Source organism: Clostridium saccharoperbutylacetonicum N1-4(HMT) (assembly GCF_000340885.1).
Lineage (GTDB): Bacteria > Bacillota > Clostridia > Clostridiales > Clostridiaceae > Clostridium > Clostridium saccharoperbutylacetonicum.
Genome location: NC_020291.1, coordinates 3919260 through 4380632 on the forward strand (window position 1 = coordinate 3919260; position 461373 = coordinate 4380632).

Consider the following 461373-nt stretch of genomic DNA (forward strand, 5'->3'; position numbering starts at 1 on the left):
TCAATAACCATAGCATCATTTTTTAGTCTTATTAATTGCCTATGGGTAGTTGTATGACGTCCTTTACTATCATCTTCTCGTATTCCATTAACTTTCATTATATCTTCTCCTGAAAGTGCATTAACTAATGAAGATTTACCAATTCCAGAAGAACCTAAAAATACAGCGGTTTTATAAGGCTTTATATAATCCCACAATTCATCTATACCTTCCCCAGTAACTGAACTTACTGCAATAACTGGAACAAATGGAGCAACTTTTTCAAGCTTTTCAACATAGGAACTATAATCATTGCACAAATCCCGTTTAGTAAGTATTATTACTGGCATTGCCCCGCTTTGCCATGCTGCAGTCAAATATCTTTCAGTCCTTTTTACATTAAAATCATTATTAAGTGAAACCATTATAAATACATAATCGAAATTAGCAGCTACAATTTGTTCAACTTTATTAAAAGAATCCAGTCTAGAAAATTTGCTTTTTCTATCAAGCACATGATAAATAATATCATCTCCAATAGGATTATGCTTAACCAAAACAAAATCTCCAACAGTTGGATAAACATTTAATATCTTATCATTATAAAATAATGACCCTTTCAATTTTCCTGAGCTTTCACCATATTCTGTTATTAATTTATATTGTTCTTTTTGAACCTCAATAACCCTTGCAGGAATTAATTCATCTAAGAATAAATTTAATTCACTAATTTTCCCTTCATAATAATCATCATATCCATATTTTCTTATTACATTGTTGTTCATCATGTTCCTCCATAATTAGGCATATGACATTAAATAATCTTCTCATTATTCTTTGAAACATGCCTTTATTAATTTTTTAATAAATCTTACTTTTAAATTTTTCATTATACATCTCTCCTTTTTTGATTACTGTTTTTTAGTCTTAGAAAGCAATACAGATATCCAAAGCAAGAATTAGACTTATGCAACAATTACCGAAATCAGATACATTTATCTTCCACAGGACTAGTGAAATTTTCGCTGGAAGGTTCTAAATAGCGGCTTGTCGTTATTTCAGCGTGTTCCAGATGTAAAATCTGGACAAGCTGTAAATAAAACAAGCCCCCATTAAGAACCATCATCAGCTCAATTTCACATGCCTGCTTCCAGAAAAATGCATCTAATTTCTAGTGTAGTGTTACGATTGTGAATGTATATTCCATTTATAAGTTTTATTCTTAAATTGGATATCTATAAACACTAAATATTTTTTATTACTAATTCTTAAAAATGGGCATAAAAATCCCGCAGACACAAACCTCAAAACTGGCTTCTATCTGCGGGAATAACAAAAGAACAGGCAAACCTGTTACACTATTCGTCCTTAATAGTAAGTATATTTTTGAAAGGTTATCTTAAACTGCGAAAATCTAACACAAATAAAAGGTATGTTACCTTTCAAAATGCACTTTCGCCCATATTAAGTTTTAAACAGTAATCACCTTTACACTCTTTGTCATATTACCATTTCTCCTTTCATAAGATTTATTTTTCAATAAATCCTTTATAAATCAAACAATATCACACAATGAAATATTTGTCAATTGCCCCTATATAAATAAAGATAAAAATGAGAATTCGACTCTTCAATCAAATTCTCATTTTTTAAATTCCATAATTCATCATTTAACTTGAATTATCTTATCCTATGAAGTTTGCAAGAAAAGCAGCTTCTTTTAAAAGTTCTTCATGATACCAGTCAGTTTTAATCAAGCTTAAATATGCATCTATTACTTTTTTAACCCTATTCTCCTTCGTTGTTTGTAGCATCATTGACAAAATAAAAAATATTATAATACTTAATATAAATATCTGTCTTGTTATATCATTAAAATTAAATATACATAAAGATATTGCTCCAACAACCCCCATTGTCATAGAAGAATATGTTATGTAGTCTGTATTATTTTTTGTTTTTACTATGTTATCCTTAAGTTTATAGATTGTATTTACATCTTTAAAGAACAAATCCAATTTATCTTTATATAATTCCATAAACTTTGTCAAAATATAATTATATGCCTCTGGATTCTTTAACTCTTGCACTCTCATGCACATTATCAATGGATATTTATATTCTGTGAGATCTTTATATACATATTCATTTCTCTTCTCTAAGCTTGGAATTTTGACATTTAATTCTCCATTCTCCCTAATGACTAATTCATAATTGTCATTTACCAAGTTAGTAAAATTATCCTTAATAATCTCTAATGCTTTTTCCATTGAATTATTCCCTGTATTCACTTTATTCAGCATGTCTAAAATGGTCATAATTTCTCCCCCTATCATTTTGATTCCCAATGTAATACTCTAAAAAATACTATATACGGTAATATTATACCACATCTTCATACTACTAGTACAATATAAGGCTTATAGCAGCCCAATAGCCAAAGTCATTCCTTCATGTTTTAATTTACTAACAACTACCTTCCCACCTGCCAAATCAACACATGGTTCACAAACACCAGTTATTCCAAGAGTTTTTAAAACAAATTCACTTTTTTCATATTTATCTTGAACTGTTCTAATTGCTTCTTTACTAAAGGTTTTAAAGGGACAATTAAGGTTTTTAGCCAATTTAATCATTCCTTCTTCGTTAGCTTTTACATCAACTGAAACTATGGTTGCTACTGCTTTAATATCAAAATTGTATTTTATCAAATAATTTTCTACAAACTCTTTTAATTTTTCATAGGATGTACCCCTTCTACATCCTATCCCCAAAACTATATCTTTTTTAATAAGGCGTAAAACTTTAGAATAATCTATTGCTTTATTGTCGTTTTCCTGCAGAGTATGATCCTTTAAATTATGAGTTATCCAAATACAGTTTTCAGTTAATTCTTTTATCTTCTCATAACCTTTGCTAATTTCAAGCATATCATAATCATCCTTTATTCCAATAATTTCATTATTGACCAATACTGCTGCTATATGCTTTGCCTTTTTTAAGTCTTCAATCACTAAATTATTTTGCTGTGCTAAAAGGTCTGGGGCAATTATCCCCAAATTATCACTAGCTGTAGTAATAATAGGCATAATATTTAATATCTTTGAAACATTACATGTAAGTTTGTTTCCACCACCGATATGTCCACTCAAAATATTGATTGCATATTTACAAGCTAAATCAACAACAACAACTCCTGGATCTTTATCTTTACCTTCAAGAAAAGGAGCTATTGCTCGAACTGCGATTCCTGTTGAAGAAATAAATATAATTGCTTTTGATTCTTTCATAACCTGCTTAGTAATCTCGTGTAATTTAAATTCTTCATTTTCTTTAATATAAAGCTGAGCCTTCAAAGCTTTCTGCAATTTTATAGCAATTTCTTTCCCTTTAGGCGATGGACATATTATACTTATTGATTCTTCCAAAATTATATTGTCTTTCTTTTCTTCACAATTTTGCATATCTTCATTATTCATTATGTTCTATCTCCAGCATTACCAATTTGAAGTTTAATGTTATTCGTTACTTGAAGCTTCAGCTTCTCTAAACATATGTGAAAAACTCTTATCATATAACAAGCTCTTTTCGAAATCACTATCTATAAAGTCTCCAACTAGAATTTGAGCACATTTAGTAATATTATTTTCCTTAACTTTATCTGCAATATCATCTAAATGACCAAGGATTATCCTTTCATCAGGCCAAGTTGCTCTTTCAACTACAGCCACTGGAACATTCTTCTTATATCCTTTTCTTAATTTATCGACTACTTTGTCAATCATAGAAATTGATAAAAATATAGCCATTGATGCTCCTATAGATGCTAGTACCTCAAGATCTTCATTTGTTGGAACTGGAGTCCTACCTTCAATTCTTGTCAAAATAACAGTTTGTGATACTCCTGGCAAGGTAAATTCTCTATTTATTGCTGCTGCTGCCCCAGTAAAAGAACTAACTCCTGGTACGACTTCATAAGGAATACTAACTCTATCTAATTCCACCATTTGCTCTCTTATTGCTCCATAAATAGATGGATCTCCTGTATGCAATCTTACAACTAGTTTTCCCATCTGCTCTTCCATTGTCATAATTTCCATTACATCTTCTAAAGTCATATTAGCAGAATTATAAATTTGGGCATCTGGTCTGCAATATTCTAAATGTTCTTTAGAAACTAAAGAACCAGCATATACTACAACATCTGCTCTTTCAAGTAAATCACGGCCTCTAACTGTTATTAAATCAACAGCTCCAGGACCTGCTCCTATAAAATATATCATTATTAACACCTCTTTTTTCAGTTTACAGTTTACAATTTACAGTTATCAGTTATGGTGGAAATTGCTGCGCAATTTCTTATATTTTTTATTATATATATGTTCCAATTATCAATGTTCAATTGTCATTAGTCGCTAAATCCCTTCAGTATTTTTTAATGCGAGATGTAATACCTTAATTAGAACTTATATATTCTTTATTATATTTTTCTGATTGTAAACCAGAGTTATTTCCCTTTAATTGTAAACCCATAATTATTTTACTTTCTATTTGCTATAATCAAGGACATGTAATCTCTTAATTTTAGTATTTCTTCTCTGTTGGTTAAGACTGTCTCGCCTTCTCTTCCAACTCTGCTTGCATAAATATATTCAAAACCTTTTTCTTCTAAAACATCTAGTACTTCTTCCTCATGCTTGTATACTTTCATTACAACTACAAATTTTTCATCTGTAATTTCTTTAACATTTGCTGCTGGCATTATTACTAATCTTTCATTTCCAACAACTAATGTTTCATTAACTAAGCTTGCAGCTGCACAAAAAGAAGTTATTCCTGGAATTGTTTGAACTTTAAAGCCACAATCTCTAACGTGCTTAAGCATGTGACTATATGTACTATACACATAAGGATCCCCAATAGTCAAAAATGCAACATCCTTACCTTCTCTAAGTCTAGCTTCTATAAATTCATAAGCCTGTAATGCTTTTATAACTCTATCTTTTTTTCCCATTGGGAAATGTTTAATTACGACTTCTGTACCTGGCTTTATATATTCTTTTGCTGTTTCAAGAGCAATACTTTCTCCATTTTCTGTTGCAGATGGCGCAACAATAACCTGACACTTTTCTATTGTTTTAACAGCTTTCATTGTTAATAGTTCTGAATCGCCAGGTCCTACTCCTATTCCATATAATGTTGCCATTTTCTAAATTTCCTTTCTTCTTAAGTAACTAATTTATTTATATATTTATTGCAATTATCAATATTTAATACTCACTGATCAATTTTAAGTGAAGATTGATTCCATTTTGAAATCTTGATGTGAGAATCAAAAAGTGAATTAGTTCTTGGTTGCAGGAAAGTTCCGTATTGTAGCAGTGCCACTCTTTTCACATGTGCATAGCTGCTTCTTTTATCGGTGTACATTTCGTTCCTCGAACCTTCTTTTTGACCTAAAACCACAATTACTCACAGATACCTATAAAGGACATAAACTGTAAATTGTAAACTGTAAACTGCAATATATAGTTACCAATATTATAATTAATTATTTTCTTATACATTGAATAATGTATATTGGATTATTTGCTATCATCATTAAAGTATTTTCACGATTTTTACTTATGTTAACTAAAGAAACTTCATATTTGTAATTTAAATTTTTAATCACTTCCAAAGCTCTGTATGCATTGTCTAAAGTAATGAAATTCATGACAATTGTTCCATTTTTCTTAATTACTGTATTTACTTTAAGTAATATTTTCTCTAAATCTCCACCACTACCTCCAATAAATACAGAATCAAACTTTAAACCTTGAAAAATCAAAACATCTAATACTGCTCCAGCTTCTTTATTTATAGTTTTGATATTTTCACATTCAAATTTATCAACATTAGCTCGTGTTATATTATAAGCATCCATATCTCTTTCTACAGAAAGTACTTTACCCCTTTTTGCAAGCTTAGCTGCTTGAACTGTAATTGTCCCTGTCCCACTTCCTATATCTAAAACTGTAGAGTCTTCTTCAATATTCATTTTTATAACAGATAGTATCCTGACATCTTCTTTAGTCATCGGACATTTTCCCCTAATAAATTCCTTATCTTTTATAAAAACCACCAATTTACCTCCTCTTTGGATAATGATCAATTTTCAATGATCAGAATTTCATTTTTAATACTCATTTATTAATTCTAAAACTTAACAGCTGCTGATTAAATATTAATAATCAATTTTCGTAATCAATGATTAAAATACTTAACGGTCTAAATATTTTATTTAAAAATTCTTTAGGTTTTCCTACTGTTATTATTTCATCAGTGTAAGATAAATTTTCGCCAACAATAACTTTACAATCAATTTCAGCTTCATGTAATAATTTACACAGGACTGCTGGATTATTATCCTTATCTGTAAGCCAAATACTTAATTTATTTTTAAGTATTATATCTAAAAAATCTTCCTTTCTTCCATGAAGACTGCCTAAGTAAGCATTGTTCCAAGACATATTTAATTTACAGGTTAAGTACTGAAAGGAACTTAATCCTGGTATTACTTGAATTTCTGAAGTTATTCTATTTTTCATATAGTTTGCTATACCATAGAAAGTCGGATCACCAGATGCTACTATGGAAATATCCATGTTTTTATTTTCACCAATTAATTTATCTACATCGCTTAATTTATTTATGTATATTTTTTTGTTATTTATAAAATCTAAAGAATCAATTGCTCTCTTAAAACCCAAAATAATATTAGACTTTTTTAGTGTTTCTATTGCTTTAGGCATAATATAGTCTTTATGTCCTGGACCTAAGCCAACTATATAAATCACTTACCTTACACCTCCAGACTTCCAAAGTAATATAGGTTTTACTGCACCATAATACATAAGTGCATCAACTTTTAACTCTCCATAAACGTGTTCTGAAGTTTTTTCAATGATTTTTTCACCTATATTCTCATAAAGTTTATCGTACCCACTTCCAAGCATCTTTACTGCGCCTTCACAAGTTTTCTCCTTTAAAACACTTTGTACCAAAGAAATATCATAACCAAGAAGAGCAAGTTCTAGCGCAATGACTTCAAGTCTTACACCATTAACTTTACTATGAGTATTAAAACATCCATAAGCAACTTTGCTCATTTTTCCTATATGTCCAGCTATGATAACAGCTTTCACTTTCGATGAAACACATGCTTCCAATGCATATCCTATAAAATTTGAGCAAATCACAATTTCTTCTTCTTTATAACCAAGTCCCTTACAATAATTATCGCCTAAATTTCCAAAAGTTAATACTAATTTTTCATTATTTATAGCTTTTTGATTAATTTCTAATTTGATTGATGCCATAAGTGATTCTTCTGACATAGGATGAACAATTCCTGTAGTCCCTAGTATTGAAATTCCACCTTCAATACCAAGCCTTTTATTGAAAGTTTTCTTTGCAATCTCGGCCCCCTGTGGTACTAAGATTGTCACTTCAACTTTTTCTCCTTCTGGTAAGACCTTCATCACTTCATCTATTATCATTTTCCTTGGAACTGGATTAATGGCCGGCTCGCCTTTAGGTACAAATAACCCATCCTTTGTAACAACTCCTACTCCAATTCCACCTTTAAGAACAACTCTTTCCTGCTCACTTACTCCAATAGACTCATCTATTTTTTTCACTCTAGCCTTTATTTCTATTCCATGAGTAGCATCTGGATCGTCTCCACCATCTTTTAAAATAGTGCATTCTATATAATCATCAATTTTCTCAATTGCTTCTATAGGCATTTCTATATTAATTCCTTTTGGAGATGCAATTTCTATTTCTATAATTTCGTCACACTTATTAAAGAGTATCATAGTTGCTGCTTTTGCTGCACCTGCACTACATGCTCCCGTTGTATATCCACATCTTAATTTCTGCCCATTAGCTTCAATATACATTTCAAACATCAAGTCACCTCTAGTTAGGCTCATCAAAATAAATAACAGCTCAAAAATAGGCATCTTAGAAAAGAGCAGCTCTGCTGCAATAAGGAACTTATATTAGCAAGAGGACTTGTTATTTATTTAATAGTGCCTTATTCTCTTTCAACTACCATATACATAAGAGCATTGATTATTGCTGCTGCAACTGTGCTTCCACCTTTTCTTCCTCTTACTCTTATATAAGGAATATTTAGCTCATCCATATTTTCCTTACTTTCAGCAGCACCTACGAAACCAACTGGTACTGCTATGATAAGCTTTGGATTAGCTTTACCTTCTTTTATTAATTCTTTAAGCCTGAAAAGTGCCGTAGGCGCATTTCCAAATACAAAAATATCTACATCATCACTACAAGCTTTTTCAACTGCTGCCATACTTCTAGTTATGTTTTTTTCTTTTGCTTCTTTATGGACAATCTCTTCATTTACATAGCAAATAACTTTACTATTTGTTTTAGCTAAGGCCATTTTATTAATTCCATTTAAAGCCATATTTGTGTCTGTATAAATTTTAGCACCTTTAGCAAAAATCTTTTTTGCAGTTTCAATGGCAGTTTCACTTATTTCCACTAATTCCTTATACTCAAAATCAGCAGTAGTATGTATTGTTCTCTTTATTATAAGAAGCTCTTCCTCTGTAAAAGAATGCGCTCCCATTTCTTTACCTATAATTTCAAAACTTTTTTCTTCAATTCCCATAGGATTTTTTAAATAATCCATTTAACTTTAAACCATCCTTTCAAATTATACTCTTAACCTAAATTTGTCTCAATATAAACTCTTCATTACCTAAAAAATTAATATGAGCATACCCAGCAAGAGTATTTTTCTTAAAATAACCACATTGCCATTTTACTATTTCACCATTATATTGAGTCTTTTCTATTTCATATACTTGATCTTCCATTAAATCAACCCGTGATTTATGAAATTCATGTGCATTTATTTCTAATTCTTTTCCAAAGCAATTTTCTATAATTCTTACTTTACAATAACCAAAATTCTGAAGCTTATTTGTCATAAAACTTTCACCTTTAAAAAAGCCAACCATTTCCATTCCATCTATAGAATCAGTTAAATACATAAGTCCACCACATTCTGCATAACATTTCAAACCATTCTCCAGTGCCTCCTTAATGCTTGACTTCATTGTATTATTGGCTGCTAATTCTTCTTTAAAAACTTCAGGATATCCCCCACCAATATATAAGAAATCTAACCCTTCAGGTAGTGCCTTATCCTTTATGGGACTAAAATAAATCACTTCACCTAAGGCTTCTAGATATTCTAAGTTATCTTTATAGTAAAAACTAAAAGCTTTATCTGATGCAACTCCAATTTTTAATGACTTAGATTGTTTTCTTTTAAAATCAGCAAAGGAGTCCTCTTTATGCTCAAGCTTTGGAATAAATTCTTTCATTTCATTAATGATACTATCAACATCCACATATTCTTCTATTAACTTTTCACATATAGTCAATTTTTCCTCTAGGTTAAGAACCTCCATGCTTTGAACAAGCCCCAAATGCCTGCTGCTTAACATTATTTCTGAAGTTTTAGGTAAATATCCAAAAACCTTAACCTTGCAATTTTTCTCTATTGAATATTTCAATAAATTATAATACTTTTTGCTTACTGAATTTAATACTACTCCAACAATATTAGCATTTCTATAATCTTTAAAGCCCTTGATTTCAGCGCATATACTAGCACTTTGCCCCTTAGGTGACAGCACTAATATAATTGGCATGTTCCCTAAAAGCTTCGAAACTTCATAGGTTGATGCTTCTTCACCTGCTCCAATTCCATCATATAACCCCATTACGCCTTCAATAATTCCAACGTCACCATTTCCTTTAAGATAGCTTTTAACCACGCCATCCTTACCCGTTAAAAAGGCATCTAAATTTCTCGACGCCTTCTTCGTTACTTCTTTATGAAAGGCTGGATCTATATAATCTGGTCCTACCTTGTAGCCTTGAACTTCTAATTCCCTATTTTTAAGTACCTTCATTAATCCAAGAGTGAAGGTTGTTTTTCCTCCACCACTACAATTCGATGATATGATTATGGATTTCATAATATTTTCCTTTCTAAGCGCGTTTAGTTTCAATTGTCAACGGTAAATTAATGTCGAAATCCCTTAGGGATTTCTTTAATCAAAATGTTTAATTGTAAATTGTAAATTGTGAACTGTAAACTGTTAATTAGAACTTATATAAGCTTAAGTTAAAATTACAAAACTTTATAAAATTTCAATAAAACATTTTCTGGTAGCCTAGTAGCATAGCATACAAAGATATTATCCATCATCCATTTATATTTTTTATCATATGTCTCAAAGGTTGGGATTGTACGAAAATAGTACACACTAGGGTCAACAAACTTTCCTGCTTTAACATCTTCAATATATTCAGTTGGAACTGTACGCATTCCATTGTTCTCAATATAAATTGCTGCACCATCTTCTAATTTAATTGCATATCTTGCTGAAAGTTCACACTTTCCATCTGGTCTAATAATTTGGCTATCGATGCCACCAGGTAGAACTTCTCCATTAAATCCCTCACCTTTTACTTCACCAGCTAATATTGGTATAAGCTGACGTCTTCCAACAATATCATCTTGCCCCACTAGAATTGGCTTATCTACTACTATTGATATGCTAAATACTTCTTTGCCTTCCATTTCCTTTATATTAGCATTATTCATTATAATCAACACTCCATTTCTTTCATATATATTTTTTTCAATTATCAATGAAGATTGACTTCCTTTGGAAATCTTTATATCTTGAATATTTATTTTTGCAGCATATATAATTTATAGTTTTTTTGTTCTTCCTGCATTTAAGTATCTATCTTCAATTAAATCATAAATTCTGCTAATATATAAATCAGCAAACTTGTCTAATTCACCAAGTCCATGCATATGTAATTTTACTTCTATCCCTTCACTTTCAAGTATACTCTTTAAGGAATCATCTTCATCAGAAGCCATATCATTCTTAACATGATCTCCTGCAACTAACAATAGCGGAATAAGCGTTGCTTTTTTTATATCTTTCTTTTTTAACTTTTTCAATACATTATGTATAGTTGGATATCCCTCTATAGTTGCTACAAATACATTTTCATAGCCTTCATCAATCAATACTGTTTGAAGCATACCATAAACAGCATTAGCAGGATGCTCAGTACCATGACCAAATAAAATTACACTTTCTTCTCCTTCAATTACATCCTTGATGCTATTTATAAACAAAGAATAATCTTCAGGTAGTCCATTCATTCCTTGATAATAGAATATTGGTCTTCCAAGTTTTAATGATTTAAATTCATTCTCCCATCTTGCTGAAATCCCTTTTATATAATCAAATTCTTCCCCTGGAATTAAGTGCAGTGGTTGAATGATTACTTCTTCAAACCCCTTGGTTTTTAAATTTTCCAAAGCCTCCTCAGGCGTTAAAATATTTAACCCATCTCTATTTTTTAATTTTTTTATAATGAAATGCGCTGTAAAAGCTCTAAAAACTTCATATTCCTTAAATTCACTTTTAATCTTATTTTCAACTTTCTCAATTGAATTTTTAAGTGCATCTAGATGACTTGTTCCAAAACTAACTACTAGAATTGCTTTTTTCATAATATCCTCCTTTTAATACATATGTTCTAATTATCAATTGCTATTAGTCAAGAAACCCCTTCAAGATTTCTTGATGAGAGATGAAAAACCTTAATTAGACCTTATATCCAAATAAAAAAATCCTCCTTATCACCGATAAAGAGGAAAAATGTAACAAATTAAGAATATATAATTTTACAAACACATTCTATCCTTTGTTATGTTCCTTCCCTCCGAAGCAGCATTACATAAACCTTTAGGCAGGTCTCCTGACTTTGGCCTCATCCTACATTCTCTTCCTTCCCAAGAAAACTCCCAGTGGATTTTTGCATATTTAAACTTCAATATGCTATAGAGATTAGTCTTCCATCACAGTAGCGGGGGCTGTAGTGGATTTTAACCACTTTCCCTTTTAATCATATAATAATTATATATGAACCTAAAAATCATTGCTTAAATTATATATTAGAACAGTACTTTATTCAATAAAAAATATAAAGGATACAGAAATATTATCTGTATCCCCTAAATTTTCTATCTATTAAAATCGAGTTATCCCTGTATTAATCACTTAACATTTATCGTCTTCTGGCACGTTTGTAACATCTTCAACTTGAGTTATAAAATAAAAATCATGTTTATGACCATCACTAACAGTTGTACTTCCAGATATTACATGAAAGTGTTTACCACTAGGAAGATAAATTGCTGGTCCTGTAGTTTCACAAATTCCATGAAAATGGTCATCAAAAGTATCTGTCAACTCATTTACCTTATGCACATGAGTTTTACCATATTTTATTGCAGGGCCTGTCACTCCAGCGATACGATGATTGTGTATTCTACCTTCATCATCTTTCTCAAAATCTGTACTTGCTTCAAACTCATGGTTATGACATTTTACTTTATAAGCTTTTTCTTCATGCTTATTTTCTTTACGATAGCAGCCGCAATTATTATAATTGTTTCCCATTGAAACTCCTCCTTTGTTAATTGGCTACTACATCTTATGGAATTCAATCCTTATACGTGACTAAAATTTAATTTCATTCTTTTTTACTAGTTTGTTTTATTAGTTGATTTGTATAAACTGTAACACCTGTTACTAATACACCTTGTATCACCGAATTAGCATTAACCCCCATTATTCCAATAGCTCCTAAAATTCCTATTATTAATAATATAACAGGTATATATTTATCATTTATTTGCTCTGTATTCTTTATAATCATTCCAATAATATATAAAACAGGAATCAAAATTAAAGCATTTTGAGCAATATATTGTGCAATATCCATATTATTTCCACCTCCCCTTATATAGTTTATCTTACTTATTATGTTATATGCTTTATGTTGAGTTTTGTTTCCAATTTTATTTGTTTTTAAAAATAATCTTTAAAATATTATTGTATACTTGAAATCATATTCCGTTAACTTCAAGAGTTAACAACAAAAAAAACAGCTTATAAAAAATAAAGCTGTTTTGAATATCTTATTAAATTTAATCTTTCATAATAAGTACGTTTTTATTATTGTTAAATAGCATTGTTTGCATTGACGCAAATAACACTGTTTTACTGTATTCCATAGCAACATCACTTATAAACTTGCTTTCCTCATTGGTTAATCTGTTTTTAAACACCATTATTATATCATATTTAGTTTCTCGAATCGCTAATATTATTTGAGTTAAGTATTCATTTGGCATCTCAAATCACTCCCAACATTATAAAATACAGTAATTGTCGAAATATATCAAAATATATTCTCTTTTCATAATTATATCATATTTTTCTTGCAAAACAAGCTATATTTTTAGTATTTCTGTCATTTTTTACATTATATAATCATATTAAAAAGCCTAGTAAATCTTATATACTTTTACTAAGTTCTTTGATATGCTTATTTACTGATTATTTTTAATCTGTACTCAACTAAATTTTTCATAAGTTGAATTATATTTGATTTCTTTTTTTCATCTGTAATTTCATCAAATTTATTTATTAAAATTTGTAAGTGTTCTAAATATTCTTCTTCTATAATCACATTATATTTTGGTGCTGGATATTCATAAAAAATTATACAAATTCCAACTCTTGCATCTATACTATGTTCATCATATTCTAATGCCTTTTATAATATTCATATCCACAATCATCATGAAGTTCTGGTTCTAAAAAAGAAATAATCTCCTTCTTCATCAACTCCTAAATCATGGTCAAGAGATAATATTCCAATATTAAAATTTTCAAGATAGTATTTTGCTTGCTCTACTGTTCTTGTTATTTGAAATTCATTTGGACAGTCTCGTAAATCATCAACATATAAGTTTATCTTTTGCTTCATAATCTCTTATCTCCCAAACATTAATTTATAATTATTCTATATAAAAATTGGAGTGATATATTTCAAATAATAACTACTCCTATTTTATCGGATTGTTTCATCCATTTCTCCTAGTATGTAGCAACATAAAAAGATACCTACATTTCTGCAAGTATCTTTTATAAACTTTATATTTAATTATCTTTTCAAACAATTATTTTATGCTATTACAGTTGAAGGTATTTTAATTGTTACTGTTCCTCCAGGTAGTATATCTCCAACGTTAACTATAATATTTTTAGTTGTTGAGCTTGAATCAACTGTTCCTTGAGTAGTTGTTACTCCACTAACATTAAAGTCAATATGGTTTGGTGCTGGATCATTTACAACTACTGCTTTAGCTGTCTTTGTCCCAGTATTAGTTATTACAAGAGTATATGTAAAATTATCACCTATCCATACATCTTTTACATCTGCTGTTTTTACTAAACTTAATGTAGTGTCAGCTGTTCCATGAAATATAATTGTAACCTCTCCACCAGGGTTATTGGTATTGGTACCTTTGGCATGAGCAATATTAACTATATTATATGAATCTTCTGGTTCTGGATTAGTTGGCTCAGTTTTATTAGCCACATTTACAGTACATGTTGCACTTATTCCACTTCCATCATTTATAATTGCAGTAATAGTACAAGTTCCTTCACCAACTGCTACTACTCTACCTGTTGTTGAATCATATTTTGCAATTGATTCATTTGATGATGACCATACTACTTGTGCTCCAGCAGGTGTTGTTGCAGTTAATTGTTGTGAATCACCTACTTTTAATGACATTGATGATTTATCTAATGATATAGATTCATTATATGGTATTAAATTACCATTATTATTAATATCTACCGCATCCACTTGCCAATATCCATTAGCAACAGATTTAATTTCCACAGTATGAATTGAATCAGTTAATCCACTAATCTCATATTCAAGTGATTGATATTGAACTCTTGACGAAGAATCAGAATATAAGTTTGAAACTCCATCTATAGTTATACTAACCTTCTCACTTTGTCCTAACCCTTTTGCTGCTATTATTCTTAGTTTTGTACCATAAAATTTAAATTTAAGTGCTTCATTTGTAGTCTTAGCGCATCTAACAGATCCGTTATAAGCATAACTACTTCCATCAGTATACCAATTTCCTGTTCTTATAAAATTTGAATTTGTATCATCATATCTTTTCCATCCACTTTCAGGTGCTGTTAAAGCTTCTCCAACCGTAGCAGCATTAGCTACAGTTCCATCTTGAATTGTTCCAAAACCTATCACAGCTAGTAACATTACAAACACTATACTAAATTTCTTAAAATAACTTTTCATTTATCATCTCTCCTCTTATCAATGGTAAATGAACGCGCGTCCCATATACTTATATTAATTCCATCTATGGTAAAATACAACAATTATTGTGATACAAATTCCTTTATATCTAAGAAATTAAGTAAATTTTTACAATTATAATTATCCATATTTATACTTTTTTGATAAAAATAGATAGCAAAAAAAAGACTTTTTATTAAAGCCTTAAATGTTATCTTTATTTATTTGTTTACGTCATGCATTCTACAAACTACCTGGCATATTAGCATTACCTATTCCTCATAATTGGTTCGTTTTTCCAACATCTTTTATTTACACATTCACTTTTCAACCATTTAGCTGCTCCCATTTCTTTAACTTCCTTTTGAAACTCTCTTACCTCCTGTCTTGGATGGTCTGGAAATTCAAGGAGTAAAGTCAGAGAATCTAATGTTCTTTCTTTTGTCCCAAAATAAACTTCATAATTAGTCATAAATTTAATTTCCTCCTTACTTTGCCTTATTTTCCAATTATGTAGCAACATAAAAAGATACCTACATTTCTGCAAGTATCTTTTATAAACTTTATATCTAATTATCTCTTAAAGCAGTCAATTTATGCTATTACAGTTGAAGGTATTTTAATTGTTACTGTTCCTCCAGGTAGTATATCTCCAACATTAACTATAATATTTTTAGACGTTGAACTTGAATCAACTGTTCCTTGAGTGGTTGTCACTCCACTAACATTAAAATCTATATGATTTGGTGCTGGATCATTAACCACTACTGCTTTAGCTGTCTTTGTACCAGTATTAGTTATTACAAGAGTATATGTGAAATTATCTCCTATCCATACATCTTTTACATCTGCTGTTTTTACTAAACTCAATGTAGTGTCAGATGATCCATGAAATATAATCGTAACATCACCACCAGGATTATTAGTATTGGTACCTTTGGCATGAGCAATATTAGTTATATACTCTGAACCTGCTGTTGGATCATTTTCTTTTGGTGCTACAGTTACTAAACATGACGCACTTAAGTTGCTTCCATCTAATGTTGTAGCTATTATTGTTGCTATTCCTGTTCCTATAGCTGTCACTTTTCCATTTGAATCTACTGTTGCAACAGAGGTATCAGATGAACTCCATTTAACATTTATACCAGCTGGAGTTGTTGTTGCTATTAAAGTTTCTGAATCATCTATTGTTAAATTTGTAGTTGATTTATTTAATGAAATCGACTTATTTTCTTTAGTCACAGTTACAGTACATGTTGCAGTTAAACCATCAGGAGTTGTAGCTGTTATTGTACAAGTTCCTTCTGCTACTCCTGTAACTTTACCAGTTGAATCTACTGTCCCTATTGATGAATCACTTGATGTCCAAGTTACTGTTGCACCTGATGGTGCTATTGTTGCAGTTAATTGTGATGAATCACCTATTGTCAAATCCATTGATGATTCATCTATTGCTATTGAACTACCATAAGATACCAAATAACCATCTTTATTAATATCCAGTGCATCTATTTGTATATGCTTAGTTCCAATATTAGTTATAATTACATTATGTACGCCAATATTTAAATTACATTTTTCAAAAATTAGCGCTTGCCATATATTAGATGTGGAAGTATTATCAGATACATAATTTGTGCCATCGATATTAATATTTATTATAGAACTATTTCCATCTCTCTTTCCAATTATCCTTAACTCATTACCATAAAATGAAAATTGTGCAGAACTATTTGCATTTTCAGATTTTAATGAATAATTCATTGTTCCACCATAATAATAATTCGTACCTAAACTAGTATGCCAAGTTCCTATATACTGTATTTTACTATCTGTATCATCATATCTTCTCCATCCACTTTCAGGCGCTGTTAATGATTGTCCAATAGTGGCTGCATTAGCAGTGCTTCCATTTTGAATCATTCCAATCCCAATAAACATTAATGACATTACAAACATAACACTAAACTTTTTAAAGTAATTTTTCATTTATCATTTCTCCCTTATCTTTCAATAATAAATGAACGCGCGTTCCATATATTTATTTTAGTTCTAATACCAGTTAAATCCAACAATAATCGTAATACAAATTCCTTTATATCTAAGAAATTTAGTAAATTTTTACATGTTTTATTATCCATATTTATACTATTATACTTAAAATGGATAACAAAAACAGACTTTTATTTAAGCCTTTGATGTTATCTACACTTATTTTAAGTTTATATCATATCTGACAATGACGCATTAATATCTTTAATTTCAATTCATAAACAAACTCGTTTAAAATACCTTTTAACAACAAAAAAACAGCACCCCCTTAATCTATAAAAATTAAAGAAAGTGCTGTTGATGGATGTCATCATAAACACATTTTTATATACACGCTTTTTACCTTCAACCGTAGTTATTTCAAAGCATTTAAAGCATTCTTCCCATCATAACGCCCATTGCTGAAGCCATCATTAATCCTCTTGTCCAGCCACTTGAGTCACCAAGACAATGTAAGCCTTTTATATTTGTTTCAAAACTCTTATCTAAAACTATTCTATTACTATAAAATTTAATTTCAGGCCCATATAATAGAGTTTCAGGACTTGCAAAACCTGGAACGACTACATCCATAGCTTGTATGAAATTCAATATGTTTGTCATTGTTCTATATGGAATTGCTGAAGTTAAATCTCCTGCTTCAGCATCTACAAGAGTATGCCTTAGATTTGATTGATAAAGTTCTTTTTCCCAAGTTCTTTTACCATCCAAAATATCACCATATCTTTGAACTAATATCTTGCCATTTCCAAGCATATTAACAAGTTCAGCTACCTTTTTACCATACTCAATTGGTTGATTAAAAGGTTTTGAAAAGCTGTGTGAGCTTAATATAGCTAAATTCGTATTTTCTGATTTCTTATTTTTATAAGAGTGACCATTTACTATAGCTAAATTATTATCATAATTTTCTTGACTAACAAATCCTCCTGGATTTTGACAGAAAGTTCTTACCTTATTCTTAAATGGCGCAGGATATCCAATAAGCTTAGATTCATAAAGAACATTATTCACACTTTCCATTACTTCATTTCTAAGCTCTACCCTAACACCAATATCTACTGGCCCTGCAGAATGATCTATGTTATGTTTTATACACATATCCTTAAGCCAATCTGCACCTTTTCTACCAGTAGCTGCAACAACTTTCTCTGCATAAACTTCTTCTTCATTTTCAATTTTAGAAGAATCAGCAATTAAAACTCCTGCTATTTTGCTGTCCTCAATCAATAAATTTTTAACCTTTGTATCAAATTTAATTTCAATTCCGTGTTCTAATAAATGATTTTGTATTTTAAGGTATATTTCTTGAGCCTTTTCAGTTCCTAAATGTCTGATTGGGCAATCCACTAGCTTTAAGCCTGCTTGTATTGCTTTTCTTCTTATTTCCTTAATAGCTTCATTATTCCCTAAACCTTCAACTTTAGTATCAGCTCCAAAGCTTAAATAAATTGAATCTGTATACTCTATGTATTCTTGAGCTAAGTCATTTCCAACTATGTTTGGTAAATCTCCACCAACTTCATGACTAAGTGACAATTTTCCATCTGAAAAGGCACCTGCCCCTGAAAAACCTGATGTTATATGACAATTTGGCTTACATGAAACACATTCTTTAGTTTTTTCTTTAGGACACTTTCTATTTTCAATTCTTTTTCCTTCTTCAATTAAAAGAATTTTAGCTTCTGGTTTTAACTTATTTAATTCAAATGCAGTAAAAATTCCTGCTGGACCTGCTCCTACTATTATTACATCATAATTCATCTTACTTGTTCCCTCCAATTTTAGCTAAAAATAAACTTCGATTATAATATTGTAATTTTAAGATCTTTCTTCTATATGTATATATGTTAAATTTAAAAGATATAAAAGCCCTTCAATATATATTGTATACCCATTCAATATATTATTCAAACTCTCATTCTACCTATTCTTTTCTACTATTATATTTACTTTTCTCATCATTACTGTATAATCTAATTGTACTAATATAAATTAGAAAGGATTGATTAATATGTCAGTATATATGATTACATATTTTATAAGCGATACTCACGGTCATGTTCATGATGAAAATTGTGGCTGCGGTGAAGACCACTCACATGAACATGAACACGAACATGTACATGGAGCTGCTAATATAGTAGGAAAAATAAAATCTCTAGGTGGATGGGCTCAATTCATGCCAGAAGGTTTCTTTGTAAAAACCACCTTGTCAGCTAATGAGATCTTCCAAGAAGTTAGTTCTGTAGCAAACAAAGGAGATATAATTTTTGTTACAAAGATAGATGCTAAAACTTCAGCATGTGCTAATCCAGCAGTTCTAGATTGGCTTGAAAATTAAAAATCCCTTTTAGGGATTTTTAATTTCATAAGCAGTTCTTTATTAATACGTATCTCCTCTATCTTCCAAAGTAAGTACTACTAATTATATTCTAGTTTCTTTCCACAAAATCCATATCAATAAATTCAAACAAAAACAATACCCATTAAAATTTAGCTGCTACCAGTTAAATTCCAATGGATATCCCACAAAATATTAAAAAGGAGTCGTAATTTCGTATGATTATTAGTCATACTAGAGGAGCGATGAGTATATCAAATAGTAATATACACCTCTATTTAAATTACTAACTAAATAATAGTTTAACAGATTTTTCTTAAAAAACAAGTGCATTTTTTAAATATTTTGAAAATTATGATTTGTTGATTAAATTTGACTGCAAAGACTCCTTCTTATTTTTTATTTATAATGTTTGTTTTGCTGATATAACTGTTATTTCTAATACTCTGCTTAAAAAAGGAAATTTATCTTTCATCATTTCAAATTCTGTTCCTGCTTCAACAAATTTTGCAGTTCCTTCAATTAAAAATCCTGTTCCCATATTTCTATGTCCCATGACTTCTTTACTTCCTAAAGTAATTTTAACTTTGTCGTTTATTTCAACATTTTTTTGTGTTCTTCTCATTCCTGCTGCTGGTATTAAAACTCTATCACTTCCTACCACCGTAAGATATGAATTCCATGTATTAACTACATGCGCTTCTTCATTATTCCAAGATACTATAGATACCACACCTTCATTTGACATTACCTCAAGTAATTTTTCATTTATCATTTATATTCCTCCTAAATTCTTTTTAATTTATCGTTTAACTGCTTTAACTAATTAAATTACGCAGATACACAATTAATTGACTTTTTACAATCTTGATTATACAATCTAACTGTAATGATTAAAAGTTCCAGTTTTTATTATTTTATAGGATACAGTTATAAGGAGATTTATATAGATGATTGTATTAGATATTGATTCAAAAACTCCATTGTACTTACAAATTTATAATCAATTAAAAGATCAGATAATTTCCGGTGAAATTATAGCTGGTAGTAAACTCCCTTCAACGCGAAAGTTGTCAATCCAATTGAATGTTAGCAGAAACACAGTAGAAAGTGCATATATGCAGCTTTCATCGGAAGGTTATATTGGAAGTAAAGCTGGCAGCGGATTTTTTTCTCTAAAATTAGATAATTCTTTTATATCTAATCTAAAAAATAAAAATATGTCATCTCAGAAAATAGAACCTAATACACAAAAAAACAGTAGCCTCTCTAATGACATTTATAATTCCTTTGATAATAGCTCAGATGACTATTATCAATATAATTTTGAATATGGCAAATTAAGTGCTTCTGATTTTCCTTTACGCATATGGAAAAGAATATCAAATAAATGCTTATCTAATTTAAATGCTGAAGATATGATATCATATGGTTCCCGTACCGGAGAAAATGAATTGCAAATAGAAATTATGAACTATTTAAAAAGATCCAGAGGAGTAACTTGTAAATCAGAACAGATAATTATTTCTTCTGGCATGGGCTATTGTTTAAGTCTGTTATGCCAATTATTTAGGGAAGATTTTAACCAAATTGCATTAGAAGATCCAGGTTATACTGGAGCAAAAGATATCTTCATTAATAATGGATATAAAGTAAACCCTATAAATTTAGAAGCAGATGGAATTGATATTAATGAATTAGAAAATAGTAAATCAAGAATTGTGTATGTAACACCATCACATCAATTTCCTACTGGCGTTGTTATACCAATTGCCAAAAGATTAAAATTGCTGGATTGGGCAATAAGAAATCAAGGAATTATAATAGAAGACGATTATGATAGCGAATTTAAATATAATTCAAAGCCTATTCCATCAATTCAAAGCATTGATTCTAATGGAACAGTTATATATATAGGAACCTTTTCAAAAGCATTATCGCCAAGCTTACGCATTAATTATATGGTCTTGCCAAATAATTTATTAGAAAAGTTTCATCAAAATTTTAAAATGTATCAATCCCCAGTCCCATTACTTGAACAGAAAATAATTCAACAATTTATAAAGCTAGGACATTATGAAAGACATTTACGTAAAATATATCTAATAAATAAGAGAAAGTATAATATCTTAATAAATGCTATTAAAGAGTTTCTTGGCCAAAATGTCACCATTCATGCTCAGAATGCTGGTTTACATATTCTACTAGAAGTTAATAACGGATTAACAGAGAAAGTTCTGATAGAAACAGCTAAAAATTGCTCAGTTCGAGTCTATCCAGTTTCATTATTTTGGATGCAAAAACATAAATATAAAGATAATATGGTTCTCCTTGGTTTTGGCTCAATGCTAGAACAAGATATTGTTGATGGAATAAAACTTCTAAAGAAAGCTTGGTTCGATAATATGTATTAGTATGTTTAAAGGCTTCAAATAACTCAGATAATATAAAATCTCTCTAACTATATAATATCAAAATTTGACAAAAATATTTTAAGATAAATTAAAAATATAAAAATTATTGACATATTAGTAAAATAGGTGTAAACTAATTTATGTTGCACGGCCCATTGGTCAAGCGGTCAAGACGTCACCCTCTCACGGTGAAATCATGGGTTCGATTCCCGTATGGGTCACCATTTTAGTAAACATCAGCATTTAGGAAACTAAATTGTTGGTGTTTTTTATTATTTTACACCATTTTTACACCATAGTTTTTTTATTGATATTTTCTAATTGTGTGGTATAAATTTTATTTTATAGTCTTTATATTTATTATTTAGGTTTTTATTATTTTAATAGATTCGACTCCGGCTAGCGGCACCATTAAGATTGATAGATTGCTGTATTATTTGGTTTAGATGCCTTATAGTGCAGCTTTTTTATTGTTTTGCAACAATATTTGCAACAACTGGATTTAATTTTGTTTTTTGGCATCAACAAATCATAATCGTTCATTTTCTTATATATTAATTTACTGAAATAGATTATACTTAATTTCACTAATCCACCTATAAATTAGAGCAATATCTCTAAAAATAACAAAACACACCTAGTATTGAACATAAATTCCAACGTTAGAGGTGTGTTCTGAATAGTTTTATTAAATTCTAGCTTATATTATTCTATTATATTTATTTGTAATTAAACATAATTAAAATCTTAGAATACAAAAAATAGCCTTACGTATTGTATATTAGAATAATATAACGCATCCAGGTTATTTTCGAAATATTAATACAAACATTATCTTAAATACGCAGTTTTAGTTACACATAGAGACATTAGTAAATAAAATCTTAATAATATTAAACCTCAGATGTCATTGGATTTCTTAGGATTTCTTACTAAAATTATTTTCCAAATAATTTGCTTAATCCTATAATTGCTGTTTTTAAAAAACCAGTTTTTTTCTTATCCTTATCATTACTCTCTTCAATAATAGGTTGCTTAATATTGTCTATTGATACCGATTCTAATTTATTGTTCTCATTTTGTTCATGTTTGATTGATGCTATTGTTTGGGGAACTATCATACTATTAATATTAATTTTTATTTCATCTTTTTCAATATTGTCTGTAATTTTATTTTTAGTACTATATTTATTAATATCTTTTTTTGTTATTTCTTTACTTTCAAATAACTTCTTCAATGCCTCATCATCTGTTTTTACAATATTCAAATCATTTAATATATTCAAATAATATTTATTTTTAGGCCTATAATAACTAACAGTTCCAAAAGCAATTACAATATCATCCTTTTTTATCCCCGTTTTATTTGTTTTCGAAGGATAAGCAAATGAAACAGCTAAATTTATCCACTCAGTTTCATATGAGTTAATGTAAATTTTGCCATCACGTATTTTGACACTCTCAACTTTATAAATTATGAATTTAACCTTATTATGTAATGAAGGATCTATCTCATCAATAAGTTTAACTACTTCATTTATTCTTAATTCCTCAGTTCCCATTTTGTAAACAAATTTGATTTTATTTAAGTTGTCAATGGAATTCTTCTCAATAAAATTTTTCATCTGTATCACAGTACGCACTACATCTCTAAGAACTTTTTTATAAGTAGTATATCTATTATAAATTTCAATTTCATCTTTTGAACAATCTTCATCAGGCTTTTGTGGTTTCTTCATCTTATGTAAGTCTTTGCCTATCTTCTCCAGACTATTTATATCAATAATAACTTTAACCTCTCCATTTTCACCTCCCAAAGTCTCAATTAACTTTCTACCTGCCCAATCAGCATCAAAATATTTAACCACACGTCTACCACAATTATGTCCTTCTCTACCTGGAAGAGCCCTAAAGAAATCATTTTCAACTCCAGTGACCTCTAGAGGTGGATTACAAAATGGGCAGAAAATTTCACCATTTTTATGAATATCTTTATTATAGTCAGAAATCCCAATATATCCTTCTTTATATCTTGCAATTGTTAATTTACTCATTTTTGCTCCTTCTAAAATTAGTTGGTTCAACTATATTATTAATGCAATTGTTGTTTATAGCCAACTATGTTGTTTATTATTAATTATTACTTTTTCTAAGTTAATAATACTATCCATTATTTCTTCAACACTACACTCTTTTTCGATATTTATGTAATATTCATGTTCTATCTCTTGGATAGTGTAATAACAAAATCCAATATCATCCAAATCCGATCTGTCATTGATTAATTTTTCTAATTTTGAATTTATCTCTACAAAATTATCCCAACTACTTGCTCCTATATTAACTAATGCTTTTTGGGCATTAGTTTGCACACCATCATAATTAAAATCCTTGAATTTCTTTTCATAAGTTAGCTCTATAATTTTTATTAATGTATCTACACATTCATTTGCTCTAATCATTGAAATAGCTTTATTAATATTGTTATGATATACTCCCTCATTAAATGGTGAATTATTATTTTTCATCCAATTATAATAAAATTTCAAGCCTTCAACTCTACTTAACCGAATTAGATATTTAGCATAATAAAGACAGTTTTTACCGTCCGCAGAGTTTCTCATACATAATATCAAATAATCTGAAATGGCATCAGTATACTTAATATAGGCTATATTAAGTACATCCCAGTATAAATCTCCATCTAAATGAATTAAATATTTTTTTATAAAATCACTTGATTTCAAATAAATGGTAAGATACTTTGCTGAAATTATCCTTTCAGTAGATAATTTTTCTTTATTCAATAAAACTTTACCTGCTTGATTAACTACTCCATCAATATTTTTGTTAATACAATATCTCATATGGTTTTCATAAATTATTCCCCTTATATCACGATTATGCAAATTATAAAGTATTCGATTTTTTACCTTTACTTCAGGTAATATATTAATAATATATTCAATTCCAAGTTGTTTCCCTTGCTTATAATAATCAAATTCGAGCATATCTAACATAGTATCATCAGGATATATCCAATCAAACAAATCCCTATAAAACCATAAATATATACACAAATTATTAGTGCTTTGACTAGTACCATAATATTTTATTGCATCTCTAAAGTTAGCTTTACCCATAAATTCATAACAAATAGTTTTTAGCATAAGTTCCTTAGATTTAATTATTTCTATTTCATTATTGTTTGATGTAATCAATAAATGTGCTTGGCTTAAAACTATATAATTCCAATTTTTTTCTATTATTTCAGGTTTAAAAACGTCTTTTTCTCCCAAATAGAATAACATAAATCGCTTTATATGTTGTAAATCATATCTTTCTCGTAATAAATTATTATCCATTTTTACAATTTCATCATGTGACATTAATTTTTTATGGAAAAATCCGCAAAATTCAAAAACTAAATTCTTGAATTTCTCTTTATCAAATAAACTGTCAAAATAAATTCTAGTTCCATCTTTTTTTATCTTGTCCCAATTCATCACAATTGGCTTAATTAACTTAGTTAAAGTTTTTTCCTCATACAGCTTTATTAATCTTTCATAATCAATTAAAGTTCCAGAAATAGAATTAATTAATTCTAAAGCAATACTATTATCGTAATCTCCATCTACATAACTTTCTATAAAACATTCTAAACAGTTATCATCAGTTATATAGTAATATCCATCATGCAGTCTATACTTTCTTTCTTTTAAGTAACGCAAAAAAATAGATTTTCTTATATTCACTTTATCAAAATTTTCTATTAGAATTATGAGATTATCTTTATAAAAATGCTTAACAAAGAATAAAAAAAGATTATATGCCAAATCAATTACTCTTTTATCTATGATAATAACATTACTCATTGATTTACATAGATTTTTAATAATTTCATCATATCTATAACATCTCTCAGTACCTAATAGAAATTCCTCAGTCCTTTTTAAAGTATTATATTGTCTTATAAGAGAAAATCCTCTATAAAACTCCGTTTGTTCATCAAATAGTGTTGTATCTTCATACTTATATTGGCTAGTTGTACGTAAACCTTTATTAACTTCTGAATATCTACATAAGAAAACTTCTATATTTTCATCTACAATGTTATGCTCGTTACATAAATTAAAATAGCCTGCCCGTAGATAAGAATTTTCATTTTCTTTATTATACTCAATTATTTTTTTTAACTCTAAACTATTTCCCAGCCTATATTTTCCCATTAACCTTAAAGCATAATATTTTTCATTATTTCTATATTTATTTGATAAACAAACAAATATCATAAGTTTTTCTATCCTATCATTTTGCCCACATAATGAATCAAGATTCATTAAAATAAGAAGTGCACTTCCTACTATAGTAAAATGTCCATTATTTTTTATATTTTCACAAAGATAATTTACTATTTCTTCCGATTCAACAAACTTTGCAAAATTTTTATTATCAGTAAACCAAATTTTTTTAGCTGCATATTCTTGAAATATATTTTTGAATAGATTTTCTCTATTTTTAATTGAAATACGTTTATTCTCAAGACTAGCTATTAATTCTTTATTCGATCTTACAATCCATTCAAAAAGACCATCCTTCTTATATAACGCTAATAAAAATGATATAGTATTTACCCAAGTATCTTTGATTCTATCAGGATTATTCTCATATGTAACCAATCGTTGAATCTCGTTAAGTGGACACTGCGATAAATATTCTGCTGCTAAAAACTCACCAAAATTATTATGTTCAAAACACCACTCATTTTTTTCAGTCTTATACCATAGGGAACAATATTGAACTAGTCCTCTTTCCTCATCCTTAGTTATTAGTTTTCGATACTCTCCATCAGTAAGAAAATTCTTTCCTATGCATCCTAAAGCTAGTCCAATAATTTTCAATAGTTTATATATTTTATCTTTTGCATCATTTACGAACCCTATATTTTTATATTTATTTTCATCAACTTGAAGACTTTTTTCTATTATTTCTTTTATTAAGCTATTTCTGGGTGGCAGCCTACCTTCTGCTTCAAATAATTTTATAATAATACTTAAATAAAAAGGAGATTTTACAATGTCATAAAACCTATTACGTTGTATTTCTTTCCAAAAAAAAGTAGTGTTCACCGCTATTAATTTCAAGTAATCATTAATACTTTCATCGTTAAGAGGACATAATGATGTTTCTGTAAATCGTTCTATCGTGCCCGAAAAACATTCTGATTTTCTATTATAAAAATTTGTTCGCGTAGTAATTAATACTTTACATTGAGGATTATTTCTTAAAAAAAACTCAATATTACATACAAATTTATTTATACTACCTTTTATAATTTCATCAAATCCATCAAAAATCATTACCATATTTTCATAAGGTACATCTTTATATGCGTTAGGTATTAAATCTTCTATCTTTTGACCAGTATAAGTATTTAATCTATAATAAAAAGCGAAAGATTCTTTAAAATGCGAGTTAATATAATTAGATACCATTTTTGCTGCTATACTTTTTCCGCTTCCAGCATCACTTAGTATAAGCATATGACTACTTATACTAAAGACATCATAAATATTTACCCCTTTCTCAAATCCCATTAACACCTGTTGATATTTATCTGATACAATAACATATCTAGAAATATATCTTTTATCAACATTTTCCATAATCTTATCAACATATTTCATTTGTTTTTTATACTCTATAGATTCAAATTGTTCTTTTATAAAAATATATACTTCTTTAAGTCTATCAAAATCTAAAAATCTTATTGTTTTAAGTATATCTTTTATTTCCAAGATATCATTTTTGATATCGAAAGATATTTTATTCTTTGTATCAAAACCTTTTGTAAATTTAGTTTTATTTACTAATAGTAAAACTATTAATCTATCATATTTTTTTTCAAATTCATTACATAGAAATTTATCTATAGTTTCTTGTACCTTATTTCTTTTATTATTTGAAGTTACTTGAATACAAATACGATTTTTTTCATCACCTAAATCTATAGCACTTACATTTTTTTGAATGCTATTTATATTGATCAAATTATATTTATATACAATATTTAGAAGCTCTCTAAAAAAATCCTCAGCAATAATATTAATATTATAAAGATTTATACTATTTTGTAATTCAACCTCATTTTTAAGTTGGCAAAGTTTATTAACTATAAAATTGATGTACTCTTCTCTTTTCAATGTATTCATTAAACTTCTCCTATAACCTACCATTAAAATTAACATTTTCTCTATATTAATCATAAATCCATTCTAACTGATTCATTGTATTCTTTAAATTTGTAAAGCTCATCTATAAGTTATAATTAGGCATTTTCACCACACAGTATTCAATATCATTTTCAGTTACATCTTCAAAATTCATAAATTTAATATTATTCATCTTAATTTTTAAGTGTGTTCCAAATTCAATATTTCCCATTGTGATTTCTTTATCCTCATTACTTACAACTGCAGGAACTATATAGAATTCCTTTTTCACCTCTAATTGCTTTTTAAATATAGCAAGATAATTAGTAAACATATTTATATCCATATATTGATATCTTGAAATCACTGCAAATAAAGTTTCATCCATCAAAAATCCTTGTTTTTCTGCTCTTTTTATGCATTTATCTATATTGCTAGTTATATGTACAAAGTATCCATCACAACTACCTATATTCTTTTTTTCAATTATAGAAATTTCTATATCATTAAATACATTATCTCCACAATTTCTTTTCCAGTCTTTAAATATCTTACTTGCACTTTCTTTATCTTTGTATAATAACCCCATTATAGGTGGTGCTTCATTTTTAGGATCAAACATATATGCAACACCTCTCCATTTCGCCTTATCCCAAGATTTTAAGTCAATCATTGAGGTAACAAACATATTTTTTCTTTCTTTTGGTTGTACTATATTTTCTTCTACCTCTCCAAGCGGTGGTTTTATAGTATTTTTTATGCCTTTTAGCCTATTGCATAACTTCTTAAAATCCTTTTCTCTATCTACATAATAATATGTTGAACTTTGTAGCGGCTTCAATATTTTTATTGTATTATAATCATTAAATATTATTGGTATAAATTTCGTATTATTGCAACATGATTCATATAAATGTTGGTATATAATATTTAACTCCCAATTTACACCTTTTCCTTCTCCAGAATTAAAATTCATTACCTTATCATAATATAACTGTGTACATACAATAAGCACATAATCTGAATTCTCAATTTGATTATCCATCCATCTTGGCCATCCTTCTGGTGGGCACTCTTCATATTGGTCAATATTTGCATCTATGTTATAACTCCTTAAAGTATTAGAAAACTCTAATACTTTATCAGCAAATTGTTCTGTATCATGTGCATATGATATAAATACTTTTGGTATATTCATTTGTTCTCTCCCCCCAATAATCTTAATAAATTTTCTAATCTAAAATTTAATTCATATCCAATTCAAGTCTGTAATTAACTTTTTCTATTGTACCTTTATTTAAATAATATCATAAATACTGTATATTTCTACAAAATAATGTAACTTTATTTTATCTATTAGGAAAATAACAAATATAAATTTTTTTCACTTAATTTACTGACTTTTTATTTCCCTAATTATTGTATAACAAGAATTTTGCTCTTAATAATTTAAGTATAATGTCAGTCCCAAAATACAATTATTTTAATCAAACTCCATTTTTCTCAAATACATATCCATCATTTGTAACACAACTGTCATACATCTTCCCATCATCTCCAAAATCATACCAATTGTCATCAATTAACTTCCACAAAGGTTTATCCTTATTCCATCTAACCATCTTACACTCATCATCTAAGTAATACCAACCCTTATACCCTTCATCATATACCAGGCACTTTTCAAAGCATATCCCCTACTATCAAATATATACCATTCTTCATTAATTTCTTTCCATCCATTATCAGCTGTATAGTAATATTTATTTTGAATATCTGTACAATACCACCAGCCTATATCATTTCGATTCCACCCAAGCTTCCATTCCTCATCACTTGATTCATCTGCTCCAACTAGTCCATTTACAATAGTTCTTGCAATCACTTCAGCATTATATTTATCTGCATCACCACTATCAGCAAATAAGCATTCAACTAATATTGCAGGCATAACAGTTCTATTGAACACAATAAGGCTTCTTGTTTTCACTCCTCTGTTTGGTAAGTTTAAAGAACTCGATAATGCATTAACAACTTTCACAGCATATTGATTAGCAATTTCTGATTTTCCTTCAACACATACTTCTGGACCTGTTCCTCCCCCTGCATTAATATGAATTTCCACATACAATTCTACATCTAAAGATTTTGCTATTTCATTTGCTTGATCTGATCTATTATAACAATCTTCACAGCTATAGCTATTACTCTTATCAATCCTAAGTAAATTAACTCCATGGCCTTTCTCCTTCAGATATTGCGAAACTAAAGGCCCAATCATTCTAGTGCAATTACTTTCATCAAGTCGATCAACAACTCCACACCCAACATTTCCACTTGCAGTATGACCTACTGCAATAATAAAATTACTCATTTTAAACATCTCCTCTTTAATCATTAATTTTCAAATGTATCTTTATAAAAATGTAATTTATTTTTTCTCTACCTAATTTATATGGTTATCCGCCATATATACTAGATATATAAATAAATTTAACCCAAAATATAATATTTGTATTTTAATAAATCTCATTAAAAATTGTTCCTAAACTCTTAAGTGAAATAAGGAGGTTTATATGGATTTTGATTATATTGAAACTTTAGTTACTAGATGCAGAAATAATGATGAAGAAGCAAAAGAAAAACTAGCTACAGAATTTAAACCTTTGATCTGCAATATTTCAAAAAGAACTTTTATTGATGGATACAACAATCTAGACCTTCAACAAGAATGTTATCAATCGCTTTTCAAATCCGTTTCAATGTACAATTTAGAAAAGCATAGATTCGTTGCCTATGCTACCAATGCCATAAAAAATAATATGAATGATTTAATAAAAAAAATTAAAAATAGAAATTCTACTGAAGGTAATAATGCCTTAAGCCTACATGATAATTTTGAAAAAGATATTCCATCAGAAGAAATATCTACTGAAGCTTCTCTATGCGACCTCTGCGATTATGAAGAATTAAGACTTGCACTTAAAAGTTTAAATCAAGATGAAATAGAATTCATTGACTTTATATTCTATAGAAACAATACAATTAAAGATTACGCTTATTATAAAAATCTGCGTTACTCCACTGCCCTTTTTAAAAAGAACTCAATTTTAAAAAAGATATTAAATAGCATATCAATGAATTATAAAAATTCAAAAGCATAAGAGCTCCAAGGTCATTTTAACCTTGGAGCTCTTGCATTTTATAATACTAATATTTATTCAAAATTAAAACTATTAATTACCTTGGTAGTTTTCTCCACATAATCATCAACAACTTTATCAATTCCATCACAAATATATTTTAAGCTGCACCCCTCACATTTATTAAGTATACCATCTTCAATAAGTGAGCAAGTCAATTCATCATCAACCGTTGAATTTCTGATAGCTAAAGCTATTTCCTTTTTATCATATACCTCGGCTTCTTCTGAATTAATTTTAATTTGATCCTTAATCATTTCCAACACACTCCAAAAATTATTTGCAGCTGTAAAAAATTTATGAGCTGCTATTATGGATATATGTTTTAAACTCCTCAATCACATAAAAATAACTATAAAATTTATGTCTCATTACCCTCAACCCGCATTTTATAAGAAAATTCTTAAGTTCTTATATTCCAAAGTTCTAAAATTCATAAATTCTAAAATTTTTAAGAATTTATATTCTCCACCCATATAACATATTTAAGAAGATAATATTTAAAATAATCTGATTAAGGGGGAAATCTTAATGTCCAGAAGAAAAAATAAAATTCCAAAAAGTGATTTTGAATATGATGAAGGTGAAGTATTTGGATTTACAAGTGATGTTCCGGTACCCGGCAACTGCATTTCATCCTTTTCTTTTGATGATAATTCGATAATAGAAAACACTAAATCACTTCCTGAAAATAAATCAACTGATAATACTTCTATTAAATCATATGAAGAGGCTAATATCCAAATTGATACTTCACCAACTAATATTCAAAGTACTTCCCAAGATCCTATAGAAGTAAAAAACATTTCTACAAATACAAATGATATTTTTGATAACAGAAGAACTCCTGTAGCTAATGGTGCTGCTCCTCCTATCGATGGTGAAGCTCCAACAATAAAAAGAAGTTATACCCTCAGAAGCTCTACCATACGAAAAATTAATGAATTAAAAAGCATACATCCAGATATTAATGTATGTGTTAGTAGCATTGTAGATATAGCAATTTCCCATTATCACAATCACATTTTAAATGAAGGAGGCACACAATATTAACTTTAAAAATTATTTATTCCAAATTACTAAACTAATATATTTTTTCTCATATATCCTTTGCAGGAGGTGATAAAATCATGGAAGTAAATGAATTAATGAATTTGATAGTAAATAATGGTTTTGCCATAGCAGTTGCAGCATATTTGCTAATTCGCTTGGAAAAACAAATTATTAATCTATCCAATTCAATCAACAAATTAAACACCATAATTTCAACCAAACTTGGAGTTGTTATTGAAAATGATGATTCTAATAAAGTGGCATGAGAAAAGGCTATAAACATTAATTTTCAATGTTTATAGCCTTAAAATTTGTTTATATTTTCATTCTATTGTAACTATATATAAGTTTTATTAATTCATTTGATGTTACTTCATCTAGTAGTATTTTAAAAATAAAAATACCGCAAATTCATTTTATGCAATTTATTATTTTTTAATAGAAAAATTTCCATACATATTTTTAAACTTTGGATTACTGCAAAAGCTCATGAAATATTCAATTATTAATGAAAGCCTTCTTTCAATTTGAATCGTTGCCAATTCTCTTATGAGTTTATCTTCAGATTCATACTGATTTATTAATACATTTTCTATTTCAATTACTAATATCTTTAACAAAATTCGAATATTTTGAAATGGAATATTTATATCAATTGAAATTAACTCACTAGGAATATTACTTAATTCAAAATTAACATCTTTCAGTTTTTTAATCTCTCTTGTCATTACATTGTGTAAGTTCGTTCTTTCACCTTCCATAACTTGAAGTAAAAGCAAGCTACCAATTGCTAAATGAACAAATTCTTCTATCATCTGTATTCCTTTTTCTCTATTTTTACTTATCACATAATTTTGCATAGTATTTTGTTTATTAAATGTCCATCTCGCGATAAAAACACTCACAATACCTGCTAGAAAAGTACCTAAAAATGCTCCAAATACACTTATCCATGAATTAACAGTATCTTTGTTAAACAATAAATCTTTAATACTCATTTTCTCCTCCACAATTTGTATTATAAGTTGATTATAGCATAATCTTTTTATCGCATTATTCAATTATCAAAGATTAATCTAATTCATCAAATTTTTATTACACAGCATTTTAAATCATTATAGTTTTATTAAAAATCTTGTGTCAACACTAGCCATAATAAAAAGAATAATAAATAAACTTGGTTATGTTAATATAGGATCTAGAACGATAATCCCTCCTATATATTGTAAAATATTTTTGTCAACTTTTGAAATAAACTTCTTATACGTTTTGTTATTTACTAGTACTACAATTGTCTTGCTTATATCAAATTCAAAATCACCTTTTATTCTCCATTCTCTTTCATGTGTCCAGTCAATTATTTGGTCGCGATTACTTAAATCAAAATTAACAATTCTCCACCACTCATCTTTATCAAGCAATTTTTTTGCATCCTCAGTTTTTTCATAAATCACTGGTCGTCCACCTTTTTCGTAAACATATGTTTTTTCAAAAGCTAATCCTATAGGCCTATATCTAACTTTAAGCTTCTTATCATTACTCCGTAATATTTGTTCATGATAAGTATTTTGACATAATCCATACGTAGTAGTATCTTGAAAGCATACAGCTTTATTGGATCCAACAATAAAACCTGAGTTTGTAGTACTGCCATTTAATTTTCTATCATTTAGAATTTTGATAATGACATCAATGGTTTCCAAACTATCATTTCCTCTAGTTAAATGATATACGTAACCGCTCATATCTGATCTATTTCGAATTCTTTTTGTCCAATCCTCTAATTTATAAGCCATCACACTTCCTCCTAAAATCAAGTTTATTTTTGTAATTATTATATCATTTTGCATATAAATTACAATTATCCTTCTTTTTTTAATTTGACTTTATTATTCTCCACGCCACATTATTCAATTTTAAAAGATTAATTTATAAAATGTTATAATTACATGCAAAAAAAAATCACACTATCCATTATTGATCCTTTGAATAATGTGATATTAAAAACATCTATCTATTTTTAGCCTAAAAAACTAAAAATTATAATTTTAGTTATTTAATACTAGGTTGTCATTTTAGTATAATCTTATTTGCTCTTCAATTTGTTCTTCAGCGTTTTCCTTTATTAATGCACTATCTGCTTGCTTTAAATTGTCAAAAGCTTTTTTTATTTTAACTCGTTGTGCTTTCTCTCCAAATAATTGTGAACTTTCTTCAAATGTTAATTTATGATTTTTATTTTCTTGCTCCATATCATTCAAAACAATTTGATATTTATACATTGCATGCAATACTTCCTTATAGCTCAAAACAAAACTTTCCAATAAAGTCGATGCATTGCCAGAAAATAAAAACTTAATTTTAGTAGCAACGTCCTTTAAATTTTCTAATTTAATTAATAATTCCTTATGGCTTGGCTCTTTTAGTGGATTATTAATTGCGTAAGCTATTTGCTCTAAATAAGTATTATTTGTTAGAAACATGAAATAAAAATCATTTGGAAACATTGATTCATATTTTTCATTCTTAATATGCTCACAGTTTTCCCTATATAACTGTATTAATCCTTTTGCAATGATGTAGTTCTCCATACGCTTATCAAACAAAATCTGTTTGTTACTTAAATTTATTTGTTTGCGAGTGTTCATCAATGCAACAAAAGCAACAGCAGCACTACACACAGCACCTAAAGCACTAACTACTGAAACAACAAAACTCCAGTCATTAGACATTATATCATCATCCTTTTCTTGTAAATTCTTGCTTGCCTTTTAATTAATCATAGCATATCTTTTAATAAAAATACCACATTATTCAATTATCAAAGATCAAATTTAAACTCAATTCGTCAAATCTACTAAGGAAGTAATAGACAAGCTTATAATATCTTTTTTAATATTTGAATAGAAGTATGTTAATATATTATAAAATAAACCTAAAGTTATGCCCTTAAAGCTTTTCTATTACCTTAATTGTAACTCGCTTACTCTCAGACAAAGGAAGAGAAATACAAGCTGTATACTCTTTTATCCATTGTTCATCATTGCATTTATTTATATGTGTATAAGCTAGTTATAGCAATACAGCTTGTACTTCTCCTTTGTCCGATGGCCTGCCGGCAGCAAGGAATAAATATATGAGGAGCACTGCGTGCTCCTTGTGGCTACGCCACTCCAAATATCACTCTTTGTACATTATTTCAATTTATCATTAGCTATAGCTATTAACTCTTATTACTAGATTGATTTATTATTCTTATACTGTATATAGACAGTATTCCTATATACGCATTTTCTAAAGGACAGGTTTCTTTATTTAATAATCATTTGGGTGCCTTATCCACCACCCAAAAATGGACAGGTCATTAGCTAGATCTTCTAAGTGCCTAAAAGTCTCCTCCAAAGTCGGAGCCTTTTATTCGCTAAGAATCTCTATGCATTAGACTAGTCCATTCTTTGGGTACCCGGTGGGGCACGTCGGGGCGGGTGTGTTAATTAAATTTCTAACTATATTAATAAACATTTAAACTAATATTTTATTTCATAATAACAAGGCCGCCCCTCCATCTGAAACCAGAGTTTATTCTGTATATTTTAGTTTTTAGCAATATGTTAGGTCTTGCAAATGCGAAACTAAATTGTATTGGCCAGACAAGCTGGCAAGGGAATGGGGGGCTTGGACTTGCCATCACCAGTATGGAAATAGGTTTAAGAAAGGTGATGGCAGGTCCATTTTGTACAGGCTTAGTTCCTGATGTTATTATTGTATATTATGTAACTACGCTTTAATGTCCAATAACTAAAAATAATAAAAGATATTTAATTGAAATTATTTTTAGTCATACGACATTAAAGCTTTTTTATTCTGTAATTATAGTCTTAAGTAAGAAAAAGCCAGTACAAAAACGCCCCCCTGTGGAACTTTAGATTATCTCTTGAACATGGTTTTTTCATATACTAGGGTACATTTATCTAAAATTTAAGTAAAGGCACGCTTCGCTCTACGGCCTTGACTTAAATTTTATATAAATGTGTGTAGTCGATATGAAAAATCTATGAGTTAGCATGTTGCTCAGTGGGACAGCCTTTCATAAACACTTTAGATATTTTCCGTCCTGGAGGTTGTCCTTTTTTGCGTCCTCTACTGATCATGGATATGTATGATTCATAGCTTGTTCGCTCTTTTAAACTGCAGATGCATGTCCTTATTTTAATATTATTTTTAGGGGATTTCTCCCCTATGTAAGTGCTTATATTAATATGGTAAATTATCTCCAGATACTCTTTCTAATATTTCATCATGCTCTAAACTTATCTGCCCATTTAATTCAGCCTTCAAAGTTTCTTCTAATTGATCATCACGTTCTTTTTCCCAATCCACAAAATAACTTTCATTATCATCTCTACCTCTTAGGGATTTCCAAAAGCTATACTCTTCATCATTTATAACATAAACACCTTTTCTTCCTATGTTCTTTTTATAGCTTAATTTTAATCCATAAAGACTAAAACTAGCACCATCAAACTCAATAATTATGGCTCCATCCTTAAGCCTATAAGCAGTTTCCAAAAACCTAAATTCCTCAAATTTACTCAAAAATTTGTATTCTGCAATTAGTGTTTTTGATTCATACTTTTTCTTATCCATTTTTAAACCTAACCTTTCTTTTTTATCTCACATCCCTTATTTATATTCTTCCCACTTTCAAAAATTTTATACATTTTTATGTACAAAAAAATGCCTATTTTAGATACTTTAAATTAAGCAATTTATTCTCCTATACACATTTTCATGAATGCCCTTATGGTTTTACTTATATCTTTTCCATTCCTATAACAATATTCCTCAAATTTATTGTATAATGCCAAATCACATTCCAAATGTACTTGCTTTGTTGGTGACTTTTTAACTTTTAATTTATTCTTTTCTTCCATTAATTTTCCACTCCTTCCTTATAAAATATTCTATCCATCAATTAATTTCTTATACGTTTTATGTACAAAATTTATTTCAAATTTGTACAAGCAACATAGAATATTAGTTCGCAAAATTGGGAATAATTATAATATCAAGTTAAGAAAGGATTACATATATGAGATACTTTTCATTTACAAGATGGCTTACAGTTAAAGAAGGTTTCGCTTCACTTTCCAATTACGAAGAATGGCTTAATATTATATCTGAAAAATCTAAAGAAGAGGCTAAAAAACAGACTTATTTTATCATGAGAAATATGAATATTGGCAAAAGTACTTACAAACCAAATGGGATTAGAGGCAATTACGCATCTTCCTCTTATAATAACTAATCATAAAATTAGTATGAAAGTACCAATACAATGACTTTTACAACCTGGTTAAAGAAAGAAGAAGGATTTTCTTCAAAAGATCAATATGATTCACTTTTAAATACATTGCCACCAAACGGACGCAGAAAAGTACATCACTACTATGAAGAAAAATATAAATATTATCTAAATTCAAAACCAAGACAGCTTGAATTTGAAATAAAATAATCCTAAAGAGGTCCACCTCTCCAGGATTATTTTATTAACTCAATTTTATGAATAAACAATAAACAACTATACTAATCTAAAATTCCAGACTACCCAAAGCCAAAACTTAAAGCCTTGAAAACCTACAGAATCAATTACCCAGATTACAGGACAAGCCAGCTGTTGTTTTTTGGGCAATAACTTAGGCTCCACAGAAAATAAATATTGTACAGGGGTGAGAGCTCGCAATCCCCTTTACAATATTTATTTTCTACTGGTATAATTACCCTCCCAAAAAAACATTATTTTAATATTTTTATAACCTTAAAGTTAGTATTTTCTATAAACAAAAAGAATGATCTACTAGGGTGAATAGATCATTCTGCATATTGGATATTTACATGTAATAATGGGTAAATAATGATTAACTATATTATAAATTTATAATACATAAAATTTATGTCAAGCATGTGTCAATTTCTATTTTATTAATTCAGCATTTATGAAGAGTACGAATTACCTCAACGATACGTTGGAATTCGTAAGTATGTAAAAGCATATACTAAATTTCCTCTACAATTTGTTTGTTATTTTCAATTCTCCACTTCTTGTATTCTTCAACATCGGAATGAATTAATTTTAATACCCAACTTAATAGAGCTAAATCATCTAAATAGCCAACCACAGGTATATAATCTGGAATTAAATCAACAGGTGATAATATATAAATCAATGTTGAAACTATACTGATTATCGTGCCTATAGGTATATCAGTATATTCCTTTTTTATGTAACTTCTAACTAAGGAAACCATGCAAGCTATATCACTTATATATTTTCCAATACCAGGTACTAACTTTAATTTGATTTCAAGTCTTTGAACAAGTCTCTCAAATTTATCCTCATCATTAATAGTTGATTGTGCTTCTTCACTATTAGAATCAAGTACTGTTTTTAATTTTTCTTCAGTAAATACTTTATTTTCTATTTTCATTTAAATTCTCCTCTTCTATTTTATTTCTTATAATACGCTATGTAATTTTTGCGTAGAATTACTATTTGTATGTCTCTTTTTGAATAATTTTTATTTCACACTTATTTACCATTATGAAATGATAATAACATATATTATAAACATAACGTTGTCTAAACCTCTTATTAACTTAAAATACTTTATATTACTATAATTATTTAAAATAATTATTCACTAATTCATAGCATCTCTTTTTGGTTGAGTCCGCTAAAGATAGAGAATAATTAACTGGTTCTAGAGTTCCGCCTTTTACTTGATCTGCTGCATTTTTTGCATCACTTTCCTTTTGGGAAATCCATTTTATTTCTTCTTCCTTTAACTTTTCCATTTGTGCAGAAGGTAAAGCTTTCCTCAATTCATTATAGATCTCATTTAATTCATCATCCCACATTCTATACTGAGCTCCACTTACATTTCTCATTTCATATGTGGTATTTGTATCTTTAAAATTATAATCCTTATCTATTTTTGCCTGAATATCGTTAAGTTTCTCTAAATAATAATCTTTTCTCCCAGTTTTATTAGCAATTACACCTTGATTTTTTGATTCTAAAGACTTATCGTTATTATTTTCTTTTTCAAATGTTTCTTGTGTAGATTCCAAATTATCTTCTTGTTTAGATACTAAGCTACTACTAGTTTCTTGATCCCTTTGTTTATTTATAGTACATCCAAATATAGAGAAGCCAATGGATATAACAATTGCTATAATAGATACTTTTTTCATTTCTTCATCCTTTCTTATCACAAATGTGATTGACCTTCTTTATACAAATTATAGCATATTTTGTATAAATATATTATACAAGTATAAAGACCGTTATTATCATTAATTACTTCACATTTTCTATTAAACAGGCACAAAAGATCTAAAAAAATGTGGGAAATCTGGGGGAGATCTTGTGCAAGTTTGCCTGTCACATCAAATATAAGTTGAATTAGAACGAACTTTGATGGGACTAAAAAATCTGTACAAGATGGACCTGCTATTTTAATAGTAATTCCAAGCCCCCCGCCCTCAAACCGTCCGCTGAAAGCCATATTAAAATAACCCCAAACTATGACGAATGATCCGAACAGGCCACTAAGACACGAATTATGTGCCCCACCTGGAGCCCAAATAATGGCCTGTCCATTTTTGGGTGGTGGATAAGGCGCCCAAATACATATTACCTATTAATGCTATTCCTATAATAGATACGTATATAGTAATAACTCCTTATATATAAAGAAATAATAAAACTGCTATAGCTACTATAAGTTAATGTATAAAAGAAAGATTTGGAGCGTCAGCTCCAAATCTGTTCGAGCGCAGCGAGTTATAAATTGTAATAGGCTGTGCCTATTACTTCCTTGCTGCCGGCAGGCTACAACAATCTCTATGCAGTAAAAATTACTATAGCCTAAATACCAAGGACCATATCCTTAGTTTAACTATAAACTATAATTCCTTATTGAATGAAGAAACATTAATCTTAGACTTTAAGGCGCAGCCTTTAAGACTTTTACCACACTTAGAGCAATTGCAAAGGAAAGTGTCAATGTAATAACCTGGAGCAAAGCGAAAGGCTATTACGTATTGACTCTTTCCGGACTTAGATTTAACATCTGAATTTAGAGATAGAAGGATGGATGAGGGAAACATTAACTTCTTTGAGGACTTAACATTCACTAAAAACGCTTATCTCCATATGCAGGACTATCTATAGTTTATGATGCAACAAATACCACAATAACAACTACACTTTCATATACAGAAATAAACCCTGATACCAGATAGAAGGCATGTACATTTAGCTAAATAACGTTTCCCGAAGTGTCCTAGCTGAAATTAAGGAATAAACCTTAATTTATAAAAATCTTTACTAACACAAAAGACCTTAAAAACTTATGGCCATTTAAAATTTCAGCCTGGACATTTACGGGATAACGGGTTGTTTAGCGAAGTGTGCTTGCCTTCTGCACCCCACCGGGAACCCAAAAAAGGACTAGTCTAATGCATAGAGATTCTTAGTGAATAAAAGGCTCCGACTTTGGAGGAGACTTTTAGGCACTTAGAAGCTCTAGCTAATGACCTGTCCTTTTTAGGGTGGTGGATTAAGGCGCCCAAATAATTATCTAATACAATATCTTGTCCTTTAAGAAATACGTATATAGTAGTAACTAATTCATATATATGAATAGGTATATATAATTAATTTGCTATACATGAATACAATAATAATTGCTTACACATAAAAATAACTAGAAACTATAGAGTTGCGCAGCCACAAAGGAGCACGCAGTGCTCCTTAATAAATTTATTCCTTGCTGCCGGCAGCCATAAAAACAATAAGAAGTACAAGCTATAAAGACAAGACCTTCAGGTAACAGACATAATAATAATAATCTGGATTACACAAAAAGAATTTTAGATCTTAATATAGCTTGTACTTCTTTTCCTTTGTCTAAGCGTAAGCGAGTTAAAATCAAGGTAATAGGCAAGCTTTAATGAAATAACCTTGAGTTAGACTTATACAATATAAAAATACTTTTATATAAATATTACAGGAATGATAATAAGCTGGTCTATTACTTCCTTATTGAATATAGAAACATTAATCTTATGCTTTAAGGCTGAGCCTTTAAGCCATTTTAACACACCTAAATCAATTAGGAAAGTATCAAGGTAGTGCCTTGGAGCAAAGCGAAAGGGTATTACGTATTGGCTCTTTCCGAACCCAAGCTTAATCTCTGAACTTAAATTTAATCTGCACATGTAGGATTATTCACATTTCACAATACACCAAATTCCATAGTGGCACCATCTTTACAATCTATGCTTGTCTCCATCTAAACCAGCAGAGACGCGTATAGAATTTTCTGCTGCTTCACAAATTAAAGTTGCTTTACTTATCCCAACTCTATCTTTAGTAGCACTTTTCAATAATTCTGTAATTTTATCAATTCTCATAGCTTTCATATCCTTCGGGAACGGATACTTTTTTAGTATTTCCAATGATGTTTTACCTAAAATATCTGAAAATAACTTTCCTAACTCAGGAAAACATTCATCTAATAGAGGGATTACAATTAGTTTTCTACAGGTATATTAATTATTTTAGAAATCACGTAGCGATTTCGCCCTAAGTTGGGCATTGTAAATTTTTAATTGCAATATATATATTAATAAATAAGTTCTTCTACATTTAGTTTCTTAAGAATCTCTTGATTATTTATTTTATTCCCATCTATCCATAATACTTGCAATTTAGATAAATTTTCAATGCTACTTATATCAGTAATTTTATTATAGTCTAAATATAATTTTTCCAAATTCACTAGATACTTCAATGCTGAAATATCTTTTATTCCACATTCCATTAATCTTAACTCTTTTAAATTTTTAAGATTTTCTAAAGCACTAATATCGTGAATTAAATTTGAATCTAATGATAACTTTTCAAGTTTTTCCAAGTGGCTAATAAACGAAATATCACTAATTTTATTTATACTTAAATCAAGTTCAACTAAATTTGTTAAATATTTTAGTCCTGTAATATCCGCAATACTATTTGCAGATAAATCCAATGTTTTTAAATTTATAAAACCTTCCAAAGAATTTAAAGTTCTTATTTTACTATTATACAAATATAATTTCTCTATTGCATCAACGTATTTAATATATTTTTTAATAGTATTGAAATCATCTATCCACTTTGGAGCGAAAATCTCTTTAACATTATCATACTTAGTAAGAAATTCTAAATCCATACAATTATTAAGAATTCCTATAGATAATATTTCTGTAGGATTCATTATTTTAGGAACTTTTGCTTGTGTCTCAAATAAATTTAAATGCTTCAAATTTGGTAACTTTTCAATTACATCTACATTTTCAATTGGGTTATACGATAAATTTAGGTATTCTATTAGATTCAGATCTCGAATCTCATTAATATCTTTTATATAGTTATTGCTTAAGTCAAGATACTCTAACTTTTTTAAATTTTTCAATAATGAAATATCTCTTATACCAATTTCTATTAACTCTAACTTTTTAAGATTTTCACAATATTGTATTCCTTCTATACTCGTAATATATTGTTCATCACTATAGTGCCCAATACTTAATTCAGTAAGATTAATTAAATCATCTTCAGTGATATCTCCTTCCAACTTATTAATATTTTTTCTTATATCATTCTCAAATTGTGTATCTTCAAATGCTACTTTCATTTTTATTACTCCACGCATATTAATCTATTCCATAAAACCATAAACAATTTTACTTATCATCATTAACAAGGTACTGTGATTCAATTTGTGTTGATTGATAACAATTTTTTAAGATATATAATATAATAAATTAAATTTCTTCAACAATTATTGCTTCATTTTCATATTTATCTAAATCACTTTCTAGCCATCTATCTTCATCTTCCCTAATTTTATGAAACCTAATAGTACAATATCCCTTATTGAAACTTAATATTATAGAAAACTGATATTTAGGATACTTTTCTTTCAATTTCTCCTTCCATGAGTCCATTATAATTTTACCAGTTTGTATGATTATATTATCATCTAAATCATCAATGTAATAATTTATTATTATTTCATTACAACTTGCTTCATACCCTGTCCTATCTCCAAACATGGATAATATTCTTTGAAAATCTACATTCTCTTCCTTTATAGTATCTTCCAAATCTATTATTATGCACTTCCTTAAAATTCAGAAACATAATTGCAAATAATCCATCACTCTTAATTCCTGCAGTTTTTTCTGATTCTTCTATTTCTTTTAATAATTTTTTCATCTTTTCATTAATCTTTACCAGAACAATCACCATCTATTACTTTAATTTATATTCCCAAACATAATAATCAACCTTTCTTTTATTCTTAACTTTTATTTTGTATACCATGGAATTCCTGTTGGTTGTATAACAAATATAATATTAAAATTATTCTAAATATGCTCTAAGACCACTAATAAATTTTATGAATATTTCTTGCAACTTCTAAATTCTTAACTTCTATTTTTTTAATAACTACATTTTTAAAGTCATCCTCATTCTTCTCAAATATCATTAGATCATAATCTTCTGCTGTCTCATAATAAGCTAAAGCATATGAATATTCTTCAAAATTTATATCTTTTTTTAGAACTATTACTCCATAGAACACTTCAAGTTTCATTGCATGTAAATACTCTTCTTTGCTTTGTGGTTTATACCAACTAGTTACTCCATCACTTCTCTGCACTCCATCTTCCCATATCCATATATTATTTGAGAATTTTTCTCTTTTACATACGAATTCTTCTTCTACCTTGTCATAATTATTGTTATAACTTTCTATATATATTGTATTTTTAATTTTTTCTAAAACTTTATCATCTATATCTAAATCATCATCTTTTAATTCTTTAAAAAGTTTTTCTTCAATTTTGTTTCGCTTCTCCAAATCACGAATATCATCTTTACCATATATACTTTCAAACAATATTTTTTTAACCTTTTCTTCTATATTATCTTTTACCGTTTTATCATAATAAAATAGTAAATCTTTGCAATATTCATCGAAAAAATCATCTATTTCCTCTATCGCTTCTTCAGATGTTATATCATCTTCTTTTATTTTATTTCTTATATAATGCTGAAATAATAAATCTTCATCATCCTTTATAAAACATTCTAAAATTTCTAATTGACTTTCATTATCTAATAATCCGAAGTGACTAATGTTATACATGATAGGTACCTCTTTCTATTTTTTATTTTTGTTATTTTTATTTTTGTTATTTTTCTTTGGCTTATCATTAAACCAATGATGAACATTTCCTACATCTGTATTTAAATGAACATGATCCACAACAACATTACCATTAACTCTATATCCTCTATCTACTCTACCTATTACATTTCCATTTTTATCCTTTAAAGGAAAACTCTTTTTATGTTCACCTTCTTTTTTATTAAGTGTATTAGGACCCAATGTATATCCATGATCTGTTTTCCATTCTTCTTCTGTTTTACCAACTGGTATCCAAGTTCCAGTCTTAGGTACTACTTTTGCCCGAAGTATCATGTCCTCTAATTCCTTATGTGCCGGTGGAATTAATGGTGGTGTACTTGGTCCATCATCCGGTGCTGGTGGTATTAATGGCGGCGTGCTTGGTCCATTATCTATTACTGGAGGCGTTAATGGCGGTGTACTTGATCCATCATCTATTGCTGGTGGTATTAATGGAGGTGTACTTGGTCCATCATCTACTGCCGGTGGTATTAATGGTGGTGTGCTTGGACCATCATCTATTACTCTTGGACTATATGAATCTATTCCTGTACTTGCATTTCCTCCTCTTACAGCTTGAATTGCATCTTGTGCAGCATTTATTGCTATTGCTGTACTTTTAGCTGAAACTGAAGCCCCTAAACTTGCTACATTATTTAGTTTTTCTTCATTTTCAGAATAAATCACTGCTAATATCTCGACTATTCCCAAAAAGAATTTAGCTTTAGCCTTTTTTTCAAGCTTATCTTTTATTTTCCCAATTTCACTTAATGCACTTAATCCTGGAACAGATGAACTTTTTGATTGTGCAGCACTATTATGCATTGCTAATGCAGATATCCCTGTTACAAGTGCTGCTATTCCTATTATGACTATCTCTAGCACTATATCTCAACTCCCTTACATGTTACCATATTTACCCCCATAAATCTTCTTCCCTTAAAATATTTTTAAATTTCTTGCCATCACTCAAATATACATTTTTAAACTTTGCATCTTTAAAGCAATTATTTCTTAAAATGCAATTTTCAAAAACAACATCTTCCAAATGACTTTCTGTAAAATCACTTGCTCCTAAATCACATTTTCTAAAGTAGCAGTTTCTTAAAAATGCTTTTTTTAAGTTTAATCCCACTGACATTGAAGATAAGAAAAAAATATTTTTCAATTCACTTTCTTTCAAGTTCATACAACTTATATCAATACTTTCAATTTTCAGTTTATCTAACTTTAAGCTTGTCCAACTTGAAAAAACTGTTTCTTCTTGCTTTCCTTTTTGAATTAATTCTCTGAATCGCTCTTCTTTTTTAGGCCTACTATCATGGTAAAATATTTTTTGAGAGTAATTTTTATACTCTCCCCAAGTCATCTGAAGAGTTTCTCCCTTTGGCATTTTCCCAAATGCTTTTTCTTCATCCCATTGTTTTAACCATTTTATTAAGAAATATGAGAAATACATATTATAAGTTGGTAACTGCTTCAAAATATATTGTTCAATATAAAAAGCTCTTATTTTCCCAACATACTTTTTAATATCTTGAAATAACTTTGCTTTAATATCCTTTAAATCTTCAAAAATATAATCTATAGTAAATACTTCCCATATGCTTTCTCCTACATACCAATTATCATCATAAGCTATAGCTGTCACTTCATATTTTTCATTTAAAAATCCAATTTGAAGCAAAGAAAATTCTATATATTTAACTTTATAATTCTCTTTCCCTTGTGCCACTTCTGATATATTTTCTAACGCCTTAGATACTTGATTTTTTAAATTTTCTTCATTATCCAAAATCTTTAATAAAACTTCGTTTTTATACTTTTCTAAAATCGGCTCAACTGTTTCTTTTAAAAACTTATCCTCAGATTCATTCATTACTCTTCTATTTCTCCCTCATTTATCTCAATAAGTTCTCCAATTCCTATCATAATTTTTTCCCACTGTTTTATATCTTCTTCTAAACAAGTTAAAGTTACACTAAACATCTCATCTTTTAATTTTAAATAAATTATGTATTGATATATATAATCTAAAGCTGTTGGTGTTCGTGAAGTAATAATATACTTGTGATAATTTTCATTTACTTCTTCCCTTGACTCTAGTAATTCAGTGTAAATTTCATTTTCCTTGAAAAAAACTCTAATTTTTTCTTTTAAATCCTCAGCAGTATTAATTAATTCATCAGCTCCTAATTTTGCAGCAATAATACTTAGTTTTTGTTTCTTAGTCCAACAGTATAAAATCTCATTTTCTTGGAATTCATCAAAAAAATCTTTTAATATTGGAATTACAACTTTCCCTTCAAAACATGTCTTTCTTTCAAAAAGTAATTCTTCTTCATTTATCTTTAAGAAACCATTACTAATTGCTTTTGATACTTCTTCCTGTGATATTTCGTTTATATTTTCTTCTTCTATTTTCTCATTCTCCACACTATTAATTTCACTATGCTTTTTTTCCCTATAAGCTTCCTTTTGAAGTTCTGCAATCTTTTCATCTAAAAAATCCATACTTAATCCTCCACAGACAATTCTTCAAAGACCATTCCCCACAAATCTCGTCGTAATACACTTTCTACAATATCTAAATCCACAAAAATATGTGGCCTTGAAAACTGTGTAAGATGTAGTTCTTTTAATCCAAAAACCTTATAATCTTTTACCTTTGTAAAGCTTAATACTTTTTTATTTACAGAATTGTCTTTGTTATATGTACTACTTCCTCCTAACCCTTCAATCACCAATGGTTCTACACAATAATATTCTTTTTGAACCTGAGCTTTTATATTATTAAACATTACTAATTTGAAACTCACTTCATCTGTATACATTTCTATAATTTTTTTAAACTCAGCTGAAATTAAATACTGCTTTTTGTAAACAATAAAGTCAGGCACCATGTCCTCTTCACCTTGAAAATTTACAATTCCTATACTTTCTTCTTCTATTTGTGTCCACTCTAAGCTTTCAATTTTATATCTATATTGAACTCTCAAATCCTCTAATATTTCAAAATACTTCATAGTAATTTAACAATTCCCCTCAAATGATTTTCTTCTGCTAGCTGAATGCTTTCAGCTGAATTAACACCTTTACATGATCTTGTGACTGTCACTTTGTTTTTAGCTGATATCTTAATACTCTTAGGCTTAAATACTTTACTATTAAAACTCGATGATAAGCTTGTTCCAATTTCAATATTTTTTGATGCATCTAGACTTATATTTTTCCCTGTTAAATTAATACTTCCATTTTTATTTAAAGTAATTTGAATACTTTTCCCATCATCCTCTGCTATTTGAAGCTTATCTGGTGTCATTAAAAGTTCCTGTCCATTTTCTGTGGAATATGATTTATTACTAGGTGTCGATATTTTACTATAATATTTTGCATCTGCTCCTGCAATTCTAACTGAATTTGTTATTATTGTATCTTTTTCATCTCCTGTTAAAAAAGATATTCGCACCTTATCCTCAATTAGTGGCATACAATAAGAATTTGAGACTTCTCTACCAAAGAAGAACCATTTATTACTTTCTACATTCTCATAAGAATCATTAATACAAAAATGTACTTGGACTTCATTATCCCTTCGATTCTTAACAATACCCTCTAAACTAATTCCCTTAAGCTTAGAGTTAATTATATAGGTCGTTTTGATACCTTTTAAAAATTTCAATACATATGTATAATTTATCTCACCATTACTAATTTCCATGTCAACCTTTGTTACACAAACTCTTTGACCTTCATAAATAATTTCACTGCATAAAGGTATATATTCATTTCCTATTGTCTTCCAACCAATAAAGTTTTGTTGTCCGATTTCTTCATTTATTGAATTTCTAATTTTATTGAATTCATTAAAACTAGTTTTAACTTCACTAAAGTATGGTTCCAGTTTAGCTTCTTTATAACTCGTTTCCACTCCAAAATGAATTCTATGTGCACTAGAAGTTGAATTTACAACTAATACTGTTTCAAAATGGCTGGCTAAACGCTTCAAAAATTCAAAATCAGTTTCCTCATATTGTACAAGTAAATTTTTTATAATTTTCCCATTTGAAATATCATCTTTAAAATCTACATTTGTATATTTGCTTAAAACCTTTTTAATTACATCTTCATATGTACTATTTAAATTAATAAAAGCTTGTTTATGTTTTTTTATATCTAAATCATAAGAATAAGATATAGTTTTCAATTTTAAATATGCAACTTGTCCTTTATAACAAATTTCAAGCTTGATAATTTTGCCAACATAAATAGGAGTTTTATTGACTAATAATTTTACTTCCTTCCAATCAACACTTTCTTCTAAATATTTTTCTGCATTTTCTTCACTTATAAGAGCTTCTAATTTTAACGTATGATGTTCATTTACTTCAGCTGTAAAATTCAATTTTTTTATATGTAATATTTCAAAAGGCAGTTCAACTTGCACATTCTCATAATTAATAATCATTTTTAACTACCCCCACTATTATTTTCTTTGTCCATCATCTACTATTTCTATTATTCCTCCATACATGCAAGACAATAAACATTCACTAGTTAATGCCATTTCACCTTTTAAAATAAAATCTGTCTTCCCTTTAATCCATTTCTTACATATAACTGGATTACAAGGAACAGGTTTCATCCCACCTGCTTTAACTGCTGGATTATTAGGACTTTTGCATAGTGGAAAAGGCTGCACATTCTTATTTACCACATTATCTCCTACCGTTAGTATTTTTTGATCATGAAGTTCCAAATTCCACTCACAGCCTTTTCCCAAGGTACTTTCTCCAATACCTTGGGAACATTCTATTATTGCTCCATCTACTACATAAGTTATTGCCATAATACCCTCCTGTATTGTAAAAAACTTTTTTATATCAATGTAAATCTACTTTTCACTATTAATTGATTTTCACTTTAGTCCCATTTAATACAATATTTCCTCCGGAATCCAAAGTAACTTTACCACCTTTATCACAGCTTATGTCTACATTATCTTTTCCCGATATAACAATGCTATTTTCCGCTCTAAGATTAATAGCCTCACTTGCATTTACACTTATACTACCTCCACTAATGCTTATTCCACCTCCTTTTCCAAGGACAATGGTAGCATTATCATTAGCTGTAATGGTAACACTATCTTTAGAAAAGATAACTTTTTTCCCATAAATAGTTGATATATATTTTACTTCAGGATCTCCTTTAATCTGCTGTATACAGCTTATGGCAAAGGCATCTTTTTCATCATTTGCTGGAAAATAAACACGCACTCTATCATTTATTTCTGGCATAAAGTACCATCCACTACCATCTGATGATGCTGCTAAAGTCGAATACTTAAACCAATATGCTGTGCTGGAATCCTGTTCTTGATCTATGTCTAATTTAACTTTGATTTTATCTCCAGTGACTGCTAAAACAGAACCTTCTAATGAAACACCTGCTAGATTTTCTCCATACAATCTTTTTTGTTTCAGTCCACCTTTAAGTCTAATAACATAAGTATTTTCTAATATACTTTCATTGTCTTTAATTTCATAAACAAACTCTGACACATAGAATTGTAAATTTTTAAAACTAATATTATCACCTAATTCCAAAAGCTCATAACTTTTTACTTTATATGTAATATAATTTACCTCACTTGCATTTGGTAAGTCATTTTCTCTTATAGAATCATAATCCTCAATTAGTTTCGTAGCTATATATTCATTTATTTCTAAATTTTTTCTTTGCAATTCTGGTGTATCTACAAAAAAATGAACCCCTTCTAAGGTATTATTAGCATAAATTCCTGCATTATAATATGAAGCTATTCGCTTAATAAATTCCCAGTCTGTCTCGTTATACTGCACCCATAGCCTATTTAATGGCTCATCATCTACATAACAGTTATAAGCTTTCTTATAATAAGGTTTTATAATCAAACCTATTAAGTTATTTATATCAAAATTTATATTCTGAAAAGAACGTTGCTTCTTTCTGATATCCATTAAGTAAGTATAGCTTTTAGCTTTAATATGTAATTCATAATATTCCGCAAATTTTTTAACCTTAATTTCAGTTATTATTCCAATAAAAATTGTTTTTTTCCCTTCTTCTGTTGTAGCATATACCTCAATTGGAGTATTATTACTTGTATGAATGTCATCATCTTTTTTATCTACAGGTAATATTCCCACTAAATCTAAACTACTATGATTATTAATACTTGCTTCTACTTTAAAACTTTTTATATATTCCAATTCAAATGTAGATATGCCTATCTGCCTATAGTCAATAGGTTCAATTTTTTTCTCATTTATATTTGTCTCCATTCTCTCATCCCCTAACAATCATTATCTAAAATTATATATTCTTTTATATTATCTTATAATCTACATAAATATAGTTATATTACAAGCATTCCTTTAATTGTAAACATACTTTACAAAATAATCCATTATACTTTAGTATAATTTTTTGAAAATTATCTTATTAATATTTAATTCTTCTTTCAAATTACAATAATTATTTCTTCTCCTGGTATAATAGCTGCATCTTTAGCAAGCTCAAACTCATTTATTCCAGTTGAATTAAAATATAATGTTTTATCATCCAATTCTACTAGCAATGCACCACTGAGAGTTTTTACTATTCTGCTGCAGCTTTCAGAATATAATTTAACAATAGAATCAAGCTTATCTGATTCTATATTTTCCTCTTTTTTAATACTAATTTCTTTTGTTTTTATAACTTCTATTACTAGTAAATCAAATATACTTATTTGACCATCAATAGGACATTCATTTTTCATATTTAACCTTTCATTATTATTAATCTATTTTAGTTCTTTGGTAACTCAAAAAATTTTTTATTATTTATGTTTTGACTAAAATTTGTCCATATATCATTTACGAAATAAAGATGAAGGAGGTAAAAACAAATGGCTGTAACTAAAACTATCGACTCTGCTTCACTTAGTATTGAAGTTCAAAAAGGGACTGATAAGGCCGGCGATCCAATTTACACAAAGAAGGCTTTCTCAGGCATTAAAACAAATGCTGCACCTGAAAATGTATATGCTGTTGCAGAAGCAATTAAAGGTGTTATGCAGGCTAAAACTAGAGACTATTTTATAAATGAAGCTTCTATTTTAGCAAATGCTTAGGATCATTCCCAAAAATAATTTTTAAGATTGGAGGTAAAATAAATGGAATATACTTTGTCTATGACTTTTCTAACATCATCTGGTGAAAAAAGCACTTTAAATGTTCCTGGTGTTAAAACAGATATTACTAAAGAAGCGATTAATTCGCTTATGGATACTATAATTGCCAAAGATGTTTTTGTAACTAATTCTGGCAATTTAGTTAAGAAATCAGGCGCTCAGGTTACTCAAAGACAAGTTACTAAATTTGATGTAGCTTAGTTTAAAGACTAAAAATAGAAGCTTATCTTTTTATATGAGATGAGCTTCTATTTTTTTATTAATATTCATAATACTTTATTACTCAGTAACATTTTCAAATTATATTATTTGAAATATCTTATATTTAATTATCACTTAATCACTTTTAAATTTGGTTTACTTTCTTGTTTTTCAAATTCTTCGCTAAATTCATTTATGAAATATTCTAAATTACATTTCACATATAATAAACCTTTCCTATCATTCCAGCTTAAGGCATATATCTTCTTAATCTTTATCATTGTCCGTTGATTGCATATGGTCCATCCATCTTGCCACATACCAATTGGTGGAATATCACTATATAAATTAAAAGGTATCTTTTGATCTGTATTTCTAATACATCCCTTTTCATCCATATCAAAGTATAAGCAACCTTCATCTCTGCTTCTAACGATACTTTTCCCCTTACATTCACCACCATGTTCTTCAGATCTTTTGCAGTACGGACATTCTAAACGGTTATGAAAATCTTTTGGCCTGTCCATTTTACTCTTGTCCAAAATCCTTTCTGCATCCTTCACAAACAATTAAATCTTTAAATGCTAAAATACCTTTTTCACATCCACAAAAAATACAGCCTCTATGATATTTCTTAACAACTATTTCATTATTAACCTTCACTATTTCTAATGGATCTCCTTCACTAATACCAAGAACATTTCTAATTTCACTTGGTATTACAAACCTTCCTAACGCATCAACTTTTCTTACCATTCCTGATTCTTTCATATTTAAAAACACCCTTTCAATATATTTCAATTACAATTTACCACTGAACTTTAACAATTGATAATTGCTCATTTAAGCCTATAATTATTTCCTATATCCTTTTCTATTTCAACTACATAATCTTTTGACATTTCATATATACGTGACCCTACCCCTTCATCAAAAGCTAGTAATCTATTAATAGAAAATTCACTACTAACTATGATTGGCAGAAAGTTTAAATATCTATAATTAATTATTTCAAACATTATGTTAAGATCACTTTCATTAATTTTTCCCTTGAAGAGGTCATCAATAAGAAGTACCTCGCATAATTTATACTTTGATATCATTTTTCCATAGTATTCTTGATCAATCATATTTTGTTTTATCTTTGTGATCACATCTCTATAAGGCATATACACAACTTTAATTCTTTGTTTTAAAAAATATAATGCTATAGCAACACTAACATGCGTTTTGCCGCTACCAACTTGTCCACATAATAAAATACTATTTCTTCTCTTATCTTTAATTTCATCAAAGTTAGTACAATAAGCTGCAGCCGTATCCTTTAATCTTTCAGATGCTTTATTCCATACCTCAAAGTTAAAAAAAGTATGTTTACTCTGCTCCACATTAATTCCAGAATACCTCCACTCACTTTTTAGCTTTTCTATATTTCTACATTCACAGCTAACAGCTAGTGGCTGACTATTCTCCTGTGGTACCAAAACCCAACCAGTATCACAACATTTATCGCATTTATATAAGGTTTTCCTCTGCCCACTTTCGTTGAGCTTCTGTAAGCTTTCGTGGTTCTTTTGGTTTGAATCCTGCAAATTTATTTGTATCTGTTGTGTTACTCGTTCCAGTGCTTCTAACCCCATTCTTCTTCACCTCCATATTTTCTTCTGGGTACCCTTCTCTTCTCCAGTTTTTTAATATGCCAATGGCATACTTTATATCAGGACAATTCTTCTCAAAGCCAACATCCATAGCCATCTTAACCCACTTCACACCATGAATATCAATAGCAGCTCTAAGTGATACATAGTCACATCCACCAACTTTGCCTGTGATTTTCTCATGATATTGTATAAGTTCTAAAGCTTTGAGATTAATATCATTCTCTGAAGATTCATTTTTGGTATTATTATTTTCTAAGAGACTAGACTTACTTACCTCCTCAATGAAAGTTGAACTTTTATTATTTATATCACCCACACTATTTTCATTCTCTATCTCTATCTCTTTCTTCTTATTCTTTTTCTTAATCTCTTTCTTATTCTGTTCCATTACTGTAACGTTACAATTAGAATTTTCAGCATTACAGGTAACATTACAATTTTCATCAGAGGAATCTTTGTTATTATTTTCTGTAGTATCGTTATTTTGACTTTCCTTGATATCTTGATTAATATCATTAGATGTATTTTCACCCACTTGAATATCAGCTTCATTTCCAGCTGCTTTAACAACATCACTTGCAGATGAAGCTAGTTCAATTTCTCCTTCACCATTATCATTAGCTGCTTTCTTTTTTGCTCTACATTTTGCAACTCTATTAATATTTAATTGCTTAGCCCTTTCCATTCCCTCAACATTTTGATGCTTTTCCCAATTCTTAATTTTAAAAACTTTATCTTCAGTAAGTTCAATCATTTCTAATTTTCTAAGTATTTTAAATGCATCTTTTACTTCTTCAACACTTCTGTTAAATTCTATAGCCAACGTTTTAATTGTGTGTGGCATTTTTTCATTAATGTACAAATATCCACCAAGATTTACTTTCCCAGCTAAAACAATAGATCTCGACCAAATATAATGATATAAGTCTCTTTTGTCCTCACTATCTATTATTTTAAGTTTAGTGTCTTCATACATATTCACTTTAAATTTAACCCACATAACAACATCAGCCATAATTATCCTTCTCCCACACATAAAATATTTCAAATCGTAAAAGACCTTCAAAAGATGGAGTAACTCCTATTAATTTGCATGTTAATACATAATATCTGAAGACTTTAAAATTCACTCTTCATCCCTCATTAATTTCAATTTTTTATTTTATTAATATTCCTTTGTGTTCATTAATTTTCTTTCCATCTTTCCAATCATAATAAGTACATTCTTCAACTTGCTTAAATGGAAAATTCTCTCCAAGTATTTGGTTACATACTTTTAAATTCCTTGGATAATTACTTAGTATTTCTATTAAATCATTAGCTGTAAAACCTTCAAATTTTCTGATCATTGTAAATCCTCCTCTTTTTTCAACAATTAACCATACTAGTATCATATTTTTATTTGCCTTAATAAATTTATTCATGCTAATTATTAGTAAATTTAAGCAAATACATTTTTAGCAAGATATTTATTTTCAAATTTGAACATAATTTCTTCAACTCTATCTTCATTCTTAAATTCATGCGAAAATTTAAAATTCCGTCTATATCTGTCTATGTTCTAATGATATTTTTTGAAGCCATTCTTGTAATAAATCTCTATTTATCAATACTTTTGCTCCAACTTTAAAATAAGGAAAATCAGTATTAGGCTTATTTATTAACTCTCTTATTTTTTCTTTACTTACATTTATAAACTCTGCACATTCCAATACTGTAAGTGTCTTTCTATTTAAGCAAGAATTTTTAATAACATCATAAAGTTTACTAAATATTATCTCTTCTTCGTTCATAATAAGTCCCCTCGCATGCTGCTTTGATCTCATCAATACTCTTTTCATAAATTTTGCTTAACTTTTCCATTTTGAGCATGTCCACTTTGCATTTACCTTTTTCAATATTGCTAAACTGCATTCTGCTAATATGAAGTCTTTCTGCAATCTTATATGCCTTTATTCCACTTTCTTTTCTCAATTGTTTTAAATTCATTCTCTCCACTCCTTTCCTTAATTGTAAATTCATTCCATAATTTTGTAAAGTTGTTTTTTAAAAAATTACAGTTTAATAATATATTTTTGATTTTTGTAAAGTTAATTTTCATTTTCGCAATAATTAATTAATTTATTGTTATTCTAATACAAGAAATATACTTAATCATATCTTTACTAATTTTATTTTCCATTTTTTACAAACAAATATTTTGCAATTCTGCAAAGTTGTTTTATAATAAATTTAAGGAGGGACGCATATGTTTAATGAACACTTAGAAAAATACAGAAATGATCTTCAACTAAGAAAAAAAGAAATAGCTGACAAATTAAAAGTTAGTGAAAGTTACTATAGCTTAATAGAAAGTGGAACTTTACTCCATCTAAAAGTCTTATTGAAAAGTTGGTATTAATTAGTGAATTGCCAGAGGAATTTTAAATATATGGTATAAAGAAGAGTACTATGTAAATACTAGAGATGATTTTAAAAGTTTAAAAAAAGCTTTAGATACTGTTTTAGAACTTGGTTCATTTAAAAGTGGTAACGAAATTTTCAATCAACATAATAATTAAAAATATTCTCTTGGTTAATTATTAATTACTGCTCTTAAAGCAGATATCAATTATATAATAGAAAAAAATCATAAGTAACAAGCTACAATTTTATTCTTGTTACATCCTATTTTTTCTTTTATAACAACATCAGAATTAATAGTTTTCTACTATTTTGTATATGCATATTATTTCTTAATATTTATATACAAATTAGTACTTAATTTTTAATACATTCATATATTAGTTTTCTAACATAATTTAATGATTGTTATTTTTAAATTAACCTTAAGTTCATTTAATTAAATTACTTAAAAGAGAGGTTTTACTTATGGCTGTAAAGACTAACTTTACTTCTAATGGAAAAGAATATTATAGACTGACATGTGATATTGGAATAGATGCCAATGGTAAAAGAATCCGAAAACAGTTCGTTGGCAAAAATAAAAAAGAAGCTGAGCAAAAGAAACAAGATTACTTGAATAAATCCCGCATGGGTATTCAAGATAAGACTCTTTGGTTTTCTCAATCAATGAGGAGCTGGTTATTTGAAGTAGTGAAAATGTCTGGAAATATTAAAGCTTCATCTTTTTCCAGGTATGCAGGGATTTATAGTAAATATTTTAAAAACTGCTCTATATCCCATATAAGCTTAGATAAATTAGAATCTATTGATATTCAACGATATTATAATGATCTTCATAAACAAGGGAAAAGCAGTAATATTATAAAAAATAATATTAAACTATTAAAACAATTCCTCAATTATGCTGTAGATTGTGGCTATATATTAAGAAATCCTTGTAGTGGTAAGAGAGTAGTTATTCCTAAAGATAAAACTAAAAATATAACTGATAAAATTACTGATGTTCCAATATTCTCTAAAGAAAGTATGCAAAAAATCCTCTCTCTAAAAGAAGATACAAAAATACGTTATTTGTCCTTAATCTCCTACGCTACTGGTATGAGGCGTGGTGAAATATTAGGTTTAAAAGAATCTGATATAGATTATGATAATATGGAAATTCATATTAGAAGAAACTTAGTTACAACTTTAGTTTATGATGATGATGGAACTAAGCACAAAGAAACTTTTATAGATAAAACCAAAACTAATACTTCTGTTAGAGATATCCCCTTACCTAATAACTTAATTCCAATTATAAAATCTGCTATAGCTCTAAAGAAAAAGGATATGCTAAAATGTGGTAATAGCTATAACAGAACAAATAAAGATTTTATATTTCTAACTGAAGCTGGAGAATATATAGACGCAGGTAATATTGATAAGAGCTGGATATATTTTTTGAAAAGATGTAAAGTAGATCATTTAAAATTTCATGCATTAAGACACACCTATGCTACTTTGCAATTCGAAAACAACATCAGAATTGAAACTGTATCTAAATTACTTGGGCATGCTAGTATTGAAATAACTTCTAATATATATACTCATGTAATGAAGAAGGAGAAACAGAAGGCTATTGATACGTTGGCGTTGCTAAATTAGAAATATAAACTCATATTGAAGAAAATTACACGTATTTCAAAATAATAATTGGACTAGGGTAACCTAGTCCAATTATTACTTTTTCCTACTTTTTCCGAACAATATATGTTTCTTAAATACTTTGTCTAGATATAATCTCTTAAAGTCATTTTCATAAATTACTTGCACAAAAAACAATAGAAAAATTGAATATGTATATGCATTACAGAAATATGATAAAACATCTGTAACATTCTTAGCATTATCTGTTAATCCTTTATTACTTGTATTCATTACTGCCCATTTACTATAGCATGCTAAAATTATTATATGCGCAAACATTATAAAAAAGAAGTTTATCTTATTAATCCCTTTCTTTTTTTGATTCTTAGATACTTTATCTGATTTTTCTTTTTTATCTTCCTCAAACATAATTTTATAAATCTCTATTTTTTGCTTGTCCTCAAGCACAAAATTATTTTCGCTTATATTTTCAGGTTTATACTCGTAATATTTATCAATGAATATATCTTTCTTTAATTTTGTTTGAAAAATACTTTGTAATTCGCAGAAATGAGTGATTAATGTAATTAAACTGAATAGGACTGGTATAAACATTCCATCTCCTATACTAGGAAACCAAAGAGAAATTAAGTACCATACTCCAAAAAAAGAATACGCCACTAAGAAAATGTGCATATAATAAGTATTTATAAATTCTACAATATTTTTTTTAGTTAATCCTTTAATATTCAAAATATATACCTCCATTATTATTTATTGCATTTCTCTTAATTAATCTAAAATGTATACTGAATATTATTACTTGTGTTTCTACCTAATAAAATTTATTTAACACTATCTCTAAATTTTTTTATTATATTACTCTAAAAGACCTATAGCTTTTCCGTAATTATATAATTTCGTTAGTGTATAGTTAGCAATTTCAGCTTGAGATGTCTTTTTTCTCCACATAAACTCTAATCTAATCTCACCTAATATTGTTTTACAAACTAAATCTGTCCTTCTAGTTAATCCAGCCCCAAAATTTCCTTCTGAAGCAAATTCATCAATCAAACTCGCTTCAATCAAAGCTTTTCCAAATGTTTTATTTAATATTTTATCATTTTTACTAGCAATATCAGTTAATTTTTCAAAAGCATCTATACTATTAGGACCTGTTTTTCCCTTTTTCGCTTGTGCTTTGTAATCAGAATTTATCATTTTTGCCAATTCACTATTTAGTAATCTCTCTACTCCACTTCCATCTTTCTTATCACTCATTTTATATTTCCTTAGAATTTCTTCCAGTTTATCATCTGCAAAATCACGTATTACTGAAAGTGTTGTTACTATAGGCATATATATTATTCTACAATCAAAATAATTCGACAATATTCCTATTTTATCTTGGTAACGCTTTAAATCCTCAACAATATTAGCATTTGTAGATATTAACATTCTATTTATATCCGCTGACAAAAATTCTCCCTTTGTTAAAGCAGCAACATCCTTATCTGGCTCATTCCCTGCAAGCACTATTATCCACATTTTACATGGTTCTCTTTTTACCAGTCCTTCTACAAATTTTTTATTTTTTCTTATAACCTTATTTATTATTTTCAGATATTCTCCTATAGTTTCAACTTTATCAATTAATGAGTTAGCTGCTTCATCTGTTAGTCCAAAATCAAGCAATGTTTTTCCATTATTCAATAACTCTATTGTCTGCTTCGCAATTGTTAAATAAAATTCTTCACTTGGACCTTGAAACTCAAAATATGTTTCATCTAAATCAAGAAGTGCAGTTCCCCCAATATTTTCTGCTGTATCAACTAAAACATCAATTATCTCCTTATCATTACATGGCCAAACAACTAAAGTATTTTTACCATTTTTACCCCTTAAAAATCTATTTATTGAATGTATAGAATCATTTATTTCTCTTGAACTTGATTCTAATAATGACTCTCTCCCCTCAATAATCACCACCCTTAGCCTTTTTTTTGTATCTTGCATTGAATTTATTGATTCCACTAAATCAATATCGTTAAATATTGTCTTTATTTCTATGTTTTCTATAAAAACATCTAATGTTCTAAGAAATGTAGTTTTACCACATCCTGATTTACCCTTTAATATTAAGAAAGCTCCTCTATTACTACTTTCTATTTCTTCATATAATTCTAGTATCTTATCGATTCCTTCTTTGACTGGTAAAATTATTTTAGTAATATCATACTTTTCACGATTATCTTCTAATCCTTCATACCTGTCTGGTAACATAAGCTTTTCCAATTTTATCACTTCCTCATGACACTTAATATTATTTCTTATTTCATATGTATCAGTATTTTTGGGAATTCTATAACTTTCCATAGGTAATATATCTTTATTCAAACTATTTTCTTTATCTAAAACGTTCTTAAGTTGATTTGCTATTTCAAAAGCCAGTTTTGGTGCAAATGCATTTATAATTTGCCTAAACTTAATTGCTTTATTGCCACTAAAGTTAAACTCTATTGGAAAAGATTGAATTATAGCAGCTTCTTGATACGATATTGTAAATAGTTTATCTTCTTTCATTGGTATATCAGAATTAATTGGTAGTCTTCCCAAAGCTATGCTCGGTGATATCATATTCTTATCTAAAATTGTAACTTTTTTACGTTCTTTATCTTTTAATGATATGCTCAATCTATCATCTAAATTTAATTCTTTATTATCTAAGCCTTTAAATGCCTCTTGAATAGTTATATTTTTATTTTGTATAGAAGGAAATTCATAAATATGGTTTATATCTTTTCTTATACCTATAATCACAAGCTTTCGCTTATTCTGAGGTATTCCATAATCTTTATAATTTAAAATTTGATAATAAATTCTATATCCTATTTTCTCAAAATTATTTAGAAATTCCTTCAGTATTTCTTGTTTATTGCTCAGTATAAGTCCAGCTGGTCCTTCATAAATACAACCTTTAGGCATTTTTTTTGATATAATATCTAAGGTTGTACCATTTAAGTTAATATCTTTAACCTCTCCAGTAATTCTACTTAAGAAAAATGGTGGAATTAATGAACTTACAATTATATCAGAATTTGGTATATCGTCTATATCTATATTATTTATATCATCATTTATTATTTCTGCATTTGACCATTTTTTATGAGTTTCACAACTACTTTTATCACGGTCTACTCCCCAAATTATATCAAATCCAGCCATTTTTAATCCCAAATCAATTCCACCAGGACCACAAAATAATGAAACTACTTTAAACGCCATAACATCTCTCCATCTATTCTTCTATTTATATATATTTTTTTAACAATATTAGTTATAGTTGTTAAATAATATGTATTTTTACGTTCTTAATTCTTTTTACAAAAACGCACCTTATATATCAGCTGCTTTAAAACACTCAACATTTCATACATGTTCGACTTTACATCTAATTTTAAAATCTTTATTTTCAGCTAAGAATTTACTATTATTGCTGAATGATTCATCTATTGAATAATTACACAATCCTTTAATTCTTTTAATAGTTATATTGCTATCTTCATATGCTATATTTTCTACTATTATTATTTCGTAATCTTCTTTTTTCTCTTCTGCACATTTTAACTCGTTTTTTGTAATTTCAAATTCAATAAAATCTTTTTTTCCTGAAAATGATTTAACTTCTACATATTTTGTAATACCTTCTTTATTTATATATTTTATATCATATCCCAAACTATCATTACCATTCTCATTATAGTCATTTTTTTTAGCGTTCTCTGAACACCAAAATACATTATTATAGCCATTTCTTTGCAATATTTTAGGATCTCCTTGTAACTTCTTTAAAACAAGTATTTCACCAATAAGACCAATATCTTCACGTTTATCTCTAATCATCCCACTATTTGTATAATATGGTTTTTTCATTGCCCCATCAATATGTTTTTTCCCATTAATTCCAGTTCTAGTTATATCAACATCTTCTAGCTCAACCTCTTCTGTATTAAATTTACCAATTTCAAATGACTCTACACTATTTTTATGTAATATACTACTTGCATTGTTAGAATTTATACTCTCTACTAACATAGTGAATAATACATCTATTTCATTAAAATATAGTAAACTTTTATTTTCGCTTTTTTCTAAAAAATCTATTATAACATTTTGATTTGATATAATATTATTTTGATTTAATTTATTCATAAATCTTTGCTTATTATTTCTATATATTTCTGTTAAATCCACTTCTTCTTGAGCATAAAAATCTTCTTTACAAGCAATTCCAAAAATTTCAAAATAAATATTTTGAACATCGAAATATATACTATTCCTTATACAACTTAAGTTTAGCTCGGTATTCTTATATTGCTCCATTTTTTTTAAGAAAGTTTTTTTATCTTCTAAAATATTATTTTCTAGCAATTCTTTATGTATATAATTTCTATATCTTGCTTCATTTGATTCAATAATATTAACAAAATCTTTTTTATAAATATATGTAAAGTCAATATCCCTATCAGATTGAATGTTAAACTGCTTTAAATCTATACCTATCTTTTGAAACAAATTTGAAATATATATTTTAGCTTCTATTTTCAAATTTTTTTTATTATAAATATCATATTGATCTAAATCAATGGATATATCATCAATTTCAAGATTTAATTCTTTAGAAATAGTTTCTATTAACTCAGCTTCATTTTCAACATTACTTATATTAAAATTCTTATCAAAAATTTTATAAATACTATACCAAAATACTAATACTCTATTACTTATATTTTCATGTTTTAACTCAACAAATTCATTATACGCTTCATTATATCTAATTAAATCCTCATCTATATCATTTATTAAAATTAATTTTCTATTCTTATCATCTTTTGGATATAGTTCTCGAAAGTTGCTTTTATATTCATCAATTTTTAATAAATTAGAAAAAATATCTGAAATTATATTACAAAAGATTAAATCCTCTTTTATTTCTTCTATTGTATTAAATTTTTCAGCTGGTAACTTTAAATATATTTCTTCATCAATTAATACATACTCATAATCATTAATATTGAAAGTCTCATAATTATCCATGACTTCTGTTTTATATATCGGAAATAACTCTGCACATAAGTTAATCTTTATTTTCTTTATAATATTTAGCTCACTTTTATTTTTGTCTTTATCTATTCTATAAGAATAAATGTAAGGAAATAACGTTTTTAAGTCTGCCTTAAATTCCTTATCAAGTTCATGAAGAATTATATCTCCATTTAATTTTATTGAAATCTTCTTGAATGGCTTTACTCCAAGTATCTTTTCAACCTTATCATTCCCTAATCTTCTTTCTGCCTGTAAAATACCAAATTTATCTACAATTTCTTTACAAACATTTTTATTTTCTAAATAGTAAGCTTCTTTTATGTCTATAAATTTTTTTTCATTTTCTTTTTCTACAAGTACTTTCCCATAATTAATAAACTTTTTATAATTTTCAATATTACAGCTTATATCATCTTTATCCAAAGCTTTTACTATTTCAGAATAAATTCTTTTACTATTATTTTTTTTATAATCAATTGCAGGTAGATAAAATAATAATTCGTATATTATATTCTTATTCAAATCAGCCAAATCTCTAGCTACTCCAAGTTTATTCATAATGTAATCTATATCACTTTTGTTTAACATATGCTTCTTGAATACAGGATGAGTATAATCTAATTTAACAACATTAATATATTTTTCCATTCCATCAAAAAAACTTCTTCTTGTTAATATACATTTACTGATTAAACTTTTTTTCCCTAATCCAATATTTATCCAAGGTGTATTCTTAATAATAAAGTCAATAGGAGATTTAATATTTTTTCTTATATACCTATATTTTTGACAATTTGGATGGTGTATATAATAAAAATCAGCAGAAAGTTCATATCCATTGTTATAAATTATATTTCTTATATTTGAATCTTTGTAAAGCCAAACTAAGATATATTCAAACTGAGTTTTCATCAATATTTCTTCTAATAAATCACACTGTGTTACATCACTACATTTTAAATCTGATCCGTATAAAACTGTGTTTTCTAAACCTTTTTTATTTTTAAAAATGTGTTCATTGCTTTCTATAGGATAATAGAAATTATCAATTACATAATTCACATAATTAGAATTCTTCAAATAGTTAATATTACCCTTGTGTAGTTTCGGATATATTGAAACGTTAAGCCACTTAAAGAACTCTTTACACTTATTAATATTATATTCATTTGAATCTACACTAAAAAACTCACTTGGAGTTGCTAAAAATAAATTTTCATCTATATTAACAAGTAAATTTTCGCAAATATCTTCATTATACTCAATCCCCATATACAATTCATTAGAATTTTTTAAACTCCCTTTCCTGGTTATCAATGGGAATTTAACTTCTTCTGGAATAGATATTTTCCTTACTACTTCATTTTCTATGTATGCATCATATAGCCACTTTATCGTGAGTTTAATATTATCTTTAATTGAATATTGATTTATATTTTTATTTAAAAGCCCAGACAACTCTCTTACTATTCTTATAAAATTATATTCTTCTAAATTTAATTTTTTTAATTTATTTGATAAATCTCTAAATGAACCTATGCAAAATTCTAATTTTAATTGATTACTCATTTCGATACTTAAAAATCTTAAAGTTAAAAATTCTGGTAAATTCTTAAAAAATATATCATCTGGTGGAAGATAAGTTGTCATATTATCATCAATACTGTTTCCATTACTATCTATAAATAGCTTAGGCTTTTCGCTTAAATTATCTAAATTATTAATTTGATATTCATATTCATCAAAAAAATACTTTAGCAATTTAACTCTTCTTAGCATATCAAATTTGTTTATTAAACTATTAATTTTTTCAACCATGTATTTATAGCTATACCTAGAAGAAACCCCCAATTTGCTCTTCATAAAATAACTCAACTGAGAATCATCAGTATACTTTAATGTATTTTTAAACTCACTCAAACCTTCCAATATATCTAAATCTAAATTTTCAATAAATATAGGAGCCTCCTCTACATTTAAGTAAATCTCATTAATACTAGGCAATATTTTAGCCTTCTTTATTTCTTCTAATATTATAGTATTAAATCCCAATTCCTCTATGCATATATCAAACTCTTCATTAAAGGACACTAACTTTAAAGCTTTGTAACTTACAGATTCTTTAGCTATCTCCTTTGCAGTTTCAATTAATAACTCAGCCAAAAATTGTAATAACTTTTTATTTTCTTCATTATCTTTTACTAATTGATTTCTATTTCCAGTCAAATTGAAAGTTCCGTGAATAATCGCCGGAAAAGGAAACTTTACATCCGTCTTGAAATAACTATATAAAATATTTTTGTTATCATCCAAGTTATCTGTATATGCAATACTAATCTCGAAATTTTTTCCATCAACTTGTCCTTCTCTTTTTTTTACATTCCATGTTTTATTATTAAAAGTTCCATTTAATAAATCTGATTCAACTATTTTCACAATTTTGCTAGTGATAATCTTTTTTGTAAATTCAATACTTATATTTTCACTTTCAATTTTTAAAGTTTCTAAATTATTTAAAAACAAGATTGATTCTTTATCTAATTCAGATATTTGTTTCTCTATTTCTTCTTTAACATTTTCTATTAATTCTAATTCTATATATGTATCATATTCATCATATCCTTCTCTAAAATCAACCATTTCAGGTACTATAAGTGTTGCAATAGGATATTTAAAATCTGAGTATTCCTCAATAAACTCACTTATATTCTGATTTTTATCCATTAAGTCTATTAAAAACTTTTCTGCACTTTCTTTTGAAAAATTCAAATATAAATCTCCACTTTTTATAAATATGGATTTAGTCCAACTTAATATAGATCTAAATCCTGTACCCTTATTTCCAATTTTATTTTTCTTCTTTGCTTTCGGACTTAAATTAGAGTACATTAAAGACTTAATACCTTCTCTTGAAAAAGGCTCACCATTATTTGCTACAATAAGCTTGTTATCCTTTAATCTTATGTGAATAATTCGCTTTTTTTCGGTTTGCTCTTTTTTTATTACACATGCATCATCTGCATTTTGAATAAGCTCTAATAATTGACGACCTCTATAATCTTCTATTTTTTCTTGTTCCCTATTATAATCACTTATTATTCTTTCAGGTACTTCTAAATATGTACGTCTTACTTTTTCTATTTCTTCTTCTATAAATTTCATTTCCATAACATTCTACCCCATCTGTAATCTCATATTTTTCTATAATTAATACTACTTGTTCGGACTAATTATTAGCCTTTACAATCAACAAAGCAATATTCACGAAATACTAGCACTTTATATTTAACTAAGATATCAATTTGTCTTTTAACTTTGCTATAAATATCATTTAAGTAAACATTATTAAAATATATACTCATAAAATCCATATGATAAATTTATATAAATTTTAACTGTACACCGCTAGTAAATAATTCAATTAAAATTTTTTAATATAAATTATATTAAGAGCTACTATAATCAAGGATTTTTTATTCATTAATTATATCAAACGTAAGTTTAGTTAATGGTTTTTCATAGAATTCTTTATCTATAAATGAGTAACCATACAAAAATAGGTTTATTTCATCTTCATTTAAGTTCAATAAGCCCTTCATCAAATCATCTAGCATTTCTTTATAACTATCATTATATGCGTTTCTTTTATAACATAATTCACGAACATATTGCTTATGCACTTGATATACTTCATTTATTTTAAACATCTCTATATTATTTCTTATTTCTATTTTCTTTGAACCATTATAATCTATATACAAATCAAATAGATCATTATTTCCGGTTAAACTATTAAAATCTGATTTATCAGTTATTTTAGTTTTGAACTTAGCTTCATCATAAAATCCATTATCATATGGATAAATAATTTTATCCCTTTTTCTATTTTTAAATCTAGAATTACATATTTGACAAGATGGTATAAAATTAAATAAAGATAATGACAGTAATGTAAAAATAAATTTGGGTAAAAAGTGATCTAAATCGGCTGTTGTTCGCTTTTTCCCTTCATTTACATAACTAGTTATATACTGTCTATTGCAATATGGGCATACTTGTACATTCATTTCATAAAGAATTTTATGTCTTATTTCATCTTCTAAGTATTTATAATCAATTATATTACTATATTTCTCATTTAATTTTACTAGATCTTCTTCAATATCTTTTGTAAATTCATCGAAATTGTCATTATCTTTGTAGTACTCTGGATATTTAGATATATGTGATTCTATCCAATCATTCTTATATAAATCAACGTATTTTTTTCTTTCAAGTTGTCTTTCATTCTGATTTCTTTTAAGATTCTTGAATTCTAAAATTTTATCTACTTTAAAAGTTCTATGGAAAACAAGTTTTGATGTTAATGTATAATTTTTTAATTCAATGCTTCTACTGCTGTTTGAAATAACCTCTTCACATAATAGTTCTTTAATTAAATTTTCATTAAACTCACCTTTATCATCTTCAAATATGTTAAGATAATCTTTTTTAGTAAATGGATTAATCCAAACTATTTTTGATTTCTGTTCTATGTATCTATTTTTAATCCCTTGGTAAACTTCCTTAAAATAATCATCTTTTATTCTATACACATTATCTTTACTTAACTTAATCATATTTATTATCTTCCTCTTTTAATCTCCTTATCTCTTCCTCTAATTCCTTAATACGTTTTTCTTTAACATCTTGTGTCATTAATTTCACTTTCTTCTTATCTAAATAATCTAACAACTTTTTCTTTATAAATTGGTCATCAATTCCGCTTATTATCCCAATTAATTCTTCAATATTGTTCTTATTATATTCTTCCATGATATCTATTTTATTAATTATTTGTTTAAATATTTTATTTGCAAATTCGCCTATTGGTGATGAGATAAAAAAATCATCCCTTATTATGTCATAAAAATTACTCATTAATCCAAAATTAGCTTTTACTGTTTTTCTTTCAATTTCTCCATTTTCATTCTGTTCAACTTTCAAGCATATAATAAATTCTTTTGGTACATCTGAAATCATAAATGGTGAGTGTGTTGAAATTATTATTTGATATTTTAAATTTTTAATTTTGCTAGCTTTATTTAAAAATTCAATTAAATAATAAATATATTTTCTCGACCATTCAGGATGAAAAGATTCATCTGGTTCATCTAAAATAATCAATGCTGATTTAAATCTTTTATTGTATTTTTCGATATCCAATGCTGTATAAAGATTAGAGAACCCATTTATAAAATCAATTTCACCGTTGCTTAAATTTGAAAAGAAAATATCAACATAATTATATAAATCATTTTGTTTATTTATATCATGCATTGTATAAGTACAATATGTCTCTAAAAGTTCATAAATATTTTCATCAAATCCATCATTTAATTTTATATTAATATTTTCATGCGTCTGAAAATACTTTATGTTTAAATTTTGTAGTGATTTCCCAAACTTAATTATTGCTTCCTCATAATAGTTTTCATCTTTATCTATTTGATAAATTTCACTTATTTCTTTGAATAAAATTCCTATAACTTTTTGCAAATAATCTACTCGGCTAAAAAAATCATCACTAACTAATTCTAAATTACTAATTTCTTTTTTTAAGCTATCAATATTCATCTTTTGTCCATTGTCTTTTAATCCATCCATCCATAGACCTACAATATAACATTCATAAAATATAATTATATATTCTTGTTGTATGTTCCATTTGGCTTTATTCACCTTTGGTTCCATATACCTTATAGACGTATTCTTTGCCTTAAAATATAATATTTCTTCCTTATTATTGTATAAGTTTAAATCAAATTCTTTTTCTATTTCTTTTTTAGATCCTTTATCTGAATTATAAAGTTTAAAATTTATTTTACATTCAATTTCCTTAGCAGTAAATGACTCTTCTAACAATTTATATTCTTTGCTCATAAACTTATATATATTAGTTATCTTAGGAATATCTAAATATATGCGTTTAAATCCTACATAGTAGTCAGCTCTTCTAATTACTCTCTCTTTTTTTAACCATTGTTTTTCCTTTAAATTTTGTCCATATAAAATAATCATTTCTTGATCAAGGGAAATATTTTCTTTTTCCTTTCGATAGTACATTTGAGTATAGGCTATAAACTTTATTTTTTTTGTTTCGCACTCATATTTTATAACTATAGAATATTCTGGATTAATATCTTCAGGTACACCATATAAATTTTTAAATAAACCTAAATCTATTCCCTCAATAACAAAAATATTTTTTTCTATATGATAAATTGAGAACCAAGAAGCACATTTTGTTCTTCCTACTCTAGGCCTATCATTAAACAGATTTGCTCTTCTATCTCGTTGCGATCCTAATAAATCAAATAATGTTGTTTTTCCAGCACCATTTTGACCTATCAATAAATTTACATTACTTATCCTCTTGCCCCATAAAGATTTATAATAATTTTCTTGTTTTTCGATAATTAGTTGTCTTGTTTCTTCATTATAATTAATCTTAAAATTATTTGTAAAACAAAATTCCTGTTTATATAAACATCTATTAATATCGTTTATGTATGTATATAACAGCTGCATACTCATCTCATTGCCCCTTTTCTAAGTTATAATATTATATCCTTATATATTAAATAATACATAAAACTAGCTAATAATCCAATCTTTTCATAAAATATAATTACATAAATAAATTACTTCTACTTTCTTCTAAATAAAAAATAATCATCGAATCAACTCAATATGTTTTCAATTTATGTAAAAAAAATATATCAGATAGTTGAATCTTATAAATTACTCACTACCTGATACATTTCTTAATACTCTTATAAACATCATAGCTTTTCAACCAGCTCTTTTACAATATCATTGTTCTATAATTTATATTTAATATAATATCATATATATCCTTTCCCTTCGAAATACAAGATTAAAGTGCTCTAAATTTTACACCATTTTTACACCATAGTTATATTTAGATACGTCCACTTATATTTTCTTAAAAATATGGACATTAGTATTTTCAAGGCTTACAGCCACTTATAGATATTTAAAATATCCTTTTCATTGAATCATGGGTTCGATTCCCGTATGGGTCACCATTTTAGTAAACATCAGCATTTAGGAAACTAAATTGTTGGTGTTTTTTATTATTTTCCCGACTGAGTTCTTTATTAATAAATTCACATTTTTAATTTGTTCTTTAAATCCTATTGCATAATTTTTTTTTAGCTTAAATTAAAAATGATCTAAGAGTATATACCTTAGATCATTTATTTTTATGTTTGTTTTTTTCATCCCTGTCTTTACCGTTTCCATTACCATTATTGTTTCCTTTTGACTGAGGAGATATTTGTGTGATTTTTTGTCCTTGACTTATAATCAAATCTATTTTTTCATTTTTTTCAGAAGAAGTATTTGGCGGAGGTGATTGGCTAATAATTGTACCTTTAGGGACAGTATCGCTGTATTGCATTGTAACGTTGCCCAGTGTAAAGCCATTATTGTTTATAATACTATTAGCAATGTCTTGAGTTTTTCCAATAAGTGAAGGTACAAGCTTATATAAATCTTCCTTTGGTATGCTTTCAACTGTACTTGCGGTGGAAGAACTCGGAGTATCAGTATCTGTTACTGATGATTCGTTTTTAACATCTTGAGAAGTCCCTTTATATAGAAAGCTTCCTAAAACGTAAGAAGTAATTGCTAAAATAAGAAAACCAAAAACTATAATAATTTTACTATTTTTGCTTTTATTTTTTTTATTAATATCTAATGTTTTTGTAATTAATTTTGTTTGTTGAATTTCATCTTGTTTCATTATCACAGTAGGATTAATTTTTGTATCAGAGAAGGTTAAAGTTGACGAATCCATAATAACAGTTTTAGTATCATGACAATTTTCAAAGTTTACTTCTACTTCAGGATTTTCCTTGATTAAATTTATTATTTCAGAAAATTCAGTGGTACTTTTAAATCTTTTAGAAGGTTCTTTTTCTAAAGCTTTTAAAATCACCGAGTTTACATTATCTGGTATTTCACAATCTATTTCCTTAGGCGGGGTAACAATTTCTTTAATATGCATAATTGCCACTGAAATTGAATTATCACCTGTAAAAGGTATTTTTCCTGTGAACATCTCATACATCACAATGCCTAAAGCATAAATATCAGTTCTAAAATCAACTAACTTTCCTTGGGCTTGCTCTGGTGAAAAATAATGCACTGAACCCATAATATTATTGGAATTGGTTAAGGTTTTAGAATCAGATACTTTAGCAATTCCAAAGTCAGTTAACTTAATTACATTCTCTTCATTTATTAAAATGTTATCCGGTTTTATATCCCTATGAATTATATTATTTTTATGTGCGTATAACAGCGCTTTTGAAATCTGTAATGAGATATCTAAAGCGGCTGAATAAGAAAGTTTGTTATTTTCTTTTATTAATTTCTTTAATGTTTTTCCATTAATATATTCCATAACTATAAAATTAATTTTTCCTTCTGAGCCAACATCATAAACATTTACTATGTTTTGGTGTGACAAACTTGCAGCTGAATTAGCTTCTCTTCTAAATCGTGCAATGAAATCTTCATTTTCACTTAATTCAGCTTTTAATATTTTGATTGCCACAAATCTATTTAATAAGGTGCATTTTGCTTTATAAACAATTCCCATGCCACCTTCACCAATTTTTTCTAATATTTTATATCTGTTTAAAAGTAATGTCCCTATCATAATATGTCCTCCTATTAAAAAACAGCAATACAGGTATTATAACATATATAAATACATATACTATGTAAAAAGTAATTTTTATATTGATAAGTTTCTAAATAATATATTTTTGATATGTGGCAAATATAACGCTTAATTTAAGAAATTTCATTTTGTGTTGATTACTCTAAATTTAACAAATGTAAATTTGTGATATAAATATAAGAACTGGTGATACATAGAAAGAGTGATAATAATGAAAGACACAATAAATAGAATAATAAAGTTTAGGAATGATAGAGATTGGAATCAGTTTCATACGCCTGCTAATTTATCAAAAGCAATATCAATTGAAGCAGGGGAGCTCTTAGAAGAATTTTTATGGGATGAAGAGAACTATAATAAAGAGCATGTTTTAGAAGAACTTGCAGATGTTATAGTTTATTGTATTCATATGGCTGATGCTTTAAATGTTGACTTAGAAGAAATTATAAATATTAAAATGGATAAAAATGAACTAAAGTATCCTATTGAAAAAGCAAGAGGTAATAGTAAAAAATACACTGAATTATAGGGTGGGTTTACATCTATGATTGGTAATACTGCAGGGCCTGTATTTACAATGTATTTGTTAGCTATGGGCTTTAAGAAAAATGACTTTTTAGGCACAAATTCATGGTTTTTTCTTATAATTAACTTAATAAAAGTCCCTCTACAAATTCTAATCTGGCATAATATCTCATTAAAAACTAGTGTTGTTGCTTTTTCTATGATACCTGCAATCACGTTAGGCGCTGTTTTAGGAATAGTAACAATTAAAAAGCTTAATGAAAAGTTTTTTAGAAAATTAAGCGTTGTAATGACCGCTTTAGCAGGGATAAAATTGTTTTTCTAGTTTATTTGTAATTTTGTATAAAGTTTATGACTTTGTTTCAAAAATTTATATAAAAAACAGCCATATATAAAGTTTCAACTAGATTCATGACTTCCTACAAAGTCATGAATTTAAAGCTTTCATATGACTGTTTTTTTGTTTAGAATTTATCATTATTTATGTAATTTTCAAAATATCATTTTTGTAAATTACAATTACAAAGCTCCCATATCCCTAGCAGCATAAATAGAAGGATATTTTGGCTTAAAATTTGGTTCCTCTTTAATGCGAGCTGGATCTGCAGTTAATTCCCATAGGTTAGACATAAGCCATCCATCTTCAGTAGGTGTTTGCTCTGGTGCTTCATACAATTTATATAATTCGCCTATAGCAATAGGATTATCATCTGCAACGTTATATATGCGGCCACCAATACCAGATGTGCTAGCAGCAAGTAATAGTGCTTGGTTGACATCTTCATGATGAATCATAGATTGCTTTTTTAACGGATTCCAGTTAATCATGTAAGGTAAGATTTCTTCAATGTGCGGATCACCATCACCATAAACAGGTGCATGGATCATTCTTCAATTTAGATATTTATATTAAATAACGGATAAATACTATTGTAACTATATTTATTAATTTATGATTTAAAAAAACTGTGAACTTTTTATTCAGAAATTTTTAAAAAAATGACTTCAAATTTTCCTTCACAGATTAAGTAATTTATAACTTCCTCTATTCTCTTCCTACTAATCTCATCTATAAGAACCATATCACTTGACCAATAATACTTTCCGCCCAAGCATTCTCCTGTGACTCTGTTTTTTTCTACAAGTCTGCTTATATTGCTGTATGTAAAGAATGAAGCGCCCCATCTTGCACCATTTTTAAATTCTACTATTACATCTGTATTGTCATTGTGTACATCCAATACATCTTCCCACTGTTCTGCTTCTATCCAAATATCATAATCGTTATTTAACATACACTCCTCCTAATGGGCACTTTTTACATCATAATCTAATATAAAGTCTCTAAAGAATATTGCGAATTATAATTATTAATTTTTGTTTTATAGCATATCTCCTGGTTTACTCCAATACCTAATCTCATCCATTTCTCTTTCTAGATCGTCCATATAATCTTCACCTAATGTACGGTCGAATCTATCACTTAAAATACTTCTTACCTTTGCTAATTTCTCACAAACACGCCATTCATCTATAAAACGTGTTGTCTCTTTCTCGTATTCTCCACGATACATTTCTTCACCATATGTATGAAATTTTTCACCATAATAAGAGCCCATTTTATGTAATGATATTAGAATCATTTCAAGTTCTTCTAAAACTTCCTTCAATTCATCAAATGTATAAGTTATATTTTTATTTACTTCCTGCAAAATAAATTCTCCTTTTAGTTTGTCTTAAAAAATTACGAATTAATTATAACATAAATTGTAAATTTACTACAATTGAATTTATAATGTCCACGAATTATAAATTAAATTAATTATTTTTTATATATTCTTTCTAAATAGATTTTAGTTAAGAATAAATTTACTTATAGCATCAACTATTTTCATTATAAAATTCGTAATAGTTTTTTGTAGATATATTCCAACCAGATTAATTAAATTTACATTTTCCCATTCAACCACTCCTTTAAAATCAGATTTCACTTCAGCAAATTCAATACCTAATTTTTCCAAAGTATACACCCACTTCATTTAATTTATTTTTTATATTTTGTAAAGTATCCATTTACACTTTTATCAATATCATATTTGATTTCAAATATTTTTTCTGTCCTAAAACGAAAAGTTAAATTCCATATGTAAGAGTAAATTAAAATAAAATATTTAACCTTGATGTATATTATTTTTTATAGTGTCAATAATTCAAATATACTAAAACTCTATTTACAATTTTTTAGAGATACTACTTAACTCATGCCATAACACGCCCATTACTATCTCTTTTTTGCACTAAAAAATGCAGCCAAATTAATGACTGCATTTATATGATTATTTAGTTAACGTTAATAAATTCGCTTATACAATATTCTAATATTTTATCTTCTTCACCTTTAAATATTTCAGCTAAGTATAATATTACTTCTTGTTCACCTTCTGGAAGATCTCTTATTGTATCTTTGATTGTATCTATAGTCACATTCTTCATAAAATAAAATCACCACCTTAATGTTATTGTGGAATATTATATTATATAAGGCTAAAATAATCCATAGTATAAATATTGGCAATTTACTAATACTACAATTGCTAATCTTTTATAGCTTGGCAGGTTGCCAAAAGACAGCGAATTAATTAACGATTTACTGTCTTTTGTTCTTTTTTTCTAAAATACCAAATTATAATACTAGTGGTTGGGCATTCTCGGTTCATACTTAAAGAGCTCATATTTATGTATGATATTATTCCATAGAAGTAATATCATATCTTATTTCTACTACTTTATTTTCTACATTCCAAAATTCAATTGTTACCTTTCTTTCATGATCTACGTATCCAATTACTAGCGAAGAAGGCATTTGTTCCTCAGTTCTCTTGTAATAGTTAGTGCCATAAGCATTAATTACATCGTCAACTGAACTCCCTAAACCAATACCTTTGCTTGTCTTAATATCACTGTTGGTTCCACTATTAATAATAACTCTAATAATCTGTCTCTGTTTATTTGTCGCAATTTCTAAACCATCACTTAGTTTATAGTAGTCAAATAGAGCATTGTCAATTCTTTCAATCTTTGTCCCATACTTTTGCACAAATTCCTCGCTATCGATATTTTCATACATTTGAACGCCATCTATGTTCTCTTGGCTAAGAGTTGTTGTTTTTGTAAACATAAAACTACTTGACCTTTGGAAATACTTATAAGCACCAAATATAATGCAACTAATTAAAAGTAAGATGATAATTATAATTTCAAATACCTTCTTTATTGTGAACTTTTTCTTTATGAATTCCACAATAAGAACTGTGACTACTAACAAAAATATACTTACCATAATTCCAATGGTACTCAAAGCTATCCCCTCCTTATTGATACACAATATTTTAATATTGTGTGCTAAATTTATCTTTATTTAAAGAATATAAATATTTATTCACCTTCATAATAATCTACATCGATATTCTTTCTATAAAATGTACTTAACTCTCCATTTAAAATTATTCCTACTTTATCAGACTTAGGGTAATATGCTATATCTGGATAATTAACTGTGTCACAATCTAAATATATGAGCATTTCATCATGTGAAGAATTAATTATTCTATGGGTTCCATTTTCTAATGGAGGGCAAACTATAATATCTCCTGCTGAAATTCTTTTATTGCCATCAGGTGTTTCTAAAATACCACTACCGCTAATGATATAAAAAATTTCCTCATTTTTAAGATGGTAGTGATATGGGTAATTTGCTTTCTGAGGTGGAATTTCATATATAGCAACGTAACATTGACTATTTTTGTTTCGTTTTGTTACTTCATACTTATAATATTCATAAGGTTCATGCTCATTTTTATGCTTTGGTTCAATTAAGTTTTTGTTGGTAATTTGAATTTCACGATTATCCATTCGATGACCTCCTCTATGTTACATAATAATTTACCATTCTGTATTAATTATAGCATATTTTGTAAAAATCGTACTATTCAATTTTCAAAGAACATTTCTATAATTTACTTCGTCATATCTACATATTGTCTCCTAAATATAATAATAGAGATAGTATCGCTCACCTCAATGATGCCATATCCTATCTCTATAATAATTTATTGTCGTTTTTTTCATTATGCATATATTGTTATATAACAGTTGTATATGTGTGCACATATACAACTAATTAAATTAAAGGAGTTTTTTTATTATGTTTAATGAAGTTGAAAAAATAGATAACTGTAATTGCATAGCAATCCGCCATGAAATAGTTGATGAAGTAAGAAAAGATATGCTTGAAGAAAGCTAAATTAGTTAAATATCGAAGAGAAGGTACAATAGTATATTATTCTTTATCTAATGATCATGTCAAACAAGTGTTTAATCGAGGATTAATCCATATCTTATTGAAGATTAATAATTTATTATTTAGAGGTGGCTTTATGACCATTTCCTGTATAACTGCCTCTATTTTTATGTAAATAAAAAAGCAGTAGTGGATTGTTCCTACGGCTCTTCATTTTATCTTTTATGAATATGTGGACATTTAACTATTTCTTTTGCATTAATATACTATCTAGTATTATATCTACCATATGAATGGGATTAAATGATATTGAACCTTTTCACAATATTCATCATACCCTGATAAATTCTTAGATAAAAACTTTTCTTCATTAAGAAGCCTAGCGATAATAGTAAAAGTTAGAGCCGCTACACTAAGCAATGCCCAATATGACCCTAATGCAACTGATGAAAACACCAGCATCAGTATTGCTCCAGAATACATGGGATGACGAACAATTGCATACAGTCCAGTTGATATTACTTTCTGGTTTCTATCAACTTCAATTATAGCTGAAGTATAACTGTTTTCTTTGAATACAAGAAATACTATGAAAAACCCTAATATAACAAAAATATTTGCTAATATGCTAATGTATATTGGAATACTTGACCAATGAAAACGATGGTCAAACCCTGCAATAATATATATGAAACAGAAAAACACATTTGCAATTGCTTGTATAGTTTTTTGACTCTTTTCCTTTTCAGCTGTTGAACCAGCATTAAGCCGTCTCTTCAAAAGCTTCGGGTCGTTTTTAAATAAATATATGGTAATCAATATTGTTGAAATAGCAAAAGTAAGCAGATAAAGCCATGCCTGTAGGTAATTAGCTGTCCATGCAGGTAAAAAAATTAATACTCCCATAATAGCTAGAAGCATTATAAATCCAGATATAGTTTTTTCAATTATATTATCCATATAATCACCTCAATTATCAGTATTGTTTATAATTATATCCTATTATTGACAAGAAAATGCGTATAATTGTCAATAAGGTAAAAATCGTTCTTACTTTCACAATAAGTTCACAAAAATTTACAATAATGTAGTAAATACAAAATCTTTATTTCTACACATCTTAAGAAAATCCGAATTAACTTTTCTATAATCTATATTACTCTAGTATATTGTTTAGCTCACTTATACCTCTAGAATAACAATCCTTAACCTCTTTTAACATACTTGTATAAAACTCAATGGCAGAGCGTTGTCTTTCTTTAGCTATTTGAGTTCCTCTGTTAGTATAGAACTTATCATATAGTTTTTCTAACTTATATTTATACTCATGAAAAAAAGATGGATTTTTATCACTTGTACCATCTAATATAGTTCCATTCTTCTCAATGGAATACAATGGTTCTGATACCTGTGCTATATAAAATAGTGTTCGCGCAATTCCAAGTGTTCCAGTCACATCTAATTTATCCGCATCAAATAATATCTTTGCTTCTATACTGCTCGGAGGGTTATCACTTCTAAATCTATGTGTTAATATACATGATTTTATATGAGCAGCTTTTTCTTCAGAAAAGCCATTATTTATAACATAGTTAAATGCCTTTTCACTACCAACTTGAGCATGGCATAATTTCGAATTACTGAATTGTTCTTCTCTACCAATATCGTGAAGCAAACAAGAAATAATCAGAACATCCATATCAACTTTATTTTCATATTTAGCAATATCTAATGCCATATATAAAACCCTATAAATATGTTCCTTATCATGGGCACTATCGTTCATACATTCTAGCATATAGTTTTCAATATTTTTATATAACTCTATATTCATTAATTATATTTCCTCCATTTCTATTTGAAAATACAAGTTATTTATTATTGGTTTTATCTGACTATTAAGCATTCACTTTATTGTATACTATTAGAAATCTTTGTCAATAATCTAATTGGGGTACGGCAACGATTCGTGTAAAAAACAGCCACAAGACAGTATTTACCATTTATAATGCACTATAAATCAAAAATGGTACTACTATTTTGTGGCTGTTATGACGTAAAATAGTTATTATGAGTTTATCCCTTGCATTTTGCAAAAATCACAAATAGTTTTGAGGCGTTTAGTATCAAATATAAGCTTTACTTTTTGGCCGCCTTTACAATCCTGCGGAGTGAACCGTCATAAGAAGTACGAAAAAACTCCACTGTTAACCCTTCCATTGCGAAAATTTCACCATATTCTTTTGTGTGTGATTTATCGGTAATAATCACTATTCCATTCGGTTTCAATACTCTCGCTATTTCCTGGCAGGCTTTCTTTCGTCCATCTTTGGTAGGGATGTTGTGAATACAAAGATTGGAAAGAACCACGTCAAATGTATCATTGGGAAAGGACATACTTCGCACATCCTCATTTCTTACTTCAACTTTTTCAAGGACCCCCTCAAGTTCGGCATTTCGCATGGTATTTTGATAAGTATTGTTGTGCATATCTTCCGGATTCCAAATATCAATGCCTATACTCTTTCCCAGAGTCAATTTTTTGGCAGCACCAATCATTAGAAGTCTCCGTCCAGTACCTATATCAAGGACTTTTTCATTTCCTTTCCAATCAATCATGGAAATCATCTTGTCCCTACGGTGTAGTTTGCCGAGTTTAATGTAATAAAGATTTGAACCGCAAACAAGAACCATTAACAAACCACAAAGCATAAGAACAAAGGCCACAATTTTCAGGCTGAGGCCGGGAAAAGTGATTAAAGCAACTCCCCCACCAAAACAAACTACTCCCACAAAATAAACAATGGTGATGACGAAAGGCGAACCATCAAAACCATAATTCGGTTTGGATTTCAGTATGCATAAAAAACTTCTATTTCTTGAATAATGCAGTTTTACAATTTGCTATTTATTTTTAGTGATTTATAATAAAAGAATATTGTCTCCTAAATATAATAATATAGATAGTATCGCTCACCTCAATGATGCCATATACTATCTCTATAATAATTTATTGTCGTTTTTTTTCATTATGCATATATTGTTATATAACAGTTGTATATGTGCACACATATACAACTAATTAAATTAAAGGAGTTTTTTTATTATGTTTAATGAAGTTGAAAAAATAGATAACTGTAATTGCATAGCAATCCACCATGAAATAGTTGATGAAGTAAGAAAAGATATGCTTGAAGAAAATATATTATCTGATTTAGCCGATTTGTTTAATATATTTGGTGATACAACAAGGATAAAAATACTGCATGTACTTTCAAAATCTGAAATGTGTGTATGTGATATTTCTTCACTAATAAATATGAATCGTTCTTCAGTATCTCATCAATTAAAAACACTAAGACAAGCTAAATTAGTTAAATATCGAAAAGAAGGTACAATAGTATATTATTCTTTATCTAATGATCATGTCAAACAAGTGTTTAATCAGGGATTAATCCATCTTATTGAAGATTAATAATTTATTATTTAGAGGTGGCTTTATGACCATTTCCTGTATAACTGCCTCTATTTTTATGTAAATAAAAAAGCAGTAGTGGATTGTTCCTACTGCTCTTCATTTTATCTTTTATGAATATTGAGAATAAACTAATATGTTATTTATCTTCCCTGAGTGTTATAAACCTTATATATTCTTGTTCAACATTATCAAAACATGGTAATCTTTCAAATTCAAAATACCTATAAAAGTCCTCGAATTCTCTTGCGGTCGCCTCAAATTCTACCCAATAAATATTGTTACTCTCAAACAACCCGATATGTCCAAAACCATCATTTGAATGTAAATTAATATGGATTTGGTGAGCATGAGTAGATTCAATAATTTCATCCATAATCAAACCCTGTTCTTTCCATAATTCTTTTTTACTATTAATCCAATTTTTGAAATTACCAAATATTATATCCATAACAAATACCCCATCTAAAAATAAATTTACATTCGTAATAATTTACTGTTGCGAATCAAATAATAACAGATATAGCTATTGACAAATTTGAATTTGCTATATGCTAATCTATTAATAAATCTTTCTCACTTTCAAATAACTCCATTGTTTTTTAATAAATATACCTATCCCCATTAGGTAAATATTCTTCAAAATCATTAACAAATTCTAATACTGCAGATGTAGTCGCTTTCTTTTTCCCAATATCAATAAGTATTTTTAATATAGTTGGCATATGTACAAACACAGCACACATATTCGAATATTCAAAATCATCTGATCAATCAATTTTTACATGTTGTAATATTTCTTCAACATTGATTTCTATCCAATCATTCGGAATCTGCCATAATAATCCTCGGCATGAAATCACCCAAATATCATTAGTTGTAACAAAACAGCTTTCCCATAAATACGCAGTCAGTAGAATCGCTTTCTCGTATGGGATACTTTTTATATTATTCAATTTCTTGATACTTCCAGGATAAATATCTTCCAAATCTTTTTTTATTTTATCATGAATCCACATAAACCCCACCCTAACATTAAATACATAAACTTTTGTTTTTCTCCCTACAAATTTCTATTTTTATACCTTTTAAGAAAATTATGTCATATCATGATTTAATTTTTATGCATATAAAAGTTAACTAAATCATATCTAAGCTTATCAAATAAAGCGTCGCCTAAAGAAATTGGATACCAATCCCCATCCCAAAACACATTTTTCACTGCTTCATCATAATTACTCGCATATTCAATTACATAAGAACTATATCGCTCTATGTAAGTTATTTTATAGTAACATTCAGCATATGAATAAAGCCCAATTCCGTTTATAAATGTCTTTTCAAAGCCCATTTCTCCCAATAAGGCATATATTTTTTCTCTAATAATTTCTTTATCCATCTCATTAACCTTTCTATATATAGAAGTTTTATTATGTTCAATAGTTAAACCTTCTTCAAAAATCTAAGGTTTATTACTTTAAAAACTAATTTGCAATAATTTACAATAATGTAGCAAATACAAAATCTTTATTTCTATACATCTTAAGAAAAATGTGAATCATATGCCTTTGGTAAAAATTATCTCTAAAGGTTCGTCATCTAATAGTAAACTGCCAGAATCCTTATATCCCAACTTTCTATAAAAATGCTGAGCTTGCTCATTTGACAATGTCGATGTCATAACCAATTCATATCCTATACTCTTCATTTCATTTTCCCAAAATCCAACTAATTTTTTCCCCATTCCTTTATTTCTATAGTTTTCATTTAAATATAGCATGTTCATAAAAGGAGTGTTGTCCCAAAAATAATTATATCTTAACCAACCAATAACCTTGTTATCCTGATCTTTTGCTATAATAATTTCTTTTTCTTTGAGTTTATTTTTTATTAATTGTTTTGGTAAATGTCTATCATTATCAAGTATAAATTGAAAGTCTAATTCACTTGCATATTCAAATTTCATTAATAACACTCTCATTTCTTATATTTTTTTAACTCATCAATAATTCATCATATATTACTTTAGTGAAAAACTTTTAATTTGGCTATGGTTGATAATATATATTTTTAAGACTTCACTACAAACTGGAATTTATTAGGATGACATTTCTTCAAAAATATTATTTGTTTTTGATTTGTTTGTGATCTATATAATATGTTTCTTTATAAACTCATCAACGATACTCAAGGATTCGTCGCAGTTAAACCCGAAAAATCCGTGGTTTGAGTTAATTAACTTTACAAACTCTACCTCTTTATTAAGCTCCTTTAACTTTGCATACAAGCGGCAGGACTGATTAAAATGTACATATGCATCACTTCCCCCATGCATTATAAGAATAGGTGGTGTTGACTTTTCCTTACTAAGGTATCTCCCAGGATTTGTTTTTTCAGCTATCTCCCTGTTCTCAGAAATTCTAAGTCCACCAATCAACATTCCCTCAGGAGAGTCTGGGGCATCATGCTCACCGATACTAGGGTAACAAGCCATTTCATAAATTTCTGTAGGTCCATACCAGTCTACAATACATTTTGGATTTACTTCTTGCTCCTTATAATCCTCTGTTATGGGGTAGTCGTTGCATGTAATTCCACACATCAAGGCGGTATGTCCACCACTAGAATCTCCCCAGAAAATCATGTTCTCAGTATCTACAAAATATTTTTCACTGTTCATTTTCATGAATTTATATGCAGTTTTAGCATCCTCTATTTGTGCTGGAAAAATAGCCTCGTCACTTGGGCGGTACTCTACAATTGCCACAACATAGCCCTTCTCAGCCATTCTAATTAGCTTATTAAGACTTGCGTATAGTGATTGTTTATGCCATGCAGATCCTTGAATATAAATAATCGTAGGACATTTCTCTCTTTCACCCTCCTTGCCCTTTTTCGGAATTAGTATTTGTAAGCTTAAGTCCTTGCCCTTTCTGTTAATGTATGTAACATTGGGCAAAAAGTCTATACCATAGCCATAAGTGTCCTTTAACTTTACTATTTTTACTCCTTGCGGCAACTCATCTGTTTCAGGAAATTCATGTATTGGAATATCTAATTTTGGTATCATCGTATGCTCGCTCATTTTTACACCTCGCTTAAATAATTTTTAGTTTAAACTGTCCAACAAATTCCAATTTAAATTTAGTATACAAATAACGGATAATCATGTATACACCAAATTTATCCTCTCTTTTGATTTCGCTAAATTATATCATCACGCATTAATTATAACATATTCTGTAAACATGCTATTTAAAATTTTGCACAAAAATAAGCAGTAGTTAATTGCTCCTGGCTACTGCTCTACAAACTCTCACAATAATTATAAATTGTTTGTTTTTTTGCAGAAATTATAGGTAATTAAAAAGGGCGGCATGGAGATTAATTCCTCTTTGCTGCCCTAAAAATATAAATATTTAATTCTAATGTAACCATGCCCCATTTTCATCAACTTTATAGCCATCTGGTGTAACTGTACTAACATATAATGCTCCACTAGCAAATATGGCACTTGTTAAACAAGCTAAGCTAATTGAAAAAACATCTGATTTTAGCGTATATATATCCAGTTCAAAAATAACACATTTTCTCAAATTAACATTTTTTCTCAAATTTATTACTTGAAGTGGCATTATATTATTCCAAATGCTCATTTACAATTTATAGTTTAAATATTATATTATACAAAACAAGTTAATCAACATATTATTTCAAATACTTATTTACATTTTATGGTTTTAGTGTTATATTATATAAAACAATCCAATTAACATAATTTTAACAAGGATAACTAAAATTTGTTAAATATTAATTGAATACATCCGACTGGAAAACCAGAGGGTATGCACTATTATTAGGTGTATGTCCTTTTTTTAATAAATGTATTTAGCTAAAACCTCAATTACATTTATATACAATTAAATAAATTTTCAAAATCAATGCATAGCATTAAAATCCATTACTTACTTTATAAATCGCGGTAATAATTGCATCTTGCAATCATTATATAAAAAATATTTTATTAGGAGGTATTCTCATGAGTAAAAAAATTATTTCTCTATTACTAAGTTTTGGTTTAATCCTAACCTTCCCATCTGTTTCAGCTTCAGCCGCTGACGTTGCAAATTCTCCGCAAAATTCCGAAGCTCAAATCTTACAAAAGTTTAAGGGCTTAACTGGAAATAATCTTAAGTACAATATCGACTCATCTGAAGGAAAGTTCTTTATTTCAGGAACTTTATCTTCAGAAAAAATTACAAGTACTGAAGCTGCACTCAATTTTATTGATGAAAACAAAGCACTCTTTAAATTAGACAATGTAAAAGATAAACTGAAAGTTGAGAAATCCGAAAAGGATTCATTAGGATTTACACATGTTAAAATTGGACAATATATTGCTGGTATACCTGTAAAAGACAAATTTGTTACTATCCATTATAATAAAAATGGACAAGTAACTAACATTACTGGACAAGTAGAAAGCAAAATCGAAAATATTTCACAGCTAGGAACTAAATCTCTTAATGCAGCAGATGCTGTAGAAATAGCCAAAAAAGAATTTTCATATAAAGAATTAGCTTATGAACCTACAGTTGAAACCATAGCTTACATTAAAGATGGACAAGCTTATAAAACCTATAAAGTTAATATTAAATTTTACGAACCTTCTATAACAAACTATGATGTATATGTTGAGGCTTCTTCAGGAACAATCTTAAAGAAAGAAGATAGAATTAGATATGATGGTGCTACAACAGGTACAGGCACTGCTGTTGACGGAACAACTAAAAATATCAACATTTACTTATCTTCAGGCAAATATCAATTGAAAGATACTTCAAAAGCTTCTTCTAAAAGTCAAATATTAACTTATACTGCAAATAATAAACAAACAGAGCCTGGAACCTTAATCACTAATACTACTAGTACTTTTAATACTGAAACTTTAAAAGCTGCTGTTAGTGCTCATTACTACGGTGGAGTTGTATATGATTTTTACAAGAATTTATTTGGAAGAACTAGTCTTGATAACAAAGGCATGAATTTAACATCCACAGTTCACTATGCTAATAAGTATAATAATGCATTCTGGGATGGCTCTCAAATGGTCTATGGAGATGGTGATGGAACTACCTTTACTTATTTAAGTGGAGACCTTGATGTTGTTGGGCATGAAATGACTCATGGAGTTACAGAACGAACTGCTGACTTAAATTATGAAGATCAATCTGGTGCACTTAATGAATCTATCTCAGATGTGTTTGGAGTTCTTATTGAAACTTATGATAAATATAATGTTAAAAATGGTGGCACATGGAAATTTGATCCTTCTGACTGGGTTGTTGGCGATAAAGTGTATACACCTAAAATAGCAGGAGATGCTCTTAGAAGTTTAGCTAATCCAACACTATATGACCAACCAGATAATATGAGTAACTATGTAAATACTTCCTCAGATGATGGCGGAGTTCACACCAATTCAGGTATTCCTAACAAAGCTGCTTATTTAGTAGCTAAATCCATAGGAAATGAGAAGACTGCCAAAATATATTATAGAGCATTAACCGAGTATATGTATCCAACTACTGATTTTTCTGGAGCTAAAGATGCTTTAGCTCAAGCTGCTACTGATTTGTATGGTTCAAATAGTAGTGAAGTTAACTCAATAGATAGTGCATTTGCAGTTGTAGGAATTGATAGTTAAAAAGTAACAGAAATTTCATTTATATAGTACTTCTGCTGCTTTTAATATTGGAGGTAGAGACAATTTAAAAATTCTGTAAATTTGATTCTTAATCTATATAAAAAAGTGCTCCATTTTATATGTTAAGTATTATTTATATAAACTATAAAATATATAAAATGGGACACTAATTTTTATTTATTGATATTTAAATATAAAATTAAATTAAGTATTTACATAAATTATACTAGTCTTGCAAAATGGACTGGTGGGGTAGCTACGGATACTGACTTTTTATTTTAGATAAAAAAATATAGCTTATAATTTTATATTAAAGTAACAATAATCATTGCTAAGAACTTATTTTAACATATATACTATGAATTATTTTTATTTAAGTACATTTACAAATACAACTTTTCAGACAAAAAATAAAGGTAGACTAAGCATTTCTACTCAATCTACCTTGTATTAGCTAATTTTTGTGCAATTCAGCCACATGCATTATATCATATTATATATTTACTGTGTAATCTGCATTTAAAAATAATGCTGCTTCACTATTTCTTCTTTTTAATAATCCAGTACTAGTCACTCCATTTGCTTTTGACCACGTCTGTAAATTAGCTACAATTGTAGCTGTATCTCTTACACCAGAGATAACGTTCTTCCAGAATGTAGAGGCTAATAATGCACCAGTTCCGCAGTTATATGCAAAACTTATACAAGCATCTAATTCGTTTTGTGTTAATGTAACATTTGCATTAACTAAAGCAGACTTAATTCTTTCAGCACAATTTTCAGCTTCATCCTTAAGCCATTCTATAGCTTGTTCTTTTGTACAAGTTGAAGCTAAACCATTTGGAAAAGCTTCTGGAGTTACTGCGTATGTAGTTCCATAACCAATTGTCCACCATAATTATTTACAATAATGTAGTAAATACAAAATCTTTATTTCTACACATCTTATGAAGATTACAAATTACCTGAACGATAAATAGGAATTTGTAAAAACAACTTTGGTAACATGCTATAAATTAGTTTTTGAATTTCTTATAAATGCCTAATCTATTAGAATCTCTTTATAAATATTTGCTCTATACTTCCATTATGATATTTTTCATCAATTTTAACAAATCCATATTTTTCATAAAGCCCTATTTCTCCACTTACAATATATATTTCATTAAAACCAATTTCTTTAGCATAATTAATTGAAAATCTAATTAATTCTTCACTTAATCGTTCTCCTCTATGAAATTCATCAACAAACACATATCCAATGTATGGAGCATATTGGATATCTTGAATACTATCTTTTTTAGTAAAAGTGCAAAATCCAACTATATTTTGATTTTCAGCAACAACAATAACTCTTTCCCAATCAACGAATTTATTTTTTATCATTTTTTGTGCAAGAGATTTTCCAGCTCTCCACGAACATTTTTTAGCAAAATCAATTACTTTATTCCAAAGCTCTTCCTCATTAGTAATAATTTTAAATTCGTATGTTGTTATTTCTTTCAATGGCATTATCACCTCACAGCATTACTTTTAATATAAATTCTATACATAAATATATTTAAGTTAATACACAAATTATAATTTATCTATGTCTTTTTTTATAATCTTTAATTTGCCATAATTTACTATTATACATTAATTAAGAATTGTGAATTACATAAACAATAAACCTGCTAATAAAAATCAAGTATTTCTTTTATTATAAAAGAAATAAGTGTAGATAGTTAAGTGATATTTCACTTAATGTCTACACTTATATAGTACGAAATTGGAATTTGTCTGTAACTTTTCGAATGTTTATTTTGATTTTTTTATAAGACTACTTTTCATAAGTTCCTTTCAATGTATATTGTCCTAAAGTATGTCCTTCTATTTCATGATATAGATCATTTAATAAAAAACCTTTTTCTAGATTCAATATTTTATCTAAAGCAAAAACATGAATCTCATAAACATGTGCTTTATCTGGTGGCATCATACCACCATAATAGCAAGAAAGTTCTCTTGATTGTTGATTTCCTTGTAAGCTAGTCCAACTATTTGTACCCTGTATAAAATCATCTGCTGTCTGACTCTCATTTTCTTTCAATTCATTACGTCTAATATTTGCAGCAAGCCAATGTATCCATGCAAAACCTCCTGTTACTGGATAAGCATCTTTATCTTCTAATACTATTGCAAATGAAACAGTATTGGCAGGAGCATTTTCTATTTTTAATGGAAGGGAAAAAGTAGGAATTCCATTTTCATTAAAATATTCTCCACGACTGCCATATTGATCTTGAATCATTCCTTTTATAATACCTGTACTTGTTATTACCATTGTAATTACCTCCAACACTCTTATTTATAGGCAAATTATAGCAAAGAGCATCTATAACGTAAATTACCAACTTTTTTGTGGGTATTACTCTGAAATAACTTCCTTTTCAATTAATACTTTTTCCATACCATGTTCTTTTAAATAGCCAATTCCAATGCATTGCATAATTTTTAGAGCATTGACTATTTGCATTCCCATCCCTATTGTTAATGAATATTCTACACGAAGAGGATATCCATCAAATGATTTCTTTTCTACAAATCCATATTCAATCAATTCTTTCAATTGCTCTAGTAGCATTTTTTGATTAATTCCATCAATATCTCTTTCTAATCTAGCCAATGATGTAGCGCCTAGGCGCAATCGCCATAATATAATAGATTTCCATTTTCCCTTAATCATATCGTGTACTAATTCTAATGGACAAGTATATTCTTCTCTTATTTTCATTATATCTCCTAAAAACAAATTATAATTTATCTATTAGTATTATAGCATATTTTGTCAAAACCTCCTTATTAAACTTTCAAAGAACTCTTAATACATGTATCTTTACTCTTGTCCCAAAGCCTTTCTCCATCATTCACAAACAATTAAATCTTTGAATACTAAAATACCTTTTTCACACCCACAAAGTATATTTTATTCTCAATCATAGATTAAATATAAAAATAAAAGTTACACAATATATAATAAATTACGTTATATATTATGTAACTTTATTAATGTAATAATTTTTATTAGAGATTGTACAAATTAGTTATACATAGAATAAGCAAAATGATATAATGAATTTACATTTGTAGAAATCTCGCCATTACCAGCTACCATAAAAAATGGTATTATATCATAATAATGTGTACTTATTCTATTATCGAATGAGTATTCTCCAACAGCTGGCCCTAGGTGTATTGAAATCGAAAAATTTCCATTAGCATCAGTCATGCCAGTTTGGTTACATGGTTTATTATTTAAACGTACTACTGTTCCTGCTGCAATTGGTTGATTTGCAACTGGAATACCAGCTTTATTATAAGCAGTTCCTTGGACAGTCATCTCATAATATACTCTCCATTTCTTTCCATATCCATAATCCATATAACCACCATTTGCATTAGTAGAAATATTAGTTATTGTTGCTCGAGTTATATTGGAATCTATTGGAACCTTTTTTTCAAACTTAAGCTTATAAGTGGCATCTGGATCCGCACCTGATAAACTTAACACCCTTGTATAATAAATTCCTTTAGGAAATGTTTTGGCTAGTGAATTATTATTTTTTAAAGTAGCTATTAAAGAACGGTTTTCATCATATAATTTAACCTCATAATCTCCTTTACTTGATGAATTTTGGAATGATAAAATACCATTCGTATCTTCATTTAATTGAAGTTTACTCCAATCTTCATCAAACTCATTATCTATCGTATCCTCTATAGATAATGAATTAGCATATTCTTTTGCTTGAAATATGTTATCATCAGGTTCATTTGAACCATATTTATCCGAAGACATTACTGCAAGTTGAAATTGATTTTTATCATCAAAACCTTTTACTGAATTTATTCCAATAAAGTAGATCCCTTTTTGGCCAATTGTACTTAAATGTTCGTTTGCACTACCTGAATATAATGAGTCTGCAACCAAATCTAAATCGTTAGTCTGCTCATTGTATTTAAATAAATACAAGTCATAGTCAATGTTAGTACTGTTTGGTGCCTGCATAATTACTGTAAGCTTTTGAATAAATGAATTATTAAAAGCATACCATCTTTCTGCCCCTTCACTTGTTATGGAATCACCATAAATAGATCCAATGTCTATGGTGTAAGCATTATTTGGACTATCATTAATAGTAACAGCTGAACCAGTTGTAGTCTGATTGTCTGCTGCAAGGAAATTTGATTTTGATTTTACATTTTCTTTTACATTTTTTAAAGAATTTTCATTAAATTTAATTTCTGGCTTACCTAATTTCAATTTTGTCTTAAACATATCTGAGTTTGAAGCTTTAGATGATAGTTCAGTAGACTTGTCCTCTAATTTGACATTATTTACGTGTTTAACAATAGTATTGTCCCTTGCAAAGACAGGACTACAAGTTAACATCATGCTCATCCCGATAATTGTAGCAATAATTCTGTTTTTCACAAAAACCACCCCTTTTATATTTTTTTACAACAATTCTAAAAAAGTATTTTTTTAATATACTTTTTTCCTAATTGCTTACATTTTTTATTTTACCATATTTGTATTTTTTTTCAATATGTTACTTTTTATATATTTTTGTATATTTTGATATAATGATATTTTTATTGTGTACTTTATGAAATTAATTTTATCGATTACTCTTTGTATTTAATTTGTTATGATATTCTAAAACTACTGGAACTCAACACAAGATATATTCCTATTGTAATATTGTTTAGCTCTAAGCTATCTCTAAATTCCAGGATTCTTCCATCATTTTCTACAATTATGTAGCAACATTAAAAGATACCTACATTTCTGCAAGTACCTTTTATAAACTTTATATTTAATTATCTTTTCAAAAAATCAATTTATGCTATTACAGTTGCAGGTATTTTAATTGTTACTGTTCCTCCAGAAGGAAGAGAAGTACAAGCTGTATACTCTTTTATCCATTTTTCATCATTACATTTATTTATATATATACAAGCTTAGTTATAGCAATACAGCTTGTACTTCTCCTTGATCACATGGCCTACCGGCAGCAAGGAATAAATATATGAGGAGCACTGCGTGCTCCTTGTGGCTGCACCACTCCAAATATACTCATTTGTACATTATTCCAATTTATAATTACCTATAGCTATATACTCTTATTACTATATTCATTTATTATTCTTACACTATATATAGTTAGTATTTCTATATACGCATTTTCTAAAGGACAACTTTCTTTAAATAACAAGGCAATAGCTTGAAGCAGCGCTTTAAGGTGTTGCGTATTGTTTCTTTCTAGTGATTGAGTTTAAGAGTAAAGTTTTAGCAGAAAACATTAACTAATTTATGTGAAACTTCTTCTATTTTCTTTTCATTTATATATTCATCAATATTAAAAGCATATGTTTTAACCATTTAATACCTCTTTAAGTAATTAAATATTGAATTAAAATTTCATCTTATTTTACCAAATCATTTTAATCCCTTTACTAGTTGGTAATAATATTGAATCATATCTATATATCCTTTCTTACTAATTCTCTCATTCACCCCATGCAATCTATTTAAATCCTCTTTTTCGAGAACTACTGGAGTAAATCTAAAAATCTCATCACAAATATTTTGATAATATCTAGAATCAGTACACCCAACAACCAAATAAGGTGAAACCAAGGTATCTGGGAAAATAGTATTAACTACCTGTTCAACTTCCTTATATTCATCTGAATTACTATTAGATGCCTTTGAAGGATTCCAAGATGAACCTACTATATCGACCTTAACATTTTCATTTTTTAAATATTCTTCAACTTTTTCTCTTACACTATCGACAGTTTCCCCTGGGAATATTCTAAAATTAATGATTGCCTCACATGTTTGCGGAATTACGTTATCCTTTACTCCTCCTGAAATAATTGTTGGTGCAATTGTAGTTCTTATAATTGCATTTGAAGATGGTGAATTAGACAACATATTTAATATTATAGGTTTAAATAACCATTGATTACTAATTGCTAATCTAGATATAAAAGGCATCTTAGGTTCTACATTATTTAAAAACTCTTTTGTAGGCCCATCAATTTTAGCATCAAAAGGGGAATCCTTTAATTTATCTAATGCAGATGCTATATCATTAATAGCCATCTCCTTATCAGGCATTGAAGAATGCCCACCCTTTCCTTGTGCTGTTAGTTTCAAACTTACATATCCTTTTTCTTCAATGCCAACTAAAGCCACTGGTAAATCTACTTTAGGAACTACCCCTTTTACAATATATCCACCTTCATCTAATACCATATCAACTTTAACGCCTTGTTCTTTTAATTTTTCTGCAATAACTTTATTACCTTCATTTCCTCCTAATTCTTCATCATGTCCAATTGCAATATAAATTGTTTTTTTAGGAACATAGCCTTCTTTTACAAGTTGATCAATAGACTCCAATATTCCTATAAGTTGACCTTTTATATCTAACGTTCCTCTACCATATATATAATCATCAGTAACTTGTCCTGAAAACATAGGATAATCCCAGTCTGATTCTGAACCTGTTTCTCCTCCAACTACATCCATATGTGCCATAAGAACTATAGCATCATCATCCTCTTGTCCTTGCCATTTATAAAGCAAACTATACTTATTAATAACTTGCTTTTCTAGACTTCTTGTTAAGTTTGGAAAGGATTTATCAATAAAACTATGCATTTGTAAAAAGGCATTTGTATCTACTTTAGAATTATCATAATCGTAGACTGTCTTATATTTTATAGCCTCAGACAAATCAGAAATTGCCTTATCCTCATCAATTTGTGCATTTTGCCTTTCCAGAGATGTTGCTTTTGTTTCGTATTTTGGAACAAACATAAATGTTCTTACTAATAATATTGCTACTAGTAGTAATATTCCACTAAATGCTATACACAAACCTTTCCTACACTTTTTCATAATTTTTTTCCTTTCATTTTAAATTAATTATATTTGATAATATGCTATTTACATGTATCTCCATAGTATCATAAACATTTAGTGACAACTCTACGTCTTTAAGTAACAAGGGCAATTCTGTGCATCCTAATATTATCCCTTCTACTTTTTCTCTTTCCTTTAATTCTTTAATTATTTGAATAAATTTTTGTTTTGTGTCATCTTTAATTATTCCATATTCTAACTCTTTAGTTATTTTATCATTTATAAAATTACGAATTGTTTCTTCTGGAATTACTATTTTGATTCCATTATCTCTAAAAGGTTTTTTTAAGAAATCAGCATCCATAGTAAACGAAGTTCCTAATAATCCAACAACCTTTAACTTATCTTCCTCTACTTTTTTATAAGTTTCTTCCACAATACTAATAAGTGGAATAGGTGATTTTTCTTTTAATTCTTCAAAAACTATATGTGGTGTATTTGCTGCAAGAACTGCAAAATCTGCACCACTAGCAGCAACATTTTTAATTGCATTTAATAAGAGCTCAGTTAAAGCTTCAAAATCTTTTGTTTTACATAATTCTAGCATCTCAAATATATTAATGCTTTCAATTACCATATTAGGGAAATAGTCTTTAGGATGCTTTTTTTGATAGCCATAAACTATTTTATTGTAATATTCTATTGTAGATTCAGGCCCCATGCCTCCTACAATTCCAACTTTTTTCATTACCTCACCTCATTATTTATATTCTTTATATGTTTGTATATCAGAAATGCCCAAATTGGAAACAGAATAACTAAACATGAACTACCTGTTGTTAAAATTCTTGTTCTAATAAAATAACCCAATAAAGCAACTGCATATCCTAGCGATATAATAACACTTAATGTAGTAATAGCTTTATTAAATAATTTATATCTAATACTATAGATAGCTAAAGTAATAAACCATAATGAAGAAAATCCATAAGACATAATAAATTTATCAAATTCCATTGTGCCTAAAGCCACAATCGTTTCTTTAGTCCCAGCAGAACTATTCAAATAAGCATTGGTTACATTAGGCATATAGTATAATCTAGATATATATGTTAACCCCATTAACATATATCCAATAATCGCTAAAGTTGAAATCCAAGTAAATATTGGACTTTCTTCTAATTTATGGTTAACTTTTTTAAAAAATAATAATACTCCTATCATAAACATTGCTTGAATAAACATGAATATCCAAAAACCAAAGTAAGGTACTAAATTCTGATTAAAAGATTCAAAATAACTTTCACTAAAAATAATTAGTTTTTGTGCATAAGGAACATTAACATATGAAATTCCAGCTAGAACTAAAAATAATGCACTTAGTAAACTAAACTTCCCCACTGTTAATTGTTCTTTTTTAATATTACTCATTATAAATCGCCCCTTTATTATTTAAATAAATTTAATTTATTTCACTTATTAGAATATTAGATAACTCATCAACACGATTTTTAACAAAATAATGTGTTGCGCCCTTCATAATTAAATATCTTGTATTTTCTGCAAACTCAGACCACCTCCATACTTCATTAGTAAAATACTTTGTTATAGGATCATTAGTTCCAGTAATAACACTCATATTTTTAATTTTATAGTCAATATTTTTATTTTGAATTTCCTCAAAATATCTCATTGCTTCATTTCCATCATGCCTAAACCATGTTAAAACTTTACTAACTGTTTCTGGATTTATGTCTTCTTCTAATCCACCAATTTTCTTTATGAATTTCAAAGTCCTATTATCTTTTAAATAATAATATTTAATAAGTTTTCTGCTTAACTTCCCTCTTATGTTTTTTGAGAAAAATGGAAAACTAGCCGCCATAAATACTCGTTCTATATTTTTTTCTCTCTTATTCAATTGCCTTGCCACTTCATAAGTCAATGCACATCCAACACAATGTCCATAAAGTATAATTCTACCTTGAACATATTTAATTATATCTTCAGTAATGATTTTTGCCATTTCTTCTATACTCTTTAAATCATCTTTTGATGCTGTATAATCATGTCCAGACAAACTAATTGAATAAACCGAAAAATCATCTGGCATTTTATCCGCTAAATCTTTATAAATTATAGGTACTCCGCCTCCATAAGGTATGCAAACTATACTTCTACTACTATTTTTATTTTCTTTTAATGGAACAATACATCCACTATCAACTTGCTTTCTAGTATGAACATATTTCATAATCTCTTCTATTGTAGGATAATTATATAAGTCCTGAATTGTTATAGCTTTATACTTACTTACTAATTGTATGCCTTTTAAAGAAGTCCCCCCCAGTTCAAAAAAATCATCTTTAATTCCAATTTGCTTTATGCCTAAAATTTCTTTAAATAACTCTACTAATAACTTTTCTTCTTCTGTTATAGCTTCTACATATTCTCTTTCTTCAAGAACATCTGAAATTTCAGGAAGTGCTTTTCTATCTAATTTTCCATTAGGTGTAAGAGGCAATTGTTCCATATAAATAAATGCTGATGGCACCATATAGGCTGGCATCTTTTCTTTTAAAAGTTTCTTCAATTGTTTTATTTCATAAATAAATTCACTTTCTTTTGTGCAATAAGCTATCAGACATTTATTTCCTCTCTTATCTATACAGTCAATTACTTTTGCTTCTTTAATTTCTGGTAAAATACTCAATTGGTATTCTATTTCACCAAGTTCAATTCTTAATCCATTAATTTTAACTTGAAAATCTACTCTTCCCAAGTACTCAATATTTCCATCTGGTAACCATCTAGCTAAATCTCCAGTCTTATACATTCTTTTATAACCCTGTTTACTATATGGATTATTAATAAATCTTTCTTTTGTTAATTCTTCTTTGTTATAATAACCTACTGACAAACCAACCCCAGATATATAAAGCTCACCTGCTACACCTACTGGTAACATTTTTAAGTCCTTATTTAGTATATACAATTCAATATTATCTATAGGTCGTCCAATAGGAACTATTTTTAAATCAGAATCTTCATCACATTTCCAATATGAAACATCAATTGCAGCTTCAGTTGGACCATATAAATTATATATACTAGCATCAAAATTTTTTAAACACTTGTCTTTTAAATCCACTTTTAGCTCTTCTCCACTGCAAATAATACGTTTTAAGCTTGTACACTCTTCGCTCTTAGGTTCATCTACAAAGATTCTTAACATTGATGGAACAAAATGAATTGTAGTAACTTCTTCTTTTTTTATTATCTCTGCTAAATATTCTGGATTACGATGTCCTCCAGGTTCTGCCATTACTATAGTAGCTCCCATCATAAGCGACCATACAAATTCCCAAACTGACACATCAAAACTGAATGGAGTTTTTTGTAGGATTACATCATGTTCACCAATTTGCAAATTATTTTGCATCCAAACAATACGATTTACTAATGCCTTATGGATATTAATAACACCTTTTGGGCGACCTGTGCTACCGGATGTATAAATCATATATGCCCAATTATCCGATTTTACCTTTCTAATTAGTTCTTCTCTTTTTTCTTGTTCAATAATTTTTAATTTATTATCTAACTCTATAATTTCTATATCTTTATAATCTAATACATTGATAAATTTACTTTGTGTCAGCATAATAGATATTTTTGAATCAGCAATCATGTATTTCAACCGTTCTTCTGGATATTCAGGATCTATTGGAACATATGCTCCTCCTGCTTTATAAATACCCATAATAGCAATAACCATTTCTATAGATCGTTCCATGCATATTCCTACAAGATTATTTGTTCCGATTCCATTTTTTTGTAGATACACTGCTAATTTGTCTGCTATACAATCTAACTCCTTATATGTTAAACTTTTATCTTTAAACTTCACTGCTACATTATCTGGCATTTCCTCAGCCTTTTCTTCGAAAAAATCATGTATGCATTTCTCATTTGGAAATTCCACTTTAGTATTATTAAATACGTCTAATATTTTATTTTGTTCCTCGTCTGTAACTGTCACATAATCAGAAAGTAGTTTATCTGGATACTTATATAATTCTTTTAACAAATTAGCAAACCTATTTAAAATTTCGCTAATTATATCCTCCCTAAATAAATTCCTTTTATAATCAAAGTAAATAATGACATCATCATCCGGTTTGTCCAAATTTTCAACCAAATGTATAACTAAATCCTCTTGTTGATCTCCCTGATTTGTGTAAGTAGTTGTTGTTTTTATATCTCCCATCTTATCCGGATATTTTGTTCGCTGATAAGAAAAAGAAATATTGTATAGTAAGCCATTTTGTTTTATTTTTTCACTTAAATCAAACATTGAATATTTCATATGTCTATAGCAATTAACTAAATTTTTCTTAACTGCTTTTATAATCTCAATAATATTTTTATACTCCCTATCATTTAGAAAAAAAGGCATCATGGTTATATATGCTCCCATTATTTTCTTCGCCTCGCTTACATTTCTTCCGAGTACTGGAAGACCCAATATGAATGAGTCGTTATTATACATTCGATTGGTAATATAAATAGCAGCGATTAAATAATCAAAAACTGAAGTATTATTTTTTTTATTAAATTGAACTATTTCTTCAAATATTTCTTTATTAAGTTTTACACTTAATCTGTTTATACCTTCATTTTTATTATTGCCATTATTTCTACAACTTTCAAAAGCTAAATGTCTTTCTACATTTAACTTTTCCATCCAAAACTTCTCATCTTTTTTACATCTTTCAGATAATTTATATTCCATTTCATCTTTAATCAAATCAAAATACGAATGTTCTAACTTAAATTCTGATTCGCTCTTATTTTGTAAAGTCACATATAAATCTATAAGTCTATTAACTAATATACTAATACTGTAACCATCACTTATGATATGATGTACCTTGAAAAAAGCATAATATTTATTATCAGATACTTTAAAAATAATAGTCTTGAATAATTGCTCATCCAAAGAAATGGGTTCTTCCATATCTCTACTTATATATTTCATAACTTCTTCATCGTTATTTAATTGCTCACAGTAAAAGATTTTATATTCTTTTCTCTCACTAACCTTTTGGTATACTTCCCCATTTTCTTCGAAGAATTTCAGGCAAAATATATCTTGTTCATTTATAATTTTTTCAAATGCTTTTGTAAAAATGCCTATGTCTATCCTTCCATAGTAAGTATTATATCCACCTACATTGAATAATGAACTTTTAGGATTAAGCTTTTGTGTAACCCAAATAGACTTTTGAGTTGAATATAATACACTTTTCTCCTCTGAATTATTTTCTTTTTGTCTCTTAATTAATAATTCTTTCATCTGAATTTCATCATACATATTCTACATCTCCTTAATCAACTCGTTTTTATGCATAAAACCTTAAAATTTATTATAAATATTACTAGTGTTATTTATTGCATACATTCTTCCTCTATGAATCAAATCTAAGTTCAGTTATCTTTATGTTCGTGATATACTTTTTTTGTTTCTTTATAACTATACACGCCTTAACTGATGTAAACTTACTTTTATGTTGCTATAACTAAAAATCTCAATCCAATTGCAACAAACTAATCTATTTTTGTGTTATTCATAATTTTTAGCAGATATAATTGCCTAAATAATAATAAAATAACATTAATATTTTTCAATTAATATATTTCCAACCTTTATTTTAAAAATAATACAATATATTGAAATAAAAGTCAATTTTGAAATATAAATGAAATCGAGTACATAATATGTAAATTAGTATTAATTTAGGACTCCTTTTAGCATATTGTGCTTATAATCTTCAAAAACTCAATATTATTTCACATATTTTCTGATTTTTTCAAATAAATATTTAAAAATTTAGCATGAATCTTAAATATTAATAACTCCAAAATACAAGATTTTATATCTTATAAAAAATCTTTCCATATGTATTAGATAAAACATATCTTTAAAACAATTTATGAATTATTAATTAAGGTCTATATAAGTATCTGATCAAATATACATCTATCAACATCAATATTGTAAGGAAGTACTAATAAATAGAAAAATATATATGCAATTAGTTTTATGTTTTCCTTTATTTGTGCAGCCAAGAGCACATGCTATAAATACTCAAACAAACTTAAATAATGGGAATCAAAAAAATTAGAAATCAAAACACCCCACGAAAAATTCAGATTTTCGTGGGGTTCATTATGTAGGCGAAGCTGTCCCTTTCTCTCAACTATTTCATTATCTAATTTCAGTAAATTTATCACTCACTTATGATATGATTCACTATTCATTATTGTAAAACTCTTTAAATTCCATTTATAAAATCAGATTGACTTCCATTATCGACATTATAAGAATATAATCTTATAATTTATATCATTTTTAGAATAAATAGATTCCGTATTAATTCGTAATTCATTCTCATTAAAATTGCCTTCTTCATATCTTTTTAAGATTTTAAAATATCCTTTTCATTGAATCATAACTTCTATTTCATCACATTTAACTACTTTAAGCCTACTATATAAATATAATTACTTAAATGTAAATATTCATTACTTAATCTACATATACGTCCAAATTTACTTCTTTTATGTTCACATAATGTTTTGTCTCTCTTAATTATTGTAATATAATCATATAAAGCTTTATTTTTCTTATATAGGGTTATATTTATTTGCAATACAATAAATATATAAATATGAAATTAAAACAATAATACTTTTCCTTAAGGAATATTATGTCAAAAGGTCATGAAATATCATGATGCTTAAATTTTTGTGAAATAGGAGGAATATTGGATGAAGTTTCATAAAATAATTTCATTAGTAGCAGCTATGCAGTTATTATTTTCAAGCAATGTTTTCGCAGCAGAAAATAATGACAAATCTGATTTAGCATTTAAAAATGATTCCCTTAAAACTACAATAGAGGATAATATCAAAAAACAGGTAGATGTTTTAAATATGGATGATTTTAGCACTAATGTGCAGTCAAAATTGAAAGATAAATTAAATAAATTTTCTAATTTAAAGACTTTAGCTTCAGCTACTGATCCATACACACCTGATAAGTATGAGCCAAACAATAATTCTGGCGTGGCAACATCAGGTATTAAAAATCAGGTGATTCAAGCAAATCTTAATTCTGCTACCGATGAGGATTGGTATAAAATAGATATAACTCAATCTGATTTAGATGCAAATGGTGGAGTAGCAGCCGCATTATTGACTAATATACCTAATAATTGCGATTATGATTTGTATATATTGCAAATTCTTCCGAATGGACAAATTGCAGGACTACAATCTGTACAAACTGGAAATGCACCTGAAGCAATTTATTTTAACTGTAAACCAGGAACTTATTATGCAGTTGTAGACGCAAAAACTGGGGTAGAAAATAACTTTAGTCAACAAAATTACTCTTTCTATTTTGGAGGCGCATATAAAAGTGGTACAACCGGTTATATGAATTTGGGCATGAAATTTAATTTTGGAAATAAAAACTATGGTAGCAATGGTCCATGGTTGTCTCCATATCAAGAAATAGATTTAAGTAACGCTTCCTTTATCCCTAACCAAGCTCTTATTTCAAAACTGTATATTTCTGATGATAGCAATGGAGCATATTGGATTGGATTTTATAAACTTGTCAATGGAATAGAACAAATGGGAGGATTCCAATCACCATTACCTTTACCAGCAAATCAATATGCTGCAAAAGAATTATATCAAGTTCAAGGTAAAATTACTCGAAGCGATGGTTTTATTTGGCAACCACAAATGAAAATTGATTATCTATATCCTGTAACACTTGATAATCTTCACTTTTTACTTGGTCAATAATAAGTATTACAATTCTGATATATAACCTTATATTAACCATGTAAATAAGTGTGTAATTTATGTTTATATAAAATTTAATGATAATGAATTAGATTTAAAATTATAAGAAATGTATACTATTTTATATTGCGCCACTAATTAAGTTGTACGCATTTTATCCCACAAATACAATAATAGAGATAGTATCTTGGCTCATTTCAATTCTGCCATGTATACTATCTCTATTTTTTCTCTTGATTTTAATGAATAGGCCAAAATATTATATAAATCGCGAGATGGACTGTTATCAATTTCAATAATAGCACCTGGTCTATTGCTTAGGCCTGCTATAGTCCCACCGTCCGGAAACCGTCAGCTGAAAGTCATCTTAAAATAACCACCAAACTATGACGAGCGAACCGAACGAGATACTACGACGCGTAGTATGCGCCACTAGGTACTCAAACAATGTATTAGTCACTAACTCTTACAAAACATTCATTGATTAAAAAGTAAAAAAATCTCCTCTATTTGTAAATTATGATCTGCTTTATCTAATACTTAATAAAGTTTTAAACTTCTTATCTTTCCTCCCATAAAATGTATATCGCTAAATATTATAGCACAAAAAATATGTCGCTTTGCATAACATATAAATATAAAAATTTTAAAATTATACATAAAATTGGGTGAATCTAAAAAGATTCACCCAATTTATTAATATCAATATTCCTCTTAAGTTTCTTATTCAGCTTTATCAAAAACATTTATGAACATTTGCTTGATTTCGCTTATCAATGGATATCTTGGATTTGCCCCAGTACATTGATCATCAAAGGCTTGTTCTGACATTTCATCAAGAGTTGCATAGAATTTCTTTTCTGAAACCCCTGCTTCTTTAATTGTCTTTGGTAAGTTTAGCCTTTCTTTTAATTCATCTATAGCTTTGATTAATAATTCTACTTTTTCTTCTTCTGAATTTCCTCCTAAGTTCAAGTAATCTGCAATTCTAGCATATCTGCTCTTTACATTTGGATATTTATATTGCGGATATGCTGTTTGTTTTAATGGGTTGTCCACCGCATTAAATCTTATAGCTTCATCTATTAATAATGCATTAGCAATTCCATGAGGTATATGATGTTCTGCCCCTAGTTTATGTGCCATAGAGTGACATACACCTAAGAATGCATTAGCAAAAGCCATACCTGCTGTTGTTGATGCATGAGCCATTTTTTCTCTTGCCTTTACGTTAGTCGCTCCATCCTCATATGCTTCAGGTAAATATTTAAATATTAATCTTATGGCTTCTAGTGCTAGTCCATTAGTATATTCTGACGCAAGTACTGATGTATATGCTTCTATACCATGAATCAACGCATCTATTCCAGAAGAAGCTGTTAAACTTTTTGGCATATTCATCATTAACTCTGCATCAACGATTGCCATATCCGGTGTTAATTCATAATCAGCAAGCGGATATTTGATTCCTGATTTCTCATTTGTTATAACTGCAAATGGAGTAACTTCTGAACCTGTACCTGCTGATGTTGGTATTGATACCATCATTGCCTTTTCTCCTAGTTTCGGGAATGGATACAATCTCTTTCTTATATCCATAAATCTCATAGCAAGGTCTTCGAACTTTTCTTCTGGATGTTCATACAATACCCACATGATTTTGGCAGCATCCATTGGTGATCCACCACCAATGGATATAATTGTGTCTGGATTGAAGCTCAACATTTCAGCTACACCTTTTTTAGCTGTGGATAAAGTCGGATCAGGTTCTACTTCTGAAAACACTCTAAAGCTAATTCCTATTTCTTCTAAAACTTTTGTAACATTATCAACATATCCTAGTTCCTCTAATATTTTATCAGTAACTATAAAAGCTTTTTTTCTATTCATTTCTTTTAATTCTCTTAGTGCAAATCCAAGACATCCAAATTTGAAGTAAATTTTTTTAGGAACTTTAAACCAAAGCATATTTTCTCTCCTCTCAGCTACACTTTTAATATTTAAAAGATGTTTAGGTCCAACATTTTCTGAAACAGAATTTCCGCCCCATGAACCGCAACCTAATGTAAATGAAGGAGCTATTTTAAAATTATATAAATCTCCATTTGCCCCATGTGATGCAGGTATGTTTATAAATGTTCTTACAGTCTTCATGGCTCCACCAAACTTAGCTATTTTATCCCTACCTGTTATTGAATTTACATACAATACAGATGTATGTCCAAGTCCGCCCAATTCTAGTAGTACTTTTGCTTTTTCTATGGCATTATCAAAATTCTTTGCCCTATACATTGCAAGTACTGGAGATAATTTTTCATGTGCAAATGGTTCTTCCTCTCCTAAAGATTCAACTTCTCCGATTAAAACTTTTACTGTCTCCGGAACTTTAATTCCTGCCATTTCAGCTATTTTATAAGCTGATTGACCTACAATTTTTCCATTTATGCTTCCGTCTATAAATATTGCTTTTCTAACTTTATCTGCTTCCTCAGGATTAAGTATATATGCTCCTCTTTCTTTAAATTCTCTTCTAACTTCGTTATATATTGAATCTAATGCTATTATTGATTGTTCTGATGCACATATAACTCCGTTATCAAATGTTTTTGAAAGAAGTATTGAATTTACAGCCATTTTAATGTGAGCAGATTCATCAATTATAACCGGAGTATTACCTGGTCCAACACCTAGTGCTGGTTTCCCTGATGAATAGGCCGCTTTAACCATTGATGGTCCGCCAGTTGCTAAAGTTATATCTGCCTCTCTCATTAACTCTTGTGAAAGTTCAACTGAAGGTTCATCTATCCATCCAATAATTCCTTTCGGAGCTCCTGCTTTCACTGCCGCATTAAGAACTATTTTAGCTGCTGCTATAGTACAGTTCTTTGCTCTTGGATGTGGTGATAAAATTATACCGTTTCTAGTTTTTAATGATATCAATGATTTGAATATTGCTGTTGAGGTTGGATTAGTTGTAGGTATAACAGCTGCAACAACTCCTATTGGTTCTGCAACCTTAGTCATACCAAAGGCTTCATCGCTTTCTATAACTCCACAAGTCTTCTCATCCTTGTACTTATTGTATATATACTCTGATGCAAAATGATTTTTAATAACCTTGTCCTCTATAATTCCCATACCAGTCTCTTCTACAGCCATTTTAGCTAAGCTGATTCTATGATGAGCAACTTCGATAGCGGCTTCTCTAAAAATCTCATCTACTTGCTCCTGAGTGAAAGTAGAAAACTCCTTTTGAGCATTTCTTACTTCTTCTAATTTTTTCATTAATTCTTCGATATTTGTCACCTTCATCAGTATTCTCCCCTTTTTAATAATTTGTGTTTATTTTTGGTTTCTAATGGTTAATAATTAGGTTTACGCTCTTATAACACAATTTTATGCATAAAACATTGTTTGTTAAATATCAATCAATATCAACGTTTTAAAAAGAAAAACATAGTTTTTCTCTTCAAAACATATTTATTTATTTCATTCTTCATATAAATCTCATATTGATTGTTAAAGTTTTAACTATTTTACTTATTATGGCGCCTAAACCAATTATAATAAACTGTTCTTTATTTTGCAACAATTTATTAAATATTCTGAAAAATAATTTTATTTCTTCACACAAATTTAGCTCTACTTATAAATTTGCAATATAGCCCTCTACTTCTATCCAAGTAGTTCCAATTATAACAGTTCTATCTTAAAATCAAAGAAATATTAACATTAAGAACTTTTTATTGATGTATATAACAATCTAGACATTCAGCAAAAATGTTATCAATCACTTTTCAAATCTGTTTCTATGTACAATTTAGAAAAGCATAGATTTGTTGCCTATGCTACCAATTCCCTAAAAAATAATATGAATAATTTAATAAAAAAATTTGACGTAACTCAGTTTAGAGACTAAAAATAGAAGCTTATCTGCTGATAAGCTTCTATTTTTTATATTTATTTCTTTAAGTTTATAATTCTTTTAATATTGTACTCGCCCATTTTGGTATAATCTTGTCACGCCAAACCAACTTTCCATTTTTAATATTTATGAGCTGTATAAATTCATTTGTATTATCAAAAATGTTAACTTCATCACAAATATTAATAGCCTCTTTAAGATTTAATAGTGATTCAACGTATCTCTTCTCTATTACTTCATCTGGAATTCCATGACCGCCTTTTGATACCCTAAACCTAACTCTTTCTTTTGCTATATCAGAATTCTCAAGACCTATATAATTCATAACTACAAAAAAGCCATATTCTTGAGCCTTCTTCATATTTTTAATTATACTCTTACCAGATAGAGTAGTTTCTTGGTGAAATGAAATATCATTTTTTATATAATAATCAATCATTTTAACGGCTTCTCTACCAACTCTAATTTGAAGATTATTATCTTTCCAGGAACCAATTCTTTCAACCATTTCATCAGTATTAATTCGCTTTCCTATATAATTTTCATTGAAGAAAACAGATTTATATATTGAGGTTTTTCCTGCACCATTCACACCTGCAAATAAAGTATATCTTTTCATTATACATGCATTTCCTTTATAACTCTTCTTTGTTCTCTTTGAAGTACCAAATTAGCCATATTCATATAAAAATCCTGTTCTTCTTTTGTCTTTGCATTATCAAATAATTCCTTCAACTCTGAATACGAATATTTTAAGAATTGATCATATAAGTTATTATTATCTTTTTTTAATTCCATATAAATTCACCTCATTTATATAACTATCTATAATTTCATCTTTATTAAAATTATAACCCAAAACTATTGTATTTTAAACTCAACTATTAAATTTTAATAACCAGAATCCTCTATTATTAATCTATTTTAATTCTCTAGTGCTTCAAAAAAATTTATATTATCTATGTTTTGATTATAATATGCTTTTCTAACATCATCTGGTAAAAAAATCACTTTAAATATTCCTGGTATTAAAACAGATATTACTAAAGAAGAGATAAATTCACTTATAGACACTATAATTTCCAAGGATGTTTTGTTAACTAATTCTGGCAACTTAATTAAAAAATCAGCCGTTCAAGTTACTCAAGGACAAGTTGTTAAATTTGATGTAACTTAGTTTGGGTATCAAAAACAGAAGCTTATCGGCTGATGAGCTTCTATTATTTATTCATATTCTATTGCCAATTAATCTTTTTCAATTAGTTAATACTTATGTTTTCAATATTACAAATTGAAATTTACCATTCCAGTTAAGAATTTAGATATATTCGTATAAGGAAAGTTCCGTATTGCAGCATAGCTGCTCTTTTTATAAGCGTACAAATTGAAATTTGTTGTATTACTTATCAATTCATCAAACAAGGATTTAACAATAAAGATTCATTTATATCACTCTTTTTTATAGTTTTCAGTCCAAAATTTTTCTTCATTTGTTCCTACACCTTCAGGTACTTGAAATTGGCATTGGCCCATTTCTTGATATTTTACTATTTCTTGAAGCTCAACTAATGCAAGTCGATGAGCAGCTTTTGAAAAAGAATTATCAGAATAATCAACTTCAATGATTTTTACTTTGATATCATAGCCATCGTCACGATATTCTTTGATTTTTAAAGGAACTGTTTTTGAAAAATTATTATTTATATACATATAAATATGACCACTACTAGATCCTAATAGTCTATATACTATATCGGTAGATTTACCGATATAAAAGCAGAATTCTTCATTTCCTTTAATCTTAAAAAATTCATATATACCAACAATATTTTTATTTAATATACCTTCTGGAATAGTAATTCCGCTTTCTTTTGCTATCTTAATTTTTTCCTCATATCTCATTTCTATAATTACTCCTTCAAATTATAATTTGTTATTTACATAGCTTGTACTCTTCAATTCATCCATCATGCCACATATTATACTGTCTATTATAATTAATATTTTCGATGTATTCCCCACGTTTTGACGGAGATGAATAATATTTGAAATGAAGTTCATAAACTTCATCACAGATCTCTGAAAGTAAGGTCTTTGTAGTACAGCGGATAATAATGTCCTTATATGTAAAGTACGATATAATTTCTTCTTTCTTCGAATTCTGAAGAACCCACACCACGTCGTTTCCTGATACAGAAGCGAGAAAATGATTATCTTTAATAACAGGCATAATGTCTTCCCATGTTGCCTGATTATCAAACTCATAGTCTCTGCTGTTATCAAAGCAATCATCACCCATGCATACGCTATTTCTAGTAAAATGTATCATCATAACTAAATCTCCTCTAAATTTGAATTTGTATTCGCCCAAAATCTGTTAATCCCATATTCCATAATTAACTACAAATACTTTTTTGTCTCCTATAATATAACATTCATGATCACCAGCATAACAACCGCCTATTTCAATAATAACTCCATCTTTAAATTCATCTAAAAAATAATTTTGCATCTCTTTACTCATTCCATTAGACGATGTAAACCAAATAAATTCTTTCGAAAACTTATCGTATTTTACAAATCTCATTATTTTTTGCTTATAAGTAAATATATTCTTATAAAATTGCAAATCCATTAACTTTTCTCGTTCTGTTTCTAATATATTAAAAAAATCTAAACTCCATTCTTCCGAGCAGGCACAATCAAATATTTTTGCTTTAATAAAACATTCCTGAATATTATTTTTAATATACTCATAATCGAAATTTAATTCACTTATAATAATTCCAATAGGATATTTATTAAACCAATCCTGATAATTTATTTCTATATTCTTAGTATCCATTTTAATTGCAATATGTTTCAATAATTCATAATCATCAAGTAATTCTTCAATTTTATTCTTTATATATTCTTTATCCATATATTCTACTCATTCCTTTAATCATGACTCATCAATAAATTACAATTTATCTATTAGTATTATAGCATATTTTGTAAATATTCCCCTATTGAATTTTCAAAGAACATTCCTATACATGCATCTTTGCTCTTGCCACAAAGCTTCTTTGCAGCAATCACAAACACTTAAATCTTTAAAGGCTGAAATAGCTTTTCTATTTTTCTGCATTCACAGCTAACAGCTATTGGCTCTGCATATTCTCCTGTGGTACCAAAACCAAACCGATATCACAACACTTGTCGCATTTATATAAGGTTTTCCTCTGCCCACTTTCGTTGAGCTTCTGTAAGCTTTCGTGGTTCTTTTGGTTTGAATCCTGCAAATATATTTTTATCTGTTGTGTTACTAGTTCCAGTGCTTCTAACCCCATTCTTCTTCACCTCCATATTTTCTTCTGGGTACCCTTCTCTTCTCCAGTTTTTTAATATCCCAATAGCGTACTTTATATCAGGACAATTCTTTTCAAAGCCAACATCCATAGCCATCTTAACCCACTTCACACCATGAATATCAATAGCTGCTCTAAGTGCTACATAGTCACATCCACCAACTTTACCTGTGATTTTCTCATGATATTGTATAAGTTCTAAATCTTTGAGATTAATATTGTCCTCTGAAGATTCACTTTTGGTATTATTATTTTCTAAGAGACTAGACTTACTTACCTCCTCATTGCAAGTTAAACTTTTATTATTTATATCACCCACACTATTTTCATTCTCTATCTCTTTCTTATTCTGTTCCATTACTGTAACGTTACAATTTGAATTTTCAGCATTACATGTAACATTACACTTTTTATCTGAGGAGTCTTTGTTATTATTTTCTATAGTATAATTATTTTTACTTTCCTTGATATCTCCATTAATATCATTAGAAGTGTTTTCACCATTATCATTAGCTGCTTTCTTTTTTGCTCTACATTTTGCAACTCTATTAATATTTAATTGCTTAGCCCTTTCCATTCCCTCAACATTTTGATGCTTTTCCCAATTCTTAATTTTAAAAACTTTATCTTCAGTAAGTTCAATCATTTCTAATTTTCTAAGTATTTTAAATGCATCGTTTACCTCTCCAACACTTCTATTAAATTCTATGGCCAACGTTTTAATTGTGTGTGGCATGTTTTCAGTAATGTACAAATATCCACCAAGATTTATTTTTCCAGCTAAAACAATAGACCTTGCCCAAATATAATAATATAAATCTCTTTTTTCCTCACTATCTATTATCTTAAGTTTAGTATCTTCATACATATCCACTTTAAATTTAACCCACATAACAACATCAGACATAATTATTCCTCTCCCTCACATAAAATATTTCAAATTGCACAAGACCTTCAAAAGATGGAGTAACTCCAATTAATTTGCATGTTAAAACATAATAGTATACATACATTACTAGCAAGACACTTCTTTTTAAATTTAGCTATTATTTTTCATTTATGAAAATTTAAAATTCATTTTCCTTCTTAAATTAATGCAATAATTTTAATTTCCATATATATCTGTTTATGTTCTAATGATATTTTTTAAGCTATTCTATTTTCAATATTGCTAAACTGTACTCTGCTTATGTCAAGTTTTTCAGCAAACTTATATGCTTTAATTCCACGTTCCTCTCTTAACTGTTTCAAATTCACAATCACTTTCTATTTACCTAATTGTAAATTTATTCCATCAAGTTGTAAAGTACTTTTTTAATTTTTTCATTTTAATAATTTTATTTATAATTTTGAAATTTTCATATTCTCTAGTCTACGTATTATAAAAGCCGATCTAACTAATAGCAGTTTTACAAATACATAAAATAATATTTACATAAATGTTTTCTAATACTTATTAATCTATTAATTAATAGACATAATAAACAAGGGGGGATTATCTCATGGCCGTAAAAACTAACTTCAGTTCTAATGGAAAAGAATATTACAGAATAACTTGCGATGTAGGAATAGATGTCAATGGAAAAAGATTTAGAAAGCAACTCGTTGGCAAAAATAAAAAGGAAGCTGATAAAAAGAAGCAAGATTATTTAAATAGATCCAGCATGGGACTACAAGATAAAACACTTTGGTTTTCTCAATCTATATATTAACTCCATGTCTATTGATCCTTTCACTTATATGAACAAAATAGTTATTTAATAAACAACTTTTAAGCTTATTATATTTTATAAATATATGTATCAAATCATTTTGATTCATAATATTTTCTTAACATAATTTAATCATTTGACAAAATTTGTTCTTCCATTTTATAAATTAAAGTCACTAAATCCTACTTCAAATTGTTCTTTAAGTCTACTATGATACTACAAAATATGTATCAACGTATGATACCATTTGGTCTCCTAAAGTAAGATAATAATATACAGGTATTAAGTAATTTGAATAAAATAGTTTTTTCGATTCAGCCTTACTATTTTCCAAAGCTGTTATCAAGCTCTGTTGATTCCTTATGCTTATAATATAACTTTCAGCTACAAATGAAATCTCTTCTGAAAAATATATATCTGGAAAAGAATCGTTATATGTATTTTTATGATTTTCTAAGTTTGTTCTAATAATATTTAATTGTTGAATGTAATTTTCTAAATTTTTATATGTATTTTTTAGTTGTTCTTCTGTTGAACTCTCAGCTATTTCTATAACAGTTAAATTTGCTCTTATTTTTTTCATTTGTTGTAAGTTTTGAATAATATCTTCTTTACCTTTTAAATCCTCAACTTTTGGACCATATGGTGCATTTTGCCTTGTTGCTGGCTGTGCATAGGTTATATTAGTTAGAGTTAATGATATAAGTATCACGAACATTATTACACGTTTTATTTTTCTCTTCATTACTATTCAACTCCTTTTCCGTTGATTATTGTCAATTAAATCTGAAAAGATATACATATACTCTATATATCTTTTGTTATTTGCACAAATTATTCTCTATAAAAATTAACGTAAAACTTCCTAAATTTTAATTTATGAGAAAAAATTAAGACTAATATAAGAAAACAAATAAATTTCCTATATTAGTCTTTAATAAATTATTATTAAAATTACAAGGCAAACTAAGTTAAATATTTAGTTAAATGTATTTTTTATCTTTGAAATTATTGATTTTATCATCTTTTAATTCCTCAACTATTTATAATTATCATTTGTTTTTAATTCTAACCTTTAGCTTATTTAAATACTTTTATACGTTCTTCTACTGGTTGGAATTTCTTTTCATCCGGCTCTGCTGTAGGCTTTCCAAATGGCATTTGCCCAATTAGCTTCCAGTTGTCAGGTATACTCCATTCTTTCTTCACATCATTTTCAATAAGCTCATTATAATGTTGCAAGGATGCTCCAAATCCTTCAATTTCAAGTGCTGTCCAAATAACAAATTGATGCATTCCACTTGCTTGCTGAGACCAGATTGGAAAATTATCTTTATACAAAGCAAAGTTTTGTTGAAGTGACTCTATTACACTACTGTCTTCAAAGAATAAAACTGTACCATACCCATTTTTAAATGAATCTATTTTTTCTTCAGTAGAACTGAATTGATCAGCTGGTACAATTTTTCTTAAAGATTCTTTTGTAATATTCCACAAATTATCATGCTGATCTCCAAGCAAGAGAACCGCTCTTGCACTTTGTGAATTGAATGCTGATGGAGTATGCTTAACCGCATGCTCTATAATCTCTTTTATTCTCTCATCTGAAACTACTGTTTCCTTACTAATTCCATAATATGAACGTCTATCTGCTACTGCAGTTAAAAAATCTTTTGACATTAATCATTCCTCCTAGTTATCTAAAATATTTTTTTATTATTTCTCTTATAAATAAAATCTACTAATTTAATATTAGTTTTCTTTACTCATTTCTAAAATTAAAATGTGGGAGTTTTCTTTAGAATGGATTAGAATATCTTCCTCAACTATTTCCATTCCATCACGATCCTCTAACTCAATACTGTTTATTAAAGCCTTTCCCTCTATTTGAACTAAATATGCCTGTCTTCTTTCATCAACTTGAAAATTTATCTCTTTTCCTTCCTCAAGTTCTAAAGAATAAACATTTATATCCTGATTTATTTTTATTGGTGCATCTCCATCTTTGCTTGAAACCATATGAAGCCATTTGTTTTCTCTTTTATTCCAATCAAATCTATAATCTCCATAGTTAGGTTTATAACCTTGTTTATCAGGGAAAATCCATATCTGTAAAAATCTCAATCTATCTTTTCCTAAATTGTGTTCACTATGATATACCCCAGTTCCAGCACTCATATATTGAACATGACCACGTGTTATTGTATTTTTATTCCCCATACTATCTCCATGTGTTAATTCGCCATCAACTACATATGAGATTATTTCCATGTCTCTATGAGGATGAGTATCAAATCCAGTATTAACTTCAACTAAATCATCATTTATAACTCTTAAAACTCCAAAGTTTATATTATTGGGATTATAATATTCTGCAAAGGAAAAATGAAATTTACTTCTTAACCATCCAAGATCACTCATCCCCATATTTTTATTATCAATCTTTTTTAACATTTTGCACTCCTCCTATTTATTATTAATAACTTAATCAAAATTGTTGAATTGATATATTAAAATCTCAAAACTTACTATTTTCAACAAAAGCACTTAACTATACTTTATTACTTTTAGTAAGTTACTATAAATAAATTATTACATATTTATTTTGATTCGTCAATCATATTTTGAAGTTAAATTTATAAACAGAGGATTTTAACATTAGTTTTGTGCACATCAGATGACTTAAGACTTTATTTTATATATAGATATCCAAATTAATAATTCAACTTATAAATGTAATATACATGCATCATTGAGAAATTATAATCTCAACACTACACTATAAATTAGATACATTTTTCTGGAAGCAGGCATATGAAATTGAGCTGATGATGGTTATTAGTGGAAGGTTGTTCCATTTTCTGCTTGTCATAAATTTACTTTAGGAACATGCAGAAATGGGGGCAACCTTCCACTTAGAACCCATCCAGCGAAAATTTCACTAGTCCTGTGGAAGATAAATGTATCTGATTTCGGTAATTGTTGCATAAGTATAATTCTTGCATTGTACTTTCAAGTTACATTTTGATATTGACATTTACAGCACCATTTTTGCATGTAAAAAAATAAAGAACCTTCTATGTCTAATAAACAGAAGATTCTTTATACGTTACGTATTATCATAAATGTTCTTTATTTTATTCAGTTGTAAGATTATTTAAATATTTTTCACAGTTATAGTTATTATATTAATTATCAATATGAAATTATCCTCTCACGATATATTTCAGAACAATTCATTGCCTTTAACATATTTATTACTGAATTATCATTCCAAAAATGCATTGGATAAACTTTATCTGTATTAGTATTTTTCATAAAATAATCAAAACCTAAGTTAAACCATTCTCCTTGTCTAGGATCTAAAACTAGGAAAGCAGCGTCAAAATGTCTATTTTTTATTTTTGCTATTTCTCTCTCAAAATCTTGCAGCATATTATCATTAAAATCTTCATCCTTGTAATTCCATACCCATAAATTTAGATCACCAGCATGATAAATTGTCTTACCATCTACTGTAACAATAAATGCTACTCCTTCATCTGTTGAATTTAAAGTTTCGATTTTTAAATCTATGGTTTCAAGAACATCATTACTTCTCATGAATTCAATCTTTTCATAAATATCATCAGTAACCCCATGCATATTAAATAAACTCCGTCCAAAAGCAATCTTAATATCACTTGAAAAAACATACTTAATATTTGGATATTCTTTTAATAGTTCAAAAATTGACATATTAAAATGATCATGATGCATATGACTTGAAAACACATAAATTATTTTGTCTTTTTCAAACTCAGGAAGCTGTCCTTTATAATAATCAAACAATAGAACCACATTTTCAAATTCGACTGAAAAACAACTATGCTCAATATAAGTAATCTTCATCAATATCATCCTTTCTATTTTGCTTAATAGCTTGCAAATACTAATTTTTTTGTATTGCTATTTTCTAACAAGTAGTTTTTTCTATATAATTTCTCTCTTATAAGAGTTAATTCTTACATTTATTTAAATCCACATTTCCATCATTACTGTATATTTATAATATCACATCACTATATGCTCGCACAAGATTTTTAAAATTATTTTTGCAATTTTTCAAACAATTTCATTCATTTATTCTTAATTTATTCATTTTTATAAATACTTATCTGAAAATACTGCAGTTTATAGTGTATTCTCTTGCACTATTGGTTGTGTTTTTATTTTTCATTTACACTAACTCCATTTATTTTTTAGATATTTATACACGCAATTACATAATTATTATTATTTTCTTTTTTAATTATAAAATAATTTAAAATCATCTCACTTTTAAGAAATAATAAAAGAAGTAAAAATCAATTAAAATTGATTCTTACTTCTTTTATTACAGATTATTCATGAATAATTAAATATAGCACCACGCAAAGTACTGCTGAAGCACTACCTTTAGCAAATGTAAACAATTCACTTAGAGAAACTAAGCAAAAAATTAAACAATACCTTAACTCTATTAATTTTTAGGCTTAAAAGACTATTAGAAAATGATAGTCCAATACAGACAGTTTATTAGAAAAATCATTAAATTTTTATAATGAAAATTCAACTTCAAATATTAGAATTATTTTGTATAGATATTGATATATTAAATATAAAATCATCAATCATTACTTTAAAACTTTCCTTTAAATCCACTGGCGTTTGGAAATATCCATGAGAACTCAAGGACACAAACCCATGTAAAAGACTCCTCAAGGCTCTGCTTTTATGAGTTATAAATGCATTATCCTCATTATAAAATTCTAAAATTCTATGTATCATGGTATTAATTTCTTTTGATAAACGCTTTACTTCTTCATTTTCAGTACTTGGAATGTTCATATAAAGTCTATACCCACTCTTATTTTTAATAGCAAATTCTCTATATACATCTGAAAACTCTCTAATAGCGTTATCACCACTTTTTCCTATTAATCTTTTCATTAACTCTGAATTTAAATTATCTAAAAAGTATATTGTCATTTTTATTTTAAGGTCCTCTATATTTTCGTAATGATTATATAATGATGGATATTTTATATTAAGTTTTTCTGCAATTTTTGGAAAACTAATCTGGTTAAGCCCAATTTCATCAGCTAACAAAAAAGTAGTTTGAATAATTTTTTCCTTTGTTAAATTTCGCTTTTGAATCATTTTAACCTCCATTTCGCCGCAACTTTCACGCCGACACACCACATAATCTTAGTTTATCATGACAAATTATATTTATCAAACAACAAAAAATAGTAATAAACTATAATATATAGTTTACATTTTATACTTTATAGTTTATTATTATATTACAGAATATTCACAATCTGGTTAATAAAGCGCAATTAACCTAATAATATAAAAATTTAGTTTAAACTATTGAATATTGGAAAATAAAAATTAACATAAAAATCAAGGGGGAATTTATATTATGAGCTATAAAAATAATGAAAATGACTATAGTACACGCAACGCAAAATGTGCAGGTTTTGGATTTTGTGCATGTTGCAATGAATCTGTATGCATAACAAATAACGAACTCAATAATTCTGTAGAAACTTTTGATTGTATTATAAATGAAAAAGTTAAAACTATTCAAAGTAAAAAAGATAAAACCACTTACACTAAAGATGAGGTAATTCAAATATTAAAATCCTAACAAATTACTGTACTTCTTTACTTGATATAGTATAGTTATTTATTTAAGAGTCAAAAGAGCATAGAAATCCTACTCCAAAAGATAGATTTTTTTGCTCTTTTACAAATAGCATTTCTGATTATTTATATATATGTTATTTATAGCAAGTACCCTCAATATTTCAAATGCAAGAAACTAGCTACTGCAGACGTATTGAATCTGCAACAGCTTTTCTGGATTAACTTTTTCACTAATATATAAAGCTTTTTTTATAGCAACAATTCAGCCTTATCTTAATACAGATTATTTCCAATCTATAGCTGTACCTAACTTTCTTGCTGTTTCAGTAACAGCATTGCAAACTGCATCACATACTTCTTCATTAAATACTGTAGGCACTATATATTCTTCATGTAATTCATCATCATTTATTAAATTAGCAATTCCTTTTGCAGCTGCAATTTTCATTTCATCACATATGTCTTTAGCTCTAGACTTTAGAGCTCCTTTGAAAATTCCTGGGAATACCAAAACATTATTAATTTGATTTGGGAAATCAGATCTTCCTGTAGCTATAACCCTAGCTCCTGCTTTTTTTGCCTCATCAGGCATGATTTCTGGAGTTGGATTAGCTAAAGCAAAAACTATGCTATCTTTATTCATGCTCTCTACCATTTCTTTAGTTAATGTATTAGCATCTGAAACACCTATAAAGACATCAGCATTTTTGATAACATCTTCTAATTTCCCTTTTTCTAAACCGCTATTAGTAACCCTTGCAATTTTTTGTTGTGGTTCATTTAATGTTGCATCACCTTCTACAACAACACCATTTATATCACATAATATTATATTTTCTACTCCAGCTGAAATTAAAAGTTTAGCTGTTGCTATACCTGAAGCACCTGCACCATTTATAACAACTTTTATTTTAGCTAAATCTTTGTCTACTATTTTCAATGCATTATATAATCCTGCTAAAACTGCAATAGCTGTTCCATGTTGATCATCATGATACACTGGTATATCAAGTATTTCTTTTAGTCTTTCTTCAATATAAAAACACTCTGGAGCTTTTATGTCTTCAAGATGTATTCCGCCAAAACCTATTGAAATATTTTTTATTGTATTTATTATATCATCTGAATCAGTAGAATCTATACAAATTGGCATTGCATCCACATTTCCAAATCTTTTAAGTAATAATGCCTTACCTTCAACTACTGGAAGTCCTGCAAGTGATCCAATATTTCCAAGACCTAGTACTGCTGTTCCATTTGTTATTACAGCAACACTTCTTCCTTTTATAGTATACTCATATGCATTTTCTTTATCTTTAGCGATTTCTAAACATGGTCCTGCTATACCTGGAGTATAGGCTAATGCTAAATCCTCACCATTTCTTAATGGCATAGTTCCTACTACTTCAAGTTTACCTTTTTTCTCTTTATGTAATCTTAACGATTCTTCTTTTACATTTATACCCATATGCCAATTGAACTATTACTTTGTAATAGTTCAATTTCACCTCCCCTTCACAATTAATTTAAATTATTGCAAACCGTATTTTATATCTACTCTTCTAGTGAACAAACATACTCATCAATAGCCTGTGCTACCATTTTAGATACTCTTACAGCTTCAACTACTGTTTTTGCACCAGTTACTACATCTCCTGATGCAAATACTCCTATTCTACTAGTTCTTCCAAATTGATCAACCTCTACTAACCCAACTCCATTAACATTTATTCCTATAGTGTTGGAAACAATGTTTGAACGGGGTCCTTGTCCAATTGCCAAAATTACTGAATCCGCTTTAAAAATAGCCTCTGTAGATTCACAGTATTCAATTTTTTTACTTCCATCAGTGCATTCTATAATTTTAGTTTGCACATATTTAATACCTTCATCAACTATTTCAATTGGGGCTTTATAAAATTCAAACTTAACACCGTCAATTTTAGCGTATTCCACTTCAATTGGTTCTGCTTCAATGCTTTCAGGCCCTTCTCTATACATTATATTAACATCTGTGCAGCCATTTCTCAGAGCTGTTCTTGCAACATCCATTGCTACATTGCCTGCACCTACTATACATAATCTTTTACCTAAGTTATAGACTGATGGATTTTTTAAATAATCTATAGCATAATGAACATGTCCAAAAGTTTCACCTTTTATACCTAAATTTCTAGGTTTCCACACCCCTGTGCCAATAAATATAGCTTCATATCCATCCCTAAATATATCGTCAACAGTTATAGCCGACCCAATTAAAGTATTTGGTCTTATTTTTATTCCCATGCTTAATAATTTATCTTTTAATTTTAATAGAACAGTTTTAGGTAATCTAAATTCTGGAATTCCATACCATAAAACTCCACCAATATTATCAAGTGCTTCAAAAATAGTTATGTCATAACCTTTAGTCGCAAGCATAATAGCTATAGTAATTCCTGCCGGACCTGAGCCTATTATTGCAACTTTCTTGTTAACTTTTTTTATTGTTTTATTAGTATCGAAATTTAAATAATAGTCTGATATATAGTTTTCTATTAAGCTTATTTGAACTGGACTGCCTTTTCTTCCTAAAACACAATGTCCCTCGCACTGATTTTCATGCGGACATACTAGTGAACATATTACTGACAATGGATTATTTTCGAAAAGTTTTTCTCCACAGTCCATAATGTTTCCATTTAAAAGCATTTCTATAATTTCATTAATAGGAGTATTAACTGGGCAGCCTTCTTTACACATTGGCTTCTTACAATTTAAACATCTCTTAGCTTCTTCTATAATAAACCTTCCCATAAATTCTGTTCCTCCAATACCATTGTAAGTATTCCTTATAATTACTATTTTCAACTTTTAGTACAAGGGACTATATAGAATCATCAAGTTACATGCAGATATTTATAGACTTGGTCCTGCATTTGCAATATCATCTGATACATCATTAAATTTCGCAAAATTTTTATTAAATTTTTGTGCTAATTCTTCAGCTTTTTTATCGTACTCTTCTTTATTTTCCCATAAACCTCTCGCATCAAGAAGCTCACCAGGAACATTTGGACACACTTCTGGCACAAGTACCTTAAATACTGGATGTTCATTGAATTTGACATCTTTAAACTTGTCTCCAATTACTGCATTAACCATTTCTCTTGTGTAAGAAAGATTAACTCTATTGCCTTTTCCATATGCTCCACCTACCCAGCCGGTGTTTATAAGGTAAACTTCTGCATTATTTTTATCAACTTTTTCACCTAATAATTTTGCATAAACTGCTGGATTTAAAAGCATAAATGGTTCTCCAAAACAAGCTGAGAATGTAGCTTTAGGTTCTGTTATTCCTCTTTCTGTTCCAGCTACCTTACTTGTATAACCAGACATAAAATGATACATAGCAGCCTCTTTAGTTAATTTACTTATTGGAGGCATTACTCCAAATGCATCTGCTGTTAAGAATATAATTTTATCAGGAGTGTTTCCAACACCACTAACTTCAATATTTTCTATATGATGTAATGGATACGCTGCTCTAGTATTTTCAGTAAGTGTACCATCATTGTAATCTGGAACTCCATTTTCATTTACCACTACATTTTCAAGTAAAGCTCCTGATTTTATTGCACCATATATTTCTTTTTCCTTTTCTTTATTAAGGCCTATTGCCTTAGCATAACAGCCGCCTTCAAAATTGAATACGCCTTTATCGCACCAGCCATGCTCATCATCTCCTATAAGTTTTCTATTAGGATCTGTAGATAGTGTTGTTTTTCCTGTACCTGATAATCCAAAGAAAATGACAGTTTGTCCGTCTTCTCCTTTATTTGCTGAACAGTGCATTGGTAATACACCTTTTTGAGGAAGTAAGAAATTCATTACTGAAAACATAGATTTTTTTATTTCTCCTGAATAAGCTGTTCCACCTATAAGAATTATCTTCTTTGAAAAATTCATTAATACAAATGCTTCCGAATTCAACCCATCTTCAATTCCCTTAGCCTTAAAACCTGGAGCTGAAATCACGTTAAACTCTGGAATATGCTTAGAAAGTTCCTCATCAGTTGGTCTAACAAACATTTGATTTGAAAACATAGCTTGGTAAGCACATTCACATACAACTCTTATTGGAAGGGTATATTCCTTTAAAGCACCCACAAAACCATCAAATACGAATAGATCTTTTTCCTTTAAATAATCCGTAACATCAGCATAAATTTTATCAAATACTTTTTCATCTATAGGTAAGTTTATTTCTCCCCAATTTATTGTGTCTTTTGTAACATCATCTTCTACAATAAATCTGTCTTTTGGAGATCTTCCTGTGTATTTTCCTGTATTTACAACTAAGGCTCCTTTATCCGATAAGGTACCTTCTCTCCTTTCAGTTGCAAACTTTGTTAGTTCTTCTACACTAATATTTCTATATAAGTTATTATATTGTTTTATATTTAGATAATTTAAATTTATACTCATCTTTGAATCTTCTCCTTAATATTTTAATATATTTTAATTCCTATGAAATTTTCTTCTCTTAATTTTCTATTAAAGTCCTTTTCATATGATTATAATTTTCTAATTCAATGTTCCTATTATTTTTATAAATTTTCTTTATTTAATCTTTTTTAAATACTCTTCCAAATCACATACTTTGTTACACCTTTAGCAATGATAATTAAGAGAGATTTAGTACATTTTATATTGAATTTACATTATAAAATTATTTTATGGTAATAAATCTCTCTTATTTTTACTTGTTTATTCTACTAATTAATCACTATCACATTAATCATCCTTGGTAAAATACATCGATTTTATTCTTATGTTAAATTATAAATAGTTTGTGTAATATCATTAATAACACTACTTTGTATATTAATGCGAAAGGATACGTTGCTCCATAACCTATTGCTGGGTAATCACTTCCTACCGCATCAGTAGCTGCTCCAAGTCCTGGTGTTGATGTCATACCACCACAAATTGCTCCTGCTAACACCATCCAGTTTAATTTGAATACATATCTTCCTACAATGAATCCCATTAAGATTGATACTACAACAACTACTAATCCCATCATAGCTACTGCTGCACCTGAACCTCCAAATACACTAACTGCATCGTAACCATACATTAAACCAACTGTAGATAAGAAGAATCCTAATCCTATTTGTCTTACTACACCTAATGTTTTGCTATCCATTCTAAAGTTAAGTGGTCCAATTTTTCCAAAGTGGCTGCAAGTAAGTGCTGCTACTAATACACCACCAGATGTTCCTAAACTAAATTCACCTGCTCCTAGGCTAAACTTGAAACTTCCTAAGAAATATCCAAGGAAACATACAAAGGCAAAAGCTATAAGATTAAATTTACCTTCTTTAATATTTTCTGATTTTTCACTAGTTACAGCTGCTTCTTTCATTCCTTCTGCTTCTTTTTGCATTCCTGCAGCAAATTCTTCTCTTTCCTTATCTACATCAATTCTGAAAAGTTTAGGTAAGAAAACTACTGAAAGAATAATTGTTAATAATCCAAATGGAAACGCTAATGTGTGTCCTAAACTTACATCACTTTGTGCTGTCTTAATAAACTTATCTATTTGTTCCTTACTTAATTCAGGTGTATTTTCTGGCGTTAATGCACCTGATTTATCAACCATTTTTAATACTTTAGTCTTATCTTCATTAGATAATTGTTGGTATCTTGCTTCTACACTATCAGCTTGATTTTTTACTGTTTCAAGAGAAGCAGCTAATCCTGGTGAACTTGTAAGCGCACCTGTATATATACCTGATACTTGGTAAGCACTATATTTATCACTTGATACAATAAATCCATATGTTGCTGCTACTCCAGTAAATGTAATAACAAAACCTATTATAAGGAATTTCAATCCATATTTTTTCAAGGCTCTTGCTATGTCTTTTCCCGTCAAAAGTCCAACTGCTGTGATAAATAGAATTAAGAAGAAATCAAAGAAATCTTTAGAAATAATTCCACCAGTCACAACTTTCTGTGCTGTCTTATATAACGCATCTCCTTCTCCTATACCTCTTGCAAAAGCAACTGCTGCCCAACCTAGTAAAAGTCCTGAAAATAAAGTTCCTGAAAGTCCAAACGAGAATTTTCCAATTTTTATTTTTCCAAACGCTAATCCTAAAAATGCTGCTGCAAATAATAATACAAATTGATTTAACGTAAAAGCTCCAATATTAAAATGCATAATAATGTTCCCCTTTCAAATTTAGAAATTTATCATATTTTTTCTTTTGTAATAAACTTTTAATAATTTCCTCTTGTATAGACATGACCATCCATTATTCTACGTGCAGTTCTAAGAATTTTTACAGATTCAATTTTTTCCCCATTAGATTGAGCAATTGTATCTGTAACACCGCCTGGATGACCAATTGTAATTTTATCACTACTGTTTTGCACTAACTTATTAACTAGAGTTCCTTCAATACTAGCAGCTGCTGTTATACATACCGCACCTGTTATTGCAAGCGCCTTATGTGGTTTTTGCATTGACATCATTCTAACAACTAAATCCATATCTTCTTCTTTTCTTTCATTTCCACTTAAGTCTACATAATCAGCTGATGCTGATACAATTGTTGACTTTGGCACAGCTGGCGATTTTTTTGTTGCTTCTTCTTTACTGGCAAATCCACACATTTCAGCTGCTATAGAGCGTATTTCTTCTATTAGCTTTAACTTTTCATCTGTAAAGTCTTCTGGTAATTCAGTACCTTTTAATCCAATATCTCCAGCATTAATAAAAACTAGAGGATTAGCTGCATCAACAATTGAAATGCTTATTTTACCTATTGAAGTTTCAATGAAATCAATTACATTGCCTGTAGGTAAAAGCTTCCCTGTAACAGATCCCTCAGGATTGCAAAATCCTAGATATATTGGTGAACCTGGATTAGGTACCCCTGGAATATAGGCTTCACCTTCAGTTTTTGCACACCCGTTTTCTACTTCTACTTCTGCAACTATTAATTTATTTGTGTTTGTATTTAATATTCTTACCGCTACCTTTTCGCCTGTAACTTCCACTAATCCTTCATCTATTGCAAATGGACCTACTACTGACGAAATATTCCCACAATTTCCTTTAAAATCAACTACTCTATCAGTTAAACTAACTTGAGCAAAAGTATATTCCACATCATACTCTTTGCTTTCTGCTTTTTTTATTATAGCAACTTTACTTGTTAATGAGTTAGCTCCACCTAGACCATCGATTTGTCTTGCATCAGGACTTCCCATTACATCTAAAAGGAAATCTGACCATTTAGTCTTATCCTTTGGCATATCATCATAATGAAATACTGCCGCTTTACTTGTACCTCCGCGCATTATAGCACATTTTACTTTATTCATTTTCAACTCTCCCTTAAAATATCGCTTCCTGTTAATATCTTGCGTAAATTTTCAATAAATAGTAAAATCATATTTAGATAATTTTTTATCACTTATTCTTTGAGATGTCATTGAATCACACCACATAATTCTAATGGCATCCCAAAGAATTTTTATAATTATTGAGTTTTTTGTAATTATTGAGTTTTTATAATAGTACTTTTTAAAATTTATTGTATTGATTATTACAATAATTTCTTAATAAAGTTTAATTGTCCACCAGCTAACAACACTTCTTTTTGTCTATCTGAAAGCGTTGCATAAGCCTTAATTTCAGATCCTTGTGTTTCATTTGTTATAACAAATTCACCTTTACTTACTAATTCTTTAACATTTTTAATAACTAACTTATCGTCTTGATTTATTCTGTCGTAATCAGCTGCATCAGTAAATCTTAATGGTAAAATACCATAATTAATTAAGTTATCATGGTGAATTCTTGCAAAAGATTTTGCGAGTACTACTTGAACTCCTAAATACATAGGTGCAAGAGCAGCATGTTCTCTACTTGATCCTTGTCCATAGTTTTCTCCAGCTACTATGAATCCACCATTTTCACTTTCTTTAGCTCTCTTAGCAAATGTAGGATCTATTCCATTAAATACATATTGAGAGATAGCTGGAACATTTGATCTAAGTGGAAGAATTTTAGCACCAGCAGGCATAATATCATCAGTTGTAATATTATCTTCTGCTTTAATAAGACATGGTGCATTTATTTCTGAATCTAATTCTCCCCTTAATGGTAATGGTTGAATATTTGGTCCTCTTCTTACAACAACATCATCTGTATTTTCAACAGGTGCTTCTAACATTCTGTCATCTACAATACGATCCATTGATTCTTTTATTGTTTCTAGAATACTTACATCTACTACATCCTTAGGATCTATTATTACTCCTGCTATAGCACTAGCTGCTGCAACTTCTGGACTTGATAAATAAACTTGTGCGTCTTTTGTTCCACTTCTACCTCTAAAGTTTCTATTAGAAGTTCTTAGAGAAACTCCAGCTGATGGAGGTGCTTGACCTATACCAACACATGGTCCACATGCACTTTCAAGTACTCTAGCTCCAGAAGCAATTAATTTTTGAAGTATTCCATCTCTTGCTATCATTTCAAAAACTTGCTTTGATCCTGCTGCTACAGAAAGACTTACATCTGGATGAACGCATTTTCCATCTAAAATAGCTGCTGCTTTAGCTAAATCGCTGTAAGATGCATTAGTACAGCTTCCTATAAATACTTGATGTAATTTAGTTTTTTCAAGATCTTTTATCTTAACTACTTTGTCTGGCATACTAGGCTGAGCTACCATTGGTTCAATTTCATCAAGGTTTATTTCCATTACTCCATCATATTCAGCATCTTCATCTGGTAATAATTCTACCCAGTCTTTTTCTCTTCCTTGCGCTTTCATGAATTCATAAGCTACTTTATCACTTGGGAAAAGAGAAGTTGTTACACCAAGTTCTGCTCCCATATTAGTTATTGTTTGTCTTTCAGTTACGCTTAATGTTTCTACTCCTGATCCAGTATATTCTAATACTTTTCCAACTCCGCCTTTAACTGTCATAATTCTTAAAATTTCTAAAATAACATCTTTAGCAGCAACTCCTGGTTTTAATTTTCCTGCTAACTTAACATTAATTACTTGTGGCATTACTAATGGAAATGGTTGTCCTGCCATAGCCATTGCTACGCTCATTCCTCCTGCACCTATAGCTATCATACCTAAAGCACCTGAAGTAGGAGTATGACTATCTGAGCCTAATAATGTTTTTCCTGGTGCTGCAAATCTTTCTGTATGAAGTTGATGACATATTCCATTACCTGGTCTTGAACAATATATACCATGTTTTTTAGCTATCGATTGTAAAAATAAGTGATCATCTGCATTTTCAAAACCTGCTTGTAATGTATTATGGTCAATATAGCTTACTGAAACTTCAGTTCTAACTTTTGGTATCCCTAATGCTTCAAAAGCTAAGTATGACATTGTACCTGTAGCATCTTGAGTTAATGTTTGGTCAATTTTAATTAATATCTCTTCGCCTGCAATCATTTGTCCTTCAACTAAATGTGATTGCAGAATTTTTCTTGTTATATTTTGTTTCACTTTTTTATACCTACCCTTCCATTAAGTAAAATATTTATTTTCAAATTGTATACTTGTATACAATTAATTGGATTGCATGATTTTCAAGTATTAGTAGTTGCCTGTGTATATTATTTTTCATAATCAATTAATTCATATATCTTATCTAATAATTCACTAACTGAATGGCTTCTACTTCTTCCACATGCTTTTGCACTATTATTACACAACAAACACTTTCTCAAATGTAAGCCTATTCCACTTCTGCTAACTTGTTCTGCATTTTTATTAATTACATCAAAGTCAAATACTCTTCCTAATTTATGACTTTCTTCAATAGCTGTAGTAATTCTTTTTATGACCCATTGACCTGCATCAACTACTAAGAATGCTTCATCACCATCAGCAGTAGTTTGAACTATTTTACAAAGTAATTTTATATTTTGTTTACTCAATTCTTCTTCTAATAATTCAATACCTTTTTTATGAATATTTGTGAATGTTGGATTTTGCTTTTCTACTCCTGGAATATTTAATGTAAAAGAAATCAAAGTATTTTGATAAATATTAATTAATTCTCTCTGCTTTTCAGCTCTTTTCTCTCTTGCATCAAGTATTTGTTCAAGTACTTGTTTTTCTTTAATCATATCAATTCCCCATTTAATTTATTTTACTTGTCTGATAACATCAATAATTGTTCCATCTCTGTATTCTACTATACCAACAATTTTATCTCCATATTCAATTGGTTTTGCTTTTCCTGTAACGCTTTCTGCTTTCTCTTTTAATTCTTCTATAGTAAATACAGGAAGTTTTGCTTTTTTAAATCTTTCAATTAAATCCTGTCTTAATGGATTTACTGCTATTCCTCTATCAGTAACTACAACATCAATTGTTTCTCCTGGAGTTATTACTGTGTTAACCTTATCTACAATTGTAGGTATTCTTCCTCTAATCAATGGACAAACAATCATTGCAAGTTTTGCACCTGCTGCAGTATCACAATGTCCACCTGAAGCACCTCTTATTACTCCATCTGAACCTGTAATAACATTAACATTAAAATCAGTATCTACTTCTAATGCGCTTAACATAACTATATCCAGCTTATTAACTGCACACCCTTTGTTATGAGGATTAGCATAGAAGGATGCACTTATTTCATAATGATTTGGGTTTTCTCCTATTGATTTTGCTGCTGTTAAGTCAAAACTTTGAGTATCAAATAGTTTTGAAATTAACCCTTCTTCTAGCATTTCTACAAATTGCCCTGTAATTCCACCTAAGGCAAAACTAGCTTTAATGTCTTTTTCAATCATCTTTTCTCTTATAAATCTTGCAACTGCTAGTGATGCGCCACCTGTACCACATTGCATAGAGAAACCTGGCACAAAATAACCAGAAGCTTCAATTGCTGCTGCTGCATATTTAGCAATCAATAATTCTCTTGGATTCTTAGTATATCTTGTAGCACCTGATACTATACCTTTAGGATCACCAATAGCCTCAACTTTTATTACATAATCTACATCAGTTTGAACAATACTTGCAGGTACATTAGGATATTCAACTATATTGTCTGTAATAAGAACTACTTTATCTGCTAATTCTGCATCTACCTTAGCATATCCTAATGATCCGCAGAATGATTCTCCACTATATCCATTTGCATTACCATATTCATCACAACAAGGTACACCTAAAAATGCAACATCAATTTGTGAATCCCCTGCTTCTATAGCTCTAGCTCTACCACCATGAGAACGAATTATAATTGGCGTATCTAAAATTCCATTTGAGATAGCTTCAGCTAAAGGTCCTCTAACACCACTAGTGATTATTTTAGCAACCACTCCATTTTTGATGTGTTCAATTACTGGTTCATGTACTCCATTTAATGAACTTGGAGCTAATGTTAAGTTTTTAATTCCTAGTTTAGCAATAACATCTAGAACCATATTTAAAATAAAGTCACCTTCCCTAAAGTGATGGTGGAAAGATATTGTCATGCCATCCTTAAGTCCAGATTTCACAACCGCATCTTCAATGCTATTCAATAATTTACTTTCTCCAGGCAATACTTGAGATATTTTACGTCCAAATTTACGCTTTTCAGGTTGGAAATCAAATGGTCCATTGTAAGCCTTTAGTTCTCCAAGTCCTTCTATATGTTCTGGTACTTCTCTACCAATTTTATTCTTAAGCAATTTCGTCTCCTCCTTCATTAACATATACACCTGCTGCTTCTGCTAACATAAGTGCTCTTTGAGCTCTTTCTATTATTGGCTTATCTACCATTTTCCCATCTAAAGATACTACTCCTGAGCCCCTCTTTTTAGCGTCTTCAGCTGCTTTTATTACTCTAATAGATTTATCTATTTCTTTTTGCGATGGTGTATATATTTCATGAACAGGTCCTATTTGTCTAGGATTAATTACCGATTTACCATCGAAGCCTAATTGTTTTATTAATTTAACTTCATTAGCAAAGCCTTCTTCATTATTTACATCTGAGTATACTGTATCAAAGGCATATATTCCTGCTGCTCTTGCTGCAAGTATTATTTGGCTTCTTCCAAATAATAATTCTATTCCTTCTGGTGAACGTGTTGTCTTTAAATCAGTTACATAATCTTCTGCTCCAATTGCTATACCCATAAGTCTTTTGCTAGCTGTTGCTATTTCTCTTGCATTCATTACTCCTAATGCACCTTCAACTGCTGCCATCATCTTTGTCTTTCCTACTGGTATTCCTGCTTCTTTTTCTATTCTTGCTATTTCATTTTCTACATCTATAATATCCTGTGCACTTTCTGTCTTTGGTAGTCTTATAACATCAGGCTGTGCTCTAACTATAGCTTCTAAATCTTCCATTCCACATGTATCTAATCCATTTATTCTTACTACTGTTTCAATACCTTCGTAATCTATAGATTTTAATGCATTATGTACTAAAAATCTAGCAGCATCTTTTTCGTTTAATGACACAGAATCTTCTAAGTCAAACATTATTGAGTCTGCTCCATAAATGTGTCCATCTTTAATCATGCCAGGGTTATTTCCTGGTATATACATCATGGTTCTTCTTAGTTTGTACATTAATTTTCGCCTCCCCATTTAAAGTTAGTTTGCTCTGCTGCTCTTAAGGCTGCTGTCTGTACTCTTGCTTTTATAACGCAGTCCAATGCGCCCTTATCATTAGCAGTTACAATTGCACTCTCTATATTCAGCTCTTTTAGTGTACCCTCTATTACTTTTTTAATTTGTTCACCAAATTGCTTTTCTACTGAGCTTTTTAGATTTATTGATATCACTTTATCTGAATTTGGTTCAATTACTATTGTAATATCACTTGATTCCAGAGTTCCTGCCATAGCAGTATTTTTTATTTCCATAACTCTTCCTCCTACCTTGAATTCTAGTTATTTTAAAATTATTAAATTTTAAATCTTATTAATTATTGCCTTAGCTTCTGCTGATATTAAATAATTATAAGTTGACTCAGGAATTAAATTTTTCAATTCCAAGAAATTATTTTCCTTAATTAATTTCCGTACTCTTGATGCACTTGTTATATTATTTCCAAAGCCTATTCTTGGAACTTCAATAACCTCAACTTCATAACTTGGTAATATTTCTTTCATTGTTTCATTATATGTTTTAGTAACTTCACATGTCGGTTCTTCACCTATATATCTTTTGTTAATTCCTAGAGTTGGCACTATATATTCTGCAAAAATTTTAATATCTAATAAAGTATGAATTTTAACAACTTCATCTAATTTTTTTATAAAGTAAGATGGAAAAGTTGCACTTGAAATTATATACTCTTCACCCTTATGCAGCACTACATTTTTTAGATGCCTTAATCCTTCTTCAACTAATTTATATCTAACGTTAGCTGAGAAAACTGATCTGTCTTCTGAAACTAAAAAAACATGAACTACATCACTTTCCTTAGCTGCTTTTTCAATCAAATATTTATGTCCTAATGTGAAAGGATTACAATTTACAACTACAGATGAAATTATTTTCCCTTCAACCTTTTTACTATGAATTCTTTCAAGAAAATTGCTTATTCCATTTGGATCGTTTTCTAATAATAGAACTTTTTTTGGCACTTCTTCAATTTTATAAAAGCCAAAATCTTTAAACATTTTATAATTATCTGGCTTTGTATATACAAATAAATGATTATTACCTCTTCTATATTGTTCACTAATTAAATCAGATACTATTTTATTTGATATCCCCATCCCTTTATAATCTTCATCTACAGCTATACATTTTAAAACTTTACTTTCGAATGAACCAGTAGCAATTAACTTACCATTATCATACAATGCAACTGTGTATTCTATATTGTTATCAAATCTCAAGCCTTGTCTGGTAAGAAACTCTTTTACCTCATTCAATTTTTTATAATCATTACCTTCAATAATTACCACTTCCAAATTAAGGTATTCCATACCATCACTTCCTTCATATTTATAGTAATATTTTATACACATTACATTATTTATAGCTTCATACCTGCTTTGAGCATCACTTCTCAATAATACAAAGCAAAGATTTTTATGACATATACCTGATTAAAATCATATTCGGAGTTGTGATTAATAAAGGTTATACTTTTGTATACCTGTATACAATTTGAAATAGAGATAGAATGTTTTTGTATACCTGTATACAATCTGTTTTGTAAAAATATATATCAAAATACTTTTTGTATATATCGCAATAGCTATTGTATACCTGTATACAATTCACTAAAATAAAAAACTTTGCTTTCTACAATTGATATTATAATATATATTTTAATACATTGCAATCGTTTTTACAAAAAAAATCAGGAATATTTACGCTTTATGTCACATTGTATACAGATATTCATTTTCATACTATGTAAAGTATACCTGTATACAACTAAAATTAAAACAAGTGAATTTCTTTTGATAAAAACCTCTTAGCATTTAATGTATGCTCTCTACCTATCTGTTCAGCTAATATTTCATCTTTATTCTCAAAAGCTTTAATTAATGCTTTATGTTCTTCCATGGCAATAATTCTTCTTTTATTCATAACCAATGTGAAATTTCTTAGCTTTGATAAATATTCATAAATCTGTTTCATTTGATCTATAAGTCTTTGATTATTACTAAAATCCATTATAGTATTATGAAATTCACCATGTAGTCTCCAGTATTCCTTAATATCATTATTATCAATACTTTGTTCCATTTTCAAAAGCATTTCTTTTAACCCTAATATTCGTGCTTCAGAAATATTAGCACACGCTAATCTAAATGCTAATCCTTCAAGAACTTCTCTAATTTCATATATTTCTAAGATATCTCTCTTTGATATGCCTTTAACGATAGTACCTTTTCTAGGAACATTCTCTGCTAAACCTTCAATTTCTAATTGTCTAAACGCTTCTCTAACAGGTGTTCTACTTACTCCCATCCCCTCAGCAATAGACGTTTCTACTAATCTATCTCCAGGCTCAAAACTTCCATCCATGATTGCCTTCCTAAGCCTCTCAAGTACTATTTCCCTAATAGGTCTTAAATCAGTGCTCTCAATCTTTTCAAATATTTGGTCCATTCATTCACTTCCTTACATCATGTCTATATTCTTTTATTTATCTTATATAAATATTACAACTATTATATTGTTATTGCTACAATATTTACAAAAAAATGTTGTTTTCTATATAATATTATACTTATATTCTAATATCTTTTATATATTCTTCTACAAGACTCAAAAACACTGTTATTCCTAATAGATCTGCACTTCCCCCAGGACTAATGTTTCTTTTTATAAACTCTGTACATAAATTATTTATTTTCTCTCTTCCTTTTGCCGTTTTCATCCCTCCTATTGCTATTATTTCTCGTGCTGATTCTTTAACTTCTTCTAACACTTCTACTGAATGTCTATAGATAATAGTAGAATCATTGCAAATTTGCATTATTCCAATAAGAGTGTGAACTAACCTATCATTAATACTTAATTCAAAATTCTCTTTATAAAAATTTAAAGAAAATTCAAAAACTGTTGGAATACCCCTTTCTACTTCTCCTCTTACTCCATCTGTTTTATATTTTAAAAATAATTTTTCACCATGGCTATTTGCATCAGATTTTTTTAAGGTTTCAAGTTCTTTCTTTACTATTCCTGCTGTCATCTCTTTTATGATACCTTGTATGTGTTCAAAACTCTTTTTCTCATAAATAACTTTTCCTATCGCAGCACATGTAATTCCCATTTGAAACAACATTCCTTTATGAGTATTTATGCCTTTAGTTTTTAGAAACATATCTTTTTCAGCTTTTATACCTATCTTCCTTATAGAATTAAATATTTCCTTACAGGACTTATCTGAAAATCCTTCTTGAACAAATAGTGTAAAATATTGATTTAATGCTGATGCACTATCAATAAATGTGAAAAAGTTCATATCTTTATGAGCACCACAAGATACTGGTGATACTAATCCTGGCGATGGATAGCAAGAGACTTCATATATCATAGCTTGAATTGCTAAGCCACTAATCCTCATTGCCACTTCGTTTATTTCAAACATCTTATTTCTATCCATTTATTTTCTCCACGCATCTTTTTTATATTTTTTGCATTATATGCAAAATTATTTAGCTAATTCACGTGATATTTTATCACAATTAATATCGAAATACTATCTTAATTCCAACCATAGTAATATTTCTTGGTCTTTACTATTATAGATTTAAGCACTTGAGTCTATATATCACGTTATTTCTAAAGCTAACAAAATTCAACTTTCATTTTTATAGATATCCAAATTAATAATCAAACTTATTAATGGAATATAAATGCATCAGTGAGAAATTATAATCGTAACGCTACACTAGAAATCAGATACATTTTTCTGGAAGCAGGCATGTGAAATTGAGCTGATGATGGTTCTTAAGCAGATAAGTGAAAGTCCAAATCTATGATTTGGTTTCTTGAACTTAGTTAACTCATTCATAAGTTAACCTCCTTTAAAAAACTGATTTGGTGTGAATCGCTTACTCAGCGAACGAACGTGAGTCGAGTTTCCCCTACGGCTTGTTTTATTTACAGTTTGTCCAGGTTTTACATCTGGAACACGCTGAAATGACGATAAGCCCACATTTAGATCCTTCCAGCGAAAATTTCACTAGTCCTGTGGAAGATAAATGTATCATATCTCGGTAATTGTTGCATAAGACTAATTCTTGCTTTGGACATCTATAATTAAAATCCAATAATTTTCTTTATTTGCACAATAAAAAATGCAGATTATATTGTTTTTTCTCCAATACGATCTGCTGTTTAATTGCTTCTATAATAGTATTATATACTAAATTTTTCTGCTAAACCAATTAATACTTGAGCAGTTTCAGCTTGACTTTGTGCTGATTTTGCAACTTCTGAAACTGCATGGGTCGTTTCATTTATACTGACTAATATATCCTCAGAATTATTAGCTGATTCTACAGATGTAGATGCTAATTCCTCTAATGCATGATTTATTTGATTTATGACTTCATTCATCTGCTCAGACGAATTTGCTATATCACGTGCTACGTCATTAACAAATTCAGCATCCTTTTCATATTGAACTCCTGTTTCTTTAAGTAATTCATAACTTGGTCTAACGTTATTTTCAAGATATTCTAATACTTCTTGTCCACTTTGTGAAATATTATCAAATGCTTCTTGTACTTTATAAACCATTCTTTGAATACTTACAACAGCATTTGAAGATTGTTCTGCAAGGGTTCTTACTTCTTCCGCTACTACAGCAAAACCTTTACCCATTTCTCCTGCTCTTGCTGCTTCAATTGCCGCATTTAGTGCAAGCAGATTTGTTTGCTCAGCTATCTCGCCAATTGAATCTGCCATAAGTTTAACACTTTGCACAACTTTTCCATCTTCTATCGCTTTCAAAATATTTTTCCTATTTTCTTCATATATTATATTTCCTTGTTCTATATTATCATTTGCCTTTTCTTTTATCTTAATAGCTCTTTCTTTAATTTCAATTGCAGACTTAAAACTAATATTTGATTTCTTTGTTAATTCATTTGTTGCATTTCCTATTTCTTCTGCTGAAGCACTAACTTCTTGAGTTGTAGCGCTTAAATCTTGAATTCCCCTAGCTATTCTCTCAGTAGATTCATTAACCAATACCATCTTCGAAGATACTTCTTCTGATGTAGCTGATAATTGTTCACTAGCAGCACTAATATCACTTGCATTGTTAACTATCTCCGTTATAAGCGCCTTCATGTTGTCTTTCGCTTTATTTAAAGAATTAGCAACTTCACCAAACTCATCTTTAGAATTAATATCTACATTTTTAGTCAAATCCCCTTCACCCAATGCAATAGAAAATTTAACAATTTTCTTTAATGACTTTGAAGTAACTAATGATATTAAAACGCCAAGCATTATAGCTATAATTAATCCTAATGCTGTAATTCCTAGAACCATAATTTTAGAACCATTATATGCTATTAAGTTATTCTCAGCTGCGGTGTCTGCCTCACTCATATTAGTATTTATTATTTCATCAAGTGCTTTAAAAAGACCCGTTCTAGTAGCAGTCATTCCAGAAAGCTGTTTTTGAGCAGTTGGATAATCTCCATCCAGAACTGCATTAGATACCTTCTCTCCTATGCCTAAATATTCTTTTGATAGATTTTCTATTTTATTTAAAGATGCATTTTCCTTATCTGTAGAAAAATTATCCTTATAATTTACTAAAAGGTCGTTAGCTTTCTTGGTTGAATCCTTAAAATCATTTACTAGTCCGTCTAATTCACTTTTCTCTATTTTTTCCTTGTAAGTCATTTTTAATAATGTGGCTCTAATATTAAGATAATTTTGTTCTATGTTATTTAGTTGTTCTACTGATTTGAGATTGACATCGTGCATTAACATTGAATTTGACTTTATCTTATCCATATTATATATTCCTATTCCCCCTACAATTCCTATAAACATGGATAAAAATATAAATATAGAAATCAATTTAGTCATCATTTTAAGGTTATTAAACCTTCGCATCATATGCATTTCCTCCAATTCGATAAATTATTCACTCTATTTGTCGTATATTATCGAAGATGCTTTAGTTGTTATTTATTTTTTACATTAATAAAACTCTAATTAAATTTTATATGCAAAATGTATACAATTAATACAACCACTTCAATTTAATAGCATATAAATCTTTAACCTTTGCCTTTCTTATGCATTTAAAATTAAGTAATAGCATTATATTTCTTTTTAGCTATATTAATAAATTCCTTTGCTGCTTGTGATATATATCGATTTTTTTGATAACCTATAGCAAGTGTGCCGTGTGTCTTATTGTATTGTAACTGATAAATATTAACACCAAGCAAGGTATTCTCATCGAATACCAACTTTTTATTATTCATTAATGTTTTAGGATAGAAGGTAATCCCCATTCCCTTTACTGAAAGTGCTAACACTGTTTCAATACTTTCTGTCTCTAAAATAATATTAGGTTTTATCTGCTTTTCCTTAAACATTTCATCTGCAACAATTCTAACGCTATTTTTTGCATTAACCATTAAGAATGGACAATTTTTTAGTAATGAAATATCAACCTCTTTTTCAAGTTTTCTTTTTACTATACCATAACTATCCGGAAAGTACTTAGCTAATATATTATCTGGAACAATCATTAGAATTTCTTCATTACAAAGCGGTACACATTCAACATTCTCAACATTAAATGGTAACATTCCAACAATTAAATCTACATTGCCGCGAAATAATGCTGAATCTAATTCCTTTGAATTTCCTTCAAACAAATGCAGATTAATGCTCGGAAATTTTTCATTATATAACGGTAATATCTCAGGTAAAAAAGCTCTTCCTCTTGTATGAGATATACCTATATATAAATCTCCTCGCTTAAAGTCTTTGATATCTACCAGTTCTTTTACAGATTGTTTCTTTAAATCTAACATTTTTGTAGCATTTTTCACCAAACTCTTTCCTGCCGGCGTTAAGGTTAATGGAACTGTTCGATTAAATAGTTCTACTTCTAAATCATTTTCAAGCTTTGAAATATGACAACTCAACGATTGCTGGGAAATAAATAATTTTTTTGCTGCTTTAGTAAAATTCAGTTCTTCTGCTACCACTAAAAAGTACTCTAAATTAAGAAAATTCACCATATTCTAACCCTACTTCTACCTTATTTAAATTTGAAGTATTAAATCAATATAAAATAATTTTCATTGCTTTATATTAAATATTTTTATAAACTTCACTTAAATGATTTGTTAATTTTACATTCTCATTATAATCAACTTGACAATCAATAACTACTGGCACCACTTGTTTAAATGCCTCTTCCAAGGTTGGAATTAAATCTTCTGCCTTTTCTACACGATAACCTTTTGCATACATACTTTCAGCAAATTTTACAAAATCAGGATTCGTAAAATCTACATAGCAGCTCTTGCCATATTGATCTTCTTGTTTCCATTTTATCAAACCATAATTACTATCATTGAATATTAAAACCACAATTGGTGTTCCAATACGTAATGCTGTTTCTAATTCCTGATTATTCATCATGAATCCGCCATCACCAACTATAGCTAGTACTTTCTTATCTGGATTTATTAATTTTGCCGCAACTGCACCTGGAAGACCAATTCCCATAGTGGCAAAACCATTTGAAATAATACATGTATTTGGTTCATAACAATTATAGTGCCTTGCTATCCACATTTTATGAGCACCAACATCCGAAATAACAATATCACTTGGCCCCATAACCTTTCTGACATCATTTAAAATTCTTTGAGGTTTCATTGGAAAAGCACTATCATCTGCATAGCTCTCATGCTCAGCTACCATTTTTTCTTTTATCTCTAATGCTTTTATTGGTTCTACTTTTCTTGATGTTCTTCTCATTATATTATAAAGTGAATCTGAAATATCCCCAACGACTTCTACAACTGGTTGATAAAGCTTGTTAATATGAGCTTGACTTGTGTCTATATGTACAATTTGAATATTTCCATTTATATTCCACTTTGCCGGAGCATATTCTACAATATCATATCCTATTGCAATCACTAAATCAGCCTCTTCAATAATTTTGTTAACATAGTCTTTTTGTGGAATACCTATTGTCCACATTGAATATTTATTATCAAAAGGAATAATTCCTTTTGCCATCATTGTATTAATTACAGGAATCTTTAATTTTGATGCAAATTCTGTAACTGCTTTTCCAGAATTATTTCTAATAGCACTACTTCCTGCTAAAATAATAGGATTCTTAGCTTTAAATATTTCGCCTGCTGCTTCTTCGATAGTTGTTAAATCTGCATGCTCTTTGGGTTGAACCTTTCTTTGTAAAGGCTTTTCACCAATGCTTACAGGCATTTTTGCAATATTTACTGGTAAATCAATGTGACATGCTCCTGGCTTTTCGCTTTCAGCATATTTAAACGCAAGTCTTACAATTTCGTTTACAGTATCAGGACGCACAATTTGCTTGGTTTTCCTTGTTATTGGTTCAAACATCTTGCAAAGGTCTAAAAACTGATGCGATGTAATATGCATTCTCTCAGTACCAACTTGTCCTGTAATTGCAACAAGTGGAGCACCATCACTATCAGCATCAGCAACACCCGTTACTAAGTTAGTTGCTCCAGGTCCCAATGTTGATAAACAAACACCTGCTTTTCCTGTTAAACGGCCATAAACATCTGCCATGAAAGCTGCGCCTTGTTCATGGCGAGTTGTAATAAATTTAATATTTGAGTTCAAAATTGCATTCATTACTTCTAAATTTTCTTCACCTGGAATACCAAAAATGTATTCTACTCCTTCAGCTTCAAGGCACTTTACCAACATTTCCGCAGTATTCAATTGATTTACTTTCTTTTCTTCAGTATTCATCTTGAAATCTCCCATCTCATTATATTTAATAATTTATATATATTATTGTATCATTCAAGAGCTAGTATTTATAACTTATATCTTTAGATCCCTTTTTAACAAATAATTTCTTAATTTATAACTTTTTCTAAAATATCATACTATAATAAATAATGTTTTTCCAACACCTTTTACCTCGACTTATTACAACCAAATGATTGTAATAAAGCCAAAATATACTACATAAGAACGCAATATGAATTTTAGGAAATATAAGAAACACCCTATATTTCTCCAGTTAATTCAGTAAAAGGCTATAACCTTCAACAAAGTTTCCTTAATATTTAACTACTCCTCTTATTCCTAAATGCTTAAATTAAAACTCAAAATAACCTCTTAACTTTTTCATTCAAATTATTATAATACATAGATTTTTAAATATAGAATAAATTTTTCATTGAGAGACAATCTAGTATTAAATATAGTAATTTAACAAATATGAATCTATTAAGCTGTTATGAAAAAATAGCTTGATTATTCATAGAATTACTCCATGGAGGTTTTATATGAAAATATTTAAAAAGATACTATCTCTTACTTTTATCTCTATATTTTTATTACAAAGTATTAACAAAACTACATATGCTATCCCAAATAGTAGTTCTCAAACTCCACTTAAAGTAGCTGTATTCTTAGATAGCTTTAATGACATATTTATTTCCAATGTGAAAAAAGACTTAGAAGATATTCAAAGTGAAAATGAAAACAAAGTTCAATTTACTTTTTTTAATGCAAATGGAAATCAAGTCATTCAAAATGAAGATATTGATAAAGCACTCAAGGAAAATTTTGACCTTTTGGTATTAAATCCAGTTAGTACTAATATTGATCAGCTTCAAGATACGCTTAATAAAATAGCACAAAAAAATATTCCATTGATTTTATATTATGCAAAAACTAATCCGATAATAAACTTTGTAAAAAATTACCATAATTCTATTATTATTGATACAGATGTAAATCAGTCTGGAATTCTTCAAGGCAAGATCCTAGTAGATACATGGAATGCTAATAAAAAAGATTTAGATAGAAATAAAGATAATATAATTCAGTATGTCATGCTAAAAGGTCCAACTAATAGTCCAGAAACAATTGCAAGAACTAAATATGCTATTTCAGCAATTAATGAAGCAGGAATAAAAACTCAGGAACTTTTAACAATACCTTGTAATTGGGAAGAAGAATGCGCCAGAATTTCAATAGAATCAAGCTTATTAACGCTTGATGGTAAAATTGAAGCAATAATTTCTAATAATGATGCTATGGCAATAGGTGCAATTGAATCATTACAAAAATATGGATATAATACAGGAGATAAATTTAAGTATATACCAGTGGTTGGTATTGACGGATTGTCAAAAGCTAAAGAATTAATTGATCAAGGCATTATGACAGGTACTGTTGTACAAGATTCACGTGCCCACGCCAACGCAATTTATACCATAGGACTGAATCTGATTTCTGGCAATACTCCTCTCAATGGCACAAATTATAAATTTGATGAAACTGGAGTAACAATTAATATGCCTTATACCGAATATAAACCTCATAAACAATAGTCTAATGCTATATCAATAATAAAGTTATGACTGACACAGTTATTCATAATATTTTCCTATAATAAATTAATTCGAATATCTTATTCCTAATCAATTATAAAATTTATTTATATTTAAAAGCTATTATATCTAGATATTAGTTTCACTAATTTATATGATAGTACTTTATGTAGTAGTATTGTGCAGTACTACAATACTGTTAATCTGTCACTTAATGCATTCCATGGCATACTAACGCCAGGTCTTTGAATGTTTACTTCTAAATTACAATCATGTCCTACATAGATATAAGCGACTTGATAAAGAGTATTTTTATCTTTATCTATAATTACAGTTGCTTCTGGAATTATTCCTTTAGTAACTGCTTGTTTCATTTGCTTTTTTATTTTTTCTTTTCGTGTTTCTTCTAACATTGAAAGCTGCTCTGCCATAAATCTGACCTCCTTGCTAATCTGTCGGGTAGGTCGGAAACCTCTCGGTTTCTTTCCCCCCTAAGAACCGTACTTGTGACTTTCACCACATACGGCTCAAGCCATCATTTCTCCTAACAGTTATATTTAAAACGCTTAAATTGTTCTTTCATTAGTTTCATACCTTCTTTACTCGATGGTTCTATCTGTCTGTCATCAAAAAACTTTTTAATTTTACTAAGTTGGCTATTTCCACCATACTTTATCAGTAATTTTTGATGTTGGTCATAGCAATTTTCATGTAATATCTCAAAGTTTCTATAAACATTCTTTCCGCCAAGTACCTTGGGTACGACTTGGTTTATTTTCAGATTTTCTTCACTGAATAATGATTGGTTGCAAATTCTACATTGATGTTTACATTTTTTAGCTAATTTTTGTCTACTCAAAATATTGTTTCTTTTAAATTCTTTTTCATCTCTTTTCATGAAGTATTCTTCTAATGTTTTATCATCTGGACTATTCTTGTATTTAATCAATTGATATCTGATTATAGGTATCCAGATCATTTTAATCAGTTGACAATTCTTAATGCTTTTATCCGTTAATAACCACTTTGAAGTACTTATGCCATGTATATCTTTGCTAAAGTATTTCTTGATAATCCATTTCCATGGTTTATTTGGGTGCAGAACTTTAAGATATCGCTTAACCTTAGTCCATATGTAATAATCTATGGCTTTGAATGTTTCTTTAGATACAGAGCTTGACCAATAGTTTCCTATTCCTCTTATGATTGGATTCAATTTATTTATTATAATTCCAATTTGTTCACCTCTGTATTTTATAAATACTTCTCTAATTTTCTGTTTAGCCTTTTTAACACTATCTTTGGATGGTTTGATTAATAACACCATTCCTCGTATTGTTTTGTATTGCCTTACATTGAAACTAAGGAAGTCAAAGCCATCACTTATATGAGTAACCTTGGTTTTCTCGTCGGCTAAAGCCAGTCCTCTTTTTTCGAGATATGGCTTTAATCTATCATACATAGATTTAGCTTCTTCTTTAGTTTTGCATAATATTACAAAGTCATCTGCATATTTAACGATTCCTATGGAATTAGAGTCTAGGTAATATCCTTGTGTACTCTTTTTATATCTAACACCTAATTCTTCTTCCATTCCATGCAATGCTATATTTGCAAGTAATGGCGAAATTATTCCACCTTGCGGTGTTCCGGTAATGGTTTCATTAAATACTTCATTGTCGATATATCCAGCTTTAAGCCATTCCACAATAGTTTTCTTGTATGGAAAGTTATCTAAACATGATATCATATAGTCATGATTTAGATTATCAAAACATCCTTTGAAATCTCCTTCGAAAATCCATTGTCTTTTTGTACCTCTACGTAATTTTAGAAAAAGTTGTTCTCTTGCATCTTGTGCACTTCGTTTTGGTCTGAAACCATATGATATAGATTCAAACCTACTTTCCCATTGTGGTTCCAGTGCATTTTTAACAATATTTTGATATATTCTATCTTTGATTATTGGTATCCCTAGTGGTCTTAATTTCCCATTCTTTTTAGGTATATAAGTTCTTTTTGCTGGTTTGACTTTTATTGATTTAACATTATAATTTTTAATTAGATTGTATAGTTTAATTCTCTCATTATCATCGATTATTATCATTTTATCAATTCCAGCAGTTCGTTTACCTTTATTTATTTGGGTAACCCTTTTAATCGAAAGCAATAGATTTGCTTTACTTCTAATCATTAATCTTTGAAGTTTTCTGACTTTCCTTGTTTGTCCTAACTGCTCGGCATGAAAAATTCGTTGTCGCAATTTCTTCACATATTTGTAGATTTTCCTCCAGTTAATAGAGTTCCAATCATAAACCTGTGGAGCAGTAGCCGACTTATTAATTTTTATATAAGTTTCCATAACTAAACTCCTCATTTCAAGTTAATTACTTTTCGTTTTTTCTCATGTTGACGACCATGTGGAAGTCTGCACACTTTCGTGTTAGAGCAAATTCTGAACTCCTATCCGACAAGTTATTTATTCCTTTGGACTTTCGTCCTATCGGCGTTCGCTTTCTCCACATTCCCATACCCTTTGCACATTGTAACGTTCTTACGATTGTCCTACCTATTAAGGAGCACATAGGGTTTACCAAGTTCCACTAATAACAGATACAAATGAGTTAAGTGTCCTCCTATATTCCGGTGGATATATGGGTCATTCCATGGTCTACCTACTATACAACCTTTCCTATCCACAATATAAGCTTATCAGTCACTTTAGCTTATTTACGCCTTACGAAAATTACAAAGGTTCAACATTTGTTTACACATTCTCATTCTTTCCCTAGCCTTGTAGTTCAATGTGACTATGTCCTACATTAGACCTTTAACTCTCCTGCAACCCACATTTCAATTACTCAAAATGCAGTTTTGAGCGGGAATATGCTTAATGACTAGCATAGTTTCCTATTGGAAACGCTGTTATTTAGCGACTTCTTGTCGCACAATAGTATGGCGTATTACCTATCCCTTTTAATTGGTTCGTTTTTCCACCATCTTTTGTTAGTACATTCACTCTCTAGCCATTTAATCGCCCCTGTCTCTTTAATTTAACTTCCTTCTGAAACTCTCTTACTTCTTTCCTTGGATGGTTAGGGAATTCAAGAAGCAAAGCTAAAGAATCCACTGCTCTTTCTTTTGTTCCAAAATAAACTTCATAGTTTGTCATTGTTGCTCTACCTCACTTTCTTACTAAATTTGCGTAAAAAAATACCGCAAATTCATTTTTATGATATGCTCCCTTTAAGGTAGACAGATTAAAAAATAAAAATCTGTTATTTTAAAGGGGGTATTTTTTTGTCTAAAAGATCCAAATATACAGTAGAAGAAAAGTATAATATTTTAATGGATTATGATAACGGAGTTGGTTCAATACAAGAGATCTGCATTAGCTATAAAATTAGTACATCTACTTTTCATGAATGGAGATATAAATATGAAAAGCATGGACTGGACGGATTAAAAGAATCAAGAAAATCTCAGAAATATTCAAAGGAAATAAAGGAACGAGCCCTGAAAGACTATTTTTCAGGGAAATACTCACAGATGGAAATTTCAAAGAAATACGGAATATCGAATAGATCAGTATTTAAACTTTGGATAAACAAGTATAATAGTCATAGAAAGATAATTGCAACACCGGAAGGAATGAGGCACTCTATGACAAAGGGAAGAACTACATCTTTAAATGAAAGAATTGAAATTGTACAATACTGTATTGCTCACAACAATGATTATAATAAGGCCGCTGAGACTTATAAAGTCTCATATAATCAAGTATACCAATGGGTTAGAAAATACGAATCTGGCGGAGAAAATGCACTCCAAGATGCGCGTGGCAGAAAAAAGCCTGATTCAGACCTAACACCTGAAGATAGAATTAAGCTTGAAATGAAAAGACTTGAAGCTGAAAATGAAAGACTAAGAGCGGAGAATGCATTCCTAAAAAAATTGGAGGAACTAGAAAGGAGGCGGTATTAAGCCGAATAAGACAAGAAAACAAATATATTGCTATAGAGGAACTTCATAACACTGAAAAATTCTCTATTTTATTATTGTGTGAAATAGCAATGATTTCACGTTCATCATTTTACAAATGGGCAAATCATGAAAAATCTACTTTGGAAAATGAGAATAAAATGTTAGTTGATGAAATTATTAAAATCTATGAGGACGTAGATGGCATTTATGGATATCGAAGAATGACAATGAATTTAAATCGAAAACTAGGTGAAAATTTCAACCACAAGCGTATTTACCGACTTATGAAAGTTGCAGGGCTACAATCTGTTATTAGAAGAAAGAAGAAACGTTACATAAAATCAATTCCTCAGCAAGTAGCAGAGAATATTCTGAACCGTAAATTTACAGCCGATAAACCTAATCAAAAATGGCTTACAGATGTTACTGAATTTAAGTATGGGAACTCTAAGAAGGCATACTTAAGTGCTATATTAGATTTAAATGATAACTCTATTGTTTCATATGTACTTGGACATTCTAACAACAATGAACTTGTATTTAAGACTTTAGATTTGGCGCTTACAGCTTCGCCCGGCGCAAAGCCTATTCTTCATAGTGATCGAGGATTTCAGTATACTTCATATGGATTTAAACGTAAATTAACATTAGCAGAGATGACACAAAGTATGTCTAGAGTAGGTAAATGCATAGATAACGGTCCTATGGAAGCATTTTGGGGAATCCTTAAGTGCGAAAAGTATTATCTATATAAATATGATACATATGACGAACTTTCCAATGCAATTGACGACTATATAAGTTTCTATAATAACAAAAGATTACAAAAAAGATTAAACGGCCTAAGTCCTTTGGAATTCAGGGCTTTAGCCGCTTAAACTATTTTTGTTATTTTCACTGTCTACTTGACAGGGTGCAGTTCATTATGAATAGTGCGATATTTGTATACTTCAAAGTCTACATTTCAATTATTTCACTATACTGGATGTTATCCCTATAATTATCAAGAACTACTTTTCTAATATCCATAATGTCATTTGGAATATCATTTATTTTAAACCATTTTAATTCCGAGCATTTATCTGGTTCCATGATTTTAGGTATACCATCATACTCATTAACGATAAAGTAAATATCATAATATGTTCTTCCTCCAACATCGTTAACACGATGAGATAAATGAGCAAAAGATACATCTGCTATTTTTACGTCAATTCCTAATTCCTCTGCACATTCCCTCACAACAGCCATTTTAGCTGTTTCATTTTCATCGACATGTCCACTACCTGCCATATCCCACATTCCATCTTTATAGCCAGTATTTTTCCTGCGATGCAATAAAATTAGCGCATCACCATCTTTTCTCTGTAAAATAATTGGAATTATAGCTGATAATGACCTAAAATGTTCTCCCATTTTTTCACCTCTACAAATTACTATTTATTTCATAATAATTATAACATATATATCACACTATTCAATTTTCAAAGAACACTATTTTCATGAATTACTACGCACTCTCTACAAACAACGCAATATCATACTTCTATAGTTACAATAAAGGTAAAAGATACAGAAACTATTTGCCTTGAAAATTTCAACCCTAATTATACCAAGACAGATGTTAGAATTGTTGACAGAAATTCTAATTGGGTTTTATTGACTTTAAACTTAAACATATATTATGATACTATATATATTTATTTACCAAATGGGTAAATATAAATACAATTTAACTCTGTTGTCTATAATTTATTACTCATATTGTGAATGCAATAAATTCCATTTTAATATAGTGAAAGGAGCTTATGCAGTGAAAAAACTAAAATTTATTGGGTTAATAATATTATTGTTATTACCAATTGTAGCCATTAGCTGTACATCACAAGATAACTCTAAAACTACAGCTAATAATACTATCGAAAAAAATAAAAATAATACTGAAAATGACACTTCTAAGAAATATCAGAATACCCCTGAAGCACAAAAAATTCTTGAAGCAAATCAAAGAGAAGATAATGAAAAAGATAATACTAACATCGATAAGAAATATAAAGATTTAGATAAATCTACATTAAATTATAATAACGGATATTCATCTAATACTTACTATGAAACTAAAGAAAGTTTTGTTGGAAGTGAAGCGGCAATCCCTAAAATTAATAACAAAAAATATATGGAAATACTGAAAGATTATACCTATGCAAGTGAGGTGAATCCTACAAAAATACCTTATAGTGAAGCAGTAAAACTTGCAAAAAGCATATTACCTGATGATATAAAGGAAGTGCAGAAAAAATATGATAAGGATACCTCCACAACTTATGTAAGTTATTCCTCTAGCAAAGGGAATTTTGTAGTTGGATTTTCTTATGATTATGATACTTCCCAAGCTTCAGGTTTTAATCCAAATTCTGATAATGAAATTATTGTTGGTATACATTATCTTAAACAAATATCTGAATAAATATAATCAATTACTTAAACAACAATTCAGTTATATTTTTCTCATAATATTTGCTATAATATTTTAACAAATCATTTTAAATAAAAAAGGCTATAAGCATTAATTTTCAGTGTCTATAGCCTTAAACCTTTTTAAGAAAGTAATGCAAATATTAAAGTTATATTTAAATAAAATTCTCATTTTATTATAGCAATCTAGAATATCTATTTCTGATATTAAATAAATATCCTTTCACTTAATTCCATAATGTATAGATGAAATACCAAAAGTCAAGGATTTATACCCTGCATCCTTAAAACCAATCTCACTAAACTTTTCTTTAAGTAGTTTTTTACTCATAAACATATTAACTGAATCTCTAAGATAATAATATGCTTCTTTATCTCCTGTACCTATTGATCCGACTGTTGGTAATACATAATTAAAATATAAATCATATATATTTTTTAAAATTGGTATATTAGGTTTAGAAAGTTCTAAACATATTACTTTCCCTCCTGGTTTTAAAACTCTATACATTTCTGATAAGGCTTTGTTTTTATCAGCAATATTTCTTAACCCAAAAGCTATTGTAATACAATCAAAGGTGTTTTCTTCAAATGGTAATTTTGTAATACTGCCTTTAATTAATTTATAGCTATAATCCTTTAAAGATTCACTTAATCTTTTAGCTCCAACGTTAAGCATTTCTTGGCTAAAATCTATTCCAATAACTGTAGTATTTTTTCCAACAGACTTGCATTCATAATTAATCATTTGTCCTGTGCCACAACATAAATCTAACACCTTTTGTCCTTCTTTAATATCACATATTTTTATTGCTTTTCTTCTCCATAGTCTATCAATATTTAATGTTAAAATTGAATTTAATATATCATATCTTTTTGCAATAACAGAAAAAATCTTTTCCACCTCTGACACATTAATTTCTACCACTATAATCACCACACCTTTTTTTATTCTTCTATTATAAAAAATTGTTAATCTATTTATTAATTTTATTTCCTACATATATCTCTTATACAATTTTATTATTTTAACGTATTGTGCTAATAAATTTAATAAGATTAAAATAGTGAAAAATGAATGGTGAATAATTCATCATTCATTATTTAAGATATCAGTATAAAGAACTAGCACAACGAGTTGCTTTAAATATCCTCTTATATTAGTGGAAACAAAACAAATACTGTAAAATCCCAAATTGCATGAGATATTATTATTGGTACAAGGCTCTTCTCTTTCTTATAAATCCATCCCCAATATATTCCACATACTAACGCAGCTATCACAAGCATAAAATTAAATGTAATTATATGAACGCCAGAATATAATAAAGTTGCTAATATATATCCTTTATTTTCACCAAATTTTTTCGTAAGATTTTTTTGTATAAAACCTCTCCAATATATTTCTTCTCCAGGTCCTATTATAAACATTAATAGGATTCCTATGAGTAATGAACTCCCCTGTACCCTATTACTATAAACTGATGATATTTGAGCATCCTTAAAGGGAAATAAATATCCCGAAATTATATTTCCAGCATAAAAAACAAAGTATAATATTATAGCTGAAATAATTCCAATTAATATGTACCTTAATTTTATATTGCTAAATGAAATTAAGTTTTTATCGGAGAACAAAGCTATAGTTACTAACGCTAATATAGACGCACTCATTTCAATCCAAAAATTAAATGGCTTTACTACAAATATTACAAACCACAATATTGTAGCTATGATTAATGATGAAATAATTACTTTGTTTTTACTTTCATTTTTATCCAAAGCTTTACCACCTTTCTATAAAATATAAGATAAAAGTAACGATAAAATTAAAAGAATTCCAAATTGACCTTGAAGCTTACCACTTTCTTTATCAAGCTCTGCAATATAATCGCTTGAATCTTTAGCAATTCTTAATTTGTTAATATTTTTAGTAGCAGCTGATACTGTTATTAAACAAATTAAACTTATATAGGGAATATATTTTAAAATGATTATTATGATGAGAAAAATATACGAAAGTACAATCAGGCTTAAATATACTTTTTGCGCTTTCTTGTGGCCTATACTTATTGACAGTGTTTTTATACCAGCTTTCTTATCATGTTTTATATCCCTAATATCATTAGCATGTAATATTGCTGTAGTTAAAAGTGCAGTTGGAATTGATATTAAAAATGACTGCATCGTAAACTTCTGCATCTGCAAATAATACCCTCCAAGTGTCATTAATGGTCCAAAAATTATAAATACCAAAGGTGTACCCAATCCTCTATATTTAAGCTTTAATGGTCTTCCTGTATAAAAATATCCACACAAAGCACCAGCAATCCCTAGAATTAAAATCACAATTCCTACATTGTAAGCCAAGTATAAACCAATTAAACAACCTACAATCAGTAATAATATTCCGCTTTTATATACTTCTTTTAAAGTCAGCAGTCCTTCAACAACTACTCCGCTGGAACTATGAGAATCCTTTGTATCAACCTTATTTATAAAGTCATCATGATCATTTAATAAATTTACTGAAGATTGCAGAAAAATAATTGCTATGACTGAAAGTATAAAATATCCAAGATTAAAATTAGGCTCTTTTAATGCTAATATTCCTCCAAGTATAACTGGAATTACTGAAGCTGTTAAAGAAAAAGGCCTTGAAGCCCTAATAAATAACTTAAATTTTTCAATTGTCATTTTATTTTTAATCACCTCTATCAAGTAATCTTTCTTGATTAGTATTAATTTATTCCTTTTATAAGATTCAAAAAATAATATTATAGCTTATCTAAAATTTTTTTAGATAAGCTATAATATATTATTACATACGCATTGCCATAGGTAATGAAAATAACATTATGTTCACTACAGCAAGTAATATTAAAAGAACAGTATATACAATTGTTATGCTAACTTTTTTAGTTTCATAATTATTCTTAGATATTTTATATACAGTATATATTGAACCTAAAGTTCCAATTCCTATTAGTAAGAACTGAAATACTTGTATTGTTGGATCATCTAAAATAGCTGAAGACGTATGCTCAACGCTCACTCCAAATAATTCTATAAATGTATAAAATATTGATTTTCCCTCTGCTAGTAAATGGAATAAGTTATGAGCTATATGTGCAGCCATATCTAATGGTATAAGGGCATATCCATACCTCATGAAATTTTCTTTTAATGAAGCTTTATTGAATATTTTTGCAACTAGTCCTGTTACCGATAATAATGCTACAGGTATAGCCATTGCTATAATAAATGTTATTGTAAAAGTAATAGCATAATTTTGTGTTCCTGTTACATTTTCAAGCCATGTTAACATTCCATCCCATATTTCTAACATTGTAATATTTTGTACAAATACTATACCCATTATTACGACAGCTAAAAATGCTGCATCTAATCTTGGCTTTCTAATAAACCATAATTCCTTTGTAGGTACACGCAATGATATGTTAATTGAATTATTTGGACAATTCTTTACACAGTTACCACAGAAATTACATTCTGAATTATCTTCCATAGTTTTTGGGAACTCAAACATTGGACATCCATCTGCCCTCTCAGTTCCTTTATAACAATGTGCAGCAGTACATTTTGCACATATTTCTTTTGTTCCACGTAATTGTAACATCCCTGCTCTAGAATAGTTTCCTGATAATCCTCCTAAGAAACAAAGATATCTACACCAAGTTCTTCGTTCCCAAAATGCACCAGAAAATATTACTCCAATAGTAATTAATAAAAGTAAAGTTCCTGAACCTCTTGGCGATTCAACTACTCCAAAGACATGATCACTCCAAGTAATAGCTAAAAACATTGCATCTATAAGCCATACACCATATTTTTTTAAAAACCTAGGTACTGGTTTCTTATTTCCTACAAATTTTTGAATTACATCGCTTAATGCTCCAAATGGACATATGGAACACCAGAATCTACCTGTTATAAATAACATTATAGGAAGAATAGGCCACCATAATACCCAAGTTCCAGCTGTACCAAAGTTATCGTGAGCTTCATCAGGACCAGTTAATAATTGAAATACGATAAACGCAAAAACTAATCCTACAAATAATTGAAATATTCCTGGATACCATTTACTTTTAATAAAGCTCTTAAGCATTTTATTATCTAATAAATTATTTCCTTTTTGCTCTTGCGATGTTTTTGTTTCACCACTAAGTTTATTGTCCAATTTTGACATTAAACAGTCACCTCTATTCTTTTGCTTTACTTTTTGCTTTTTTTCTTTACAGCAGCTACTATAATTATTACTGCTACAATTCCTACAAAGCCTCCTATAACAACCCAGTTTGGACCTGCACTTACTACATCAACATCAAATTTTATATCCTTCTTCTCTCCATTTACAGTAACATTAGCTGTAACAACCCATTTACCTTTATCCGTAAACTCAATATTACCCATGTATTGACCACTTCCACTACTTTCTAATGCAGCTTCAATTGGCTTTGACTTATCCATATTCATGCCACCCATGTCAGAATTCTTGTCCATTTCTGCACTTAACTTAACTTCAGCATTTTCAACCTCTTTATTATTATCATCATGCAGTGTAACCATCACATCATTCTTACCAGTTTTAACTTTATTATCTTTATTGAAAGTTAACTCTGCTTTAATACCACTTGCACTTTTTTCAGTGCCTTTTCCCATGTCCATATTCCCCATCCCATCAGCAAAAGCTGCTGTTGATAAACCTAACGTAAATATTAAACCTGCTATTGCACCTCTAATTGTTTTCTTTTTCATTGTTTTTTGACTCCCTTCATGTCATGCCTAAAGACTTAATTTCCTCTTATTTGTTATAATTAAATATTTTTATCGTTTACCATATTTCTTTTTCCAAAAAGAGATGATCAATTGATCAATACCTATTTTATATGCATTAGCTCCAGCTGCCATTAAAATTATAGCGGCAGTATATAAAATTGGATTAGTACTAGTAGTTCCTGCTAATAGATAATTTAAATTCATAAATGCTCCACCAATCAAACCTGCAATAGTAAAAGCGCCAAGTATTAAACTAACACCAACAAGAACTTCTCCAACCGGAACTACATATGTGAATACTCCTGCATTTGGCAAAGCAACACTTTCAACAAATCTTGCATACCACCACTGCACTCCTGGATGATCTCCAGTTGACTTTGCTAAAGATCCCTTTAAAAATCCTGTTATTGCTACACCTGCTTGACTACCTACCCATGTTGGATCTTGTAATTTTTCGATACCTGGAACTATCCATTGATAACCCAACCATATACGCAAAATAGTCCATACAGGTACTAAGTATTTATTCTTTAAAAATTTCATTTTATTCCATCTCCTTTGTATTATTTATTATAATTTCAATATTAATCATTTTTTATTTTCCTATTAGACGATTCAATCACATAATTTAAAAGACCATTTAAGCAATCCTTATAAATTGAAGGTTCTAAATCTTCAATTTCTTCTTTAGCTTTTAAAGCAAATTCTTTAGCATTAAGAGCTGTGATATTATTACTTGCGCTAGGATCACCGTCTATGCAATCATCAATTATTTGATATACCATTCCTAAATTTAATCCGTAATTTTCTAAAGCTGTAATTTCTTCTTCTTTTCCTTTAACTGTTTTGGCTCCAAGTTTACAGCAAGCAGCCATAAATGATGCTGTTTTTCCTTCTATTATATTGAGATAATCCTGCTTTGAAATTTCATAATTTTGTGCTTGTTCGATTTCTGCAATGCACATTTTTTCAATAACTTCTGTAATAACCTCTTCTGCATCTTTTGTTTGCAATTTTAATAATATTGAAAATGCCTTAGCATAAAAAGCATCTCCTGCCAGAACTGCTACCTTTCTACCAAATATATTATTTAAAGTTTTTTGACCACGGCGAAATAAATCATTGTCAATTATATCGTCGTGTACTAAACTTGCACTATGTATTAGTTCAATTGCTACACATAAATTAATTAATTGTATTCTTTCCTCTGCAGTCATTTCAGGTTTTATAGCTTTAGCTGAAAGTATTACCAAACTCGGCCGAAGATACTTTCCTGGAACTTTAAAAAAATATTTAAATACCTCTTCTGTTGAATCTGAACTAATATCTTTTCCAATGTTTTTTAAAATCACCTCAACTTCATTGAGCTCTTTACTTATTGCCTTTTTTGCTTCTATAAAACTTGACATAACCTCACCAACTCTCAATAATTTAATGTTAAAATTTTAAGCTTTCATTTATGACATAGTATACATAGAACATGTGTAGATATTATGAAGATAATTTATAAAGTTTTGAGATATTCTTATCCTCGTCTTTGCAATCTTCCCAAAACATTGTATAAATACGCACAAAAAAAAACTGCTGACACTTTGTCAACAGTTTTAGAAGATAGTATAAAAAACTTTATACTACTTTCGCTATTTTTACTACAAAATTAGCCCCTTTTCCAATCATGCTATCTACTGTTATATTTCCGCCATGTGCTTCAACTATAGACTTAGAAATCGTAAGTCCTATCCCTGCTCCACCTGTTAATTTATGTCTCGACTCATCTGCTCTATAAAATCTCTCAAATACATAAGGTAAATCATCTTGTGATATTCCTATCCCTGTATCCTTAACACTTAGTTCAAGAAAATTATTATCTTCAGTTATATTAACCTCCACTTTGCCATCTTTCTGAGTATATTTTAAGGCATTAGATATTAGATTAACTACAACTTGACTTATTTTATCTTTATCTAAATATGCAAGAATATCTTTCTCATGAAAAATTAAAGATACACCTTTATTTAAAAATTCTTTTTCGAAATTTAGAACTATATTTTTAACAGCCTCACCAATATTAAACTCAGTCTTATTTAAAACGAGATTTTCACTTTCATATTGTGCTAACTTTTCCAAATCTCCTACAAGACGATTAAGTCTTAGTATCTCTTCATGGCAGCTTATAAGCCTTTCTGGGGTTGGCTCCCATATTCCATCTATCAGTGCTTCCATATGACTTTGAAGAGTAGAAAGTGGGGTTCTAAGTTCATGGGAAACGTCTCTTGCTAGTCTTTGCCTTAATTTTTCCTGTTCATTAAGAGAATATCCAAGACTATTAATGGTGGAAGTTAGTTTGTCTATCTCCTCAACATTTGATTTCTTCTCAATCTTTTGACTATAATCCCCTTTTGAAATCATCTCTGCTATATTTATAACCTTTAAAATTGGTCTGCTTAATCCTTCTGCCATTATTAAACCTAATATTAATGCAAATAATAAAGAAGCTGCTCCAACACCTATAAGTATTTTATTAAGTGTTTTTGAATACATTATATCATTTTCGTCATAATAAAAAGGACCATAATGACCTATACTTATAGTTCCTACTTTACTAGAATCATTTATTATTGGATATTCATCTTTAGAATACTCGCTTTCCCAGGTTGGAAAAATCTTTTGCATTGTACTAATTAAACGATTTTTAACTTCTTCACATTTAATATTATTATAAGTTTCAGCATCCCATATTACTTTATTTGACGCATCTTTTACAGTGATAAATAATCCATTTTCAATTGCGCCAGCACCAATACTTTGAATTGCCTCAATATTGAAATTTGCACTATACTCACGACTTATAGCTGCAACAATAATTTTATTATCTCTTTCACGTTCTTGAATAACATAATTTTTAAATTGATTTACAAGAAAGAAGTGTGAAAGGATACTAATGAGTGCCACGCAAATCATTGTTATAAATATGTATGAAAGCGAAAGTCTGGTTCTAAGATTTTTCTTCATTAAATTTTCCTCCAAACCTATAGCCTGTTCCATGGACAGTAATTATATACTGTGGATCCTTAGGATTGGTTTCAATCTTTTGTCTTATATTTTTAACATGAGTATCTACATTACGATCATATCCATCATAGTCATCTCCAAGTGCATTACTTATAAGCTCTTCCCTTGTAAAAGTCTTGTTAGGATACTTAAGTAAGGTCATCAATATTTTATATTGCCTTGAGGTAAGCGCTATATTCTCTCCATTTTTCCGTATTTCTTTCTTTAACATATCAAATACCAAATCATTATCATTAAACGAAATTTCATTAGATAAAGGTACAACTTCTTCATTAAGTCTTCTAAATATAGCATATATTCTTGCTATAAGTTCTCTTGGACTAAAAGGTTTAGTTATGTAATCATCAGCTCCCATATGTAATCCAGAAATTATACTCTTTTCATCAATTTTTGCTGTAAGCATTATAATTGGTACTCTAGATTTTTTTCTAACTATGTTGCAGATTTCTTCACCTGTCATATCTGGCAACATTAGATCTAGAACTATTAAATCTGGATTAATCCTTTCAAACACCTCTAATGCTTGATTACCATCATATGCTTCAAATACAATTGCACCTTCCTTCTCTAGATATGATTTTATAACTTCAACTATCTTATTCTCATCATCTACTATAATAACCTTTTTTTCTTCCAACATATTTTACTCCTACCTGACTTATAAATTATAAGTTAAATGCCCAATATATTTTTGCTTTACACTACTTTTAATTGGAATAATATAGAGCTATAATTCCTTATTTCCAAGTTTTACTCTCATCAAACCATCTTAATTGTATATTAAATTAAGATTATATCCAAACATATTTCATATTGCTAAGATATAATCTTAATTCATAATCTTCCTCTTATTAATAAGTAAGAATTTCTATATTTTTTCTTTTATTATCTTTTCTACTTCTCTTAAGTACTCCTTGCGAGTTTCATCAGGGACAGAGGGAACTGCACCAAAGAATGTATGACTAATCACTTCTATTCCACTGAAATTGAATATACCATCATCAGTAGTTTGTTTCATTGAATTATGCATTCCATTTTGAGCATAATATTCATTAGGACTACCTGTAGTACAAAATAATAATGCTTTTTTCCCATTTAATAGACCTCTTGGAGCTCCATCTACACTTTCATAAGCAAATCCATAAGAAAAGACTCTATCAACGTATCCTTTTAATATTGCTGGAACGCTAACCCACCAGACAGGATATACAAATGTAATAACATCTGCCCATTTGATGTGTTCTTGTTCTGTTTTTATATCTTCAGACAGTTTTCCACTTTGCAAAGCCTCAAAATCAGTCGGTTTAAGAATAGGGTCAAATCCTATTTCATAAAGATTTCTAACAGCAATATTATCTCCTTTTTCTTTTGATGCTTTCTCTATACTGTCAACTATTCCTTTACAAAAACTCTTTGGGTTTGGATGAGCAAATACAACTAAATGATTCATAATTAATTCCTCCTTAATTTTTGATATACTCTATTTTCCCTTGAAAAAATAAATATATTCTATTCCATTTGGATTCTTAAAAACGTCCCATAAAAATCATCATTATTAACTGTATTAAGACATCTGGAAAATATTAATTATTCTTTATAGCTTGACTTAACGCATCATTTACTGCCATCATAATTCCTTTACTTGTCATTGTAGCTCCTGAAACTACATCTACACTTATAGTTTGTGTTTCTACAATTTTATTAGGAATAGTATTTAATGCTTCTTTTCCTTTTGTTTCATTATTAGATACTATTTCTACATTTGTAATTTTGTCATCTTTTACTGTAACTGCAACCTTTAAATCTGGGCTTTTACCTTGTCCAATTCCATTATAAGTTCCATCCTTATATTTCCCTTGATTATCAGCTGTTGATGAAGCATTGATTTCTGCTTGGCTTAATGCCTTATTTACTGCTTCCATGATTCCCTTACTTGTCATTGTAGCTCCTGAAACCACATCAACATCTGTAGATTGTATATCTACAATTTTGCTCGGGATAGTGCTTAAAGCTTCTTTTCCTTTTGTTTCATTGTTAGATACTATTTCTACATTCGTGATTTTGTCATCTTTTATAGTAACTGCAACTTTTAAATCTGGATTCTTACCTTTTCCTACTCCTGTATATATTCCATCTTTATACTTCTTTTGCTCAGATTTATTAACATTAGAGCTACTTGCAGCAGTATTATTTGATGAATGATTAGCCATTCCATCATTCATAACTCCACCTAAAGCATTTACACCAGTAAAAGCAGCAATTGCTATTGCACCAGGAAGTAAAGGACTTACATCTTCACCTAAAATATTTACCTTAGTATTTTTTCTTGGACAAACCTCTATACACTTAAAGCAATTTATACATTCACCACTGCTTACCTTATCCGTTTGATAAAGCTTTATTCCCATTGAACAATTATTTGTACATATTCTGCAAGGTCCACACTTATCTCTAAGTTTATTTATCTTTAAAATTCTAGCCTTAGATAAGATTGTAAAAACAGCTCCAAGTGGACAAAGATATCTACAGAAAAATCTTTCTATAAAAACAGCCCCAATTGCTATTAGTGCAAGTAATATAAATCCACCTGTATATTCTGCTATAGCACCAGAAGCATTATCAACCATAGCAAAAGCATCCCACGGACTGTAGCTGTCAAATGATGTACTTCCACTTGTCCAAATAACTACTATTATAAATAGTAAAATAACATATTTTAAATACTTTAATACTGAATCTAATTTTTCATCTACTTTAAATTTTGTTTTAAATACTTCTTTTGAAATTATATAAATAAAATCATTAATAGCCCCAAAGGTACAAAGCCATCCACAGAAGAATCGCCCAAGTATTATGGTTATAATAAAAATTGTAACCATTGCTAATAATTGAGGCCATACTAATACTACATCAAAATTTCCTTTAAGGATCATTGAGTATAGCTTTTTTAATTGATTAAAAATTAATGTAAATAATTCCGGCATTAAAATTAAAAATGCAATTTGCGAAATTAATCTTAATCCTTGTAGTTTTGATATTGTTTTTTGCATCGTCTCTCTCCCATTCTACTATTGATGTTAATAAATTTTGCTTTTCTCCTACAGATTATCTTTGTAAATAAATTCTGTATTGGTTATATTAAAACTATTTTTTATCCCTGAGGTTACATATATTTCTTTATTTTTAGTAATAAAAATAGCATCAATTCCCTTCAAGGATTCTATTAGTTTAATACTCTTTTCGAGTCCCATAATATATACTCCTGTAGATAATCCATCCCCATCAATGGAGTGATCTGAAATTATTGTTGAGCTTATGACCTCACTTTCAGATGGATATCCTGTTTTAGGATCAATTATGTGGTGATATATTTTTCCTTCCCTAGTAAAATATCTTTCATAATTTCCTGAAGTAACTATAGATTTATTTTCTACACCAATGATCCCAATATGTTCTCCACGAGTATCAAAAGGATTTTGAATACCAACATTCCATAAGTTTTTATCAGGCTTTGTACCTAAGGCATAAATATTTCCTCCAAGATCAATTAAAGCGCTTTTAATCTTATACCCTTCAAAAACTTTCTTTACTTCATCTGCAGCATATCCTTTAGCTATTCCGCCAACATCAATTGCTTGATTTACATGTTTTAAGCTTATTGAATGGTTCTTTTCATCAAGAACTATATCTTCGTAATTAACGAGTTTAAGATTACTCTCAATTTCACTTTTACTTGGTATTCTAGGATTATCACTTCCTATTCGCCATAGGCTTACTATAGACCTTATAGTTGGGTCAAAAGTTCCTTCTGATAATATGCTGTATTCTACTGCTTTTTTTACTACAAAGTAAGTATCCGTGCTTACCTCTTGACTTGATATTCCAGCATTTTTATTTATCATGGAAACCTCACTAAATTCTTTAAATACAGACATTTTATTTTCTATAATATTAAGCCTGTCTATAGCTTCTTGAATTGCTTCTTCTCCATTTTTTCCATCCACTCTTAATCTTATTATTGTGCCAAGTGCATAAAATTCTCTCACAGCAGTTTCTTCACTTTTTTTCTTATCTGTATTAACTACATAAGTTGCAATAACTATTATAAGAACTACAATAATAATCACTAAGAATATATTTTGCTGAATTAATCTAATCAATTTTTAATAACCTCCAGAATATAAGATTTTAATTTTTTAGAACTACCTGAAACTTTGTGTTTCCTCCCATCTATATTTACAACTTCTGAACGTATTCTAACATTTATTTGTGTGAATTTTATGGGGATAAAAAAATTCATAATAAAATATTAACAAAATACCTAGATAAGTATTATTTGATTACAATTCATTATCATAAACAAAAAACCACCACATAGAGATGCATTTACATCTCTATGTAAGTGGTATTATAGTTGGTATAGTATCTATTATTTCTAATTTATTATATTTGTTATATTTGTTTTGATTTTAATTATGTTAAAATTATTTCTTTTAACATTCTTTAGTTTCACCATTTATATTATTACTATGTATGCTCTTTAAACTATTATCTTGCTAGTAGTTGTTTTACTAATTCTTTATTGCTTTCTACACAATTTCCACAACCAGTACCAACTTTTGTAATTGCTTGTACTTCTTCGAATGATTTTGCACCATTTTTAATTGCATTATTTATATCTTGTACTGTAACTTTTAAACATCCACACACTACTTGATTTTCATCAATTTTCTTATCTAATAATAATCTATTAACTAAATTTTTGTTACCATTTACACACTTACCACAGCCAGTACCTACTTTTGTGATAATTTGAACTTCTTCAAATGATTTTGCACCATTTTTAACTGCATTTTTTAAATCTTGTTCTGTTAATTTAAAACATCCACAAATAATTTTATTGTCCACAGGTTTAACTTCTTCCTTAACTCCAAATAATTTTGATAATATTGATTTAATCATCTTTTTTCTCTCCTCATTAGTTTTTATTTATATAAAAGGTGTTTAATAATATAGTCACCTTTATACTCATTCTTTAAAAAGTAATCCATTTTATATATGATTTTTCAATCTCAAATCATCTTTAATAGACTAAAATTCAATCATTACTAATTAGTTAATTACTAATTAGTAGTATTTACCCAAAAATAAAGGTGTAAGTCTATACACCTGATAATTTCTTTAGAATATTTATTAAAATCTTTTTTTCTTCAACTTCTAATACGCTAAAAATTTCACCTAAATTATCTACATGCTTAGGGAAAATTTCACTCATAAGCTTTATTCCTTTTTCAGAAATGCTTATTAAGCTCGCACGTCTATCCTTAGGATCAGGACGTCGCTCAATCAAATCATCTTTAGCCAAGTTATCTATAACAACAGTCATATTACCGCCAGTTGATAGGGTTTTCTCTAATATTTCACTGACTCTTAAATCACCTTTATGATATAGCACTTCAAGTACTCCAAATTGTGAAAAAGTTAGCCCTCCTTCTTTAATAATTTTGTATTCTCTTTTGTTTACGCTTTGAATACATCGACTTAATGCTATTATTGACTTTAAATTTAAATCATTTAATTCTCCATAAGTAATTTTATTCTTATCCATGGGTACAATAATATTACTAATTAGTAATATTGTCAAGGGCATCACATTAAAATAATTTCAAAAATATTAACAAACGCATAAAAACCGCATTGTTTTTACCCAAAAGCTATACATATATTTCTATTAGCTCCTGCAATTAACCTCCAAGCTAAAATATTTTTATAGTTTACAATAAAAATCAGGTTACCAATAATTTCCACCAGCAACCTGATTGAAATTTACTTTAAGTTTTGCATTTAAATTTATTTAATCTTATTACATATTAGTCATTTGCTACATTCATCAGCACATTTATGACATTCTGCAGCACATTGTTTGCAATGGTCATAGTTTAATTATTCTTGATTATTATTTTCAGGTAGACAATTATTATACTATTCCTCTATTTTATTTTGACTATCATTCACTTCTTTATTTTCACTACAGCAATTTCCATGCTTACTATCCTTAAGCATCATTCCCATCATAAGCACCATCATTATAGGACATATGAACGGAGCTATTCCTCCAATTGCTACTCTATATCCTGTTCCTACATTTATAAAAGAAAGTGCTCCAACAATTATAAAAGGTAATCCGCAGCAAAGTACCATCATTAGCATATGCTTCATTGGATTGTGTTTTTTATTGTCTCCATTTTTATTATTTCTATGACAATTCATAATAAATTCCTCCTCATATTTTCATTATAGTGAATGTTCAAGCTTACCAACTTTCCCACTTAAAATTGATCTATTTACAATATCTTTAATCTCATCTTTTGATATATTTTCATCTTTATAAGTTATTTTTATTTTTTTTGATTCTAAATCTACATGGATTTCTTCTAATCCTTCAACTGAACTTAGAGTTTTCACTACAGTCATTAAGCATCTGTGACAAAGCATATTTTTCTGTTTAAAGTTTAAATTATAACTTTTCAAAATTACTCCCTCCTTATGAATAAATTTTAAATAAAAAATATGAAGATTTGATGAAGATAATCTCAGAATAAAAAATAATTTTTAAGTTATAATATTGAAAATACAATTTTATATTTATTAGTCTAACTTTCTTCATATTTCCTTCATAACTAAATTGTATAATAAATTAGTATTAAATAATAATTATTATCACTTTAAAATATCGGAGGTATATATATGATTAATAGAAAGTTAAAATTGATTTATACATTTGCTGCTCTTGTAGCGGTTAGCTTAGCTGCATATATGCTCGCTGTAAAAAACACTAAAAACAATTCAAATATGAGCGGTTCTATGATGGGAATTAATACACATGCAGTAGATCCTATGCAATCAAATAATAATTCAAATAAACAAAACGTCGAAAATAATCTTCCTATTCCTAAGCTTTTAGAGAATGAAAGTCCCAATTCTAAAGTAGAAGATTTTACTTTAAATGTTGATCAAGGAACTACTGCTTTTATGGATGAAAAAGCTTCGGAAACTTATGGTTATAATGGTAATTTTCTTGGACCTGTAATTCGAGTAAACAAGGACGATAATGTGAATATTCACTTAAACAATAATTTGAAAGAAGAGACAACAATTCATTGGCATGGATTAAATATTGATGGAAATGTTGATGGCGGACCTCATCAACCTATAGCCTCTGGAAGTAAAGCAGATATAAATTTTAAGGTTAACCAACCCGCTTCAACCTTATGGTTTCATCCACACACAAATGGCAAAACCAGTGAGCAAGTATATAAGGGGTTAGCAGGCTTACTTTATGTAGAAGATGAAGTTTCAAAAAGTTTAAATATTCCCAAAGATTATGGAGTAAATGATATTCCTTTAATTGTTCAAGATCGTTATTTTGATAACAGTGGTACTCTTTCTTATAATAATTCACAAATGATGGATGGTGCTTTAGGAAATACAATATTAGTTAACGGAGCAATTAATCCATACTTAGATGTTAAAAAAGTGAAGATGAGATTTAGGCTTGTTAATGGCTCTAATGCACGAATATATTCATTTGAACTAAGTACTGGTGATGAGTTTGAACAAATCTCATCAGATGGAGGTTTTTTAGAAAAGCCTGTGAAGATGAATAAATTAGAATTAGGACCTGGTGAAAGAGCTGAAATAATAATAGATTTTTCAAAATATGATACAGGAACAACTTTATTTCTAACAGGTGGGGATTTTAACGTATTAAAGTTTAATGTAAAAGATGATGGAATAGACACTACAGAAATACCTAATTACTTAACTCAGATAACGCAACTATCACAATCTTCTGCGAAAACAGTAAGAAGATTTAATCTTCAGGGTATGGGAAATATGGTCTCTATTAATGGAAAGCAGATGGATATGAATCGAATAGATTTAAAAGTTAAACTTAATGATACTGAAATATGGGAAATTACAAATCCAAAAGATATGATGGGAGGAATGAGTCACCCATTCCATGTCCATGGAGTTCAGTTCCAAGTATTATCAAGAAACGGCATAGAACCACTTGAAAGTGAAAGAGGCTGGAAGGATACTGTATTAGTTAATCCTGATGAAGATGTAAAAATACTTATAAAATTTACTCAAAAGGGTTTATTTATGTATCACTGCCACATTTTAGAGCATGAAGATGCTGGAATGATGGGACAATTTGAAGTAGAATAATAGAAAGTTGCGGTTTTAGTGTTAATCAATTCTAAAACCGCAACTTTTTTCTAAATAAGTTATTTGTCAATGACCCAAAACATAAAGATTTCAGAAGGAAATCAACATTAATTTATCATTGAGCATTGAACATTTTTAATTGCAACATATATAGATGCTTTATCCATTAATAAGTTTCTTACGGACTTCTTCTAAATTAACTGTTTTTAATGAATCAGTAACTTCTATTGCTATGGCTGCTACATTATCTTTAATAATAAGATATGTTCCACTTTTGTCTATCTTAAATCCAACATTAGTAATGCCTTTTTTCCCAGAAAAAGAACTTATTTGATCACCAGTATCAGCATTTACTATTGTAAAATTCCCATCAGCCTTATCAAATGAATTAAGATCAATTACTAGGTTAGTTTGTATTCCTTTCTCTAATACTACAACAAGAGGTTCAAACTCATAGCCAGTTCCCTTTATATTTAGACTTTGTATATTTCCTGAAATATTTGCCTTTTTAACTAATCTATCAGTTGGAACTTTACTTAAATCATTACCATATATGCTTTGGGATTGTTGTACAGCAGTTGCTGCTCCAGTTCCACCTGTACAACAGCTCATTCCACTACTTGGAGTTGGAATTGACGAATCCGCTTTTGATGTATCTACAGAATCAAGATTGTCAGTTACTTTAATTACACCTCGTATCATTCCCATCCAGCAGCTGAAATTTATATCTCCATCCTTTGGTGTAAATTCTATTATATTTTCTCCAGAATTTAAAGTTTTTTGTATATTAAGTGATGGGACTACTACTGCATTATTACAAGAATTTATTTGATTTCCTGTAATAATCCATTTAACAGGTATACCTTTTTGAACATAAAAGGCATTAGGAGTATAACCGTTATTATCAGCAGTCATTCTTATTACTTGAACTCCATTTTCAACAGTTGCTTTTCCTATTTTGGCTTGTGCTGCTTGTGCACCATTTCCTGAAATACTTTGTGTTAATTCATTAACACCTGGAACTCCAACTCCTGCAAGGGCAAGACCTCTATTACCCATTATTATTCCAAGTATTATTACTAAAATTCCACTAAACTTTAGAAGTTGTTTTGTATAACCTTTACTTAGCAAACCCGATATTACTCCAAAAACAAGCATCAAAGGAACGGTTCCTAATGAAAATAAAAACATTGATATAGCTCCTGCTGCTGCACTACCAGTACCTAATGCATAAAGTTGCATTGTTTGTAATGGACCACAAGGCATTAATCCATTTAATATTCCAACCAAGAAAGGAGATTTCGGTTGACTTTTTATTTTACATGCTGACCATGGCAATTTAATATTAAACTTTCTAAATAAAGAGAATCCAGTCATATTTAACCCCATTATCACCATAAATACTCCGGCAAATATTTGAAGACCAGCTTTTACATTAAGTGATAATGATAGCACTGACCCCAAAGCCCCTACAACTCCACCTATTATTGTGTAGGAAGTAACTCTTCCAGAATTATATAAAATTGCAGGTATTAAGGCCTTAAATTTGTTCTGATTTTCATTTACAATACTATTTTTTGATAAACTTTGTGTAAGCACTATGCCACCACACATACCAACACAATGTATTGATGTAAGCATACCAACAACAAACAATACCACATAAGATGCATTATTTAACTTAGCACTCATATCAAAACCTGATGTTGAGTTACCAAGAAGAAATATAGCAGCAGCTATAACTAAAAATCCTGCAAATTTAATACTACTCGAATTTTTTGTACTATACCCTGCTTTATTGATAACCTCCATTAATTGTTCCTTAGAGCAAATGGTACTATCATATTCAACAATCACCTGCTGAGCATTATAGCTAGCCATTGTATTTACAACTCCATTAACCTTCTTTAAGGCTTTTTCCACTCTGTTTTCACAAGATGTACATGTCATATCATATACTTTAATTATCTCTCTTTTAATACTCATATTATCCTCCACTAAATTAATGTAATTTATTTTAATAATAAATTTAAACATAACTAATCTTTACATATTACAATGCTCAATTAATATTGATTTCCTTCAGAAATCTTTATGTTTTGAATAATTATTTTTGCAACATATATATTGCAATAGCAATTCCCCATTATTAATCCAAGAAATCTCAAAAGGATTTCTTGATTAATAGCAATTTACAATTAAACATTAACAATTGAATATATATATATTATAAGAAAAAGTTATGAAGATTTTATGAGGATACAATGAAAAATAAACAGGAAACTATTCTAAATAAAATTAAACCCAAAAATCAAGACATCTCTTACCTTGATTTTTAGGTTTAATATATTTTAATATCTAACATTTAATTTTTTAAGCACATGAAAATAAAAAGTTATTTTGAAGCTCTCTTTAACAATTGTTCATTGCAACGGCCTATAAATAGTGGAACACTTTCAATATCAACCTCACTATTCTCAAGTCCAAACCATTTTGTTGGAGAAACAGTAATTCTTTTTATAAATAGCTTAGCTCTATATATGATTTCTTCCCTAAAACTTAATCCTGATTCATATGAAAGCTGTTCTACAATTATACTAAAACGAAAATCGCCAACTTTTCTATCAGGCATTATAGTGTAATTTCTAGATTGAATATCTATTTCTCCACTTTTAACTAACTCAGTTGAAATCTGACGTAAATATACATTTAATCTTTGATCTACTCTGAAGCCAAGTTTTAATTTAACTTTTACAATATATGATGTTCCAAAAGTTTCTACTTCATATTCTGCATCATAAGGATTGTCAGTTACAACAATATTAACAAACCAATACACATCTGCTCTCTTAGGTCTTTTATCTAAAATAGAGTACATTACATTTCTTTCAATTTTCTGAGCATATTCTGAATTAGTTAAATATACAAGATTTGTTGCATATTTAGGTCTATCAGAATCTTGACGTAAAAGATTCAATTGTTCTTTAAAATCTTGAATTTTAACATATCTTAACAAACGAATCTTAATATAATGACCTTGAATCCATATATACATAAGAGATAAAATTGATAAAGCAATTAAAACAGCTACATATCCACCATGCATAAACTTAGCAGCATTTGCAATAAAGAAAGAAACTTCAAATAACCCGAAGAAAACTAGTATACTAATAGCAATAGCAGGTGAAATCTTTTGTTTTAATAAGTAATTAAACAACAAGATAGTTGTCATTAACATAGTAACTGTAATTGATAATCCATAGGCTCCTTCCATATGTTCAGAACTTCTAAAATATAGAATAAGTCCAATACATATAATCCATAGAGATTTATTAACTGAAGGAATATATAATTGTCCTTTAGATCTAGATGGATACATTATATGTAATCTAGGGAATAAATTTAATTTAATTGCTTCTGAAACAAGAGTAAAAGATCCTGAAATCAATGCTTGAGAAGCAATAATTGTAGCCAAGGTTGAAATTATTATACTACAAATCAAAAAGCTATGTGGAACCATTTGAAAAAACGGATTTAAATCATCTAAATTTGTATACATTGGATTTTTTCTAGCAGATAACACCCATGCTCCTTGACCAAAATAATTTAATAATAAACATACTTTAACATAAGGCCAAGAGGCATAGATATTCTTCTTACCTGCATGTCCAAGGTCAGAATAAAGAGCTTCTGCACCTGTTGTTGCTAAAAATACGCTGCCGAGAATAAAAAATCCTGCTTTATTCTCACTACTAAAAAGAATATTGATTGCATAGTATGGAGACAATGCACGTAATAAAGTCCAATCATGAAAAATATTCATAATCCCTAATATTGCCAACATTGAAAACCAAATAAACATTACTGGCCCAAACATTTTTCCAATTAAATCAGTTCCAAAATGTTGAATAAAAAATAGTATACTTAGTATTACTATTACAATTATAATAATAATATCTTGATCGTTACCAAAAATAGCATTGAAACTTGGAATAAGCTTTAAACCTTCAATTGCTGAAGTTACAGATACAACAGGGGTTAACATCCCATCAGCAAGTAAGGCTGCACCACCAAGCATTGCTGGAATAATAAGCCACTTTGCACGATTACGAACTAGAGTAAAAAGAGAGAAAATCCCACCTTCACCTTTGTTGTCTGCCCTTAAAGTAATTAAAACATATTTTATTGTTGTTAAAATAGTTATTGTCCAAAAAATTAGTGATAAAGATCCAAGGATAAAGTTTTCAGATATATTTTCCAAACCACCGTTACCTTGAATAATTGATTTCATTACATAAAGAGGCGAAGTTCCAATATCTCCATAAACTACACCTAGTGCAATTAATATTCCTCCTAGGCTTAGTTTAGTGACATCATTATGTTTTTTAGCTGCTTTCATATTAATCTTCCTTTGCAATAAATATAAATACACATATATTATGTCTTATGTTTTAACCATAAGACTTGTAGTGCCATTGTCGAAACATATTAGGAACATGAAAAAAATAATATACCAAAGATGTAATGTATACTTTTGAACCTTGTATGAGATTAAATATATCCAATCACTCTAATACAAGCCATTTTTCCATTATATCCTCCTCATTTCTAATAAGTAAAGCGATCAAAAATGTCAAAATACTTGTTTATTTGCGTTTCTCTTCAATTGTAAAGGATTTAATACAAAAACTCTCTAATAACCGAAATTTTAAAAAACGTTGTTGCCCTAATTATTTTTACTTAAATATACACCTTTAAAAAGAGTAGCTATGCACTTATAAAAAGAGCAGCTATGCTGCAATTAAGAACTTCCCTGCAACATCGGAACTTATATTGGTAATTTTTTTACTTATTTTTTTATTATCACGAAACCTAATTATTTTTACTTAAACATACAGTAAAAGTAGTTTCTTTATTTTCTCTGCTCTCTACATCTATTGTTGCAGTATGTAACGACAATATTTTCTTTACGAGAGTAAGCCCAATTCCACTTCCTTCAATTTTATGCCTGCTTTTATCTCCACGATACATTCTTTCAAAAACATAAGGCAAATCTTCTTTTTTAATTCCAATTCCATTATCCTTAATTTCAATAATCACGTAATCTGCATCGCTGCTGATATTAATCCATACTGTCCCATCTACCTTGTTAAACTTAATTCCATTTGAAATAAGATTTATAAATACTTGTTTTAATTTATCATAATCACCTAAAACCACAAAATCTCTATCTTCATCTTCATTAATAAACAATTTTACATTTTTTTCAGCAGCAGCAATAGAGAAATCTTCTATTACTGATGAAAGTAGTTCGTTTATATTGACTAGTCCTAATTTAAGTATTATTTCATCAGATTCTACTTGTTTTAGTGAATTTAAATTATTTAAAAGTTTTCCGAATCTTATTACTTCATCATTAAGATTATTAAGCTTATCAGTAGTTATAGGTACAATTCCATCTATCATTGCTTCTAAATTATTCTGCAATACATTTAATGGAGTTCTAATTTCATGGGATATATCAGATACTAGTCTTTTTCTAAGTAAATCCTGATTATTTAGTTTCTCTCCTAGAGAATTTATACTCTCAGTTAAATTCCGAATTTCTTCAATGCTGCTTTTTACATTTGATCTAGAATTATAATTTCCTTTGGATAAACTCACAGAAGTTTTTGAAACTGCTTTTATAGGTTCAGTAAATTGCTTTGATAATATTAAACTTATTACTCCTACTATTATTAATGTTAATATACCACTAAATACTATCCCCTTATTAATTTGTCCTTTGAAACTTATATCTTCTTGAGATAGTAAAACAGGTGAGTATTGGCCAACTATAATATATCCTACAATTTTGTCATTTACATTTATATCAAAAATATTGGAAGTATACACTCCTGTTTCTTCTTTACCGTTTACCATCATATGATTTTTATTTTGTATATCTTCATGGTTCATTTCCCATACAACTTTTCTATTTTCATCTAAAAGACTTAAACAGTAATTACTCATATACGCTTCATGCATCATTTCTTCACCAGAGGTTAAACTCCAGCTTCCATCATTTTTATAGACCTGTTGAAAATATTCTACTAACCTTGCATTTCTTTTAGTTTGAATATCCTCCATATATTTATTGAAGGTATTTGTTATTGTTGTATTTATAATTAAAACAGATAAAAGTACTGAAACTACTGAACAAAAAATAAGTATAAAACTTAATCGTCCCCTAATACTCTGCTTCATATTTCATCACCAAATTTATATCCGATTTTTGTAACAGTAGCTATATATCTTGGTGCTTTGGTATCTTCCTCAATTTTCTTACGTAAATTTTTGATATGAACATCTATCCCCCTATCTGAGCCATCAAAATCAATACCAAAAGCTCTTTCTATTATTGCTTCTCTTGTAAATACTTTTCCTTTATTTGAAGCTAAAACATATAATATATCAAATTCATTTGGAGTTAAATTAATTTCTTCGCCATTTAATTTAACAGATCTTTTATCAATATCAATTATTAATTTATTATTATCAAAGGAAAGAATATTCTCTTTGTTATCCCCTAACCTTCTAAATAATGCATTAACACGGGCAGTAAGCTCTCTTGGACTTAAAGGTTTAGTTAAATACTCATCAGCTCCAATATTTAATCCTTCTATTTTATCACTTAACGTACTTTTTGCAGTTAGCATAAAAATATACACATCTGATATTTTTCTTAGTATTTTGCAAACTTCCTCCCCATCAATATCTGGCAACATTAAATCTAAAATTACAAGATCAATTCTCTCTTTTCTAAAAATTTCAATTCCATCTAACCCATTTTCAGTAGTGAAAACTCCATATTCTTCTTTTTCTAAATATGCCTTTAAAACATCCGATACACTTTTTTCATCTTCAATTATTAGAATATTACTCATAGTACTAACCTCTCGAATTTTTCATATTTTATTACCAACTCATATATATTTCAATTATCAATGTTCAATAAATGTTGATTTCCTTTGGAAATCCTTATGTATTGAATAATTCTTTTTGCAACATATATATTTAACATTTTAGCATAAACTTATGAATTTTATATGTAGATGATAAACAAAAAGTCATGTAAAAGAAGATTCATTTATCATCCTTAGTACTATTATTTTATAAAAATATATAATTTTTAACAAAATATAACATCATTCTTAATTTTTTCTTGATTGAAAATTTTATTATTGATATAATAAGACTACTTTCTTAAAAATAGAATAACTTTACAGCAAATGAATATATATCTAAAAGTAAAATCATGAACATTTAGATAAAATTACAGAAATATTAATATGTATATTAAACTATTTTTAACGTTACGGAGGTCATAAAATGATATATATAGCTATTTTTCTAGTTGTATTAAAAGCTCATCCAGTGCTTAGTATTTTGGGGTGTATTCTTTTTGGTATCATTAGCCAAATTGTATTTCCAAACAAAGTTAAATTCAAGTTATTAAAATTTTCTACAGTTTTATTTGTAATTATTATTGCTAATATTTTTGTAGGACATTTTTTAACAAATGTGATTATCGATAATTTTGGCGAAAAAGGTGAAGCTATGGTTGTAGATAATTTACCAACATCAGATCAATACAATAACGAAACGGTTTATCGCTATAATGTTATGATTAAACCTACTAATGATAACAATGTTATTTCAACTTATTTTTTATCATCAGATTTTAATATAGTTCATAACGATTCATTAAATAAATACAGCTATCCTTCAACTGGAGTCAAATTTAATGTGAAATATATACAAGCTTATCCAAAAGCTTTTGTTATTATAGCCAATGATGATAGTGATTACGCCAAACAACTTCAACTTAGTAAGTATTCCTCAGAAAAAGCTAAAATAGAAAATCAATTAAAAATGGACCCTGATAACGCCGGTCTTAAAGAAAAGCTTGAGGAATTGAATGAGAAACTTCAAGCTATTACTATTAATAATGATGGCAATGCTAGTGAAGTTACAAAGAAACTTCAACTTAACGAGTATTCAATGGAAATATCTAATATAGAAGAACAATTAAAAATGGATCCTGAAAACTCTTCTCTTAAAAGGAAGCTTGAAGAATTAAAATTAAAAATTCTTTCTATTAACAACAGTAACTTCTCTGGGGAATTAGTAACAATTTTCGGTGGAAAAGGTACAGATTCTGGAAAATTAAATGATGCAAGATATATTACAATAGACTCTGATAATAATGTTTGGATTGCTGATTATATTGATGGACGAATTCAACAATTTAGTAATTCTGGTGAATTCCTTAAGATGATTCAAATAAAAGCAGATAAACATGATTCTAAACTAATTAAGGGACTAGCTGCAGATATGAATGGAAATTTATACGTCTCTACTGGTAGCACAATTCAGAAATATAAAACAGCTGATGGTAGTTTATCAGCAACTTTTAATGAAAAAGATTATTATGGCTCCTTAGCGGTTGATAAAAATAATAACCTATATTTACTAACTTCCTCTGCAATGGAAAACACTTTGTATAAACTAAACTCTGATGGAACTATATTGGCTATTTTTAATAATATTATAAAAAAAGCTAACAAAGAAGATCCGGGGATGAATGCTAATTTTGCATTAGATAGTTCTTGTAATATTTACATTTTTAGTGAATATACTAAAAAAATATATGTATATAATTCCAATGGGGAATTCATTAAATATTTAGATTTAAAGTTAAATAGTAAAGATATAGATATTGAAACAATTTCTATAGACAATAATGATAATTTGTATATAAAAAGCTTTACTGGTAATTATAAATTTGACCTCAATGGTAATTTACTTAATGTTTTGCCTAATAAAAATTATTATAGTACTGCTGTAGATTCAAACGATAATATTTATATGCCAGAAAATGACCATGTTTTTGAATATAATCTAAATAATTCTACACAAAAATAGATCTATATAGCTGAAATATATTTTAGTTTTCCAAAGCTTTTGCCAATGAATTAAGTTTACTTAATGTTTTCCAATTACGCACAGTTGTTGCTACATCAAGTTTATAAAGATTATTGGCAAGCTTTGAATTTCGAATGCTATGCTTAAATAAAAGATACACATTTCTCCCTACAATATAATATTTATCACTTTCACTTTTATAGCTGTCTATGTACTCAAGTTTTTCTTTCAAAGGATTATGTTTCAATAATGCAACATATAAACTTTCTACCTCAGATAATCTCTCTGCTTCTGCTATTTCCTCATTTGAGAATGGACAATCCGATAGAAGCTGTTCTAATTCATTAGATGTCCTTAAAATAACTTCTAAAGAAATTCCAAAGACGGTTTCAATCTCTTGTTCAATTTTATTGCAGAGTGCCTCCTCTGATTCATTTGATTTGAACAGAACATTTCCACTTTGAATATATGTTTTTACATCGCTAACTCCAATGGATTCAAAGGTTCGTTTCAAATCTGCCATCTTTATTACATTTTTTCCTCCTACATTAATACCTCTTAACAATGCTATATAAACAGTCATATTGTAAACTCTCCTTTATATATCTATAATTCTTTACTTAAATATTTTATTGGAACATAATCAGTTAACCACACTTTATTTTCAGATAAATAGAATTTGTACCCGTCCTTATACATTTCATCACTATCAATTTTAAAAATAACTAATTCGCCATGTCTCTTACCTACCTTTGTTGCTGTTTCAACATCTGATGATAAATGAACATATTGTCTATTTTGCTTCTTGATGCCTTCTTTACAGATCCTTTCGCTAAACCTTGTTGCTGTTCCATGATACAATACCTTTGGTGGCTCTATAGGTTGTAATTCAAGATTCACTGTAATTGAATGCCCTTGATTTGCTTTAATTTTGCTTTTATCCTCATTAAAGGAGTACCTTTGTTTATTATCTTCAGCTACAATTCTTTCAATATCTGAAATTGTTACTTTATATCCTTTTAAATTCAATCCTTTAATTAAATCTGATGTCTTAATATATCCATATTCATCTAATTTCAATCCAATTTCTTCTGGTTTATGTCTTAATATAAGACTTATAAATTTACTAATACTCATATCTTCTTTTCTTATCATTATTTTAATCCCCTTTTATCTATCTAGTCTTGCCGTACAAAATAATATTCTACCTGTAAATAAATATTTCTTCATATTATTGATTATACTCTCTTTAATTATAACTATATTTTACCATAATTAATGCAATTTTTAATTCCAGCTATAAAAAAATTAACTCTCTGAATAATAAAAAACATAGATGGTTTTACTTTAATATAATCCACCTATGTTTTCACTGTTTATTTTAATACTTATGAAAAATTAATATTTGAATTTTCTACTAATCTCGGAAACAACTTCAAAGCATTTTTATAATAAATATCTTGACGTAATTCATCAGTAAGTATATAAGTTTTATCTAATTCTTCAGCAAGCATAATACATCCAACTTCTAGAGTATATGGATAATCACTTCCATAGAACAAATGACTATGATCTGCAATTTCTAAGATAGTTTCTAATTGCCTTGGAATACACATTCCTGCAATATCATAATACAATTTTTTTAATTCTCCATATACATCTATCTTTTCTTTACCCTCTAATAAGTAAGCCTTTTTAAAAAAGGCATCAAGTCTATCACAAAGTATTGGTAAAAATGCACCTGCATGGGGAATAACAAACTTAATATTGTTAAAACGTCTTATAGTTCCCTTTGATATCATATTTGTTACAGTACGCGTTGTATCAAATAAAAATTCCATTGCTGGTATAGGCAATTCTTCATTTACATTCTGAGGGACAGAGCTAGGTTTATTGGGATGAAGAATAACTACTGCCTTACGATTATTTAGTTCCTCTAATATAGGATCTAAACATGGATCTCCTAAATATACACCTTGCGTATTTGTTGGAAATGCAATACCATCTGCCTTTAGTACATCAAATGCATAGTTGATTTCTTCTATACTATCTTTCACATTAGGTAGAGGAAGAGATGCTATAAGTCCAAATTTATTAGGATATTTTTCTACAGCTTCGGCTCCTTCCTCATTAGCTTGTCTTGCAACTCTTTTAGCAACTTCTGGATCTCCAAAATTTAAATGGGGAGAAGATAAGCTTAACACTGTTGTAGTAATACCTAAATATTCCATCATTTTCAAATGACTTTCAACATCCCATTCTGGTGTTGGGAAGCCATCTGGCTCCCCTTCTACTTCAAATTCTAGTAGTCTCCTATATGCTCTAGGAATATAATGAACATGCATATCTATTTTTTGAAGTTTATTTCCTTTATAATTTTTCATCATATTATCAATTTTATATCCTAATATCATGTCTTTAATTATATTCGCCATAATTCTTTTCCTTTCACATTGTTAAATTAAAATATTAAATACTACTTTTTCCAGAACATCAATGCTTTAAAATTTATTTTATTAAACTTTGATTTAATATCTATTGGTTTTTCTTCTAACTTTGTGTTAACAAGTGAATATACCACTGGAACAACTACAAATGTAAGGAAAGTTGCTGATCCAAGTCCAAATATTATGGTTACAGACATAGGCCCAAATAATGCACTGTGAGAAAATGCAAGAGGTATAAGCCCTGTAATTGTTGCTGTTGAACTTAATATTATAGGTCTAAATCTTTGACTTACAGCATGCAAACATGCTTCATCTATTGAAAGTCCTTCATTTCTTCCTTCAATTATATATTCCACAAGCAAAATACCGTTTCTTATAACTACTCCAATTAAACTTATTATCCCCATTACAGCAGTCAAGGATAGTTGCATATTAAATATTCGAAGCCCTACTGTCACTCCTATTAATGATAGTGGAAGTGCACACATTATTATAAGTGGCTGCAAGAAAGATTTAAATTGAACAAATAAAATAACATAAATTATCAGTATACACATAGCTGCAGCTATACCAAGACTTGTGAAGTTTTTGTCTATTTGATATTTCTCACCATCATAAATAACATTTATACCATCTATATCCATCTTATTTACTTCCGGGCTTAATGCATTTTCTACGTCAACAGCATTATATCCAGTTTTTATATCGCTATATACTGTTACAGTTTTATCTTTCTTATAATGTTTTATTTGGTCTATTTGTGAATCGAGACTTATAGTTGCTACTTCTGATAACAATACCTTATTTTTTGCAAGGCTAGATTTCACTTGTAAATTTTTCAAATCTTCAACTGATGCTGCATTACTTTTAACTAGTATATCGTAATCACTTCCATTTTTTCTGTATACAGAAGCTCCATATCCTCTTATAGCAATGCTTATCTGCTTTTCTATATCAGATTTTAATAAACCATGCTGTACTGCCTTAGTACTATCTATATTTACTTTATATTGATAAGTCTTTTTTGCTGCATCATCTCTAACATTTGTAGTTCCTGGAATACCCTTTAATTTTTCTTGTATTTGATCTGAAGTTGCGTAAAGCTTATCTAAATCATCTCCTGTAAGTCTTATACGAACAGGTGCACCCGTTGGCATTGCTTGTTCTAATAGTTTTACTGTTGCAGTGCCTCCAGATATTTTACTATCTATTTCACTTTGTAAATACTCAGCCAATTCTTGTCTTGTCTTAAACTTTTTAGTTTTATTTAAGTCTATATTCATCATAATTTGAGCTTTATCTTTTGCTGGTGCAAGAGGAGGTATAGTAATATAAAATTTAGGCACAGCACCACCTATGGCTGAAGTATAACTTGTAATATCTTCATCTGATTTTACTATATCCTCAACTTGTTTTACTAACTCACTTGTGCTGTCGATATTATCTACTTTTTCATTAGCAATGTCTATATAAAGAATGTCTTTATCTGCATAAGGAAAGAACTTCGTTCCTATTGAATTTAGCAAACCTATGGATACGGCAAACAAACATAAACATATTGTAATAATCTTTATTTTATTCTTAAGTCCGTAAGTTAAAAGTTTATGGAAAAACCTTTTGATTTTACTTTCCTTCTCAACTGCTTTACTTTTCTTAAAAAATATAGATGCCATAGCGGGAGTTACAAACAGTGCTGATAAGTAAGAACATGCAATACATATCATTACTACCTGAGGCAAAGTTCTTAAGAATTCTCCTGCTCCTCCAGGTATATTTAAAAGCGGTGCAAAAGCACCAATAATAATCAATGTAGATGTAAATACAGGCACAAATAATTTTTTAATACCATGAAAAGCGGCTTCATCTCCAGACATGCCTTCATCAATACCCACCTGCACAACATCGCCTATTACAATCGCATCATCTACTAATATTCCAAGAGCTATAATAAGTGCTGTGGTAGACATTTCCTGGACTTTAATACCAAGGAGATTCATAGCAATAAATGACATTGCTATAGATATAGGAATTACTGCTGATACTACCATCGCATTTCTAAATCCCATTCCTATTAAAACAGTTATAACTACAAGAATTACACCATCCCTGAGGTTCTCCATAAAGAAAGAAACTGATTCATCTACAGCCTTAGGCTGAAAAGTAACTTGCTCTATTTTCAAATCTGGTGGTAATTGTTTTTTTATCTCATCTATTTTTTTTGTAATGTCCTTACCTATTAAAACTATATTTTTATTATCTTGAAAGTAACCGGCAATTAATACGGAATTTTCTCCATTAGAAGTAAATTTATAATTTGAATCATCATCGTATCCCATATAAACCTTGGCTATATCTTTAATTCTAATAGTTTGTCCAGTGTCAGTCGAAACATTTACCACTGTATCTTCTATCTCCTTAAGAGATGTAAAGCTTCCAGGTGTCTGAACCTTTATTTTTCCAGTTTTTAAATCTAAATTTCCAGAAGGAATATCTATATTTTGAGCTTTTAATGCTCCACATATGTCTTCAAAAGAAATTGGATATTTATTTATCTTATTTAAATCCACTTCCACTTTTACCTGATTATCTTGTTTACCCTTTATATCAAATCTTGAAATACCACTAACATTGCTTAGCTGTTTCTTTATATCATCTGCATAATTTCCCAATTGTTCATAGGAATAATTATCGCCAGATACACTTAGAATCATACCAGCAGTTTCTGTAAGATTCGTATTTATATCACTATCTTGACAGCCATCTGGGAGATCTGCTTTTAAATCTTTTACCTTATCTCTCATATCACGCCAGGCTTTTTCTTTATCACAATCATTAGTTAAAAAAACAACAACTATTGAAGCATTATTTACAGAGTAAGACTCACAATAATCATAACCATCTATCTCTTCAACTTTTTCTTCAACTTTTTTTGAAACTAAACTTTCTATATCACTAGGAGAACCTCCTGGATAAACTGTTGTAATCATTGCTGCTGGAGATGAAACATCTGGCATTTCCTGCTTAGGAACAATATAATAGCAATAACATCCACTTAAAATAGCTATAGTTATTAAAAATAATACTATTTTTTTATTTTTTATAGCCGCTTTAATCAATCCCATAATTCATCCCCCTTTACTCTGCTGAAACCTGATATCCAGCTTTTATATTTTTCATCCCCTCAGTTACGAGATTGTCTGCAACCTTTAATCCATCTACACATACTTCATTTTCATTTGTATCTCCTAAAGTTACATTTTTTCTAACAGCACGTCCATCTTCCACAACATATACATAATCTTGTCCATCATTCAAAATACTGGTAATTGGAATCCATATCCCACTCTTTTCTCCATTTTCAATATATACCTTCACTGATTGACCTATATAATATTTATTATTATCAATTGGATTTGAAATTTTAATTTCTGCACTGTAAGTTCCACTTTGTCTATCAGGTGCTTGAACCATATTTATAACTTCTCCATCAGCAGTAGCATCATCTATTTTAACTTCTGCTTTTGTTCCAACCTGTATTTTCTTAACATCATCATCTGATAAACCTGCAGTAACAACTTGATCTTCACTTCTAATTAATACAACTGGATATCCAGCTTGTTGGAGTTCTCCTTCCTTACAAAGAACATCTACTACATATCCATCTTCATCTGCTGTAAGTGATGCATCTTGAACCAAATTAACCTTTGAATCATAATTAGCCTTTGCCGCATTAACCCCTGCCAATGCTGCTTGTTTATCCTCTTCTCTTGCTCCATTTTTAACTTGATTTAATGTTTCCTTAGCTGCATTTAGCTGACTTTCACTACCGTCTAATTTTATCTTAATATCATTAACCTGCTGCTGTGTAGCTGCTTTTATTTGATATAAGTTAACAGTTTTATCATATAAGTCCTTACAGTAATTATATTCATCCTGAGCATTTTTCACTGCTATTTCAGCTTTATTTATATCTTCAGATTGAGCTCCATTTAAAGCTTTATCGTATTGAGCCTGTGCTGCATCCATTTGGGCCTTTGCTGCATTTTCTGCTAAATTCAAATCACTCTTATCTAAATCAACAAGACTGTCTCCTTTTTTTACATGTTGTCCTTTTATAACATATATTTTTGAAATTTTAGCTGGACTTTTAAAAGAAAGCTTTCTTACTTCACTCCCACCAGTTATACCTTGATATTCCAAATTGACTGGGTGACTTTGATTTTGAAGCTCTGCAGTTTTTACTGGATATGTTTTTGCATCAGTTTTTGCATCAGTTTTACCACTACATCCACTTAGTATTGTAAAATTAAAAAATACCAAACAAATAGCTATTATCTTTTTATTCATATATCCTCCTTATATTAACCACATCATATGTACAAAATAATATTATTAAGTTTATTTCCACACATAATTTTGCTTATTCAAAAAAATTTATTAGTTACCTAGTATCCATGGTGTTTGAATACTATCTCTTAAGTTATTATGAGCATAAACAAGTTTTCTTAAGGCAGTATCTAATTCTTCACTAGCTACAACTTGTTTATCATAATCATTTTGAAGCATTAATCCCATATCTACTTGTGCTTTTGCAAATCCAAGCTTTGTATTTGTTGAATTAACTTGTTCTTTTAAATTATCTATTTTATTTTCTATATCAAGTAATGTTGAATAATTTTGTTTTAATATACTTTTTAGATTCTTTTTCGTATCGTCTAACTTAACTTTTGCTTCATCATATTGATATTTTCCATCTAAATAACCTTCATAAGACTTGAGAGCATTATAGTATTTTAATTGATCTTTAGCATAAAGTAAGGAATCACACGCAAATTGTCCATAATTAAAATTAATATTCCCAGCCGCATCTCGTGAAAGATACTTTGTATCAGTCTGATTAGGTGCTGCTGCTGTTACTGCATCTTTATCAACATTTTCCTTTATTCCATCATCCTTTAAATTTTTAATATAGTCTTTAGTTAAATCTAATATTTTATTATCATATTCAAAATAAGCGCTGAGTTTAGAATCCACATAATCATCAACTGAATCATATATTTTGAATTTTGTATAATCAAGATCGTAATCAAGAGTATAATCATTCTTTAAATCTAAATCAGTTAGTACTTTAAAATAATCTTTTGCATCACTTAAGGAATTTTCCTTTGCAGTTATATCATCTTGTAATGATTTTAATTCAACTTCAGCATCAGTAACTTGATTTTCAGTTGCCATTCCTAAAGAAAGTTTTTCTTTTAAATAAACTAACTCATTCTTCTTCAGTTCCAAGTTTCTCTTAGCTTTATCTATGTCAATTTGCTTCAACAGCATATCATTATATTTATTTGTAATATCACTGGATATTTGATCCATCATGAAATCCCTTGATTGTTTTGTCTGCTTTTCTTGCAATTCAAGTTTATCGTAAGGATAATCATATACATCACTAGAGTAATTATCTCCTGCTATTGATTTATTAAAATCAGTGCTTTTCTCTTGAAGATCTTCTTTATTTCGATAATATGTTATTTGTGTTGCCTTTAATGCAAATTTATCATTATTACTTATTGCCGCATTTATTGCATCAGGTAGTTTTAGAACTTTCTTATTTACATCACCATGTATCCCTTGACTAATACTTATGTTTTCTCCACTACTAGTATAATTTTGCATTTGTTTTGAGATATTTTTACTTTCGGTAGATGTAGATTCAGCTGCAAATACTGGTATAATACTACTATTCATAATATTTACTGCAATTCCAACAGCAATCAGATTTTTTATATGTTTTCTCATTAATATCCACCTCTTCATTATTGAAATACTTAAAAATGTTTTAATCTACATATGTATAAAAACTTTACAATTGTATGATAAATACTATATACTGTTATATGAAGGTTATCAAGAAACAATAACTTTAATCTATATAGTTAGACTACAGTCTTTATCGATGTGTAGATTATTTCATAGGAGGGACTTTATGAATGATAATAAAACTCTTGATTTAAGAATACGAAGGACACATAAACTATTATCTGAAGCCTTAATATCTTTACTTTCCGAACAAAGTTTTGATAATATTAACATTTCTGATATCTGCGATAAGGCTATGATTCATCGAACCACCTTTTATAAGCATTTTGAAGATAAATATCATCTACTTGACTCTTTGATTAGTGAATTGGTTGAAAACTTAGAAAAGAATAGTACGGAGCAAACTCCAATTAACAATCCAAGGCAATACTATGTAAATTTATTTAAACTTCTTTTAGAACATATGCAAGAGAATGTAAAGATGTATTCTGTTGGATTACCAAATAATGGTTTTGCAATGAAATCACTTCAAAAATCAGTAGGTGAACGCACAAAAGCAAAATTGGTAAGTAATGAAGCTAATGGCGTAATATTTTCAATTCCCATACCAATTCTTTCAGAATTTTATTCCTCCGCAATGGTTAATTTAGCTATTTGGTGGCTTGAAAATAATATGCCTCTCAGTATTGAAGAAATAGTAAAATATAGCGATATGATGATTAATAGACTAGACATAAATGAAGAATAGATTGAATTATTTACATATAAAACATAAAAAGATATTAATAACCTTAAGTCTAATACGTTCTATGCTTGATATAAAACATCTTTATGCTGTTCTATATCTCACATATTACATATTACTTTAAGTATATTAATATCTTTACCTATTATCTTCATCAACAATTTTTAAATTTTTAAATTACTATATTATAAATTTTCATGTTTCTTTTTAAAGAAACTTAGATATATTATTTCTAAAATTCCAAGGGTATTAACAATTAATAAGACAATATACCATATTAATTGTTTATTGCGGGCAGAGCGCCAAAGAGCTACTCCCTTCCAAATAATTGACCAACATATTAATAATAAAAGCATTAGTTTATTTGAAGTCATAAATTGAATTATATTGCTCATTTTCATTTCTCCAATCATAATTACTTATTTATTAATATGTCATTTATACAATTAATTATTCATTTATAGTTAATTACCTAAATTAAGTTCGTTAGGAATTACAACCCACCCTATAGAATTGAAATTTGCATCCATTTCATGATTGTTACTTTTAGTAAAAATAAAGCCTGTTTTTATTCCAACTTCTTTTAACTTTGACAAAGAACGATCCAACATCCTTTTTTCAATTTCATTAACTCTATATTCATTATATATTGCAATATGATATATATATCCTCTAACGCCATCGCTTCCACATAATAGTGCCCCTATTACTTTTCCATCATCTGTACAAGCTACAGAACTAGCATCTGGATTTTTCTTCAAATATATTATTAAATCACTTTTTGTAACAGAACTCTCTAAAAATGTTGTTCCAAAAATATCATTCCATAATTTGAGTACTTGATCTATATCTGACTCTTTCATAGCTTTAACTACTATTGTATTATCCAATTACACCACCTACCCTGATTTAATTCTTTTGTAATTTATATTATATATATTACCACTGTATTGTTTTATTAGATACATAATTTGATATATATTTTAGTTAATTTCTATTTAAAATTGTTCAACAAAAAAGAGTTACAAGAAAATCTCATAACTCTAAAAATAACATGAACTATCTTCTATTATTTTGTTGTTTTCTAGCTCTTCTACAATCTGGACATCTTACAGGTTCGTTATCGAATCCTTTTTCTTTGTAGAATTCTTGTTCTCCAGTTGTGAAAACAAATTCATTTCCACAATCTTTACATACTAAAGTTTTATCTTCCATGTTAAATTCCTCCTTTTAAATTAAAGATTAATATCGACTCATATAATTCTCTAAAAGGAGAAATGCATAATATCTATAAAAAACCTTTTTTCTTACAAAACTAATTATAACAGCGTTTCTTTTAAAAAGCAACTATTTATTTTTATTTATTTTTATTTATATAATCACCAACATTCATAATGAATCATATCTTCAAGCTTTTTTCTTGGACGAGCTTTAGGATTTTCATTTGGGTAACCAACTGTTATAACACCAACTACATACTTATCAGTAGGGATATTTAAGACTGGTCTAATTTCTTCTTGTGTAAATTCCGCAACCCAACAAACCCCTAATCCCAAATTATTAGCTTCTAACAACATATATCCTACTGAAATCGAGGTATCTCTAATTATTCTTTTTAGTTCATCTTCTGGACTATTATCATCTAAATAAACGTCTTCTTCTTTTATCCTACAGCGTATATCTGCAACACATACAATGAATACTGGAGCTGTTAACATCCACTTTTGATTATGAGAAGCCTCTACTACTTTTTGTCTCATTTCTTCAGATTTTACTATTATATAATTCCACGGCTGAGTATTATTACCTGATGGAGCAAGCCTTGCACTTTCAAGTAATTCTTTTATTTGATTATCCTCCACTGGTTTATCACTATACTTTCTAATACTCCTACGCATTTCAATTTCTTTAATCATCTATTGCATACCTCACTTCATGATATTTATTATTTACATAGTTTATTTTTAAGCTAAATTCACTACATTGTTTCCCATACGAATCACCTATTGCTATATTTAATTTCGAGTATTTATATAATTAAAGCTAATATTTCTAATCAATTATAACATAAATTGTAAGCATTTCATTATTCAGTTCTTGAATAATGCAACATTCATAAAATATGTTATAATTAAGAAGTAAATTACAGTTAGAAGAAAGGGTGAACTTGATGAGTGGATTCGACTCTAATTTTTAGTAATTAAAAAAATTGAGGAGAATAGTATGATTAAAAATTTTAATTTAAGTAAATTAGACTCAGTAATGAAAATTTGGCTTGACACTAATATAGATGCCCATAATTTTATAAAGAATAAATACTGGATTAATAATTATAATTTAGTTAAAGAAATGCTGCCTTTAGCTGATATTTATATATTTGAAGAAAATAATATTATAAAAGGCTTTATAGGAGTTATGGAAGAAAATTATATAGCTGGCCTTTTTGTAAAAAAGGAATATCAAAGAGAAGGCATAGGTAAAAAGTTACTAGATTATTGTAAATCCAAATATTTAGTTCTTAAATTAGATGTGTTTATTAAAAACAAAAATGCAGTGAATTTTTATTATAAAAATGGTTTTAAAGTTTTAGATGAACATTTTAGTGAAGAAACAAATGAGATTGAATACACTATGATATTTAACAAGAACTAACTGAATCCATATAGATATCCAAAGCAAGAATTAGACTTATGTGAAACTTACCGAAATCCAATACATTTGTCTTCTACAGGACTAGTGAAATTTTCGCTGGAAGGTTCTAAATATGGGCTTGTCGTCATTCCAGCGTGTTCTAGATGTAAAATCTAGACAAGCTGAAATGAAACAAGCCCCCATTAAGAACCTTCATCAGCTCAATTTCACATGCCTGCTCCAGAAAAATGTATCGTATTTCTAGTGTAGGGTTACGATTATAATTTCTCAAGAGTGTATGCATATTCCATTTATAAGTTTGATTATTCATTTGGATATCTATAACAAAATAGACGCTTAAAAAGACACCGAATTTTACAAAAGAAATTCGGTGCTTTTTTGCACACTAATTACTAAACTGTATCAACATTTATTTAATAATTCTTGTCATATCTGAAGTATCTCACAGATAGTTCCATCTAATGTTTTATCTTACTTAAGTCATCAATAAATATGAAACAACAACCTATATCTAAATATTTCTAAATTATTAAGAAATACTCTTAATTTTACATATATATTAAATTAAAATTAAGATTTATTGTTAATAATTGTTTATTCTCATAAACTAATACATAATTAATCTAGATATTAGTTATTTCATTTTTTTAACAAGGAGATTCAAATGAATAAGTTTTTAATTAACAAAAAACTTTTAAAACAATTAGATGTAACCATGCTTGTAACAGCTATTCTCATTACTATTTTTGGAATTATAAATATTTATAGTGTAACATATTCAGTTTCTGGTGCACATTATGGTGAACTGCAAATATTTTGGTTAATTCTTGGACTAGCAGTAGTATATTTCATTCTAATATTTGACTATAATACTCTAGGAAAATATTCAAGCATAATTTATTGGTCTGGGATAGCTCTACTATTATATAACGATGTTACTAGCAAAGCAGTAAAAGGTGCTTCATCATGGATAAGAATTGGAAATAGAGCAATAGAACCAGGTGAATTTGTAAAATTCGGACTAATTTTAATATTAGCAAAAAAATTAGATGACATGGAAGGAAATATAAATAAACCTAAAAACTTTGTTATTTTATCTTTCTATGCTTTTATTCCGATGTTTTTAATACTTATTCAACCAAATTTAGGGATGACTCTTATTTGCTTTTTTATTACACTAGGAATATATTTTATTTCTGATTTAGATTTAAAAATTCTTGCTATTGGTTTTGCAGCTGTAATTCCACTAAGTCTTATAATATGGTTTAGTAATATCTTAAAAGCATATCAAAAGCAAAGAATACTTGTATTTTTAAATCCAGAATCCTATCAACAAGATTCAGGTTTTCAATTGATGCAATCCATAATTGGCATAGGTTCTGGTGGATTATTGGGTGCTGGCTTTCTAAAAGGAGTTCGTGCTTCTAGTGGCTTTATCCCCGAGGTTCATACTGACTTTATATTTGCAGTAGTTGGAGAAGAATGGGGGCTAATAGGTGCTATTTTTCTAATAGCCTTATACAGTATATTAATTTATAAAATGATTAAATTAGCAAAAGAAGCTAAAGATATTCTTGGTCGTCTTATTTGTGTTGGTACAGCTTCTGGTTTCCTATTTTCAATATTTCAAAATATCGGTATGACTATTGGAATTATGCCAGTTGCAGGCATTACACTTCCATTTATGAGTTATGGTGGAAGTTCAATCCTTGTAAATTTTATGTCTCTAGGTCTAGTATTGAATGTTAGTATGAGAAAAAACAAACTCAGTTTTTATTGAATAAAATATAAATATATGCACAGATAAGTTGCGCAATCTTCAACCAACAAGTATCAATATTTATTTAGTCATTCTTGCGATATGTGAAGTATATCATAAATAGTTCCATCTAGTGCTCTTATCTTACTTAAATCATCAATAAAGAAAAATACATGATATTTCCATTTATCAGGATTATAAATAACCAGAAATTCTGTTTCCTCAATGTTTGGTATATGCTCCATTATTTTATCTTTAAAATTATTAAGACTTTCTTGTGGCTTTATTTCTCTAATTATTTCAAATAAATATTTACAATCTTTAATTCTAAATGTTGTAGTATCAATTAATGGTATTCCTATATTTACGTTCTGCCATCCAAATGAAGATATTATGTTATCATAAAAACCACTAAACAAAAACTTATTTAATCCATTGCTATCTTTCCATATATATAAAGGACAGTAGCTATTTTGCAAATTATTATTTTTTCCCTTTTCTGTTGTTAAATAGAGTTTAAATTTTAAATCCTCAAAACTATCTGTTTTATACCCATTATTTTTCACTCTATCCCTTATTATTCTCATATTATAATCACTAGGTAGTCCAATATTATATTGCATTGCTATCATTGGCTTTCAGCCTCCTTTTCAGTTCTATTTTATTCTCAATTCATTTATTATTTTTAACAATTACAGTTTAACTCCCCATATAAAAATTGTATAATACTTATAACTAATCTTTAATATCACTAATAATGATATCAAAGATAAATTAATTATAACGAAAGGTTCTTATATTATGGAAATTAACGATTTAAGAATATTTCAGACAGTTGCTTATGAGAAATCCATATCAAAAGCCGCTTTAAAACTTGGTTATGCTCAATCAAATATTACAATGAGAATTAAATTGCTTGAAAATAACTTGAACACTACTTTGTTCATTAGAAATAATAAAGGTACTATAATTACATCGAATGGAGAAAAACTGCTTAAATATGCAGATAAAATTTTAGAATTAATAGATGAAGTTAATGAAGAATTTATTCCTACTAAAATTATTTCTAATATAAAAATAGGCGCTACTCAGACTATTTCTGCATCTATTTTACCTAAAATATTTTCTCTATTTTATGAGAAAAATCCAGAAGTGCCTTTAACTTTAAAAACAGAAACTCAAAAAGTTTTAGTTAACTTTATCCAAAAAGCTGAATTAGATGGGGCTTTTATATCTGGTGAAATTTCCTCTTCAAAAATAAAAAAAATTTTTACTTTCAAAGAAAAGCTTGCACTAGTATCTTCTGTACCAATTACTGATGTAAATCATTTAACTTCTCCTATAATAATAAATTCAGATAAAATTTGCCCTTATCGCAAGCTTCTACAAAAATGGTTACTTTATAATAATTCTAAACCAGCCCATATTATTGAATTTGATTCATTAGAATCTATTCTTAGAGGTATAGCTGACGGACTTGGCATATCTCTTTTACCTAAAAGTATTTTGCCTAACAACAATAAATTCTTTATTTATGATTTGAAAAATGAGTTTTCTGAATTGGAAGTTAAGTTTATAGCCAATAAAAATTTACAAATAAATCCTTTACTTAAGGACTTTATAAATCTGGTAAATAGTTATATCTCTAATTCTTATTGATTATTTTAATATAAATCATTAAAGTTCAAAGCTTTTTCAAATCACAAAACCAAAAGGAGAACCTCCTCTACCTAGACCTGGTTCTCCTCAATATACCCATAATTAAAGTTTTAAATATTCAGTAACAAAATCTGTAAAAAGAATACCATCTAAATGATCTATTTCATGGCAAAAACATTTTGCTAAATCTCCTGCACCAGTTGATATTATTTCTTCACCTTTTTCATTAAGCGCCTGTACTTTTACTGTTTTTGGTCTTAATAATTTTCCAAATACATTAGGATTACTCAAACATCCCTCAATAACTTCTTGACTGCCTTCCTTACTAATTATCTTGGGATTAACTAATTTTATTAATCCTTCTCCCATATCTATAACAACTAATCTTTTTAGTATACCTATTTGTGGTGCTGCTAATCCCCCACCATTTTCTTCATTATACATAGTTTCAGCCATATCATTTAGAAGCTGTCTTATCTTTTCGTCTACCACCTCAACTTCTCTGCTTTTCTTTCTTAATACTTCATCACCAAAAAGTCTAATTTGCCTTAATGCCATTTATATTGCCCTCCTGCTTAACTCTGCTCTTGATTTTCTTTCACTTTGTTCAAAAAGAAACACCTCTTCTATTGAGCAGTGAAATACTCGTGAAATGTCATAAGCTAACCATATAGATGGTTCATATTTTTCTGTTTCAATAGAATTTATTGCTTGTCTCGATACTCCTACAAGTTCTCCCAACTGTTCTTGTGTTAATCCAACAGCTTCACGATATTCTTTTAATTTATTTTTCATTAACAATCACTCCTGTAATGTTTACCTTACATAAATTATATTCAACTTAGATTTTCATGTCAAGTTAACATTACATTTAACATGTTTTTATCTTACATCAATTTAACAATTTATACTCATCCATTGCTGTGTGTAAACGTAAAATTATGATAAAATAGTATATATACATTTTAAAAATAGGGAGGGGAAAATAATATGTTATTTAGAAAAGCACCATGTCATGAAGCAGAATGTATTATTAAAAATGTTGAAGATAGATTAAGTGGTAAGGATAGTGATAAACCAATAATAGATTATCCAATTCATAAGACTATTTTTTCTCATTTTGATAGACTTTTAGAGGGAGAGAAGAAAATGTCAGTTAGTGCTAAGAAAATGTTAGAACATACTTCTTCACTAAGCGACTTTGACGTCAAAACAAGCTACTCTTCTAATAAGTTAATTGACTTTGCAAAAGATATGTCTATTGTGAGTGAATCTAATCTTGCAGTAGTTGAAGAAATCACAGCAAATATGAATCAAGTCAATAATTCTATCAATATTACATCAGACACAATGAATCAGTTATCAGAATCTTCAAAGGCTTTAGTCGAAAAAAATGATGAAGGTATGCATGAACTAAAGGAAATTAAACTCTTAAAAGAAAATGTTGTTGAAGATATGAATAATTTAAGTGAACAGATTAAAAATTTAGTTCAAATGGTAGCAAAAGTTAATGAAATAGTTGATGGTGTAGAAGAAATAGCAGAACAAACAAACCTCCTAGCTCTAAATGCATCAATTGAAGCTGCACGTGCTGGAGAAGCTGGAAAGGGTTTTGCTGTTGTTGCTGAGGAAATTGGAAAACTTGCAGATAATACAAAAATAAATTTAAACGATATGAGAATTTTTGTTAACAATATACATGTTGCAGCTACAAATGGTCGAGATAGTATGGAGCATACAATTACTTCTACTATGAACATGAATTCAAAATTAGATGGAATTAATGATACCATTATTGAAAATGTATCATTATTAAAAGAAACTATTAATGATGTTAATCAGTTGTCAGAATCGATGAAAGAAATAAGAGAGGCAACTAAACAAATTAATGTTGCAATGGACTCTTCAGCTAAAGATGCAGAAAGATTAAATTATATGACACAAGAAATTCATACTGATGCCGTTGAAAGTGCTGAAAATGCTAAACAAATATCAATGATTGATACTGAATTAAGCGAAATAGTTAAAGAAATGATATCCTCCTTAAACGGTGGAATAAATGCGCTCTCAAACAATGAACTTGTAAATGCTTTAGTAAAAGCAAAAGAAGCTCATAACAAATGGATGGGTAATTTAGGAAAAATCTTAACTGAGATGAAAATTTATCCAATACAAACAAATTCAAAAAAATGTGCTTTTGGCCATTTCTATAATTCTATTAATATTTCTCACCCAGATATTGCACCATATTGGACGGCTATTGATAAAATACATCATGAATTACATAACACTGGGACTAAAGTTATTGAGGCTATAAAAAGACATGACAAAGAACATGCTAATGACTTATATTCTCAGGCTGAAAAATTATCAAAAGAAATTTTTACGTACATAGATACTATTATCGAAGAAATCCAAAAGAAATCTAAATTAGGAATAGAAATATTAAAAGAAGCAAAATAATAAAATATAATTTCACGTAAGCGTCATATTTACGACCTATATGTTTTCAGCAGAAATTATAGTCTAAAAATTTCATAATAAAATGGCTTCCTCATCAAATCATTTTCTATACTATATTAATGGAAGTCATTCTATTCTATTTACTAATTCATTGACGCTTACTAACTTTTTTATTATTCTTTGTATATAAAATATAATAAGGCACACATTCTGCGTGTTATTTTAATTTACCTAAATAATACAAATCGTACTACTAAAATTATATAAAATCCTGTTATTATTGATTTAATAATTATATTCCAATGCCTATTTTTCCACATCTGATATAATCCTACTGGTCAAAAAAATAATAAACAACCAACAAGAATAAGCTGTTCTCTCCAATTTATTTCATATAATTTACGTAATGTACTATCATTTATTTTTAAATACTTTTTCATAAAACCCTCTCATTTTCAAAAAATTTATAACATAGTAATTATTTTAACCGTCATAAGTAATAATATGTTTTATCTCATTTTTAAATTAATTATAATTCTATCATTTTATATTCTTTTTCATATAATATCGTTTATGATTATGAGGACATTCATTTAATACTCCGAAAACTTCATATCCTTGCTTTATATAGAAATCTTTAGCTTGAAAATCAAATGTGTCCAAATGAATTAACTTGCATCCTTGACCTATTGCTATTTGCTCGACTTCATTTAAAAGTTTAGTACCAATTCCCTCTTTCCTAAAAGTTTCCTCAACCCACAAAGAATCTATATAGAGGCAATTCCAGCAATACATTTTGCTATTTATTCCTGCAATAATTTCACTATCATTATTCTTGATAATTCTATTTATACATACAAAAGCTTGCTGCTGAGTTTGAGGAACTTTAGATAAATTATAATTCACCAAATTTTCTACAACTAATTCTGCTTCATTTTCATTACTTTCTTCTATAATATAATTATTCATAATTGTGACTCCTTTATTTTACTATTATACTTTTCTATAAAAATAGTAAAAAGAGCCACTCTTATCAAATATTAACTGTTTAGTGGTATTATCTTACTTTTTATTTAACATTATGATAATACCCTGAAAATGAAATTAAAAATTTTAATTGTTCAGATTTATCTCTAACAATGATTCAAAAAACAACTTAGGTTGATCTACCATAGTCATATGTCCTGCATTAGGTATTAAATACATTTTTTTATGTGGTGAATTAATGATTTTAAAATACTTTTCTGCAAGAACATATGGAGTTTGCCAATCATTTTCTCCTAAAATATAATAAATTGGTACTTTGTACTCTGCCGATTCAGATCTTATATTAAATTTTCTCCAATATTCTATTATTTCTTTATTGACCTTATCTATTTTTAGTAATGAAAAAATATCTGTTAACTTAAATATTGGACTTCTAATTAATTCAATGACTGCAGATAAATTGAAGTTAACTGCTAGATTATATTTTCCCTGAATTTCACGTAATTTTTCAGATTTCTTCTTAAATTCAATACCAGATAATCCAACTGGATAATCACCTAAGCCTTCAAGTATTTTTAATGATCTTTTATCATTAGCCTGGAACGCCAATTCTCTAACCTTTTCATAACCCAAACGCTCATTATCAAACATATTTATAACCTGACCAACCCCAATATAGTAAGCAACTTCTTCTGGATATTTTTTAATAAATACACTTCCTAGAATAGTTCCCCATGAATGACCCATTAATATAATTTTTTCTTTATTATATTTTTTCTTTAAATATTGAATTATTTCAAATAAATCCTTTAACAATAAATCCATCGTTGGATATTTATCTGGATTCTTAATTAAAGTTTTTCCAGCGCCACATTGATCCCAATGTACCACTGTAAAGATTTCTTCCCACTTTTCTTGAAACATATGTGAAAGTGAAGATTCTGCAAAACCTGGTCCTCCGTGTAAAAATAACATCACTTGATTATCAGCTTTTTTACCAGCATGAAATAAATATTGGTTCATGCCATTAATGTGTATATATTCCTCAAAATAAATTACTCTGCAATTTTTATTTTTCATAACTCAAATTCTCCTTCTTTATTGCAAGAGCATTAGTCTTTTTTACACGCGAACTTATCTAGAAAATCTTTTTATAATCAAGAAATTTTCAAAATAATTATCTTGAATTTCTCATTTCAGAAAAGTTAGCTAATATTAATTTTAAATCGTCTTCCAAATCAACATTAGGAATTTGAACATTTTCTTCAAATCCATCCATTTCAACACCATCAAAACTATATAATTTAATTAATAACTTCCAAAGAGTTTCTATTTCTTCCCTAGTAAAATCTTTAAAAATTTCTACCATGAAATTAACTCCAGCATCTTTTCCACATTTAATCATAGCCTCAATGCCTTGTTCAGTTAAACAAATGTTAACCGCTCTTTTATCTTTTTTGCTTGGCATAATAGATATAAAGTTTTTCTTTTCAAGACTTTTAATTAATTGAGTTACATTTTGTTTAGTAGTTCCGAGCTTTTTAGCCACGTTTATAAGAGTAGTTTCATCTTTAGGCAAATGAAGTACTGCAAGCATTGTCATATACTGCCTTGATGTTAATGGAGCACAATATTGATCCCCTAAAACTTGAAGTTTATTTGAAACTGAAAAAAGACTTGAAAATGCTTGTTGCATTATGTGTAATAAATAAAATTCTTTTTCATAATCCATTCTGTGAATCTCCTTTGTAAAGCATAAATTATAATCTATAGACAATGGTTTTAGTCAATACATTGTCTATAAATTATATAACTTTACTCTGGAAATATCAATAATACAAAATCTTTACAGTATACTCATGGTTCCATAAAAAATCCAATTGTTCTTTGCCAGGATTTATACTGCCCGTCTGCATTACCTTCTATGGTTCCTCCTGAAGAAAACACTCCTCCCATCATATTCATAGCTAGTGTATCACTTATTGGAATAATATATGGTACTGGCATTGGATGTCCCATTCCATCACATGTTAATAGCTCCACTTTATGCTTATAGTTATTCTTTTTTAGATTATCTTGTATTATCAAACAACCATCATAGCTATTCCAAATATTATCTTCCTTTCCCGTGATCAAAAGGAGATCAGCTTCTGAATTCTCTATTTTTATTCTTGCTTCCTCTTTATTTGTTGCTTTTTCAATACTTTTTTTATAGGAACTAGCAAATCCAAAGGTCACTCCATTTTCTATAGCCGTCTTTTGATCTTCCAAAAATATATTATTATCAATTTCTATAAATGGAATTGATTTATTCTTAAATGACCATGAGGAAACCATCTTTTCACAATTCATTCCATTTAGTGCTTGAAAGCAATATGCATGAGGTTCTACTGCAACCACTTTTTTTATTTGCTTGTATCTTGATGCAAGCAATAATGCTAATTCTCCACCTTTAGAGGTTCCATGTAGAAATATCTCTTTCGAACTTACAATTGTATTACTTTCAATCCATTTAAATATTTTTTCAAAATATTCCAATGGCACTTCTTCTAATTTCTCTGGTAATCCTCCAGCTGCAAAATACGGAACCATAAGAACATTAATTCCTCTCGCTGCAAGTGGTGCTGCCATAAGTTTTATTGCACTCATATTTCCATCTGATCCACCTAGCATCAAGATTAATTTATTATTAGAATTTTCTTTATAAAATAATTCTCCATTAAACTCTTCTTCACATATATTCTTAACAATAACATCATCTGTTTTAAAAATCCTCTTTAATTCAAGTTCCTTTTTTTCATCAGAAGTTTCAAATATCATATGCATTATCATTGGTTTATCAATAGAGATATTTTCAGCAATATTTTTTCCTACAGTTCTTGTTTTTTTCAATGAATAAATCAATCCCATACTATCTTTAGCTTTATAAGTGCCTTCTATAGGTTCAATTAAATCTAAATCCACTTCTCCTTTTTCATTGGATATAAATACACCATAAGAGGAATATTCCTCTCCTGAGCACCATGGCAATTCTGCCTTCAAAGTAATTTTCACTTTACTATTAGGCATTAGCTCTAATACCTTTATGTCTATTTTTTCAGTTATAAGTGCTTCTATATTTGATATTTCTATTTTCATAATATATTCTCCTCGCAAAATTATTTTTTAAGTAAAAGACTTTATTTCACAGGATGACTTACCACGTTCGTAAGCTTTTGACAATATATTGACTATTTAATTATAATATCAAACTCTCATATAGTCAATATATTGACTATATGTATATTCCTTATTTTCTCACAAAAATCATTCTATAAAAAAAAGCACCAACTCTCTTAGTTGGCACTTTTAGAATTATATTAAACTGCTTTATTTTAAACTATAGATACAATGTTTTTTAAGGCAATTATTATATTTCAGATTTACATGTAATTAAATTACTATAATTAATTGCCCATTCACACAAATCTGCTAAAACAGGTAGAAGGCTCAAACCGTAATCCGTAAGTGAATATTCCACCTTAGGAGGAACTTGATTATAAATAACTCTATTTATTAACTTACTTTCTTCTAAAGCTCTAAGCTGTTGAGTTAGCATTTTTTGTGTAATATTAGGTAACCTTCTTTTTAGTTCATTAAAACGCATAGTTTTTTTCCCTAATTCCCAAATAATTATTGGTTTCCATTTACCTCCAATGATATCTAATGTTAATTCCATAGAACAATTATATTGAGTACCTTTAAATTCCATCATTTATATTCCCCCGTATATGTTTAACCACTCCCTATAGTATACAAATGGTAACCACGTTCCTAAAAAGTGCGTACTTGTTAATATTGATATAATCATATAAATTGTATTATATCACAAGATCTTGAATATGATAAAAATATTGTTAAATAATTAGGAGTGAAATTCAATGAATTTAATTAATGTAAACCAATCTAAATGTATTAAATGTGGACTTTGTACAAATGTATGCCCATCAAGTGTTTTATCAATGGACAAATCTGGACCTATAGTCATAAATGATAATAATTGCATAGCATGTGGACAATGTGTTGCTGTATGTCCAAATGAGGCACTTGATAATATAAAATCACCAGTCTCAAAGCAAACTGCTATTGAGACCTTTCCAGTAATAAATTCAAAAACTGCTGAATATTTTCTTAGATCAAGGCGTTCAATAAGAGGTTATAAAAACACCTCTGTACCTAAGGAAAAATTATTAGAATTAGTTAATATTGCACATTATGCACCTACTGCAAGTAACAGTCAATGTATTTCTTATATTATCGTTGAAAATAAGAATATATTAGAAAAAGCTTCTAAAATTATAGTTGAATGGATGGAAGAACAATTAAAAACACCTTCTCCTCATTGGAGTTTCTCAAGGCATGTAAGAAATTATACAGTAGATGGAATAGACTCAATCTTAAGAAATGCCCCTCATCTAATAATTGCAACAGCTCCAAAGAATTTTAAGAATGGGCGAGAAAACACTATTTCAGAACTCACCTATGCTGAACTCTATGCAACTACTATGGGACTAGGTTCTTGCTGGGCTGGCTTGTTTGAATTTTGTGCATTTTCTAGCTATCCTCCACTAATTTCTCTATTTAATATCCCTGAAGACAAAGTTATTACTGGCGCTATTATGGTTGGATATCCAAAATATAAATATAAACGACTTGTTAAAAGAAATTCTTTGGATGTTGAATTTATTGATTAATAATCTCGTTATAAATGCATAAAAATATCCAGTAATAATCCTAATGGAAATAGGGCTATTACTGGATATTTTAAAAAGATATTTATCTATATATACTTCTCATTTTATGTGTTGCAATATCTGCATATCTCGTAGGTATTGGTATATGGCTATCTTTCCTTACTAATTTATTTATAATGCTAGTTGTTGTTTCTAAATCTATGTAATTACCAATTGATATAAAAATTGGCTTTACATCCTTGCAGGTTCTTAATGCACGTCCATAAACTTCACCATCAATGACGATATCTGTAAATGCACCTTGTTCATTTTCTGGCATAACAAAATCAACATCTTCAATCTTATAATAATTTTTTGCAACACCAATCGTTGGCTTATTTAAATAAAAAGACGCATGTGTTGCTATCCCCATATGTCTTGGATGCAAATATCCATTTCCATCAAAAACGTATAAGTCAGGTTTAACACTTAATTTTTCATTGCATTTCATAACAAGTGGTAATTCTCTGAAGGCTAAATAACCAGAAATATATGGGAAGTTAATTTCGCCTACACAATTAACTTCTTCTACTATCTCTCCTGTTGCATAATCCAGTATAACTATGCAGCAAACTGCTTTTTCTACAGCATCTTTCCAATATGCCAAATCTACTCCTGCAATATAATGAATATCCTCTAACTCAAAGGTATTATCTTTAACAATTTTAGTTTTTAAATTAGCTTGAATTTCTCTACATTTTTCTTCTGAAACAAATTTAAAATCAGTATTCTCCATTTCTCCCACTCCCATTAATGCTCAAAACATTGTCCCTATCTATTAAAGCACATCTTTTAACATATTTTCTGTTCTATTTATTAAACATTTAAACCAATAAGTATATAGTTCTGGTTTATTAAAAATATCATTTTTAATTTCACTAATATCTGCCCATTTAAAAGCATCAACTTCATCCTCATTTGCAATTATTTCCCCATCGTATTTTCCAATAAATACATGGTCGAATTCATTTTCAAAAAGATCTTTTTCAAGTTCTACCTTATAAATAAAACTAAAAATTTCTTTAAGCTCACATGTAAAACCCATTTCCTCTTTAAGCCTTCTATAAATTGCCTCTTCTAATTTCTCACCATATCTAGGATGACTACAGCACGTATTAGTCCATAGTCCAGGTGAATGATACTTTTTTATGTTTCTTTTTTGTAACAATAATTGCTTTTTAGAATTAAATACTAATATAGAAAATGCTCTATGTAATACGCCTTTATGGTGAGCCTCCATTTTTTCAATCTTACCAATTTCATTATCAAGTTCATCAACAGCTATTATATATTCCTTCATTCTATTCTTCCCCTCAAATGATTTTATATCTTAAACTATGCAGTAACACTACAAAATATTTAAATATATTTTTTATCCAGTAATTCCACTCAATTTAATTCCAAAATTCTCTTCATATTTAGGGCATCCAAATTTTTTTGCAAACCATTGTACTATAAAAGGACACAATATTGCTGACAAAACAGCAGCACATGAGATTTGTATAGTAGCTAATTTTACATAAGGAGCAAAATCAGGAGCTATTTGTGCTATCATTGCAGGTACTGCAATTGTATTACCTGCTACAGATACAGTTGCTATTCCACCATACCCTGGTCTTTTAAGCAGAAATCTATCTACAATAAATGCTACTGGTCCAGTAACAAGCATCACAATAACAAAAAGGAAAATCCCACCAAAGCCTCCTTCTATAATTTTAGCTAAGTCAATATTTGCACCTAAGATAAAGCCCATTATTGGAAGCACTAATGCATTTCCACTCTTTGTAGCTCTTCTAATTTCATCGTCAAGGTTAGCTAAAGTTATCCCAATACATAATGGCAGTAAAATTGTTATATATTCTTGATAACTTACTCCTCCTCCAGAAACCCCAATAGTTAGCAAAGATAACATCGGACCTGAATTCAAGTTAAACATCGGTCTTGCAACAAGATCAGCATGATCACCATAGCTTTCCATTAATCCCATATATAAGCTACCATTGTTATTTGTTAATGCACATAAAATTGCCAAACTGCATACACCAAAAATTCCTCCATAGCCGAAGAAATGAAATATACAAATGTAAATACCAGCTCCTGCCAAATATTTAAATAACACATGACTTCCACCACGTTTTAAAGCCTCTGGTATATCACTCATTTTTATTTGTGTTCCTGTAAATAATAAAGTCAAAAACATAGCTACTCTTAAGCCATCATCAGAAAGCAATGCTTGACTATAACTTCCTATTCTCAAAATCCAAGGACAAAATGTATTTAATATAGCAGAAACGAATAGAGGTACAATCATTGTTCCTGCTGGAATCTTTTTAATATGACTTAATAATTTCACAATATCTCCTACCTTCTCACAAGTATACAGGGTTAGTATATCATACTAATAAATTTTAAGCTAATCTGAGAAGCTTTTTTAATACAACTATTTAATAAATAACCAAGAATAGAGTATAGATAAATTTTGCTCAAAAATCTATCTATACTCTATTCTTTCCACTTTTGTTTATTTACTTAACTGTTAAGAAGACTATTTCCATTAGTAGCAATGACTTCCTTATACCAATCAAAAGACTTTTTCTTATATCTGTTTAATGTGCCACTTCCATCATCATTACGATCTACATATATGTAACCATAACGCTTTTTAAGTTCTGAAGTCGATGCACTTACAACATCAATACATCCCCATGAAGTATAGCCCATCAATTCGACTCCATCTTCAATTGCTTCTGCTACTTCAAGTAAATGACTTCTTAAATAATCAATGCGGTAATCATCAATTACGGCTTTGCTTCCTTTTCCATCATCAACTAATTCATCTACAGCTCCAAGTCCATTTTCTACAATAAATAATGGTAAATCATATCTATCATAGAATTTATTTAATGTAAATCTTAAACCCTTAGGATCTATTGGCCATCCCCATTCTGAAGCCTTAATATAAGGATTTTTATATCCCCTGCTTAAGTTACCTCCAGTTTTTTCAGCTAAATCTGGATTTACAGTTTCACAATTACTAGAATAATAACTAAAAGATATAAAATCCACAGTATTTTTAAGTATTTCTTCATCTTCTGGTTCCATATTAATATGTATATCATGTTGTTTAAAATATCTATTCATATATCTTGGATATTTTCCTCTAGCATGTACATCTGCAAAAAATAAAGTATCTCTATCCTTAATCATTGTTGCAATAACATCATCTGGATTTGGAGTTAAAGGATAAGTTGTTATTCCTAAAATCATACATCCAATTTTAGCCTTTGGCATAAGCTCATGTCCAATTTTAACTGCCAATGCACTTGCCACTAATTCATGATGAGCTGCTTGATATAGATCACTTAACGTTAATTTCTCTTTTGGAGTTAAGATTCCACCACTGGCAAATGGTGCATGAATAACTGAATTAATTTCATTAAAAGTTAACCAATACTTTACTTTATCTTTGTATCTTTCAAAAATTACCCTTACATAATTCTCAAAATAGCCAATTAATTTACGGCTTCTCCACCCATCATACCTTTTAGCTAATTCAAGTGGTGTTTCATAATGAGATATTGTTACAAGTGGTTCAATTCCATATTTATGACACTCATCGAATAAATCATCATAAAATTTCAAACCTTTTTCGTTAGGTTCGTTTTCATCACCATTTGGGAAAATTCTTGACCATGCAATGGAAGTTCTAAACACTTTAAAACCCATTTCTGCAAAAAGCTTTATATCTTCTTTATATCTATGATAAAAATCTATACCCACTAATTTCATATTATCCTCAGTAGGTTCTTCAGTTCTTACCCCATGTATTCCCTTAGGAAGCACATCTTGAACACTAAGTCCCTTTCCATCCTCTAAATATGCTCCTTCACATTGATTGGCCGCAACTGCACCGCCCCATAAAAATCCTTCTGGAAAATTTATATTCATATTATTTTCTCCTCTCGTGTAAAAACTATTTTATTTACTGTATAGATATCCAAAGCAAGAATTAGACATATATGGAACTTACCGAAATTAAACACATATATATTACATTTATAAGTTTGATTATTAATTTGGATTATCTATACATGTTTTTCCAAGTATTGTTATATTTAAAAGCTCGATTAATAAAAGATAAAGGATGAAATAATTGTTATACATCAATATTTCTCATCCTTCACCCCATATTTTCTATTACTATACCTTTTATAGTATTATTTGATTAAATCCATTAAATGATCTTTTTCTTTTATAGATACTTTACTAGCTTCAATTGAAATTTCAGCATATGCTGCTGTATTAGTTATTATTACTGGGGTTATAACATCATATCCAGCCTTCTTTATTTCTTCTATATCAAATTCAACTAATAAATCGCCTACGTTTATAGAATCTCCAACCTTTATCTTTGCATCAAAGAATTTTCCACCTAATTTTACTGTATCTAATCCTATATGAATTAGAATTTCTGCTCCTTCATTTGAAACAATTCCTATAGCATGTTTTGTATCAAAAACGGCATTTACTGTTCCATTGACAGGTGAAACAACTCGGCCTTCCTTTGGAATTATAGCTACTCCATTTCCCATCATTTTTTCTGAAAACATAGGATCATTTACTTCATTTAAAGGAACTACTTTACCTTCAATTGGTGAATAAATAATGCTATCTTTTACTACATTTTCTTCAGTTACAGCTACTTCATTTTCAATTATTTCATCTGCTTTTGAATCAGCAATTTGTGCTTCTGGAATATCTTCAAAACCTAAGATAAGAGTGGCAACAAACGAAACAACAAAAGCTATTGCTGCACCAATGCAAGCAAACATAATATTTCTAAATCCATCGGTCCCAATATATCCCGGAAGTGCTAAAAGTCCTGGTGACCCAGAAGTATATCTTCCAACTCCAGAAAGTCCTAAAAATAATCCTGAAGCTCCTCCACCAATCATAACCGCAATTAAAGGACGCTTTAATTTTAATGTAACACCATACATAGCTGGTTCTGTAATACCACAAACTGCAGTAATTCCTGCTGATGATGCTAATTGTTTTAATTCACTATTCTTAGTTCTTAATGCTACTGCAAGTGCCGCTCCACCTTGTGCAATATTAGATCCAAGCATACCAGGTCCAACAACAGTATCAAAACCTGCTGTAGCTAGGTTGTTTATTCCTATTGGAATTAATCCATAATGCATACCAGTCATTACAAGAAGTGGTGAAAAAGTACCAACTATAAGTGGAACTAACCATCTAGCATATGTATTTAGGAATGCTATTGCAGCTGAAATACCATTACCACAGACTATTCCAAGAGGTCCAAGGACAATCAAAGTTGCTAGTCCAGTAATTAATAAGGTTAATAGTGGTTTTGTGAAAAACTTAATTGGTTTAGGTGAAACTTTATCTGCAATTGGTTCTACAAAGGACATAAACCAAACACCTAAGATAATTGGAATAACAGAAGATGAATAACTTGCTAAAGTTATTGGTAATCCAAAGAAGTAAATTCCTGTTCCACCCTTTTTAGCTACATCAACCATAGCAGCAAAGTTAGGATGTAAAATAACAGCTGCTATAGACATTGCCATATAAGCATTACATTTAAATTTCTTAGCAGCCGAATTTGCTATTAAAAACGGTAAAAAGTAAAAAGCTGCATCTGCCATAAAATTTAAAACAGCATACACTTGTGAATTAGCAGCAATAACTTTAAAAGTAACTAATAATGCCAAAACAGCCTTTAACATACCAGCACCAGTGATAGCTGGTATAATTGGCGTAAAAATACCTGCTATTGTATCAAGTACTCTAACTACAGGCCCTTTATCATTTTTATCATCACTTTGTGAATCATTATCAAAACTAGCAACTTTATTTATCTCTGCATATACATTTGCAACATCACTACCAATAATTACTTGGTATTGACCTCCTTTATTTACTACTCCCATAATACCTTTTGTACTTTTCAGTACTTCAGTATTAGCTTTGCTATCATCTTTTAGATTAAATCTTAATCTGGTAGCACAATGAGTTAAAGTTAAAACATTTTCTTTACCACCAACATTTTTTATAATATCTGTGGATAATCGTTTGTAATCCATAGTATTTTCCTCCTTGAGTTACTTTTCTATCTTGATATCATTTACAAATTTATTATATTGTTTTATTATTTATCTATCAATACTATATTTAATATGATGATCATAGTTTATAACTATATATAAGGAGATGCTATTATGTTGGAGATAAGATTATTAAACTACTTCTTGGTTCTTGCTGAAGAACTTCATTATACTAAAGCTGCTGAACGCCTTAATATTTCTCAGCCTACCTTAAGCACCCAAATTAAAATTTTGGAAAACATGCTAAATGTTAAGCTTTTTGATTATGTTCAAAAAAGAACAGTCTTAACAGAACCAGGAAAAATATTAAAAGCACATGCTTATAAGATTTTTTTCGATCTTGAGCAGGCTGAAAGTGATATAAAAAATTACACAGGAAAATTAAGAGAACAAATTCGTGTAGGTGCTTCTGGATCTCATCTACTATTAGTTCCCTGCTCAAGATTTAATAATATTCATAGCAATGTTTTAATAACAATGGAAGAACATAGAGGTTCTACAATCGTTGAAAATGTTAAAAATGGCAAACTTGACTTAGGCTTAATCCACTATTCTGCTGATGACTCTGCTATTCATTCTGAACTTTTAAACATTGAATCTTATCTTGCTGTTGTACCATTAAATTCAAGACTCATAGAATATTCTTCTGTTTCCTTAAAAGATTTAACACAAGAAAACATAGTTCTATTAACCCAAACTTCAAATTCAAGAATAAATATCGATAAAGCCTTTAGTATGATTAACCATATTTGTAAACCTAGAATCCAAACAATAAACTTAGATTCTTGTATTAGACTAATAGAAAACACAGATAATATAACCATATTGCCTGATTCCTATATACGCTCTGTGAAACAAATTGGTTTTAAGGCAATTCCAATTTCTGATTATCCACCTAAGCAAACAGTTAACTTAATATACAGAAAGGATTTGTTTATAGATAATATTTTGAAATCATTTTTAGATATTATTAGAGAGTTTCATCAAAGTCATTAAATTTATTTAATAATTTAACTCTTACAGATAATTCCTATCCAAATAATAAAACAGGTGATGCATTCACCTGTTTTATTTCTCACTTATTTCAACCAATTCTGCTCTACTGGTTTCCATTTTATAGAATCTATGTACAAACCATTTTCCCCATATTCCTCTGCTCCACTATTTAATAACTTTTCATACCATTTATGTGTAACAATATTAGTAATATAGAAACTATAATCAAATTCTTTATCAACTTCTAAAAATGCAGATATAATTCTATCTCCTATTCCTTTAGGTTTAACTTTAAGAGGAATAATAATACAATTGAGTTCTACTTTCTTTTCTTCATGTAAAATTTTAAATCCAACTACTAATCTATCGTCTTCATATAGTTGTACTATTCTAATACTTTCATAAAATAACTCAACTGTAACATTAGGAATCATAGGTTCTAGTACCTGGAGTAAAGTATCAATAATTTTTTCTTCTCTTTTATCAAAATACCTTCTGTCATATTCAATCATACATACCAGGCCCCTCTTTAATTTTAGGTTTATTATGAGTTATGCTAAAATATCCTTTGCTAAATATAAATATAAATTTAGCCTATTTGTATTCTTTCTGGTATTATCAACAATTTTTGGTATTATTTTTATTTCCTTTTTTTCTTCCATCTAATATGCTTTTTATTATATATATCATAAATATCTTCTTCTTTTTTTGTTCTAATAATACCAATTATAGTCGAAATTAATATGAGAATTCCTCCAATAAAAAATAATGTATCAAAACCATAAATTTTTATTATGGCTGCCCAAAGAATTATATATGCAATAAGTACCAAATACATTTTAGCGCCTCCTAAAAGCTCTAGTTATAGAATCATTTATTGCAGTTATCAATGTTCAATGCTCAATTGTCAATGAAGGTTGATTTCCTTTGGAAATCTTTAAGCTTTGAATAATTCTTTTGCAATATAATTGTCATCTGCACAGACCACCCCTAATTGTAACCTGTACACTGTAAACTGTTAACTACACTAAATTTCTCCATCATACGCTGCTTTAGCTAAAGGAAACGGCTCAAGTGCTCTTTCTAAAATACCTTGAACATATCCAATAAGGACACCATAATTAACAATTGGTATATTATTATTAACTGCATCATCAATTCTTGAAAGCATTGTTGCTCTATTTAACATGCAGCCTCCACAATGAATAACAAGCTTATATTTTTCAATATTCTCTGTAAAGGAAGTTCCTGAAGAATGTTCAAAATTTATTTGTTTTCCAGTCATTTGTCTAACCCATCTAGGGATTTTTACCGTTCCAATGTCATCACACTGTCTATGATGAGTACACCCTTCTGCAATTAACACATTATCTCCATCTTCTAAAGCTTCTATCGCTTTTGCACCTTTAACAAGTTCCAAAAGATTTCCTTTATATCTAGCCTGTAATATTGAAAAAGATGTTAACATTATGTCTTTTGGCGTATCTGCAGATGCCTTTAAAAATACTTGAGAATCAGTTATAACAAGCTTAGGTTTTTTCTTTAAATTTTCAAGAGTTTCTCTTAATTCATGCTCTTTAGTTACTACAGCTATAGCATCACTTTCTATAATATCTCTTATAGTCTGTTGCTGTGGAAGTATTAATCTTCCTTTTGGAGCAGCCTTATCTATTGGTGTAACTAAAACTATAATATCTCCAGGACTAATAAGGTCACCAACTAACTTAAATTTATCTTCATCATCTGGTATTATACTTATTATCTTATCCTTAAGCTCATCAATGCCAGTTTTGTTTAAGGCTGAAACAGCTACAACTGGAGCTCCAATTTCTTTTTCTATTTTACTAAGTTCTTCAACTGTAATATTCTTCTGGTCAGCTTTATTTAAAATACAAACCATTGGTATTTTCTTTTCTGTCAATTTGTCTATTATGTCTAAATCCTTATCACTAATTCCAATAGTAATATCTATAACTACTAATGCTACATTGGTTTTTGTTAATACTTCAAGGGTTTTCTTTTTTCTTGAATCTCCTAATTCACTATAGTCATCAAGTCCTGCTGTATCAACAATCATACAAGGTCCTATAGGAAGAATTTCAATGGCTTTATAAACAGGATCTGTGGTTGTTCCTTTAACTTCAGAAACAATTGAAATCTCTTGATTGGTTAAGGCATTTATAATACTAGATTTTCCTGCATTTGTCATTCCAAACAATGAAATATGCACTCTTTCTCCAGATGGTGTCGAATTTAAACTCATAATATTACTCTCCTTTAAATTAGTTATCATTGGGCAATTAGGCAATTGTCAATGCTCAATTGATGAGGAAATCCCTTCGGTATTTCTTTAATTGATATATATAATAATCCCAATTGGAACTTATATACATATATTTTATATAAGTTCCGTTGTTGCAGCATAGCTGCTCTTTTTATATGTGCGTATTGTGGCATAGCCACTCTTTTTATATAAGTTCCGTATTGTGGCATAGCCACTCTTTTTATAGGTGTATACTTTTATTATAATATAAAATGTCAAATTTATAAAATTATAATGCTAAATATGATATTATATTGTTGAGCTGCACTAAATTTTAAATATGCAGCCTACTTATTTAAAAAGGATGTGTTCGTTTTGAATTATAGATTGGAGCAAGATTTATTAGGAGAAAAAAATATAGATGACCAAACTTACAGTGGTATAAATACAGTTAGAGCACTTGAAAACTTTGATTTAAACAGTAAAACTGTGAATCTAAAACTAGTAAAGGAAATTGCTTTAATAAAAAAAGCAGCAGCTATGACCAATAAGTCCTTAAAATTGCTTGAAGCTGACAAAGCTGATGCAATAATAAAAGCCAGTGAAGAGGTCATAGATGGAAAACTTGATGACGAATTTAAAATAAGTGCCTTTCAAGGTGGAGCTGGTACTTCAACTAATATGAATGTTAATGAAGTCATTGCAAACAGAGCAATTGAACTATTAGGAGGTATTAAAGGCGATTATGATTTAGTACATCCACTAAATCATGTTAATATGTCTCAATCAACTAATGATGTTTATCCTTCTGCTCTAAGAATTGCAGCCATTAAATTAATTAGAAAGTTAAGTAACTCCTTATCTAATTTACAAGAAGCCTTGCAAATAAAAGAAAATGAATTTTCAAACATAATAAAACTTGGAAGAACTCAATTAATGGATGCACTGCCAATGACTGCAGGTCAAAGTTTTGGTGCATATTCAAAGGCAATTGAAAGAGATAGATGGAGAATTTATAAAGTAGAGGAACGATTAAGACAAATCAACCTTGGAGGCACTGCCATTGGCACAGGGCTAAATGCTACTAATAAATATGTGTTTATGATGACAGATCTTATTCAAAGTCTTACTGGCCTTGGCATTGCTAGATCTGACTATCCCATGGATATTACCCAAAACTGTGATATATTTGTAGAAACTTCTGGATTATTAAAATCATGCAGCGTGAATCTGCTCAAAATTTCAAATGACTTAAGATTGCTAAATTCTGGTCCTCGTGGAGGAATAGGTGAGATTATATTACCTAAAATGCAGGCTGGTTCTACAATCATGCCAGGTAAAGTAAATCCAGTTATCCCTGAAATGGTTGCACAAGTTAGCTTAAGAGTAATTTCTAATGATACTGCCATTACTATGGCGAGTTCTATGGGGCAATTAGAATTAAATGCATTCACTCCACTTATAGCTGAATGTTTATTAGAATCTCTTGAACTTCTTGATAAAAGTATTATAATCTTTAAAGAAAAATGTATAGAGGATTTAGAAATGAATAAAGACAGATGTTCAGAAAATCTTGAAAATTCTTTAGTTTCTGCCACAGCTTTAGTTCCACATTTAGGCTATGATAAAGCTAGTTCTATATCAAAGAAAGCTTTAGAAACAGGAAAAACTATTCGAGAAATTTTACTTGAAGAACAAATACTCCCTGAAGAAACTATAGATAAAATTTTATCTCCAGCTGAATTAATAAGAACTCATATAGTTGGAAAATAATTTTATTGTATATTATTTTGAATTATGTAAATACTTATTAGTGATATTTATTCTAATCTATAACTTGAGATAGTATTTTAGGATTTCCTAGTACTATCTCTTTTTATTTTGCCATTGCTTATGTATTTTTCAATAAAATGTTACTATAAATTTCATTAATATAACTGCTTAAAGTCATCCTACATATTCCTTATATGGTAAACGTATAGCTACTCCAGTATCATCAAATTTATAAGAAGTTCCTTCAAGGGGATTTTGATCATTAAACAAATTAATACCTATAACATAGCTAGCTTCTGCCACTGCATTAGCATCTTGAACAACAGAACCTGTCATTTCTCCTTTTTTAATTAATTCTTGAGCAGTCGGTATTGCATCAACTCCGACTACAGCTATATTTTTTGTACCATCTTCAGTATTATATCCATATTTATTCAATACTTCTATTGCTCCAATAGCCATATCATCATTATTAGAAATTATAGCTTCAATTCCAGTGTTATATCTAATAAATATTGGTTCAAAATCTGTTTTAGCTTGCTCTCTATTCCAATCAGAAACTGTAGATGCAATTTCCTGTGTTTGTATCCCTCCATTATTAATTGTTAAAATAGAATATTCTGTTCTTTCATTTGCATCTTTATTATTATTTTCCCCAATTAGCATTACATATTGTAAGATTCCATCATTATTAGCATCCATAGTATCTTTGTTTTTATTCCATGCATTAATTATAATTTCACCTTGAAATGCGCCTGCTTGTGCAGAATCAGTTCCAACAAAAAATGCCTTATTATAAGATTTTACTGAATTCATATCAAGAGGTTCTCGATTAAATAAAACGACTGGTATATTAAATTCTTTAATTCTTCCAATAACTTCATAAGCCCTTTTTACATCTACTATATTTAAAAGTAATATATCTTCACTTTTGTTTTCTAAAATGGCTTCAATAGTTTGATTTTGAATCATTTGATCATCTTTAGCATCATAAAAGGTAAATTGAACTTTATCTGGATTATTTTTTTGGATTTCTTCAAACCCTTGACGAACTAAAGAAATATATGCATCATCAAACCTATATAATAATACTCCTACTTTAACAGGCTTTTGATCTACTGTTTGAGCAAAAATGTCTATGTAACTATAAGAGAATTTTATTGCTGATATAATAACTACAAGCCCAATAACTGCCAATGCCTTTTTAATTAATTTCATTATAAATCGCTCCTTTGTTACGTATTAATATTATCTATAGATATCCAAATACTTATTCAAGTAAATAACACCAATTTTTATATTATCCTGTAACAAAAGAGAAAATCACAGATATTATACTATATATATTCAAATGGTCAATTGACAATTTTCAATATTCAATTTTAGTAACTATTTCAAGTTGTTCAAATCAATGTAGTCATATATCAAAATAAAAGATTTTAAAAAAGAGTACCAATATATGATATATGTGATATTTTGTAAATTATGTTATAATACTATTAAAAATAATAATTTAATAAACAATAGTAATATATTGTTCATCAACTTAAAAAGGCAGCAATGCCTAAATATATATGTGCATATCTTATATAATACCAAAATTTGTTATGAAAATTGCTCATTTATAGAATTAAAATAAAAAATGTAAAGAATTAGGAGGAAAATATGAAAAAATTATTAATTGCTGTACTAATACTTGGAACTATTAATTTTACAGGATGTGACCCCAAAAGTGCAGACGATAAGGCAGTAAAAGAAACAACTAGATCTACAACTACTACAGATACTAAAACAAACAATGATAAAACTAATGCAGCTAAATCTGATACAACAGCCACTACAGCTAAAACTGATACAGCTAGAGCAACAACTAGTGATGGCAAACAATTAGGTTATGTAAAAAAGTTGTATGAAGAAAGTGGAAGTAAGTATATTTCAATACAATATATACAATGGTTGTCAGGAGAAGAAGCTATTAAGGCTATAATGGAAGATGATAAATGTACAAGAGAAGAAGCACAGTCTAGATATACTAATGATTATTATATAAGAGATAAAAACAAAGAAGTAAAAAAAGTAAAAGTTTCAAATAATGCTACTTATAGTATAATTAAAACTGGTGCTGAAGCAACTAAATCAAACTTTGATGAAGTAAAGAAAGAGCTTGGAGAAACAACACAAGGAATTTTATGTGATGTAACTATAAAAGACAATGAAGTTACAGATTTGAAACAAAAATATCACCCATAATAGATTATAAAGTTAATTTGTTGGATAATATAGTAACAATCAAACTTCAAATTCTCGAGTTTGATTGTTACTGTTTTTTTAGATTTCAAAGAGTTATATAGTGATTTAAAAAGAAGTATACATCCAAACTTATTAGAAGTAATGAAAAACGCTGGTTACTAAAAATTATGAGTGTAATAGTAAGACTAATCAACAATTTTCTTTCTCTGTGATCTTCTCCATTAATTGATTATTGATAATTAGAATATCTATACTTTATTATTTGAAAGCTTTTTTGTAAATTGCTAATATTTCTTCTACACTTGTATCTCTTGGATTACCTGGTGTACATGCATCTGCAAATGCTGATTCAGAAAGCGCTTGTAAATCTTCTTCTTTAACACCAATTTCATTTAACACTTTTGGAATTCCAACATCTTCTGAAAGTTTTTTAACTGCGTCAATAGCTGCTTTTCTATATTCATCTTGAGACATGCTATCTACGCCTTGAACTCCCATTGCTCTTGCAATTTCTCTATATTTATAACCAGTTGCTTCTGCATTATATTCCATAACATATGGTAATAATACCGCATTAGCAATTCCATGCGGAGTATCATAGAAAGCTCCAAGTGGATGTGCCATTCCATGAACAATACCTAATCCTACATTACTAAAGCCCATACCTGCAACATATTGTCCAAGAGCCATATCTTCTCTTCCCTTAGGCTCATTGTTTACTGCACTTCTAAGGGAACGTCCTATAATTTCAATAGCTTTTAAATGTAAGGCATCAGTTAATTCCCAAGCTCCCTTTGTAATATATCCTTCAATAGCATGAGTTAAAGCATCCATACCTGTAGCTGCTGTTAATCCTTTTGGCATTGATGACATCATTTCTGAATCAACTACTGCAATTACTGGAATATCATGTGGGTCAACACATACAAATTTACGTTTCTTTTCTTCATCTGTAATTACATAGTTAATTGTTACTTCAGCTGCAGTTCCTGCTGTTGTTGGTACTGCTATTATATCAACGCACTTATTTTTTGTGTCAGCTACACCTTCAAGACTTCTTACATCTGAAAATTCAGGATTTTTAACTATTATACCAATAGCTTTTGCAGTATCTATTGATGATCCCCCACCAATTGCTAATAAATAATCAGCACCAGCTGCCTTGAACTTTTCTATACCTGCTAGAACTACATTTATAGTAGGATTTGCTTTTACTTCATCAAAAATTTCAAAAGCTAAATTATTTGCTTTTAATAAATCTGTTACTTTTGTAGCTACATTAAATTTAATTAAATCTCTATCAGTTACAGCTAAAGCTTTTTTGTAACCTCTAACTTTAGCTTCAGCAACAATATTTTCAATTGCTCCTGCACCTATATAGCTTGTTTCATTTAATATCATTCTATTTGCCATTTTAATCAATCTCCTTTAAATTTTTTATATTTTAATATGATATTTAACGCTTACTATGTTAAATTATTAACTTTTATAATTATGCTAAACTGTTGTCAAATATTGACCATAAATAATTGATCATTGACAACTGATAATTATCAATGTTTAATTACCCTCGAGGGGTCCCAAGGGTAATTTTAATTTTCCATATTATAATTATATTAATAAGTTATTTGAAACTATTATGGTTAAGGAGTTATAGTTTATACTTTTGGTTAATATGTTTCTAAATAACTATATTAGCTTAAATAGTCTTCTGAAATACTTACATTAAAATCTCTTGCTAAATCTCTAAAGTTTTGAGAAGTTATTGTTTGTTTCTTTCCACCCATTGCTAGAACTTTTACTAAGATTTCAGCAGATTTTTCTACTGTGTCCATAAGTCCAAAAGTTAAATCTAAAGTTTCTCCTGAACAGAACATTCCATGGTGTGCCCAAATTACAACATCATGACTCTTCATTAATTCACCAGTTGCATCTGCAATTGCTGATCCTCCTGGAACCATCCAAGGAACTATTCCAATTCCACTTGGGAACACTACAGGACATTCAGTTGCCATTTCCCATAATTCTCTAGTAAATACTGCTCCATCTAAAGGTAATACAAAAGTTAAAGCAATTACATTAGTAGTATGAGAATGCATTATAACTCTATGAGCTCCATTTGTTTTTTCCACCTTAATTGAGTGACTCATTAAATGTGAAGGTAATTCACTTGTTGGCTTAGCACCATTTGTTAAGCCCCAAACTATTTTATAATTTTCACCCTTTTCATCTATTTTAACTATCCCTGCATTTTCTTCTAAACAAACTGTCATGTTTCTTATAAATTTTCCACTTCCAGTTACTAAGAAGTATTCATTAGCTAAATTTTTAACTGTTACACCTATTGGAGTGTAAGCTGAATCTTCATTAATAAATACCTTTACTCCAGCAACTTCTTCTTCAGTAAGTCTATATGTAATATTTCCACCATTTCTTTCATGCCAACCCTTAAGCCATGCATCTTCTGTTATCTTTTTAAAGTTTTGTATAAATTTCATATCTTCTAAAGCCATTTTTATTCCTACTTTCTTTTATTAATTAATTGTTCTCTAGTTTCTCTTTGATAATTCAGTTTTTTCATATTCTTTAACTTCACTAATCCACTTTTCACCTACAGGAACATTATTCTTTTCACAGTAGTAATTCCAAATGTCACCTATTGGATAAGTTTTAAATTCTTCCATTAAAGCTAATCTTTCTGTGAAGTTACCTTCATCTTGTAATTCTTTTAATTTAGCATTTGGAGTTAACATTGCATTTAATAATGCTTTTATCATATTTCTTGAACCAATTGTCCATGCTACAATTCTGTTAATACTTGCGTCAAAGAAATCAAGTCCAATGATAACTCTATCTAATGCATCATTTCTTACTATTTCTTTAGCTATTTCTTTAAGTTCATCATCATAAACTACAACGTGATCAGAATCCCATCTTACTGGTCTACTTACATGAAGTGCAACTTTTTCATTAAATAATAACATTGCTGAAAGTTTATCTGAAACAACTTCTGTTGGATGATAATGTCCAGTATCCATTAGGGACATTATGTTATTTTTAGCTGCATAGCTTAAATAGAATTCGTTAGAACCTACTGTATAACTTTCAGCCCCTATACCAAATACTTTTGACTCAACACAATCAAGATTGTATTTTTTATCTATTTCAACTTTAAAGATTTCATCTAAAGATTCTTTAAGTCTTCTTCTTGGTCCTAATCTATCACTTGGTATATCTTTATAACCATCTGGTATCCAAATATTGGTTAAACAAGTTTGTCCTAATTCTTTACCAAAATATTCACCTATTTTTCTTGATGCAATTGCATGTTTTATCCAGAAATCTCTTATTTCTTTGTTTGGATGAGATAATGTTAAACCATCTGCTGACTTTGGATGAGAGAATATTGTTGGATTAAAGTCTAATCCTAATCCATTTTCTTTTGCCCATTTTACCCAATTTGCAAAATGTTCTGGTTTGATTTCATCTCTATCTACAACTTCACCATTAGTTTCTAAATAAATTGCATGAAGGTTTACTTTATGCTTTCCTGGAATTAAGCTTAAAGCTTTATCTAAATCTTGTCTTAATTCATCAGCATTTCTAGCTGCTCCTGGATAATTTCCATTACATTGAATTCCACCAGATAATTCATTTTTAGAAACTTCGAAACCTTTAACGTCATCCCCTTGCCAGCAATGAATTGATATTTTAACTTTATTAAGTTCTTCTAAAGCTTTATCTACGTCTATTCCCCATTTTTCATATTCTTTTTTTGCTAATTCATATTTTTCTTTAATATTCATTTCTCTTCCTCCTATTTATGTTGGAATTTTACTTGTTTGAGTTATTTATTTTAATAAGACTTTTTACAAATTTAATATTAATTAAATACTTTAATATCAAAAGATTCTTTTATAGCTTTTCTTGCTTCACTTAAATCTTTAAAGACATTTTTACTGATCATTTGAGCCACAATATTTCCTATAGCTGTTGCTTCAACTGGTCCTGCTAGTACTTCTTTTCCAGTAACACTTGCAACCAATTCATTTAGTAAATTGTTTTGACATCCACCACCAAAAATATTTATTCTCTTAAATTCTTTTTCAAATATATCTTCAAGATTAGTTACTGCTCTTTTATAACAATGTGCTAAGCTATTAAATACGCACATTGCAATTTCTCCAACTTCTTCTGGAATTTCTTGATTTGTCTCTTTACAATGAATTTTAATTTCTTCAATCATATTATCTGGTTTTAAAAATCTATCATCATCTACATCAACTATTGACGCAAATTTTGAATTTTCTCTTGCCAAATCAACTAATTCAGCAAAGGAATATTTATTATCAAGATTTCTTCTTACTTCTTGAATAACCCATAATCCCATAATATTTTTTAAGAATCTATATCTATAATCTATTCCACCTTCATTTGTAAAGTTATATTCCATAGCTTGTGGTACACAAATTGGGAATCTATTTTCCACTCCAATCAATGACCAAGTTCCTGAACTTAAATATATGCTATCATTGTCATTACATACAGATGAAATAAATGCAGATCCTGTATCATGAGTTGCAGGAAGTATAACTTCCATGTCAAACCCAAACTCTTCAATTAATTCATTTCTTAAATTTCCAAGACTAGTTTTAGGTAATTTTATTTCTTGAAAAATATCCTTTTTGATTCCAAGGTCTTCTAAGATTTTTTCATCCCAAGTTCTCTCAAAAGAGTTTACCAATTGAGTTGAAGTAGCATTTGTATATTCATTAGCTTTCTTTCCTGTAAGCAAGAAATTCAAATAATCTGGAACCATTAAGAAAGTCTTTGCTTTCTCTAAAATTTCCGGATTATTATTCTTAATAGAAAGTAATTGATATACAGTGTTAAATCTTTGAAATTGTATTCCAGTATATAAATACATCATATCTTTCGGAATGCTCTTAAAAACTTCTTCCATCATTCTTTCGGTTCTATCATCTCTATAAGCAACTGCATTTCCAAGCATATTATCGTTTTCATCTAACAGAACAAAATCTACAGCCCAAGTATCTATGCCAATGCTCTTTGGAATTTTTCCTATTTCTTTGCATTTTTTAATTCCATTTTTGATATCTTTAAATAATTGTTCTATATTCCAACAATATTCATTCCCAACTTTACTAATTCCATTTTCAAACCTATAAATTTCTTCTAATGTTATCTTTCCATTTTCTATTGAGCCAAGTATATGCCTGCCACTAGAGGCACCGATATCAATGGCTAAATAATACTCCATAGCTTTCCTCCTGTTCATTTTTTCATCACACTATGGTTAAATTATATTGCATTTAGAAACCGTTTTTAATATCGTAGTTTGTTTTAATTATTATCCTTATTTGCAAATCTACATTTGAAACTGATAATTTGAATTCTGATAAAAAAATAAAAAAGCAGCCTTATTTTACTCTAATTGTCATAAATTTTTTCAAATACATTTATGACAATCAGGAATAAATAAGCACTACTTTTTATTCTAATTTAATTATAGATATCCAAATTAATACTCAAACTTATAAATGGAATATGTATACACTATTGAGAAATTAAAATTACAAAACTGTACTAGAAATATGATACATTTTTTCTGGAGCAGGCATGTGAAATTGAACTGATGAAAGTTCTTAATTGGGGCTTGTTTCATTTAAGCTTGTCCAGATTTTACATATGGAACACGCTGAAATGACGACAAGCCCACATTTAGAACCTTCCAGCGAAAATTTCACTAGTCCTGCGGAAGATAAATGTGTCATATTTCGGTAATTGAAGCATAAGTCTAATTCTCGCTTTGGATATCTATATTATCGCATAATTTCAATTTGTATTCTCTAGGAGTCATTCCAAATTTCTCTTTAAATATCTTATAAAAATATGTAGGATTTTCGTATCCTATTATCCCAATTAAATCTACGATTGAATAATTAGTTGATTTAATTAATTCAACAGCTTTACTTAGTTTTCTTTCCTGCAATAATTCTTTAAAGGTCATCCCAGTGTGTTTTTTTATTAATTTACTAAGTTTATAATCAGGTTGTTTTAAATTTTCAGCTATTTCAGAAAGTGTTGCAGTATCATAATATTCATCAATATATTTAAGACTTTGAATTATAAGCATTTTTTCATAGTTATCTACAGAATAAATTTCAATATCTTGTGAATTTTTAATTAATTCTACAATTAAAAGCCCTACAAGTAATTTTATTGTTGCCTTGCTCATTATTGAAGGCTCATATAATTCTATGATTATTTTCTCAATCAAATCTTGAATATTTTCTCTTTCTGAAACCTTAAAATACAGATATTCCCCTTCTTCATAGTCAGTATACAATGTTGTAAGTAAAAACTTACTTATAATATTTTCATTATCTAAAAGAGTTATTATATAATCAAAGAATTCAGGTCTAATTATAAAATTTATAATTATATCATCTTCATTTGAAGCTTTTATTTCATGAGTTATATATTGGTTTAGAAAAATCAATTCACCTTTTTGCAATATTATTTCTTTGTTATCAATAATTTGAATTAATTTTCCTTGATAAACATAATTAAATTCAATGTAATTATGTTTATGACTAGGAAAATTTACAAATCTCGTATGCTTTCTAATATCAATTAATTCACCTGCTGGTAATAACTTATTACTATCAATAACAAAATTCCACTCATCAGTATAAAGACTTTTATTTACAGAAGCTTCTCCATTTAATATTTGTGATTCTTCCTCTGTTAAGGCTATTAATTTATCATGAATCTCTTTCAACATTACTTATTCCTCCATAAATAATCTGCGTATCCTTTAATCAATAATATCTAAATTATATACATATTATATCTAACAAATTCAAATAAGCCTAGTTAGAAAAAATAGCAGCTCATTTTACTGACCTACTATCTTTTATCTATATTTAATAAAAAAACTTTGGTATAGTCCTCCTATCATCCAATCCAGATATAATTGGTGGAATAAATTCATTTAATTCCAAGCCTCTACTTGATTCAGTTGTAGTAAGTTCTGCAAGCTTAGTCACTCCAACATAAACATCAGATATTTTATACCAAGTTGCATAATCAACTATTCCGGTTTGTGGCAAAGTAAAAATCTGTTGAAAAACTTTTACTGAATTCGCAGTCTTTGGACCATATTTACCATCTTCAGCAAGCTTAGGAATAAGTGGATAGTTTCTAGCTATTCTATTTAATTGCCCTTGAATCGCTCTTACTTCAGGACCTGAAGCTCCAATAGCAAGAGGAGTTCCAGGATATGACATTGGGCTTCCAGATACTTTTTCGGCTGTAACTAATTCAATATCATCACCATAATAATACTTTAATATATCATAAGGAACCATTCCACGCCTTCCTAATTCTTGACTTCCCCATTGGCTTAACCATTGAGGACAAGTAACGCTCTTTCCATCACAATATTGAGTGAATAGCGGTTGTTTTTTCCCAATTCTCCTTACATAGGTTGAAAAAATCTCATCAACTATTTGACTTATATTATCATAAATGTTTCTACCATAAGAAAAGGCTTGATCATATGCTGTAGAATTTGTAATATCAAAGTTTTTTCCTTTACCTCTATACCATTCAGTAAAAATTCTATTTAAGGTAAAAGAAACCATGCAAAAAATATTTGCTCTTAAGGTTGACTCTGTCCAAGTTGAATATATTTCGCAGGAAGCTACATTTTTAATATAATCCTTAAATGGAACTTTATAATTAGTGGCTGAAGGATCATTTGGACTTCCTTGATGAACTATAATATATTCTGGAACTATAGGCTGTGGCAACACTACTCCTGAAGTTGGAGGAGGCACTGGTTTATCAACCTCTTCTGGAATCTTAGGTGGATAATTTCCATTTAGTGTATTTGGGGGTATATCTATAATTTGCTGCCTCATACTTCCCCTGCCTAAATTAATCTCTAAATTACATATTTGAAATGCAACTTGTGTTGGAAATACCTGGCACCCTCTTATAACTATTGGATTAAATCCACTTCTTTCAACCGTTATATCATAAAGACTATATGGCATTTGGTTATTATTTTCATTTAAAGAATATTCTAACGGAGGTGCTGGTAATTCTATAACTTGAGTTAAACCTACTGAATTTGTAATGAGTTCAATATTTTTTGTGCTTCCCGCGTTAGTAATCCCTGTTACTGTTATTTTTGCACCATCAATTGGAATATAATTACCGCCTCTAAAGCATTGGATTTTTAGACCTCCAGTATTTGATAAAGCATTTCCATTACTTGTTGTAACATTTCCGCTGTTTATATTTTCCATAACATTCCTCTTAATATTTTTTCAGAATATTATACTTATTAAAAGTAATATTTATTACTAATATATTTATTTTCTAGAAAGTCTAATTTGTGGTATCAATATTCCAATTAGTATAAGAATGCAGCCTAAGTATGCTCTAATGCTCATGGTTTCCCCTAAAATAAGCATTCCTCCTATAGCACCAAATACTGATTCCATGCTCATTATAATAGCAGCATGAGAGGGTTTAGCATTTTTTTGCGCAACTACTTGTAAGGTATAAGCTACCCCTGTAGAGAAAAGCCCCCCATATAGAATAGGAACTAAAGCATTAGATATACTTGTAAGAGTAATACTTTCAAATAAAAAAGCTGATATTAGACTTAAACCAGAACTTGTTGCAAATTGCAGACAAGATAATTTTAAAGAATCTACCTTATTACAAAAATAATCTATTGTTAAAATATGTAGTGCAAAGAAAAAGGCACATATAAGTTCAAACATATCTCCAAAACCAATTCTAAAGTTTTCATTTATACTTAATAAATATAAACCAGCTACCGCAAGAATTACTCCAATCCATAGTTTCTTACCAATTTTATGACCTAGAATAATGCCTATTATAGGAACTATAACCATGTAAAGTGCAGTAATAAAGCTAGCATTTCCAGCAGTTGTATAAATAAGACCAAACTGTTGAAGGGATGATCCCATAAATAATATAGTTCCAACTAGGACACCAGACAAAATTGTTTTTTTAGTGCTCGCTTCGTTTTTATTTTTTACATTGCTTTGATTTCTTTTATTAAAGAAAATGATTAACGGCAGAAGAGATAAACTTCCAAGAGCAAACCTCAGTCCATTAAAGGTAAACACCCCTATATATTGAGAACCTACTCTTTGTGCAACAAATGCAAATCCCCAAATAGCTGCTGTAAGTAATAACAGCAGATTAGCTTGTACTCTTTTATTATTCATTATATATATTTCCCCCTTAAATTTTGTCATATTATCATTTGTTAATATTATTTTACAATATAAATAAAATCACATAATATATTAACATAATTATGAGTCCAAGTGGTACCCCAAGTTTAATCCATTCTCTGCTTTGAATCTTAAGTTTGCCTGCAGTAATAATGTTAGGAATATTCCCTGGAATCATCATCCCTCCACTTATTAATAATCCCATTAATACAGCCTTAATTTGTAACTGAGACATTTTATTACTAACCTCGGCTGCTGCCAGGGTTGCATTATCTAATACTGCAGAAGACATATTAAACCAATATAAATATCCTGTATGAAGATTAATTACATAAGTATCTATTATCGGTTTAAACCCTTCCCCAAGCAGCTCTAAAGCAATAATAAATATTAAAATTTTAAATGCTCTTATTATTATTGCAGCATTTGTCTCTTCTATAATTATTTCTTCCTCCTTGTCCTCATGTGCCTTTTCTTGAATACCAAATGACGCTCCAATAAGTCCAAGAATCAATATTCCAGGAATAATGTAAACACCAAACTGCTCTAAAAGATACCAAAAACTTTCATCAAGTTTAGAAATTACTGTTGTTGATAGTGGTTCTCCTATTGGAGTCAATACTGCTCCCATTCCAATAGAAAAACAAGCTACTATATCAACATTTATCTTATTTTTTCTACTAATTGGAAGTATACTTACTATTTCTATTAAAAGTAAGGCTGCAATTATTGCTGTTATTACACTTGATATAAGCCCAATAATCATTATTAACAAAAATATAAAAAGCTTTAATGGAATGTACTTTAAAATATAATTTAATGCTGCTTCTACATGGGTAGATATTGCTTTAAACATGAATCCACCTATTAATACTACACAAGTTATTACATACATAAATTTATTTTGAAATATATTAATAAAAAGTTCCTTACTTAAGGAACCTGATGTAATAGCTGCTAACATTCCCACAGTAAACAAAAAAAATTCAAGATTACTTTCAACTTGCTTCGATAAAATCGGTAATGTAAAAGTTATTACTAAAAGTAAGATCAATATATACATCACCTTTACCACACCCTTTCTATTATTAAAGTTAATTTAAATCTAAAAGCTTTTACACTTAATTTTCAACTATAATTAACCATGTTATTGTATCATATAACCTTTAAATTAAAAAATGAGAAACTCGAAAAATGAGTTTCCCACGTCAGAAACAAATTATATATAGGTAATTAATAATCCTATTTTATATAGTATCACAGTTCCAACATTTGTCAAATACTATACGCTTTACCTTTAATCAAATATGAATACAGTCTCATTCCCTTTATATGTAATTAATTGAATATTTTCTTGACTTTATACATTAACTTACATATAATGAAAATAAATATAATACCCACGGCAAAGTCGCCTAATATTTATTAATATTAGGTGACTTTTCGTTTTTATGGAATTCCCCCCCAATGACAATGGAGTCAAAGTTTAATTACTTTGACTCTGTTTTTTAGCTCAGATTTCATTTAAATTTTAAATGAAGCTTTACTTAGAAATCCATTCTAGAAAGGAGGTTTTAAAAATGAAAAAGAATAGTTTGATTTCTTCACCAGAAAAATCGAAAGTTATAACCATTAATATTCTTTTTATTACTACTCTAATGATTATTTTTTTAGGAATATTTTTTAGCATTTTTAGTCTGATTAATAATATTCATTTTAAAGTTCTAAGTTCTTCAATATCAGGTGCGATTTTTGGAATTTTAGTTTTATATTTGGGAATAAGATACTATTTATCAGTTACTAAATTAAGAGAAGAATTATATGAATCTTCAGCTAAATTTTCATGGAGAAATTTTAAACGAAAATAAATTTTTTAATTTAGGTAAATATAAAAATTGTTTTAATTTGGAGGTTAGGTTATGAAAAAATCAATAAAATTAGGTGCTATTATATTGTTTCTTGGCGTATTAGCCTTTGTGTTAGCTCTTGCCCTTTCAGTATCTGGAGGTTCTGACCCAACTGGTGCTTCTTACGTTGCTGCAACAGGAAGTGAAACCTTGGCTGATGTAGCAACTACAGCTAATAAAGGTTATTATGGAGCAAATTTCACTTGGGTTATGATTACAGGCTTTATGGTTTTCTTCTTTCAGTGCGGATTTGCTATGGTTGAAACAGGCTTTTGCCGTGGTAAAAATGCTGCCCATACTATGACAATGAACTTTATGGTATTTTTAGTTGGTGCGATTGGATATTTTCTAACAGGCTTTGCTATTCAATTTGGAGGTTCTGGCGGTGCAGCAGGTCTTGGCTCTGGTGGTGCTGCATTAGGCTCAATGCTTTCAATACCTGGCCTTGGCGGTATCATGGGGTATAATGGTTTCATGTTATCTGGTACTGGTGTTTATGATCCAGGAATATATGCATTATTTTTCTTCCAAATGGTTTTCATGGATACCACAGTGACAATTCCTACAGGTGCTGTAGCCGAAAGAGTTAAATATTCTGCAATTGTTATTTTATCTTTCTTTATCTCTATGTTCTTATATCCTTTCTTTGGAAACTGGGTATGGGGTGGCGGTTGGCTATCAACCCTTGGTAAAAATTTTGGTCTTGGTCATGGTGTCGTTGATTTTGCCGGATCTGCTGTAGTTCACTCTATGGGGGGTATGCTTGCTTTAGCTGGTGCAATTGTCATAGGTCCTCGTATTGGTAAATTCAAAAAAGATGGAACTGCACGACCTTTTCCTGGGCATGACATTCCAATGGCAATTATAGGCACAATTGTTTTATTCTTCTGCTGGTTCTCATTTAACGCTGGTTCGACCCTAAATGCATCTGATTTTAGACTTGCTGTTGTTGCAACAAACACAATGATAGCTGGTGCAATAGGTGGACTTATTGCGATGTTTTATATGTGGATTAAGTATGGAAAACCAGATCCTTCAATGACAGCAAATGGCGCTCTTGCTGGACTTGTTGCAATCACAGCTCCTTGTGCTTTTGTAAATGCACCTTCTGCTTTCTTTATTGGCGCAATTGCTGGATTGCTTGTATGTGTTTCTGTTGCCTTTGTAGAAAATAAATTAAAGCTTGATGATCCAGTTGGTGCAATTTCTGTTCACTGCACAAATGGACTTTGGGGTGTTATTTCTTTAGGTCTCTTTGCTGATGGGTCTTATGGTGATGGATTAAATGGAGTTACCGGAGGCGTTACTGGTTTATTCTTTGGTGATCCTTCTCAGCTTATAGCTCAATTAATTGCTGTTGTTGTTTTATTTGTTTGGGGCTTTGGAGTTTCTTATGTTTTCTTAAAAATTCTAGATAAAGTGTGGGGCATAAGAGTTTCACCTGAGGTTGAATTAAATGGTTTAGATATTCCTGAAATGGGTGTTTCAGCATATCCAGATTTAGAATTATTAAAATCGCCTGAGCTTGATTACGAATCTCCTGAAAATATTGAAATTAAACAATTAGCAAAATTTAAGGAAACTACTCAGCCAATATAGCTAATTAAGAAGGATGTGATAATATGAAAAAATTAGAGATTGTAATTAAAAGCGAAAAATTAGAAGAATTGAAAAAAATACTAACTGAATGCAATGCTACTGGAGTTATGATTTCAAATATTATGGGATACGGTAATCAAAAAGGTTACAAGAAAATTTATAGAGGAACAGAATATAGTGTTAACCTACTTCCAAAAGTTAAAGTTGAAACAGTTGTAGCTCCTGAAATAGCTGAATTGATAATAGATAAAGTTTTAAAGGAAATCAGCACTGGTAATTATGGAGATGGAAAGATTTTTATTTACGATGCCGAAGATGTTGTAAGGATACGAACTGGTGAACGTGGAAAAGATGCATTATAAAACCAATTGATTTTATCAATTAATTTGGTATAATTTAAGTATAATGAGTTACTGCATAAGAGGAGGAATTTATGGCACAAAACCATATTTGTGAATTATGTAATAGAAATGTTCCTATTATTACTAAACATCACTTAATTCCCTTAGCAAAAGGTGGAAGAAAATTTGAAACACTTTCTTTATGTACAGCTTGTCATCAACAAATTCATGCACTTTTTACAAATCGTGAATTAGCAACCCATTATTATTCTCTTGAGTCTTTAAAAAAAGATTACAAGATAATTAAATACCTTAGGTTTATAGAAAACATCCCAGGGGATTACGAATTAACAATAAAAAAATCAAGGCGCGTTAGAAAAAGTAGTTAAAAATATTTAAAATATATTAAAACAAAAGTGTCTGCGACAGCTTAATTAATATTGAATGATTAATGAAGATATTCCGTCGGAATATCTTCATTTTAATATGCTTCAGATTGAAAATAGTTTCCCCACTCTTTATAAATAAGATCCGTTGTTGCAGCATAGCTGCTCTTTTTATAGGTAAAATGATCCCAATTGTGGCATAGCCACTCTTTTTATTGGTAAAATGATCCCAATTGTGGCATAGCCACTCTTTTTATTGGTAAAATGATCCCAATTGTGGCATAGCCACTCTTTTTATTGGTAAAATGATCCCAATTGTGGCATAGCCACTCTTTTTATTGGTGTATATTTTTTTGTTTATCTTGATATAGCTTTAGTTTTTCTCCATTAAATCTCTTTGGCTCTTTAAATTGATTTAAGATTAATGCTCTATAATAAACTTCTGCTGTCTTTTCCACGAATCTTCCCTTTGATACTATATTTTCTATATCCTTACTTATTACAATTGTTCCATTACCCTCTAACAAACATGCGTCAGTTGTTTTCAATTTTTCAATTAAATCCTTTGCTAGTTCAACATTGCTTGTACTATCGTTACTCACAGAATAAATGTAGCCACCATAATTTGCAGAATCATACGTAATTGGTGGAATAACTTTGTTAATAACTGAAAAAGCAGTTGCAAAAATTGGATTAATATGCATAATAGCTCTTATTTCTTTCTTTGCTTTATATAGTTCTAGGTGTAAAAATGAATCACTATCAGGTTCTATTCCATCTAATGCATTAATTATATTTCCGTCTATATCCAAAATACAAATATGATCTATTGCTAAATCATCTATTTTCATTTTTGAAGGGGTGATTATAATATATCCTGAATTCTCATCCCTAATACTAAAGCTTCCTGCACCTTCCAAACATAAATTATATTCTTCTGCTTTTTTAACAATTTTCACAAGCTTGATTTTTAAATTTTCTAACATCCTCATTTTCCTCTCCGAAATATTATAAATTAACTTTATCATTACGGTAACAAAAGTGCCTGCGACACATTTATTTAATGATGAATATTGAATAATAAATGATTAATGAGAATATTCCTTCGGAATATCTTCATCTTAATATGTTTCAAGTAGCAGAAATGTTCCCCACTCTTTTTATAGTAAAAATGATCCGTATTGTGGCATAGCCACTCTTTTTATAGGTGTATATCTTCTATTCCTTTATTCCCATTAATTCATCATAAAATATTCTCTTGTCCATAAGCTTAAGATTCTCATCTATTATTGGATTAAAGTCCATTAAATCTAATACATCTTTCTTAATATCAATTCCTGGTGCTATTTCTATTAGATGCAATCCATCTTCTTTTAATTCAAATACAGCTCTTTCAGTTATATACATAACTGGCTGATTAGTCCTCAATGAATATTGCCCACTAAAAGTAATTTGCTCAACAGAATTTACAAATTTTTTTTCTTTACCCTCTTTTATAATTTCCAGTATTCCATTTACAACATTAACAACTAAGCCCTTAGCAGTTAATGTTCCACAAAAGACTACCTTCCTGGCATTTTGAGTTATATTAATAAATCCACCACAACCAGCAACCCTTGTTCCAAACTTGCTGACATTTATATTCCCGTGTTTATCCACTTGAGCAAGTCCTAAAAATGCTATGTCTAAACCTCCTCCATCGTAAAAATCAAATTGAGTTGGCTGGTCAAAAATACATTCAGGATTTACCGCTGCTCCAAATTTTTTCCCTCCTTGAGGTATTCCACCTATTGGACCTGGCTCAACAGTTAATATAAAATTCTCTCCTATCCCCTCTTCGTTTGCAACACTAGAAATTGCTTCAGGTACTCCAATACCAATATTTACAATACTATTTTTAACAAGTTCCATTGCTGCTCTTCTTCCAATAATCTTTCTTTCATCCAATTTTAATGACTTCAACTTATCGGCCACGATCTTAACCTCACCTGATAAGGCTGGATCATATGCATTTCCTAATACTTGGGCTTGCTCCTCCTCACAATTTGCTTCCACTACATAGTCCACATAAATTCTAGGTATTTTAACATTTCTAGGGTCTAATGTTCCTTCCTTAACAACCTTTTCAACTTGTACTATTACGGTTCCTCCACAATTTTTAACAGCTTGTGCTATACATGTTGCCTCTGAAAAAGTTGCTTCATGATTCATAGAGATATTTCCCTTTTCATCAGCATATGTTCCTCTTATAAATGCCACATTAATGTTTGGTACTTTAAATAGTAAATTTTCTTCTCCAAGGATATTAATAATTTGAACTATATCTTCTTTTGTAATTGAATTCATTTTCCCACCTTCTACCCTTGGATCAACAAAAGTATTCAATCCAATTTTACTTACAGTTGCAGTCTTTCTACTTGCCATATCTCTAAATAAATTGCACATTACTCCTTGTGGCAAATTATATGCAAATATTTTATTATTTCTAATCATATCTCCAATCTTTGGTGCTAAATTAAAATGCCCTCCTATAACTTTTTCTAATAATCCTTCATGTGCCAAGTGATTTAAACCTTTACTTTCTCCATCGCCTTGTCCAGCAGCAAACATTAACGTTAAATTTCTTGGATGTTTTTCTTCAAAATATCTTTCTTCCAAGCCTTTTAATAAGGTTTCTGAGACACCTAATGCTGCAAAACCAGAGGTTGCTATAACATCATTGTCACACAATAAACGTACTGCTTCTTTAGAACTAATTACTTTCATTTCAACATGCATCTCCTATAATTTAAAATGTTCAAGCTAAGTTATCTTTTCTTAATTTTGTTAAAGCTGTTTCAAAACTTTGTCTATTTTTTATCAAATATATCACTTATGATTCTCAAATCTTATAATAAGTTTATTAGCGAAATATTATTTTATGCCTAATATTTTCCTACAATTTAATCTTCGCGCCTTACAATTCAGTTCAAAGCTCAACTTTCTTACACTCTAAATATTATTTCATTTTATGAAATCCGCTCCAAATTTGTTATCATAATATGATATTTTTTTAACCATTTTGATCAAAGATTATAATTCAAAATAATGTATAATTTTTACCGTTATAACAAAAAACTATTATAGTTAATGTTGTTATTTACTATGGGGAGGATTTTATGGAAAAGGAACTACTTTCACAATACTATCTAATTTTGATTTTAATACCTATACTATGTGGAACTCTTGCAAGATACCTTACGCTTATTGTTGACTACAGACAATATCCAAGTTATCCAAATGGATATCTGATTCACTTAGTTACTGGATTTATTTCTTCTGGAATAGGTGCTATTGCAATTCCTGCATTACTTGAAAAAAACTTTGAGGCTGTTACCTTTCTTCTTCTAGCTACGGAACAATTTCGCGAAGTGAGAAGAATCGAAAAAGAAAGTCTACAGGATATTGATAATGTAGAGCATGTTTTTAGAGGTGAAGCCTATATTGATGGCATCGCAAAAACCTTTGAAGCCCGAAATTATTTTTCATTGCTCGTATCTTTTGGAACCAGTTTGATCATGCATATAATACCTTTAAATAATATTTTCATTACTATATTATTAGGAATTATTTTTGCTGCTATATTACTTTATGTCCTTAAAGCATTTACAAAAGGGAAATCAGTTAGTGATATAGCTGATATAAAACTTGCTAAAATAACTGTAAAAAATTCAGAATTATATGTAGATGATATTTTTGTTACCAATCATTTAGGAATAGACTTAGCTAGAAATCTAGTTCAAAGCAGCGGTATAGCTGCAGTAATTCATCCTAAAGAAAGATATTATAGCAGAATACTGAATCACAATGGTCAAAGGCAGGCAATAATATTTGAAGCATGCAGAATTTTAGGCCTTAAGAGATATCATTATACGAAATGTGATTACGAAACTGGAAGAATCGCAATTGTGCTAGTGCCAATTATTTATGACGAAGGTGCCTTTATTGAAACTATAAAAAAAGTTCCCCTTTTAGAAAGCATAAAGAAGAACTATAAAATAATGAAATCAAATTCTAATCAAATGAAAGGTTGATATTATGGGTGCAGATTTATATAATACAGGTTATGAAATATTAGCATATATTACCTTAGCTAAGGATAGGCCACAAAATGGAAACCCATTAATCTTAGTTGCAAGTGATGTTAATGAGCAAAAGCAATTAACTGAAGAAATTGCAAAAGCACTTAAAGCTGAAGTAGTTCAACTAAGCTGTGGAGACTATATGGTCATCAGTAAGCACTGATCAATGAGCAATTATCAATTACTACTGATCATTAAAAATTGACAATTGAAAAAAAAGCCTCCCAAAAATAATTTTTTAGGAGGCACTAATTTAGTTCTTGCTTTTAACAAGAATATCATTTACTTGTAATTCTTCAGAACATTTTACTGTAAAAATCATTTGTGGACGATTAGCTGTTTCTATTTCTACTCCGTTTTCTTTTCTCATATCTTCTAGTTTTATAATTTTGTTATCACCTTTTATAGCTAAAACTTCAACCAAATCACCATTAAAAACTTTATTTCTCTGCTGAATTGTTGCAATATGAGTTTCTTTATTATAATCCCTAACAACACCAATCATATCATAATTATGTATATATGCTGAAGTTTCATAATTTTGTCTTATTTCTTCATCAAAATAAAAACCTGTTGTATATGGTCTATGGCTAGGTTTTTCTAGTTCTTTCAGCCATTTAGGATCATACTTATAATTTTTAGGATCTTCAAAATATTTATCAATTGCCTGCCTATAAGCTTTTACAACCGAGGCAACATAATATGAACTTTTAATTCTTCCTTCTATTTTAAAAGAGTTTATGCCTGCTTCAATAAGTTCTGGAATATGTTCTATCATGCATAGATCCTTTGAATTCATAAAATACATTCCATTTCCATCTTCATCAATTTTTTCATAATTACCTGGTTCTTTTTCTTCATACAAATGATATTTGAATCTGCAAGGTTGTGTACAAGTTCCCCTATTTGAATCTCTTCCAGTTATATAGTTAGATAATAAGCACTTTCCAGAATAGCCCATACACATGGCTCCATGAACAAAGGCTTCTATATCACAACTTTCTGGTAATTCTTTTCTTAAAGTTATTAAATCATTAAGACTCATTTCTCTTGCAGCAACAATTCTTTTGATTCCAATTTTATGCCAAAATTCTGCTGACTTATAATTTAAATTACTAGCTTGTGTACTTAAATGAATTTCAAGCTTTGGTGCAACTTCATGAACTATACTCATAATTCCAGGATCTGCAATTAATACTGCATCAACTCCAACCTCATATAATTCCGTAATATAATCTTCAATACCATTTAAATCATCATTATGTGGTATTACATTTAAAGTAACATGTACTTTTTTACCTCTTAAATGAGCATATTCAAGTCCCTCTTTTAATTCTTCAATTGTGAAATTATCCGCAGATGCTCTTAAGTTTAATTTGCTTCCTCCAAGATAAACTGCGTCTGCACCGAAATTTATTGCTGTTTTAAGTTTCTCTAAATTTCCTGCTGGTGCTAAAAGTTCTGGCTTAATCATTTACTAACTTCTCCTTTAAATAAAATTCCAATATAGATATCCAATGCGAGAATTAGACTTATGCAACAATTACCGAAATCAAATCCATTTATCTTCCACAAGCCTAGTGAAATTTTCGCTGGAAGGTTCTAAGTGGAAGGTTGCACCCATTTCTGCATGTTCCTAAAGTAAATTTATGACAAGCAGAAAATGAAACAACCTTCCACTAATAACCATCATCAGCTCAATTTCACATGCCTGCTTCCAGAAAAATGTATCTGATTTCTAGTGTAGTGTTACGATTATAATTTCTCAATGATGCATGTATATTACATTTGTAAGTTTAAGTATTAATTTGTATATCTATATATAAGTTCCAATTAAGATTATACATATCAGTTCGAGAAATCCCAAATGGAAAAGTGAATGTCCAAATTTTATATTTGGAAACATGAACTTTCTCCTTGGAGCTTTTATATTTGGAAACATGAACTTTCTCTGTGAGCTTCCCCCTCAATTGATCATTGATAATTGACAATTAAAATCCTAAACTCTTTTAGCATAAATTCCACTAAAAATAACTCCAATAATAAACCCAACAAGTGCCGGTATTATCCATCCAAAGCCATAATCAAAGCCTGGTAAATATAAATGTGCAAAATTTATAATTTGCGAAATTAGCGCATTTTCTTGAAAAGCTTGTGGTAGTGCTTTACAAAAATCAAAGAGTGCTGCTATTATTGTTAATCCAGTTGTCCACTTATAAATCATACCTTGCTTCTTAATAATAGGCGCCAATAAAGATAATAAAATTAATGTTATTACAAGTGGATATAAAAACATAAGTACAGGTATAGATAACTGTATTAAATTACTTAACCCAAAATTAGCAATTACAAAAGAAAATACTGTAAATATAATAGCGTATTTCTTATACGAAATTGATTTTGGAAACATCTCACTAAACATTTCTGAACATGCAGTAATTAATCCAATCGCTGTTTTTACACATGCAACGCCAACGATAGCCGCTAATAGCACCTTCCCAACAATACCAAGATAGTGATTACTTACTAACGATAAAATAATCCCTCCATTTTCTGCACTGCTAACGCTTCCTAAACTAGTTGCTCCCATATATGCTAATGATGCATATATAACTGTCATACCAACTACACTAACAAAACCAGACTTACAAGTTTCGATAGCAATTAAACGCGGCTCTTTAATTCCAAGTTTTTGTATATTAGAAATAATTATTATAGCAAAAGCTACAGAAGCTAAAGCATCCATAGTATTATATCCATCCAACAAACCTGTAAATAAAGGTTGAGTTGCATAATTTCCTTGAGCTGGATATTGACTAGCTTGCCCCATTGGGCTCACAAATGTAGCAATTAATAAAATAGATAATAATACCAAAAAAATAGGTGTTAGATATTTTCCTACCCAATCTAAAATTTGTCCTGGTTTCAATGAAAAATAAATAGTAATAATAAAAAATATTAATGAGAAAATAAATAGTCCTAGCTTTAAATATTCATCAGCTATAAATGGATGAATCCCAACTTCAAATGCAACCGTAGCTGTACGTGGTATTGCAAATAATGGTCCAATAGTTAAGTACAATAAGCAAGTGAAGATTTTTGAATACTTTGAACTAATTGGCTTTGCCATATCAAATAAACTTTCACTTCTTGAAAGAGCTGATGCAATAATACCTAACATTGGTAATCCTACCCCTGTAATTAAAAATCCGATTGTAGCCATAAAAGCATTGCTTCCAGCTTGTTGTCCCATTTGTACTGGAAAGATTAAGTTTCCTGCACCAAAAAATAGTCCAAATAGTAATGAACCAATCAATAGATTTTGGTGAAAACCTAGTTTTTCTTTCATATAATAGTCCTCCTAAAAATGTTTGTAATATTATCAAAACTTTATATAACACTAAATAATACCATTTAAATTTGATTCTTTTGATAATATCCTAATTGTCTTTATTATTATATTATAATTATATAAAATAGTAAAATTAATCCTAAAAACTGCGCAATTGTTATCATAAGTACCCATCAATTAATGAATAAATAATATTAAAAAATGAACGATTGATTTTTCAACCCTTATATCCTAAATTATAAAGTTCAAAGTTTTTTATACTAATCTAAACGTTAAAAAAGGCTGGATTTTTTAATTCCAACCTCTATTTAATAATACTATTTAGTAGTACTTTTCTTTTAGTATGCCTTTCCCCAGTAAACCATTTTTTCAGCCTTCTTACCGCAGCACACACATTGAGTATCTATATTTTCTTGCTCAAAAGGAATACATCTAGAAGTTAAACCAGCTACTTCTTTAATCTTTTCTTCACATTCTAGATCACCACACCACATAGCTTTAGTGAAGCCTGATTTATTATCAGCAATTTCTTTTAGTTCCTCCATTGTTTTTGCAACAAAAGTTCTTTCTTCTCTATTTTTTAATGCTTTTTCATATAAACTATTTTGAATTTCATCTAATAAAACTAATACTCTATCCTTTAAATTGTCTAAACTTACTACTTCTTTTTCTCTAGTATCCCTTCTAACTAAAACTGCTACATTATTTTCAATATCCTTTGGTCCAATTTCAATTCTAACTGGAATTCCTTTCATTTCATATTCATTAAACTTCCAACCTGGCATCTTATCAGAGCTATCTAGCTTTACTCTAACTTCACTTGAAATCATATCTTTTAATTCATTTGCCTTTTCAAGAACGCCTTCTTTATGTTGAGCAATTGGAATAATAACAGCTTGAACTGGTGCAACCTTTGGTGGTAAAACTAATCCACTATCATCTCCATGAACCATTATAATAGCACCTATCAATCTAGTAGTAACCCCCCATGAAGTTTGATGTACATATTGCAATTCTGAATTTTTATTTGAATATTTTATATTAAAGGCTCTTGCAAACCCATCACCAAAATTATGTGATGTCCCACTTTGAAGTGCCTTTCCATCATGCATTAAACTTTCAACTGTATATGTTGCCTTTGCTCCTGCAAATTTTTCTTTTTCTGTCTTTTGTCCTTTTAAAACTGGAATTGCTAAATATTCTTCCAACATAGTTGCATATACATTTAGCATATCTATTGTCTCTTTTTCAGCTTCTTCTGCTGTTGAATGCGCAGTATGGCCTTCTTGCCATAAAAATTCTGAGGTTCTTAAAAATGGTCTAGTTGTTTTTTCCCATCTAACAACAGAGCACCATTGATTATATTTTTTAGGTAAATCATTATGACTTTGAATTATTTTTGCATAATGTTCACAAAATAAAGTTTCAGAAGTTGGTCTTACTATTAATCTTTCAGCAAGGTCTTCTCCGCCAGCTCTAGTTACATAAGCAACTTCTGGTGAAAAACCTTCTACATGGTCCTTTTCTCTTTGTAATAAAGATTCTGGTATAAACATTGGCATATATACATTTTCATGTCCTGTTTCTTTAATCTTAGCATCTAAATACTTTTGAATATTCTCCCATATTGCATATCCATAAGGTCTTATAATCATACAACCTTTAACCGTTGAATAATCAATTAGCTCTGCTTTCTTTACAATGTCTGTATACCATTGTGCAAAATCTTCGTCTATAGCTGTAATTGCTTCTACAAATTTTTTATTATTATTCTTACCCATGATTTTCTTCCTTTCATCATTGAAAAATTTAAAGTTTGAAAACAAAAAACGCCAGAAAAAGCCCATAAAGGGACCATTTCTGGCGTTACCACCCTAGTTATTATAAAATTACACGTAATAATTTTATAATCTCTCTTATCTATAACAGGAATACCTGCTGTAGCCTACTATCATTTCGGTACAGAACTCCAAGGCTGGTTCAGCACACAATTTCTAGGAATTTTCATCACCCATTCCCTTTCTAAAAGAAATTAAATATACTTACTATTCCTCTTCACAGTAATAATATTTTTTTCTAAATATTACTCCATAGTTTCTTTTCTGTCAAGTATTGTATATAATTAAAACTACATTTATTGTATATAATTAAACTTATTTATACGATTTCTTCAATAGCTAATAATCTTGGTTTGCTTCCTTCTGTGACTTTAATGTAAATTCTGGCCATTTGCATTTGTAAGTTCTCTACAATCGTTTTTACTCTGCAAATAAAATAATAGTCTTCCATATCATTGGTAATTACTGCAATAGGATTAAAATTCCATCCTTTTATTCCAGCTAATGCTTTTATTAATATTTTCCTATCTTTCTTTGTAACTTTATTCCTTATTTCTAATTTGTCATTTTCTTTTACCATGATACTACACTCCCTTTCTAATATTTATATTAATAGAAGTTTGTGTCAGTTCTTTGTCAAAATTATTAATCTTTTATTAAAATATAGCTAAGTTCTTTTATCTTGCTTGTTACAATGCTTTACAATATTTTTATAAATATTGTAAGGAATAAATAAATTATTATTTTTTCCTGAACCAATTTTTATATCAAGTCTGTTTACTCCATGATAATCTGTTCCCCCAGAGCAAACTAAATTATATTTATCGACTATATAATCTATAAATTTATAATCATCACAAGTGAAGGATGGATAATATTTTTCAATGCCGTCTAAGCCTAAATCAATTAAGCCCTTAATTTGCTTTTCAATTTCTTCATTATTTAAACCTTCAAATCCTATTGCTTTATTATAATGAGCTAAAAAAGACAAACCTCCAGCTTTCTTTATCATATCAATAGATTCTTCAGCGTCAATGAGTTCACCTTTCCCGTAGGGAATCGGATCCAAATATTTATCCCAAATTTCTTGTGCTGAACTGCAAATTTTATTTTTCATAAAATATCTATAGACATCATATCTATCCAAATATTCACTTAATGAATTTTTCCTTAACTCTTCAAAGGTTATATGAATCCCCTTATTAGCAATCCCATCTAATACATTTTTTAATCCACTTTCTCTAGCTTTTTTCATTTTGTAAAAAGAAGTTAAAAAATATTCATTAGTAATATCAATTCCAATTCCTAAGATATGTACAATTCTGCCATCTTTATAAAGGGAACTTATTTCTATTCCAGGCAAAAAATCTATGTTATTAGCCTGTGCATATTTCTTAGTTTCCAATATACCTGCTATATTGTCATGATCAGTTAATGCTATTGCTTTTACCTTTTCTTTTCTTGCATCACATATTAATTCCTTAGGTGTACTAGCTCCATCAGAAATATAAGTATGCGTATGCAAGTCAACTTTATAATTCATGAATTCTCCCTTTAGACTACTTCTGCTACATTAAAGCCTTCAGCTGTAGCTTTTTCTATGAAATTTTCACCATCTATATGAATACAATAAACTTGTTTTCTATATTTGTAAGGGATTTTGTCGCACAAAACCCTAAGCGATGTATGTACATTATCTTTATTATCATTTAGACAAGTATCATGATATATTAAATTTCCAGTTTCTAAAAATGGAATAATATCAATATTAGTTTCATAAGTGTCTCCACTATAAAAAATATCATTTCCATAATCAAAGTTTAATAAATATGAATATGTATTAATAGTTTTAGAATGCTTAGTTAATCTTGAATTAAAAGTTATACCTAATGAATCAATTCTTTGATTCTCAGTACCATGCACTAAAAAACTTTGCCCCTCTACTGCTCCAGTAAGTTTTAAAAATTCGCCTATTTTTTGTTTTTCATGAAAATAAACATTTGCAGTAATATTTGATTTCCAATAACAATACCCCACAAAACTTCCTAAAGATCCAACATGGTCTGAATGCATATGTGTGATTAATATATAAACATTTTTAATTCTATTAATTAAATCTCTTTTTATAATTTTTTCAAATACAGCTTCACCACAATCAATTAATAACAAAGTATCATCATTTTTTATATAAGCGCAGGTATTTCCCTCATTAACATTGTAACCTGAACCTCTTCCTAAAAAATTAAGTTCATTCATATTGAATCTCCTTACTGTAAGTATATTGGCTAACATTAACATTATTATAATATTATGTAGATACGAAGACAAGTTATATCATATTATACTGCCTTTAATTTATAGAATTCATGTCAATATCATACTTAAGTTTTACTAATATTGTTACATGTTTGCAAACTTGGATTATGTGATTATATTTTCAAATAATACTGGGTAAACTAAAAAACATGTTATCAAAAACTAGGATAATATATAAAATACATAAAACAATATTTTGTTAAAGTGAGGTTAAAATACTAGTAGAAAGAAAATAGATCAAAAGTTAACCAAAAAGGTTTTCAATACTACTTTTTCTAATAATTTTATAGAGTATTATTATAAAGGCTGGTTAATATAATAGTGCAAAGCAAATTTATAATAAATTGCAAAGCAAAAATAATTTTATTGAGGAGGTAGGTAGATATGGCTTCAAACAATAGTGGAAGAAACAGAACTTTAGTACCAGAAGCAAAGGCAGGGTTAAACAGATTAAAAACTGAGGTTGCTTCAGAAATAGGATTAAGCAACTATGAAAGCGCAGATAAAGGAAACCTTTCTTCAAGACAAAATGGAAGTGTTGGTGGAGAAATGGTAAAAAGAATGATTGAAAGCTACGAACAAGGTCTATAATGAAGTTAGACTAAAAATTGATATCTTCTAACGTAAAAAAATCATGCATATAGTAGGGAAATTTTTTCCTTAATATATGCATGGTTTTATTTTATTTTGTTTTTTCAACAAATTCATCTATTATTTTTCTGGCAAGTGTAAATTTTTGAGGTATAGTTGGGAAATTATCTTTCGTAAACCAATCAGCATGAACTATTTCTTCTCCATCAACCTTTATCTCACCAGACTCATATTCTGCAAAAAATCCAAGCATTAATGAATTAGGAAATGACCAATGTGAACTCCTATTAAATTTAATATTCTTTACCTTTATTCCAACCTCTTCTAGAACTTCCCTTTTTACTGTATTAGTCAAATCTTCACCTGCTTCAACAAAGCCTGCAATTAAACTATACATATTATTTTTAAATCCTTTATTATGAGCAAGAAGTATTTCCTCTCCTCTTGTAACTGCAACTATTATTGCAGGACAAATTACAGGATACATTACATGCTTACATTTTGGACAAATTTTTGCAAGTTCATTATTTTTGTTCTCTGTCTTTGTTCCACATTTGCCACAAAATTTATGAGTCTTGTCCCAATTTAATATTTGATTTGCTCTACCTATAGCTGTAAATAATTCTTCCTCTATTAAAGTTCCTATTTCATATAAAGGGACCAACTTATAGTTCTCTAATAAAATAAACTCTTCGTATGTTTCAGCAACAAAACAATCTTGATTATTAAATTCTCCAAAAAAGAATTTATCTCCATACTTAATTTTAAGTTTTTCAATTTCATTAAAAACAGGAATAACTATATTATCATTATCTTGTTTTACAAGTAAATTTCCATTAAAAAACATAAAGAATAAGGCATTATCCTTAATTTCTTTATTCATATCTGATAGTACTATAAATTTATTGTTCATATATCTAAAACTCCTTGATCTAATTTATATCTTAATTCTAAAATTGTATACTCGATAATCAATTGTAATTTTAGCATAATGTCCTTCTTAATTCTATAAATTTAACCAAGATTTTAACTTGATAGACTAATATTAAGACTTAATTAATTATCTATGCTATAATTAGACTGTTGTTTTTAATTGTAGATATCCAATTTAAGAATCAAACTTATAAATGGAATATACATGCATCATTGAGAAATTATAATCGTAACACTACACTAGAAATCAGATACATTTTTCTGGAAGCAGGCTTTGAATCAGTTATGAGTTATGCACATATAAAAAGATTAGCTATGCACTTGCAAAAAGAGTGGCTATGCCACAATAAGGAACTTTACTGCAATACGGAACTTAAAGTAAGTATGAGTTACGTATAGAATCTCTTTAGATATTTCTTTAATTTAAGAAAAGCTATTAGCTTTTCTTCCTCAACTGATAACTGTTAATTGTTAACTGTAAACTGATTTAAGTCCTGTGGAAGATAAATGTATCTGATTTAGGTAATTGTTGCATAAGTCTAATTTTAAATATTAAGCAAATATTATGAACTAAATTTTACAAAGGAGATTTCAATGGAAATTAAAAATGTAATTGATATTGCCCTTACTGCCGGGGAAATATTATTAGCTAACGGTGCTGAAAATTATAGAATAGAAGAAACAGTATCCATAATATGTGAAGCGTACAACTTTAATGGAGAATGTATTGCAATATCTAACGGAATCTTTCTATTAATTGAAGATTCCAATGGTGAAAAAATTACTTCCATGAAAAAAGTTAAGGAGAAGCATGTAGACTTGTACAGAATTGAACTTATCAATTCTTTTTCAAGAAATATTCAAAAAAATCAGCTATCTTATACTGAAGCTAAAAATAACTTAAATGAAATAGAAAAAGCTCCAAATTTCACTATGCGAATTAGAACTATGGCTGCCTGTATGACAGGCTTTATATATACTCTATTCTTTAATGGAACTGTTCAAGATGGAATTGCAGCTGTTATAATTTGTTTAATTACATATATGCTGTTCGAAAAGGTATCTCAACTAGGATTTTTTCAATTTTTAGAATTCTTTTTAGCAGGGGTTTTAATTGGTGGCGCTAGCATTTTTGCCCATTTTCTAATCCCTGCAATAAGCTATCATAATGTAATTACCGGCGCAATAATGATTTTACTTCCAGGTGTTGTACTAACAAATGGTATCAAAGATGTACTTTGTGGTGATTTTTCTGCTGGAATTGCTAAATTTTCTGAAGCAATGATAGTGATTATAGCTGTAGGAGTTGGAATAGGAACCTCATTATTTATTGGATTGAAAGGAATATAATTGATATGCTAATTAAAATGACTTTATTATCTTTTTTAGGAAGTGTATTTCCTGTTATATTATTTAACATTGATAGAAAGAAGATTATATGGTGTGGACTAGCTGGTGCTCTTGGCTGGATTGTATACAGCTTGATTTTTTCCATAACAGGAAGCGAAGCTCTAGGATCATTTTTTGGTGCCTTTGCAGTTAATTTATATAGTGAATTTATGGCTAGAATAATAAAAACGCCTGCTTCTATGTTTTACGTTCCTGGAATTTTCCCACTAGTACCTGGAATCACTGCTTATAGTACTATTATTTCCATTGTTCAATCAAATTTTACAGTCGCTTTAAATAAAGGTATTTTAACTTTGACAATTGGTGGAGCAATTGCTTTTGGAATAATGCTCTCCTCAACAATTGTAAGACTTATTTCAAATATATTAAAAAGACAAATTAACCAGCTATCATAACCCATTACGCAACTAAGCAATATTTTACAATTTCTTTTTTATTATAGATGCTATCATATAAATATTCATTATATTATGTAAATTTGAAAGGGGACTTTTAAAATGAAAGTTAATGCAGCATTTATATTTGTAGCACCAGAAGTCGATTATAAATCACATAGAACTGTAGTTGACACCCCAGTTGTAAACTTAACTGTTGTAGGGGTAAAAAATTATAGTGAAGCAGTTGAAATTGCAAAAGAATTAGTTTCTAATGGTGTTAAAGCAATAGAACTTTGCGCTGGTTTTGGAAATGAAGGGATTGCACTTGTTAGTAAAGCAGTTAAAGGAAAAGCCTCTGTTGGTGCAGTTAAATTTGACCATCATCCAGGTTTTGATTTCAAAAGTGGTGACGAATTATTTAACATTTAATAATTTATATCATTGACAAGAGATAAAATCACAAAAATCCCCCTATAGTAAATACTATAAGGGATTTTTGTTTTCCATAAAATAAATAACTAAAACTATTTATAGATATCCAATTTAATAATCAAACTTATAATTGGAATATACATACACTCTTGAGAAATTATAATCGTAACACTACACTAGAAATTAGATACATATTTGTGCAAGCGGCATATGAAATTAAGCTGTGATGGTTGTTAAGCAGAGAACCCAAATCTGTGATTTGGTGTGAATCGCTTACTCAGCGAACGAACGTGAGTCGAGTTTCATCTACGGCTTGTTCCACTTTCTGCTTGTCATAAATTTACTTTAGGAACATGCAGAAATGGGTGCAACCTTACACTTAGAACCCATCCAGCGAAAATTTCATAAGTCCGCTGGAATAAATATGTGTTTAATTTCGATAAGTTCCGCATAAGTCTAATTCTCGCTTTGGATATCTTTAACTAAAAATTAAAATATCTATTTCTTAAATCTTTAATAACTTCAATATTACTACTATAAGTTGCTCCTTCATCTCTAATATCTTTTGAATTTTCATCATATTCCCCAGAGAAAGATAACAAATTAAAGCTTGTCTCCATATAATATTTTTCATCACATATTAAAAGTTTATTATGAGAATTTACTTTTTTAATCTTAAAGGAAGCACCGTAATCACTGAATGTTTCCATTAATTTTTCTGCAATTTTATCGCTGTTTCTATTTTTATAATTATCTTTTTTCGTATTAACTATTGAGCTATTTTCTGCTATACCATAAATTATTTTTATTATCCCGCCTCTTTTTAACAAAGCTTCCATCATAGCAATTAAATCGTCATTAACAACATAATTATTCATCCATGGACTTCCAATATTCAGTTCATATTTTGCATCTGAAAAAGCTTTAAGAAATCTCTCTCTTATTTCTTTATTTTGCAAATGATATTCTTCATAATTATTTGTAATTTGATTTAAAGTGCCTAATATCTCTTTATTGTAAGGAGTAATATTTTTAATTTGATACTTACCCTCTTCAAAGCTGATCTCTAATTCACATAGATTTTTAACTGTAAAATTACTTACTTTATATGTTTTTTCTATATTCAGTTCATTTTTATCTAATTTATTTATAACATCTTCTAGTTTAATAATGCTTTCCTTGTCAAAAAACATCAAAACCTTTAAGGCTTTACTATCTATGTTCACACTATCATATTTTATAAATCTTTTACCTAAAGTATCTTGTTTACAATTGATCATTGAATTTAAATCATTAGCTGTTACTACACAATAATCCATATCCATTATTTCATCATCGTATTTTAGTAATTCATCTTCATAGCTTTCTAATTTTTCCTTCCTTGCTTTAATCTCATTAAATTCCTTTTTGGCCTCTTCCAAAGACAAAGCTTCTTTTTTTGAAAACTTTTTACTTTTCTTATTAAAATTAATTAATCTTTTAAACTTATTTATATATTTATCTATAAAATTTTTATTAACTTCGTCATTTTCAACATATACTGAATCATTTTTCATTAAAATCCTCCAACCATTTTCCACTTAAAATATATATATTTAATTAATATCATCCCTTCAATTTAATAAATTCACAATAATATCATCATTAATTGCAAAGTTACATTAAAAAACTGACCATTGTAAATTTATAATTTCCACTTTGAATATATATATAATTATACCATTAAAATGGTCTCTTATTAATATAAATTTCTATATAAAAGTAAAAAGAGAAAAGGTCAATACAGCTTTCTGTATAACCTTTTCTTTGCTTATTATATAAATTCATCTTAACTTCAATAAAAATTATAGTATATGTGTTGCAAACAGAATTGTTCAAAACTTAAAAGTTTCTGAAGTAAAGCAATCTTCATTTATTATTGACTATTGATAATATTGAGTATTGAACCTTGCCAAAAAATTATTTTAACTGTGTAAATGGATATTTAATTGCAGCTACTAACTCCTTCATGAAATTTTTAAAACTATAATTTTTCATTCCGCAAATAAAGTAATGCATAAATATTCCTTTACGCCCTCTAACTTCAACGCCCATTGCAACCCCCACGCTAGTTATATACATTGGAATTATCCAGCCTAAATCAATAGGTTTAAATTTTCTCTTTTCTAAACCATTTATTACAGCTACTAAATTTTTACCTGCATGCTTTCCTGACATTTCAGAAAAAGTTACAGCTCTTCTCAATATACTTCCATTATCGCCTTTTATAGCTGCTGCATCTCCTGCTGCAAAAACTTCTTCATATTTATCAATGTTTAAAAATTGATTAACTATAATTCTTCCATCTGGCAATGCTTCATAGTCACCAACTGCCTTTAAAGGTGCCTTTACACCACTGCACCAGCAAAAGAAAACATCCTTTATTTCTTCTCCATTTTTTAAGGTTATATTTTTACCATCAAAGGTTGCAACAAGATTTTCTGTATATATTTTAAATTTCATTTTATTTAATCTATCAACTACATGGTTTGCAGATTTTTCTGAAAGCATTGGTAAAACCTTTTTGGTTAAATCAACTAAGGAAACATTTATTTTTTTATTGTTCTTTATAGCTAAATCATATAAGTTGCAAGCAAGTTCTATCCCTGTAAAGCCTGCTCCAGAAACAACTAAATTTATTTCTTCTCTTCCTTCCATATGTTTTATAAAATTCTCTCTTACTTTTTTTGCTGCCTCAAAAGAATCCAATAGATTTACTTTATCTAAGTTTTGATTAAAGCCACATAAATTAGTCGTTGAACCTAATCCAAAAATCAAATAATCATAGTTGTATATATTGCCTTTAGTAGTTATTTTTCTTTCATCAAAATTAACATCCGTTACTTCTTCTTTTAAGAAATTAACCTCTCTAGGAACTAAATTTAAAATATTCTCTGTGATATCTTCCTTTACTAATCTACCACTTACAATTTCCGGCAAGTTAGGCAGCATTGTTGTATAATCATTTTTATCAATCAAATAAACTTCATGTTCATTTGATAATCCTTTTACTAATTCCTTTGCTGCTTTAATACCTGCAAAACCTCCACCAATAACAAAAATCTTCATAAACCATCATTCCCTTCCTCTTGTTATAAATGTAAAATACCCTATATATGTTTCAAAATAAAAGATTTCAAAAGTAAATCAACTTTCATTGTTCATTGACCATTGCAATATATATGTTCCAAAAAAGAATCATTCAGTACAAAGTGCCTAAGACACGCAATTGACTTTGTTAATTAATGAATAAGTAATGATGAATGATTTCTTAAAATGATTTCATATGCAGCATAGCTGCTCTTTTTATATGTGCACTCTTTTTATAGGTGTAAATAATCATTTTGCAAATTCCAAAGTTTATAATACATACCTTTATTATCAATTAGTTCTTTATGTGTTCCCCTTTCCATTACTTGACCTTTATCAAGTACTATAATTTCATGGAACTTGTCCATTTGAACTAAACGATGAGTTACCCATATACAGCTTTTATTGTGAATTTCTTCATGAATGGCTTTCACTATTTTTTCTTCAAGTTCTATATCTAAATTTGAAGTTGGCTCATCTAGCAATAATATTTCACTTGGCTTAAGCAAAGCTCTAACAAGCATAAGTCTCTGCTTTTCTCCTCCAGATATATTGTAGCCAAATTGTCCAAGCAAAGTATCTAATCCCTTTTCATTATTCTTTATTAAATCCAATATTTCAAACTTATCTAATAAACTTAAAATTTCACTTTCCGAAGCTTCTTTTTTAGCTATCAGTAAATTTTCTTTAATGGTCGTATTAAATACATAAGGATTTTGTTCAATAGCTGTAAAAGCCTCTCTTATATCATCTATGGACATATTTTTATAATACTCTCCACCTATTAAAATTTCACCTTCCCTATACTTGATAAAACCTAATAATGCTTTAAGTATTGTACTTTTTCCTGAACCGCTAACTCCAACTATAGCAACTTTCTTTTTGTAAGGTAGTTCAAATGATAAATTATTAATTATGAAAGCATCTGTATCATTATCATAAATGCTTAAATTTTTAACTGAAAGATCATAGTTTTGTATTTTTTCAAACTCATTGCTGTTGTTAATATGGCTACTTTCTATTACAGCAAAAATATTTTCTCCGCTTTCATAAGTTTCTTTAAATTTATACATTACCATATTCATTGGTATTAATGCTTCTAAAGAAGCTATAACTGTCAGTGGAAGCATTGCATAATATATTCCTTCCAACTCACCATTAATTACAAGTGGAGCTGCGATAATAAGAGCTAACCCCATTAAGATTGTTCCCATTAAAGAATTAAGATTTGTACCAAAAATATTTATCAGGTTTTTTTTCTTTTGTATATGAGTTAACCTTTTACTTAAATAATTGAATTCCTCAGCAAATTCATTTTTTAATGGATAAATATTTATTTCTATAATTCCTTTTAAACTATCAAGTAACATTAAATTTATGCTTTTATTTAATTTGCGTTCTTCTTCTAAAAAATTATTATTTAGCTTATATATTAAAATTGGTAATATAAAACCTGTTAATATATAACCTATACCATAAGTCCATGCAAGATTAATTGAAAAAGAAGCTATAAATAAACCTGTAGCTACTCCAGTTAAAATAGCTATAATTAAAGGATATAGACCTCTTAAATAGAACTCTCTTAGTTTATCTACATCTGTAACAATTTTTGTATATATATCTCCTGTTTTAAACTTTCTCTTTTCTGAATAATTTTCATTAAAATTTTTATAAAACCATTGTCTAATACTACTTAAAATTCTAAAGGTAGCATCATGAGATAAAATTCTTTCAAAATATCTAAACACCCCTCTAAATATTCCAAAAAAACGAACTCCAACAATTAAAACCATTAGATCTAACACATCTGGATGAAGAGCTGCTCTTGAAATCAAAACAGCTGAGGTTGATAATAAGCCAACATTACACAAAATAGTAAACCCGCCCATAATCAATGAGCAAATAACAAAGAAAAACTGTCTTTTCATTAATGAATTCATTACTTTCAAAATTCTCATTGCTCTACCTCTGGTGACATCATTAACTTATAATATTCTCCTTGTTTTTCTATAAGTTCCTTATGTGTTCCCATTTCAATTATTCTACCTTCATTAAGCATTATTATCTTATCAACCATCTTAATTGTATTTAATCTATGAGCTGCTATTAATACTGTATTAGCTTTAAAGTATTTTTGTATAGCCTCTAAAATAAGTTCCTCTTTCTCTGAATCCAAGGCTGAGCTTGGCTCATCAAATATTATAAAATTAGAGTTTTTTACCATTGCTCTAGCTATAGCTATTCTTTGAGCCTCTCCACCACTTATTGTTAAATTCTCCCCTTCACCAATTACAGTTTCATCTCCACCTTCTGCAGCTTCGCAAAACTCATTAATTTTTGAATATTTATATATGTTTAAAAGCTTATGCTCATCAAAATCTTTATAGCCTACACATATATTTTCTTTTATACTTTTATTAAAGATATGTGGGAACTGCGGTACCAAAGCTATATTATCAAAATAGTTTTCTATTTGGTTTATATCTTTTCCGTTAATAAAAACCATATTATCTTGTACCTTAAGAAAGCCACTCAATATATTTATTAAAGTACTCTTACCACTTCCACTTTCCCCTATTAATGCAACTTTCTCGCCAGCTGTAATTTTAAAATTCACATTATTTAAGACTTTTTTATCATCATAGAAAAACTCTAGATCCTTAACTTCAATTTCAAACTTATTTTCTTTGATTTCAATATTGCTAAGAGAACTATCATTAGCGAATTTTTTTTCAAACTCTTCTATCTTTTCTATAGCAACAACCCCATTTAATGAAGCATGAAATTTCAAGCCCAGCTGTCTTACTGGAAGATAAAAATCTGGTGTTATTACAAGAATAAAGAAAGCACTAAAAAAACTTATCTGATCATAAACTAATCGCAGACCTAAATTGACTGCTACTAAAGCTGTACTTATAGTCGAAAAAAGTTCTAGCACAAGGGCTGAAAGAAAAGAAACTCTTAAAACTTCCATTGTGGCTTTTCTATGATTTTCACTAATTTCATATATCTTGTCTTCTTGTCTTTTACTTATTCCAAATAATTTTAAAGTGCTTAAGCCTTGAAGCATATCTATGAAATGAGAGCTTAATAAATTAAGCTTTTTCCATTGTTTTTCATTTGCTGCTTTTGACTTAAACCCTATTAAAATCATAAATAATGGAATTAAGGGATATGTAATTACCATTATCAATGCTGAGATTTTATCTACATATGCTACCCCTAAGCATATTAGCAGAGGAATTATAAATGCTGCAAAAAATTGTGGAATATATTCTGAGTAATATTGTCCTATCGCTTCAGTTGCTTCTGTAATAAGGTTTATAACTTCACCTAATTTTTCATTTTTAACTTTGTATGGATTAGCTGAAACAACCAAATGAAACAATTTTTCTCTAAAATTCCCCTTTATATCCTCTGCTGAATTTTTTATATAAATCTCATTTACAAAATTCAAAGTAAATTTTAGCAATGCATTTGCTATAAACAAAATAAAGTAAATTTTCATATCTTTAAAAGTTTTAGCCTTTAAAAATATTCCTGATATCATAGCTGATAATAAATATGCTGAAATGACTACAAATAAAGCATTGAATATAGATGATACTGCTGATACTACTATATAAAACCTTTTAAAGTTGCTTTCCTTTAATAATCTTTTGTTTATCATATATCTTAAATAAGCCTCTAATACTCTAAATCTTTAGCCGTAACTCTTTTTCTAAAGATCCAGTAAGTCCAAATTTGATATGCTAATACTATAGGAACAAATATTATTGCAACTTTAGTCATTAATGTAAGTGTATTCATGCTTGAAGATGCATTAGCAATTGTAAGATTATATTCAGGCTTTATGCTTGAAACCATAACTCTTGGGAATAATCCTGCAAATAGTGCAGCGACTCCAAGTCCAATAGAAAGTCCATTAGTAATCATTGCAATTTTAGCTTTTCCTACTCCCAATAGATACCAGCTCACTATTAAAGAAATAAATGCAATCACTGCTGCTACTAAAGATAACTTACTATTAAATAAATCTGTTTGTAAAAAGCTTAATAGAATTAGTAATGCTGATACTATTATTGCTCCAATTCCAATTGGTTTTGCTATTTTCTCAGCTTTTTTAGCTATAGGCTTATCTGCTTTTAATGCTAAAAAGACTGCTCCGTGGAAAGTAAAAACTAATAATGTTGTTATGCCAGCAACTAAAGTGTATATTGATATCAAATCAAAAAATCCACCTACATAATTCATTGTTTGATCAATTGGAACACCTTTTATAAAATTTGAAAGCGCAACTCCAAAAAGTATTGCTAAAAGCAAACTTGTAGTGAATATTACTTTATCCCAACCATCCCTCCATTGCTGACTTTCATTTTTACTTCTAAACTCAAAGGAAACACCTCTTAAAATAAGAGCAACCAGTACTACAAGCAATGCTAAATAGAAACCACTAAACATTGTTGCATACCAATTAGGAAATGCTGCAAATATTGCACCACCTGCAGTTATAAGCCATACTTCATTTCCATCCCAAACAGGACCAATTGTATTAATTATAATTCTTCGCTCTGTATCATCCTTACCAATTAACAAAAGCAATATTCCAACTCCAAAATCAAAACCTTCAAGAAAGAAAAATCCTGTAAAAAGTACTCCAATAAGTATAAACCAAATAATTCCTAAATCCATACTGACTCCTCCTTCTTATTATTAATGTTCTTTTTCTCTTCTTCTGGCATTACTTTTGCAAACTTAACCATTAATGTAACATCTATTATTGCTAACACTGTATATACCAAAGCAAAAGAAACCAAAGAAGTTACTACATAACTTAAAGATACTGTTGGTGATACTGCATTTTCAATTTTTAATAATCCAAATACAATCCAAGGTGCACGACTTACTTCTGTTAAAATCCAACCACTCGAATTAGCTAAATAAGGTAACGCAATTGATAAAAGCATTAGTTTTAATAAAGTCTTCTGATTATAAATTGTTCCTTTTTTATAAAAATATAAACCAAGTAAGCCTATTAAAATCATTAACATACCAGCTCCAACCATTAATCTAAAGCTGTAAAAAGATAAATTAACTTGTGGTATATAATTTCCTGGTCCATATTTTTTTTCATATTCTGCTTGAATATCATTTATTCCTTTTACTTCTCCGGTAAAACTATTATAGCTCATGAAACTTAATAATTTAGGAACACTAATTTCAAATGAATTCTTTTTATTTTCTTCATCTGCTATTGCTACTACTGCTAATGGTGCTGGATCTTTAGTTTCCCATAACGCTTCTGCTGCTGCCATTTTCATTGGTAAATTTTTAACTAAATATTTACCTTGTAAATCTCCCATTAAGGCAACTAAAAAACTTGAAACCAAAGCCATGATTATTCCCATTTTCAAAGATGATTTTACCCATTCAGTGTTATTTTTCTTGATTAAATGATATGCACTTATTCCCAATATAAAAAATGCACCTGTACATAAAGCTGCAAAAATTGTATGAGGAAATTGCACCCACAAATGTGGATTAGTAATCAAATCTGTAAAGCTTGTCATTTCAGCTCGTCCATTATTTAATGTATATCCAACAGGTTCATGCATAAAAGAATTTGCTGTTAAAATCCAAAAAGCTGAAATCATTGTTGCTATACTTACAATCCATATAGATAATAGATGTATTTTTTTTGATACTTTTTCCCAGCCAAAAACCCAAATTCCAAGAAAAGTTGACTCTAAAAAGAATGCTAATAAAGCTTCAATTGCTAGTGGTACTCCAAAAATATCACCAACATATCTAGAATAATTTGACCAATTCATTCCAAATTGAAATTCTTGTACTAATCCTGTTACAACTCCCATAGCAAAGTTAATAAGAAATAGTTTTCCCCAATATTTAACCATTTTCTTATATTTTTCATTCCCTGTTTTTACATAAAAAGTCTCCATAATTGCTAAATAAAAACCCAAACCAATTGTCAATGGAACAAAAAAGAAATGATAGACCGTTGTTATTGCAAACTGCCATCGTGCAAAATTAATAACGTTATCCATAATAATTCTCCTCTCATAAAAAATATTAATAAATAATCTATATGTATAATTATATAATAAGTATGTCTAAATTGGAACATTTTTGTGCAACCATATATTATTTTGAAGAAGAAATTAATTATAGAATACGCTTTTCTTTTTATTTCTCTTAAATAAATACATATTTTCATCAGCTACCTTTAAATAACTATCAATACTAAAGTCATTATCAATTTGACCAGAAACAATTTCAATTATTCCATATGATAATTCAGATATCTCCGTATACTTTTTAAATTTTTCATCTATTTCTTTTATACTTTCTAAAACTATTTCGCTATTTATAACTTCTTTTATACACTGAAAGTTTACAAGGATTTCTTCCATAGGAATTTTTATTTTTTTAACTAATTTAGTGAGCCATCTTATATAGCTAAAATATAATTCCTTACTTCCAACTCTTATAGATACTGACAAAAAGTTCAAGGTACTTTTAATATCTTCTAAAAATTTATCCTTTTGTAGTTTGTTATATTTTATTATCAATTCTGGCTGAAGCGAATATTGCAATTCAATAATCTTCTCTGAGTAATTATTCAAATTATTACTAATTTGCTTCGAAATATTCTCATTTAAATCTTTCACCATAAACATCACCCCTCATAACATGTGATTTCCTCAAAATAACTAACTGATTATTTTATTTAAAACTAATTTCATTATTTTTCTACAAGCGCTATCTTATTTTTTTACTTTTTTTAATTCTTCTAATTTTTTATATCTATAATTAAATATATTTCTACATTTATATCTTTTTCCCTTTTAAATTTTTCCTCTTTTTCCTTTTAATTGTCTCATTTTTCAACAGTATATGTCTTATTTTGTCGTTTCATTTTATAATCGACCACAAATTTCAAGTTGTCGAAATTATCCAGTTAATATTGTACTCTACTATTTATTGCTACTTATTAACTAAAAATATATTAATATGTTATAATTAGAAATATAAACGTTTAAACTTATTAACAATTATTTTATATATCATAACTAGGGTGTAGAGGGGATATGACATGATAACAAGTGCTAATCTATATGATTATTTTGAAAATGATTTATCTGAAATTAAAAATATTATTACATTAAATTTAAAAAATAGAGATTCTAGTACTAGTACCTTGCTAAATTCATTAGCAGCAACAGAAGGAAAAATGATAAGAGCTATTTTTACATTAATTGGTGGTTCTTTTGGTGAAATTGATAAATCTAAACTTTATAATATTGCTGCTGGAATAGAAATTCTTCATCTAGCAACACTTGTACACGATGATATAATAGATGATTCTGGTCTACGTCGCGGAAAAGAAACTATTAATATTACTCATGGAGCAAAAACGGCTTTGTTTACCGGAGATTACCTTTTTGCACAAGCCTTTATCTTATTTTCCGAATCTGCTTCGCGAGAAAGTTTTTATAATATTTCTAAGACAATAAAATTCATATGTCAAAGTGAAATAAATCAATTTTTATCAAAGTATTCTTTAAACTCCACTATTCTTGATTATTTTAGAAGAATAAACGGTAAATGTGCTTCACTTTTTTCATTAAGTTTGTCTTTAGGAGCCTTAGATGGACATGCTGATGATAAAATAATAAATACTTTAAAAAGAATTGGATATTATGTTGGTACTGCCTTTCAATTAATTGATGACATATTAGATATAACCACTCCAAATACTGTTTTAGGTAAGCCATCAGGAAATGATTTATTCGAAGGCATATACACCTTTCCACTTCTATTTGAAATAAAAAATAAAAATGTGAAGTTATTATCAGCATTAGAGTCAAATGACCTTTCAACTGTTTCAGATATTTTAAAAACATCTGATGGTATAAAAACTGCTAGAAAGCTTGCAGAAAAATACACACTTAAAGCTTTAAGTTTAATAGATACGCTTCCAAATAGTCATGAAAAAACTATTCTTAAAAGCATAATAGATAAGTTACTCAAAAGAGAGTATTAAGAATTACATATTTTTCACATCTCATATTTCATAATAAAAGAGCATTTATATCACAATGTGAACTGCTCCCTTCTAAGTAAAACAGTTTTATTATTTCAACTGTCTACCTAGAAGGAAGCATATCATGATAAATGCTCTTTTAAATATTATTCTTCTCTAAGCATCTTTATTTGATTCAAATAATTAAATACATTAATATAATAATCTGCTTTTTTCTGAATACTATAAAGTATATTTTCTAGTTCTTTATTTTCAAGCCTTGATCTATCTACCAAATTATTTAAGTTCATAGATATTTCTTTTATTCCTTGTAAATTTTCCTTTTGAGATTCCTGAACTTGTTGAACATTTTCATTTACTTCTGATTCAGATTCAATTATATTTTCTAGAATAGTAGATGATTTTTCAATAATACCAGTAGTAGATCCAATAAGCGAAGTTCCTTCATTTGATTTATCAGATAATTCTCCCATAGAATGTGTTAAATTTTTTAAAGAATCAATAATATCTTTTGCGTTCTTTTGAGTATCAACTGATAATTTTTTTATTTCATTTGCCACTACAGAAAATCCTCTTCCTGCTTCACCTGCTCTTGCTGCTTCTATTGATGCATTTAATGATAATAAATTTGTCTGCTGAGCAATTCCTGTTATTATTCTTGCAAAATCTTGAATACTATTATATTGTACTTGGATATTAGAAATCAATTTGATAAATTCATCAAATACAGTTGAAACTATTTTAACTTGTTTTATCAATTCATCAAAGTCTAGTTTAGCAGTTTCAATTTGATTCTGAGACTTATTCAAGCTTGTAATTACATCTATTAATAAATTTTCTGTCTTATCACTGTTTTTAGATAGCATCTGTAAATAGTCATTAACCTTCTCAGTTTGCTCTGTTGTGTATTCTACTCCCTTGAGTAAATTTCCTAGTCCATAAGTAATATTTCCTTCTTCACTAACAACTAAACTAGCATTATTTTTAATCTGCTCAACTAATTCTATAACTTCCTCCATATATATAAAACATTCTTCACCATCTTTTGAATACCTAACAATATTATCTTCGGAAATCCTTACATCATCAATTTTTGTATCTTTCGCTTTCTTCAACATAAACTTTCCCTCCTATTCAACAGCCAATAAAACCATAGTTTGATTAACATGTTTTCTATAAAACTGTTCTCCATAACTTACAAATCCAGTTATATTTGGACATAACCCTGTTAATTCATTATCAATTGACTTCCAAATTCCATCTTCTTGAAATTTTAAACTTCTTAATATACAATTTATAGCCAAAACGAAACTAGGTTTGAAATCTATTTCTTTCACAGTTTTTCTTAGTTGTTGAACAGGATCAACTGGCTTAAGAGTCTCTACAAATGTATCTGAGAGCATTTGACAATAGAAAGTAATCGACTTGTCTGGATTAACTTTCATAGGGGATGCTATGTAGATTTCATCTTCATAAATCCTTCCCAAAGGATTATTCATAAAATAGTTTGGCAATTCTTGCTCTCTTACATTTAAAACTTTAGCATATTCAGTACTTGCAGGAATTTTATTAAAAGTTTTTACAGTTCTACTTATTAAATCTGAATCCGTAATTAGCAGCCTATTTCCAGTAGATTCGTAAATATTTTCCTTAATAATCTTCGTTCTTTTTTTCATATTAAAGAAAATAGCAACACTCTTCACCCTTCTTGTCCCAATAAAAATAAGCGTTTCTTCAAATTTAAGGTTATCTCCAGCACTTCCACCAATTATCTTAAAATCATTATCTGTAAAATAAAAAGTTGTAATAATACTTTCTTCTGTGCCATTTAAACCATCACATAATAAAAGTGCAAAAGCATTTTTATTACTTTGAACTCTCTTATAGGCTTCCTTTAATTTTTTAACATTCTTTATTGGAGGATTTGTTATTTCAACAACTTCTCCTTGTTCCAAATCATATTCAAATCCAGTAATCACACCATTTTTATAACCACTTTTGCAGTATTCTCCAGCTGTTGAACAAAGTATAACATTTGATGATACCTGCTTAGATAATTCTGTAATTAATTCAGTGTTAGAAAAAACAACAAATCCTTTATCTAAATTATTTCTGGTATAATTCAACGCTTCTGCAACATTTGAAAATAAAAATTCTCTCATAACTCCATCTCCCATCAATACCATTTAGTTATTTTTTATTAAAGTATAATTTAAACCCTATAATTCTTTCACAAGATTATATAATTAATTTTTTAGTGCTGATAATCCTTAAATACTTGCATACATCTGTTCGGTTGAAGCGCTTGCTCTTCAGTTGCATTCAATATACAAAAAATTATTCAAGTTAAAATAGTATTGGCTTCTAATTGTGCTATAATTCTCAAAACTTCTGAATGTTTGATGTTAACCATAATCCCCCTCCTAAATTATTTTTATCCTGCTGGTAACTATTGTAAATTTTTCACTATAATAACATAAATTTAGTTAACAAAATTCTACCCAAATTAACTAAATTTTATTTTATATCATAGTTATATTCATATTATATATATTTCTATTTATCTTTCTTATTTCCTCTCACTTTTCGATTTGTTGCTCTTTTTTTATTCCCTCATAATTCTGCATAATATATAGTTTTTCAGTTTTATTTGTCAGAATGTTCTATGATTTTTTTAATATCTTATCTTTTACAAAGATATTATGTATTAATTTGTAATACTATTTATTTTGCCTGAAATTACTTTTTATCTTATACTTTATATATAAACAATTCAATTATATTAAACCCTTTATTATTGGAATGACTTGTCCCTTAGAGTCATTCTTTGTTTTATTACTAAACAAAATCTTTTAAGTATAAAATATAAATATTTCAATGTTTATTCTTATAAAAGAATAAATAGGTGTTTCAAATAATATTTTTATCTGAAACACCTATTTATTTTACAATTAATTCGTACAAAATGTTTTAGCGCTTACATGGTATAGGTTTTTGTGGACATCTAGGCTTAATTGCTCCAGCCTTAACTATTGCATCTTCTTCACAAGCATCCACACATTTACCGCATTGAGTACATTCATCTTGATCAATTACATGTATAAACTTCTTCTTACCAAGAATTGCATCATCATCACATTCATCTACACAATCTGTGCATCCTATACATTTATCTGCAAGGATATGATAAGTAACAAATTTACTACACGCCCCAGCTTTACAAGATTTTTTAGTAATATGCTCTTCTATCTCTTCTTTGAAGTTATTCATAGCACTTAGTACAGTTGAAGCAAGTGTTCCATCAACTTCACAAAGCACTTGATTCTTCATTTCACTACAAAGATCTAATAATAAAGCTATATCACTTGTCTTTCCCTTTTTTTGCGTAAGATCTGAAAGAATCATGTTAATTTGAGTAACCCCCTCAAATCCAAAAACACATCTTCCACAAGATTCTTTAGTATAGCCTTCCGCTATAGTTTTTAATTTATCTAAAATACAATCAGTTTCATCAAATATAGTAATATAGTCTGTTGTTAGTTCAAGTTCAGTATTAAGATCAGCTTCTCCTATGAAAATTGCCATTGGATAACCTAAATACATTCCTTTAAAGGTACCTTTAACACTAACAGCTTCTATAATTTCCTTTGAAGAAACCTTTTTATTAAAGGTGTAACTTCCACTTTTCTTTACACTTCCATTTATATATACGTTCTTTGACTCACTACCTAGAAGCATTTCAACTGTAAATACAGCTTTATCTTCCTCTTTAGAAGCAGGTATTGCCTTTTCTCCTTCTATAACTTTTAAAATTGCACTTGAGTTTCTATAAACAAATCCAAAACTCCCATCAACTAATATAATTTTTAAGTTCATATTAGGATAATTTTTAGCTTCTACTTCTAATTTATTTTGAAGCTCTTTTTCCTTTTGATCTAATACGATATAATTCTCTTCTGCTTTTTTTAAGTTTATTGCTTCTAAAACTTGAGATGTATTATTCTTTAAAATATCAATTGAAACTGGTGCTTCTTTATATGCAGTTACTCCATTACATATTAAATAATTATTCATATTCTTTCACCTCTCTAATATTCATTCCACATTTTAGGAGCTTTTAAATTTAATCTCAGATCACATTGTAAACAACGACTTGCTTCACACATAGCCTTTTCCTTTGATAAAGTTTTTTCTACAATATCAAAATTACATTTTCTCTTATCTGCCTCTACAAGTTCTATTGAGGTTCTTTCTATTTTAGAGAACCCAGAACAACTTCCAATGTATGGATCTGGTGTTTCTTTTTCTAAAAGATTTTCTGATATATCACCATTTCCACCTAAATACTTATCAATTTCTTCAGCACTTTTACGTCCTGCTGCAATTGCTGAAATTACTGATTTAGTTCCTGTAACTACATCTCCAGCTGCAAAAATTCCCCTTACGCTTGTTTCTGAAGATTCATTAGTCTTAATATATGGTCCATGAGTTAATTCAATTTCCATTGCTTCTGTTCCAGCTGGTTTTTGACCAACTGCAAAAATAACATTATCAACTGGAATTATTTCATTAGAACCTTCTACTAATTCAATAACAGCTTTTCTATCACTATCAAAATAGAATTTATCAACTTTTTGTAATTCTACACCTTCAACTTTTTCACTTCCAGCAATTCTTAAGAATGAATGTGCTACATGTAAAATAATGCCTTCTTCTCTACCTTCTTCAATTTCTTCTTTAGTTGCAGTTATTTGATCAATATTTTCAAGACATGCTATATGAACTTCTTTCGCACCTAATCTTAGTGCTGTTCTAGCACAATCATAAGCAACATTACCACCACCTAGAATCATAATCTTTTCTTTCACCTCAAGAGGTTGCCCTTGTCGTGCTTTCTTAAGGAATTCAGCATTTACATATACCCCTTGTAAGTCATTTCCTTCTAATGGAAGCAGTGTACCTTTATGAGTACCAACAGATACAAGCACAGAATCATAACCTTTATTTAATAATTCCTTTGGATTTTCTACTTTATTATTAGTTAAAAGTTCTATTCCTTCTGCTAATATATCTCCAATTTCCCTATCAAGTACATCATCAGGTAAACGATAAGCTGGAATTCCATAACGGCATTGTCCTCCTGCTTTTTCATTTTCTTCAAAGATTGTAACTGAATGACCTTTCTTTGCTAAGAAGTATGCTGCTGTTAATCCTGCTGGTCCTGCTCCTATTACTGCAACCTTCTTTCCTGTTGCTGCTTCTCTTCTAACTTTGCTCTTCCAAGAACCATCATCACCTTCAGCTGCTGCCTTTTTTAATTTACAAACTGAAATTGGATTTTCAAATTCATTTCTCTTACAATTATCTTCACATACATGATTACAAATGTTTCCTAAAGTTTCTGGGAAAGGTACCTTTTCACGTATTACTGCTGTTGCTTTTACAAAGTCTCCTTCTTTAATGTAACGAATATATCTAGGCACATCTGTATGTGCTGGACATGCAGCTCTGCAAGGTACTACAGAATCACTATAAGACATATCTTCTTTCTTCATGCCAAGAGAATCCATAATAGATCCTGTTGGACATACTTCTATACAAGCACCACAGAATTTACATCCTGCTTCTTCAAGAGATAGTCCTCCGTCAACTCCAACACGGATACCGTCCTTTGTTCTTTGATAATCTAGTACTCTAACTCCTCTTAGTTCTCTACATGCTCTAATACATCTTCCACATCTGATACATCTTGTAAATAAATGATCAATTAATGGATTACTAGAATCGTTAGGAACTGGTCTTGATTTTTTTCTCCACCTTTCCGCACTTACTCCCATATATTGATATAAAGATTGTAATTCACACTTTCCATACTTTGGACATCCTGTGCATTCTGCTGGATGAGTTGCTAGAATTAATTCCATAGCCATTTTTCTTGTTTTATCTGATTTTTCTGTACTTATTTTTATTGACATACCATCTTGTACTGTTGTCTTACAAGCAGGTACTGGATTTTCCACTCCATCTACTTCAACTGAACAAAGACGACAGCCTCCTACAGCTTCCAAGTCAGGATGCTTACATAAATGTGGTATGTAAATTCCAGCTTCAAGAGAAGCCTCTAGTACCGATGCTCCTTCTTTCGCTTCTATTTCTTTTCCCTCTATTATGATCTTCATATCATATTCCTCCTAATGAAATAAAACAACAAGTCTTGCAAAAATCACATAGACTTGTCATTTTTATGTAGCTTGTCAAGTAATTTAAATTACTTGGCAAGCTCTAATATCTGCTAACTAAATGACAAAATCTAAAATCTGTTAATTAAAAATCACTTAATTTAGCTGCTGCATTTTCTCCTGCAATACGTCCACTGTTTAAGCAGAAGCCCATTGTGTTCCCTGATAATATAAATGGATAACTATCTCCAAAAATGTTACATGCATCTGTACCTACTGCATATAATCCAGGAATCACTTTATAATCTCCTGTCATAACCTCTGTCTTATGATTAATAAGAACTCCACCTATTGATCCATAAGCTCCAACGTTTTGACGACAGATATAGAAAGGTCCTTTTTCAATTGGTTGCATATATTGTCTGTCTTTTTCAAATAATTCATCGAAACCTTCAGCACACATGTCATTGTACTCTTCAACCTGAGCTACTAAACCTGCTACATCAACACCTGCTTTTTCAGCTAATTCTTCAATAGTATCAGCTTGAGCTATTGGTTCATATCCAGCTTCAAGATCCTTTTCCCATTGTTCATCAAAATGATCAAATAAATCATGTGGATGTACGTGAGATACTATATCTGGTCCTCTTTTCTTATATTTCTTAAGAAGTTTACTATCAAATATTGCATATGCTACGCTTCCAGGTTGTGCAGTAATTGCATTTCCAGTAAAGGTTGTATTTGCAATTTGATCTTCTGGCATAAATCTTTGTCCTAGTCTATTTACCCAAAGACAAGGTTGACGAAATGCCCCATCAAGGATGAAGTGATTCATATTATCTGGTAATTGATACATTAATTCCATTGAACATGGTGTATGTCCTGCACCTACTTCCCAAGCCATTTTGATACCATCACCCTTCATTCCTGGGATAGCAAAATTGAAAATAGTTTTTCCAAATTCATAGCATGTCTCTTCTTTAATCATTTGAGGATTGTCTCCAAATCCACCAGTAGCTAAGATAACTGATTTAGCTCTTGCTTCAATTTCTTCCCCATCTTTATTTTTAGCTATTACTCCAACAGCTTGACCATCTTTCATTATGATTTTACTAACAGGTGTTTCAAATAGTATTTCTACTCCTAATTCTACAGCTTTTTCTGTCATTCTCTTTGTCATTGTTGTAGCTGCACGAGGACCTGGTGCTCCACCGCCTTCTGGCTTTACAACGTGCCATGTAAACTCTCCATCTGAATATGCTCTTGTATTTTCTGGAGCTCCAAAAGCTCTTGATACGCCTACAAATTCAACTCCCATATCTATAAGCCAATCAATAGTGTCTCCTGATTTAAAATAATAATCACGAACCATACGAGCATCTACACGGTAATGAGTAAAATACATATGCTTTCTAAAAGCTTCTCCTGGAGTAAGCGCTACCATTTGATTTCTTTGAACTGATGACCCTACGCCGAGTGGTCCCATTCCCATGTTAGCAGCTCCACCTGTTGTATTTGATTTTTCAAAGATTGTCACCTTTGCTCCATTTTCTGCTGCTGAAATAGCTGCTGCTAACCCTGAAAGTCCTCCAGCAACTACAATTATATCTGTTTCAATATTTTTCATTACTAATTCCTCCATTTATAATTTTGATAAAACTTTAACATTTTTACATATATTTTTTTGAATATAACGTATATATCTGCATAAGAATATATTTTTTCTTAACTATAATTTAGTATGTTTTATAAATAAATTATACCTATAAAACGTATACATAGTCCAATATTAAATTAGAATAATCGATTATAACTTTTAGTTATAACAGATTATCTATTGTTAATAATTCTACTTTTAGATATAATCTAAAAGTAGAATTAAAGTTATATTTATTACAATTAACATTTTATAGTATACAATTGATAATTGAGCATTGGAATATATATATTAAACTAATTTTACTATAGATATCCAAATGAATAATCAAACTTATAAATGGAATATGTATACACTCTTGAGAAATTAAAATTACTAGACTACACTAGAAATATGATACATTTTTTTCTGGAGCAGGCATGTGAAATTGAGCTGTTGAAGGGTATTAATGTGGGCTTGTTTCATTTCAGCTTGTCCAGATTTTACATCTGGAACACGCTGAAATGACGACAAGCCCACATTTAGAACCTTCCAGCGAAAATTTCACTAGTCCTGCGGAAGATAAATGTATCATATTTCGGTAATTGTTGCATAAATTTAATTCTTACATTGTGTATCTATAACTGATTAATAACTATTGAGGTGAATCAATGTATAGAATATCTTTTCAACAAATTCATTATTTCCTTGTAATGGCTGAAGTATTAAACTTCACTGAAGCTTCTAAATTACTATACATATCCCAACCAGCTCTCAGCAAACAAATACAAATATTAGAAAAAGAACTAGGAGTCTCCCTTTTTATACGTAATAATCAATCTGTGGCACTAACACCAAGTGGGAAATTTCTTTTCGAAGAATGGAGTTGTTTAGAAGACAAACTGAATTCATCTATTTCAAATGCAAAATCATTAAGCCATTCTTGTTCAGGTTCACTAAATATTGGTAGTACTGAGACCTTTGAATGTGAGGAGTCTATACTTGAAATAGTAGATTCATTTCGAATAAACTATCCTAATATAAACGTTAATTTAGAACTTTACGGCTTTAGAAGTTTACGCGAAAAGTTAAATTCGAAGGAATTAGATATAATATTCGTTCCATATTTTGAACTGGCTTCTTACAAAGATATTGAGTTTGTTCACTTTCAAGAAGTTAATATAGCAATTGCTGTTCCAACTTCTAATCCATTATCTAAATTGGATAACGTTACAATAAAAGATTTAACCGATCAGCCTTTTGTAGTAATTTCCTCTGATGAATCTGCAAATGGCGTTGAAACGATAAAAAACACTTGCCGACTAAATGGTTTTAGTCCAAATATAGTAAAGTATACCAAAAATATGAACTCATTAATTCTTGCCGTGAAAAATGGTGAAGGAGTTACTTTTTGCAACAATAAAATACCTGTTGATAAAAAAATACGCTTATATGAATATCAAAATCCTTTAAATGATTCAGATATTTATGCTGTTTGGAAAAAAAACAATTCCAAACTCGAATTAAATTTTTTAAAAAACGAATTATTAAAGCTTAATGAGAATTAAATCCTCAAGTAAATATCTTCATTTCTAATTTCATTTAAATATAATAAAAAACAAGAAGAGGCCTTCAAAACTTCTTCTTGTAAGATTTTTCAATTGCTTAACTTTACTCCATTTGCTCCCGCTTTAAACCTTTTTATAAACAAATCAAAGGTGTCTTTAACTACTTGTGCATTTTTAAACTCATTGTTTAATTTAAGGATTTCAATTGCTGTTTCGATTGTGCACAATTCACCTTCTGATGCTCCTCTTCTCAACTCATATTCTGACTTGTGAGTTGGATTTAATGAAATCCTTGGTAACTTATATAAATAATCACTTTTTCTTAATATCTTAGCAGCTTCTTTCCATGTACCATCCAAAATTATAAAAACTGGAATCTTTTTAGAAATTTCATCTTTAAATTCTCTTTTTTGTAAAGCGTTGTTCTCTGTAGGAAACAATATATATGTTTCATATTTTTTACTATTAATATATTCAATTAATTTTTTAGGAGGCTTTGTTCTCTCCCATAATATTAATTCCGTTGATTCTTGATTAATTAATTTCAGTAATCTTGCTGTATTAGAAGGTCTATAAAATTCGCTTTCCGTTGATAAAATCAATATTTTTGCTTTAGACTTTATCTTTGGCGCAATACTACAGATGCAATTTATCATTGGTATTCCACATTTATTACAACTCTGATACAGTTTTGTAACTTGCTTGACTTTAAATTCAGACTCCATTTTGCCTCCTACTTTGTAAGTTGTATTTTGATATCGCTTATTGATTATAACATATTCGTGACTTCTATTAATCATAAAGAATATAAAAACTAACTTTCCAAATATAATGCGAATAATTCTAACAGCTAATCTTCTTCATGACAGAATATAAAAAAAACACCACATATTCATTTTGCAAATGTGGCATTTTACTATTTTCAACCTTTGATTTTTATAAACCTATAACTTCAAGTCCTCAAGTCCAAATATAGCTGCTCCTAGTGCTCCAACTATTTCTGGTTCATCTGAAATGAATAATTTTTCTCCAACTTTTTCTTCTATTGCTTTTACTACCCCTATGTTTTGTGCCACTCCACCAGTCATCATAAATCCACTTTCTTTTCCAACTCTTCCAAGAAGAGCATTAGTTCTACTTGATATTGATTGATTTAATGCATGAATAATATCTGCTTTTTCTTTATTTTGAGCAATAAGTGAAATTACTTCAGATTCAGCAAAAACTGAACACATGCTACTTATTTTTATATCCTCTTTCCATTTTAAAGATTCTGGCCCCATATCCTTTATATCAATTTCCAGAGTTCTAGCCATCATTTCCAAAAATCTTCCTGTTCCAGCAGCACATTTATCATTCATTACAAAATCAATAACTTCACCCTTATCATTTAACTTAATAACTTTACTATCTTGTCCACCAATATCTATAATTGTTCTAATATTGGAATTCAAATAATGTGCTCCTTTTCCATGACAACTTATTTCTGTTACTTCTTTGTCAGCAAAGGTTATACTTACCCTTCCGTAACCAGTAGATACAATTAATGAAAGATCTTCTCTGGTTAATCTAGCCTTTTCCAATACTTCTTCCAGGGCCCTTTTAGCACTTTCACTGCTTTTTGCTCCTGTTCTAACAATCGTATATGCAACAATTTCTCTATTGTTCTTAAGAATAACAGCATTAGTAGAAGTTGAACCACTATCAATTCCCATCACGTATTTTGTTACTGCAGAACTTTCTTCAAATGCTTTATTTAACAAGCTATCGTTATTATCCATATTGTTATCACCTTTTTCTTTATTAGCATTTAATGATTCAACAAAAGCTTCTACTCTTGTTTTTATTTGTCCTTCACATTGTTTGGTATAATCTGTTTCCACCTTTAATACTGGAATATCATAATTCCCTTTAATGTCAGCATATTCATATGAGTAAATGTCACAAAACTTAACAGTATGATAAATTATTCCATCTAAATTTTTTATTTGCTTTTTAAGAAAATCATTTCTCTCACTAATATCTGCCATATGTAAACATGGCAATTTACTTAATAAATCCCTTATATAATCACTATATATGTTATCATTTCTTAAATTGTACTTCCTATCATCTCCAGTACATGAAATATTAAACAAAATATTAGCATTATACTTTTCAATCATCTCAACAATTCCATCATTGCATCTTGCACCCATTAATCCAATATTTAATCCCTTGGATGGTTTAATATTATCACTCTTTATAGAATCGCAGACTTCTTTAAGTTTTTTCTCATCAAAGCTCTTATGGCTAAATTCTTCATAAGCTCTTATCATTTCAGTAACAACTGATTCGTATATTTTTATAGAATCTTCATTAACCTTTCTTGGTAAGTCTAATATATATATGAATTTATCTGGAAAATTTTCCTTTAAAGTATCATAAAGTCTTCTTGTACTATCACAACAGCTTGTTAATATTATACCTTCATAGTCATTTAAAATAGCATCCTCTAATACACCTTTAACATATGAACATAAATTTGTGTGCATCATAGTTTCAGCTTTATCATAGCTTGTCACATTTGGCTCAATTCTCTTAATTTCCACACCTAAGCTAGTAAATATTTCTATAGGTGTATATTTACAGGTATATCCAATCATTTCTGTACCTCCGTATTTTTTAAGATTTCTAAGAATGCTTCTAACCTAGTTTTTAATTGACCATCATGACAATTACGCCTATCCATACAATCTCCATCTAAAATAAGCATAGGAATATTTTTTTCTTTCATTGCTTGTTTAAGCTGCATTACTCCACCGGCAGACTGTTTGCAACCCCAATGACAGAAATTAATAACTGCCTGCGAATCAAGTTCATCAACTGCATTTTTTATTGCTTCAATCTTTCTTTCAAAAGACCCATTATATATATTTAAAATTAATTTCTTTGCTAATGCTTCCAACGGATGTTCTATATCTAATTCTTCCATATAATCAAAATTTGTATCATAAGATTGAATTTGATATTTAGGATTAAAGTTAAAGTATTCTTTCATAGTTTCTTGATAATATGGCAAAAGATGAACCCAAAATACCTTTAAGCCTTCACTATCTGGATAGCTTTGTATATCTTGAGCTAATAATTTATAAAAATCATATATTTCCTTAGTTCCTATACCTACATGTGATGCAAAAAGCATATACATATGCAATGTTAAAGAGCTAGGATAATACTTTGTTTTTTGGTATTTTAAAAATTCTTTAAAGGATTCTTTTGATTCATTTTCTCTTTGTAATATTTCCGATAATTTTTCTATATCAAATTTCTTATTGCACTTTTCTTCAAGCATAGCAATCATATGTTTCAATTGAGTAACTACATATTCTTCATTTTCTATAGAATATTCATATGGAATATCTAAAACGTATGAATCTATACTATGTTTCTCTCCAAGATAACGTATTGTGTTTACATTTCCATCACAACAAGTTGAAGTTGTAAATGCAAATTTAGGTTCTGGCAAAATCCCACTTTCAACAGTTCCTATAAACCCTTTATGATAAGAACACAATGTCTCTGCCACTCCTATATTTTCAGCATATTCATTGACAAAATCTTCACATTCAAAGCCTGACATAAAGCAAGACATACACTCTAAAGATATTGGATTGATATTAAAACATTGTAATATTTCTACAGGAGTAAAAATATTAACCCATGCAGAATTCTCTGGCTCTCTCAAGCCTTTTAAGATTGAGTTGATTGCAATTAAATTCAATTCTTTATAAGCTTTTGGGACTTCTTGAGATGAAAACTTTACTATTTGTTTTTCTAAAAAAAGTCCTAGCTTTATCATTTTATATGCATTTTTAGGATTTACTTCTGCTTGTTTCTTAGTTAATTCTTCATATTTTTTTACTAAGTCCATACTTCACCTCATTCTTACGACTAAAACTATATTTATGCACAATTTTTATTCTTAGTTTTTTCAACCACTCATATTCTATTCCTATTTATTCCAACATTCAAACATTTATACCTTTTCATTTTTTAACTTTTTGTGAACATTTGATTAATTTTCATAATTTTTACTAATAAAAAATTAATTCCCTATTATAAACTATTAGTTAGTTATAATAGGGAATTAATTAGCCTCTTCAATTTATGTAAGTCTCAATTAACAATATTTAATTATCCTGAAATCTCGATTAGATAAAGTTCGAAGAACCATATATGAAAATTTAATATTTTGAAAAAATAAATTTTTCTATAGCCTTAGCTACTCCATCGTTATCATTTGTATCAGTTATAAAATTTGATATTTCTTTTACAGCATCACTTGCATTGCCCATTGCAATTCCCATACCTGCAAATTCAATAGCCGACAGATCATTTTCGCTATCACCTATTGCTATTATCTCTTCTTTTTTTATTTTATAATGATCAGCAAGTATTTTAATGGCATTTCCTTTTGAGGTTCCTTTGGTGGTAATTTCAATGTTATGATTAGATGAGCTTGTAATTTCAATGCTATTCATATTTAATAATTCTTTTCTAAGGCTATTTATTTTATTCCTACTTCTACTTATAATCTCACATTTTACTATATTATTTTTCTCACTATGAAAGACTTCATCCCATCTTTCGCTATTTTTTACAAACTCTATTTTAACTGATCTGTTCACATAACCTTTGAATTTTAGATATCTCATTATAGTAGCTACTATTAAGTTGCCACAATATGTTTTACTTAATGAATTAAAAATTGGCTTTGCATTATACTTCTTTAATATTATTAATAATTTTCTACTTAACTCTTCCTCTATAGTACTCTTATATATAACATCAGGTTCATGTTTTTCTTTAACAATAGCTCCAGTACAAGCAATAATAGGTGAATTTAATCCTATTAAATTTGAATAGTCCTTAGCGTCAAGAAAAGTTCTCCCCGTGGTTATTACAATATATATTCCGAGCTCCTCAGCTTTTTTGAGTATTTTTTTTGAAGCTTCACTAATTCTACGTTTACTATTTAAAAGAGTTCCATCTAAATCAATACAAACTAGTTTATACTTCATAATAATTTTCTCCAATATTTTCAAACTTCATCTGTAGCCTCCGAAGCTAAAATTTTACCTTAAGTAATCTTGTCCAGCAGTAATTTCCTGATTTAAATTGAGTTCTTAACGAATTATAATTATGATACCAACAACCAGAAATAGCTTTCTTATTTCTTACTTTAACAATTTTCTTCAATTCATTTAATATACAAGTGCCAATTCCTCGTCTTCTGTACTCTTCTCTAACATACATTCCAATGCTCTGCAAATCATTTCTTATTATACCAGGTTCAATTATGCCAAATCCCACTAATTCATTATCCTTTTCTGCTATGTAAATAAATTTGTTATTAATATATTTATTTATATCATCAAAAAAATCTTCACTATATTTTTCTATACTTTGTGCATCTAAAGGTATTGCTAACCTCAAATTTATAGCACAATTATTTTCATTATTTAAATCTAAATCTCTAGTAAAATATGCTTGTTTGTGCAAACTATCAAAATCATCTAAACATAGACTCAACAAAAATTCATCTCCAGTAGGTACCAATGCTTCAGATACTTGTTCTAAGTATTTTGCTTTTGTAAATATATCTTGAGCCAAATAATTATACTTATTATCTAAACCAAATGATGTTAGCAATTTTTTATTATAAATACCACAATATCCTATTTTTTCTTCATCCAATACTATATGAAAAAAATCAGAGGAAATAACATGTTCCTCAAAAAAGGATTCTATTAATATGTCATTTTCCCTATAATACCCGCATAACTTATCTTTTATTTCATCAAATTCACATTTTTCAAATACAACCATCCTTTAATCTTTCCCCACTCTCTGTCACATTATCATCTAAACAGCATTATCTATTATAATATAAGATTTTCTCTTCGCTGCCAATGAAAAATTTTACATATATAAAATTTTAAAGAGAATAATCACTTTAAATATTCAATGCTTTTATTTGTCATTAGTTTACTATCGCAAGTAAATTATATCACAAATTGTAATTATTATTGAATAATAAAAAATACCGCTGATTATATATCGCGGTGTTTAATAAAATATTTTTTAACTGTCATTTTTCATCTTTGTTTATCTTATATGACAGACTACGTCTATTCACTTACTAGATTTATATATAGATGTCCAAATAATAATCAAACTTATAAATGGAATATACATGCATCATTGAGAAATTATAATCGTAACACTAGAAATTAGATACATATTTGTGCAAGCGGCATATGAAATTAAGCTGCGATGGTTATTAGTGGAGGGTTGTTCCACTTTCTGCTTGTCATAAATTTACTTTAGGAACATGCAGAAATGGGTGCAACCTTCCACTTAGAACCCATCCAGCGAAAATTTCATAAGTCCGCTGTAATAAATATGTGTTTAATTTCGGTAAGTTCCGCATATCTCTAATTCTTGCTTTGGATATCTATAGCTATTATTAAATTAAGAATTATACTTTAAATTTTTGAATAATATCTTTCAAATCTTCAGACATTTGTGCCAAAATTTTACTAGAGGTTGCTATCTCTTCAACTGAAGCTAATTGTTCTTCCGCTGCAGCTGATATAGTTTGTGATTCATCTGCTATTTTCATGCTTATACTTTGAATATTGTTTACTGAATTAACTGAAGCTTTAGTTCCATTATTTATATCGGCTATAGATTCTGAGATTTCACGAATCTGCTCTGCTATTTTTCTTATCATTTTAAGTATTTCATTAAAGCTTGTACCAGCAAAATTAACAACTTTTGCACCATTATCAACTTCTTTTGAATTTTCATTCATTACTGTAACAGCATTACTTGTTTTATTTTGAACTTCATTAATAATTTCAGCTATTTCTTTTGTGGCCAACTGTGATTGTTCAGCAAGTTTTCGAATTTCCTCTGCAACCACACTAAAACCTTTTCCAGCTTCTCCAGCTCTTGCAGATTCTATAGCAGCATTTAACGCAAGTAAGTTTGTTTGTTCAGAAATACTATTAATTGTATCTACAATCTGTCCAATCATAGCTGATTTTTCTTCAAGTTCGCTAATAATCTCTGCTGTTTCATCTGTCTTTTTCTCTATTAATTCCATTTGTTTAATTGCTTTTTCTACAGCTTCTCCACCAGCATTAGCTGAAGTTTTAGCATCTTCCGTTAATTTTGAGACTGATTTTGTATTCTCAGATACATTGTGTATTTTCTCAGATATATTTCCAACTACTTGAGTAGTATCGTTTGCTAAGGAAACTTGCTTATCAGCTCCATCAGCCATATTTGTCACTGCTGAAGCTACAAGACTTGATGCATCAGCTGATTGTTCAGCACTAGAATTTAACTCTTCTGCTGAAACAACTAGCTGCTCTGATGAATCTTCTATCTGTTTAATTAAATCATGTATAGTGCTTCTCATTTTTTCAATTGCATTAGACACAATTCCAAATTCACTCTTATCCTCTAAACTTTCTTTGTTTACAAAAATTGCAAAATCACCTTTAGCTAATTCATCCACAAATGCAACGATTTCATTTAACCTCTTAGTAATTCGCTTTGTTATTAATATTCCTAATAAAATTATCAATATTGCTACCATAACAGTTATACAAATGAATATTATCGCTGCTTTGCTAAAACTTATTTTATTACTATTATAAATTTGCTCTGCTGTTTGCCTATTATGACCACCAAGTTCTGATAAATTAGTTAATACTGCTTGAGCATATTTATCAACATTTTTAACAAATTCACTATATGCTTCTTCATTTTTGTTATCCATGGCTAATTTAAGGACATTTGTTCTACCTTCCCTAAACTTTGCTATATTTCCTTCTAATTCTTTAATTTTATCTATTTCAAAAGAATCTAACTTCATTTTTTTATAATTATCCAAATTTTTATTAAACTCACTAATTCTATCATTTATATCTTTAGACAAAGTTTCATTTTCTTTATTATCACTTGTTGCCATAAGTCGATAAATATCTGCTATAATAGCCTCTTCTTGTATTCTTCCTTCATTCAAAGCTTCACTAGACAATAATCTTTCATTATACATAGAATCAAGATTTTTACTAGAATCCAGTAAGTAATAATACCCAGCTATACCTACTGAAATCAGACCAATTAGGGAACATACCACCAGCAATGTTAACTTTTTACCAACTTTTAAATTGTTAATCCATTTCATTTTTCTCTTCCCTCCCATTTTATACCCACATCAATTTGACATTTTTAGTCCATTTTCTATATTATAACATAATTTTATTTTATCAGCAGCAATTACACGCACTATTTATCAAAACTTTTGATATTTTATTCAATCAATTCCATAAAACGACAATATTTTTATAAATGCTGCTAAACATTTATTAAACAATTAAATAATAATCATTTTTATATATTAATTTTTCACTAACTATTTTTATATAGAACTTAAAGTTAAAAAAAATTATATTCTATATATTGAATAAAATTATATTCAAAGTAAAACAATAAATTTTGATAATTAAATTTCTATTGTAAGCTATTAAGGAAAAAATAGTAATGATTTATATTTTTTAATTTTATCTTCTTTCATTAAATAGATATTTATATTAATAACATTAAAATTACGGAAGAGGGATGCTATAATGAAAAAATTCTCAATTCTATTATTTATTTTTATATTTTTCACATTTACTTTTAATATCAATATTGCTTTTTCTGACACAAAATCATTCACACAAGGACTTTATAATTTTACCGACACAGGTTTAGTTACTGGTTCTTCTTATAATATCAAAAACTCTTCTTCTACTGGCAGAGCCGTTGTTATTATTTTTGATTCTAATCAAATGATGCAAGAATTTATACGTCTTGAACCTAATTCTCCTAATTATATTTTAAAACCTCTTGATTATGGTTACATAATTATAATAATTGGTGGAGGTTCTGTGGAATTTTATTAAAATATCTACTTTAGGCCATAAATTGCCACTTATTAAAATGGCAATTTATGATTTAAAACTTTTTAATTTTTCTTAGGATTTCCGGGGATATCTGCTATTTTATCTACTGGTTTTGTATTAAATGTTATTTCATTGCCATCACTTGTAGCAATTATAGTTCCTTCTAAATCAGTTCTAAATACATTAATGTTTTTAGCATTAAGTTTATCTATAGTAACCTTATGGGGATGACCATAATCATTTCCTTTTTCACAGCTAATAACTGCATATTTAGGATTTACTTTTTCAAGAAAAGCTTTTGTTGATGATGAACGACTTCCATGATGTCCCACTTTAATTACATCAGCTTTTATATCTAACTGCTTTTGCAATATCTCACCTTCACTTACTTCTTCAGCATCTCCCATAAAAATGAAACTTGTATTCCCATATTTCAATTTACATACAATAGAATAGTTATTTAAATTTTCATATTGATTATTATTAGGAGCTAAAAATGTTAGAGTAGCATTTCCTATAGTCAATTCATCACTAACTTTTGGTACAGTTAATTTTAGATTTTTTTCTTTTAATGCATTTATCAAGTTTTCAAATGTTTTTGTAGTTGTAGTAACTTTTGGTGAATAAAATTTTCCGATATCAAAGGCTTTAATTACATCATCCATGCTTCCAATGTGATCCTCATGAGGATGTGTTGCAACTACATAATCTAATTTTTTAACGCCAAGTGACTTTAAATAATCTAACGCTTTTCTATCACTAGTTCCTGCATCAATTAATATATTTTTATCTTCAACTTGAATAAATTCACTATCCCCTTGGCCTACATCAATATAATGAATTTTCACCATATTCCCAATTGTTTTTGTTTCAATCATTGTATTTATATCAGTTTTTTCTGTTTGCATGTTCTCATTTTTACTACACGAAATCATAAATATAAATAATACACAAGTTAGTAATATGCTTATAATCCTTTTACTTTTCTGCAATTTTATCCCCCACTTTTTTATAAATCATTTTCATTCTGTCATTAGTAATTATTTCTACATATTTCTACTAATTCCTTTTATACTATATCTATATAAAATAATCATGTAGTATTTTAAGTTATTCTGCTAAATGAAAAACTCTACAAATATTCATATTTAGAAGATTCTATTGATAATAGAATCTTCTAATGCTACAATTTAATAGAAACAAACGTAAAGATAGAATTACTAAATAAAGTAATATAGTTTATTATTTATTAGATACTGAGGAGTGATATTAATGGAAAAGATAGCAAGTTTCACAATTAATCATTTGGATTTACTTCCAGGTGTATATGTTTCAAGACAAGATAAGTTTGGAGATACAGTTCTTACAACTTTTGATATAAGAATGACAAGACCAAATTTCGAACCAGTTATGAATACTGCAGAAATGCACGCTATTGAGCATCTAGCTGCCACATTTTTAAGAAATCATAACGAATATGCTGACAAAACGGTTTATTTTGGTCCAATGGGATGCAGAACTGGTTTTTATCTAATTTTGCATGGTGATTACAAATCAAAAGATATAGTTCCATTACTTACTGAGCTTTATAAATTTATAGCGGAGTTTGAAGGTGATATTCCTGGGGCTTCTGCAAGAGACTGTGGTAATTACTTAGACATGAATCTTCCAATGGCTAAATATTTAGCAAATAAATTTCTTAAGGAAATTTTATTAAATATAAAAGAAGAAAATTTAAATTATCCAGCTTAATATTTTCTTCAAAATCGTATTAGCATACACTTTATGTTAAATACGATTTTTTAATCCATATTTTTAATCATGGACACCTATAACCTTTGGTATTATAAATACAAAAAAGCATTTTCTTGAAGCAAGAAAATGCTTTTTTAAATTTATTAAATATTACATTACTTTTTAATGATATTTATTTACTAATTACTTTTAAATTAGTAACTCTTGCTAAAGTTGGAACATCATCTTCTTCACCGTCTACTACAACAACAGCGCTGTGATCTCCCATTAGCTTAATTACTGTTCCTTGTTTCCCTTTATTATCATTTTCTAAAAATTCAACTCTATCGTTTATTTCCATGATTAATTCCTCCATATTTTCTGCATAATAATTTTGTAACAACTTAATTATACCATACTTTATTAATTTTTTTCATAAATAACATTTGACTTTTAGTAATATTAAGTTATATAACTATATTTCAATTTTATGTTTATTATAAAAATCTTTGAGTTCTGCTTTACGTTCCTTTGATAATTCTGTCTTCTTGATTCCTTGAATTGCTCCTTCAAGTGCTAACAATCTATGAATGCACGCAGATATATCAATTTCTTGTATTCTTAACCATGCATTTTCTGTACCAATATTTTTTAATTCCTCACAAGTAAATATACCAACTTCATTTAACTGTCTTTCAACTTCTTTTCCTATATTAGATAACTTTGATAACTCACCCAAAACGAAACCTCCTCTTAAATTCCTCTCAACTTTTTATTTCACCATATCTTTTAAGTTTGATATAAATATTGCAAAATCTTCTTTTTCTGACTTTGCTGAAAGACCTTGAAAAATAACTTTTTTACAACATCATCAATTTGCCTGGCACATTAACATCCTTTATGTTGACCTTAAACTTTGAACTAATCTTGTGAATGATAAATGCAAAAAACAATATCCCTACTATAAACAATATAACTGGTTGTGCTTGTTCCATATTTTCTCCCCATTTAATTTGTAAACATTATTAATAGTACCATGATCATTTAATTTATACAATATTTTGCTATGGATTAAATTCTACTTATATTAATAAAATGATACTTCAAATTTCATTTAAGGTAAATTTTATCAAAAAAGTAGTGCAAGACTAAAGTCATTAATCACGAATTTAATATTGCAAACAAGAAATTAACTTTTCATTTTAGGGTCTAATTATTAAAAAACTATTGACTTTGAGTTAACTCTAAGTTCTATAATAAAAATGAAACTAAAATTTTAGCAGATATTTTTTCTAAAATATAAGGCTTTAGGCTTTTTTCACTTGGATAATTATTTCTTATTGTTATAATAACTTAAATTATCCTAACATTTAAGTCAGGTTTCGTGATAAATTAAATTAATAACTTTTATACAAGGAGCGATTAAATATGGAAAAATCAAAAGTTTATTTTACTGACTTTCGTACCAAATTAGGAGAGGGACTTCCTACAAAACTAAAGAGATTAATTAAAGATGCAGGTATAAACCAAATTGACATGGATAATAAGTTAGTTGCCATCAAAATGCATTTTGGTGAGCTTGGAAACTTAAGTTATCTTCGCCCAAATTATGCAAGAGCGGTTGCTGATATTGTAAAAGAACTTGGTGGTAAACCATTCCTTACAGATTGTAACACTCTATATCCTGGCAGCCGTAAAAATGCCCTTGAGCATCTTGAATGTGCGTGGGAGAACGGCTTCACTCCTCTTTCAGTAGGATGTCCTGTTATAATAGGTGATGGATTAAAAGGTACTGATGATATTGCAGTTCCTGTAATAGGTGGTGAATATATAAAAGAAGCTAAAATAGGACATGCAATTATGGATGCTGATGTATTTATCAGCCTTACCCACTTCAAAGGACATGAAATGACTGGTTTTGGCGGAACAATCAAAAATATTGGTATGGGATGTGGTTCTCGTGCTGGAAAAAAGGATCAACATATTAACGGTAAGCCACACATTATAGAGGAACAATGTCGAGGCTGTCTAAGATGCCAACGTGAATGTGCTAATAATGGCTTGTTTTTCGATATTGAGAAAAAGAAAATGACAATAAATAAAGAAAACTGTGTTGGTTGTGGTCGTTGTCTTGGTGCATGTAATTTTAATGCAATCGAGTTTGCAAGCTATGCAGCTAATGGAGAGTTAAATTGCCGTATGGCAGAATATACAAAGGCTGTAGTAGATGGTCGTTCTTGCTTTCATATATCTCTTGTCATTGATGTTTCACCAAATTGCGATTGTCACAGCGAAAATGATGCTCCAATCCTTCCGAACCTAGGTATGTTTGCTTCCTTTGATCCATTGGCACTTGATCAAGCATGTGTAGATGCTTGTCTGTCAGCTAAACCTTTACCAAACAGCCAGTTAGCAGATAACATATCTAAGCATGATTTTAAAGATCATCATGATCATTTTACAAATTCTACACCTGAATCTGAATGGCGTACATGTCTTGAACATGCTGATAAAATAGGTCTTGGAACTCGAGAATACGAACTTATCGTTATAAAATAAATCAAGATTAATAAATTCATTCTTTTAAATTTTATAACATAAACAAATTCTTTCATTCTAAAATTCTTCTGAATTATAGGATGAAAGAATTCCACTATAATATATTTCATTAATGCTATAGGATTAAATTTTCATATCTCACTATTTTATTATTTTATATCTAGTTTTACTTCAAAAAAGTTTCCTTATCTTATATATAATTCTTCAATCTTTTTCCAATCAATTATATTCCAAATATTTTTAACATAATCAGGTCTCAAATTTTTATATTTTAAGTAATATGCGTGCTCCCAAACATCTATAGTTAAAATTGGTATTAACCCTTCAATTAAAGGAGAATTTTGATTTAAAGTCTTTTTTACTGATAGTTTTCCGTCTTCATCTTTTACTAACCAACCATACCCAGAACCAAATTGGCTTACTGCAGCATTACTCACCTCTGACTTTAATTTTTCCAAATCTCCAAAAGCGCTATTTATAGCATCTAATAATATACCTTCTGGTTCTTTTTTGGCAGTTGGTGATAAAATAGAAAAATATAAGTTATGATTTGCTACTCCACCACCTTGATCAATTACCCCCTGTCTTATCCTCACCGGTAATTCATTAACATTGGCAAGTAATTGTTCTATAGATTTGCCTTCTGTATATTTCTCATATCCTTTTAAAAGTTCATTTAAATTATCCACATATTTTTGAAGATGCTTGGTATAATGTATTTCCACAGTTTCAGCGTCAATATATGGTTCTAATGAATTATAGGCATATGGTAATTGGATTTTTTCGTACATGCTTCATCTCTCCTATCTAATAAAATTTCATTTTTCCTATTTTATTATAGACTTGAAAAATTTATTTATGCATTATATTTCCAATGCTTTATAATATTTTGAATTTAATAAAAAAATTATAACTCTAATTTACAAAAATCATTAAAAATATTATCTATATATAATTATTAAATGAAGGTTTTTTTTATAATTTGTAGAATATATAACTTAGTTTTAATTATTTTATGGAGGTAAATTTTATGAATTTAACTTGGAATTGCAGTCTATCAATAGGAGTCGATATTATCGATGATCAACATAAGGAGTTAATAAATTTCGTTAACCAATTCTTTTCATCTATAGAGAATGAAAAAAGTAGTGCAGATATAATTAATGCACTAAACTTTCTTGAAGAATATGTAATTAAACATTTTACTGAGGAAGAAGAAATTCAAAAAAAGACAAATTATCCTTTACTTGATATACAACAAATGCAGCACGAAAATTTTAAGAAGGATCTTAAAGAATTCAGAAAGATTTTTGAAGCACATGGAGTATCAACCGTATTGGCTTTAAATATCCATCAAAATTTGGTTGATTGGATTAAAAATCATATAATGAATTTAGATAAAGATTTGGGAGATTTCTTAATTGAGATTGGATATAATAAATAAAGTCTTGTAATAGCTACTGCTATTTCCTTTTGTGTATCCTAACTTGTCCTTTACCATATATTTATTAATTTGAGCTATAGATTTATCTTTTTTCAACAAAATTCAAATATGCGCGTTTGAAAATGATAAAATTATATTAATTATTGTAATAATGCTTATAAATAATAACCTTGAAAGCCTTTTATGTCATATAAATATATTTAATACAATTTGCAATAAAATAAAGATAGAAAACATGAATATAGATTTGAATTTTTTATACATGTTTTCTATTCTTTTAAACAGAACAAAAGTGGCTGCTCCATGCTCTCTTTTAATCACATTTTTACAAGCCATATCATTCTTAAGCGTTAATATAACTGGATTAAAAAAATCGAAATTTTTATACTTTCCTAGACAATAAAAAATAGTTATACAAAAACCTCTCAATTACTTTTGTATTAAAAATAATATTTTTGACTAACCTCTTTTGTAAAACCATAATCTATAATCACAGGATGTCCCTTAATTACTCCCCAACTACTTTTTCTCTCAAGATCACCTAATTCTAAATTATATTCATGTTTAATCTTCTGGAATTCCATTAATTCAAAAAGTTCTATTTCATTTTTCACATTAAAATATTCCCATATATACGAAAGATTATATAGCTTATCTGCTTTTTCCATTATAAGCATACTTGAGTCATTTGATATTTGAATAATTTTTGCAAATAATTTTGATTTATCGCTTTTAGAAATTTTATATTCCGATTTATTTTGAGCAATTCCTGCCATATTCTTAGCAATTTTTACTACATACCCATTTCCTAAATCAAAGACATTCCTGCAAGATCCAGAACCTAAAAATGAATAATATCCTTGTCTTATATTCATCATAATATTATAAAAAACAATCGCCCAATTCATTTTAAACACCTGCTTCACAATAATCTCTTTATATTCATTGGTAAAAAACTATTTTTATTATTTTATTCATTTTGAAGCACATTGGTTCTTTCTCTAATTACAAGTATAAACTCTCCATTAATTTCATTTCTATTTGACTTATGATAAAATTAGACGAAAGGTGGTTTTTAAAATGATATCTTTTATACAAGCAAATTTAAATATATTGATATTTATTTTTCTTTTATTATTGACAATTGATAGTTTTCTTTTACTTAATAAATATAGAAAATACATAGAATCTCTTCCCAACTTAATAATTTCATATGATATTTTCAAAAGTTATTTTATTAATGCTCCGAATTATTATGAAAATAATCTTATAATTGTATACTTGACGTTGAAAAATCTTTCAACTACTTCCCTCGATATTGTAGAAATAAAATTAATTGATGAATCTAATTCATATTCTGCAATTATTCCTGAAGTTAGAGACAAATGTTACAAAAACGAAATTTTACTAATAAATGATGACGAAGCTGACCCTAAAACCATTAACATAAATATTTTATCAGAGAATATTCTTATGAATAAAAATATATCTTCACATAATGATCAAAAAGGTTATGTTGTTTTTGAAAATCTTCCGGAAATAGTTAGTGCAAAAAATTACAAACTTGTTATTGAAGTTTCTGGGAAAACAAAAAAAGCTTTTGAAAAAGATATTACTATAAATCCAATTGATACTGAATTTCATGCAATAAATGAAAAATAAGGTTGGAAAGTTATATTTTCACTATCCAACCTTATTATATGTATGTTTATTTATTTCAACAATATCACACTGATCTTAATTCTTCAAATTAAACCTCTTCAGTGTTCTTTTTTTCAATCGATTCACTAACAATTCCATCTATACTAAATTCATCATCATTTAATGGTAATACGTTCAATAGTTCTTTAGCATTAAATGGTTTTATTAAGTATCCTTTAGCTCCTAAAGCCATGCACCTTTCTTTAACATCCTCATATCCTATTGCAGTAACAACAACTACATGAACTTCTGGATTCATTTTTATCATCTCACTTAGCAAATTCATACCATCCATTCTAAACTCTGACATATTCAAATCAAGAGTCACAATATCTGGCTTTTCATTCTTAAATATTTCTAATGCTTTCCCTGCTGATGCTGCTTCAAAAGATATACATAACCCACCTTTTTCAACAACCTTCCTTACCATCATTCTCATGTAAGACGAATCATCAACTATTAACACCTTTTTCATACTAAAACTCCCTCTTATATATTATATATTATTTTATTTGCTTTATAATTTAATTAAACAATTTTTTCATTTCAGTAAATATACTAACACACTCTTCTATTTCATGCTTTCGAGATTTCTCTTCTAGCTTTATTGCTAATTTATGAATGGAATCTATTCTCAGAGTTCCTGAGGATCCTTTTAATTCATGGGTAAGCCTTGCCATTTTTTCAAAATCTTCATTTTCAATAGCTTCGTCAATACCGGTAAATAAATCAGGTAAACATCTTACATAATCCTCTAAGATTTCTTTTGCATCTTCTTTATCTAGCCCTGAAATTTCAGCAAAATTATCAATATAATCATCTATTATACTATTAAAGTTTATAGTGATTTCTCTAGTTTTAGTATTTGACTCTATCATACTAAACATAAGCTCAAAATTAATAGGTTTACTTATATAATAATCCATACCTGCCTGAATACATTTCTCACTATCGCCTTCCATAGCATTAGCTGTCATTGCAATTATTGTTGTATGCTTTTTTTCTCCTTCAAGTTCCCTTATTCTAGCGGTACTCTCATAACCATCCATAACTGGCATTTGGCAATCCATGAAAACCACATCATAATCTCTTTCTAATACTGCTTTCACTGCTTCACTACCATTTACTGCTATATCACAAGTCATTTCTCTAGATTTTAGTATACCAATAACTATTTTACGATTAATTTCATTATCTTCAACTAATAAAATCTTTGGTTTTAATGAATGCTTAATCTCTTTAACAGTATGCTTTATAACGACTTCTTGTTCTTCTTCATGATCTTCTTCAAGTCCCAATAATATGGCAATACAACTAATTAAGTCGTCCTTTCTAATAGGTTTTGATAGATACGATGAAAAACCATATTCTTTAGCTGCTTTACTATCTACAATTTTAGCTGATGAAGTTAAAAGAATTAATTTTATATCCTTTGCAATTGGTATACTCTTTAATGTGGTTGCTAATTCATATGCTGTCATATCAGACATTCTGTAGTCTACAATAGCAACATCAATTTTATTTTTTGAATTCGAATTTTTAATAACTGTAGTAATTGCATCCCCTGCATCTTTAGCTTCAAATAAGTTAATATCTGCTCCATGAAAATATGATTTTATAGATTCTCTATTATTATCATTACCATCTACAACAAGGATGTTTACTCCCTTAAGTTTTTCAAGATCAAATTTTGGTTCTGAAGATCTTTTGGCTATCTTTAAGTTCACATTAAATTTAAAAGTTGAACCTTTTCCAAATTCGCTTTCAACGTTCATTTCACCATCCATCATTTTTACCAATTCACTCGATATAGCAAGTCCTAATCCAGTTCCACCATACTTTCTTGTAGTAGACGCATCCGCTTGGTTGAATGATTGAAATAACTTATGAATATCTTCCTTACGTATTCCTATTCCTGTGTCTTTTACTTCAAAATAAAGATTAGCCATATCATTTTCTTTCTCTTCATAATCAACAGAAACAGAAATATCACCGCTTTCTGTAAATTTAACCGCATTGCTTATAAGGTTATTTAATATCTGTCTAATCCTTGATGGATCTCCTATAACTTCTTCTGGTACACCATCTTTAATCATTACATAGATTTCAAGTCCTTTTTCAACTGCTTTATGAGAAAGAAGTGAAACTGCATCTTCAATAGTTGTTCTTAAGTTAAATTTAATACTTTCCATTACAAGTTTTTTAGCTTCGATTTTAGAAAAGTCTAATATATCATTTATAATATATAGTAAAATTTCAGATGCTGATTTTGCTTCACGTATGAATTCCTCCTGCTCTAAAGATAGTTCAGTAGTTTGGAGTAATTCAAGGAAACCAAATATTCCATTCATCGGCGTTCTAATTTCATGGGACATGTTAGCTAAAAATTGACTCTTAGCAACATTAGCTGCCTCTGCCTGCTCCTTTGCCTTTAATAATTCTTTTTCAGCCTTACGTTGCTCAGTGATATCCTCAGCTGTACATACAAGGTATTTTGTATTCCCAGCTTCATCCCTATAAGGATTACTATTAATTTGAAGCAGCCTCTTTTCTCCTTTACCATTTTCAAGTTCAATTTCAGTTTTTGAAGGTTCATTCTTTCTAAACAAATCCCAATTGAGCTCAGATAATTTATTGGCAATATCAATGCTAAATATATCGTATAAATCCTGATATTCTAAATCACTTTTGTTTAATCCAAAAAACTCAGCATGAGCTTCATTTACTGTTGCATATGAAGTAATATTCTTTAATGCCCAAATCTGTGATTCGCAATTATTAAGTAAAATAGCTTGCCCATCAAGTATTGATTCATATTCCTTTTCCTTTGTTAATCTCGCTCTTGTATTAGAAAACGCGCGTGAAATATCAGTTAATATTTTGATTTGTTCTTCTTCCCATTGTACACTCTCTGACAGACTTTCATACCCAATAAAACCTATTAATTTATTTTCACTTTTTAATGGAATTATAAGTGCAGCCTTTATGCCTTCATTATTAAAAACTTCAGTTTCAAATACAGCATCCTTTGGAAGTTCCTCAGTACTATTTATTGCAACAAAATCGCTGCTCTTAATTTCACGCATAAGCCATGGAAGGGCATATACCACTTCTTCCTCTTCAACCGTTCTCTTTGGGCGTATACCTTCATTATTCCATTGACATTCTATTTTCATAAAAGTGGGATCTTTAGAAAAATAGTAAATATAAATTCTATCTAAATTAAAAAATGTTCCTACTTCCTCCAAAGAATTTTTCAATCTATTTTGATAATTAATCCAATCTACATCCAAAAATTTATGAAACGTATTATAAATCTGCTTTAGATAGTCATTGGAATAACTAATATTTGTAGTTTTACTCCCATCACCCATACATCTCTCCCCCAATCTAAATATCACAAGTCTTTGCGATAAAAAGAGTTAATTCCTTTAGCAAATCCATTTCATAAGGTTCTAATAATATATTTCCACTTTTATCATATATAATTTTCACCACTGGACGCGTTGGCATTGAGTTATTTTGCCTTACTACAAGCCCTTTTTCATTGGAACTCAATACAACTCCACTTCCAGTTGGAAATGCTGCTATATTCATTGTGAATTTATTTACAATTTCAGCATCAAAATAGACGTTGCTCATTCCAACAAGATATTCTATCGTTTCTGATACTGGTTTTGGTTCATTATTATTCCTACCAGTTATTAAATTATCAAAAACATCACATATAGTTACTAGCTTTGCTATTTGATTTATTTCATCACCTTTTAATTTTAAAGGATAACCACTCCCATCAATTCGTTCATGATGCATTAGTGCTGCCACCTTAACAGTTGCATTCCAGACTTGCTGTTCCCCTAAAAAATCATATCCAACCTTTGGATGCATAACTTCAACATACTTATCTAGCTCATCCTTATCTGTATATTCAGCCAATATCTTCTTATCATTTAATAGTTTTATTTTACCTATATCATGCATTATTGCAGCTGAAGCAATATCTTTAAGCTTTAACATACTATATCCCATATGAGTACCTATTATTGTTGCCAATACACATACATTTACTGAATGAGAATACAAGTTGTTGTCACTTGAACTTATTTCTGACACATTTATCAATACGTTCTTATTTGAAATAATATCTTCAATTACTGAAGTTACAGAATCCATAACACTACTGCTATCAGTTTTACCTTCACGACAATACTTTCCAATCATTTCTTTAACTGCATGTTTGCCCATTTGTCTAGTTTTTTCAGAAATACTTTCTTCAATAACAACATTTTTTGACAAATCATCATCAATATATACTGATTGTATGCCTAATTCTTTGATTCTCTCAATATAATAAGGTCTCAGCTTTACTCCAACACTAAGTAAAACTCTACCACTTTCATCAAAAATTTGTTTTCCTAATATTTCATCACCCTTTAGGCTTGTAACACTTACAACTCTCATCTTATATCCACCTCCAAATGTACTGATTATTTTCCAATTCAACATTTAAAAGTTATTGTAAAAATAAACACATATTATGCTAAAAATGTCATATCCTCTTATTACAATTCCTTAAAGGAGATTACAATTATTAGCTGTCCTCTTTAATAATATTAGCATAATCTTACACTTTTGGCTACTTAAAAAGGCTGTCGAATTTCCCCAAATTATATTCACACGCAATAAAGGATGTGGTTTCAAAATACCCACATCCTTCTTAAAACAATCTTTAGTTTTTTATTGTACTTTTCCACCTTCAACTACAAGACTATCTTCAAATTCTGCCCCATAAACTGATTTTAAAGTTTCATCATAAGCCTTATGAATAAAATTTTCCTTACCTAAAGTTTCAAGTTCTGTATTTACCCAGTCTCTAAGTTCAGTATTTCCCTTAGTTACAGCTGGTGCTATCGTATCTGCACTTCCAAGCGATGCTATGCCAACAGTAAATCCAGGATTTTCTTTAGCCCATGCAATAACTTCTGTATTATCACTTAATATTGCATCCCCACGTTTATCTTTTAATGCTTGGAATATTTCTGAATATTGCTCATATTTCACTAAATCAACATCTGGATGATTTTTTGTCATATAAGTTTCTGCAGTTGTTCCTTTTGCTACGATAATTTTTTTACCTTTTAGCTGATCTTCTGAAGTAATTTTAGCCCCATCCGGTGAAACTACTCCAAGAGATACTTTCATATAAGGATTAGTAAAATCTACTTTTTGTTTTCTCTCATCAGTAACTGTAAAGTTTGCCATTATTATATCTACTTTCTTAGATTCTAAATATGACACTCTGCTAGCAGCATCAACTAAAACAAATTCAACCTTCGATTCATCTCCAAGAAGATCTTTTGCAAATCTCTTAGCAATATAAACATCAAACCCTTGATTTTTTCCATTCGAATCAACATATCCAAATGGGGCTTTATCGCTAAATACTCCTATTTTTATAGTCCCACGTTTTTTTATTTCATCAATTGAACTTGATGATGTAGTGCTTGAATTAGAGTCACCTTTATTTGCACTTGTAGCTGCTGAATTACCGCAACCTGTTAGCCCTCCAATTACTATAGTACTTAAAAGCAATGTTGCCATAATTTTTTTAATTCTTTTCATAATTATTCATCCCCCATTAATAATATTTAATATTGAAATATATTTAGAAAGTGCTTTGCACGTTCAGTCTTTGGATTTGTAAAAAATTCATCTGGTTTTGATTCTTCGCATATTCTACCATTATCCATAAAAATGATTCTATCTGCTACAGCTTCTGCAAACGCCATTTCATGAGTTACTATTACCATAGTCATTCCTTGCATAGCGAGCCCTAAAATAACATCTAAAACTTCTCTAACCATTTCAGGATCTAGAGAGGCAGTTACTTCATCAAATAAAATAATTTCTGGATTCATACACAAGGCTCTAACAATAGCAATTCTCTGCTTTTGACCTCCTGAAAGCTGACGAGGAAACGAGTCCTTTCTGTCTAATAACCCAACTTTATCTAATAGCTGTTCAGCTTGAGCAAGAGCTTCAGTTTTATCTCTTTTCTGAACCTTTAATGGCCCAAGTAGTATGTTTTCTATAACAGTCATATGAGGAAATAATTCGTAGTTTTGAAATACCATTCCTATTTTTTCGTGAATCTTCTGCCATTCTATATTTTTTGCTGTGAAGCTTGTATCCCCAAATTTTATGTCCCCTCCTTGAATTTTCTCAAGGCCATTTAGACAACGTAAAAGTGTACTTTTTCCACACCCTGAAGGTCCTAGAACAACTAAAACTTCACCCTTATGCAGAGTCAAATTAATCCCATTTAATATTTCTTTTTCATCATATTTTTTATGAATATCCTGAATTTCAAGCAAAACAGGACTATTATTCTTATTCATGCAATTCCTCCTAATCATTCCACTTTGCTTCTAATCTCTTTGATATTTTAGATAATGGAAAACATATTATAAAGTATAAGAAAAATATTAAACCATATATCCAAAATGAAGCAGTAGGAAATTGAAATCTAGAGCTTTCAATAATCTGTTGTCCAATTTTAACTACATCTATAACACCTATTAGAACAACAAGTGAAGTAGTTTTGATCATTCTAGTAGCTAGGTTTATAGTTCCTGGTATCATTCTCCTTATAGCTTGAGGTATCAATATATACCTATATAATTGATAGTTATTCATTCCTAGTGCTTTACCTGATTCAATTTGGTGCTTAGGTAGAGATTCTAATGCACCTCTGACTATGTCACCCATCTCTGCTGCTCCCCAAAGCGTAAACACTATAATAGAAACTATCTCACCACTAATATTAATATTTAATGCAGTAGTAACCCCAAAATAAAAGATAAATAACCATACCAGTGTTGGTATTATTCTAAAAGCTTCAAGATAAACTCTATTTACAAAAAGCACTAGCTTAGATTTAGTAGTTCTACTAAGACCAATTAATATTCCTAAAAGCGAACCTAAGATAATAGATATAAAAGCAATTTCTGCTGTGATAAATAAACCTTCAAATAATCGCCCAATATTATTTCCTTGAAAAATAACATTAAATCCCGAATTCTGCATATCGCACCTTCCTTTCAAGCCAAGACAAAATAAATGACAAAGGCAGAATCAAAATGAGATAAACTATCACAAGCATTGCAAGAGCTTCAAAAGTTCTATAATACATTCCGATCAAATCTTTTGTTAAATTGGTAAGATCCATTATAGATATTGCTCCTAATATCGAAGTCTCCTTTAACAAGAATATACAGTTAGCACTTATTGAAGGCATACTAATTGAAAAGGCTTGTGGAATTATTACATATCTTATAAGTTGAAGTTTTGAAAGACCAATACTTGTTCCAGCTTCAATTTGTGTTTTACTTACTGCCTCCAATCCACTTCTAAAAGCTTCCGCCATGTAACTTCCTCCAAGAAAGGCTAGTCCAATTATTGCGCAAGTGCTTTCACTTAATTTCAATCCAAATTTAGGCAATCCAAAATACAAAAAAAATATTTGTACAAGCAATGGAGTATTTCTTGAAAGTTCTATATACGCTTGTACAATCAAATCTATTACCTTAACTTTAAAAAACAATATTATGCTACACATTAATCCTATTATTAACGACAATACTATCCCTAATATAGCTAATTTTAGTGTAAGCCATGCAGCTTTTTCATATAACGGTAAACTAGTAATTACAAAATTCCAGTCAATATTCATTATCTATCACCCTTTAATTTTCAAATCATATAATTCCTGTAGGAATAAATTAATATTATCAACATTATCCTAGTTTGTCAATCGTATTAGTACAAAATGTTTCTGTACTTATTTTTTTATATGATATAAATAGCTAATTGTTACCAATTACATATGAATTCAAAAAATATTTTCCAAAATAAAAAGCTGCTGCTTACACAGTCTTTTTGTCATGCACATGAACAAAAAAGTGGAAGAACTCCTTCATTAAAGAGTTCTCCCACTTTTGATTTAGACCTAAGTCTATTGCCTCAATACCAACTTAATAACATTGTGCTTACACAACATCTTTTTATTTTATAACCAATAAGAACTAATTCACTTTTCCTTTAAGAATTTCTTAAATTGAGATATGCAGTATTAATTAGAACTTTTATAAAATAAATAAGCTTTTTAAGTACCACAAAAAGTTCTATAATTACAGGCAGATTTTTTTGGCAATGTAGTATACTCAATCTGATCTATAGAGTAATCATAAGGTTTGGATATAACACTAAGAAGTTTTTCCATTACACTGTAATCTTCTTGTTTTTCAGCTGCTTCTAGTGCTTCTTCTACTCTATGATTACGCGGAATTACTGCTGGATTAGAATTTTTCATAAGTTTTTGAACGTAATCCTTTGATTCCATCTGTCTACTAAGTCTTTCCTGCCATTTCTTATACCACTTATCAAAATCCTCACTTTTGAACATTTCCGTATTTGAAAATTCATGAAGTGTTAATTCCCTAAAAGTATTTGTATAATCTGCACCATACTTATACATAATACTAAGTAGTTCTTTAATAAGCTGATTATCCTTCGGCTCCTCATTAAATATTCCTAGCTTTTGTCTCATTCCTAATTCATAATTATTTTGATACAATTCTGTAAAATTTGAAAGTGCATTTTCTGCTAATTGAATAGCTTTTTCCTTATCATTATTAAGTAATGGTAATAAAGTTTCAGCAAATCGCGCAAGATTCCATGCAGCAATATATGGCTGATTACCATAAGCATATCTACCCTCACTATCAATTGAACTAAAAACAGTTGCAGGATCATAGTTATCCATGAAGGCACAAGGACCATAGTCAATAGTTTCTCCACTTATAGACACATTATCTGTATTCATAACACCGTGAACAAAGCCCACTAGCTGCCATTTAGCTATTAATAAAGCTTGACGTTTGATAACTTCTTGAAGTAAAAAAAGATATTTATTTTCATGATTTACCTCATTATAAAAATGTCTCTTTAATGTATAATCAGCTAATGCTTTTAGCTCTTCAACTTTACACCATTCTCTAGCATATTGAAAAGTTCCTACTCTAATATGACTGGCTGCAATGCGAGTCAAAACTGCACCTTTTAAAATATTTTCACGAAACACTGACTCTCCTGTAGTTACAACTGCTAAACTTCTAGTTGTTGGAATTCCTAGGCCATGCATTGCTTCACTGATTATATATTCGCGTAGCATTGGTCCAAGGGCTGCTTTGCCGTCACCTCGCCTAGAATAACTAGTTCTTCCTGAACCCTTAAGCTGTATATCAAAACGTTCACCCAACGGAGTAATTTGCTCTCCAAGTAATACAGCGCGCCCATCTCCCAACATATTAAAATACCCATATTGATGGCCCCCATAAGCTTGCGCGATAGGATGTGCACCTTCAGGTAAAGTGTTTCCAGCAAACACTTCAATATTTTCTGTAGTTTTTTCGTTCAAACCTAATGATAAAGCAAGAGAATGATTAAAAATTATTAATTTAGGTGATGGAACATTATCAGGACTTTGCTTTGTAAAAAACACATCCGGTAATCTAGCATAACTATTATCAAAGTTCCAACCTATATTTATTTTAGTTTTTGTCATATCCATAATCTCTTCCCCCTTCTATCTTTTGATTAAATATTGAGTTTAATATAGCTTAATAATAACCTTTTATTCTCATTAAATAAACATATATTATTATTTAAATATATTTATATTTTTAAAGGTTTATATTAATATATTTGAATATTTTTATAGATTAATATATTTATAGATTAATATATTTATAGGAAACTTGAGGGTTTAGAAGAATTCACTTCAGAATACAGAATCATATTATAACTAGTAATATATTGAATGTTCTATCATAAATCACATAGCCTTAAAATAATATATTGTTTTATATTCTAGGAAGTCCTTTAACTGGTTTATGTCTCTTTCTATTTGCTCCTGGATTTTGTGTATTTGATGCATTTGATGCTTGATTTTCATCTTCCTTTGTAATAAATTTGTAATTTGTCATTTTTATCACCTCAATTTTAGTTTTGACTTTTTCCTAGTTTTTATACACTTTAGATCAAAAGTGTATACGACACGTTTATTTTCTTTTTTCACAACATTTTTTATTCTTTTCATTATTATCTTCAGCCAATTCACTAGAAAACTCTGTTGATAACATTGATTTATGTAGCTTTCTATTTACAAAATTATTTCTTCTATTTCCTTTTTCTAAATTTCCGAAAGCTTTCATACCTGCATAAATCATTGAAAATAGTACTACCAATATAATTCCAGTTATAAGACCAGATGCTTGGTCAGCAATAAGCGGCATACTAAAAATAATAATAATCATACTTATTAAACCGATCCAAGACATATAGGGAAATCCAGGCATTTGACACTTTCCATTTGGAGGACATCCATTTCTTTTGCGAAAGCGTATATGAGTGGCCATAATCACTGCATATGTAAAAAGTAAAGAAAATCCACTAGCACTAATTAAGAATAAGTAGATCCTGGGAAATAATAAGCCAAACCATAGTCCTAAAAGCATTGAAATCCCTGAAAATATTATTGCCTTATAAGGAACATCCTTTTTATCCTTTAGGAGCCTTGGAGCATAGCCTTCATCAGCAAGAGATCTAAGCATTCTAGCAATTCCAAACATTGATGCAAGTGATGCAGAAAGTATAGCTGTGATTAATACAAGATTTATAATATTACCAGCCCAGGTTATTCCCCATCTGTTAAGTGCAGCTACCATAGGACTTATACTTTCATTAAGTTCTGTTGTAGGAATTAATGGGAGTAGCATTATAATAGAAAGTATATAGAAGCCTACAAGACTTATAACAGTATAATTAATTGCTTTAGGAATAGTTACAGTTGGGTCTTTTGCTTCTGAAGCTGCCAGTCCTATTATCTCAAAACCTGCATAAGCAAATACCACTATAAGCATACTTCCAGCAATCCCACTTATACCTGCTGGCATTAAAGGTTCTCTTACTAATTCTCCAACTCCAATTGCTGTTCTTCCAGGAATCAACCCTGTAATTAATAAAAATGCCATGATTATAAAAGAAATTATAGCTATTAATTTTATCGCCGAAAGACCACTTGCTATCTTACTTAGCTTATCAGCTCCCAAAAGATTTATTAATGTTACACCAGTTATAATTAGGCTTCCATTTACAGGTATTGATATATTTGCAAACCATTCATTTAATAAAATCGAAACTGCTGTAGCTTCACTTGACATTGAAAGAATCATTCCAATCCAGTAAATCCAACCAACGACAAATCCTGTTCCCTTACCAAAAGTCTGAGATGCAAAAGTCATAAATGATCCTGAGTCAGGATTCGCTACAGTCATTTCCGATAAAGCATAAAGTATAAAATACACCAAGAAACCTCCTAGTATATAGGATATTAAAATTGCTGGTCCAGCAGCATTAATGGCTACTGATGAACCTAGAAAAAATGAACCTCCTATTACGCTTCCTAATGCCATCATTGAAAGCTGCCAAGCAGATAATCCTTCTTTTTTATTCTTCATAATATTCTCCTCCGTTTTATATATCCATTAAAATATTAATTAATAAGATATAATTTGAATAACTCCTAGAATATTATTCCTCAAAATTTAAAATGCATTCATTAAACTAATACAAAATTCAATTCTTTATTATTGCAATTCTAATAATCAAAACCATCAAAAGCAGGATAAGCCTCTTCACCATGTTCAGCTAAATCAAGTCCATCAGCTTCAACCGAACTCTCAACTCTTATATCCATAAATAGTTTCATAACTTTTATAATAAAAAACGTCATTACTCCAGAAAAAAATACTGTTATTATAATTCCAAATAATTGAGCTATAAAGAGCTTATTATCTCCAAAGAAAAGTCCATTCCATTTAATTGACGGATTAATAGTTTTCTGTGCAAATAAACCAGTTGCAATTCCCCCGAAAATCCCTCCTATTCCATTACAACCAAAAGCATCAAGTACATCATCATATCCTAATTTAAATTTAACTATTCCAATAAATAAATACGAAATTGGAGCTATTATTGTTCCTATTAGAATAGCTGAATTAATTGAAACATAGCCAGCTCCTGGTGTGATCGCGACTAATCCAACAATTGCGCCTGTTACAGCTCCAAGGATTGTTGGCTTTCCTTGCTTAATTTTTTCAATTAACATCCATGAAAGCATTGCTGAAGCAGCTGAAATATTTGTTACGACAAAAGCATGCACTGCAAGATCTCCTGCACTCAATGCACTGCCAGCATTAAATCCAAACCATCCAAACCAAATCAACCCTGTTCCAACAACTACCATTGGCATATTGCACGGTCTATATGCTACTTTGCCATAATCCTTCCTCTTACCTAGCATAATGCATGCGATAAGTCCAGATATACCTGCACTAATATGAACCACATTTCCTCCTGCAAAATCAAGGCTTCCAAAAGAGTTAATTAATCCACCGTTACTCCACACCATATGAACCATTGGATAGTACACCAAAAGTAACCATGCTAAAATAAATATAAATAATGCTGAAAATCTCATTCTTTCAACTAACGCACCAGTCATAAGTGCAGGAGCACTTATTGCAAACATCATTTGAAATGATGAAAAAAGCAGTGCTGGAATAGTTGGCGCATATGTTGAAGTGGTATTTTCCACTCCTATCATTCCCCAAAAGGTCATTCCACCAATAACTCCATGTATATCTTCTCCAAAAGATAATGAATATCCAATAATAACCCACATAACTGATGATAAACCGCAAATGAATAGTGAAGACATTATTGTATTTAAAATATTTTTTCGTCTAACCATACCACCATAAAACAAAGCAAGTCCTGGTGTCATCAAGAATACAAGTGCTGAACAAATTATTACAAAGGCAGTGTCTCCAATATTAATTTTCATAAGTTCCCTCACTCCTTTTATAGAAATTTATCGTTATATAAATTCTAATTAATATGACCAATCCCAATTTAAGAAACCATCAAATAGATCCTCAATTAATTGAACCTTGTCAATTGATAACTTGGATATGTATTACTTCAATAAGAACAAAAGTGGCTGCTCCACGCAATTTACTTTGTCAATTAATGAATGAGTAATGATGAATAATTTCTTAAAATGATTTCTATGCAGCATAGCTGCTTTTTTATAGGTGTATATTTTCTGAAAAGATGTAGGCTTTTCTTCCTTAATCATTCACCATTAATCTTTGATAACCCTTAATTTCATCATCTTTTCCACTTTCTAAAATTCTATACTTTCATAATTATTAAAAAAGTGCTTGAAAAACATACCTTAAGATATATCTTTCAAACACCTTTGTTTTTTTAAGTATATTTTCTTATATTCTTTTTGTCAATTAATGAATTAATAAATATGAATGATGAATGATTTCATATGCAGCATAGCTGCTTTTTTATAGGTGTATACGTCCTTAGATTATTGCTAATAACACTTCGCATTTTATAGAAATCGCTTTCTATTTTTTATTCCTTATATATTGACACATAATTCACATTGTAATAACATATTCATAGAAAGCGTTTTCTATTTTTTATAAGGATGGTGTATATTATGTTTGGATTTCTATCAATATTACTTGCTTCATTTACTCAAGGTATCACAGGTTTTGGTTTTGCATTAATAGCTGTTCCTCTTCTCTCATTTTTTATACCAGAACTTAAAGACATCACACCAATAATAGTCATTTATAGCCTATTAACAAATATTATTCTTCTATACAAATTAAGACACTCTATAGCTTTTAAAAAGATTATTCTTATGATTATATTTGCAATGATTTCTACGCCTTTAGGAACTTTCCTACTACTATATATAAATGTTAAAATACTAAAGATTATGGTTGGTATAGTAATTTTCATTAACGCTCTCGCAATGTTTAATGATTTCAAAATCAAAATACAAAATGAAAAAATATCTTATGGCTTAGTTGGTATTTTAAGCGGAATCTTAAATGGTAGCGCAGGTCTTAGTGGTCCGCCTATCGTTTTATTTTTGACTAATCAAAATGTATCTAAAGACGTATTTAGAGCAAATCTCTCCTTTTTTGGCTTTATAACTAATATATTTACAATTATACTTTTTGCCTTTGAAGGAATTATTAATCAATCAATACTAAATTTTACAATTATTTATTTTCCTGCCCTTATAATTGGAGTGTTATTTGGTATAAAAGCCTCTTCTAAAATCAATGAACTTAAATTTAGAAAACTCACAATTTATTTGATTTTAGCATTAGGCTTATATACTGTTGCAGTATCAATAATAAAATAGTATTAGTTATTGATCTTGTATTATTTTCTATAATGACAGCTTGGTATAATTTTTTAGTGTGAAAATTATGCCAAGCTGTCATTATTATATTGTAACAAAACTGTAATATAAAAAAGTTATTATGTTTTTATACTTAAACATGACTAAGGAGTTTTTATATGCTAGATTTAACTAAAAAAACAATATATATGATACTTATTTCCTTTATTGGTCTTTTTATAGGTTCATCATTTTTTATTAGAGCAAAGTATAATTCTTTTGTTTATGGTGATAAACCTATACTTCAAAATCAAGAAATCGGTATTTTTCTCTTAATAGCCGTAATTTTGATTATTTTAAGTATAGCTTTATATAAATTGTCTTTAAAACTTAATAGATTTAGTAAAAAAATCATAATTCCAGTAGTACTTATCTTTAGTTTTTCTATCCAAATTGTAATTATATTTTTATTTACAAAATTACCCGAGGCTGATTCTAAAACCGTATTATCAATAGCATTAAACATGCTTTATAAATATAATTATTCAGCCTTTCAGGCAAAAGGATATCTTTATATGTTTCCTTTTAACTTTTCTACAGTTTTATACTTAGAAACGTTATTATCCATCTTTCCTAATAACTATTTAATAATAAAAATTTTTAATATATTATTTACTCTTATTACATCTTTAATGATTTATTTAATATATAGAGAATTAAATTATAAATCAAAAAGTAATGATTATGGTGTGCTAATATTTGCAGCAACGTATATACCTTCATTACTTATGTGCAATTATATATACAATGATATTATAGCAACAACACTTCTTACCTCGGCAGTGTATTGCATCATAAAGTTTATAAAAGAAAAATCAATTAAATATATTATAATTTCCTCGATTCTTTTATCAATAGGAAACTATTTTAGAGGAATAGGTGCAATTTTTCTAATTGCTGGCTTAATATACATACTTATAAATATAAAAGAAATTGGAATTAATAAAGTATTAACAGCTTTTTGTATACTCCTTGCTTTATTTAATCTTCCAGCTTGGACTGAAGATGCTATTTTAAAGTCAAATGGTATTGTCAGTGAATCCATTAATAAAAATTCAGCTCCAATATATATGTGGCTAAATATGGGCCTTAATCAAGATACTTTAGGCTATTGGGATAATATGAAAAGCTATAATATTTATCAAAGAAACGCTAATTATAATAAAGAAAAAAGTTCAGAATTGTTTAAGAACGAGATAGAAAAAAAGTTGTCCAATACATCTCTTCCTAACTTAGCAAAGTTTTACTACGAAAAAGTTTTATGGACCTGGACTGAAGGAACATATCAAATTGAAACCTTTGGTATAGGTAATTCTGCAGCAACCAATTCTAGACAAAAAATGAATAGATATAATCAACAATATAGCTATCCCACTTTTGCAACAGAATTATTTAAAGGCGATTCAATATATAGAAGTGGTTTAAATTGGATTTTATATGTAATGAATTTTCTAATGTATTGTTTAATCCTTATAAAATTAGTATTAGGAATGAAATCTAAAAAATTCAATGAAGTTTTTTTAAGCTTAATAATCTTAGGGTTCATAGGTTTTTATATTTTATGGGAAATTAAATCTAGATATATTTATCCAGTATATCCTTTATTAATAGTGTTATCTTATATGGGCTTCAAAGATACATATGACTTAATTTCAATTAGAAATTTTAAACAATCAATCTCGCAATTACTTAGAAAGGAACTTTAAATATATGCGTAAAATAATACTTTACCTCATTCTAATCACATTATTGATTATTAGTTCTACATTTTTAGTTTCTTGTAATGCAATTACAGCTCAAAATATAAATTTTGATTCTTCTAATATAAAAGATGATTTTGGCATAGATGAAATTCCTGAAATCCACGATAATCCAGAAACTGATAATAAACCTGACATAAAAAATAAATCTTCCATAGCTTTTTATTCAAATGAATTTGATGCAGTTTCTCCAAACATTGACGAAGATTTTAGTATTCATGGTGAACCTCATCAAAATAATATATCATCTTCTGCAAAAAAATAGATGGATAAGCTCCATCTATTCTTTATCTAAAAATTATAATATCATTTATATTTCTATAGTTGCTTGTCAATGCAACCACAATCCTCTATATTGTTATCACCTTCATAATGGGTTTTTTTCAATTTTTCATGATCAATTTTCCTCATCGTAATATAATATGCACCAGCAAGTGGAATACAAGCACCAATCCATGCTAAGGGACTTGCTAAAGATACTCCTAAAAAACCAAATGGCTTAGCTAACATAATTGCAGCAAAGGTTCTCATAAGTAACTCCATGATTCCTGCAACTGTTGGGATAAAGCTTTGACCAAGCCCTTGAAGAGTGTACCTATATATAAAAAGTAGTGAAAGTATAAAGTAAAAAATTCCATTTGCTGTCAAGTAAACTTGAGATAACGATATTACCTCTGTTTGGTCAGACCCAACAAAAATTGAAGTTAGTATATGTCCTGCAAATATATTTATAAGTCCTACAATAATACTAAATGACACTGAAATAAAAATGCATTTTCTTACCCCTTGTTTTATTCTTTCAAATTTTTCTGCCCCATAATTTTGTGCAGTATATGTAGCCATTGTGATTCCAAAGGACATCATTGGTTGAATTGCAATAGTGTCAATTTTTTGAGCTGCAGTATATGCTGCAACAGATACAGCTCCAAGACTATTTAGTGCAAATTGGACTGCAATTGCACCAATTGCTATTATAGAAGCTTGAAATCCCATTGGCAAAGACATTCTTACATGCTCTAAAAAAACATCCCTTGATAACTTTATATCACTTTTTTTCAATCTAAGTATTGGTAAATTTCTTTTTATATACCATATGCATAATAAAGCTGAAACTCCTTGAGCAATAACTGTTGCAAGTGCAGCTCCACTTACCCCCATTTTAAATATTAAAATAAAACCAAATTCTAAAACAATATTTAAAATACAAGCTATTATCAGGTAAATTAAAGGTGTTTTACTATCCCCTAAAGCTCTGATAATATTTGAGAAAAAATTAAAAAACATCGATGCAATAATCCCAAGAAATATGATAAACACAAAATTATAAGCATCATCAATAATTTCTGTAGGTGTATTCATTGCTACTAATATAGGCCTAGCTAAAATAGTACTAATCGTAGTAAGAATTATTGTCACTATCATACTTATTACTATACCTGTAAAATAACTTTCTTTTATCGCCTTTTTATCGCCAGCACCAAATTTCTGAGCTGTAATAATTGAAAGTCCTGAGGTTAATCCTTGAGCAAATCCTAATATTAAAAACATTATGCTTCCTGTACATCCAACAGCTGCTAAAGCATTAATACCTATAGTACGACCAACAATAAACGTATCAGCTATATTATAAAATTGTTGAAAGATATTACCTATTAATAATGGCACTGTAAATAACAATATTAACTTGGCAGGATTACCTTTTGTCAAATTTCTAGTCCCAGCCACTTAACTTCCCCCTTAAATCATTTTTTAACTTTGTAACGGAAATAATTTTTCGTATCTTATACATTCTATATCTTTCGTCCCCATTTTGTCCACTTCAAAACTTGATTTTTTTGTATTTATCGACTTAATTCTTTTGCTGCCTTCCTTGCATACATATCACAAAGGGAATTTTCAAAATGATCTGAATGCCCCTTTACCCATTGAAATTCAATATATTTATCATTGCAGGCTTCGTCAAAACTAAGCCATTTTTCTATATTTTTTGGTGGCTCGCCATTGACGGTTTTAAAGCCATTAAATTTCCAAATAGGCAACCATTCTGTTAACCCCTTTCTTACATATTGACTATCTGTAATTATTCTCAATCTTTTGATATCTTTTAATATTTTCAGAGCTTTTATTGCTGCTTCAAGTTCAGCTTGACAGCTGCCAATTTTATCTACTTTTTCAGTATATAAATTATATTTTCCTTCTAAATCTTCTATTATAAAAGCATAACCACCATATTCTTTTTTTTCAAGATAACTAGCATCTGTGAATATCTTATAAATTTTTTTATCAACCTTATGTTCCTCTATTGCATAACTTTTGTAATTATTATTCCTTTTATCTAAAACTAGAATTTTACTTCTATCATTAAAAGCTGCTACATCTTTGCCATCACTTAAAACAAATTTAACAGCAAATCCCACAAAATATGTATCCCTTCGTTTGTTGTGAAGCATCTTTCTAAGTTGATATTCATTAATTTTTAGATAATCTGTTAGAATATTATCACTTAAAAACTGCAATTCCTTTTTAATTGTATTAAATTCTATAACAGAAGATTCTAAATCCCTACTTATTTTAATTTTATAATTATCATCTTTAGCATCAATTATTTCCATTGTAAAAAGTATCATTTTCATAAAACTACCCTCTTGTTTCTTTTAATTTGTCTATCCATTATTAACTCCTTATGATTTATTTTATAATTTTAAAAACTACAATAAATTCATAAAGTAAAAATATCGTAATAATAAGTATTGTTCCATAAATTAGTATACCTTTCCACCAAAGCTTCCATTGTTCTTTAATAAATAAAATCCGATTAGTATGATTCACAAATTTATGTATCCAAACTCGCTTCCACCATGCAAGAATTGAAAATATAGCTAATACTGCAAATAGAAATATAGAAAAATTTAAATCTTCAACTAGTCCATTGCCTGTTATGCTCAAAACTATATATCCAGGCAGTCTTCCTAATATTGAGATGATAACCAACGTAGAAATTTTAATTGTAGTTAAGCCTGCAATAAAAGAAATAATATCATCTGGAAATGCTGGTAATAGAAATATTAAGAAAAATATTAATGGTCCTTGTTCCTTTGTTAAATGATCAAACTTATTTAAGAATTTTTCACTAACAAATCTATTTACAAATGGTCTGCCTAATCTTCTCGTTATGATAAAAATAATTGTAAATCCAATAGTTGAGCCTATTATTGTATAAATAACTCCTAAAACTGGTCCAAATAAAATTCCTCCTATTAAACCAATTACTTGGCCTGGTATAGGTGCTATAATAACCTGAATAATCTGCATTAGTATATAAATTAATGGTGCAAAAGCACCTGCACCACTTATTATTTTTCTAGCTTTATCTGGACTACTAAAAGCTGTAAGAAACGGCCATGAGAAATATATAACACTTCCAAAGAAAATAATTAAAATAGTAATCAACAGAATAATCTTTTGAAATTTATATTTTGAAGATTTCATTAATATTAACACCTCCAAACTTTATTTAATGTTTTTAAAATTATACTAATCCCCTTTCAATCATCTTAATCTAAAAAAAGAACCTAGTAAAGCTTTGAATGCTTTCTAGGTTCTTCAAACTTATATTATTTTATACTTTGATTTAATTAATAACAACAAACTATCTTAGAATATCCTGTGTAAATACATCTAAGTCTACATTACCATTAATTCCATCAATATATCCTTGATCTGTATATTGATGTCCTGCTCTATTACTCCAAATATTATTTGCTGGTAAATTAAATATTCCTTTAGAATAATTTGCTTCCCATAAAGTATATTTAGATAACCTGTTGTCTAAATTATTAATAAAATTAGAATATGTATATATACACACATCCATATTACTTAATCTCTTAAATTCATTTATAAATCTAATTGTATAATCCATAACATCAAACCCACTACTTTCAACGTCTAATACAGGTTTCAAGTCATTTTGCTTATCTTTAATTTTATTATAAAAATTTTGTGCTTGAGTTTCAGGAGAGCTTGTCCCAACTAAAAAATGATAAAAGCCAGTTTTTAAGCCTGCACTTTTAGCTCCATTATAGTAAGTTCCTAAATAATTATCTACATAAGTTGTTCCTTCAGTAGCTTTTATGTATACAAATTGAATACCAGCCGACTTGACTTTTGCAAAATCTATATCTCCATTGTAGTGGCTAATATCAATTCCTTTATACTTACTTCCTGGAATCGTTCCCGGATTTCCTGGTCCAATTTTTTTCCCATCTGGTCCAAGTTTGAATCCATCGCTTGTAGTAGTATTTGTAAGCATTTTTCCTGTTCGAGTATCTAAATAATAGTAATCAGTTCCAACATTAACCCAACCTGTTGCCATTGCACCACTATCTTTTAAATAATACCATGTATCACCAAGATTTATCCAGCCTTTAGCCATAGCACCTGTATCATATAAATAGTACCAATCCCCATTATCAAAAATCCATCCGCTGCTCATACTTCCGCTACTACTAAAATAATACCAATGATTACTTAACTGTACCCAACCTTTGGCCATTGAACCATTACCATAAAACATATAAATCTTATTATCTATTTTATTAAGTCCAGTTATCATAGCTCCAGAATCATTTAAATAGTACCAAATATTATTTAATTGCTTCCACCCTGAAACCATACTTCCTGATGCATTTAAATAATACCATGTTCCATTATAGTTCAACCAGCCTGTTGCCATTTTACCATCACCATTTAAATAATACCAATTATTATCTGGATTAATCCATCCAGTTGCTCTTGTATTATTAGATTTATAGTAGTACCAATATCCATTTTCCCTTTTCCAACCAATAGTTGATGTAACATTAATAACATTAGTCTTATTAGCACTATTAGTAACATATTGCGAAATGACACTTAAGGCTTCTGGCTTAGTTTCTGGTACTCCTGGATTAGGAATAGCACTAGATGCTTGAGTAGCAGTTGTCATAGAATCACTAGTTGCAGCTTGTACCCCTATCATTTGTCCTAAACTTAACATAATTGCAAAAGCTAAAACAAATATAGTTATTTTCTTTTTCATTTTCACAGGAATCCTTCTCCTTTTTTCTTTAGTAATTTCATAATAAATTGTATTTATCGAACCCTCCTTATTGTGTATATCCCATTTATATTATATAAGCGTCAACCTTTGTAAACAATAAATTAACCATGGGAATTATGGATTTTTTTGTATGTAATAATAATTATTTATTGATAATTGTTGAAATTTTCTAAATATTCTAGTATAATTAGTATTAACATACAAGTAAGGAGTGATGTTAAATGAATAAATTATTAATTAAAACTTATGCTAAGAAAATTTTCGAATTTCTAATCTTTGGACGAGAATATAGAACTCCTGAATATGCTTATGTTCGTGTAAATCAAAATCCTAAGAGAAACATATATGATGATAGATTTCAAAGATAAATTCATATATTAAATTTAAATAGTGATGTTTTTTAGCTAAATATATAATTTTTGTAAAAAAGAAGCATACCATATTTTATGTATGCTTCTTTTTTACATTTATTTAATAATCTGCTTTATTCCACAACTTATAAATAATTTAAATAGTCGTTTCATTTACTTTTTAAAGAGTTGGATACTATTATATTCTGAAACCATCCTATCAATATAAAAATAAAGACGTGCTTGAATATCTTCATCATCATCTGGACCAACCAGGCCTGGCTTAGCATCTAATTCTCCTGAATCAAATGTTTTATTATTTACCATGTTGACTATGTTATTAACAAAACTATGATATGCCTGTACAAATTCTTTAAATCCAGAAGTATGGGTTGTTCCACCTTTTATATCTTGCTTTTGGAAATCTAAATAGGCCTTATTATAATCATCCAAAAGCTTTTTATATTCATCTAAATTCATGCTAAATAAATTTTTATTGGTAATATTATTATCAATAAAATATCTATAAAGTTCTTCAGATTTAATAAGCATATTTAAAGTATGGTATGAATCCATATCTTCACTATCCTCATATTTTTTTAATTCACTCTGCATATGTTCAATGGATACCTTATCAAACTTTTTATTAAAATTGCTATAGATCTCATCATATTCCTTTACGTAGTTGTAAAACTCTTTATGTAATTGCTCTTTTGTTTTATCATTTTTCTTTCCATACTCTTCGTTACCACCATAAGCATAATAAATTTCGCTAATTAAATCATAAACTTTTTGTGTTGCATCAGCCAATTTAATTACATATTCATCAATTTCAATTTTAGGATTTGAATTTGCAGCTTTTTTTACTTTTTCTATATTATCGTATTTTTGCTTCAAAATTGGTCCCATATCAACTTTATTTGGATTATACTTATGTTTTAGGATTTCACTATTACCTTTACTCTTAAAATATAAATCAATAGATTGATTATAACAATCAACGATATCATTATTGAATTCTACATAACATTGGTATTTCTTATCATATTCAGCATCAGAATTTTTGCCATTATTACTGCTAACATTTTTAGCTTCAGAGCTTTTATAATTACTTTCACTTTTATTGACCTTTCTGCCATTATCATTTTGAAATAAAGCAATAGCTATAGCTACTAATAAAAATGAACAAAAATAGAATATCAAAAGTCTTTTTTTCTTTTTTGCGAATTCTATTTTTTTATCATCAACTTCCGTATTAATATCATCAACATTTTTATATCCTATATCACTTCTATGTAATAATCTATAATCAGGATGATTATCTAAAAACCATTTCTTAAGTTCAGGTTTCTTATAAATTAAATCATCAATTTCTTCACAGTTTAGCTGTGATCTTTTCTCACGTTCCTTTAATGCTATTTTTTTAGCTATAATATTAAATATAAAACCAATAATAAACATAACAATACTTAGAATAACACTAAAAATAATAATTGATAATAAATTAGATTCTCCTGTTTTGTTGTTCTCACCTATTGCCTTGATTAATTGGACAATAAAAGTCACAGGTATTATCTTCCCAAATATATTAAATACTCCTCCTGTTATTGAAAATGTAGTAGCTATTTTACTTTCTTCATATGTTTTATAGTTAAAACTAACATGCATTATTTCCCACTCCTCAACTTTCCCCACAATATTTGTATTATACTATTTTTTAACTAAATAGGTAAAGTCTAATAATACTTTTATATTTGCTTTCTGTATTAATTTTGTATATATTAGAGAAAATAGAAACAATTAATACAAACTTTGTCTGAAGGGAGCTGTAAATTATGTCCACCAGAAAACATTTATTTAAATTTTTACTAATTACGTTAATAGCAATGATATTTAATTTAGCTATATGGTATTACATGGGCCGTGATAGCGCCTTAGAATTTCTTGGAGGATATATTATTGAGCTTAGTCTTAGCGTTGATAACTTATTTCTCTTTTTACTGATATTCTCAAGCTTTGGAATCAGTTCAAAATATCAAAAAAGAGTATTAAGTTATGGTATATTTGGAGCTATTATATTAAGATTTATATTTGTTATATTAGGGATTGCTATTATAAATACCTTCAAATGGGTCTTATATGTGTTTGGAGTCCTGCTCATTATTAGTGGTATAAAAATAATGATTAATAAAGAAGAAGATGTATCCTTTGAAAATAGTAAATTAATAAAACTTTTAAAGAAAATGGTTCCAGTTACTAAGGAACTTCACGACGAAAAATTCTTTGTTAAAATTAATAATGTTCTTCATGTAACTCCTTTATTTGCTTTGCTATTTTTAATTGAAGGTTCTGATTTACTTTTTGCCATAGATTCAATACCTGCTATCTTTGCAATAACAACAAATGCTTTCATAGTATATACCTCAAATATTTTTGCTATATTAGGGCTTAGAAATTTATATTTTATTCTTGAAAAGCTTCACAGTACTTTTGAATATGTAAAGTATGGAGTTGGATTAATACTTATATTCACAGGTATAAAACTTGGAATATCATTTAAATATCATATATCAGTTGGAATTTCACTTGCTGTGATTATTTCGATACTTATACTTAGTGTATTAGTTAGTGTATTAGTATCTATAATAATTAATAAGAAAAAGCAGAAGTAAATATTGTATATTGAAAAAAGAGCCAAAAGTTGTTTGATTAATGCTATCATTAATCAAACAACTTTTCTTTCTTGCTTACAAAGTTAACGCCACTCCTTAAGACTATTCTAAATAATATATTATATTCCCCTTATCAAAACGAGATTAAATGGATTTTTCACTGATAATGAATTTCATTTACATTTTCAAAATCATCTGCTATATTATTGTTAAGAATAATTTTATTGTGATAAGTCTTTATTAAAAAAATAATTCTCACAAATAATTTAGGAAGCAATATTAATACATGCCAGAAAGGATAAAAAATAATGTTGAACCAAGAAATGTATCATGACATAATTGAAGCATTGGCTGCAGCATTAGATGCAAAGGATGTTTATACAGCAGGCCACTCTACAAGAGTTGGTAATATGGCCTATGAATTAGGTAAGAAATTAAAACTAGATGATTACACTTTACAAATGATCCATATAGCTGGTCACTTACATGATATTGGGAAAATAGGTGTTCCTGATAATGTACTTAATAAAAAAGGTAAACTTGACGAACATGAATGGATGCAAATGAAAATGCATTCTGAAATAGGATATAATATATTAAAAAATACGAATAGTTTAAAAGAAATTGCTAGAATAGTTTTATATCATCATGAAAAATGGAATGGAACTGGATATCCATCTAAACTTTCTAAAAATGAAATTCCATTAGGTTCTAGAATAATAACCCTTTGTGATTCAATTGATGCTATGAGAAGCAAAAGACCTTATAAGCAAGTAATAAGTAATATTGATTGTTATAATGAAATATTAAAAAATAAAGAAATAATGTATGATCCTAAAATAACTGATTGCTTAATTGAAAATTGGAATGTTATTGTAACACCCCAATACTCATAAAATATATATTAATTATTTATAAATATTTCTTGACAAAAGTTCTCAATTAGTATATTCTCTAATTGAGAATGATTTTCATTTTATTTTATACAATTCTAAAAGTTTTCCTCTACTTTAATTAATAAAAAAAATTAAAATGGAAACAATAAGAATATGTAGAAAATTTTTCAGCATAAAAATAACTTGGCGGTGATATAAAAATGGGATATTTAGATTTTCACAACAAATTAAATTCATTAGAAGATAAAGAATATATTGAAACTTTTTTGGTCTACAATGTGTCTTTGATAATTGCAGGAGTTAAACCAGCTGTTACAATAACATTGAAAAAGAATAAGCACAAATTATATAATAGTTGGAAAAGTTTTGGGCATTCATTTATAAAAGATATTAACTTAAACTATATTGAATTAAGAAATGATTCCACTGCACTTATTATTATGATTTATGAAGAATCCTTACTAGAAAAATATTTAAATTATGAGCAAAATCAAGATTTTTTAATTAATCTAGGCTATTCTAAAAATTCTTCTATTGATACTTATGTTAATACACTAAAATCAAGATATGCTCAATATCATTGTCCTCACGAACTTGGGTTATTCCTCGGAATACCTATTAAAGACGTCAAAGATTTTATGGAATGTGAACCCAAAAAATGTTTATTATGCGGTTACTGGAAAGTATATAACGACAGTAATAGAGCAAAAATAATTTTTAACAACTATGATAAAATAAAAGAATATACAATAAAAACTATGCTTAAAGGAAACTCATCGCACGACCTAGCTTTAAGCATAAAGAGCTCCTTTAATAAAAAAGTACAGTATATATAATCCTCCAAATTATATATTTACTAGCCATAATTAGGATTTTCAGTCCACATACCTGAAAATTCACAAAATGAATACAAACAAACTATTTTAAATTTCCTTAATAATATACATTCCATAAAATTTATATAAAACCTTCCAAGAAGATATAAGTTATCATGATTCTTGCTTCTTGGAAGGTATTTTTTTATTCTATTACACTAATTCTCTCTTTATTTTTCCATTTAACAAATATTAATTCCGATGTAAAAAAAGCAGTAATAGGTATAATTAAAATAATTCCTATACCACAACACATTGACTGAAATACTTCTGAACAAAATACCTTTGCATTTATTATTGTTGCAAAAGAATAATTAAGTTGATTGAAATATATCATTAAAGTCATAAAACCACTTATATATGCAAAAAATAATGTATTTGTCATTGTTCCTAAAATATCTTTTCCTATATTCATGCCTGATTTAAATAATTCATGTTTTGATATAAGTGAATTATTCTTATAAATTTCATTCATAGCTGAAGATATTGATATAGATACATCAATAATCGCCCCTAACAATCCAATCAATATTTCACAGACAACTATTTTAGAAAAATCAATTTGAACATACAAAGAATAGAACGAAACCAGATCTATTTGTTCGTTACTAAAGCCTTGTATTTGTGCATTTATTCCCATTTTATATGTTGCAAGCATTACTATTAGTATTACTACTATAACAGATAGCAGCGACGCAAATGTTTTTTTATTAAACCCATTAATGAAAAATAAACTAAAAAAGCTAATAATCATTGCTCCTATAAAAGTAACTTTAATCGGATCAATTTTAGCACCGATTAGTATGAGCATAAAAAATAATGTACCAAAATTTAAAATTAATGTAAAGAAGGATTGTATTCCTCTTCCCCCACCAACAGCTGCCATAAGAATTAATAGTATTACTAGTAATATTAATATAATATTCATAACTTAAATTTCTCCCATATTATGATTTTTAAGAATTAAAATCGAAATATATATTGTGATAGGAATACTTAATACAATTCCAATACTTCCAACAATTGCTCTCATATATTCTAGCGATAGATCAATGCTGACTATATAGGTAATAGGTACACCATTTCTTAAAAATAACAATATAGTTGGTATACTGCCACTTAAATATGCAAAAACTAAGGTGTTAGACATAGTTCCCATAATGTCTTGTCCAATTTCTCTAGCAGATCTAACTATGACTCTTCTACTAGTATTAGGATTCTTATCATATAATTCCTTTACAGCCGAAGAAATTGAAATTGCAATATCCATTATTGCACCCAAGGTTCCTATAATTAACTCTATGAAAAATATTGTTTCTGGAGGCTGAGTAAGAAAATCCATTTCTTCAAAGTGGACCCCACTCCAATTATTTATTTTAATAACAACTCCTGCTATTATCATTGATATTAATGTTCCAGTTAAAGTTCCAACTATTGCTGCAAAACTTTTCTTGTTTCTACCACTAACTATAACAATAGAAAAAATTATAAAAAGTATGCTAGCTATTATTGAACATATCATTAAATAGTAACCCTTAGTGAACAATTCAGTTATAATAAGCAAAATAATAATATTCACAATTAAACTTGCTAAGGATCGAAGCCCTTTCTTTTGTCCAATTAATAGTATTAGAATAATAAATATGATCATTATTAACACAATATATTTATCTCGTTTAAATTCAGTTATTTTTACAGATGATATATTATGGTTATCATTATCAGTAATTGATAAAAAGACCTGATCATTTACCTTTAAATTAAGATCATTAACTTGTGAAAATGAAGCTATATTATCGGCTTCAACTACTTCCCCTTTATGATTTCCATTCATTATGATTGCTCTAATTTTTTGATTTTTCATTAATTCTATTTTTCCATCATCTGTCTTTTTATCAAATTCTTTTTCTTCTATTGAAATTACTTTACCTATTGGTTTATCATAGAAATTTTCATTATTAGATATAAAGAACAAACTTATTAAAGATATTATTATCAATATTGCACCAAGCACTAATTTCTTTTTACTAAATTTATTTATTTCAGTAGCCCTAAAATTGAATATATTCTTGATTAAATCTTTAGACATTTTCCACCTCGCTAATTTAATAATGCGTTCGCAAATTAACAATAAAATTTACATTTTAAAATTATACTCTTCTGATTTTATTTAATCAAATATAACTTCGTATTACTCTTTATAATCAAACAATAATTACTTTCAATTTTTAATAAAAAAAGTTAACCTTGCATTTTATACAAAATTAACTTTCCAATTACTTTATACTATTTTATTATTTTTTAGGAAACCTAAATCTTCCAAGAAGCTGCTTCTAATTGAATTTCAGCCATATGCTTATATATTGTTCCTTCTTTTACTAATTTATCTGGACTTCCTTGTTCCGCTACAATACCATCCTTTAAGACTACAATTTTATCCGCACCTGTTACTGTTCTCATTCTATGTGCAATAATAAGTACTGTTTTATTTTTAATGAGCCTTGATAATGCTTCTTGTATCATAGTTTCATTTTCAACATCTAGTGAAGCTGTTGCTTCATCTAATAATATAATAGGTGCATTCTTTAAAAAGGCTCTTGCAATTGATATTCTTTGACGTTCTCCACCTGAAAGTTCAGACCCATTTTCACCAATCATTGAATTCCATCCTTTTGGCAATTTTTCTACAAATTCATCACAATGAGCAAGTTTTGCTGCTTGTACTACTTCTTCATCTGTAGCATTTTTTCTTCCAATACGGATATTTTCCATAATAGTATTATTAAATAAAGTAACCTCTTGAAATACAATTGAATATAATCCCATTAATATTTCAGGATCAATTTTTGAAATATTCATACCTCCAACAGTAATTTTTCCTTTTTTAATATCCCAAAATCGCTCTGCTAATCTTGATACCGTAGTTTTTCCACCACCAGATGGTCCGATTAATGCAGTCACCTCTCCTTGTTTAGCTGTAAAGGATACATTTTTTAATACAGTTTCCTTATTATCATATGCAAATTCAACTTGGTCAAATACAATGTCATAGCCTTTATTTATGAGTGCTTCAACACCAGTCTGTACATCATGTTCAAGTATCTCATTCATACGTTCACACTGGATATTAGCTGCAATAATAGCTGCTAAATTCTGCAATGACATTTGCATAGGATCATATAATCTTGATACCAAAAGCAAAAACATAAAGAAAGTCAAAACATCCAAACTTCCATCAACAAGAAGCATTCCACCAGTAAGTGCAACAGTAGCTATTCCAAGCTTTAAAATCATTTGGGCTGATGCAACAAAAATAGCAGTTCCAAGTTCTGTAATTATTGAACGTTTTTCAACATTTTTAATTTTTATATCCAATTGACCCATATATGCTGCTTCTGCATTGTTTGCTTTCAAATCTCTAACAGATTCTAAACACTCTTGAATTCCATCTGCACAAGCCATTTTTACACCCATTTGTTTTTTTCCTAGTGTATATTGTACTTTTGATGAAAGTAAGACAATTATAAATGAAACAGGAAGCACCCATAAAGCTGCTATTGCCATACGCCAATCAAAAAAGAATAAGCTCACTGCAACTAAAAAGGTTGAAATAATAGAGCCTATAAGCTCTGGAATCCAATGAGAAGATGCAGTTTCCAGCGTAGAACAGTCAGCCATAATCGTACTTGTTAAATTCGCCAAATCCTTTTTTCCAAAGAAAGAAAGAGGAAGTTTTCTTAGTTTTTCAGCTAAGGATATTCTCCTAATCCCACTTTCTATGTATGTTGCTAAAAATGTTGCATTATACTGAAAATATGTTGTAATGAATATTAACACTAAACATACTGCAATACCAATTATATAGTAGGAGAGATTAATTCCTTCAATATTATTATGCATCAAATCTCCCACCAGATAATAAAGAAGTCCTACAGGCATCATTAACACAATATATGATAAAGTACAAGCGATGAATGCTTTTATCATGTCTTTTGCACCTTTTTCAGAAAGTGCATACTTATGTTGCAGTTTTTCAATTAATTTCACTTTTAACACCAACCTTCCATTTTACAGCACCATTATATTGGTTCCACATATGTGAATATAATCCCTCTTGTTGTATTAATTCTGAATGAGTTCCAAATTCACAGATACCTCCATCTTTTAAAACATAGATACAATCTGTTTCTATAACAGTAGAAAGTCTATGTGCTATCATAAATACTGTTTTTTCTTTTGATAAAATTGAGAACGCCTCTTGCACCTTTGCTTCATTATCTGGATCAGCAAAAGCTGTAGCTTCGTCCAGTATTAAAATAGGAGCATTTTTTAACATAGCTCTTGCAATAGAAATACGTTGCATCTCACCTCCTGAAAGGTAATTTCCTTTTGTTCCAATTATAGTATCAATTCCATCTGTCATTTTTTCTATAATATCCTCACACTGAGCATCTTTTAGTGCTTTTAATACTTCTTCCCTTGTGGCGTTTGGTTTGGCAAGTCTAACATTTTCCAAAATGGAAGTTTTCAAAAGTCTACTGTCTTGAAATACAAAGGATACTATATTCATCAATTCTTCTTTTGGAATATCCTTAACATTTACGTTTCCAATTAAAACTTCCCCACTATCTACATCCCAAAAACGAGCTATTACACTAGCTAAAGTTGTTTTCCCACCTCCGGAGGGACCAACAAAAGCTACATGCTCACCTGGATTAATTTTCAATGAAATTCGGTTTAAGGCATTTTCTTTTGCATCTTTATAGTGAAAGGACACATCCTTAAGTACCACTGAGTTATCTTTTGGATTTTTAGGTGCTTTGGTTTCTACTAATGGCTTTATATCCATTATGCTGTCAATACGCTCTAATGCATCCTCAACTATCATCATATTTTCACTAGAAAACATAATTTTATTTAATGTAACTGTTATAATAGGAGTAATTATAATATAGAACAAAAGATTTAATAAAAACTCATTTGTAACTCCATTCTGGGTAAAAACTAAAGCAACTCCTATTAATACAGCAAAAACTGAATTAATCGCTGTAGTATAAAATACCATTAGCATACGTAAATCCTTAGTATAAGAAATAACCCACTTTTCATAACTGTCTATGGAACTTTTAAATCGCTTAAAAGAAAATACAGACTGTCCAAAGGTTTTTACAACTGGTATACCACGAACATATTCAACTGCTTCATTTGACATCTGTTCTAAAGAATTTTGATATTCTTTCATTTTTTGCTTCATCTTGGTTCCAGTCATTGCTGACATAATAATAAAAGCAATCACAACAGGTATTAAACTTAGCATTCCAAGACGCCAATCAAATACCAAAAGCATAGCAAGCAGACCAATTGGAGTTGCTAAAGCACCTGCTCTATCAGGCAATTGGTGAGCTAAGTAAGTCTCAGTCGCTGCACTAGACTCATTTACAATTTTTCTAATCTTTCCACTTCCAACATCATCCATAAATCCTAAAGGTAAGGTGAGAATATGATGCATAGCTCTTGATCGCATATTAGCCTGAACACGAAAAGCCGCTATATGAGAGCACATTAAAGCTCCTATATAAATAACCATAGAACAAGCCGAAAAAACTACTGCCATCCAACCATAATATGATAGATTTTCAGCTGCACTGTAATTGGGTGAAACCTCCAATACATCTTTAATAATTTTCCATATATACACAAATGGTATTAATGCCAAAAGTGCACTTGCCCCAGACAATATCCACGAAGCTATTGTTAGATATTTAAATTTTCCGGCATATCCAAATAACTTTGACATACTAGATTCTTTTTTCATTTCAAAACCTCTCCTTTTATTTAAAACTGACCTATTTAAACTCTTTACAAGCAAGTTAGTTTCAACTAACCCGCACATATTTTTATCATATTTATCAAACCTTTATTAATTAGATTTAATATATTTAAATTTTATAGGTTGCCATATCTCCTTTCCTATATTCAGTTGGCTTCACTCCAAAAACCTCTTTAAAAGCCGCTGCAAATTTACTTTGATTTTCATATCCAACACTTGCTGATATATTCATAACAGTTTCATCAGTCTTCCTAAGCATCACTGCAGCATATTCCATTCGATAAGCCTTTATATATTTTGCAATACTTTTACCATACATAGCTTTAAAACAGTTCTTTAGTCCAATTTGACTCATGCTATATCTATCTGACAATTCTTTTAGAGTAAAATTCTTAGATAAATCGTTAATAATCTCATCATGAATATTTTTCACAAGTTCTGTTTGAGATTTTAAGTAATATTTGTTTTTAGCTTTATTTTCATTGGCGCAAGTCTCACTTAATAGCAAAAGAAGTTCTACGACTTTAATTTTCATATAATTATCTTTTGCCTTTTCCTCTAGGTCGGGTAAATTATTTAAATCTAAGAAAATTCTTTCGATCTTTCCTCCAACCCAGTTGATACAATTTCCAACTTTCCAAAAATACTTTTCTGTAGGAAATAACTTTTCTTTGAATTCATTTATATCCCCTAAAGCATAATTTAAAATTCCTGGCATAGAATAAGACAATTTATTAACATACAAATATATAGATATTCCTTTATATTTTGCAGCTGGTAATGTACTAACTACTGGAGGATATTTATCTACTAATCCTGCATGTAAATCACCGCTCCCCATATATACACATCCTCCACCTTCAAAGACACATTCTATATTTCCCTCATGACAATAACTAATTTCTATCATTTCATCTTGTATATCTTTTATATTTACCTTATTGGCGACTTCTACCAAATCCTTATTCTCAAAATCTTCATAACGAATAACTATTCCTGGTAAAACTTCAAATAAACAAATATCAATATTTTCTTCAATATAAATTTTTTTCAAACAAATTCACCTCTGATCTAGCTACATATTTTCTTAATAGAAATATCACAACGAGTTAGTTATAACTAACCTAATTAAATTATACTCTGATGAACATTTTACTACTAACCCCAAACAACATATTTAGCTCCAAAATAAAAACAAGTTAATTTTAAGTAGTTATGAATATTCTTTTAATGTTCATATCTAATAAGATATTCTCTGAGGATACTTATATTTGGTGTTGACATATTTGATTTTTTAATCAATCCTAAAAGTGCTCTATCTAAATATTCCATTTCATAATATGCTGATTTACAATGATCACTTATTGCAAGCCTGCCAACAGGTGTTAGTGCACATATCTTTAATCCATAATAAACTATTTTTCTGTGATTTTTTAGCAGTTTCAAAGTATTTTCAGGATCAATTTTATATCCTAACTTAACTAATACATCACAGCCTTCTAATATTGCATCAATAACAGTATTTAAAGCCTTTTTATTCCATGCTATTTTTTTCAAATCACAATTTGACATATATGCTAAATATGCAAGCGGCATAATCAATGCTATATGTGTCTTAAAAAAATCATCCATATTTTTGTGATAATGCACTTTAAACCTTGTTTCCATAAATATTTTTTCTATAATAGTTCTATAATCATTCTTCCCATCTAAATCCCCAATATCAAAATCCGGATATTTTGTATGTACACTAATCACTTTACTCTCTTCACGTCTTCCACCGATACTAAAAAAACCAAAAAGTATCCTAGGATTACTTGTCGATGTTTTTCTAATTTCCTCACTTATTTCTTTTGCTTTATCTTCATTGCCAACAAACACAAATAAAGGACATCTAACATTGGCGCTGATTGCTGGCAATACCTCTTTTACTTGCAAGTTCTGCATGACTACAAAAGTCACATCATATTGCTCATCTATCAGTAACTCTTTTACTATATTAATTTTATCTACTGTTGTTTTTCTTTGTAGCCAATGCCTAATTCCTAAGCCTTTTTCTTTTAGTTCTTCATATCTTTTGCCTCTTGCAAGAATTGTAACCTCATGACCTACCCTTTTTAATTCATGAGCCGCATAAGACCCTACGACACCTGCTCCATATATTAATATTTTCATTAACCTTCATCCCCTTAATAAATTTTCACTAAATACACACCTAATCGACAGCTTCAATATACAATTTTATAATATGCAATGTTTAACAATCTCAATCCATTTATTTGGCTCACATAAAAGAAGTTCTTCATGTAATAAACCATGTTGGATAATATGAGGTCTAATAAAATGCTGCTCATATCTATTTTTATATTGTTCTCCCATTTTAGCAGCATACAAGCAATGAATTGTTGTATTTGGTACTTCAATATTGTCCTCTAGTTTTGTTATAAGATCAGTATAAAATTGATTTTTCATACTCTTTTTAGTAACAAAGGACATATCAACACCACCTAAACCCATCATATAAAGTACATTTTTTGTATACTCTTCTCCACACTTTTTTAGCATATATTTTCTAAGGAATCTAGGAATTCTTCCACAATGCAATATCCCATAAAATAATAAAACAATAAGATTTGTTTGAACTACAGCAATTAGTCTTGTAGCTTGATCCAAATCTGAGCTGCCTAAAATTCCATGTTCCATATGAATTTTTTTTCGTTGCACCATCAAACCTACGAAAGAACCTCCTAAAGAGCACCCATATACAGCATGTATTTTCCCATTAAATCTTTGCTTAATATAATCTTCAATTTTTGCTACTTCAGTGAGCATATCACGAAACTCTGTTTTTTCTGTTTCGTCAAAACCATCATAGGATACACATACAACAAAAAAATCTTCTGCTAACAAATCTATTACCCGAGAAAAATTATTTTTCCAATGACAGCAGGTTCCAGGCAATAACATAATAGCCAAGTTTTCATCATTTCCAAATTCATATACTTTCAAAAGTATCACCTTCTCTATTATTTAAAATTTAGGCATGCTCCTATCTATATTATTAAATCAACTAACAAAGAATATAAAATTAAAATCAGCTAGTCATTTTTAACCCCATACAATTATACTTCTGTTATTTTTTATTACAAACTCTAAGATATATATTTAGCTACCAAATTAAAACTTTTCTAATACTAATTTTTTAGCAAAAATTCTTACCCTAGAAGACTATAATATTTGATGTTGACTATATATTATGATATACTTACGTCGATAATCATTGAACTTAACTGCTTAAAGTTTATAGAAGGAAGGTTTGTAATATGAATGTAAATGAATCAGCCGAAAATTATTTAGAAACTATTTTAATATTAAGCAAAAACTTGCCTGCTGTTCGTTCTGTTGATGTTGCTAATGAACTCAATTTTAAGAAATCTAGTGTGAGTGTTGCTATGAAGAATCTCCGCGAAAAGGAATACATAATTATAACAGATGAAGGTCACATTTCTCTAACTAAAGAGGGGAAAAAAATAGCAAGTATGGTCTATGAAAGACACACTTTACTATCTAGTTTGTTAGAATCTCTTGGAGTAAATGCCCAGATTGCTACTGAAGATGCCTGTAGAATTGAACATGTTATAAGTGCCGAAAGTTTTGAAGCAATAAAAAAGTATGTAGAAAAAAATATATTCAAAAATTAACCCACAATTATTTTTTTATAATTGTGGTTATCCCTTATAATGAGTTATATTTTATATACATGCTCTGCTTTATTGACATAAAACTATCTAAAATTCTATATTTCAAAAGTTCCTTCCTAACATCTTTTATACTATTTACTATTACTAAATTTACAATCTAATATTTTTTTCAATGCAGTACCACTACTCTGATGACATCGAATAAGTTCTGCTTTATTTGAATCTAAATTAGCTAAAGCACATTGTATCATTTTATGAGATACAGTATTTGTAAACAGGACTAGTAAATCGGGTTTTCCTATTTGTTTACCTAAATTGTTAGGCATTTGCGTAAATATTTTTGCTTTACAATTATAATTTTTACATATTCTTTTGTACTCACATACCATTCGATCATGTCCACCAATTATAACAATACTCATTTATCATCTCTCCTTTTTTATAATAAAAATTTTCTAAACTAAATTCATTATGTGTATTCTTTTAATGTTAACGATTATCTAGTTAATATGTTTTGCCATAACAACTAAAATATTTTAACTCTTCCTCTATTGTTCCTACTTTATATTTTCATTAAGTTAGTTTTAACTAACCCAATAATATAATACTCTAATTTCTTTCTATAATTCCTATAACTATATTTATTACTGTTAGAATTTTTACAATTATATCAGAACTAATTAATCTTTGAAAATATTCAAATTAAACTGATATTGGTTAGTTTGAACTAACCAATATCAGTTTAATACATTTTACACAAATTGTCTAGTGTTATAAAAAGAACTTTAAACACTTGAAATTGAATAATATCTATTAATTTATATAACAGCATTATTGATAACGATTTTCATTTACATTTTATTTGTTTTATGCTATATTATTTTCAGGCTTAATTTTATCGCGGCAAATTTCTGTATGGAGATGATAATTATTATGGCAAAAATGAGAACACCGAGATTTAAATTATGTAGAAGATTAGGATTAAACGTTATAGGACATCCTAATGCAATGAAGAGATCAAACAATGGCAGTGCAAGAAATGCTAAAAAACTTTCTTCTTACGGTATACAATTATTAGAAAAACAACGTTTAAGAGCATATTACGGAGTAATGGAAAGACAATTCTCAACTTATGTGAAAAAATCTCTTAAAGATAAGGAGCAAACTGGCTATTCTCTAATTAAAAGATTAGAATGTAGACTTGATAATATAGTGTACAGACTTGGATTTGCCAATTCATTAGCTGGAGCACGCCAAATGGTTGTGCATGGACATTTTTTAGTAAATGACAGCAAAGTAAATATACCTTCCTTTAATGTAAGTATTGGAGATGTAATTACTTTAAGAGAAAAATCACAAAAAAATGAATTATTTAAAAATAATTTTTTATCTAATTACTTAAATAAATATCCATATTTAGACAAAAGTGAAAATGATTTTTCAGGCACTCTTCTAAGATATCCTCTTAGAAATGAAGTACCTATTGAAATAAATGATTCCTTGGTTGTAGAATACTATTCAAGATTAAGTTAATAATTAAATTACTCTTAAAAGATAACTAAATATTTGATTTTCAAATATTTAGTTATCTTTATGATTAATCAATATTAAAAGGAGGTATTACGAATTTGAAATTCAATATAAAAAGTGAAAAAAATATTTGTAAGAATCCATATAAGCATCATTATTTCTGGGAACATAAAATTCTTAGAAATGATAATTTATGGGAAGGTTATTTTGAAAATGAATGCATAACTAAAAAGTCAAAAATAATTTATACTGGAATCCTAGATAATGAAAAAAACATAGTACACTTTGGTTTTGCTGTTTATCCATCTGTTTATAAACTATTAGGCTTTTTAGAGCATGTTTTCCTTCCTACAGCCTTTTTTACTTGGTTTGATCGCAAATCCCTTGATTTTTATATACCACTATCACCATATCCAACAGTTGTTAGTGAAGTCCTTGAATATACTAAAGATATTGATTTAAATATGATTAATTCTATAAATAATTCTTACGACTTCTTAAACAATTTATGGCTATTTGATGAAAAGCTGCTAAATATAGCTTTGAAGTCATTTTGTGAAAAATTTAATAATGAATGGGATAAAGATTTTGATCAAAAAATATTTTTAAAAGTATTTGATTCACCTTCTGATGTCTTCGACTTTGTAAAGAATTCAATTGGTTGGTCTGAGTATGATGAGTTCATAACCGAAGAGCTTTCTATGAGCTTAGATACTCTTAAATTTACTTGTAACAATGTTCTGACGGAACCTTTACTAAATAAAAAGTTCATTGATATATTAAATACTCATATGCCAATTTTATTTTAAAATATTTTCAAGAACTAATACTTGACAAAATTGTATATTAGTTGTAGTATCTTATTGAGAATGATTTTCATAATTATTTAATTAACCAAAGGAGTGATACTTTAATGAAAATAATATATTGGTCAGGAACAGGTAATACTGAAAAAATGGCTGAACTAATAAAAAACGGAATTGTAGAAGCTGGCAAAAACGCTGAAGTCACATCTGTTTCAGATGTAAATGTTGATGAACTTTTAAAAGATGAAATACTTGTTTTAGGTTGTTCAGCTATGGGTGATGAGGTACTTGAGGAATCTGAATTTGATCCTTTTATAGATGAAATTTCATCTAAAGTGTCAGGTAAAAAAGTTGCACTTTTTGGTTCTTATGGCTGGGGTGATGGTCAATGGATGAGAGATTTTGAAGAAAGAATGATTGGATATGGTTGTTCTATAATAGATACCCCATTAATAATTCAAAATGAGCCTGATGGCAATGAACAAGAGTGTTTAGATTTTGGAAAAAAAATAGCACTTGCATAAAGTTAACTACAAAATAATCTTAACATGTTAACTTATTAAACCTAGTTTACTATAACTTAATTGGTTAAATATTTTATGGCTATATTAACAATGAATACACATAGCTCCCTATATCATATAATTTGTTAATATGAATTGTATATTTTATACCTATTTGCGTGATTAACCAAATTGTATTTTCAGTTTGCACACCCTGAAAAACTTAACGCATGAATACAGACAGGCTCCTAATAACTAAAAATAAAATATATATTATCCATAAAATTATAATATATCAGGACTTTCTAAAAATAAAATTTAATACAATGGGATGAATTTATATAAATTTCATCAACATTCGTTGTATTATATTTATTTTAAGAAAGTCTTTTTATCTAGAGTTTAAAAAGCAAAATGCTCTATTTGTTTTATTTCCATTTATTATCTCCTACTCTTAAACGACAATGACTTTCTTTTACATCGATTATAGTATATGATATATTATTTTTAAGCTTCTATATATTCTTATTTGATTAATTAAAATCTAATAAAAATTTAATTATATTTTAGGCACACTTTAAAATTTTAAGGAGATTAAAATGAATTTTAGTAAATTAGACAATAAAACAAAAGGAATAATTTTTATAATATTATCCGCATTTGGCTTTGCTATGATGTCAGCATTTATTAAGCTATCTGGGGACCTTCCTTCTTTTCAAAAAACCTTTTTTAGGAATGCTGTTTCATTAATCGTTGCTTTTGGACTTATATTAAAAAATTCAACTAGCTTTTTTGGCAAAAAAGAAAATCAAAAACTTTTAATTATCAGATCCACTTTAGGAACCGTTGGAATTATTTTCAATTTTTATTCAATTGATAGGTTAGTTTTATCTGATGCAAATATGTTAAATAAGCTTAGTCCTTTCTTTGTTATAATATTTTCATGGTTATTTCTAAATGAAAAAATTAATTCAAAACAAATTATATCAATAATAATTGCCTTCATAGGAGCACTATTTATAATTAAACCTGCTTTTAATTTAGAGATAATACCTTCTCTAATCGGCGCATTAGGAGGTATAGCAGCTGCTGGTGCCTATACTTGTGTGAGAGCATTAAGTGGTAAAGAAGCCCCTAATACCATAGTGTTCTATTTTTCATTTTTTTCAAGCATAATAACATTCCCTTTAATGCTGTTATCATACGAACCAATGACCTTACTTCAATTTTTCTTCCTTATTGGTGCTGGCATCTCTGCCAGTCTTGGTCAATTTGGTATAACTTTTGCCTATAAATACGCTCCAGCCAGAGAAATTTCTATTTTTGATTATACAAATATAATTTTTTCGGCCTTAATTAGCTTATGCTTATTTGGAATCCTTCCAGACATTCTAAGCTTCATTGGATATATTGTGATATTTTTTGCTTCTTTATATATGTTTATATTCAACAAAAAATAAAATTTAAATCTTTATACAACATTTCCTGTTACAGAAATACTATCCTAAGCATAGTATGATATTGGATTATTTTCGAAACAGGCGATAAGCATCAAGCTGAATATAAAAGGTTTAGAACTTATAGGCAAGGGTACTCAAGGTAAGGTATATAAAATAAACTCTCAAAAGTGTATAAAAATCTTTAAAAAAAAGAAAGATTGCAATAATGAAGTAAACTCACTAATAATGGCTCAAAAAGATGAACATTTCCCTAGGCTCTATGAATTTGGAGAAAAGTACATCATCAGAGAATACATTAATGGAGTTGAATTAAATGAATATTTGCTGACAAAAAAGCTTACTGGTCAAATCTCAAGCAAAATTATTAAGCTATATGATTCTATGGTTAAGGTAGGATATTTAAGACAAGATGCTGCAATTTTTCATATTATAGTATTACCTTCTGTTGAACTAAAGCTCATAGATACAGCCAAAGCAATGAAAAAAAGATCAACAATACCAAATTTACTTATTAGTGGTTTAGAGGATATTGGATACAAAGAAGAATTTTTTAATTTTTTAAAAGATAACAGACCGGAATTATATATTCAATGGATAAATTATTCTAAGAAAAAATATAAAAAGAAAGGTTGAACACTTAATAAATAATTTTGGCTTTTGGTGGTGATATAAAAATGAGATTTTTAGTTTTAAATGATTCAAAAGGTAAAGACAATGGTATTAATAGAAAAGTATTATCAAAACTTCTAATTGAATCTTGTAAATTAATTCCTAATGTTGATTATATTATATTAGGTGGCGATAACATTGCTGGCAGCAAAAAAGAAAAGGAAGTAACTAACCAACTTCAAAACTTAAGAAGTTTAATAGAAAAATATTATCCAAGAACTCCTTTAATACCGGTGCTTGGAAATCATGAGGTCAATAATGAACCTGAAGACGATAGCTTCGAAAAAATTTTCAGCATATTTTACAAGGATATGTTGCCTGATTCTGAACTTAGAGATTATAACAAGACAGTATACCATGTTGATTTTGAGGACACCAGACTTATAATATTAAACTCTTTTCACTTTAATGAGATACACAAAATTTCAAAGAAACAACTTTTATGGTTTAGAGAAGCTGCTTCAGCGGATATAAAAAATAAGATTGTATTTGTTCATTCTCCTGCTTTTCCTACCGGTGCACATTATGGCAATTGTCTCGACAGTTTTCCAGAACATAGAGATGCTTTTTGGAAGTTAGTTAATGACAATAATATAGATATTGTATTTTCAGGCCATGAACATAATTATTCGAGGCGTGAAATAAACTATGGGAAGAGCATTTATCAAGTTATAACAGGTGGCTGTGGAGAAAAACTTAAAGATAAGTTTAAAGATAAAAATGGAATTGTAATAGCCCCTATTGCCAAATTCCATTTTGTTGTCATTGATATTACTATTAGAGGTATTGAAGTATATGCAATAAGTTCAAAAGGAGAACTTATTGATAAATTTAAAGTGGATAAATAAAGCCATTAAAATATACTTAATATTATTTTACATTTTATAAAAAAATGAAGGAACTTTAGGGCAATTAACCTGTATTCCTTCATTTTTTCTATACAACTTTATTTATGACATTTCTTCTTAGAATCACAGCTATCACAGCCACAATTACAAAACTTTCCTTTTTTTATATCTTTGTATTTTTTATATAAAACATATCCAACATATGCACCTATAAGTGCCAAAATTATGTAAGTTGTCATCTCTATCACTCTCCTAAAATCTTATTTAAAATAATTATTATTTTCCTAAAATAAAGATCCAATTTGGAATACTAGTGTTGACATTCCCCATGCTACAGCCAATTGGAATAAGATCATAAATATTGTAAATTTCCATGAATTTGTTTCTTTCTTAACCGTTGCAATTGTGGCCATACAAGGCGTATATAGTAGACAAAATATCATAAGTGAGTATGCATTAAGTGGTCCAAATCCATATTCTCCAAGACTTCCAGCCATAGCTGCCATTCCAGCTACTGATGTTATATTAGAAACACTGAATAATACTGTAAAGCTTGATACAACAACTTCTTTAGCAGCTATTCCAGATATAAGTGCTACAACTATTTGCCACATTCCAAGACCTGCTGGCTTTAATACCGGCACCAATCCTCTTCCTATGCTTGCACCAAAACTTTGAGAGATATCTTCTACCATTCCAGTAAAATTGAAATTTAAAATAAACCACATAAAAATTGAAGCTACAAAAATTGTTGTTCCTGCTTTTGATAAATAATCTTTAACCTTTTCCCAAACATATATTGCTATTGTTCTTGCATTAGGAGCTTTATATTCTGGAAGTTCTATTAACAAGGTATTAACTTCTTTCTTATATCCTATTTTCCCTGCAATAATAGCCACTAAAATTGCAACAACTAGTCCAATTACATACATTGAAAAAGCAACTGCCATTGCATAATTTGGAAAGAACACTTCTGAAAATAAAACGTATATAGGTAACCTAGCACTACACGACATAAATGGTGTTATAAGAATAGTCTTTAATCTATCTTTTTCATCTTCAAGGGTACGTGCTGCCATCACTGCTGGAACTGTACATCCATATCCTAATATCATCGGTATAAATGCCCTTCCTGATAACCCCATCTTACCCATAAGTCCATCCATAACATAAGCAACTCTTGCCATATATCCACTGTCCTCTAAAAACCCTAAAGCTAAGAAAAGAATAAAAATATTAGGTAAAAAAGTTAATATTCCTCCAACTCCAGCAATAATACCATCTACTATTAATGATGTTAAAGTAGCACCAACATTTAAACTTTCCAGTAAAGTTTTTGTTGTTTCTGAAAACGCATCTAATCCTACTTCAAAACCACCTTTTAAGAAGTCACCTATAGTAAAAGTGAAGAAAAATACTAAGGCCATTATAATTAAAAATACAGGTATGCCGAAATATCTGTTAGTTAATACACTATCAATCTTATCAGTTGCTTCAGCTTTTTCATCTTTATTAACTAAAACTTCTTCAATAATTTCTTCAATAAAATCATATTTTTGATTAGTAATGTCTGCTTCATAATTTCTATCAATAATATCTGATAAATCAACTGGATATTTTTCTTGTATTTCAATATCCATTTCTAATAATTTAATTGCATGCCATCTAACATTATTTATTACTCCATATGTGTTTTCTAATCGTTCAGATACAAGATCAATTTTTTCTTCAATTTCATCACTATAAACAACTACACATTCTTGATGATGATCATGTTTATGTTTACTCATCTTATTATTTTTATGCTCATGCTCTAGATTGTCCAGCTTTTTATCTTTATGATGAACTACTGCATGCATTAATATGTCTAGTCCTTTTTTCTTCCTTGCAGATACAGGCACCACAGGAATTCCTAGCATTTCTGGAAGTCTGTGAAGGTCAATCTCCATGCCTCTTTGCTCTACTATGTCCATCATATTTAAAGCTAGCACGACAGGCTTTCCAAGTTCTATTAATTGAAGTGTTAAATATAAATTACGTTCTAAACTTGATGCATCTGCTATGTCAACAACAACATCTACTTCATCATCTAAGATATATTGTCTAGATACCTTTTCTTCCATTGAATAAGAGGTCAAACTATATATTCCAGGCAAATCTACTAATTTAAAATCATTCCCCTGATATTTATAACTGCCTTCTTTTTTTTCAACACTAACACCTGGCCAGTTTGCGACTTTAAGCTTTGCTCCTGTATAAGCATTAAACAAAGTTGTTTTTCCACAATTGGGATTTCCCACAAAGGCAACATTTAATGATTTCTCCACGTCTATTCCTCCTCGCTGACTAAAATGCCTTCTGCTATTTTCTTTCCTATAGCTAATCTTGTTCCTCTAACTTTAAATATAATTGAACCACTTTTCTTATTATTTAGTATTTTTACTCTTGTTCCATTTGTTAATCCAAGAGCTTGAAGCCTCCTGCCTATATTTTCATCAACATTTATATTTAAAACTATATATTCATTTCCTATAACTCCATTAAGTAAATTCATAAAATCACCTTCTCTAAGCTTGTAAAGTCTCTCACATATATATTTAGTTCTCAATATATATATTACACTAAATGAGTTTTCACTTCAATAGTGAGTGATAATCGTTATCTATTGTAAAATATTAACTATAATAATGAATCTATTACACATTAAAGTTCTTCATTAAAACCACATCAAAAAACGCTGAAAGTTTGATTATACTTTCAGTCTTTATTTATAGATGTCCAAATTAAAAATTAAACTTATAAATGGAATATACATGCATCATTGAGAAATTATAATCGTAACACTACACTAGAAATCAGATACATTTTTCTGGAAGCAGTCATGTGAAATTGAGCTGTGATGGTTATTAGTGGAAGGTTGTTCCACTTTCTGCTTGTCATAAATTCACTTTAGGAACATGCAGAAATGGGCGCAACCTTACACTTAGAACCCATCCAGCGAAAATTTCACTAGTCCTGTGGAAGATAAATGTGTCTGATTTCGGTAAGTTTTGCATAAGTATAATTCTTGCATTGTGTATCTATAGTATAGTTCTTAATTTTTAATTTAATTTTATATGATTAAATTTTTTAATTTTTCTTTTATATTCATACATTTTCTTATCAGCAATTTTTAACAATTCTTTAAATCCCTTTCCTTGCTGTGGGAAATTAACCATACCATAGCTATAACTACAAACAATTTTATTATCTTCATATATTATTGGAGTATTTCTGAATTCTTTACATAACCACTCTAATTTTTCAGTTAATGTTTGAATTGTTTCATTAGTAAATACTCCTACAAATTCATCTCCACCAAATCTCCCTAATATATCAAAATCTCCAAGTAATTTTATTAATTCCCTTGAAAAAGTTCTGATTAATTCATCACCAACATGATGTCCATAATTATCATTTGTAAATTTTAATTCATTTAAATCAAATACCACTAGCACACATTCTTTGTTTTCTTCACTCTCAATGAAATTGCGAATTAATTGGTCAAAATAACTTCTATTATATACATTAGTTAACTTATCATATCTAGATAAATATATAGTCTGTTCGTAAAGTTTATGCTTAGCTATTGCTATAGATACCTGAGCTCGCATATATTCCATTAATTCTAATTCTGTTTCCTTAAAGAAGTTTCTACATATGCTATCTATATTTAAAAAACCATAAAGTTCACCCTCTATGATGATTGGAGCACTTATAGCAGATTTTATCATTGCTCCATCCTCAGTATCCAGTATCTCCCTACCTTCTATTTTGTGTATATCATTAATAATAACTGTTTTGTCTATATCCTCTCCTCCACTAAAATGACCGAAATGATCTTCAAGCTTAACTGAAAATCCTTCAGCTTCTTCTAAATTATACCCTTTTGAAACAGCTATTCTTAAGTTATTATTTTCATCTAAAAGTAAAATAGATCCACAACTTTTTTCATCAATACAATTTATAACTCCATTTAAGATTAATTGAAGTAAATCATTAATATTAGAAGTTTCATTAATTGAATATCCTATGTTCAACATAGTTTCCTTTAACTTTGATAATTTATTTATTAAATCGAGATTATCAGATAATTCTTTTCTTTGAAGTTCAATTTCAGTAACATCATTTAAAATTAAAATTCGTCCAATTATTTCATTAGCATTTCCATATATATTATTAATGTTAAGCTTATAATACTTTAAGTCTTCATCATTTTCTATACGTACTAAACAATCTTCGCTAGATCCATTATTTAATGCATTCAATATTTCTCTATAATTCATTAATATTTCATAAACCTTTTTATCTCCAGGTTCTATATCCATTAATTCTAAAATAATTTCTTTGGATGAATTATTGAAATTAATTATGTTATCTTCATAATCTAATATTATAACTCCATCTGACATATTATAAAATACTTTCTCTAACGCTATTGGTGTTAACTTTAATAATTTAAATTTGAATATAGCAAAACTTGAAATCATACCTGAAACTGAAAATGCAAGTGGACATAAATCTATATTAAATTGCAACAGATGTAATAAATAAAAGATATCAGAAATCCAAGGGATTATCCAAGCTAATATTAAAAAAAGTATCTGCTTTCTTATAATTGAAACAACTTTAAAATAAGTTACTATAAAAATTACCAAACCAATTGACATTGACATATATGTATAAACAATATTCACCCAATACCAAGGCCCTTTTACCAGCTCCACAATAGGAAAAAGGCCATCATTATTCATATATACTTCTTTGTAAAATAGATGATGAAAATCATTTGTATAAACCATTATTAATATTATAATTGGTATAACATATAATAATCTTAAAATATATTTATTAATTTTATCCTTATATCCTAGAAATTGAAGCACAAACAATAACCAAACTGCAGGCAAAAACGCTATACCAAGATATTCAATTTTAACAAAAAACATTACCCATTCTAAGCTTGTACAAAGGATTTCAATTCCATATCCAAATGAATATATAATGATAGGTACCAAAGATAAAGTTACATATCTTTTATCTCTCTTCCATGCATAGTTTCCTATATAAATCAGCACACATGCCGATATTAATAACAATAAACATAAAAAGAAGTTCAAGTTCAACAATCTCACCTCATGTAGCTATTATAACACATGATTGTAAATATGAAACAATAAGTGTATAAGCATCCACTTAAAAAAATTCCTTCCAAAACATAACTAAAGCAAAATGAGTATCTTAAGATAATTAAAAATCATTTTAAGATACTCATTTTCATAAATACTATCAAGCCCTATTCCATTTTCCCAAAAGAAATATAATATTATACATTCCTTAATATAATTTTATCAAAGTATTCTAACAAAATTCTAACAAATCACGCCAAAATAATAATAATCCAAAATACTTCTTAATTTTTATGATATCTTACAAACTTTTAATAGAATTCTTTTTAAATATTTATTTAGTCTCTCTAGATTTCTTTCTATTAATCAATCTTAACAGTGTCAAAAAAGCTCCAATTAAACTTATTACTCCTGCTGCTATATATACTGCGCGCATTCCATATACAAAGGCATCATTTCTCCCTGGTACATAATCTGTAACGCGATATCCAATTACATAGCTCATCATACTATATAAAAGTGTTGTAGCCAAAGCTATCCCGCATACCATTCCTATATTTCTCACAAGTGCATTTATACTACCCGCAATACCAAGCTTGTCTTTTGGCACTGTTGACATTATTAAAGAATTATTAGGTGGTTGGAATAATCCCATCCCCATTGACATAACTGCAATAAATATTATCATAGTTAGAAAGGATGAATCCACATTAAAAGTAGACATTAGGAATAATCCCAAACTAACAAGCATTAATCCTATGAATGTTAAAACTTCTGACCCAATTTTATCTGATAAAGCTCCACTTGCAGGTGATGCTACAATTAAAATTAAAGGATTAACCATAAGTATTAAACCAGCATTCTGTGGCGAATAATTCATTACATCTTGAAGATAAAAAGGCAAAATAATGTTATTACAAAATATTGCTATAAAAGTTATGAAGGCACAAAATATACTTAAGGAGAATAATTTATTACTGAAAATTTCTAATTGTAGCAATGGATTTTCTTTTTTCTTTTCTACAATAATAAATAAGATAAATGAAATAATTGCAACAGTAAAACCTAATAAAATTATTGAATTTGTGAAACCAAGGGATAAACCCTCTTCTAATGATAAGAAAAGTGGAACTACTGTAAGCATAAATAATGCTGCCCCAACTCCATCAAGCTTTCCTTGAATTCTTTTCTTATCTTTTGGTAATAATTTTCGAGCAAAAAACAATGCTATTATTCCAATTGGTACATTTATTAAAAATATAAATTCCCAACTAAATGCTCCAACTATAAAACCTCCAATCCCTGGTCCAACTAAAGAACCTAAAGCTACAGAAGTCCCTAAAAACCCTAAGGCTTTACCTCTTTCATTTTGAGGAAAAGTTTCAGTAATAATTCCTTGATTATTAGCCATAGTACCAGCAGCTCCTATAGCTTGTACAACTCTTGCTATAATCAAAATAGGAAAGGAATTTGTTATTCCACAAAATAAAGACCCTAAAGTAAATAATCCAACTCCAAATTTAAACATTTTTGATTTTCCAAACATATCACCTAGTTTTCCAAAAATTAATACCGTACCAGCAATGATTATTAAATAACTTGTTACCACCAATTGAATACTTGCAGTTGTGACCTTTAAAGCAGTTGCCATTTTAGGCAATGCAACATTTACAATACTCCCATCTAAAGTTGACATAAAGGTTGACATTAAAACTATAAACAAGATTGTCCATCTACTTGTACTTTTTCCTTCTATTAATTCATTTTCTGCAAATTTTTTTTCATTTATATTTATATTCATTATTATTCCTCCACTTAAAATAGTAGTAAACTTCATATAAAATGCGCTACACTTCTTCCCTTAACTTCTGTGTTCTATCTAAAATCTTCTTTAAGGATTCTGTAGTTGTAAACTTCTCTTCTTCTGTTAAATCTTCTGTTACTATATCAACTACTGCTCTAATATCTTTGCGAATTTTTGGTATAAGCTCCTTAGCTTTTTCTGTCAAATATAAGTTATATGCTCTTCCATCTTTTTCATCTTGTTTCTTATATACAAATTCTAACTCAATAAGTTTTGTAATGGTTCTAGCTGACATTGCCTTATCATTTCCTATTTCTTTACTTAATTTATTTTGAGTAATCCCCTCATTTTTTTCTAAATTAAATATATATGGAAGTGATCCACTACTTAAATTGTAATTTTTCAAGACTTTATCTAAAAAGATTTGTGTATTTCTAAAAATCTTACTATTTAGCGCTATAAAATGAATAGATTCTTTTTCCACCTTTTCTCCTCCTATTAGTTGACTAATCAACTATATTATATTCATTTAAGGTTGACTAGTCAACCTTTTCTTGATAACTTTAAAACTTCTTTATTTCTTAAATTACCCAGTTTTCTTAAGTTAAATAATTGTCTGTAAAATAGAAAGAGGCTATCTATAAAATCTAGATAACCTCAAATTTAATTACTTAATAATTTTAAATTCATATCCTTGTTTCTTTAAATATTCAATTATCCCTGGCAAAGCTTTTGCCGTTTCTTCTTTTCCATAAGTGTCATGCATTAAAATTACAGCTTTTTCTCTATTTCCTATAGTTTTTATAGCTTCCTCTGTTAATGCAGCTGCATTTTTGTGCCCAGCTTCTGCATCACCAGATAATGCATTCCAATCTATTTGATGCCAATCTTTTTCATGTAATGCTTTGTCAACAGCATCTGCTCCTTGAGGATCTTTTTTAGCCCAAGTTATTTGTCCACCAGGAAATCGAATGGCTCTCGTTGAAAAATCCTGACCTAAAACATTTTTTAAGGTTTTATCTGTCTTTTCAAAATCAGACATACAATTTTCTAAGTTTATTTTTCCATTTGGAAATAAATAATTATAATCGTGTGAATAAGAGTGTATTCCAATTGAATTTCCTTCTGCTATTTCTCTCTTCACTAAATTTTTACTTTCATCATTTTTATCTACATATTTTCCTATAAGAAAAAATGTTGCATTTACATTTTCAGATTTAAGTATGTCTAATATTTGAGGCGTAACTGTTTCTGATGGGCCGTCATCAAATGTTAAATATGCAACTTTTTTACCATCAGCTCCAGTGGGTTTTTGCCCTTTAACTTGCTGCTCTATATACTTTTCTAAGTATGCAGCATTTTCAACATTAGTATCACTTTCTTTATCTACAGAGCTATTAGTTTCCTCTTTATCTTGAGTATTTTCTTTAGAATCTTTATTTTGTGCCGAATCAATAGCTTGGACTGTTTTCACATTTAAAGAGAATTTATGCGCTGCAAATCCACTCACTAAAATCAAAACTAATATAACTGAAACAAACAATATAACTCTTTTCATTTTCTTTGCATCTTTCCTTTTATCTTTATTGTTACTATGGTTTAATCTCATTTCTCTACCTCGTATTTATTTCAATTTACTAAAAGAAAACTTTGGTTGTATTTCCTATTACATTTGATGCTTAAACTGACTATTATATAGATCTGTATAAATTCCACCTTTGTTTACAAGCTCATCATGATTTCCTCTTTCAACGATTTTACCATTTTTCATAACGAGAATTACATCAGCATCACGTATAGTTGAAAGTCTATGTGCTATAACAAAACTTGTACGACCCTTCATCATTGAAAGAAAAGCATTTTGTATTTTCAGTTCAGTTCTTGTATCTACATTACTTGTTGCTTCATCCAATATAAGCATTGGTGGGTCTATAAGCATTACTCTAGCTATAGTTAAAAGCTGCTTTTGTCCTTCTGAAAGATTTCCTCCAGATTCTGTTATCATAGTATCATAACCATCTGGAAGTCTTTTTATAAAACTATGTATAAAGGCTGCTTTAGCTGCATTTTCTACTTCTTCTAAAGATGCATTTGGTTTACCATAAGCTATATTATCTCTTATAGTCCCTTCAAATAACCAAGTATCCTGAAGCACCATACCAAACTGACTTCTAAGATTATTTCTTGTTAAGTCATTAACACTATTACCATCTACAGTAATTCTACCTTTGTCCAAATCATAAAATCTCATAAGCAAGTTTACCATTGTGGTTTTCCCCGCTCCAGTTGGGCCTACGATTGCTATTGTACTTCCTTTTTTTATATCTACACTAAAATCCTCTATAAGTGATACTTTTTTATCATAAGAAAATGACACATTTTCAAATTTTACATTTCCTTCACAGCTTTCTATTTTTTCAGCATTATCAGAATCTGCTTTTTCAGGCACTTCATCTATAATAGAAAATATTCTTTCACAAGATGCAATAGCTGCTTGAAGCTGAGTAGCTACACTTGTAATATTGTTTATTGGTTGTGAAAATTGAGTTGAATAAGTTAAAAAACTTGAAATAACACCAACACTTAATCCACTTAAAACTGAAAGTATTCCTCCAATAAGACCAACTAAAATATATGTAACATTATTTACAAATCTTGTTGCTGGATTTGTAAGGGATGAATAAAATTGCGCAAGTTGACCACACTTATAAAGTCTTGCATTGATTCCAGAAAAATTTTCTTCTGCTCTTTCTTCATAACCAAATAGTCTTACTACCTTTTGATTTCCTACTATTTCTTCTATATAGCCATTTAATTCTCCCAAAGTTTTTTGCTGTTCTTTAAACATTTTGTTTGATCTCTTAGTAATAAAAGAAGCTATAAGAAAACATAATGGTGTCATTAATACTATGACTATAGTTAATTTAAAACTTAAGCTTAACATTAAAACAAGTGAACTTATTATTGTTATAATACCTGGATAAAATTGCGTAATTCCTTGAAATAAACCATCTGAAACATTATCCATGTCATTTGTTAGCCTACTTATAATATCCCCATGTGGATTTTTATCAAAATACTTTAATGGAAGAATACTTATCTTACCTAATGCCTCATTTCTAAGATCCTTTACTGTGTTATACGCTACAATGTTAGCAACTATAGTAAATAACCATGTAAATAGTGCACTTATAACATAAATCACACCAAGGGTTATAATTGTTCTTATTAATCCATCAAAATCTACTTCACCTTTAGTTACTATATAATCAATAGCTTTTCCAACTATCAATGGCATAAATGCAATAAGTACATTACTTATTAAAGCAAATATCAATGATGCAAACATGTATCCTTTATATTTTGAAACATAACCAATCAATCTAGAAAATGTACTTTTCTTCATTTACATAGCCTCCTTTGTAATTTGAGAACTACATATCTCTTTATATACGTCTGACTCTTTAAGCAATTCTTCATGAGTTCCAACACCTGCTAAATTTCCATCGTCTAGAACTATTATTAAATCAGCATCTTTTATTGTACTGATTCTTTGAGTAACCATAATTACAGTCATGTCTTCTGTATTTTCTCTAAGTGCTTTTCTAAGTGCCGCATCAGTTGCATAATCTAATGCACTTAAACTGTCATCCATTATTAATATTTCAGGCTTCTTTACTAAAGCTCTTGCTATAGTAAGTCTTTGTTTTTGTCCACCAGAAAAATTAACTCCTCCTTGGGAAATATGTGTTTCATACTTCTCAGGCATTTTCTCCACAAAATCTGCAGCCATCCCAATTTCAGCAGCTTTTTTAACTTCACTCATATCCGCTGTTTCATTTCCCCATCTTATATTTTCTGTTACTGTTCCTGAAAATAAAATTGCTTTTTGTGGAACTAGGCCTACATTTTCATCTAGTTCTTTTTTGTAGTAATCTCTTACGTTAACTCCATTAATTAAAATACTACCTTTAGTTGTATCATATAACCTTGGAATCAAATTAACTAAAGTAGTTTTTCCAGATCCTGTACCACCTATTATTCCAACCGTTTGACCTCTTTTTATTTCAAAAGAAATATTACTTATAGCATCTTCTTTAGATCCTTTATAGGCAAAAGATACATTGTCAAATTTAAGTACTGGAATAGCTTCATCAGTAACTTTATTAAATTCACTGCTTCCTTCATATTTAATACTTGAATCAGTATTAAATATTTCATTTACACGTGCTGCACTAGCTGCTGCTTTAGTAAAGGTAACTATAAGATTTGCCAATACTATAAGTGCAGATAAAACCATGTTTATGTAATTTATATAAGCTATAACTTTTCCTGTTGTCATTCCACCTATGTTTACCCTTATTCCTCCAAACCAAATTACAGCCATAAGTGCAAAATTCATTATTATACTTGTAACTGGATTCATAAGGGCAGATATTTTCCCTACTTTAATTGCAGTACTTGCAAGCTCTTCATTTGATTCTTTAAATCTAACTTTTTCACCTTCAACTCTAGAGAAAGCTCTTATAACCCTTACTCCAGATAAATTTTCTCTTAATATAAGAGCTAGCTTATCTAGTTTCTTTTGAACTACTTTATATAGTGGAAGAGACTTATTCATAATAAGATATATTGCAAAAGCAAAGAATGGTATTGATAAATACATTATTAATGATAATTTAATATCAAGATACATTGCCATTACTATTCCACCAATACAAAGAAAAGGAACTCTTATAGCAAGTCTTATAACCATAGCTAGTCCAAGTTGAAGTTGATTAACATCATTTGTAACACGATTAATAAGTGATGGTGTTCCAAAAGCATCAATTTCATTGTAGGAAAAAGTTCCTATCTTTTTAAACATCTCATTTCTAAGAATTGTTCCAAAGCCTTGTGATGCAAAGGAAGAGAAATATTGACATGTAAAAGATGATAATACTCCTAAGATTGCCATCAAAAGCATTATTAATCCTATCTCAAATATGTAGTTAATATTTTTTGTTCCTATACCTTTATCAGTTATAAGAATCATTATTGTAGGTATAGATATTTCAAAAACTGCCTCAAGCAGTTTAAATATTGGTCCTAAAATAACTTGCTTTTTATAAGGTTTTACGAATTTCAATAAATTATTCAAGGGTTTTCCTCCATTCTTTAATATATTCTTGAATATTTTTCAACTTTCCTTTATCATTATATCAAAAAGATATCCATATAAAAAATACATAATATATATGTGTATCATACAATTTTTATATATATCGCAAAAAGAATCATTCAAGATATAAAGATTTCCAAAGGAAATCAACCTTCATTGATCATTGATAATTGCAATATATTAGGAGGTTAAGGAATGGATATTAAACAATTAAAATATTTCTACACAATTGCTGAAGAAGGTCAGATAACAGGTGCTGCTAAAAAACTACATATAGCACAACCTCCTTTAAGCTATCAATTGAAATCTCTCGAGGATGAATTAGGAGTAAAACTCGTTGAAAGAGGGAGCCGAAATATTAAATTAACTGATGCAGGCCATTTACTATACAAACGAGCTAAACAAATACTATCTTTAACAAAATCAGCTGAAGATGAATTAAGAGATTTTGTCCAAGGGACTCAAGGTACTTTGTCTATTGGTACTGTATCCTCCTCTGGTGCATCACTTTTAGATAATCGACTTAGTACTTTTCATGATAAATATCCATTTATAAATTTTGAAATTCATGAAGGAAATACTTTTGAGTTATTGGAATTATTGACTAATGGAGTAATCGAAATTGCAATCGTAAGAACTCCTTTTAATAATTTTGGTTTAAACTCAATTTTATTACAAAAGGAACCTATGGTTGCAGCCATGTCAAGAGATTTGTGCTGGACTGATAAAAATACTATCGAAATTGTCGAATTAAAAGATAAACCACTAATTTTTTATAGAAGATTTGAAAATCTAATATCAAAGGCATGTGAAAACTATAATTTTCAGCCAACGGTATATTGTAAAAATGATGATGCAAGAACTTCATTGCTTTGGGCAAATTCTGGACTTGGAGTGGCTATTGTCCCTAAATCTGCGATAAAATTAATAGGATCATCTGATATAATTGTTAAGGAAATTATATCAAAAGAATTATCAACTCAAATAGCTATTATATGGCCTAAGACTGGGTATTTATCAACAGCAGGAAAGAATTTTCTAAACTTATTTTTAGATACATAACTTCTAATCACTATTGTATATCTCAAAATAAAAAAATCACAGGTGAATTTGATTTGTTTTTTATTCTTTTCTTATACACATGCCTTTTCATATATTATCCACAGATTTTACTGCATTATAAATTCCTCGAGAATAAAAAATCTCTAAAGGATTTCCTATTTTGATAATTGATAATGGACAATTGAGCATTGATAAGTATGGATATAAAAAGCAGAAACTCTAATTTTAATTTAAGTTAGAGTTTCTGCTTTTTAATAAATTATATAACTAAATTTTAAACTTATTTATTTCTTCATTTAAATTTTTTGCAACATGTTCTAAGTCTCTTGCATACTTTGACACTTCTTCTGAACTAGCTAATACTTCTTCCGAAGAGGCAGCTATTTCTTCAGAAGATGCAGAGGTTTCTTCAGAAACTGCGGTGATATTGTCTATAGTCGCAACAATTGAATTTTTTGAATTCATTGTAACTTGTAAAGATTTATCTACCACATCAACAGTAGGTCCTATATTTGCTACTGCTCCCATCATTTCTCTTAGGGCTACCAAAGTACTATTTACATTTTCTAACTGTCTTTCAACTAAATCAGTAACATTCCCAGAATTATCAATAACATCTTTAGTTTCATTACTAATTGATCCTATTAATTGTTTAATTTCTTCTGTAGATGTCTTTGATTCCTCTGCTAATTTTCTTATTTCCTCAGATACAACTGCAAAACCTCTTCCAGCTTCCCCAGCTCTTGCAGCTTCAATTGCAGCATTTAGAGCTAATAAATTGGTTTGTTCTGAAATACCATTTATAATATCAGTAATGCTGCCTATCTTGGATACACTTAAATTAAGACTATTAATCTTCTTTGTAACTTCTCCAAACGAAACTTTTACTTCTTCTATTGTTTTCAATAAAATCTTCATTTGATCACTGCCTGTGTATGCTTTTTCTTGTGTTAACGAAGCACTATCTCTTACATCGCTGATTTTATTGCGAATATTATCCAATTCATCTGATAATTCTAAAACATTGTTAGAAATATTTACCAAATCAGACGCTTGTTGTGTGGCTCCTTGAGATACATCTTGAATTGCATTTGTGACATCACTTGTAGCAGAAGCCATTTGTTCTGCATTTGAATTTAAACTTGATGCCATTTCACTAACATCTAAGGATTCTTGATTTATTGTACTTAATGTATTCTTTAAATAATTTGACATAACATTAAAGCTATCAGCTAATACACCAATCTCATCATTACTATGAATTTCAATTGTATCCCTCAAATCACCCTGCGCAATTTCTTCTGAAGCTTGAACTAATTTGTTTAATGGATTTATTATTCCCCTTGATATTTTTAATAATACAACAATGGATATTAAAAATATTACAACTGCAATACCAACTATAATAACAAGCATATTAATAAAAGCCTTCTCCGCTATTTCCATAGAAAGTCCTAAATTAATAGCACCTATTAAATCATTTCCATTGTGAACTGGAACTAATACATCATATACTTTTATTCCATTGTAGTTAAATATTGATGAATATTCCTTACCTTCTACTGCTGCAGTTTTACTTCCAATATCATCAACTTTTTCACCTATTTCATTAGTTTTGCTACTTGCAGTTTGAGTTAAGTTTTTATCAATAAATACAGCATATTCTATACTTTTATCTTCAGCTAATTTTTCAACCAAAGCTTGAACATCAACAGCTTGGCTTAATTTCTGAACCTTGTTAGCAATTACTCCAATTTGAACCATTCCCAAACCACTTTTTGAAACATAACCATATTTATAATAATCGTTGGTTTCTTTACTTTTTCTAATATTCTCTACAAGAAAATCTTTATCTCCTTTTAATACAGGATAACTTATGTGCTTGCTATCAAAAGATGCCCCTATACTTGTTGGTAGATTAGAATAAATTATTTTACCAGTTGGATCACAATAATTTATTTCATCTATTTCAAATTGTTTTGCTAAATTAGTTAAATATTCATTATTAACTTTATCAGAATTATTTAAGATAAAAGAACCTGTAGTTCTAATCTTATCTGAAATAGATTGATTTATGGAATCCATAGCTTCATTGTCTATCTCTACTTGAGATTTAATCTGTTTAGCTAAATTCAAACCATCTGTTTGCATCTGCTGCATTAAACTTTTTTGACTAATTGTTATAGCAACAGCTGTTATAGCTACTATAACAACAAATACTACAATCAGTGGAATTGTTAATACCTTAAATTTTATTGAACCTTTTTTTTTCATATTTCCCCCATTTTATTAACATTAATTTATATATAAACAAATTATAATTAAATGAATTTGTTATAATATCATTTTATTTCTAGTTACCGATCTCACTTATATTAACCTTTGCATAGTAAACATATTCGGATTTTGGATAATCTTCCTTAACTTTATTTAAATATGCACGTGCATTAGCATAATCATTCATGCTTTTATAACACATTCCAATTTCATACGTAATCCATGGTAGTAATTTTTTATCTGGAACAAATTCATATGAAATTAGCAATTTAGGAAGTGCTTCCGTATATTTATTTTGTTTGTATAAACTGTTTCCATCATTATATATTTTCCACATAGGATTTGGACTTAAGTTTTGCTTTAACTGACTAAACTTAGATTTTGTATCATCATCAAGATTTCTACTTTTCATATCAACTAAAATTCCTGCAGCTTTCTCATAATTTTCAGAGTTTAAAGCTTTTTCAGCATCATTTAGCATATTTAAAGTTTCATTTTTATAAGCATCATCTTGCAAGTTCGCATTGGCTGCATTCTTTGGACTAATTTCAGTCTTTACATTATCATCAGCTTTTTTTTCTACAGAAACTCTATCATTAATTAAATTTGTACTTGTTTGCTCCTTAGATACAACAGTATCATTCTTTTTAGTTTCAGAATTATTCTGTTCACTTTGACTTACGTCCTTAAATTTTGTTAACATTCCTTGCATAATTTCAGGATGTAAATAACTTATCCCTGTTCCCGCGGCAATAACCATAATAACTGCTAAACTTATAGCCATTTTTTTACCTGAACCATTACCTTTATCACCTCTGACATTATACATATCTTCAACAGTTTCTGTAACAGTTGAAGTTTTATATATTGATTTTTTAGATGACAAACTTTGTAAATATTCCTTAACCAAATCATTATAAACTGCATATTTATTAAGGCTTTTAAAAAGTTTTTCTGCTTTTTTATATTCATTCATACACACATAACATAAGCCCATAAGTTTAATAGCCTCTGTAAATTCTTTATTATAAGATATAGCTTTTTCTAAATCACTTATAACCTGATCAAAATTACCTTTCTTCATTTCACCTAAAGCTACATTATATAGAATAATAGATTTCTTAATATTCTCATCGATTTTATACTTGCTTAATTCAATCTCCTTAACATTAAATGGATATAACTTTTCTATTTCCAAATTAAAATCTACCAAATAAATCCCTCCCATAAAAAGTTTAATGTAGCAATAAATTTCTCATATTTTAGCTTAATAATCCTCTAGTAAAAACGCTAATTCTCACGCTTAAACTATATATACCCACTACATATTTTAGCAAATTATTACATTAAACTCAATAAGCAATACAATTGGTATCTTTTAATTCAACAAATATTTCTTTATTATACAATATTTTTAGTTTTTTTCAGCAAATATGATAATCTCTTTATCAAATTCCCTTTGTGCAATATCAACAAGTTGAACTATTTGTTTGTAAGTTGCATTATCAATATGAATACCTACAATGACAGTAACATTAACTTGAAGTTTTGAAGCTGCTTTCTCAGCCATCTGAGTAGCCAGTTCCCCTTCTTTATGATGTGGTAACTGTTTGCAAGATACAGTAACCCCCTGTTCATCAAAATAAGCTGTTGCTACAGCTCCTATATGAGCCAACCCACCAGTTACTATAAAAATAACATCTTTTCCTACAAAATGACTTTCTACAGAAATGTTAGGAAGTATTTCATTTTTATTCATTTATGTAACCACCCTCTTAATTAAATATAGCTTTACTTCTACGACTTTACTTATTTTAAATCACTCTAAAAATCCTGCTTTTATTAATTTATCTAGTGCATTTTCTTGAACTTCTTTTGGAAATGCACCTTTATATGAACTTGTAATGTGATAATCAGCATATTCTAAATCTTCAGGCCATAAGCAATTAAAAATACATGCTGTTGTTTTAAATACTTTCTTTTCTTCTGAATCTAAATATGGAATTAAACCTATTACTCTACTATCTGGTCTAAAATATATCTCTTTTGATTGATGATTACGAGTTCCAAAGGCCCATATTACTTGATTTGTATCAGTTGGATCAATATCATCATTTACAACAATAATTTTAGGCGAAAGAAAACTTCCTTTACAGGCATATACGGCATCTCCAATTTTCTTCATAAACTCCTTAGTGTTGCACTTCAATATTTCTCTCCATTTTTTAGGTATCGTAATAACAAGCCAAGTACAAGCAACTTCAAAAGGCATCCATACCATTGTTACTGGAATTTTATGCTTTCTTAAGCTATTTAATATTTCAGCACATGCTCCAATTCCCATTACTGGATGATCATCATCAATTGGTGCTCCAGCTACAACTATAGGATAAATTGGTTTATTTCTATATGTCATAGCTGTCACATTATATATGGGTTTTTCTGACTTTGAGTTTTTTATTAGATAACCAGAATACTCTCCCATTGGTCCTTCCATCTCAGTTTCACTTGATGATAATGTTCCTTCTAAAATTATTTCTGAATTAGCTGGTACAAGAATATCATTAGTTTCTGCCTTAATAAGTTCAATAGGTTCTCCATAATACCCACTTATATAATCTGCTTCATTATTTCCCTCTGAAACCAATGTTGATCCTGCAACAAGTGGTATCATTGGTTCAGTTCCAAATGCAATTGCAAATGGTGTATTCTTACCGATGTCTGCCCACATCTTTCTAACCTTTCCTATATGTTGTCCACCAGCAACCATACCTACCATTGTTCTTTTATCTTTAATCATAATACGAGCAATTGACCAGTTAATCCACTTCTTATCTGGAGATTGAACCATAATTGTTCCCCACGTATTAATATATCTTCCCCCATCACCATCATGAGCATATGGCACTGGAAGTTTAAATAAGTCAACATCTTCACCTAATAAAATATTTTCCTTACAAGATGCGTTAGAAACTATTGTAGGAGGAACTGGATTTTTGCTATACCCTTCAACTAACGCTTCTAAGATTTCTTTACCTGTTGAATTTGGTTTCATTCCTATGGAAATTGCATACCGTGATAAATATAAATCTTTTTGTCTACTTACTCCAGCTGGAGCCCCTATGGCACGAAAACCTTCTTCAACATCTTTAATTTTATTAAAAAGTGGTGAAGGAGCCCCGTTTTCATTACACCAACGAATAATTGCTCCCATTTCTAAATTCCAATCTACTTCTTGATTAATTTCTTTTACTTCTCCAATTTCATTTAATTTTTCTATATAACCTCTAAAACTTTTAATCCTATTCATGTAAACACCTCCTAATTTTTTAATTTAATAAATATTAATTACAAAAAATAAAAAGTTAAATTTTCATATTGCTTGTCAAGACAAGTAAATATTGATAATCACTTACAGACAATTAATAAATACTAAAAGCTTTAATTTTCTAAAAGTATCAATATTCTATAATCCTTTTTAACATTTTCTTCATCGTCAAAATTTCTTCTTCAGAAAGATTTTTTAACATTCGTTTCCTATAATCAATTATTAATGGCTGTAAGAGATTAAGCAAATTCTGTCCTTCCTCTGTAAGAAAAACAAAATTATTTCTCTTATCTTTACTATCTACAATTTTTTGAACGTAACCTTTTAATTCTAATTTTTTTAATATCCTAGTTATATTTGCTTCATCTTTATAAGATTCATGTGCCAATTGTCTTTGGGTTTTCCCTTTTGATGGATCTATATCAAGTTTTGTAAGCAAAGTAAATTGCTCTGGAGTAATATCGTATGGCGCTAGCACAGAATATAATTCGTTCTTATTTATTGCTGCAGCAATCCCTAGCAAATATCCTAATGAATTATCAAATTTATTCATATTTACATTTCCTCCAATAAAATACTTGTCTTAACAAATATTTTATCTTTTTCAATTATCCTTGTCAAATTTAAAAAAGCCATTCTCATATGAATAGCTTTTAATTCTAATTTTTTATTCATATCATCAATAAATCTTAGGTAAAAAAACATTTACTATTTTTACTTATTACTAGTATAATTATCTCTAATTTGCAATTGGTTCGACTAATAGCAATTCTCCTAATTGTTTAATATCCTTTGTAATACCTTGCAAATCATTATTTAAGTTTCTAGAATACTCAATAACCAAGTCCGTATCTGGAGTTGATCTTTTATATATTTTTATGAATTTTTCAAAATCTATATTTCCATCATAAATCCTATTGTGTTCGTCTATCCACCCATAATTATTATGAACATGATAAGCTACTATTTTAAATTTAAGCTTTTTAATTACTTTTTCTAAATTCCAACCATTACAATTAGCATGACCTATATCTAGTACTACTTTATTGGGAATAAATCTACATAACTCAATAAATTCATTCTCATTAAGCAACATATTATCATTGCTAAGCACACCACAATTCTCTACTACTATTTCTTGATTGTACTTCTTAGCTATATTGTTTATCTCCATTAAATTTTCATTTGAATTTTTTATCATCTCTAATTTTTCTTTAAATGATACTTTTCTATTATTATGATGATAAATAATATAGTTACTATTTAACATTTGCGCATATTCTAAGGTTTTTTTCATATAATCCATAGTGCGGTCATAGGCCGAAGTTCCTTTTTTTGCTGAATGTTCAGAATTATAATATGGACCATGGAAGGATATATTTCTGCTTTTAATCTTATTAATATTTTCTTTTAACTTATTTTCAAACTCTGCATCATTCCAAATTGGAAAGATTTCAATTCCAACATTTGTATCCTCTGTTATCTCTAGCAATTCAAACAATTTTTCAAATTCTTTCGTATTATATAGATTAGTACTAATTAAAATTCCCATTAATTTGCCTCCTTATTTTTTGGTTATTTTCTATGTACTTTTCTATTTAAGATGCTTTAATATTATACTTTTTAACTACAACATCTTCTGATAGAACTTTTTAAGAAATCGGAATAGCCTTTGATTATTTTCTCCTTCTAATTATATCTTTCATTTGTTAAAGATTAATTATAGAACTGTAAAATCCAATTATCATTCTTGTTAATTTAATTCAAAAAAACCGATAGTTATAATAACTATCGGTTTATCTTACCTCGCAACGTCCTATTCTGCCACACAGTCTCCCATGCAGTACCATTGGCGCTATAGACCTTAACTTTCCTGTTCGGAATGGGAAGGAGTGTTACCTCTATGCCATCACCACGAGATATTAGCTTTTCCCAAATCTACGATTTGGTTGAAAAACTTATGCAAATCAGATTAGTGATTTGTATTCCTTATGAACTGTACTCAGCGAACGAATGTGAGTCGAGTTTCCTTTAAAAAAGAACTCTAATTCATCGCTTATACAATTTTTCAGTAATTTTGTAATTACTTTACTTGAAAGATTTGTTCTTTCAAAATTGCACATAAGTGAGAGTCCAAAAAGTGATGCTCCAAATTTTACATTTGGTTAGCAGAACTTTCTCTGCGAGCTTTTACATTTGGTTTCTCGAACTTACTCAGCGAACGCCAGTGAGTCGAGTTTCCTCTCTTTTTAATGTATTTTTTACAACTTAACTTATTGGTCAAGCCCTCGACCTATTAGTATCAGTCAGCTAAATATGTTACCACACTTACACCTCTGACCTATCAACCTTGTAGTCTTCAAGGGGTCTTACTAGCTTATGCTATGGGAAATCTCATCTTGAGGGGGGCTTCACACTTAGATGCTTTCAGCGTTTATCCCTTCCCGACTTAGCTACCCAGCTATGCTTCTGGCGAAACAACTGGTACACCATAGGTCAGTCCATCCCGGTCCTCTCGTACTAAGGACAGCTCCTCTCAAATTTCCTACGCCCGCGACGGATAGGGACCGAACTGTCTCACGACGTTCTGAACCCAGCTCGCGTGCCGCTTTAATGGGCGAACAGCCCAACCCTTGGGACCTACTTCAGCCCCAGGATGCGACGAGCCGACATCGAGGTGCCAAACCTCCCCGTCGATGTGAACTCTTGGGGGAGATCAGCCTGTTATCCCCGAGGTAGCTTTTATCCGTTGAGCGATGGCCCTCCCACGAGGTACCACCGGATCACTAAGCCCGACTTTCGTCCCTGCTCCACTTGTAGGTGTCGCAGTCAGGCTCCCTTCTGCCTTTGCACTCTTCGAACGATTTCCGACCGTTCTGAGGGAACCTTTGGGCGCCTCCGTTACATTTTAGGAGGCGACCGCCCCAGTCAAACTGCCCACCTAACAATGTCCTGTCACCAGTTTCATGGCATCCAGTTAGAACTTCAATACTATCAGGGTGGTATCCCAACAACGACTCCACTAAAGCTGACGCCCTAGTTTCCCAGTCTCCCACCTATCCTGTACAGACAATACCGAAATTCAATGCTAAGCTACAGTAAAGCTCTACGGGGTCTTTCCGTCCAATCGCGGGTAGCGAGCATCTTCACTCGCACTACAACTTCGCCGGATTTGCAGTTGAGACAGTGCACAAGTCATTACGCCATTCGTGCGGGTCAGAACTTACCTGACAAGGAATTTCGCTACCTTAGGACCGTTATAGTTACGGCCGCCGTTTACTGGGGCTTAAGTTCATACCTTCGCATTACTGCTAAGTATTCCCCTTAACCTTCCAGCACCGGGCAGGCGTCAGCCCCTATACATCAGCTTTCGCTTTAGCAGAGACCTGTGTTTTTGTTAAACAGTTGCTTGTGCCTATTCTCTGCGACCTGCTTTCGCAGGCACCCCTTCTCCCGAAGTTACGGGGTCAATTTGCCTAGTTCCTTAACTGCAATTCTTCCGTCGGCCTTAGGATTCTCTCCTCATCTACCTGTGTCGGTTTGCGGTACGGGCACTACTTCTCTCTCTAGATGCTTTTCTTGGAAGCATGGAATCAGATACTTCGGTTCCGTAGAACCTTCCCCATCACGCCTCAGAATTGTTGGAACGGATTTGCCAATCCCAACTCCCTAAACGCTTAGACTAGCATCCAATAGCTAGCACATCCTATCCTTCTCCGTCACACCCTCGATATTAACGATGATAGTGGTATTGGAATATCAACCAATTGTCCATCGACTACGCCTTTCGGCCTCGCCTTAGGTCCCGACTAACCCTGAGAAGACAAACTTTACTCAGGAAACCTTAGATATTCGGCCTGTAGGATTCTCACCTACATCTCGCTACTAATGCCAACATTCTCACTCGTAATCAGTCCACCGCTCCTTTCGGTACGACTTCAGCCCGATTACGACGCTCCTCTACCGCTCACGCATAAGCGTGAACCCGTAGCTTCGGTGGTAAGTTTGAGCCCCGGACATTTTCGGCGCAGGATCTCTTGACTAGTGAGCTATTACGCACTCTTTTAATGAGTGGCTGCTTCTAAGCCAACATCCTAGTTGTCTTAGAAATCCCACATCCTTTTCCACTTAACTTACACTTTGGGACCTTAGCTGACGATCTGGGCTGTTTCCCTTTTGACCATGGAACTTATCTTTCACAGTCTGACTGCCGGACTGATAGTATATGGCATTCGGAGTTTGATAAGGTTCGGTAAGCGCTATGCCCCCTAGCCTATTCAGTGCTCTACCTCCACTACTCACATTTTCCGACGCTAGCCCTAAAGCTATTTCGAGGAGAACCAGCTATATCCGAGTTCGATTGGAATTTCTCCGCTATCCACAGCTCATCCCATGCTTTTTCAACAGCAACGTGGTTCGGTCCTCCACGAGGTTTTACCCTCGCTTCAACCTGGCCATGGATAGGTCACCCGGTTTCGGGTCTACAGCATGCAACTAATCGCCCTATTAAGACTCGGTTTCCCTTCGGCTCCGTACCTTAAGTACTTAACCTCGCTACATACCGTAACTCGTTGGCTCGTTCTACAAAAAGCACATCATCACACACGTAAGGTGCTCTGATCGGTTGTAGGCATATGGTTTCAGGTTCTATTTCACTCCCCTCCCGGGGTTCTTTTCACCTTTCCCTCACGGTACTGCTTCACTATCGGTCATCAGGTAGTATTTAGCCTTGGGAGGTGGTCCTCCCTGCTTCCCACAAGGTTTCACGTGTCTCGTGGTACTCTGGTGCAGAACTGTTCATTATTATTTTCACCTACAGGACTATTACCCCCTATGGTCCAACTTTCCAGTTGTGTTCGGTTAACAATAATTTCACGTTATGTTCTGTCCGCAACCCCAGAGATAAATCTCTGGTTTGGGCTCTTTCCTTTTCGCTCGCCGCTACTAAGAAAATCGATTTTTCTTTCTCTTCCTCCAGGTACTTAGATGTTTCAGTTCCCTGGGTTTACCTTCATAAAGCTATGTATTCACTTTATGATACATGGGGTTTCCCATGTGAGTTTCCTCATTCGGAAATCTTCGGATCTCTGACTATGTGCGTCTACCCGAAGCTTATCGCAGCTTATCGCGTCCTTCATCGGCTCCTGATGCCAAGGCATTCACCATACGCCCTTTGTAGCTTGACCTTTGGTTCGCTTGCTTATTAGCACCAATAACTTCGTCAGCTGCAAATTTTACTCACTCACGTACATGAAGTACGCTCGTTTCCTAAAATTTTTGCTTCCTCGTTCTTGTCCCTACTAAGCTTCGCTTTTGGCAAATTAATTATTTTATTCAAACACTTAATTTACCTAGTCATATCACAAAGAATATATATTCTTGGCTTTGTTGTATTTTATATATACATCAAATCTATGTGCAATTTTCAAAGAACAACTTGCTTGCTTATTACCACCAATTGCTTCGTCAGCTGCAAATTTTATTCATTCACTTACGTGAAGTACGCTTCATTTCATAAAATTTTTGCTTCCTCGCACTTGTTGCTACTAAGCTACGCAACAATTTTGCTGTTTTTTAGCAAAATTTTTTTGAAAGACTTAGTCTTTCAAAATTGAACAGAACAAATACTTTAAGCAACCTGTCGAGTAAGTATTTTAATTTTGATACATAAATGTATCTGTACTAGCCAAACATCATGTTGGTCTAGATTTCTCCATAGAAAGGAGGTGATCCAGCCGCAGGTTCTCCTACGGCTACCTTGTTACGACTTCACCCCAATCGCTGACCCTACCTTAGGTCGCTGCCTCGCTTGCGCGTTAGCTCACGAACTTTGGGTATTGCCAACTCTCATGGTGTGACGGGCGGTGTGTACAAGGCCCGGGAACGTATTCACCGCGACATTCTGATTCGCGATTACTAGCAACTCCAGCTTCATGTAGGCGAGTTTCAGCCTACAATCCGAACTGAGACTGGTTTTAAAGTTTGGCTCCACCTCGCGGTTTAGCATCTCTCTGTACCAGCCATTGTAGCACGTGTGTAGCCCTAGACATAAGGGGCATGATGATTTGACGTCATCCCCACCTTCCTCCCGGTTAACCCGGGCAGTCTCGCTAGAGTGCTCAACTAAATGGTAGCAACTAACAATAAGGGTTGCGCTCGTTGCGGGACTTAACCCAACATCTCACGACACGAGCTGACGACAACCATGCACCACCTGTCTTCCTGCCCCGAAGGGCTTCCTCCATTACAGAGTAATTCAGGAGATGTCAAGTCTAGGTAAGGTTCTTCGCGTTGCTTCGAATTAAACCACATGCTCCGCTGCTTGTGCGGGCCCCCGTCAATTCCTTTGAGTTTTAATCTTGCGACCGTACTCCCCAGGCGGAATACTTAATGCGTTAGCGGCGGCACGGAGGTCATGACAACCCCCACACCTAGTATTCATCGTTTACGGCGTGGACTACCAGGGTATCTAATCCTGTTTGCTCCCCACGCTTTCGAGCCTCAGTGTCAGTTACAGTCCAGAAAGTCGCCTTCGCCACTGGTATTCTTCCTAATCTCTACGCATTTCACCGCTACACTAGGAATTCTACTTTCCTCTCCTGCACTCTAGATATCCAGTTTGGAATGCAGCACCCAGGTTAAGCCCGAGTATTTCACATCCCACTTAAATATCCACCTACGCTCCCTTTACGCCCAGTAAATCCGGACAACGCTTGCCACCTACGTATTACCGCGGCTGCTGGCACGTAGTTAGCCGTGGCTTCCTCCTCAGGTACCGTCATTATCGTCCCTGAAGACAGAGCTTTACAATCCGAAGACCGTCATCACTCACGCGGCGTTGCTGCATCAGGGTTTCCCCCATTGTGCAATATTCCCCACTGCTGCCTCCCGTAGGAGTCTGGGCCGTGTCTCAGTCCCAATGTGGCCGATCACCCTCTCAGGTCGGCTACGCATCGTCGCCTTGGTGAGCCGTTACCTCACCAACTAGCTAATGCGACGCGGGTCCATCTCATAGCGGATTACTCCTTTAATTGCTGCACCATGCGGTACTACAATCTTATGCGGTATTAATCTTCCTTTCGAAAGGCTATTCCCCTCTATGAGGTAGGTTACCCACGTGTTACTCACCCGTCCGCCGCTAATCCATTCCCGAAAGAATTTCATCGCTCGACTTGCATGTGTTAAGCACGCCGCCAGCGTTCGTCCTGAGCCAGGATCAAACTCTCAATAAAAAGTTTAATCTTAGCTTACTCAAATAAAAATTGCTGGTTTACTTAAATGTATTTATCTTATTCTGTTCAATTTTCAAAGACCATTTTCTTTCTTACAGCTTTCGCTATAATCTTTAATCGTTTGCTGTCGTTTCTGATAACCTATTAATTATATCATCACCTAGATGCTCTGTCAATAACTTTTTTCAGAATCTTTTAAGCTGTCTTTATAACTTTTATCAATCAATTCATTTAAAATTGTTGATGCATCTCAGCGACGTTTTTCATCTTAACATTTTCATTTATGTCTGTCAATAACTTTTTTATTCTTTATTTTAAGTTCTAAATTAATACTTTATACCTAAATTTAAGAAATTCTGAAAAAAGTGAGAATCTAAAATCAATTATATTTATTCAGTAATTGCATTTTCCCTAAACTCTCAAACAAAAACCTAATTGTGATATAATAAAAACAAGCGAACATCAAATTAGTTCAAATAAAAAGTAGTATTTGCAATATAAATAAAAATGCACTTAACCTATCTATAACAATATGGAGGAAATATCAGTTGAAGATAATTATATCACCAGCAAAAAAGATGCAGTTAGACACAGAAATCGAAAAATATAATATGCCCTGTTTTTTAGACAAAACAGAATTATTAATGAAGTATATTCAAAATTTAAGCTATGACGAAGCTAAGATTTTATGGAAATGTAGTGATAAAATTGCTAAGACAAGCTTTGAATACTTCACTAATATGAATCTTACGGAAAAACTTACTCCTGCTATATTAGCATACGAAGGAATACAATATCAGTATATTTCTCCAAATGTATTTGATCTTGATCAATTAGATTATGTTGAAAATCATTTATATATTCTATCTGGTTTTTATGGAATTCTTAAACCATTTGATGGCGTCGTGCCATATCGTCTTGAAATGCAAGCTCCAATAAAGCTTTCAGGTTATAAAGACTTATATGATTACTGGGGGGACAGCTTATTTAATAAACTATATAAAAATACAAATATTGTCTTAAACCTTGCATCTAAAGAATATAGCAAATGTATTGAAAATTATTTAAATAAAAAAGTTCAATTGATATCATGCACTTTTGGTGAGTATAAAGAAGGTAAAATTTTAACCAAAGGAACCTTAGCTAAAATGGCCAGAGGTGAAATGGTTAGATTTATGGCTGAGGAAAAAATTGAAACAATATCAGAAATAAAGAACTTTAATAGACTCGGTTATAAATTTAATAAGGAAAAATCAAATAATAAAAATATTGTCTTTATAAAAGAATAGGAGGATGAAAAAATTATGTTAGAATTCGGAACAAAGGCCCCTGATTTTAAGCTATTAAACCAAGATGGAAAGGAAACATCACTATCAGATTTTAGAGGTAGGAAAATTGTATTGTATTTTTATTCAAAAGATAATACTGCAGGATGTACAAAGCAAGCTTGCGGTTTTGCAGAAAGATATCCTGATTTTCAAGAAAAGGGTGCAGAAGTTATTGGTATAAGTAAAGATTCTGTAGAATCTCACAGAAAATTTGCTGATAAGTACAATCTAAACTTCACTTTACTTTCAGATACAGAGAAAAAAATTATTGAAGCTTATGACGTGTGGAAAGAAAAAAATATGTATGGGAAGAAGACAATGGGTGTTGTAAGAACTACATATTTAATTGATGAAAATGGAATAATTATAAAAGCCTTTTCGAAGGTAAATGCTGCAAAAAATCCAACCGATATGTTAGAAACCATCTAAATTGATTAGATTAAAAGTAGCTTTCACAGTTTATGTTTAACTGTGAAAGCTACTTTTTATACAACAAACCTCCTCAAGATTACACAAAACGAAACAAACAAAAGTTTAACCTTAATGCAATTAATTTTTTCATAAAGCAAATCCCCTTCGCAATAAAAACATTATTCACTGCAATATCATATATTATTAAACTTCGTTACTATATTTAAAAATTTACTTTTACAACAAACGGAATCATTATTAATAAATATGACTATTTTTAGCAAAATAGTGCTAAAAATGTAGTTGTTAATTTACTTAATTGGATGTTATAATATATTTTGTCATTTATTGATAGAGAAAATAATATTAGGGGTGTAAATAATGATGAAAAAAAGAATACTTAGTTTTACAGTATTAGTAGTACTGCTATTTAGTTTTCTATTTAGTGGGTGCGATACTAATGCCGCAAAAAATTCAGCGGACATTTACTGTTCATTGATTTTTAAATCTGATGCTCAAAACATTCAAAAAATAGGTTTATCAGATGCCGATAAAGATAAGCTAATAAAAGACTATCAAGATAAGATAAAGAGTGAATTGAAAAAAAACCTTCTTTTGATGGGATATGCTGCTTCAGATGAACAATTAAATTCAATCTCTGATGCTTATAAAGAAGCACTTTCAAAAATCACTTATGAGACCAAACAAATTTCTAAGTCAGTAGATCAAGCTGAAGTAGAAATCTCAGCTACTAATTTTGATATAAAAAAAATAGATGAAAAAGCTTCTGTCGCTGCTTTAGACGAAACTGACAAAATGAATTTTGCAAACAATGATGAAGAAAATAAAAAATTTAGCGAAATTTATTTAGTCAAACTTGCTGAAGAATTGAAGAGTGCTGAAATAAGCTCTGATAAAGCTTCAAATACCTTTAAATTTAAAAAAGTTAACAAATATTGGGTTGCAGATGATGAAACTAATTTTGGATATAAATTAGTTAGATTAGCAACCTCTAAAGACAATCATGATTTAAGTATTAACGAAGAAAGTATTTCTCCAAAAGAAAGTGCTGAAGTTTTCTGGAATCTAGTAATCAAAGAAGATAGCAGCGGTATGGAGAAACTTGGTTATAGCAAAGCATTTGGAGATAGAATTATTAAGGGTATGAATAAAACTGATTTTAATGATTTCAAAAAACAATTTTCTAAATTAGGTGTTTCATTATCTGATAGCCAAATTCAAAGCATACTAGATGCATTAAGAAACGGAATGAGTAAGACTTCTGCAACTTTTGAAGAAGTATCTAAAGCAAATAATACAGCGCAAGTTAAAGTTACTTCAACCTCTTTAAACTTAAACTCAATTGTAAATCAGGTTGGAACCACAACTAAAAATCAAGTAATATCTGGAAGAATTACTGATAAGCAAAAAATTATGGATGCTTTTGCTACAAACCTTATTAATGCAATTAATAACGCACAGATAACTTCTGGTAGCAAATCAAACTCTTTTAGCTTTACTAAAATTGGAGATTTATGGATACCATCAAATACTAAAAAGTACATTGAAACTATTGGAGAAATGAGTATGAATTAATTTATAAAGCAGATGAAATATTTTCATCTGCTTTATATTTTCATATCCATCAACTCCTAATCCATTATTTTTAAAGCAGTATTCATAATAATTACAAATTTCTCTGGAACTACAGTAACTTTACCTCCAAATATTTTTCCCAAAGCATCTAAAAAGTTTAATATCAACATAGCTTCTTTATCATTAATGATGTCATTAAAGGCATCCTTATTTTTTACAAAAAGATTAAGCTTTAGTGTATCAATATTTTTAATATTTAAGAGTAATTCTTCTTTTTTTGCTTTCCACGCAATAACTTCCAAAACCTTATTAAATATTAATTCTAGGACTTTTCTATTTCCCAAATAATTAATATTAACAACATTTTGATCATCAAAAATAACAGCCACATTATTTTTTTTCAACTCATCAAACCCATCTCTAAAAGCATTTAAATTAAATACTTCAATAACACTAGGTACTGTTTCTAAATATTGAAAAAACACCTTATCAATTTGTTCACTGAAAGGTTTTTGTCTTAGACATTCGTCTCTTAAAAGCTCATACATATTGTTTTTTATATCAAAAATAATTTTACTCACAGCTTTAATATAAGCTATGTCCTTTTGACTATTCTTTATTAAGTCATTATTCATATTTAACATTTTTTGATATAACTTGTTCTTTTCTAATAGTTGAATCTTAAAAGCTTCATTTTCATCCTCTAATTTATAATATTTTATAGCTTCATGAATTGCTGGAAGAAATTCTTCTTCATTATTCCAAGGTTTTGTAATATATTTAAAAACGCCAACTTTATTAACCGTTGCTATTACCTGGGACATTTGAGCATATCCCGAAAGCACCATTCTAACAGTATTAGGAGATATTTCTTTAACTTTTTCCAAAAGATCTAATCCATTCATCTTTGGCATTCTCATATCTGTAACAATAACAGCAATCTCATTATTTTCAAATTCTTCTAAAGCTTTTTCTCCACTCATAGAAAAAAGAGATTCGAAATCTTCAAGTAATGTTATTCTTTTTATTGCATTTAATACATTAAGTTCATCATCTACAAAAAGTACTTTAATTTTTTTCATCTTGTCTCCCCCTTTAAAATATGCCCTTAAATTAACAAAGCATCTCAATTTTTCTGAGATGCTTACCATTTGATAGATACCTCAAGACTATTTTAAATACATCTCTTATTTCTATCTTTTTTGTTTCTTTTTTTGTTATCATTGTTTAAATAGTCATATTCAAAATCCCCTTTAAATTTACTTTTCTTATGAATATAACTATCAGACTCAAACCCATCATCTTTTTTGCTCGATTTTGCAAATACTTCAATTATATCTTTGTACTTTTCTTCCAAATTCATTCTTTGTTTCTCCCCTCATACATTGACCATGTAATAATTCTCAATATTTTGTTAAACCTAATATTTCAACTACTTATATTAGGTTTAATACACATAACTCTGGTATTCATCTAATTAACCCCTTTCATAACCAAACAATATTTCATTTTTCTTATAAATAGCTGCTAATATAGGCATTATAGAGAAATAAATACATTTTATTCACTTCTTTTTTAATTAAATATTTAAAAACAGTATTTATATATAAATTTTATCACAGGCATTTGTATTTTTATGTCATTTTTTGTATTCAAAAAAGTTTTTTATTTTTTCTTTATAAGAAGGAATTTGTTTAATAAAATAGAATTAATAGTATGTACTGTATTTTATAAAATAATAATGATTATTAAAGGGAGGAAAAGACATGAAAAAATTATTCAAATGTAGTGTATGTGGTTTTGTATGTGAAGGTTTAGAAGCTCCAGAAAAATGTCCAAAATGCGGAGTTCCAAAGGATAAGTTTGTTGAGCTGTCGAGTGAAGAAGCTGATAAAATTTATCAATCTGACAGAACTAACGATATCCATATGGAGATAATTGAATTGGCTGATAAAATCGCAAAACTCTCTATAGAAGGAATAGACTTAAAATTAGATCCTAATTGTGTTGCTGCTTTTGAAAAAGCAAAAAAAGATGCTTGGACTATTAAGCAAATATCAAAAGCTGAATTAGCAGGACACATGTCTAAAGGAAAATGGTAAAGTAAATACGTTTATAATGTAGTTAGCTATAATTATCAAAAAGCTGGGAATGCATAATGTATTCCCAGCTTTTTAATTATCATTAATCAGTTAATATTTCAATAATCATGTTCTTTAAATTTAGTCCTTCTTCAAAATCAGGATCTATATTTAAAGCTTTCTCTGCATATTCAAGTGCTTTATCCACTTGTTGTAAATTATAATAGCAAAGTGCAATTTCATAATTTGTTTCTGGACATTCACCATAAAACTCTAAAGAAGACTCAAAAAATCTAAGAGCATCTTCATCTTGACCAAGATAACCTAATATTGAGCCAAAGTAATATCCCAAATCTCCTTCTTCGCCAATAGGGAAATAATATTCCCAAGCTTTATTGATCGCAGTAATTAACTCATCTTTAGGAAAATCTTCTTCACTTGGTATTCTTTCAAGTAATATATTATACAATTCAAGTAAGGTTCTTGAATCCCATATTGTAAATCTTAAAAAAGTTAAAAGTTCTTTAGTTGTTAGCGATGAACTTAAAGGCATAATTGCTTTTTTCATATTATAAAAATCATCAGGTCCTATAGTTTCAATAACTTCATTATAAGCCATTGAAGTTTCTATAAGATCATGATTACTTTGACTAAGCATAAATAAAGATACATTGATACTTTCATGATCATATATGCTATGAATTGCTTTTCCACCAAGACCTTTAAAATATAATTCCAAGGCATGAAAGTTTACTGTCATAGAAACACATCCATGCTTTGATAAATATGGATGATAGTTTTTATTCATAACCTCTTCATTTTTGTACCCTTTATCAGCTGATATCAAAATCACATCATCGTTAAATAGCTTTCTTAATCTAGTAATACATCTTAACCCAATTATAGGCATGTAAAATGCTGTATCTTCTAAAGATTTCTTATAATGCTTCAATACATCATTTAAAATCTTATCTTCATAATAATTCATATCTTCTATTTTTTTATCTGTATAATAATAATCTAATCCTGCAAGTATTGATTTATCATTAGGATCATTATTTTCACCTTGAGACGTAATAGAAATTAACCCTTCAAAAATCTCCCCTTCATTTACATAAAAAGTATCTTGAGGTAAACTGTCAAAAGTATAATTAGCAAATAAAATCAAAGGATTTTTCATTTTTCCACTTGATAAAACTTCCCCGCTATATCTAAGTTTAATCTCTTCATCCTTAGATATATCAAAGGTTGCACAATCAAGTATCCCTGATTCAAAATAAGGTTTTAAGAAACTATGATTTTGCCAATATTCAATATTTCTTTCTGCAAAATCTGTTACTAAATATTTAAATTTTATATTTTTCAATGAAGAGTTTTCAATTAGCTGCAAAAATCTTTTTAAAAAAGTATAGGTAAATCTACCTACTCCAGCTGCAAGTTCCATTATATATATAACAGCATTTTTATCCATATCCTCTCTCGCAGCATAATCTCTTAAATATCCAAAAACAGTTTTAGCATATTGGTTTGCAATATAAGGATTTGTTGTTATATATTGAGGCACAATACCTTTAATCCACGCTTCTGGTCCCTGATTTGCAAAAAAATCCGACTGTAATTTCCAAATCATTGATTCTGATAAGCGCTTTTCTGCTTCAAGTATTGTTCCAGAACTTTCATTGACTTTTGCATTAGAAATCTTAGTAATATGATATTTTTTATTTTTCTCTGACAAAATAATTCCTCCTATGATTTAAGTTCACTTTTTTTACTGTATTCAAATAATATATTGCCAATGTCTTTATTTTTGCAAAGAAATAAAGGTGTATGTCCAACATTATTTTCTGAGTTTATATCTATTCCAAGTGATAAAATAAATTTTAAATACTCTTCAAAATCATATTTATCTCCACACAATACATAATCCTCATGTAATATAGTATTGTTATATTTATCAGTATGTTTTATATCTGCTCCATAATCAAGGAGAAGCTTCAAAAGTTCAACTGAAAAACTAAAATTACAGTGAAAAATAGGAGTCTTACCTGATATATTTTCAATATTTACATCTGATCCTCTTTCTAATAATAATTTAACAACATCCATTCTAGGTCTAATTCTGGCACACACTCTGTGTAAAGGCGTCTCTTTAGTATGGCTTTGAGTACTGTTTATATCCGCGCCACTATTTATTAAAAGTTCAATTACTTCGTAATAGTTATCTTCACAATTATCTATAGCGAAATGAAGAAGACTCCTTTCATCATTTACTTCATTAACATTGCCACCATTTTGTATAAAAGAATTAATTTCTTCTATGTTCCCTTTTTTTATACTTCTTAAAATAGATTTTGTTTTTGGCCCAAACAAAATTTCACTAATATTCATAATTTCCTCCAACTAGAGTGTTATAACCTCTTAAATAATTTTATAGCTGTTTTGGCTATCTTATATACTGGTGTTTCTAATTCTTTACTAGCTTTTTTTAACTCTTTTCTAATTTCTATGTGCTGAGGACAATGCTGTTCGCATTTACCACATTCAACACACTGTGAAGCACTGCTCGGATTCTTACGTATTGCAGTGCACATAAGATAGTTATGTCTTCCAGATTTCTTATTTTCAGAATACATAAGATTATAAGAATGAAAAGTTCCTGGAATATCCACTCCCTTTGGACATGGCATGCAATAACCACAGCCTGTACATCCTACTTTAATATTGCTGTTAATCTCTTTCTTAACCTGCTCTATTAATTCAAAGTCTTCCTTTGTGAATTCATCTATATCAACATTTTTAGCAACTTCTATATTTTCTCGAAGCATTTCAAGAGAATTCATTCCTGATAATACACAAGTAACTTCAGGTTGATTCCAAAGCCACCTAAAAGACCATTCTGCTGGAGTACGTTTCCTTGAATTTTCTTTTATTATATTCTTAGCTTTTTCAGGCAACAAATTAACAAGCCTTCCTCCACGTAATGGCTCCATTATAATCACCGGAATGCCTTTTTTACTTGCAGCTTGCAATCCTCTTTTTCCAGCCTGGCTGTGTTCATCTAAATAGTTATATTGGATTTGACAGAAATCCCAATCATAGACCTCAAGAAGCTGAAGAAAAGTTTCTGTATTTCCATGATAAGAAAAACCAATATTACGAATTTGTCCCTTATCAACTTTCTCCTTCAGCCACTCCATAAGTCCAAAACCTACTAATCGGTTCCAAGTCTGTACATCTGTAAGCATATGTATAAGATAATAATCAACATAATCTGTTTGTAGTCTTTTTAATTGTTCATTAAAATACTTTTCCAAGTCCTTTTTAGCTTTAACCATGAAATGTGGGAGCTTTGTTGCAATAAATATTTTATCTCTACAATTATTCCTCTTTATAATTTCACCAAGAGCTGTTTCACTACCTGGATAAACATAAGCCGTATCATAATAGTTTATGCCACTATCAATTGCTGCCATAATTTCCTTTTCTGCTTTATCTAAATCAATGCTGCTTCCCTTTCTTGTAAAACGCATACATCCATAACCCAATATAGATATATTATTACCTTTTCTATCGTTCCTATACTTCATTTGTGAAGATTTTCCTTCAGACTCCATTATTGAAACCACCTCATTAATTTATATAATATATGTATATTACAACAAATCTAGTGGTTTGCCAACATCACCTAAAAATTACAACCTCACTTTCAAGGGTTACTGATATAAGTTATTTAATATTGCTTGTTGATAAACTGATAAATCAGGAGAATTTTTAATAGAATTAATACTAGCTAAAAAATCTCCCGTATCCTTCAATACCTTAGCAAAGCCTCCTGGATTATTTTCAGTTCCTATATATTGTGGATTAGTTTGATCTTTCGCATCAAGTACAGTTACTCCATACATAAGCTTTATAGTTTCATCTTTTGGTAAACTAAATTCTTTAGAAAGTGCTATTGCTGATTCTTCAGGTTTATCTCTGTATTGGTGTACAGAATCATTTAACACTGAAATATACTCCTTAAGAAAATTTGGATATTTACTAGCAAAATCATTTTGAACAATTCCAACTTCGCCAGTAACCACTCCTTTTTTTGCCAAATCTTCAGATGTAATTAGAATTTTTCCACCTTCTGATACTAATCTCGATTTAACTGGTTCCCATGCATATGCTCCATCTATATCATATCTTTGCCATGCTGAATATATTTCAGGCATTTTCATATCAATTAATTCTACATCTGCTGGATTAATTTTGTTTAATTTTAATGCATTTATCAAACTATAATGTGATGATGAATTAAAAGTAGTTGCTATTCTTTTACCTTTCAAATCACTAAATAAGCTTATTCCTGAATCTTTTTTTACAACAAGAGCCTCACTATCCCCTATGATATCATCAATATAATATATTTTATAAGGAACATTATTAGCTATACCTAAAACTGCTGGAGGTGTTCCAAGACTGCCCATATCTATCAATCCTTTAGCTAAAGCTTCAACTACCTCCCTCCCACTATCATATTTTTCCCAATATATTTTAGTGTTTGGGAATTTTTTTTCAACAGCTCCATTTGCTTTTGCTAGTAATTCTCCACTAGGTGAAACCTGATATCCTATTCTAACTTCACTAGGCAAACTCTTATTACTATTTTGCCAAACTTCTAAGCTTCTATAGTTGCAAAGCTTAGATATTATTATAAACATAAATACTCCAAATATAATAAGTCCTACAATAAAATTTTTTCGTCTCATTTATCTTCCGTCACACAAATCTTAAATATAGAAATTTGTAACGTCTCACCTTCCTTTCTTAAAAATTATTTTCTATTTTATTATCTTTCTAATTTTTAAGTTTTGTTATACAGAAATTTGAACATTATATTTTTTATGTTTTCATTAACTTGTCTCAATTATCAATGTTCAATAATCTATTTTCAGCGAATTGCCCCATATAATATATCTTAAATTTAGATTCAGACTATCAATTAGAACTTAGTTATGAAAATTTTCTGAAATTAGTATTGACAAAAATTGTGAAAGTTTTATAATAATATTAATCAATAATAATTATCAATTAATATCAATAATTATTATAATTAATTAAAATTTTAGGAGGTTGATTATTATGTCATTAATAGGAACAGAAGTAAAACCATTCAAAGCATCTGCTTATAAAAATGGTGAATTTTTAAATATATCAGAAGAGAATTTTAAAGGTAAATGGAGTGTTGTTTGTTTTTATCCAGCAGATTTCACTTTCGTATGCCCTACTGAATTAGAGGATTTACAAGATAATTATGACACATTAAAAAAACTTGGTGCTGAAGTATACTCAGTTTCAACTGATACTCACTACACTCACAAAGCTTGGCACGATAGTTCAGAAGCTATTAAAAAGCTTACTTATACTATGATTGGTGATCCTTCACATATACTTTCTCGAAATTTTGATGTTCTAATAGAAGCTGATGGTCTTGCTGACCGAGGTACTTTTATAATAGATCCAGATGGCATTATTCAAGCAGTTGAAATAAATGCAGGAAATATAGGTCGAGATGCCAGTGTTATTGTCAATAAAATTAAAGCCGCACAATATGTTAGAAATAATCCGGGCGAAGTTTGCCCAGCGAAATGGAAAGAAGGAGCTTCTACTCTTAAGCCAAGCCTTGACTTAGTAGGGAAGATTTGAGGTATAAAATTATGATACTTGATGATGAATTAAAAGAACAATTAGCAGAATATATTGATCTTTTGGAGAATGATATTTTAATTAAAGCAAGTGTTGGTTCTGATGAATTATCAGAAGATACTACTGCATTAGTTGAAGAATTAGCTGCTATGTCTCCAAAAATAAAAGTTGAGAATGCAACTTTATTAAGAACACCTAGTTTTAGCATTAATAGAATTGGAGAAGATACAGGAGTTATTTTTTCAGGACTTCCATTAGGTCACGAATTTAATTCATTAATTTTAGCTATGCTACAAGTTAGCGGAAGGCCTCCAAAGATTGACGATAAAACAATAGAAGCTATTAAAAATTTAAAAGGAACATACAATTTTGAAACTTATATGAGCTTAACTTGCCACAACTGTCCTGATGTCGTTCAAGCCCTAAACATAATTAGTATTCTAAATCCTAATGTTACTAACGTAACAATTGATGGTGAATCTTTCTATGATGAGCTTGATGAAAAAAATATAATGGCAGTACCAGCTGTTTATTTAAATGGAGAATTTTTTGGTCTTGGTCGTATGACTCTTGAAGAAATTCTAGCAAAATTAAGCAGTGCCCCTACTGGAGCAGATTTAAATGATAAAGAGCCTTATGATGTACTTGTCGTAGGAGGTGGTCCTGCTGGAGCAAGTGCAGCAATTTATTCAGCTAGAAAAGGCATAAGAACTGGAATAATTGTTGAACGCTTTGGTGGACAGGTATTAGACACTTTAGGAATTGAAAATTTAATTGGTGTGAAATATACTGAAGGTCCAAAACTTGGTGCTAATCTTGAAGAGCATGTTAAGGATTATGATGTTGATATTATAAATTTACAAAGATCTAAAAACATTATCAAAAAAGACTTATTTGAAGTTGAATTAGAAAATGGTGCTATTTTAAAAAGTAAAACTGTAATAATTTCAACAGGGGCTAAATGGCGAAACGTCGGTGTTCCTGGAGAACAAGAATTTAAAAACAAAGGTGTAACTTACTGTCCTCACTGTGATGGTCCTTTATTTAAAGGAAAAGAAGTTGCAGTAATAGGCGGAGGTAATTCAGGAATTGAAGCCGCTATTGATTTAGCTGGAATTGCTAATCACGTAACAGTTTTTGAATTTATGCCAGAACTAAAGGCTGATTCAGTATTACTAAACCGCCTTAACAGTTTAACTAATGTTACTGTTCTTAAAAATGTTCAAACAAAAGAGTTTACAGGTACTAGCAAGATAGATGGAATCACATATGTTGTGCGTGATACTAATGAAGTTAAGCATATTGATGTTGATGGTATATTTGTTCAAATAGGACTTGTACCAAATACTGAATGGCTTAATGACACAGTTGAAAAAAATAAATTAGGTGAAATTGTAATTGATAACCATGGCGCTACAAATATACCAGGTATTTTTGCAGCAGGAGATTGTACAGATAGCCCATATAAGCAAATTATTATTTCTATGGGCACAGGTGCAACTGCAGCCTTGAGTGCATTTGATTATTTAATAAGAAATTAATAAGAACCCCTCTGTAATAGAAATTCAGAGGGGTTTCTCATTTAAATTTTTTATTTAAATCTTTCAATAAACTCACCTTTTTTAACTCATATTAATTATTGCACTTATCACTTCAATTTCTGCCATTATTCTTATCTTTCTGATATTAATTTTTGTTAAAATAAAAAAACTGCAACAGAATACCTATATTAACTCTGCCACAGTTGTTTTTGTTGTATGGAACCCCTAATATTCCTTACAACTACTACACTTACTTCTTTTAGAAGAATATACACCATAATATATGGGCAAACTTCGTAATAACAAACATAAATGCAGTAAAGAATGTCATATAATGAAAACCCCTTTTCCCAATACATATACCATAGATAATTTATTATTTATATCTTCTGTACAAATAAAATATTATCACATTATTTTCAAAAAATATTGTAAAATATTGCTCACTTTCTTGTCAGATTTTTTTTATAATTTTTAATAGATACACCCATTAACTTTTTAAATTGTTTGCATAAATGACTTTGATCAGCTAAATTAAGATTTTGAGCTAGACTTGTTTGAGATTCTATATCATCTAAATTCGCCTTAAGAATTCTCATTTTTGCTTGTATATGATATTGATTTGGAGTAACACCCATCTCCTTTTTAAAAAGCCTAATCAAATGATACTTTGATAAATGAAACGTCTTTGCTAGTTCATCTAAATCAAATTTCTTATCTGCATTTTTCTTTATATACTCAGCAATTAATAAAGCAGTTTCATTTTTATGATCACTTACAGACATAGAATTTGATTCCATAGCTGGACTTATTAATTTAAGAATAGAATTAAGAAATTCTTCCTCATTATTGCTAATTTTAAAAGCCTCACATAAATCCCACATTTCTTCAGTGTATTTCATTTCAAGGAAATATTTATTGAATTTTATATTTTCAACTTTCTTTCTTAATTCATTTTTAAAACAAATTGTAATGTATTCATATTTAGAATCAGTTGTCATACATATTCCAGTGTTTGATGGATTGATAAAAATCATAGCTTCCGTCAACAGGCAACTGCTATTATTTATTGTGACCATTGCACTGCCTTTAGTAACAGCTCCAACACAAAAACTTTCATGACTATGAAGCGGAAAACAATGGCTACTTTCCCCATGTAAAATCTCAACAGAACCCTTTTCGTAAAATTTGATAATATTTTTCATATTACATCTCTCCGAATCAAAGAATTATTCGTTAATATTGTATAATAATATAAGAATAAAATAAACAAAAAAATATTTTGATGAAATACGTTATAATTTATATTTAAATTTTAAAATTATATATAAATATTTAAATTTATATATCAATAAAACAACATCAAATCAAAATGCTAATAAAATTTGTCTATTAAAGATTATATTTTACCAATCGAAATATACTATATAGTAATCATCTTAAAATACCAATATAAATTTAATATATCATATATAGATAATTAGGGGAGGAACAACTTAAGTGAAAATTACTTTACAAGCACTTTTATCGCATATTATTTATATTTTTGTCCTATTAGGAGCTTATTTTTTAATTAAAGAAACTCCTACCTTTACCACTCCTGTTATACTTCTTCTTAACTATTCTTCCTACATTATTTTTATTTTAGGTCTTATCCTATGCATTAGGTTTAATCAAGGCAGGGTTTTCCTAATAATTTTGTTGCTTGCACTATTTGAATTAATCTTAAATTGCAGTCAAGAGTTATCTAAATACATAGAGCTTTATTCAGAAATTCTCTATCCAACAATGTGTATTCTTATGCCTCTTAATCTTATTACTTTTTCACAATTAAAAGAAAGAGGTATATTCTCACTATGGGGAAAACTGCGTATACTTTTTATCCTAGTTGAATTAGTTATTATATATTACTTTTCAAGTTCCAATGATTTAAAAATTGAAAATTTGCTGAATTATAACTTTATAAATTTACCTTTTCAAGAAATTGCAATGCCACAAATCGGATTAATATTATTTAATTTAACTTTAATATTTTTCATAATAAAGATCTTTCTTAGAGACAATGTCCTTGAAACAAGATTAATTGGAGTTACTATTTCTTTGTTCTTAGCCCTTATTTTAATTAATGATAGTTTATCATTTTCAATATATTTAAGTGCTGCAGGTTTATTATTAGTTATAGGTATAATTGAGGATTCCTATTCAATGGCATACCTTGATGAACTTACTGGGATACCTTCACGTAGAGCTCTTAGGGAAGATTTAATGAAGTTGGGGAGTAAATACACAATTGCCATGACAGATATTGATTTTTTCAAAAAATTCAATGATAAATATGGACATGATGTTGGAGATGATGTTTTAAAGTTAGTGGCTTCTAATTTAACTCAAGTAACTGGTGGTGGTAAAGCCTTTCGTTATGGTGGAGAAGAATTCACAATAGTTTTTCCTGGTAAATCCATAGAAGACGTACTGCCTCATTTAGAAAGTATACGTGAGCAAATATCTAAATGCGGATATACTAGAAAACCATCAACAACTAAAACTTCAAAATCAAAACGAGGAAATTCAAGTCAATTATTTGTAACTATAAGCATAGGTGTATGTGAAAAAAGTAATAAATTCAAAAATCCTAATGAAGTAATGAAAGGTGCAGACAAGGCCTTATACAAAGCTAAGAAAAAAGGTAGAAACTGTGTAAGTAAATAAATATGTATATAAATTTAAGCTGAGACTTTTACAAATTTAAAATCTCAGCTTTATTTTTAATGTAAGCTAATTACTCCTCGTCTAATCAATTAATTTTATATCAAAAGCAAATGGAAATTCAACAGCATTTTTATTTTGAAAATCAACTTTATATCCAGTTCCATCTTTATAAAAAAATCCTTGTTTTAAATCAATCTTTACAAAGCACATATTTTCATCCTTTTCGTTATTATGAGCAAAGTACCATGGTTCAAATGCCTTTATCAACTTTTCTCTTATGGCATAATTTTTTTCACATAATGGATGTCCAATATTATATGCAGTTCCGCTAAAACGATACAATTTATTACATATGGAAACCTCAGAATTTTTTTCAATTTCCTTCATTTTCTGTGACTTTGCATAAGTAACAATATAAAAAGCATTATCATCATAAAAAGTATCTATAAATCTAACAGAAGGTATATTATCATTTGCTGTTGCTAGTGCAAATTGATAATCCCTTGCAAATAGATCTTTTATAACCTCTAAACTTTTTTCATATACAGTCATTTTTGCATCTCCTTTTGAAATAATTAAATGAATATGATTTTACTAATTTAAATTATTTTTGTTTTCTACAAACTATAACAAATCTATGTTCAATACTCTCTACATAACCATTAACTTTTATTCCTTCATACAATTTACATAATTCCTCAAAACAGCTATCTACAGAAAAACTCGGAAATTCCCACTCTATAATTTTAGCAAAATAAACTAAGGCTCCAATATCCTTAAAACGTAGGTGAGGAAAAAACTCTTTAGCATATAAAATCTCAAAAGAATTTTCTTTAAATTTTTTCAAGTTATTCTCCAAAGTATTCCCAGAAAATAAAGGTTTAAAATTCTTAATTAATACTTTTGATAATACTTCGTTATTTTTTCCACCGACTTGTTGAGTAATAAATATCCCATTTGGCTTTAATATCCTTTTTACTTCTTTAATATCAAAAGAAGCTTGTCTATTAATAATCATATCAAAGGACTCATCTTTAAAAGGCAACTCTGAATCATTAAACACTTGCTTAACTTCGATACCAAGCGGCTTCAATCTTTTCTTGCACAATTCTACATTGGGTTCCCACATTTCTGTAACTGATGTATTATTATAAGGATGTTTCAATGATAATAAAAATTCTCCTCCGCCAGTTCCCATATCAAGTAATTTATAACCTGGATTTAAAAATTCACTTAATATTTCTTTATAATCCCAAGGTAGTTCTTCAGATTCCCATCTATTTTCTATATATGAAAACTCCCATCCTTCAAAGGCTTTTTTCTCTTCTTTTTCCCATAATTCTTTTAATTTACTATAATTCATAACTGTCCCTCTTTTCTTTTATTCTGTTTATTAGAAAATTGGTGCAGTTTTCTGATAGTATATAATAATTTAATCTTGGCACAATCTACTATCAGTTATCATAACTGCACCAAGTAATTAATTCGCTTTTTTCCCATTTTGAGATTTCACCTACTTTCATTTTTTATCACAATACTTATGGTCACTACACTTTTATTATTTCTTCTGGTACTTTTATATATCCTGTTAATAATTCAATATCAATATCGTCATAAAAATCTTTATCTACTGGTTTAATCATACATACCCTGCTTTTAAGTCCATTCTTTCCTATTTTCTTATGAGCTTTAAAGAATAGCGCAATTGCCGCAGCCTTATTTTCACTTCTTTCATTTAAGTATTCCTTAGTATAAACATTAAGTTGAAAATCTTCTTCACTTTCATATTCAAGCATTGCCAAATCCATTCCTCTAGGACAAATTTTCTCCAAAGCAGCTACATATTCTTCTTTAGCTTCTTCAAGCTGTTCTTTAGGCACAACTTGTCCTAGTTCCATCTCTAAATTATTATTTACTTCATTCCAAACATCATAATGATACATGTTATTAATATAATAATTATATTTTCTCTTTTGAATATGGTCATAAAACTCAAACTTATTTCCTATTTCCATTTCACCAAATTTCATATGTATTGATTGGTTTATAATTATACTCTTAGAATAACTTCTAAGCTTTAAAATAATATCTAACTTCTTTGTGGTATCAATTTTAGGTAATTTATCACAATCTTTTAACTTATATTCTGTTATTATTATATTTTCTAAATCTGAATAATGTAAGTTTGCAGAAATCAGTCCATTATCTATAAAATTTTGTAGCTTACTAGAATTATCAATTTTCCATAAATACAAAGGAATTGAAGTAGAAGAAGAACTCAATATTTTTTGCCCTTGAATAATTATTTCCGATATATTAATATTTATAAAACTACTTTCTTTATTTACACTATTAATTATTTCTTCACGATTTGAAAGATATTTTGTCACATTTTCCTCAATGTGCTTTCTATACGGCAATTTATATATGGCCCATAATACACTACCCTCTTCCTCTGACGTTATAGCTATTAAATTAACATCAATTCCTTTAATATTAACTGTTTTATTTATGATAATTTCTTTTTTTAAATTCATATGGATTCTCCTTAAGCGTAATTATCATTTATGTAATGCATTATAGATATCCAATTAATCAAACTTATAAATGGAATATACATTGCATCATTGAGAAATTATAATCGTAACACTACACTAGAAATTAGATACATATTTGTGCAAGCGGCATATGAAATTAAGCTGTGATGGTTATTAGTGGAAGGTTGTTCCACTTTCTGCTTGTCATAAATTTACTTTAGGAACATGCAGAAATGGCTGCAACCTTCCACTTAGAACCCATCCAGCGATAATTTCATTAGTCCGCTGGAATAAATATGTGTTTAATTTCGGTAAATTACGCATATGTCTAATTCTTGCTTTGGATATCTTTATTCCCATATCAATTGTTATTTAAACTTTGTTTTTCATACAAATCATTTTCTTTTCTGAAACACCAAGTTTGTCCTAATTTGATATCTTGAATTGTATCCTTCTCCAATCTAATTACTTAAGCTGTCCTTATATTATTCTAATTCTTACAAAATAAGCCTTGTATTATATTACCTTAATAGTATCATTTTTGGTATTATATATCAAACTTATAAATGGAATATACATTGAGAAATTATAATCGTAACACTACACTAGAAATTAGATACATTTTTCTGGAAGCAGGCATGTGAAATTAAGCTTATGATGGTTCTTAATGGGGGCTTGTTTCATTTAAAGCTTGTCCAGATTTTACATCTGGAACACGCTGAAATGACTACAAGCTGCCATTTAGAACCTTCCAGCGAAAATTTCACTAGTCCTGTGGAAGATAAATGTATTTGATTTCGGTAATTGTTGCATAAGTCTAATTCTCACTTTCGATATCTATACCTTTAATGATATCTAACTAGAACTAAATAAATAAAATAATGACTTTGTGAAGTCAGTTCATTCACAAAGTCATTATTTCTATTATATAGCACTTTTTATTAAATTAATTATCTCATCCTGTTTCATGCCATTAGTTATTGAAATAGAATATGACATATTATTTGCACTCCAGACAGCAACTTTTATAAGATCATTATCTCCCTTTAATTTTACATTGCTTCCATTTATATTAATAGTATTATAGGTCTTATAGTTATTATAGTCACCACTTATATCTTCAATTCCTTGTCCCATTCTAAATATAATATCATTTTCTTTATTCATATAGCATATTTGAAATACGTTACGCGATATTGTATTTATATACTTTATATTATATTTGCCTAATAATTCCTTTGGCACTGTAATTTTAAATTTCAAAGCTTTTTGAGCATCATCTATAGTATCAAAATTTTCAATAGGATTTATTATATCAATCCCATCTTCTGTATTAGTTTTTACAATAGCTGCTGGCCTACCATCCCATTTACCGTTTTGATCTACTTTATAACCATCTGGAGTTACTGTATTTTCAGCCATTTCTCCATTATTTAATAAGTAGTACCAATTGTCATTAGTTTTGACCCAGCCCCTTTGCATTATGCCATTGTTGTCCATATAGTACCATTTATTATTTATTAGCTTCCAACCTATCAATAGCTCACCATTAATCGAATAAATCCATTGTCCATCTTTATTCCTCACGAAAAAACTTCCTACTGCTTTCTCATCATTGAATAGAAAATTATACATATTAATTGGTACATATACAATATTATTGTCTACTATTGGTTCAGCACCTAATTCATGCATCATGGTCAATCCTATTGCATTACTGCTTGAATAATAATAGCCATCCATTCCAATATAAACATTTGTTTTAATTTTACCATTATCTAGGCTGATAATTTTATTATCCTTATCCGCCTCTACTTTAAAGCCAAGACTTTCTGCTGTAATTTTAAGTGGAACCATAACCTTGCCTTTATATATTAAAACTCCATTTCTTCCAATTTCAATATTCTTCCCACCGATTATCACCTTGTTAATATCTAAATCCTTTGGTGCATAGTTTGATATTGGCAAAGCGTCATTAGTAATTTCTGTGTTAGAGTTTTGAGTATTTAAATCTGCTGCAAATGCTGAAACAGTCATTCCCATAATTGTTACGGCTGTTAATAAACCTATCATTAATTTTTTCATAATATACATTCTCCTTCTAAGTTACACATTAATTTACCTTTTCAAATAGTAATACAATTCAACCTAGAAAAATGTTGCAAATAATTCAAAATTTTTATTTATTACATTAATTAGCCCAACATACATTACTTAGTTCATATTTATTAAAACAATGCTTTTTCAAAACATTTTAAATTTTCCCATATTACATTTTGAAAATGAAATTTTGTCGTACCTACATAAAGATATCCAATTTTAGGATATAGAGTTGCCGCTGGAATATTCCCTTCATAGGTATCAAGACGAATAACTTTATATTTTTGTTCTTTGGCATATTTCTCAATAAAGTTCATCATTATTCTTGCTTTACCTTTCCCACTTTCAGAAGGTCTAATGCATAAGGTATGTATGACCATCACTTCACTTGGCTCAGCCTTTGTAATCCACTGAATGTTTCCATATTCTTTTGGTTGAATACTATTAAGTACCACACTGCCATATATTCCTTTTTCATCTTCTCCAACAAACATTGAATTCTTCTCAATAGCACCTTTAGCGTAATCAACTGTTGGATAAAGCCCTTTTTGCCAATTTGTATAAGACACTGTTTGTGCTTCATAATCTAAAATCTCATTATATATATTTTCTATTTCTAAAGTATCATCTATCGTAGCAATTCTAATCATCATTTTTCTCCCCACATATTTTTATTTTTAATCTGCCCCTTATAATAATATCAAAATATTTCTCTTGGAATCAATACCTTCATCTTCACTACAATTTTCACTACGTTATTAATTTTATTTTTAGCAACAATCCCAATTATATAAGACCTTAGTAAAGTCAAGTTTCTTTAAATCTTCTTCGTTTATAAAAAAGTTGGCTATTCCACCATCTCCAAACATTAAGTCACACTCATATTCACAATCAAGTTGAAGTAGCAAAGTATCAAAAGTTCTGAGTTCTTCATTTTCCCTTGGACCATATTGAACAAAGATAGGATATCCTCCTATCCTACATCCATCACCACTTAATTCATCTAAATACGTATTTCTTTCTTCTTCCAAAAATAAATATATAAGAAAAATTACTAATTATATTTTTTATATAATGAAACAAAATCAATCATATTACTATTTTTACATACTCTTTTTATTTCATTTCTAACTTCCATAAGAGCAAATCCAAGTAAGTTTTCTCCACGCCATAATTCTGGATTTTTAATCTCCTCATCATTCTCAGACATCTGTATTCCCCATATATTATCATAAGGACTTGCCTCAACTAATATTTTGTCTTCTGTTGAAAGAAGATATGCTTTCAATTTTTCATTCTGCATAAACTTATTATAATTTCCATTTACAACAATTGAATACTTAATGTTATTCCAAATATTTTCATCAAAGCCTCTTACTTTACGTCCTAGTCCCTTTATTTCATTAGGATTATTACAACTCATAATTTTACCTTCTATTTCTTTATCTCCAAACAATCTAGCTTTTTCTGCCATCATATATTGTTCCATAAATAAATATTTAGCATGTCCTACATCAAAGCTACTCTTCCACCACTGGCTAAAGCAAGATTTGGTAATCCCCCCATCTTTTTTAGGATGATGCCCCCAAAAATAAATATATTCCAAATTCTTTCCACTTTTATAATCTGAAATAAGGTTATTTAAATCATATTCTGGCTTACCGTCTTTTTGCCAAGTGTATGTCCAATAATCATTATGTTGATAGATACTATCATCTATTTCCCATCTTTTAGGCTTCGGAAACATCTCCATATAATTTTTCTTCTCATCTTCTTTTAAATTATCAAACCACAAATAAAAATCCATAGCATATCCTTCACCATATCCCATTCTCCAGCCTATACTGCCATTTGAAATGTTCGGATACATTAGCCATAGTGGAGCCATTAATTGGTTATCATTTTTATTTCTCATAATATTCTTTCTCCTTATATCTCTTAAATATTCTTACAAAATTTAAAAGGTTATTTCGTTTCCTTTAGTTGGTTTAAAAAATCAAATTCCAATTTAATTATCTCACTCATAGAAACTTCTTGACGATGTCTGCCTTCCAATGAATCGGCTTTCGCCCATAGGAATGGATAAAAACTTATTCCATTATCATTACTTATTCTTTTTATATCGTCTTTCCATGTATTCCACCTATAATCCATGTAATATGTGTCAGTATCTCCATGAAATGCCCAATATAAGAATTCTGAATAAGAAATCTCCATCGGCTCCCATTCTAAACAGTCAGGTGCAAAATAACTAATATTACTATCATCTTGCATTGCAAATAAGCCACCTAAAACATCTTCTGCAACAATAATATCAGACTCTGGAAATAAATCATTTCTTTTATTGAAGTCTAATTCTCCAGATCCATACAATCTAAGCCAGTTGTCAATTATAATTCCACCAGTTTTAAAAAGAATTGTTCCAAATAAACTTTTTTCATTTATTTCATATCTTTTTTTAATGCAATTCAATACTTCAATATCAACCTGAAGAATTTTTATCTCTTTTTTAGAATTTTTAACACTTTCTAAAATACTTTTATATCTGTCCATTTATCTATCTCCTACAAATTACTATTTATGTAACTTTTCAAATTACTAATTAAATATACTTTCACGTCTTCTTAAATATTAAACTATAGGCTCACTCTCTGCCAAAAAATATACTTCACTCCAACACCAATCTACCAACAGCAGCGCTGAAGTTTCAGACAACTTCTGTAATAACTTTTCAGCATTTGTAATATCATTTTTTTCATATATAGCAAGCATTAACCAGATATTCTGTACCATATCATTTTCATCATAATCGAAGAATGCAGTAACATTTTCATTAACTCTATATGCAGAAGTATTTTTATGTTTCATCTTTTTTCCCTAATTTACATTTTTAAAATCCAATCTGCGAATTCTTTAATGATTTCCTTAGGATTAGCTCGCTTGTTTTGTTCTGCAATTAAATCATAATATTCAAGTTCATGAATTATTAAAGGTAGAGCTTTTCCAAATTTTTTTTCAATTACGCCTTCTTCATGGAGCTTTTTAACCACTTCAACACATAGTTCCACAAATCTGCTAGTTATTTCATCTCCTAACTTTAATGCTTTATCAAAATCTTCGTCCTCTTCCTCATCTGAATAATATAAATTATTTTCCTTAATCCACTGGCTTATCCTTTCGCCATCTTCTAAATTTTCTCCCCAATCGTCACCAATAATTAATTCTTCATTTTGCAACCAAAATGCAAAATTCCATTTTGCTTCTGCATTATCAGATGCATCTTCTAATGCACTTTCATATTGCTCCATATTGTTGTATCCAAGTGTAATCATTGGCCTTCTCGGATCATCTTCTGAATTTGAAATATATAATGATATAACGTAAATATCCTTAATCACGTCACTATTCCATGATAAAATTTCTGATTTTATACTCTCAAATACATATTTTTTTAAGCTATTCATGTAAATTTCCTCCTAGCATATAGAATTACTATTTATATTAATAATATTTAAACTAGAATTGGTGTGTCACTCGTCGAAATCTTCTGAAGCTTCAAAATTAGAGTAATAGCTTACGAAATCGTCAATTAATAAATGTCTGTTGCGTACATATTCGGATTCTACACCACCATTTTTAAGACTTTCTATCCATTCAGCATCTACCATGCAACCAACATCCATATTTATACCATACTTTGCCTTATTAATAATTTCTATGTCCTTTACTTCACCTATACAAAACAAATAACCGCATAAGAAACGTAAATATTCACTGCTACCATTTTGATAATTAATAATCTCTTTTTCGAGAAGTTGTCTGATTTCAACATGGTATTTCTCACTAAAATCAAAGTCATATCTCTTTATCAATACTTCCACACGTTCTTCATTATTCAAGCTCTTTTATCCTCCTAAATTATAATCTTTTAATTGTTTTTCTCTTCCAATATATTCCTTAACGAGTTTCCAAAAACCTTCAAAATCATTATTAAGATATGTTTCATTTTCTAATTCAATATATTCATCGTAGTTTTCAATATCAATCTTCTTGCATTTTTCTAATATTTCAGCCTCTTTTGTTGCTCCACAATTTTTTAATGCAACAACTGTTTCATTGACATAATCTTTTGTTGAATCATTAAAAAAGCCTTCTAACCCTTCCATTTGCAATTCAGTATCATAATCAACAATAAAAATAACATCTTGTACAAATTGTGGATACCTTTTAATCTCATTTCTTTCTATTGGTTCACTATAGATATCTGCCATTGATTGCAAAAAATCATCAGCACTCATTTCATTTATTCGTTCCAAAGCTCTATCGATAAAATTCATCATAAAATCTCCTTATCACCCTTCTTTAAATAAGGTTCTTTATTAATACTATTGCTCTGTTTCTATGCTTACTATCAATTATTCCATCAAAATATAAGCAATAACTTCTACCACAAGCCCTAAATTTACGAAGTATTACATTATCCATATTAAGTATAATATTTCTTCCTGTAACTTGATCAATATAACTCTTTTTATCTTTATGCTGTAACCAACATTCCATAAGCTCTCCAGATTTAACTACAAGCCAGCCATTACCACCTTTTATTGGTTCATCATCGCTACCATATGTAAATGTTAATGCATATGTATAGTTATCTAACTTCACACTTTCCATACAATATATAGAACATAATTCAGTAAGTTCAAATAACTTCTTTTCTTCTATCTTCTTACCATCAATACCATAAACTGAATAGAATATTTCGCTGGGTTTTTCTACGTGAAATATGCTTCCACCATTTGCTGTTACCTCAACTGTCTCATGATTCTCCCAATTGATAACAGGACTATTCTTTTCAAAAAATGCATCCAAAAACATACCTTCTACATAAACTTTGCGTTCCTTAATAGATACTCCTTTATCATCAAGCAAGCGATGCAATATCATATTTTCATCAATTGTTGAAAAGGCGTGTATTCCTTCTTCATTATACAAGCATCTACTTACCAATGGCTCTTCTATTTTCATACGCTTTACTGACTGAAATTGTTTAGCTTTAGAAAATTTATATTCTCCTAGCTTCGTAGGCTTTTTATTAAAAGTTCCATCAGTATAAGATAATATCTTATCTCCATCTCTAAAAATATGTTCAGCTACTGATGCCATTGGTTTACAATCCTTAATATCCTTCCTATCCCCTATTGGCAAGCATACCTCCCTATTTAAAGATGTTTTTGAGTATCCAATTACACACCAAATTTCATCATTTGGCCCTTCGAACAGATCATATGGGACTCCTTCAGATTCGCAGTAACATGTGGTTTGTAAATTTTCCATATCCATTTTAATATAGCAAAAATTATCTTTATATTTCTCTAGTTCATCTAAATGTGATGCAATATCAGATGCATCTTTATAGTCATTTATACTAAAGAGTATTTGATTCTTTGATGGTAAATAACACATATCCCCTGTGCTCAAGCGGAAATCAGCATCGATATGTATACCATAAAATTCATTGATATTATAATTGCTGATTTTAAAAATGCTGTTATCTATAATTAAATCATCCAAAGTTTTCCCTCCTAATATATAAAATATAAGAAATATTCCTCATAAAATTAAAATTTTGAGCTCAATAAATTAAGACATTCTTTAGGTATTACCTTTGCTAAAACTTGATCAAGCTTATAATTTTTACAACAAAATATAAGTTAATCAATTTTGAATAAGTGAGGAAATGTTTTTTCATTCTCTATGTATATTTCGATTGGACTGTCTATCAATGCACTATCAAAGTCTTCACATGAAGATAGATGTTTAAAGCTTGTTCCATCAAAAGAATACGTAGACAGACATTTTACTAATTCTGAATTATCTTCTGTCCTTAACACAAAATGACGTTTAATCCGAGTCGTTTCATCAGCTAAGACATGGTCATAATCTAACCCCCATTTTGAATCAGTATATATGCTTTTATGTCTAATATATCTAATCTCCTATTCCTTTCTTGTTTTAAAATGTATTCAACTGACATTAATATCTTCATAATCTTCTACCCTAATGTTTTAATAATTTCCTCGATTGATATAGGCATATAATTATTAGCATCAACTCCTACATCGTATGCCTTTACTTTATTTTTTAGCATTTCAAGATTATATGTAATATCTGAATGTATATGTCCATGCAAATGAATAGAACCATGCCCTTTTTTGTTCCATTCCAGTATAGGATAATGAAACAGTACAAATTTATAATTTCTATATTCAAATTCGTGATAATCTTTAATCCATTGAAATAAGTCTTTATTAAAAGCATTGTCCTCAATAAAATTATCATGATTCCCTTTTATTAAATATTTAGTACCACATAATAATTGTAAATAATGATTGGCAATTATGCCGCCTTTCATAGTAAAATCCCCTAATATATAAACTTCATCATTAGGTGTTATAATACTATTCCAATTTTTTATCAGCCTTCCATTCATTTGATCCACTGTATGAAATGGCCTATTTGTGTGCTTGATGATTTTTTCATGATTAAAATGTAAATCTGATGTAAAATAAATCATATTTCTCTCCTGCTCCGCTAATATACTATTTTAATTTATTACACTAACAATAAGAACATTTTTAATAAGGTTCTCTCATCAGATACATGTAATTTGTTCCATTACAGCATTATTACAGCCATTTTGCATATATACTTAACTCTTCTTTTGTATTCAGCCTTTTGAAAATTTCGAGCATTTCATCCTCTTGATAGTATTCTCTTACTTCAAAATTAATTAATATATGCTCCTGATATACTGATTTAAAAAATTCCTCTGCTCTTAATTGTTCTATCGATTTTATCAAGGTGTCAAAAAAGTCCTCTCTGAATTGTAAAAATTCATCGGTGTAATTATAGTCTTTATTTGAAATAACATTTTCATTTTCAATAATATACTCCAAAACAATTTTATTGCATTCTGGAAAGTCATTTTCTGAAATAGAATGATCATTCCATTCATCTGAGCAATACTTGTAATATAGCTCATCTGAATCTCTAGTAGTATAGCAATAGCCTTCAGCTTCAAACTCATCCGTTGTATTTCCGTTAAAAGAAATACAATAAGACTTTGGATGATTTGTGGCTATATAATCTGGAACGAGTATTGTGAATATATATGGTTTTTTATCCTTATATTTATCAATAAATTGTGTGAATACGGATTTTATCTCCTTTATAAAACCCTCTTTAAATTTGTCAAAAGGAAAAGATTTCATTGCTAATTCCTCCTAATATAATATAAATAAATGTTAAAATGTATTTTTTAGATTGGTGCAACACCTTTTACAAAGCTCAATAATCCTTTCATAATACTTATTTATATCTGTTTTCTTTTTTAGTTTATTTGATAACTTATCAATTCCTCCCCATATAAAGAAAACAACATGTTCAATTTCATAAGGTTTTAAAACTTTAAGTTCTTCTATTAAAATTTCTAAGGTTTCACAAGTTTCAATAGTTTCTAATTTTTTAAAAGGCTTTTCATCATAACATGCAAGTAAACATTTTATAAGTACAGGAATAGTTTCAGCATTAACTCCATGCTTTTCTATAAACGCTTCTGTAAAATGACTTTGAACTGACTGATGCTCATTATCAACCTTGTCCATATAGTCTATTATCAAGTTATAATACTTTTTGCTTAATAAACCCAAGCCAAATGCTCCATAAGTTCCAGGTCTGCAGCATTTTTCTGCCTCAACATCTGAATACCATTCATAGTCCTTAATTATTGCACACCTAACATATTTCTCTATTTTAGGATAAAGTTCTGGATAAGCTAAGGCATTAGCAAAAAATATTTGAGTTTTTGATTTACCAATTTTCTTTATTGGAAGTAAATTTTTATTTTGAGATTTTAAAATTATTTTATAACTTGCTGGGAAATCTTTTTGCAACAAATTGATTATTAAATCTAATGATTTTGAATAACTTGACTCTATTTCATTTTTTATTGTAATCCTTATTTCTGCAAAAGCATCATTAGCCGTGAATTTCAAATCATCATCTTCATACATAATATCTTCCTTGATAAATTTCCCTGTTCCAATTTTTATAATATTAACTGCATTCTTATTGCCTAGTTCTTTTGCTTTTTGTAAAAATTTCAAAGCAGTATCTCTGCAATATGCAGGTTCATATTTTAATATTAAAATTGCTGCATAAATTAACAATTCACTCTTTTCAAAACCATATATTCTTTCTTCTCTAAAAAAATTATTCTTTATCCATTGTTCAAGAGAATAAATTATATGTTGCCTGCTACTCTCCAAGCTATTTGTATTTTTAGCATTTAGCTCAAATATTTTATTAAATATTTTAATGACATACTCTGCTTCTATTTTATTAAATAGCTTAGCATCCAATATGTATCTACATAGAAAAAATATATCACTTTCTTTAGTTGGATAAACGCCATTTACTATATTATTTTCAATATATTTTTCAATTTTATTTGCTAAAGCTTCCTTTTTTTCATTATTAATGTACTCTAAAACAGTCAATTCTGTTTTTCCTTCTTGTATTCGAAAAGTTCCTTTTATTATATATTTATAATCAAACCTCTTATCAGCTTTTAAGGTTTTCATTTTATTTTTCAATTTTTCTTGTAAAACTGGTATTACTTCATTTATTAGCTGGTCTTTTGTAATTAATTTTATTGCGTCATTTCCTAAGTACTTTACATCTGCACTAGAATAACTTAATTCATCTAAAAATATTTCAATTCTTCCCATGTTATAATCAAATTCTACTGAATCATAGATACCAACTCTTAAATCACTTTTCTTAAAAGCTCTTTCTATATCCATAGGTGCTATAGTCTTTCCTAAACTTTCAAACAGTAACTCAAAAGCTTTTAAAATATCAGCACTTATGATTTGTCCTATATCCATTGTACTTCCCCCAATCTAACAAATTAAATGTTTTCCTTTAAAACTTTATAGATATTCAACTAAAGAATTACTCAACTTGAATATAAAGATAAATATGTGTTATCAAAATTCTTATTTTTCAAATCTTCCTTCCTAATGAAGAAATGTATTACTCCTGAATCCCACCATGAAAAACCAATTTTATCATTAGAATCTATTTCAAGTAGCATTACCATATCATGTATTTCTTGCTCAGCCTTTTCTTTATTACCACCTAAGGCTTTAATTAAGATTTCTTTTTCACTTTCTCTATAATTATATTGGTGCTTAGCTATTATTTTTAATGCAGCTTCAAGCTCAGCATCATCATGCTGTCTTTCTGGATATCCATAAACTTTTCCAACACAATTATCACCAGTATTTTCAAATCTTATATCCTCTTCTAATGAAAAAAATGCATCCGAATCTTCTAGAATATCATAATCTACATATGCATAATTAGGTATTTCAATTGAATTTCTGCCATTTACTTTATATGGAGTAAATGTTTGCTCATGTTCTTCTTCTAACACTGTTGGCTTTTCTGGTTTCATAAGATTAAGTTTCTCATTTTCCTCAATATAAATAACTTTATGCTCAATATCATATGCTGGTTCATCTATCCCCATGAAGAAATAAATCATTCCCTTTCTAGGTAAAAGAGCATTTTCATCACAAAAACTAATTTCTTTTAGATTTAATTGTGCTATAAAAGTCAAAAGCTTTCCTTCTGCATTTTTAGGCCACTGAAAGTTCTCTGGAACATCTGGATAACCACCTACTCTTGATACTCCTTTAAACTTGTAATTATCTTTTTCAGTGAGATTTAAATAAATAATATTTTTAATGTTTTCATATATGTAATCTTTAACTTCTTCTAATTCATATTTCTTTATTAGTTCTTCTAATTCTTTCAAAACTCTTTCTCCTCACATATAAAACTATATCTACATAAAAATACGTGTCTTTTTAATATAAATACTGCATTAACTAAATCCACATATACATATTTCATAACTTTTACAAGTATCCAAGTCTATTTAATTAAGATATTTTCTAACATCTACTGTTTCTTGCAACCTAGTAGAATCTTTTCTTCCAGAAATAAATTTTAACTTTGAAAAATCAAGCATATTATCAACTCCTAGATTTTAATCATATCAGCTCGCTCTTCATTACAATATCTATAATTATACTAATATGTATCTGTTGATACAAAATCCCAATCATCATTATCTGTTCCCTTTCCAATAAGCCAATATAATCCGCGATGACGCTCAAATACGATACCTAAATCTAATGTGCTGGTGCATTTTTTCTTCATAGCTTTCCTCGGGTTATATGACATAAGAACATTATATTATGCCATTCTATGGGTAAAAAAATATCTTCAAGAATATTAGAATCTTTTCGAAAATCACCTCTAACATCTGAAGATATATAACAATTAAATCAGTAACTGGTATGTTTTACTCAAAGGTCACGTCTTCTACCCTAAGCTTTTCTTTCAGTTTAGGATAAATCTTATAGTAAAGATTATTACGCAATATAGAATGATAAATAGCAAAGATTATGGTAACAGCAATTAAAACAGCAGGTACTATATATAGTGCAGGATTATTTAGAAAGAACCCGAACACGTCAAATTTTTTATCAATCCACTTCGCATATACGTAAACCATCAAAATTATAAGAAGAACAGGAAATGCAAAAACTCCTGACATAATATTTACAATATTCATTTTTTTATGAATAGATTGAAAGTGCTCCTCACCCATATAGCGTTCTAATAAAAAGCATTGTTTTTCAAAGGAATCACTTTTTTGAACTTGAAGATTGTTCTTAGTAATATGTTTATGTAAAATATCTAATTCATTACTAAATTCCAAAGCTTCATGCAAAATTTTCCCTAAGCCCACAAATATACCTCCTAAAAATATAATTTACAGTTTTATATTAATTTGTTAATATTAATTATATTATGAAATTCTATGTTTGACAATATTCTAAATATGCCAAAAGTATTATTTATACAACACCTTTGGCATATTTGTAAATTAAAATCTAAATAAAATGTTTTTCCCGTCTTGTCTATACTTCCTAAATCATCATCCCAAATTTCTCCTACTTTCCAATCTTCATCAATTAAAAAAACTAAAGCTTTATTAGAAGGATCACATCCAAATTGTAATACCCTTTCCTCAAAATCTAAAAATTCCAAAAGGCTCTCATCATAAAACTCATCAAGTTCACATAGATCTCCAAAGATAGTGCAAAACTCCCTTCCAAAACTACCTGCACCTATTTCTGAAAGATACTCTAAGTATTCATCAGAAATTTTAGGATATTCCTTTCGCAGTTCTTCTATCTGCTTTTTAGAATACAATTCTCTATCTTCTTTATGTAAAATTAATTGAGCATCTAGTTGATCTATATATTTTAATGCCTCAAGTTCTTTTTCATAATCTATTCCTTCCTTTCACTTATACTCAAATGTATAGAATCTATCTGGCACCATCACCAATGGATGCATTAGATATCTCTATAGTAATAACCTTGAAACAATTGCCTTTTACAGCTTGTCCCAAGGTTATTTTTATATTCTATAAAATATTCATCTGCTTTAACACTTCTTTTTTAATTCCTCATAGAAAAATTCTGTCGTAGGAATTTTTATTTCACAGCTTGCTGCTAGTTGAAGTAATTTTCCTGAGAATACTTCTAATTCACTTTGTCTGCCTGCTTCCATATCTCTCTGTAAAGAACTTGTTGCTTGGTCAGACTGTTTGTACATTATACGATTAAAATGGATTTCTTCTAAATTATCATCAATGTTAATTTTTAACTCTCGAGCTACCTTACAAGCTTCATTAAGGAGTAATTTCACTTGCATGATTGCATTTTCATTTTTTCTAAGCTCTCCAATTGTTGCATTATAATAAGCTGTTATAACATTAAACGCACAGTTTAATATGTACTTTTCCCATATAGCAGCTATTATATCCTTTTCTATTATGCAGGTAATCTCTTCACTTTGTAAAAGTTTTTGAACTTCTAATAGGATACTATCTTCAAGGTTCTTCTTTACTTCACAACCTATATGAATATTACAATATGAACTGGTATGATGTATTACAAAATCTTTATCCGATCCTGATATAATATAAACTAAACCATCAATAATAGTGCCTTTCCCTATTAATCTACGGGCTTCCTCTGAAATTCCAACACCATTAAGCAAAGGAATGATTACAGTATTCTCATTAATCATTGGCAATATTTCAGCACATACCTGTTCCAATGAGAAATTTTTCACACAAAGAAAAATATAGTCCATAGCCCCCATTTCTTCAGCATTGTCACTTGCCATTTTAGGATGTATCACTGTCTCTCCATGAGCATTACTACATAATTTTAGTCCATTTTGTTTTATTGATTCTAGACGTTTACCTCTTGCAAAGAAGTATACATTGTCAAAATGCTTTGCAAGTATGCAGCCAACATATCCTCCAACTCCGCCCATTCCAACAACGCAAACCTTTTTATTATCCATTCTTAATTCCCCCTATTTAATGCTTATATGCTATTTTTTATAATAACAAGCTTATTTGCTTATTTTTCATGTATTAATTATTAATATTTCAACAAAATCAGTATCTAATACCTCATAATATGTCAAAACTCCAGATCTACAAGACATTGCCTTCTAATTCATAATTTCACATAATTCACCAATCCATTGTAACATAGTATTAAGGGATTTTTCAAATTCTGCATAAGCAATCCTAAACAACTCAAGCTTTGAATTATATTCATCTATAGAGTTAAAAATTTAATGATTCTTGCGATATTGGAATGCTATTTTTGTTAAATCTAAAATACCATAATTCAATCAATTTTTGGGATTGAATTATGGTCTGTAAGCTTCTTCTATTAATAAAGCTATGTATTCTCCATTAGTATCTCCTATTAATTTTTATTCAAAAACAAACCAAACTCTTTTAATTAGATTATTTTCTACTTCATATATTGCAACAGCTTTTTTTATCTTGTCTTCTTCTAATCCAGTAACATATTCATGATCAATTACTTTATTTCCTATAACAATTCGATTTTGAATGTTTGCATATACATTTAACACTTCAAATCTTTCTCTATAACTGTTTTTTAACTGTTCTTTGCCTCGTATCATAATCGAATTATTCATCAAGTTATAAATTTCAATCTCATCATGGTAAGTTGATATAAAACTTTCTAAGTCGTGGTCATTATAAAACTCTAACTGCTTTTGAACTATTTCTTCTGTATTCATTCTATTGTTCTCGCTTTCCTATATATTTTAATATCCTAGTTCTTCTCCTATAATAACTTTTATTCTATCTTTAACAAATTGACCTCTAATTGATATAAAATGATTGCATATTCTATTTGGACTCTTGCAATCTACACAATAACCTAATTTAGTGCAAGGTGTATCTTTGTCTAGTCTCTTTGCATCAATCGGTGCCGCATAATTTCTTACTCTTTTCTCTGCTTCCTCTATGTTTTTAACAATTTTATTTATCCCAACTACTATAATCACTTGTTTAGGACCATAAATCATTGGTGCCACTCTACTCCCATTTCCATCAATATTATAAAGCTCTCCATTTTCAGTTAAAGCATTTGTACTACATATAAAAGTATCAGCAGAAAAGTTTTGAATATAAATCTGCTTTTTTTCTTCACTTGTAATACCATCTCTATATTTATCTAAAAATTCGTAATTGCCTTCTCTAAGAAAATCTATTACTCCAGTTTCAGATAGTGTTATTGAATCTCCTATGCCAATAATTGATTTTTCTATTATCAAATTTTTTAATATTTCAAATAACTGCTCTCTTTTCTCTATATAATATCCTTTCATATTGTTATTCTTTAAACTTTCCAAGGTTCTATCAACTCTTTTTTTCAAATACCATTCAACATTATTATCCAAATTTATTTCCCTCCATGTAATCTAGCTGTAACATAATATTTCATAATTAACCATTCATGCAAATTATACAATTTGCTCTAGTATGCTTGGATCCTTAAGTTTGTTGTCTTCTGCTAAAATAGCAATTTTAGATATTATTTCTGCACTCTTTGGATCACTGTCTATAAATGGTAAGAATAGTTTTCCTCTTTGTCCAGAGTGAATAGGAATTATGTTAATAGCACCACTTCCTAGCTTATGTACCACACCGCTTCCTAAGTGAACAGTATATTCACCATGAACTCCTGAAATATGAGCATGAGTTCCTTTTAGCTTAACATTGCTTAACTTCATTAGTTTTAAGATCTCCTCAACAATTGCTGTTCTAACTTCAATAGTTGACATGCTTACTTCTGGATCTACTCCTCCAACATAAGCAACACTTACAACTAAATCTAAATCCCTCATTACCTCTGAGAAAATCAATTTTGATACTTCTTCTAAGTTTAAAGGCTTGTAGGTTTTTCTATCTTCAAATCTTACAAATTCAATTGTAGGTGACTCAATATCTGCAGGTGAAAACCAATCTGCTAAGGCATATATAGTTGCTATTATATTTTCTTTATAATATACCTTTTGTAATCCTTCTTCATCACTCGCCATCCAGCCCCTAGTCTTTAAAAGTGCCAAAGTCTTTTTAGGCTGCACTTGATGACCTGCATATCTTCTCGATAAAGTCTGTTCCTTTAGTTCATCTTTATTTGGCAAGTAAAGTTCTCTAAATACCTGTTTAAAAGGCTGCACAATTTTCTTTTCAAATATATCCTTTTGATAATCTCTCCAAACTTCAGCTTCATATAAATGAAGTGGATGAGCAATTGTAATATCATCTTCTTCTTTTAACTTAAGTATTTCATTTTTATAATTTACTAAGCTATTTTCTTGTAAATATCCTATAAAAGCATTAGTTTTAAAAACAAGACTTTTTATTATTGGTGCTAATACTGGATTTTTACAGAACTCAATAAGCTCTCCACCTTTAAATATCTCTCCATTTTCCATGGCATCTTCAAAACTTTTTCTTGCCCTTGAATATTGATCCTTTAGATCCTTCTTTAATTGATTTATTTCCAATATATATTCATTTTTCTTAAGCTTTGCTGGTATGTTCTTTAATGCTTTTCCTCCTTTAATACAAGCCACATCTGCTTGCCCAAATTCATCAATCACAAGCTGAACTTCAACTTCGTCAATTGCTTTTGGCTTCAAATATTCTAGTACACTTTGAATTTTTAAAGTTTCCATATTCCAAATTAATCTATTTGAATCCGAAAATCCAGCATTTCTAGCTAAGTTAAGTAATGCTATACTTCCACTTCTCTTTTCACTTGCTTGTCTTTGTGCTCCAAACTTCTTACTTTCCTTAATAAATTCCTGAATGTATTCATATCTCTCTAATACATCTTCTTTATTTTTAACTGGAATTAATCCATAAGTAAGTAAATAATCCTTATTTCTCTTATCCTTAACTCTATTTTTAACTTCTTCTAAATCAAGTTTTCCGAGTGTTGCATCTGCAAAAAGCTGAGATCTTTTATGTAGTGCACCACCTGCAATATATTTTGCACTATCGTAAACCACCTTAAAATTCTTTTCTCCAAGAGTTTCATATGCTTCTTTAAACCATTCCTGATCAAAGGCTCCATCCTTTAAGTCTTCAACTGTTATTGGTGTATACCTTGCCACAATAGCAGTTTTTTCATCTGAAAAATAATCATTAACGTGAGCGTGGAAGTACCAACAAGCAGATTTCAGTCCTTCATAGCCTAAATATTCAGCTACTATGTCTAACCAGCCAGGTGAATACATAGCCGCTTCAATCAGTTGTTTGCTGGTTACCTTTTTGCCCTTTAAGAACTTCTTTAAAGTTTCTGCTGTTTCATAAGCTTTTGGATAGCAACATTTTAATAAATGGCTTAAGATTTGTTTCTTAGTACAATCTCCACTCACAAAATTATAGCCTCTAATATAAGTGTCTTTCTCTGATGCTAATATTATTGAAGCAAAAATGTTTACTCCATAGCATTTTCCTACTTTAGAAGCTAATAGTGATACTTCTGTATCTAATTCTCCCCTATTTACTTCTATTTCACATATAACTTCTACCGCCTTATCCGCAAGTTCTAATAACTTTCCATATTTTAAAACTCTTTCTCTATGATATTTGTGTACACTAGTTAATAATCCAATATTTTGACTACTATTAGGTCTTCCCATAATTTCTTTTAAAGCTTCATTGTCATCTATAAGCCCAATATCTAAAGCCCTTCCAAAATCATAGATTTCTAGGCTTCCTGCAACATTATACTCACTAGCTTTATAATAATTATAGGCTATATTAAAATACTCCTTAAACTTTTCATCAGTTTCTGAGTTGTTTTTTAAAAGGTAAAGCCAATTATTAATTTCACTTGCTGCTGAAAAATACGCTTTTATTCTAGTACCGTTATTATAGTAGCCTCCCTGTGAATATTCTTCAATATGTCTATGCTTTGGAACTTTCGTATATATATATTCTGTTATTGTTTTGCTGATTTCAAAGATTTCGTCCTGTGGTATATCATCCACCAATAAGATAATGTAATCTTTTATAAGCTGATAGTATTTTATTTTTTCAATACTTTTACTAAGTTTATACACTATCCCATAATTAAAATTCAGCTCTAGAAACTCAACATACCATTTGCTATTTCCAGAATATGCTCTATAGTGAACTGCCCTCATATAAAAATTCAACTCTAAAAGCTTCCAAGAATCTAAACCATTATTCCTTGCTGCTGTCCTAATTTCATCTGCTAAAGGAAAATTGTTTAATTTTCTACTTTCTGTGTTAAAAGGCTGAAGATAATAAGAACCTCCTAAGGTAATCATCTCTTTATTTCCATCCCAGCGTGTTGTTTCATATTCTAAGTCTCTGTTTTTATCTATTAGCTCACTGAAAGTATTAACTATCTTAATAATTTCCTCCTCTGTAGAACAGAACTTACTTTGAATATCAAAATTATTATTTTCAATTTCTATAGGTTCGTAATCTTTTGATGGATCATATAATCCAAAACCGTTATTTAAATTTTTCACTTCTTTTTGGTCATTACCTATGTTTTCCGTAAGCAGTTTACCTTTCTGCAATACATCCTCCATTGCAGCCACGGCTTTTAAGCTCTCTTCAAATATAGTTTTATGGTTTGTATCCCCTTCAATAGCATTTACAATATCTATAGCAGCTAGTTTTTTATTTTCATCTTTACTATTTATGAGATTATTAATACTTTTAATTAATTCCTCATTAGATTGTTTTAATAATAGCTTTATTGCATTTTTTCTCAAATCTCCAGATTTATATTTAAGTAAATCTTCTATATATACACAATCTTCTTTGTTCAATTCTATAGCATTAATATTCTTAAAAGCTGCTTCTCTAACAGATTGACCTCTATCTCCACAAGCTTCTATTAGAGCATTCCTTTGCTTAAGATTTCCAGGCTTCTTTAAAAATTTTTTCACAAAAACTTCTCTTGTCTGAACACTCATCTTATCTTTATAATCAACCAATACATCAAGAATTTCATCATTATAACTCATACTAACAGCTAAAAGCATATTATCCATTAGCTCTGTTTTTGTAAGTTCAAAGCTTATCCATGGAAATAAGGATTCCTTAAAGATTACTTCCTTTTTAGGCATATTATCAAGAACTGTTTTCAATTTATTGAAAAGTTCCATTCCATAATAGGCTTCTCCTAAATCAGCATAAGGTTCAATTAAATGTTTATTATAAATCAAACTATAAGTACTTATACCTGTAAATATATTTTTCAAAGCTGAACCTACAACTTCTAAATCTTCCTCCTCTAACATTTCACAAGCAATTTTATGCTTATAGGTTTCAAATTGAATTTGACTTAAAAACTGCAATGCCGCTAACTTCTTATATTTTACCTTTCCATGTAAGAGTTCATTTAACAGCTCTTTTACATCTTCAAGTTCATCAAAGGCAACAGACCAAATGCCTGTATATAAAAGTATATTGTCATCTGAAGCTAAGCACTCCTTTTGGTATTCTTTATCCTTTAATACACTATATGCAGCTTCAAAGCATTTTAATATGAGCTTTGGTTTCTCAGCTTCTAAATATAATCCTGTCCATACACTAAAACCTCTCACTACAGAAGAAAATCTAATTAAATTATTGTCTATTATAAGTTTTAATATGTACATAAAGGCTTTCTTAGAACCTTCATCTAAGTTTTCAACTATAACCTGCCTTAAACCCTCTTGTAGTTTTGCTGCAAGTAAAAGCTCTCCAAGGATTCTATGAGCTTCTTCATTTTCACTCATTAATAATCCTCTTATTATTTCCCTAGTTATTATTGAAGTGTTATTATCACTATAAATCACTTCTTTTATTTTCTCTAAAACCTCATTATTATCCCTATCAAGTTCAACAGCTATAAGGTCTCCAATAACATCTATCCCCCTATACTTTTCCTTGTTATTTTCAAAATATTTAACTAAAGAAAAACCAGAAGCCTTTAAGTATACAAGTTCCTTTAGCTTTTCAATGTTTTTGTTTAGATATAGCTGTGAAGATTTTTTAGTTCTGTAAGATCTTCTGCAATAACCAATAGAATACGGATATTTAGTTGCATTATCCCAAATTACTTTACCAAGCTCTGCATAATCTTCCTGAAGCAATAACTCTATTTTTTTGTAATTTTCCCCCTCAAATACCTCTTCAATAGCCTTTATACTTTCATCCCATAAAAGCACTTTTAAGCTGTCAGCTTTTTTTTCAAGTTCTCTATATGGTGGATTAATATTTTCTGAAATTTCTTTAGCTAGAGCTATATCCTTATCAGAAGAGTTTTTTTCTATAATTTCTTTTAAATAACTAAAAATAATTTCTTCTTTTTCCTTATCGAAATACATTCTATTTCCTCCTTATTTCTACCATAGTCTTCCAGCAAGCATAGTGAATTTAATAAAGGTTAATGTATCAGCATCCTTTAACTCTATTTCTTCATCTAACTTTCCTGCTTCCTTATCACCAACAAAAACCTTATAGATTCCATCCTCATAGGCCAAGTATGCAGAATCTAATGCTTTACCTAAATCCTGCTTTGATTCATTATATATACTTCCAAATGAAACCTTGCCAGCTTCAGCTCTATTTTCAATCTCCTTATTTGTAAGATAATCTACCAGCCTTTCTTTTTTAATATTTTCATTAAACTCTTTAACATTCTTCGTAACTATACATTTAATTAATTCTCTTAAAGTAGTAGGTATGCACTCTAACACTATTTCTTCTTTTGCTATAAAATTTTTACGTGAACCTGCCTGCTTTACCTTAAAATATAATCTCATAAACTTTACCTTTCTATTTTCCAAATATTTTTATTATTCTTAATCTATCATAATAAGAAAGTTTCATATAAAAAAATCGCAGGCGACTGTGGAGCCGTAGATTTTTTTTACGCATCTGCCTTTTCGAACGCATGTGAGAAAAATCTGGCAGGCGAATAAGATTTATTTTTTATTCTTTTTGACACACAAAACCTACTTAATTGGCCTTTTCAATAAGTTATCCACAGATTTAACTTTATTATAAATTCCTAAAGAATAAAAAAATATCTTCAAGAACATTAGAATCTTTTTATGAGATCTTCTAATATCTGAAGATATATGATAATTATATAAGTACCTGAAATGCACAATTTATAACAATACATTGCAAGCAAAGATGGTTATTATTTTTTTAACTATAGAACCAATAACCCATATAATTCGCTAAAATCCTTAAGAAGTATTTGCATATCTTAATTATATTATCCCATACTATTTTTGACAACATGCCATATATGTACAAAATGTTACTTATACAACACTTTTGTACTTTTTGTAGATTAAGTAATAAAGAAAATATATACAGTTATAAGCAAAATCACTTTATGCAATGGTACAAGAATTTTTAATTATTCTTTTTAGAAAGTTCTGTTTTTGGAACTTGTTTAAAAACTTGATTAAGTGATGATATTAAAGAATTGTCCATATATTTATAGCCTGAATTTACTTCATTCATATCAAAAACTGTTTTCAATTCATCAGCTAGTCCTTCATCCAATTTAGTTTTAATCTCATTTAAATCATCAACAACTATTATATTTCTTCCCCTAGCTAAGGCCAAAACCCCTGTAGCTATATCCATATCAGCTGCTTCATCCAGGATTACAAAATCAAAAATGCAATTATCATAAATTGAATTTATAAAGAAATCCCTTGCTGAAGTTAATATAGGATAATTAACTTTTTTCTTTATTGGTTCATTTTCCTCTTCTTGAGAAGTATACATTCCTTCTATATACTTAAAGTTTTCATATAAACCACACTTTAATACTTCCATTGATTTCTCTTGGATTTTTTCTATTTCACCATCAATCTTATTTTTATCCAAATCATTTTTTAGTGCTTTTATCTCTTCATTTATTTCATCAACTTTCCTGTCATTATAAACTTCTTCTATAGCTTTTTCTAGCAGTTCAGGATCAATATCATAAAAACTAAAATCCCAAATACTATACTTGAAGATAAACATTATTTTTGTAAAAAACCCTATATGTCCTTGTTTTTTGATGATTGAAATATATTCTTCCTTAAAGGCTAAGAGCTTTTCTTGGTTAAATTTCAATATAGCAGGAGGTATATTAACTTCTTTTGATTGAAGTTCTTTTTCAACTTTAACATTTTCAGCTAATAAATAAGTTTGCTCTTTTTCTAAACTTTCGATTTTAGCTATATTTTCTAATTTTTCAACCAGCTCATTTTGAATATTTAGACACTCTTCTTTTTTATCAGCTATATTTTGATTGCCAAACCTACTGCCAGAATTTCTAAGCCATTGTTCGCAAACATTAATAAAATTATTACCTTCTTCTTTTAAATGATTTACAGTGAAATCAATATCTGATTTTTTTAATATTTCTAAATATTTTAAGGTAGAAAAATTATCCTTAGTTACTATTATTACATTTTTCCCCTCTAAAACAACAGTTGCAGTAATATTTAAAATAGCCTCAGTTCTCTCCTCTATTGATACACTTTCTATAATACTTATTTTATTAGTGACAGCTTTTTCTACTGCTTCTTGTTGTCTTAAATTAAACCCATATGGATATATTGCAAAATCAAAATCCTCTATCGTCTCAATTTCCTTAGGATTTAAATAATCTACAAGGGCACTATTTGGATTTATCATAGATATTCTTTCAAAAGCTTCACTTACCCCATTATTATAAACATTATATAAATCAAGCTTCTTTGCAACTTCTCTGAAATACATAAAATTATTTTCAACAACAGCTTCATCAAATCCATTATCACTAATATTTAATTGTTCTCTCTCAAATAGCTTATTTTCTCCATTTTTAAAAATAATTTTTACTATGTTAAATTCCTCAAATATTATAGCCATTAAAATATTTGTAATTTTAACTTCATTTTCATAAATCACAACATTCTTAAGTTCAATAAGTTTACCTTCAGTACTAAGCTTAATCTGGTCCTTATTATAAGTATTACTTTCGCCATTTTTAAATCTCACTTCAAGTTTGTCTTCTTCACTTTGATAGCAGTCCACTATCTCTTCCGTTTTATCTTCATCATTAATCAAAATTATACTATTCTCAATATTCAAAATAATTGCTCCTTATGTTATATTCAATATGTCTTAATTATTTTAATATCCCATAAATCATATTTTATTACCCTTTTATTTAAATATAGCATTAAGCTTTCTCAATAAATTTATTATTTATCACTTCATCTAATTCTGGAATTGATGTTGATGCTCCTAAGCGTGTGACTGATATAGCTGCTGCTTTGGATGCTAGTTCCAATGCTTCTTCTACCCCATATTCCTTTGCAATACTTCCAATAAAATAACCTAGAAATGTATCACCAGCTGCAGTAGTATCTGTAACCTCAACACTATAGCTATTATGTTTCAATTGTATATCCTTAAAGCGGTAAAAAGCACCTTTTTCGCCTAAAGTTAAAATAATTTTTGCATTTGGAAATTTATTAGCCACTGCCTTAATTAATTCTTCTCCATCTTCTTCCGACTCAATTATCTCTCTTGCTTCAACTTCATTTAAAATAAAATATTCTACATTATTTAAAGGATATTTTAAAACCTCGGAATTCATTGGTGATGGATTAAATACAATTTTCAAACCTCTTACATAAGCTTCTTCCATAATTTCTTTAATACAGGAAATCTCATTTTGTAATATAATAAAATCCCCATTTTCAAAATTAGATAAAACCTCTTTAATATACTCTACTGATATTTGTTGATTAGCCCCTCCAAATAATAATATACTATTTTGTCCAGTAATATCTTTTTGAATAATTGCATGTCCTGAATTCCCTTTAACCCTTTTAATATATTTAGTATTTACACCAGCTGACTCTAAAGCATTAATAAGCATGGCTGAATCTGATTCTCCAACAGCTCCAGCATGATACACTTGTGCTTTACTTCGACTTAATGCAATTGACTGATTTAAGCCCTTGCCGCCACAAAATATATCCAAGCTATGTGAGGCTTGTGTTTCTCCTGGTTTCATAAAGTGTTCAACACTGTAAACATAATCTATATTCAAGGATCCAAAACTAAGAACTTTCATCAATTCATACCTTCCCTCTAATGCTCTTATAGTTTCATCTGTTAGATTTCTAAGTCTATGTTCTTCTAGAGTTTGCCAATTTTAATGTATATTATATCATAAATTTGTATAAAATAATTAAAACTGAGAATTTCAATAATATTAAAATTTTAACCTAGAAATTTCTTCAATTATAAACTCTTTAAATTTTTCTGCCGATGAAGACATATTCCCTTTTCTTCTCCATCCCATATGAATAGTTCTATAACAATGGTTTTCCTTTATTTTTAATATAGCTACTCCATCAGCTTTTAAATTAGGCGTATTGGGAACAACAGAAATACCTAAACCTGCGCTTACAAAGCCTGTACCTATCAGACTATTTTGACTTGGTTTCATTATCACCTTTGGTATGAAACCACAATTTTCAAATAAGGAACAAATTTTACTTTTTGTTCTTTCTGAATAAAACACAAAATTTTCATCCTTCAAATCTTCTAACGATATTTCAGTATTTTTTGCAAGATAGTGATTTTTAGGGACTATTAAAACAAGTTCCTCTCTTTTTATAGGAATTGATTCTACTTCTTTATTATTTGTTATATTCGCCTCAATTTCATCATAAAAACCTAAGTCGAAATTTCCATTTTCTAAACCTTTTAAAATATTCACAGTTGATTCCATGCAATATTCAAATTTTATATTTGGACATTCATTTAAAAATTCACTTATTATTGTTGGAATAAAATGTGTTCCAATTGTATACAGTGATGCAATTGAAATTGTCCCTGTAGTTGGATTTACCATATCTTTTAATTCTTGAATTCCTTCATTAATTTCACTAATAGCAGTTTCGGCATGTTTAAGAAACATACTACCATAACGAGTTAATCTTATATTGCGTCCATTTTTTTCAAATAGAGATACTTCCAATTCTTCTTCCAATTTAGAAATCGCCTTACTTAACGCTGGTTGTGTTACAGAAAGTAAATTTGCAGCCTCAGTAAAATTTTCTGTTTCAGCTATTTTTTTAAAATATTCTAGCTGCTGCCAATTCATTAAATTCCCCCTTAGTACTTCTTATATATATTGCAGTTATTAATGTTCAATACTCCACGGTCAATGAAGGTTGCTTTCCTCTAGAAATGCTTATGTTATAATTTTTTTGCAATATATATTATTTTAATATTAACTACCATATTTAAAACATATAACTATAAGTTATAGATTCTATGAAAAAATTTAATTGGACTCAATTAAATTTTATTGCTATTATAATAATAATTTATGAATTGCATATAATAATTCATAATGAAATTATAAAAATAATTTATATATTTGTCAAAAAAATATACTTTTAATTTTTTCAAACTGAAAGGAGAAAATTTATGAATGAAGTAATCCAAAATATTTTATCAAGAAGAAGTGTAAGAGCTTTTAAGGAAGACCAAATTTCTGATGAGGATTTAAACTTAATCCTTGAAGCTGCAAAGTTTGCTCCAAGTGGCATGGGAAAGCAAGAATGGCATTTCACAGCAATTCAAAATAAAGAAAAGATTGAGCAGTTAGTTAGTGCTGCAAAAGAAGTTATGCAAAATTCTCCAATTGAGCAATTTAAAAAGATGGGAAGCAACCCTAACTTCAATCCCTTCTATAACGCGCCTACTATAATAATAACAGCTTATGAAAAGAACGCACCAACAAAAGTATCAGATTGTGCAGTTGCTCTTGAAAATATATTCTTAGCTGCTAATTCACTTAATATCGGTTCATGTTGGATTCATATATTAGCACTAGCTGGTGATGATCCTAAGGTTAGAAGTATCCTTACAGAATTAGGTGTTCCAGCTAATTATGAAGTATCAGGTACAGCTGCTTTAGGTTTCAATAGCAAAGAGGCATCAAATGCAGCTCCTAGAAAAGAGGGAACTGTTAACATAGTAAAATAGAGTATTATTACGGAAGCAAGAAAAGCCAGCTAAAGCATGATGTTAAATCTGCTTTTGTCTGGCTCTGATAACTTTTACTCTTTTCTTTATTAAGTCTGCTGATATCCTGTTGCCGCAATCTTACATTCATTACATACAAATCCATAACAAATGCCTTCGCCATAGTCTTCAAAATCTTCCATAGATGCTTGTCCAACAAATTTCATTTCTTCTTTACATTTCGGACACTTAGGATATTCTGCATCTTGTATCCAAGCTGGCATCCCTCCTATTTTAGTAAAACTTACCTCAAGAAACTGATTAGCAGCATAATTATCAGCCTTTACATTAAGATCTATATAAACCTTTTTATCATAATTACCTTCTTCAAATTCCTCATCATCATGAGTATTCAAATAAGCTGGTTCAGCATTATACTTGCTCCAAGTTGCATTTCCCTTTGTATCTATATCTGTATAAACAAAACCATAACATGTACAATTATTACAAGTAGATATATTTATATTTTCTCCATCTAAGTCTAAGAATTTCATATTCTCATTCTGCAAATCAATCGTAAAAAGACTTTTTAATTTTCTTCCACACCATTCACATTTTCCATCTTGAGTTTTAAAAAATTTTACAGGAGTATCCTTTTCTGAAAATCCTTTTTTGATTCCATAAGACTTTTCATAATATAAATTCTTCCGTTTTCCTTGATCATCAAGCTTCCATCCGCCCTCTAAAGCATATTCGTAAGCTTTGATATATAAATCTTTACTAAAATCCGGCTCATTTTTCTTCCATTCATTAAAAGCTTTAACTACTCTGTCATTTCCAATCATAGCTAACGCTAGTAATATATGATTAATACTAAGTCTGTCATCTTTAGATTTTAATTTTTCCATTAACAACTCTGCTATATAATCTGATGCATTATAAAATAAAGATGATTCAAATATTTTAAACTCATCAATTAGTACTTCTAAAATTTCATCTATATTAACCCTATTAATGCACACTAAATGTAATAATATTTGTTCCCATTCATCATTATCATTTTTAAATAACTCCATGGCATATTTCTTTAATCTCTTTACATCCTTCGGCAAAAGTGATGCATACACTTCTTCTTTTGTCATTGGATAACTAATGTAATTTATTAATGGATCGTATTTCTTATTCATATGCATTATTTTTATTATTTCTACCAAATCAGTTATCCCTTCATAAAGGTTAACGTCTTTTTTATTTTTTCTTATATATTCTTCTCTTTCTTTTGCTTTTATTGAGTTATAACATGGATAGCAATAGCCTTCTGTCTTTACAGCTGTTGCTTCCAAAATTGTTTTGTCACAATCTCTATTTTTACATGGTATTCTCTTTATTTCATTATCCATTTTTATTTTCAACTCTTTCTATAGCTTCTTTAGTAAACTTATCATCTTCTTTTATAATTATGAATTTATTCCAATTATAACATAATTATGCTTGCTTACATATAATCCTAATCCCAATTTTCCCTATGATTTAGCATTATATACTACTAAAAAGGCATAAATTGTACTATTATGGAAAATTATCGATATTAATGTTAAAATATTATAGATTAGTATTTAAAATTAAATTATAGGGAAAATGTGGAGGGTAAATATGAAAAAATTAAAATTAACAAAATTATTAGCGGGGACTTTACTAATAACATCTTTCTTAGCATTAAGTCCAATAGCTGCAAATGCTGAATGGAAAAATAATAGTAAAGGCTGGTTCTACACTGAGGGAAATTCAGTAGCTACAGGTTGGAGACTCATTAAAGGTAACTTATATTTTTTTGAATCAAATGGATATATGATGAGCAACGATCGTACTAGATTTTTTGATTCAGAATATGGATTAAATAGCGATGGGCAATTTACAAATGTTACAATAAGCGGGAACTGGGCTTTTTGTAAACAAACTGGTAAAATAGTTACATATTTAGGGTCTGAAACCAATATAAATATTCCTGATAAAATTGATAATATACCAGTAACAGGTATAGGTGCTTATGCATTTAGATCTCCTAAAATAACAAATGTGACAATTCCAAATACAGTAACTATTATAAGTTATAACGCATTTAGTGGTTGTACAAACCTAACAGATATAAAAATACCAAATAGTGTAAAATCCATTTATGATCATGCATTTACTGATTGTTGGAAGTTGAAAAGTATAACAATCCCAGGCAGTGTAGTAACATTAGGTAATAATATATTCAATAGATGTTATAGCTTAACAGATGTAACAATTGAAAATGGTGTACGCTCTTTAGGAAATGGTACATTTACATCTTGTGTTAAATTAACAAACATAACACTACCAGATACTATAAACTTTATAGGCGAAAGTACCTTTGAAGGCTGCATGAGTTTAAAAAGTATAGTTATTCCTAATGGGGTAACAAATATTTGCAATAACACCTTTAATTATTGCTATAGTTTGACAGACATAACTATTCCTAATGGGGTAACAAGTATAGGAATGGGTGCATTCAATCATTGCAAAAATCTAAATACCATAACAATTCCAAATAGTGTTCAAAATATAAAAACACAAGAAAATGGACCTAATTATCAAGTAATTAAAGTTACACCATTTGAAGGCAGCAATAAAGTTAAAATCTATGTAAAGAGTGAGGCTACAAAACAACTTCTAGTTAATTCTGGAGTGAGCGCAGACAAAATCACTGTAACTGCCTAATATATATAATAACATAAGCACATAATATATTTTCACATAAATTAAGAGCCCATTTAGGCTCTTAATTTATGTTTTTAATTTTTAGAACAAATTATACTCTTAGCGAATATTCTTTTATTATTGTTGAAAATTTTTCAGCCTTCCTCATTCCAGCACTTTTAAAATCTCACTTTCTGTTAAATGTCTATGGCTGCCTTTCTCTAAGGTTTCATCTAAAGTTAATCCCCCAATAGAAATCCTCTTTAAATATACAACATAACAACCTACAGCCTTTAACATACGTTTAACTTGATGCTTGCGCCCTTCTGAAATTGTAAGATATCCAGACACAACTGGCTGATTAGGATGCATTGAAGCTATACTAGTAATATTATCAATTGTAATTTTATGTTTAAGTTCCTTGTACATGCCAAACTTGTCCACTTCTATTTTTGCAGGTTTAGTCATTATTTCTTTATCCTGTCCAATACATATTCCCTGTTCTAATTGATTCTTATCAGCTTCATCTAAGGAACCTAATGCCCAAAAGAAATAAGTTTTTTCAACATGTTTTTTAGGATGCATTATTTTATGTTCAAATTCACCATCATTGGTAAGCAATAATAAGCCTTCTGTATCCTTGTCCAACCTTCCAACATGAAATACACCCTTCATACTGGTATTATCGAAAAAATCAAATACTGTCTTATTAACCGCATCAGTTTTCGCAGTTATACATCCGGCAGGTTTATGAAACATATAATATACTTTTCCTGTATACACAACTATTTCATTAATATACTCAACAACATCAAAATTTTCGTTAATTTCTATTGCAGGCTCAGTTATTACTTCCCCATTTACCTTTACGCTACCTTCTTTAATATACTCCCTAACTTTTTTCCTGCTTCCAATTGCTGATTCCGCTAAAAATTTATCTAATCTCATTTATCAATGTACCTTTTCCTTTGTAAAAAATTATTTGTTTATCATAATCATCACTATATAAGCTCACCTAGCATCTCATTAATTATATTAAACAACACTATTTAACTATATTAATCGGATTTCCAGTAGTAAAGCCTTCAATGTTATCAGCTAATAAATTTAAAAGTCTTTGTCTAGATTCAAGGCAACGCCAGCCTATATGTGGAGTAAGAATAACATTCTTCATATTAAATAATGGATTATTTAATTCTGGAGGTTCTTGTTCCTGTACATCAAGGGCTGCTCCAGCAATTTTTTTATTTTTAAGAGCTTCAATTAAATCAAGTTCATTTATAATTGCACCTCTTGAAGTATTTATAATACAAGCTTCTGGTTTCATAAGTTCTAAGGTTGACTTATTAATTAAATGCTTTGTTGCATTAGTTAATGGACAATGTAAAGTCACAAAATCACTATTTTTAAGAAGCTCTTCAAGACTAACAAATTTAATAGTTGAATCCCCTAAATCCTTTGGAGTTCTACTATATACTAGTATATTCATTCCTAAAGCTTTAGCTACTTTCATAACCTGCTTACCAATAGCTCCAGCACCAACAACTCCAAGAGTTTTATTTTGAATTTCAAAATGAGGCACTTGAAGATACTTAGTAAAATTATCATAATTTTTATTTTCAATCATCCTTTGCTGTGCTGCTAACGATGAAGTTAAGTTCAAGATAAATGTAATAACTAACTGAGCTACAGCTTCACTACTATAGCCCGGAACATTACACACAGCTATATTTTTTTCTTTTGCAGCTTCAATATCAATATTGTTATAACCAGTACCAGCTTCACAAATTAATTTAACACAAGGAGGAAATTTCTCTATTAAATCTCTTCCTATTGTCATTTCCTTTGTAATTACTATTTCCTGATCCTTGATTCGTTTTAAAATCTCTTCATTACTACTATCTTCATATTTAGTAACTTTGCCTAAGTTATCTAATAATGAAAAGTCTAGTTTATTATCAAAGTTTATTTTACTTGAATTTAAAAATATAATATTACTCATTGTTCTTCTCCTTTACTTTGAACTATATGCTAGGATTTAATTCTTTTTTAATATTTCTTTAAATTTATCATAATTTCTTAAAGAATCAAATTCTGTTGCATCTTCAATGTCATATATATATTCTTCATCATATTTAATTGCAAGTTTTAAATTATTGCATGCTTCATCTTTTTTTCCTAATTTAACAAGGCAGACTCCTTTATTATAATATGCAGCCGCAAAATCAATTTTTTTATTAATTATTGTATCATAACAACTTATTGCTTTTTCAAAATCACCTTGCTTTTCATATATACTTCCTAATGATATATAAAGTGAAAGATTATCTGGATTTTTCTTTATTTGGTTATTAAACTCCTCTATAGCTCCATTATGATCCTTTAACTTTAGGTAAGAATTCATTATATAACTATTCGCACTTTTATTAGTTCCTCCTATTTCAACATATTTCTTAAAGTTAACTAGACCTTCTGAATACTTTTCAGAAGCATATAGACTCAATGCTTTACCGTACAAAGCAAGAGTGTCTTCTGAATCTTTATAAAGAGCGTTATCATAATATAGTAAAGCCTCATCATATTTTTTTAATCCATAAAGTGCATTTCCTTTATTTACGAATTCTTCTGAATCACCAGGAGAGTTTTTCAAACATATATCTATATATTTATTTGCCATTTCATACATATGCAGATTATTATACGCCCAGCTAATATTATTTAAAGTTGTTGAATCCTTTTCTCCATTATCATATAAATCAGTTAATAAAACTAATCCTTCATCATTTTTCCCACTACCTATAAGTATGTATGCTTTCAAAGCAATAGCTTCCTTATTTTTAGGATATTTTTCAAGAAAAGAATCTATACTTTTTATTGCTTCATCATATTTCTTGTCTTTGTACAATTTCTTTGGTTCCTCCGATTTAAAATTGCCCAAAGTATTATACTTTCCAATATTGCACCCTGAAATAGTACTTAATGTTATTATTAAAGTACTTATTAATATTAATGTAATTATCTTTTTTATCATTTTACCCCCTAATAATTCTCAACAAGTTTTAAAATTACTATCATTAATTTAGCATTTAGCCAATATACCCTATTATATATTATCCCATCATTTTCTATTATATCATACCGAATTACCTGCTGCACTTCCATTAGCCCTTTAGAAACAAATTCAATAAAAAAGTGAGTTCTAATTCCTTAGAACTCACTTCTTTATTTTTAAACCTTAAACTCATTAACTTCTTCTATCATTTGATTAGTCATATTATTAAGTATTTGAGCTGATGAAGCTACTTCTTCTGTTGAAGCACTCATTTTCCTCTGAAGAGGCTGAAATTTCTTCTGCTGATGTCGAAACTTCTCCCCCCATCAATTTTATTATTTCAGTTATAACGATACTTTAAGTACAAGCTTTTTTACTAAACATGGTTCATCTATTGCAATGCATGCTTTATGTCCATCTTCAGGATAAAAAATAACAAATTGACCTTCATTTACAATAAAGTTATTTCCTTCAGAACTATCTTTATATAATACTTTGTCAGTTTTAGCTAAATCATTTTTAGCTAAAGCCAATTTATTTATTGGAAGCCAACTCATTTTTTCAGTTCCACTTACTATAAATTGAATGTCTATATAACGCTCATGAGATTCAAATCTACATAGTTCTGGTTCTTTTGTAAGATATTCTTGAACTAATACAAATACATCTTCACCATCAATTAAATGTTTCCCCGCCTCTAACTCTTTTAAATTTGTTTCTTGTATAAATTTGAAAGCTCTTTGAATTTTTTCATTTCCATTACAATAGTGATTAAAATCTTTTAAATCTGCAATAATCATTTTATATCATCTCCTATATTAAAAAAAATTATTTCCCTAATTCATATAAGTACCACCATTAATATTAATAGATTCACCTGTTATAAAATCAGACATATTTGAAGCTAAAAATAGAACTGTATTTGCCACATCCTTTGACTCACCTATTCTACCTAGTGGTATTTTAGCTAATACTTGTTTACGATAATCCTCTGTCCATTGAAGCGACATATCTGTTTCAATAGGACCAGGACAAACTGCATTTACACATATATTATTTTTTGCCATTTCTAAAGCTAAATGTTGTGTAAGATAATTTACACCAGCCTTTGATGCACCATATGAAGGTGAAGCATTTCTATGTGGAGTTTTTGCTGTAGTCGAAGATACATTTATTATTTTTCCATATTGCTGTTTTATCATATGTGGTAAAACTGCGCTACAACTATAAAAGGTACCACTTAAATTTATATTTATTACTTTTTGCCACTCTTCTGGCTGAAGTTCAAGGGTTGGTATACGAGTATTAACTCCTGCATTATTAACAAGAATATCAATCTTACCAAAAGCTTCAATAGCCTTTGAAGCAATATCCTTAGAGGTCTCAGGTTTAGATATGTCTCCTGTATGTATAATGCACTTTTGATTTAATTTTTCTATTTCTCCAGCCACTTCTTTAAGTAAGTCTTCTTTATTTCCACTAATCACTAATGATGCACCATTTTCAGCCAAGGTTAATGCGATTTCTCTGCCAATACCTCTGCTGGCACCTGTAACTATTGCAATTTTTCCTTCTAATAGCATCTAATCACTCCTTATAATAATCTTTCCTTTAATTCTTATAATTATTTTTTATATGGATTCAAATTAATGAATAATTTAATAACTTCTTAGTTTTCAGGAATACAAAAATTTCCTGCGCAATAAAATAACACTAATAATTATGAGGAAATCCCCATAATTATTAGCTATAGATATATTACAATTATATATTTTTCTAAGCTTATATTGGTTTATACAGAGGAGCCCTCAAAATATAATTGTATTATTGCAATATATGATAATTATTCTCCCTTTTTAACCCATTCCTCAGATACACAAACATGTTTAATATATTGTCTAAAGTAAGTAAATGTAATATTAATTTTTCCATCAGAAGTTTGTTTTACAGATGGATATGAGAATTCACGATTTACTTTTTCCTTTGAGTTATTGCTCATACAATATCCATCACCAACTTCTATGTTTCTCTTGTATGGCCAAGTCTTTCCACCATCTTCAGAAATTGCTATTGCAAGAGGTGCTCTTGGTGTTCCCCAGAAAGCTGTTTTTCTTTCAGTTCCATTGTCTTCTGGGACAAAACTATTTTCTGTGTTATCTACTGCTTCTGAAGCTTCTTCATCATCTTCTATTTCATCATATAATGAAGCTCTTCTTTCTGTAGCTTTTTCAGCATTTATATCGTTAAAAATTAACGCTAAATGACCATTATTAAGAACAGTAAATTGGATAGATGAATTGTTATTTGGAAGCTCTGTAGGAACTGGTTCTGTCCATGTTCTTCCATTGTCAGTTGATCTGCTCATATAAATATTATCTGCCCAACGGCTTCTATATAAAGCTAATAGTGTACCATCATGTAATTTTTCTACATTCATATGAACACAGCCTGTGCTATTTGGAACTTCATATTCAGTCCAAGTATTTCCATTATCTGCTGAAATTTTAACTGCACTTACATCATAATCACCATTCCATTTTTGTCCTTGTGGTGTATAGCAATAGAAAATTGGAATAAGCCATTCTGAATTATCTAAAACTACTATTGGCTGACGTACAAAAGTTCCTGGTTTATCAAATAAAGTTTCTATTGGTCCCCATGTATATCCATTATCAGAAGATACTCTGTATCTAACTATTGCAGTATCTTGATTTCCTGATTTTTGTGCAGTATATATTAACCATAAATCTCCATTTGGTGCTGGAAATAAAATAGGATTTTGTTCAGATTTAGTTGGATCTTCAGATAATTTTACTGGTTCTGTCCAAACTGTTTCACCTTTATTAAGTCTTGACATGAAAATTGATATATCAGCTATACCTTCTTGAGTCCCTGAAAACCAGGCACATAATAAATCACCATTAGCTAAAGGCATAACATTTGATGCATGATTTTGAATACAAAATGATGGTAATGCTGCTTCTACCCTTTCTAAATCTCCTTCAACTTGATATAATTTTCCTTGTTCTATATTACTCAAATTAATCACTCCATTGTTTTATTTTTTACTCTGTTTAAAATTCAAAATATTACTTTCTTATCTATATAAGCTTTAAGAAATATGTAAATCAGTTAAGAGTTTTGAATTCAAAATTAAGAATTAAGGATGAAATTACAAAGCTATTTCTAAAAATATACACCTCTAAAAAGAGTGGCTATGCCACAATTCGGAACTATTTGCCTCTGAAAAGAGCAGCTATGCTGCAATACAGAGCTATTCACCTTTGAAAATAGTGGCTATGCCGCAATACGGAACTTTATCAAAAAAACTACGGCTTTTCTTCCTCAACCCCTAACTCTTAACTGAATTAAATTTCCTAACTAGCTGCTTCTTCTTTTAAGTTTTCTACTTTCTTTTTATTTCCACCAAACAATCTTTCAATAAGCATTATTATAATTGGTGTAGCTATAGCAATATATATATTATCAATTCCATATGGATTTCCTAATGCATACCATACTGAAGTTGTAATAGCTGCTCCTAAAAGTCCTAAAGTTGCTCCTCTATTGCTATTAAACATTGGTAGGAAGAATCCCATAACTGCAATTATAGCAATTGTTAAACGAAGTGCTTTAGTAAAGAATGACAATGAAAGAATTGATGGGAACATGAATACAAATAGTAATGGTACAAAACCAATTATTAATGAAAAGATTCTTGTCATCTTGAATTCCTTTTCAGCACTTGGTTTGTAGTATGGTACATAAAAATCCTTTACTACTAGAGACGATATTGCCAAAGCAACAGTACTTACACTTACAAATATTGATGCAACAAGTGAAGTAGTAACTAATCCAGCTAAAAATGGATTCATACCATTTATAAAAACTGGTAATGCATATACACTCTTCATATCTGGGTAAAGATATTTAGCAGCTACACCAATAACTCCAAGGAAAACTGCTATAGGTAAACATAAGATACCAGCATATATTGTTGATTTCTTAGCTTCTGCTGCACTTTTAGTTGATGAAATAGCTTGAATAATGTATTGAGTTGAGAATATAGAACCTATTGTTGCAACTATCCATGCAATTACTGTAGTAGCACCTATATGTCCATCCCAAGTAAAGTAGAATGATGGCATATTTTGAACCATAGGAGTAATTCCACCTGTTTGAGATAATGCAAATACTAAAATTAAGATAACTCCAAAATACTTTAATGCTGTATGTAAAATTGTTACATAAGCGATACTCTTCATACCACCAAAGGCAAAGTAAAATGTACTAACAACAGCTATTACTAAATAAGCTATAGGTAAATTAACTGAGAATACACTTGATAGTGCTGCTGCTCCACTAATATAGTTTCCAACGTTTACAAGAAGTAGTGCATAAATCATAATAAGAGAAACTGCAATCTTTGTTGATTTTCCAAACTTTTGTTCAATCATTCCTGAAATTGTAACCTGACCTGAATTATACATTCTCTTAACCATAAATAATCCGAAAAGTACAAATCCTATTGTTGCTGCTACAGTTGACCAAGAAGCAGCAAGCCCTGCTGTAAATGCTTCCTGTGCTGTTCCTACAGTAGACTTAGCACCAATATATTCTGACATCATTAAGATTCCCACGATAAAAGCTGGCATAGATTTAGCTGCCGTCATAAATTGTTCATTAGTTTTACTGCGTAATTTAACTGTTAACCATGATGTGAATAAAATATAAACTATTATCATACCGCCTATAAGCATAAGACTTGATGTTGAAAAATGTTGATTCATATAAGTTCATCTCCCTTAATTTTTACTCATTTTATTTTTGCAGTAAGTCACCTATATTTTTACAAGTGACTTACTATGTTTTAAATTTTAATAGTGTTATTGCTTAGGTGCTAATTCTGCACCTGATACTAACGCAGCAATCATACTTGCCTCATCAGCTATGTTTTTACCTGCTATATCAAAAGCAGTTCCATGATCTACAGATGTACGAATTATTCCGCCTTTTAAGCCTACTGTTATATTTACCCCATCTTCAAAACCAGATACCTTAACTGGTACATGTCCTTGATCATGATAGCAAGCTACAACTATATCGAATTCTCCACGGATAGCACGGAAGAACACTGTATCTGCTGGATAAGGTCCAGTTACATTAACCCCTTCAGCAGCAGCTTTTTCTATTGCTGGAATTAATTTTTCTTCTTCTTCACCATATCCAAACATTCCATTTTCACCACAATGAGGATTAATACCTGCTACAGCTATTCTTGGATTTTTATTTCCTGCACTTTTTAAAGTGTCATTTGCAAGATTAACAACCTTGTACGTACGGTCTGGATTTATAGAATTAATTGCATCTATTAAGCCTTTGTGAGTTGTAAGGTGAATTACCTTTAATTTAGGTGTTGTAAGCATCATTGAATAATCTTCAGTTTCTGTTAAATCTGCAAGAATTTCAGTATGACCTGGATACATGTGTCCACCTAAATGAAGTGCTGCTTTATTTAATGGAGCTGTACAAATAACTTGAATTTCTCCTGCTTTTGCTAAATCAACAGCTTTTTTTATAAATTGGAAGGCTGCATCTCCAGCTTTGCCAGAAAGTTCACCAAAAGTAAGATCAGCTGGTAATAAATCTAAATCAATACAATCAATTGTTCCCATATTAAACTTACATTCACTAGCATGTTCTACCTTATTAAAAGTCACCTTAGATTTAGTTACAGCAGTTGCTCTTTCTAATATCTTAAGATCCCCAATTACAAGTGGTCTGCAAATGTCATATACAGACTTATGTTCTAATGCCTTTACTATAATTTCTGGTCCAATACCTGCAGCATCTCCCATTGTAATAGCAATTATAGGTTTCATATTGTGCCTCCTTTAAGTTTATTTAATGCATTTACCATAGCTAGCTTACTTCCAAAGTTTCCAGCCTTTGTAATAGCATAAATTTCTTTGTTAGTTTTTGTGTATCCAATTGGAATACCAGGTTCTACTTCATCCATTAGACGAAGTTCTTTTACATCTAATTTGTCTAAAACTTGATATGCAGTATCTCCTCCTGTAAGAAAAAGATGATTTATATCTAAAGCATTTATTAACTCTACTGCTAATTCACCTAAGGTATCAGCAATAATATTACTTAGTTCTATAGGAGTTTTACCAATTTTTGCTCCTATAGCTTGTATTTCTTTAACATTGTTTGAAGAGAAAAGAGCAATATTCTTATTTTCATTGAAAGCTTTTTTTGCTTCCTCTTTAAGCCTATTTATTTCTTTTTCTTTAACTTCATTATCTAATAGGACTTCCGAAGAGTTCATTTCAAGACCAATTACATCTTTTACGTTTAATAAATGTTCTAACTGAACTCTACCTATTGCACTTACACTTCCTACTACTAATAAAACTGGCTTTTCTGCTGGTTTTATTGATAAATCCATGCCTTTTTGCTTTAAGCCATAAACCTTTGGCAAATAATTCATAAGTCCTGCAGACCCTACCCAAATAGCAGAACATCTAGCCTTACAGATATATTCAGCTAAACTTTCTAAATCAGAACCTTGAATTGAATCTACTGTAATATAACAAATATTATTTTTTTTAAATTCTTCTAGTAAAGTGGCAACCTTTTCAAAACCTTCATGTAAATCCCCGCAAGAAATATGCCCAACATCTTTATTAGACTGCTTTTGTATAAGTCTTGTTATATTGGAATCTGTCACAGGTGTTTTAGGATCATTTGCCACCTCTGTTTCATGCAATTGTATGTTGTTTAAAAAATGTATGCCATCAATTATCTGACGTCCATTTTCAGGATAACCAGGAGCTATCAATACAAAATCCGGTTTAAAAACATCATATACTGCGTTAACCTCCTGACCTATATTTCCCCTCATGGTAGAATCAATTTTTTTATAAACTATATCGTATTTTTCGCCTTTTATTTTTTCACAAATATATTTAACTTTGGTATAAGCTTCTTCTTGAGATACAGATCGGCTATCTGTATTATAAATAATAGCCTCTCTGTCTCCTTCTATAATTGAATTATTGTTTAAAATAACCGAAACATTTAAACCATAATGAATAAGCTGACCACCACAATCACTTGCACCTGTTATATCATCTGCAATAACTGCTAATCTTATTGGTTTCATAATACTTTTCCTCTAATAACTTTCTATAATGACTTAAAGAATTTTCTTATATATTTCACGAGCATCTTCTGGTGTAAGCTTACGCATGTTATTGTCTAAAAGTCTTGTAACTTCCATTCCAGCTTTAACTAACACATCTAAATCAGATGCTGGTACTCCAAAAGTAGATAAACTTGTTGGAATGTCCAAATGTTTTACAATGTGTTCAAGCTGTTTAATGATAAATTCACTTTTTTCTTCCATAGAAGTGCAAGCTTTTTCTCCATGAACACATCTGTCATATGCTATAGCAAATTTTTCACGACATACTGATTCATTAAATCTCATAACAGGTGCTAAAAGAATTGCATTAGAAACACCGTGAGCAATATGATATTTACCACCAAGAGGGTAACTCAAAGCATGTACAGCTGTTGTTCCTGAAGCAGTTATTGCAACTCCTGCGTAAAAACTTGCAATTTGCATTTTATTTTTAGCGTCCATAGCTTCAGCATCATCGCAGGCTGGAATAATATTGTTAAGAATTATATCTAAGGCTTCAAGAGCAAAAAGATCACTAAAAGTATTTGCCTTATTACCAGTAAAACACTCAATAGCATGAGCTAATGCATCTACCCCTGTAGCAGCTGCGATTTTTCTAGGTAACTTTTTAATCATTATTGCATCTAAGATAACATAATCCGAAATCATTTCTTCATTTACTATACCTATCTTTAATTCTCTTTCTGGAACTGCTACAATTGCATTAGGTGTAGCTTCAGCTCCTGTTCCAGCTGTTGTAGGTATCACTAAAGTCTTTATGCACTTTTTAGCTAATTTAGGTTGATCCAATAATTCGTAAACTCCATACTCATCTGTTACAAGTATGCTGGCAAGCTTTGCAGTGTCTATAACACTTCCTCCACCTACTGCCATGATGAAATCAGCCTTGCTTTCTTTAAATTGATCTACAAGCTTTTGTACTTCACTATATGTAGGTTCAGCTGGTAATTCATCAAGTATAATTACATCAACTCCCGTTTCATTTACAAAATTCATAGGATAATCTAGTAAACCTGCATTTTCAATTCCCTTATCTGTAAAAACAGCTAATTTATTAACTTTATTTTCCAAAAGAATTGTTTTTATGTTTTCCAATGAATTTTCACCGCTATATACTGCATGTGGCATTTTCAAATTATACTTATCAAGCATTTTGTGCGACCTCCCTTTCTTTATATTTCTGATTTTTCTTTATAGTATTGAACCATTGCCTTAACTTTTTCAAGAGCTTCACCTGATAATTCAGCTATTGGAAGTCTTGGAGCTCCTACTGGAATTCCACTAATTTCAACTGCTTTCTTTAATGATGCTGGAATTGATGATAGCGGGAAAGTATCTCTAAGTGGTTGTAAAGCTTCTTGAGCTTTTTGAGCTTCATCTATATTTCCATTTAGCCAGTTGTTATAAATTGCTACAACTGTTTTTGGTAACATATTTGCTGTGGCAGCAATTGCTCCTACTCCACCTGCCATTAAAGTTTTTAAGATTAATGAATCTGTACCTGCAAGTACTGAAAATTCTTCATCCTTAGTCACATTAATGTATTGCTCTATATTTTCAAATTTACCGCTACTATCTTTTATACCAGCGATATTTTTAACCTTTGCTAATCTTGCAACTATTTCTGGTTCTATTGTCATTCCAGTTTTTCCTGGGATGTTATATAAAAGTACTGGTATAGATACTGCTTCTGCTATCTTTTCATAATGAGCAGCAAGATCTTCTTGAGATGGTGTAACAAAATATGGTGTTATAACTGAAAGTGCATCTGCACCAAGTGCTTCCATCTTTTTAGATAATTCAATTACTTCTGCAGTTCCATTTCCACCTGTTCCAATCATAACTGGAACTCTTCCTTTAGCTTCATCAATGATTATCTTAGCTATATTTAACTTTTCTTCTTCGCTGAATAAATGAAACTCTCCATTTGTTCCTAATGCGAAAAGACCATGAACTCCTGCTTCAATAAAATAGTTTGTCATTTCACGTAATACTTTTTCATTCACCTTTTGATCTTTATCTAATGGTGTTAACATTGCTGGAAATATACCTTTAAATTCCATTTTGTATCCTCCTTTAACAAAAAAACATTTTGCAACTGTTTTCATGATTTCATTATATATACATTCGTTTAATTTGTAAACAGTTTTCTTAAAAAATATATATTTTTATTCTTTTTTCGCCTAACTGTTTAATAATTAAACAGTTGTCTTACTTATTTTTCTTTTAAAGTTACAAAATTCAATATATAGCTTGCTCAGTATACGACAATTCATAAATTTAAACGCAAAAAAATGGCGCCTATTTTAATTTGCGCCATAAAGTTGTTCTGGTTATTTTTAATCTTTCAGCTGTACGAGTATTATTCATACCTTCTTCCAGCCAAATCTGTTTTATAATTCTTTGTTCGATTTCTTCTAAGGAACCAGCTAAATCAATATTTAATTTTTCATCTACTACTTCAGTATTTGCTAGCACCTTTTCAACATCAGTTACATTTATATAATGTTCATTAGCTATAAGTACAAGCTCCTTGATAATTTGCCTAAATTGATCTATATTACCTTTCCATCTGAAGTTTTTCAATAGTTCTGTTGCTTCTTCTCTAATGCCAACAATCTGTTTTCCAAAGTTTATGTTAAATTCATTGATATACATACGTGCTAAGTTTTCTATATCATCTTTTCTTTCAGACAATGAAGGAAGCTGTAAGGTGAGCTTTGATAGCAATTTGTATAATTCATATTGAAAACTTTCTACTTCCACAAGCTTTGAAATATTCTCATCTGATGAAGCTATGAATCTGCATTTAAATTTATTATTAAGTAAACAATATATTAATTGTTTTTGAATCTCCAAAATAAGTTTATCAATATTTTTTAAATAAACTGTTCCAGCTTCAAAAAAAATCCCCTTATTTAATTCTAAAATATTATCGATAATAACTTTCCAATTCTCATCCAGCATCAAATTACAATCAATAATAAAATACGGTTTATCTTTATTAATACCATTAAAATGAATATATCTAGCTAATTTTTCTTTTCCAGTCCCTTTTTCTCCAAGTATCCAAATTGGCTCATTAATATTTAAATATTTTTCTGCCAGCATCAAGGAATTTTTCATTTTTTCATTGGTGGTAACACTCATATTAGTTATATTTACTGATTGCTTTTCATTAGCTGATATCACTTCAATTCCAGGCATATTTTTATAATAATTTATTTCACACTCAGCAATTCTGAACACTACTTCATTACTATCCCCAACTAGATATCCATAAACCTTCCAATATTCATTATCTATACATATAATTGATTGAAGTGTCCCCTTCTCTAAAACTTCAGCTACAGATTTTTTTAAATCCAACATATCTTCAAACTTTTTTATTTTCCTATTAAAAAATGTATTAGAATAAGTTAACTTCAATTGTTTATCATATATTATTATTCCATTTTTCTCTTTTTCCGCAATTTTATCAATAGTAACTAATTCTCTCTTCAATCTTTTAGTATAATCATAAATTTTTTTAGCATTTTTAAAAGCCTTTAATACGCTTTCTTTTCCAGAAGTAAGCAAAACCCCGTTTAACCCGATACTTTCAGCCTTTTTAACAGTGATAAAGTCTCCAATAATAACCTGATAGTCTTCCTTTTTCAATTTTATAAGCATTGGTTCAACTTCTGCTTCTTCTTTTATGGTGTAGGAAGAAATATCAACATCTACTATTTCACATATTGTTGCAGCACCTTCTGAAATTGATGCAAAACCTACAATAGCCACTTTTCCTGGATAATCCTTTAAAAGAGTCAAAACTCTTAACATATCATACCCTGAAATTTCTATTTCAATAACAGGAATTGGAACAACTTTTTGAATCATTTCCGCAGTACCACCACGACTTATGATAACATCAATATCATTTAAGAGTGCTTCTTTTGCTAAACTAACACCTTTTTCTAAGTCTCCAACTTCAGCCTGTAGTTCAAATTCTTCGTTCCTTCCAATATCTATCATTAACTCCTTTAGTCCCTCATAAGGAGCAATCGCCATGACTTTCATTATTTCACCTACTCTAATACTTTAATATATCGCTATTATATCATATCTCTATGCCTTTAGTTCTTCATTTTTATTTTCTTAGTTTATAAACTTCCGAATTTATGATACAATCAGATGTAAAATTGTAATAAAGAAAAATATAAGTAATTATATTTTTTTAGCTAAGACATACTAAAATAGATTAACGTAATAATGCATTTATAAAAATGCTTTAAATTGGAGGAATATATGAATAATAAAAATGATAAAAATATAGAAATGATGAAAAAATTAATAGAAGAAAAGAAACAAAAAGGAAATAACACTAAAAATAATGAAAAACCAAAAAAAGTTATAGGCAGAATGTTATTGCATAGTGGAAGGACAACTCAATAAAAAACTCTACTTGCAAGTAAAGAGCTTATTTTATAGGCTCTTCTCAAACGATAAAGCGAGGTAATAATATGATAAAAATTAATAACTTATCCTACTCCTTTCCACAAAAAGACTTATATAATGATATTTCTTTTACCTTAGAAGAAGATCAGCATTGTGCTTTTATAGGTTCAAGTGGTAGTGGGAAAAGTACACTTATAGATATAATTATGAAGCCTGAAGACTATATGTTTGATGGTACTATAGAAATAGAACCAAATTGTAAAATTGGATATGTAAGTCAATTCTCTAAAGTAGACAATGCAAAGGGAACTACAGTTTTAGAATATCTATCTGAAGATTACACTAAGCTTCAAGATGAAATAACTTCTATTTGTGCTGAAATGGAAACAGCTTCTGATATGGATACTTTACTTGAAAAATATCAAGAAGCTTTAGATACACTAAATGCAACCTTTGGAGATGATTTTGAAAGTGAACTTAATAAGAAATTAAATTTGGCTGAATTAAATAATCTTAAATATACTAATATTTCTGAACTTAGTGGCGGAGAGTTTAAGCTTATTCAAGTAATAAAGGAAATGCTTAGTAAACCAAACGTAATGATAATGGATGAACCTGATGTATTTTTAGATTTTGCAAATCTTAATGCTCTTAGAAATTTAATTAATTCTTACAAAGGGATAATGCTCGTTATCACTCATAACAGATATTTATTAAATCATTGTTTTAATAAAATTATACATCTAGAAAATCACGAACTCCAAGAATTTGATGGCAGCTATATAGATTATAACTTCTCATTACTTCAAAGTAAAATTGAACTACAAGAACTATCTATTGCTGATGATGAAGAAATTGAGAGAAACGAACGTATAATTAAAAGACTAAGAGATAGAGCTGAAGTCACAGGTGAAACTGCTGCTGGAAAATATCTAAAAGCTAGAATGAAATTTCAAGAAAGATTAGAAGCTCGTAGAATAAAAATGCCTTTTGTTGAAATTAAGCAGCCATATATTCGCTTAACTACTAATAATCCCGTGGAAGAAAAAATAGCTTTAAAAGTTACTGATTATAGTGTTAGCTTTGATGATATACTTTTAGAAAATGTTAACTTTGAAATTAAATCTAATGATAAAGTAGCTATTATAGGATTAAACGGTACTGGAAAAACAACTTTGCTTAAAGACATAGTCAAAAATAATCATCCTTCTATAGAAATAGCTCCTGACATAGAAGTAGCGTATTTATCTCAACTTCAAAGTGAAATATTAAATGAATCAAATACAATACTTGAAGAATTCATGGATGCAGGCTTTAAAAGTTACGAAGATGTAGAAGACTATGTTTCAAACTATGATTTTGAAGGAGAAATACTACATCAAAAGATTGGATCATTATCTGGTGGCGAAAAAAATACACTTCAATTAGCTAAAATTTCTGCTACTGGAGCAAATATGCTACTTTTAGATGAACCAACAAGTCATTTAGACATTTATTCACAAATGGCTCTTGAAACAGCAATAGAAAAATACAATGGTTCCATTTTAATGATATCCCATGATTACTATTCTGTAGCAAATTGCGTAGATTATGTTTTGCTTATTGAAGACAAAACCATTAGAAAAATGAAAATCAAAAAATTTAAGCAGATGATTTATAATAAATACTTTGATAAAGATTATTTAGAACTTGAACAAAAGAAAAAAACTTTAGAAATGAACATATCTATAGCTCTTAGAAATACTGATTTTGAACGAGCAAAAGCTTTATCTGAAGAACTTGAAGCTCTCATTAAATTATTTTAGATTTATAAAATAAATAAGAGTAGTCTTGATAATTTTACTTAAGTTATCAAAACTACTCTTATTCTTAATTCATTTTTTTAACCTTAAGAGTTTACTATAATCTTACTCACATTTACACCAGATTCAATTAAAAGTTGCTTCACTGCTTCACTCTTTACATTAAATATAGTGTTTTTACACCCGCTAAATGCACCAATATCTATTCTAGTTACGCTATTAGGAATGGTTATGCTACTTAAGCCAGTACAGTCTTGAAAAGCACTATGTTCTATCCTTGTAACACTATTAGGAATAGTTACGCTGCTTAAGTCTGTACACCCATAAAACATACCAATTCCAATACTTGTAACTCCATTAGGAATAGTTATTTTGCTTAAATTCTTACATCTATCAAAAGCACTTCCTCCGATAATTGTTACGCTGCTAGGTATCTCTATACTTTTTAAGTTAACATTTCCATAAAAAGCATTACCTCCAAGTTCAGTAACACCATTAGGAATTGCAAACTTTTCGTCGGCTTTTCCACTAGGATAACACAATAATTTGTTTCCATCTTTACTATATAATATACCATCAATACTCTTAAAACTTGTATTATTCTCATCTACGGTTATACTTGTTAAATTGTTGCAGCCTAATAAAGCTTGCCCATCTATACTTTTCACACTAGCAGGAATATTAATACTTTTTAAGCTAATAGATCCGTAAAATGCTGATCTTTCTATAGTTTTTACACTATTAGGAATGGTTATATTTATTATATTTTTATTTTTATAGAACGCCTTATTCCCTATGCTAGTTACTAAAACATTATCAATTTTATCTGGAATTACTACATTGCTGTCAGTCCCTAAATATGCTACAATTTTACCAGTTTGCTTATAAAAGGCCCATGCACCTTCAAATGTGATATTTTCAAATTGACCACTGCTATTAATGCTATACTCGCTTTGAAAATCATTTGGCCTATTATCCAACATAAAACCTCTTGAATCAAAATAATATAAATTTCCATTAATTACTCTCCAGCCTGTGGCCCATGAACTTCCTTCTGAATACCACCACCAGCCATTCTTATCCTGCTTCCATTCTGCACTTGCACCTATTGGTTTTAGTAATAATACTGAAGCAACTACTAATGCACAAGCTATTACTTTTGTTAATTTTGACTTCTTCATATTTTCTCCCCCTAATTTTTCCTAAAGTGATTTTAAAATACTAATTTATTATATTTTAAAATAATTATCGATAGTACTCTATAAAAGCTTTAATTTATCATTTATTCTATTAATAAGTTCATTAAAGTTCCTATCAATTAGGGGGACTGTAGCCTCATCACTTTCTAGAATATATTACCACTCCCTGCCAGAGTCTCCGGCCATTGAATTAACAGTACCTTGTGGGTATAAAACTGAATAATGATCTAGTTTAGGATCTTCCTTACTATCTGCTCCAACCTTAAATACAAATAAAATTTTATAGTCTGCTCCAGCCACATAACCTAGAATTTTTTCATTATTGACTGTAACATTATGATTAGGACTTCCAAAGTATTTTTCAACATTTGAAAGAGAAATATTGTTTAAACTACTGTCAAAAGATCTTACTTCAAAAATTCTTCCTCCCTTGTTAGAGCCAAAAACCACTTTATATTTTGAATAAGTAGAATAGTATCCTTTAGCATCAGTTACCCATTCTGCATTATCTGCTTTTCCCAATTTCTTCTCGACATCTGATATGTTAAAAGACTTATCTGCAAAATCTGAATTAATAATTTTACCTTCTTCTGCTAAAGTTTTAATATTCTTTAATATTGAATCTTGATTGTTTTCTGTTTTGCTACTATCTTCATTCTTATTTTCTAATAATTTATTTTCTTCAGTTTTAGACTGATCAGTTGTATTTGAGGTTTCATTATTAGTTTGTGTAGTATCCCTTGTGTCATTTACAGATTTATTTGAATTTGAACATCCACTTATAATAACTGAGCATAAAGCCATTATAATAAGTAAACTTAACTTTTTATTAAATTTTTTCATTCTCTCCACCTCCAAATTTATTTGAAATAAAGTTCTTTTTAAAACCTCTTGTGTATGTAATTTATAGCCTTTTTATAACTCATTTTCTTTCTTCTATTATATCATAATTCGACTTTTAATACTCATATTCCTTATTATGATTATTCCATTAGTAAATGAAATATACGTATGTAAGTTCTTATTTTTAAATTTTCTTAGCTTTTCCATGCAATATATGTCATGTATTAAAAATGTCTCTTTCTCTATATTTATGTCGATAAATTTATAATACTTTTAACCTAAATTTGACTTACTTCGGTATACTCTTTTGCTATAATATATACAAACCGAAACTTCCTATTATAGGGATAAAATTCAATATATTTACAAGCTAACAAGGAGAGATATAATGGGCGCACAGGAGAATGCTGAATTAATAAACAATAGAAAATTCTTCAGAGTATATACTAAAGAACCTATTTGTACAGAGATGTCAATTGTAAATTATAATGGGCAACCAATAAAATCCAACTGTTCTAATGTTTGTATTAAAGATCTAAGCATTGGTGGCTTAAGCTTTTCATCCAAACTAAGATTTCCAATGGGTAAACATATCATTTATCAATTTAAACTTCAAATACTAAACAAGCCTTATTCCATTAAAGGTAATATAGTTTGGCATAAAGTAGAGAAAAATGGAGACATTAATTATGGGGTAAGTTCTCTAATTGATGAAATAATGTATGAAGATTATTTTGCAGCGCTCAATAATCTTGCATTAGTTATAAGACGTAATCAATCAAACCGCGGCTGTAGCTTCTGTAACATAAAAAAATGTCCTAATAACTTATAATAAACTAACTATATCCAAATATAAAAAGGCTCGTTATTTATCATATAGCGAGCCTTTTTATGAGTAAAATCTTACCCCTAAATATATTAAATGTAACATCTGATATAATATTTTTTTGATACAAATGTTCTTTGTTTTATTTATTGAAAATAAATACTTTGCTCCAATTTTTATCTATAAAAGTTGATTAATTGATTTTATAATTTTCCATTATACTAAGTTTACTTTTTCTCCATCACTTAATAAATTTTGGCCTTCAGTAATGACAGGTAAGCCGTCTTGTACTTTTCCCTTTACTTCTGTAAATTTCTCATTTGAAATACCAGTTTCAACAGCTATCTTTTTAACTTCATCATTATCAACTGTATAAAGATAATTTACACCATTCTCCATTTTAATTGTTTCATTCGGAACCATCAAAATGTCATCTTTCTGTTCAGCTGGTAAAGAAATTTTAGCAAACATTCCTGCCTTTATATCAGCATTTGAATTATCAACTTTAACCCTAACTACATAGAAATTATTTTTGGAACTTGTATTTGGGCTGATACTTTCTATCACTCCAACTATTTTTGCATCTGGTAATGCATTTATAGTAACTGGTACAGATAATCCCTCTTTAATTTTTGTAAGCATCTTATCAGGAACATTTACTTCTGCCTCTAATCCGCTATAATCTATAACTGTAACAGAACCTGATTGTCCACCAGCAATTTGCCCCACTTCTACAGCTTTTTCTGACACAACTCCATCTATTGGCGAAGTAATTGTTGCATTATTTATTTGATTTTGCACTGCACTCACTCCTGCTTGTGCTTGTTCTAATGCTGCAGCGGCTGCCTTTGTAGCTTGAGGGCCAGACTTGCTCTTTAATAATTCTAAACTATCCTTAGCATTTTTCAAGTCTATAGTTATAGCATCATATTGAGCTTTTGCATCATCATACTCCTTTTTAGAAACTGCATTTGCGGAATATAAAGTTTGAGTTTTATCATAGCTGTCTTTTACTGTATTATATTGAATTTGTAGCTTTTCAACAAGCTGTTCTGCTTGTAATAATTGCTGAGTAAATCCTGAATCACTGGTTCTTTCTAAGTTAGCACTAGCTGCGCTCACTCCTGCCTGTGCCTGTTCAAGTTGTGCTGCATAATCTGTAGTGTCCAAGGTAAATAAGGTTTGGCCAACACTTACTTTATCTCCAACCTTCACATTTACAGTTGCAACTCTTCCTCCTGCCTTTGGTAAAACCACTACTTCCTTTGCAGGTTTTAAGTTACCTGCATATTCAACCCTTGCGGAAATTGTTCCAGTTGTTATTTTTTCCGTTTTAACATTTTTAACCTCTTGTGCTACATCTACAGGTTTACTTTTAGGAAAGCTAAAAATAATTGCAACCACAACAACTGCTAAAATTATCCCTACTATTAGTTTTTTCTTTTTCATTAATTCCTTAAACTTCATAGGTGCTACCCCCTTCTAAGCTATGGCTTTTCTTCTTTTTAAAAGATACTTTATTTTTTAAGTCAGCCATTAATGTATAAATAATTGGTAATACAATTGGTGAAAGGATTGTTGATGCAAGCATTCCCCCAATTATTACTATAGCCATACTCTTCTTCATTTCTGTTCCTTCACCCATAGATAAAGCAACTGGTAACATAGAAACAATCATAGTTGCACTTGTCATAATTATTGGTCTTAATCTGGTAACACCCGATTCTATAAGTGCCTCTCTTAAATTCATTCCTCTCTTCATTAGAGTATTTGTATAATCTATAAGCAAAGTACCATTTTTAGAAGCAAGTCCTTCTAACATGATTAATCCAATCATAGACATTAAATTCAAAGTTTGTCCAGTTAAAGCCAGTAACCCAAAAGCTCCAATAATAGCACAAGGGAGCGCCATCATTCTTATAAATGGAGTCAAGAAGGATTCATAAAGCACTACTAAAATCATATAAACTAAGGCTAAAGATGCACATAAAGCAAGTCCAAGTGAAGAAAAACTATCTGCCATTTGTTTTTGATTTCCGCCAAAACTTATACTGTATCCATCCGGTATTGAAAGAGCTTTTAATTTAGAATTAATATCATCAGTAACTTCTCCAAGAACTCTTCCTTGAATATTAGCCTCTACTGAAACCATATCCTGCTTATCTTCTCTAGAAATAGAAGGTGCACCATCTATTTTTTGAATAGAAGCAACTTGACTAAGTGGAATTTCTTCTCCAGCTGAATTTGTAATCATCAAAGATTTAAGGTCTTCAGCACTATTTATTTGTCCATTTTCAAACTTTAGAGTTATATCATTTTCCTCATTGTTTGATCTATATACTCCTACATTAGTTCCTGCTAATGCCATTCTAACAACACTTCCGATATTTGAAGTAGAAATTTTGTATTGAGTAGCTGCAAGATTATCTATATTTACCCTAAGTTCACTGCTTCTTGAGCTTGTAGAATTACTAATATCAGTAATTCCTGAAACTGTATTTAATAACTTTTCAACTTCCTTTGATAAATCTCTTATAGTTGATGAATCATTACCTTTTATCTTAATTGATACAGGTTTACTACTACCACCTGAGGAAGATGATTCTGCTACATTAAGGTCTACCCCAGACATTTTTTTACCAAAAGTTCGAATTTCACTTGCAAGTTCACTTTGGCTTTTTTTACGTTCACCCTTAGGAACCAAGTTAACGAAAATTTGAGCAATAGATTTATCTGCAGTTGATTCTCCATCATGCCCAATCAAAGAAAAATAATCTTTTACTTCTTTTGTCCCTTGTAAATATTTTTCTACCTCAGAAACCTTAGCATCTGTTTGTTTTAAAGTAGATCCTGGAGCTAGCTTCAAGCTAATTGTAAAAGAACTCTGATCTGCTACAGGTATAAACTCTGACTTTATCATTCCCATTGGAATAAGCATCACACTAAGCACAACTCCTGCAATAACAAAAGCTAAAACTTTTTTCCTGTTATCTAAAGACCATATTAATGTTTTTCTATAAACTTCTACTAGTTTGTCAAAAGACCCTTTTTTATCAGAACTTTTCCTAGCAAATTTAGAATTTATTCTGCTTAAAAAGGTTTCTTTTGGTGCTATCTTCTCGTCATTGTTTTGATTTTTTAATAATCTTGAAGAAAGCATTGGTGTAATTGTAAAAGATACAATTAAAGAAAACATTGTAGCTGCAACGATAGTTAATCCAAATTCCCTAAACATTTGTCCAACTAAACCTGATACAAGTGAAACAGGAGCAAATACAACAACATCACACAAAGTTATAGCTATTGCTGCCATTCCTACTTCTTTACGCCCATCAATAGCTGCTTGTAATGGATTTTTTCCCATGTCCATATGCCGCTGTATATTTTCTATAACAACTATAGAATCATCCACCAGAGTACCTACAACAAGAGATAAGCCCATTAAGGACAGCATATTCAAGGTAAAATGCATCTGATACATCATAAAGAAGGTTGCAACCAAAGAAGTTGGAATAGCAATTAAAACTACTAAAGAAGAACGGAAACTACGGAAAAATAAATAAAGTACAATTGCTGTAGTTATAATTCCCTCTATTAGATTATGTTTTATTTGAGTAAGTGAAGAATTAATAAAAGTAGTAGTATCCATTAAAATATTTACTTCTGTTCCTTTTGGAAGCGACTTTCTTATATCCTCCAATTCCTTTTTCACAGAATCAGCCACTTCTACTACATTTGAATCACTTTGTTTTCCAAGTATCATTGCTATGGTCTTATTGCCGCCATACCTTGTCAATACAGTAGCATCTGGAACTTCTAAATCGATTTTTGCTATATCCCCAAGACGAATATTTACTCCATTACCAGCAGGTACTAACAGATTTTTTACAGCATCAATAGAATTAAATTGACCAATAATTCTAACAGCTTGATCTAAATTTTCTTGTTTAATATCTCCAGCTGGTATATTAACATTTGATGCTTGCAAAGCTCCCATTAAGGCATCAACGTTTACTCCATAATACTCCATAGTAGCTTTATCTATTTTTATCATAAGCTGCTTTTTATCTGCACCCATCAAAGAAATATTCCCTACTCCAGGGATTTTCTCTAATTTTTGTTTTAAAATATCGGATTGATTATAAAGTTCTTCATAACTGGAGTCCCCATTTATTGAAACTATCATAATAGGTATTGCACTCATATCCATTTTAAACAAAGTAGGCTTATCTGCTGCTTTAGGAAGCCTTGCTGAAACAACCTCAACTGCCTTTTGCACATCTAAATAAGCAGTATTTATGTTAGCACTCATTTTAAAGGTTATTGTAACAGTTCCATAACCTTCTCCTGAAGTTGAATTCAAAACATCCACACCACTTATCCCAGAAACTGCATCTTCAATTGGTTTTACAATATCTTTCTTAACATCTTCTGCACTGGCTCCATTATAAGTTGTCATTATTGATATGACAGGAATATTCATAGATGGCATTAAATCTGCCCCCATGCTTTTATACCCCATAATTCCCAGTCCAATAAATAGAATTACCGCCATCCACATGGCTGCTGGCCTTTTTACTGATATTTCAGTTATCCTCATTACTATCCCCCTTGTCTCATGTTCATAAGTTTTCACTCATTTTATCACTTATTCTCAGTATATCATGATATGGAAATATAAGAATAATTTTTCAATATTTTAAGATAAAATTAAGTTCCGAAAAAAAGCAGCCTATCATTTTAGCGATAGACTGCTTTTTGTTTTACTTATTGTAGCATTTTACTTTGTCTTCATCATTAAATAAACTTATTTTGTGATAAATAACTTCTTTCATAGCTTCTATACATGGTGGATAAATAGCATTAGGTTCACGAGCTCCTAAATCTTCTGTCAATATTTCACGGCATTTCTTATAAAATGCATCCTTAATGTCACTAGAAATATTTATTTTAGATATTCCTAATTTTACAGATTCAGCAATTTCATCATCTGAATTAGCTGATCCACCGTGTAATACTAATGGAATTTGTACTGTTTCTCTTATAATCTTTAATAAATCTAATTTTAATTTTGGTTTCATATCTTTTGGATAGATCCCATGTGATGTTCCAATAGCAATTGCTAATGTATCTACACCTGTTCTATCAACAAACTCTTTTGCCTTTTCCGGATCTGTATAAATTATTTCATTTGCTCCATATTCTCCTCCGTTACCTGTTGTACCTATAGTTCCAAGCTCTGCTTCAACTGAAACATTAAGTGGATGTGCTGCTTCAACTACTTTTTTTGTAATTGCTATGTTTTCTTCAAATGACATATGTGAAGCATCAATCATTACTGATGTAAAGCCACATCTTATTGCTCTTAGAATTTGTTCAAAAGTTCCACCGTGATCTAAATGAATAACTACTGGCACCTCTGATTTGAAAGCTTCTTCTTTTACAGTTGCTATAAAACTATCTTCTAAAAATGACAATTCATCTGGATGTATAGCAATAATTACTGGAGCCTGCTTTTCTTTTGCTGCTTCCATTACACCTCTTAAAATCATATTACTGCTTGTATTAAAGGCTGGTACCGCAAATTTATTTTCCTGTGCTATAGATAATAACTCTTTCATATTCATTAACATAATCATCTTCTCCTTTTTTATCTTATATTTGTCTTTTATCTTAAATATTTAAATTTTTATTATTTGAGCCTGAAAGCTTAATGTAGTTTCTTACAATATCAATACTATCCTGTTCAACTTGATGCATTAAAACGTAATAATTAATATCTGGTTTTTCTTTTAGTATTGCTGTAATAGCTTGAACATTGGCATTCATGAAATCACAGCCAACATTTATTTTATTAATCCCATACTTAACTGCCTTCAAAATATTATCTCTTCCAGACCCTGAACCACCATGAAGTACTAATGGCATTTTAGTTAATTCTTTAATAGTCTTTAATCTTTCAAAATCAAATTCTGGAACCATTCCATCCGGATAATTCCCATGTGATGTACCAATTGATATTGCTAGTGCATCTATCCCTGTTTCTTTTGCAAACTTTAGTGCTTCGTCTGGATTCGTATACATATGATCATTTGTAAAAGCACCACCTTCTGTTCCTCCTAAACATCCAATTTCACCTTCAACACTAACCCCCTTTGAATGTGCATAATTTACCACTTCTTTTGTCATATCAATGTTTCCTTGCAATCCAAAACGTGATGCATCAACCATTACAGAAGAAAAACCGTCATCTATTGCTTTTTTTATAAACAAGACTTCTTGTCCATGATCAAAATTAAGTGCTACCTTTATGGATGTCCTGCTAGCTAATGTCTTTACAATTGGAGTTATTAGCTCACTGTCACAATGATCAATTAAATGATCTTGAACTAAATTAATTATTATAGGAGCATTTTCTAGTTCTGCTGCTTTAATTACACTTCTTGCAGTTTCTAAATTGAAGCAATTAATGGCCATAACTGCATAATTTTCTTCATTTGCTTTCTTTAACATCTCTGTCATTGAAACATACATAAAATCTTCTCCTATCTATTTAAATATTTATTTTATTTGTAGATTTGATAGATCCACCTCTTCTTCTTCCTCTTCTTCAATAACTTGTTCTTTTGCATCTTTCTTTAGAATTACAAGTAAAATTGCTGTAATAACAGAGCCAACACCTAAAGCAATTAAAAAGCCAATAGGATTTTGCATAGCAGGTACAATAAACATTCCTCCTGAAGGAACTGGTGAGCCGACATCTAATAACATAATCAACATACCTCCAATGGCTGCACCGAATGAACAAGAGAATATTACACGAAGTGGATCAACAGCTGCAATTGGAATAACACCTTCAGTAATCATACATATTCCCATTGGGAAAGCAATTTTTATATTGTCAGATTCACTCTTAGAATATCTAGCCCTTCTTATTACCCAAGATAATGCAACACCAAAAGGAGGAATCATAGATGCACAAATCTTAATAGCTTCTGGTCCATAAACACCTTGTAATAACAATCCATCAGCAAAGAGAGAAGCAACTTTATTAACAGGGCCACCAAAATCAAATGCTGCCATAGCACCCATGATTAGTCCAAATATTGCTTTTGAGCCACCTTGCATATTATTAAGCATAGATGTAAGCGAAGCCGAAACTGATGCTATTGGTCTTCCAACAACGAAGAACATAACTAATCCAATGACAACTGAAGATATTAATGGAATTATCATCATTGGCAACAAGCCTTGAGCCCATTTAGGCACTTTAATATTATTCTTTAAAAAAACTACGAAATAACCTGAAAGATATCCTCCAAGCATTCCTCCAAGGAAGCCCGCTCCCATTGCATTTGCTACCATACCCATTAATAAACCAGGTGCAATACCAGGTCTATCTGCAATAGAATATGATATAGCAGCACCCATTACTGCTGGCAATAACTGCATTCCAAATACGCCTAAGGTAACCGATGCTTGCCAAATACTGTAGGAAGCTTTGTAATCAGAAATTAAGGATGGATTTCCTCCTGCCAAATTACCAATAGCAATTAGTAACCCAGCAGCCACAACTAGTGGAAGCATGTATGATATTCCTGTCATTGCGTGCTTTTTTAATTCTAATTTTTTTAACATAATAAGTTCCCCCTTGTATATTTAATTTTTTTATAAACCTAGTTCTTGTTGAATCTTATTAATAAGAGCTTTTGGAGATTTAATTACAATATCTGTTGAAACATCAATAACCTTTTTGCCTTTAAATCTTTCTCTGCCACCAACCTTAATATCTGCTGCAATAATTACCACATCTGCTTCGCTAATTTCTTTAGGACTAAGCTCATCCTCTGTTCCAATTGTTCCTTGAGTTTCAATGTGAATTTCATGGTTTAAGGCTTTTGCTGCACGTACTAATTTTTCTTTTGCTATATAAGTATGTGCAATTCCAGATGTACAAGCTGCTATTCCCACAATTTTCATATGTATCAATCCTTTCTTTTTAATATTTATATAAATATAGATAGTTAATGAGCCCTTTAATAAATGATTAACCTATTGAATTTCGTCTGAACTTGTAAATATTTCATATACTTCCTCTGAGCTTTTAGCTCCTAATAAAGCTTCACATACTTCGTCATCTCCTAATCTTGCTGCTACTTTTGAAAGCAATCGAACATGAACACTGTTTTTGTCTGATTCTGTTACAGCAAAAAGAATTATAAAGTTCACTGGTTTACCATCCAAGGTCTCCCACTTAATGTCACTTCTGGTTTTTCCAAAAGCTATTGATGTTTTATTAACGAACTTAGATTTCCCATGAGGTATTGCAATACCATTACCTATGCCTGTTGATCCTAAGGTTTCCCTGTAATATACATCCTCTAAAAATTCTTCTTTGTTTGAAAGTGTACCTGAATCATATAATAGTTCTGTAAGTTCCTTTAAGGCTTCATCTTTTGTAGTCGCTTTCATATCTAGTTTTATTGTTTCTTTTTGTATTACTTTTGCTAAATCTACTTCCATTTTCATACCACCTTCACCATTTAGTTTAAAGTATTGCTTTACATCCTTTTCCTTCTTACATTTCATCAAATAATTGGCATAATCTTCTTTAATATTAAAATTGAATGCTTCTTTTAAAATAAGTGTCATTATTTCAACATTTTCCATTGCAATATAAAAAGTTAATTGCTTCTCATTATTTTCTATATCATTTATAGAAAGCCCAAGTATGCATTCATCCTTGCAAAATCCAAGTTGTATCTTTAAATTTCTGTTAATATCTATTGGATTGAATATAATGCTCCTCTTGATGTTTCTATTGATTTGCTTCTTCACTTCATTCTCTTCTTTGTTAAAATATATTAATTCTTCTTTTAGATACTCTCCAATGAGCTTAGTTGAACTTGTTAATCTTAAATGCTTGCTTTTATTATTAAGCAAGAAATCAGATATATTCTTAATATCATGCTCATTCAAAAAAGTTGATACCAATAAATAGCTATTCTTTTCTAACTCCAAAGGAACTGTCGATATTATAAAATCGATCTCCTCAAGATTTATGTTCATCATTCTGCTAGCTGAAGCGCTTTCTATAATTTCAAATTCCGGAAAATATCTTTTAAGTCTTGTCATTAAAAGTTTGGAAGTTCCATACCCACTATGACAAACAACTAATACACGTTTTCTTGTAGCATAATTCTCCTCTAATCCCAGCTGATAATATAAAGTTAAATACCCAACTTCATCAATAGGAATATGATTTAGTTTCATATCGAAGGATACCATCAACGTAGCTGCTTTACATACATTTAACAGAATCGGATACTGCTCCTTTATATCATTAATAAGAGGATTTGATATGTGAATATCATGCTTCATACGATTTAACATAGGACGTATATGGAGTAATAATTTCTCCATTATATTTTGGTATTTTGAAATATTTACTTGCAAGATCTCTTCCATACAGTGTGTAATTCTATTTCTATAGTTTATTGCTAAGCAATCTAATTCACTTAATACTGTATCCTCTTTTCCTGACATATCCTTGATCAGTCCAAAAGAAACAAAATATTGATATAAGTAATAAACTTCACTTTCATCCAGTGTCATTCCAAAATCTCTATTGATTTTATTAATACATAAAGCCGCTTCCTCATAATCTTTTTCTGGCTTAAATTTTCCAATATCACTCTTTTTATATATTTTCCTTCCTTGTGAACCCCTTACCATTGAAATTAAAATATGAGTAAGTAAATTAATATAATATGGATCATTTATTCTACAGTTATATTTTTTTTCTAGATCTAGAAGAAGTCTATTTACATATATTATCTTCTCTTTTTCAAATAACTCTGATAAAGCATTTAAGGTAATTGCATCTAAACGTATTGCTAATTCTTCAATCGTATTTTTATTTTTTCCATCTTTTGAATATTCAAATAGCAAAGATGCAATGGCTCTACGAATATCAACCTCTAATCCATTTATTTGTGTTCCCTCAACTGTCTTTTCTAACTTTAAATTAAATAAAGAAAACCATTCTTCTATATATTTAAAATCATTAACTATACTTGTCTTACTAACATAATACTTATCAGAAAGCTTTTGAATCGAAGTATTATTATGTGGGTCAGTTAGCATATTTTTAATAATTTCAATTCTTCGATAATTAATCGAAATTTTATTATTTTTACTTTCTTGCGATTGAAGAACTCTATGCAGAATTAATTTGGCATTCATAGTATCCTTTATCATTATTCCAATACTATGTTTCTTATCTAATTCAACATTATGTTTATTTAAATATTCTTCAATTATAATTAGATCTTTCTTTAGAGTTTTATCAGACACATTCAAGAATTCTGTATAATATTTAATTGGCTTATATTGTTTCTCTTCTAATAACAAATTTATAAATTCAATTTGTCTTACATTTAGGTTATACATCATTTCCCTCCTTTAATTTTTCTTTCTGTGCCCTTTCATATGTATACGATATCATACATTTCAGGGTTGTAAAATAACAAATAAGTTCCTCTTAAAATGGAATTTATGTATCAGCAATCTTACTACACAATGCAAATACTCCTTAAATTAATATTTTTATCAATTCCATAGAACATAATCTGCATTTTTTTGTCAATTGCAGTCCATTTTTGTATAAAGTTTTGTGAATTTTGTACGAATAATATAGAATGACATAAAATTAACAATATTTACGACAACTTTCACCATCACTTTCAAATTTAATATATTTTACGAGAGGGGATTTTATTTATGAAAATCAATAATATTCGAAACAAACTTGGAATTAGTTTAGTAGGAATCTGTATGCTTCCTCTAATTATATTAGGCTTAGTTTCATACTTTCAATCAAAAGCAATACTTAATCAAAAGCTCTCTACTACAAGTCAGCAAACACTTATAGAAGTGAATACTGGAATGGATAACTATTTTAGCAGTTTTGGTAATATGGTTTCCATGTTATCACAAAATTATGATGTAATTAATAGTGACAATGATATAAATGTCACCTTTATACCAGGCGTATTAAAAAGTGTAAAGGATGTTAATCCTGATATTTTCAGTGCATACTTTGGAACTAAAGATGGTAAATTTAATATTTATCCTAATAGCAAAATGCCAGACGATTTTAATCCTACAGCAAGACCTTGGTATAAACAAGCTATGGAACATAAAGGACAAGTTATTGTGACTTTACCTTTTAAGGATTCGCAAACTGGAAAATCAGTTGTATCTATAGCTAAGACAGTTGAAAGAAATGGAGAAGTAATCGGTGTTTGTGCCATGAATCTTTCATTAGAAACTCTATCAGGTAAAATTACTGAGAAGAAAGTTGGTAACTCTGGATATGTCTTTATTTCTGATTCAGATGGCAATGTAATAGCACATCCTAACAAGGATATTATCAATACTAATGAAGCTTCTAAATTAGCTGTTTGGAATGAAATAAAAACCTCTGACAGCGGTTTTACAACCTACACATATAATGGTCAAAAGAAGTTTGGTGCATTCGATACAAATTCTATGACTGGCTGGAAAGTTGTTGCAATTCTTAATGAAAGTGAATTATCTACTGATACAAAAGCTATATTAATTACTACAATAACTTCTATATTTATTATGTTGATTATATCAATATTAGTATCCTTATTCTTGAGTAAAGGAATTGCTGCTAATATAAAAAATCTAAAAAAGGTTTTTGAAAAGGCTGAAAATGGTGACTTAACTGTATCAATAGAGCCAGTTACAAAAGATGAGTTTTTAGACTTAGCAACTTCTTTTAATTCGATGATGCATAATATTTCAAACCTAATACAAAACGCGGCAAGTTCTTCAAATGAAGTATTAGAAACTTCAACAAATCTTGCTAGTATGTCAGAAGAAGTAACTGCTTCTATATCAGATGTAGCTAAAGCAATTGAAGATGTTGCACATGGTGCAACACAGCAAGCTCAAAATGCTCAAAATGGTGTTACTGAAATGAATGAGCTTTCTAAAAAGTTAGATAAAATTAGTGAAAATTCCACTCAGATAGATATGTTATCCAATAATACCAAAACACTAGGTACAAAAGGATTATCTATAATAAATACTTTGATTGATAAAACAAATAAAACAAAGACCTCTACTTCAGAAGTTAATAGAATTATTCAAGACATGAACGAAAGTACTATAAAAATTTCTTCAATTTCAGAAGCTATTGCAGAAATAACAGAACAAACCAGTCTATTATCACTAAACGCAAGTATAGAATCAGCGCGTGCAGGTGAAGCTGGTAAAGGCTTTGCTGTTGTAGCAGCAGAAATTGGAAAGCTTGCTGAAGAATCTAAAAATTCAACTGAAGAAATAAAATCAATCATCGAAAATATTCAAAAAAAATCAACTATTGCTGTCCAAGCTATTAAAGCTACTGAAGATATAGTAATAGAGCAGGATTTAGAAGTAACTAATACACAAAAAATATTTGATGATATTCTTAATTCAATAAATACAATGATCAATAAGATTGATGAGATAAAATTCTCTATAAAGGATGTGGGTGAAAAGAAAGAAAACACCATGATTGAAATAGAAAATATATCTTCAATTTCTGAAGAAACTGCTTCATCATCAGAAGAAGTAACCGCTTCAACTGAAGAAATAGCTTCTGCTATGGATAGATTCACCAAGTATGCTGAAACGCTTAAATCTTTAGCTGAAAAGCTAGATAATGAATTAGATAATTTTAAAGTTACATAATGATAATGAATTAGATAATTCTAAAGTTAGCTAATATAAATAAAAGGCATCTTATGCCAAATATACACAAAAGGGTTAATGCAATCTGCTTAACCCTTTTTATCTTTTGAGTAAATCCCCCTTATATCCTAAAGGTTAAATCATGTAAATAATTTTCATAACAAACTTATCCCCATGCATTAATTTTTCTAATTGCATAACTAATGGAAATGTTTGACCTGCATAGCCCTAGCTACGCTCATACCTCCAGCACCTATAGCTATCATTCCCAAGGCACTAGATGTAGGTGTATGTACTACGTTATCTAGTTTTAAATAGAAAAACTTTTTAATATTAAGAAAAGGAAAAAAATCTTAATAAATAACAATTATTATTTACAAATAATTTTAATTGTAGTAAAATAAATTTAAAGCAGATTATATCAATATTATTGCTTATTTTTTTAAGCATATCAATTTTGCTAAATTAAATTTAAGGCAATTATATCGTCTATAAGTTAATTTTATATTTAACAACTAATATTAATCTATATAAGTTCCAATTATCAATGTTAAATTAAGATATACAACATTAATCCGAACTTATATATTCATAATTAAAAATTATTTCGAAAAGGGAGAGATTAAAATGGAATTAAAAAACTTAATTAAATCTAAAAATTTAAATACAAAAATTACTTTAAGAAATCCTATTGTTATGGCGCCAATGACTACTTTTTCAGCAAATGAAGACGGAACAGTTTCTGATGCTGAATTAAGTTACTATAAAAAAAGAGCTAAAGAAGTTGGTATGGTAATTACAGCAACAACATATGTAGCCCCTTCTGGCAAAGGCTTTCAAGGAGAATTTGCTGCCTATAACAAAAGCTTTTTACCTAGTTTAAGGAAATTAGCAGAAACTATTAAAGGCGAAGGTGCATTAGCAATACTACAGATTTTTCATGCTGGTAGAATGGCACTTCCTGATGAAATACCTGGTGGTCAGCCTATTAGTGCAAGTGCTGTAGCTGCCGAAAGACCTGGTGCAGTTGTACCAAAGGAAATGACAGAAGCAGAAATTCAAGAACTAATAAAAGCTTTTAGTGAAACAACAAAACTCGCAATAGAAGCAGGCTTTGATGGTGTAGAAATTCATGGTGCTAACACATACTTATTACAACAATTTATTTCACCTCACTCAAACCGAAGAGAAGATTTTTGGGGTGGCAGCAGAGATAAAAGAAGGAATTTTCCATTAGCTGTCATAGCAGAAGTGAAAAAAACAGTAAAAGAAAAAGGTGCTGAAAACTTCATAGTAGGCTACCGTTTTTCACCAGAAGAAATTGAAAACCCTGGTATTACATTAGAAGATACTCTTTCTTTTGTAGATATATTGGCTGACCAAGGATTAAGTTATTTACATGCTTCATTAATGAATTTTTGGCAAAGTTCAATACGTGATGCAAAGGAAACTTCTCCTGTTATTAATAAACTAATAGATCAAATTCATGGTAGAGTTCCATTTATAGGGGTTGGAGCAATTAATACACCTGAGGATGCCCTTAAAGCATTAGAAAGTGGTGTTGATTTAGTTGCCCTCGGCAGAGAAATAATTATCGAACCTGATTGGACTAGTAAAATTCAACTTGGTAAAGCTTCAGAAATTCGAACTAAATTAAATAAAAATGATAGAGAAGTTTTATCTGTACCAGTTCCTCTTTGGAATGCAATTGTAAATACACCTGGTTGGTTTCCAATTGAAGAATAATAGTTATATATATTAATTAGTGAAAACTCCATAACACTCCTTATAAAAAAAGGATTGTTATAGAGTTTTCTTTTATTTTCTGCTTTTCTAACTAATAAATATTTTTAATTTTTTACTTTTGAATCAATGAATATCTTTTAATTTTTACATTTAGAAATATATATCTACCTCTTCTAAACTTTCAACATCTAAAATATTCTCAATAATTAAATTTAATTTCTCAATATTTAAATTGTCAATTTTCTTACTATGATCAATACATAAATATCCAAATTTTTTAGAAAGTGCTTTTTAGCGGTTTCAAGTGGACCTCTACAAAAACCTTGTTAATCAAATTACTTAAAATAAAGTATTATATTTTGAAATACTGACCTACCTTGATTTATATTCTTATATGAATGAGGACAATTTGCCATAAATCTTATTGAATTACCCTTTTGCAATTTAAATATTTTGTTATTTATATCTATTTCAATTTCCCCTTCTGTTACAATAATATATTCTTCAACCCCCTCATTATGAGGTGTAGATATATGATTACAAGCTGGTTCTAATTCAATTGTAAATATTTCAAAACCCTTGTTTGCATCAAAAGGAAAGATTGGATAAAGCTTCATTCTGTCATTATCTTCAATTATTGGGCTAATATCCTTTTGATTTATTACCTTTAAATCCTCTTGATTTTCATCAATAAATAAGGAAAAAGATATTTTTAATCCTGTTGCAATTTTCCATAAGGTAGAAACTGTTGGATTAGACTTCCCTCTTTCTATTTGACCTAACATTGCCTTGCTAACTCCTGTTAGCTTAGCCACTTCTTCTAGACTTAAATTTCTTTTATTTCGAATATCTTTTAATTTATTACCAATAATTAAATTCAAATCTTTCATTACTCGACTCCTTGTATACATAATGCTTTTGTATGTTATAACGTAAATTATATTATATATTGCACAATATATAATGCAAATGTATAATATAACGTATATATATATTATAACATCTTTAATTTATTTAGTTTATAATTTTATATTTAATATTTATAAAAATGAGTTTTAAAATGGCAAAAGCATTTATATTGGGAGTTACTGCATCATTCTTTTTTGCATTTACTTTTATATTTAATATTCATAAAAAGGAGTTTTAAAATGGCAAAAGCATTTATATTAGGAGTCACTGCATCATTCTTTTTTGCATTTACTTTTATACTTAATCAACAAATGAACATTTCTAGTGGTAGTTGGCTTTGGAGTTCCACTCTAAGATATATTTTTATGCTTCCAATTCTATTTATTATAGTTATTATAAAAAATGAATTATTTGAGGTATTAAAAGATATAGCAAAAAAGCCTATTCAATGGCTTACTTGGAGCACAATAGGCTTTGGTTTATTTTATGCACCTTTGTGTTTTGCATCAGCATATGGTGCTTCATGGTTAGTTGCTGGAACTTGGCAATTGACAATAGTTGCTGGAGGACTTATGTCTCCATTGTTTTTTACGAGTATTGAAACTAATAATGGGACATGCAAAATAAGAAACAAGCTTCCTAAAAAATCTCTCCTCATGTCTTCCATAATTTTATTAGGAATATTCTTAATGCAGTTTGAAGAAGCAAAGAATACAACTTTTCTTAAAACTCTTTTAGGAATTGTTCCTGTTATTGCAGCTGCATTTGCATATCCACTAGGTAATCGTAAAATGATGGAGGTTTGTAATAATAAATTTAGTACCTTTCAAAGGGTATTTGGCATGACACTATGTAGTATGCCCTTTTGGATAATACTAGCTAGCTATGCTTCCATATCTGCTGGTTTACCAAGTAAAGGACAAATCCTCCAATCCTTAATAGTTGCTATTTTTTCAGGAATTATAGCTACCATATTATTTTTTAAAGCTACTGATATGGTAAGCAATGATACACATAAATTAGCTGTCATAGAATCAACACAATCTGGTGAGGTAATTTTCACCTTACTTGGAGGTGTATTTATATTTCATGATAAAATTCCAACATTTATTGGTTTAATAGGAGCATTCCTTGTAGTTGTAGGAATGATTTTAAATAGTCTTAATAAATCATAAAAAGTCTTTGTATTGTTTCCAGAATTTTGTACTAAAATTCACTTTTCTAAAAGAATAATCAATTATCTTTGACATAATGATTTGAAAATTTAATAGTAAAAAGATAATTTTTTACCTAATTTTGCTATCAGCTTTTTCAAAAATTTCAAAAATTTTTCCATAAATTCGAATGTTCCGATTATTAAATATCCTCAAATAACTCCATAATGTTAAATAATATAAAATAGCAAGCAAGAAGAACTTTATATTTTATTTCATATGTAAGAATGTTTAAAATAAATGTTGCTAATTAGAAATTGGAGACTCAAAGTAATACACTATTGCTTTGAGTCTTAAGCCTACCTATATCTAATATTTTAATGAATTTGTTTTCAAAAGATAATTTTTTGAATATTTCCATACAATTTATTTCTTTTTTTGTAATATATAATATAAAAAGTGCAAGATATTTTTCTAAATATTTTGAAGCAACACCATGATATTTTTTCAGCCATTTTTCTAGAATAATTTGGAATGACCAGATTATTTTATCATTCTTGACTTCTTTTATATGCTTTTTATTATGTGCTTTTGCTACTAAAGAAATATATCGATCACCATATGGCACTATATAAGCTTTCTCATCAATTAAATAATAAATTTTTTTATTAAAGCTAGGCAAATGCCAATGACATCTTGAAATTGGTTTAATTATAATAGAATCCTCACAGTCTTTTGCAGCTACAACCCAAATATTGTGACGCACTGTGATAGTAATATTTTTACTTCCTTTAAAATTCTCAGGTATTAATTTTTTAGCAATATGTACATCTCCACTCAGCTTTTCTGGAACACTATCATAATTAAGTCCATGCAACACTTTATGTCTCCAATAAAAAGCTGTTACTAAGCTTAGTCCCAATTTTTCTGCACAAAATCTTAAGGATTTTCTTTCAAGCCCATATTCAGTAAACTTGACCCATTGAGTAGGTTTCTTTTTTGAATAACTCCATAAAGAACTGGTTGCCTTAGAGAACGTTTTGCCGCATTCTTTACACTTATATCTTTGAAACCCTTTAAACAATCCATATTTTATGTAGTGTTTTGACTCACAATTAGGACATTTTTCAATAATTCTATTTAAATACATATCTTTTTTTATCAAAGTAGTAATATGAGAATTCAATAAATTAAAATTAGTATCAGTCTTTATCAAGAGAATCACCTCAATTTATCGTTAAAATATAAATTAAATATTCAAATCCTCTTAATAATTGCCTAAATATTAAGTTTCTAAACATTACCAACATTTATTTTAAACATACATATATGTAACATTTCATTTCATATGCATTATGTATTTTAGCAAATTACATATTTGCTAAATAACTAATTTCCTAGTTTTAAAATCTTTAAATTTAGATGAATAATTCATAAAACAAACAGTAAACAGGTGAAGTTTTAACCGAGAATTGCCATCAACTTCTAAAAAAATTTGAAAATATATTCACAGATTTGGATATTTCCATTATAAAATATCCTCATATATTAATCATAATTTCACGTCCTATTATGATATTATAAATTTTATTGTTTTTTTTACTTTATTAATATATTTTTCTCTTTCTAAATACAATCTCTCAGCTTCCTTTAATGTAATTTGTTTAAATTTAATTTTATCATTAGGTTTAAGTTGAACTATTTTTTGAATATCTACAGATGCTACATGTGCTAGTTTAGGATATCCTCCTGTAGTTTGTCTATCTGCTAATAAAACAATAGGGTTACCATCCGGTGGAATTTGAATTGTACCAACAGAAACTTCTTCTGATATCATTTCCAAACTTTCTTTAAGCTCTATTTTTTCTCCACATAAACGATAACCCATTCTATCTGATTTATTATCTACATTAAACTCTGAATTAAAAAACTTACTTACACTTTCCTCAGAAATATTATTAAATTGCCTGTCTTTAAAAACTCTTACAAATGTACTATTAGAATTTTCTGCAATGGAATCCCCTATATACCAGCTTGGAGCTGTAAATTCACCTTTTGAAGTTATTTGCTGTAGTTTTTCTATTATTTTCTTAGCTTCCACACTTTTAACTCCAAGATTTAAAATATCTCCCTTTTTTAAAGTTCTTCCATTAAAGCCTCCAAATTGTGCTCTTAAATATGTACTTTTACTTTCCATAACTTCTGGAACCTCAAAGCCACCTGCTATTGCTAAATAAGAACGACAACCCGCTATACAAGCTCCAAAATTTAATACACAAGCTTCCTTTAAATAAATAGGTCTTCCCATTGGAATTTTCTTTCCATCAATTGTGGGTGAAATATTTCCACCTGTTATAGAAAATAAAGTTCCCTTTTCTAGTTCTAAAGAAGGACCAATCATCGTAATTTCTAAAACACCTTCCTTTTCAGTATTTCCAATCGCAATGTTTGCAAGTCTCATGGAATAAGCATCCATGGCACCACTGACTATAACTCCGTATTTTTGATACCCGTGTCTTCCTAAATCTTGAATAGTTGACTGTAGCCCTGGATTTAAAACAGATATTCTCACTATTCTTCCTCCTTTAACTGTACATATTCTTCATAAGAAATAGGATAAAATTTAACTATATCTCCTGACTTCAAGAGACTTTTAGACTTTCTCTTTAAATCAAACAGTTTTAAGGGTGTCTTTCCTATAAGCTGCCAGCCTCCAGGTGTTTCTATGGGATATACCCCTGTCTGCATTCCTGCGATCCCTACTGAACCAGCTGGTATTGCTGTTCTTGGAGTTTCCCGTCTTGGAGCTGCAATCTTTTCAGACATTCCTCCTAAATACGGAAATCCTGGAGCAAAGCCAAGCATATAAACTAGATATTTCCCTTCAGAATGAATCTTTATAACCTCATCTACAGAAATATTATTTATTTTTGCAACTTCCCCAATATCTTGTCCAAATTCACCACCATAGCATACTGGAATTTCAACTATATTTTCTTCATATACTGATGAAAAATCAAGCTTAGCTATTATATCATCTAAAATACCTTTTACTACTTCATAAGGAGCTTCACTGTTCATATCCAAAGGATTATAAATAACAGAAACACTTGCAAAAGCTGGCACATACTCTATCATTCCGTGAAAAGGATTCTCATCAAGATAAGCACAAAAGGTTCTCACTTTTTTATTTATAGTTTCACTTATTTCCCTTCCAAACTCAACTAAAGCTGCTGTTTCACTTATTTGAGAAATTTCAGTTTTGAATTTGCCTGTTTCCATATAAATATTTCTCCTCTTCTGACTTTTTTTCTTGATTTAATATTAATATTTTAAACTAATAGCTTTTATTTCCTAACTCATTGATTTCCCACTATGACTATTTACTAATTTGTATAAAATAATATCTCCACTTTACAACTTTACTTTTCATAATGTATCCAATAAAACTTTATACAATGGAACAATTTCTATATTTTCTGCTTCAAGGCTAAGCCTAATTTTTTTTACAAATTCCAAAGCCTTAGCTCCATCTCCATGGACACATATAGAATCAACTTTGATAGATATATCTTTACCTGTGATAGCAGTAACATTGTTTTCTTTTATCATCTTAATAACCCTTTTAATAACCACGGCTTCATCTGTGATCATAGCGCCTTCTTTAGCCCTTGCAACCAAAGAGCCATCTTCTTCATAAGCACGATCAGCAAAGGCTTCTCTTGCTACTTTTAATCCAATATTTTCTGCTGCCTTTATCATTTCACTTCCAGCTAAAGCAAGTAAAATCAATTCAGAATTCACTTCATATATCCCTTGACAAATAGCTTCAGCAAGTTTTAAATCTTTGCCAGCCATATTATATAAAGCACCATGAGGTTTTACATGTTGCATTTTAATTCCTTGCGCTCTACAAAAAGCATCTAAAGCACCAATTTGATATTGTACCATAGCTTTAGCTTCATTTGGAGAAACATTCATATTTCTTCTTCCAAAGCCCACTAAGTCTGGAAAACCAGGATGGGCTCCAATATTAACACCAGCTGCCTTAGCAAGTTTCACAGTATGGTCCATCACAAGTGGATCAGCTGCATGAAAACCACAAGCTATATTAGCAGAAGATACATATGAAATTATTTCTTCATCCAAACCAAGTTTATAGGCTCCAAAACTTTCTCCTAAATCACAATTTAAATCTACTTTATACATACTCCACCCCGTTTGATCAGTTTACAGTTTACAGTTATATTTGGCAATTCGCAGTTTACAATTTGCAAGTTACAGTTTTCATTTACGTTTTTTAGTTTTCAGTTTACAATCTGCAATTACATTTACGTTGATAGTTTACAATCTTTAGTTTTGGTTTTGAAATCCCACAGGCTTTCCTATTAATTTTAGAAATTCTGTAAGGATTTCATCCTCAACTAAAACTGTGCATTGTTAACTCTAAACTATAAATAGTTTTCTGTTGGCATTTGAAACCCACATGCTTTCCCATCAATCTTAGAAATCCTGCAAGGATTTCATCCTTAACTGTAAACTTTGCACTGTAATTTGTAAACTGAATTTAGCTGAACTTAATGTCTATATTTTTCGTATCCGTTATAAGCATATGCCCAGGAGAATGTGTAATCACTATTTTGGGTTTAACATTCATAACTACAGCTTGTGGCGTTACACCGCAAGGCCAAAATACTGGAACTTCTCCTTCTTTTATTTTAACACTATCTCCAAAATCAGGCCTACTAATTTCTGAAATTCCAATAACAGAAGGATCCCCAATATGAATTGGTGTTCCGTGAACCTTAGGCATTGATCCAGTCACCATTACAGACTTTACAATTTGATCATATGGAATAGGCCTCATGCTCACCACCATTTTTCCATTAAAAATACCTGCTGGTTCACAGTCTATATTAGTAATAAACATAGGGACATTACAATTTTCCTCTATGTGACGTACAGGTACTCCCGCCTCTAAAAGCTCGGATTCAAAGGAAAAACTACACCCTATTAAAAAGCTTACAAAATCATCTCTCCATAAATGCTCAATGCTAGTATATTCACCAGTTAATACTCCTTCTTCATAAACTCTATATTTAGGAATATCTTTAGCAATATCTGCACCTTCTGCTATATATCTTAAACTCCTGCTGCCCACATCACTCACTTCTAATATCGGACAAGCTTTGGGATTTCTTTGACTAAATAATAGAAAATCATAGGCTAACTCCTTTGGCAAGATAACCAAATTAGCTTGTGCATATCCAGCACACATTCCTGAAGTTGGTCCTGTAATTTTACCTTCACGTATTAAAGCTCTAACCTCACTGGGTTTCATTTTAGAATAATCCACCACTTACCACTCCTTTATTCAGTTATGAGTTCAGAGCTATGAGTTATGAATTTTAGGATGAAATAGCGATGCTATTTCTAATAATATACACCTCTAAAAAAAGTGGCTATGCCACAACACAGAACTTCTCATCTCTAAGAAAAGTGGCTATGCCGCAATATAGAACTTTATTGAAAATCTTGCGGCATTTCTCCATTAACTCCTAACTCATACCTCCCTACAGGATGCCCTAAAGGGTATTAGCTAAAGCTCATAACTTATATTTATTAAATTTAGTTATGAGTTAAGAGTTTGGAGTTATTAGTTTTAGGATGAAATAGTGACACTATTTCTGCAATGTATTTATCGGAAAGCCTGTGGCTTTTCTTCCTTAACTCTTAACTCTTAATTCATACTTCTTAACTAATAACTGATATAATTTCACACGACCTTTTCATAAAAGCCTAATTCAATAACTTTATCGAACCAAGTTGCGCAGGTATCTTCTAATTTAATAGCATAAGATACACATTCTCTCATTAAATTAACTATTGAAAGATTCATTGATAATCCAAAGCCATCTATTGCAGGAACAAGCCATCCATACATATCTATCATTCCACTTCTTGATGCTACCACCATTGCTTCTTCTTGTAACTCTTTTGTGTGTAATATTTCTAAATCCTTCTTTAAATATGCAATTGCAGCAATTAATCCATAACAGCCCCAGTCAGAAACTGTAGCAGTAATAATATTATCTGCCTTTGTAGCTACAGCAATTCCACCATTGCAGCCACAATTGCATTTCCCTTCAGCTGCATATGGAACATATTCTTGTAAATGTTCGCTAATAGTACCCATACCAATTTCATTTCCAAGATCTCCTATTGCTATATTAAGAACACCCTTAGCTTGTAATTTAGTAAATAAGATATCCTGTTTTGCCTCTAATTCAGTTACAGCTAGTCCTACTGCATTATGATAAACTCCAATTGAATTAGCTCCTGGGCACTCAATGCTAATAACAGCACTTGGCAATCCCTTAGCTATAATTTCATCGGCTTGCTTCTCTGCTTCATTTATATCCTTTGTAAATGGAACCGCTGCAATGGATATAGGATATTCCTTTAATTCTTGCATAGTATCATATAAATGAACTCCTATTACCTGAGCTAAATTTTTTACGGCCTCCATATTATCTTCAGGACATATTATTACAGGTTTTACATTAAAAGCTTTTATAAGCGCTCTGGCTAATATCATAGAGCTAACAATCCCATCCATTTCAGCCTTCTTAAAAGGAAGCAACACAAAACCAGTCATTATATAAACTAAGTCTCCATCTTTTAAGGTGTTTACTAATTTTTTTGCTGCATTAGTAGTTAAAGGCTCTTTTGTATATTTTCTTGCTGCAGAATATAAAATACGGCACACACCATAGCCTCTAGGGTCTAAATTCACTATATTGTCTAAATTCTCACCTAAATTAAATATTGTTAATTCTTGTTGATTCATATTTTACCTCCTAATCTGCATTTGTTTCTTCTAAGAACTCATTTAACAAAGCAGCTTGTAATTTCTTTACAAGCTCTGGTGCTTTTCCACCTACAGGTTTTCCATCTATTTCACTAGTTGCCATGCAAAATTGTCCTGAACTAGTAACTATAATTTCATCTGCCTCCATTAATTCTTTCAAGGTAAAGGCTGTTTCATCTACAGGAATATTAAAGGCTTTGCACATTTTAATAAGATGAGCTCTTGCAATGCCAGGTAAAATCAAATTATCTGTTGGTGCAGTTTTTAATACACCATCCTTAATAATTGATACATTGCTATGAGCACATTCAGTTACTCTATCACATCTATGGAATACAGCTTCCTGACAGCCTGCTTCTTCAGTTTTTTGAGCTGCAATTACACTTGGTAATAAATTTAAGGTTTTGATATTACAGTGTAGAAATCTAGTGTCTTCTAAAGTAATTAACTTTAGTTTTTTTGACATGTCCTTAATATTTAAAGGCTTTAGCATAATCCATAGATTTGCAGGAACTTCATCTCCAGGAAAAGCATGATTACGCATACCAGTACCTCTTGTAATTTGCCAATATACAAATTGTTCTCCTGAATCAACCTTTAACACCATTTCTTTAAGAATTTCTTTTACTTGCTCTTTTGAATGAGGAATTTTTATTCCTAATAAACCTGCACTATTATAAAATCTTTCAATATGCTCATCCAATGCAAATATTTTATGATTTCTACTATAAGTAGCATCATAAACTCCATCTCCAAAATAACAAACACGATCAAGCATTGGTACTGTCATTTCTTCTAATAATCCAAACTTTCCATTGTAATAACCTAAATTCTCCATTTAATTTTCCTCCTAAAAATATCCAAATTTAATTTTCATACTAAAATATCTAAAATAAAAAACCAGACATATTTTAGACCTTTGAATTTGACTTCTTCGTCTAAAGTATATCTGGTGCTTCTCTGGAACTAATACTATATTCATATAGTATATCCAACCGAAATATTTATCAATATTTTTTTAAATTCAAGTAAATTTTATTGTTATTTACTATTTCACCAAAACTTTTTCTTATATTTTAACAATTTCAGTTAAAAACATGAAATTTTTAATATGCTTAGTCAGTTAAAAACATATTTTTTTTAATATACTTAGTTAATTCTCTACCTGCTTCACCCGAAATTGCTTTCACCATCTATATTAATTTTTAGTATACTTACTTAATCCTCCACTTCTGGTATTACACAAAAGGTATTTTTTATATTTTTTAAAACAAAATGAGTTTTCGTTGCTGATACTCCTTCTATACTCTTTATTGAACGATGGATTTTCTCAAGATGGTCAGATGATTGACAAATTATTTTAAGCATAAAATCATAATCTCCAGTTAAATAATAGCAGGAAACAATATTATCATTACCTTTAATAGCCAAAGTAAAAGTGTCGTAGAACTTTGGATGCTCAAGACTAACTTCCATCAAAGCGGTCACATCATTATCTAATTTTTTTTGATCTACTATTATTGTATAATTCTGAATCACTTCATTTTTTTCCATCTTATGTATGCGTTCAAGAACTGCTGAAACTGATAAGTGAATTTGACTGCTTATAGTAGCGGCTTTAATTCTTGCATTTGCTTTTAAACATTTTAATATTTTATAATCCATTTTATCCATATAAAATTTTTATTCCCCTAAATAGGCTTTTCTAACAGAGTCATCATGTAACAGATCTTGTGCTAAACCTTCTAATACAACACTACCTGTTTCTAAAACATAACCTCGATCTGCTATTTGAAGGGCAGCATTTGCATTTTGCTCTACTAAAAGAATTGTTGTTCCAGCTTTACGAATATTTTTTATAATTTCAAAGATTTCTTCAACTACTATTGGAGCAAGCCCCATGGATGGTTCATCCAGTAATAACAATCTAGGTTTTGCCATTAAAGCTCTACCAATTGCAAGCATTTGCTGCTCACCACCTGACATAGTTCCTGCAAGCTGCTTTCTTCTTTCCTTTACTCTTGGAAACAAGTTAAAAACCTCTTCCATTGATGCTTTAATCTCAGCTTTACTCTTTCTTAAATAAGCACCTAATAAAAGATTTTCTTCTATTGTCTGATCACCAAAGACTCTTCTTCCTTCTGGAACTTGGCTAAGACCATAACCTACTATCTTATGTGCTCCTATATTGCTAATCACCTTGCCTTCATAAGTTATTTCTCCAGATTTAACTGGATTCAAACCACTAATTGCCCTAAGAGTACTAGTTTTTCCAGCTCCATTTGCTCCAATTAATGTCACAATTTCTCCACTCTTTACTTCTAAACTCAAATCATGAATTGCATGAATTGCCCCATAGGATATATTAATATTTTCTACCTTTAACATATTATTGTGCCGCCCCCTTTCCTAAATACGCTTCAATTACTTGAGGATTTTTTTGAATTTCCTTTGGAATTCCTTTAGCAATAATTTCACCAAAGGAAAGTACATAAATATATTCACATACATTCATTACAAGTTTCATATCATGTTCAATAAGTAAAATAGATATTTTAAATTGATTTTTTATCCAACGAATAAGTTCAGTAAGTTCTACTGTTTCCTGAGGATTCATACCAGCAGCTGGTTCATCTAAAAGTAAAAGTTTAGGTTTAGCTGCTAAGGCTCTCGCTATTTCTAATCTTCTTTGCTTTCCATAAGGAAGGTTACTTGCAAGCTCCTCTGCCTTATCATCTAACTTAAAAATCTTCAATATTTCTAAAGCTTCCTGCTTCATTTTTTCTTCTTCCAAAATATGAGCTGGAGTCTTAATTATAGATGTAAACAAGCTAGACTTTGCTTGATAGTTGAAGCTTATCATAACATTTTCAATTACAGTTAAGTCTTTAAAAAGTCTAATATTTTGAAAGGTCCTAGAAATATGTTTTGAGGTAATATTATAAGGTTTAGTTCCATCAATTCGTTCACCATTTAATTCTATTTTTCCTTCTGTTGGTTTATAAACACCAGTAAGCATATTAAAAAGAGTTGTTTTACCTGCACCATTTGGTCCTATAAGTCCTATTAATTGATGTTCACCAATTTCCATATTTACATCAGAAACAGCAGTAAGACCACCAAATCTTATTGTTAAATTTTCTACTGAAAGCAAAGACATACTACTCACCAGCCTTTTCGTTTTGATCAATATTCTTTACAGACGTTTTTCCAAATTTCTTAAAGAATTTTACTAGGTTAGCTACCGAAATCTCTCTTGTTCCAAGGATACCTTGTGGGCGGAAGATCATCATAAGCACAAGCATAATAGCATAAATTAAAATACGATAGGTCTTAAATACTTCACTTAGCCCTCTTAAACATTCAGGTAAATAAATAAGAATTGAAGTTCCAATTACAGTTCCTGATAAACTTCCCATTCCACCAAGTACTACATAAGTTATTAATTCAATTGATTTTGCAAAAGCAAAGCTTGCTGGATCAATAAAAGAATTAAAATGAGCATATAAGCCACCAGCAAGACCAGCCATACTACTACCAATTATAAATGCAATCATCTTATATTTAGTAGAATTTATTCCCATGGCCTCTGCTGCTATTTCATCTTCTCTAATAGCCATAATTGCTCTACCTTTTGAAGAATGAATTAAATTTTTTAATATTGCATAACAAAGGGCAACCCCTATAAATACAATTAAAAATGAAGTGTTTGATGGTATTCCTGAAATACCTCTAGCACCACCAACATAATCTACATTTTGAATTACAACCTTTACTATTTCTCCAAAACCCAAAGTACAAATAGCCAAATAATCCCCTTTAAGTCTTAATATTGGGTATCCAATTAAAGCTGCTAGAATTCCAGCTAATATAATTCCTACAAGTAAAGCAATTGGAAAAGGCATATTAAAATTTTTAGTCATTATTGCTGACCCATATGCTCCTATTGACATAAAAGCAGCATGTCCCATAGTAAATTGACCAGTAAAGCCCAAGATAAGATTAAGGCCCAAGGCAGCAATTAAAAATATTCCTATTTGCTTCATAATTCTAAGAATATAATCACCAATTATCCCTTGATTTACTAAAAACATTAGAAAAAAATAAATCAAAGCCAGAACTGCTGTTGTAATTAAGTATCTGGTATATATAGGCTTAACTAAGCTTGAACTTAGACTATTTCCCTTTTTACTCATCTTATTTTCCATTCTTATCACCTACACCTTCACATTGTTTTTCTTACCAAATAAACCAGTTGGTTTTACAATAAGAATTATAATTAAAATAGAAAACGCTATTGCATCTGATAAACCAGAACTAATATATACCTTTGATAGAGTTTCAATAAGCCCCATTGCAATTCCACCAAACATTGCCCCTGGTATAATTCCAATTCCACCAAGAACAGCAGCTACAAAGGATTTAAGTCCTGGCATAACTCCCATAGCAGGTTCAAGTCTAGGATATAGCATACCAACAAGTACCCCAGCTGTTGCAGCTAAAGCTGAACCTAATGCAAAGGTTAAAGAAATTACTTTATTAATATTTATTCCCATTAAGGCTGCTGCATCTCTATCATAAGAAGTTGCTCTCATAGCTCTACCTGTTCTGGTTCTGTTTACTAAGTACTGTAATCCAATACATAATATAATAGTGATAGCAAGCGCAATTATTTGAAGATTGCTTATCGTTACTGTTCCAATTTTATAAGAAATTAGAGGAATTACTTCTGGAAAATTTCTTGTATTTGGACCAGCTATAAAATCAGCTTTTACAAAGTTTTGTAATATAAGTTCCATTCCCATTGTAGTTATTAATAAGGTTACATTCGGTGAATTTCTAAGTGGTTTATAAGCGATTCTTTCAATTAACATACCCAAGATTGCGCAAGAAACCATAGAAAAAATCAAACATGGAATAAATCCAAAGCCTAATACTGTTGCTGCAAAGTACCCTAAGAAAGCACCAACCATATAAATATCACAATGAGCAAAATTAATTAATTTAATAATTCCATATACCATGGTATAACCAATAGCTATTAATGCATAAACACTACCAAGACATATACCATTTACAATTTGTTGCAATAAAGTACCCATCTACATCTCTCCTTTAAAAACGACTATATCTTTAGGCCTACTTAAATTACAGCTTACCTAAGTTGATATAGCCGCTAAACACTAAAATTTAATTTTCTTTAGGATTATTTAACCTCAGTTTCAAATTCAAATTGTCCCTTTACAACTTTATTAATAACTACACTCTTAATTGGGTTATGTTTGTCATCAAATTTATAATGTGTAGTTCCACAATCTGCATCTAACTTTGCCATTGCATCTTTAATCGCATTTTCATCTGTGCTTCCCGCTTGTTTTATTGCCTCTGCTACAATGTAAACTGAGTCATAGCTAAGTACAGAGAATGCACTAGGATCACCACTATATTCCTTTTTATAATTATCAACGAACTTTTTAATTGCTGCATTATCTGATTTTAATGATAAGTGATCTGTGAAGTAAGAACCTTCAATAGCATCTCCTCCAACTTTTACAAGACCTGGATCACTCCATGAATCACTACCTAAGAATGGTGCCTTAATACCAATTTCTCTTGCTTGTTTTGCAATTAATCCAACAGTTGAGTAGTTATCTGGAAGATAAAGTACATCTACATTTAATTCTTTAATTTCAGTTAAAAATGCTTTGAAATCACTTTCTCCTGCATTGTAAGTTTTTTCATATGCTACAGTACCACCTGCCGCTTCAAAGTTCTTCTTGAATTCTTTTGAAATACCTACACAATAATCATTACCTACATCATAAAGCATTGCTACTTTTTTAGCTTTTAGGTTTTCTGCTGCGAATTTTGCACCAACTTTACCTTGTAATGGATCTATAAAGCATGCTCTGAATACATAATCTCCACCTTCAGTAGTAACCTTTTCATTTGTTGACCCTGGAGTAATCATAACGGTTTTCATATCTTTTGCAACTGCTGCCATTGGAATTGAACATTTACTTGCATATGTTCCGACTACTGCTGAAACCTTATCTTGTGTAATTAACTTTGTAATAGCATTTGGAGCTGTTGCTGCTTGATTTTGATCATCTTCTGAAACAAGCTCTAATTTTTTGCCAAGAACACCACCAGCATCGTTTATTTCTTTTATTGCAAGTTTTGCTCCGTTTTCCATTGCTGAACCTAAAGCTGGAACATCACCTGTTAATGGAAATACTCCTCCGATCTTAATCGTATCTCCACTAGCTGAACTTCCCCCGTTTGAACTTACTTTAGCTGTTTCGCTACACCCCATAACCATTGTTGCTGTCATTGCTATTACTGTTACTACCCCAAATATTCTTTTAAGAAACATCTTTTTTATCATAAAAATCTCCTCCAACTTATAATTTTTAATAATAATCCTTTTTATACAAAAAAGGTGTCTATAAAATCTTCCTTGATTTTATAGACACCTTCGTCATATAATTAATATTTTTATCCCAGCTTATTGTTCACATCATATTATGCATAATAATATTTACTATTATTTCTTTAATATATTCCTAGATAATTTTTTAACGTTAAAATTATTGTAAAAAAAATGACTGGTGTAATTAACACCAGCCATTGTGTATAAATATATTATACGGTAAGAGACAAAATTGTCAATAACAATTTTGAGAAAAATTGTAATCACAGAAATATTTCCTGTTTTTCTTTAATATTCAATAATTTTTTCTGTTTCTATAGTTATCATTATATATTCATTACTAAATTTTACATTCTTATGGGTAAAATATATATGTTTCAATTATCAATTGTCATTAATCCTAAAACCCATTTAGGCTTTCGTGATGTGAGCTATAAAATCTTAATTAGAACTTATAGAAAGGTTGCAAAAAAATTTTTCAAAACTTAATTATATCCTCTCTTACTTCATCCCATTTCAAAGCATCACGAATGCCATCTTCAACAGAATAACTAGTTTCCCAGGCAATAAGCTCTTTAGCCCTAGAAACATTTGCGCAAGCCCCTGGTACATCCCCTAATCTAGGTTTAGCATTTTCTTTATTAACTGGTCTTCCAATTACCTTTTCAAATGCAGTAACCAGTTCTTTAACAGTTACTCCAGTACCAGTTCCAAGGTTTATTACTAGATAAGGCTCTTTTTGATTTCCTAATAAATTAAAGGCTTTATCAAAATTTTCAATAGCTTTAACATGAGCAATAGCAAGATCCCACACATGAATATAGTCTCTTATTGCAGAACCATCTCTTGTCGGCCAATCTGTCCCAGTTATTTTAAAAACCTTTCCTTCCTCAGAAGCTGCATTAAGTAATGTACCCAGTACATGGCTTGGAGACTTTACGTAAGCGCCAGATCTAAACTTTGGATCAGCACCTATTAAATTAAAATATCTTAAAGATATTCCCCTCATACCATACGCTACACAAAAATCTTCCAAAACCATTTCCATCATATATTTTGTACGAGCATATGGACTTCTAGGTCTAACAGGTGAAGTTTCTGATACCATAAAATCTTCAACATCCTCATATACTGAAGCAGAAGAACTAAATACTATATTCTTACATCCCAAAGCATTTAAATTTTTAAACAGCTCTATGGATTTTACAACATTATTATGATAATATTCATAAGGCTTTTCAACAGATTCTGGTACTATAATCAGTGCAGCCAAATGAATGGTAAACTTAATCTCTGGATTTTCTTTAAATATTTTTTCTAATAAAGCCTTATCAGAAATATCTCCTTTATAGAATATTTTATCTTTAGTAAATTCCTCCCTACCTTGGATAAGAGAATCTAAAATTATCGGTGTATGTCCATTATCCTCTAGTGCAGAGCAGACAGTACTGCCTATATAACCTGCACCACCTGTAACTAGAACCTTCATGAATAATCATCCTTTCTAATATATCTAGTGTACAAGCAAGTACACTAAATTCTTAATATTTAATAATATTTTTAATTTTACTCATACTAGCTTATTTTTTCGAACAGGCTTTAAACAAACCTGTTTCCTTTGTAATAAAAATACTTCCGGTTGCTTTCATCTTATTCTCAACCAATTTTCTAAAATTCTTTAAATTTTCATTAATTAAAATTTCCTTTGAATTTCCTGTGGTTGAATACAAATAACTTATAAGAGGTTCAACCTCAGTTACTATTAGTGAATCTTCATACATTAATAAGTCAATACAATCAAAACTCTTAGAAATTTGTTCTCCTCCATTTTCAATCCCAAAATCCTCAGAAAAATCTGATTGAGATATAACTAGATTTTCTTTAAATTCTTTAAGTAATTCCCTCAATTCAATAAGATGATTTTTCCCAATAGTAGATAAATACACGTACCCTTTAGGTTTTAAGACTCGTTTAATTTCTGAAAGAGCCTTTTGTTTATCTGATATATGATAGAAAATATGATCTGCAATAACCACATCAAAGCTATTGTCCTCATAAGGTATATTTTGAGCATCAGCTTGTTTAAATTCAAATTTTTTTGAGTGCTCTCCTAAATTTTGCTTTGCATCTTTAAGCATTCCTTCAGATATATCTGTTAAAGTTATTTTACAATTCTTTGGAATTCTATCCTCATTTCTAAGCCATAAACTTGCATTTCCACAGCCAAGCTCTAAAACTGTCATCTCCTCACTTAGTCCTAATTGATCAAAAAACCATCTATGCCAACCATATTTATTTGTACTATATAAATCATGAAGATTTATTCGAGCAGATAAATTAGCTGAATTCTTATATTGATTTAACCATATCTTTTCTGTATTAATTATTTTTATTATATTGGTAAATTTAGTCCAATCAAGACTACTTTCACTATCAATCATAAGCTCTGCTTCACTTATGGCCTTTTTCACTAGAACAAGATGATTAATCTTTTCATCAATTATATCCATTTGTAGATTTAAGGATTCTCTTACATCATTCTTAAGCTGATCTGATTTTATAAGTTCCTTAATTTCTTCTAAGGAAAAACCTATGAACTTTAGAGTTAATATCTTTTGAAGTTTCTGAAAATCTTCATCACTATAAAGTCTATAACCTGCTTCATTATAACTGCTTGGGCATAAAAGGCCTTCCTTATGATAATGATGAATAGTCTTTAAGGTTATTCCGGCTTTCTTTGCAAATATTCCAGCAGTATAAAATACTTTATCCTTTTCCACGATTTTTCCCTCCTCTCAATTACATTATACGGGTTATCCTAATGTCAAGGTCAATGGGTATTTTTAATTATTTTTGAGGAAATAATTAAAAGATGGAATTTTCAAAATATTCGGAGTATGATATAATACTATTAGGTCGTTTGACCTGAAGTAATCTAAAATGAATAAAGGTGGTATGCTTTATGGAAATATATAGAGATCATGAAATAGTCGTAATGCAAAATAATGAAAGTCAATATCCATTTAAGGCAATTGCAAAAATAGGTGATAGTGAAATAAAGCATAAGGGACAAAGCGCGTCCGAGGCGATTAATTTAGTTAAGCAAAGTATTAATAAGTTGAAATCAAAAAATATACTTTAGCTGCAACATATGAAATTCCAATAAATAAAAATTGGTATATTTCAAATATCCTGTATTAAACTACATGAAAACATCTTAAGTTACTTTATTTAATGTAACCAAAAGAGTAGTTTTGATAATTTTACTTATATTATCAAAACTACTCTTAAATTTATTACTCATATTTTCTATATGCTTTTAAATTCTCATATACAGCTAATCTTCCTTTACTTTAAGTGCTTATTTAAAATTATTATAGAATAGAATTTACGGTTTTATTAATGATGTCACATTTCCTGAGAAATATACGCATAAAACATGAAGTGCTCTAGTACAAGCAGTGTATAGCAAAAGCCTCTCCTCCTCACTACTATAATTCTCTTCTCCAGCATTATATATAAGCACTACATCAAATTCTAATCCTTTAGCAAGGTATGCGGGTATTATCAAAGTATCACTTACATATTCATCGTCATCCTTCATTATTGCTCTAACGTTAACCTTATCTTTTAAGAAATTATATAAATCATTTGCTTCCTTTGCAGTTTTTGTTATGATTCCAATGGATTTGTAATTTTTCTCATTATATATTTTTATATCCTTAAGAAGTTTTTCTTTTATAGCATCTTCATTTGAAAAGCCAAGGAGTAAAGGCTCGTTTCCACTTCTTTCTACACATTCAGCCCCAATATCCTTATTAAGCATCCTTCTTGAAAACTTAGTAATTTCCATTGTGGATCTGTAGCTTTTTGTTAAATTTATTATGCAAGTACTATCTTCTGTAAATATATGAGAAATATTTTTATAATCTCCTACATTCATAAATGGATTTATAGATTGATCTAAATCTCCCAGTATAGTTAAATTTGCATGGTTAAAAAGCTGATAAAAAATTTCATATTGTAGTGGTGAATAATCCTGTGCCTCATCAATAATAACGTATTTTATTTCTGAGGTTTTAGGAAGCTCTCCCAGTGCACCCTTTAGATATAAAATAGGGATTTGATCCTCATAATTAAGTCTTCTAACTTTTAGGCTTTCTAAGGTATAGCTTTTTATTTCACCAATTTTCTTTTCATCATACTCAATATTTGAATCTTTCAAGAAAATCTCTAGATTTTCAAATAACCTTTTGTAAATATTAACCAAATCAAATTCTGTCATTCTATTGATTTCGTAATAAAGCTCCTTCAGTTCATTCTTTACAATAGCTGTACTATTTTCCTTAATTTCAGTTTTATCTAAAGAAGAATCAGAATTAATAAGTTCATTTGCTACTTCTACTATACGCTGTTCTTCATAAGGCTTTAATAGAAACAACACTCTCTCTTTTATCTTTTGAAGCCTCCTTTTCAGTGGAAGCTTTACATAATCTTTAAAAAACAGCTCTTCTAAATCCTGTGAGGAAATTATTAGATTTCCTCTAAATGTAATATCTATAAAATTTCTATTCGCCTTTTCAAGGAAGATTACATATAGCTTTAATACATCAACAAACTCAATTGAAGCTTTAAACTTTATATTGTTCTTTCTTATTTCATAGGCTTCCTCCGACTTTGATGCTAAAATATATTCCATCATTTCGCTATAATTTTCTTTATTAAATTCATTACTTAAGGCTTTGTGCATATATTCCTTAAACGTAGTTTGAAGCATATTATCTTCTCCAAGTTCAGGCAGTACATTAGAAATATACTCATTGAAAATATCATTTGGAGAAAATATTACTATATTTTGAGGAGTTATTTTCTCTCGATGCTTATACAAAAGATAGGCAATTCTATGCATAGCAACAGAGGTTTTCCCACTTCCGGCAGGCCCCTGAACAATTAGATTTTTATACTCTTCATTACGAATAACTTTATTCTGCTCTCTCTGAATAGTAGTTACAATTGCCTTCATCTTGCTGTCAGTGCTTTTACTTAGGATGTCCTGTAATACTTCATCATCTATCTTAAGATTACTGTCAAACATATACTCAATTTTACCATTACTAATCTTATATTGTCTTTTCAGTGTAAGTTTTCCTTCTATGAATCCTTCAGGGCATTTGAACTGTGCTTCTCCAATTTCGTAATCATAAAACATGCTGGAAATAGGTGCTCTCCAATCATATACTAAAAAGTCAAAATTATCATTAATAAGATTGGATATTCCTATATAGCACTTTTCAGCCTTCTCCTCTCCTTTTTCAACGAAATCCATTCTTGCAAAATAAGGCGACAAAAGTAGTCTTTCATACTTTTTCTCAAGCTTTCTGGTAAACTCATGGTTTCTCTTTTGTATTTTCATAGCATTAATAGACTGCATAAAATCTACAATCTGTTCTAATCCATTTGCTATAGAAACAGAACCTACCTCCTCCCATAACTCTCTTTGTAATTCAATTGCATCACTTTTAAATTTTTCTCTAAAATTACGTTTTTGATCAAATTGTTTTCGAGCTTCTTTAAGCACCTCCTGCAGCCATTCATGTTCAAGTTTCACTTCAAAGTCATTATTACTCATAATGTTTCACTCCTTAAAAAATAATTTAGGGAAATTATTTTCAAACACTATTGACATTGCTTTTTTGAAAGTGTATAATATAATTAGGGAAATAGATAATACATTTCACTTAAAGCGATATCAATTTATTGTATCGTTTTTATTTTGTTATGTCAATAGAAAAGATACTTGTCATTTGGCAAGTATCTTTTTTGATGTCCTTCAATATTCACAAAATACGAAGTTATAAATTTTATTTTCCCTAGGATATCTTTAAAGTCATAAATGTTGTTGTTACTATTTACAGATGACAAATATTATCTGTACTCTATTTTACCATCAGGATATTGCGCAAATCTTCCTTTTTCTCTTGGATGAACAAAATCATCACGTTCCCATGGCCATCCTCCAAAGCCAGTACTTCTATAATCAGCAAAAGCATCCCTAATTTCTTTATCAGAGTTCATTACAAAAGGTCCATAACTTACAACAGGTTCGCCAATTGGTTCCCCCTCTAAAAGTAGCAGGCAGCTTTCCTTTGAACCATTTTTTATTTCTATAATTTCATCTCCTGCAAGTTTTATACTATGATAATTCTCAATGCTTGTTCCTTCAATATTTATTCTCTCTCCTTCATAGAAGTAAACAGTTCTATTCAAAGTCGAAGATACTTTAGGAAGTTCTATACTAGCCTCAGGTTCCATACGAATAAGGCAGATTCTTACATGATTATTCTCTTCACCTGCCCATGAATTAGGTGAGGAATCTAAGCTCTTAATACCATTATAAAAACCAAAAATCAGTCTTATTGTACTTGTTCTGCCGCTATCATCTTGAGCTTGTATTACTGGAATGTCTTCTGCCCAAAGCATTTTATAATGTGGTTCTACGAATTTATCTTTTTTAGGTAGATTCATCCAAATTTGAAACAATTCCAACGGATTATCTTTTTCTGTATTAACTAAAGGAAACATTTCTGTATGATTGCAACCTTTCCCTGCAGTAAGCCACTGTACATCACCAGCTCCATATCTGCCTGTAGCACCTGCCGAATCTGCATGATCAACATACCCATCCAACACTATAGTAACTGTTTCAAAACCTCTATGTGGATGCTGTGGAAACCCTGGAATAACGTCTCCATGATACATATTCCAACCATCTATTCCCTGAAAGTCACTTCCAATATTTCTGCCTTTTAGGGAAGCATTTGGTCCCATTTCATTATTTCCCTTTGGATAAGCATCCTTATGGTGTGCCAGAAATAGAAAAGGATCACTTGTCCCCCATTGAGAACTTAATTTATTTATTTTCAATATGTTATTTTTCATAAATTTTACCTCCTCGAATAAGTATTATTTATACTTAACCTATTAAATATATCAAAATCATTCACTAAAATAGTTATTAATTGATAATAATTATTTATAATTTGATTGTAGCATAACTTTTATTACTTGTATATTCTTTTAGAGTAATCTAGAATTCATAACAAATTACTATCTCAATTTATGATGTAGTTAAGTGTAAAATTTCATAAGAGGCAATATAAATGATAGGAAAATTTATTTTAGCGTAACATAATTTTTAAATAAAATATATTACAAATAGGCAGTCTATTTTTTAGCAATAGACTGCCTATTAATTTAAAGATCTATTTGTTATTACTCACTTCCTTACCAACATATGTATCATAAGGAAATGGAATTATAATCTGTCCATCAACAATTTGATAATCTGTATTTCCTATAGGATTTAATTTATTTACAAGATTAACTCCAACAGTATATAGCAATTTACTTTGAACCTTTGGATCTTGAATAACAGTGCCTGTCATGAGACCCTTGTCAATTAAATCTTTTGCTTCCTGTAATCCATCAATTCCTACAACTGCTATATTTTTAAGCTTATCGCCTTTGTTATATCCATAATTTTGTAAGGCTTCAATGGCACCTATGGCCATGGCATCATTATTTGAAATTATTGCCTCTATATTTCCACCATATCTTAGAAATAAGTTATTAATAGAAGTTTTAGCCAGCTCTTTATTCCAATCTTCATTTCCTTTAGCAAGCTCTTGGGTCTTTATTCCTGCATCATTAATTGTTGAAATAGCATATTTAGATCTATCAACTACTTGAGGATCATTAATAGGTCCTTCCAGTAAGATATATTCTAGTACGCCATTGTTATTCTTGTCTAAAGCTTCTTTATTCTTCTTCCATAAATCAACAATAATATTTCCTTGAGCAATCCCTGCCTTCTTAGAATCTGGTGTTACAAATGCAACTTTATCATAGATTTTAGAAGATTTCAATGCTATTTCTGTTGGAATATTCATTAGTATTAATGCTTTACCTCTCTGTCTAACTCTATCAATAACATTGTTTACAGAACCTTCCGTTCTATCTGGTAAATATAGTATATATAAATCATAGTTGCTTCTCAATGCATTATCTAACATTTCATTATTTATAGCTATATTATTCTGAGGATTTAGAAAAGTAAATTTAACATTATTCTCCTTTACACTCTCTATCTCCTTAAAACTTTCTATAACTTTCATAGTGTACGGATCTTCAGTTTCGAAGAATATTACTGCAATATTAATTACTGCACGGTTATTATTATTTAAGCTAGAAGTTGGTTTAACTTTAATTGTACTTCCTAAAGTAAACACAGTTAACGAAACCAAAAATAATATGATTATTTTTCTCAATATATTCATAGCAACACCTACCATCATATATAATTTTTAAATTATATGTCGAGAATATAGAATAACTTGTGTAAATTAAATATTTGATAGGTTATATAACTGGAAATTTCTTTTCCAATTATATTTTTCTACTTCTTTTCAAATACTAAAATTATGTAATGTTATATTTTTAGTCTGTACAAAAAAATATAATATATACTTCATTTATAAAATAGACAAACTATGCTGCTAATATTTCATTGATTCCATCTTTAAACATTATTTCAAATCCATCATCTTCATGCTTTAGTTATCATCATATTTTTCATCTAATAAATAAATTAATGTTTGCAATTCTAAAACAAAATTTATGAAAGCCTCTGTAGAAAAGTATTTCACATTACTAATCTTTAATTCTATATGACCTTCTGAATCTAAACTTTCTAAAAATGGTTCAATATTATATTTATCTAATAGATTAATTATTGTTATCTCTGTTTTATCATTTCTAAAAATATTTAGTCCAAAAGAAAATTCTAATCCGCCAAATGGATACGTATAACATTTTGTGGCTATTTTTTGAATAGCCATTAATTCCTCTTTTGTATAATTTCTATGTAAGCTATTTATAACTATGTTGGAATTATCTTCTTTTCCTTTAAATTCAACCCCATTTATATTTACTTCCAAATCATATTTTGACTCACCTGATGTTGTATATGGAATAGCTTTTATACTATTTTCCGGAAGAAATTTATATAATTTCTTCAAAGAATTTCCACACATAGTTAATTTTTTAATTACCGAATTATTATCCACCTTAAGTTCCCCTTCCGCTATATTATTCATCGGTGTATTGGTTACGATTACAGTTTATGTTTATTATATCATTACTTGAATTATTTTGGAATTTAAGATGTAAGTTTCATATTAATTATTCCAATTATTTTACCAAAATATAGACATATATCGCCAAAATAAATATAATTATACTACTACTAAAGAGGAGGCAATTTATGACACACAATAATAAAATTGTATCAGACAATATTAATAATTACATCAACACTCTTAAAATCGAAAGGAATCTTTCTGAAAAAAGCATTAAAGCATATGTATCTGATTTATCAAGTTTTTCTGATTGGCTAAAAGACAATAATGCAGAAGAAATTGATATTAATACTATAAATCAATATATCACTTGGTTACAAAATTACAAAAAGCTAAAGGACACCTCAATAAAACGTAAATACGTTACCTTAAAATCATTTTTTAAATACTTATTAAGAAAAAACTTAATTACTTCTTATCCTTTTGAACACATGCGAATATCATTTAAAACAACAAAAAAGCTTCCTAAAACCTTATCTTCACAAGATATAATAAAACTTTTGAAATCTCCCATAGAAGATCTTAATAATATTAAGACTGAATTTAGAAAAATTATTTGTATTCGAAATTTAGCAATTATTGAATTACTTTATTGTGTTGGAATAAGAATAGGTGAATTAGTCAATATCAACTTAAATGATCTTAACTTTAATGATCAGACATTACTTATTAATGGTAAGGGACGAAAAGAAAGATTACTATACATATCCAGCTCCGATGTTATAGACACACTTAAAACATGGATAAATTCTAGAGATAGTTTAGCTCCTAAAGGTGATGCTCTTTTTATAAATAAATATGGAGATAGATTATCTATCTATTCAATTGAAGATATATACAGCAAATACATAAAATTAGCCAATATTGAAACAAAATCAACTCCACACTATTTAAGACATACTTTTGCAACACAGCTTTTAAACAATGGAGCTGATATAAGAGCTGTTCAAGAAATACTTGGTCATTCAAGCATCACAACAACACAAATTTATACAGAAGTTTCAACAGAAAGAAAAAAACAAGTTCTTCTTCAATATAATGGTAGAAATCTTTTAAAAATTTAGTTTTCTTGATCAAAAACCTCCAAATAACTATAAATTATTTGTATATAATTCTACTTCAAATAGCACATTCCTTCCAAAATACTATTATTCTTACTTATTATTCAAAAAACTATTTTTAATAATTTAACATATAATTAAAGCTAAGACTTTCTTAAATATAAGATAATCTCAGCTTTTAAAATTTATTTTTATTTAATTCTACTAAGTTCGTCTAAAAATGCTGGTTTCTTTCTATATAAAGCTATTAATTCATTTACTATTGGAATTTGGCTTTGCTTTCCTGCAATCTTTTTATATTTTCTAATTATTGCACATACACTTTTATAATGACTTCTATTAGATGCACGACTTGCTTCAAACTTTATATATTTTTTATAAATTTCTATAACTTCATCTTTGAATTTATCTATTAAAATATCTGCATAACGATCTATACTTGTCGGGTTATCTCTTACATAGTCCATTATTTCATTTAAATCCTTTTCCTCCAAGATTATTTGAAGAAACATACTTTTTGAATGCCAGTCTTCCTTTACTTTAAGTTCTTGTTTTAAATTATTATAAAAACTTATTTTATCCTCTGCCAATTCTTTTAGCTCTTTGTAATATTCAAATTTACCTTCAAATAAAAGTTCCTTAGCTAAATTTCTTTGATCATCTTTTAAATCTAATTCTTTATAAGCCTTATATCTCATTTGTTTCCATTTTAAAATTAAGCCAGCAAATCTAGCATCTTGCTTTTCTCCTTCTAGAGCTAATTCTATAACTTTCTCATAATCCTTCTCATTAAGATACTTGTTTATAAATAATTCTCTAAAAGACGAAAACTTTAGGTTATCTTTTATAAATTGCTCTGCTTCTTCCTCAGTACCATACTTATTTACCATATTAAATAATATATGATGCATACTTTCATCACTGTATTTCATATACTCATTATTAGAATTGTTATCAATTAAATAATTTAATTTTGTTTTTAATTTATTTCTAATAACTTCTGTAGCAGCAACCTCAGCACATAATTCTAACATATCAATTCTATAATCAGTCCACTCATCAAAAACTTTACTTTCACTTTTACTCAACAGTTTCTCAAATAACTCTTCCTTTATATTAACATCTATATCTTCATTGTAACCTATTACCTCACCTATTAAATTAATAGTTTCTGATACTAAGTATCCAATATCACCATCGGAATCATCAGCATATTGAAAAGCCTCTATTCCTTCATCTATTACTAGAAATGCAATATCAAACGCTAATATTATATCCTCTGTCTCTTTTATCTTTTCTAATAGTACCTCCATATCACTTACAAAGTCTCCTGCTTCTCTATATGAGATAAAGTCTTCTCTTCCTAAATGCTTTCTCACAATAGAATCTATTAACTTTTTACATTTATGAAGTTCCTGTTCACTATTACCTTTTGAATACCTAACAACAAGACTATTTTTTAAAATTCTGTTATTTTGAGTTATTTCCAATATTATATCTATTAATTTTTCTTTTGAAAGATTACTCAAGACTTCCTTTATTTCTGGCTCCTTGGCCTTTTTCTTTATTAATTTTTCATTATTTATAACATTATTTGCATTTTTATCATTTTTATTTACACTCTTGCTCATATGTTCAGCCAATTCAAAATAAGCTGCAACTTCATGCTTACATATTGGTCCAAAATCATAAGGACAATCACATTCAGAATGAATTATTTCTCCATTATCATCAAGCTGAACTACAACCTGGTAATATTCACTTCCCTGTACTTCAAAGGTATAGGTATTATCTTCTACATTACAAGAATTAAGTATATTTCCATCAGTATAATAGTCATAACCTCTTTTTAAAATTGTTTTATCTATATATTCCTTAAAATTATTAATATTCATAATTGCTCCTTTAACAATTTACTTCTATGCAAAAAATCATACTATTTTTTATATGTGAAAAAGCCATCCATTTAAGACAGCTTTCATAAATTCTAACATTATAACTTTCAAATCTTAATTTTTAATATTTCCTCCTTACTAAACTTTGAATATTTAATTATTTTTTCTATTGGTTCATTATCTTTTAGCATCTCTAATGCCTTCTTTTTTTCACCTTGTTCAATTCCTTCTTCAATTTTCACTTTATCTTTTTCCAATATTTTGTAAGTTCCGAATTGTGCTTCGCACTCTTTTAATAGGTGCATAAACTCAACCTCCATTGAAACATCATTTTTAACTTCCTTCACTCTTTCATGTATACTTTTAACTAAATTTCCGTTAAAATTCTTTACAACCTCATCTCTTGAATCTTCAACATAAGCAAGAAATTCCAGTAATTCCTCACTTAAATCTTTCATAAACCCCTTTGTATTTAATATTATTTTCTCAGCTTCATCATTTAACTCTATACTATTATCTTCTAGACATATATTTCTAAAAGCATACTTATGTCGGCCTTTAGAAAATAAATCAAATGTACAAATAAAGATAATATAGCTTTTAGTTAGCTTTCTATAATCTTCACCTTTACTTATTAAATCTAAATCTATGCTTCCTTGATAATATCTTAGCCTTTTCGCTAAATTCTTATGTTTCCCTCTTTGCATTTCAACATTATAAATTGTATTATTTTCATCTTTTACATATACATCAAGTCTAATACCTTTACTCTCTAACAATAAATCTATAGCCTTTTGTTCTTGGATCATTTCTACTTTTTCTATTTCAACTTCTAAAATCTTTTCTAATAACTCTTTGCATATTTCTTTATCGCTCATAACCTTTGCAAATAGAAAATCATCTTCAAGGTTTAATTCTTTTAAAGTTTTATTCATAGAAGATTTTATTATTTCTCTAGAACTTATTATCTTACTATCCGCTGTCACTATTCTCACTACTTTCTTTTAATTTTAATCCATTTCTAGATATCTTTCAATATAGAATAAATCAGCTTTGAGTACTCATTTGCCTATATCCAATCATAAAAATAATATACGCACGCAAGTTCTTATTAAAAAACAAAAATAATCGAGTATCACTAGAAAGATACTCGATTATTTTATTTCTATTTTCCAAGAGGTTCTTTTATACACTGACTTCATTTAAATACTCCTCTTAATATTGGTATTATAGCATATATTTTGAAACTTTTGTCTGCATTGCATTCCTAAGTTTAATTACTTCTTCTAGTTCTAACCCTGTCTTTAGTGCTATTGTTTCATTATCTAAAATATCTAATAAATTTTTAGCTATCTCAATTGCCTTTCGTTTCTCTACTTCTGGATCAAATAACGTCTTTGTCACTCTAATCACCTCTTCTTCTATTTTCTCATCATTAAAATAATTTCTATTTAAGTACTCAATTAAATTTTGAATTGCTAATAGCATTTTATGAAAATCTTCTCCTATTATTTCATTCTTTTCAAATAACTCTTTTGATTCATTAGCTATTTTTTCTGCAATTTCCTTTGCTTTAATTGATAATTCATTTATTTTTTTAATATCATTCTTTCTTTTATACTGTTCTAATTCCCGTCTAAGATTAAATAACTGCAATGGCAACAACGGATACATTTTATCTTCTAACAATTTCTTATCTGAATATTCCCAATATTTCATAACAGGTACTGAATATAAAAAAGATTCTCCACTTGGCAATACTATTTTTAATTTTATTATATCCATAATATTTCTATTTTCTTCAAAAAATATCACCTTTTGTTTAGGAAAAAATATAGTTCTAAAATCATCATTGTTTCTCGACTGTTCCTTAGCCTTTCTTAATCCATATTCAAACATCCTTATTACCATAGTACTGTCATTTCGCGTTTGAAACTCCAAATGATAAGATATTTTATCACTTTCACTATTTAGTATATCAAAAAACACATCTCCTCTTAAAGTATCAAATGTATCCATTACAAATTCATTATTACTAACAGATAGTTTAACTTGATCACTACTATAATTCTCTTGAAAAATTCCATTTAACAAATTAACTAAAACCTTTTTCGATGTTGAAAATAAAAATTTTAAAACTTCATCCAACTTTACTTTTTCATTGCTAATCGACAATTGTCCACCTGCTTTTCTATATATTAATTATAATTGAAATTTAGCCTTATTAAAATATTAATCTTGTAATTAGTTATCACACTTCCTTCTACATACTATAATTATTTCCAATTTCGCAAACAATATACGCACATAAGTTCTTATTCTATACATAAAATAACCGAGTACATCATAACTTACTAGGAATATACTCGGTAAATTTATTTCTATTTTCTAAGAAGTTCTTTAATACTTTTTATAGGCTTCTTTATAAAATCATCTTTAGAAACCTTTATAACCGTTTTATCAACAATACTCATTATACCTTCATCATCAACATCTATATTAATACCATCTAAATTAAAAGCATTAATCTCACTTTGAACCTCAATCTCTCTATCAACTTCAATTGAATATTCATTATAAAATCTTCTAAGTTCAAGAAAAAGCCTAAATTCTTCTTTACTTTTAATACATAATTCAGTTACACTTCTAGCACTATTAAGAAGATAAAAAGTTGTATGGCAGCTCCTTACTTTTTAATGATCCTACTAGAACTTCTCTCGTACAGAAATATTCATCCTTTAAATACTCTTCTTTCCTAACTGGCTCTATTGCTCTTTCAAAGCTTGAATAAGAAGATTCCTCCATAATTTCATCCAAAAACTCTTCCATAAGTTTTGTGGTTGATGGCAAAAATTGTATTGCTCCTATGGGTTCTTCTGAAACACGTAGTGTTGAAGTTGCTAATAATTCCTTGCCAATTTATTAAGTAATCATTATTATTATAAAATTTATTCTAGGATCCTTTCTTTGTACAGTTCTTCTCTTTCATCAATATCAAGCCAACCTTCATCTTCTGAATAATCAAATACTTTTTCCAGAAGTATATTGTAGTCTTTAGCCAAAACTGCTGGATTTCGTTTATACTTATTAATAGTTTCATTTGTGAAATTATTGTTTCTAATTTTTTCTTCATGTATCAGTGCTTTTAAATATGTGCTTCCTATGAGCTCTCTAATCAAGTTATATCTATAACTTCTTGAAATGCAGATATAAAGTCTGCATATTATTGGCCTATCCTCATAAATAGTGCATAGATTTGTTTCTGTTATAAAATTACAGTCCATTTTCTTATTTAATACATACTGATCAAAATCTCTATAATAATTTTTCTTTTTAACCAACTTTTCCTGTATAAAATCTAAAACTGCCTCATCGTTCCAACTGCTCAATCTATTTACACAGATATTATCCATTTCTACTGACCAAGATCTTTTGCAGCAACTCTCCTCACATTCATTACAATTAAGAGGATTATTATTTAAAAATATATCAACTGCATCTAACACATCTTTAACCGTTGTATTTTTATTAATTTTGTCATAATTCACTTTACCTTCGACATCATATAGTAATTTCATCATATAGTTCCTCAACTTTAAATTATTTTTTCTTACATATTCCATATTTTCGGATTTCGTTAATATTTCGTATTTTCCAGTATAATAAGCTACCTCACTAAAATACTCACTAACACTATATCTTTCTCTAATTTCATTAATCTAATTATATTTGTTCCTCTTAAACTCCTAGCTTATGCAAATACTATTCATATAATTGTGTCTTCCCTTAGGATACTTCTGAAGCACTATATATTGAAGTTCCTTAAAATAATAAAAATAACCTAAAGTAGAAATTTATTAAAAATACTTTCCACTTTAGGCTAATACTTTAATTCTTTTAATATTCAGATAAACTTAGCAATTTTATCTGCAAATTCTTATCTTCCCCAAAAACGCTTATATTACTTTTTAAAATAAGTAAAATCATTTTTTATTATAATCATTAATATTATTGATAAAACTATAATTTATAATCTACTACTTAAATTTTCTTTTTCTAGCTTCTTCAGACTTTTTCTTTCTTTTTACACTTGGCTTTTCATAGTGTTGTCTCTTTTTTGCTTCTGAAAGAATTCCAGATGCTGAACATTTTCTTTTAAATCTTCTTAATGCTTGCTCAAGAGATTCATTCTCTCCAACTTTAATTTCTGACATGCTTTATCCCTCCCTTGGCACTGAACTGTAAACCATAAAATAATTTACAAATATAAACTCATAATATACTATACAACATTTACTAAAATGCTGTCAATTTATATTCTAGTGGATAATTCTGAGCTCTAAATGGAGAATGGAAAAGTTACAGTTGAAGTGATTCCAGAAGATTTCCTTGAAGTTGCCTTTAAATCATTAGCCCATGGTGCTTTAAGCATTTCTTTTACTAAATCTAAAAACACTATTTTATTAGAATAAAGATATTTGTAAGACCTGCTCGACTCACATTCGTTCGCTGAGAAAGTTCGAGAATCCAAATATAAAATTTGGACTCTCACTTTTCATGTATATTATTCATGGCTCTTTTGTGACTCATTTGCTCACCTCCATTATAGCATAAATTCAGATTTAATTACTTCTATATTCATTTCCAATACTACAAAATATACGCACATAAGTTCTTACTCCCACAAAAAAATAACCGAGTATATCCTATCTCACTAAGAATATCCTCAGTTAATTTATTTATATTCCACTAAGTTCGTCTAAAAATGCTTGTTTTTTTCTATACAAAGCTATTAATTTATATTGTATTCAGTCAAAATAAAGCGTTCATTTCCATCTTGACTAATTTTTTCTATTGTTGCAGTAACTTTATTGCTTAATTTTGGTATTTCTCCTCCACTAGCTTTCCACTCCTCAATAGTACCATGAGAATCTCCAGTATAACCACTTGAAGCTATATAAACACTAACTTCTGCTTTATATTTATTGTTTCCCAAATCATATAACTTATTAATTTGTGAGAAAGTATATTCATCCCCAGAAGCCATTCTAATCTTATACAAACCATTTTCAAAAATGTATTCACCTGTATTTTTATGCTGATTTACCTTTTTCCCAAAATAAAACAAAGCCTTTGCATCAACATCTTCAGCTTTAACATAACCTGTATCCCCTTTTAGCTGAATAAGCTTAAAATTATTAAGCATAATATGTCTTATTCCAAATACTATGAGACTACTATCATCAAGTTTATCTTTTTCAAATGACTTTAGATGCGCTTCTGAGAAATTACTAAAAAAGGTATCAAGTTTCTTTTTTAAATTTGCATCTATATTAATTTCTTTAAAATCTTGCTTTGTAGTTTCAACAGCCTTAATTTCTTCTTTCTTATCTGTATTAGAACTAAACTTATCCTCACTAGCTGTGTTTTGATTAGAAGGACTTGTCTCTACTTGTTGAGTTTTTTCACCACAGCCTTCTAATAAAGCTACTATCATAGTAATAATAACTATCTTATTAAAATATATTATTTTATTCATTATTTAAAGCTCCTTTTAGTTCTAATTAATTTTTATTCTATTTAATTACTTTTGATCAATTTCTTAAAAAGAGTGAAATTTCTCTCACTCTCTTAATAGGTACATATATTCTCCTTCAATTTCCTTAACTACAATTTGCCTCATAAAAGAATTCAGCCTCTCCTTAAAATAATTAGATAGTGACTTATCCTCACACCATATATAGCACCCTTTAAGACCTCTGGTCATAAGTATTCTATACGTATTTTTTATTAATTCATCACTTATTTTTAGTGCCTTTTCTTTATCTTCTTTGTATAACTTCTTTACGCCATTTAAACTTTTATCTGTTTTGGCTCTTTTGAATAAATCTGTTATAAGTTTTCCGTTTTCAAAGCGTAAGTCTTGTCCAATTATTACTCCAACATAGTCAAATTCAAGACCTTGGCAGGTATGAATGCAGCCACATTCATTTACGGATTCTTTATCAATTGCCCAAGTTGGGCTATTACTTAAATTCCATTTCATTTTAAAATCGTATTCTGGGAATTCTATATCATACTTATTATAATTTTCTTTCTTTTTAGTTGCCCATTCATAACAATAACCTGCAACTAACCTTGATTTATTGTTAACTTCATTTTTTTCTTCAATAGCTTTTTTCATTTCACTCGGATCATCAAATACTCTAAAATCAAAGTCAAATTCGAAGCCATCAAAATTTCCTGTTTCAGCTATTTCTAATACATCATCAAGCCAAGATACGTATCCATCAGAGCCATTACAGCGGAATTGTGAAGTTAGTTTTAGTTTTCTAGTCTTTACTTCTAAAGCTCTTGCATGTTTTTCTATTTCTTCAATACTTCCTATGTCATCCATAGTGACTCTTTGATTATTATCAACAAAAAATATAGATACCTTTGCAGTATTTATTATTTCTTTAATTTGATTTTCTCCGAGATTTTTAAACATACCTGACTTAGCATTAAGTCTATGTGCTTCATCTATTATTAAAACATCTATTTCATTTTGGGAAGTATCCGTGTAAACACCTGAACCTTTAAATAAATTATTGATATATTTTTGAGTATAATTACCTTTAAGTTTTTCACAATATACATTTCTTGGTGCTGCATTTTTAGTTACATACTGACAGTTAAGATTCCTATTGCAAATTTTAACAAGAAGATTTATAGCAAGAACAGACTTACCTGTCCCTGGTCCTCCTTCAACTATTATGGTTTTCTTCTTTTCATTTTTAATGCAATCACGAACAGTTCGCATAATACTTTCAAAAGCAACCTTTTGGTCCTCAATCATAATAAATTCTTCATTACCATCAATCATAACCTTAAGAGCATCTTGAAGAGATTTTGAAGGTCTTATCTTTCCACCTTCAATAAAATAAATACCTTTACCTTGGTCTGACTTTTTAACATATCTACATATAAATTCTCTTAATTTTAGTGCATCACCTCGTGTATATGCAGGTGCTAAATTTAAAGAATTATTATATATTTCACTTAAAAGAGGATCATTTTCTTTTTTCTTTATGTAATTATGTAAATATGCACATGGATGTAACTTGATTAATTTCGTCTCCACTGCATCATTATAATCTTCGATTAAATTAGCATATGTCCAAGCTTGATACGATGGATGTGTTTTTGGAATTTTACTATTATTCAAATATGTTAATACAATATCATTTTCTTCCTTAACTTCTTCTAAATGTGTCCATTGTTTAAGCTCAACTATTATAATATTTTCTTTATCGTATTCATCAAGTCCTGTTAAAATAAAATCAACTCTCATAGAAGTTCCTGGAATTTTATATTCAATAGCAACTCCACACTCATCTGGTATTTCCTTAGTATTGAGAGCCTTAAACATATAAAGCATAGAATTATCCCATGCTTGAAATTCTTTTTCTCTAGATTTTCCTATTTTGCTCTTATATTCTCTATCAATCAAAATACTGATTTCATCATTAGTAACATGCTTCATAAAATCTTTCTTACTAGCTTGATATACAATCACCTTTCATACACTCCTCTTTATAGCTATGAGATAATGTTGGTTGCGCTTCTCGCTTATAATTTTAATAATCTTGGTTGCAGATAAGTTCCGTATTGCAGCATAGCTGCTCTTTTTAGAAGTGCATAGCTGCTTTTTATAATTTATGATCTTGGTTGCAGATAAGTTTCGCATTGCAGCATAGCTGCTTTTTATAAATGTGTATACTTTTTACTATTACCCTTTGCTTTCTCAACTGGATACTTTTCTTCATTTTTATTCATTTTACTATTAATTATTTCTTCTAAATCGACTCCTAAAGCATCAGCCATATGTATACAATAAACCATAACATCAGCAAGTTCTTCTAGAACATGCTCCTTATTATAGTTTTCCTCATCCCATAAAAATTCTTCTAAAAGTTCTCCTGCTTCAATTGATATTGCTTTAGAAAGATTAGCAGGTGTATGAAATTGACTCCAATCCCTGTCATCTCTAAATTTTCTTATTCTATTTATTGTTTCCTTCATTTTAATCACTCTTTCTAGTGTTTACCAGTTTTTATGTATATTATAGCATAAATTTACATAAAATATATTTTATTAATATGTTCAATTCTAAATCCAAATTCTCTATTACCAAATAGATTTTTATTTGGTAACTGAAACATGAAATATGTACCAAATTTTCTTTTCAATATGCAAAAAAGCCATCCTCTTTTGGATAGCTTTTTGTGAATTTTAACATCTCTATAGATTTTTCTCCATCTGATTTATGAAGTATTTCTTTAACTACTATCTAGAAATATTTTTTTAAATCTTCGATAGATTTCATATCAAATATTTCCGTAGCTATTAACTCTATATTTTCCTCTGATAAAGATTTTAATTTATCTTTATATTCATCAGGTATTATTTTAAACTTTTTTATTAATAGCTTAAGTAAAAGTTCAACTTTTCCTTCTTCAATTTTCTCTCTATCTCTTTCTAACAAAGTCATGTACTCCACCTCCATCGAAACATCATTTTTAACTTCTTGCACTCTCTTATGTATACTTTTAACAAGGTTTCCTTTAATACTCTTTACTTTATCATCTGTTGAATCTTCTACATAATTAAGAAATTCTAATAATTCTTCGTTTAAATCATTCAGAATTCCTTTTGTATTTAATATTATTTTTTGCGCTTCATCATTTAATATTATACTATTATCTTCTAAACACACATTTTGAAATGTATATTTATGCCTTCCTTTATTAAACAAATCAAACGTACATATAAATATAATATAACTTTTAGCTAGCTTTCTATAATCCTCCCCTTTGCTTATCAGATCCAAATCAATGCTTCCTTGATAATACCTTAGCCTTTTAGGTAAATTTTTGTATTTTCCACGTTGCATTTCAACATTATAAATTGTATTCTTTTCATCTTTTACGTATACATCGAGCCTAATGCCTTTACTCTCTAGCAATAAATCTATAGTTTTTTGCTCTTCAACCATTTCTACTTTTTCTATTTCAATTTCTAAAATCTTTTCTAATAATTCCTTGCAGATTTCTTTATCGCTCATGACCTTTGCAAATAGAAAATCATCTTCAAGGTTTAATTCTTTTAAAGTTTTATTCGTAGAAGATTTTATTATTTCGCCAGAACTTATTATCTTACTATCAGCTGTCACTATTCTCACTACTTTCTTTTAATTTTAAGCTATTTCAAGATATCTTTCAATATAGAATAAATCAGCTTTGAGTACTCATTTGCTATACTATAATTATTTCCAATCCTACAAATAATATACGCACATAAGTTCTTACTCCTACAAAAAATAACCGAGTACATCCTATCTCACTAGGAACATGCTCGGTTAATTTATCTCTATTTTCTAAGAAGTTCTTTTATACTCTTTATGATTAGCTACTATACAACTCCAATTCTTTTAGATTAATGGTTATACCTAATTTTAATAATACATCAAGTCCAAGTAACCAATTTATATATCCTTCTTCATCAATTATACCAAAATCTATATTTATATCTTCTATACAGTCGCTTCCAATACTAACTGAATTAATATTATTTCTATACGAATAGTGCTCCCCACCAATACCATAATCATCTGCTTCTGCTTTAATTCCCAATTTATATACACTGTCTGGATTAATGATAGTATGAGCAGCCCCTGTATCTACTACCACATTTTTAAGCAATACATTATTGCCCTTATATCCAATTTTCATATCAACAAATAACAAACCACTTTTATACTCTAACTTCATTTAAATACTCCTCTTAATATTGGCATTTGTATTATATTCATTGATAGCTCCTTTTTCGATGTATGAAACACAAAAGTATCTCCTTTACATTTAATTAATAAATCACTTGCTTCTTCATCATCTAAAGCTCTCACTACAGCTACATCATCTATACACTTTTTATTATCTTCAATATGAGCCTCTAAGCTTCTTAAAAGTACAAATTTATTAGGATATATATTTCTAACTTCTTCCCATTTCATATTCTCGCATCCTCATATCTAAAATAAGTTTATAAATGAATCATATTTCTATCTTTATTATATCATAAGTATAAGTTTGAGTACTCGTAGACTTATATTTTAATTATTTCCAATCTTACAAACAATATACGCACATAAGTTCCTATTCCAAGCAAAAAATAACCTAGTATATTCTATATATTCTATCTCACAATATACTAGGTTATTTTATTTCTATTTTCTAAGAAATTTTTTAATACTTTAATAGGCTTCTTTATAAAAGCCTCTTTAGAAACCTTTATAGTATCAAATATTTAAAAAGAAAAAGCAGATAAGATTTTGTTAATTCATCTTATCTGACTCTTTATCTATATATTAATTTTAGTTTGTACCTGGTAATTTTATACAAGGTTCTGACCACAAAGAACAATGATTTTATATGGAGTAGTTTGGGCAGGTATGCTCTTGGTTGTAGGTCCATAGACAACAATTAGATTTTTATTTCTAGGGAATCTATTAAAAATCTGATCGTTTGTCAGAATTACCTCAGTAGATATGTCAATATTTAGTTTTAAATTTCCATCGCTGCTTATAAGTTGATTGTTAAAATAGTCTACAGTAACATTTTGATATACTGTGTCTTTTGCCATAACAATTGCAGGATATTGTGGAGGATAAATAAGAAGAGCAGGTGCATTTGCATCGTAAAATCCAGTTACCTCATCTCCTACTTCTACCAATTTATGATCTACAAAGTAAGTTCTCGGTGATATCACAAAATTTACCGGTCCCCTGTCTATGTTTTCGAGTGATATTAATTTATAGCAGCCTACTGATGCATCATCTTGACCTGGGTAAAAATCTTCAATCCTTGTAACAGTACCACTAAAGGCTGCAAATTTTGGTGCTGTATTTCTCCGCATTACATTATAATATGGATAAGCAGCTTGATTCATGTAGTAAGGACAACAGGGAAATTGGTTATTATACATATAATACTCCTTTATATTAATACAGTTATAAGCCTAATCATTAATATTATATTAGCTATTCTAAGAAGTGTTACTCAGTGCCAAGTAGATTTAGCTATTTCTCTTAGCATAAAAAATGAATTTATAGACTTTTTCTTTCCTGTAAGTTATCATATAAAAATAGTATTCTCATTAAATGAGAATACTATTTTTGATATTATACGAAAGAAGGAATAAACATGGATTTAAAGGAAAAAATAAGAGATCTCCCATCAGTTCCTGGAGTGTATCTTATGAAAGATTCCCTTGGCAGCATCATCTATGTTGGGAAATCAAAGAACTTAAAAAATAGAGTTGGTTCTTATTTTCAAAATATAAAATCTCGTACTCCAAAGGTTGAAAAGCTCATTAAAAATTTAAAGGATTTTGACTATATTATTACTGACACAGAATTTGAAGCTTTTATGCTAGAATGCACGCTAATAATGGAGCTAAAACCAAGATACAACAGATTAATGAAAAATCCATTATCTTATACATATATAAAGATTGATTTAGGAGAAAAATATCCTAGTATAGAAATTTCCAGCACTAATAATCAAAATGAACATACTCTTTATTTTGGTCCATATACAAATAAGAATGCTGCAGAAAAAGCTATTCAATGCATAAAGGATTTTTATAAAATAAATTGCAACTATAATTATAAAAATGGCACTTCATGTCTGAACTACTCCTTAAACTTGTGTATTGGTATGTGCTTAGATATAGCAGCTACAACTAAGCAATATGAAAATATCACCTTCAAAGTTATAGCCTCACTTAATGATACTGATAATACTTTACTCAAAGAAATAGAAGAAAAGATGCTCATAGCCTCTGAAAAATTTGACTTTGAAACTGCCACAAAATATAGAGACTACATGGCTTCAGTAACCTATCTTACAAATAATAGAAAGACTATAAAATTTGCAGAAGAAAATAACAATATAGTTATGATTGAAGCTTTAAATGAGCATTTAATAAAGCTTTTTCTCATTAAGAAAAGTAACGTTCTTTTTTCTAAGACTTATAATATGAAAGATATAAATGTTAAACAATTAAATGAAATTATAAAAATAAATATTATTCACTACTTTAAAACTATTACTAGCGATTCTATAGAAATTAATAAAGATGAAATAGATAAAACTCAAATAATACATAGTTATTTACAAAGCAGCAAATGTAATTATATTACAATTCCCGAAAATTTGCTTAATCTGGAATGTAATTCAGAATTAGACGCATTAATAACCAAGTTGCTAATTATTTAAGGCATTCTTTGTAATACTTTTCTTAACTTAAAATGAATGAATAACATAAACTTTTTCTACAAATAATAAAAAGTAAAAAGGTGGTGATATTAATGGGTAATTCCGAACATAGCAATGATAATATGGGTAAGAGTAAAACTGCTCAAAAAAAGAATAGTAATAAAAACAGTAATAAAAATGATTTTAAATAATATATACTTTAAAAAATAGCATGTTGATTTTAATGAAATTCTAGAGATTCAAAAATAGTCCATGTTAGGCACAATCAAAAAAACTACGTAAATAACGTAGTTTTTTATATACCTATTTAATGAA

At 29.2% G+C, this 461373-nt stretch carries 421 protein-coding genes, 1 tRNA gene, 3 rRNA genes, 6 pseudogenes, 1 riboswitch and 1 other annotated feature (1 of these 433 cut by a window edge); of the genes and pseudogenes, 88 read left to right on the forward strand and 343 right to left on the reverse strand.

Annotated features, from left to right (window positions below):
• From rsgA to CSPA_RS17655, 21 genes are all read right to left on the reverse strand, one after another.
• Window positions 1–764 carry the 5' portion of a ribosome small subunit-dependent GTPase A gene (gene rsgA / locus CSPA_RS17560; RefSeq protein WP_015393694.1) on the reverse strand. The gene continues 310 nt to the left of window position 1, outside the view, so only the first 764 of its 1074 coding nucleotides appear in the window; it begins with the start codon at window positions 762–764; its stop codon lies off the left edge, out of view.
• A 900-nt stretch (window positions 765–1664) separates the two neighbouring features.
• Complete coding sequence (locus CSPA_RS17565; RefSeq protein ID WP_015393695.1) at window positions 1665–2297, reverse strand: hypothetical protein; 633 nt, start codon at window positions 2295–2297, stop codon at window positions 1665–1667.
• A 102-nt stretch (window positions 2298–2399) separates the two neighbouring features.
• Window positions 2400–3458 carry a cobalt-precorrin 5A hydrolase gene (cbiG, locus tag CSPA_RS17570; protein ID WP_015393696.1) on the reverse strand — a complete coding sequence of 353 codons (1059 nt, stop codon included), beginning with the start codon at window positions 3456–3458 and terminating at the stop codon, window positions 2400–2402.
• A 39-nt stretch (window positions 3459–3497) separates the two neighbouring features.
• Window positions 3498–4262, reverse strand: a complete 765-nt coding sequence (gene cobM, locus CSPA_RS17575) for a precorrin-4 C(11)-methyltransferase (RefSeq protein WP_015393697.1) — start codon at window positions 4260–4262, stop codon at window positions 3498–3500.
• A gap of 257 nt (window positions 4263–4519) precedes the next feature.
• On the reverse strand, window positions 4520–5185 hold the full coding sequence (locus CSPA_RS17580) for a cobalt-factor II C(20)-methyltransferase (protein WP_015393698.1): 666 nt from the start codon (window positions 5183–5185) through the stop codon (window positions 4520–4522).
• Window positions 5186–5530: 345 nt separating this feature from the next.
• Complete coding sequence (gene cbiT, locus CSPA_RS17585; protein ID WP_015393699.1) at window positions 5531–6103, reverse strand: precorrin-6Y C5,15-methyltransferase (decarboxylating) subunit CbiT; 573 nt, start codon at window positions 6101–6103, stop codon at window positions 5531–5533.
• A gap of 109 nt (window positions 6104–6212) precedes the next feature.
• Window positions 6213–6818, reverse strand: coding sequence for a precorrin-6y C5,15-methyltransferase (decarboxylating) subunit CbiE (gene cbiE / locus CSPA_RS17590; RefSeq protein ID WP_015393700.1), 606 nt, complete (start codon window positions 6816–6818; stop codon window positions 6213–6215).
• Window positions 6819–7934, reverse strand: a complete 1116-nt coding sequence (gene cbiD / locus CSPA_RS17595) for a cobalt-precorrin-5B (C(1))-methyltransferase CbiD (RefSeq protein WP_015393701.1) — start codon at window positions 7932–7934, stop codon at window positions 6819–6821. It lies immediately after the preceding gene.
• 128 nt (window positions 7935–8062) lie between these two features.
• Window positions 8063–8689, reverse strand: coding sequence for a precorrin-8X methylmutase (locus tag CSPA_RS17600; RefSeq protein WP_015393702.1), 627 nt, complete (start codon window positions 8687–8689; stop codon window positions 8063–8065).
• Between the two features lie 37 nt (window positions 8690–8726).
• A complete protein-coding gene (locus CSPA_RS17605; protein WP_015393703.1) occupies window positions 8727–10049 on the reverse strand; it encodes a cobyrinic acid a,c-diamide synthase CobB in 1323 nt (440 codons plus the stop codon).
• A 155-nt stretch (window positions 10050–10204) separates the two neighbouring features.
• Window positions 10205–10681, reverse strand: coding sequence for a DUF3237 domain-containing protein (locus CSPA_RS17610; RefSeq protein WP_015393704.1), 477 nt, complete (start codon window positions 10679–10681; stop codon window positions 10205–10207).
• 111 nt (window positions 10682–10792) lie between these two features.
• Window positions 10793–11614 carry a sirohydrochlorin cobaltochelatase gene (locus tag CSPA_RS17615; protein ID WP_015393705.1) on the reverse strand — a complete coding sequence of 274 codons (822 nt, stop codon included), beginning with the start codon at window positions 11612–11614 and terminating at the stop codon, window positions 10793–10795.
• Between the two features lie 221 nt (window positions 11615–11835).
• Window positions 11836–12051, reverse strand: a riboswitch (cobalamin riboswitch).
• A gap of 113 nt (window positions 12052–12164) precedes the next feature.
• A complete protein-coding gene (locus tag CSPA_RS17620; RefSeq protein ID WP_015393706.1) occupies window positions 12165–12566 on the reverse strand; it encodes a YmaF family protein in 402 nt (133 codons plus the stop codon).
• Window positions 12567–12639: 73 nt separating this feature from the next.
• On the reverse strand, window positions 12640–12891 hold the full coding sequence (locus CSPA_RS17625) for a phage holin family protein (RefSeq protein WP_015393707.1): 252 nt from the start codon (window positions 12889–12891) through the stop codon (window positions 12640–12642).
• Window positions 12892–13096: 205 nt separating this feature from the next.
• Window positions 13097–13303 (reverse strand): hypothetical protein, encoded by a 207-nt coding sequence (locus CSPA_RS17630; protein WP_015393708.1) that lies wholly within the window; start codon window positions 13301–13303, stop codon window positions 13097–13099.
• A gap of 194 nt (window positions 13304–13497) precedes the next feature.
• Window positions 13498–13641: a hypothetical protein gene (locus CSPA_RS29795; protein ID WP_157228401.1), complete on the reverse strand. Its 144-nt coding sequence runs from the start codon at window positions 13639–13641 to the stop codon at window positions 13498–13500.
• A gap of 111 nt (window positions 13642–13752) precedes the next feature.
• Window positions 13753–13941, reverse strand: a complete 189-nt coding sequence (locus CSPA_RS17635; RefSeq protein ID WP_015393709.1) for a cyclic-phosphate processing receiver domain-containing protein — start codon at window positions 13939–13941, stop codon at window positions 13753–13755.
• Window positions 13942–14139: 198 nt separating this feature from the next.
• Window positions 14140–15300 (reverse strand): Ig-like domain-containing protein, encoded by a 1161-nt coding sequence (locus CSPA_RS17640; protein ID WP_015393710.1) that lies wholly within the window; start codon window positions 15298–15300, stop codon window positions 14140–14142.
• 268 nt (window positions 15301–15568) lie between these two features.
• Complete coding sequence (locus CSPA_RS17645) at window positions 15569–15772, reverse strand: hypothetical protein (protein WP_015393711.1); 204 nt, start codon at window positions 15770–15772, stop codon at window positions 15569–15571.
• A gap of 122 nt (window positions 15773–15894) precedes the next feature.
• The gene (locus CSPA_RS17650) at window positions 15895–17292 is read right to left on the reverse strand and encodes an Ig-like domain-containing protein (protein ID WP_015393712.1); all 1398 of its coding nucleotides are present in this window, start codon (window positions 17290–17292) and stop codon (window positions 15895–15897) included.
• Window positions 17293–17724: 432 nt separating this feature from the next.
• The gene (locus tag CSPA_RS17655; protein ID WP_015393713.1) at window positions 17725–19119 is read right to left on the reverse strand and encodes an NAD(P)/FAD-dependent oxidoreductase; all 1395 of its coding nucleotides are present in this window, start codon (window positions 19117–19119) and stop codon (window positions 17725–17727) included.
• A gap of 250 nt (window positions 19120–19369) precedes the next feature.
• Between CSPA_RS17655 and CSPA_RS17660 the strand changes: the two genes are divergently transcribed.
• A complete protein-coding gene (locus CSPA_RS17660; protein ID WP_015393714.1) occupies window positions 19370–19699 on the forward strand; it encodes a hypothetical protein in 330 nt (109 codons plus the stop codon).
• A 403-nt stretch (window positions 19700–20102) separates the two neighbouring features.
• On the opposite strand, the gene CSPA_RS17665 is transcribed toward CSPA_RS17660, so the two are convergent.
• Window positions 20103–20474, reverse strand: coding sequence for a pyridoxamine 5'-phosphate oxidase family protein (locus CSPA_RS17665; RefSeq protein WP_015393715.1), 372 nt, complete (start codon window positions 20472–20474; stop codon window positions 20103–20105).
• Between the two features lie 175 nt (window positions 20475–20649).
• Here CSPA_RS17665 and pdxR point away from each other — a divergent pair, with 175 nt between their 5' ends.
• Both pdxR and CSPA_RS17675 read left to right on the forward strand, forming a co-directional pair.
• The gene (gene pdxR / locus CSPA_RS17670) at window positions 20650–22113 is read left to right on the forward strand and encodes a MocR-like pyridoxine biosynthesis transcription factor PdxR (RefSeq protein WP_015393716.1); all 1464 of its coding nucleotides are present in this window, start codon (window positions 20650–20652) and stop codon (window positions 22111–22113) included.
• Window positions 22114–22262: 149 nt separating this feature from the next.
• Window positions 22263–22337: transfer RNA gene (locus tag CSPA_RS17675), tRNA-Glu, on the forward strand.
• 714 nt (window positions 22338–23051) lie between these two features.
• Here CSPA_RS17675 and CSPA_RS17680 read toward each other — a convergent pair.
• The 4 genes and pseudogenes from CSPA_RS17680 to CSPA_RS17695 all read right to left on the reverse strand — a co-directional run bounded on the left by CSPA_RS17680 (window position 23052) and on the right by CSPA_RS17695 (window position 30699).
• The gene (locus CSPA_RS17680) at window positions 23052–24167 is read right to left on the reverse strand and encodes a hypothetical protein (protein ID WP_015393717.1); all 1116 of its coding nucleotides are present in this window, start codon (window positions 24165–24167) and stop codon (window positions 23052–23054) included.
• 54 nt (window positions 24168–24221) lie between these two features.
• Window positions 24222–28325, reverse strand: a complete 4104-nt coding sequence (locus CSPA_RS28970) for an SMEK domain-containing protein (protein WP_015393718.1) — start codon at window positions 28323–28325, stop codon at window positions 24222–24224.
• Window positions 28326–28428: 103 nt separating this feature from the next.
• Window positions 28429–29523, reverse strand: a complete 1095-nt coding sequence (locus CSPA_RS17690; protein WP_015393719.1) for a toll/interleukin-1 receptor domain-containing protein — start codon at window positions 29521–29523, stop codon at window positions 28429–28431.
• 289 nt (window positions 29524–29812) lie between these two features.
• Window positions 29813–30699, reverse strand: a pseudogene (locus CSPA_RS17695) (N-acetylmuramoyl-L-alanine amidase).
• Between the two features lie 202 nt (window positions 30700–30901).
• On the opposite strand from CSPA_RS17695, the gene CSPA_RS17700 reads away from it, so the two are divergent.
• Entirely contained in the window at window positions 30902–31489 is a 588-nt protein-coding gene (locus CSPA_RS17700) for a sigma-70 family RNA polymerase sigma factor (protein WP_015393722.1), read from the forward strand.
• A 53-nt stretch (window positions 31490–31542) separates the two neighbouring features.
• On the opposite strand, the gene CSPA_RS17705 is transcribed toward CSPA_RS17700, so the two are convergent.
• On the reverse strand, window positions 31543–31785 hold the full coding sequence (locus CSPA_RS17705) for a hypothetical protein (protein WP_015393723.1): 243 nt from the start codon (window positions 31783–31785) through the stop codon (window positions 31543–31545).
• Between the two features lie 274 nt (window positions 31786–32059).
• Here CSPA_RS17705 and CSPA_RS17710 point away from each other — a divergent pair, with 274 nt between their 5' ends.
• A complete protein-coding gene (locus tag CSPA_RS17710) occupies window positions 32060–32581 on the forward strand; it encodes a hypothetical protein (RefSeq protein ID WP_015393724.1) in 522 nt (173 codons plus the stop codon).
• A 77-nt stretch (window positions 32582–32658) separates the two neighbouring features.
• Window positions 32659–32847: a YvrJ family protein gene (locus CSPA_RS17715; RefSeq protein WP_015393725.1), complete on the forward strand. Its 189-nt coding sequence runs from the start codon at window positions 32659–32661 to the stop codon at window positions 32845–32847.
• Between the two features lie 162 nt (window positions 32848–33009).
• Here the strand turns inward: CSPA_RS17715 and CSPA_RS17720 are convergent, their stop codons facing one another.
• The 5 genes from CSPA_RS17720 to CSPA_RS30265 all read right to left on the reverse strand — a co-directional run bounded on the left by CSPA_RS17720 (window position 33010) and on the right by CSPA_RS30265 (window position 37515).
• Window positions 33010–33579, reverse strand: coding sequence for a hypothetical protein (locus tag CSPA_RS17720; RefSeq protein ID WP_015393726.1), 570 nt, complete (start codon window positions 33577–33579; stop codon window positions 33010–33012).
• Window positions 33580–33762: 183 nt separating this feature from the next.
• The gene (locus tag CSPA_RS17725) at window positions 33763–34377 is read right to left on the reverse strand and encodes a DUF2971 domain-containing protein (protein ID WP_017810501.1); all 615 of its coding nucleotides are present in this window, start codon (window positions 34375–34377) and stop codon (window positions 33763–33765) included.
• A gap of 279 nt (window positions 34378–34656) precedes the next feature.
• Window positions 34657–35313, reverse strand: coding sequence for a hypothetical protein (locus tag CSPA_RS17730; protein ID WP_015393728.1), 657 nt, complete (start codon window positions 35311–35313; stop codon window positions 34657–34659).
• A gap of 1522 nt (window positions 35314–36835) precedes the next feature.
• Window positions 36836–37228 carry a hypothetical protein gene (locus CSPA_RS17735; protein ID WP_015393729.1) on the reverse strand — a complete coding sequence of 131 codons (393 nt, stop codon included), beginning with the start codon at window positions 37226–37228 and terminating at the stop codon, window positions 36836–36838.
• A 122-nt stretch (window positions 37229–37350) separates the two neighbouring features.
• On the reverse strand, window positions 37351–37515 hold the full coding sequence (locus CSPA_RS30265) for a hypothetical protein (protein WP_015393730.1): 165 nt from the start codon (window positions 37513–37515) through the stop codon (window positions 37351–37353).
• 158 nt (window positions 37516–37673) lie between these two features.
• On the opposite strand from CSPA_RS30265, the gene CSPA_RS17740 reads away from it, so the two are divergent.
• Both CSPA_RS17740 and CSPA_RS30270 read left to right on the forward strand, forming a co-directional pair.
• Entirely contained in the window at window positions 37674–37889 is a 216-nt protein-coding gene (locus CSPA_RS17740; RefSeq protein ID WP_015393731.1) for a hypothetical protein, read from the forward strand.
• A gap of 30 nt (window positions 37890–37919) precedes the next feature.
• On the forward strand, window positions 37920–38096 hold the full coding sequence (locus tag CSPA_RS30270; protein WP_017810499.1) for a hypothetical protein: 177 nt from the start codon (window positions 37920–37922) through the stop codon (window positions 38094–38096).
• 598 nt (window positions 38097–38694) lie between these two features.
• On the opposite strand, the pseudogene CSPA_RS17745 reads toward CSPA_RS30270, so the two are convergent.
• From CSPA_RS17745 to CSPA_RS17815, 15 genes and pseudogenes are all read right to left on the reverse strand, one after another.
• Window positions 38695–39069 (reverse strand): annotated as a pseudogene (locus CSPA_RS17745) (YkvA family protein); the annotation flags it as partial.
• Window positions 39070–39262: 193 nt separating this feature from the next.
• Window positions 39263–39856, reverse strand: coding sequence for a lysozyme inhibitor LprI family protein (locus CSPA_RS17750; RefSeq protein WP_015393733.1), 594 nt, complete (start codon window positions 39854–39856; stop codon window positions 39263–39265).
• 2061 nt (window positions 39857–41917) lie between these two features.
• Window positions 41918–42061, reverse strand: a complete 144-nt coding sequence (locus CSPA_RS30275) for a hypothetical protein (protein ID WP_173682143.1) — start codon at window positions 42059–42061, stop codon at window positions 41918–41920.
• Window positions 42062–42273: 212 nt separating this feature from the next.
• A complete protein-coding gene (locus tag CSPA_RS17760; protein WP_042314773.1) occupies window positions 42274–43326 on the reverse strand; it encodes a leucine-rich repeat domain-containing protein in 1053 nt (350 codons plus the stop codon).
• A gap of 130 nt (window positions 43327–43456) precedes the next feature.
• Window positions 43457–43747, reverse strand: a complete 291-nt coding sequence (locus CSPA_RS17765) for a hypothetical protein (RefSeq protein WP_017810496.1) — start codon at window positions 43745–43747, stop codon at window positions 43457–43459.
• The gene (locus CSPA_RS29800; RefSeq protein ID WP_157228398.1) at window positions 43734–43910 is read right to left on the reverse strand and encodes a hypothetical protein; all 177 of its coding nucleotides are present in this window, start codon (window positions 43908–43910) and stop codon (window positions 43734–43736) included. Before CSPA_RS29800 ends, CSPA_RS17765 begins: the two co-directional genes overlap by 14 nt.
• Before the next feature lie 172 nt (window positions 43911–44082).
• Window positions 44083–44847, reverse strand: coding sequence for a hypothetical protein (locus CSPA_RS17775; RefSeq protein WP_015393737.1), 765 nt, complete (start codon window positions 44845–44847; stop codon window positions 44083–44085).
• 15 nt (window positions 44848–44862) lie between these two features.
• Window positions 44863–45774 (reverse strand): hypothetical protein, encoded by a 912-nt coding sequence (locus tag CSPA_RS17780; protein ID WP_015393738.1) that lies wholly within the window; start codon window positions 45772–45774, stop codon window positions 44863–44865.
• Between the two features lie 31 nt (window positions 45775–45805).
• The gene (locus tag CSPA_RS17785) at window positions 45806–46768 is read right to left on the reverse strand and encodes a pentapeptide repeat-containing protein (RefSeq protein WP_015393739.1); all 963 of its coding nucleotides are present in this window, start codon (window positions 46766–46768) and stop codon (window positions 45806–45808) included.
• Window positions 46768–47403 (reverse strand): hypothetical protein, encoded by a 636-nt coding sequence (locus tag CSPA_RS17790; RefSeq protein WP_015393740.1) that lies wholly within the window; start codon window positions 47401–47403, stop codon window positions 46768–46770. The genes CSPA_RS17785 and CSPA_RS17790 overlap by 1 nt, the downstream gene beginning before the upstream one ends.
• 2 nt (window positions 47404–47405) lie before the next feature.
• Entirely contained in the window at window positions 47406–47915 is a 510-nt protein-coding gene (locus CSPA_RS17795; RefSeq protein WP_015393741.1) for a hypothetical protein, read from the reverse strand.
• Window positions 47912–49357, reverse strand: coding sequence for a contractile injection system protein, VgrG/Pvc8 family (locus CSPA_RS17800; protein WP_015393742.1), 1446 nt, complete (start codon window positions 49355–49357; stop codon window positions 47912–47914). Before CSPA_RS17800 ends, CSPA_RS17795 begins: the two co-directional genes overlap by 4 nt.
• An 18-nt stretch (window positions 49358–49375) precedes the next feature.
• Window positions 49376–49738: a DUF4280 domain-containing protein gene (locus tag CSPA_RS17805; protein ID WP_015393743.1), complete on the reverse strand. Its 363-nt coding sequence runs from the start codon at window positions 49736–49738 to the stop codon at window positions 49376–49378.
• Window positions 49739–49796: 58 nt separating this feature from the next.
• On the reverse strand, window positions 49797–51215 hold the full coding sequence (locus CSPA_RS17810) for a phage baseplate assembly protein V (RefSeq protein ID WP_015393744.1): 1419 nt from the start codon (window positions 51213–51215) through the stop codon (window positions 49797–49799).
• Window positions 51216–51394: 179 nt separating this feature from the next.
• Window positions 51395–51694, reverse strand: a complete 300-nt coding sequence (locus CSPA_RS17815; protein ID WP_015393745.1) for a hypothetical protein — start codon at window positions 51692–51694, stop codon at window positions 51395–51397.
• Window positions 51695–51823: 129 nt separating this feature from the next.
• On the opposite strand from CSPA_RS17815, the gene CSPA_RS17820 reads away from it, so the two are divergent.
• Window positions 51824–52048, forward strand: coding sequence for a DUF1659 domain-containing protein (locus CSPA_RS17820; RefSeq protein WP_015393746.1), 225 nt, complete (start codon window positions 51824–51826; stop codon window positions 52046–52048).
• A gap of 42 nt (window positions 52049–52090) precedes the next feature.
• The gene (locus CSPA_RS17825) at window positions 52091–52309 is read left to right on the forward strand and encodes a DUF2922 domain-containing protein (RefSeq protein WP_015393747.1); all 219 of its coding nucleotides are present in this window, start codon (window positions 52091–52093) and stop codon (window positions 52307–52309) included.
• Window positions 52310–52440: 131 nt separating this feature from the next.
• Here CSPA_RS17825 and CSPA_RS17830 read toward each other — a convergent pair whose 3' ends face one another.
• The 7 genes from CSPA_RS17830 to CSPA_RS17860 all read right to left on the reverse strand — a co-directional run bounded on the left by CSPA_RS17830 (window position 52441) and on the right by CSPA_RS17860 (window position 55959).
• Window positions 52441–52836, reverse strand: a complete 396-nt coding sequence (locus tag CSPA_RS17830; RefSeq protein WP_015393748.1) for a hypothetical protein — start codon at window positions 52834–52836, stop codon at window positions 52441–52443.
• Between the two features lies 1 nt (window position 52837).
• Window positions 52838–53080: an AbrB/MazE/SpoVT family DNA-binding domain-containing protein gene (locus CSPA_RS17835; protein WP_015393749.1), complete on the reverse strand. Its 243-nt coding sequence runs from the start codon at window positions 53078–53080 to the stop codon at window positions 52838–52840.
• Between the two features lie 68 nt (window positions 53081–53148).
• Window positions 53149–53793: an ATP-binding protein gene (locus CSPA_RS17840; RefSeq protein ID WP_015393750.1), complete on the reverse strand. Its 645-nt coding sequence runs from the start codon at window positions 53791–53793 to the stop codon at window positions 53149–53151.
• 31 nt (window positions 53794–53824) lie between these two features.
• Window positions 53825–54985, reverse strand: a complete 1161-nt coding sequence (locus tag CSPA_RS17845) for a phage replisome organizer N-terminal domain-containing protein (protein WP_015393751.1) — start codon at window positions 54983–54985, stop codon at window positions 53825–53827.
• Window positions 54986–55127: 142 nt separating this feature from the next.
• Entirely contained in the window at window positions 55128–55319 is a 192-nt protein-coding gene (locus CSPA_RS17850; protein WP_017810492.1) for a hypothetical protein, read from the reverse strand.
• A gap of 195 nt (window positions 55320–55514) precedes the next feature.
• The gene (locus tag CSPA_RS17855) at window positions 55515–55763 is read right to left on the reverse strand and encodes an excisionase family DNA-binding protein (RefSeq protein WP_015393753.1); all 249 of its coding nucleotides are present in this window, start codon (window positions 55761–55763) and stop codon (window positions 55515–55517) included.
• Window positions 55738–55959, reverse strand: a complete 222-nt coding sequence (locus tag CSPA_RS17860; protein WP_015393754.1) for a helix-turn-helix domain-containing protein — start codon at window positions 55957–55959, stop codon at window positions 55738–55740. Before CSPA_RS17860 ends, CSPA_RS17855 begins: the two co-directional genes overlap by 26 nt.
• Before the next feature lie 259 nt (window positions 55960–56218).
• On the opposite strand from CSPA_RS17860, the gene CSPA_RS30610 reads away from it, so the two are divergent.
• Window positions 56219–56371: a helix-turn-helix domain-containing protein gene (locus CSPA_RS30610; protein WP_015393755.1), complete on the forward strand. Its 153-nt coding sequence runs from the start codon at window positions 56219–56221 to the stop codon at window positions 56369–56371.
• Window positions 56372–56841: 470 nt separating this feature from the next.
• The gene (locus CSPA_RS17870; RefSeq protein WP_015393756.1) at window positions 56842–58020 is read left to right on the forward strand and encodes a tyrosine-type recombinase/integrase; all 1179 of its coding nucleotides are present in this window, start codon (window positions 56842–56844) and stop codon (window positions 58018–58020) included.
• A gap of 75 nt (window positions 58021–58095) precedes the next feature.
• Here CSPA_RS17870 and CSPA_RS17875 read toward each other — a convergent pair whose 3' ends face one another.
• The 6 genes from CSPA_RS17875 to pknB all read right to left on the reverse strand — a co-directional run bounded on the left by CSPA_RS17875 (window position 58096) and on the right by pknB (window position 71839).
• Window positions 58096–58755, reverse strand: a complete 660-nt coding sequence (locus tag CSPA_RS17875; RefSeq protein ID WP_015393757.1) for a hypothetical protein — start codon at window positions 58753–58755, stop codon at window positions 58096–58098.
• 126 nt (window positions 58756–58881) lie between these two features.
• Window positions 58882–61287, reverse strand: coding sequence for a DNA (cytosine-5-)-methyltransferase (locus tag CSPA_RS17880; protein WP_015393758.1), 2406 nt, complete (start codon window positions 61285–61287; stop codon window positions 58882–58884).
• Between the two features lie 144 nt (window positions 61288–61431).
• Window positions 61432–66276, reverse strand: a complete 4845-nt coding sequence (locus tag CSPA_RS17885; RefSeq protein WP_015393759.1) for a protein NO VEIN domain-containing protein — start codon at window positions 66274–66276, stop codon at window positions 61432–61434.
• Between the two features lie 305 nt (window positions 66277–66581).
• Window positions 66582–67727 carry a hypothetical protein gene (locus tag CSPA_RS17890; protein WP_015393760.1) on the reverse strand — a complete coding sequence of 382 codons (1146 nt, stop codon included), beginning with the start codon at window positions 67725–67727 and terminating at the stop codon, window positions 66582–66584.
• The gene (locus CSPA_RS17895; protein ID WP_015393761.1) at window positions 67720–69684 is read right to left on the reverse strand and encodes an AAA family ATPase; all 1965 of its coding nucleotides are present in this window, start codon (window positions 69682–69684) and stop codon (window positions 67720–67722) included. Before CSPA_RS17895 ends, CSPA_RS17890 begins: the two co-directional genes overlap by 8 nt.
• A 682-nt stretch (window positions 69685–70366) precedes the next feature.
• The gene (gene pknB, locus CSPA_RS17900) at window positions 70367–71839 is read right to left on the reverse strand and encodes a Stk1 family PASTA domain-containing Ser/Thr kinase (protein ID WP_015393762.1); all 1473 of its coding nucleotides are present in this window, start codon (window positions 71837–71839) and stop codon (window positions 70367–70369) included.
• 235 nt (window positions 71840–72074) lie between these two features.
• Here pknB and CSPA_RS17905 point away from each other — a divergent pair, with 235 nt between their 5' ends.
• Both CSPA_RS17905 and CSPA_RS17910 read left to right on the forward strand, forming a co-directional pair.
• Window positions 72075–72392, forward strand: coding sequence for a nucleotide pyrophosphohydrolase (locus CSPA_RS17905; protein WP_015393763.1), 318 nt, complete (start codon window positions 72075–72077; stop codon window positions 72390–72392).
• A 15-nt stretch (window positions 72393–72407) separates the two neighbouring features.
• Window positions 72408–72713, forward strand: coding sequence for a TSUP family transporter (locus CSPA_RS17910; protein ID WP_015393764.1), 306 nt, complete (start codon window positions 72408–72410; stop codon window positions 72711–72713).
• A 194-nt stretch (window positions 72714–72907) separates the two neighbouring features.
• On the opposite strand, the gene CSPA_RS17915 is transcribed toward CSPA_RS17910, so the two are convergent.
• The 7 genes from CSPA_RS17915 to CSPA_RS17940 form a co-directional block, all read right to left on the reverse strand.
• Window positions 72908–73276, reverse strand: coding sequence for an NAD-dependent epimerase/dehydratase family protein (locus CSPA_RS17915; RefSeq protein WP_015393765.1), 369 nt, complete (start codon window positions 73274–73276; stop codon window positions 72908–72910).
• 89 nt (window positions 73277–73365) lie between these two features.
• A complete protein-coding gene (locus CSPA_RS17920; RefSeq protein WP_015393766.1) occupies window positions 73366–73683 on the reverse strand; it encodes a hypothetical protein in 318 nt (105 codons plus the stop codon).
• 87 nt (window positions 73684–73770) lie between these two features.
• Entirely contained in the window at window positions 73771–74100 is a 330-nt protein-coding gene (locus CSPA_RS17925; protein WP_015393767.1) for a hypothetical protein, read from the reverse strand.
• 141 nt (window positions 74101–74241) lie between these two features.
• Complete coding sequence (locus CSPA_RS29805) at window positions 74242–74409, reverse strand: hypothetical protein (RefSeq protein ID WP_017810488.1); 168 nt, start codon at window positions 74407–74409, stop codon at window positions 74242–74244.
• A gap of 319 nt (window positions 74410–74728) precedes the next feature.
• Window positions 74729–74881 (reverse strand): hypothetical protein, encoded by a 153-nt coding sequence (locus tag CSPA_RS30280; protein ID WP_015393769.1) that lies wholly within the window; start codon window positions 74879–74881, stop codon window positions 74729–74731.
• A gap of 253 nt (window positions 74882–75134) precedes the next feature.
• Window positions 75135–75746, reverse strand: a complete 612-nt coding sequence (locus tag CSPA_RS17935) for a hypothetical protein (RefSeq protein ID WP_015393770.1) — start codon at window positions 75744–75746, stop codon at window positions 75135–75137.
• Window positions 75747–75823: 77 nt separating this feature from the next.
• Window positions 75824–76300, reverse strand: coding sequence for a cupin domain-containing protein (locus tag CSPA_RS17940; RefSeq protein ID WP_015393771.1), 477 nt, complete (start codon window positions 76298–76300; stop codon window positions 75824–75826).
• 377 nt (window positions 76301–76677) lie between these two features.
• On the opposite strand from CSPA_RS17940, the pseudogene CSPA_RS31050 reads away from it, so the two are divergent.
• Window positions 76678–76788 (forward strand): annotated as a pseudogene (locus CSPA_RS31050) (transcriptional regulator); the annotation flags it as partial.
• Window positions 76789–76970: 182 nt separating this feature from the next.
• Here CSPA_RS31050 and CSPA_RS17945 read toward each other — a convergent pair.
• The 3 genes from CSPA_RS17945 to CSPA_RS17955 all read right to left on the reverse strand — a co-directional run bounded on the left by CSPA_RS17945 (window position 76971) and on the right by CSPA_RS17955 (window position 79481).
• A complete protein-coding gene (locus CSPA_RS17945) occupies window positions 76971–77648 on the reverse strand; it encodes a methyltransferase family protein (RefSeq protein ID WP_015393773.1) in 678 nt (225 codons plus the stop codon).
• 196 nt (window positions 77649–77844) lie between these two features.
• On the reverse strand, window positions 77845–78522 hold the full coding sequence (locus CSPA_RS17950; protein WP_015393774.1) for an HD domain-containing protein: 678 nt from the start codon (window positions 78520–78522) through the stop codon (window positions 77845–77847).
• 305 nt (window positions 78523–78827) lie between these two features.
• Window positions 78828–79481, reverse strand: coding sequence for a class I SAM-dependent methyltransferase (locus CSPA_RS17955; RefSeq protein ID WP_144053537.1), 654 nt, complete (start codon window positions 79479–79481; stop codon window positions 78828–78830).
• 313 nt (window positions 79482–79794) lie between these two features.
• On the opposite strand from CSPA_RS17955, the gene CSPA_RS17960 reads away from it, so the two are divergent.
• Entirely contained in the window at window positions 79795–80163 is a 369-nt protein-coding gene (locus CSPA_RS17960; RefSeq protein WP_015392374.1) for an ArsR/SmtB family transcription factor, read from the forward strand.
• A 139-nt stretch (window positions 80164–80302) separates the two neighbouring features.
• Here CSPA_RS17960 and CSPA_RS17965 read toward each other — a convergent pair whose 3' ends face one another.
• The 7 genes from CSPA_RS17965 to CSPA_RS17990 all read right to left on the reverse strand — a co-directional run bounded on the left by CSPA_RS17965 (window position 80303) and on the right by CSPA_RS17990 (window position 83819).
• Entirely contained in the window at window positions 80303–80614 is a 312-nt protein-coding gene (locus CSPA_RS17965; RefSeq protein ID WP_015393776.1) for a hypothetical protein, read from the reverse strand.
• Between the two features lie 151 nt (window positions 80615–80765).
• Window positions 80766–80900 carry a hypothetical protein gene (locus CSPA_RS30800; protein WP_278046214.1) on the reverse strand — a complete coding sequence of 45 codons (135 nt, stop codon included), beginning with the start codon at window positions 80898–80900 and terminating at the stop codon, window positions 80766–80768.
• Window positions 80901–80933: 33 nt separating this feature from the next.
• Entirely contained in the window at window positions 80934–81182 is a 249-nt protein-coding gene (locus CSPA_RS17970) for a hypothetical protein (RefSeq protein WP_015393777.1), read from the reverse strand.
• A gap of 95 nt (window positions 81183–81277) precedes the next feature.
• Window positions 81278–81562 (reverse strand): hypothetical protein, encoded by a 285-nt coding sequence (locus CSPA_RS17975; RefSeq protein ID WP_015393778.1) that lies wholly within the window; start codon window positions 81560–81562, stop codon window positions 81278–81280.
• Between the two features lie 159 nt (window positions 81563–81721).
• Window positions 81722–82129 (reverse strand): GNAT family N-acetyltransferase, encoded by a 408-nt coding sequence (locus CSPA_RS17980; RefSeq protein WP_015393779.1) that lies wholly within the window; start codon window positions 82127–82129, stop codon window positions 81722–81724.
• Between the two features lie 183 nt (window positions 82130–82312).
• Window positions 82313–83233: an alpha/beta hydrolase fold domain-containing protein gene (locus CSPA_RS17985; RefSeq protein WP_241393385.1), complete on the reverse strand. Its 921-nt coding sequence runs from the start codon at window positions 83231–83233 to the stop codon at window positions 82313–82315.
• A 355-nt stretch (window positions 83234–83588) separates the two neighbouring features.
• Complete coding sequence (locus tag CSPA_RS17990) at window positions 83589–83819, reverse strand: hypothetical protein (RefSeq protein ID WP_241393384.1); 231 nt, start codon at window positions 83817–83819, stop codon at window positions 83589–83591.
• Window positions 83820–84202: 383 nt separating this feature from the next.
• Between CSPA_RS17990 and CSPA_RS17995 the strand changes: the two genes are divergently transcribed.
• A complete protein-coding gene (locus CSPA_RS17995; protein ID WP_015393782.1) occupies window positions 84203–85870 on the forward strand; it encodes a M4 family metallopeptidase in 1668 nt (555 codons plus the stop codon).
• A 493-nt stretch (window positions 85871–86363) separates the two neighbouring features.
• Here the strand turns inward: CSPA_RS17995 and CSPA_RS31020 are convergent, their stop codons facing one another.
• From CSPA_RS31020 to CSPA_RS18035, 9 genes are all read right to left on the reverse strand, one after another.
• The gene (locus tag CSPA_RS31020) at window positions 86364–86756 is read right to left on the reverse strand and encodes a lysozyme (RefSeq protein ID WP_081603993.1); all 393 of its coding nucleotides are present in this window, start codon (window positions 86754–86756) and stop codon (window positions 86364–86366) included.
• A gap of 164 nt (window positions 86757–86920) precedes the next feature.
• Complete coding sequence (locus CSPA_RS18000) at window positions 86921–87382, reverse strand: GNAT family N-acetyltransferase (RefSeq protein ID WP_015393783.1); 462 nt, start codon at window positions 87380–87382, stop codon at window positions 86921–86923.
• Between the two features lie 310 nt (window positions 87383–87692).
• Window positions 87693–88196, reverse strand: a complete 504-nt coding sequence (locus tag CSPA_RS18005; RefSeq protein WP_015393784.1) for a YbhB/YbcL family Raf kinase inhibitor-like protein — start codon at window positions 88194–88196, stop codon at window positions 87693–87695.
• An 84-nt stretch (window positions 88197–88280) separates the two neighbouring features.
• The gene (locus CSPA_RS18010; protein WP_015393785.1) at window positions 88281–88646 is read right to left on the reverse strand and encodes a winged helix-turn-helix transcriptional regulator; all 366 of its coding nucleotides are present in this window, start codon (window positions 88644–88646) and stop codon (window positions 88281–88283) included.
• Window positions 88647–88952: 306 nt separating this feature from the next.
• Window positions 88953–90347: a hypothetical protein gene (locus tag CSPA_RS18015; RefSeq protein ID WP_015393786.1), complete on the reverse strand. Its 1395-nt coding sequence runs from the start codon at window positions 90345–90347 to the stop codon at window positions 88953–88955.
• A 1008-nt stretch (window positions 90348–91355) separates the two neighbouring features.
• On the reverse strand, window positions 91356–92828 hold the full coding sequence (locus tag CSPA_RS18020) for a M20 family peptidase (RefSeq protein WP_015393788.1): 1473 nt from the start codon (window positions 92826–92828) through the stop codon (window positions 91356–91358).
• Between the two features lie 13 nt (window positions 92829–92841).
• Window positions 92842–93540, reverse strand: coding sequence for an aspartate/glutamate racemase family protein (locus CSPA_RS18025; protein ID WP_015393789.1), 699 nt, complete (start codon window positions 93538–93540; stop codon window positions 92842–92844).
• A complete protein-coding gene (locus tag CSPA_RS18030; RefSeq protein ID WP_015393790.1) occupies window positions 93540–94223 on the reverse strand; it encodes a hypothetical protein in 684 nt (227 codons plus the stop codon). Before CSPA_RS18030 ends, CSPA_RS18025 begins: the two co-directional genes overlap by 1 nt.
• Window positions 94224–94254: 31 nt before the next feature.
• A complete protein-coding gene (locus CSPA_RS18035) occupies window positions 94255–98169 on the reverse strand; it encodes a non-ribosomal peptide synthetase (protein ID WP_015393791.1) in 3915 nt (1304 codons plus the stop codon).
• Window positions 98170–99626: 1457 nt separating this feature from the next.
• Here CSPA_RS18035 and CSPA_RS18040 point away from each other — a divergent pair.
• A complete protein-coding gene (locus CSPA_RS18040) occupies window positions 99627–100673 on the forward strand; it encodes a hypothetical protein (protein ID WP_015393792.1) in 1047 nt (348 codons plus the stop codon).
• Between the two features lie 723 nt (window positions 100674–101396).
• Here the strand turns inward: CSPA_RS18040 and adhE are convergent.
• Window positions 101397–103985, reverse strand: coding sequence for a bifunctional acetaldehyde-CoA/alcohol dehydrogenase (gene adhE, locus CSPA_RS18045; RefSeq protein ID WP_015393793.1), 2589 nt, complete (start codon window positions 103983–103985; stop codon window positions 101397–101399).
• Between the two features lie 430 nt (window positions 103986–104415).
• Here adhE and CSPA_RS30620 point away from each other — a divergent pair.
• A pseudogene (locus tag CSPA_RS30620) lies at window positions 104416–104565 on the forward strand (sigma-70 family RNA polymerase sigma factor); the annotation flags it as partial.
• 82 nt (window positions 104566–104647) lie between these two features.
• Here the strand turns inward: CSPA_RS30620 and CSPA_RS18050 are convergent.
• The 3 genes from CSPA_RS18050 to CSPA_RS29810 all read right to left on the reverse strand — a co-directional run bounded on the left by CSPA_RS18050 (window position 104648) and on the right by CSPA_RS29810 (window position 105684).
• Entirely contained in the window at window positions 104648–105217 is a 570-nt protein-coding gene (locus tag CSPA_RS18050; RefSeq protein ID WP_015393794.1) for an ATPase, read from the reverse strand.
• The gene (locus tag CSPA_RS18055) at window positions 105217–105396 is read right to left on the reverse strand and encodes a hypothetical protein (RefSeq protein WP_015393795.1); all 180 of its coding nucleotides are present in this window, start codon (window positions 105394–105396) and stop codon (window positions 105217–105219) included. The genes CSPA_RS18050 and CSPA_RS18055 overlap by 1 nt, the downstream gene beginning before the upstream one ends.
• A 126-nt stretch (window positions 105397–105522) precedes the next feature.
• Complete coding sequence (locus CSPA_RS29810) at window positions 105523–105684, reverse strand: hypothetical protein (RefSeq protein ID WP_158399836.1); 162 nt, start codon at window positions 105682–105684, stop codon at window positions 105523–105525.
• On the opposite strand from CSPA_RS29810, the gene CSPA_RS29240 reads away from it, so the two are divergent.
• On the forward strand, window positions 105605–105775 hold the full coding sequence (locus tag CSPA_RS29240; RefSeq protein WP_085953969.1) for a DUF2922 domain-containing protein: 171 nt from the start codon (window positions 105605–105607) through the stop codon (window positions 105773–105775). The genes CSPA_RS29810 and CSPA_RS29240 overlap by 80 nt on opposite strands.
• Window positions 105776–106047: 272 nt before the next feature.
• On the opposite strand, the gene CSPA_RS18060 is transcribed toward CSPA_RS29240, so the two are convergent.
• The 5 genes from CSPA_RS18060 to CSPA_RS29245 form a co-directional block, all read right to left on the reverse strand.
• Window positions 106048–106500: a hypothetical protein gene (locus tag CSPA_RS18060; protein ID WP_015393796.1), complete on the reverse strand. Its 453-nt coding sequence runs from the start codon at window positions 106498–106500 to the stop codon at window positions 106048–106050.
• A 58-nt stretch (window positions 106501–106558) separates the two neighbouring features.
• Window positions 106559–106930 (reverse strand): hypothetical protein, encoded by a 372-nt coding sequence (locus CSPA_RS18065; RefSeq protein ID WP_015393797.1) that lies wholly within the window; start codon window positions 106928–106930, stop codon window positions 106559–106561.
• Window positions 106931–106975: 45 nt separating this feature from the next.
• Window positions 106976–107521, reverse strand: a complete 546-nt coding sequence (locus CSPA_RS18070; RefSeq protein ID WP_015393798.1) for a hypothetical protein — start codon at window positions 107519–107521, stop codon at window positions 106976–106978.
• A gap of 284 nt (window positions 107522–107805) precedes the next feature.
• Window positions 107806–108855, reverse strand: coding sequence for a phage replisome organizer N-terminal domain-containing protein (locus CSPA_RS18075; protein WP_015393799.1), 1050 nt, complete (start codon window positions 108853–108855; stop codon window positions 107806–107808).
• 239 nt (window positions 108856–109094) lie between these two features.
• On the reverse strand, window positions 109095–109205 hold the full coding sequence (locus CSPA_RS29245) for a helix-turn-helix domain-containing protein (protein ID WP_144053538.1): 111 nt from the start codon (window positions 109203–109205) through the stop codon (window positions 109095–109097).
• 245 nt (window positions 109206–109450) lie between these two features.
• On the opposite strand from CSPA_RS29245, the gene CSPA_RS18080 reads away from it, so the two are divergent.
• Window positions 109451–109660, forward strand: coding sequence for a hypothetical protein (locus CSPA_RS18080; protein WP_015393800.1), 210 nt, complete (start codon window positions 109451–109453; stop codon window positions 109658–109660).
• A gap of 208 nt (window positions 109661–109868) precedes the next feature.
• On the opposite strand, the gene CSPA_RS18085 is transcribed toward CSPA_RS18080, so the two are convergent.
• From CSPA_RS18085 to CSPA_RS18105, 5 genes are all read right to left on the reverse strand, one after another.
• Window positions 109869–110405 carry a hypothetical protein gene (locus CSPA_RS18085; RefSeq protein WP_015393801.1) on the reverse strand — a complete coding sequence of 179 codons (537 nt, stop codon included), beginning with the start codon at window positions 110403–110405 and terminating at the stop codon, window positions 109869–109871.
• A 335-nt stretch (window positions 110406–110740) separates the two neighbouring features.
• Window positions 110741–111340: a nitroreductase family protein gene (locus CSPA_RS18090; protein ID WP_015393802.1), complete on the reverse strand. Its 600-nt coding sequence runs from the start codon at window positions 111338–111340 to the stop codon at window positions 110741–110743.
• A 72-nt stretch (window positions 111341–111412) separates the two neighbouring features.
• Window positions 111413–112114, reverse strand: coding sequence for a pirin family protein (locus CSPA_RS18095; protein WP_015393803.1), 702 nt, complete (start codon window positions 112112–112114; stop codon window positions 111413–111415).
• Window positions 112115–112855: 741 nt separating this feature from the next.
• On the reverse strand, window positions 112856–113551 hold the full coding sequence (locus CSPA_RS18100; RefSeq protein WP_015393804.1) for an MBL fold metallo-hydrolase: 696 nt from the start codon (window positions 113549–113551) through the stop codon (window positions 112856–112858).
• A 705-nt stretch (window positions 113552–114256) separates the two neighbouring features.
• On the reverse strand, window positions 114257–114841 hold the full coding sequence (locus tag CSPA_RS18105; RefSeq protein WP_015393805.1) for a TetR/AcrR family transcriptional regulator: 585 nt from the start codon (window positions 114839–114841) through the stop codon (window positions 114257–114259).
• Window positions 114842–115109: 268 nt separating this feature from the next.
• Here CSPA_RS18105 and CSPA_RS18110 point away from each other — a divergent pair, with 268 nt between their 5' ends.
• Window positions 115110–115337, forward strand: coding sequence for a hypothetical protein (locus CSPA_RS18110; RefSeq protein ID WP_015393806.1), 228 nt, complete (start codon window positions 115110–115112; stop codon window positions 115335–115337).
• A gap of 282 nt (window positions 115338–115619) precedes the next feature.
• Here CSPA_RS18110 and CSPA_RS18115 read toward each other — a convergent pair whose 3' ends face one another.
• The 16 genes from CSPA_RS18115 to CSPA_RS18190 all read right to left on the reverse strand — a co-directional run bounded on the left by CSPA_RS18115 (window position 115620) and on the right by CSPA_RS18190 (window position 136827).
• Complete coding sequence (locus CSPA_RS18115; RefSeq protein ID WP_015393807.1) at window positions 115620–116804, reverse strand: NAD(P)-dependent malic enzyme; 1185 nt, start codon at window positions 116802–116804, stop codon at window positions 115620–115622.
• Window positions 116805–116890: 86 nt separating this feature from the next.
• Complete coding sequence (locus CSPA_RS18120) at window positions 116891–118132, reverse strand: NAD(P)-dependent oxidoreductase (protein ID WP_015393808.1); 1242 nt, start codon at window positions 118130–118132, stop codon at window positions 116891–116893.
• Window positions 118133–118234: 102 nt separating this feature from the next.
• Complete coding sequence (pckA, locus tag CSPA_RS18125; RefSeq protein ID WP_015393809.1) at window positions 118235–119803, reverse strand: phosphoenolpyruvate carboxykinase (ATP); 1569 nt, start codon at window positions 119801–119803, stop codon at window positions 118235–118237.
• Between the two features lie 349 nt (window positions 119804–120152).
• On the reverse strand, window positions 120153–121547 hold the full coding sequence (locus CSPA_RS18130; RefSeq protein ID WP_015393810.1) for an aspartate-alanine antiporter-like transporter: 1395 nt from the start codon (window positions 121545–121547) through the stop codon (window positions 120153–120155).
• A gap of 59 nt (window positions 121548–121606) precedes the next feature.
• Window positions 121607–122716: a 2-methylaconitate cis-trans isomerase PrpF family protein gene (locus CSPA_RS18135; RefSeq protein ID WP_015393811.1), complete on the reverse strand. Its 1110-nt coding sequence runs from the start codon at window positions 122714–122716 to the stop codon at window positions 121607–121609.
• A 224-nt stretch (window positions 122717–122940) separates the two neighbouring features.
• Window positions 122941–124875 (reverse strand): aconitate hydratase, encoded by a 1935-nt coding sequence (locus CSPA_RS18140; protein WP_015393812.1) that lies wholly within the window; start codon window positions 124873–124875, stop codon window positions 122941–122943.
• Between the two features lie 110 nt (window positions 124876–124985).
• Window positions 124986–125501: a citrate lyase holo-[acyl-carrier protein] synthase gene (gene citX / locus CSPA_RS18145; RefSeq protein WP_015393813.1), complete on the reverse strand. Its 516-nt coding sequence runs from the start codon at window positions 125499–125501 to the stop codon at window positions 124986–124988.
• 18 nt (window positions 125502–125519) lie between these two features.
• Complete coding sequence (gene citF / locus CSPA_RS18150) at window positions 125520–127061, reverse strand: citrate lyase subunit alpha (RefSeq protein ID WP_017810482.1); 1542 nt, start codon at window positions 127059–127061, stop codon at window positions 125520–125522.
• Window positions 127054–127953 carry a citrate (pro-3S)-lyase subunit beta gene (gene citE / locus CSPA_RS18155; protein ID WP_015393815.1) on the reverse strand — a complete coding sequence of 300 codons (900 nt, stop codon included), beginning with the start codon at window positions 127951–127953 and terminating at the stop codon, window positions 127054–127056. Before citE ends, citF begins: the two co-directional genes overlap by 8 nt.
• Window positions 127953–128249: a citrate lyase acyl carrier protein gene (citD, locus tag CSPA_RS18160; protein WP_015393816.1), complete on the reverse strand. Its 297-nt coding sequence runs from the start codon at window positions 128247–128249 to the stop codon at window positions 127953–127955. Before citD ends, citE begins: the two co-directional genes overlap by 1 nt.
• A gap of 48 nt (window positions 128250–128297) precedes the next feature.
• Window positions 128298–129410, reverse strand: a complete 1113-nt coding sequence (gene citC / locus CSPA_RS18165) for a [citrate (pro-3S)-lyase] ligase (RefSeq protein ID WP_015393817.1) — start codon at window positions 129408–129410, stop codon at window positions 128298–128300.
• Window positions 129411–129786: 376 nt separating this feature from the next.
• A complete protein-coding gene (locus CSPA_RS18170) occupies window positions 129787–130461 on the reverse strand; it encodes a GntR family transcriptional regulator (RefSeq protein WP_015393818.1) in 675 nt (224 codons plus the stop codon).
• A gap of 121 nt (window positions 130462–130582) precedes the next feature.
• Entirely contained in the window at window positions 130583–131461 is an 879-nt protein-coding gene (citG, locus tag CSPA_RS18175; protein WP_015393819.1) for a triphosphoribosyl-dephospho-CoA synthase CitG, read from the reverse strand.
• A gap of 758 nt (window positions 131462–132219) precedes the next feature.
• Complete coding sequence (locus tag CSPA_RS18180; RefSeq protein ID WP_015393820.1) at window positions 132220–133941, reverse strand: methyl-accepting chemotaxis protein; 1722 nt, start codon at window positions 133939–133941, stop codon at window positions 132220–132222.
• A 194-nt stretch (window positions 133942–134135) separates the two neighbouring features.
• The gene (locus CSPA_RS18185) at window positions 134136–135083 is read right to left on the reverse strand and encodes a LysR family transcriptional regulator (RefSeq protein WP_015393821.1); all 948 of its coding nucleotides are present in this window, start codon (window positions 135081–135083) and stop codon (window positions 134136–134138) included.
• A 73-nt stretch (window positions 135084–135156) separates the two neighbouring features.
• The gene (locus CSPA_RS18190) at window positions 135157–136827 is read right to left on the reverse strand and encodes an acetolactate synthase large subunit (RefSeq protein WP_015393822.1); all 1671 of its coding nucleotides are present in this window, start codon (window positions 136825–136827) and stop codon (window positions 135157–135159) included.
• Window positions 136828–137372: 545 nt separating this feature from the next.
• On the opposite strand from CSPA_RS18190, the gene CSPA_RS18195 reads away from it, so the two are divergent.
• Complete coding sequence (locus tag CSPA_RS18195; RefSeq protein WP_015393823.1) at window positions 137373–138425, forward strand: galactose ABC transporter substrate-binding protein; 1053 nt, start codon at window positions 137373–137375, stop codon at window positions 138423–138425.
• A gap of 188 nt (window positions 138426–138613) precedes the next feature.
• Here CSPA_RS18195 and CSPA_RS18200 read toward each other — a convergent pair whose 3' ends face one another.
• The 3 genes from CSPA_RS18200 to CSPA_RS30285 all read right to left on the reverse strand — a co-directional run bounded on the left by CSPA_RS18200 (window position 138614) and on the right by CSPA_RS30285 (window position 141597).
• Complete coding sequence (locus CSPA_RS18200; protein WP_015393824.1) at window positions 138614–138856, reverse strand: hypothetical protein; 243 nt, start codon at window positions 138854–138856, stop codon at window positions 138614–138616.
• A 113-nt stretch (window positions 138857–138969) separates the two neighbouring features.
• Window positions 138970–140787, reverse strand: a complete 1818-nt coding sequence (ltrA, locus tag CSPA_RS18205) for a group II intron reverse transcriptase/maturase (protein ID WP_015393825.1) — start codon at window positions 140785–140787, stop codon at window positions 138970–138972.
• Between the two features lie 660 nt (window positions 140788–141447).
• Window positions 141448–141597, reverse strand: coding sequence for a hypothetical protein (locus CSPA_RS30285; RefSeq protein ID WP_015393826.1), 150 nt, complete (start codon window positions 141595–141597; stop codon window positions 141448–141450).
• A 176-nt stretch (window positions 141598–141773) separates the two neighbouring features.
• Between CSPA_RS30285 and CSPA_RS29250 the strand changes: the two genes are divergently transcribed.
• Window positions 141774–143287 (forward strand): IS3 family transposase gene (locus CSPA_RS29250; protein WP_390624469.1). Its coding sequence is split into 2 segments (ribosomal slippage): window positions 141774–142383 and window positions 142383–143287, totalling 1515 coding nucleotides; the frame shifts between segments, so codons are not numbered across the junction.
• 79 nt (window positions 143288–143366) lie between these two features.
• Here the strand turns inward: CSPA_RS29250 and CSPA_RS18220 are convergent.
• The gene (locus tag CSPA_RS18220; protein WP_015393828.1) at window positions 143367–143825 is read right to left on the reverse strand and encodes an NUDIX hydrolase; all 459 of its coding nucleotides are present in this window, start codon (window positions 143823–143825) and stop codon (window positions 143367–143369) included.
• Between the two features lie 397 nt (window positions 143826–144222).
• On the opposite strand from CSPA_RS18220, the gene CSPA_RS18225 reads away from it, so the two are divergent.
• A complete protein-coding gene (locus tag CSPA_RS18225) occupies window positions 144223–144876 on the forward strand; it encodes a hypothetical protein (RefSeq protein ID WP_015393829.1) in 654 nt (217 codons plus the stop codon).
• 231 nt (window positions 144877–145107) lie between these two features.
• Here CSPA_RS18225 and ubiE read toward each other — a convergent pair whose 3' ends face one another.
• The 16 genes from ubiE to CSPA_RS18305 form a co-directional block, all read right to left on the reverse strand.
• Window positions 145108–145812 (reverse strand): bifunctional demethylmenaquinone methyltransferase/2-methoxy-6-polyprenyl-1,4-benzoquinol methylase UbiE, encoded by a 705-nt coding sequence (gene ubiE / locus CSPA_RS18230; RefSeq protein WP_015393830.1) that lies wholly within the window; start codon window positions 145810–145812, stop codon window positions 145108–145110.
• 227 nt (window positions 145813–146039) lie between these two features.
• Complete coding sequence (locus CSPA_RS18235; protein ID WP_015393831.1) at window positions 146040–146666, reverse strand: CPBP family intramembrane glutamic endopeptidase; 627 nt, start codon at window positions 146664–146666, stop codon at window positions 146040–146042.
• A gap of 15 nt (window positions 146667–146681) precedes the next feature.
• The gene (gene menA / locus CSPA_RS18240; protein ID WP_015393832.1) at window positions 146682–147581 is read right to left on the reverse strand and encodes a 1,4-dihydroxy-2-naphthoate octaprenyltransferase; all 900 of its coding nucleotides are present in this window, start codon (window positions 147579–147581) and stop codon (window positions 146682–146684) included.
• 124 nt (window positions 147582–147705) lie between these two features.
• Window positions 147706–149097 (reverse strand): 4Fe-4S binding protein, encoded by a 1392-nt coding sequence (locus CSPA_RS18245; protein ID WP_015393833.1) that lies wholly within the window; start codon window positions 149095–149097, stop codon window positions 147706–147708.
• Window positions 149098–149123: 26 nt separating this feature from the next.
• Window positions 149124–149666 carry a FixH family protein gene (locus CSPA_RS18250; protein ID WP_015393834.1) on the reverse strand — a complete coding sequence of 181 codons (543 nt, stop codon included), beginning with the start codon at window positions 149664–149666 and terminating at the stop codon, window positions 149124–149126.
• A gap of 69 nt (window positions 149667–149735) precedes the next feature.
• Window positions 149736–150230 (reverse strand): DoxX family protein, encoded by a 495-nt coding sequence (locus CSPA_RS18255; RefSeq protein ID WP_015393835.1) that lies wholly within the window; start codon window positions 150228–150230, stop codon window positions 149736–149738.
• 41 nt (window positions 150231–150271) lie between these two features.
• A complete protein-coding gene (locus CSPA_RS18260; RefSeq protein WP_015393836.1) occupies window positions 150272–151096 on the reverse strand; it encodes a polyprenyl synthetase family protein in 825 nt (274 codons plus the stop codon).
• A 217-nt stretch (window positions 151097–151313) separates the two neighbouring features.
• Window positions 151314–152699 (reverse strand): sensor histidine kinase, encoded by a 1386-nt coding sequence (locus CSPA_RS18265; RefSeq protein ID WP_015393837.1) that lies wholly within the window; start codon window positions 152697–152699, stop codon window positions 151314–151316.
• Window positions 152683–153399 (reverse strand): response regulator transcription factor, encoded by a 717-nt coding sequence (locus tag CSPA_RS18270; RefSeq protein ID WP_015393838.1) that lies wholly within the window; start codon window positions 153397–153399, stop codon window positions 152683–152685. The genes CSPA_RS18265 and CSPA_RS18270 overlap by 17 nt, the downstream gene beginning before the upstream one ends.
• Window positions 153400–153627: 228 nt before the next feature.
• Window positions 153628–154209, reverse strand: a complete 582-nt coding sequence (locus CSPA_RS18275) for an NAD(P)H-dependent oxidoreductase (protein ID WP_015393839.1) — start codon at window positions 154207–154209, stop codon at window positions 153628–153630.
• 133 nt (window positions 154210–154342) lie between these two features.
• Entirely contained in the window at window positions 154343–155809 is a 1467-nt protein-coding gene (locus CSPA_RS18280) for an FMN-binding protein (protein WP_015393840.1), read from the reverse strand.
• A 48-nt stretch (window positions 155810–155857) separates the two neighbouring features.
• Complete coding sequence (locus CSPA_RS18285; protein WP_015393841.1) at window positions 155858–156919, reverse strand: FAD:protein FMN transferase; 1062 nt, start codon at window positions 156917–156919, stop codon at window positions 155858–155860.
• A 388-nt stretch (window positions 156920–157307) separates the two neighbouring features.
• On the reverse strand, window positions 157308–157721 hold the full coding sequence (locus CSPA_RS18290) for a (2Fe-2S)-binding protein (protein ID WP_015393842.1): 414 nt from the start codon (window positions 157719–157721) through the stop codon (window positions 157308–157310).
• A 199-nt stretch (window positions 157722–157920) separates the two neighbouring features.
• Window positions 157921–158367: a MarR family winged helix-turn-helix transcriptional regulator gene (locus CSPA_RS18295; RefSeq protein ID WP_026106364.1), complete on the reverse strand. Its 447-nt coding sequence runs from the start codon at window positions 158365–158367 to the stop codon at window positions 157921–157923.
• Window positions 158368–158741: 374 nt separating this feature from the next.
• Window positions 158742–159029, reverse strand: coding sequence for a hypothetical protein (locus CSPA_RS18300; RefSeq protein ID WP_015393844.1), 288 nt, complete (start codon window positions 159027–159029; stop codon window positions 158742–158744).
• 24 nt (window positions 159030–159053) lie between these two features.
• Window positions 159054–159290 (reverse strand): heavy-metal-associated domain-containing protein, encoded by a 237-nt coding sequence (locus tag CSPA_RS18305; protein WP_015393845.1) that lies wholly within the window; start codon window positions 159288–159290, stop codon window positions 159054–159056.
• Between the two features lie 216 nt (window positions 159291–159506).
• Between CSPA_RS18305 and CSPA_RS18310 the strand changes: the two genes are divergently transcribed.
• Window positions 159507–160991 carry a multicopper oxidase family protein gene (locus CSPA_RS18310; RefSeq protein WP_015393846.1) on the forward strand — a complete coding sequence of 495 codons (1485 nt, stop codon included), beginning with the start codon at window positions 159507–159509 and terminating at the stop codon, window positions 160989–160991.
• A gap of 159 nt (window positions 160992–161150) precedes the next feature.
• On the opposite strand, the gene CSPA_RS18315 is transcribed toward CSPA_RS18310, so the two are convergent.
• The 4 genes from CSPA_RS18315 to CSPA_RS18330 all read right to left on the reverse strand — a co-directional run bounded on the left by CSPA_RS18315 (window position 161151) and on the right by CSPA_RS18330 (window position 167917).
• Window positions 161151–162977: an urease accessory protein UreH domain-containing protein gene (locus CSPA_RS18315; RefSeq protein ID WP_015393847.1), complete on the reverse strand. Its 1827-nt coding sequence runs from the start codon at window positions 162975–162977 to the stop codon at window positions 161151–161153.
• A gap of 409 nt (window positions 162978–163386) precedes the next feature.
• Window positions 163387–165390, reverse strand: a complete 2004-nt coding sequence (locus CSPA_RS18320) for a KUP/HAK/KT family potassium transporter (RefSeq protein WP_015393848.1) — start codon at window positions 165388–165390, stop codon at window positions 163387–163389.
• Between the two features lie 473 nt (window positions 165391–165863).
• The gene (locus CSPA_RS18325; RefSeq protein WP_015393849.1) at window positions 165864–167237 is read right to left on the reverse strand and encodes a sensor histidine kinase; all 1374 of its coding nucleotides are present in this window, start codon (window positions 167235–167237) and stop codon (window positions 165864–165866) included.
• Window positions 167234–167917 (reverse strand): response regulator transcription factor, encoded by a 684-nt coding sequence (locus tag CSPA_RS18330; protein ID WP_015393850.1) that lies wholly within the window; start codon window positions 167915–167917, stop codon window positions 167234–167236. Before CSPA_RS18330 ends, CSPA_RS18325 begins: the two co-directional genes overlap by 4 nt.
• Window positions 167918–168362: 445 nt before the next feature.
• On the opposite strand from CSPA_RS18330, the gene CSPA_RS18335 reads away from it, so the two are divergent.
• The gene (locus tag CSPA_RS18335) at window positions 168363–169958 is read left to right on the forward strand and encodes an NHL repeat-containing protein (protein WP_015393851.1); all 1596 of its coding nucleotides are present in this window, start codon (window positions 168363–168365) and stop codon (window positions 169956–169958) included.
• A gap of 22 nt (window positions 169959–169980) precedes the next feature.
• Here the strand turns inward: CSPA_RS18335 and CSPA_RS18340 are convergent, their stop codons facing one another.
• The 6 genes from CSPA_RS18340 to CSPA_RS18365 form a co-directional block, all read right to left on the reverse strand.
• On the reverse strand, window positions 169981–170541 hold the full coding sequence (locus tag CSPA_RS18340) for a DUF1697 domain-containing protein (protein ID WP_015393852.1): 561 nt from the start codon (window positions 170539–170541) through the stop codon (window positions 169981–169983).
• Window positions 170542–170564: 23 nt separating this feature from the next.
• Window positions 170565–171113: an RNA 2'-phosphotransferase gene (locus CSPA_RS18345; protein WP_015393853.1), complete on the reverse strand. Its 549-nt coding sequence runs from the start codon at window positions 171111–171113 to the stop codon at window positions 170565–170567.
• A gap of 233 nt (window positions 171114–171346) precedes the next feature.
• Entirely contained in the window at window positions 171347–172393 is a 1047-nt protein-coding gene (locus tag CSPA_RS18350; protein WP_015393854.1) for an amidohydrolase family protein, read from the reverse strand.
• Between the two features lie 41 nt (window positions 172394–172434).
• Window positions 172435–175527 carry an efflux RND transporter permease subunit gene (locus CSPA_RS18355; RefSeq protein ID WP_015393855.1) on the reverse strand — a complete coding sequence of 1031 codons (3093 nt, stop codon included), beginning with the start codon at window positions 175525–175527 and terminating at the stop codon, window positions 172435–172437.
• Between the two features lie 13 nt (window positions 175528–175540).
• The gene (locus CSPA_RS18360; protein WP_015393856.1) at window positions 175541–176752 is read right to left on the reverse strand and encodes an efflux RND transporter periplasmic adaptor subunit; all 1212 of its coding nucleotides are present in this window, start codon (window positions 176750–176752) and stop codon (window positions 175541–175543) included.
• A 90-nt stretch (window positions 176753–176842) separates the two neighbouring features.
• The gene (locus tag CSPA_RS18365) at window positions 176843–178201 is read right to left on the reverse strand and encodes a TolC family protein (RefSeq protein ID WP_015393857.1); all 1359 of its coding nucleotides are present in this window, start codon (window positions 178199–178201) and stop codon (window positions 176843–176845) included.
• Between the two features lie 187 nt (window positions 178202–178388).
• On the opposite strand from CSPA_RS18365, the gene CSPA_RS18370 reads away from it, so the two are divergent.
• Window positions 178389–178970 (forward strand): TetR/AcrR family transcriptional regulator, encoded by a 582-nt coding sequence (locus CSPA_RS18370; protein WP_015393858.1) that lies wholly within the window; start codon window positions 178389–178391, stop codon window positions 178968–178970.
• Window positions 178971–179152: 182 nt separating this feature from the next.
• Here CSPA_RS18370 and CSPA_RS30625 read toward each other — a convergent pair whose 3' ends face one another.
• From CSPA_RS30625 to CSPA_RS18390, 4 genes are all read right to left on the reverse strand, one after another.
• On the reverse strand, window positions 179153–179380 hold the full coding sequence (locus CSPA_RS30625; RefSeq protein WP_341350648.1) for a DUF5652 family protein: 228 nt from the start codon (window positions 179378–179380) through the stop codon (window positions 179153–179155).
• A gap of 51 nt (window positions 179381–179431) precedes the next feature.
• Window positions 179432–179857 (reverse strand): GNAT family N-acetyltransferase, encoded by a 426-nt coding sequence (locus CSPA_RS18380; RefSeq protein ID WP_015393860.1) that lies wholly within the window; start codon window positions 179855–179857, stop codon window positions 179432–179434.
• Between the two features lie 169 nt (window positions 179858–180026).
• Window positions 180027–180182 carry a zinc-ribbon domain-containing protein gene (locus CSPA_RS18385; protein WP_009169078.1) on the reverse strand — a complete coding sequence of 52 codons (156 nt, stop codon included), beginning with the start codon at window positions 180180–180182 and terminating at the stop codon, window positions 180027–180029.
• Window positions 180183–180346: 164 nt separating this feature from the next.
• On the reverse strand, window positions 180347–180883 hold the full coding sequence (locus tag CSPA_RS18390) for a nitroreductase family protein (RefSeq protein ID WP_015393861.1): 537 nt from the start codon (window positions 180881–180883) through the stop codon (window positions 180347–180349).
• Between the two features lie 307 nt (window positions 180884–181190).
• Here CSPA_RS18390 and CSPA_RS18395 point away from each other — a divergent pair, with 307 nt between their 5' ends.
• Entirely contained in the window at window positions 181191–181619 is a 429-nt protein-coding gene (locus tag CSPA_RS18395) for an N-acetyltransferase (RefSeq protein ID WP_015393862.1), read from the forward strand.
• A 664-nt stretch (window positions 181620–182283) separates the two neighbouring features.
• Window positions 182284–183399, forward strand: a complete 1116-nt coding sequence (gene rodA, locus CSPA_RS18400; protein WP_015393863.1) for a rod shape-determining protein RodA — start codon at window positions 182284–182286, stop codon at window positions 183397–183399.
• A gap of 68 nt (window positions 183400–183467) precedes the next feature.
• Here the strand turns inward: rodA and CSPA_RS18405 are convergent, their stop codons facing one another.
• Entirely contained in the window at window positions 183468–184010 is a 543-nt protein-coding gene (locus CSPA_RS18405; protein WP_015393864.1) for a DUF4865 family protein, read from the reverse strand.
• A 169-nt stretch (window positions 184011–184179) separates the two neighbouring features.
• On the opposite strand from CSPA_RS18405, the gene CSPA_RS18410 reads away from it, so the two are divergent.
• Entirely contained in the window at window positions 184180–185037 is an 858-nt protein-coding gene (locus CSPA_RS18410; protein WP_015393865.1) for a LysR family transcriptional regulator, read from the forward strand.
• 102 nt (window positions 185038–185139) lie between these two features.
• Here the strand turns inward: CSPA_RS18410 and def are convergent, their stop codons facing one another.
• Window positions 185140–185595, reverse strand: a complete 456-nt coding sequence (def, locus tag CSPA_RS18415; RefSeq protein WP_015393866.1) for a peptide deformylase — start codon at window positions 185593–185595, stop codon at window positions 185140–185142.
• Window positions 185596–185832: a helix-turn-helix transcriptional regulator gene (locus CSPA_RS18420; protein ID WP_015393867.1), complete on the reverse strand. Its 237-nt coding sequence runs from the start codon at window positions 185830–185832 to the stop codon at window positions 185596–185598.
• A gap of 195 nt (window positions 185833–186027) precedes the next feature.
• On the opposite strand from CSPA_RS18420, the gene CSPA_RS18425 reads away from it, so the two are divergent.
• A complete protein-coding gene (locus tag CSPA_RS18425) occupies window positions 186028–187500 on the forward strand; it encodes a methyl-accepting chemotaxis protein (protein WP_015393868.1) in 1473 nt (490 codons plus the stop codon).
• A 540-nt stretch (window positions 187501–188040) separates the two neighbouring features.
• On the opposite strand, the gene CSPA_RS18430 is transcribed toward CSPA_RS18425, so the two are convergent.
• The 5 genes from CSPA_RS18430 to CSPA_RS18450 form a co-directional block, all read right to left on the reverse strand.
• Window positions 188041–188469: a GNAT family N-acetyltransferase gene (locus CSPA_RS18430; RefSeq protein ID WP_015393870.1), complete on the reverse strand. Its 429-nt coding sequence runs from the start codon at window positions 188467–188469 to the stop codon at window positions 188041–188043.
• Between the two features lie 144 nt (window positions 188470–188613).
• Window positions 188614–189567: an alpha/beta fold hydrolase gene (locus CSPA_RS18435; RefSeq protein ID WP_015393871.1), complete on the reverse strand. Its 954-nt coding sequence runs from the start codon at window positions 189565–189567 to the stop codon at window positions 188614–188616.
• 97 nt (window positions 189568–189664) lie between these two features.
• Window positions 189665–190219, reverse strand: a complete 555-nt coding sequence (locus CSPA_RS18440) for a MarR family winged helix-turn-helix transcriptional regulator (RefSeq protein WP_015393872.1) — start codon at window positions 190217–190219, stop codon at window positions 189665–189667.
• Between the two features lie 125 nt (window positions 190220–190344).
• Entirely contained in the window at window positions 190345–191625 is a 1281-nt protein-coding gene (locus CSPA_RS18445) for an acyl-CoA thioesterase/bile acid-CoA:amino acid N-acyltransferase family protein (RefSeq protein WP_015393873.1), read from the reverse strand.
• Window positions 191626–191896: 271 nt separating this feature from the next.
• Window positions 191897–192241: a winged helix-turn-helix transcriptional regulator gene (locus CSPA_RS18450; RefSeq protein ID WP_015393874.1), complete on the reverse strand. Its 345-nt coding sequence runs from the start codon at window positions 192239–192241 to the stop codon at window positions 191897–191899.
• A gap of 166 nt (window positions 192242–192407) precedes the next feature.
• On the opposite strand from CSPA_RS18450, the gene CSPA_RS18455 reads away from it, so the two are divergent.
• The gene (locus CSPA_RS18455; RefSeq protein ID WP_015393875.1) at window positions 192408–193220 is read left to right on the forward strand and encodes a nitroreductase family protein; all 813 of its coding nucleotides are present in this window, start codon (window positions 192408–192410) and stop codon (window positions 193218–193220) included.
• 82 nt (window positions 193221–193302) lie between these two features.
• Here the strand turns inward: CSPA_RS18455 and CSPA_RS18460 are convergent, their stop codons facing one another.
• The 5 genes from CSPA_RS18460 to CSPA_RS18480 all read right to left on the reverse strand — a co-directional run bounded on the left by CSPA_RS18460 (window position 193303) and on the right by CSPA_RS18480 (window position 199372).
• On the reverse strand, window positions 193303–193995 hold the full coding sequence (locus CSPA_RS18460; protein ID WP_015393876.1) for an endonuclease V: 693 nt from the start codon (window positions 193993–193995) through the stop codon (window positions 193303–193305).
• Between the two features lie 42 nt (window positions 193996–194037).
• Window positions 194038–194559: an isopentenyl-diphosphate Delta-isomerase gene (gene idi, locus CSPA_RS18465; RefSeq protein WP_015393877.1), complete on the reverse strand. Its 522-nt coding sequence runs from the start codon at window positions 194557–194559 to the stop codon at window positions 194038–194040.
• Between the two features lie 72 nt (window positions 194560–194631).
• Window positions 194632–195612 carry a 2-keto-3-deoxygluconate permease gene (locus tag CSPA_RS18470; protein WP_015393878.1) on the reverse strand — a complete coding sequence of 327 codons (981 nt, stop codon included), beginning with the start codon at window positions 195610–195612 and terminating at the stop codon, window positions 194632–194634.
• A 176-nt stretch (window positions 195613–195788) separates the two neighbouring features.
• Window positions 195789–197207, reverse strand: a complete 1419-nt coding sequence (locus CSPA_RS18475) for a glycoside hydrolase family 1 protein (RefSeq protein WP_015393879.1) — start codon at window positions 197205–197207, stop codon at window positions 195789–195791.
• Between the two features lie 269 nt (window positions 197208–197476).
• Window positions 197477–199372, reverse strand: a complete 1896-nt coding sequence (locus CSPA_RS18480; RefSeq protein WP_015393880.1) for a beta-glucoside-specific PTS transporter subunit IIABC — start codon at window positions 199370–199372, stop codon at window positions 197477–197479.
• Between the two features lie 135 nt (window positions 199373–199507).
• Between CSPA_RS18480 and CSPA_RS18485 the strand changes: the two genes are divergently transcribed.
• A complete protein-coding gene (locus CSPA_RS18485; RefSeq protein WP_015393881.1) occupies window positions 199508–200389 on the forward strand; it encodes a LysR family transcriptional regulator in 882 nt (293 codons plus the stop codon).
• 83 nt (window positions 200390–200472) lie between these two features.
• On the opposite strand, the gene CSPA_RS18490 is transcribed toward CSPA_RS18485, so the two are convergent.
• The 3 genes from CSPA_RS18490 to hydF form a co-directional block, all read right to left on the reverse strand.
• Window positions 200473–200901, reverse strand: a complete 429-nt coding sequence (locus CSPA_RS18490) for a hypothetical protein (protein ID WP_015393882.1) — start codon at window positions 200899–200901, stop codon at window positions 200473–200475.
• A gap of 128 nt (window positions 200902–201029) precedes the next feature.
• A complete protein-coding gene (locus CSPA_RS18495) occupies window positions 201030–201227 on the reverse strand; it encodes a hypothetical protein (protein ID WP_015393883.1) in 198 nt (65 codons plus the stop codon).
• Window positions 201228–201416: 189 nt separating this feature from the next.
• The gene (gene hydF, locus CSPA_RS18500; RefSeq protein ID WP_015393884.1) at window positions 201417–202652 is read right to left on the reverse strand and encodes a [FeFe] hydrogenase H-cluster maturation GTPase HydF; all 1236 of its coding nucleotides are present in this window, start codon (window positions 202650–202652) and stop codon (window positions 201417–201419) included.
• Between the two features lie 375 nt (window positions 202653–203027).
• Here hydF and CSPA_RS18510 point away from each other — a divergent pair, with 375 nt between their 5' ends.
• Window positions 203028–204425, forward strand: a complete 1398-nt coding sequence (locus CSPA_RS18510; RefSeq protein WP_015393885.1) for an aspartate ammonia-lyase — start codon at window positions 203028–203030, stop codon at window positions 204423–204425.
• A gap of 174 nt (window positions 204426–204599) precedes the next feature.
• On the opposite strand, the gene CSPA_RS18515 is transcribed toward CSPA_RS18510, so the two are convergent.
• Entirely contained in the window at window positions 204600–205643 is a 1044-nt protein-coding gene (locus tag CSPA_RS18515) for a galactose ABC transporter substrate-binding protein (protein ID WP_015393886.1), read from the reverse strand.
• Window positions 205644–206090: 447 nt separating this feature from the next.
• Between CSPA_RS18515 and CSPA_RS18520 the strand changes: the two genes are divergently transcribed.
• Window positions 206091–206675 carry a hypothetical protein gene (locus tag CSPA_RS18520; protein ID WP_015393887.1) on the forward strand — a complete coding sequence of 195 codons (585 nt, stop codon included), beginning with the start codon at window positions 206091–206093 and terminating at the stop codon, window positions 206673–206675.
• Window positions 206676–206933: 258 nt separating this feature from the next.
• Here the strand turns inward: CSPA_RS18520 and fucO are convergent, their stop codons facing one another.
• The 8 genes from fucO to CSPA_RS18560 all read right to left on the reverse strand — a co-directional run bounded on the left by fucO (window position 206934) and on the right by CSPA_RS18560 (window position 217043).
• Window positions 206934–208088: a lactaldehyde reductase gene (gene fucO, locus CSPA_RS18525; protein ID WP_015393888.1), complete on the reverse strand. Its 1155-nt coding sequence runs from the start codon at window positions 208086–208088 to the stop codon at window positions 206934–206936.
• 281 nt (window positions 208089–208369) lie between these two features.
• Window positions 208370–209188, reverse strand: a complete 819-nt coding sequence (gene rhaD, locus CSPA_RS18530) for a rhamnulose-1-phosphate aldolase (protein ID WP_015393889.1) — start codon at window positions 209186–209188, stop codon at window positions 208370–208372.
• 36 nt (window positions 209189–209224) lie between these two features.
• Window positions 209225–210481 (reverse strand): L-rhamnose isomerase, encoded by a 1257-nt coding sequence (rhaA, locus tag CSPA_RS18535; protein ID WP_015393890.1) that lies wholly within the window; start codon window positions 210479–210481, stop codon window positions 209225–209227.
• A 77-nt stretch (window positions 210482–210558) separates the two neighbouring features.
• On the reverse strand, window positions 210559–211956 hold the full coding sequence (rhaB, locus tag CSPA_RS18540; RefSeq protein ID WP_015393891.1) for a rhamnulokinase: 1398 nt from the start codon (window positions 211954–211956) through the stop codon (window positions 210559–210561).
• 537 nt (window positions 211957–212493) lie between these two features.
• Entirely contained in the window at window positions 212494–213483 is a 990-nt protein-coding gene (locus tag CSPA_RS18545; RefSeq protein ID WP_015393892.1) for an AraC family transcriptional regulator, read from the reverse strand.
• 142 nt (window positions 213484–213625) lie between these two features.
• A complete protein-coding gene (locus CSPA_RS18550) occupies window positions 213626–215014 on the reverse strand; it encodes a peptidoglycan-binding protein (protein WP_015393893.1) in 1389 nt (462 codons plus the stop codon).
• A gap of 66 nt (window positions 215015–215080) precedes the next feature.
• Entirely contained in the window at window positions 215081–215971 is an 891-nt protein-coding gene (locus tag CSPA_RS18555; protein WP_015393894.1) for a DMT family transporter, read from the reverse strand.
• Window positions 215972–216023: 52 nt separating this feature from the next.
• Window positions 216024–217043: a DUF1646 family protein gene (locus CSPA_RS18560; RefSeq protein WP_015393895.1), complete on the reverse strand. Its 1020-nt coding sequence runs from the start codon at window positions 217041–217043 to the stop codon at window positions 216024–216026.
• A gap of 517 nt (window positions 217044–217560) precedes the next feature.
• Between CSPA_RS18560 and CSPA_RS18565 the strand changes: the two genes are divergently transcribed.
• From CSPA_RS18565 to CSPA_RS18580, 4 genes are all read left to right on the forward strand, one after another.
• Window positions 217561–217848 (forward strand): hypothetical protein, encoded by a 288-nt coding sequence (locus CSPA_RS18565; RefSeq protein ID WP_015393896.1) that lies wholly within the window; start codon window positions 217561–217563, stop codon window positions 217846–217848.
• Between the two features lie 51 nt (window positions 217849–217899).
• A complete protein-coding gene (locus tag CSPA_RS18570; protein WP_015393897.1) occupies window positions 217900–219486 on the forward strand; it encodes an ammonium transporter in 1587 nt (528 codons plus the stop codon).
• A 23-nt stretch (window positions 219487–219509) separates the two neighbouring features.
• A complete protein-coding gene (locus tag CSPA_RS18575) occupies window positions 219510–219848 on the forward strand; it encodes a P-II family nitrogen regulator (RefSeq protein ID WP_015393898.1) in 339 nt (112 codons plus the stop codon).
• Between the two features lie 71 nt (window positions 219849–219919).
• Window positions 219920–220216 carry an HNH endonuclease gene (locus tag CSPA_RS18580; protein ID WP_015393899.1) on the forward strand — a complete coding sequence of 99 codons (297 nt, stop codon included), beginning with the start codon at window positions 219920–219922 and terminating at the stop codon, window positions 220214–220216.
• Window positions 220217–220548: 332 nt separating this feature from the next.
• Here CSPA_RS18580 and CSPA_RS18585 read toward each other — a convergent pair whose 3' ends face one another.
• Window positions 220549–221199: a class II aldolase/adducin family protein gene (locus CSPA_RS18585; protein ID WP_017810471.1), complete on the reverse strand. Its 651-nt coding sequence runs from the start codon at window positions 221197–221199 to the stop codon at window positions 220549–220551.
• A 232-nt stretch (window positions 221200–221431) separates the two neighbouring features.
• The gene (locus CSPA_RS18590; RefSeq protein WP_015393901.1) at window positions 221432–222979 is read right to left on the reverse strand and encodes an acyl CoA:acetate/3-ketoacid CoA transferase; all 1548 of its coding nucleotides are present in this window, start codon (window positions 222977–222979) and stop codon (window positions 221432–221434) included.
• A 392-nt stretch (window positions 222980–223371) separates the two neighbouring features.
• On the opposite strand from CSPA_RS18590, the gene CSPA_RS18595 reads away from it, so the two are divergent.
• Together CSPA_RS18595 and CSPA_RS18600 are read left to right on the forward strand one after the other, a co-directional pair.
• Window positions 223372–224286 (forward strand): YIEGIA family protein, encoded by a 915-nt coding sequence (locus CSPA_RS18595; protein WP_015393902.1) that lies wholly within the window; start codon window positions 223372–223374, stop codon window positions 224284–224286.
• Between the two features lie 4 nt (window positions 224287–224290).
• Window positions 224291–224497 carry a capping complex subunit for YIEGIA gene (locus tag CSPA_RS18600; protein WP_015393903.1) on the forward strand — a complete coding sequence of 69 codons (207 nt, stop codon included), beginning with the start codon at window positions 224291–224293 and terminating at the stop codon, window positions 224495–224497.
• A 90-nt stretch (window positions 224498–224587) separates the two neighbouring features.
• Here the strand turns inward: CSPA_RS18600 and CSPA_RS18605 are convergent, their stop codons facing one another.
• From CSPA_RS18605 to CSPA_RS18630, 6 genes are all read right to left on the reverse strand, one after another.
• On the reverse strand, window positions 224588–225808 hold the full coding sequence (locus CSPA_RS18605) for a peptidase U32 family protein (protein ID WP_015393904.1): 1221 nt from the start codon (window positions 225806–225808) through the stop codon (window positions 224588–224590).
• A 525-nt stretch (window positions 225809–226333) separates the two neighbouring features.
• Window positions 226334–227683 (reverse strand): branched-chain amino acid transport system II carrier protein, encoded by a 1350-nt coding sequence (gene brnQ, locus CSPA_RS18610; protein WP_015393905.1) that lies wholly within the window; start codon window positions 227681–227683, stop codon window positions 226334–226336.
• Window positions 227684–228024: 341 nt separating this feature from the next.
• The gene (gene proS / locus CSPA_RS18615; RefSeq protein ID WP_015393906.1) at window positions 228025–229467 is read right to left on the reverse strand and encodes a proline--tRNA ligase; all 1443 of its coding nucleotides are present in this window, start codon (window positions 229465–229467) and stop codon (window positions 228025–228027) included.
• A 65-nt stretch (window positions 229468–229532) separates the two neighbouring features.
• Window positions 229533–229754: a binding site (T-box leader), on the reverse strand.
• A gap of 89 nt (window positions 229755–229843) precedes the next feature.
• Complete coding sequence (locus CSPA_RS18620) at window positions 229844–230104, reverse strand: hypothetical protein (RefSeq protein ID WP_015393907.1); 261 nt, start codon at window positions 230102–230104, stop codon at window positions 229844–229846.
• Window positions 230105–230191: 87 nt separating this feature from the next.
• Window positions 230192–231067, reverse strand: a complete 876-nt coding sequence (locus CSPA_RS18625) for a PHP domain-containing protein (protein ID WP_015393908.1) — start codon at window positions 231065–231067, stop codon at window positions 230192–230194.
• Window positions 231068–231078: 11 nt separating this feature from the next.
• Window positions 231079–231780, reverse strand: coding sequence for an MBL fold metallo-hydrolase (locus tag CSPA_RS18630; protein WP_015393909.1), 702 nt, complete (start codon window positions 231778–231780; stop codon window positions 231079–231081).
• Between the two features lie 444 nt (window positions 231781–232224).
• Between CSPA_RS18630 and CSPA_RS18635 the strand changes: the two genes are divergently transcribed.
• Complete coding sequence (locus CSPA_RS18635) at window positions 232225–232431, forward strand: alpha/beta-type small acid-soluble spore protein (protein WP_015393910.1); 207 nt, start codon at window positions 232225–232227, stop codon at window positions 232429–232431.
• 91 nt (window positions 232432–232522) lie between these two features.
• Here CSPA_RS18635 and nudC read toward each other — a convergent pair whose 3' ends face one another.
• Window positions 232523–233344: an NAD(+) diphosphatase gene (gene nudC / locus CSPA_RS18640; RefSeq protein ID WP_015393911.1), complete on the reverse strand. Its 822-nt coding sequence runs from the start codon at window positions 233342–233344 to the stop codon at window positions 232523–232525.
• Window positions 233345–233958: 614 nt separating this feature from the next.
• Between nudC and CSPA_RS18645 the strand changes: the two genes are divergently transcribed.
• The 3 genes from CSPA_RS18645 to CSPA_RS18655 all read left to right on the forward strand — a co-directional run bounded on the left by CSPA_RS18645 (window position 233959) and on the right by CSPA_RS18655 (window position 235580).
• Window positions 233959–234714 carry a threonine/serine exporter family protein gene (locus CSPA_RS18645; RefSeq protein WP_015393912.1) on the forward strand — a complete coding sequence of 252 codons (756 nt, stop codon included), beginning with the start codon at window positions 233959–233961 and terminating at the stop codon, window positions 234712–234714.
• A 5-nt stretch (window positions 234715–234719) separates the two neighbouring features.
• Window positions 234720–235169, forward strand: coding sequence for a threonine/serine exporter family protein (locus tag CSPA_RS18650; protein WP_015393913.1), 450 nt, complete (start codon window positions 234720–234722; stop codon window positions 235167–235169).
• A 102-nt stretch (window positions 235170–235271) separates the two neighbouring features.
• Window positions 235272–235580 (forward strand): DUF6506 family protein, encoded by a 309-nt coding sequence (locus tag CSPA_RS18655; protein WP_015393914.1) that lies wholly within the window; start codon window positions 235272–235274, stop codon window positions 235578–235580.
• 485 nt (window positions 235581–236065) lie between these two features.
• On the opposite strand, the gene CSPA_RS18660 is transcribed toward CSPA_RS18655, so the two are convergent.
• The 7 genes from CSPA_RS18660 to CSPA_RS18690 all read right to left on the reverse strand — a co-directional run bounded on the left by CSPA_RS18660 (window position 236066) and on the right by CSPA_RS18690 (window position 245404).
• A complete protein-coding gene (locus tag CSPA_RS18660; RefSeq protein WP_015393915.1) occupies window positions 236066–237139 on the reverse strand; it encodes a phospholipase D-like domain-containing protein in 1074 nt (357 codons plus the stop codon).
• Window positions 237140–237542: 403 nt separating this feature from the next.
• A complete protein-coding gene (locus tag CSPA_RS18665; RefSeq protein ID WP_015393916.1) occupies window positions 237543–238691 on the reverse strand; it encodes an NAD(P)/FAD-dependent oxidoreductase in 1149 nt (382 codons plus the stop codon).
• 254 nt (window positions 238692–238945) lie between these two features.
• Entirely contained in the window at window positions 238946–240670 is a 1725-nt protein-coding gene (cydC, locus tag CSPA_RS18670) for a thiol reductant ABC exporter subunit CydC (protein ID WP_015393917.1), read from the reverse strand.
• Window positions 240667–242382 (reverse strand): thiol reductant ABC exporter subunit CydD, encoded by a 1716-nt coding sequence (cydD, locus tag CSPA_RS18675; protein WP_015393918.1) that lies wholly within the window; start codon window positions 242380–242382, stop codon window positions 240667–240669. The genes cydC and cydD overlap by 4 nt, the downstream gene beginning before the upstream one ends.
• A 17-nt stretch (window positions 242383–242399) precedes the next feature.
• Entirely contained in the window at window positions 242400–243404 is a 1005-nt protein-coding gene (gene cydB, locus CSPA_RS18680) for a cytochrome d ubiquinol oxidase subunit II (protein WP_015393919.1), read from the reverse strand.
• On the reverse strand, window positions 243395–244777 hold the full coding sequence (locus tag CSPA_RS18685; RefSeq protein ID WP_015393920.1) for a cytochrome ubiquinol oxidase subunit I: 1383 nt from the start codon (window positions 244775–244777) through the stop codon (window positions 243395–243397). The genes cydB and CSPA_RS18685 overlap by 10 nt, the downstream gene beginning before the upstream one ends.
• 114 nt (window positions 244778–244891) lie before the next feature.
• On the reverse strand, window positions 244892–245404 hold the full coding sequence (locus CSPA_RS18690; protein WP_015393921.1) for a hypothetical protein: 513 nt from the start codon (window positions 245402–245404) through the stop codon (window positions 244892–244894).
• A gap of 422 nt (window positions 245405–245826) precedes the next feature.
• On the opposite strand from CSPA_RS18690, the gene CSPA_RS18695 reads away from it, so the two are divergent.
• Window positions 245827–246777, forward strand: a complete 951-nt coding sequence (locus CSPA_RS18695) for a polyprenyl synthetase family protein (RefSeq protein ID WP_015393922.1) — start codon at window positions 245827–245829, stop codon at window positions 246775–246777.
• A 146-nt stretch (window positions 246778–246923) separates the two neighbouring features.
• Here CSPA_RS18695 and CSPA_RS18700 read toward each other — a convergent pair whose 3' ends face one another.
• The 5 genes from CSPA_RS18700 to CSPA_RS18720 all read right to left on the reverse strand — a co-directional run bounded on the left by CSPA_RS18700 (window position 246924) and on the right by CSPA_RS18720 (window position 254583).
• Complete coding sequence (locus CSPA_RS18700) at window positions 246924–247895, reverse strand: methyl-accepting chemotaxis protein (RefSeq protein ID WP_015393923.1); 972 nt, start codon at window positions 247893–247895, stop codon at window positions 246924–246926.
• Window positions 247896–247907: 12 nt separating this feature from the next.
• The gene (locus CSPA_RS18705; RefSeq protein ID WP_015393924.1) at window positions 247908–248939 is read right to left on the reverse strand and encodes an FIST signal transduction protein; all 1032 of its coding nucleotides are present in this window, start codon (window positions 248937–248939) and stop codon (window positions 247908–247910) included.
• 808 nt (window positions 248940–249747) lie between these two features.
• Window positions 249748–250851 (reverse strand): NADH-ubiquinone oxidoreductase-F iron-sulfur binding region domain-containing protein, encoded by a 1104-nt coding sequence (locus CSPA_RS18710; protein ID WP_015393925.1) that lies wholly within the window; start codon window positions 250849–250851, stop codon window positions 249748–249750.
• Window positions 250852–250865: 14 nt separating this feature from the next.
• A complete protein-coding gene (locus CSPA_RS18715; protein ID WP_015393926.1) occupies window positions 250866–252956 on the reverse strand; it encodes an FAD-dependent oxidoreductase in 2091 nt (696 codons plus the stop codon).
• Window positions 252957–253101: 145 nt separating this feature from the next.
• Window positions 253102–254583 (reverse strand): FAD-dependent oxidoreductase, encoded by a 1482-nt coding sequence (locus CSPA_RS18720; protein WP_015393927.1) that lies wholly within the window; start codon window positions 254581–254583, stop codon window positions 253102–253104.
• 680 nt (window positions 254584–255263) lie between these two features.
• On the opposite strand from CSPA_RS18720, the gene CSPA_RS18725 reads away from it, so the two are divergent.
• Window positions 255264–256160: a LysR substrate-binding domain-containing protein gene (locus tag CSPA_RS18725; protein ID WP_015393928.1), complete on the forward strand. Its 897-nt coding sequence runs from the start codon at window positions 255264–255266 to the stop codon at window positions 256158–256160.
• Window positions 256161–256249: 89 nt separating this feature from the next.
• Here the strand turns inward: CSPA_RS18725 and CSPA_RS18730 are convergent, their stop codons facing one another.
• From CSPA_RS18730 to CSPA_RS18755, 6 genes are all read right to left on the reverse strand, one after another.
• Entirely contained in the window at window positions 256250–256885 is a 636-nt protein-coding gene (locus tag CSPA_RS18730) for a tRNA-uridine aminocarboxypropyltransferase (RefSeq protein WP_015393929.1), read from the reverse strand.
• A gap of 219 nt (window positions 256886–257104) precedes the next feature.
• Complete coding sequence (locus CSPA_RS18735) at window positions 257105–258805, reverse strand: acyl-CoA dehydratase activase (protein WP_015393930.1); 1701 nt, start codon at window positions 258803–258805, stop codon at window positions 257105–257107.
• The gene (locus CSPA_RS18740) at window positions 258802–260073 is read right to left on the reverse strand and encodes a 2-hydroxyacyl-CoA dehydratase family protein (protein ID WP_015393931.1); all 1272 of its coding nucleotides are present in this window, start codon (window positions 260071–260073) and stop codon (window positions 258802–258804) included. The genes CSPA_RS18735 and CSPA_RS18740 overlap by 4 nt, the downstream gene beginning before the upstream one ends.
• A gap of 313 nt (window positions 260074–260386) precedes the next feature.
• Entirely contained in the window at window positions 260387–261223 is an 837-nt protein-coding gene (locus CSPA_RS18745; RefSeq protein WP_015393932.1) for a Cof-type HAD-IIB family hydrolase, read from the reverse strand.
• 46 nt (window positions 261224–261269) lie between these two features.
• On the reverse strand, window positions 261270–262031 hold the full coding sequence (locus tag CSPA_RS18750) for a GNAT family N-acetyltransferase (RefSeq protein ID WP_015393933.1): 762 nt from the start codon (window positions 262029–262031) through the stop codon (window positions 261270–261272).
• A gap of 652 nt (window positions 262032–262683) precedes the next feature.
• Window positions 262684–264405 (reverse strand): methyl-accepting chemotaxis protein, encoded by a 1722-nt coding sequence (locus CSPA_RS18755; RefSeq protein WP_015393934.1) that lies wholly within the window; start codon window positions 264403–264405, stop codon window positions 262684–262686.
• A gap of 442 nt (window positions 264406–264847) precedes the next feature.
• Here CSPA_RS18755 and CSPA_RS18760 point away from each other — a divergent pair, with 442 nt between their 5' ends.
• A complete protein-coding gene (locus CSPA_RS18760) occupies window positions 264848–265165 on the forward strand; it encodes a hypothetical protein (protein ID WP_015393935.1) in 318 nt (105 codons plus the stop codon).
• Between the two features lie 62 nt (window positions 265166–265227).
• Here CSPA_RS18760 and CSPA_RS18765 read toward each other — a convergent pair whose 3' ends face one another.
• Window positions 265228–266157, reverse strand: coding sequence for a ComEC/Rec2 family competence protein (locus tag CSPA_RS18765; RefSeq protein WP_015393936.1), 930 nt, complete (start codon window positions 266155–266157; stop codon window positions 265228–265230).
• A 280-nt stretch (window positions 266158–266437) separates the two neighbouring features.
• On the opposite strand from CSPA_RS18765, the gene CSPA_RS18770 reads away from it, so the two are divergent.
• Entirely contained in the window at window positions 266438–266917 is a 480-nt protein-coding gene (locus CSPA_RS18770) for an S-ribosylhomocysteine lyase (RefSeq protein ID WP_015393937.1), read from the forward strand.
• 175 nt (window positions 266918–267092) lie between these two features.
• Here the strand turns inward: CSPA_RS18770 and CSPA_RS30290 are convergent, their stop codons facing one another.
• The 3 genes from CSPA_RS30290 to CSPA_RS30805 all read right to left on the reverse strand — a co-directional run bounded on the left by CSPA_RS30290 (window position 267093) and on the right by CSPA_RS30805 (window position 267894).
• On the reverse strand, window positions 267093–267260 hold the full coding sequence (locus tag CSPA_RS30290; RefSeq protein ID WP_015393938.1) for a hypothetical protein: 168 nt from the start codon (window positions 267258–267260) through the stop codon (window positions 267093–267095).
• A gap of 114 nt (window positions 267261–267374) precedes the next feature.
• Entirely contained in the window at window positions 267375–267638 is a 264-nt protein-coding gene (locus tag CSPA_RS18775; RefSeq protein ID WP_015393939.1) for a TfoX/Sxy family protein, read from the reverse strand.
• Window positions 267639–267759: 121 nt separating this feature from the next.
• The gene (locus CSPA_RS30805; protein WP_015393940.1) at window positions 267760–267894 is read right to left on the reverse strand and encodes a hypothetical protein; all 135 of its coding nucleotides are present in this window, start codon (window positions 267892–267894) and stop codon (window positions 267760–267762) included.
• A gap of 433 nt (window positions 267895–268327) precedes the next feature.
• On the opposite strand from CSPA_RS30805, the gene CSPA_RS18780 reads away from it, so the two are divergent.
• Window positions 268328–269458: a DUF362 domain-containing protein gene (locus CSPA_RS18780; RefSeq protein WP_015393941.1), complete on the forward strand. Its 1131-nt coding sequence runs from the start codon at window positions 268328–268330 to the stop codon at window positions 269456–269458.
• Window positions 269459–269643: 185 nt separating this feature from the next.
• Here the strand turns inward: CSPA_RS18780 and CSPA_RS18785 are convergent, their stop codons facing one another.
• Window positions 269644–270249 (reverse strand): superoxide dismutase, encoded by a 606-nt coding sequence (locus CSPA_RS18785; RefSeq protein ID WP_015393942.1) that lies wholly within the window; start codon window positions 270247–270249, stop codon window positions 269644–269646.
• A 239-nt stretch (window positions 270250–270488) separates the two neighbouring features.
• Between CSPA_RS18785 and CSPA_RS18790 the strand changes: the two genes are divergently transcribed.
• Window positions 270489–270902: a bacteriohemerythrin gene (locus CSPA_RS18790; RefSeq protein ID WP_015393943.1), complete on the forward strand. Its 414-nt coding sequence runs from the start codon at window positions 270489–270491 to the stop codon at window positions 270900–270902.
• Between the two features lie 440 nt (window positions 270903–271342).
• On the opposite strand, the gene CSPA_RS18800 is transcribed toward CSPA_RS18790, so the two are convergent.
• The gene (locus CSPA_RS18800; RefSeq protein ID WP_015393944.1) at window positions 271343–271810 is read right to left on the reverse strand and encodes a hypothetical protein; all 468 of its coding nucleotides are present in this window, start codon (window positions 271808–271810) and stop codon (window positions 271343–271345) included.
• Window positions 271811–271982: 172 nt separating this feature from the next.
• Here CSPA_RS18800 and CSPA_RS18805 point away from each other — a divergent pair, with 172 nt between their 5' ends.
• Window positions 271983–272564: a hypothetical protein gene (locus CSPA_RS18805; RefSeq protein ID WP_015393945.1), complete on the forward strand. Its 582-nt coding sequence runs from the start codon at window positions 271983–271985 to the stop codon at window positions 272562–272564.
• A gap of 88 nt (window positions 272565–272652) precedes the next feature.
• Here the strand turns inward: CSPA_RS18805 and CSPA_RS18810 are convergent, their stop codons facing one another.
• The 11 genes from CSPA_RS18810 to CSPA_RS18855 form a co-directional block, all read right to left on the reverse strand.
• Window positions 272653–273078: a response regulator gene (locus CSPA_RS18810; RefSeq protein ID WP_015393946.1), complete on the reverse strand. Its 426-nt coding sequence runs from the start codon at window positions 273076–273078 to the stop codon at window positions 272653–272655.
• 49 nt (window positions 273079–273127) lie between these two features.
• Complete coding sequence (locus CSPA_RS18815; RefSeq protein ID WP_015393947.1) at window positions 273128–275977, reverse strand: response regulator; 2850 nt, start codon at window positions 275975–275977, stop codon at window positions 273128–273130.
• A 16-nt stretch (window positions 275978–275993) separates the two neighbouring features.
• A complete protein-coding gene (locus tag CSPA_RS18820) occupies window positions 275994–277064 on the reverse strand; it encodes an HD-GYP domain-containing protein (protein WP_015393948.1) in 1071 nt (356 codons plus the stop codon).
• A gap of 276 nt (window positions 277065–277340) precedes the next feature.
• Window positions 277341–278225: a cysteine ABC transporter substrate-binding protein gene (locus CSPA_RS18825; RefSeq protein WP_015393949.1), complete on the reverse strand. Its 885-nt coding sequence runs from the start codon at window positions 278223–278225 to the stop codon at window positions 277341–277343.
• 26 nt (window positions 278226–278251) lie between these two features.
• Window positions 278252–279001, reverse strand: coding sequence for an amino acid ABC transporter ATP-binding protein (locus CSPA_RS18830; RefSeq protein ID WP_015393950.1), 750 nt, complete (start codon window positions 278999–279001; stop codon window positions 278252–278254).
• Window positions 279002–279011: 10 nt separating this feature from the next.
• Window positions 279012–279689, reverse strand: coding sequence for an amino acid ABC transporter permease (locus CSPA_RS18835; protein WP_015393951.1), 678 nt, complete (start codon window positions 279687–279689; stop codon window positions 279012–279014).
• Window positions 279670–280335, reverse strand: a complete 666-nt coding sequence (locus CSPA_RS18840) for an amino acid ABC transporter permease (protein ID WP_015393952.1) — start codon at window positions 280333–280335, stop codon at window positions 279670–279672. The genes CSPA_RS18835 and CSPA_RS18840 overlap by 20 nt, the downstream gene beginning before the upstream one ends.
• A 432-nt stretch (window positions 280336–280767) precedes the next feature.
• Window positions 280768–282234 (reverse strand): protein adenylyltransferase SelO, encoded by a 1467-nt coding sequence (locus tag CSPA_RS18845; protein ID WP_015393953.1) that lies wholly within the window; start codon window positions 282232–282234, stop codon window positions 280768–280770.
• Window positions 282235–282526: 292 nt separating this feature from the next.
• The gene (locus CSPA_RS30810; RefSeq protein WP_015393954.1) at window positions 282527–282649 is read right to left on the reverse strand and encodes a hypothetical protein; all 123 of its coding nucleotides are present in this window, start codon (window positions 282647–282649) and stop codon (window positions 282527–282529) included.
• Window positions 282650–282724: 75 nt separating this feature from the next.
• Window positions 282725–284182: an amino acid permease gene (locus CSPA_RS18850; RefSeq protein WP_015393955.1), complete on the reverse strand. Its 1458-nt coding sequence runs from the start codon at window positions 284180–284182 to the stop codon at window positions 282725–282727.
• Between the two features lie 140 nt (window positions 284183–284322).
• A complete protein-coding gene (locus CSPA_RS18855; RefSeq protein ID WP_015393956.1) occupies window positions 284323–285570 on the reverse strand; it encodes an ammonium transporter in 1248 nt (415 codons plus the stop codon).
• A 672-nt stretch (window positions 285571–286242) separates the two neighbouring features.
• Between CSPA_RS18855 and CSPA_RS18860 the strand changes: the two genes are divergently transcribed.
• The 3 genes from CSPA_RS18860 (at window position 286243) to CSPA_RS18870 (ending at window position 289026) form a co-directional block, all read left to right on the forward strand.
• The gene (locus CSPA_RS18860) at window positions 286243–286962 is read left to right on the forward strand and encodes a sulfite exporter TauE/SafE family protein (RefSeq protein WP_015393957.1); all 720 of its coding nucleotides are present in this window, start codon (window positions 286243–286245) and stop codon (window positions 286960–286962) included.
• Between the two features lie 158 nt (window positions 286963–287120).
• Window positions 287121–288707 carry a glycosyltransferase family 39 protein gene (locus tag CSPA_RS18865; RefSeq protein WP_015393958.1) on the forward strand — a complete coding sequence of 529 codons (1587 nt, stop codon included), beginning with the start codon at window positions 287121–287123 and terminating at the stop codon, window positions 288705–288707.
• Window positions 288708–288750: 43 nt separating this feature from the next.
• Window positions 288751–289026, forward strand: a complete 276-nt coding sequence (locus CSPA_RS18870; RefSeq protein WP_241427059.1) for a hypothetical protein — start codon at window positions 288751–288753, stop codon at window positions 289024–289026.
• 53 nt (window positions 289027–289079) lie between these two features.
• Here CSPA_RS18870 and CSPA_RS18875 read toward each other — a convergent pair whose 3' ends face one another.
• From CSPA_RS18875 to CSPA_RS18890, 4 genes are all read right to left on the reverse strand, one after another.
• Window positions 289080–290486 (reverse strand): MATE family efflux transporter, encoded by a 1407-nt coding sequence (locus CSPA_RS18875; RefSeq protein ID WP_015393960.1) that lies wholly within the window; start codon window positions 290484–290486, stop codon window positions 289080–289082.
• Between the two features lie 116 nt (window positions 290487–290602).
• A complete protein-coding gene (locus CSPA_RS18880) occupies window positions 290603–291394 on the reverse strand; it encodes a ribonuclease H family protein (RefSeq protein WP_015393961.1) in 792 nt (263 codons plus the stop codon).
• 55 nt (window positions 291395–291449) lie between these two features.
• Window positions 291450–292250, reverse strand: a complete 801-nt coding sequence (locus CSPA_RS18885) for a TVP38/TMEM64 family protein (protein ID WP_015393962.1) — start codon at window positions 292248–292250, stop codon at window positions 291450–291452.
• A gap of 160 nt (window positions 292251–292410) precedes the next feature.
• Window positions 292411–293841: a GH25 family lysozyme gene (locus tag CSPA_RS18890; RefSeq protein ID WP_015393963.1), complete on the reverse strand. Its 1431-nt coding sequence runs from the start codon at window positions 293839–293841 to the stop codon at window positions 292411–292413.
• Window positions 293842–294083: 242 nt separating this feature from the next.
• On the opposite strand from CSPA_RS18890, the gene CSPA_RS30295 reads away from it, so the two are divergent.
• Window positions 294084–294230 carry a hypothetical protein gene (locus CSPA_RS30295; protein ID WP_015393964.1) on the forward strand — a complete coding sequence of 49 codons (147 nt, stop codon included), beginning with the start codon at window positions 294084–294086 and terminating at the stop codon, window positions 294228–294230.
• 156 nt (window positions 294231–294386) lie between these two features.
• Here CSPA_RS30295 and CSPA_RS18895 read toward each other — a convergent pair whose 3' ends face one another.
• A complete protein-coding gene (locus CSPA_RS18895; RefSeq protein WP_015393965.1) occupies window positions 294387–295880 on the reverse strand; it encodes a YiiG family protein in 1494 nt (497 codons plus the stop codon).
• Between the two features lie 167 nt (window positions 295881–296047).
• Between CSPA_RS18895 and CSPA_RS18900 the strand changes: the two genes are divergently transcribed.
• The 3 genes from CSPA_RS18900 (at window position 296048) to CSPA_RS18910 (ending at window position 298616) form a co-directional block, all read left to right on the forward strand.
• A complete protein-coding gene (locus CSPA_RS18900) occupies window positions 296048–296884 on the forward strand; it encodes a TerC/Alx family metal homeostasis membrane protein (protein WP_015393966.1) in 837 nt (278 codons plus the stop codon).
• A gap of 308 nt (window positions 296885–297192) precedes the next feature.
• Window positions 297193–297780, forward strand: a complete 588-nt coding sequence (locus CSPA_RS18905; protein ID WP_015393967.1) for an HD-GYP domain-containing protein — start codon at window positions 297193–297195, stop codon at window positions 297778–297780.
• Between the two features lie 200 nt (window positions 297781–297980).
• The gene (locus CSPA_RS18910) at window positions 297981–298616 is read left to right on the forward strand and encodes a DUF3793 family protein (RefSeq protein WP_015393968.1); all 636 of its coding nucleotides are present in this window, start codon (window positions 297981–297983) and stop codon (window positions 298614–298616) included.
• A 184-nt stretch (window positions 298617–298800) separates the two neighbouring features.
• Here CSPA_RS18910 and CSPA_RS18915 read toward each other — a convergent pair whose 3' ends face one another.
• From CSPA_RS18915 to CSPA_RS18945, 7 genes are all read right to left on the reverse strand, one after another.
• Window positions 298801–299583, reverse strand: coding sequence for a YibE/F family protein (locus CSPA_RS18915; RefSeq protein WP_015393969.1), 783 nt, complete (start codon window positions 299581–299583; stop codon window positions 298801–298803).
• 3 nt (window positions 299584–299586) lie between these two features.
• Entirely contained in the window at window positions 299587–300744 is a 1158-nt protein-coding gene (locus CSPA_RS18920) for a YibE/F family protein (protein WP_015393970.1), read from the reverse strand.
• Between the two features lie 221 nt (window positions 300745–300965).
• Window positions 300966–302642 carry an ABC transporter ATP-binding protein gene (locus tag CSPA_RS18925; RefSeq protein WP_173682171.1) on the reverse strand — a complete coding sequence of 559 codons (1677 nt, stop codon included), beginning with the start codon at window positions 302640–302642 and terminating at the stop codon, window positions 300966–300968.
• A gap of 46 nt (window positions 302643–302688) precedes the next feature.
• Entirely contained in the window at window positions 302689–304470 is a 1782-nt protein-coding gene (locus tag CSPA_RS18930; protein WP_015393972.1) for an ABC transporter ATP-binding protein, read from the reverse strand.
• Window positions 304471–304594: 124 nt separating this feature from the next.
• Window positions 304595–305539, reverse strand: coding sequence for a helix-turn-helix domain-containing protein (locus CSPA_RS18935; protein WP_015393973.1), 945 nt, complete (start codon window positions 305537–305539; stop codon window positions 304595–304597).
• 173 nt (window positions 305540–305712) lie between these two features.
• Window positions 305713–306660, reverse strand: a complete 948-nt coding sequence (locus CSPA_RS18940) for a ketopantoate reductase family protein (protein ID WP_015393974.1) — start codon at window positions 306658–306660, stop codon at window positions 305713–305715.
• 66 nt (window positions 306661–306726) lie between these two features.
• Complete coding sequence (locus CSPA_RS18945; protein ID WP_341274115.1) at window positions 306727–307503, reverse strand: alpha/beta fold hydrolase; 777 nt, start codon at window positions 307501–307503, stop codon at window positions 306727–306729.
• A 305-nt stretch (window positions 307504–307808) separates the two neighbouring features.
• On the opposite strand from CSPA_RS18945, the gene CSPA_RS18950 reads away from it, so the two are divergent.
• Window positions 307809–308186 carry a metal-dependent transcriptional regulator gene (locus CSPA_RS18950; protein ID WP_015393976.1) on the forward strand — a complete coding sequence of 126 codons (378 nt, stop codon included), beginning with the start codon at window positions 307809–307811 and terminating at the stop codon, window positions 308184–308186.
• A gap of 131 nt (window positions 308187–308317) precedes the next feature.
• Here CSPA_RS18950 and CSPA_RS18955 read toward each other — a convergent pair whose 3' ends face one another.
• Entirely contained in the window at window positions 308318–308608 is a 291-nt protein-coding gene (locus CSPA_RS18955) for a DUF2325 domain-containing protein (protein WP_015393977.1), read from the reverse strand.
• 511 nt (window positions 308609–309119) lie between these two features.
• On the opposite strand from CSPA_RS18955, the gene rpsD reads away from it, so the two are divergent.
• The 6 genes from rpsD (at window position 309120) to CSPA_RS18985 (ending at window position 314002) form a co-directional block, all read left to right on the forward strand.
• A complete protein-coding gene (rpsD, locus tag CSPA_RS18960; protein WP_015393978.1) occupies window positions 309120–309719 on the forward strand; it encodes a 30S ribosomal protein S4 in 600 nt (199 codons plus the stop codon).
• Between the two features lie 95 nt (window positions 309720–309814).
• Window positions 309815–310525 (forward strand): hypothetical protein, encoded by a 711-nt coding sequence (locus CSPA_RS18965; protein WP_015393979.1) that lies wholly within the window; start codon window positions 309815–309817, stop codon window positions 310523–310525.
• Window positions 310526–310629: 104 nt separating this feature from the next.
• Window positions 310630–311046: a flavodoxin gene (locus CSPA_RS18970; RefSeq protein ID WP_015393980.1), complete on the forward strand. Its 417-nt coding sequence runs from the start codon at window positions 310630–310632 to the stop codon at window positions 311044–311046.
• Window positions 311047–311624: 578 nt separating this feature from the next.
• Entirely contained in the window at window positions 311625–312485 is an 861-nt protein-coding gene (locus CSPA_RS18975; RefSeq protein ID WP_015393981.1) for a DMT family transporter, read from the forward strand.
• Between the two features lie 225 nt (window positions 312486–312710).
• On the forward strand, window positions 312711–313118 hold the full coding sequence (locus CSPA_RS18980) for an RIO2 family protein (protein WP_015393982.1): 408 nt from the start codon (window positions 312711–312713) through the stop codon (window positions 313116–313118).
• Window positions 313119–313159: 41 nt separating this feature from the next.
• On the forward strand, window positions 313160–314002 hold the full coding sequence (locus tag CSPA_RS18985; RefSeq protein ID WP_015393983.1) for a metallophosphoesterase family protein: 843 nt from the start codon (window positions 313160–313162) through the stop codon (window positions 314000–314002).
• Between the two features lie 98 nt (window positions 314003–314100).
• Here the strand turns inward: CSPA_RS18985 and CSPA_RS29255 are convergent, their stop codons facing one another.
• The 9 genes from CSPA_RS29255 to CSPA_RS19025 all read right to left on the reverse strand — a co-directional run bounded on the left by CSPA_RS29255 (window position 314101) and on the right by CSPA_RS19025 (window position 326114).
• Window positions 314101–314241, reverse strand: a complete 141-nt coding sequence (locus CSPA_RS29255; RefSeq protein WP_015393984.1) for a FeoB-associated Cys-rich membrane protein — start codon at window positions 314239–314241, stop codon at window positions 314101–314103.
• Between the two features lie 45 nt (window positions 314242–314286).
• The gene (gene feoB, locus CSPA_RS18990) at window positions 314287–316329 is read right to left on the reverse strand and encodes a ferrous iron transport protein B (RefSeq protein WP_015393985.1); all 2043 of its coding nucleotides are present in this window, start codon (window positions 316327–316329) and stop codon (window positions 314287–314289) included.
• A gap of 2 nt (window positions 316330–316331) precedes the next feature.
• Window positions 316332–316556: a FeoA family protein gene (locus CSPA_RS18995; RefSeq protein WP_015393986.1), complete on the reverse strand. Its 225-nt coding sequence runs from the start codon at window positions 316554–316556 to the stop codon at window positions 316332–316334.
• 547 nt (window positions 316557–317103) lie between these two features.
• Complete coding sequence (locus CSPA_RS19000; protein WP_241393381.1) at window positions 317104–319140, reverse strand: histidine kinase N-terminal 7TM domain-containing protein; 2037 nt, start codon at window positions 319138–319140, stop codon at window positions 317104–317106.
• Between the two features lie 364 nt (window positions 319141–319504).
• A complete protein-coding gene (locus tag CSPA_RS19005) occupies window positions 319505–320971 on the reverse strand; it encodes an MFS transporter (RefSeq protein ID WP_015393988.1) in 1467 nt (488 codons plus the stop codon).
• 46 nt (window positions 320972–321017) lie between these two features.
• Window positions 321018–321458: a MarR family winged helix-turn-helix transcriptional regulator gene (locus tag CSPA_RS19010; protein WP_015393989.1), complete on the reverse strand. Its 441-nt coding sequence runs from the start codon at window positions 321456–321458 to the stop codon at window positions 321018–321020.
• Between the two features lie 183 nt (window positions 321459–321641).
• Complete coding sequence (locus CSPA_RS19015) at window positions 321642–322583, reverse strand: polysaccharide deacetylase family protein (protein WP_015393990.1); 942 nt, start codon at window positions 322581–322583, stop codon at window positions 321642–321644.
• Window positions 322584–322640: 57 nt separating this feature from the next.
• Complete coding sequence (locus CSPA_RS19020) at window positions 322641–324380, reverse strand: ABC transporter ATP-binding protein (RefSeq protein ID WP_015393991.1); 1740 nt, start codon at window positions 324378–324380, stop codon at window positions 322641–322643.
• Complete coding sequence (locus tag CSPA_RS19025; RefSeq protein ID WP_015393992.1) at window positions 324381–326114, reverse strand: ABC transporter ATP-binding protein; 1734 nt, start codon at window positions 326112–326114, stop codon at window positions 324381–324383.
• A gap of 216 nt (window positions 326115–326330) precedes the next feature.
• Between CSPA_RS19025 and CSPA_RS19030 the strand changes: the two genes are divergently transcribed.
• Complete coding sequence (locus CSPA_RS19030) at window positions 326331–327197, forward strand: LysR family transcriptional regulator (protein ID WP_015393993.1); 867 nt, start codon at window positions 326331–326333, stop codon at window positions 327195–327197.
• A 267-nt stretch (window positions 327198–327464) separates the two neighbouring features.
• On the opposite strand, the gene CSPA_RS19035 is transcribed toward CSPA_RS19030, so the two are convergent.
• The 10 genes from CSPA_RS19035 to CSPA_RS19075 all read right to left on the reverse strand — a co-directional run bounded on the left by CSPA_RS19035 (window position 327465) and on the right by CSPA_RS19075 (window position 340034).
• A complete protein-coding gene (locus CSPA_RS19035; RefSeq protein ID WP_015393994.1) occupies window positions 327465–329471 on the reverse strand; it encodes a methyl-accepting chemotaxis protein in 2007 nt (668 codons plus the stop codon).
• 79 nt (window positions 329472–329550) lie between these two features.
• Complete coding sequence (locus CSPA_RS19040) at window positions 329551–330687, reverse strand: tetratricopeptide repeat protein (protein WP_015393995.1); 1137 nt, start codon at window positions 330685–330687, stop codon at window positions 329551–329553.
• A 201-nt stretch (window positions 330688–330888) separates the two neighbouring features.
• On the reverse strand, window positions 330889–331233 hold the full coding sequence (gene lpdD, locus CSPA_RS19045) for a prenylated flavin chaperone LpdD (RefSeq protein ID WP_015393996.1): 345 nt from the start codon (window positions 331231–331233) through the stop codon (window positions 330889–330891).
• A gap of 60 nt (window positions 331234–331293) precedes the next feature.
• Entirely contained in the window at window positions 331294–332784 is a 1491-nt protein-coding gene (locus CSPA_RS19050; protein ID WP_015393997.1) for a UbiD family decarboxylase, read from the reverse strand.
• A 148-nt stretch (window positions 332785–332932) separates the two neighbouring features.
• On the reverse strand, window positions 332933–333355 hold the full coding sequence (locus tag CSPA_RS19055; protein ID WP_015393998.1) for a MarR family winged helix-turn-helix transcriptional regulator: 423 nt from the start codon (window positions 333353–333355) through the stop codon (window positions 332933–332935).
• Between the two features lie 2 nt (window positions 333356–333357).
• The gene (locus CSPA_RS29815) at window positions 333358–333507 is read right to left on the reverse strand and encodes a hypothetical protein (RefSeq protein WP_017810463.1); all 150 of its coding nucleotides are present in this window, start codon (window positions 333505–333507) and stop codon (window positions 333358–333360) included.
• 34 nt (window positions 333508–333541) lie between these two features.
• Complete coding sequence (locus CSPA_RS19060; RefSeq protein ID WP_015393999.1) at window positions 333542–334354, reverse strand: sugar phosphate isomerase/epimerase family protein; 813 nt, start codon at window positions 334352–334354, stop codon at window positions 333542–333544.
• Window positions 334355–334605: 251 nt separating this feature from the next.
• A 5S ribosomal RNA gene (gene rrf, locus CSPA_RS19065) occupies window positions 334606–334722 on the reverse strand.
• Window positions 334723–335078: 356 nt separating this feature from the next.
• A 23S ribosomal RNA gene (locus CSPA_RS19070) occupies window positions 335079–337988 on the reverse strand.
• 533 nt (window positions 337989–338521) lie between these two features.
• Window positions 338522–340034: ribosomal RNA gene (locus CSPA_RS19075) — 16S ribosomal RNA — on the reverse strand.
• Together the 16S, 23S and 5S rRNA genes form the textbook arrangement of a ribosomal RNA operon.
• A gap of 548 nt (window positions 340035–340582) precedes the next feature.
• On the opposite strand from CSPA_RS19075, the gene yaaA reads away from it, so the two are divergent.
• The 3 genes from yaaA to CSPA_RS19090 all read left to right on the forward strand — a co-directional run bounded on the left by yaaA (window position 340583) and on the right by CSPA_RS19090 (window position 343369).
• Window positions 340583–341323 carry a peroxide stress protein YaaA gene (gene yaaA / locus CSPA_RS19080; protein WP_015394000.1) on the forward strand — a complete coding sequence of 247 codons (741 nt, stop codon included), beginning with the start codon at window positions 340583–340585 and terminating at the stop codon, window positions 341321–341323.
• 15 nt (window positions 341324–341338) lie between these two features.
• Window positions 341339–341791: a thioredoxin-dependent thiol peroxidase gene (bcp, locus tag CSPA_RS19085; RefSeq protein WP_015394001.1), complete on the forward strand. Its 453-nt coding sequence runs from the start codon at window positions 341339–341341 to the stop codon at window positions 341789–341791.
• Between the two features lie 363 nt (window positions 341792–342154).
• Complete coding sequence (locus tag CSPA_RS19090) at window positions 342155–343369, forward strand: DUF5105 domain-containing protein (protein WP_015394002.1); 1215 nt, start codon at window positions 342155–342157, stop codon at window positions 343367–343369.
• A gap of 56 nt (window positions 343370–343425) precedes the next feature.
• On the opposite strand, the gene CSPA_RS19095 is transcribed toward CSPA_RS19090, so the two are convergent.
• Both CSPA_RS19095 and CSPA_RS19100 read right to left on the reverse strand, forming a co-directional pair.
• Window positions 343426–344451, reverse strand: a complete 1026-nt coding sequence (locus CSPA_RS19095; RefSeq protein WP_017810462.1) for a response regulator — start codon at window positions 344449–344451, stop codon at window positions 343426–343428.
• Between the two features lie 92 nt (window positions 344452–344543).
• Entirely contained in the window at window positions 344544–344732 is a 189-nt protein-coding gene (locus tag CSPA_RS19100) for a hypothetical protein (RefSeq protein WP_015394004.1), read from the reverse strand.
• 403 nt (window positions 344733–345135) lie between these two features.
• Between CSPA_RS19100 and CSPA_RS19105 the strand changes: the two genes are divergently transcribed.
• Window positions 345136–345471 (forward strand): rubredoxin-like domain-containing protein, encoded by a 336-nt coding sequence (locus tag CSPA_RS19105; RefSeq protein ID WP_015394005.1) that lies wholly within the window; start codon window positions 345136–345138, stop codon window positions 345469–345471.
• An 82-nt stretch (window positions 345472–345553) separates the two neighbouring features.
• On the opposite strand, the gene CSPA_RS19110 is transcribed toward CSPA_RS19105, so the two are convergent.
• The 4 genes from CSPA_RS19110 to CSPA_RS19125 all read right to left on the reverse strand — a co-directional run bounded on the left by CSPA_RS19110 (window position 345554) and on the right by CSPA_RS19125 (window position 350204).
• Window positions 345554–347185, reverse strand: coding sequence for a tetratricopeptide repeat protein (locus CSPA_RS19110; protein ID WP_015394006.1), 1632 nt, complete (start codon window positions 347183–347185; stop codon window positions 345554–345556).
• Between the two features lie 11 nt (window positions 347186–347196).
• The gene (locus tag CSPA_RS19115) at window positions 347197–347838 is read right to left on the reverse strand and encodes an ankyrin repeat domain-containing protein (protein WP_015394007.1); all 642 of its coding nucleotides are present in this window, start codon (window positions 347836–347838) and stop codon (window positions 347197–347199) included.
• Window positions 347839–347858: 20 nt separating this feature from the next.
• Window positions 347859–349064 carry an aldo/keto reductase gene (locus CSPA_RS19120; RefSeq protein WP_015394008.1) on the reverse strand — a complete coding sequence of 402 codons (1206 nt, stop codon included), beginning with the start codon at window positions 349062–349064 and terminating at the stop codon, window positions 347859–347861.
• A 99-nt stretch (window positions 349065–349163) separates the two neighbouring features.
• Entirely contained in the window at window positions 349164–350204 is a 1041-nt protein-coding gene (locus CSPA_RS19125; protein WP_015394009.1) for a taurine ABC transporter substrate-binding protein, read from the reverse strand.
• Between the two features lie 373 nt (window positions 350205–350577).
• On the opposite strand from CSPA_RS19125, the gene ahpC reads away from it, so the two are divergent.
• Both ahpC and ahpF read left to right on the forward strand, forming a co-directional pair.
• Window positions 350578–351141, forward strand: a complete 564-nt coding sequence (ahpC, locus tag CSPA_RS19130) for an alkyl hydroperoxide reductase subunit C (protein WP_015394010.1) — start codon at window positions 350578–350580, stop codon at window positions 351139–351141.
• Between the two features lie 11 nt (window positions 351142–351152).
• Window positions 351153–352682 carry an alkyl hydroperoxide reductase subunit F gene (ahpF, locus tag CSPA_RS19135; protein ID WP_015394011.1) on the forward strand — a complete coding sequence of 510 codons (1530 nt, stop codon included), beginning with the start codon at window positions 351153–351155 and terminating at the stop codon, window positions 352680–352682.
• Between the two features lie 443 nt (window positions 352683–353125).
• Here the strand turns inward: ahpF and CSPA_RS19140 are convergent, their stop codons facing one another.
• The gene (locus CSPA_RS19140) at window positions 353126–353887 is read right to left on the reverse strand and encodes an AraC family transcriptional regulator (protein ID WP_015394012.1); all 762 of its coding nucleotides are present in this window, start codon (window positions 353885–353887) and stop codon (window positions 353126–353128) included.
• Between the two features lie 295 nt (window positions 353888–354182).
• Here CSPA_RS19140 and CSPA_RS19145 point away from each other — a divergent pair, with 295 nt between their 5' ends.
• Complete coding sequence (locus CSPA_RS19145; protein ID WP_015394013.1) at window positions 354183–355391, forward strand: GGDEF domain-containing protein; 1209 nt, start codon at window positions 354183–354185, stop codon at window positions 355389–355391.
• 81 nt (window positions 355392–355472) lie between these two features.
• Here the strand turns inward: CSPA_RS19145 and CSPA_RS19150 are convergent, their stop codons facing one another.
• From CSPA_RS19150 to CSPA_RS19210, 13 genes and pseudogenes are all read right to left on the reverse strand, one after another.
• Complete coding sequence (locus CSPA_RS19150) at window positions 355473–355943, reverse strand: pyridoxamine 5'-phosphate oxidase family protein (protein ID WP_015394014.1); 471 nt, start codon at window positions 355941–355943, stop codon at window positions 355473–355475.
• 52 nt (window positions 355944–355995) lie between these two features.
• Window positions 355996–356754: a class I SAM-dependent methyltransferase gene (locus tag CSPA_RS19155; protein ID WP_015394015.1), complete on the reverse strand. Its 759-nt coding sequence runs from the start codon at window positions 356752–356754 to the stop codon at window positions 355996–355998.
• Between the two features lie 184 nt (window positions 356755–356938).
• A complete protein-coding gene (locus CSPA_RS19160; protein ID WP_015394016.1) occupies window positions 356939–357928 on the reverse strand; it encodes a hypothetical protein in 990 nt (329 codons plus the stop codon).
• A gap of 924 nt (window positions 357929–358852) precedes the next feature.
• A complete protein-coding gene (locus tag CSPA_RS19165) occupies window positions 358853–360013 on the reverse strand; it encodes a stalk domain-containing protein (RefSeq protein ID WP_015394017.1) in 1161 nt (386 codons plus the stop codon).
• A 143-nt stretch (window positions 360014–360156) separates the two neighbouring features.
• Window positions 360157–360681 (reverse strand): GNAT family N-acetyltransferase, encoded by a 525-nt coding sequence (locus CSPA_RS19170; RefSeq protein WP_241393380.1) that lies wholly within the window; start codon window positions 360679–360681, stop codon window positions 360157–360159.
• A gap of 117 nt (window positions 360682–360798) precedes the next feature.
• Window positions 360799–361056, reverse strand: a pseudogene (locus CSPA_RS19175) (DUF1963 domain-containing protein); the annotation flags it as partial.
• 26 nt (window positions 361057–361082) lie between these two features.
• On the reverse strand, window positions 361083–361943 hold the full coding sequence (locus CSPA_RS19180; protein ID WP_015394020.1) for an NADAR family protein: 861 nt from the start codon (window positions 361941–361943) through the stop codon (window positions 361083–361085).
• A 50-nt stretch (window positions 361944–361993) separates the two neighbouring features.
• The gene (locus CSPA_RS19185; RefSeq protein WP_015394021.1) at window positions 361994–362581 is read right to left on the reverse strand and encodes a DUF2625 family protein; all 588 of its coding nucleotides are present in this window, start codon (window positions 362579–362581) and stop codon (window positions 361994–361996) included.
• Between the two features lie 78 nt (window positions 362582–362659).
• Window positions 362660–362896, reverse strand: a complete 237-nt coding sequence (locus tag CSPA_RS19190) for a hypothetical protein (protein ID WP_015394022.1) — start codon at window positions 362894–362896, stop codon at window positions 362660–362662.
• A 14-nt stretch (window positions 362897–362910) separates the two neighbouring features.
• Window positions 362911–363492: a hypothetical protein gene (locus tag CSPA_RS19195; RefSeq protein WP_015394023.1), complete on the reverse strand. Its 582-nt coding sequence runs from the start codon at window positions 363490–363492 to the stop codon at window positions 362911–362913.
• A gap of 66 nt (window positions 363493–363558) precedes the next feature.
• On the reverse strand, window positions 363559–363927 hold the full coding sequence (locus CSPA_RS19200) for a hypothetical protein (protein ID WP_015394024.1): 369 nt from the start codon (window positions 363925–363927) through the stop codon (window positions 363559–363561).
• A 6-nt stretch (window positions 363928–363933) separates the two neighbouring features.
• On the reverse strand, window positions 363934–364368 hold the full coding sequence (locus CSPA_RS19205; protein WP_015394025.1) for a DMP19 family protein: 435 nt from the start codon (window positions 364366–364368) through the stop codon (window positions 363934–363936).
• 22 nt (window positions 364369–364390) lie between these two features.
• The gene (locus tag CSPA_RS19210) at window positions 364391–365602 is read right to left on the reverse strand and encodes a hypothetical protein (RefSeq protein ID WP_015394026.1); all 1212 of its coding nucleotides are present in this window, start codon (window positions 365600–365602) and stop codon (window positions 364391–364393) included.
• Window positions 365603–365785: 183 nt separating this feature from the next.
• Here CSPA_RS19210 and CSPA_RS29820 point away from each other — a divergent pair, with 183 nt between their 5' ends.
• Window positions 365786–365929 carry a hypothetical protein gene (locus tag CSPA_RS29820; protein ID WP_158399837.1) on the forward strand — a complete coding sequence of 48 codons (144 nt, stop codon included), beginning with the start codon at window positions 365786–365788 and terminating at the stop codon, window positions 365927–365929.
• A 154-nt stretch (window positions 365930–366083) separates the two neighbouring features.
• Here CSPA_RS29820 and CSPA_RS19215 read toward each other — a convergent pair whose 3' ends face one another.
• From CSPA_RS19215 to CSPA_RS19280, 15 genes are all read right to left on the reverse strand, one after another.
• Window positions 366084–366605 carry a metallophosphoesterase gene (locus CSPA_RS19215; protein WP_015394027.1) on the reverse strand — a complete coding sequence of 174 codons (522 nt, stop codon included), beginning with the start codon at window positions 366603–366605 and terminating at the stop codon, window positions 366084–366086.
• A 112-nt stretch (window positions 366606–366717) separates the two neighbouring features.
• On the reverse strand, window positions 366718–367302 hold the full coding sequence (locus CSPA_RS19220) for a DUF4303 domain-containing protein (protein WP_015394028.1): 585 nt from the start codon (window positions 367300–367302) through the stop codon (window positions 366718–366720).
• Between the two features lie 33 nt (window positions 367303–367335).
• Complete coding sequence (locus CSPA_RS19225; RefSeq protein ID WP_015394029.1) at window positions 367336–368979, reverse strand: DUF6138 family protein; 1644 nt, start codon at window positions 368977–368979, stop codon at window positions 367336–367338.
• Between the two features lie 71 nt (window positions 368980–369050).
• Window positions 369051–369914, reverse strand: coding sequence for a YwqG family protein (locus tag CSPA_RS19230; RefSeq protein ID WP_015394030.1), 864 nt, complete (start codon window positions 369912–369914; stop codon window positions 369051–369053).
• A 278-nt stretch (window positions 369915–370192) separates the two neighbouring features.
• Window positions 370193–370321: a DUF4272 domain-containing protein gene (locus CSPA_RS30300; RefSeq protein WP_015394032.1), complete on the reverse strand. Its 129-nt coding sequence runs from the start codon at window positions 370319–370321 to the stop codon at window positions 370193–370195.
• Between the two features lie 145 nt (window positions 370322–370466).
• Window positions 370467–370916 carry a DUF6097 family protein gene (locus CSPA_RS19235; RefSeq protein ID WP_015394033.1) on the reverse strand — a complete coding sequence of 150 codons (450 nt, stop codon included), beginning with the start codon at window positions 370914–370916 and terminating at the stop codon, window positions 370467–370469.
• Between the two features lie 32 nt (window positions 370917–370948).
• Window positions 370949–371383 carry a hypothetical protein gene (locus CSPA_RS19240; RefSeq protein ID WP_015394034.1) on the reverse strand — a complete coding sequence of 145 codons (435 nt, stop codon included), beginning with the start codon at window positions 371381–371383 and terminating at the stop codon, window positions 370949–370951.
• A gap of 237 nt (window positions 371384–371620) precedes the next feature.
• The gene (locus CSPA_RS19245; protein WP_015394035.1) at window positions 371621–372550 is read right to left on the reverse strand and encodes a ketopantoate reductase family protein; all 930 of its coding nucleotides are present in this window, start codon (window positions 372548–372550) and stop codon (window positions 371621–371623) included.
• Window positions 372551–372973: 423 nt separating this feature from the next.
• The gene (locus tag CSPA_RS19250) at window positions 372974–373309 is read right to left on the reverse strand and encodes a nuclear transport factor 2 family protein (protein WP_015394036.1); all 336 of its coding nucleotides are present in this window, start codon (window positions 373307–373309) and stop codon (window positions 372974–372976) included.
• A gap of 27 nt (window positions 373310–373336) precedes the next feature.
• Window positions 373337–373975 (reverse strand): lactate utilization protein, encoded by a 639-nt coding sequence (locus CSPA_RS19255; protein WP_015394037.1) that lies wholly within the window; start codon window positions 373973–373975, stop codon window positions 373337–373339.
• Window positions 373976–374038: 63 nt separating this feature from the next.
• On the reverse strand, window positions 374039–378943 hold the full coding sequence (locus CSPA_RS19260) for a DUF4132 domain-containing protein (RefSeq protein ID WP_015394038.1): 4905 nt from the start codon (window positions 378941–378943) through the stop codon (window positions 374039–374041).
• 18 nt (window positions 378944–378961) lie between these two features.
• Window positions 378962–379381, reverse strand: a complete 420-nt coding sequence (locus CSPA_RS19265) for a hypothetical protein (RefSeq protein ID WP_015394039.1) — start codon at window positions 379379–379381, stop codon at window positions 378962–378964.
• 604 nt (window positions 379382–379985) lie between these two features.
• Window positions 379986–381707, reverse strand: a complete 1722-nt coding sequence (locus CSPA_RS19270) for a DEAD/DEAH box helicase family protein (protein WP_015394040.1) — start codon at window positions 381705–381707, stop codon at window positions 379986–379988.
• A 91-nt stretch (window positions 381708–381798) separates the two neighbouring features.
• The gene (locus tag CSPA_RS19275) at window positions 381799–382701 is read right to left on the reverse strand and encodes a ribokinase (protein WP_015394041.1); all 903 of its coding nucleotides are present in this window, start codon (window positions 382699–382701) and stop codon (window positions 381799–381801) included.
• A 141-nt stretch (window positions 382702–382842) separates the two neighbouring features.
• Complete coding sequence (locus tag CSPA_RS19280) at window positions 382843–383739, reverse strand: LysR family transcriptional regulator (protein WP_015394042.1); 897 nt, start codon at window positions 383737–383739, stop codon at window positions 382843–382845.
• A gap of 329 nt (window positions 383740–384068) precedes the next feature.
• Between CSPA_RS19280 and CSPA_RS19285 the strand changes: the two genes are divergently transcribed.
• Window positions 384069–384629: a nitroreductase family protein gene (locus CSPA_RS19285; RefSeq protein ID WP_015394043.1), complete on the forward strand. Its 561-nt coding sequence runs from the start codon at window positions 384069–384071 to the stop codon at window positions 384627–384629.
• An 89-nt stretch (window positions 384630–384718) separates the two neighbouring features.
• Here the strand turns inward: CSPA_RS19285 and CSPA_RS19290 are convergent, their stop codons facing one another.
• Window positions 384719–386008, reverse strand: a complete 1290-nt coding sequence (locus CSPA_RS19290) for a hypothetical protein (protein ID WP_015394044.1) — start codon at window positions 386006–386008, stop codon at window positions 384719–384721.
• Between the two features lie 253 nt (window positions 386009–386261).
• Between CSPA_RS19290 and CSPA_RS19295 the strand changes: the two genes are divergently transcribed.
• Window positions 386262–387350 carry a leucine-rich repeat domain-containing protein gene (locus tag CSPA_RS19295; RefSeq protein ID WP_015394045.1) on the forward strand — a complete coding sequence of 363 codons (1089 nt, stop codon included), beginning with the start codon at window positions 386262–386264 and terminating at the stop codon, window positions 387348–387350.
• A gap of 144 nt (window positions 387351–387494) precedes the next feature.
• On the opposite strand, the gene CSPA_RS19300 is transcribed toward CSPA_RS19295, so the two are convergent.
• From CSPA_RS19300 to CSPA_RS19355, 13 genes are all read right to left on the reverse strand, one after another.
• Window positions 387495–388277, reverse strand: coding sequence for a pseudouridine synthase (locus CSPA_RS19300; protein WP_015394046.1), 783 nt, complete (start codon window positions 388275–388277; stop codon window positions 387495–387497).
• Window positions 388278–388374: 97 nt separating this feature from the next.
• Complete coding sequence (locus tag CSPA_RS19305) at window positions 388375–389331, reverse strand: NAD(P)-dependent oxidoreductase (protein WP_015394047.1); 957 nt, start codon at window positions 389329–389331, stop codon at window positions 388375–388377.
• A gap of 36 nt (window positions 389332–389367) precedes the next feature.
• On the reverse strand, window positions 389368–390360 hold the full coding sequence (locus CSPA_RS19310) for a tetratricopeptide repeat protein (RefSeq protein ID WP_015394048.1): 993 nt from the start codon (window positions 390358–390360) through the stop codon (window positions 389368–389370).
• Window positions 390361–390557: 197 nt separating this feature from the next.
• Complete coding sequence (locus CSPA_RS29905) at window positions 390558–390653, reverse strand: hypothetical protein (RefSeq protein WP_017810460.1); 96 nt, start codon at window positions 390651–390653, stop codon at window positions 390558–390560.
• Window positions 390654–390725: 72 nt separating this feature from the next.
• Entirely contained in the window at window positions 390726–391181 is a 456-nt protein-coding gene (locus CSPA_RS19315) for a NanQ anomerase/TabA/YiaL family protein (RefSeq protein ID WP_015394049.1), read from the reverse strand.
• A gap of 36 nt (window positions 391182–391217) precedes the next feature.
• Window positions 391218–391964: an SDR family NAD(P)-dependent oxidoreductase gene (locus CSPA_RS19320; RefSeq protein WP_015394050.1), complete on the reverse strand. Its 747-nt coding sequence runs from the start codon at window positions 391962–391964 to the stop codon at window positions 391218–391220.
• A 260-nt stretch (window positions 391965–392224) separates the two neighbouring features.
• Window positions 392225–393421: a sialidase family protein gene (locus CSPA_RS19325; protein ID WP_015394051.1), complete on the reverse strand. Its 1197-nt coding sequence runs from the start codon at window positions 393419–393421 to the stop codon at window positions 392225–392227.
• 337 nt (window positions 393422–393758) lie between these two features.
• A complete protein-coding gene (locus CSPA_RS19330) occupies window positions 393759–395171 on the reverse strand; it encodes a sodium:solute symporter family protein (protein ID WP_015394052.1) in 1413 nt (470 codons plus the stop codon).
• A 96-nt stretch (window positions 395172–395267) separates the two neighbouring features.
• On the reverse strand, window positions 395268–396263 hold the full coding sequence (pdxA, locus tag CSPA_RS19335; RefSeq protein WP_015394053.1) for a 4-hydroxythreonine-4-phosphate dehydrogenase PdxA: 996 nt from the start codon (window positions 396261–396263) through the stop codon (window positions 395268–395270).
• Window positions 396260–397552, reverse strand: a complete 1293-nt coding sequence (locus tag CSPA_RS19340; RefSeq protein ID WP_015394054.1) for a four-carbon acid sugar kinase family protein — start codon at window positions 397550–397552, stop codon at window positions 396260–396262. The genes pdxA and CSPA_RS19340 overlap by 4 nt, the downstream gene beginning before the upstream one ends.
• A 33-nt stretch (window positions 397553–397585) precedes the next feature.
• A complete protein-coding gene (locus CSPA_RS19345) occupies window positions 397586–398746 on the reverse strand; it encodes an iron-containing alcohol dehydrogenase (protein WP_015394055.1) in 1161 nt (386 codons plus the stop codon).
• A gap of 20 nt (window positions 398747–398766) precedes the next feature.
• Window positions 398767–399657, reverse strand: coding sequence for a 4-hydroxy-tetrahydrodipicolinate synthase (gene dapA / locus CSPA_RS19350; protein WP_015394056.1), 891 nt, complete (start codon window positions 399655–399657; stop codon window positions 398767–398769).
• 238 nt (window positions 399658–399895) lie between these two features.
• Entirely contained in the window at window positions 399896–401656 is a 1761-nt protein-coding gene (locus CSPA_RS19355; RefSeq protein ID WP_015394057.1) for a PrpR N-terminal domain-containing protein, read from the reverse strand.
• Window positions 401657–401884: 228 nt separating this feature from the next.
• Between CSPA_RS19355 and CSPA_RS30305 the strand changes: the two genes are divergently transcribed.
• Window positions 401885–402031, forward strand: a complete 147-nt coding sequence (locus tag CSPA_RS30305) for a hypothetical protein (protein ID WP_015394058.1) — start codon at window positions 401885–401887, stop codon at window positions 402029–402031.
• Between the two features lie 68 nt (window positions 402032–402099).
• Window positions 402100–403839: an ABC-F family ATP-binding cassette domain-containing protein gene (locus tag CSPA_RS19360; protein WP_015394059.1), complete on the forward strand. Its 1740-nt coding sequence runs from the start codon at window positions 402100–402102 to the stop codon at window positions 403837–403839.
• Window positions 403840–403922: 83 nt separating this feature from the next.
• Here CSPA_RS19360 and CSPA_RS19365 read toward each other — a convergent pair whose 3' ends face one another.
• Window positions 403923–405017, reverse strand: a complete 1095-nt coding sequence (locus CSPA_RS19365; protein ID WP_015394060.1) for a leucine-rich repeat domain-containing protein — start codon at window positions 405015–405017, stop codon at window positions 403923–403925.
• A 174-nt stretch (window positions 405018–405191) separates the two neighbouring features.
• Window positions 405192–405878 (reverse strand): YjgB family protein, encoded by a 687-nt coding sequence (locus CSPA_RS19370; RefSeq protein WP_015394061.1) that lies wholly within the window; start codon window positions 405876–405878, stop codon window positions 405192–405194.
• A 388-nt stretch (window positions 405879–406266) separates the two neighbouring features.
• Here CSPA_RS19370 and CSPA_RS19375 point away from each other — a divergent pair, with 388 nt between their 5' ends.
• Window positions 406267–406710: a PilZ domain-containing protein gene (locus CSPA_RS19375; RefSeq protein ID WP_015394062.1), complete on the forward strand. Its 444-nt coding sequence runs from the start codon at window positions 406267–406269 to the stop codon at window positions 406708–406710.
• 210 nt (window positions 406711–406920) lie between these two features.
• Here CSPA_RS19375 and CSPA_RS19380 read toward each other — a convergent pair whose 3' ends face one another.
• The 7 genes from CSPA_RS19380 to CSPA_RS19410 form a co-directional block, all read right to left on the reverse strand.
• Window positions 406921–408171, reverse strand: coding sequence for an efflux RND transporter periplasmic adaptor subunit (locus CSPA_RS19380; protein WP_015394063.1), 1251 nt, complete (start codon window positions 408169–408171; stop codon window positions 406921–406923).
• The gene (locus CSPA_RS19385) at window positions 408161–411304 is read right to left on the reverse strand and encodes an efflux RND transporter permease subunit (protein ID WP_015394064.1); all 3144 of its coding nucleotides are present in this window, start codon (window positions 411302–411304) and stop codon (window positions 408161–408163) included. Before CSPA_RS19385 ends, CSPA_RS19380 begins: the two co-directional genes overlap by 11 nt.
• Before the next feature lie 163 nt (window positions 411305–411467).
• Window positions 411468–412337, reverse strand: a complete 870-nt coding sequence (locus CSPA_RS19390; protein ID WP_015394065.1) for a ketose-bisphosphate aldolase — start codon at window positions 412335–412337, stop codon at window positions 411468–411470.
• Window positions 412338–412377: 40 nt separating this feature from the next.
• Window positions 412378–413238, reverse strand: a complete 861-nt coding sequence (locus CSPA_RS19395) for a class II fructose-bisphosphate aldolase (RefSeq protein WP_015394066.1) — start codon at window positions 413236–413238, stop codon at window positions 412378–412380.
• Between the two features lie 27 nt (window positions 413239–413265).
• Window positions 413266–414342 (reverse strand): PTS fructose transporter subunit IIC, encoded by a 1077-nt coding sequence (locus CSPA_RS19400; protein WP_015394067.1) that lies wholly within the window; start codon window positions 414340–414342, stop codon window positions 413266–413268.
• Window positions 414343–414372: 30 nt separating this feature from the next.
• A complete protein-coding gene (locus tag CSPA_RS19405; RefSeq protein ID WP_015394068.1) occupies window positions 414373–414684 on the reverse strand; it encodes a PTS fructose transporter subunit IIB in 312 nt (103 codons plus the stop codon).
• 72 nt (window positions 414685–414756) lie between these two features.
• Window positions 414757–417156, reverse strand: coding sequence for a BglG family transcription antiterminator (locus CSPA_RS19410; RefSeq protein ID WP_015394069.1), 2400 nt, complete (start codon window positions 417154–417156; stop codon window positions 414757–414759).
• A gap of 330 nt (window positions 417157–417486) precedes the next feature.
• Between CSPA_RS19410 and CSPA_RS19415 the strand changes: the two genes are divergently transcribed.
• Together CSPA_RS19415 and CSPA_RS19420 are read left to right on the forward strand one after the other, a co-directional pair.
• On the forward strand, window positions 417487–419472 hold the full coding sequence (locus CSPA_RS19415; protein ID WP_017810459.1) for a methyl-accepting chemotaxis protein: 1986 nt from the start codon (window positions 417487–417489) through the stop codon (window positions 419470–419472).
• Window positions 419473–420099: 627 nt separating this feature from the next.
• Window positions 420100–421218 (forward strand): NADH-dependent flavin oxidoreductase, encoded by a 1119-nt coding sequence (locus CSPA_RS19420; RefSeq protein WP_015394071.1) that lies wholly within the window; start codon window positions 420100–420102, stop codon window positions 421216–421218.
• Between the two features lie 150 nt (window positions 421219–421368).
• On the opposite strand, the pseudogene CSPA_RS31025 reads toward CSPA_RS19420, so the two are convergent.
• Window positions 421369–421491, reverse strand: a pseudogene (locus CSPA_RS31025) (Rpn family recombination-promoting nuclease/putative transposase); the annotation flags it as partial.
• Window positions 421492–421553: 62 nt separating this feature from the next.
• Window positions 421554–422108: a helix-turn-helix domain-containing protein gene (locus CSPA_RS19425; protein WP_015394072.1), complete on the reverse strand. Its 555-nt coding sequence runs from the start codon at window positions 422106–422108 to the stop codon at window positions 421554–421556.
• 258 nt (window positions 422109–422366) lie between these two features.
• Here CSPA_RS19425 and CSPA_RS19430 point away from each other — a divergent pair, with 258 nt between their 5' ends.
• Window positions 422367–423302, forward strand: a complete 936-nt coding sequence (locus tag CSPA_RS19430; protein WP_015394073.1) for a DMT family transporter — start codon at window positions 422367–422369, stop codon at window positions 423300–423302.
• Window positions 423303–423606: 304 nt separating this feature from the next.
• Here the strand turns inward: CSPA_RS19430 and CSPA_RS19435 are convergent, their stop codons facing one another.
• The 15 genes from CSPA_RS19435 to CSPA_RS19505 all read right to left on the reverse strand — a co-directional run bounded on the left by CSPA_RS19435 (window position 423607) and on the right by CSPA_RS19505 (window position 439365).
• Window positions 423607–424497 carry an IS1/IS1595 family N-terminal zinc-binding domain-containing protein gene (locus CSPA_RS19435; protein WP_015394074.1) on the reverse strand — a complete coding sequence of 297 codons (891 nt, stop codon included), beginning with the start codon at window positions 424495–424497 and terminating at the stop codon, window positions 423607–423609.
• A gap of 354 nt (window positions 424498–424851) precedes the next feature.
• The gene (locus tag CSPA_RS19440) at window positions 424852–425853 is read right to left on the reverse strand and encodes a 5-oxoprolinase subunit C family protein (RefSeq protein WP_015394075.1); all 1002 of its coding nucleotides are present in this window, start codon (window positions 425851–425853) and stop codon (window positions 424852–424854) included.
• The gene (gene pxpB / locus CSPA_RS19445; RefSeq protein WP_015394076.1) at window positions 425853–426563 is read right to left on the reverse strand and encodes a 5-oxoprolinase subunit PxpB; all 711 of its coding nucleotides are present in this window, start codon (window positions 426561–426563) and stop codon (window positions 425853–425855) included. Before pxpB ends, CSPA_RS19440 begins: the two co-directional genes overlap by 1 nt.
• 147 nt (window positions 426564–426710) lie before the next feature.
• Complete coding sequence (locus CSPA_RS19450) at window positions 426711–427490, reverse strand: LamB/YcsF family protein (protein WP_015394077.1); 780 nt, start codon at window positions 427488–427490, stop codon at window positions 426711–426713.
• Window positions 427491–427848: 358 nt separating this feature from the next.
• Window positions 427849–428637 (reverse strand): putative hydro-lyase, encoded by a 789-nt coding sequence (locus CSPA_RS19455; RefSeq protein ID WP_017810457.1) that lies wholly within the window; start codon window positions 428635–428637, stop codon window positions 427849–427851.
• Window positions 428638–429057: 420 nt separating this feature from the next.
• Window positions 429058–430131, reverse strand: a complete 1074-nt coding sequence (locus tag CSPA_RS19460; protein ID WP_015394079.1) for a DUF4392 domain-containing protein — start codon at window positions 430129–430131, stop codon at window positions 429058–429060.
• Window positions 430132–430141: 10 nt separating this feature from the next.
• Window positions 430142–430990, reverse strand: a complete 849-nt coding sequence (locus CSPA_RS19465; RefSeq protein ID WP_015394080.1) for a D-amino acid aminotransferase — start codon at window positions 430988–430990, stop codon at window positions 430142–430144.
• Between the two features lie 380 nt (window positions 430991–431370).
• Window positions 431371–431826: an Lrp/AsnC family transcriptional regulator gene (locus CSPA_RS19470; RefSeq protein WP_015394081.1), complete on the reverse strand. Its 456-nt coding sequence runs from the start codon at window positions 431824–431826 to the stop codon at window positions 431371–431373.
• Between the two features lie 9 nt (window positions 431827–431835).
• Window positions 431836–432540 (reverse strand): ABC transporter ATP-binding protein, encoded by a 705-nt coding sequence (locus CSPA_RS19475; RefSeq protein ID WP_015394082.1) that lies wholly within the window; start codon window positions 432538–432540, stop codon window positions 431836–431838.
• Window position 432541: 1 nt separating this feature from the next.
• Window positions 432542–433312 carry an ABC transporter ATP-binding protein gene (locus CSPA_RS19480; RefSeq protein ID WP_015394083.1) on the reverse strand — a complete coding sequence of 257 codons (771 nt, stop codon included), beginning with the start codon at window positions 433310–433312 and terminating at the stop codon, window positions 432542–432544.
• A 1-nt stretch (window position 433313) separates the two neighbouring features.
• Window positions 433314–434360 carry a branched-chain amino acid ABC transporter permease gene (locus CSPA_RS19485; protein WP_015394084.1) on the reverse strand — a complete coding sequence of 349 codons (1047 nt, stop codon included), beginning with the start codon at window positions 434358–434360 and terminating at the stop codon, window positions 433314–433316.
• Window positions 434361–434369: 9 nt separating this feature from the next.
• Window positions 434370–435254, reverse strand: coding sequence for a branched-chain amino acid ABC transporter permease (locus tag CSPA_RS19490; protein WP_015394085.1), 885 nt, complete (start codon window positions 435252–435254; stop codon window positions 434370–434372).
• Window positions 435255–435358: 104 nt separating this feature from the next.
• On the reverse strand, window positions 435359–436540 hold the full coding sequence (locus CSPA_RS19495) for an ABC transporter substrate-binding protein (protein ID WP_015394086.1): 1182 nt from the start codon (window positions 436538–436540) through the stop codon (window positions 435359–435361).
• 523 nt (window positions 436541–437063) lie between these two features.
• Window positions 437064–438074, reverse strand: a complete 1011-nt coding sequence (galE, locus tag CSPA_RS19500; RefSeq protein ID WP_015394087.1) for a UDP-glucose 4-epimerase GalE — start codon at window positions 438072–438074, stop codon at window positions 437064–437066.
• Window positions 438075–438165: 91 nt separating this feature from the next.
• The gene (locus CSPA_RS19505; RefSeq protein ID WP_015394088.1) at window positions 438166–439365 is read right to left on the reverse strand and encodes a MerR family transcriptional regulator; all 1200 of its coding nucleotides are present in this window, start codon (window positions 439363–439365) and stop codon (window positions 438166–438168) included.
• A gap of 182 nt (window positions 439366–439547) precedes the next feature.
• Here CSPA_RS19505 and CSPA_RS19510 point away from each other — a divergent pair, with 182 nt between their 5' ends.
• The gene (locus tag CSPA_RS19510; protein ID WP_015394089.1) at window positions 439548–439727 is read left to right on the forward strand and encodes a hypothetical protein; all 180 of its coding nucleotides are present in this window, start codon (window positions 439548–439550) and stop codon (window positions 439725–439727) included.
• 246 nt (window positions 439728–439973) lie between these two features.
• On the opposite strand, the gene helD is transcribed toward CSPA_RS19510, so the two are convergent.
• The 4 genes from helD to CSPA_RS19530 all read right to left on the reverse strand — a co-directional run bounded on the left by helD (window position 439974) and on the right by CSPA_RS19530 (window position 445710).
• On the reverse strand, window positions 439974–442214 hold the full coding sequence (gene helD, locus CSPA_RS19515) for an RNA polymerase recycling motor HelD (protein WP_015394090.1): 2241 nt from the start codon (window positions 442212–442214) through the stop codon (window positions 439974–439976).
• Between the two features lie 296 nt (window positions 442215–442510).
• Window positions 442511–443524 (reverse strand): pirin family protein, encoded by a 1014-nt coding sequence (locus CSPA_RS19520; RefSeq protein WP_015394091.1) that lies wholly within the window; start codon window positions 443522–443524, stop codon window positions 442511–442513.
• 323 nt (window positions 443525–443847) lie between these two features.
• On the reverse strand, window positions 443848–444921 hold the full coding sequence (locus CSPA_RS19525) for a galactose ABC transporter substrate-binding protein (RefSeq protein WP_015394092.1): 1074 nt from the start codon (window positions 444919–444921) through the stop codon (window positions 443848–443850).
• Between the two features lie 276 nt (window positions 444922–445197).
• Window positions 445198–445710, reverse strand: coding sequence for a hypothetical protein (locus CSPA_RS19530; protein WP_017810455.1), 513 nt, complete (start codon window positions 445708–445710; stop codon window positions 445198–445200).
• 197 nt (window positions 445711–445907) lie between these two features.
• On the opposite strand from CSPA_RS19530, the gene CSPA_RS19535 reads away from it, so the two are divergent.
• Window positions 445908–446846, forward strand: coding sequence for a tyrosine-type recombinase/integrase (locus CSPA_RS19535; protein ID WP_015394094.1), 939 nt, complete (start codon window positions 445908–445910; stop codon window positions 446844–446846).
• Between the two features lie 188 nt (window positions 446847–447034).
• Here CSPA_RS19535 and CSPA_RS19540 read toward each other — a convergent pair whose 3' ends face one another.
• The 6 genes from CSPA_RS19540 to rpsU form a co-directional block, all read right to left on the reverse strand.
• The gene (locus CSPA_RS19540; protein ID WP_015394095.1) at window positions 447035–448738 is read right to left on the reverse strand and encodes an SWIM zinc finger family protein; all 1704 of its coding nucleotides are present in this window, start codon (window positions 448736–448738) and stop codon (window positions 447035–447037) included.
• Window positions 448739–448845: 107 nt separating this feature from the next.
• On the reverse strand, window positions 448846–449673 hold the full coding sequence (locus CSPA_RS19545) for an Rpn family recombination-promoting nuclease/putative transposase (protein ID WP_173682170.1): 828 nt from the start codon (window positions 449671–449673) through the stop codon (window positions 448846–448848).
• A gap of 292 nt (window positions 449674–449965) precedes the next feature.
• Window positions 449966–450913 carry an RpnC/YadD family protein gene (locus CSPA_RS19550; protein ID WP_015394097.1) on the reverse strand — a complete coding sequence of 316 codons (948 nt, stop codon included), beginning with the start codon at window positions 450911–450913 and terminating at the stop codon, window positions 449966–449968.
• 480 nt (window positions 450914–451393) lie between these two features.
• The gene (locus CSPA_RS19555) at window positions 451394–451567 is read right to left on the reverse strand and encodes a hypothetical protein (protein WP_241393379.1); all 174 of its coding nucleotides are present in this window, start codon (window positions 451565–451567) and stop codon (window positions 451394–451396) included.
• Window positions 451568–451686: 119 nt separating this feature from the next.
• Window positions 451687–452319, reverse strand: a complete 633-nt coding sequence (locus CSPA_RS19560; protein WP_015394099.1) for a YkgJ family cysteine cluster protein — start codon at window positions 452317–452319, stop codon at window positions 451687–451689.
• A gap of 456 nt (window positions 452320–452775) precedes the next feature.
• Entirely contained in the window at window positions 452776–452952 is a 177-nt protein-coding gene (rpsU, locus tag CSPA_RS19565; protein WP_008418503.1) for a 30S ribosomal protein S21, read from the reverse strand.
• 129 nt (window positions 452953–453081) lie between these two features.
• Here rpsU and CSPA_RS30815 point away from each other — a divergent pair, with 129 nt between their 5' ends.
• Window positions 453082–453210, forward strand: a complete 129-nt coding sequence (locus tag CSPA_RS30815; protein WP_015394100.1) for a hypothetical protein — start codon at window positions 453082–453084, stop codon at window positions 453208–453210.
• A 320-nt stretch (window positions 453211–453530) separates the two neighbouring features.
• Here the strand turns inward: CSPA_RS30815 and CSPA_RS19570 are convergent, their stop codons facing one another.
• From CSPA_RS19570 to CSPA_RS19600, 7 genes are all read right to left on the reverse strand, one after another.
• Window positions 453531–454277, reverse strand: coding sequence for a hypothetical protein (locus CSPA_RS19570; protein WP_015394101.1), 747 nt, complete (start codon window positions 454275–454277; stop codon window positions 453531–453533).
• Between the two features lie 84 nt (window positions 454278–454361).
• Window positions 454362–456296: a DUF2075 domain-containing protein gene (locus CSPA_RS19575; protein ID WP_015394102.1), complete on the reverse strand. Its 1935-nt coding sequence runs from the start codon at window positions 456294–456296 to the stop codon at window positions 454362–454364.
• 188 nt (window positions 456297–456484) lie between these two features.
• A complete protein-coding gene (locus CSPA_RS19580) occupies window positions 456485–456802 on the reverse strand; it encodes a nucleotide pyrophosphohydrolase (RefSeq protein WP_015394103.1) in 318 nt (105 codons plus the stop codon).
• Window positions 456803–457070: 268 nt separating this feature from the next.
• The gene (locus tag CSPA_RS19585; RefSeq protein WP_015394104.1) at window positions 457071–457952 is read right to left on the reverse strand and encodes an Rpn family recombination-promoting nuclease/putative transposase; all 882 of its coding nucleotides are present in this window, start codon (window positions 457950–457952) and stop codon (window positions 457071–457073) included.
• 232 nt (window positions 457953–458184) lie between these two features.
• Window positions 458185–458550: an aspartyl protease family protein gene (locus CSPA_RS19590; protein ID WP_015394105.1), complete on the reverse strand. Its 366-nt coding sequence runs from the start codon at window positions 458548–458550 to the stop codon at window positions 458185–458187.
• Entirely contained in the window at window positions 458547–458792 is a 246-nt protein-coding gene (locus tag CSPA_RS19595; RefSeq protein WP_015394106.1) for a hypothetical protein, read from the reverse strand. The genes CSPA_RS19590 and CSPA_RS19595 overlap by 4 nt, the downstream gene beginning before the upstream one ends.
• Before the next feature lie 380 nt (window positions 458793–459172).
• Window positions 459173–459763, reverse strand: a complete 591-nt coding sequence (locus CSPA_RS19600) for a hypothetical protein (protein ID WP_015394107.1) — start codon at window positions 459761–459763, stop codon at window positions 459173–459175.
• Window positions 459764–459981: 218 nt separating this feature from the next.
• On the opposite strand from CSPA_RS19600, the gene CSPA_RS19605 reads away from it, so the two are divergent.
• Window positions 459982–461058 (forward strand): GIY-YIG nuclease family protein, encoded by a 1077-nt coding sequence (locus tag CSPA_RS19605; RefSeq protein ID WP_015394108.1) that lies wholly within the window; start codon window positions 459982–459984, stop codon window positions 461056–461058.
• The last annotated feature ends 315 nt before the right edge of the window (window positions 461059–461373 follow it).

Excerpts from the sequence above, each read along its gene's own strand:
- CSPA_RS17565 (WP_015393695.1), bottom strand. The coding sequence starts at position 2,297 with ATGACCATTTTAGACATGCTGAATAAAGTGAATACAGGGAATAATTCA.
- cbiG (WP_015393696.1), bottom strand. The coding sequence starts at position 3,458 with ATGAATAATGAAGATATGCAAAATTGTGAAGAAAAGAAAGACAATATA.
- cobM (WP_015393697.1), bottom strand. The coding sequence starts at position 4,262 with ATGATATATTTTATAGGAGCAGGTCCTGGAGCTGTTGATTTAATAACA.
- CSPA_RS17580 (WP_015393698.1), bottom strand. The coding sequence starts at position 5,185 with ATGGCAACATTATATGGAATAGGAGTAGGACCTGGCGATTCAGAACTA.
- cbiD (WP_015393701.1), bottom strand. The coding sequence starts at position 7,934 with ATGTTTGAAATGTATATTGAAGCTAATGGGCAGAAATTAAGATGTGGA.
- CSPA_RS17600 (WP_015393702.1), bottom strand. The coding sequence starts at position 8,689 with ATGGATTATTTAAAAAATCCTATGGGAATTGAAGAAAAAAGTTTTGAA.
- CSPA_RS17605 (WP_015393703.1), bottom strand. The coding sequence starts at position 10,049 with ATGAAATCCATAATCATATCATCGAATTGTAGTGGTGGAGGAAAAACA.
- CSPA_RS17610 (WP_015393704.1), bottom strand. The coding sequence starts at position 10,681 with ATGAATAATGCTAATATAAAGGAAATGGAAGGCAAAGAAGTATTTAGC.
- CSPA_RS17615 (WP_015393705.1), bottom strand. The coding sequence starts at position 11,614 with ATGAAAAAAGCAATTCTAGTAGTTAGTTTTGGAACAAGTCATCTAGAT.
- CSPA_RS17620 (WP_015393706.1), bottom strand. The coding sequence starts at position 12,566 with ATGGGAAACAATTATAATAATTGCGGCTGCTATCGTAAAGAAAATAAG.
- CSPA_RS17625 (WP_015393707.1), bottom strand. The coding sequence starts at position 12,891 with ATGGATATTGCACAATATATTGCTCAAAATGCTTTAATTTTGATTCCT.
- CSPA_RS17630 (WP_015393708.1), bottom strand. The coding sequence starts at position 13,303 with ATGCCAAATGAATACTTAACTCAAATAATATTAGCGATTCGAGAAACT.
- CSPA_RS17635 (WP_015393709.1), bottom strand. The coding sequence starts at position 13,941 with ATGAAGCAAAAGATAAACTTATATGTTGATGATTTACGAGACTGTCCA.
- CSPA_RS17640 (WP_015393710.1), bottom strand. The coding sequence starts at position 15,300 with ATGAAAAGTTATTTTAAGAAATTTAGTATAGTGTTTGTAATGTTACTA.
- CSPA_RS17645 (WP_015393711.1), bottom strand. The coding sequence starts at position 15,772 with ATGACTAATTATGAAGTTTATTTTGGGACAAAAGAAAGAACATTAGAT.
- CSPA_RS17650 (WP_015393712.1), bottom strand. The coding sequence starts at position 17,292 with ATGAAAAATTACTTTAAAAAGTTTAGTGTTATGTTTGTAATGTCATTA.
- CSPA_RS17655 (WP_015393713.1), bottom strand. The coding sequence starts at position 19,119 with ATGAATTATGATGTAATAATAGTAGGAGCAGGTCCAGCAGGAATTTTT.
- CSPA_RS17660 (WP_015393714.1), top strand. The coding sequence starts at position 19,370 with ATGTCAGTATATATGATTACATATTTTATAAGCGATACTCACGGTCAT.
- CSPA_RS17665 (WP_015393715.1), bottom strand. The coding sequence starts at position 20,474 with ATGATAAATGAAAAATTACTTGAGGTAATGTCAAATGAAGGTGTGGTA.
- pdxR (WP_015393716.1), top strand. The coding sequence starts at position 20,650 with ATGATTGTATTAGATATTGATTCAAAAACTCCATTGTACTTACAAATT.
- CSPA_RS17680 (WP_015393717.1), bottom strand. The coding sequence starts at position 24,167 with ATGAGTAAATTAACAATTGCAAGATATAAAGAAGGATATATTGGGATT.
- CSPA_RS28970 (WP_015393718.1), bottom strand. The coding sequence starts at position 28,325 with ATGAATACATTGAAAAGAGAAGAGTACATCAATTTTATAGTTAATAAA.
- CSPA_RS17690 (WP_015393719.1), bottom strand. The coding sequence starts at position 29,523 with ATGAATATACCAAAAGTATTTATATCATATGCACATGATACAGAACAA.
- CSPA_RS17700 (WP_015393722.1), top strand. The coding sequence starts at position 30,902 with ATGGATTTTGATTATATTGAAACTTTAGTTACTAGATGCAGAAATAAT.
- CSPA_RS17705 (WP_015393723.1), bottom strand. The coding sequence starts at position 31,785 with ATGATTAAGGATCAAATTAAAATTAATTCAGAAGAAGCCGAGGTATAT.
- CSPA_RS17710 (WP_015393724.1), top strand. The coding sequence starts at position 32,060 with ATGTCCAGAAGAAAAAATAAAATTCCAAAAAGTGATTTTGAATATGAT.
- CSPA_RS17715 (WP_015393725.1), top strand. The coding sequence starts at position 32,659 with ATGGAAGTAAATGAATTAATGAATTTGATAGTAAATAATGGTTTTGCC.
- CSPA_RS17720 (WP_015393726.1), bottom strand. The coding sequence starts at position 33,579 with ATGAGTATTAAAGATTTATTGTTTAACAAAGATACTGTTAATTCATGG.
- CSPA_RS17725 (WP_017810501.1), bottom strand. The coding sequence starts at position 34,377 with ATGGCTTATAAATTAGAGGATTGGACAAAAAGAATTCGAAATAGATCA.
- CSPA_RS17730 (WP_015393728.1), bottom strand. The coding sequence starts at position 35,313 with ATGTCTAATGACTGGAGTTTTGTTGTTTCAGTAGTTAGTGCTTTAGGT.
- CSPA_RS17735 (WP_015393729.1), bottom strand. The coding sequence starts at position 37,228 with ATGGATAAGAAAAAGTATGAATCAAAAACACTAATTGCAGAATACAAA.
- CSPA_RS30265 (WP_015393730.1), bottom strand. The coding sequence starts at position 37,515 with ATGGAAGAAAAGAATAAATTAAAAGTTAAAAAGTCACCAACAAAGCAA.
- CSPA_RS17740 (WP_015393731.1), top strand. The coding sequence starts at position 37,674 with ATGAGATACTTTTCATTTACAAGATGGCTTACAGTTAAAGAAGGTTTC.
- CSPA_RS30270 (WP_017810499.1), top strand. The coding sequence starts at position 37,920 with ATGACTTTTACAACCTGGTTAAAGAAAGAAGAAGGATTTTCTTCAAAA.
- CSPA_RS30275 (WP_173682143.1), bottom strand. The coding sequence starts at position 42,061 with ATGAGAATTGATAAAATTACAGAATTATTGAAAAGTGCTACTAAAGAT.
- CSPA_RS17760 (WP_042314773.1), bottom strand. The coding sequence starts at position 43,326 with ATGAAAGTAGCATTTGAAGATACACAATTTGAGAATGATATAAGAAAA.
- CSPA_RS17765 (WP_017810496.1), bottom strand. The coding sequence starts at position 43,747 with ATGTTTGGAGATAGGACAGGGTATGAAGCAAGTTGTAATGAAATAATA.
- CSPA_RS29800 (WP_157228398.1), bottom strand. The coding sequence starts at position 43,910 with ATGAAAAAATTATTAAAAGAAATAGAAGAATCAGAAAAAACTGCAGGA.
- CSPA_RS17775 (WP_015393737.1), bottom strand. The coding sequence starts at position 44,847 with ATGTATAACATTAGTCACTTCGGATTATTAGATAATGAAAGTCAATTA.
- CSPA_RS17785 (WP_015393739.1), bottom strand. The coding sequence starts at position 46,768 with ATGAATGAATCTGAGGATAAGTTTTTAAAAGAAACAGTTGAGCCGATT.
- CSPA_RS17790 (WP_015393740.1), bottom strand. The coding sequence starts at position 47,403 with ATGGATTTTTTAGATGAAAAGATTGCAGAACTTCAAAAGGAAGCTTAT.
- CSPA_RS17795 (WP_015393741.1), bottom strand. The coding sequence starts at position 47,915 with ATGAAGTATTTTGAAATATTAGAGGATTTGAGAGTTCAATATAGATAT.
- CSPA_RS17800 (WP_015393742.1), bottom strand. The coding sequence starts at position 49,357 with ATGATTATTAATTATGAGAATGTGCAAGTTGAACTGCCTTTTGAAATA.
- CSPA_RS17805 (WP_015393743.1), bottom strand. The coding sequence starts at position 49,738 with ATGGCAATAACTTATGTAGTAGATGGAGCAATAATAGAATGTTCCCAA.
- CSPA_RS17810 (WP_015393744.1), bottom strand. The coding sequence starts at position 51,215 with ATGGAGACAAATATAAATGAGAAAAAAATTGAACCTATTGACTATAGG.
- CSPA_RS17815 (WP_015393745.1), bottom strand. The coding sequence starts at position 51,694 with ATGAAAAATGAATGTCCTATTGATGGTCAAATAAGTATATTTGATTTA.
- CSPA_RS17820 (WP_015393746.1), top strand. The coding sequence starts at position 51,824 with ATGGCTGTAACTAAAACTATCGACTCTGCTTCACTTAGTATTGAAGTT.
- CSPA_RS17825 (WP_015393747.1), top strand. The coding sequence starts at position 52,091 with ATGGAATATACTTTGTCTATGACTTTTCTAACATCATCTGGTGAAAAA.
- CSPA_RS17830 (WP_015393748.1), bottom strand. The coding sequence starts at position 52,836 with ATGGACAGGCCAAAAGATTTTCATAACCGTTTAGAATGTCCGTACTGC.
- CSPA_RS17835 (WP_015393749.1), bottom strand. The coding sequence starts at position 53,080 with ATGAAAGAATCAGGAATGGTAAGAAAAGTTGATGCGTTAGGAAGGTTT.
- CSPA_RS17845 (WP_015393751.1), bottom strand. The coding sequence starts at position 54,985 with ATGGCTGATGTTGTTATGTGGGTTAAATTTAAAGTGAATATGTATGAA.
- CSPA_RS17850 (WP_017810492.1), bottom strand. The coding sequence starts at position 55,319 with ATGATCAGAAAATTTGAAGGTTTTACAGCTAATGATTTAATAGAAATA.
- CSPA_RS17855 (WP_015393753.1), bottom strand. The coding sequence starts at position 55,763 with ATGAACGAAGAAGAGATAATATTTAGTAAACTTTATGATGTTATTAAA.
- CSPA_RS17860 (WP_015393754.1), bottom strand. The coding sequence starts at position 55,959 with ATGAATTTAAAACAATTGAGAAAAGAAAGTGGAATAAAGGCATATAAG.
- CSPA_RS30610 (WP_015393755.1), top strand. The coding sequence starts at position 56,219 with ATGTTTAATGAACACTTAGAAAAATACAGAAATGATCTTCAACTAAGA.
- CSPA_RS17870 (WP_015393756.1), top strand. The coding sequence starts at position 56,842 with ATGGCTGTAAAGACTAACTTTACTTCTAATGGAAAAGAATATTATAGA.
- CSPA_RS17880 (WP_015393758.1), bottom strand. The coding sequence starts at position 61,287 with ATGGCGTTTAAAGTAGTTTCATTATTTTGTGGTCCTGGTGGAATTGAT.
- CSPA_RS17885 (WP_015393759.1), bottom strand. The coding sequence starts at position 66,276 with ATGGAAATGAAATTTATAGAAGAAGAAATAGAAAAAGTAAGACGTACA.
- CSPA_RS17890 (WP_015393760.1), bottom strand. The coding sequence starts at position 67,727 with ATGATTAAGTTAAGTAAAGATAATGTGTATAGAATAAAAGATGATTAT.
- CSPA_RS17895 (WP_015393761.1), bottom strand. The coding sequence starts at position 69,684 with ATGAGTATGCAGCTGTTATATACATACATAAACGATATTAATAGATGT.
- pknB (WP_015393762.1), bottom strand. The coding sequence starts at position 71,839 with ATGATAGGGACATTACTTTTAAACAGATATAAAATATTAGAAAAAATT.
- CSPA_RS17905 (WP_015393763.1), top strand. The coding sequence starts at position 72,075 with ATGAAAGACACAATAAATAGAATAATAAAGTTTAGGAATGATAGAGAT.
- CSPA_RS17910 (WP_015393764.1), top strand. The coding sequence starts at position 72,408 with ATGATTGGTAATACTGCAGGGCCTGTATTTACAATGTATTTGTTAGCT.
- CSPA_RS17915 (WP_015393765.1), bottom strand. The coding sequence starts at position 73,276 with ATGATCCATGCACCTGTTTATGGTGATGGTGATCCGCACATTGAAGAA.
- CSPA_RS17920 (WP_015393766.1), bottom strand. The coding sequence starts at position 73,683 with ATGTTAAATAACGATTATGATATTTGGATAGAAGCAGAACAGTGGGAA.
- CSPA_RS30280 (WP_015393769.1), bottom strand. The coding sequence starts at position 74,881 with ATGAAGAATGTGACTATAGATACAATCAAAGATACAATAAGAGATCTT.
- CSPA_RS17940 (WP_015393771.1), bottom strand. The coding sequence starts at position 76,300 with ATGGATAATCGTGAAATTCAAATTACCAACAAAAACTTAATTGAACCA.
- CSPA_RS17945 (WP_015393773.1), bottom strand. The coding sequence starts at position 77,648 with ATGGATAATATAATTGAAAAAACTATATCTGGATTTATAATGCTTCTA.
- CSPA_RS17950 (WP_015393774.1), bottom strand. The coding sequence starts at position 78,522 with ATGAATATAGAGTTATATAAAAATATTGAAAACTATATGCTAGAATGT.
- CSPA_RS17960 (WP_015392374.1), top strand. The coding sequence starts at position 79,795 with ATGTTTAATGAAGTTGAAAAAATAGATAACTGTAATTGCATAGCAATC.
- CSPA_RS17965 (WP_015393776.1), bottom strand. The coding sequence starts at position 80,614 with ATGGATATAATATTTGGTAATTTCAAAAATTGGATTAATAGTAAAAAA.
- CSPA_RS17970 (WP_015393777.1), bottom strand. The coding sequence starts at position 81,182 with ATGTGGATTCATGATAAAATAAAAAAAGATTTGGAAGATATTTATCCT.
- CSPA_RS17975 (WP_015393778.1), bottom strand. The coding sequence starts at position 81,562 with ATGGATAAAGAAATTATTAGAGAAAAAATATATGCCTTATTGGGAGAA.
- CSPA_RS17980 (WP_015393779.1), bottom strand. The coding sequence starts at position 82,129 with ATGAAATTTGAATATGCAAGTGAATTAGACTTTCAATTTATACTTGAT.
- CSPA_RS17985 (WP_241393385.1), bottom strand. The coding sequence starts at position 83,233 with ATGATACCAAAATTAGATATTCCAATACATGAATTTCCTGAAACAGAT.
- CSPA_RS17990 (WP_241393384.1), bottom strand. The coding sequence starts at position 83,819 with ATGAGCATTTGGAATAATATAATGCCACTTCAAGTAATAAATTTGAGA.
- CSPA_RS17995 (WP_015393782.1), top strand. The coding sequence starts at position 84,203 with ATGAGTAAAAAAATTATTTCTCTATTACTAAGTTTTGGTTTAATCCTA.
- CSPA_RS18000 (WP_015393783.1), bottom strand. The coding sequence starts at position 87,382 with ATGCCATTGAAAGAAATAACAACATACGAATTTAAAATTATTACTAAT.
- CSPA_RS18005 (WP_015393784.1), bottom strand. The coding sequence starts at position 88,196 with ATGGTAATAACAAGTACAGGTATTATAAAAGGAATGATTCAAGATCAA.
- CSPA_RS18010 (WP_015393785.1), bottom strand. The coding sequence starts at position 88,646 with ATGAAAATAAGAGAAGAATATACTTGTCCATTAGAATTAGTACACGAT.
- CSPA_RS18020 (WP_015393788.1), bottom strand. The coding sequence starts at position 92,828 with ATGAAAAAGTGTAGGAAAGGTTTGTGTATAGCATTTAGTGGAATATTA.
- CSPA_RS18025 (WP_015393789.1), bottom strand. The coding sequence starts at position 93,540 with ATGAAAAAAGTTGGAATTGTAGGAGGCATGGGGCCTGAATCTACAATA.
- CSPA_RS18030 (WP_015393790.1), bottom strand. The coding sequence starts at position 94,223 with ATGAGTAATATTAAAAAAGAACAATTAACAGTGGGGAAGTTTAGTTTA.
- CSPA_RS18035 (WP_015393791.1), bottom strand. The coding sequence starts at position 98,169 with ATGTATGATGAAATTCAGATGAAAGAATTATTAATTAAGAGACAAAAA.
- CSPA_RS18040 (WP_015393792.1), top strand. The coding sequence starts at position 99,627 with ATGAAGTTTCATAAAATAATTTCATTAGTAGCAGCTATGCAGTTATTA.
- adhE (WP_015393793.1), bottom strand. The coding sequence starts at position 103,985 with ATGAAGGTGACAAATATCGAAGAATTAATGAAAAAATTAGAAGAAGTA.
- CSPA_RS18050 (WP_015393794.1), bottom strand. The coding sequence starts at position 105,217 with ATGAAAAGATATACTTTATTTGCAGGTGTGAATGGTGCAGGAAAAACC.
- CSPA_RS18055 (WP_015393795.1), bottom strand. The coding sequence starts at position 105,396 with ATGGAATTAAAAAAAGATAATAATAACTTATATGATCAATTCTTAAAA.
- CSPA_RS18060 (WP_015393796.1), bottom strand. The coding sequence starts at position 106,500 with ATGAGATATGAGGAAAAAATTAAGATAGCAAAAGAAAGCGGAATTACT.
- CSPA_RS18065 (WP_015393797.1), bottom strand. The coding sequence starts at position 106,930 with ATGATGATACATTTTACTAGAAATAGCGTATGCATGGGTGATGATTGC.
- CSPA_RS18070 (WP_015393798.1), bottom strand. The coding sequence starts at position 107,521 with ATGGATAAAGAATATATAAAGAATAAAATTGAAGAATTACTTGATGAT.
- CSPA_RS18075 (WP_015393799.1), bottom strand. The coding sequence starts at position 108,855 with ATGTCTGATGTTGTTATGTGGGTTAAATTTAAAGTGGATATGTATGAA.
- CSPA_RS18080 (WP_015393800.1), top strand. The coding sequence starts at position 109,451 with ATGGCCGTAAAAACTAACTTCAGTTCTAATGGAAAAGAATATTACAGA.
- CSPA_RS18085 (WP_015393801.1), bottom strand. The coding sequence starts at position 110,405 with ATGAAGAGAAAAATAAAACGTGTAATAATGTTCGTGATACTTATATCA.
- CSPA_RS18090 (WP_015393802.1), bottom strand. The coding sequence starts at position 111,340 with ATGTCAAAAGATTTTTTAACTGCAGTAGCAGATAGACGTTCATATTAT.
- CSPA_RS18095 (WP_015393803.1), bottom strand. The coding sequence starts at position 112,114 with ATGTTAAAAAAGATTGATAATAAAAATATGGGGATGAGTGATCTTGGA.
- CSPA_RS18100 (WP_015393804.1), bottom strand. The coding sequence starts at position 113,551 with ATGAAGATTACTTATATTGAGCATAGTTGTTTTTCAGTCGAATTTGAA.
- CSPA_RS18105 (WP_015393805.1), bottom strand. The coding sequence starts at position 114,841 with ATGATTCAAAAGCGAAATTTAACAAAGGAAAAAATTATTCAAACTACT.
- CSPA_RS18110 (WP_015393806.1), top strand. The coding sequence starts at position 115,110 with ATGAGCTATAAAAATAATGAAAATGACTATAGTACACGCAACGCAAAA.
- CSPA_RS18115 (WP_015393807.1), bottom strand. The coding sequence starts at position 116,804 with ATGGGTATAAATGTAAAAGAAGAATCGTTAAGATTACATAAAGAGAAA.
- CSPA_RS18120 (WP_015393808.1), bottom strand. The coding sequence starts at position 118,132 with ATGGGAAGGTTTATTATAGAAGAAGCTAAGAGATGTTTAAATTGTAAG.
- pckA (WP_015393809.1), bottom strand. The coding sequence starts at position 119,803 with ATGAGTATAAATTTAAATTATCTAAATATAAAACAATATAATAACTTA.
- CSPA_RS18130 (WP_015393810.1), bottom strand. The coding sequence starts at position 121,547 with ATGCATTTTAATATTGGAGCTTTTACGTTAAATCAATTTGTATTATTA.
- CSPA_RS18135 (WP_015393811.1), bottom strand. The coding sequence starts at position 122,716 with ATGAATAAAGTAAAATGTGCTATAATGCGCGGAGGTACAAGTAAAGCG.
- citX (WP_015393813.1), bottom strand. The coding sequence starts at position 125,501 with ATGATTAAAGAAAAACAAGTACTTGAACAAATACTTGATGCAAGAGAG.
- citE (WP_015393815.1), bottom strand. The coding sequence starts at position 127,953 with ATGTACAAACTAAGAAGAACCATGATGTATATACCAGGAAATAACCCT.
- citD (WP_015393816.1), bottom strand. The coding sequence starts at position 128,249 with ATGGAAATAAAAAATACTGCTATGGCAGGAACTCTGGAATCAAGTGAT.
- CSPA_RS18170 (WP_015393818.1), bottom strand. The coding sequence starts at position 130,461 with ATGGACCAAATATTTGAAAAGATTGAGAGCACTGATTTAAGACCTATT.
- citG (WP_015393819.1), bottom strand. The coding sequence starts at position 131,461 with ATGGATAGAAATAAGATGTTTGAAATAAACGAAGTGGCAATGAGGATT.
- CSPA_RS18180 (WP_015393820.1), bottom strand. The coding sequence starts at position 133,941 with ATGATGCGAAGGTTTAATAACCTTAAAATGATGACTAAATTGATTTCT.
- CSPA_RS18185 (WP_015393821.1), bottom strand. The coding sequence starts at position 135,083 with ATGGTGAATTTTCTTAATTTAGAGTACTTTTTAGTGGTAGCAGAAGAA.
- CSPA_RS18190 (WP_015393822.1), bottom strand. The coding sequence starts at position 136,827 with ATGAATACTGAAGAAAAGAAAGTAAATCAATTGAATACTGCGGAAATG.
- CSPA_RS18195 (WP_015393823.1), top strand. The coding sequence starts at position 137,373 with ATGAAAATATTTAAAAAGATACTATCTCTTACTTTTATCTCTATATTT.
- CSPA_RS18200 (WP_015393824.1), bottom strand. The coding sequence starts at position 138,856 with ATGGCAGAGCAGCTTTCAATGTTAGAAGAAACACGAAAAGAAAAAATA.
- ltrA (WP_015393825.1), bottom strand. The coding sequence starts at position 140,787 with ATGGAAACTTATATAAAAATTAATAAGTCGGCTACTGCTCCACAGGTT.
- CSPA_RS30285 (WP_015393826.1), bottom strand. The coding sequence starts at position 141,597 with ATGACAAACTATGAAGTTTATTTTGGAACAAAAGAAAGAGCAGTGGAT.
- CSPA_RS18220 (WP_015393828.1), bottom strand. The coding sequence starts at position 143,825 with ATGGGAGAACATTTTAGGTCATTATCAGCTATAATTCCAATTATTTTA.
- menA (WP_015393832.1), bottom strand. The coding sequence starts at position 147,581 with ATGACAATTGAAAAATTTAAGTTATTTATTAGGGCTTCAAGGCCTTTT.
- CSPA_RS18245 (WP_015393833.1), bottom strand. The coding sequence starts at position 149,097 with ATGTCAAAATTGGACAATAAACTTAGTGGTGAAACAAAAACATCGCAA.
- CSPA_RS18250 (WP_015393834.1), bottom strand. The coding sequence starts at position 149,666 with ATGAAAAAGAAAACAATTAGAGGTGCAATAGCAGGTTTAATATTTACG.
- CSPA_RS18255 (WP_015393835.1), bottom strand. The coding sequence starts at position 150,230 with ATGAAATTTTTAAAGAATAAATACTTAGTACCTGTATGGACTATTTTG.
- CSPA_RS18260 (WP_015393836.1), bottom strand. The coding sequence starts at position 151,096 with ATGTCAAGTTTTATAGAAGCAAAAAAGGCAATAAGTAAAGAGCTCAAT.
- CSPA_RS18265 (WP_015393837.1), bottom strand. The coding sequence starts at position 152,699 with ATGAAGAAAAATCTTAGAACCAGACTTTCGCTTTCATACATATTTATA.
- CSPA_RS18270 (WP_015393838.1), bottom strand. The coding sequence starts at position 153,399 with ATGTTGGAAGAAAAAAAGGTTATTATAGTAGATGATGAGAATAAGATA.
- CSPA_RS18275 (WP_015393839.1), bottom strand. The coding sequence starts at position 154,209 with ATGAATCATTTAGTTGTATTTGCTCATCCAAACCCAAAGAGTTTTTGT.
- CSPA_RS18280 (WP_015393840.1), bottom strand. The coding sequence starts at position 155,809 with ATGCAAAAAACAATATCAAAACTACAAGGATTAAGATTAATTTCGCAA.
- CSPA_RS18290 (WP_015393842.1), bottom strand. The coding sequence starts at position 157,721 with ATGATTAAATCAATATTATCAAAATTATTTGGAGTTAAGGAAGAAGTT.
- CSPA_RS18295 (WP_026106364.1), bottom strand. The coding sequence starts at position 158,367 with ATGGATAAGAATAAAATTACTTATGGAGAATTAAATGATTTAAATTTA.
- CSPA_RS18300 (WP_015393844.1), bottom strand. The coding sequence starts at position 159,029 with ATGAATTGTCATAGAAATAATAAAAATGGAGACAATAAAAAACACAAT.
- CSPA_RS18310 (WP_015393846.1), top strand. The coding sequence starts at position 159,507 with ATGATTAATAGAAAGTTAAAATTGATTTATACATTTGCTGCTCTTGTA.
- CSPA_RS18315 (WP_015393847.1), bottom strand. The coding sequence starts at position 162,977 with ATGAGTATTAAAAGAGAGATAATTAAAGTATATGATATGACATGTACA.
- CSPA_RS18320 (WP_015393848.1), bottom strand. The coding sequence starts at position 165,390 with ATGAAAGCAGCTAAAAAACATAATGATGTCACTAAACTAAGCCTAGGA.
- CSPA_RS18325 (WP_015393849.1), bottom strand. The coding sequence starts at position 167,237 with ATGAAGCAGAGTATTAGGGGACGATTAAGTTTTATACTTATTTTTTGT.
- CSPA_RS18330 (WP_015393850.1), bottom strand. The coding sequence starts at position 167,917 with ATGAGTAATATTCTAATAATTGAAGATGAAAAAAGTGTATCGGATGTT.
- CSPA_RS18335 (WP_015393851.1), top strand. The coding sequence starts at position 168,363 with ATGATATATATAGCTATTTTTCTAGTTGTATTAAAAGCTCATCCAGTG.
- CSPA_RS18340 (WP_015393852.1), bottom strand. The coding sequence starts at position 170,541 with ATGACTGTTTATATAGCATTGTTAAGAGGTATTAATGTAGGAGGAAAA.
- CSPA_RS18345 (WP_015393853.1), bottom strand. The coding sequence starts at position 171,113 with ATGATAAGAAAAGAAGATATGAGTATTAGTAAATTTATAAGTCTTATA.
- CSPA_RS18350 (WP_015393854.1), bottom strand. The coding sequence starts at position 172,393 with ATGGCGAATATAATTAAAGACATGATATTAGGATATAAAATTGATAAT.
- CSPA_RS18355 (WP_015393855.1), bottom strand. The coding sequence starts at position 175,527 with ATGGGATTGATTAAAGCGGCTATAAAAAATAAAAAAATAGTATTATTT.
- CSPA_RS18360 (WP_015393856.1), bottom strand. The coding sequence starts at position 176,752 with ATGAATAAAAAGATAATAGCTATTTGTTTGGTATTTTTTAATTTTACA.
- CSPA_RS18365 (WP_015393857.1), bottom strand. The coding sequence starts at position 178,201 with ATGAGAAAACATATAAAAAATCTGATTGCTGTTGGAATTGCAGTAAAT.
- CSPA_RS18370 (WP_015393858.1), top strand. The coding sequence starts at position 178,389 with ATGAATGATAATAAAACTCTTGATTTAAGAATACGAAGGACACATAAA.
- CSPA_RS30625 (WP_341350648.1), bottom strand. The coding sequence starts at position 179,380 with ATGATTGGAGAAATGAAAATGAGCAATATAATTCAATTTATGACTTCA.
- CSPA_RS18385 (WP_009169078.1), bottom strand. The coding sequence starts at position 180,182 with ATGGAAGATAAAACTTTAGTATGTAAAGATTGTGGAAATGAATTTGTT.
- CSPA_RS18390 (WP_015393861.1), bottom strand. The coding sequence starts at position 180,883 with ATGATTAAAGAAATTGAAATGCGTAGGAGTATTAGAAAGTATAGTGAT.
- CSPA_RS18395 (WP_015393862.1), top strand. The coding sequence starts at position 181,191 with ATGATTAAAAATTTTAATTTAAGTAAATTAGACTCAGTAATGAAAATT.
- rodA (WP_015393863.1), top strand. The coding sequence starts at position 182,284 with ATGAATAAGTTTTTAATTAACAAAAAACTTTTAAAACAATTAGATGTA.
- CSPA_RS18405 (WP_015393864.1), bottom strand. The coding sequence starts at position 184,010 with ATGATAGCAATGCAATATAATATTGGACTACCTAGTGATTATAATATG.
- CSPA_RS18410 (WP_015393865.1), top strand. The coding sequence starts at position 184,180 with ATGGAAATTAACGATTTAAGAATATTTCAGACAGTTGCTTATGAGAAA.
- def (WP_015393866.1), bottom strand. The coding sequence starts at position 185,595 with ATGGCATTAAGGCAAATTAGACTTTTTGGTGATGAAGTATTAAGAAAG.
- CSPA_RS18420 (WP_015393867.1), bottom strand. The coding sequence starts at position 185,832 with ATGAAAAATAAATTAAAAGAATATCGTGAAGCTGTTGGATTAACACAA.
- CSPA_RS18425 (WP_015393868.1), top strand. The coding sequence starts at position 186,028 with ATGTTATTTAGAAAAGCACCATGTCATGAAGCAGAATGTATTATTAAA.
- CSPA_RS18430 (WP_015393870.1), bottom strand. The coding sequence starts at position 188,469 with ATGAATAATTATATTATAGAAGAAAGTAATGAAAATGAAGCAGAATTA.
- CSPA_RS18435 (WP_015393871.1), bottom strand. The coding sequence starts at position 189,567 with ATGAAAAATAAAAATTGCAGAGTAATTTATTTTGAGGAATATATACAC.
- CSPA_RS18440 (WP_015393872.1), bottom strand. The coding sequence starts at position 190,219 with ATGGATTATGAAAAAGAATTTTATTTATTACACATAATGCAACAAGCA.
- CSPA_RS18445 (WP_015393873.1), bottom strand. The coding sequence starts at position 191,625 with ATGAAAATAGAAATATCAAATATAGAAGCACTTATAACTGAAAAAATA.
- CSPA_RS18450 (WP_015393874.1), bottom strand. The coding sequence starts at position 192,241 with ATGATGGAATTTAAAGGTACTCAATATAATTGTTCTATGGAATTAACA.
- CSPA_RS18455 (WP_015393875.1), top strand. The coding sequence starts at position 192,408 with ATGAATTTAATTAATGTAAACCAATCTAAATGTATTAAATGTGGACTT.
- CSPA_RS18460 (WP_015393876.1), bottom strand. The coding sequence starts at position 193,995 with ATGGAGAATACTGATTTTAAATTTGTTTCAGAAGAAAAATGTAGAGAA.
- idi (WP_015393877.1), bottom strand. The coding sequence starts at position 194,559 with ATGAAGGAATATATAATAGCTGTTGATGAACTTGATAATGAAATTGGT.
- CSPA_RS18475 (WP_015393879.1), bottom strand. The coding sequence starts at position 197,207 with ATGAATATAAATTTTCCAGAAGGATTTTTATGGGGCGGTGCAGTTGCG.
- CSPA_RS18480 (WP_015393880.1), bottom strand. The coding sequence starts at position 199,372 with ATGGATTACAAACGATTATCCACAGATATTATAAAAAATGTTGGTGGT.
- CSPA_RS18485 (WP_015393881.1), top strand. The coding sequence starts at position 199,508 with ATGTTGGAGATAAGATTATTAAACTACTTCTTGGTTCTTGCTGAAGAA.
- CSPA_RS18490 (WP_015393882.1), bottom strand. The coding sequence starts at position 200,901 with ATGATTGAATATGACAGAAGGTATTTTGATAAAAGAGAAGAAAAAATT.
- CSPA_RS18495 (WP_015393883.1), bottom strand. The coding sequence starts at position 201,227 with ATGTATTTGGTACTTATTGCATATATAATTCTTTGGGCAGCCATAATA.
- hydF (WP_015393884.1), bottom strand. The coding sequence starts at position 202,652 with ATGAGTTTAAATTCGACACCATCTGGAGAAAGAGTGCATATTTCATTG.
- CSPA_RS18515 (WP_015393886.1), bottom strand. The coding sequence starts at position 205,643 with ATGAAATTAATTAAAAAGGCATTGGCAGTTATTGGGCTTGTAGTTATT.
- CSPA_RS18520 (WP_015393887.1), top strand. The coding sequence starts at position 206,091 with ATGAAAAAATTATTAATTGCTGTACTAATACTTGGAACTATTAATTTT.
- fucO (WP_015393888.1), bottom strand. The coding sequence starts at position 208,088 with ATGGCAAATAGAATGATATTAAATGAAACAAGCTATATAGGTGCAGGA.
- rhaD (WP_015393889.1), bottom strand. The coding sequence starts at position 209,188 with ATGGCTTTAGAAGATATGAAATTTATACAAAACTTTAAAAAGATAACA.
- rhaA (WP_015393890.1), bottom strand. The coding sequence starts at position 210,481 with ATGAATATTAAAGAAAAATATGAATTAGCAAAAAAAGAATATGAAAAA.
- rhaB (WP_015393891.1), bottom strand. The coding sequence starts at position 211,956 with ATGGAGTATTATTTAGCCATTGATATCGGTGCCTCTAGTGGCAGGCAT.
- CSPA_RS18545 (WP_015393892.1), bottom strand. The coding sequence starts at position 213,483 with ATGTTGAAAGAGATTCATGATAAATTAATAGCCTTAACAGAGGAAGAA.
- CSPA_RS18550 (WP_015393893.1), bottom strand. The coding sequence starts at position 215,014 with ATGGAAAATATAAACAGCGGAAATGTTACAACAAGTAATGGAAATGCT.
- CSPA_RS18555 (WP_015393894.1), bottom strand. The coding sequence starts at position 215,971 with ATGAATAATAAAAGAGTACAAGCTAATCTGCTGTTATTACTTACAGCA.
- CSPA_RS18560 (WP_015393895.1), bottom strand. The coding sequence starts at position 217,043 with ATGTATATATTGATCTTACTTTTAGTAATAACTTTTACATTACCGATT.
- CSPA_RS18565 (WP_015393896.1), top strand. The coding sequence starts at position 217,561 with ATGAAAAAGAATAGTTTGATTTCTTCACCAGAAAAATCGAAAGTTATA.
- CSPA_RS18570 (WP_015393897.1), top strand. The coding sequence starts at position 217,900 with ATGAAAAAATCAATAAAATTAGGTGCTATTATATTGTTTCTTGGCGTA.
- CSPA_RS18575 (WP_015393898.1), top strand. The coding sequence starts at position 219,510 with ATGAAAAAATTAGAGATTGTAATTAAAAGCGAAAAATTAGAAGAATTG.
- CSPA_RS18580 (WP_015393899.1), top strand. The coding sequence starts at position 219,920 with ATGGCACAAAACCATATTTGTGAATTATGTAATAGAAATGTTCCTATT.
- CSPA_RS18585 (WP_017810471.1), bottom strand. The coding sequence starts at position 221,199 with ATGTTAGAAAATTTAAAAATCAAGCTTGTGAAAATTGTTAAAAAAGCA.
- CSPA_RS18590 (WP_015393901.1), bottom strand. The coding sequence starts at position 222,979 with ATGAAAGTAATTAGTTCTAAAGAAGCAGTACGTTTATTGTGTGACAAT.
- CSPA_RS18595 (WP_015393902.1), top strand. The coding sequence starts at position 223,372 with ATGGAAAAGGAACTACTTTCACAATACTATCTAATTTTGATTTTAATA.
- CSPA_RS18600 (WP_015393903.1), top strand. The coding sequence starts at position 224,291 with ATGGGTGCAGATTTATATAATACAGGTTATGAAATATTAGCATATATT.
- CSPA_RS18605 (WP_015393904.1), bottom strand. The coding sequence starts at position 225,808 with ATGATTAAGCCAGAACTTTTAGCACCAGCAGGAAATTTAGAGAAACTT.
- brnQ (WP_015393905.1), bottom strand. The coding sequence starts at position 227,683 with ATGAAAGAAAAACTAGGTTTTCACCAAAATCTATTGATTGGTTCATTA.
- proS (WP_015393906.1), bottom strand. The coding sequence starts at position 229,467 with ATGGGTAAGAATAATAATAAAAAATTTGTAGAAGCAATTACAGCTATA.
- CSPA_RS18620 (WP_015393907.1), bottom strand. The coding sequence starts at position 230,104 with ATGGTAAAAGAAAATGACAAATTAGAAATAAGGAATAAAGTTACAAAG.
- CSPA_RS18625 (WP_015393908.1), bottom strand. The coding sequence starts at position 231,067 with ATGAATTATAAAGTTGACTTGCATACGCATACTTATATTTCTGATGGA.
- CSPA_RS18630 (WP_015393909.1), bottom strand. The coding sequence starts at position 231,780 with ATGAATGAACTTAATTTTTTAGGAAGAGGTTCAGGTTACAATGTTAAT.
- CSPA_RS18635 (WP_015393910.1), top strand. The coding sequence starts at position 232,225 with ATGGCTTCAAACAATAGTGGAAGAAACAGAACTTTAGTACCAGAAGCA.
- nudC (WP_015393911.1), bottom strand. The coding sequence starts at position 233,344 with ATGAACAATAAATTTATAGTACTATCAGATATGAATAAAGAAATTAAG.
- CSPA_RS18645 (WP_015393912.1), top strand. The coding sequence starts at position 233,959 with ATGGAAATTAAAAATGTAATTGATATTGCCCTTACTGCCGGGGAAATA.
- CSPA_RS18650 (WP_015393913.1), top strand. The coding sequence starts at position 234,720 with ATGCTAATTAAAATGACTTTATTATCTTTTTTAGGAAGTGTATTTCCT.
- CSPA_RS18655 (WP_015393914.1), top strand. The coding sequence starts at position 235,272 with ATGAAAGTTAATGCAGCATTTATATTTGTAGCACCAGAAGTCGATTAT.
- CSPA_RS18660 (WP_015393915.1), bottom strand. The coding sequence starts at position 237,139 with ATGAAAAATGATTCAGTATATGTTGAAAATGACGAAGTTAATAAAAAT.
- CSPA_RS18665 (WP_015393916.1), bottom strand. The coding sequence starts at position 238,691 with ATGAAGATTTTTGTTATTGGTGGAGGTTTTGCAGGTATTAAAGCAGCA.
- cydC (WP_015393917.1), bottom strand. The coding sequence starts at position 240,670 with ATGAGAATTTTGAAAGTAATGAATTCATTAATGAAAAGACAGTTTTTC.
- cydD (WP_015393918.1), bottom strand. The coding sequence starts at position 242,382 with ATGATAAACAAAAGATTATTAAAGGAAAGCAACTTTAAAAGGTTTTAT.
- cydB (WP_015393919.1), bottom strand. The coding sequence starts at position 243,404 with ATGGATTTAGGAATTATTTGGTTTATACTTATTGGAGTACTTTTTACA.
- CSPA_RS18685 (WP_015393920.1), bottom strand. The coding sequence starts at position 244,777 with ATGGATAACGTTATTAATTTTGCACGATGGCAGTTTGCAATAACAACG.
- CSPA_RS18690 (WP_015393921.1), bottom strand. The coding sequence starts at position 245,404 with ATGGTGAAAGATTTAAATGAGAATATTTCGAAGCAAATTAGTAATAAT.
- CSPA_RS18695 (WP_015393922.1), top strand. The coding sequence starts at position 245,827 with ATGATAACAAGTGCTAATCTATATGATTATTTTGAAAATGATTTATCT.
- CSPA_RS18700 (WP_015393923.1), bottom strand. The coding sequence starts at position 247,895 with ATGTTGAAGAAAGCGAAAGATACAAAAATTGATGATGTAAGGATTTCC.
- CSPA_RS18705 (WP_015393924.1), bottom strand. The coding sequence starts at position 248,939 with ATGAGAGAATTTTTATTTTCAAATGTTGCAGAAGCGTTGAATTATACC.
- CSPA_RS18710 (WP_015393925.1), bottom strand. The coding sequence starts at position 250,851 with ATGAATAATTATTTAATATGTAATGGAGTAACTGCATATAAAGAAGCA.
- CSPA_RS18715 (WP_015393926.1), bottom strand. The coding sequence starts at position 252,956 with ATGAAGATCATAATAGAGGGAAAAGAAATAGAAGCGAAAGAAGGAGCA.
- CSPA_RS18720 (WP_015393927.1), bottom strand. The coding sequence starts at position 254,583 with ATGAAAAATATTGAAACAGATATAATTGTAGTTGCTGGAGGACTTTCA.
- CSPA_RS18725 (WP_015393928.1), top strand. The coding sequence starts at position 255,264 with ATGTATAGAATATCTTTTCAACAAATTCATTATTTCCTTGTAATGGCT.
- CSPA_RS18730 (WP_015393929.1), bottom strand. The coding sequence starts at position 256,885 with ATGGAGTCTGAATTTAAAGTCAAGCAAGTTACAAAACTGTATCAGAGT.
- CSPA_RS18735 (WP_015393930.1), bottom strand. The coding sequence starts at position 258,805 with ATGATTGGATATACCTGTAAATATACACCTATAGAAATATTTACTAGC.
- CSPA_RS18740 (WP_015393931.1), bottom strand. The coding sequence starts at position 260,073 with ATGGACTTAGTAAAAAAATATGAAGAATTAACTAAGAAACAAGCAGAA.
- CSPA_RS18745 (WP_015393932.1), bottom strand. The coding sequence starts at position 261,223 with ATGAAGTATAAACTAGTTTGTATTGATTTAGATGGAACTCTTTTAAAT.
- CSPA_RS18750 (WP_015393933.1), bottom strand. The coding sequence starts at position 262,031 with ATGGTTGTATTTGAAAAATGTGAATTTGATGAAATAAAAGATAAGTTA.
- CSPA_RS18755 (WP_015393934.1), bottom strand. The coding sequence starts at position 264,405 with ATGAAATGGATTAACAATTTAAAAGTTGGTAAAAAGTTAACATTGCTG.
- CSPA_RS18760 (WP_015393935.1), top strand. The coding sequence starts at position 264,848 with ATGAAAAAATTCTCAATTCTATTATTTATTTTTATATTTTTCACATTT.
- CSPA_RS18770 (WP_015393937.1), top strand. The coding sequence starts at position 266,438 with ATGGAAAAGATAGCAAGTTTCACAATTAATCATTTGGATTTACTTCCA.
- CSPA_RS30290 (WP_015393938.1), bottom strand. The coding sequence starts at position 267,260 with ATGGAAATAAACGATAGAGTTGAATTTTTAGAAAATGATAATAAAGGG.
- CSPA_RS30805 (WP_015393940.1), bottom strand. The coding sequence starts at position 267,894 with ATGGAACAAGCACAACCAGTTATATTGTTTATAGTAGGGATATTGTTT.
- CSPA_RS18780 (WP_015393941.1), top strand. The coding sequence starts at position 268,328 with ATGGAAAAATCAAAAGTTTATTTTACTGACTTTCGTACCAAATTAGGA.
- CSPA_RS18785 (WP_015393942.1), bottom strand. The coding sequence starts at position 270,249 with ATGTACGAAAAAATCCAATTACCATATGCCTATAATTCATTAGAACCA.
- CSPA_RS18790 (WP_015393943.1), top strand. The coding sequence starts at position 270,489 with ATGAATTTAACTTGGAATTGCAGTCTATCAATAGGAGTCGATATTATC.
- CSPA_RS18800 (WP_015393944.1), bottom strand. The coding sequence starts at position 271,810 with ATGAATTGGGCGATTGTTTTTTATAATATTATGATGAATATAAGACAA.
- CSPA_RS18805 (WP_015393945.1), top strand. The coding sequence starts at position 271,983 with ATGATATCTTTTATACAAGCAAATTTAAATATATTGATATTTATTTTT.
- CSPA_RS18810 (WP_015393946.1), bottom strand. The coding sequence starts at position 273,078 with ATGAAAAAGGTGTTAATAGTTGATGATTCGTCTTACATGAGAATGATG.
- CSPA_RS18815 (WP_015393947.1), bottom strand. The coding sequence starts at position 275,977 with ATGGGTGATGGGAGTAAAACTACAAATATTAGTTATTCCAATGACTAT.
- CSPA_RS18820 (WP_015393948.1), bottom strand. The coding sequence starts at position 277,064 with ATGAGAGTTGTAAGTGTTACAAGCCTAAAGGGTGATGAAATATTAGGA.
- CSPA_RS18825 (WP_015393949.1), bottom strand. The coding sequence starts at position 278,225 with ATGAAAAGAATTAAAAAAATTATGGCAACATTGCTTTTAAGTACTATA.
- CSPA_RS18830 (WP_015393950.1), bottom strand. The coding sequence starts at position 279,001 with ATGAATAAGAATAATAGTCCTGTTTTGCTTGAAATTCAGGATATTCAT.
- CSPA_RS18835 (WP_015393951.1), bottom strand. The coding sequence starts at position 279,689 with ATGCAGAATTCGGGATTTAATGTTATTTTTCAAGGAAATAATATTGGG.
- CSPA_RS18840 (WP_015393952.1), bottom strand. The coding sequence starts at position 280,335 with ATGAATATTGACTGGAATTTTGTAATTACTAGTTTACCGTTATATGAA.
- CSPA_RS18845 (WP_015393953.1), bottom strand. The coding sequence starts at position 282,234 with ATGGATATGACAAAAACTAAAATAAATATAGGTTGGAACTTTGATAAT.
- CSPA_RS30810 (WP_015393954.1), bottom strand. The coding sequence starts at position 282,649 with ATGACAAATTACAAATTTATTACAAAGGAAGATGAAAATCAAGCATCA.
- CSPA_RS18850 (WP_015393955.1), bottom strand. The coding sequence starts at position 284,182 with ATGAAGAATAAAAAAGAAGGATTATCTGCTTGGCAGCTTTCAATGATG.
- CSPA_RS18855 (WP_015393956.1), bottom strand. The coding sequence starts at position 285,570 with ATGAAAATTAATATTGGAGACACTGCCTTTGTAATAATTTGTTCAGCA.
- CSPA_RS18860 (WP_015393957.1), top strand. The coding sequence starts at position 286,243 with ATGTTTGGATTTCTATCAATATTACTTGCTTCATTTACTCAAGGTATC.
- CSPA_RS18865 (WP_015393958.1), top strand. The coding sequence starts at position 287,121 with ATGCTAGATTTAACTAAAAAAACAATATATATGATACTTATTTCCTTT.
- CSPA_RS18880 (WP_015393961.1), bottom strand. The coding sequence starts at position 291,394 with ATGAAAATGATACTTTTTACAATGGAAATAATTGATGCTAAAGATGAT.
- CSPA_RS18885 (WP_015393962.1), bottom strand. The coding sequence starts at position 292,250 with ATGAAATCTTCAAAATATAAATTTCAAAAGATTATTCTGTTGATTACT.
- CSPA_RS18890 (WP_015393963.1), bottom strand. The coding sequence starts at position 293,841 with ATGAAAAAGAAAATAACTATATTTGTTTTAGCTTTTGCAATTATGTTA.
- CSPA_RS30295 (WP_015393964.1), top strand. The coding sequence starts at position 294,084 with ATGAATAAATTATTAATTAAAACTTATGCTAAGAAAATTTTCGAATTT.
- CSPA_RS18895 (WP_015393965.1), bottom strand. The coding sequence starts at position 295,880 with ATGCATGTTAGTTTTAACTATAAAACATATGAAGAAAGTAAAATAGCT.
- CSPA_RS18900 (WP_015393966.1), top strand. The coding sequence starts at position 296,048 with ATGTCCACCAGAAAACATTTATTTAAATTTTTACTAATTACGTTAATA.
- CSPA_RS18905 (WP_015393967.1), top strand. The coding sequence starts at position 297,193 with ATGTTGAACCAAGAAATGTATCATGACATAATTGAAGCATTGGCTGCA.
- CSPA_RS18910 (WP_015393968.1), top strand. The coding sequence starts at position 297,981 with ATGGGATATTTAGATTTTCACAACAAATTAAATTCATTAGAAGATAAA.
- CSPA_RS18915 (WP_015393969.1), bottom strand. The coding sequence starts at position 299,583 with ATGAATATTATATTAATATTACTAGTAATACTATTAATTCTTATGGCA.
- CSPA_RS18920 (WP_015393970.1), bottom strand. The coding sequence starts at position 300,744 with ATGTCTAAAGATTTAATCAAGAATATATTCAATTTTAGGGCTACTGAA.
- CSPA_RS18925 (WP_173682171.1), bottom strand. The coding sequence starts at position 302,642 with ATGATAAAAGCATTCATCGCTTGTACTTTATCATATATTGTGTTAATG.
- CSPA_RS18930 (WP_015393972.1), bottom strand. The coding sequence starts at position 304,470 with ATGAAAAAAGAATCTAGTATGTCAAAGTTATTTGGATATGCCGGAAAA.
- CSPA_RS18940 (WP_015393974.1), bottom strand. The coding sequence starts at position 306,660 with ATGAAAATATTAATATATGGAGCAGGTGTCGTAGGGTCTTATGCGGCT.
- CSPA_RS18950 (WP_015393976.1), top strand. The coding sequence starts at position 307,809 with ATGAATGTAAATGAATCAGCCGAAAATTATTTAGAAACTATTTTAATA.
- CSPA_RS18955 (WP_015393977.1), bottom strand. The coding sequence starts at position 308,608 with ATGAGTATTGTTATAATTGGTGGACATGATCGAATGGTATGTGAGTAC.
- rpsD (WP_015393978.1), top strand. The coding sequence starts at position 309,120 with ATGGCAAAAATGAGAACACCGAGATTTAAATTATGTAGAAGATTAGGA.
- CSPA_RS18970 (WP_015393980.1), top strand. The coding sequence starts at position 310,630 with ATGAAAATAATATATTGGTCAGGAACAGGTAATACTGAAAAAATGGCT.
- CSPA_RS18975 (WP_015393981.1), top strand. The coding sequence starts at position 311,625 with ATGAATTTTAGTAAATTAGACAATAAAACAAAAGGAATAATTTTTATA.
- CSPA_RS18980 (WP_015393982.1), top strand. The coding sequence starts at position 312,711 with ATGGCTCAAAAAGATGAACATTTCCCTAGGCTCTATGAATTTGGAGAA.
- CSPA_RS18985 (WP_015393983.1), top strand. The coding sequence starts at position 313,160 with ATGAGATTTTTAGTTTTAAATGATTCAAAAGGTAAAGACAATGGTATT.
- CSPA_RS29255 (WP_015393984.1), bottom strand. The coding sequence starts at position 314,241 with ATGACAACTTACATAATTTTGGCACTTATAGGTGCATATGTTGGATAT.
- CSPA_RS18995 (WP_015393986.1), bottom strand. The coding sequence starts at position 316,556 with ATGAATTTACTTAATGGAGTTATAGGAAATGAATATATAGTTTTAAAT.
- CSPA_RS19005 (WP_015393988.1), bottom strand. The coding sequence starts at position 320,971 with ATGAATATAAATATAAATGAAAAAAAATTTGCAGAAAATGAATTAATA.
- CSPA_RS19015 (WP_015393990.1), bottom strand. The coding sequence starts at position 322,583 with ATGAGATTAAACCATAGTAACAATAAAGATAAAAGGAAAGATGCAAAG.
- CSPA_RS19020 (WP_015393991.1), bottom strand. The coding sequence starts at position 324,380 with ATGAAGAAAAGTACATTTTCTAGATTGATTGGTTATGTTTCAAAATAT.
- CSPA_RS19030 (WP_015393993.1), top strand. The coding sequence starts at position 326,331 with ATGGATATTAAACAATTAAAATATTTCTACACAATTGCTGAAGAAGGT.
- CSPA_RS19035 (WP_015393994.1), bottom strand. The coding sequence starts at position 329,471 with ATGAAAAAAAAAGGTTCAATAAAATTTAAGGTATTAACAATTCCACTG.
- lpdD (WP_015393996.1), bottom strand. The coding sequence starts at position 331,233 with ATGAATAAAAATGAAATACTTCCTAACATTTCTGTAGAAAGTCATTTT.
- CSPA_RS19050 (WP_015393997.1), bottom strand. The coding sequence starts at position 332,784 with ATGAATAGGATTAAAAGTTTTAGAGGTTATATAGAAAAATTAAATGAA.
- CSPA_RS19055 (WP_015393998.1), bottom strand. The coding sequence starts at position 333,355 with ATGAATAAATTTGATAATTCATTAGGATATTTGCTAGGGATTGCTGCA.
- CSPA_RS29815 (WP_017810463.1), bottom strand. The coding sequence starts at position 333,507 with ATGTTTTTTTACCTAAGATTTATTGATGATATGAATAAAAAATTAGAA.
- CSPA_RS19060 (WP_015393999.1), bottom strand. The coding sequence starts at position 334,354 with ATGGGAATTTTAATTAGTACTAATCTATATAATACGAAAGAATTTGAA.
- bcp (WP_015394001.1), top strand. The coding sequence starts at position 341,339 with ATGTTAGAATTCGGAACAAAGGCCCCTGATTTTAAGCTATTAAACCAA.
- CSPA_RS19090 (WP_015394002.1), top strand. The coding sequence starts at position 342,155 with ATGATGAAAAAAAGAATACTTAGTTTTACAGTATTAGTAGTACTGCTA.
- CSPA_RS19095 (WP_017810462.1), bottom strand. The coding sequence starts at position 344,451 with ATGAAAAAAATTAAAGTACTTTTTGTAGATGATGAACTTAATGTATTA.
- CSPA_RS19100 (WP_015394004.1), bottom strand. The coding sequence starts at position 344,732 with ATGAATTTGGAAGAAAAGTACAAAGATATAATTGAAGTATTTGCAAAA.
- CSPA_RS19105 (WP_015394005.1), top strand. The coding sequence starts at position 345,136 with ATGAAAAAATTATTCAAATGTAGTGTATGTGGTTTTGTATGTGAAGGT.
- CSPA_RS19115 (WP_015394007.1), bottom strand. The coding sequence starts at position 347,838 with ATGAATATTAGTGAAATTTTGTTTGGGCCAAAAACAAAATCTATTTTA.
- CSPA_RS19120 (WP_015394008.1), bottom strand. The coding sequence starts at position 349,064 with ATGGAGTCTGAAGGAAAATCTTCACAAATGAAGTATAGGAACGATAGA.
- CSPA_RS19125 (WP_015394009.1), bottom strand. The coding sequence starts at position 350,204 with ATGAGACGAAAAAATTTTATTGTAGGACTTATTATATTTGGAGTATTT.
- ahpC (WP_015394010.1), top strand. The coding sequence starts at position 350,578 with ATGTCATTAATAGGAACAGAAGTAAAACCATTCAAAGCATCTGCTTAT.
- ahpF (WP_015394011.1), top strand. The coding sequence starts at position 351,153 with ATGATACTTGATGATGAATTAAAAGAACAATTAGCAGAATATATTGAT.
- CSPA_RS19140 (WP_015394012.1), bottom strand. The coding sequence starts at position 353,887 with ATGAAAAATATTATCAAATTTTACGAAAAGGGTTCTGTTGAGATTTTA.
- CSPA_RS19150 (WP_015394014.1), bottom strand. The coding sequence starts at position 355,943 with ATGACTGTATATGAAAAAAGTTTAGAGGTTATAAAAGATCTATTTGCA.
- CSPA_RS19155 (WP_015394015.1), bottom strand. The coding sequence starts at position 356,754 with ATGAATTATAGTAAATTAAAAGAATTATGGGAAAAAGAAGAGAAAAAA.
- CSPA_RS19160 (WP_015394016.1), bottom strand. The coding sequence starts at position 357,928 with ATGAATTTAAAAAAAGAAATTATCATAAATAAAACAGTTAATATTAAA.
- CSPA_RS19165 (WP_015394017.1), bottom strand. The coding sequence starts at position 360,013 with ATGAAAAAATTAATGATAGGTTTATTAACAGCCGTAACAATTATGGGA.
- CSPA_RS19170 (WP_241393380.1), bottom strand. The coding sequence starts at position 360,681 with ATGATGATTAGAATTGCTACGATAGATGATACTTTAGAAATAGAAAAT.
- CSPA_RS19180 (WP_015394020.1), bottom strand. The coding sequence starts at position 361,943 with ATGAGAAATAAAAATGATAACCAATTAATGGCTCCACTATGGCTAATG.
- CSPA_RS19185 (WP_015394021.1), bottom strand. The coding sequence starts at position 362,581 with ATGGACAGATATAAAAGTATTTTAGAAAGTGTTAAAAATTCTAAAAAA.
- CSPA_RS19190 (WP_015394022.1), bottom strand. The coding sequence starts at position 362,896 with ATGAAACATAAAAATACTTCTGCATATAGAGTTAATGAAAATGTTACT.
- CSPA_RS19195 (WP_015394023.1), bottom strand. The coding sequence starts at position 363,492 with ATGAATAGCTTAAAAAAATATGTATTTGAGAGTATAAAATCAGAAATT.
- CSPA_RS19205 (WP_015394025.1), bottom strand. The coding sequence starts at position 364,368 with ATGATGAATTTTATCGATAGAGCTTTGGAACGAATAAATGAAATGAGT.
- CSPA_RS29820 (WP_158399837.1), top strand. The coding sequence starts at position 365,786 with ATGTATATTTCGATTGGACTGTCTATCAATGCACTATCAAAGTCTTCA.
- CSPA_RS19215 (WP_015394027.1), bottom strand. The coding sequence starts at position 366,605 with ATGATTTATTTTACATCAGATTTACATTTTAATCATGAAAAAATCATC.
- CSPA_RS19220 (WP_015394028.1), bottom strand. The coding sequence starts at position 367,302 with ATGAAATCTTTTCCTTTTGACAAATTTAAAGAGGGTTTTATAAAGGAG.
- CSPA_RS19225 (WP_015394029.1), bottom strand. The coding sequence starts at position 368,979 with ATGGATATAGGACAAATCATAAGTGCTGATATTTTAAAAGCTTTTGAG.
- CSPA_RS30300 (WP_015394032.1), bottom strand. The coding sequence starts at position 370,321 with ATGAAGAAAAAATGCACCAGCACATTAGATTTAGGTATCGTATTTGAG.
- CSPA_RS19245 (WP_015394035.1), bottom strand. The coding sequence starts at position 372,550 with ATGGATAATAAAAAGGTTTGCGTTGTTGGAATGGGCGGAGTTGGAGGA.
- CSPA_RS19250 (WP_015394036.1), bottom strand. The coding sequence starts at position 373,309 with ATGAATACAGAAGAAATAGTTCAAAAGCAGTTAGAGTTTTATAATGAC.
- CSPA_RS19260 (WP_015394038.1), bottom strand. The coding sequence starts at position 378,943 with ATGTATTTCGATAAGGAAAAAGAAGAAATTATTTTTAGTTATTTAAAA.
- CSPA_RS19265 (WP_015394039.1), bottom strand. The coding sequence starts at position 379,381 with ATGAGATTATATTTTAAGGTAAAGCAGGCAGGTTCACGTAAAAATTTT.
- CSPA_RS19275 (WP_015394041.1), bottom strand. The coding sequence starts at position 382,701 with ATGAAAGTTCTTAGTTTTGGATCCTTGAATATAGATTATGTTTACAGT.
- CSPA_RS19280 (WP_015394042.1), bottom strand. The coding sequence starts at position 383,739 with ATGAATTGGCAGCAGCTAGAATATTTTAAAAAAATAGCTGAAACAGAA.
- CSPA_RS19285 (WP_015394043.1), top strand. The coding sequence starts at position 384,069 with ATGAATGAAGTAATCCAAAATATTTTATCAAGAAGAAGTGTAAGAGCT.
- CSPA_RS19290 (WP_015394044.1), bottom strand. The coding sequence starts at position 386,008 with ATGGATAATGAAATAAAGAGAATACCATGTAAAAATAGAGATTGTGAC.
- CSPA_RS19295 (WP_015394045.1), top strand. The coding sequence starts at position 386,262 with ATGAAAAAATTAAAATTAACAAAATTATTAGCGGGGACTTTACTAATA.
- CSPA_RS19300 (WP_015394046.1), bottom strand. The coding sequence starts at position 388,277 with ATGAGATTAGATAAATTTTTAGCGGAATCAGCAATTGGAAGCAGGAAA.
- CSPA_RS19305 (WP_015394047.1), bottom strand. The coding sequence starts at position 389,331 with ATGAGTAATATTATATTTTTAAATTCAAGTAAAATAAACTTTGATAAT.
- CSPA_RS19310 (WP_015394048.1), bottom strand. The coding sequence starts at position 390,360 with ATGATAAAAAAGATAATTACATTAATATTAATAAGTACTTTAATAATA.
- CSPA_RS29905 (WP_017810460.1), bottom strand. The coding sequence starts at position 390,653 with ATGAGTGCTTCAACAGAAGAAGTAGCTTCATCAGCTCAAATACTTAAT.
- CSPA_RS19315 (WP_015394049.1), bottom strand. The coding sequence starts at position 391,181 with ATGATTATTGCAGATTTAAAAGATTTTAATCACTATTGTAATGGAAAT.
- CSPA_RS19320 (WP_015394050.1), bottom strand. The coding sequence starts at position 391,964 with ATGCTATTAGAAGGAAAAATTGCAATAGTTACAGGTGCCAGCAGAGGT.
- CSPA_RS19330 (WP_015394052.1), bottom strand. The coding sequence starts at position 395,171 with ATGAATCAACATTTTTCAACATCAAGTCTTATGCTTATAGGCGGTATG.
- pdxA (WP_015394053.1), bottom strand. The coding sequence starts at position 396,263 with ATGAAACCTATAATTGCTATTACAATGGGAGATGCTGCAGGTATTGGA.
- CSPA_RS19340 (WP_015394054.1), bottom strand. The coding sequence starts at position 397,552 with ATGAAACCAATAAGATTAGCAGTTATTGCAGATGATATAACAGGTGCA.
- CSPA_RS19345 (WP_015394055.1), bottom strand. The coding sequence starts at position 398,746 with ATGCTTGATAAGTATAATTTGAAAATGCCACATGCAGTATATAGCGGT.
- dapA (WP_015394056.1), bottom strand. The coding sequence starts at position 399,657 with ATGGAATTTAAAGGTATATTTCCAGCAATGTTAACACCATTAGATAAA.
- CSPA_RS19355 (WP_015394057.1), bottom strand. The coding sequence starts at position 401,656 with ATGAAAGTCATGGCGATTGCTCCTTATGAGGGACTAAAGGAGTTAATG.
- CSPA_RS30305 (WP_015394058.1), top strand. The coding sequence starts at position 401,885 with ATGAATAATAAAAATGATAAAAATATAGAAATGATGAAAAAATTAATA.
- CSPA_RS19360 (WP_015394059.1), top strand. The coding sequence starts at position 402,100 with ATGATAAAAATTAATAACTTATCCTACTCCTTTCCACAAAAAGACTTA.
- CSPA_RS19365 (WP_015394060.1), bottom strand. The coding sequence starts at position 405,017 with ATGAAGAAGTCAAAATTAACAAAAGTAATAGCTTGTGCATTAGTAGTT.
- CSPA_RS19370 (WP_015394061.1), bottom strand. The coding sequence starts at position 405,878 with ATGAAAAAATTTAATAAAAAGTTAAGTTTACTTATTATAATGGCTTTA.
- CSPA_RS19375 (WP_015394062.1), top strand. The coding sequence starts at position 406,267 with ATGGGCGCACAGGAGAATGCTGAATTAATAAACAATAGAAAATTCTTC.
- CSPA_RS19380 (WP_015394063.1), bottom strand. The coding sequence starts at position 408,171 with ATGAAGTTTAAGGAATTAATGAAAAAGAAAAAACTAATAGTAGGGATA.
- CSPA_RS19385 (WP_015394064.1), bottom strand. The coding sequence starts at position 411,304 with ATGAGGATAACTGAAATATCAGTAAAAAGGCCAGCAGCCATGTGGATG.
- CSPA_RS19390 (WP_015394065.1), bottom strand. The coding sequence starts at position 412,337 with ATGTTAATGAATATGAAAGAGTTATTATCTATAGCACAGGAAAATAAA.
- CSPA_RS19395 (WP_015394066.1), bottom strand. The coding sequence starts at position 413,238 with ATGTATGTTTCAATGACAGAGATGTTAAAGAAAGCAAATGAAGAAAAT.
- CSPA_RS19400 (WP_015394067.1), bottom strand. The coding sequence starts at position 414,342 with ATGTTAAAAAAATTAGAATTAAAAAAGCACGCAATGACAGGAATATCA.
- CSPA_RS19405 (WP_015394068.1), bottom strand. The coding sequence starts at position 414,684 with ATGAAAATTGTGGGAATAGCAGCTTGTACATCTGGAATTGCACATACT.
- CSPA_RS19410 (WP_015394069.1), bottom strand. The coding sequence starts at position 417,156 with ATGTATAACCTAAATGTAAGACAAATTGAATTTATAAATTTGTTATTA.
- CSPA_RS19415 (WP_017810459.1), top strand. The coding sequence starts at position 417,487 with ATGAAAATCAATAATATTCGAAACAAACTTGGAATTAGTTTAGTAGGA.
- CSPA_RS19420 (WP_015394071.1), top strand. The coding sequence starts at position 420,100 with ATGGAATTAAAAAACTTAATTAAATCTAAAAATTTAAATACAAAAATT.
- CSPA_RS19425 (WP_015394072.1), bottom strand. The coding sequence starts at position 422,108 with ATGAAAGATTTGAATTTAATTATTGGTAATAAATTAAAAGATATTCGA.
- CSPA_RS19430 (WP_015394073.1), top strand. The coding sequence starts at position 422,367 with ATGGCAAAAGCATTTATATTAGGAGTCACTGCATCATTCTTTTTTGCA.
- pxpB (WP_015394076.1), bottom strand. The coding sequence starts at position 426,563 with ATGGAAACAGGCAAATTCAAAACTGAAATTTCTCAAATAAGTGAAACA.
- CSPA_RS19450 (WP_015394077.1), bottom strand. The coding sequence starts at position 427,490 with ATGTATAAAGTAGATTTAAATTGTGATTTAGGAGAAAGTTTTGGAGCC.
- CSPA_RS19460 (WP_015394079.1), bottom strand. The coding sequence starts at position 430,131 with ATGAATCAACAAGAATTAACAATATTTAATTTAGGTGAGAATTTAGAC.
- CSPA_RS19465 (WP_015394080.1), bottom strand. The coding sequence starts at position 430,990 with ATGGAGAATTTAGGTTATTACAATGGAAAGTTTGGATTATTAGAAGAA.
- CSPA_RS19470 (WP_015394081.1), bottom strand. The coding sequence starts at position 431,826 with ATGGATAAAATGGATTATAAAATATTAAAATGTTTAAAAGCAAATGCA.
- CSPA_RS19475 (WP_015394082.1), bottom strand. The coding sequence starts at position 432,540 with ATGTTAAAGGTAGAAAATATTAATATATCCTATGGGGCAATTCATGCA.
- CSPA_RS19480 (WP_015394083.1), bottom strand. The coding sequence starts at position 433,312 with ATGTCTTTGCTTTCAGTAGAAAATTTAACAATAAGATTTGGTGGTCTT.
- CSPA_RS19485 (WP_015394084.1), bottom strand. The coding sequence starts at position 434,360 with ATGGAAAATAAGATGAGTAAAAAGGGAAATAGTCTAAGTTCAAGCTTA.
- CSPA_RS19490 (WP_015394085.1), bottom strand. The coding sequence starts at position 435,254 with ATGGGTACTTTATTGCAACAAATTGTAAATGGTATATGTCTTGGTAGT.
- CSPA_RS19495 (WP_015394086.1), bottom strand. The coding sequence starts at position 436,540 with ATGATAAAAAAGATGTTTCTTAAAAGAATATTTGGGGTAGTAACAGTA.
- galE (WP_015394087.1), bottom strand. The coding sequence starts at position 438,074 with ATGAAGGTTCTAGTTACAGGTGGTGCAGGTTATATAGGCAGTACTGTC.
- CSPA_RS19510 (WP_015394089.1), top strand. The coding sequence starts at position 439,548 with ATGGAAATATATAGAGATCATGAAATAGTCGTAATGCAAAATAATGAA.
- helD (WP_015394090.1), bottom strand. The coding sequence starts at position 442,214 with ATGAGTAATAATGACTTTGAAGTGAAACTTGAACATGAATGGCTGCAG.
- CSPA_RS19520 (WP_015394091.1), bottom strand. The coding sequence starts at position 443,524 with ATGAAAAATAACATATTGAAAATAAATAAATTAAGTTCTCAATGGGGG.
- CSPA_RS19525 (WP_015394092.1), bottom strand. The coding sequence starts at position 444,921 with ATGAATATATTGAGAAAAATAATCATATTATTTTTGGTTTCGTTAACT.
- CSPA_RS19535 (WP_015394094.1), top strand. The coding sequence starts at position 445,908 with ATGACACACAATAATAAAATTGTATCAGACAATATTAATAATTACATC.
- CSPA_RS19540 (WP_015394095.1), bottom strand. The coding sequence starts at position 448,738 with ATGAATATTAATAATTTTAAGGAATATATAGATAAAACAATTTTAAAA.
- CSPA_RS19545 (WP_173682170.1), bottom strand. The coding sequence starts at position 449,673 with ATGAATAAAACTTTAAAAGAATTAAACCTTGAAGATGATTTTCTATTT.
- CSPA_RS19555 (WP_241393379.1), bottom strand. The coding sequence starts at position 451,567 with ATGGAAGAGTTTTTGGATGAAATTATGGAGGAATCTTCTTATTCAAGC.
- CSPA_RS19560 (WP_015394099.1), bottom strand. The coding sequence starts at position 452,319 with ATGATGAAATTACTATATGATGTCGAAGGTAAAGTGAATTATGACAAA.
- rpsU (WP_008418503.1), bottom strand. The coding sequence starts at position 452,952 with ATGTCAGAAATTAAAGTTGGAGAGAATGAATCTCTTGAGCAAGCATTA.
- CSPA_RS30815 (WP_015394100.1), top strand. The coding sequence starts at position 453,082 with ATGGAGAATGGAAAAGTTACAGTTGAAGTGATTCCAGAAGATTTCCTT.
- CSPA_RS19570 (WP_015394101.1), bottom strand. The coding sequence starts at position 454,277 with ATGAATAAAATAATATATTTTAATAAGATAGTTATTATTACTATGATA.
- CSPA_RS19580 (WP_015394103.1), bottom strand. The coding sequence starts at position 456,802 with ATGAAGGAAACAATAAATAGAATAAGAAAATTTAGAGATGACAGGGAT.
- CSPA_RS19590 (WP_015394105.1), bottom strand. The coding sequence starts at position 458,550 with ATGAAGTTAGAGTATAAAAGTGGTTTGTTATTTGTTGATATGAAAATT.
- CSPA_RS19595 (WP_015394106.1), bottom strand. The coding sequence starts at position 458,792 with ATGAAATGGGAAGAAGTTAGAAATATATATCCTAATAAATTTGTACTT.
- CSPA_RS19600 (WP_015394107.1), bottom strand. The coding sequence starts at position 459,763 with ATGTATAATAACCAATTTCCCTGTTGTCCTTACTACATGAATCAAGCT.
- CSPA_RS19605 (WP_015394108.1), top strand. The coding sequence starts at position 459,982 with ATGGATTTAAAGGAAAAAATAAGAGATCTCCCATCAGTTCCTGGAGTG.